Source organism: Arcanobacterium pinnipediorum (assembly GCF_023973165.1).
GTDB classification, from domain to species: domain Bacteria; phylum Actinomycetota; class Actinomycetes; order Actinomycetales; family Actinomycetaceae; genus Arcanobacterium; species Arcanobacterium pinnipediorum.
The window spans coordinates 807,400-1,268,772 of record NZ_CP099547.1 but is presented as its reverse complement, the minus strand read 5'-3'; the positions used below and the strand labels follow the sequence as shown (position 1 = coordinate 1,268,772).

Annotated in this window: 404 protein-coding genes, 17 tRNA genes, 3 rRNA genes, 1 other RNA gene, 2 pseudogenes and 3 riboswitches (1 of these 430 only partly in view); of the genes and pseudogenes, 244 read left to right on the top strand and 183 right to left on the bottom strand. The window is 50.0% G+C overall.

Annotation, left to right across the window (positions count from 1 at the left end):
• A protein-coding gene (dhaK, locus tag NG665_RS05665; protein ID WP_252672715.1) for a dihydroxyacetone kinase subunit DhaK crosses the window boundary here: on the top strand, positions 1–740 show its 3' end. 988 nt of this gene lie to the left of the window's left edge; the window shows 740 of its 1,728 coding nt (coding positions 989–1,728); its start codon lies off the left edge, out of view; its stop codon occupies positions 738–740.
• On the top strand, positions 740–1,471 hold the full coding sequence (gene dhaM / locus NG665_RS05660) for a dihydroxyacetone kinase phosphoryl donor subunit DhaM (protein WP_252672714.1): 732 nt from the start codon (positions 740–742) through the stop codon (positions 1,469–1,471). Before dhaK ends, dhaM begins: the two co-directional genes overlap by 1 nt.
• Positions 1,472–1,556: 85 nt before the next feature.
• Here the strand turns inward: dhaM and NG665_RS05655 are convergent, their stop codons facing one another.
• On the bottom strand, positions 1,557–2,828 hold the full coding sequence (locus tag NG665_RS05655; protein WP_252672713.1) for an alpha/beta hydrolase: 1,272 nt from the start codon (positions 2,826–2,828) through the stop codon (positions 1,557–1,559).
• 89 nt (positions 2,829–2,917) lie between these two features.
• On the opposite strand from NG665_RS05655, the gene NG665_RS05650 reads away from it, so the two are divergent.
• The 4 genes from NG665_RS05650 (at position 2,918) to NG665_RS05635 (ending at position 7,270) form a co-directional block, all read left to right on the top strand.
• The gene (locus tag NG665_RS05650) at positions 2,918–4,486 is read left to right on the top strand and encodes an aspartate:alanine exchanger family transporter (protein ID WP_252672712.1); all 1,569 of its coding nucleotides are present in this window, start codon (positions 2,918–2,920) and stop codon (positions 4,484–4,486) included.
• Between the two features lie 191 nt (positions 4,487–4,677).
• The gene (locus NG665_RS05645) at positions 4,678–4,959 is read left to right on the top strand and encodes an HU family DNA-binding protein (RefSeq protein ID WP_204423435.1); all 282 of its coding nucleotides are present in this window, start codon (positions 4,678–4,680) and stop codon (positions 4,957–4,959) included.
• A 161-nt stretch (positions 4,960–5,120) separates the two neighbouring features.
• A complete protein-coding gene (locus NG665_RS05640) occupies positions 5,121–5,477 on the top strand; it encodes a DUF3039 domain-containing protein (RefSeq protein ID WP_252672711.1) in 357 nt (118 codons plus the stop codon).
• On the top strand, positions 5,474–7,270 hold the full coding sequence (locus NG665_RS05635) for a DEAD/DEAH box helicase (RefSeq protein ID WP_252672710.1): 1,797 nt from the start codon (positions 5,474–5,476) through the stop codon (positions 7,268–7,270). Before NG665_RS05640 ends, NG665_RS05635 begins: the two co-directional genes overlap by 4 nt.
• A gap of 128 nt (positions 7,271–7,398) precedes the next feature.
• On the opposite strand, the gene NG665_RS05630 is transcribed toward NG665_RS05635, so the two are convergent.
• A complete protein-coding gene (locus tag NG665_RS05630) occupies positions 7,399–8,745 on the bottom strand; it encodes a nicotinate phosphoribosyltransferase (RefSeq protein ID WP_252672709.1) in 1,347 nt (448 codons plus the stop codon).
• Positions 8,746–8,859: 114 nt separating this feature from the next.
• Here NG665_RS05630 and clpS point away from each other — a divergent pair, with 114 nt between their 5' ends.
• The 6 genes from clpS (at position 8,860) to NG665_RS05600 (ending at position 13,747) form a co-directional block, all read left to right on the top strand.
• Entirely contained in the window at positions 8,860–9,129 is a 270-nt protein-coding gene (gene clpS, locus NG665_RS05625) for an ATP-dependent Clp protease adapter ClpS (RefSeq protein WP_252674092.1), read from the top strand.
• Positions 9,129–9,812 (top strand): DUF2017 family protein, encoded by a 684-nt coding sequence (locus NG665_RS05620; RefSeq protein WP_252672708.1) that lies wholly within the window; start codon positions 9,129–9,131, stop codon positions 9,810–9,812. The genes clpS and NG665_RS05620 overlap by 1 nt, the downstream gene beginning before the upstream one ends.
• Before the next feature lie 10 nt (positions 9,813–9,822).
• Positions 9,823–10,665 carry a glutamate racemase gene (gene murI, locus NG665_RS05615; protein WP_252672705.1) on the top strand — a complete coding sequence of 281 codons (843 nt, stop codon included), beginning with the start codon at positions 9,823–9,825 and terminating at the stop codon, positions 10,663–10,665.
• Between the two features lie 19 nt (positions 10,666–10,684).
• Positions 10,685–11,485, top strand: coding sequence for an MBL fold metallo-hydrolase (locus NG665_RS05610; RefSeq protein WP_252672704.1), 801 nt, complete (start codon positions 10,685–10,687; stop codon positions 11,483–11,485).
• Between the two features lie 142 nt (positions 11,486–11,627).
• Positions 11,628–12,824 (top strand): Fic family protein, encoded by a 1,197-nt coding sequence (locus tag NG665_RS05605; protein ID WP_252672703.1) that lies wholly within the window; start codon positions 11,628–11,630, stop codon positions 12,822–12,824.
• Positions 12,825–13,189: 365 nt separating this feature from the next.
• Positions 13,190–13,747 carry a hypothetical protein gene (locus NG665_RS05600; protein ID WP_252672702.1) on the top strand — a complete coding sequence of 186 codons (558 nt, stop codon included), beginning with the start codon at positions 13,190–13,192 and terminating at the stop codon, positions 13,745–13,747.
• Positions 13,748–13,823: 76 nt separating this feature from the next.
• Here NG665_RS05600 and NG665_RS05595 read toward each other — a convergent pair whose 3' ends face one another.
• Positions 13,824–14,210 (bottom strand): hypothetical protein, encoded by a 387-nt coding sequence (locus tag NG665_RS05595; RefSeq protein WP_252672701.1) that lies wholly within the window; start codon positions 14,208–14,210, stop codon positions 13,824–13,826.
• 110 nt (positions 14,211–14,320) lie between these two features.
• Here NG665_RS05595 and rph point away from each other — a divergent pair, with 110 nt between their 5' ends.
• Both rph and rdgB read left to right on the top strand, forming a co-directional pair.
• Positions 14,321–15,067, top strand: coding sequence for a ribonuclease PH (gene rph, locus NG665_RS05590; RefSeq protein ID WP_252672700.1), 747 nt, complete (start codon positions 14,321–14,323; stop codon positions 15,065–15,067).
• Complete coding sequence (gene rdgB, locus NG665_RS05585; RefSeq protein ID WP_252672698.1) at positions 15,067–15,699, top strand: RdgB/HAM1 family non-canonical purine NTP pyrophosphatase; 633 nt, start codon at positions 15,067–15,069, stop codon at positions 15,697–15,699. Before rph ends, rdgB begins: the two co-directional genes overlap by 1 nt.
• Positions 15,700–15,726: 27 nt before the next feature.
• Here rdgB and NG665_RS05580 read toward each other — a convergent pair whose 3' ends face one another.
• A complete protein-coding gene (locus tag NG665_RS05580) occupies positions 15,727–16,257 on the bottom strand; it encodes a DUF4916 domain-containing protein (protein WP_252672686.1) in 531 nt (176 codons plus the stop codon).
• 110 nt (positions 16,258–16,367) lie between these two features.
• Here NG665_RS05580 and NG665_RS05575 point away from each other — a divergent pair, with 110 nt between their 5' ends.
• From NG665_RS05575 to NG665_RS05550, 6 genes are all read left to right on the top strand, one after another.
• Complete coding sequence (locus tag NG665_RS05575; protein ID WP_252672685.1) at positions 16,368–16,727, top strand: hypothetical protein; 360 nt, start codon at positions 16,368–16,370, stop codon at positions 16,725–16,727.
• Positions 16,728–16,786: 59 nt separating this feature from the next.
• Entirely contained in the window at positions 16,787–17,263 is a 477-nt protein-coding gene (gene bcp, locus NG665_RS05570) for a thioredoxin-dependent thiol peroxidase (RefSeq protein ID WP_252672683.1), read from the top strand.
• Positions 17,264–17,445: 182 nt separating this feature from the next.
• Positions 17,446–17,527, top strand: a tRNA-Leu gene (locus tag NG665_RS05565).
• A gap of 349 nt (positions 17,528–17,876) precedes the next feature.
• A complete protein-coding gene (locus NG665_RS05560) occupies positions 17,877–19,013 on the top strand; it encodes an IS1249 family transposase (RefSeq protein ID WP_289812909.1) in 1,137 nt (378 codons plus the stop codon).
• A gap of 266 nt (positions 19,014–19,279) precedes the next feature.
• Positions 19,280–19,753, top strand: a complete 474-nt coding sequence (locus NG665_RS05555; protein ID WP_204423394.1) for a YlcI/YnfO family protein — start codon at positions 19,280–19,282, stop codon at positions 19,751–19,753.
• A gap of 64 nt (positions 19,754–19,817) precedes the next feature.
• Positions 19,818–20,540 carry a DUF4097 family beta strand repeat-containing protein gene (locus NG665_RS05550; RefSeq protein ID WP_252672682.1) on the top strand — a complete coding sequence of 241 codons (723 nt, stop codon included), beginning with the start codon at positions 19,818–19,820 and terminating at the stop codon, positions 20,538–20,540.
• A 9-nt stretch (positions 20,541–20,549) separates the two neighbouring features.
• Here the strand turns inward: NG665_RS05550 and NG665_RS05545 are convergent, their stop codons facing one another.
• Both NG665_RS05545 and NG665_RS05540 read right to left on the bottom strand, forming a co-directional pair.
• Positions 20,550–20,855, bottom strand: coding sequence for a thiamine-binding protein (locus NG665_RS05545; protein ID WP_252672681.1), 306 nt, complete (start codon positions 20,853–20,855; stop codon positions 20,550–20,552).
• A gap of 27 nt (positions 20,856–20,882) precedes the next feature.
• Positions 20,883–21,854: a hypothetical protein gene (locus NG665_RS05540; RefSeq protein ID WP_252672680.1), complete on the bottom strand. Its 972-nt coding sequence runs from the start codon at positions 21,852–21,854 to the stop codon at positions 20,883–20,885.
• A gap of 27 nt (positions 21,855–21,881) precedes the next feature.
• On the opposite strand from NG665_RS05540, the gene NG665_RS05535 reads away from it, so the two are divergent.
• The 5 genes from NG665_RS05535 to NG665_RS05515 all read left to right on the top strand — a co-directional run bounded on the left by NG665_RS05535 (position 21,882) and on the right by NG665_RS05515 (position 24,803).
• Positions 21,882–22,649: a fumarylacetoacetate hydrolase family protein gene (locus tag NG665_RS05535; RefSeq protein ID WP_252672679.1), complete on the top strand. Its 768-nt coding sequence runs from the start codon at positions 21,882–21,884 to the stop codon at positions 22,647–22,649.
• Between the two features lie 28 nt (positions 22,650–22,677).
• Complete coding sequence (gltX, locus tag NG665_RS05530; protein ID WP_252672678.1) at positions 22,678–24,183, top strand: glutamate--tRNA ligase; 1,506 nt, start codon at positions 22,678–22,680, stop codon at positions 24,181–24,183.
• A gap of 302 nt (positions 24,184–24,485) precedes the next feature.
• Positions 24,486–24,557, top strand: a tRNA-Gln gene (locus tag NG665_RS05525).
• A gap of 26 nt (positions 24,558–24,583) precedes the next feature.
• A tRNA-Glu gene (locus NG665_RS05520) sits at positions 24,584–24,659 on the top strand.
• A gap of 71 nt (positions 24,660–24,730) precedes the next feature.
• Positions 24,731–24,803 (top strand) — tRNA-Glu (locus NG665_RS05515).
• 376 nt (positions 24,804–25,179) lie between these two features.
• Here the strand turns inward: NG665_RS05515 and NG665_RS05510 are convergent.
• From NG665_RS05510 to NG665_RS05500, 3 genes are all read right to left on the bottom strand, one after another.
• Positions 25,180–27,192 carry a M3 family metallopeptidase gene (locus tag NG665_RS05510; RefSeq protein ID WP_252672676.1) on the bottom strand — a complete coding sequence of 671 codons (2,013 nt, stop codon included), beginning with the start codon at positions 27,190–27,192 and terminating at the stop codon, positions 25,180–25,182.
• A gap of 145 nt (positions 27,193–27,337) precedes the next feature.
• Positions 27,338–28,453, bottom strand: coding sequence for a glycosyltransferase family 4 protein (locus NG665_RS05505; protein WP_353888235.1), 1,116 nt, complete (start codon positions 28,451–28,453; stop codon positions 27,338–27,340).
• Between the two features lie 38 nt (positions 28,454–28,491).
• On the bottom strand, positions 28,492–29,214 hold the full coding sequence (locus NG665_RS05500; RefSeq protein ID WP_252672674.1) for an IclR family transcriptional regulator: 723 nt from the start codon (positions 29,212–29,214) through the stop codon (positions 28,492–28,494).
• A gap of 203 nt (positions 29,215–29,417) precedes the next feature.
• Here NG665_RS05500 and murA point away from each other — a divergent pair, with 203 nt between their 5' ends.
• From murA to thiL, 3 genes are all read left to right on the top strand, one after another.
• Positions 29,418–30,740 (top strand): UDP-N-acetylglucosamine 1-carboxyvinyltransferase, encoded by a 1,323-nt coding sequence (gene murA, locus NG665_RS05495; RefSeq protein ID WP_252672673.1) that lies wholly within the window; start codon positions 29,418–29,420, stop codon positions 30,738–30,740.
• Between the two features lie 61 nt (positions 30,741–30,801).
• Positions 30,802–31,920 carry a D-alanine--D-alanine ligase family protein gene (locus tag NG665_RS05490; protein WP_252672672.1) on the top strand — a complete coding sequence of 373 codons (1,119 nt, stop codon included), beginning with the start codon at positions 30,802–30,804 and terminating at the stop codon, positions 31,918–31,920.
• On the top strand, positions 31,917–32,906 hold the full coding sequence (thiL, locus tag NG665_RS05485) for a thiamine-phosphate kinase (protein ID WP_252672670.1): 990 nt from the start codon (positions 31,917–31,919) through the stop codon (positions 32,904–32,906). Before NG665_RS05490 ends, thiL begins: the two co-directional genes overlap by 4 nt.
• A gap of 93 nt (positions 32,907–32,999) precedes the next feature.
• On the opposite strand, the gene rpmB is transcribed toward thiL, so the two are convergent.
• Entirely contained in the window at positions 33,000–33,191 is a 192-nt protein-coding gene (rpmB, locus tag NG665_RS05480) for a 50S ribosomal protein L28 (RefSeq protein WP_091280916.1), read from the bottom strand.
• 230 nt (positions 33,192–33,421) lie between these two features.
• Between rpmB and NG665_RS05475 the strand changes: the two genes are divergently transcribed.
• The 8 genes from NG665_RS05475 to NG665_RS05440 all read left to right on the top strand — a co-directional run bounded on the left by NG665_RS05475 (position 33,422) and on the right by NG665_RS05440 (position 40,130).
• Positions 33,422–35,683: an ATP-dependent DNA helicase RecG gene (locus NG665_RS05475; RefSeq protein ID WP_252672669.1), complete on the top strand. Its 2,262-nt coding sequence runs from the start codon at positions 33,422–33,424 to the stop codon at positions 35,681–35,683.
• An 8-nt stretch (positions 35,684–35,691) separates the two neighbouring features.
• Positions 35,692–36,249 (top strand): 16S rRNA (guanine(966)-N(2))-methyltransferase RsmD, encoded by a 558-nt coding sequence (gene rsmD / locus NG665_RS05470; RefSeq protein ID WP_252672668.1) that lies wholly within the window; start codon positions 35,692–35,694, stop codon positions 36,247–36,249.
• A 9-nt stretch (positions 36,250–36,258) separates the two neighbouring features.
• Positions 36,259–36,735 carry a pantetheine-phosphate adenylyltransferase gene (gene coaD / locus NG665_RS05465; RefSeq protein ID WP_252672666.1) on the top strand — a complete coding sequence of 159 codons (477 nt, stop codon included), beginning with the start codon at positions 36,259–36,261 and terminating at the stop codon, positions 36,733–36,735.
• Complete coding sequence (locus NG665_RS05460) at positions 36,732–37,238, top strand: ATP synthase subunit B family protein (RefSeq protein ID WP_252672665.1); 507 nt, start codon at positions 36,732–36,734, stop codon at positions 37,236–37,238. The genes coaD and NG665_RS05460 overlap by 4 nt, the downstream gene beginning before the upstream one ends.
• A 100-nt stretch (positions 37,239–37,338) precedes the next feature.
• A complete protein-coding gene (locus tag NG665_RS05455; RefSeq protein WP_252672663.1) occupies positions 37,339–37,890 on the top strand; it encodes a YceD family protein in 552 nt (183 codons plus the stop codon).
• Complete coding sequence (gene rnc / locus NG665_RS05450; RefSeq protein WP_252672662.1) at positions 37,890–38,597, top strand: ribonuclease III; 708 nt, start codon at positions 37,890–37,892, stop codon at positions 38,595–38,597. The genes NG665_RS05455 and rnc overlap by 1 nt, the downstream gene beginning before the upstream one ends.
• 14 nt (positions 38,598–38,611) lie before the next feature.
• Complete coding sequence (mutM, locus tag NG665_RS05445; protein ID WP_252672661.1) at positions 38,612–39,466, top strand: bifunctional DNA-formamidopyrimidine glycosylase/DNA-(apurinic or apyrimidinic site) lyase; 855 nt, start codon at positions 38,612–38,614, stop codon at positions 39,464–39,466.
• Between the two features lie 40 nt (positions 39,467–39,506).
• Positions 39,507–40,130 (top strand): response regulator, encoded by a 624-nt coding sequence (locus NG665_RS05440; protein WP_252674090.1) that lies wholly within the window; start codon positions 39,507–39,509, stop codon positions 40,128–40,130.
• Between the two features lie 38 nt (positions 40,131–40,168).
• On the opposite strand, the gene NG665_RS05435 is transcribed toward NG665_RS05440, so the two are convergent.
• The 5 genes from NG665_RS05435 to NG665_RS05415 all read right to left on the bottom strand — a co-directional run bounded on the left by NG665_RS05435 (position 40,169) and on the right by NG665_RS05415 (position 48,219).
• Positions 40,169–41,809 (bottom strand): GAF domain-containing sensor histidine kinase, encoded by a 1,641-nt coding sequence (locus tag NG665_RS05435; RefSeq protein ID WP_252672660.1) that lies wholly within the window; start codon positions 41,807–41,809, stop codon positions 40,169–40,171.
• 4 nt (positions 41,810–41,813) lie between these two features.
• Complete coding sequence (gene cydC, locus NG665_RS05430; protein WP_252672659.1) at positions 41,814–43,574, bottom strand: thiol reductant ABC exporter subunit CydC; 1,761 nt, start codon at positions 43,572–43,574, stop codon at positions 41,814–41,816.
• Positions 43,571–45,232, bottom strand: a complete 1,662-nt coding sequence (gene cydD / locus NG665_RS05425; protein WP_252672658.1) for a thiol reductant ABC exporter subunit CydD — start codon at positions 45,230–45,232, stop codon at positions 43,571–43,573. Before cydD ends, cydC begins: the two co-directional genes overlap by 4 nt.
• A gap of 330 nt (positions 45,233–45,562) precedes the next feature.
• Positions 45,563–46,702, bottom strand: a complete 1,140-nt coding sequence (cydB, locus tag NG665_RS05420) for a cytochrome d ubiquinol oxidase subunit II (protein WP_252672657.1) — start codon at positions 46,700–46,702, stop codon at positions 45,563–45,565.
• 17 nt (positions 46,703–46,719) lie between these two features.
• The gene (locus NG665_RS05415) at positions 46,720–48,219 is read right to left on the bottom strand and encodes a cytochrome ubiquinol oxidase subunit I (RefSeq protein WP_252672656.1); all 1,500 of its coding nucleotides are present in this window, start codon (positions 48,217–48,219) and stop codon (positions 46,720–46,722) included.
• 501 nt (positions 48,220–48,720) lie between these two features.
• Here NG665_RS05415 and NG665_RS05410 point away from each other — a divergent pair.
• From NG665_RS05410 to NG665_RS05390, 5 genes are all read left to right on the top strand, one after another.
• Positions 48,721–51,309: an Rne/Rng family ribonuclease gene (locus NG665_RS05410; RefSeq protein ID WP_252672654.1), complete on the top strand. Its 2,589-nt coding sequence runs from the start codon at positions 48,721–48,723 to the stop codon at positions 51,307–51,309.
• A gap of 156 nt (positions 51,310–51,465) precedes the next feature.
• The gene (gene rplU / locus NG665_RS05405; RefSeq protein WP_252672651.1) at positions 51,466–51,771 is read left to right on the top strand and encodes a 50S ribosomal protein L21; all 306 of its coding nucleotides are present in this window, start codon (positions 51,466–51,468) and stop codon (positions 51,769–51,771) included.
• Between the two features lie 50 nt (positions 51,772–51,821).
• Positions 51,822–52,079, top strand: coding sequence for a 50S ribosomal protein L27 (rpmA, locus tag NG665_RS05400; RefSeq protein WP_252672650.1), 258 nt, complete (start codon positions 51,822–51,824; stop codon positions 52,077–52,079).
• Positions 52,080–52,176: 97 nt separating this feature from the next.
• A complete protein-coding gene (obgE, locus tag NG665_RS05395) occupies positions 52,177–53,706 on the top strand; it encodes a GTPase ObgE (protein ID WP_252672649.1) in 1,530 nt (509 codons plus the stop codon).
• Between the two features lie 366 nt (positions 53,707–54,072).
• On the top strand, positions 54,073–55,023 hold the full coding sequence (locus NG665_RS05390) for an LLM class oxidoreductase (RefSeq protein WP_252672648.1): 951 nt from the start codon (positions 54,073–54,075) through the stop codon (positions 55,021–55,023).
• 344 nt (positions 55,024–55,367) lie between these two features.
• On the opposite strand, the gene trxA is transcribed toward NG665_RS05390, so the two are convergent.
• Positions 55,368–55,733, bottom strand: a complete 366-nt coding sequence (trxA, locus tag NG665_RS05385; protein ID WP_252672647.1) for a thioredoxin — start codon at positions 55,731–55,733, stop codon at positions 55,368–55,370.
• 168 nt (positions 55,734–55,901) lie between these two features.
• Here trxA and nadD point away from each other — a divergent pair, with 168 nt between their 5' ends.
• The 6 genes from nadD to NG665_RS05355 all read left to right on the top strand — a co-directional run bounded on the left by nadD (position 55,902) and on the right by NG665_RS05355 (position 59,304).
• Complete coding sequence (gene nadD, locus NG665_RS05380) at positions 55,902–56,642, top strand: nicotinate-nucleotide adenylyltransferase (RefSeq protein ID WP_252672646.1); 741 nt, start codon at positions 55,902–55,904, stop codon at positions 56,640–56,642.
• A complete protein-coding gene (locus NG665_RS05375) occupies positions 56,635–57,756 on the top strand; it encodes a prolipoprotein diacylglyceryl transferase (protein WP_252672644.1) in 1,122 nt (373 codons plus the stop codon). The genes nadD and NG665_RS05375 overlap by 8 nt, the downstream gene beginning before the upstream one ends.
• A 55-nt stretch (positions 57,757–57,811) precedes the next feature.
• The gene (gene rsfS / locus NG665_RS05370; protein ID WP_252672643.1) at positions 57,812–58,282 is read left to right on the top strand and encodes a ribosome silencing factor; all 471 of its coding nucleotides are present in this window, start codon (positions 57,812–57,814) and stop codon (positions 58,280–58,282) included.
• 9 nt (positions 58,283–58,291) lie between these two features.
• Complete coding sequence (locus NG665_RS05365; RefSeq protein ID WP_252672642.1) at positions 58,292–58,948, top strand: histidine phosphatase family protein; 657 nt, start codon at positions 58,292–58,294, stop codon at positions 58,946–58,948.
• A 74-nt stretch (positions 58,949–59,022) separates the two neighbouring features.
• Positions 59,023–59,098: transfer RNA gene (locus NG665_RS05360), tRNA-Ala, on the top strand.
• Positions 59,099–59,136: 38 nt separating this feature from the next.
• The gene (locus tag NG665_RS05355) at positions 59,137–59,304 is read left to right on the top strand and encodes a hypothetical protein (RefSeq protein WP_252672641.1); all 168 of its coding nucleotides are present in this window, start codon (positions 59,137–59,139) and stop codon (positions 59,302–59,304) included.
• Positions 59,305–59,536: 232 nt separating this feature from the next.
• Here the strand turns inward: NG665_RS05355 and NG665_RS05350 are convergent, their stop codons facing one another.
• Positions 59,537–60,847, bottom strand: a complete 1,311-nt coding sequence (locus tag NG665_RS05350) for an ISL3 family transposase (protein ID WP_252672639.1) — start codon at positions 60,845–60,847, stop codon at positions 59,537–59,539.
• A 950-nt stretch (positions 60,848–61,797) separates the two neighbouring features.
• On the opposite strand from NG665_RS05350, the gene NG665_RS05345 reads away from it, so the two are divergent.
• The gene (locus tag NG665_RS05345) at positions 61,798–63,144 is read left to right on the top strand and encodes an LssY C-terminal domain-containing protein (protein WP_252672638.1); all 1,347 of its coding nucleotides are present in this window, start codon (positions 61,798–61,800) and stop codon (positions 63,142–63,144) included.
• A gap of 38 nt (positions 63,145–63,182) precedes the next feature.
• Here NG665_RS05345 and NG665_RS05340 read toward each other — a convergent pair whose 3' ends face one another.
• The gene (locus NG665_RS05340; RefSeq protein WP_252672637.1) at positions 63,183–63,917 is read right to left on the bottom strand and encodes an HNH endonuclease family protein; all 735 of its coding nucleotides are present in this window, start codon (positions 63,915–63,917) and stop codon (positions 63,183–63,185) included.
• Positions 63,918–63,991: 74 nt separating this feature from the next.
• Between NG665_RS05340 and NG665_RS05335 the strand changes: the two genes are divergently transcribed.
• Positions 63,992–64,067, top strand: a tRNA-Ala gene (locus NG665_RS05335).
• 560 nt (positions 64,068–64,627) lie between these two features.
• A complete protein-coding gene (locus NG665_RS05330; RefSeq protein WP_252672636.1) occupies positions 64,628–64,807 on the top strand; it encodes a hypothetical protein in 180 nt (59 codons plus the stop codon).
• A 51-nt stretch (positions 64,808–64,858) separates the two neighbouring features.
• On the opposite strand, the gene NG665_RS05325 is transcribed toward NG665_RS05330, so the two are convergent.
• The gene (locus NG665_RS05325) at positions 64,859–66,169 is read right to left on the bottom strand and encodes an ISL3 family transposase (protein ID WP_252672635.1); all 1,311 of its coding nucleotides are present in this window, start codon (positions 66,167–66,169) and stop codon (positions 64,859–64,861) included.
• A 375-nt stretch (positions 66,170–66,544) separates the two neighbouring features.
• Between NG665_RS05325 and NG665_RS05320 the strand changes: the two genes are divergently transcribed.
• Both NG665_RS05320 and NG665_RS05315 read left to right on the top strand, forming a co-directional pair.
• Positions 66,545–66,922 carry an HNH endonuclease gene (locus NG665_RS05320; protein ID WP_252672634.1) on the top strand — a complete coding sequence of 126 codons (378 nt, stop codon included), beginning with the start codon at positions 66,545–66,547 and terminating at the stop codon, positions 66,920–66,922.
• A gap of 39 nt (positions 66,923–66,961) precedes the next feature.
• Positions 66,962–67,300, top strand: coding sequence for an SH3 domain-containing protein (locus NG665_RS05315; RefSeq protein ID WP_252672633.1), 339 nt, complete (start codon positions 66,962–66,964; stop codon positions 67,298–67,300).
• A gap of 142 nt (positions 67,301–67,442) precedes the next feature.
• On the opposite strand, the gene NG665_RS05310 is transcribed toward NG665_RS05315, so the two are convergent.
• Entirely contained in the window at positions 67,443–68,351 is a 909-nt protein-coding gene (locus NG665_RS05310) for a hypothetical protein (RefSeq protein ID WP_252672632.1), read from the bottom strand.
• A gap of 92 nt (positions 68,352–68,443) precedes the next feature.
• Here NG665_RS05310 and NG665_RS05305 point away from each other — a divergent pair, with 92 nt between their 5' ends.
• From NG665_RS05305 to NG665_RS05280, 6 genes and pseudogenes are all read left to right on the top strand, one after another.
• Positions 68,444–69,016: a P27 family phage terminase small subunit gene (locus NG665_RS05305; protein ID WP_252672631.1), complete on the top strand. Its 573-nt coding sequence runs from the start codon at positions 68,444–68,446 to the stop codon at positions 69,014–69,016.
• Between the two features lie 78 nt (positions 69,017–69,094).
• Positions 69,095–70,281, top strand: a pseudogene (gene metK, locus NG665_RS05300) (methionine adenosyltransferase).
• Complete coding sequence (locus NG665_RS05295) at positions 70,256–71,506, top strand: site-specific DNA-methyltransferase (RefSeq protein ID WP_252672630.1); 1,251 nt, start codon at positions 70,256–70,258, stop codon at positions 71,504–71,506. Before metK (NG665_RS05300) ends, NG665_RS05295 begins: the two are co-directional and overlap by 26 nt.
• A 101-nt stretch (positions 71,507–71,607) precedes the next feature.
• Complete coding sequence (locus NG665_RS05290) at positions 71,608–71,790, top strand: DUF6900 domain-containing protein (protein ID WP_252672629.1); 183 nt, start codon at positions 71,608–71,610, stop codon at positions 71,788–71,790.
• Positions 71,787–71,981 (top strand): hypothetical protein, encoded by a 195-nt coding sequence (locus NG665_RS05285; protein ID WP_252672627.1) that lies wholly within the window; start codon positions 71,787–71,789, stop codon positions 71,979–71,981. The genes NG665_RS05290 and NG665_RS05285 overlap by 4 nt, the downstream gene beginning before the upstream one ends.
• Positions 71,982–72,052: 71 nt before the next feature.
• The gene (locus NG665_RS05280) at positions 72,053–73,657 is read left to right on the top strand and encodes a terminase large subunit (RefSeq protein ID WP_252672626.1); all 1,605 of its coding nucleotides are present in this window, start codon (positions 72,053–72,055) and stop codon (positions 73,655–73,657) included.
• Here NG665_RS05280 and NG665_RS05275 read toward each other — a convergent pair.
• Positions 73,652–74,461, bottom strand: a complete 810-nt coding sequence (locus NG665_RS05275) for a hypothetical protein (RefSeq protein ID WP_252672625.1) — start codon at positions 74,459–74,461, stop codon at positions 73,652–73,654. The genes NG665_RS05280 and NG665_RS05275 overlap by 6 nt on opposite strands.
• Before the next feature lie 33 nt (positions 74,462–74,494).
• Between NG665_RS05275 and NG665_RS08800 the strand changes: the two genes are divergently transcribed.
• Together NG665_RS08800 and rsgA are read left to right on the top strand one after the other, a co-directional pair.
• Positions 74,495–75,433 carry a phage portal protein gene (locus tag NG665_RS08800; RefSeq protein ID WP_252672623.1) on the top strand — a complete coding sequence of 313 codons (939 nt, stop codon included), beginning with the start codon at positions 74,495–74,497 and terminating at the stop codon, positions 75,431–75,433.
• A gap of 81 nt (positions 75,434–75,514) precedes the next feature.
• Positions 75,515–76,177, top strand: a complete 663-nt coding sequence (gene rsgA / locus NG665_RS08795; RefSeq protein WP_252672621.1) for a ribosome small subunit-dependent GTPase A — start codon at positions 75,515–75,517, stop codon at positions 76,175–76,177.
• 117 nt (positions 76,178–76,294) lie between these two features.
• Here the strand turns inward: rsgA and NG665_RS05260 are convergent, their stop codons facing one another.
• From NG665_RS05260 to NG665_RS05230, 7 genes are all read right to left on the bottom strand, one after another.
• Positions 76,295–77,050, bottom strand: coding sequence for a siderophore-interacting protein (locus NG665_RS05260; protein ID WP_252672620.1), 756 nt, complete (start codon positions 77,048–77,050; stop codon positions 76,295–76,297).
• Positions 77,051–77,500: 450 nt separating this feature from the next.
• The gene (locus tag NG665_RS05255) at positions 77,501–78,277 is read right to left on the bottom strand and encodes an amino acid ABC transporter ATP-binding protein (RefSeq protein ID WP_252672618.1); all 777 of its coding nucleotides are present in this window, start codon (positions 78,275–78,277) and stop codon (positions 77,501–77,503) included.
• Positions 78,278–78,287: 10 nt separating this feature from the next.
• The gene (locus NG665_RS05250) at positions 78,288–78,995 is read right to left on the bottom strand and encodes an amino acid ABC transporter permease (RefSeq protein ID WP_252672616.1); all 708 of its coding nucleotides are present in this window, start codon (positions 78,993–78,995) and stop codon (positions 78,288–78,290) included.
• Positions 78,976–79,635 (bottom strand): amino acid ABC transporter permease, encoded by a 660-nt coding sequence (locus tag NG665_RS05245; protein ID WP_252672615.1) that lies wholly within the window; start codon positions 79,633–79,635, stop codon positions 78,976–78,978. The genes NG665_RS05250 and NG665_RS05245 overlap by 20 nt, the downstream gene beginning before the upstream one ends.
• Positions 79,636–80,547: a transporter substrate-binding domain-containing protein gene (locus tag NG665_RS05240; protein WP_252672614.1), complete on the bottom strand. Its 912-nt coding sequence runs from the start codon at positions 80,545–80,547 to the stop codon at positions 79,636–79,638.
• Between the two features lie 261 nt (positions 80,548–80,808).
• The gene (locus NG665_RS05235; RefSeq protein ID WP_252672613.1) at positions 80,809–82,647 is read right to left on the bottom strand and encodes a chloride channel protein; all 1,839 of its coding nucleotides are present in this window, start codon (positions 82,645–82,647) and stop codon (positions 80,809–80,811) included.
• A 200-nt stretch (positions 82,648–82,847) separates the two neighbouring features.
• The gene (locus NG665_RS05230) at positions 82,848–84,536 is read right to left on the bottom strand and encodes a SulP family inorganic anion transporter (RefSeq protein WP_252672612.1); all 1,689 of its coding nucleotides are present in this window, start codon (positions 84,534–84,536) and stop codon (positions 82,848–82,850) included.
• 351 nt (positions 84,537–84,887) lie between these two features.
• Between NG665_RS05230 and NG665_RS05225 the strand changes: the two genes are divergently transcribed.
• Both NG665_RS05225 and NG665_RS05220 read left to right on the top strand, forming a co-directional pair.
• Positions 84,888–86,339, top strand: coding sequence for an ABC transporter permease/substrate-binding protein (locus NG665_RS05225; RefSeq protein WP_252672611.1), 1,452 nt, complete (start codon positions 84,888–84,890; stop codon positions 86,337–86,339).
• Positions 86,336–87,100 (top strand): ATP-binding cassette domain-containing protein, encoded by a 765-nt coding sequence (locus NG665_RS05220; protein ID WP_252672610.1) that lies wholly within the window; start codon positions 86,336–86,338, stop codon positions 87,098–87,100. The genes NG665_RS05225 and NG665_RS05220 overlap by 4 nt, the downstream gene beginning before the upstream one ends.
• Before the next feature lie 89 nt (positions 87,101–87,189).
• On the opposite strand, the gene NG665_RS05215 is transcribed toward NG665_RS05220, so the two are convergent.
• The 4 genes from NG665_RS05215 to NG665_RS05200 form a co-directional block, all read right to left on the bottom strand.
• A complete protein-coding gene (locus tag NG665_RS05215) occupies positions 87,190–87,558 on the bottom strand; it encodes a hypothetical protein (RefSeq protein ID WP_252672609.1) in 369 nt (122 codons plus the stop codon).
• A complete protein-coding gene (locus tag NG665_RS05210; RefSeq protein ID WP_252672608.1) occupies positions 87,551–88,252 on the bottom strand; it encodes a Crp/Fnr family transcriptional regulator in 702 nt (233 codons plus the stop codon). The genes NG665_RS05215 and NG665_RS05210 overlap by 8 nt, the downstream gene beginning before the upstream one ends.
• A gap of 65 nt (positions 88,253–88,317) precedes the next feature.
• A complete protein-coding gene (locus tag NG665_RS05205) occupies positions 88,318–88,779 on the bottom strand; it encodes a DUF1440 domain-containing protein (RefSeq protein ID WP_252672607.1) in 462 nt (153 codons plus the stop codon).
• 273 nt (positions 88,780–89,052) lie between these two features.
• Positions 89,053–91,479 (bottom strand): fibronectin type III domain-containing protein, encoded by a 2,427-nt coding sequence (locus NG665_RS05200; protein WP_252672606.1) that lies wholly within the window; start codon positions 91,477–91,479, stop codon positions 89,053–89,055.
• 271 nt (positions 91,480–91,750) lie between these two features.
• Between NG665_RS05200 and NG665_RS05195 the strand changes: the two genes are divergently transcribed.
• A complete protein-coding gene (locus NG665_RS05195) occupies positions 91,751–92,809 on the top strand; it encodes a hypothetical protein (protein ID WP_252672605.1) in 1,059 nt (352 codons plus the stop codon).
• An 84-nt stretch (positions 92,810–92,893) separates the two neighbouring features.
• Here the strand turns inward: NG665_RS05195 and NG665_RS05190 are convergent, their stop codons facing one another.
• Positions 92,894–93,643 carry a DUF3021 family protein gene (locus NG665_RS05190; protein WP_252672604.1) on the bottom strand — a complete coding sequence of 250 codons (750 nt, stop codon included), beginning with the start codon at positions 93,641–93,643 and terminating at the stop codon, positions 92,894–92,896.
• Between the two features lie 33 nt (positions 93,644–93,676).
• A complete protein-coding gene (locus NG665_RS05185; protein ID WP_252672603.1) occupies positions 93,677–94,126 on the bottom strand; it encodes a LytTR family DNA-binding domain-containing protein in 450 nt (149 codons plus the stop codon).
• Between the two features lie 174 nt (positions 94,127–94,300).
• Here NG665_RS05185 and NG665_RS05180 point away from each other — a divergent pair, with 174 nt between their 5' ends.
• The 4 genes from NG665_RS05180 to NG665_RS05165 all read left to right on the top strand — a co-directional run bounded on the left by NG665_RS05180 (position 94,301) and on the right by NG665_RS05165 (position 97,045).
• Complete coding sequence (locus tag NG665_RS05180; protein ID WP_252672602.1) at positions 94,301–95,317, top strand: diacylglycerol/lipid kinase family protein; 1,017 nt, start codon at positions 94,301–94,303, stop codon at positions 95,315–95,317.
• Positions 95,317–95,703, top strand: coding sequence for a fluoride efflux transporter FluC (locus tag NG665_RS05175; protein ID WP_252672601.1), 387 nt, complete (start codon positions 95,317–95,319; stop codon positions 95,701–95,703). The genes NG665_RS05180 and NG665_RS05175 overlap by 1 nt, the downstream gene beginning before the upstream one ends.
• The gene (locus NG665_RS05170) at positions 95,700–96,050 is read left to right on the top strand and encodes a fluoride efflux transporter FluC (RefSeq protein ID WP_252672600.1); all 351 of its coding nucleotides are present in this window, start codon (positions 95,700–95,702) and stop codon (positions 96,048–96,050) included. The genes NG665_RS05175 and NG665_RS05170 overlap by 4 nt, the downstream gene beginning before the upstream one ends.
• Before the next feature lie 62 nt (positions 96,051–96,112).
• Complete coding sequence (locus NG665_RS05165; protein ID WP_252672599.1) at positions 96,113–97,045, top strand: alpha/beta hydrolase fold domain-containing protein; 933 nt, start codon at positions 96,113–96,115, stop codon at positions 97,043–97,045.
• A 9-nt stretch (positions 97,046–97,054) separates the two neighbouring features.
• Here the strand turns inward: NG665_RS05165 and NG665_RS05160 are convergent, their stop codons facing one another.
• Positions 97,055–97,300 (bottom strand): type B 50S ribosomal protein L31, encoded by a 246-nt coding sequence (locus tag NG665_RS05160; RefSeq protein WP_204423266.1) that lies wholly within the window; start codon positions 97,298–97,300, stop codon positions 97,055–97,057.
• A gap of 174 nt (positions 97,301–97,474) precedes the next feature.
• Between NG665_RS05160 and NG665_RS05155 the strand changes: the two genes are divergently transcribed.
• The 10 genes from NG665_RS05155 to lysX all read left to right on the top strand — a co-directional run bounded on the left by NG665_RS05155 (position 97,475) and on the right by lysX (position 112,307).
• The gene (locus NG665_RS05155; protein ID WP_252672598.1) at positions 97,475–99,058 is read left to right on the top strand and encodes a Na+/H+ antiporter NhaC family protein; all 1,584 of its coding nucleotides are present in this window, start codon (positions 97,475–97,477) and stop codon (positions 99,056–99,058) included.
• Positions 99,059–99,150: 92 nt separating this feature from the next.
• Complete coding sequence (locus tag NG665_RS05150) at positions 99,151–100,086, top strand: hypothetical protein (RefSeq protein WP_252672597.1); 936 nt, start codon at positions 99,151–99,153, stop codon at positions 100,084–100,086.
• Between the two features lie 159 nt (positions 100,087–100,245).
• Entirely contained in the window at positions 100,246–101,739 is a 1,494-nt protein-coding gene (locus tag NG665_RS05145) for a dihydroorotase (protein WP_252672596.1), read from the top strand.
• A gap of 26 nt (positions 101,740–101,765) precedes the next feature.
• Entirely contained in the window at positions 101,766–104,957 is a 3,192-nt protein-coding gene (carB, locus tag NG665_RS05140; RefSeq protein WP_252672595.1) for a carbamoyl-phosphate synthase large subunit, read from the top strand.
• A 4-nt stretch (positions 104,958–104,961) separates the two neighbouring features.
• A complete protein-coding gene (locus tag NG665_RS05135) occupies positions 104,962–105,726 on the top strand; it encodes a dihydroorotate dehydrogenase electron transfer subunit (RefSeq protein WP_252672594.1) in 765 nt (254 codons plus the stop codon).
• Positions 105,723–106,655: a dihydroorotate dehydrogenase gene (locus NG665_RS05130; protein ID WP_252672593.1), complete on the top strand. Its 933-nt coding sequence runs from the start codon at positions 105,723–105,725 to the stop codon at positions 106,653–106,655. The genes NG665_RS05135 and NG665_RS05130 overlap by 4 nt, the downstream gene beginning before the upstream one ends.
• On the top strand, positions 106,652–107,350 hold the full coding sequence (gene pyrF / locus NG665_RS05125; RefSeq protein WP_252672592.1) for an orotidine-5'-phosphate decarboxylase: 699 nt from the start codon (positions 106,652–106,654) through the stop codon (positions 107,348–107,350). Before NG665_RS05130 ends, pyrF begins: the two co-directional genes overlap by 4 nt.
• The gene (pyrE, locus tag NG665_RS05120; RefSeq protein ID WP_252672591.1) at positions 107,347–107,991 is read left to right on the top strand and encodes an orotate phosphoribosyltransferase; all 645 of its coding nucleotides are present in this window, start codon (positions 107,347–107,349) and stop codon (positions 107,989–107,991) included. The genes pyrF and pyrE overlap by 4 nt, the downstream gene beginning before the upstream one ends.
• Positions 107,992–107,993: 2 nt before the next feature.
• Entirely contained in the window at positions 107,994–109,076 is a 1,083-nt protein-coding gene (gene pyrB / locus NG665_RS05115) for an aspartate carbamoyltransferase (protein ID WP_252672590.1), read from the top strand.
• Positions 109,077–109,109: 33 nt separating this feature from the next.
• On the top strand, positions 109,110–112,307 hold the full coding sequence (gene lysX, locus NG665_RS05110; RefSeq protein WP_252672589.1) for a bifunctional lysylphosphatidylglycerol synthetase/lysine--tRNA ligase LysX: 3,198 nt from the start codon (positions 109,110–109,112) through the stop codon (positions 112,305–112,307).
• On the opposite strand, the gene NG665_RS05105 is transcribed toward lysX, so the two are convergent.
• Positions 112,291–112,947 (bottom strand): alpha/beta fold hydrolase, encoded by a 657-nt coding sequence (locus NG665_RS05105; RefSeq protein ID WP_252672588.1) that lies wholly within the window; start codon positions 112,945–112,947, stop codon positions 112,291–112,293. The two genes, lysX and NG665_RS05105, sit on opposite strands and share 17 nt — an antisense overlap.
• The gene (locus NG665_RS05100; RefSeq protein WP_252672587.1) at positions 112,910–113,536 is read right to left on the bottom strand and encodes a DUF998 domain-containing protein; all 627 of its coding nucleotides are present in this window, start codon (positions 113,534–113,536) and stop codon (positions 112,910–112,912) included. The genes NG665_RS05105 and NG665_RS05100 overlap by 38 nt, the downstream gene beginning before the upstream one ends.
• Positions 113,537–113,796: 260 nt before the next feature.
• Between NG665_RS05100 and NG665_RS05095 the strand changes: the two genes are divergently transcribed.
• Together NG665_RS05095 and NG665_RS05090 are read left to right on the top strand one after the other, a co-directional pair.
• Positions 113,797–119,196, top strand: a complete 5,400-nt coding sequence (locus NG665_RS05095) for a S8 family serine peptidase (RefSeq protein ID WP_252672586.1) — start codon at positions 113,797–113,799, stop codon at positions 119,194–119,196.
• A 98-nt stretch (positions 119,197–119,294) separates the two neighbouring features.
• Positions 119,295–119,942, top strand: coding sequence for a pyroglutamyl-peptidase I (locus NG665_RS05090; RefSeq protein ID WP_252672585.1), 648 nt, complete (start codon positions 119,295–119,297; stop codon positions 119,940–119,942).
• Between the two features lie 25 nt (positions 119,943–119,967).
• On the opposite strand, the gene putP is transcribed toward NG665_RS05090, so the two are convergent.
• Positions 119,968–121,542 (bottom strand): sodium/proline symporter PutP, encoded by a 1,575-nt coding sequence (putP, locus tag NG665_RS05085; RefSeq protein WP_252672584.1) that lies wholly within the window; start codon positions 121,540–121,542, stop codon positions 119,968–119,970.
• Between the two features lie 152 nt (positions 121,543–121,694).
• On the opposite strand from putP, the gene NG665_RS05080 reads away from it, so the two are divergent.
• On the top strand, positions 121,695–125,204 hold the full coding sequence (locus NG665_RS05080) for a proline dehydrogenase family protein (protein ID WP_252672583.1): 3,510 nt from the start codon (positions 121,695–121,697) through the stop codon (positions 125,202–125,204).
• A gap of 118 nt (positions 125,205–125,322) precedes the next feature.
• Here NG665_RS05080 and NG665_RS05075 read toward each other — a convergent pair whose 3' ends face one another.
• The 3 genes from NG665_RS05075 to NG665_RS05065 form a co-directional block, all read right to left on the bottom strand.
• Positions 125,323–126,150: a MetQ/NlpA family ABC transporter substrate-binding protein gene (locus NG665_RS05075; protein ID WP_252672582.1), complete on the bottom strand. Its 828-nt coding sequence runs from the start codon at positions 126,148–126,150 to the stop codon at positions 125,323–125,325.
• Positions 126,151–126,262: 112 nt separating this feature from the next.
• Positions 126,263–126,994 (bottom strand): methionine ABC transporter permease, encoded by a 732-nt coding sequence (locus NG665_RS05070; protein ID WP_252672581.1) that lies wholly within the window; start codon positions 126,992–126,994, stop codon positions 126,263–126,265.
• Positions 126,991–127,980 (bottom strand): methionine ABC transporter ATP-binding protein, encoded by a 990-nt coding sequence (locus NG665_RS05065; RefSeq protein ID WP_252672580.1) that lies wholly within the window; start codon positions 127,978–127,980, stop codon positions 126,991–126,993. Before NG665_RS05065 ends, NG665_RS05070 begins: the two co-directional genes overlap by 4 nt.
• Positions 127,981–127,985: 5 nt before the next feature.
• Positions 127,986–128,072: riboswitch (SAM riboswitch) on the bottom strand.
• Positions 128,073–128,305: 233 nt separating this feature from the next.
• Between NG665_RS05065 and NG665_RS08670 the strand changes: the two genes are divergently transcribed.
• Positions 128,306–128,440 carry a hypothetical protein gene (locus tag NG665_RS08670; RefSeq protein ID WP_289812908.1) on the top strand — a complete coding sequence of 45 codons (135 nt, stop codon included), beginning with the start codon at positions 128,306–128,308 and terminating at the stop codon, positions 128,438–128,440.
• Positions 128,441–128,496: 56 nt separating this feature from the next.
• Here NG665_RS08670 and NG665_RS05060 read toward each other — a convergent pair whose 3' ends face one another.
• Both NG665_RS05060 and NG665_RS05055 read right to left on the bottom strand, forming a co-directional pair.
• Positions 128,497–129,204 carry a purine-nucleoside phosphorylase gene (locus NG665_RS05060; protein ID WP_252672579.1) on the bottom strand — a complete coding sequence of 236 codons (708 nt, stop codon included), beginning with the start codon at positions 129,202–129,204 and terminating at the stop codon, positions 128,497–128,499.
• 68 nt (positions 129,205–129,272) lie between these two features.
• Positions 129,273–130,538 (bottom strand): AI-2E family transporter, encoded by a 1,266-nt coding sequence (locus NG665_RS05055; protein ID WP_252672578.1) that lies wholly within the window; start codon positions 130,536–130,538, stop codon positions 129,273–129,275.
• 90 nt (positions 130,539–130,628) lie between these two features.
• Here NG665_RS05055 and NG665_RS05050 point away from each other — a divergent pair, with 90 nt between their 5' ends.
• A complete protein-coding gene (locus tag NG665_RS05050; protein ID WP_252672577.1) occupies positions 130,629–131,405 on the top strand; it encodes an HAD-IIB family hydrolase in 777 nt (258 codons plus the stop codon).
• On the top strand, positions 131,389–132,069 hold the full coding sequence (locus tag NG665_RS05045; RefSeq protein WP_252672576.1) for a vitamin K epoxide reductase family protein: 681 nt from the start codon (positions 131,389–131,391) through the stop codon (positions 132,067–132,069). The genes NG665_RS05050 and NG665_RS05045 overlap by 17 nt, the downstream gene beginning before the upstream one ends.
• A gap of 40 nt (positions 132,070–132,109) precedes the next feature.
• Here the strand turns inward: NG665_RS05045 and NG665_RS05040 are convergent, their stop codons facing one another.
• Entirely contained in the window at positions 132,110–132,547 is a 438-nt protein-coding gene (locus tag NG665_RS05040) for an HIT family protein (protein WP_252672575.1), read from the bottom strand.
• Between the two features lie 131 nt (positions 132,548–132,678).
• Here NG665_RS05040 and leuS point away from each other — a divergent pair, with 131 nt between their 5' ends.
• Positions 132,679–135,555, top strand: coding sequence for a leucine--tRNA ligase (gene leuS / locus NG665_RS05035; protein WP_252672574.1), 2,877 nt, complete (start codon positions 132,679–132,681; stop codon positions 135,553–135,555).
• Here leuS and NG665_RS05030 read toward each other — a convergent pair.
• Entirely contained in the window at positions 135,539–135,679 is a 141-nt protein-coding gene (locus NG665_RS05030) for a hypothetical protein (protein ID WP_252672573.1), read from the bottom strand. The two genes, leuS and NG665_RS05030, sit on opposite strands and share 17 nt — an antisense overlap.
• Before the next feature lie 89 nt (positions 135,680–135,768).
• Here NG665_RS05030 and NG665_RS05025 point away from each other — a divergent pair, with 89 nt between their 5' ends.
• Complete coding sequence (locus NG665_RS05025; protein ID WP_252674089.1) at positions 135,769–136,731, top strand: aldose 1-epimerase; 963 nt, start codon at positions 135,769–135,771, stop codon at positions 136,729–136,731.
• Positions 136,732–136,837: 106 nt separating this feature from the next.
• Here NG665_RS05025 and NG665_RS05020 read toward each other — a convergent pair whose 3' ends face one another.
• Positions 136,838–138,688, bottom strand: coding sequence for a helicase HerA-like domain-containing protein (locus NG665_RS05020; protein ID WP_252672572.1), 1,851 nt, complete (start codon positions 138,686–138,688; stop codon positions 136,838–136,840).
• Positions 138,689–138,821: 133 nt separating this feature from the next.
• On the opposite strand from NG665_RS05020, the gene NG665_RS05015 reads away from it, so the two are divergent.
• From NG665_RS05015 to holA, 3 genes are read left to right on the top strand one after another with little or no spacing between them, the layout of a single operon-like run.
• Entirely contained in the window at positions 138,822–139,703 is an 882-nt protein-coding gene (locus NG665_RS05015; RefSeq protein WP_252672571.1) for a helix-hairpin-helix domain-containing protein, read from the top strand.
• A gap of 2 nt (positions 139,704–139,705) precedes the next feature.
• Positions 139,706–141,142 carry a ComEC/Rec2 family competence protein gene (locus tag NG665_RS05010; protein ID WP_252672570.1) on the top strand — a complete coding sequence of 479 codons (1,437 nt, stop codon included), beginning with the start codon at positions 139,706–139,708 and terminating at the stop codon, positions 141,140–141,142.
• A gap of 4 nt (positions 141,143–141,146) precedes the next feature.
• Complete coding sequence (gene holA, locus NG665_RS05005; RefSeq protein ID WP_252672569.1) at positions 141,147–142,109, top strand: DNA polymerase III subunit delta; 963 nt, start codon at positions 141,147–141,149, stop codon at positions 142,107–142,109.
• Between the two features lie 170 nt (positions 142,110–142,279).
• On the opposite strand, the gene rpsT is transcribed toward holA, so the two are convergent.
• From rpsT to NG665_RS04985, 4 genes are all read right to left on the bottom strand, one after another.
• Positions 142,280–142,543 carry a 30S ribosomal protein S20 gene (gene rpsT / locus NG665_RS05000; RefSeq protein WP_252672568.1) on the bottom strand — a complete coding sequence of 88 codons (264 nt, stop codon included), beginning with the start codon at positions 142,541–142,543 and terminating at the stop codon, positions 142,280–142,282.
• 221 nt (positions 142,544–142,764) lie between these two features.
• Entirely contained in the window at positions 142,765–143,358 is a 594-nt protein-coding gene (locus tag NG665_RS04995) for a type II toxin-antitoxin system PemK/MazF family toxin (RefSeq protein ID WP_252672567.1), read from the bottom strand.
• Positions 143,359–143,360: 2 nt separating this feature from the next.
• Positions 143,361–143,861, bottom strand: coding sequence for a PH domain-containing protein (locus NG665_RS04990; protein WP_252672566.1), 501 nt, complete (start codon positions 143,859–143,861; stop codon positions 143,361–143,363).
• A 68-nt stretch (positions 143,862–143,929) separates the two neighbouring features.
• A complete protein-coding gene (locus NG665_RS04985) occupies positions 143,930–144,529 on the bottom strand; it encodes a hypothetical protein (protein WP_252672565.1) in 600 nt (199 codons plus the stop codon).
• A gap of 77 nt (positions 144,530–144,606) precedes the next feature.
• Between NG665_RS04985 and lepA the strand changes: the two genes are divergently transcribed.
• The 4 genes from lepA to NG665_RS04965 all read left to right on the top strand — a co-directional run bounded on the left by lepA (position 144,607) and on the right by NG665_RS04965 (position 149,386).
• Entirely contained in the window at positions 144,607–146,466 is a 1,860-nt protein-coding gene (gene lepA / locus NG665_RS04980) for a translation elongation factor 4 (RefSeq protein ID WP_252672564.1), read from the top strand.
• A complete protein-coding gene (gene trmB / locus NG665_RS04975) occupies positions 146,463–147,281 on the top strand; it encodes a tRNA (guanosine(46)-N7)-methyltransferase TrmB (RefSeq protein ID WP_252672563.1) in 819 nt (272 codons plus the stop codon). The genes lepA and trmB overlap by 4 nt, the downstream gene beginning before the upstream one ends.
• Complete coding sequence (gene hemW, locus NG665_RS04970) at positions 147,278–148,468, top strand: radical SAM family heme chaperone HemW (protein ID WP_252672562.1); 1,191 nt, start codon at positions 147,278–147,280, stop codon at positions 148,466–148,468. The genes trmB and hemW overlap by 4 nt, the downstream gene beginning before the upstream one ends.
• Before the next feature lie 300 nt (positions 148,469–148,768).
• Positions 148,769–149,386 carry a hypothetical protein gene (locus NG665_RS04965; RefSeq protein ID WP_252672561.1) on the top strand — a complete coding sequence of 206 codons (618 nt, stop codon included), beginning with the start codon at positions 148,769–148,771 and terminating at the stop codon, positions 149,384–149,386.
• 47 nt (positions 149,387–149,433) lie between these two features.
• Here NG665_RS04965 and NG665_RS04960 read toward each other — a convergent pair whose 3' ends face one another.
• Positions 149,434–150,300: a DUF3097 family protein gene (locus NG665_RS04960; protein WP_252672560.1), complete on the bottom strand. Its 867-nt coding sequence runs from the start codon at positions 150,298–150,300 to the stop codon at positions 149,434–149,436.
• A gap of 300 nt (positions 150,301–150,600) precedes the next feature.
• On the opposite strand from NG665_RS04960, the gene hrcA reads away from it, so the two are divergent.
• Genes hrcA through NG665_RS04915 form a run of 9 tightly spaced genes read left to right on the top strand, consistent with a single transcriptional unit; the run spans position 150,601 to position 158,767 of the window.
• Complete coding sequence (hrcA, locus tag NG665_RS04955) at positions 150,601–151,629, top strand: heat-inducible transcriptional repressor HrcA (RefSeq protein WP_252672559.1); 1,029 nt, start codon at positions 150,601–150,603, stop codon at positions 151,627–151,629.
• A 38-nt stretch (positions 151,630–151,667) separates the two neighbouring features.
• Complete coding sequence (dnaJ, locus tag NG665_RS04950) at positions 151,668–152,801, top strand: molecular chaperone DnaJ (RefSeq protein ID WP_252672558.1); 1,134 nt, start codon at positions 151,668–151,670, stop codon at positions 152,799–152,801.
• Positions 152,801–153,544, top strand: a complete 744-nt coding sequence (locus NG665_RS04945) for a 16S rRNA (uracil(1498)-N(3))-methyltransferase (protein ID WP_252672557.1) — start codon at positions 152,801–152,803, stop codon at positions 153,542–153,544. The genes dnaJ and NG665_RS04945 overlap by 1 nt, the downstream gene beginning before the upstream one ends.
• Positions 153,545–153,560: 16 nt before the next feature.
• Complete coding sequence (locus NG665_RS04940; RefSeq protein ID WP_435366693.1) at positions 153,561–154,520, top strand: PhoH family protein; 960 nt, start codon at positions 153,561–153,563, stop codon at positions 154,518–154,520.
• A complete protein-coding gene (gene ybeY, locus NG665_RS04935) occupies positions 154,513–155,025 on the top strand; it encodes an rRNA maturation RNase YbeY (RefSeq protein WP_252672555.1) in 513 nt (170 codons plus the stop codon). Before NG665_RS04940 ends, ybeY begins: the two co-directional genes overlap by 8 nt.
• Before the next feature lie 5 nt (positions 155,026–155,030).
• On the top strand, positions 155,031–156,296 hold the full coding sequence (locus NG665_RS04930; protein WP_252672554.1) for a hemolysin family protein: 1,266 nt from the start codon (positions 155,031–155,033) through the stop codon (positions 156,294–156,296).
• Complete coding sequence (era, locus tag NG665_RS04925; protein ID WP_252672553.1) at positions 156,289–157,221, top strand: GTPase Era; 933 nt, start codon at positions 156,289–156,291, stop codon at positions 157,219–157,221. The genes NG665_RS04930 and era overlap by 8 nt, the downstream gene beginning before the upstream one ends.
• Before the next feature lie 7 nt (positions 157,222–157,228).
• Positions 157,229–157,957: a DNA repair protein RecO gene (gene recO, locus NG665_RS04920; protein WP_252672552.1), complete on the top strand. Its 729-nt coding sequence runs from the start codon at positions 157,229–157,231 to the stop codon at positions 157,955–157,957.
• 6 nt (positions 157,958–157,963) lie between these two features.
• Positions 157,964–158,767 carry an isoprenyl transferase gene (locus NG665_RS04915; protein WP_252672551.1) on the top strand — a complete coding sequence of 268 codons (804 nt, stop codon included), beginning with the start codon at positions 157,964–157,966 and terminating at the stop codon, positions 158,765–158,767.
• 81 nt (positions 158,768–158,848) lie between these two features.
• Here NG665_RS04915 and NG665_RS04910 read toward each other — a convergent pair whose 3' ends face one another.
• A complete protein-coding gene (locus NG665_RS04910) occupies positions 158,849–159,613 on the bottom strand; it encodes a VIT1/CCC1 transporter family protein (RefSeq protein ID WP_252672550.1) in 765 nt (254 codons plus the stop codon).
• Positions 159,614–159,749: 136 nt separating this feature from the next.
• On the opposite strand from NG665_RS04910, the gene NG665_RS04905 reads away from it, so the two are divergent.
• The 11 genes from NG665_RS04905 (at position 159,750) to NG665_RS04855 (ending at position 170,146) form a co-directional block, all read left to right on the top strand.
• Positions 159,750–160,370 carry a hypothetical protein gene (locus tag NG665_RS04905; RefSeq protein WP_252672549.1) on the top strand — a complete coding sequence of 207 codons (621 nt, stop codon included), beginning with the start codon at positions 159,750–159,752 and terminating at the stop codon, positions 160,368–160,370.
• A complete protein-coding gene (locus NG665_RS04900) occupies positions 160,363–161,082 on the top strand; it encodes an SseB family protein (RefSeq protein ID WP_252672548.1) in 720 nt (239 codons plus the stop codon). The genes NG665_RS04905 and NG665_RS04900 overlap by 8 nt, the downstream gene beginning before the upstream one ends.
• A gap of 262 nt (positions 161,083–161,344) precedes the next feature.
• A complete protein-coding gene (gene infC / locus NG665_RS04895; protein WP_252672547.1) occupies positions 161,345–161,953 on the top strand; it encodes a translation initiation factor IF-3 in 609 nt (202 codons plus the stop codon).
• Positions 161,954–162,044: 91 nt separating this feature from the next.
• Positions 162,045–162,239 (top strand): 50S ribosomal protein L35, encoded by a 195-nt coding sequence (rpmI, locus tag NG665_RS04890; RefSeq protein WP_013170184.1) that lies wholly within the window; start codon positions 162,045–162,047, stop codon positions 162,237–162,239.
• A 27-nt stretch (positions 162,240–162,266) separates the two neighbouring features.
• Positions 162,267–162,647: a 50S ribosomal protein L20 gene (rplT, locus tag NG665_RS04885; protein ID WP_252672546.1), complete on the top strand. Its 381-nt coding sequence runs from the start codon at positions 162,267–162,269 to the stop codon at positions 162,645–162,647.
• 81 nt (positions 162,648–162,728) lie between these two features.
• Positions 162,729–163,604 carry a TrmH family RNA methyltransferase gene (locus NG665_RS04880; RefSeq protein ID WP_252672545.1) on the top strand — a complete coding sequence of 292 codons (876 nt, stop codon included), beginning with the start codon at positions 162,729–162,731 and terminating at the stop codon, positions 163,602–163,604.
• 147 nt (positions 163,605–163,751) lie between these two features.
• Complete coding sequence (locus tag NG665_RS04875) at positions 163,752–165,326, top strand: ABC transporter substrate-binding protein (RefSeq protein ID WP_252672544.1); 1,575 nt, start codon at positions 163,752–163,754, stop codon at positions 165,324–165,326.
• A gap of 92 nt (positions 165,327–165,418) precedes the next feature.
• Complete coding sequence (locus NG665_RS04870) at positions 165,419–166,369, top strand: ABC transporter permease (RefSeq protein WP_252672543.1); 951 nt, start codon at positions 165,419–165,421, stop codon at positions 166,367–166,369.
• Positions 166,370–166,371: 2 nt separating this feature from the next.
• Positions 166,372–168,411: a dipeptide/oligopeptide/nickel ABC transporter permease/ATP-binding protein gene (locus NG665_RS04865; protein ID WP_252672542.1), complete on the top strand. Its 2,040-nt coding sequence runs from the start codon at positions 166,372–166,374 to the stop codon at positions 168,409–168,411.
• The gene (locus tag NG665_RS04860; protein ID WP_252672541.1) at positions 168,408–169,217 is read left to right on the top strand and encodes an ABC transporter ATP-binding protein; all 810 of its coding nucleotides are present in this window, start codon (positions 168,408–168,410) and stop codon (positions 169,215–169,217) included. The genes NG665_RS04865 and NG665_RS04860 overlap by 4 nt, the downstream gene beginning before the upstream one ends.
• Before the next feature lie 8 nt (positions 169,218–169,225).
• Entirely contained in the window at positions 169,226–170,146 is a 921-nt protein-coding gene (locus NG665_RS04855) for a dihydrodipicolinate synthase family protein (protein ID WP_435366692.1), read from the top strand.
• 223 nt (positions 170,147–170,369) lie between these two features.
• On the opposite strand, the gene NG665_RS04850 is transcribed toward NG665_RS04855, so the two are convergent.
• Positions 170,370–170,720, bottom strand: coding sequence for a hypothetical protein (locus NG665_RS04850; RefSeq protein WP_252672539.1), 351 nt, complete (start codon positions 170,718–170,720; stop codon positions 170,370–170,372).
• A gap of 262 nt (positions 170,721–170,982) precedes the next feature.
• Here NG665_RS04850 and pheS point away from each other — a divergent pair, with 262 nt between their 5' ends.
• The 6 genes from pheS to NG665_RS04820 all read left to right on the top strand — a co-directional run bounded on the left by pheS (position 170,983) and on the right by NG665_RS04820 (position 178,016).
• Positions 170,983–172,065, top strand: coding sequence for a phenylalanine--tRNA ligase subunit alpha (gene pheS / locus NG665_RS04845; RefSeq protein ID WP_252672538.1), 1,083 nt, complete (start codon positions 170,983–170,985; stop codon positions 172,063–172,065).
• Positions 172,065–174,647, top strand: a complete 2,583-nt coding sequence (pheT, locus tag NG665_RS04840; protein ID WP_252672537.1) for a phenylalanine--tRNA ligase subunit beta — start codon at positions 172,065–172,067, stop codon at positions 174,645–174,647. Before pheS ends, pheT begins: the two co-directional genes overlap by 1 nt.
• 106 nt (positions 174,648–174,753) lie before the next feature.
• Positions 174,754–175,533, top strand: coding sequence for an SDR family NAD(P)-dependent oxidoreductase (locus NG665_RS04835; RefSeq protein WP_252672536.1), 780 nt, complete (start codon positions 174,754–174,756; stop codon positions 175,531–175,533).
• Positions 175,534–175,624: 91 nt separating this feature from the next.
• Positions 175,625–176,773: an aspartate aminotransferase family protein gene (locus tag NG665_RS04830; protein WP_252672535.1), complete on the top strand. Its 1,149-nt coding sequence runs from the start codon at positions 175,625–175,627 to the stop codon at positions 176,771–176,773.
• On the top strand, positions 176,770–177,276 hold the full coding sequence (locus NG665_RS04825; RefSeq protein ID WP_252672534.1) for an arginine repressor: 507 nt from the start codon (positions 176,770–176,772) through the stop codon (positions 177,274–177,276). Before NG665_RS04830 ends, NG665_RS04825 begins: the two co-directional genes overlap by 4 nt.
• A complete protein-coding gene (locus tag NG665_RS04820; RefSeq protein WP_252672533.1) occupies positions 177,273–178,016 on the top strand; it encodes an NADPH-dependent oxidoreductase in 744 nt (247 codons plus the stop codon). The genes NG665_RS04825 and NG665_RS04820 overlap by 4 nt, the downstream gene beginning before the upstream one ends.
• A 122-nt stretch (positions 178,017–178,138) precedes the next feature.
• On the opposite strand, the gene NG665_RS04815 is transcribed toward NG665_RS04820, so the two are convergent.
• Positions 178,139–179,527, bottom strand: coding sequence for a YkvI family membrane protein (locus tag NG665_RS04815; RefSeq protein ID WP_252672532.1), 1,389 nt, complete (start codon positions 179,525–179,527; stop codon positions 178,139–178,141).
• Positions 179,528–179,737: 210 nt separating this feature from the next.
• Between NG665_RS04815 and tyrS the strand changes: the two genes are divergently transcribed.
• Together tyrS and NG665_RS04805 are read left to right on the top strand one after the other, a co-directional pair.
• Complete coding sequence (gene tyrS / locus NG665_RS04810) at positions 179,738–180,997, top strand: tyrosine--tRNA ligase (protein ID WP_252672531.1); 1,260 nt, start codon at positions 179,738–179,740, stop codon at positions 180,995–180,997.
• 190 nt (positions 180,998–181,187) lie between these two features.
• Complete coding sequence (locus NG665_RS04805) at positions 181,188–183,026, top strand: AMP-dependent synthetase/ligase (protein WP_252672530.1); 1,839 nt, start codon at positions 181,188–181,190, stop codon at positions 183,024–183,026.
• Positions 183,027–183,054: 28 nt separating this feature from the next.
• Here NG665_RS04805 and NG665_RS04800 read toward each other — a convergent pair whose 3' ends face one another.
• Entirely contained in the window at positions 183,055–183,915 is an 861-nt protein-coding gene (locus tag NG665_RS04800) for a DUF1295 domain-containing protein (protein WP_252672529.1), read from the bottom strand.
• 121 nt (positions 183,916–184,036) lie between these two features.
• Positions 184,037–184,612, bottom strand: coding sequence for a TMEM175 family protein (locus tag NG665_RS04795; protein ID WP_252672528.1), 576 nt, complete (start codon positions 184,610–184,612; stop codon positions 184,037–184,039).
• A 658-nt stretch (positions 184,613–185,270) separates the two neighbouring features.
• Here NG665_RS04795 and NG665_RS04790 point away from each other — a divergent pair.
• The 25 genes from NG665_RS04790 to NG665_RS04670 all read left to right on the top strand — a co-directional run bounded on the left by NG665_RS04790 (position 185,271) and on the right by NG665_RS04670 (position 211,387).
• Positions 185,271–186,797: ribosomal RNA gene (locus tag NG665_RS04790) — 16S ribosomal RNA — on the top strand.
• A gap of 246 nt (positions 186,798–187,043) precedes the next feature.
• A 23S ribosomal RNA gene (locus NG665_RS04785) occupies positions 187,044–190,136 on the top strand.
• Positions 190,137–190,227: 91 nt separating this feature from the next.
• A 5S ribosomal RNA gene (rrf, locus tag NG665_RS04780) occupies positions 190,228–190,345 on the top strand.
• Together the 16S, 23S and 5S rRNA genes form the textbook arrangement of a ribosomal RNA operon.
• A gap of 319 nt (positions 190,346–190,664) precedes the next feature.
• The gene (locus tag NG665_RS04775; RefSeq protein ID WP_252672527.1) at positions 190,665–191,612 is read left to right on the top strand and encodes a hypothetical protein; all 948 of its coding nucleotides are present in this window, start codon (positions 190,665–190,667) and stop codon (positions 191,610–191,612) included.
• Positions 191,609–192,523: a tetratricopeptide repeat protein gene (locus NG665_RS04770; RefSeq protein ID WP_252672526.1), complete on the top strand. Its 915-nt coding sequence runs from the start codon at positions 191,609–191,611 to the stop codon at positions 192,521–192,523. The genes NG665_RS04775 and NG665_RS04770 overlap by 4 nt, the downstream gene beginning before the upstream one ends.
• Positions 192,516–193,532: an HAD-IIA family hydrolase gene (locus NG665_RS04765; RefSeq protein ID WP_252672525.1), complete on the top strand. Its 1,017-nt coding sequence runs from the start codon at positions 192,516–192,518 to the stop codon at positions 193,530–193,532. The genes NG665_RS04770 and NG665_RS04765 overlap by 8 nt, the downstream gene beginning before the upstream one ends.
• 4 nt (positions 193,533–193,536) lie before the next feature.
• On the top strand, positions 193,537–193,707 hold the full coding sequence (locus tag NG665_RS04760; RefSeq protein ID WP_252672524.1) for a hypothetical protein: 171 nt from the start codon (positions 193,537–193,539) through the stop codon (positions 193,705–193,707).
• Between the two features lie 8 nt (positions 193,708–193,715).
• Positions 193,716–194,555, top strand: coding sequence for a TlyA family RNA methyltransferase (locus tag NG665_RS04755; protein ID WP_252672523.1), 840 nt, complete (start codon positions 193,716–193,718; stop codon positions 194,553–194,555).
• Positions 194,556–194,586: 31 nt separating this feature from the next.
• Positions 194,587–195,474 (top strand): NAD kinase, encoded by an 888-nt coding sequence (locus NG665_RS04750; RefSeq protein ID WP_252672522.1) that lies wholly within the window; start codon positions 194,587–194,589, stop codon positions 195,472–195,474.
• On the top strand, positions 195,467–197,161 hold the full coding sequence (gene recN / locus NG665_RS04745; protein ID WP_252672521.1) for a DNA repair protein RecN: 1,695 nt from the start codon (positions 195,467–195,469) through the stop codon (positions 197,159–197,161). Before NG665_RS04750 ends, recN begins: the two co-directional genes overlap by 8 nt.
• Before the next feature lie 7 nt (positions 197,162–197,168).
• A complete protein-coding gene (steA, locus tag NG665_RS04740; RefSeq protein WP_252672520.1) occupies positions 197,169–198,347 on the top strand; it encodes a putative cytokinetic ring protein SteA in 1,179 nt (392 codons plus the stop codon).
• A 9-nt stretch (positions 198,348–198,356) separates the two neighbouring features.
• Positions 198,357–199,397, top strand: coding sequence for a copper transporter (locus NG665_RS04735; protein WP_252672519.1), 1,041 nt, complete (start codon positions 198,357–198,359; stop codon positions 199,395–199,397).
• On the top strand, positions 199,394–200,209 hold the full coding sequence (locus tag NG665_RS04730) for a hypothetical protein (RefSeq protein ID WP_252672518.1): 816 nt from the start codon (positions 199,394–199,396) through the stop codon (positions 200,207–200,209). Before NG665_RS04735 ends, NG665_RS04730 begins: the two co-directional genes overlap by 4 nt.
• A 9-nt stretch (positions 200,210–200,218) precedes the next feature.
• On the top strand, positions 200,219–201,790 hold the full coding sequence (murJ, locus tag NG665_RS04725; protein ID WP_252672517.1) for a murein biosynthesis integral membrane protein MurJ: 1,572 nt from the start codon (positions 200,219–200,221) through the stop codon (positions 201,788–201,790).
• Complete coding sequence (locus tag NG665_RS04720) at positions 201,787–202,398, top strand: NUDIX domain-containing protein (protein ID WP_252672516.1); 612 nt, start codon at positions 201,787–201,789, stop codon at positions 202,396–202,398. The genes murJ and NG665_RS04720 overlap by 4 nt, the downstream gene beginning before the upstream one ends.
• A 132-nt stretch (positions 202,399–202,530) precedes the next feature.
• Positions 202,531–203,262 carry a helix-turn-helix transcriptional regulator gene (locus NG665_RS04715; protein ID WP_252672515.1) on the top strand — a complete coding sequence of 244 codons (732 nt, stop codon included), beginning with the start codon at positions 202,531–202,533 and terminating at the stop codon, positions 203,260–203,262.
• On the top strand, positions 203,259–204,698 hold the full coding sequence (sufB, locus tag NG665_RS04710; RefSeq protein ID WP_252672514.1) for a Fe-S cluster assembly protein SufB: 1,440 nt from the start codon (positions 203,259–203,261) through the stop codon (positions 204,696–204,698). The genes NG665_RS04715 and sufB overlap by 4 nt, the downstream gene beginning before the upstream one ends.
• Positions 204,698–205,828, top strand: a complete 1,131-nt coding sequence (sufD, locus tag NG665_RS04705; protein ID WP_252672513.1) for a Fe-S cluster assembly protein SufD — start codon at positions 204,698–204,700, stop codon at positions 205,826–205,828. The genes sufB and sufD overlap by 1 nt, the downstream gene beginning before the upstream one ends.
• Complete coding sequence (locus NG665_RS04700; protein WP_252672512.1) at positions 205,821–206,144, top strand: Rieske (2Fe-2S) protein; 324 nt, start codon at positions 205,821–205,823, stop codon at positions 206,142–206,144. The genes sufD and NG665_RS04700 overlap by 8 nt, the downstream gene beginning before the upstream one ends.
• Before the next feature lie 35 nt (positions 206,145–206,179).
• Entirely contained in the window at positions 206,180–206,929 is a 750-nt protein-coding gene (sufC, locus tag NG665_RS04695; protein ID WP_252672511.1) for a Fe-S cluster assembly ATPase SufC, read from the top strand.
• A gap of 3 nt (positions 206,930–206,932) precedes the next feature.
• On the top strand, positions 206,933–208,207 hold the full coding sequence (locus NG665_RS04690; RefSeq protein WP_252672510.1) for an aminotransferase class V-fold PLP-dependent enzyme: 1,275 nt from the start codon (positions 206,933–206,935) through the stop codon (positions 208,205–208,207).
• Positions 208,204–208,665 carry a Fe-S cluster assembly sulfur transfer protein SufU gene (gene sufU / locus NG665_RS04685; RefSeq protein ID WP_252672509.1) on the top strand — a complete coding sequence of 154 codons (462 nt, stop codon included), beginning with the start codon at positions 208,204–208,206 and terminating at the stop codon, positions 208,663–208,665. Before NG665_RS04690 ends, sufU begins: the two co-directional genes overlap by 4 nt.
• A gap of 22 nt (positions 208,666–208,687) precedes the next feature.
• Entirely contained in the window at positions 208,688–209,038 is a 351-nt protein-coding gene (locus tag NG665_RS04680; protein ID WP_435366691.1) for a metal-sulfur cluster assembly factor, read from the top strand.
• A gap of 240 nt (positions 209,039–209,278) precedes the next feature.
• Positions 209,279–210,892, top strand: coding sequence for an ABC-F family ATP-binding cassette domain-containing protein (locus tag NG665_RS04675; protein WP_252672507.1), 1,614 nt, complete (start codon positions 209,279–209,281; stop codon positions 210,890–210,892).
• A 3-nt stretch (positions 210,893–210,895) separates the two neighbouring features.
• Positions 210,896–211,387 carry a SixA phosphatase family protein gene (locus NG665_RS04670; protein ID WP_252672506.1) on the top strand — a complete coding sequence of 164 codons (492 nt, stop codon included), beginning with the start codon at positions 210,896–210,898 and terminating at the stop codon, positions 211,385–211,387.
• 88 nt (positions 211,388–211,475) lie between these two features.
• On the opposite strand, the gene glgC is transcribed toward NG665_RS04670, so the two are convergent.
• Positions 211,476–212,735: a glucose-1-phosphate adenylyltransferase gene (gene glgC / locus NG665_RS04665; RefSeq protein WP_252672505.1), complete on the bottom strand. Its 1,260-nt coding sequence runs from the start codon at positions 212,733–212,735 to the stop codon at positions 211,476–211,478.
• Between the two features lie 184 nt (positions 212,736–212,919).
• On the opposite strand from glgC, the gene glgA reads away from it, so the two are divergent.
• The 5 genes from glgA to NG665_RS04640 all read left to right on the top strand — a co-directional run bounded on the left by glgA (position 212,920) and on the right by NG665_RS04640 (position 217,473).
• A complete protein-coding gene (gene glgA, locus NG665_RS04660) occupies positions 212,920–214,143 on the top strand; it encodes a glycogen synthase (protein ID WP_252672504.1) in 1,224 nt (407 codons plus the stop codon).
• A gap of 38 nt (positions 214,144–214,181) precedes the next feature.
• Positions 214,182–214,967, top strand: coding sequence for an ABC transporter ATP-binding protein (locus NG665_RS04655; protein WP_252672503.1), 786 nt, complete (start codon positions 214,182–214,184; stop codon positions 214,965–214,967).
• A 60-nt stretch (positions 214,968–215,027) separates the two neighbouring features.
• Positions 215,028–215,468: an NfeD family protein gene (locus NG665_RS04650; protein WP_252672502.1), complete on the top strand. Its 441-nt coding sequence runs from the start codon at positions 215,028–215,030 to the stop codon at positions 215,466–215,468.
• A gap of 25 nt (positions 215,469–215,493) precedes the next feature.
• Positions 215,494–216,540 carry an SPFH domain-containing protein gene (locus NG665_RS04645; RefSeq protein ID WP_252672501.1) on the top strand — a complete coding sequence of 349 codons (1,047 nt, stop codon included), beginning with the start codon at positions 215,494–215,496 and terminating at the stop codon, positions 216,538–216,540.
• A gap of 87 nt (positions 216,541–216,627) precedes the next feature.
• The gene (locus tag NG665_RS04640) at positions 216,628–217,473 is read left to right on the top strand and encodes a TrmH family RNA methyltransferase (protein ID WP_252672500.1); all 846 of its coding nucleotides are present in this window, start codon (positions 216,628–216,630) and stop codon (positions 217,471–217,473) included.
• On the opposite strand, the gene NG665_RS04635 is transcribed toward NG665_RS04640, so the two are convergent.
• Both NG665_RS04635 and NG665_RS04630 read right to left on the bottom strand, forming a co-directional pair.
• Positions 217,470–217,769, bottom strand: a complete 300-nt coding sequence (locus NG665_RS04635; RefSeq protein WP_252672499.1) for a helix-turn-helix domain-containing protein — start codon at positions 217,767–217,769, stop codon at positions 217,470–217,472. The genes NG665_RS04640 and NG665_RS04635 overlap by 4 nt on opposite strands.
• A gap of 88 nt (positions 217,770–217,857) precedes the next feature.
• Entirely contained in the window at positions 217,858–218,334 is a 477-nt protein-coding gene (locus NG665_RS04630; RefSeq protein ID WP_252672498.1) for a tRNA (cytidine(34)-2'-O)-methyltransferase, read from the bottom strand.
• An 86-nt stretch (positions 218,335–218,420) separates the two neighbouring features.
• On the opposite strand from NG665_RS04630, the gene imuA' reads away from it, so the two are divergent.
• From imuA' to NG665_RS04605, 5 genes are all read left to right on the top strand, one after another.
• On the top strand, positions 218,421–219,062 hold the full coding sequence (gene imuA', locus NG665_RS04625; protein ID WP_252672497.1) for a DnaE2-dependent mutagenesis accessory factor ImuA': 642 nt from the start codon (positions 218,421–218,423) through the stop codon (positions 219,060–219,062).
• The gene (locus NG665_RS04620) at positions 219,059–220,615 is read left to right on the top strand and encodes a DNA polymerase Y subunit UmuC family protein (protein ID WP_252672496.1); all 1,557 of its coding nucleotides are present in this window, start codon (positions 219,059–219,061) and stop codon (positions 220,613–220,615) included. Before imuA' ends, NG665_RS04620 begins: the two co-directional genes overlap by 4 nt.
• The gene (locus tag NG665_RS04615; RefSeq protein ID WP_252672495.1) at positions 220,608–223,775 is read left to right on the top strand and encodes an error-prone DNA polymerase; all 3,168 of its coding nucleotides are present in this window, start codon (positions 220,608–220,610) and stop codon (positions 223,773–223,775) included. Before NG665_RS04620 ends, NG665_RS04615 begins: the two co-directional genes overlap by 8 nt.
• Positions 223,776–223,844: 69 nt before the next feature.
• Entirely contained in the window at positions 223,845–224,306 is a 462-nt protein-coding gene (locus NG665_RS04610) for a hypothetical protein (RefSeq protein ID WP_252672494.1), read from the top strand.
• A complete protein-coding gene (locus tag NG665_RS04605) occupies positions 224,303–224,935 on the top strand; it encodes a hypothetical protein (RefSeq protein WP_252672493.1) in 633 nt (210 codons plus the stop codon). The genes NG665_RS04610 and NG665_RS04605 overlap by 4 nt, the downstream gene beginning before the upstream one ends.
• A 91-nt stretch (positions 224,936–225,026) precedes the next feature.
• Here NG665_RS04605 and NG665_RS04600 read toward each other — a convergent pair whose 3' ends face one another.
• A complete protein-coding gene (locus NG665_RS04600) occupies positions 225,027–225,503 on the bottom strand; it encodes a pyrophosphohydrolase domain-containing protein (protein WP_353888234.1) in 477 nt (158 codons plus the stop codon).
• A gap of 172 nt (positions 225,504–225,675) precedes the next feature.
• Between NG665_RS04600 and NG665_RS04595 the strand changes: the two genes are divergently transcribed.
• The 3 genes from NG665_RS04595 (at position 225,676) to NG665_RS04585 (ending at position 227,108) form a co-directional block, all read left to right on the top strand.
• A tRNA-Leu gene (locus tag NG665_RS04595) sits at positions 225,676–225,760 on the top strand.
• 81 nt (positions 225,761–225,841) lie between these two features.
• Positions 225,842–226,735: a shikimate dehydrogenase family protein gene (locus NG665_RS04590; protein WP_252672492.1), complete on the top strand. Its 894-nt coding sequence runs from the start codon at positions 225,842–225,844 to the stop codon at positions 226,733–226,735.
• A gap of 37 nt (positions 226,736–226,772) precedes the next feature.
• The gene (locus NG665_RS04585; RefSeq protein ID WP_252672491.1) at positions 226,773–227,108 is read left to right on the top strand and encodes a DNA primase; all 336 of its coding nucleotides are present in this window, start codon (positions 226,773–226,775) and stop codon (positions 227,106–227,108) included.
• A 20-nt stretch (positions 227,109–227,128) separates the two neighbouring features.
• Here NG665_RS04585 and NG665_RS04580 read toward each other — a convergent pair whose 3' ends face one another.
• Positions 227,129–228,070, bottom strand: coding sequence for an aldo/keto reductase (locus tag NG665_RS04580; RefSeq protein ID WP_252672490.1), 942 nt, complete (start codon positions 228,068–228,070; stop codon positions 227,129–227,131).
• 46 nt (positions 228,071–228,116) lie between these two features.
• Here NG665_RS04580 and NG665_RS04575 point away from each other — a divergent pair, with 46 nt between their 5' ends.
• Together NG665_RS04575 and NG665_RS04570 are read left to right on the top strand one after the other, a co-directional pair.
• Entirely contained in the window at positions 228,117–228,959 is an 843-nt protein-coding gene (locus NG665_RS04575) for an undecaprenyl-diphosphate phosphatase (protein ID WP_252672489.1), read from the top strand.
• A gap of 11 nt (positions 228,960–228,970) precedes the next feature.
• Positions 228,971–229,636, top strand: a complete 666-nt coding sequence (locus tag NG665_RS04570) for an HAD family hydrolase (protein ID WP_252672488.1) — start codon at positions 228,971–228,973, stop codon at positions 229,634–229,636.
• Here NG665_RS04570 and NG665_RS04565 read toward each other — a convergent pair.
• Positions 229,569–230,444, bottom strand: a complete 876-nt coding sequence (locus tag NG665_RS04565) for a RecB family exonuclease (protein WP_252672487.1) — start codon at positions 230,442–230,444, stop codon at positions 229,569–229,571. The two genes, NG665_RS04570 and NG665_RS04565, sit on opposite strands and share 68 nt — an antisense overlap.
• Positions 230,445–230,572: 128 nt before the next feature.
• Between NG665_RS04565 and NG665_RS04560 the strand changes: the two genes are divergently transcribed.
• From NG665_RS04560 to NG665_RS04515, 10 genes are all read left to right on the top strand, one after another.
• Entirely contained in the window at positions 230,573–231,682 is a 1,110-nt protein-coding gene (locus NG665_RS04560; RefSeq protein WP_252672486.1) for a tRNA (adenine-N1)-methyltransferase, read from the top strand.
• A gap of 9 nt (positions 231,683–231,691) precedes the next feature.
• A complete protein-coding gene (gene arc, locus NG665_RS04555) occupies positions 231,692–233,218 on the top strand; it encodes a proteasome ATPase (protein ID WP_252672485.1) in 1,527 nt (508 codons plus the stop codon).
• Positions 233,219–233,225: 7 nt separating this feature from the next.
• Positions 233,226–234,770: a depupylase/deamidase Dop gene (gene dop / locus NG665_RS04550; protein ID WP_252672484.1), complete on the top strand. Its 1,545-nt coding sequence runs from the start codon at positions 233,226–233,228 to the stop codon at positions 234,768–234,770.
• On the top strand, positions 234,767–234,946 hold the full coding sequence (locus NG665_RS04545; protein ID WP_252672483.1) for a ubiquitin-like protein Pup: 180 nt from the start codon (positions 234,767–234,769) through the stop codon (positions 234,944–234,946). Before dop ends, NG665_RS04545 begins: the two co-directional genes overlap by 4 nt.
• A complete protein-coding gene (locus NG665_RS04540; protein WP_252672482.1) occupies positions 234,943–236,319 on the top strand; it encodes a proteasome accessory factor PafA2 family protein in 1,377 nt (458 codons plus the stop codon). Before NG665_RS04545 ends, NG665_RS04540 begins: the two co-directional genes overlap by 4 nt.
• Positions 236,312–237,181, top strand: a complete 870-nt coding sequence (locus tag NG665_RS04535; protein ID WP_252672481.1) for an FKBP-type peptidyl-prolyl cis-trans isomerase — start codon at positions 236,312–236,314, stop codon at positions 237,179–237,181. Before NG665_RS04540 ends, NG665_RS04535 begins: the two co-directional genes overlap by 8 nt.
• Positions 237,182–237,224: 43 nt before the next feature.
• Positions 237,225–238,088 (top strand): prolipoprotein diacylglyceryl transferase, encoded by an 864-nt coding sequence (gene lgt, locus NG665_RS04530; protein ID WP_252672480.1) that lies wholly within the window; start codon positions 237,225–237,227, stop codon positions 238,086–238,088.
• A 10-nt stretch (positions 238,089–238,098) separates the two neighbouring features.
• Positions 238,099–239,517 carry a pyruvate kinase gene (pyk, locus tag NG665_RS04525; RefSeq protein WP_252672479.1) on the top strand — a complete coding sequence of 473 codons (1,419 nt, stop codon included), beginning with the start codon at positions 238,099–238,101 and terminating at the stop codon, positions 239,515–239,517.
• 84 nt (positions 239,518–239,601) lie between these two features.
• Positions 239,602–239,683 (top strand) — tRNA-Leu (locus tag NG665_RS04520).
• Positions 239,684–239,776: 93 nt separating this feature from the next.
• Entirely contained in the window at positions 239,777–240,394 is a 618-nt protein-coding gene (locus tag NG665_RS04515; protein WP_252674088.1) for an ANTAR domain-containing response regulator, read from the top strand.
• Here NG665_RS04515 and NG665_RS04510 read toward each other — a convergent pair.
• Complete coding sequence (locus tag NG665_RS04510) at positions 240,372–240,773, bottom strand: PaaI family thioesterase (protein ID WP_252672478.1); 402 nt, start codon at positions 240,771–240,773, stop codon at positions 240,372–240,374. The genes NG665_RS04515 and NG665_RS04510 overlap by 23 nt on opposite strands.
• A 54-nt stretch (positions 240,774–240,827) precedes the next feature.
• Here NG665_RS04510 and polA point away from each other — a divergent pair, with 54 nt between their 5' ends.
• Complete coding sequence (gene polA / locus NG665_RS04505; RefSeq protein ID WP_252672477.1) at positions 240,828–243,539, top strand: DNA polymerase I; 2,712 nt, start codon at positions 240,828–240,830, stop codon at positions 243,537–243,539.
• A gap of 11 nt (positions 243,540–243,550) precedes the next feature.
• Here polA and NG665_RS04500 read toward each other — a convergent pair whose 3' ends face one another.
• Positions 243,551–244,339, bottom strand: coding sequence for a class I SAM-dependent methyltransferase (locus NG665_RS04500; protein WP_252672476.1), 789 nt, complete (start codon positions 244,337–244,339; stop codon positions 243,551–243,553).
• Between the two features lie 170 nt (positions 244,340–244,509).
• Here NG665_RS04500 and rpsA point away from each other — a divergent pair, with 170 nt between their 5' ends.
• The 5 genes from rpsA (at position 244,510) to NG665_RS04475 (ending at position 251,970) form a co-directional block, all read left to right on the top strand.
• Positions 244,510–245,982: a 30S ribosomal protein S1 gene (rpsA, locus tag NG665_RS04495; RefSeq protein ID WP_252672475.1), complete on the top strand. Its 1,473-nt coding sequence runs from the start codon at positions 244,510–244,512 to the stop codon at positions 245,980–245,982.
• Positions 245,983–246,246: 264 nt separating this feature from the next.
• Positions 246,247–247,092, top strand: a complete 846-nt coding sequence (gene coaE, locus NG665_RS04490; RefSeq protein WP_252672474.1) for a dephospho-CoA kinase — start codon at positions 246,247–246,249, stop codon at positions 247,090–247,092.
• A 118-nt stretch (positions 247,093–247,210) separates the two neighbouring features.
• Positions 247,211–248,464: an MFS transporter gene (locus NG665_RS04485; RefSeq protein WP_252672473.1), complete on the top strand. Its 1,254-nt coding sequence runs from the start codon at positions 247,211–247,213 to the stop codon at positions 248,462–248,464.
• Between the two features lie 154 nt (positions 248,465–248,618).
• Positions 248,619–250,670: an excinuclease ABC subunit UvrB gene (gene uvrB, locus NG665_RS04480; protein ID WP_252672472.1), complete on the top strand. Its 2,052-nt coding sequence runs from the start codon at positions 248,619–248,621 to the stop codon at positions 250,668–250,670.
• Positions 250,671–250,926: 256 nt separating this feature from the next.
• Positions 250,927–251,970 (top strand): TerC/Alx family metal homeostasis membrane protein, encoded by a 1,044-nt coding sequence (locus NG665_RS04475; RefSeq protein ID WP_252674087.1) that lies wholly within the window; start codon positions 250,927–250,929, stop codon positions 251,968–251,970.
• A 246-nt stretch (positions 251,971–252,216) separates the two neighbouring features.
• On the opposite strand, the gene NG665_RS04470 is transcribed toward NG665_RS04475, so the two are convergent.
• Positions 252,217–253,182 (bottom strand): bile acid:sodium symporter family protein, encoded by a 966-nt coding sequence (locus NG665_RS04470; protein ID WP_252672471.1) that lies wholly within the window; start codon positions 253,180–253,182, stop codon positions 252,217–252,219.
• On the bottom strand, positions 253,173–253,451 hold the full coding sequence (locus NG665_RS04465; RefSeq protein ID WP_252672470.1) for a YciI family protein: 279 nt from the start codon (positions 253,449–253,451) through the stop codon (positions 253,173–253,175). Before NG665_RS04465 ends, NG665_RS04470 begins: the two co-directional genes overlap by 10 nt.
• Before the next feature lie 74 nt (positions 253,452–253,525).
• Between NG665_RS04465 and uvrA the strand changes: the two genes are divergently transcribed.
• From uvrA to secG, 8 genes are all read left to right on the top strand, one after another.
• On the top strand, positions 253,526–256,390 hold the full coding sequence (gene uvrA / locus NG665_RS04460) for an excinuclease ABC subunit UvrA (protein ID WP_252672469.1): 2,865 nt from the start codon (positions 253,526–253,528) through the stop codon (positions 256,388–256,390).
• Positions 256,391–256,392: 2 nt separating this feature from the next.
• Complete coding sequence (gene uvrC, locus NG665_RS04455; protein WP_252672468.1) at positions 256,393–258,363, top strand: excinuclease ABC subunit UvrC; 1,971 nt, start codon at positions 256,393–256,395, stop codon at positions 258,361–258,363.
• A 16-nt stretch (positions 258,364–258,379) separates the two neighbouring features.
• Positions 258,380–259,315 (top strand): RNase adapter RapZ, encoded by a 936-nt coding sequence (gene rapZ, locus NG665_RS04450; protein ID WP_252672467.1) that lies wholly within the window; start codon positions 258,380–258,382, stop codon positions 259,313–259,315.
• A gap of 234 nt (positions 259,316–259,549) precedes the next feature.
• Positions 259,550–260,542 carry a DNA-binding protein WhiA gene (gene whiA / locus NG665_RS04445; RefSeq protein ID WP_252672466.1) on the top strand — a complete coding sequence of 331 codons (993 nt, stop codon included), beginning with the start codon at positions 259,550–259,552 and terminating at the stop codon, positions 260,540–260,542.
• 215 nt (positions 260,543–260,757) lie between these two features.
• Positions 260,758–261,765 carry a type I glyceraldehyde-3-phosphate dehydrogenase gene (gap, locus tag NG665_RS04440; protein ID WP_252672465.1) on the top strand — a complete coding sequence of 336 codons (1,008 nt, stop codon included), beginning with the start codon at positions 260,758–260,760 and terminating at the stop codon, positions 261,763–261,765.
• A gap of 137 nt (positions 261,766–261,902) precedes the next feature.
• Positions 261,903–263,096: a phosphoglycerate kinase gene (locus tag NG665_RS04435; RefSeq protein ID WP_252672464.1), complete on the top strand. Its 1,194-nt coding sequence runs from the start codon at positions 261,903–261,905 to the stop codon at positions 263,094–263,096.
• Between the two features lie 5 nt (positions 263,097–263,101).
• A complete protein-coding gene (gene tpiA, locus NG665_RS04430; protein WP_252672463.1) occupies positions 263,102–263,881 on the top strand; it encodes a triose-phosphate isomerase in 780 nt (259 codons plus the stop codon).
• A gap of 122 nt (positions 263,882–264,003) precedes the next feature.
• On the top strand, positions 264,004–264,249 hold the full coding sequence (secG, locus tag NG665_RS04425; protein ID WP_252672462.1) for a preprotein translocase subunit SecG: 246 nt from the start codon (positions 264,004–264,006) through the stop codon (positions 264,247–264,249).
• 252 nt (positions 264,250–264,501) lie between these two features.
• Here the strand turns inward: secG and tkt are convergent, their stop codons facing one another.
• Positions 264,502–266,601 carry a transketolase gene (gene tkt / locus NG665_RS04420; RefSeq protein ID WP_252674086.1) on the bottom strand — a complete coding sequence of 700 codons (2,100 nt, stop codon included), beginning with the start codon at positions 266,599–266,601 and terminating at the stop codon, positions 264,502–264,504.
• A gap of 98 nt (positions 266,602–266,699) precedes the next feature.
• Here tkt and xerD point away from each other — a divergent pair, with 98 nt between their 5' ends.
• The 8 genes from xerD to NG665_RS04380 all read left to right on the top strand — a co-directional run bounded on the left by xerD (position 266,700) and on the right by NG665_RS04380 (position 273,590).
• Positions 266,700–267,632 carry a site-specific tyrosine recombinase XerD gene (gene xerD, locus NG665_RS04415; protein ID WP_252672461.1) on the top strand — a complete coding sequence of 311 codons (933 nt, stop codon included), beginning with the start codon at positions 266,700–266,702 and terminating at the stop codon, positions 267,630–267,632.
• A 20-nt stretch (positions 267,633–267,652) separates the two neighbouring features.
• Positions 267,653–268,507: a ParA family protein gene (locus NG665_RS04410; RefSeq protein ID WP_252672460.1), complete on the top strand. Its 855-nt coding sequence runs from the start codon at positions 267,653–267,655 to the stop codon at positions 268,505–268,507.
• Positions 268,508–268,516: 9 nt separating this feature from the next.
• Positions 268,517–269,335 (top strand): segregation and condensation protein A, encoded by an 819-nt coding sequence (locus NG665_RS04405; RefSeq protein ID WP_252672459.1) that lies wholly within the window; start codon positions 268,517–268,519, stop codon positions 269,333–269,335.
• Positions 269,328–269,891, top strand: coding sequence for an SMC-Scp complex subunit ScpB (gene scpB, locus NG665_RS04400; protein ID WP_252672458.1), 564 nt, complete (start codon positions 269,328–269,330; stop codon positions 269,889–269,891). Before NG665_RS04405 ends, scpB begins: the two co-directional genes overlap by 8 nt.
• On the top strand, positions 269,888–270,643 hold the full coding sequence (locus tag NG665_RS04395; protein ID WP_252672457.1) for a pseudouridine synthase: 756 nt from the start codon (positions 269,888–269,890) through the stop codon (positions 270,641–270,643). The genes scpB and NG665_RS04395 overlap by 4 nt, the downstream gene beginning before the upstream one ends.
• Positions 270,643–271,341, top strand: coding sequence for a (d)CMP kinase (gene cmk, locus NG665_RS04390; RefSeq protein ID WP_252674085.1), 699 nt, complete (start codon positions 270,643–270,645; stop codon positions 271,339–271,341). The genes NG665_RS04395 and cmk overlap by 1 nt, the downstream gene beginning before the upstream one ends.
• Positions 271,338–272,849, top strand: a complete 1,512-nt coding sequence (gene der / locus NG665_RS04385; RefSeq protein ID WP_252672456.1) for a ribosome biogenesis GTPase Der — start codon at positions 271,338–271,340, stop codon at positions 272,847–272,849. The genes cmk and der overlap by 4 nt, the downstream gene beginning before the upstream one ends.
• Before the next feature lie 123 nt (positions 272,850–272,972).
• Positions 272,973–273,590, top strand: coding sequence for a hypothetical protein (locus NG665_RS04380; RefSeq protein ID WP_252672455.1), 618 nt, complete (start codon positions 272,973–272,975; stop codon positions 273,588–273,590).
• Positions 273,591–273,671: 81 nt separating this feature from the next.
• Here NG665_RS04380 and NG665_RS04375 read toward each other — a convergent pair whose 3' ends face one another.
• On the bottom strand, positions 273,672–273,893 hold the full coding sequence (locus tag NG665_RS04375; RefSeq protein WP_252672454.1) for a hypothetical protein: 222 nt from the start codon (positions 273,891–273,893) through the stop codon (positions 273,672–273,674).
• Positions 273,894–274,297: 404 nt separating this feature from the next.
• Here NG665_RS04375 and NG665_RS04370 point away from each other — a divergent pair, with 404 nt between their 5' ends.
• Positions 274,298–274,489, top strand: coding sequence for a hypothetical protein (locus NG665_RS04370; protein WP_252672453.1), 192 nt, complete (start codon positions 274,298–274,300; stop codon positions 274,487–274,489).
• 406 nt (positions 274,490–274,895) lie between these two features.
• On the opposite strand, the gene NG665_RS04365 is transcribed toward NG665_RS04370, so the two are convergent.
• Positions 274,896–274,969 (bottom strand) — tRNA-Pro (locus NG665_RS04365).
• A gap of 127 nt (positions 274,970–275,096) precedes the next feature.
• Here NG665_RS04365 and pepN point away from each other — a divergent pair.
• The 5 genes from pepN to NG665_RS04340 all read left to right on the top strand — a co-directional run bounded on the left by pepN (position 275,097) and on the right by NG665_RS04340 (position 280,225).
• On the top strand, positions 275,097–277,628 hold the full coding sequence (gene pepN, locus NG665_RS04360) for an aminopeptidase N (RefSeq protein ID WP_252672452.1): 2,532 nt from the start codon (positions 275,097–275,099) through the stop codon (positions 277,626–277,628).
• Between the two features lie 78 nt (positions 277,629–277,706).
• A complete protein-coding gene (locus NG665_RS04355; protein WP_252672451.1) occupies positions 277,707–278,159 on the top strand; it encodes an FHA domain-containing protein in 453 nt (150 codons plus the stop codon).
• Complete coding sequence (gene ftsR, locus NG665_RS04350; RefSeq protein WP_252672450.1) at positions 278,156–278,911, top strand: transcriptional regulator FtsR; 756 nt, start codon at positions 278,156–278,158, stop codon at positions 278,909–278,911. Before NG665_RS04355 ends, ftsR begins: the two co-directional genes overlap by 4 nt.
• A 174-nt stretch (positions 278,912–279,085) precedes the next feature.
• Positions 279,086–279,601, top strand: a complete 516-nt coding sequence (locus NG665_RS04345) for a MerR family transcriptional regulator (protein WP_252674084.1) — start codon at positions 279,086–279,088, stop codon at positions 279,599–279,601.
• 270 nt (positions 279,602–279,871) lie between these two features.
• Positions 279,872–280,225 (top strand): RNA polymerase-binding protein RbpA, encoded by a 354-nt coding sequence (locus tag NG665_RS04340; RefSeq protein ID WP_252672449.1) that lies wholly within the window; start codon positions 279,872–279,874, stop codon positions 280,223–280,225.
• A gap of 30 nt (positions 280,226–280,255) precedes the next feature.
• On the opposite strand, the gene lnt is transcribed toward NG665_RS04340, so the two are convergent.
• The 4 genes from lnt to NG665_RS04320 all read right to left on the bottom strand — a co-directional run bounded on the left by lnt (position 280,256) and on the right by NG665_RS04320 (position 286,438).
• Entirely contained in the window at positions 280,256–281,779 is a 1,524-nt protein-coding gene (lnt, locus tag NG665_RS04335; RefSeq protein ID WP_252672448.1) for an apolipoprotein N-acyltransferase, read from the bottom strand.
• A gap of 247 nt (positions 281,780–282,026) precedes the next feature.
• Positions 282,027–284,627 carry a DEAD/DEAH box helicase gene (locus tag NG665_RS04330; RefSeq protein ID WP_252672447.1) on the bottom strand — a complete coding sequence of 867 codons (2,601 nt, stop codon included), beginning with the start codon at positions 284,625–284,627 and terminating at the stop codon, positions 282,027–282,029.
• Between the two features lie 4 nt (positions 284,628–284,631).
• Positions 284,632–285,546 carry a helix-turn-helix transcriptional regulator gene (locus tag NG665_RS04325; protein WP_252672446.1) on the bottom strand — a complete coding sequence of 305 codons (915 nt, stop codon included), beginning with the start codon at positions 285,544–285,546 and terminating at the stop codon, positions 284,632–284,634.
• Positions 285,533–286,438: a helix-turn-helix transcriptional regulator gene (locus NG665_RS04320; RefSeq protein WP_252672445.1), complete on the bottom strand. Its 906-nt coding sequence runs from the start codon at positions 286,436–286,438 to the stop codon at positions 285,533–285,535. The genes NG665_RS04325 and NG665_RS04320 overlap by 14 nt, the downstream gene beginning before the upstream one ends.
• Positions 286,439–286,468: 30 nt before the next feature.
• Here NG665_RS04320 and NG665_RS04315 point away from each other — a divergent pair, with 30 nt between their 5' ends.
• Positions 286,469–287,572, top strand: a complete 1,104-nt coding sequence (locus NG665_RS04315) for a DUF3866 family protein (protein WP_353888232.1) — start codon at positions 286,469–286,471, stop codon at positions 287,570–287,572.
• 6 nt (positions 287,573–287,578) lie between these two features.
• Here NG665_RS04315 and NG665_RS04310 read toward each other — a convergent pair whose 3' ends face one another.
• The 22 genes from NG665_RS04310 to NG665_RS04205 all read right to left on the bottom strand — a co-directional run bounded on the left by NG665_RS04310 (position 287,579) and on the right by NG665_RS04205 (position 310,638).
• A complete protein-coding gene (locus NG665_RS04310) occupies positions 287,579–288,610 on the bottom strand; it encodes an ABC transporter substrate-binding protein (RefSeq protein WP_252672444.1) in 1,032 nt (343 codons plus the stop codon).
• A gap of 12 nt (positions 288,611–288,622) precedes the next feature.
• A complete protein-coding gene (locus NG665_RS04305) occupies positions 288,623–289,375 on the bottom strand; it encodes an ABC transporter permease (protein WP_252672443.1) in 753 nt (250 codons plus the stop codon).
• Positions 289,376–289,429: 54 nt separating this feature from the next.
• Positions 289,430–289,548: riboswitch (FMN riboswitch) on the bottom strand.
• A 46-nt stretch (positions 289,549–289,594) separates the two neighbouring features.
• The gene (rpe, locus tag NG665_RS04300) at positions 289,595–290,257 is read right to left on the bottom strand and encodes a ribulose-phosphate 3-epimerase (RefSeq protein ID WP_252672442.1); all 663 of its coding nucleotides are present in this window, start codon (positions 290,255–290,257) and stop codon (positions 289,595–289,597) included.
• 13 nt (positions 290,258–290,270) lie between these two features.
• The gene (locus NG665_RS04295) at positions 290,271–291,731 is read right to left on the bottom strand and encodes a transcription antitermination factor NusB (protein WP_252672441.1); all 1,461 of its coding nucleotides are present in this window, start codon (positions 291,729–291,731) and stop codon (positions 290,271–290,273) included.
• Entirely contained in the window at positions 291,728–292,654 is a 927-nt protein-coding gene (gene fmt / locus NG665_RS04290; protein ID WP_252674047.1) for a methionyl-tRNA formyltransferase, read from the bottom strand. The genes NG665_RS04295 and fmt overlap by 4 nt, the downstream gene beginning before the upstream one ends.
• Before the next feature lie 40 nt (positions 292,655–292,694).
• Positions 292,695–294,773, bottom strand: coding sequence for a primosomal protein N' family DNA-binding protein (locus NG665_RS04285; RefSeq protein WP_252674046.1), 2,079 nt, complete (start codon positions 294,771–294,773; stop codon positions 292,695–292,697).
• Positions 294,774–294,828: 55 nt separating this feature from the next.
• Positions 294,829–296,028, bottom strand: coding sequence for a methionine adenosyltransferase (gene metK / locus NG665_RS04280; protein WP_252674045.1), 1,200 nt, complete (start codon positions 296,026–296,028; stop codon positions 294,829–294,831).
• A 37-nt stretch (positions 296,029–296,065) separates the two neighbouring features.
• Complete coding sequence (coaBC, locus tag NG665_RS04275; RefSeq protein ID WP_252674044.1) at positions 296,066–297,352, bottom strand: bifunctional phosphopantothenoylcysteine decarboxylase/phosphopantothenate--cysteine ligase CoaBC; 1,287 nt, start codon at positions 297,350–297,352, stop codon at positions 296,066–296,068.
• Between the two features lie 2 nt (positions 297,353–297,354).
• Positions 297,355–297,636, bottom strand: coding sequence for a DNA-directed RNA polymerase subunit omega (gene rpoZ / locus NG665_RS04270; RefSeq protein WP_252674043.1), 282 nt, complete (start codon positions 297,634–297,636; stop codon positions 297,355–297,357).
• 26 nt (positions 297,637–297,662) lie between these two features.
• Complete coding sequence (gene gmk / locus NG665_RS04265; protein ID WP_252674042.1) at positions 297,663–298,232, bottom strand: guanylate kinase; 570 nt, start codon at positions 298,230–298,232, stop codon at positions 297,663–297,665.
• A gap of 178 nt (positions 298,233–298,410) precedes the next feature.
• Positions 298,411–298,887 carry a transcription antitermination factor NusB gene (gene nusB, locus NG665_RS04260; RefSeq protein ID WP_252674041.1) on the bottom strand — a complete coding sequence of 159 codons (477 nt, stop codon included), beginning with the start codon at positions 298,885–298,887 and terminating at the stop codon, positions 298,411–298,413.
• A complete protein-coding gene (efp, locus tag NG665_RS04255; protein WP_252674040.1) occupies positions 298,887–299,444 on the bottom strand; it encodes an elongation factor P in 558 nt (185 codons plus the stop codon). Before efp ends, nusB begins: the two co-directional genes overlap by 1 nt.
• 91 nt (positions 299,445–299,535) lie before the next feature.
• Complete coding sequence (locus NG665_RS04250) at positions 299,536–300,060, bottom strand: nucleoside/nucleotide kinase family protein (RefSeq protein WP_252674039.1); 525 nt, start codon at positions 300,058–300,060, stop codon at positions 299,536–299,538.
• On the bottom strand, positions 300,057–301,607 hold the full coding sequence (gene aroB / locus NG665_RS04245; protein WP_252674038.1) for a 3-dehydroquinate synthase: 1,551 nt from the start codon (positions 301,605–301,607) through the stop codon (positions 300,057–300,059). Before aroB ends, NG665_RS04250 begins: the two co-directional genes overlap by 4 nt.
• A complete protein-coding gene (gene aroC, locus NG665_RS04240) occupies positions 301,604–302,827 on the bottom strand; it encodes a chorismate synthase (RefSeq protein WP_252674037.1) in 1,224 nt (407 codons plus the stop codon). Before aroC ends, aroB begins: the two co-directional genes overlap by 4 nt.
• Entirely contained in the window at positions 302,824–303,387 is a 564-nt protein-coding gene (locus NG665_RS04235) for a prepilin peptidase (RefSeq protein WP_252674036.1), read from the bottom strand. Before NG665_RS04235 ends, aroC begins: the two co-directional genes overlap by 4 nt.
• Before the next feature lie 25 nt (positions 303,388–303,412).
• The gene (locus NG665_RS04230; protein ID WP_252674035.1) at positions 303,413–304,090 is read right to left on the bottom strand and encodes a hypothetical protein; all 678 of its coding nucleotides are present in this window, start codon (positions 304,088–304,090) and stop codon (positions 303,413–303,415) included.
• A gap of 51 nt (positions 304,091–304,141) precedes the next feature.
• Positions 304,142–305,266 (bottom strand): endolytic transglycosylase MltG, encoded by a 1,125-nt coding sequence (gene mltG / locus NG665_RS04225; RefSeq protein WP_252674034.1) that lies wholly within the window; start codon positions 305,264–305,266, stop codon positions 304,142–304,144.
• Positions 305,267–305,728 (bottom strand): Holliday junction resolvase RuvX, encoded by a 462-nt coding sequence (ruvX, locus tag NG665_RS04220; protein WP_252674033.1) that lies wholly within the window; start codon positions 305,726–305,728, stop codon positions 305,267–305,269.
• Positions 305,729–305,747: 19 nt separating this feature from the next.
• Positions 305,748–308,417, bottom strand: a complete 2,670-nt coding sequence (gene alaS / locus NG665_RS04215; protein WP_252674032.1) for an alanine--tRNA ligase — start codon at positions 308,415–308,417, stop codon at positions 305,748–305,750.
• 161 nt (positions 308,418–308,578) lie between these two features.
• Positions 308,579–309,199, bottom strand: a complete 621-nt coding sequence (rpsD, locus tag NG665_RS04210) for a 30S ribosomal protein S4 (protein ID WP_252674031.1) — start codon at positions 309,197–309,199, stop codon at positions 308,579–308,581.
• Positions 309,200–309,309: 110 nt separating this feature from the next.
• Positions 309,310–310,638 carry a replication-associated recombination protein A gene (locus NG665_RS04205; RefSeq protein ID WP_252674030.1) on the bottom strand — a complete coding sequence of 443 codons (1,329 nt, stop codon included), beginning with the start codon at positions 310,636–310,638 and terminating at the stop codon, positions 309,310–309,312.
• A gap of 122 nt (positions 310,639–310,760) precedes the next feature.
• Here NG665_RS04205 and NG665_RS04200 point away from each other — a divergent pair, with 122 nt between their 5' ends.
• Positions 310,761–313,190, top strand: a complete 2,430-nt coding sequence (locus NG665_RS04200) for an MMPL family transporter (protein ID WP_252674029.1) — start codon at positions 310,761–310,763, stop codon at positions 313,188–313,190.
• Here NG665_RS04200 and NG665_RS04195 read toward each other — a convergent pair.
• The 3 genes from NG665_RS04195 to aspS all read right to left on the bottom strand — a co-directional run bounded on the left by NG665_RS04195 (position 313,184) and on the right by aspS (position 317,354).
• Positions 313,184–313,939: a GNAT family N-acetyltransferase gene (locus tag NG665_RS04195; protein WP_252674028.1), complete on the bottom strand. Its 756-nt coding sequence runs from the start codon at positions 313,937–313,939 to the stop codon at positions 313,184–313,186. The two genes, NG665_RS04200 and NG665_RS04195, sit on opposite strands and share 7 nt — an antisense overlap.
• 72 nt (positions 313,940–314,011) lie before the next feature.
• Positions 314,012–315,436, bottom strand: a complete 1,425-nt coding sequence (locus NG665_RS04190; RefSeq protein WP_252674027.1) for a L,D-transpeptidase family protein — start codon at positions 315,434–315,436, stop codon at positions 314,012–314,014.
• Between the two features lie 94 nt (positions 315,437–315,530).
• Complete coding sequence (gene aspS / locus NG665_RS04185) at positions 315,531–317,354, bottom strand: aspartate--tRNA ligase (RefSeq protein ID WP_252674026.1); 1,824 nt, start codon at positions 317,352–317,354, stop codon at positions 315,531–315,533.
• Positions 317,355–317,583: 229 nt separating this feature from the next.
• On the opposite strand from aspS, the gene NG665_RS04180 reads away from it, so the two are divergent.
• Positions 317,584–318,960 carry an MFS transporter gene (locus NG665_RS04180; protein WP_252674025.1) on the top strand — a complete coding sequence of 459 codons (1,377 nt, stop codon included), beginning with the start codon at positions 317,584–317,586 and terminating at the stop codon, positions 318,958–318,960.
• A gap of 148 nt (positions 318,961–319,108) precedes the next feature.
• Positions 319,109–321,004: a DEAD/DEAH box helicase gene (locus NG665_RS04175; RefSeq protein WP_353888247.1), complete on the top strand. Its 1,896-nt coding sequence runs from the start codon at positions 319,109–319,111 to the stop codon at positions 321,002–321,004.
• A 179-nt stretch (positions 321,005–321,183) separates the two neighbouring features.
• Here NG665_RS04175 and NG665_RS04170 read toward each other — a convergent pair whose 3' ends face one another.
• The 4 genes from NG665_RS04170 to NG665_RS04155 form a co-directional block, all read right to left on the bottom strand.
• Entirely contained in the window at positions 321,184–322,791 is a 1,608-nt protein-coding gene (locus tag NG665_RS04170) for a GTPase (protein WP_252674024.1), read from the bottom strand.
• A complete protein-coding gene (locus tag NG665_RS04165) occupies positions 322,791–324,494 on the bottom strand; it encodes a dynamin family protein (protein WP_252674023.1) in 1,704 nt (567 codons plus the stop codon). The genes NG665_RS04170 and NG665_RS04165 overlap by 1 nt, the downstream gene beginning before the upstream one ends.
• 5 nt (positions 324,495–324,499) lie before the next feature.
• Positions 324,500–325,825 (bottom strand): histidine--tRNA ligase, encoded by a 1,326-nt coding sequence (gene hisS / locus NG665_RS04160; RefSeq protein WP_252674022.1) that lies wholly within the window; start codon positions 325,823–325,825, stop codon positions 324,500–324,502.
• Positions 325,826–325,888: 63 nt separating this feature from the next.
• Positions 325,889–326,614: an MBL fold metallo-hydrolase gene (locus NG665_RS04155; protein ID WP_252674021.1), complete on the bottom strand. Its 726-nt coding sequence runs from the start codon at positions 326,612–326,614 to the stop codon at positions 325,889–325,891.
• A 102-nt stretch (positions 326,615–326,716) separates the two neighbouring features.
• Here NG665_RS04155 and NG665_RS04150 point away from each other — a divergent pair, with 102 nt between their 5' ends.
• Both NG665_RS04150 and NG665_RS04145 read left to right on the top strand, forming a co-directional pair.
• Positions 326,717–328,045 (top strand): DUF349 domain-containing protein, encoded by a 1,329-nt coding sequence (locus tag NG665_RS04150; protein WP_252674020.1) that lies wholly within the window; start codon positions 326,717–326,719, stop codon positions 328,043–328,045.
• A gap of 100 nt (positions 328,046–328,145) precedes the next feature.
• Positions 328,146–328,703: a hypothetical protein gene (locus NG665_RS04145; RefSeq protein ID WP_252674019.1), complete on the top strand. Its 558-nt coding sequence runs from the start codon at positions 328,146–328,148 to the stop codon at positions 328,701–328,703.
• Here NG665_RS04145 and NG665_RS04140 read toward each other — a convergent pair.
• From NG665_RS04140 to thrS, 16 genes are all read right to left on the bottom strand, one after another.
• Positions 328,678–330,996: a RelA/SpoT family protein gene (locus tag NG665_RS04140; protein WP_252674018.1), complete on the bottom strand. Its 2,319-nt coding sequence runs from the start codon at positions 330,994–330,996 to the stop codon at positions 328,678–328,680. The two genes, NG665_RS04145 and NG665_RS04140, sit on opposite strands and share 26 nt — an antisense overlap.
• Positions 330,997–331,163: 167 nt before the next feature.
• The gene (locus NG665_RS04135) at positions 331,164–331,712 is read right to left on the bottom strand and encodes an adenine phosphoribosyltransferase (protein ID WP_252674017.1); all 549 of its coding nucleotides are present in this window, start codon (positions 331,710–331,712) and stop codon (positions 331,164–331,166) included.
• On the bottom strand, positions 331,709–332,806 hold the full coding sequence (secF, locus tag NG665_RS04130; RefSeq protein ID WP_252674016.1) for a protein translocase subunit SecF: 1,098 nt from the start codon (positions 332,804–332,806) through the stop codon (positions 331,709–331,711). The genes NG665_RS04135 and secF overlap by 4 nt, the downstream gene beginning before the upstream one ends.
• Positions 332,806–334,662, bottom strand: a complete 1,857-nt coding sequence (secD, locus tag NG665_RS04125; protein ID WP_252674015.1) for a protein translocase subunit SecD — start codon at positions 334,660–334,662, stop codon at positions 332,806–332,808. The genes secF and secD overlap by 1 nt, the downstream gene beginning before the upstream one ends.
• 36 nt (positions 334,663–334,698) lie before the next feature.
• Positions 334,699–335,079, bottom strand: coding sequence for a preprotein translocase subunit YajC (locus NG665_RS04120; RefSeq protein WP_252674014.1), 381 nt, complete (start codon positions 335,077–335,079; stop codon positions 334,699–334,701).
• Between the two features lie 166 nt (positions 335,080–335,245).
• Positions 335,246–336,262: a Holliday junction branch migration DNA helicase RuvB gene (gene ruvB / locus NG665_RS04115; protein WP_252674013.1), complete on the bottom strand. Its 1,017-nt coding sequence runs from the start codon at positions 336,260–336,262 to the stop codon at positions 335,246–335,248.
• 3 nt (positions 336,263–336,265) lie between these two features.
• A complete protein-coding gene (gene ruvA / locus NG665_RS04110) occupies positions 336,266–336,865 on the bottom strand; it encodes a Holliday junction branch migration protein RuvA (protein ID WP_252674012.1) in 600 nt (199 codons plus the stop codon).
• Positions 336,866–336,902: 37 nt separating this feature from the next.
• Complete coding sequence (gene ruvC, locus NG665_RS04105; RefSeq protein ID WP_252674011.1) at positions 336,903–337,523, bottom strand: crossover junction endodeoxyribonuclease RuvC; 621 nt, start codon at positions 337,521–337,523, stop codon at positions 336,903–336,905.
• Positions 337,523–338,287: a YebC/PmpR family DNA-binding transcriptional regulator gene (locus NG665_RS04100; RefSeq protein WP_252674010.1), complete on the bottom strand. Its 765-nt coding sequence runs from the start codon at positions 338,285–338,287 to the stop codon at positions 337,523–337,525. The genes ruvC and NG665_RS04100 overlap by 1 nt, the downstream gene beginning before the upstream one ends.
• A gap of 73 nt (positions 338,288–338,360) precedes the next feature.
• Positions 338,361–338,921 (bottom strand): NUDIX hydrolase, encoded by a 561-nt coding sequence (locus tag NG665_RS04095; RefSeq protein WP_252674009.1) that lies wholly within the window; start codon positions 338,919–338,921, stop codon positions 338,361–338,363.
• Between the two features lie 7 nt (positions 338,922–338,928).
• Positions 338,929–340,083 carry a PrsW family intramembrane metalloprotease gene (locus tag NG665_RS04090; RefSeq protein WP_252674008.1) on the bottom strand — a complete coding sequence of 385 codons (1,155 nt, stop codon included), beginning with the start codon at positions 340,081–340,083 and terminating at the stop codon, positions 338,929–338,931.
• Positions 340,073–340,672, bottom strand: coding sequence for a hypothetical protein (locus NG665_RS04085; protein ID WP_252674007.1), 600 nt, complete (start codon positions 340,670–340,672; stop codon positions 340,073–340,075). Before NG665_RS04085 ends, NG665_RS04090 begins: the two co-directional genes overlap by 11 nt.
• Positions 340,669–341,805 carry a glycosyltransferase family 4 protein gene (locus tag NG665_RS04080; RefSeq protein WP_252674006.1) on the bottom strand — a complete coding sequence of 379 codons (1,137 nt, stop codon included), beginning with the start codon at positions 341,803–341,805 and terminating at the stop codon, positions 340,669–340,671. The genes NG665_RS04085 and NG665_RS04080 overlap by 4 nt, the downstream gene beginning before the upstream one ends.
• On the bottom strand, positions 341,802–342,767 hold the full coding sequence (locus tag NG665_RS04075; protein ID WP_252674005.1) for a phosphatidylinositol mannoside acyltransferase: 966 nt from the start codon (positions 342,765–342,767) through the stop codon (positions 341,802–341,804). The genes NG665_RS04080 and NG665_RS04075 overlap by 4 nt, the downstream gene beginning before the upstream one ends.
• Positions 342,767–343,390 (bottom strand): phosphatidylinositol phosphate synthase, encoded by a 624-nt coding sequence (gene pgsA, locus NG665_RS04070; RefSeq protein ID WP_252674004.1) that lies wholly within the window; start codon positions 343,388–343,390, stop codon positions 342,767–342,769. The genes NG665_RS04075 and pgsA overlap by 1 nt, the downstream gene beginning before the upstream one ends.
• Positions 343,391–343,398: 8 nt before the next feature.
• Positions 343,399–345,411: a threonine--tRNA ligase gene (gene thrS / locus NG665_RS04065; protein ID WP_252674003.1), complete on the bottom strand. Its 2,013-nt coding sequence runs from the start codon at positions 345,409–345,411 to the stop codon at positions 343,399–343,401.
• Positions 345,412–345,571: 160 nt separating this feature from the next.
• On the opposite strand from thrS, the gene NG665_RS04060 reads away from it, so the two are divergent.
• Complete coding sequence (locus NG665_RS04060) at positions 345,572–346,954, top strand: L-serine ammonia-lyase (RefSeq protein WP_252674002.1); 1,383 nt, start codon at positions 345,572–345,574, stop codon at positions 346,952–346,954.
• A 1,240-nt stretch (positions 346,955–348,194) separates the two neighbouring features.
• Positions 348,195–349,505, top strand: coding sequence for an ISL3 family transposase (locus NG665_RS04055; protein WP_252674001.1), 1,311 nt, complete (start codon positions 348,195–348,197; stop codon positions 349,503–349,505).
• 102 nt (positions 349,506–349,607) lie between these two features.
• Here NG665_RS04055 and NG665_RS04050 read toward each other — a convergent pair.
• The 5 genes from NG665_RS04050 to NG665_RS04030 all read right to left on the bottom strand — a co-directional run bounded on the left by NG665_RS04050 (position 349,608) and on the right by NG665_RS04030 (position 350,099).
• Positions 349,608–349,679: transfer RNA gene (locus tag NG665_RS04050), tRNA-Val, on the bottom strand.
• Between the two features lie 62 nt (positions 349,680–349,741).
• Positions 349,742–349,814: transfer RNA gene (locus NG665_RS04045), tRNA-Gly, on the bottom strand.
• Between the two features lie 29 nt (positions 349,815–349,843).
• A tRNA-Val gene (locus NG665_RS04040) sits at positions 349,844–349,915 on the bottom strand.
• Positions 349,916–349,924: 9 nt separating this feature from the next.
• Positions 349,925–349,995 (bottom strand) — tRNA-Cys (locus NG665_RS04035).
• A 31-nt stretch (positions 349,996–350,026) separates the two neighbouring features.
• Positions 350,027–350,099 (bottom strand) — tRNA-Gly (locus NG665_RS04030).
• Positions 350,100–350,248: 149 nt separating this feature from the next.
• On the opposite strand from NG665_RS04030, the gene NG665_RS04025 reads away from it, so the two are divergent.
• From NG665_RS04025 to NG665_RS04000, 6 genes are all read left to right on the top strand, one after another.
• Positions 350,249–350,323: transfer RNA gene (locus NG665_RS04025), tRNA-Val, on the top strand.
• 424 nt (positions 350,324–350,747) lie between these two features.
• A complete protein-coding gene (gene glgX, locus NG665_RS04020) occupies positions 350,748–352,970 on the top strand; it encodes a glycogen debranching protein GlgX (RefSeq protein ID WP_252674000.1) in 2,223 nt (740 codons plus the stop codon).
• A gap of 61 nt (positions 352,971–353,031) precedes the next feature.
• Positions 353,032–355,542 carry a malto-oligosyltrehalose synthase gene (gene treY, locus NG665_RS04015; protein ID WP_252673999.1) on the top strand — a complete coding sequence of 837 codons (2,511 nt, stop codon included), beginning with the start codon at positions 353,032–353,034 and terminating at the stop codon, positions 355,540–355,542.
• Positions 355,539–357,266: a malto-oligosyltrehalose trehalohydrolase gene (treZ, locus tag NG665_RS04010; protein WP_252673998.1), complete on the top strand. Its 1,728-nt coding sequence runs from the start codon at positions 355,539–355,541 to the stop codon at positions 357,264–357,266. Before treY ends, treZ begins: the two co-directional genes overlap by 4 nt.
• Before the next feature lie 30 nt (positions 357,267–357,296).
• Positions 357,297–357,899: a DUF3000 domain-containing protein gene (locus tag NG665_RS04005; RefSeq protein ID WP_252673997.1), complete on the top strand. Its 603-nt coding sequence runs from the start codon at positions 357,297–357,299 to the stop codon at positions 357,897–357,899.
• A complete protein-coding gene (locus tag NG665_RS04000; RefSeq protein WP_252673996.1) occupies positions 357,899–359,101 on the top strand; it encodes an HRDC domain-containing protein in 1,203 nt (400 codons plus the stop codon). Before NG665_RS04005 ends, NG665_RS04000 begins: the two co-directional genes overlap by 1 nt.
• Positions 359,102–359,115: 14 nt before the next feature.
• On the opposite strand, the gene dxs is transcribed toward NG665_RS04000, so the two are convergent.
• From dxs to NG665_RS03920, 16 genes are all read right to left on the bottom strand, one after another.
• Positions 359,116–361,035 (bottom strand): 1-deoxy-D-xylulose-5-phosphate synthase, encoded by a 1,920-nt coding sequence (gene dxs / locus NG665_RS03995; RefSeq protein WP_252673995.1) that lies wholly within the window; start codon positions 361,033–361,035, stop codon positions 359,116–359,118.
• Positions 361,036–361,159: 124 nt separating this feature from the next.
• Positions 361,160–363,838 carry an aconitate hydratase AcnA gene (acnA, locus tag NG665_RS03990; RefSeq protein ID WP_252673994.1) on the bottom strand — a complete coding sequence of 893 codons (2,679 nt, stop codon included), beginning with the start codon at positions 363,836–363,838 and terminating at the stop codon, positions 361,160–361,162.
• Between the two features lie 121 nt (positions 363,839–363,959).
• Positions 363,960–364,451, bottom strand: coding sequence for a GNAT family N-acetyltransferase (locus NG665_RS03985; RefSeq protein WP_252673993.1), 492 nt, complete (start codon positions 364,449–364,451; stop codon positions 363,960–363,962).
• Between the two features lie 36 nt (positions 364,452–364,487).
• A complete protein-coding gene (locus NG665_RS03980; protein ID WP_252673992.1) occupies positions 364,488–366,161 on the bottom strand; it encodes a formate--tetrahydrofolate ligase in 1,674 nt (557 codons plus the stop codon).
• 12 nt (positions 366,162–366,173) lie between these two features.
• The gene (locus tag NG665_RS03975; protein ID WP_252673991.1) at positions 366,174–369,821 is read right to left on the bottom strand and encodes a phosphoribosylformylglycinamidine synthase; all 3,648 of its coding nucleotides are present in this window, start codon (positions 369,819–369,821) and stop codon (positions 366,174–366,176) included.
• Complete coding sequence (gene purD, locus NG665_RS03970) at positions 369,811–371,091, bottom strand: phosphoribosylamine--glycine ligase (RefSeq protein ID WP_252673990.1); 1,281 nt, start codon at positions 371,089–371,091, stop codon at positions 369,811–369,813. The genes NG665_RS03975 and purD overlap by 11 nt, the downstream gene beginning before the upstream one ends.
• A gap of 12 nt (positions 371,092–371,103) precedes the next feature.
• Positions 371,104–372,288 carry a phosphoribosylaminoimidazolecarboxamide formyltransferase gene (locus NG665_RS03965; protein WP_252673989.1) on the bottom strand — a complete coding sequence of 395 codons (1,185 nt, stop codon included), beginning with the start codon at positions 372,286–372,288 and terminating at the stop codon, positions 371,104–371,106.
• Positions 372,285–372,986, bottom strand: coding sequence for an IMP cyclohydrolase (locus tag NG665_RS03960; protein ID WP_252673988.1), 702 nt, complete (start codon positions 372,984–372,986; stop codon positions 372,285–372,287). Before NG665_RS03960 ends, NG665_RS03965 begins: the two co-directional genes overlap by 4 nt.
• A complete protein-coding gene (gene purN / locus NG665_RS03955; RefSeq protein WP_252673987.1) occupies positions 372,976–373,599 on the bottom strand; it encodes a phosphoribosylglycinamide formyltransferase in 624 nt (207 codons plus the stop codon). Before purN ends, NG665_RS03960 begins: the two co-directional genes overlap by 11 nt.
• An 8-nt stretch (positions 373,600–373,607) precedes the next feature.
• Positions 373,608–374,651 carry a phosphoribosylformylglycinamidine cyclo-ligase gene (gene purM / locus NG665_RS03950; protein ID WP_252673986.1) on the bottom strand — a complete coding sequence of 348 codons (1,044 nt, stop codon included), beginning with the start codon at positions 374,649–374,651 and terminating at the stop codon, positions 373,608–373,610.
• Positions 374,652–374,655: 4 nt separating this feature from the next.
• The gene (locus NG665_RS03945; RefSeq protein ID WP_252673985.1) at positions 374,656–376,080 is read right to left on the bottom strand and encodes an amidophosphoribosyltransferase; all 1,425 of its coding nucleotides are present in this window, start codon (positions 376,078–376,080) and stop codon (positions 374,656–374,658) included.
• A 9-nt stretch (positions 376,081–376,089) separates the two neighbouring features.
• A complete protein-coding gene (locus NG665_RS03940) occupies positions 376,090–376,782 on the bottom strand; it encodes a phosphoribosylaminoimidazolesuccinocarboxamide synthase (protein ID WP_252673984.1) in 693 nt (230 codons plus the stop codon).
• A gap of 24 nt (positions 376,783–376,806) precedes the next feature.
• Positions 376,807–377,304, bottom strand: coding sequence for a 5-(carboxyamino)imidazole ribonucleotide mutase (gene purE, locus NG665_RS03935; RefSeq protein WP_252673983.1), 498 nt, complete (start codon positions 377,302–377,304; stop codon positions 376,807–376,809).
• A gap of 39 nt (positions 377,305–377,343) precedes the next feature.
• A riboswitch (ZMP/ZTP riboswitch) is annotated at positions 377,344–377,425 on the bottom strand.
• A 254-nt stretch (positions 377,426–377,679) separates the two neighbouring features.
• Positions 377,680–378,519, bottom strand: coding sequence for an oxidoreductase (locus NG665_RS03930; protein ID WP_252673982.1), 840 nt, complete (start codon positions 378,517–378,519; stop codon positions 377,680–377,682).
• Positions 378,520–378,607: 88 nt separating this feature from the next.
• Positions 378,608–379,816, bottom strand: a complete 1,209-nt coding sequence (locus NG665_RS03925; RefSeq protein ID WP_252673981.1) for a class I SAM-dependent RNA methyltransferase — start codon at positions 379,814–379,816, stop codon at positions 378,608–378,610.
• Positions 379,797–381,662: an APC family permease gene (locus NG665_RS03920; RefSeq protein WP_252673980.1), complete on the bottom strand. Its 1,866-nt coding sequence runs from the start codon at positions 381,660–381,662 to the stop codon at positions 379,797–379,799. The genes NG665_RS03925 and NG665_RS03920 overlap by 20 nt, the downstream gene beginning before the upstream one ends.
• Positions 381,663–381,724: 62 nt before the next feature.
• Between NG665_RS03920 and NG665_RS03915 the strand changes: the two genes are divergently transcribed.
• A complete protein-coding gene (locus tag NG665_RS03915) occupies positions 381,725–382,378 on the top strand; it encodes a potassium channel family protein (RefSeq protein WP_252674082.1) in 654 nt (217 codons plus the stop codon).
• Positions 382,375–383,082 carry a potassium channel family protein gene (locus tag NG665_RS03910; protein WP_252673979.1) on the top strand — a complete coding sequence of 236 codons (708 nt, stop codon included), beginning with the start codon at positions 382,375–382,377 and terminating at the stop codon, positions 383,080–383,082. The genes NG665_RS03915 and NG665_RS03910 overlap by 4 nt, the downstream gene beginning before the upstream one ends.
• Here NG665_RS03910 and NG665_RS03905 read toward each other — a convergent pair.
• The 4 genes from NG665_RS03905 to NG665_RS03890 all read right to left on the bottom strand — a co-directional run bounded on the left by NG665_RS03905 (position 383,027) and on the right by NG665_RS03890 (position 384,912).
• On the bottom strand, positions 383,027–383,680 hold the full coding sequence (locus NG665_RS03905; RefSeq protein ID WP_252673978.1) for a DUF3159 domain-containing protein: 654 nt from the start codon (positions 383,678–383,680) through the stop codon (positions 383,027–383,029). The two genes, NG665_RS03910 and NG665_RS03905, sit on opposite strands and share 56 nt — an antisense overlap.
• The gene (locus NG665_RS03900; protein ID WP_252673977.1) at positions 383,670–383,924 is read right to left on the bottom strand and encodes a hypothetical protein; all 255 of its coding nucleotides are present in this window, start codon (positions 383,922–383,924) and stop codon (positions 383,670–383,672) included. The genes NG665_RS03905 and NG665_RS03900 overlap by 11 nt, the downstream gene beginning before the upstream one ends.
• Positions 383,925–384,536: a DUF3710 domain-containing protein gene (locus NG665_RS03895; protein ID WP_252673976.1), complete on the bottom strand. Its 612-nt coding sequence runs from the start codon at positions 384,534–384,536 to the stop codon at positions 383,925–383,927.
• Positions 384,537–384,612: 76 nt separating this feature from the next.
• The gene (locus NG665_RS03890) at positions 384,613–384,912 is read right to left on the bottom strand and encodes a DUF4193 domain-containing protein (protein WP_252673975.1); all 300 of its coding nucleotides are present in this window, start codon (positions 384,910–384,912) and stop codon (positions 384,613–384,615) included.
• A gap of 187 nt (positions 384,913–385,099) precedes the next feature.
• Here NG665_RS03890 and sepH point away from each other — a divergent pair, with 187 nt between their 5' ends.
• A complete protein-coding gene (sepH, locus tag NG665_RS03885) occupies positions 385,100–386,149 on the top strand; it encodes a septation protein SepH (protein ID WP_252673974.1) in 1,050 nt (349 codons plus the stop codon).
• A gap of 111 nt (positions 386,150–386,260) precedes the next feature.
• Here sepH and NG665_RS03880 read toward each other — a convergent pair whose 3' ends face one another.
• From NG665_RS03880 to NG665_RS03870, 3 genes are read right to left on the bottom strand one after another with little or no spacing between them, the layout of a single operon-like run.
• On the bottom strand, positions 386,261–386,929 hold the full coding sequence (locus tag NG665_RS03880; RefSeq protein WP_252673973.1) for a thymidine kinase: 669 nt from the start codon (positions 386,927–386,929) through the stop codon (positions 386,261–386,263).
• Positions 386,929–388,050 carry an alkaline phosphatase family protein gene (locus NG665_RS03875; RefSeq protein WP_252673972.1) on the bottom strand — a complete coding sequence of 374 codons (1,122 nt, stop codon included), beginning with the start codon at positions 388,048–388,050 and terminating at the stop codon, positions 386,929–386,931. Before NG665_RS03875 ends, NG665_RS03880 begins: the two co-directional genes overlap by 1 nt.
• Positions 388,050–388,607 carry a DUF5998 family protein gene (locus NG665_RS03870; RefSeq protein WP_252673971.1) on the bottom strand — a complete coding sequence of 186 codons (558 nt, stop codon included), beginning with the start codon at positions 388,605–388,607 and terminating at the stop codon, positions 388,050–388,052. The genes NG665_RS03875 and NG665_RS03870 overlap by 1 nt, the downstream gene beginning before the upstream one ends.
• Before the next feature lie 112 nt (positions 388,608–388,719).
• Here NG665_RS03870 and NG665_RS03865 point away from each other — a divergent pair, with 112 nt between their 5' ends.
• A complete protein-coding gene (locus tag NG665_RS03865; RefSeq protein WP_252673970.1) occupies positions 388,720–391,137 on the top strand; it encodes a DNA gyrase/topoisomerase IV subunit A in 2,418 nt (805 codons plus the stop codon).
• Here the strand turns inward: NG665_RS03865 and NG665_RS03860 are convergent.
• The 4 genes from NG665_RS03860 to NG665_RS03845 form a co-directional block, all read right to left on the bottom strand.
• Positions 391,134–392,099, bottom strand: coding sequence for a GNAT family N-acetyltransferase (locus NG665_RS03860; RefSeq protein WP_252673969.1), 966 nt, complete (start codon positions 392,097–392,099; stop codon positions 391,134–391,136). The genes NG665_RS03865 and NG665_RS03860 overlap by 4 nt on opposite strands.
• Positions 392,096–393,142, bottom strand: coding sequence for a GNAT family N-acetyltransferase (locus NG665_RS03855; protein WP_252673968.1), 1,047 nt, complete (start codon positions 393,140–393,142; stop codon positions 392,096–392,098). The genes NG665_RS03860 and NG665_RS03855 overlap by 4 nt, the downstream gene beginning before the upstream one ends.
• An 18-nt stretch (positions 393,143–393,160) precedes the next feature.
• Positions 393,161–395,266 (bottom strand): DNA gyrase/topoisomerase IV subunit B, encoded by a 2,106-nt coding sequence (locus NG665_RS03850; protein WP_252673967.1) that lies wholly within the window; start codon positions 395,264–395,266, stop codon positions 393,161–393,163.
• Between the two features lie 84 nt (positions 395,267–395,350).
• Positions 395,351–395,554 carry a DUF7455 domain-containing protein gene (locus NG665_RS03845; protein WP_252673966.1) on the bottom strand — a complete coding sequence of 68 codons (204 nt, stop codon included), beginning with the start codon at positions 395,552–395,554 and terminating at the stop codon, positions 395,351–395,353.
• Positions 395,555–395,674: 120 nt separating this feature from the next.
• On the opposite strand from NG665_RS03845, the gene NG665_RS03840 reads away from it, so the two are divergent.
• On the top strand, positions 395,675–396,280 hold the full coding sequence (locus NG665_RS03840) for a 3'-5' exonuclease (protein ID WP_252673965.1): 606 nt from the start codon (positions 395,675–395,677) through the stop codon (positions 396,278–396,280).
• Between the two features lie 72 nt (positions 396,281–396,352).
• Here the strand turns inward: NG665_RS03840 and NG665_RS03835 are convergent, their stop codons facing one another.
• A complete protein-coding gene (locus NG665_RS03835) occupies positions 396,353–397,837 on the bottom strand; it encodes an RNA polymerase sigma factor (protein WP_252673964.1) in 1,485 nt (494 codons plus the stop codon).
• Positions 397,838–398,076: 239 nt separating this feature from the next.
• The gene (locus NG665_RS03830) at positions 398,077–399,204 is read right to left on the bottom strand and encodes a DUF4192 family protein (protein WP_252673963.1); all 1,128 of its coding nucleotides are present in this window, start codon (positions 399,202–399,204) and stop codon (positions 398,077–398,079) included.
• Between the two features lie 107 nt (positions 399,205–399,311).
• Between NG665_RS03830 and NG665_RS03825 the strand changes: the two genes are divergently transcribed.
• Entirely contained in the window at positions 399,312–400,364 is a 1,053-nt protein-coding gene (locus NG665_RS03825) for a polyprenyl synthetase family protein (protein ID WP_252673962.1), read from the top strand.
• Here the strand turns inward: NG665_RS03825 and NG665_RS03820 are convergent.
• Positions 400,361–400,723, bottom strand: a complete 363-nt coding sequence (locus NG665_RS03820) for an Rv2175c family DNA-binding protein (RefSeq protein WP_252673961.1) — start codon at positions 400,721–400,723, stop codon at positions 400,361–400,363. The genes NG665_RS03825 and NG665_RS03820 overlap by 4 nt on opposite strands.
• A 135-nt stretch (positions 400,724–400,858) precedes the next feature.
• On the opposite strand from NG665_RS03820, the gene NG665_RS03815 reads away from it, so the two are divergent.
• Both NG665_RS03815 and pknB read left to right on the top strand, forming a co-directional pair.
• Positions 400,859–402,178 (top strand): lytic transglycosylase domain-containing protein, encoded by a 1,320-nt coding sequence (locus NG665_RS03815; RefSeq protein WP_252673960.1) that lies wholly within the window; start codon positions 400,859–400,861, stop codon positions 402,176–402,178.
• Positions 402,179–402,248: 70 nt separating this feature from the next.
• Positions 402,249–404,216: a Stk1 family PASTA domain-containing Ser/Thr kinase gene (gene pknB / locus NG665_RS03810; protein ID WP_252673959.1), complete on the top strand. Its 1,968-nt coding sequence runs from the start codon at positions 402,249–402,251 to the stop codon at positions 404,214–404,216.
• Here pknB and NG665_RS03805 read toward each other — a convergent pair.
• Together NG665_RS03805 and NG665_RS03800 are read right to left on the bottom strand one after the other, a co-directional pair.
• Positions 404,203–405,453: a 3-deoxy-7-phosphoheptulonate synthase gene (locus tag NG665_RS03805; protein WP_252673958.1), complete on the bottom strand. Its 1,251-nt coding sequence runs from the start codon at positions 405,451–405,453 to the stop codon at positions 404,203–404,205. The genes pknB and NG665_RS03805 overlap by 14 nt on opposite strands.
• A gap of 101 nt (positions 405,454–405,554) precedes the next feature.
• Positions 405,555–406,775, bottom strand: a complete 1,221-nt coding sequence (locus NG665_RS03800; RefSeq protein WP_252673957.1) for a pyrophosphate--fructose-6-phosphate 1-phosphotransferase — start codon at positions 406,773–406,775, stop codon at positions 405,555–405,557.
• Between the two features lie 77 nt (positions 406,776–406,852).
• On the opposite strand from NG665_RS03800, the gene NG665_RS03795 reads away from it, so the two are divergent.
• Both NG665_RS03795 and NG665_RS03790 read left to right on the top strand, forming a co-directional pair.
• On the top strand, positions 406,853–407,239 hold the full coding sequence (locus tag NG665_RS03795; protein ID WP_252673956.1) for a hypothetical protein: 387 nt from the start codon (positions 406,853–406,855) through the stop codon (positions 407,237–407,239).
• A 41-nt stretch (positions 407,240–407,280) separates the two neighbouring features.
• Positions 407,281–409,077: a DEDD exonuclease domain-containing protein gene (locus NG665_RS03790; RefSeq protein ID WP_252673955.1), complete on the top strand. Its 1,797-nt coding sequence runs from the start codon at positions 407,281–407,283 to the stop codon at positions 409,075–409,077.
• A gap of 73 nt (positions 409,078–409,150) precedes the next feature.
• Here the strand turns inward: NG665_RS03790 and NG665_RS03785 are convergent, their stop codons facing one another.
• Positions 409,151–409,546: a response regulator gene (locus NG665_RS03785; RefSeq protein ID WP_252673954.1), complete on the bottom strand. Its 396-nt coding sequence runs from the start codon at positions 409,544–409,546 to the stop codon at positions 409,151–409,153.
• Positions 409,547–409,755: 209 nt separating this feature from the next.
• Between NG665_RS03785 and NG665_RS03780 the strand changes: the two genes are divergently transcribed.
• On the top strand, positions 409,756–410,379 hold the full coding sequence (locus NG665_RS03780; protein ID WP_252673953.1) for a superoxide dismutase: 624 nt from the start codon (positions 409,756–409,758) through the stop codon (positions 410,377–410,379).
• 164 nt (positions 410,380–410,543) lie between these two features.
• On the opposite strand, the gene NG665_RS03775 is transcribed toward NG665_RS03780, so the two are convergent.
• The 4 genes from NG665_RS03775 to NG665_RS03760 form a co-directional block, all read right to left on the bottom strand.
• Complete coding sequence (locus NG665_RS03775) at positions 410,544–411,482, bottom strand: FKBP-type peptidyl-prolyl cis-trans isomerase (protein ID WP_252673952.1); 939 nt, start codon at positions 411,480–411,482, stop codon at positions 410,544–410,546.
• A 50-nt stretch (positions 411,483–411,532) separates the two neighbouring features.
• The gene (erpA, locus tag NG665_RS03770) at positions 411,533–411,874 is read right to left on the bottom strand and encodes an iron-sulfur cluster insertion protein ErpA (protein WP_252673951.1); all 342 of its coding nucleotides are present in this window, start codon (positions 411,872–411,874) and stop codon (positions 411,533–411,535) included.
• Between the two features lie 75 nt (positions 411,875–411,949).
• The gene (locus NG665_RS03765) at positions 411,950–413,032 is read right to left on the bottom strand and encodes a hypothetical protein (RefSeq protein ID WP_252673950.1); all 1,083 of its coding nucleotides are present in this window, start codon (positions 413,030–413,032) and stop codon (positions 411,950–411,952) included.
• Positions 413,033–414,379, bottom strand: a complete 1,347-nt coding sequence (locus tag NG665_RS03760) for a dipeptidase (RefSeq protein WP_252673949.1) — start codon at positions 414,377–414,379, stop codon at positions 413,033–413,035.
• Positions 414,380–414,456: 77 nt separating this feature from the next.
• On the opposite strand from NG665_RS03760, the gene NG665_RS03755 reads away from it, so the two are divergent.
• Both NG665_RS03755 and NG665_RS03750 read left to right on the top strand, forming a co-directional pair.
• Complete coding sequence (locus NG665_RS03755; RefSeq protein ID WP_252673948.1) at positions 414,457–415,125, top strand: DUF3043 domain-containing protein; 669 nt, start codon at positions 414,457–414,459, stop codon at positions 415,123–415,125.
• A gap of 84 nt (positions 415,126–415,209) precedes the next feature.
• Positions 415,210–416,634 (top strand): leucyl aminopeptidase, encoded by a 1,425-nt coding sequence (locus NG665_RS03750; protein ID WP_252673947.1) that lies wholly within the window; start codon positions 415,210–415,212, stop codon positions 416,632–416,634.
• Between the two features lie 188 nt (positions 416,635–416,822).
• On the opposite strand, the gene NG665_RS03745 is transcribed toward NG665_RS03750, so the two are convergent.
• On the bottom strand, positions 416,823–417,140 hold the full coding sequence (locus NG665_RS03745; protein WP_252673946.1) for an oxidoreductase: 318 nt from the start codon (positions 417,138–417,140) through the stop codon (positions 416,823–416,825).
• A 295-nt stretch (positions 417,141–417,435) separates the two neighbouring features.
• Between NG665_RS03745 and lpdA the strand changes: the two genes are divergently transcribed.
• The 5 genes from lpdA to glnA all read left to right on the top strand — a co-directional run bounded on the left by lpdA (position 417,436) and on the right by glnA (position 424,298).
• Complete coding sequence (lpdA, locus tag NG665_RS03740; RefSeq protein WP_252673945.1) at positions 417,436–418,812, top strand: dihydrolipoyl dehydrogenase; 1,377 nt, start codon at positions 417,436–417,438, stop codon at positions 418,810–418,812.
• A 15-nt stretch (positions 418,813–418,827) separates the two neighbouring features.
• A complete protein-coding gene (sucB, locus tag NG665_RS03735; protein ID WP_252673944.1) occupies positions 418,828–420,558 on the top strand; it encodes a 2-oxoglutarate dehydrogenase, E2 component, dihydrolipoamide succinyltransferase in 1,731 nt (576 codons plus the stop codon).
• A 295-nt stretch (positions 420,559–420,853) separates the two neighbouring features.
• Positions 420,854–421,984, top strand: a complete 1,131-nt coding sequence (locus NG665_RS03730) for an MFS transporter (protein WP_252673943.1) — start codon at positions 420,854–420,856, stop codon at positions 421,982–421,984.
• Positions 421,985–422,056: 72 nt separating this feature from the next.
• Positions 422,057–422,767: a DUF4191 domain-containing protein gene (locus NG665_RS03725; RefSeq protein ID WP_252673942.1), complete on the top strand. Its 711-nt coding sequence runs from the start codon at positions 422,057–422,059 to the stop codon at positions 422,765–422,767.
• 103 nt (positions 422,768–422,870) lie between these two features.
• Positions 422,871–424,298 carry a type I glutamate--ammonia ligase gene (gene glnA / locus NG665_RS03720; protein WP_252673941.1) on the top strand — a complete coding sequence of 476 codons (1,428 nt, stop codon included), beginning with the start codon at positions 422,871–422,873 and terminating at the stop codon, positions 424,296–424,298.
• On the opposite strand, the gene NG665_RS03715 is transcribed toward glnA, so the two are convergent.
• Genes NG665_RS03715 through NG665_RS03705 form a run of 3 tightly spaced genes read right to left on the bottom strand, consistent with a single transcriptional unit; the run spans position 424,286 to position 429,072 of the window.
• A complete protein-coding gene (locus tag NG665_RS03715; protein ID WP_252673940.1) occupies positions 424,286–424,888 on the bottom strand; it encodes a histidine phosphatase family protein in 603 nt (200 codons plus the stop codon). The two genes, glnA and NG665_RS03715, sit on opposite strands and share 13 nt — an antisense overlap.
• A gap of 30 nt (positions 424,889–424,918) precedes the next feature.
• On the bottom strand, positions 424,919–427,738 hold the full coding sequence (locus tag NG665_RS03710; protein ID WP_252673939.1) for a bifunctional [glutamine synthetase] adenylyltransferase/[glutamine synthetase]-adenylyl-L-tyrosine phosphorylase: 2,820 nt from the start codon (positions 427,736–427,738) through the stop codon (positions 424,919–424,921).
• A gap of 5 nt (positions 427,739–427,743) precedes the next feature.
• Positions 427,744–429,072, bottom strand: coding sequence for a glutamine synthetase family protein (locus tag NG665_RS03705; RefSeq protein ID WP_252673938.1), 1,329 nt, complete (start codon positions 429,070–429,072; stop codon positions 427,744–427,746).
• A gap of 120 nt (positions 429,073–429,192) precedes the next feature.
• Between NG665_RS03705 and panB the strand changes: the two genes are divergently transcribed.
• The 3 genes from panB to ppgK all read left to right on the top strand — a co-directional run bounded on the left by panB (position 429,193) and on the right by ppgK (position 431,779).
• Positions 429,193–429,993: a 3-methyl-2-oxobutanoate hydroxymethyltransferase gene (gene panB, locus NG665_RS03700; RefSeq protein ID WP_252673937.1), complete on the top strand. Its 801-nt coding sequence runs from the start codon at positions 429,193–429,195 to the stop codon at positions 429,991–429,993.
• Between the two features lie 80 nt (positions 429,994–430,073).
• Complete coding sequence (map, locus tag NG665_RS03695; RefSeq protein WP_252673936.1) at positions 430,074–430,964, top strand: type I methionyl aminopeptidase; 891 nt, start codon at positions 430,074–430,076, stop codon at positions 430,962–430,964.
• 47 nt (positions 430,965–431,011) lie between these two features.
• A complete protein-coding gene (gene ppgK, locus NG665_RS03690) occupies positions 431,012–431,779 on the top strand; it encodes a polyphosphate--glucose phosphotransferase (RefSeq protein ID WP_252673935.1) in 768 nt (255 codons plus the stop codon).
• Positions 431,780–431,871: 92 nt separating this feature from the next.
• Here the strand turns inward: ppgK and rnpB are convergent.
• Positions 431,872–432,226, bottom strand: an RNA gene (gene rnpB, locus NG665_RS03685) — RNase P RNA component class A.
• Positions 432,227–432,268: 42 nt separating this feature from the next.
• Here rnpB and NG665_RS03680 point away from each other — a divergent pair.
• Positions 432,269–433,042, top strand: a complete 774-nt coding sequence (locus tag NG665_RS03680) for a YaaA family protein (protein WP_252673934.1) — start codon at positions 432,269–432,271, stop codon at positions 433,040–433,042.
• Here NG665_RS03680 and NG665_RS03675 read toward each other — a convergent pair.
• The 4 genes from NG665_RS03675 to NG665_RS03660 form a co-directional block, all read right to left on the bottom strand.
• Positions 433,014–433,760 (bottom strand): zinc ribbon domain-containing protein, encoded by a 747-nt coding sequence (locus NG665_RS03675; protein ID WP_252673933.1) that lies wholly within the window; start codon positions 433,758–433,760, stop codon positions 433,014–433,016. The two genes, NG665_RS03680 and NG665_RS03675, sit on opposite strands and share 29 nt — an antisense overlap.
• Before the next feature lie 25 nt (positions 433,761–433,785).
• The gene (locus tag NG665_RS03670; protein ID WP_252673932.1) at positions 433,786–434,586 is read right to left on the bottom strand and encodes a Nif3-like dinuclear metal center hexameric protein; all 801 of its coding nucleotides are present in this window, start codon (positions 434,584–434,586) and stop codon (positions 433,786–433,788) included.
• Positions 434,587–434,672: 86 nt separating this feature from the next.
• Entirely contained in the window at positions 434,673–434,852 is a 180-nt protein-coding gene (locus NG665_RS03665; RefSeq protein ID WP_252673931.1) for a hypothetical protein, read from the bottom strand.
• A gap of 5 nt (positions 434,853–434,857) precedes the next feature.
• The gene (locus NG665_RS03660; RefSeq protein ID WP_252673930.1) at positions 434,858–436,312 is read right to left on the bottom strand and encodes an NAD(P)/FAD-dependent oxidoreductase; all 1,455 of its coding nucleotides are present in this window, start codon (positions 436,310–436,312) and stop codon (positions 434,858–434,860) included.
• A 366-nt stretch (positions 436,313–436,678) separates the two neighbouring features.
• On the opposite strand from NG665_RS03660, the gene NG665_RS03655 reads away from it, so the two are divergent.
• The 3 genes from NG665_RS03655 to NG665_RS03645 all read left to right on the top strand — a co-directional run bounded on the left by NG665_RS03655 (position 436,679) and on the right by NG665_RS03645 (position 439,168).
• Entirely contained in the window at positions 436,679–437,227 is a 549-nt protein-coding gene (locus NG665_RS03655; RefSeq protein WP_252673929.1) for a YceI family protein, read from the top strand.
• 93 nt (positions 437,228–437,320) lie between these two features.
• Positions 437,321–438,523 (top strand): LLM class flavin-dependent oxidoreductase, encoded by a 1,203-nt coding sequence (locus NG665_RS03650; RefSeq protein ID WP_252673928.1) that lies wholly within the window; start codon positions 437,321–437,323, stop codon positions 438,521–438,523.
• A gap of 12 nt (positions 438,524–438,535) precedes the next feature.
• Positions 438,536–439,168 (top strand): CE1759 family FMN reductase, encoded by a 633-nt coding sequence (locus tag NG665_RS03645; protein WP_252673927.1) that lies wholly within the window; start codon positions 438,536–438,538, stop codon positions 439,166–439,168.
• Between the two features lie 699 nt (positions 439,169–439,867).
• Here NG665_RS03645 and NG665_RS03640 read toward each other — a convergent pair.
• The 3 genes from NG665_RS03640 to NG665_RS03630 form a co-directional block, all read right to left on the bottom strand.
• Entirely contained in the window at positions 439,868–440,962 is a 1,095-nt protein-coding gene (locus NG665_RS03640) for an IS1249 family transposase (protein WP_252674049.1), read from the bottom strand.
• A 438-nt stretch (positions 440,963–441,400) separates the two neighbouring features.
• A tRNA-Val gene (locus NG665_RS03635) sits at positions 441,401–441,473 on the bottom strand.
• A 44-nt stretch (positions 441,474–441,517) separates the two neighbouring features.
• Positions 441,518–441,931 (bottom strand): DUF3052 family protein, encoded by a 414-nt coding sequence (locus NG665_RS03630; RefSeq protein WP_252673926.1) that lies wholly within the window; start codon positions 441,929–441,931, stop codon positions 441,518–441,520.
• A gap of 296 nt (positions 441,932–442,227) precedes the next feature.
• On the opposite strand from NG665_RS03630, the gene aceE reads away from it, so the two are divergent.
• The 3 genes from aceE (at position 442,228) to NG665_RS03615 (ending at position 448,711) form a co-directional block, all read left to right on the top strand.
• The gene (aceE, locus tag NG665_RS03625) at positions 442,228–444,981 is read left to right on the top strand and encodes a pyruvate dehydrogenase (acetyl-transferring), homodimeric type (protein WP_252673925.1); all 2,754 of its coding nucleotides are present in this window, start codon (positions 442,228–442,230) and stop codon (positions 444,979–444,981) included.
• A 167-nt stretch (positions 444,982–445,148) separates the two neighbouring features.
• Positions 445,149–446,921, top strand: coding sequence for an ABC transporter ATP-binding protein (locus tag NG665_RS03620; RefSeq protein ID WP_252673924.1), 1,773 nt, complete (start codon positions 445,149–445,151; stop codon positions 446,919–446,921).
• Positions 446,921–448,711 carry an ABC transporter ATP-binding protein gene (locus NG665_RS03615; protein ID WP_252673923.1) on the top strand — a complete coding sequence of 597 codons (1,791 nt, stop codon included), beginning with the start codon at positions 446,921–446,923 and terminating at the stop codon, positions 448,709–448,711. Before NG665_RS03620 ends, NG665_RS03615 begins: the two co-directional genes overlap by 1 nt.
• Here the strand turns inward: NG665_RS03615 and NG665_RS03610 are convergent.
• The 3 genes from NG665_RS03610 to NG665_RS03600 are packed head-to-tail and all read right to left on the bottom strand — an operon-like array spanning position 448,689 to position 450,670.
• Positions 448,689–449,402 carry an HAD hydrolase-like protein gene (locus NG665_RS03610; protein ID WP_252673922.1) on the bottom strand — a complete coding sequence of 238 codons (714 nt, stop codon included), beginning with the start codon at positions 449,400–449,402 and terminating at the stop codon, positions 448,689–448,691. The two genes, NG665_RS03615 and NG665_RS03610, sit on opposite strands and share 23 nt — an antisense overlap.
• 17 nt (positions 449,403–449,419) lie before the next feature.
• Positions 449,420–450,040: an L-threonylcarbamoyladenylate synthase gene (locus tag NG665_RS03605; RefSeq protein WP_252673921.1), complete on the bottom strand. Its 621-nt coding sequence runs from the start codon at positions 450,038–450,040 to the stop codon at positions 449,420–449,422.
• Between the two features lie 24 nt (positions 450,041–450,064).
• A complete protein-coding gene (locus NG665_RS03600) occupies positions 450,065–450,670 on the bottom strand; it encodes a hypothetical protein (protein WP_252673920.1) in 606 nt (201 codons plus the stop codon).
• Between the two features lie 53 nt (positions 450,671–450,723).
• Here NG665_RS03600 and NG665_RS03595 point away from each other — a divergent pair, with 53 nt between their 5' ends.
• The gene (locus tag NG665_RS03595) at positions 450,724–451,053 is read left to right on the top strand and encodes a hypothetical protein (protein ID WP_252673919.1); all 330 of its coding nucleotides are present in this window, start codon (positions 450,724–450,726) and stop codon (positions 451,051–451,053) included.
• A gap of 31 nt (positions 451,054–451,084) precedes the next feature.
• Here the strand turns inward: NG665_RS03595 and NG665_RS03590 are convergent, their stop codons facing one another.
• On the bottom strand, positions 451,085–451,591 hold the full coding sequence (locus tag NG665_RS03590; RefSeq protein WP_252673918.1) for a DUF3145 domain-containing protein: 507 nt from the start codon (positions 451,589–451,591) through the stop codon (positions 451,085–451,087).
• A gap of 103 nt (positions 451,592–451,694) precedes the next feature.
• Positions 451,695–452,639 (bottom strand): TIGR01777 family oxidoreductase, encoded by a 945-nt coding sequence (locus NG665_RS03585; RefSeq protein ID WP_252673917.1) that lies wholly within the window; start codon positions 452,637–452,639, stop codon positions 451,695–451,697.
• 187 nt (positions 452,640–452,826) lie between these two features.
• On the opposite strand from NG665_RS03585, the gene NG665_RS03580 reads away from it, so the two are divergent.
• Positions 452,827–453,588, top strand: a complete 762-nt coding sequence (locus NG665_RS03580) for a CDP-alcohol phosphatidyltransferase family protein (RefSeq protein WP_252673916.1) — start codon at positions 452,827–452,829, stop codon at positions 453,586–453,588.
• 1,391 nt (positions 453,589–454,979) lie between these two features.
• Here the strand turns inward: NG665_RS03580 and NG665_RS03575 are convergent.
• Positions 454,980–456,088 (bottom strand): annotated as a pseudogene (locus NG665_RS03575) (IS1249 family transposase).
• A 665-nt stretch (positions 456,089–456,753) separates the two neighbouring features.
• On the opposite strand from NG665_RS03575, the gene NG665_RS03570 reads away from it, so the two are divergent.
• Positions 456,754–457,638, top strand: a complete 885-nt coding sequence (locus NG665_RS03570) for a transposase (protein ID WP_252673915.1) — start codon at positions 456,754–456,756, stop codon at positions 457,636–457,638.
• 29 nt (positions 457,639–457,667) lie between these two features.
• Positions 457,668–458,063: a transposase gene (locus NG665_RS03565; RefSeq protein WP_252673914.1), complete on the top strand. Its 396-nt coding sequence runs from the start codon at positions 457,668–457,670 to the stop codon at positions 458,061–458,063.
• A gap of 533 nt (positions 458,064–458,596) precedes the next feature.
• Here NG665_RS03565 and NG665_RS03560 read toward each other — a convergent pair.
• From NG665_RS03560 to NG665_RS03540, 5 genes are all read right to left on the bottom strand, one after another.
• Positions 458,597–458,671 (bottom strand) — tRNA-Asn (locus NG665_RS03560).
• 118 nt (positions 458,672–458,789) lie between these two features.
• Entirely contained in the window at positions 458,790–459,284 is a 495-nt protein-coding gene (locus tag NG665_RS03555; protein ID WP_252673913.1) for a hypothetical protein, read from the bottom strand.
• On the bottom strand, positions 459,278–459,517 hold the full coding sequence (locus NG665_RS03550; protein ID WP_252673912.1) for a hypothetical protein: 240 nt from the start codon (positions 459,515–459,517) through the stop codon (positions 459,278–459,280). Before NG665_RS03550 ends, NG665_RS03555 begins: the two co-directional genes overlap by 7 nt.
• Before the next feature lie 9 nt (positions 459,518–459,526).
• Positions 459,527–460,075 (bottom strand): PKD domain-containing protein, encoded by a 549-nt coding sequence (locus NG665_RS03545; RefSeq protein WP_252673911.1) that lies wholly within the window; start codon positions 460,073–460,075, stop codon positions 459,527–459,529.
• A 233-nt stretch (positions 460,076–460,308) separates the two neighbouring features.
• Positions 460,309–460,926 carry a DUF6318 family protein gene (locus NG665_RS03540; protein ID WP_252673910.1) on the bottom strand — a complete coding sequence of 206 codons (618 nt, stop codon included), beginning with the start codon at positions 460,924–460,926 and terminating at the stop codon, positions 460,309–460,311.
• Between the last annotated feature and the right edge of the window lie 447 nt (positions 460,927–461,373).

Below are 461,373 nucleotides of genomic sequence, written 5' to 3'. Positions count from 1 at the left end.
GAGGCGTTGTCAGCCAGCAACCTGTCAGCCATGTAGCTGAGCCTGCCCAGGCGAAAGTAACTGCGAATGAAACCGTCGTACACGCTCATCGCCAACGTGAAGAAACCGGCAACGGAATTACCCTTGCTATGGTGCGCCAATGGATGGAGCGTGCAGCTAAGAAGCTTGAAGAGAACAAAGAATACCTCAGCGAATTAGACGCAGCCATTGGTGATGCTGATCATGGCGCTAATATCGCTCGAGGAATGTCTGTAGCAGTAGACAAGCTCGCTGCCGCTGATCCTGATTCATTTGGTGATATCGGCAAAACTGCTGGAATGGCTCTGGTTTCGAGCGTCGGGGGAGCATCTGGGCCACTTTACGGCACATTCTTCCTCCGGTTCGGGCAAGAAATCGGCGACGTAGACGAAATCGACGTTGCCACGTTGGCAGCAGCCTTCCGTGCTGGAGTAGACGGGGTGCGCTCGCGAGGCAAAGCTGAGGCCGGCGAAAAGACTATGCTTGATGTGTTAATTCCAGTAGCGAACACGCTCGAAGCCTATACTGACGCCCAGCTTTCCGATGCTTTGAGTGCAGCGCGCCAGGCCGCATTTACCGGACGAGATCAAACTGTTGATATGGTCGCCCAAAAAGGGCGAGCATCGTATTTAGGTGAGCGTTCGCGAGGTCATATGGATCCGGGTGCAGCCTCAGCGGCCTTGCTCGTCGACGCCCTCGGTTTTGTTGTCTTAGGAGAGTAATGAGCGTTGGAATTGTTGTAGTTTCCCATTCGCCGGCATTAGCGCAAGCCGCAGTTGATTTTGCTTCGCAGATGCTTCCGGAAAAGAAAATCAATGTCGCGGTTGCTGCTGGTACTGAAGATGGTTCCTTTGGTACCGATGCCATGATGATCATGTCCGCAATTGAAACAGTGAATACTGGCGATGGTGTGGTTGTTTTAACTGATCTGGGATCAGCAGTACTCTCCACCGATGTAGCACTTGAATTCCTGGGGCATCCGGGCGATGTTGTGATGGCTGATGCGCCTTTTGTTGAAGGGCTTTTAGCGGCAATGGTTAGCGCTAACGGTGGGCATTCGCTAGCTGATGTTCTTGGTCAAGCTCGGGGTGCCTATCTGGCTAAAGCCTCCCAGATTCGCCAATATAGCGATCAAGGCGATGAGGCTCTGGCAGATGATAGTGCAGTAGAAGGCGATGTTGCCGGGCAGATCTCTCGCACAGTGCGCATTGTTAATCCTATGGGGTTACATGCCCGCCCGGCTGCGCAAATCACTGACCTTGTGAGTAAGTTCGACGCCGAGGTTAGCTTCGTTTTCGACGGCGAGAGTGCCGATGCGTCCTCCCTATTAGATATTGCTGCGCTGGGCGTGCAAGGAAGTGACGAGATTGTGGTGCGAGCACAGGGACCGGACGCATCTAATGCAGTGACTGCGGTGGCCGACCTGATCGCTACTGGTTTCGGAGAAAGTTAAAATCTGCGAAGCTGTTATCGATCTACGGTGAATTAGCCGTGATTGAGCAATGGTGAGACTGGCTGGGCCAGTCTCACCATTCTTGCTATTCGAGTCGGCCTTGGTGAACTGCTTTTTCAAAGGTTTGTTCAAACCCGCGACGCCAGGTTCCATACCCGTGATTTCCAGGAATTATCCGTGACTGGACCTCCATGCCGACCTCTTTTGCCAGGCCAGATAAGAGACGTTGGGCGCGCCGGGCACGAATATCACTGTCGCCACTTACAAAGATCGCGGTGATGCCGGCGAAGCGCTGGTCGCGTTCTGATAAGGCACGTTCGAAGATGTCTTTGGGATTAACAGCTTGGAAGGCTTGTTCGTCACCATTAAATAGTTTATCGACTGTTTCTTGGTGGTTGCGCAATTCTGGTGCTTCGTATCCAGAAAGGTTGATAAATGCGCCATAAGCATCAGGAGCATTGGCAACTACTTGGAGTGCACATGTTCCACCGTAGCTCAGGCCAGCAAGCGTCCAATGGGATTGATCTGGATCGACGCGTAAGCGTTCTTTGATCAACGCTGGTACGTCGTGGCTGAGATAGGTTTGTATTTTCAGTTCCGGGCCATCGACGCAGGCTGGATCGCCGGTCCATGAACCGGTAGCGTCAACTGATACTAGGATTGGTGAGATACCATCGTGGTTGCGTTGGTAGCGGTCTGCTGGTTTTGCGGCATCTGCAACGGCAAACCAGCGTTGTGGTGATCCGGGGCTTCCATGAAGCAAGACGACGACGGGCAGTTCCACGCCTGGATGCGTCCAATAGGCAGGGGGAATATATGCCCAGGCATCGCGCGCATCAAAACCGGATATATTGCCTTTCATAGGGATTGTCACCAGTGCTCCGATATCGCGCGAACCATTGTTTGGTGGCTGGGTGCGCTCAAGGAATTGGCTGTATGTCATTTCTTGGGTGATGTGCTGGGGAAGGAAGGAACCTAGGGAGGCGTATTCTTCATACGTTAAGTTTGCGACTAAATAGATGTTTGCACTGCCTATGATGGCAAGTAGCGTCAAGACGATGCGCCGCCCGCGCACAGTTACCACGCCAACGATGGCGGCGATGGGGACGAACGTGGCGATAAACATCTGCCACGGTACTTGCCCGGGATAGGGCATTGGCCAGATAAAAAAGTATGCCCAGCTCAGCGCCGAACCAATAATGCCACCGAAAATTGCTATATAGCCACCTAAACGTGACTTATTGCTCGGTGTGCGTAGCGTGAGAACGCACACGCAGATAATCAATCCGGCAGTGAAAACATAGATGATAATGCGTGGAATAGTGCCGATGAGAGCGATACTATCAAGAAAATCCATAACCGAATCATCTCAAAATTCCTTGGTAAAGTTTAAGCGTACCACTCCTAAAGTTATGTGGCGCTGAGCGCTTTTTGAAAGGTCGCACTGTGACTGCTTTGTTTCTTGATTCTCCGTTAATGACGGTCTTTTTCGTTGTAGCATTTGGTGCAATTGTTGGTGTGATACCGTTTGGTCCGCTACGCTTGGGTGCTGCCGGTGCATTGTTTGTTGGTTTAGCGGTTGGCAATGCGGTACCAGAAATTGCTGAGTCAATGGGCATGATAAAAAGCCTGGGTTTAGCCTTGTTCGTCTATACGGTTGGGCTGAGTGCAGGGCAGACCTTCTTCGCGGACTTGGTTCGCCAATCTAAACTCATGTTTGCTTCGGCTGGAGTATTGATCCTCGGAGCGGTCATGGCCATTGTGGGTGGGAAGATTTTAGACTTCGATCCAGATTTTTCGGTCGGTATTTTTGCCGGTGCGGTAACAAACACTCCCGCACTAGCTGCAGCTACCTCGGCAACCGGAAACCAGGTGCCTGCCGTGGGCTATTCCCTTGCCTATCCGATGGGCGTGATTTTCGGAATTATTTTTGTCTCTTTGGTAGTGACCCGGAACTGGCCGGGGAAGAATGATACGCAATCTCTGGCCGGCAAACAGCTTTCTGCAGTTACCGCGAATGTGGAACGCAAAGTGGAGTTGCGCCACGTGCCTGGTTGGCATGAGGAGCGCGTACGGATGTCTTATTTGCGCCGCGGTGATGATCAGCGTGTGGTCAGTCCCGGAGAGGTTTTGTTACCGGGCGATCGCGTCGTCATCGTTGGCTTGCCCACCGACGTCGATATTACGGTTTCGGCGGTTGGTTCCGAAGTCGATGAGCACTTAGCAGATGATCGCTCGATTGTAGGTTTTCGTAGTTTTGTTGTTTCGTCTAAGGAACTGGCCGGCCGGTCGATTGCTTCACTGAATCTGGCTGCTCATTTTGGTGCGATGATCACTCGAGTCCATCGCGGTGACTTGGAGTTGCTAGCTGCAGATGATTTACGACTTGAACTAGGAGACCGTATCTCGGTTGTGTATCCGCGCGATGAAGAATCAGGGATAGAAGATTATTTCGGTAATTCGCAGCGCAAAATTTCTGAGGTTGACGCTATTGGTATGGGTGTAGGCCTTGTTATCGGTTTGCTTCTTGGGCTTGTTGAGATATCGCTTCCTGGTGGGATCACCTTTAGCTTGGGCGCATCAGCTGGTCCGCTGCTTGTGGGAATGATCTTGGGGTACTTACACCGCACTGGTCCATTGGTCTGGCAATTGCCGCTATCGGCAAATCTTACTATCCGTCAGCTTGGATTGCTGCTTTTCTTAGCTGCGGTTGGTATTGCTTCTGGGCCTGCCTTTGTTAAAACAGCATTTACTGCCCAAGGTATCCAAGGTGGTTTACTCGGCGCATTGATCGCGATCGTGGTTGTCGGAATGACTGGCCTAGCCGGTAAGGTATTAGGGCTATCTGCTCAGCGTACTGCGGGTGCGATGGCTGGCATTTTAGGCCAACCGGCAATTTTGGCGTTTGCTTCGTCTAAGGTCAATGATGAGCGTATCGAAAGTGGTTATGCAGCGCTCTTTGCTTTGGGAATGATCGTCAAGATTTTGCTTGTTTCGTTTATTTTGTTGTTTTAGAAGCTGAGCTCGGTAACGCAACCTATGTTAGTAATGTGACAGATGTGGTAAAAAGTACCTATTGTGTATTGATTTTTTACTCAATTTTACGCAACACGCGTGAAAATTCGAGTTTTCGGCTTAATATCAGCTAAATTTTAAGGTAGCGGCTAAAAAGCCCGTTCGAACCACTTCGATTTGGAGGAAGAACTATGTCCCTCAACCGTACTGAACTTATTGCAAAGATTGCAGAAGAAGCTGGCATCACCAAGACCGATGCTGACAAGGCTATCTCTGCTCTTCAGACAGTTCTCGTTGATTCTTTGGCAAAGGGTGAAGCAGTAAAGATCACCGGCCTTATGTCCGTAGAGCGTACCGAGCGTGCAGCACGCAAGGGTCGCAACCCACGCACCGGTGAAGAAATCAAGATTCCAGCTGGCTACGGCGTGAAGATTTCTGCTGGCTCAACCTTGAAGAAGGCTGTTGCTAAGTGAGCAATTGCTAGATAGTTAGCGATTTCTAATAACGGGTAGTACGTACGTACTGCCCGTTATTTTAATATCTGTCAGTAGTTTTTAGGCATTTGATTCAACATACGGGATAGCTCACGCGCTGTGAATGAGAATTTGTGGGAGGGGCGTTCTAGACTAAAGCTATGTCTATTTCAGATCCATACTCAGCGCCCGAACAGCCTGGAGCACCGCAAGCTCCTAGCGTGAATCCGTCATCAACAACGGCTGTGTTAGAAAAAACTGAGGAGCAAAAAGCCCCTGGTGATGATGAGCGCTTTGCTCACTATGTACGCAAAGATCGCATCACTCAGTCGGCAGTCGAAGGTGGCCCGGTGGTGGCCTTGTGTGGCAAAGTGTGGATTCCTGTTCGCAACCCGGATAAGTATCCGGTATGTCCTACGTGTAAAGCGATATACGAACAGATGGGCAATATGGGTGACGGTTGGCCATTTGGCCCCAATGTTCCGGGCCAAGGCGGCAACGGCGGAGGTGGCCAATGAGTTCTGAGCTGAAAGGCTCAGCACACTCCCCGCACTCTGCATCAGTATCGGCTGCAGAAAATCTCTCTCCAGTATTTCCCCGACGCGCTGCGTGGGGAACTGCCGGATCTTTGCGTGCGTGGCAGGCTGCTGCTTTGGATCAATTCCTTAGAACTATGCCGCAAGATTTTCTTGCGGTAGCCACCCCAGGTGCTGGTAAAACGACGTTCGCGTTACGCGTTGCAACCGAACTGATGTCTCGCAAGGTTATCAACGAAGTAGTTGTTGTTGCTCCGACCGAACATCTGAAGTACCAGTGGGCAGAAGCAGGCGCGCGCGTAGGCCTGCAACTCGATCCAGATTTTTCTAACTCACATATTGGGCTAGGAAGATCGTTTAACGGAGCATGCGTAACCTACGCCCAGGTTGCGCGTGCGCCCATGTTCCACCGCCAACGCATCGCCTCGCGCAAAACCCTGGTCATTCTCGATGAAGTCCACCATGGCGGGGATAATCTATCTTGGGGAGACGCTATTAGAGCGGCGTTCTCGGTTGCCAAACATCGCCTCAGTCTAACCGGTACTCCATTTCGATCAGATACCTCACCAATCCCATTTGTCACCTACGAGCCTGACGGCGAAGGGGTTTATCGTTCCAAAGCTGACTACACCTACGGCTACGCGCAAGCCTTGCGCGATTTCGTGGTCCGCCCAGTGATGTTCATGTCCTATACCGGTAGCATGCAGTGGCAAACTAAGCATGGCGATGTTATGGAAGCCACTCTCGGTGAGCCGTTAACTAAGGATATGGTCGCACAAGCTTGGCGTACCGCGCTTGACCCCAGTGGTGAATGGATCCAAGCAGTGCTCAAAGCAGCCGACGAACGCTTAACCGTTGTGCGACGCACCGTTAGTGATGCTGGTGGTCTAGTTATCGCAACTGACCATAAAACAGCGAAAGCTTATGCCAGTCTCTTAGATCGCATCACTGGAGAGCACACCACTGTTGTACTGTCAGATGACAACACTGCATCAGATAAAATCGCCCAGTTTGCGGCTGGAACCAGCCGATGGATGGTTGCAGTGCGGATGGTCTCTGAAGGGGTTGATGTACCCCGATTATGTGTAGGAGTCTATGCTACTTCAGCCTCAACTCCGCTGTTCTTTGCCCAGGCAATTGGACGTTTTGTGCGTTCGCGCAGACGCGGTGAAACGGCTTCAGTTTTCTTACCCTCAGTTCCTCGACTCTTGGCGTTAGCTGGAGAGCTGGAAGCTGAACGTGATCATGCCTTAAACAAAGCCAGTTCTGATCAAATAGAGCAAGGATGGGACGAGGAATCATTAGCACAAGCTAATCGTGAAGATAAGGCTTCCAGTGATTTAGAAGGTCCAGGATATCGGGCGTTATCCGCGGCAGCTACCTTTGACAAGGTTGTTTTCGACGGCGATGATTTCGGTTCGTGGGCAGAAGTCGGCTCGGATGAAGAAGCAGACTTTTTGGGGATCCCTGGCTTGCTAGAACCCGACGACGTCGCTACGCTACTACGTCAGCACCAACAAGAACAGCAAAACAGGGCTGGGAAACAGCCAGCAGCGAACACGACGAGTGTGATGAATTCGCGGCGTCGTCGAGAAAAACGACAAGAGCTATCGAAGATCGTTGCTGCCTATTCCGCTAAGACGGGTCGTGCTCACGCGTTGATCCATACCGACTTGCGCAATGCGTGCGGAGGTCCAGAAGTAGCTCGTGCATCGTTAGAAGAAATTGAGGCACGTATCGCCCAGCTCCAACGCTGGTTCGTCGGACGAAAATAGGGCTTTGGGTAGTAATTGGGCTCAGGGCAGTAACTGGACTTCTGGGTAGTAACTAGACATCTAGTTACTACCCAGAGCTCAGTGCAAGAATGGATTTGCGCACATCGTTACAGCCGCCCCCGCTCAGATCAGCGAATATCAACAAACTCAGTTGGCAATGCCGGTTCACCCTCAGATAGTCGCCACGCATGGTAGGGTAGGGCGGCGCGCGAAGAACGATGACGTTCAGCTGCCCGCCCCAGCGCAGAATCATTCATATACTCTTCTGCAATGATGCCCTGAGAGACGTATTGAACCTGTAATGGGCGAGCGCCGTGCTCTTTCAGGTATTCAATACCTTCAGCAAAATTATCAACAGTGACAATAAGATCAGCCGTGGCTCTTCCCGTCACATCATTCTTCCGCCCAGCAACCTTTAACCCGCCACGGGAAACCTTTGACTCCGAGCGCTTATTAACAGCGATCCACGAATCTGCTTCGCTATCTTTGCGCGCAACCAGTTTATAGACCAACTGTGCAGTTGGGTGACCGGAACCAGTTACCAGCTTCGTACCTACACCATAGGAATCAACTGGAGCCGCATTCAATGCTGCAATAGCGTATTCATCCAAGTCAGAAGTGACGGTGATCTTCGTCGTCGTTGCGCCTAGTTCATCTAACTGAGCTCGCACCTGAAAAGCCTGTGCCACCAAATCACCAGAATCAAGACGAACTGCACCAAGCTCGCCACCAGCTGCGCGAGCTGCCTTAACGGCCTTTTCCACACCTGTAGGAATATTATAGGTATCAACCAAAAGCGTAGTATTTGGCCCCAGGGTTCGAATTTGTGCAGCGAAGGCCCCATCTTCACTCTCATGCAAAAGCGTGAAGGAATGTGCGGCGGTACCGATAGTGGAAATCCCATATCTGCGGCCCGCCTCTAAATCAGAGGTACCCACGAAACCGCCAATAACAGCTGCACGAGCAGCAGCAACTGCGCTATATTCGTGGGTGCGGCGCGCCCCCATCTCCAAACATGGCCGGTCATGCGCCGCGATCGTTACCCGTGAGGCCGCCGTCGCCACAGCAGAATCGTAGTTAAGAATCGACAAAACTAAAGTTTCAAGTACCACACACTCGGCGAAGGTTCCCACCACAGTGAGCAGCGGAGCATACGGGAAGTAACATTCCCCTTCGGCATAACCGTAAATATCACCAGTAAACGTCCAGTTCTTTAAAAACTCGATGGTGGCTTCGCCAACAATTTTTCCATCACGGAGATACTGCAGCTCTTCTTCACCGAAATGGAAATTCTCTAGAGCTTCTAAAATGCGGCCGGTTCCGGCAACTACGCCATAGCGGCGCGAACCGGGAAGGCGACGGCCAAAAACTTCGAAAACACATGGCATGTGTGCCCGGCCAGTCTCAAGTGCAGACTCAATCATGGTCAGTTCATACATGTCTGTTAGTAACGCGGTACTTAAAGAATGATTCATAGTCTAACCGTAGGACCATAGCGAGCAAAAAGCTACCAAATCTCCTGTGTTTTCTCCCTCTGCTCAATCGCGTAGACTAAGAGGGTGTCTAAGTCTGTTTCTGATCCGCATACTATGCCAGTATCTCAAGATAGCTCCGAGCGCGTTGGTGAACCGCAATGGCAAACCGTTGTGCACAACGATCCGGTTAATCTTATGACCTACGTACAGTGGGTGTTTGAGAGCTATTTTGGTATGACCCCAACTGTTGCGCGCGCCCGAATGCTTGTGGTGCATCGGCAAGGAAGGGCAGTTGTTGCTACCGGTGGGCGTGAATCTATGGAGCGTCACGTCCAAGCACTGCACGGATATGGCTTGCGAGCTACCTTAGAACAGGAGGCATAATGAGAGCATTTTTGGCTGTGCGTGGCGGATATGAAGCGCAGTTGGACGACGAAGAACGGGCCATGATTCGAGGTCTTGCTTCCGACGTCGTTATTATTCTTGGTTCGCATGTAGATCGTGAACTTGAGCGGCGCGAACGTATCGCCGATGATCCGTTTGCCGCTTTTGAAGATCAGTTCGACGCGATTGAAAAACGTATAGCCGACGACGAATCCGAGACGCATCCTGATTTTATGCCTGATCTTCCCGTCGATGATGCACTCGAGCGGTTGCTTCCAGATATGAGTGAGGATCCAGAGCTTGCTGCCGAGCTGCGTGCCATTACCGAAGAAAGCGTAGCGGCGACAAAAATTGATCATTTGGTGTCGATGTATGAAACTTTGTCGAGTATTCCAGATGGAATTGTGGAGGTGACGATCACCAACGAGGCAGCACCAGCATGGTTAGCAGCTATGAACGATATTCGCATGGTGTTGTCCATGCGGCTAAAAATTTCCGACGACGACGACGCGGCACGGATCTATGAACGGGCAGGTATTTTCACCGGGACCAGTTCACGCGATGGATCCAACCTGCCACCGATTGAGACTGAAGAAGATATGTTAGCCGTCTTATACGCTATGGTGACCTGGTGGCAAGAGTCACTGATAAGCGCAGTTCGCCATAAGGCACTACGCAGGTAAAATAGCGACCATGAACAACGCGCGTGATGATGCCCCAATCGGCGTCTTCGATTCAGGAGTCGGAGGCCTAACTGTTGCGCGCGCAATTATCGATCAGCTACCCAACGAATCAATTACGTATGTTGGGGATACAGCCAACTGCCCATATGGTCCACGTCCCATCGCCCAAGTACGCAAATTGGCGTTAAATGTGATGGATCGTCTGGTTGCCGATGGCGTGAAAATGCTTGTTATTGCGTGTAATTCAGCTTCAGCCGCCGTCTTGCATGATGCACGTGAACGCTACACAACCCAGTTGGGTATCCCAGTTATTGAGGTGATTCGGCCAGCAGCACGTTCGGCAGTGCGGGCAACTCGCAATGGGAAGATCGGCGTGATCGCTACCCAGGCGACTATCAAATCAGGCGCCTATGATGATGCGCTACTTACGGTTCCTGATATTGATGTGTTTTCTGCTCCGGCGCCACGCTTTGTGGAGTTTGCTGAAGCAGGTATCACAACGGGAGCTGAGTTAATTTCTACTGCCCAAGAATACCTTGAACCTATTAAATCAGCTGGAGTCGATACGCTGGTTTTGGGCTGTACCCATTACCCGTTCTTGTCTGGAGCAATCGGGTATGTGATGGGGGAAGATGTTTTGCTTGTTTCTTCAGCTGACGAAACAGCGAAAGATGTTTATCGTGCGTTGACCGAAGGAGATATACTGCGATCCAGTTCAGCCGGAAAACCGGTGTATCAATTCAATGTAACCGGGGAGAGTGAGTCCTTCCAAGAGCTTGCACGCAGGTTCTTAGGTCCGAAGGTCACTCATGTCGCGCATGTGGATGTTCCAAGGATCGATTCTCGTAACTAGTGTGCAGGAGAAGCCTTAAGTGAAACTGACTATTATTGGTTGTTCTGGATCAATGTCTGGAAAAGATTCTCCGGCGTCGTCGTATTTAATTCAAGCAGTAGGGGCAGACGATACCGGGTTTAAACGACTGTTTTCAATTGTGTGCGATTTTGGCCCGGGAGCTATGGGACATTTGATGCGTTACGTTGATCCGGCGATGGTTGATGCGATGTTTTTGTCGCATTTCCATGCCGATCATTGCGCGGATATGGTGGGGATGCAGGTGTATCGTCGCTGGTATCCCGAAGGGGCGTTGCCGCAAATCCCAGTTTATTCACCAGGGGATGGGGCAGCGCGCACTCGCGGGCTTTCAGCCGATGACCCAGCTGAAACCTATGAAACTGAGTTTGATTTTCAACAGCTTGTGCCGGGTTCGATTGTGCGAGTTGGTCCGTTGACCGTTGAAGCCTTTGCTGCTCACCACACCGTTACGGCATTGTCTTTTAGAATTACCGGTCCTTCAGAAGACGGCGATCTTGATCGCGAGGTTGTACTTACCTACACTGGGGATACTGATACTGTAGCGAGTGTTGTTGAAGCTGAACGTGATGCTGATCTGGTTTTGTCTGAGGCGGCTTTCGAAGAGGGGCGCGATACGGTTCGCGGGGTCCATTTGACGGGCTTGCGCGCGGGGCAGATGGCTGCTGAAGCTGGTGCAAAACGATTGGTGTTGACTCATCTCCAGCCGTGGACGAATGCGAATAAGAACGAGGCGGATGCGCGTAGTGTTTTCGACGGCGAGGTTCATGTGGCCCAAGCTGGAGACGTGTTCACGATTTAGTTGCACGTGATCCGTACGTGGCTCGTGATGCCACCGTTTCACTGTTGAAAAATGGGTGATTTTTTTAATAAGAATGAGATAACATGTTTCTTATTGAAAAAATTGTGCCATTTTTTAAATAAGGAAGTGTGGTGGGGTGTGTATGGGAGCGTATCTTTCTCTTAAAAAGCTCAGTTACCAGGGTCTTGGTGCTGACGAAGGAGAGTTCCGCCGGCGGATTGATTCCCCCTCATGCGTAACCTTGAAATTCCCTGTTGGTAACTATTCGATGTTCTATGTGGTTACTGCTTCTATGATGTCGAAGGTTGAAGAAATTTCTCAGATGGCGAGCGAAATTCAAAAATATACGAATCTGCTCCCGGACATCGTTATGAAACGCTATATTCGCCTCTTGATCGCGGATGAAACAGTTGCAACTAATGACATTGAGGGGATTAATTCAACGCGTAAAGAGGCGCTGGCGGCGTATGATGCAGATGAAAATGTGAATATCCGACTCTCATCTCTGGTTCACCTTCTAGCGTCTTTGACTACTGACCTGGCAGAATTGCCACTTCGGACCCCTGCAGACATTCGAGCTATTTATGATGCGGTAACGAGGGGAGAGGTTGACGGATCTGATGCTCCAGATGGTGAGCTATTTCGCGCCCAGCCGGTGCATGTGATCGCAGCATCGCAGAAAGTCATCCATACGGGTTTTCAGCCAGAGCGGAAAATAGTCGAAGGTCTCGAAGTGATGCTGCAGGAACTAACCCAGCCTTCTGGTTCGCACGTTATTAGCGCAATCATCTCTCATCTTATGTTCGAAATTGTGCACCCGTTTTACGATGGAAATGGCAGAACGGGTAGATTTATTCTCGCGCGTAAACTTGCCGAAAGGGGGTGGCCGATAACGGCTCTGAGTGTTTCTGCTCGTATCAATGAAAACAAGAACGCATACTATAGGCAGTTTGCGGACGTTGAGCATCCACTTAATCGTGGCGAGGCTACACATTTTGTGTTGTTCTTCCTTGATCTCATACTTGAGGCACAACGAGATGCTTTAAATCAGTTAGATGAAGCGTATAATCGCTTGGCGATAGTTCAGGAACATCTAAAGACGTTTGATGTGGATACTGAGTGTTTTACGATTTTGTGGATTCTTGCCCAAGCGGCACTTTTTTCTGATGGGAACGCAGTGGAACGTCGAGACTTAGAGCGGTATGTGAAGAAATCGACCCCCACTATCAGTAGACACATCAACGAGCTTGTCGAAGGTAGATGGGTGGAGCAGGTGTCGCAGCGTCCCGTTGCTGTTCGGTTGACCGAAAAGGGTATGTCAAGTCTTAACCTGCGGTAGTCGTTGTCGTTAATTCTTCTGGGGCGTAGTTCTCACGGTTTCACCTACGTGGTGTAGAGGTTTTTCTTGGCTACGCGGTCTGGCGCGAGCGAATGAGAATGTTGTCGGTGTACATCGCATTTTTGGTGGCGAAGTTCACGTGGATCAAGCTAGGGATGTTTTTATGATCTAGAGCTGCCCCATTTTCTGCGATTTTGTAGGCGAGGAGTCTCGGATTTAATTTTGTTGTGTACGCATACTTCTATATACGCTATGACGTAGTTGAAAATTATATTTTATTTAGTGTAATATTCAAGTACATTGCATCATGATATGAAAAGACGATAGAACATCGTTAGTGGTGTGCTTTCGAAAGGAAAACCGACATGAACAAAGCAATCTATGCGGCACTAGCAAAGGTGTTCGCCGTCGTTCTTATTATTCTCGGTGCGGGAGCTACCTTCGGTGGCAACTTCGCCCATAGCTACGTTACCGAACAGCTCTCCCAAGAGCGCATCGATATGCCAAGCGAAGAAGGCATCGCCCGACTTGCTGATAAAGAATCCCAAGAACTCCTCACTCCACACATCGGCAAGCAGCTCACCACTGGCGATCAAGCACAGTTGTTTGCTGACAACTACGTATGGCAACACATGATCGCAGCCTCCGATGGTAAGACCTATCAAGAAGTCTCCGGAGAATTCATGGCTGCAAAGAAGAGCGGCACAATGTCCGAAGCAGAAATTGCCAAGCTCGGCGATCTTCGTGAGACCTTGTTCATGGGCGATACTTTGCGTGGTATGCTCCTGAACGCATACGGCTGGTGGCTACTTGGCACCATTGCGATTTACGCTGGCATCGCACTGATGGTTCTCGGCGTCGTTCTAGGAATTCTTGGCTTTGGTGTACTTCGCACACCAAAGACCGTGAGTGTAGAAAAGTGAAATAACTACTGCGCGAGTATAAAATGCAGATACAACTTAGGGCCAGATGATATCTGGCCCTAAGTTGTTATATCGGTTATCTGCGCTGTTTACGTCTTTGATGTGTGTACGCTTTCCCGTGGCGGACCATCCCCAAAAGCGAAAAGAAATTCACGAGGAAAAGAAGAATGATGATAGCTATAGGGACACTATCTTGGTTGCGTATATTTAATACAATGTTGTAGTAGTGGTCCAAGGCGAACATAGAAGCGAAAAATATCGCGGTGAAGAGCAGCGAATAAGGTCGCTTTGGGTTAGTGGGTCTCCCAGAAAATACGTAGATCGCTAACCAAGCTGGAGCGATCAGCAAGGCCCGCAGATCCGAATTGGACGCAGAACCCAAAAAATCTGTGTAGTTGATGCCGGTCAAGACAATGACAGTCCAAGAAATAGCCAGCCCAATACCAAGCCACCACCGAGACATCAGACCCTCCTGAGATCTTAATAGCTAGATTCCATTGATAATGATATCGTCTACGGCCCACCGTTGCGCTAGGTGTTTCACGCTAACACCATCAGCGCTAAACTTAACCCATGACTACCTTTTCACGCGCCGACGGTCGCTCAACCGATGAACTTCGCCCGGTAAAAATCACTCGCAATTTTCTCGACGCCGGCGAAGGCTCAGTCCTCGTCGAATTCGGCAACACCAAAGTGTTGTGCGTTGCATCCTTCACCGAAGGCGTCCCACGCTGGCGCAAAGACTCCGGCGAAGGCTGGGTAACTGGCGAATACGCTATGTTGCCACGCGCAACCTCCACCCGTAACCAGCGTGAATCGGTCAAAGGGAAAGTCTCGGGCCGAACCCAAGAAATCTCGCGCCTCGTCGGACGCGCCCTACGCGCCGTCGTCGATATGAGTGCTTTGGGGGAGAACACGATTGTTCTCGACTGTGACGTTTTGCAGGCTGACGGCGGAACCCGCACCGCCTCAATCACTGGCGCTTATGTGGCACTGGCTGACGCGATCGACTGGGGTATCGCACAAGGACATATTAAGCCGCGAGTGGGTAAGCCAGTGCTCAAAGATTCAGTCGCTGCGATCTCCGTCGGCATTATCGACGGCGAACCCTGCCTCGACCTTCCCTACGAAGAAGACGTCCGCGCCGAAACTGACATGAACGTCGTTATGACCGGCACGGGAAAGTTCGTCGAAGTCCAAGGAACCGCTGAAGGCGAACCATTCGATCGTGCAGAACTCGGCGTCCTACTTGACCTCGCAACAAAGGGTTGCCAAGAGCTAACTAACCTCCAGCGCCAAGCGCGCGAAAGTGGCAACTGATGGTTATTGCGACTCCTAAAGCACAACTGATCTTAGCCACTCGTAATGCCCATAAAGTTGGAGAGTTGCGCGACATTTTACAACCCCTACTGCCAGGTGTAGATATGAATCGCATCCAGTCAGCAGCACAATACGATATCGCGGAGCCGATTGAGGATGCAGTCACGTTTGCTGGAAATGCGCTGATCAAAGCCCGCCAGATTGCCGAGCACACCGGGATAGCGGCCATTGCCGACGATTCGGGAATCTGCGTGGATGTGTTGGGTGGCGCGCCCGGAATTTTCTCGGCGCGCTGGTGTGGCAAACACGGTGACGATCAAGCCAACCTAGATCTGCTCCTAGCCCAACTCTGCGACGTCAAAGACGAATATCGCACCGGATATTTCATGTGTGCAGCAGCGCTAGTATTGCCTGACGGGCGCGAATTTGTGCGCGAAGGACGAATGATAGGACGGTTACGATACGAAGCAGCAGGCGAAGGCGGGTTCGGATACGATCCGATCTTCCAGCCCGATGGCTACGCAGTAACTTCGGCCGAGCTTGACCCGGCAGAAAAGAACCGTATCTCCCACCGCGGGCGCGCATTTACCGAACTGGCGCCGCTACTAGCTGAGTATGTGTTCACTCAGTAATACGTGTTCATTCGGGCAGTAAGGGAGTTACTCGATCCCTAAATATGCAATTGCCCGTTTGAGTAACGGTAAATGCGTCGGGACGATCTCTGACTGCAACGAGCTGGTGAGCAAGTCGCGCGGTGGGAACCACGTGATATCGAGCGCGTCGGCATTTGCTGAGCATGTGCCGGCCACCGGAATAATATATGCCAACGAAATGGCGTGCTGGCGTGGATCATGCCAGCCTTCGCCTGGGGTAGGAAAGTATTCTCCAATAGTGAAAGGCGTGAGATTAACCGGCAGTTGCGGTAGAGACATCAGGCCAAGATCTTTATCAACATGGCGGATAATCGCGTCGCGGATCGACTCATGGAAAAGAACTCTGCCTGAGATGATTGAACGGGTAATACCGTCGTCTTTTGCAGATAGAAGCAGACCTACTGCTTCAAGATTTCCGGTTTCGTCAATGTGCACCGGAATAATATCGACGTAGACCATCGGAACCTTGTTACGAATGAACTCAAGTTCCTCCGGGGACAGCCATGGACCCATATCGTCTGATGCAATCTCATTCATATTTTGATTGTGCCAGTTTTACCGGGTTTTGTGCCTGATGTTGTGCCAGCGGTGAACACTGCCGGTCAAGTAGTAGACGATGAATACTGCCGGTAGGGTAGTAGATAGAAATGGAATCACACAATGGTTCGGGCCCAGATGTGTTTGGAGAATATATGCGTAAATATGAGTACCCACTGAGTATCTTCTCGTTGATTTTCGTGGGTGTTATGGCAGTCATTGGCTGGTGGACCATCCTTGCTGGTGGCGGAAATACTACTGGAGTGATCATCGGTCTTATTGCATCGTTGATGATCCCGCTTGGATATTTGGGATGGCGGAGAGAATCGCTTAATTTGTGTGCTACTGCCGGACTTGGCGCTGGAATATTATTCCCAACGCCTTTCGGACTGATTCCGATGATTTTCGGATTCATTCTTTTTACGCTGATAGTTACACTCGATCTTCTTGCTACCTTTCTTGGAGAGTAGACTAAGAGAAATTGCATCCACGAAGGATGTGCTTACATAGATAGATCAAGGATGAGATTATGGCTCGGTTAGAAGAAGGCCAGCAGGCTCCAGATTTTACATTGGACACTATCGGTGGCGGAAAGGTCTCGCTTTCGGAAGAATTAGCAAAGGCTGATAAGGGTGTCATTGTGTATTTTTATCCCAAAGCGATGACGCCAGGTTGTACTACTCAAGCATGTGATTTTCGTGATTCGGAAAATTCATTTAAGAGTGCCGGATATTCAGTTATCGGAGTTTCTCCAGATTCTATTGCCTCGCTTGAGAAGTTTGTAGAAAAAGAAAATCTCAACTTCCCGCTGGCATCTGATCCTTCCAAAGAGATGCTCACCGAATGGGGTGCTTATGGTGAAAAGAAGAATTATGGGCGGATTGTGCGAGGCGTTATTCGTTCAACCATTATTGTTGCCAAGGACGGCACGGTAGCCAAAGCGTTGTATAACGTCAAAGCAACCGGGCATGTAGCTCGCATCCGCAAAGAGCTCGGTATTGACTGATCTTTGTTACTGATGGGTGATTCGTTCTAACGATCGATGGAGCTCGTTACGGAAAGGGAAATCTGTTACGTGAAGCGGACCAACCTGTGATGTGATTTATACCAATGCTATTGCTGAAATTTTGAGCAATAGCATTGGTTGTGTGTATGCTGAGTCGGTAGCAATCATCTAGATTGACTCACGCGCGAGTGGCGGAATTGGCAGACGCGCCAGATTTAGGTTCTGGTGCCTTCGGGTGTGAGGGTTCAAGTCCCTCCTCGCGCACTTTTAAAACGCTGATATATCAACAGAATTTCGTTTGGCATATGTAACTGGTACACAATCGAGTGCACACTGTCGGAAGAAGAAGTATAGAAAAGTCCCGCATCTTCGGATGTGGGACTTTTCTGTATATAGGCGCTTGCAAGAAGGTTGCGGCCTCGGTAAATAAGTGGGCTAGCGGACAATTGTTATTGATGGTTTTGCTGTTTTTCGTTGCTAGGGTGGGGTTTTCTGGAAAGAAACTCGTTTCGACTCGAGTTTTTGGTTGGACAATAGTTATTGATTTTGTTGCCAGTTATCCGCGTGATAGCAGGGAAAAATTGTGGTGAAAGTCGGTTGCATACTAGTGGGTATGAGATCGAACAAGAAACACTGCCCTACTTGTGGTGAAGGCATGGTCAAAAACGGTAAAGACAAATGCGGCCACCAACGCTGGATCTGCTGCTCATGCAAGGTAACCTCGCGTTGGCATAACGACGTCACTTCGCGGGATTTGCGCGCGTTCTTAGACGTTCTGACTGGGAAAACCACGCAGCGAGAACTTCCTGGACAGGGCCGGACCTTCCGACGCAGGAGCGCTGTGTTGTGGGAGATCTGGCCGATATGCGAACCCGATGGGCAAGACCACCGCGTGATCCATGTTGATGGTATCCATTTAGGCCGCGATGCTGTCATTCTGATCGCCTGCAGCCCCGAATATGTGATTGCCTGGCATGTGGCCAGACGTGAATCGACCCAAGCCTGGCTGGACCTGCTCGCGAAAATCCCACCACCCGGTATGGTCGTGGCTGACGGGGGCACAGGTTTCACAACAGCTCGGGCACGATTGTGGCCCTCCACGCGTGTCCAACGCTGCACGTTCCACGCCTATCAACAGGTCAAACGCTACACGACCACACGCTCACGAACTGAATGTGGCAGACAGCTCTACCGGATCGGTGTTGATCTATTGCATGTGAAAACTCCCGCACACGCGCACGCATGGATCGATAGCTTCTATGCTTGGCGTCACCGTTGGGCTGGGTTCCTGGCCGAGAAAACCCGTAACGAGAAAGGAAAACTAGTCGATAAACACGAGCGGCTCGTCAAGGCTGGCAATAGTCTGTCTAGGCTGGTCGATAGTGGCCATTTGTTCACGTTTCTCAATCCCGATCTTTACGATGACGGAGAAATAATCGGTTCTCTACCAGCGATGAATAACCAGATCGAGGGAGGTATCAACTCGCCTTTACGTGAACTGCTGCGCCGTCATCGGGGTATGAGTATCGATCACCGGATCCGTGCAGTGTCATGGTGGTGCTACCTACACACCGAGAACCCTGCCAACCCAGCCGAAATCCTGCGTATCATGCCCACCAACACGGACATCACGCGCGCTTACCAGCAAGCCGCAGCCCGACACCGAGCCGACCACAACAACCATCGCTGGGGCAACGGCCTTGACTGGAACGAACTCCACACCCACACACCCTACCGCAACGACTACTAACCCAAAATCAATAACTTTTGTCCTATAACCCAAATAAGTCCTGTAAGCCGAGGTTGCTGTTGTGATGGCGTTTCACGTTCACAGTTCAGACAATTCAGGCTAGATCTGGCTGGCCCGTGTTCCAAAATGGCGGTAGGCGGCACGGGAGCGTTATGTAGCGCTCCGTATGCCGTCTATCGCCGATCTGATCCGGGCAGGTAGCCTGGGGTGCATCGAATTTACAGATTACGCTTGCGTAGTGTCATAGATGGTGTCATAATGACACTATGAAATACACCGAGTCACCAAACCGCACAATTTCGTTTCCCGAAGAAAGCTCCGAGTATCTTGTTCAAGAACTCGAAGCAGCAACCGCACTCGCTTCGCCGGATATCCAAGCCGCGGTACCTGCGCTGGTACGTGCACTACGTCCTGCGATCAACCATATGCAATCGCAGATCCTGCTCAATCTCATCGAAGAGTTACAAGATGTGGGCATAGCACACGGGTTATATGTGAAAACCTTTACCGACGGCTTAGAGTTAGCCTTTGAAGAACCAACAGCCGTACCAGATTCCGACGAAGATCTCGTGCGGATCACACTACGCATCCCGGAAACTATCCGGGATGCCATCACCGCAGAGATTGCTGACTCAGCGGTATCAATGAATTCCTGGATCGTCACTGCAGCCCGTGAAAAACTCGCTCGACGTCATGTCAGTACCCAGACATCTCGTCGGTTAACCGGTTGGTCCATGTAACACTCTGCGCTACAACAGTATCGGTCTCTCTATCGTCCAAACCTCAGATTAAAAGGAGAATCTCATGCAAACTTTTATTTCATTACGTAGCTTTGATCTCAAAATTCGACGAGACGAATCGCTAACCGAGCCGCATGTTGAACTTCCAGCTGATGCGCAAAGCATCTATGTCGATATCGCCGCATCCAGCGTGCGCATCGACGAACCGAAATCAGGCGGACACTCCGGATGGCTGAACCGAAACTCTGCTGAACACCACGATGAACCAATCATCCTTACTCTCCCGAGTGACATCATGGGCGGGGAGATCACCTGCAGTGCAGGTTCAATCACCACAGATGTTGCAGTTTCACATCTCAAAATTAAGGTCGGCGCCGGTGACATCTTCGCCGGAAAGGTGACAGCTTCTTCTATTAAATCCGGAGCAGGAACCATCAAGATCGGTCAGTTAGACAGTTCGGAAGTGAAAAATGGGGCTGGGGCCATCGACGTCGAGCGGCTAACTACCGAAGGTGACTCGTCACTGAAGTCAGGTGCGGGCGACGTCGTTGTAGCAACGATTGTTGGTGGCCAGACGGCACATAACGTGAGCCTAAAAACTGGTGTCGGCAGTATTCGTGCTGGTATCGCGCAGGGCACAGCTACCTACCTGGATCTCAAGTCTGGGTTAGGCAAAGTCTCGAGCGAACTTGCGCAAACGGACGTGCCCAGAGCAGACGTACACAAGGTGCGGATTGAAGGGAAGGCTGGAACCGGCGCGATCGAAATCTACCGCGCGGTCCAGTAATCAGCGTCGTTACAGCTCTTCCATAGCTGCTTCGAGTCGCTCAAGCTTGCCAGTCATCTCACCAGTGTAACCGGGGCGGATGTCGGCTTTGATGACGAGGGAGACTCGTGATCCGTAGGGTTCTACTGCTTGGGTTGCTCGTTTAATGACATCGAAGACTTCGTCCCATTCGCCTTCGATTTCAGTGAACATGCTCGAGGTGTGATTAGGTAGCCCAGAGTCACGAACGACTTTCACTGCCGCAGCAACAGCATCGTGTACCGAGCCGTCTGTGCGTCCGGTTCCTTCTGGAGCAACTGAAAAAGCGACAATCATGATCCATCCTTTGTTCGAGGTTAGTGGCTAGAGACGAGATAGTTCGATTTTATCGCCGAGCGGCCGGAGAATGGCAAGTAGCTGTTCGCGCAGTGGGCGAGCTAAGCGTGTCAATTCGCGCTGGCGTTCGATATATTCGCCCTTGCCGGCCGCGGTTTCGATGCAGATTGGCTCAAGTCCGAGCTTCGAGCAGTCATACGGTGAGGCAGCCATGTCAATTGTGCGGGCACGCATTGCCAGATCGAAAGCATCAATTAACAGTTCGCCGGGCACGATCGGGCCGAGCTGGATGCAGGCACGCAACAGATCCATCGAGACGTGAATGCAGCCTGGTTGTTCGTTCTCGAACACGGTTTCGTACGTAGGCTGAACCCTATTCAGCGCAACAGCATCAGGCATGAAGAATCGGAACGCGTCGAAATGGGTACAGCGAATGTGTGCGTGTTCGACGAGTCGGTTGGTCTCTTCTGCGCCGAGTCGCAAGGGGAGGGCGTGTCGGGTCTCGTCAGCCCGATACACCATTGCCCATTCATGCCATCCAAGACACCCAAACGTAGCCTCACGATGTAACAAAATCTCGTTGAGTCGGCTCAGATGCTCAATTCCGTGGGAACGATGCTCCACGAACTCATTTTTAACGACGACGATTTCGCCCTCATCGGTGTGGTGTACCTCGTGCCAGGGCAAAGACGCGTGGTGGAGCCACCATGCCAGCGGGTCTTCAAGAGTGCTGCTAGTTGGGTTCCACGGTTTCGGTTCGGTGTTTCCTGGTGAAACTGGCGGTTTGAGTAATGCGTATGGTTCGCCGTCGTCGGCAAAACCGGGATGCCAGACTGCCAATCGTCCCGGACGCATCGGATAATATTCCCACAAGAAATCTTCTAGTGCATTTTTCTCCCCGCGTTGGCGGCGTTCAACCCGCCCGCGCGAACGCAGCTGAGCTGCATCAAAGTGACGCTGAGCACGCGGCCACCAAATTTCTGGAGAAAGAACATACATAAGACTATTTTGGCATAGTCTTAAGATATGAAAATTGCACGTTTATCAATGTCACAAGGACCACGTTTCGCCGTCGTCGACGAAGAAACTGGAAACTACCATATTATCGCTGGTGATCCGATGTATTCCGGAATCGAACCAACAGGTGAAATCGTTGCTGCAGCAGAAGCGAACCTCGTCTCGCCAATCATTCCACGATCGAAAGTTGTTGGTTTGGGCGGAACCTATTATCAAGACGGCCAGCCCAAACCAGACTTAACGAAAGCCCCAATCACGTTCCTCAAACCCAATACGGCAGTGGTTGGCCCGAATGTTCCTATCGCCGAGCCGAGTTTTGCCACCGACCTCCACCACGAAGCCGAACTAGCTATCATTATTTCTCGGCTGTGCAAAGACGTTCCAGAAGAACGCGTCGGCGATGTTATTTTCGGATACACCGTAGCTAACGACGTTACCGATGTTTCGACTGCGAAAACAGATCCGCAGTGGGCGCGCGCCAAAGGTTTTGATACATCATGCCCACTTGGTCCAGTAATCGTCACCGATTTAGACACATCCGATTTGACTATTCGCCTGACGATTGACGGTGAGGTTGTCCAAGAAGGATCGACGTCGGCGATGGCCTACACGATTCCACAAATCGTTTCTTACGTCTCATCTTGCTTTACGTTGCTACCAGGCGACATCATCCTCACTGGCGCAGTAGCCCCCGGAATTCCAGGCGGACCAGGATCCGAGGTCGAGGCGTATGTTGAGGGTATTGGCACACTACGCAACCCGGTTGTGGCAGACTAACGCGAAACGGCGGTAAACTTTACTTATCATGACTACTTCAATTCCAGCGGAAAAGATCCGCGTACGTTTTTGTCCTTCACCCACCGGCACCCCACACGTTGGAATGGTGCGTACCTGCCTATTTAACTGGGCATATGCACGCCATGTTGGTGGCACTTTCGTTTTCCGTATCGAAGATACTGATGCGGCTCGAGATTCCGAAGAATCCTACCAGCAAATCATCGATTCCTTGAACTGGCTTGGCCTGGACTGGGATGAAGGAATCGAAGTTGGTGGCCCGCATGAGCCATATCGTCAATCTCAACGCATGGATATTTATGCTGATGTTGCTCGCAAGCTGCTTGAGGCTGGCTATGCCTACGAGTCGTTCTCCACACCCGAAGAGGTAGAGGCGCGCCATAAGGCTAAGGGTGAAGATCCTAAACTCGGCTATGACGGTTTCGATCGTGATCTGAGCGAAGAGCAAAAGGCTGCATATCGAGCCCAAGGGCGCCAGCCAGTTTTGCGTATGCGTATGCCTGACGAAGATATTACGTTTACGGATCTTGTTCGTGGCGAGATCACGTTCAAATCTGGTTCAGTGCCCGATTATGTAATTATGCGTGGTAACGGTCAGCCGTTGTACACATTGACCAACCCGGTTGATGATGCGTTGATGGAGATTACCCACGTGCTACGCGGTGAGGATTTGTTGTCTTCAACGCCACGCCAGATCGTTTTATACCGTGCTCTTGTTGAGCTTGGCATTGCTAAGTACACGCCGTACTTCGGGCATCTACCATATGTGATGGGGGAGGGGAATAAGAAACTCTCTAAGCGTGATCCAGAATCAAATCTGTTACTCCATCGAGAACGTGGCATGATTCCAGAGGGTTTGTTGAATTATCTTGGGTTGCTGGGCTGGTCAATTGCGCCAGACAATGACTTGTTCACTAAAGATGAGCTTGTTGCGGCTTTCGATATTACAGACGTTAATCCAAACCCAGCACGATTTGATGATAAGAAGTGTGTGGCGATTAATGCTGAACATATTCGTCGCCTAGATCCAGCCGATTTGCGTAACCGGTTGGTTCCATACTTACATCAAGCCGGGGCGCTGAGTGTTGATACATTTGATGAAGCCGATCCTGAGACGCAACGGTTACTTGATGGTGCTGCTCCACTTGTTCAAACACGCATCCAGCTTCTTGGGGAAGCTGCGGCGCTGATGGGATTCTTGTTCCGGACTGCTGATGAGCTCAACTATGACGAAAAGGCAGTGAGGAAGTTACGTGAATCAGCCCCAGCCGTGCTTGACGCTGCTATTGCAGCATTCGATGAGCTCGATGACGCAGATTTTAGCGTCGAGAGTGTTAAGGCAGCGGTAGATGAGAAGATTGTGGCAGGTATGGAAATCAAGCCACGTTTCGCTTTTGCGCCGTTGTTTGTAGCCGTGACGGGCACGAATGTTTCCTTGCCAGTTGTTGATTCGATGGTGTTGTTGGGTAAAGATGAGACGATCAAGCGTCTGCGCCGATTCCGGGAAACATTCTAGAACAAGGTACGCTAACTCAGTTTAGATGAGTGTTTATGGGCAGGTGGGATACCGAAGAATTCGGTATCCCACCTGTTGCTATCGGCGGTAACGGTGTTGCGAAATAATTCGGCGGTAACGGTGTTGCGAAATAATTCGGCGGTAACGGTGTTGCGAAATAATATGCTTCGGAAGAATATCTACACGTGAAATAGATATCAGAAAATGACGTGATTACGGTCACGAGCCGGGGATTTGCGCAATGCCAAGCTGGTTAGTAAACTGAATATTCGTTGCAGACCGTAAGGTTGCACACCAAACTTTGGGGTATGGTGTAATTGGCAGCACGAGTGATTCTGGTTCATTTAGTCTAGGTTCGAGTCCTGGTACCCCAGCGAAGCATCGGTAACGATGCGTCCTTGCCCCGTTCGTCTAGCGGCCTAGGACGTCGCCCTCTCACGGCGGTAACACCGGTTCAAATCCGGTACGGGGTACCATAACTTACAAGCATCTGTTTAATTATAGTAGTGCTGTGGGTTAGCAGCGTCTGATATAAAATATCAGGTAGGCCCCGTTCGTCTAGCGGCCTAGGACGTCGCCCTCTCACGGCGGTAACACCGGTTCAAATCCGGTACGGGGTACAGGTAAGTCCGAGTAGAAATACTCGGACTTTTTGTATGCCTTGAAAGGTTGTGGGGCTCAGTCCCGAAGTAGGTTGCTCCTAGCAGGGTACATCGGGAAAACGGTATCGGTGCTTAGTGGACCTTATAAGCCCGATCGTATTGTTAGCGTGGTATCTGTCTGAGATAGAGCCTGAAACAACAGCTGAGGTTAAAAAGACCGGTTTAGCAGCCTTAAAACCGCTGTGTCACGTCCTCAAATAGGGGTGCCGTGTCGCAAAACCGGGGTATACGAGGCGATGTCCTCATATATGGGCCTATCGCCCCGTATACCCCGGTTTTGAAACAGGTTATGGTTTTAACTTATGCTTGTCGCCATTATCTGCACAGATAAAAGTTACAAGCCGCGTCGCTCCAAAAGCGCACCAGCGCGAGGCTCTCGGCCGCGCACCGCAACAAATGATTCCATTGGCGGACGTGACGAGCCACGCGAAAGCAGTTTCTCGCGTAATTCCATACCGGCTTCGCGGGTGAAACCACCATTGCTTCCTTCGCGGAACCACTGCTCAATATCGGCAACGAGTACTTCAGCCCACATGTAGGAGTAATAACCGGCATCGTAGCCGCCTCCAAAAGTATGCGGGAAGTATGTTGAGCGGTATCGCGGTGGAACCAGTGGGCAGCTCACTCCGAAATCTTCTAATGCTTGGGCTTCGAAGGCTTCAACATCGTCCGGGATTTGGTCTTCACTGAGCAAATGCCACGCTTGATCAAGAAGAGCAGCCTTAGTGAATTCAGTGGTTGCAAATGCTTGTCCAAAAGTTTTTGAGGAAGCTAAGGCACTCACGAGCTCTTCAGGCATGACCTCACCGGTTTCATGGTGACGTGCATAGGAAGCCAAAACCTCTGGATGGTATGCCCACATTTCGTTCAGCTGAGATGGTAGCTCAACAAAGTCGCGCGGAACATTGGTTCCAGCAGAAGCCCGATAGTGGGTCTTGGTAAGTAGTCCGTGCAATGCGTGACCGAACTCGTGGAAAACAGTTTCAACGTTGTCCCAGGTGAGCAAACATGGTTCACCTTCGCCAGGCTCAGTGAAGTTGCAGTTATTGAGGATAACTGGCTTGGTGCCGTCCAGTTCGCATCCGGTGATCACCGAATGCATCCATGCCCCGCCCTTCTTGCCAGGGCGACGGAAGAAGTCTGCCTGGAACAAGCCCAAGGAGGAACCGTCGGCATCCTTGACTTCCCAAGTCTGCATGGTTGGCACATATCCAGCCAGATCATTGCGTGGCTCGAAGGTTATCCCAAAGAGACGTTCGGCAGCAAAGAAAATACCCTTTTCGACGACGTTGTTCAGCTCAAGGTATGGCATGATTTTTGCTTCTTCAACACCTTGCTGTGCGCGTAGCTGTTCTTCGTAGAATGACCAATCGCCAGCTTGGAGTCCATCACCAGACGGATCAGCCTCAGCTAGTTCGGCCAAGCGCTGTGCGTCACGCTCAACAGCAGCAACCGCCTTGTGCGCCACCGAGGTGAGCAGTTCACCAATAGCGGCCGAATCTCCGGCCATCTCCCGGGCAGCCACAACCTGTGAATGGTTCTGGTAGCCAAGCAAACGTGCTCGCTCTGCCCGCAGGGCAGCAATTTCACGTACAAGTTCTCGGGTATCGGCTTCGGGATATTTACCTGATCCTCGTTCGAGGGAGGCGTTAAGAAGGGTGCGGCGCGTGTGCGGATCGGTGATTTCGGCTTGGATAGGCTGGTTGGAGAAGTTAGCTAGTTCGATACGGTAGCTACCATCTTCGGTGCGCAGGCTTTCGAGTTTTTCTTCGTCAAGGCCAGCAAGTTGAGCTGGATCGTTGACGACGTAGGCGGCATCAGCCATTGCGCGAGTAGCGCGCTTGGTGTATTCGATCTGTAGGCTAGAGAGTTTCGTATCGATCTTACGGAGCCGATCAGCTGCTGGGCCGTCGAGTTCGATACCGCCGGAACGGAATGCTTTGAGTTCCTTTTCCAGCCAGTACTGGGTTTCGGCATCTTCGTTGGCGACGTCGAGTGCCAGCAGGCGCTCATAGATGCGCTTATCGAGCAAATAGGAGCTTTCGTGTTCGGCGAGTTTTGGCCCGATAGCGGCTTCGATCTCGTCGAGTTCTTCGGTTCCGATAGAGGAGAAGAGTGTGAACGCGATAGATAGTACGCGATCGAATTCTTCGCCGGCATGCTCGATAGCTTCGATAGTGTTGGCTACGGTCGGTGCCGCTGTATCGGTGGCGATCTTTTCCCAGGCTTGACGCTGATGTGCAAGGACTTGGTCAACTGCCGGGATAATATGTTCTGGTTTTATTGCCTGCCAGTTGGGAAGTTGGAAGGGTAGGGATGATTTTTTCAGTAACGGATTTTCACTCATAGTATGAGTTTACCGCGAGATGAGCGAAGACTTGTGGTTGGGCGCACGAGATACGCCAAATCTAGCCGCAAGCGCAACGACGTGCGTTTAGTTGAACGGTTTACGCCCAGCGCACCGGTTTACGCCCAGCGCACCGGCTTGCACCTTAGCTCAGTAATTCAATCAGTGGCTGTGCCACATCCGACCAACGCCACTGCTGATCTACCCAGGCACGGCCAGCATCTCCCATTGCTCTAGCGTTCGCAGGATTATCCAGGAAGTACTTCACTGCTGAGACAACTGCAGGGACGGATCGTCCATTAACTACCAGACCAGTTTCTTTGTCAATAACTGCTTCAGGCGCGCCACCAGAGTCACCGGCAACCACCGGAAGTCCAGCCGCGTAGGCTTCTAAGTACACAATCCCAAGTCCCTCGATATCTAGGCCACCACCGCGGGTACGGCACGGCATCGCAAAAATATCTCCCAGTGAATAATGCCCGGGAAGCTCAGCATAAGGAACTTCGCCAGTAAAAATAATATCGGAGTGAGCCGGAGAGGCTAGGGCAAGTGCGCGCAACGTATCTTCATAAGGGCCACTTCCAACGATAACGAGCTTGGTTCCAGGAAAAGAACGCACGACCTCATGCCAGCCTTTGATAAGGATATCTTGTCCTTTTCGGGGAACTAGGCGCGAAATGCATACTACGACGGGGGCGTGTTGGCCAATCCCGTAGCGTCGGCGTAGTTCGGTGCGAGCTTTGCGATCAAAGGCAAAGGTTTCTGGATCGATGGCCCCGTGCAGCTGCATAATGGCAGTATCGCCGATAAAAGGTTGTAGACGATGTAGGGTGGCTTTTGTTAGATAGGTGACCACATCGGCGTCGGCAAAGACTTTGCGAAGCATTTGGCGCGATCCGGGGAGCATCGACCACCCAATTTCGTGCCCGTGGGTGGTGGCTATGACTCGGTCAGCTCCGGCCTGGTGTGCTGCATTGGCAAGTAAGCCTAGTGGCGCAGCAGCACCGAACCACACATTTTTGATTTCATAGCGGGCAATGAGCTCACTCATGGTTTGAGAAACGTGAGGAGTGGGGAGCATCGTCGTACCTGGATAGCGTACGACGGTGTAGGGTTGGCGTGAATCATACTCTCCAGCTATTTGTGGACCTTGCGGTGGCGTTGAAGCATAGACAATTAGCTGGCTCGGATCGAGTTGGTTGACAAATCCTTCAAGGAATGTTTGGATTCCGCCAGTTCGTGGCGGAAAATCATTTGTCACGAGCAGAGTTTTTCGCATTGTTCCTACCCTTGCCCTAGCTATTCGCTGCGTTTGAGAAGGTCGGTGAGCCGGTTTGCTGCTGCTACGGCAGCCATGGCGTAGTGGCGTCCGGGCTGACGGCCCATACGTTCAACGGGTCCAGATATCGAGATTGCAGCGATGACGTGCCCGTCGGGGCCGCGCACTGGTGCTGAGATCGATGCAACTCCTGCTTCGTGTTCGCCTAATGACTGTGCCCAGCCACGACGACGTACCGCAGATAAGACTGTTGCAGTAAATTGTGCTCCATATAAGCCTCGATGGAGTCTATCAGGTTCATCCCATGCTAAAAGAACTTGGGCCACAGAACCAGCCTGCATCGAAAATGCGGCACCTACCGGGATGGAGTCACGTAAACCGGTTGTGCGTTCGGCAGAGGCAACGCATATATGTTGATCGCCTTGGCGTCGATAAAGTTGGGCAGATTCGCCGGTGTGATCGCGTAGGGCAATCAAGATTGGATTGGCTGCAGAAAGAAGACGATCATCGCCGGCGCGCGAGGATAGTTCACTTAGGCGTGGGCCAAGAATGAATCGCCCGTTTGAATCTCTGCCAACAAAGCGATGGAATTCGAGTGCTACTGCTAAGCGGTGCGCGGTAGGGCGTGCCAAGTGTGTGGCACCGACTAGTTGGGCCAGCGTCAGCGGTCCTTGCTCGAGTGCTTGTAATACTGATGCGGCTTTGTCGAGAACGCCGACGCCACTTCCTTGAGATTCGTCCATGTACTAATAGTGCCATTCCACAATATGAGACGCAAGTTGTTGTGTGGTTATGGGGTTAAGAAAATTGGGCGAACGGTGAGCTGAAACCGGACCAGTCGAACCTAAAATGAATTCGCGGTATTCTTAATGTCATCGGATTTCGATACCGGCCATAGCCGGGTGCGAAATACCTATGGTTGATGAAAGTCTAGAAATGAGTTCGTATGTCAGGTGTTTTGAAAGTAACCGGCGGTCGGCCACTGCATGGAACAATTGCGGTGCGAGGTGCAAAAAACTTTGTATCTAAAGCGATGGTTGCCGCTCTGCTTACTGAAGAGACGTCCGTGCTACGTAACGTACCACTTATTCGCGACGTCGATGTGGTTTCTGATCTGCTTCGCCTCCACGGCGCTGATGTTGACTACGATCAAGATGCCGGCGTCGTGACGATCACTCCCGGCAAAATTCATTTGCCGCACGATCCGGCAGAAATGGATTTGTTGGCCGGTTCGTCGCGTATTCCTATTTTGTTTTGTGGTCCGTTGTTGCATTCGCTCGGCGAAGCTTTCATACCTGATTTGGGTGGCTGCCATATCGGGGATCGGCCAGTTGATTTCCATTTACAAGTATTAGAAGATTTTGGCGCGATTCGAGACGAACAAGAATTCGGTTTGCATTTAACGGCTCCGCGCGGCCTAAAAGCCCGCAAGGTGACGTTGCCTTATCCATCTGTTGGTGCAACGGAACAAACCTTACTTGCTGCCGTGCGCGCCGATGGTATCACTGAGCTTCGTGGAGCTGCGGTTGAACCAGAGATCATGGATCTAATTTCTGTCTTGCAAAAGATGGGCGCACTGATCACGGTTTCTACTGATCGCACAATCGTTATTGAAGGGGTAAGTGAGCTCCACGGATATAACCATTTCGCTATCGCAGATCGTATCGAGGCTGGTTCGTGGGCGTGTGCTGCACTTGCCACTGGCGGCGATATTATGATTACGGGTGCCCAACAAGAACCGATGATGAGTTTTTTGAACGTCTACCGTAAAGTTGGCGGACAATTCGATGTAACTGATGACGGTATTCGATTCTGGCATCCCGGAGGGGAACTGAATTCAATTCCGCTCGAAACTGACGTCCATCCAGGTTTTATGACCGATTGGCAACAACCCCTCGTCGTAGCTCTCACACAAGCCAATGGAATATCAATTGTTCACGAAACCGTGTATGAAAATCGCTTCGGTTTTGTCAAAGCATTGAACAAAATGGGAGCCCATATCCAGGTCTATCGCGAATGCTTAGGTGGTAAGGGATGCCGATTTGGTACCGAAAATTACTATCATTCTGCAGTGATTATGGGCCCAACTCCGTTGCAGGCTGCTGACATCACCGTTCCGGATTTGCGTGGTGGATTCTCCCATCTGATCGCAGCTTTAGCAGCCCAAGGTACCTCTCAAGTCCAAGGTATTGACCTGATTAACCGTGGATATGAACATTTCATGACGAAACTACGTGCATTGCATGCGGACGTTGAACGCGTCTCATAACGTGTAATACTTCGTGAGTTCGGTCTTTGGCGCTGGGCACGCCTACGCTAAACTAGAGGCTATGGCAAACTCAAAGATCCGCGTCGCAGTTATCTATGGTGGCGCATCCGGTGAACATTCTATTTCCATCGCGACTGCTGGTGCAGTTATGCGTGCCCTAGATCCGCAACGTTATGAGGCTGTCCCGATCGCAATTACGAAAGAGGGCACCTGGGTTCCAGGGGCTAGCGATCCGAGCGAGTTATCCTTTGATCAGGGCTTGTTGGAAGTTGAAACGTCATCGCAAACTATCACAATTCCTGCAGGAGATGGCTCCCAAGCTCTTGTTTCATACGATCGTCAATCGGCAGATTCATTGTCTTTGTTGGGCAAGGTCGACGTCGTTTTCCCACTGTTGCACGGGCCGTTCGGTGAGGATGGAACTATTCAGGGTCTGCTGGAAATGGCCGGCGTGCCATATGTAGGGTGTGGCGTGTTTGCCTCCGCGGCAGGTATGGATAAGCACTACATGAAAGTTGTTCTCCAATCTGCTGGTTTGCCGGTAGCACCCTATGTTGTTGCGACTGCCCGCAGGTGGCGTGATGAACGTGAGAGTGTGTTAGCTGAGGTTGCTCAGTTGCAATTCCCGGTTTACGTTAAGCCAGCACGCGCAGGTTCCTCACTTGGTATTTCGCGGGTGACGAAGCTTGAAGATGTGCCACGAGCAGTGGCTCAGGCACAGGTTCATGATCCGAAAGTTATTATTGAGCAAGGCGTCAATGGCCGCGAAATCGAATGCGCAGTTCTTGGCGGGCACAACGACTCTGCGCCACGCGCATCGGTTGTTGGCGAAGTCTTAGTTGATCTTCCAGATGATGGTTTCTACGATTTTGAACACAAGTATCTGGATACTGAAGGGTTGCAGATGTCGATTCCAGCGCGTGTGCCGGAAGAAATTTCGGAGAAAATTCGCGCGCAGGCGGTGCAAACCTTCGATGCCTTTGGCTGTGAAGGCATGGCTCGAGTTGATTTCTTCCTCACTCCAGAAGGCCAAACATTTGTTATCGAACTCAACACTATTCCAGGCTTCACGCCCTTCTCGATGTATCCTGTTTTGTGGGAAAACACCGGGTTGAGCTACTCGGAGTTACTCGACGAGCTTATTGAGTTAGCACGGGAACGTCCCACTGGGTTGAGATGAGTTCTGCGGTGCGCGTGCGTGACCTCAGCGAAGCTGAGATACTTGCCCGGATTTTTCCGATTTTGCCGGTGGCCTCTAGCGCCGTGGTACCAACCGGGGATGATTCTGCAGTGTTCGACGTTGTAGGCGATACAACCATCTCAACCGACATGTTGATTCAAGATCGCCATTTCCGTACCGAATGGTCTACGGGTTTCGACGTAGGATTTCGTGCAGCACAGCAAAATATCGCCGATGCGGTGGCAATGGGTGCTCGCCCAGTTTCGCTTGTGGTTGGCCTGGGAATGCCAGGTGAGACGAGCGTTGACTGGGTAGAAGATTTCGCACGAGGCTTAGCTGATGCCTGTGAACCGTGGGGGATAGGCGTCGACGGCGGTGATCTTGTTTCAGCGCAAGAAATCTGTGTCAGTATCACGGTTATGGGAGATCTTGAAGGACGCCCACCACTGTTGCGTAGCGGTGCGTTACCGGGGCACAAAGTCGTCTTCGCAGGCAATCTAGGGCATGGCATTGCTGGTTATGAGCTTTTGCAAGCAGGCTATGATCGCAGCGATTCTCACCCAGGAATTGCGGGTTTAATTGATGACTTTCTACGTCCCAAACCACCGGTGGGTATCGTTCTTGAGGCGGCCCGTTCGGGGGTTCTTGCTTCGCTGATGGACGTCTCAGATGGGCTGATTCGTGATCTGGGTCGGATTGCTCAGGCTAGCCGGGTATGGATCGATCTCGATCCTTTGGTATTGAATTCGTTATTAGGTCCGATTGCGCTAGCTGCTGGACGATTAAGTGCGGACCGTCGCCAGTGGGCGTTATCTGGCGGTGAAGATCATGGCTTTATTGGCACGATGGATGCTGATACACCGCTACCTGCTGGTTTTACCCAGATTGGCACGGTTCGTGGCCCAGATCAGCACGGCCGGATTTCGTTAGCAGATCGCAGCCTTGATATAAATGGTTTTGGTTGGGATCATTTTCGTTTGCCGTAACCGCAGTACATAGCTCAAAGACGGCGGACGCGCTGAGAAGCAGATAAACAAATATCCCCCGATAACATCGGGGGATATTTAAGCTTGGTTCGATCACACGTTACGAGTAACCTTGCCGGCCTTCAGGCATGAGGTGCACACGTTCAGACGCTTAGGCGCACCCTTAACGAGAGCACGAACACGCTGAATGTTCGGGTTCCAACGGCGCGAAGTACGCACATGGGAGTGCGAGACGCTCTTACCGAAGCTCGGACCTTTGCCGCAGACTTCACATACAGACGCCACGGTTCTCTCCTTCATACAGACGAACAAACGTTTTCACGTTTCTACCAAAATTGGCAACTTCAAAAGTGTATCTAAAATTTGGCTCAAAATCCAAGCCTAAAAGCCATACTAAAGCGTGCTGTTCGCCACGCTATTACTAACGCCACGTTAGAAAATAGTCTTAGGCAACCATCTCGTGCCAGTCTACCTTGTTTTTCTGGCATAGTTACATGGAGAGAGAAGGAGAGGTGATGACCGAAGAACCCCGCTTAGATACAACGCTCAATGACGACCTCAAGCCACAAGTCGATCCATCTCCACAGTCAGCTATCGCTGCAGATGCGTGGACTGCACTTTCTCGACCTCTTGAACGTATCATAGGCAAGCGAAGCGCCAATGCGCTGGCAAAAATCGGCCTCGAAACTGTAGAAGACCTCATCAACTATGCCCCTTTTCGTATCGCGCAACGCGGCCAATTACTCCCCATTGAGCATGCCAGTGAAGGCGAATCAGTAACGGTGGTGGCCAACGTAGTTGCCACACATCTACGTCCGATGAACAATCGCACCGGTTTCATTCTCAACGTCACTATTTCAGATGGACAACACGATCTAGACTTGGCGTTTTTCGCTAAACACAAGCGCCCGCTATCATTCCATGAAACGCAATTAACACCGGGAACTATGGCAACATTTTCCGGCACCGTCTCTGCCTACCGTGGGCGGTTGCAACTTGCCCATCCCCAATACGAGATCATGGAAGACTTAGCTGATCTCGACAACGCCCAGATTATTAAACCGGTTCCGATATATCATTCGACGGCGAAAGTGCCTTCGTGGCATATTCAACGTGCAATAGCAACCGTTCTGCCTACTCTTTCAGCTTCACAGATCCCTGACCCGTTACCTGCACAGTATCGTGAAACTCACCAGCTTTTATCGCGCTATGATGCCATCCTCGCCATTCATCAACCCCAAGATTCAGCGCAATGGCATCGCGCACGTCATCGTTTCGCCCATGAAGAAGCCTTTGTTCTCCAGGTAGCGCTTGCCCAACAAGCTAACCAAGCTAGTAAACTCTCAGCCCCACGATGTACACCACAACCAGATGGAATAGCCCACGAGTTTGACCGTCGATTACCCTTTAGACTCACCTCTTCACAACGTAGCGTCGGCCGAAAACTAAGCGAGACACTGAGCACAACGACGCCGATGCGCTGCCTCTTACAAGGCGATGTCGGTGCCGGTAAGACGATTGTTGCCTTGCGCGCAATGCTCCAAGTTGTAGATGCCGGATACCAGGCAGTATTCGTTGCACCTACAGAAGTTTTAGCCCACCAACACTATGCGACGTTTACCCAAATGCTTGAGAATATAGGCCAAAGCGGGGAACTAGAAGGTACACCAAGTTCAATACCAGTCCATCTCCTGACAGGTTCGCTAACTGCCAGCCAACGACGCCAGACTTTAGCAAACCTTGCCTCTGGGCAGCCTGGTATCGTTGTGGGCACCCATGCACTATTTTCCGACAACGTCCAGCTTGGCGCCCTAGGCTTTGTCGTTATCGATGAACAGCACCGCTTCGGGGTTGACCAACGAGACCGGCTAGCTCACCACGCCCATCTTCTTGTTATGACTGCTACCCCGATCCCTCGCACTCTGGCCATGACTGTATTCGGTGATCTCGACGTCGAAATCCTTCAAGCTCGCAAGCACGCGAATATTTCCACAACAGTAGTCCCCGCCGACAACGAGCGCTGGATGGCGCGCGTGTGGCAACGCGCCAGAGAAGAAGTAGAATCAGGTGGCCGCGTATTTGTTGTATGCCCGCAAATATCCCCAACCGAGAACGATGCTGAAGCAGACCTAGTCGACCAACACCTCACGCCTACTGATATCCCAGACAACGCCGATGTACTCACATTAAGTCAGCGCCTACGATCCTTGCCCTTCCTGGCAGGAATCGGTATCGGAATCTTACACGGCCAAATGCCAAGCTCTGACAAAACCCAAGCAATGACGGATTTTATTGCCGGCACAACCCAGATCCTTGTTTCAACAACCGTCATTGAAGTAGGAGTTGATATACCCCAAGCAACTCTCATGATCATTATGGATGCGCAACGTTTTGGCTTATCCCAACTCCACCAGCTACGCGGACGAGTTGGACGCGGAACGAAACCAGGGCTGTGCTTAGCCATCACGTCAGCTATACAGGGTAGTTTAGCCGCCCAGCGAGTTCAGGCATTTGCCGCAACAAACGACGGATTTGAACTCGCCGAAGCCGATATTGCACTACGCTCTGTCGGCGATGTGATGGGAACGCGCCAATCCGGAGCCCAAAGCTCACTACGTTTCATCTCAGTCGTTAACGATAAAACGATCATCGAACAAGCTCGAAGTAGCGCCCGCGATCTTGTCAAAACTGACCCAGATTTAGTCCACCATCGCCCATTAGCAATCGCAATTTCTGATATAAATGTCTCCAACCGACAATACTTAGAAAAGAACTAGGAACACACATGAGTCGAATTATTGCGGGAAGCGCTCGCGGACGCCAGCTCAAAGTTCCCACCTCAGGAACCCGCCCTACATCCTCGCGGGTTCGCGAAGCTCTCTTTTCCCATTTAGAGCATCGCGACTTCATCGCAGGCTGCGCAATTCTCGATCTGTTTGCTGGTTCTGGAGCATTTGGTTTAGAGGCTCTTTCTCGCGGGGCTAGTCGCGCTATCGGAGTGGATAATGCGCCAGATGCCCAGCGAGTCATGGCAGTTAATGCTCGAGAAACTGGCTTACCGTTGCAGTGTATAAAAGCCAATGTGTACACCTACGTCAGCCAGCCAGGAAGCGATGGGCCATTTGATGTCATATTCCTTGATCCGCCCTACGATTTCCCAGATGAGCACCTCACCAACATTCTGGCTCAACTCCCACGGCATTTGACATCTGATGGATTGGTCTTAGTTGAACGAGCAAAACGCAGTTCGCAACCGGTATGGCCACCACAATTACAAGCTGAACGGGAACGCCGCTGGGGAGATACGCGGTTATGGAGTGCCCATATGCGACAAGAGGCGTAAAATAAACGTATGAGTTGTGCAGTGTGTCCAGGATCTTTTGATCCCATTACCCTTGGCCATGTCGATGTTATTGAACGTGCCTTACGTATCTTCGATGAAGTTGTTGTGGCGATTGCACACAACGGAGCAAAGAACTACTTATTTACCGACGAAGAGCGCTTAGAACTTGCACGCCAAGCCGTTGCACATCTACCAGGGGCACGAGTCGAACTTGTTGACGGGCTGATTGCTGACTTTGCTCGTTCAATTGGTGCTCGAGCCATCGTCAAAGGTGTACGAGGTTCGGCAGATTACGATTCCGAACTGCCTATGTCCTTGCTTAATCGACATTTATCGGGCGTAGAAACAGTATTTATTGTTGGTGAACCGAGTCTTGCACATATTGCGTCCTCATTCGTGAAAGAATTAGCTCACTATGGTGGACCATATCAAGATATGGTTGCCCCGCACGTAGCCCAAGCATTACAAGAAAAGGTGGAAGCATGAGCGACCAAGGCGAGTCCTTACTCGAAATTTTAGATGAACTATACGATATTGTTGTCAACGCAAAAAATATGCCGTTGTCCGCATCAGTTTTAGTCAATCGGTCAGAAATTATTGATCTACTCGATACCGCGCGCGATATTGTTCCCGATCAGATCAAGCAAGCCGATGCAGTACTTTCCCAGGCCGGTCGCGTATCCGATCAGGCTCGAGACGACGCCGAAGTTGTGTTGCGTCAAGCCCATGAAGAAGCAGACTCGATTCTTGCCGAAGCGCGAGAACAAGCCTCGCGGCTCGTGGCTCAAGATCAGATAACTGTAGCGGCAAAGTCCCAAGCTACCCGTATCGTAGATGAAGCGCACCAAAAGGCCAGCCAACTGATCAACGGCGCGAATCAATACTCTGAGCAGACCTTAGCTGAGCTAGCTACCCAACTGATGCATCTCCAAGAACAAATTGCAGCTGGACAAGGGGTTTTGGCACAGCGCCGAAGCCAAGAACAGTAAGCTCTGGGTATTTTTGCTAGGCTAATATCCCATTACTGCTCAGCTTCCAACCCCGTCACGTGCTGACGGTAACGAGAGAACTTAGAAAGAAGTATCATTTATGGATCTACGATCCCCATACGTTGTGTCGGTCTCCGACGTCGTCTCTGGAACCACTAAACAGTTGGATCTGGTACTCCCAGCGTTAGAAGAATGGGGAGTGGGGCTTATCGGAATACCTGAAGGTAGCGAGGTTAAAGCCTACCTCACACTGCAATCAGTTTCCGAAGGTATTTTCGTGCAAGGAAATGTTGTAACTGTCGCTTATGGGCAGTGCTCACGGTGTGCTCGGGATATTACCCAGCCTATGGATGAAGCGGTGGCAGAACTCGTTTTTTGGCCCGAGCGCCGTGAAGCACTCATGAGTGAAGGCGATGAGGAGATTGAAGATATGCCTGTCATTGAAGATATGCATATTGATCTTGCACCTATCATTCGTGACGCCTTAGTGCTAGCACTACCGTTTACCCCGGTGTGTTCCCCAGATTGTCAGGGACTGTGCCCGCAGTGCGGCCAACCTTGGAGTGAGTTACCACCTGATCATAAGCACGAGTTTGTTAATCCGGCCTTCGCTGCGCTCGATGCTCTCGCCCAACAGCTCAAGGACGAATAATGCACGAACATGATTCTCAGCAACTCCTCAGTGCCTGGGGAGTTCAGATCCCGCAAGAGTTGTTGATCTTGGCACTCACTCACCGATCGTGGGCCTATGAACACGGCACTCAACACAACGAACGCCTAGAATTTCTGGGAGATTCCATTCTCGGAGCGGTTGTCGCAGAACAGATTTTCCATGAATATCCGGAAAAATCTGAAGGAGAGTTATCGAAGATTAAGTCTGCTGCGGTTTCTGAACGTGCCTTGGCAGATATCGCTCGCAGCTTGAACCTTGGCTCGTATATCCGGCTGGGCAAGGGCGAAGAACAAACGGGCGGGCGAGAAAAAGATTCCATCCTTTCCGATACTGTGGAATCCTTGATCGCAGCCACATACGAAGCGTGCGGTATCGACGTCGTTATTGCTACTGTGCGCAAGCATTTACACGACAAGATTATTGAAGCAACACACATGGGTCCGGCGCTTGACTGGCGAACCGCAATGGAGGAAAAAGCGCGTGAGTTGGGCATAACAGGTGATGTCACATACCAGATTGACGGGCAAGGCCCAGACCATGCGAAAGTCTATACTGCCCGCGTTTTTATCGCTGATCAGATGTGGGGTAGTGGGCAGGCAACCTCGCGCAAAGCAGCTAAACTTGCCGCGTGCCAAGATGCGTATCACCGTCTAGGTGTAAGCGCTGATAGCGCAGCACAAGTGTAACGAAGCGCGCCGCTATGCCAGAATTGCCAGAAGTTGAGACTATCCGGCGCGGGTTGCTACCCCATGTTGTTGGTAAAACTATTGACAATGTTGTTGAACTTCATCCGCGAGTAGCTCGAATGTCTCCGCATGGGTTACGCCCGCTCGTTGGCGATACTATCTTGGAGATAGCGCGCCGGGGGAAGTTCATGTGGTTTGTTACCCCAACGCAGGCACTGGTTGCTCATTTGGGGATGTCAGGGCAGTTTCGGATCAATACTAACAGTGCACACGTGCGGGCTCGATTTGAGTTTACCGATGCGACCAGCCTAGATTTTGTCGATCAGCGTACCTTCGGCTATCTTCATCCAGATCAGTTTCAGCCAACTATCGACGGCGGACCAGGCGGGCTTGGCACCGAGCTAGCAGTCATCCCCACTACGGTAAGCCATATTGGTCGCGATCTTCTTGACCCACTAGCTGATTTTTCGCATATCGCACAAGACGTTAAGCGCCGTCGCACCGAAATCAAGCGTGCCTTACTCAACCAAAACATAGCTTCAGGCATCGGCAATATTTACGCCGATGAAGCCCTATGGCTGGCGCGCATCCATCCCCAACAGTTAGCCCCAACCTTGCCCCTTAGCCGCATCACCGATCTGTATCACCACGCTCGGGACGTGATGGAACGCGCAGTAGCACTCGGTGGTACATCCTTCGATAAGTTATATGTCAACGTCAATGGCGAGTCCGGTTACTTTGATCGTTCGCTCCATGTTTATGGCAAAACGGGCCAACCATGTGAGCGCTGTGGCACGTTGATCGAACGGATAACGTTTATGAATCGTTCTTCGCATGTGTGTCCGGCATGTCAGCGCCGTCCAAGGTAGACTGAGTATCGTGAGTGAAGAAAATACCCAAATAAGTGTCATGATTATCGATGACCACGAAGTCGTGCGTCGCGGTATCGCCGAAGTCGTAGATCGCGCTAATGGTCTGCACGTTATTGCAGAAGCTGGCTCAGTTGCCGAGGCTGTGCGCCGTGCTGAACTCATGATCCCGCAAGTTGCCCTTGTTGATCTGCGGTTACCCGATGGTACTGGTATCGATATCATTCGAGAACTACGCGAGCGCGTTCCGCAAGTTAAATGCATCGTCTTAACGTCTTTTGACGACGACGATGCGTTGGCCGAAGCCTTGGATGCTGGAGCCAAAGCGTATTTGCTCAAATCGGTGCGGGGTGCGGAAATCACTGATGTTATTCGTGCAGTTGCCGATGGTAGAGTGCTCTTAGATGAACGCACTGTTACGCGCCGGCGAGCCGATCATGATGATCCTACCGCCGATCTGACTCCTTCGGAACGTAAAGTCTTACAGCTCATCGGCGATGGCCTTTCCAATCGGGAAATTGGTGAAAAGCTTGGCGTCGCAGAAAAGACTGTGAAGAACCATATCACTTCGTTGTTGTCAAAGATGGGAATGCAGCGCCGCACCCAGGTAGCGGCATGGGTAGCAGGTCAGCGTGCTGCTGGCTGGCGTAACGCGGGAAGCTAGCCCTAGCTACGGCAGGGTGGCCTATAACAAGTTGGCCATCACATCAGGGGTGCTTCCCAGGCAACTCGAGTACCTTGGGTGTCTTCGCGAGGTGAAATAGTAAACGTGCCATGGTGACGTCGCGCTCGAGCCGCTAGGTTCGATAAACCGGAGCGACGTCCCAGTGACTGGGTAACACCGCGTCCATCATCGACTACCTCGATGCGCACATGCGTTGGTTCTACTGAGAGTTTTACTGCTACTGACGATGCATGGGCGTGCCGGGCCGCATTGGATAGTCCTTCGCGAACAACGGCGACGACGTCGTCGGAAATATCGGCGCCTACGGCATCGTCAATTAAGGCAAAGGTATCGTCATCTGTGGCTACTTCGCCATTCCAGCTAATGATGAGCGAGGGAGCAAAATTCAAGACTTGGAGGGCGACCTTCGTTTCTTGTTCTAAGCGTTCGACTAACGCAACAGAGGCGGAATCGTCGCGCAAGGATTGAACAATGACACGGATTTGGCGCACTGATTCGTCGATTGAGGAAATTGCTTGATCTAGGGCGGAGGCTACTTCATCAGCGTAGCCTTTTGCAACGAGATCTTCTTTGACCGCCGTGATGTGCATTCCAGAGGCAAATAGCTGCTGGATAGCTAAATCGTGTAAATCGCGCCCGATTCGAGAGCGCTCGTCAAGCTCGGAGGCCAGTTCTTCGTTGTGCCGGGCTTCAGCTAGCTCCAACGCAATAGCAGCCTGTTTGGCTGCGTTTTCTGCCATAGCAAGATCGTGGAGATTAAATTCCACACCGCTGACATTACGCAAGAGCAAGATAACGCCGGTTCCAGCAGATTTGGAGGCGAGAGGAGCGTAGAGTGCCGGGCCGTAATTGCGCAACTGTGCTACGCGCACTGTACGCAACCGTTGCATCGAATCGACTACTAGACCGGCTTGTTCATTAACAACCGTCATAGCGCGTCCAGTTTCGGGAAACCGAATACCTAGGAGGCTTTCTGCGCCTTCGCCGTCAACAATTTCTGAAACCCACGTATTTTGGATCGATGGCAAAACCATGATGGCTACATCTGCTTGGGCCGCTATTCGCATTTCATGCACGATGACTTGCAAGGCAACATCTTCATCTGATCCTTCAAGTAGTGAAGCAACAATATTTTGTGAAGCTGTTAGCCAGCGTGCTCTATTTTGCGAGCGGGCAAACATTTGTGAATTTTGTGCTGCGATCGCTGCGGCGCGGGCAAGAATCTCCATTTGGGCGCCGTCGTCGTCAGTGAAGCCACCGGGCTTATCGGTTAAGTAGAGCCGTCCCCAAACTTGTTCTTTAACCGAAACTGCAACGCCAAGATAGTTTTGCATAATCGGATGCCCGGGTGGAAAACCATACCGATTGGCATACGAGGGAAGGTCGTTGACGATAAGCCATCCGTTGACCGGCGTATCAGCAAATACGCCGTGCCCGCGCGGCGGGCGCCCGATCATGGCTGCAGCTAGGCGATCCATTCCAGATTGGACAAACTCCATGGTTTCCCCGTGGGAGTCGAGGACTGCCAGGGCGGCAAATTTTGCTCCGGTCAGTTCACGCGCTGAGTCAACGAAGTGTTGATAGGCTGCGTTTCGGTCTAGTTGTCCGGTGAGTTCGAGGGCGTGGGAGATGACCGCGGTAAGATGGTTGGAATCCATTGGCTTATCCTTCTTGGGCAAGTGACCACGCATAGTGGCGGTTGCGTGCTAACAGCTCGTGATGTTGTCCTTCATCAACGATCGTTGCACGCCCGGTATCGTCGGGGCCAAGTACAATAACGTGATCAGCAGCATCGAGTGGAGTTAGGCGATGGGTAACGACGACGACGGATCGCTGAGCGTTACTAGCACTGAGAATATCGCGGAGTAAGAGATCAGCAGTCTCAGGATCGAGATGTTCGCCGGGTTCATCTATTAATAGGATATCGGCGGGGGAGGCAAATGCGCGTGCTAGGAGGAGCCGGCGACGTTCACCGCCAGAAACACGCACTGCATCGGCGCCGAGTTCGGTATCGACGCCGTCGGGGAGATCTGCAAGCCATGAGCTGAGCCCTGCTTGGGCTAGGAGGTCACGGGCTTGTTCGGGGGTAATGTCGGCTCGTGCGACGCGTAGATTTTCTAGGATGCTGGTGTCAAAGATGTGGGCGTCTTCGGCGGTGAAGCTGATGTGGTGGGAAAGTGTGGAGCGTGCAATTTCTGACACCGGGTGTTGTGCTAGGGTTACGCTGCCCGTGTGGGGTTTAATCAGCCCAGCTAGAGTGTGTAAAATAGTGGATTTTCCAATACCTGATGGGCCAACGATTGCTAGGGATGTTCCAGGTTCAATGTGGAGGTTCAGCGGGGCGCTAACCTCTTTATTTCCGGGCCAGCCAGCAACCATATTGTGGGCCAGTAGGGGTGTTTTCCGGGCAATAACAGGTGTTTGGGTTGCTGCGGGGGAGGTACTAGCCTGGTCAATAATTGCCATTACTCGTTGGGCGGCGGTTCCAGAACGAGTGAGCTGGATAAACGCTTGAGGCATTCGCGCAGTTGCTTCGAAGGCGGAAAGCGGAGTAAGGACGCATACCACAAGGTTAATTTCACTCAAACTTCCGGCGCTTACTTGCCAGGAGCCAACAATTATTGCCCCTACTACGGCAAGCGCTAGTGCAAGGACGTCGAGTCCGCTAGCCAATGCGGTATAGCGTGCAGCAGCATCGCGCTGTTTCCAGATTGCTTCTTCGGTGGCCTGCCGGCTCGATTCGGTAGCTGACTGGAGTCCAGATACGCGCAGTTGTTCGGCATGTTCGAGTAAGTAAAGGGATTGTTCGTTGAGTTGGGCGCGAGTGGTAATTTTGCCTTGTTCGGCAAGTGCTGCGCCGGTCATTGCTAGGAGCGGTCCTATGATGCCAGAAATGAAGAGCGCGATGGCCACTATGAGTGCGATCAGTGGGGAGAGGAAGCCGAGGATTCCAAGGGTTAGAATGGATACGAGTGTGGCAACGGCCATCGGCAGTAAGGATTGGACTACAACGAGACCAATTTCGTCGACGTCGGCGTTGGTGCGGGTCAGGACGTCGCCACGTTTGAGCGAGGTCACGACGTCGGTTGAGGAGTTGGCTAGTTCTCGGTAGAGCTGGGTGCGTAATGTAGCCATTCCGTGGAGTGCAACCCAATGGGAGGCGATGCGTTCGAGATAACGGAAAATTGCTTTCCCGACGCCGAATGCGCGCACACCTACTGATGCGACGCTCAGGTCAAGTACGGGAGGTAACTGTGCGGCTCGGGCAATCATCCACGCTGCGGTAGCACCGAGCCCTACAGTGGAGCCGATAGCGCTCGACCCAGCTAGAACTGACCAGCTGAATTTTTTCTTATCGACGTCAAGTAAACGCACCGCTCGGTGCAGTGCCTGGCGTTGTTCGCGCGGAAAAGGATGAATCATAGGGTTTCTCCAGCTACTCGGCTCTCGGCGGTGACATCCATGATGCTATCTGCTATATCAGCCATGGCGGCACGGTGTGCGATCACAATAACCGTATGCCCGCGGGTACGTAGTTCTTTGATGACGGTGGTGACGTATTCTTCGGCTTCGGCGTCTAGATGTGCTGAAGGCTCATCAAGTATAACGATTTGAGAGGTGGACACCAGAGCTTTGGTCAGTGCCAGGCGTTGGCGTTGACCTACAGATAACCCGGTTCCGCCTTGTCCGATGATGGTGTTCCATCCTGCGGGAAGATCGTTGACGACGTGGCTAAAGCCGGTAAGGTCTGCAGCGTATTGCGCCTCGGCTGTGGAGGGGTCGCTACCTAGGTTCTCAGCCAGTGTTCCCGGGACTAGAGCGGGGCGTTGCGTTACCCAGGTGATATTCGACCACCAGGCTTGGCGATCCAACGTGGCGAGGTCGTTATCTCCGATAAGAATTCGCCCAGCAGAAACAGGTATTAACCCCAGTAGTGTATTAATGGTGGTTGATTTCCCAGCTCCAGATGCGCCGCGAATAACTGTAACTTTACCGGGGGCAATCACTGCAGATAATGAAGACGGCGCGATTGTGGCTCTGCCAGGAGCGTATACACTGACGTTCTCTAAGCGAATTTCGGTAGCCGTCATATCGGGGATGGGGAGGTTGCCGGTGTGTTGGTAGGGTTTGGTTTCTAAAATCTTGAATACTCGATTAGCTGCTGCAACCCCGTTTGCCGAGGCATGGAATTGTGTGCCCACTTCGCGAAGGGGTCGTAACACTTCTGGAGTAAGCATGATGACGACGAGACCTTCAAAAAGTAAAACGTGCCCCGTGACCATTCGTAAACCGATAGATACTGCTACCAGCGCAGTTGTTAAGGTGGTAATGAATTCGAGTGCCGCCCCGGACAAGAAAGCAACATACAGGGTATTCATGGTGCGCTGGGCAAAAGATAATCCCAATTCTTCGACCCGTTTTGCAGGTCCTACTTCGCGGCCCACTCCTTTAAGAGTGGGTAGTCCAGCAAGTAAGTCCAAGAGTTGAGCTCCCAGGCGTTGCATAGTTGAAAGGCGCTGGGCAGAGTAGGAAGCGGTCATTTTCCCGATGAGAATCATGAAAATAGGAATCAACGGTAGGCAGGCCACGATCATCACGGCACTGAGGAAGTCCATATAGGCTACTACACATAATAAAAGCGGGGTAGCAGTGGCGGTGAGGAAAAGTTCGGGGAGGAAATGGACGAAATAGTCTTCTAGGTCATCAAGGCCGCGTGTTGTTAGGGTGACGACTTCGTTAGTGTTGCCGTTAGAGAGCCAGCGTGAACCGAGGTTTGCGGCGTGGTCGATCACGCGGGTGCGCAGCTGGCTGATAACACGCAAGGCAGAACGGTGGCCGATTGCTCCTTGAATATAGCTAAGTACTGCGCGAGCAAGGAATACGCCTAAGAGAAGAGCTATGAGGGTAGCGATGTTGTGTGGTGCTTGGCGAGTGTAGAAAATCGGGGAGATGATGCTTGCGATGAGATAGGTTTGACTGCCAATGAGGGCAGTAATTAACAATCCGATACCGACGAGCAATGCTAGATAGCGACCAGTGGCTCGTGCGTAACGCAACAGACGTGGATCAAAAGGTTTCACAGTGTCCTCACCAGGCAAGGGAACATTCTCTATGACTTTAGTCTAGCGTGCTGATGTTAAAACGGTAGTTTGAGAGTGGAATTTCGCGCAATAACACCGCTCACACTCGGAGGGCAGTAGTGGAGCGGAAGTCCTACTATGTCGCTTTGCAGGAGCTGGGGTAGTGGTGTATTCCCAGAGCAGATCTACATACATAAGGTATGTGTTTAATGGACATGCTGGCGGGGTGGTAACGGATTTTCCGTTACCACCCCGCCAGTGATTTGCTTGTGTGTAGCTAGGCTAGTTATGCATAGCAGTTCAAGCACGAAGGTTATGCGTTAGAAACACTTAGACGTGTTCGAAACGGCGAACCTTAGTTGGGTGGAGACCAGCTGGATCATCGGACATCGACTCTACGCTCAACCGGCGAGAGAAGGAGATGTAGGACCAGACGGTATATACCGCAACGATTGGCACAAAGACAACTGCAGCGATTGTCATCACTGTTTGAGTAGCAGATGTGGCCGAGGCTTGAACGAGTGTCAAGCTGTAGTTTTCATCGATTGAAGACTTTAGTGCGTATGGCACGGTGGTCATAAAGATGAAGACGACGGCGAAGGCAACAGCAGCCATATTGGCAAAGAATCCGGCTTTCTCGTTGCCTTTGAGGGTAACGAAAGTGGAGACTAGTAAACCGATAGCGGCTAGTGCGAGCGGGATCAGAGCAAACCATGTTGTGGAGTAAGCGAAGAATGCCCACAGTGCCCAAACGGCGGTGAGGCCGGTGGAGACGAGGGAGGTCTTCTTTGCAAAATCTTTTGCTCGTGCGGAGAAATCGCCGGTGGTCTTAAGTGCTAACCATAGGGCGCCGTGGGTGAGGAACAAGCTGACTACAACAAGTCCTGCCACGATCGTAAATGGAGTGAACAGTGAGAAGAACCCACCGGTGAGGAAGTGCTGTGCACCTGCTTGAAGTGCGGCATCAACCTGGCTTGGATCAGCAGCAACGAAGCTCGCTGGATCGCCTGCTACTTCGTAGTTGCCAACCTGGATGGCCATGCCTTGAACCAAGTTGCCAAATGCAACGCCCCATACGAGAGCAACTAGCCATGCTGATCCGGTGTGGAGAGTATCCCATGCGGCGCGCCATTTATCAGAGTCAATCTTGCCCCGCCATTCGATCGCAGAAATTCGCACAATGAGCAAGACGAGAACGAGGACAAGCGCAAGATACATTCCGGAGAACATGGTGGCATACCATTCGGGGAATGCTGCGAATGTGGCACCGCCGGCTGTCAGTAGGAATACTTCGTTTCCGTCCCAGTGCGGGCCGATGGTGTTGAGTTGCAAGCGGCGTTCTTTTTCGTTACGTGGCAAAATCTTGAGTAACATGCCAGTACCAAATCCGAAGCCTTCGAGGGTAACGTAGCCGATCCACAATACGATAATGAGGATGAACCACAGAATTTGAAGGAATGATAGTTCCATTGTTATGTGCCCTTTCCTCAGTATGCAAAGCCAAGCTTTGCATCGGGATTAGTGTGATCGAATTCGAGGGTGACGTCCTTGGTTGGATTGACACCTTCGCGTACGTAACGCTTGATGAGAATGTACCAGACGACGCCGAGTGCTGCGTAGAGCAATGTGAAGATAACGAGTGAGATAAATACTTCGACCGGAACGACGTTTTGAGAGACGCCGAAGTCGGTGAGTTGCTTGACCATTTGTGATGGGGTAGCAACCATTTCGGTATTCATATTTGGATAGACGACCCAAGGCTGACGGCCCATTTCAGTCAGGATCCAGCCGAAGGTGGAAGCGATGTATGGTAGCGGGATCGTCCAAACATAGAGCTTAGCAGCACCGCCAGAGCGGATGAGTCGATCACCGCGTAGCATCCACAGGCCTGCAGCAGCTAGTCCTAGAGAGATGAAGCCAAGGAGCATCATGATACGGAATGAGTAGAAGGCGATGAATGGGTTAGGGATGTAGTTAACTTCATCGCCGTATTCTTCGCTAAAGAGTTCCGTATATTTTTCTTGGAGCTCAGTTGCTCCAGTAATCATGGATTCTGGGCCGGAGAAATGATTGGTAACCATGAAGGACTCAAGGCCTGGGATCGGCAGCGTGATGAGGTTATCTTCGGTGAGCTCAGTACCGGTGAGGAGAAGAGCCAGTGGGGCATTTTCCTCATTTTGTACGATGCCCATTGCTGCAGCCATTTTGGTTGGCTGAGTGTTGTACATGTGCTGGCCCATGAAGTGGCCGGTTACCACTGCCAAGATGCCGGCAACGGCGAGAACTTTGAGACCGAATTGTGCAGCTGGTTTCCACAGCTCTCGAGCTTCGATCTCGTTCTTGCGCTTAACGTTGCGAACAATCCACCAGATCGATATGCCAGCGATCATCGCGCCAGCAACCATGAGTGATGCGGAGATTGTGTGTGCGAATGCGTAGAGCGTCGTGGTTGAGAAGACAACTTCAAGGAAGCCGCCCATGCCGTCAAGCTCTGCACGGCCGGTTTCTGGATTGACTACTGCGCCTACTGGGTTTTGCATGAACGAATTAGCTGCGAGGATAAATAGTGCAGAAATATTCGTACCGAGGGCAACGAGCCAGATTGAAATTGTGTGTGCTTTAGGGGAGATGCGTCCGCGGCCAAAAATCCATACTCCGAGGAATACTGATTCGAGGAAGAATGCGAGCAATGCTTCAAAAGCGAGCGGGGCACCAAAGATATCGCCAACGTAGCGTGAGTATTCTGACCAGGTCATTCCAAACTGGAATTCCTGGACGATACCTGTGGCAACACCTAGAGCAAAGTTGATGAGAAGAATTTTTCCAAAGAATTCGGACAGTTTAAGCCATTTGGCGTCACCTGTACGAAGCCATTTCGTTTGTAAATATGCAACGAGTGGGGAAAGCCCGATAGTAAGAGGTACCAGAATGAAGTGGTATACCGTCGTAATACCGAACTGCCACCGCGCAAGGTCGAGGACATCCACCTTATTCACCTTCCGTGCGACCTGTAAGTTAGGGTAATTATTCGATTGGGCTGTCAGGCCCGATCCATTGTGACCTGCAACGCTTATGAGCTGAGCTGATGAGTGTTTTAGGGACACATTGGATCCATAATGTAATCATGTCTTATTTAGCTGCGCTCTGCCAGTTAAAACGCGAAAATACTTCGAGCAATTTTAGGATTTTTGACCTATTGTGCGTGCGTATGGGTGCTTTTGGTGATGGGAACAAGGTGCCTGGTGTGAGCCTGGCTAGCCCTTTGGAAGGTCTCGTTACGGGGATAGTGAGCTAAACGGGGATGTGATTGAAGGGCAAAAGATGTAGAATGTAGAGAGGTTGTTATGCATCAAACTGCCAAAGCTGTTCAAGTGCGCCGCACAAGCGTTGCTGCCGGGGCAGCTGCCCAACGAGACTTTCCACAGCTAAGGCTGTGATATATAAACGTCATATATGGGGTGCACATATATGAAAATAGGGGGTATCCGATGGCGGATGAAGCCATGGATAATGTTGTGCCAGAAGAAAATGGAACAACGCGCAAACGCAGTCGTAAAACGCCTGTGAAACAAAAAGAACGCAAAGCACAAGCTGCTCAATCTGTTGCGCAATCTTTAGATGAGCTATCGAAAAAGCCTCGGAAGAGAACAACGAAAGCGTCTAAACCTACTTCTATTGTTTTCTTTGCTGGCCACGAAGAAGAAACACAACCAGCAGTTGTACCTGAAGTGCCAGTAGTTCCACCGATGACGTCACTATTGTTCCAAGAACCAGATGTCACTAGGGCTGTGCAAGCTCGACGTAGTCGTAAAACTGTTAAAGAAGCACCCGTGGCTGAGGATAGTGCCCAAGCGCCTGAAGTAGTGCCTGAAGAAACAGAAGAAGGCGCAGATACTGCTCGTAAACGCCGCCGCGGAACACGCGGAGGTCGGCGTGCTGCGGAAGCAGAAACCACAACCGTTGAGCAGCCTCGTCCAGAAGATAGTGAAGGTGTAGCGGAGGCCGAAGCATCCCCAGCGCCACGTAAAACAAAGAAAACTAAATCGGCACAGGTAGAGGTTGACGAACCGGAAACCGAAAATGACGAGCCGGCAGTGCGCCGTCGTCGTCGACGCCGTTCCACAGAAGCTGTGGCAGATGAAGTAACGGCACCAAAGGGATCAACCCGACTTGAAGCGAAACGCCAACGGCGCAAAGAAGGCCGGGAATCAGGTCGACGTCGCCAAACTATTACCGAATCGGAATATCTAGCACGCCGCGAATCTGTGGATCGCGACATGCTTATCCGCGAACGTGACGGGCTTAACCAAATTGCTGTGATTGAAGACGGAATCTTAGTTGAGCACTACGTCGCACGGCATACCCAATCCTCTATGGTTGGTAACGTCTACCTGGGGCGGGTCCAAAACGTATTGCCGTCGATGGAAGCAGCCTTCGTTGATATTGGCAAAGGTCGAAACGCGGTTCTTTATGCTGGTGAAGTCAATTGGGACGCGGCTGGACTAGAAGGAAAACCGCGCAAGATTGAGCAGGCGCTTAAGTCTGGCGATCCGGTGCTGGTTCAAGTTACCAAAGATCCGATTGGGCACAAAGGCGCTCGGCTCACCGCGCAAATTACTCTTGCCGGACGCCATCTCGTGTTAGTTCCGAGTGGAGCAATGACGGGAATTTCCCGCAAACTTCCCGAACGCGAACGCAATCGGTTAAAGAAAATACTTAAAGAAGTCGTGCCTGCAGAACACGGCGTCATTGTGCGCACCGCCGCAGAAGGTGCCAGCGAAGAGCAACTCAAACAAGATGTTGAGCGATTGATGAAGGCGTGGGCAGAGATCGAGCGCAAATCGAAGTCCTCGAAGAATGCCCCGACTTTGCTCAAAGGCGAGCCAGAACTGGCTGTGCGAGTAGTGCGCGATATCTTCAATGAAGATTTCCGCAGCTTGAAGATCTCTGGCGATAACGCGTGGTCGACCATCTCGCACTATGTTGAAGAGCTGTCGCCGGAACTCGTTGATCGGCTAGAAAAATGGGATTCGCCAAAGGATATCTTCCAGGACAATCGCGTTGATGAGCAGCTTCAAAAAGCATTTGATCGCAAAGTATTCCTTCCTTCTGGAGGATCTTTAGTTATTGATCGCACCGAAGCAATGACCGTTATTGATGTCAATACCGGGAAATTCACTGGCTCGGGCGGATCCCTCGAAGAAACAGTTACTCGCAACAATCTCGAGGCAGCTGAAGAGATCGTGCGCCAACTGCGGTTGCGCGATATCGGTGGCATTATCGTCGTTGATTTTATCGATATGGTGTTAGAAGCTAATCGTGATCTGGTTTTGCGCCGACTAATCGAATGCCTGGGTCGAGATCGCACCCGCCATCAAGTCGCCGAAGTGACGTCGTTAGGCTTGGTGCAAATGACGCGCAAACGAGTCGGGCAGGGCCTAGTTGAGGCTTTTTCTACCACGTGTGAATGCTGTGAGGGGCGCGGGTATATCACCCACGATCACCCAGTTGAAAAAGACGAAGAAATGCCGTCAAACCAGCGTGCGTCGAAGAAAGAATCGCAGAAAAAAGACAGCGCTAAAGTAGCGGAGTCTGATCCGAAGCACGAAGAGGTCAAAGCTGCACTAGCGAATATTGCTGCCGCTGCTACCACAAAGCATGAAGAATCTGATAGTCAGGTAGACACCTCAGCTCAAGAGCAGAATTCAGAGCTGGATCATGATGGGGAAGTCGAAGCTCAACCGCGGCCAAAACGTGGGCGTCCACGGAAGAATTCAGCTACGAGATCGTCTGAAAGTGGTACCACAACCGCACGTGGCCGCAAGAAGGCAACCTCTAAGAAGGAACTAGAACCCACGCTAGAGATAGCTGAAGCTACTCCAGGCGCATCAGATTCCGCTCCAAACGCACAAGCTTCCGCTCCAGACCAACCAGCGGCCTCTAGTCAGAAGCAGCCGGCAGGCACGGATGGAGAGCCAGCAGTGAAGAAAACTCGACGCAGGGTCTCCTCGTCGGGAACAATTACTCCAACTGGCCCGGCAACAGCGACTTTTATGAGTTTTCCATTGAAGAAGTGAGGAGGCATGCCAGGAATTGTGGCCTGAATCGCTCGATATGAACTTGTATCAGCTCCAGTGTTTCAGTATCGTTAGTTGCTGGCGTGCTTTATCGCGCTAATAATTTTCAGGGCATCCGAAATCGGGTGCATCAGTTTCGACAGAGATGAGCAGAACGTGGTTTACGCGATTGTCAAGGTAGGCGGCCGCCAAGAAAAGGTGTCTGTCGGTTCCGTCGTCGTTGTGGACAAGATTGCAGGCGAAGCTGGCGACAAGGTCGAGCTAGAGCCGATCATGCTCGTCGACGGTGACAAGATCACCTCAGCGGCCGATGGCATCAAAGCCAAGGTTAGCGCCGAGATTGTCCGCGATGAAAAAGGTCCAAAGATCTCCATCATCAAGTACAAGAACAAGACCGGTTACCGTAAGCGTCAAGGTCATCGCCAGAAGCTTACCCGCATTAAGATCACCGACATTAAGTGATCGTTTAACTTACCGTCTAACGAGCTGTTAAAAAGAAGAAGGTCTAAGACATGGCACATAAGAAGGGCGCTAGCTCTACTAGCAACGGTCGCGACTCTAATGCAAAGCGCCTCGGCGTTAAGCGTTTCGGTGGCCAATTTGTTAACGCAGGCGAGATCCTCGTGCGTCAGCGTGGCACTCACTTCCACCCGGGTGCCAATGTTGGCCGCGGTAAGGATGACACGTTGTTTGCACTTGAGACTGGTCACGTTGAGTTTGGTACTCGCCGTGATCGCAAGGTTGTAAACATCGTCGCGGCTCAGGCCTGATTGGCACGAGTCCCATACGACATACTCGAGAGGGTGGAGGGCATAGGCTCTCCACCCTCTCGTGCTTATACATCAGCTTTTAAAGGAACATATCCACATGGCAAACTTTATTGATCGAGTCGTTCTCCACCTGCAGGCAGGCAAAGGAGGCAATGGCGCAGCTTCGGTTCGCCGGGAAAAGTTCAAGCCACTGGGTGGCCCAGATGGGGCAAATGGTGGTCACGGTGGAGATATCGTTTTTCGGGTTGATCCTCAAGAAACAACGCTCCTGGGATTACACCACACTCCGCATTTAAAGGCAACTAACGGTAAGCCTGGTGGCGGAGATCTGCGTCATGGTAAGCGCGGTGAAGATCTGATTGTCAAAGTTCCTAATGGTACAGTCGTCAAAGATATAGACGGCAATATATTGGCTGATATGACCGGCGCTGACGTAGAAATTATTATTGCTGAAGGTGGCCAAGGCGGGTTAGGAAATGCCGCGCTTGCTTCCCCGAAACGAAAAGCTCCCGGGTTTGCGTTACTTGGCGAAGAAGGTCAGGCGATCGACGTCGTTCTTGAACTGAAGTCTGTTGCTGATGTGGCGCTCGTTGGCTTTCCCTCTGCTGGAAAATCGTCGCTCATCGCAGCGATGTCTGCTGCTCGTCCGAAAATTGCTGATTACCCGTTTACCACCCTTGTTCCGCATTTAGGTGTTGTTGAAGCTGGGCAGATGCGTTATACGCTTGCTGATGTTCCGGGTCTGATTCCAGGTGCGTCGCAAGGTAAGGGCCTAGGGCATGAGTTCTTGCGCCATATTGAGCGCTGTGCCGCAATTGTGCATGTGCTTGATTGCGCAACACTTGAACCAGGACGTGATCCGATCAGCGATCTGGAAACTATTGAGGCCGAGCTTTCCGCGTATTCGGAGACGATTCCTCCGATCGAAGGACGGGTGCCGTTAATGCAGCGTCCACGTATCGTGGTACTCAATAAGATTGATGTGCCTGATGCACGTGAGCTCGCCGAATTTGTTACAGATGAGTTGAAGGCACGCGGTTTGGCAGTCTTTAGTGTCTCGGCGGTATCGCGTGAAGGATTGCGTGAGCTCGGTTTTGCGCTGGGGGAGATCGTAGAGCATATTCGCGCCCAAGAAGTTACTCAGCAAGCTCAGCGCCCAATTATTCGTCCGTTGGAGAAGAAAGAAGACTCCTCGTTTACGGTTACGCAGCGCCGGCAAGGGGAGAAGATCTTCTTCCAGATTCGTGGTTCGAAACCCGAGCGTTGGGTTAGCCAAACCGATTTCTCTAATGATGAGGCAGTTGGTTATTTGGCCGACCGGTTGAATATTTTAGGCGTTGAAAAAGCACTGATGAAAGCCGGAGCCCATGCAGGGGATATGGTTGTTATCGGCACTGAAGAAGACGGAATGATTTTCGACTGGGAGCCTACGATGGGTACCGGAGCAGAGTTGTTAAGTCCGCGTGGTACCGATATTCGCCTTGATGAGGTAAGCCGACCTACACGTCGAGAACGCAAGAGTCAGTACTATGAGATGATGGACGCTAAAGAAGCTGCACGCCAGGAATTGTGGATGGAACGGCAAGCTGGTGTATGGACTGAGCCAGATGACCACATCGAAGATTAATCTTTAATACCGCAATAGTTGAACCGGACCTAGGAAAATCTAAGTCCGGTTCAACTATTTCAGTATAAATAGCACGATGTGCAGATAGTAAGATAAGGCACTTGCTGGGTTTGTAAAGTTAGATCTGGACGTAATTTAGTCTTTTCTGGCATTAACGTGTGGCATTTCACTGTACTCAATCGACAGCTTGCTTTTGGCGGTTTTATGGGGAAAAGTTTTAATTTAGCACCCGTTAGTCAAGAGTTATTCAAGGAAAAGTAATGCGAATGTGTTGTCTGACAACCGTGAAGGGAGTACATTCCTATTAATGGGCTCAATCAATTGGCCTAGAGAAATTATCTTTATGATCGTATGCGAGGGATCATCATGACAATTGATTTGAATGTCAGCCGTCAAGCGCTGATGCACGCAAAGATGCAAGATGATGAGTCAAGTCAACTAGAGCATACGACAGCGGCATGGATGGGAATCGACCTCTCGCTCCTAGGCGCCCAGACGTGCGGATCGTTAACTGAGATCGACGTCGAACCATTCCACTACGGCAAGATGGCGGCAGCTACGCGAGCGGCAGCTGGCGGTGGGCTCGATTTCGTAGCCTTATCGGCTGAGTTTGTTGCCGATAGTGCCCATCGGCAACTAGGTATGGATACTGTTAGTGTCGGTTCGCAATTATGCTCCATTCCTGGACTAGGCGTTGTGATGGAGGTTGAGGCACATCCGCGAGCCCTCGCACAAGGCTGTGAAGCGGTTGGCGTTGTTTCGCACAGTTGGGCATCATTGGCGATAACTATTGACGGCCAAACTGACTTTAATGATGATCTATGTCGTGCTATGCACGATGTTCGTAGCGCCGGAGTTGGATTAATCGTCAATATCCGCGCACAATCACTAACAGCGGAACTGACAGCTAGCGTGGCAAAATTCGCCGATATGGTCAGATTGCGGGTACCTGATCCGCATGTAGCGCGCGGGTTGCGTTACGGTATTCGTGCAGCCGCCCATGAAGTGGGGCGAAACCTCCCCGTCGTCGTCGATATTGGAATCGTAATTTCAGCAACGGCACAAGCCGCCCACGAGCGCGCTCTCCTTATCGAAGCAATCACTGGGGTGCCACTTTTCCCGGACGTGCCCAAAATTATTGGTACGGTTCACGAAGTCGCTGACTCAATCGAACGATGGGTAGGCTTGGGGGCTGCAGATGGCGTGGTAGTTTTACCAGCGTCCCTACCCACAGACTTAGGATCACTCATTCGCGGGGTGCTTCCGTTATTGAGCGGGCGAGCCGGGGTTGAAGTCAAGCCTCAATCACTTATCTAAACTAGCCGAAGCGGTAACTAAAGAATCGGGCCAACTCCACCGGCAAATTCACCAATAACAGCAGGTGTTACCGGATCGGGAGTTTAGTGGGGCATGTGCTACCGGATCGGATACTTGTGGTTCAGGTGTTACCCGATTGGATGTTTAGTGGCTCGGCGTTACCGAATCGGCTACTTGTGGTTCAGGTGCCAGTGAACCCGGCGGGCATAAAGATCCTGACGCACTGATAGGTGACGGTGAAGATTATAAAAAAGTGTGGTCGCACAGGAGAGCTAGACTCTCTTATACGACCACACCCCATCTCTGATGTGAACACATCAGAAACGACGATTGTTTCTCAGTATTTACTGCTGAGCATCAGCTTGTTCAAGTTGTGCACGAACTTCATCCATATCCAACTCGCTAGCCTGCTTAACCAAAGCCTGGAGTTGATCACGGTTGAGAGCGCCTGGTCCACCGAAGAGACGAATACCATCGCGGAATACCATCACCGTTGGAATTGACATGACTTGGAAAGCTTGGGCAAGTTCGGTTTGCTCTTCGGTATTCACCTTTCCGAAGGTAACTTCAGGGTGCTGTTCAGAAACAGCTTCGAAAGTTGGGCCAAACATACGGCACGGACCACACCACTCGGCCCAAAAATCAAGTACGGTAATACCAGACTTGACGTGATCTTTGAAGTTTTCGGCTGTTATTTCAACGGTTGCCATTGGGGAACCTTTCGTTGGAGTTAAATCACTAAGTGTGTTGACATCAACCTTAACGCATAAAACTTACAGATATTCCCACTGTGGAAATATTTCGTTTCTAGCATACAAATTTGGACGAGAATTCCTGCTTTTTTCATTGTCACCAGCCTGATCAGGTACCATATATTCATGGACAGTTCCCGATATGCATCCTCCGCCTCGCCCACTGGCTCGCATAGCCCAAGGGCGCGTCGGCGTATCGGAATTATGGGTGGAACTTTTGATCCGATCCATCATGGGCATCTCGTAGCGGCTTCAGAAGCTCAGCACGTCTTTGGGCTTGACGAGGTCGTTTTTGTGCCTGCAGGTGACAACCCGTTCAAAACCGATCGTCATATTTCCTTAGGCGAACATCGATATCTCATGACCGTAATCGCTACGGCGTCAAATCCGCTGTTTTCGGTCTCGCGAGTCGATATTGACCGCGGTGGTAAAACCTACACGGTCGATACGTTGCGTGAGATGCGCAACTTCTATCCAGGCGATGAGTTATTCTTTATCACCGGAGCTGATGTTTTGCCACAAATCTTGCAATGGAAAGACTCCCAAGAGCTGTGGAAGCTGGCACATTTTGTTGGCGTTAGTAGGCCAGGCCATGAACTCGACATGACCGGACTGCCCACAGATGGGGTTTCTTTACTAGAAATTCCGGCTATGGCGATTTCTTCTACTGGGATACGACGCCGAGTGCGCGAAGGGGTGCCTGCATGGTATTTGGTTCCCGATGGAGTAGTACAGTACATCAACAAGTATCATCTATATAGACCAGAAGAAGCGCAAACAACAGCCCTGACTCCCATCACGGGCAGTTATACTGATCAAATAGATGAATTAAAGAATTCTGTGAAAGGGATGGAAAGCCATGAGTGACGAAACGCGATTAAGTCGTCGGCAGCTGAAGGAACAGGGCAAGCTCAGCGTCCGTCCCGCTGATGGCGTCAACATCAGTGAAACAACGGAACTACATCTGCGTCGTCCCTCACGAAAAGAATTGCGCGAAGCCCGCAAAGCTGAAACAGGTACCTTCGCTGCGGTAACCGAAGATTCGCAGGCCACACATGAAGAAAGTACTACTGGCAGCGCGGGCAGTGATTCTTCCCCAACTACCTCTTCCAGCCCAGCTACGAATACCCCAGACCCTTCAGAGAGCAAGCCTGAACGAACATCGGTTTTCGCACGATTCAAGCTTTCCCACGAAGAACAAAAAGACGATGCGCAAGGCGCACCAGATCTAACCCAGCTATCTGCTCAACAAGACAAGGCAGATGAAGATACCGGGGAATCAGATGGCGCCGGCCAAGATCTCCAGCCAGAAACTCAAGCAAAGTCTGCGGTAGGCTCGGCGGAAGATCATGAGCAATCAGCTACCATGCCCGCCCTAGATACCTCCCAAGCTCACGATGAGCCCAAGATGAGCGAAGAGACAGCTGATCCCCACAAGGAAGAGGCAGAGGCTGACGAGGTCTCCAGCGAGGTTGTCCAACCTGAGGTGAGCGAGGCGGGAACGCAAGACGAGGCGCAACCTCAAGATGCCTCAGACGATGAGCCTGCAGATGATGCTGAGGCAGCCGATAATGGGCAGATGCGCGAGCGACTATTATCAATGACACGCCGTCAACCTACGGCAGATGAGCAAACCGCACTAAACACCGGGGATATCGCGCGCACCTCTGTTATGCCAGAAGGAGCAGACCTCGAGGCAGAAGAACTAGCCCAGCTCACCGATCCTGAGAAAGAGGCTCCACAAGCTCCTACCAGCAGTGAGCAAACAGATGATCCCGATGCTCGTGGTAGCATGGCATACTATGAAGAAGACGATCTAGATAAAGAAATCAGCCCACGTCGTACGATTTTGAACTACATTCTGCTCTTGCTGATCGCAACACTAGTAGGCATACTCGTCGGGCTTGGACTTCAATCCTTATTATTCTCTTCGTTTTCCGATCAATCAGTAACTACCTACACTACCGAACTATTGTTATAGATAGACCAATCTTCTACACACAATAGTTAGCTATCCAAAATATGTAAGGAACCCAGTGAGCGCAACTCAAGAAGCTATAGACCTAACCATTATCGCTGCACGTGCAGCATCTGACGTCAAAGCGACCTCAATTACCGCGATCGACGTTGCCGAACGCCTAGCGCTAACTGACGCGTTCCTCGTCGTCTCAGGTTCTACCGAACGCCAAGTGCGCGCCATCGTCGACGCTGTTGAAGAAGCGCTTCACAAGGTAGGTTGCCGGCGCAAGCGGCGCGAAGGCATGGAAGGTGAAGCACACTGGGTGCTCCTTGACTTTGGTATTCTCATGGTCCACGTCCAACAAGATGAAGATCGCGAATTTTATGCCCTCGAAAAGCTGTGGGGAGACTGCCCGATTATCGAGCTTCCGGAGGATATTCAAGCCTCTGAAGCCGCCCAAGAATCAGCCCTCGCAGCCTACTTCTCTGGCGGTATCGATAACGCAACCGGAGATGACGCAACCACCTCGGCAGATCAACTTTCGTAGGGCCGTAGCGTGGGGGTTAACCGAATCCTGCTTTTGCGCCATGGCCAAACCGCCAACAATGCACAGCTACGTATCCAAGGTACTCAAGATACTCCGCTTAACGACGTCGGTTTCGAACAAGCACGGCAAGTTGCGCGCGAATTAAATTCTTTTGCTATCACCCGAATTATCTCCTCAGACTTGCAACGTGCGCTATCAACTGCGCAAGCTGTCGGGGATATAACTGGATTGGCGGTCGAAACAGATCAGCGATTGCGAGAACGCGGATACGGCATGTGGGAAGGAATGACCTCCGCCGAGATTCACGCTGCATATCCGCAAGCATGGGAGAAATGGCGAGCAGGTATTGAGCCAGATGTTGCCGGCGTCCAGACCAGGGACGCCAATGGGCTAAGTGTGGCACAGGCGATCGAAGAATATGTGCAGTGGGCCCAAGCCGACGACGAAGACCATATTCTCCTTTTCGTCTCCCATGGCTCAGCGATAGTTAATGGGGTTACGAAGTTGATGGGGCAAAACCCTTCCGAGTGGACTATGCTCCACGGCCCTGATAATTGCCATTGGGCAGAGCTTGTTATCCGGCCGAATTCTCACCCGCAGTATCGGGTGAAATCGTGGAATAGGTGGAAATTCAGCGCAGGAACACTGGTGTCAAGTTCGCAGTGATTTGTTTCACGCCTTAGTGTAACGTGCTAGTTGGCATTTTGTAGCATAACTGGCTAAGATTAAATTCGTTCTTCGGGGCATTGGCGCAGTTGGTAGCGCGCTTCCATGGCATGGAAGAGGTCAGGGGTTCGAATCCCCTATGCTCCACCAATAAAGCCGACCAAGTTTGCTTGGTCGGCATTTGTTTTATGTGTTCGTTCCTGTACCTGGGTGGCTACAGATCAATCGGATGGCTTTGTGGTGCTTCGGGTCTTGGTATCGCGTTGCGTTTTATCGGTGCTTCGCATCTTATTGGCGTTTCAGATCTTAGTGCGCGTGATTGGGAAAATGCGGCTCTTCGCGTTTTAGCGGGGTGAAACGTTGTTACTCGGTGGGTTTACTGGCCTAGTATCAGGTGCTGGTGTAGTGATTTTAAAGTTAGCAGCTGTGTTTTCGTTGGCGTTAATGTGGTGGTGATGAGATTTTTAGTGGCCCGGAATAACTATATAAAAGTAAGCAACATACATTGTCTTTGTTAACCCGTTGGTGTTAGTGCGAGCAACACTCGATGATAGAAAATGCCTTGTGATCTTCTCACTGGTAAACAGGTTACACGAAGATATTATGCAGCAGTCTCCAGTTAGGTTTACCGGCATACAGTAATGCACGAATGCGATAGTTGTTGAAATTCGTGAACCCAAATCCGATACGTTTAATACGTTTGATGAGATTGTTTAACGCCTCGGTGATGGAATTAGAAAGATGCGTTTGATGATACGCCAAGATTTGAAGCTGCCATCGTTGTAGCGTGCGTCCTAGCTGCTGAATTTCTGGGGGCATAGCCACATCCAGGCATGTTTGTATCAATTCTGCAAGCATGGTGGTCGCAACACCAAGATCTGTTTGCTGATAAAACTCTCGTAAGCGTTCTTTTATCCGATACGCAATCGCTACTTCAGCGTGAGGATCTCCTAACACAAGCATGCTTTCTAGACGCTGGACCATTGCTGGCAGTAGTTTTTCACTACCATATGTCAGTAAACGCCGAATCTTGTATAAAGGATCTTTTTTATGCCCACGGTGTCCCAAGGTCTGATTTTGTACGCGTCTACGTACAGTATCTAACACACGATTGGCTAACGTAATCACATGGAAATGATCAGCTATTTGAGTTGCCTGGGGTAATACCACGTTATACACAGCACGGTATGTTGGGCTCATGTCTAAAGTGGCATAGCGGATTCGTGCTTTCCAAGCGTTGGGCTGGTCTTTTAAATAGCGGGCTACGTCTATGTAGTTACAGCTTGGGATAATATCAATGATTTGATGATGCTCGACGTCACATACCGTAGTGACATAACTTGTGCGGTGTCCTTGTATGCGAACGAAACTTGTTTCATCAAGCCCGATTGCGTGAGTCTTGTTTAAACGCTTACGGTCTGCTTGTAGTAACACTTGACCATACATAGTTACTGCATCATTGACTGTGTGCCAAGAACAACCAAGTTCAGCTGCGACTTCGCTAATTGTTCGTCCCATGCCTACTTGCTGGGTCGCCCATTTAGCTGCCCTGGTAGTCATCTGGCAACGTTGAGCAGCAATACGTTTATCTTGACTTGTCCATGAACCAACATCACATGCAACGTTTGGACAATACCAGCGGTGCTTACGCCATAACAAGCTCATAGACCGACCATAGACAGGTAAATCTATATACCGTACTCTTGGCCTTTCTTTAACGCGTGCAAGACTTTCACAACGTGGGCATGTTGGTCTCTTAAGGACTTGTTCAATTTCGATTTCCTGTTGAGAGCCATGACGGTGATACGCCAAGACGCGAATATCTTTCAAACTCACAAGCCGAGCAAGAATTACGGTAGGATCATAAGCGGTGAAGGTACGTTCAAGTTTTTGATTCACACTCTAAGCATGAACTACCTTCACCACTTCTGCATCTCCACACCCCGCTAAAACGCGAAGAGCCGAAAATGCCGCTGCTTCTAACTCGGAAGTATGTTTAGTATAGCGGGTCGTGATGTTGAAATAGCTATCTCATACCAGGTCAACGGTTACTTTTGCGAGTCTTATCAATAAACCTCATTACAACTACCAGTCAATCCCTCCAAATCCAGCTTCAACCACCGGCCGATCCTTCCATATCCCATTTCATCTACCATCTGGCATGGCTTCGGCCTGGATAAGACTATAAGTTGTGCCGAAACCGGGGTATTTGGGGCGATGTCCTCATATACGGGGACATCGCCCCAAATACCCCGGTTTTGAAACAGGCAAACCTCATCACCAACCCTAGAAAACCGACATTTCAGTATAAAATCTGGTTTAGTTGGCTGGATATGGTTATTTAACTAGATTGCTGAGGGTAGGCAGGCGGGATAAATGCTGTTTGTGGCGTGGTCAGCATAAAAACAGTAGTTATGGGTCGTTGCCGGTTGGTTGGCAGGGGGGAAACAGTGTCTATCGGGTAGTAGCTAGGATAACCGGGTGTTTGGACGATATGCTCAGAGCTGGCAAGGAGAAGAAAGGTAAGGAGAATAGGTTGCTATCCTCCCATGGAGCAGAAAGAAGAATCCAGGTTAAGCACCGCAACCCCAGAGGCTGAGAACTACCATTCCGGCTAACTACTACACCCGCTCACTACCTCACACCGCCAACTCAACTGGCGAGTCCGCAGCAATGTCTTCCTCTAACCCTGCTAAAACACTAAGAGTCGGTTTTACCTAATGAATCTCCTGATTTGGGAAAATATGGAGGGGGTAACTGGTAGGATGAGGAGAAATATTATCGGTTCGGTTCTTAATGCAGAAGTAGATCGTCGATAATTAATTTTGTAATTATCTTTAGGAGTCAGCATGGCCAAAGACTATCTACAACCGCATAAACCACCGGTTTATCAGGCTCGACAACCAGTAAAGACTATAACGCGCAAACGACTCTACAGTTTCGTTGACAGTGCGTTTGCTGCTTATGGATTATTTTTGACTTTCTGGTTCGTCCTTCTTCTGTTTCTTTCTGGGCTGACCTTTAGTTGGCAAGCTGTTGTATCGTTGATCGTTTTCTGGCTTCTATTAACTTATTTTGCGTTACCTCGGCTCCACCAGATGTTTACTACCTGGTATTTGCCAGACTACTTTATGGCGCGGACTAAAACTGCCGATGGCTTGCTGGGAGACCCGGTAAATCTTGCCGTAAATGGTTCGGCCGATGATATTCATGCCGCAATGCGCCGGGCTGGATGGATTCAAGCGGATGAGATTACGTTACGCTCCTCGCTGGGCATTGTGCGCTCTTCGATTACCCGCAAGTCTTATCCAGCTGCACCGGTCTCGGATCTTTTCTTGTTTGGCAATCGCCATGATTTCGCTTACCAACAAGAGGTCGATGGAAACGCGGCTCAGCGTCACCACATTCGGTTTTGGAAAGTGCCTGATGGTTGGAAGTTGCCCGGTGGCCGAAGCGTAGATTGGTTAGCTGCTGGAACGTATGACCGTGCCGTTGGACTGTCAACAATGACGTTACAAATCACCCATAAAATTGATGCGGATGTGGATGCGGAACGTGATTACGTCATCGACACAGTGCGATATCACGATAAAGACGCAGGCGTATCAGTTATTGAAAATTTCTCCACTCCGTTCCATGATCAAAATGGCGGCGGTGACTCAGTGATGACTGACGGCGATATGCCGGTTCTTGATGTGAGCGGTGCACATAGCAGGGCAGTGGCGGCAGGTATTGATCTCGATCAAGCTGATTATCTTGACCTTGATACGAGCAATGAGTTCTTGAATGAGAAATTGCCGCCGAAATCATTGATGTTCGTTGGCCTTTTGTTGGTGTTGCAACTATGTGTGTCGTTATTGGCACTATTTGCTGTCGAAACCTGGTCGTTGCCGCAAGGTGGCCTGAGTGAGGGAGCAGTGCTTGCTATTTCTGCAATCATCGTCGTCGTCATGTGTTTTGTTTTGTTGGTCTTAACAATTCGGCAGTACCGGTGGCCACGACTAGTATTCCTGATCATTGCTTCGCTCGCTGCGACTGGCGAAATGATTTTATTGTGGGGGAATCAAACCACTAATTATCCATTGTATATCGAAGCAGGAATGTCCGTTTTACTAGTGTTGGTTTTCTCTGCGCCTTCAGTACGCGAATGGGTCTACTCTATTCGGCGCCGTGGAGATGTTACTCGCGGAAAGTAACTTTTTATCTGGTCGGGTGTGGCTCAGTTCCGGCAGGCTCAGCCACACCTAGAGAGAATTCGTTCGATAGTTAATCGTTCGCGTTGCGTCATCGATAATCCCCATTTAGCTTTTACGCGTAACTGCTGAGTTACGTAGCTACAGTGAAAACTCCTATTTTCGGGAAGCCATTGAGCAGCATTTGCCGAACCTTTGTCCTGGTTTTGATCGCAGTCGACGGCAAGTAGGTTTAACGGGTCATTTGCGAACTGTTCGCGTTTATGTGCTGGCCACGACCATGCCCCAGATCGCCAGGCATCGGCGAGCGCAACGACGTGGTCAATTTGAATAAGTGTGGAAGTATGTTGGCCACGCTGAAATGATGTATGTAGCCCGGTATAGGGTTCGATAAAATCTCCGCGCATAACGATGCAATTATGGGTTCCAGGCTTGAATTCGACGTCGTCAAGATCGCGAGCAAGAACATCGTTGCGGGTATCGCAACCGTTGTGATCGACGTCGGACCATGCCGGTCCGAATTCGGTGCGATTATATTCGGGAATTGGTGTAGTTGAACGTGTGGAGATAGCCTCGATCAAGGTGGCTAATTCTTGATCGGTGATGCGGTAATCTGGTTCAACGGACAGCGGGCCACGCCACTGATCTGGACCAACTTTCCATCCAAGATTTTCTTCAAGTGTGAAGATATCTGGCCCTATGCCCGGAATAGTGAGCCAGCCGAACAATATGCAGATCAATGCCTGTACCGTTCTTTTGCCTAGCGTTCGATTCATGTACTCATGTTCTCATATATGATTGGCTCGAAATTTTATATATCCACAAAAACTTGGTAATATGTCTGTGTTACGGGGCATTGGCGCAGTTGGTAGCGCGTTTCGTTCGCAATGAAAAGGTCAGGGGTTCGAATCCCCTATGCTCCACCATTAAGACGCTCATTTTGATACATAAATTTGGGCGCGGGATAAACCCCTTGAGGGTCGTGTTTTCTTTGGAACTACGCGGCTTTCAAGCGGTTTTCTGTTTTTCCGGTGGGTGCAGTGCTCGTTGGGGAGGCGCGGTTAGGGCCGATCTGAATCCTTGGAGGGCGGCCGGACGGCCTGAGTGCCCGAGGGCGTCAAAAGGTTTCCTGATTTGTTCTAGGAAGAATCACTGGCGCAGATCCGATAAAAGCGTAGACCCTGATAACTGCCTGCCCATACATCAATAGTGGATGAAGCCAATCGCGCAGTTCGATCAATTTCCGTTTTTCAAGTGCGTTGGCATTCAACATCTTGAACATGTCGGATGTCAGTTTGGAAAACGTTCGAATATTTTCATCTGTAATCGTGATCATGAAGTTTGCGATATCAGCGTTACTAACAGTTTGTTGAGTTGCGGCGCTTGGGTAGTTCTTTAGGATTTCAAATCGGGGTACAAGATCTTGATGGAAATGTAGTCAAATGATTTCTCAGAACACTGAAGTCCAAAGAAACCAGTCGATAAAATGAATGTTTCAGTTAGTTCAGTGGCCAGCCCAGCGTCCCCAAGAATAGACGGCACGCCGCTATCAGGCGATCTCCACGCAAGCGAGAACAGGATCATGGCCACGATCGAACGCATCGATACCTACAAGGCACGATATGTGGAGGCGCGTCAATACATGGACTGGTTCCTCCCAGCATAGGAAATCATCTCCGAGGACGACCGTTTAGTGGCTCTTCGGATTTTGGCGGGGTTAGGGGAAGATTGTGTTGAGGAGTCGCCAGTTGGGTTTGCCTGCGTAGAGGAGGCATCTGATGCGGTAGTTGGTGAAGTTGGTAAATCCGTAGCCGATTCTTTTGATGCGTTTGATGAGGTTGTTCATGGCTTCGGTGATCGAGTTCGATAGGCGGGCGTGGTGGTAGGCCAGGATCTGGTGATACCAGTTTTTAAGTGTTCGGCTAAGTTGTTGGATTTCTTGGGGCATGAAGTCCTGGCTGGTGTGGTTGATGAGTTGATCAAGCATGGTTTGAGCGGTGGTGATGTTGTCTTGAGCGTAGAAATTTCGGAGGCGTTCTTTGACACGGTAAGCGATAGCGACTTCACCATGAGGGTCTCCTAAGCGTAAAAGTGATTCGATCCGATGTTGTGTTTTATCGGTGAGTTTTTCTTGTCCGTAGACAAGTTGGCGTCTTATACGGTAGAGCGGGTCGGTTTTTCGTCCGCGGTGTCCAAGTGTTTGTTGTTGAACACGCCGGCGTACACGATCAAGGGCTCGGTTAGCTAATGTGATGACGTGGAAGTGGTCAGCGACTTGGGTAGCGTGTGGTGTGACCACGTTGAAAACAGCCCGGTAGGCCGGGCTCATATCGAGTGTGGCATAGCTGATTCCTTGTTTCCAATAGGTAGGGAAGCGGTGAAGGAAACGGGCAACCTCAACATAGTTACGGCTTGGAATAATATCAATGATCTGGTGGTTGGCTACATCGCATAGCGTGGTCACATATTGGGTAGGGCGTTTGTTCAAACGAACGAAACTTGTCTCGTCAAGACCGATTGCAGGAGTTTGAGATAAACGTTTACGATCAGCATCAAGTAAGGCCTGCCCGTAGACGGTCACGGTATGGTTAATCGTGTGCCAATCACAGCCCAGCTCGGCAGCGACTTCACTTATTGTCCGTCCCATTCCTACTTGCCTGGTCGCCCATTTAGCTGCCCTGGTCGTTAACCGACAGTGTCTACTAGCAATGCGTTTGTCCTGGCTTGTCCATGACCCCATATCGCATTGATGGTTAGGACAATACCAGCGGTGTTTACGCCAGATCAAACCCATGGGGCGTCCGTAAACGGGCAGATCGATATAAGGAACTCGTGGCCTATCCTTGACTCGTGCCCGTACCTTGCATCGAGGACACACCACGGTGTTAAGATCTTGCTCGATCTCGATTGACTGGTGTGGTCCGTGACGATGATAAGCCACAGGCACAACATCTTTTAAACTCAGCAAACGAGCCACGATTACGTTAGGATCAGAACTGGTGAAGATAGTTTCAGGTTTTTTGCTCACACTCTAAGCATGAACTATCTTCACCACTTTCACATCCCCTAACCCCGCCAAAATCCGAAGAGCCCGTTTAGTGCTGGAAGCGTTCTTCTTCGGCGAAGGAACCCAAGAGGATGCGGTTCAGCAGATCTGCAACCATCTCTACGTCGAATGCACCACCGCCTACCAAAAGAAGCCGCGCGCCTTGGCTCGTCTCGCGACCGCACTGTATGGACGGCTATAGGTGTGCACCCAGTGCGTTAAAAGGTGTCAAGAACGGCGGATGCATATGCGCCTTTTCCTATGAGACGATGTAGGTGGTTGAAAAGTAGGACAAGCCCCAAGAACCCAGCATCGGGAGCTTGGGGCTTCACCATGCTCAGGAAAGGAGCAAAAGCGATGCCAGTTAAACCAGCGTCCCCGTGCTCCCACCCTGGTTGCCCTGAATTGACCCGTGAACGCTTCTGCAAGGCCCATGCCAAGGCGGAAGACGCACGCTACTGCAAGTACCAGCGCGACCCGAAGATCAACCGCCGCTACGGGTCGCGGTGGCGTAAGATCCGCGCTGCCTACGTCGCCCAGCACCCGCTCTGCGAAGACTGCCTCGAGGCCGGTCGGTACACACCCGTGCAGGAAGTCCACCACGTGCTCCCGCTTGAACACGGCGGCACCCACGACTTCGACAACCTGCGGAGCTTGTGCAAGCCCCGCCACTCACGCCAGAGCGCGCTCGATGACGACCGCTGGAGGCAAGCATCGCGGGTTTACACGTATTGAGTCCTTGCCAGTCAATTATCGGTGCAAGATAATTGTTACATGTTTGTTTTGACCTGTGATCACCAAATCCCGAACCGTCCACCATTGCGGGTGGAAGTCGATGATGAGGTCGTCGTCGAGCACCGCACAAGTGACTGGCCTGAATTCGTTTTCGTCACCGCATACAAGGGTTCCGGCTGGGTGCCAGCTCGACATCTCGCTATTGATGGCAACAATGCGACTGTGATTCGACCATATGACACCACTGAATTAGCAGCTCGTGTTGGTGAACGCGTTGAGCGCATTCATAACGACGCTCAATCAGGGTGGTCGTGGTGTCGCAACGATCGAGGTGAAGAAGGATGGATCCCCAACCGCAGCCTCGACCAGCTTAACTGACAGCTGAAAAGCTTGGCACAGCCAAGAATTTAGTGAGGGGTTGGGGCTCTCGATCTCTACGAGTGTTGGGAAGGTCAGCGGGCGGGGCCAACCGTGCGTAAAATGAACGAATCAAACAGGGTATTGACCCAGGGGTGCTGACTCAGATGAGTCGGGGCTTCACGGAATCAAGAAGCGCGAGGACATGAGAGGGATATTGGATGAGGTCAACCAGCCCGTCGAGTAGATCCAGATTGAGAGGGTAGGTATTGCTTGCGCTCACGGCCCTGAACGCACCTGCTAAACGGTGCCGTACCCGGTCAGGTACACCCGCTTTCTCGACCTTCATCTGAACGTCCTGCCACGTAAACAGGCGTTCCCTCTGCCTAGCTGGCACATTGGCCGCTACGGGTATTCGAATACTGGATACCGACGTAATCGCGTCTGCGGTAAGAGCCAACGAAATGCTACCTTCATCCTCGTGTTCGTTGACGTAGCGGTAGACGGAATGTCCTGGGCTCAGAAACTCCTTTGGTAGTGCATCACCGACCAAGTTCGTTGGCTCGCAATGAATTCCCGGCTCGATGCATGCAGCATCGTCGAGCACTACTCGGTACAGATAGAACGGGACATCGCCCTCTGGTTGGTCACCCATGCGCCTGAGCATGTTCTCGATCGCTGCTTCGTAGGTGCCGAGGTGAAGTGCTTTGGATTTCTGTTGTTCAACCCAGCGGTCGACAGCTCCTATACCGCACATTCTCGTCATGCGTTGAACGGTCTTTGGAGTTAATTTCTCCCGCGGATCGAAGTCCTTCTGTGGCCAGTCAGGGATCGTGCTGGTGTGGTACCAGAACATCTGGCTGACAGATTCGTCGACGATCGATGGATCATCCGGTTCGTATGTGGGGCGAGCGCGGTCTTCTTCGGTGCAGTCAATTCCGCAGCCAGGGCAGAATTCCTTGCCTTGTTCCCAGCTTTCCACCCAGTCATGGCTAACGAGTTCTTCGTGTCCGCACCGTCCGCAGCGCATACGACGCGCACGCCCGAAGTCAATGTCACGCTCTAAACACATACATCCATTATAAAATAGGAATAACAGGCAGTGGGGTGCCACTCCTGGCCTCCGATTCAAGGCCGTATCGACCAATGATAAGGAGATGCATCATGGCGAAAGACGGCACCAACCGAGGTGGCCGCCGCGTGCGCGCAGGTGCGAAGCCTGATGCGTTGAATGAGAAGCTCGCAGCAGGACGTAATACGACCCGCCTTGAAGATCCGCTTAATGAGCCTTTTGATTTTGAAGGCAGCGATATTGGTGATGGTGCGATACTTGCTGGGGAGACAATGCCCGAACCCTCGGATTATCTTTCTGAGGTTCAGGGTGATGGTAAACCGCTTGGCGCTGACTTGGTCTATCGAGAAACGTGGCAGTGGCTCGATGCCCGTGGCTGTTCACAGTTTGTGGCCCCGCGCTTGATTGAATCTTATGCGCGGGCGTTTGCTCGGTATGTGCAGTGTGAGCAGGCGATTTCGAAGTTCGGTCTGCTCGGTAAACATCCGACGACGGGTGCTGCGATCGCGTCTCCGTTTGTTGCTATGTCGCAGTCGTTTGGTAAGCAAGCGAATGTGTATTGGTATGAGATTTACGAGATTTTGCGTGCTACGTGCACGAGTGATTATTCGGGCGGCGCTCCTGGTGATGACGTGATGGAACAGCTCCTCAAAGCCCGCTCCTAGCTCTTTCTTTCTTTTGCCTGCCTGTGTTTACGGGTGGGCGCTTTGCTCTGCCCTGTTTCTTTGAAAGCGAGTGTGTGTATGTCTGCTACGAAGACTGCTGAGGCCACTTGTATCGGCCATCCTGATAAGCTCTGCGACAGAATCGCCGATACGGTCCTTGATGATATTCTCTACGACGACCCAACTGCGCGTGTAGCTGTGGAGGTTAAGGCGTCTGGTCATCGGATTATTGTCACGGGCGAGATCACGACGAAGGTACGTCCCCGCATCCGTGAATCGGTGCGCTACGCGCTAGTGAAGGCGGGCTATAAGCCGTGGAAGTTCCGCGTTCTTGTTTGGACACACCGCCAATCACCAGACATCAACGCAGGAGTCTCCAAATCCTTTGAGGCACGCTTCGGTGACGACACCGAATTCGCACTCCAAGGCGCTGGCGACCAAGGCACAGTTTACGGCTATGCCACAGCCGAAACGCCTCAACGTTAAACGTTGCCGCTCGTGCTCGCACATGAGATCTGTGGTCGTCTTGACGATGCTCGCAAGCAGGGTACTATTGCTGGTATTAAGTCCGATGGTAAGGCGCAGGTGACAGTTCGTTATGACCAGGCTGGGCAGCCAGTAGCGATCGAGACCGTGGTGGTCTCCATCCAACACGATCCAGCCAAGGATCTGGATGAGCTTGCGGCTGAGGTGAAAACTTTGATTGTTGCCCGGCGTGTAAGCCGTATTTGCCGATCGGTGCTGATACCGAGATTCTTATTAACCCGTCGGGCATGTTTACCGTGGGTTGCCCGAAGGCTGACACCGGTTTGACAGGGCGTAAGCTCATGGTTGATACCTATGGTGGTCTTGGCCCGCATGGTGGTGGAGCGTTTAGTGGTAAGGATGCGTCCAAGGTTGACAGGTCGGGTGCTTATATGGCGCGTCTGATTGCGAAAACCATTGTTGATGCCCACCTCGCAGCTGAGTGCCAGGTGGCGATCAGCTATGCGATTGGGAAGGCCAACCCGGTGGCGTTTACGATCGACACCCTTGGCACGGGTGAGTATTGCGATGAGATGCTCACCCGTGCTGCACGCGAGGTGTTCGCGCTTCGCCCCGGTGCGATTATTGATGCTCTTGGTCTGCGAGCACCCGGCTACACCCGCTACTCAACCTATGGGCACTTCGGCCATGCGGGCCTGCATTGGGAGAACTCGTTCGCTCACGTTGACGCGCTAGAGAAGGCGGTGACCAAGTATGCTTATGAAAACAATGCCGATTAGTGAGCTGAAACCCGCGGACTACAACCCCCGCAAGGACCTGAAGCCCGGTGATGTCGAGTATGAGAAGCTCAAGCGGTCACTCACCGAGTTCGGGTATGTTGAGCCTGTCATTTGGAACCAAACCACTGGGCATGTCGTGGGTGGGCACCAGCGTTTGAAGGTGCTCGAAGACCTTGGACATACGGACGTTGACGTGATTGTTGTTGAGCTGGATGAGACCCGCGAGAAAGCCCTGAACATTGCGCTCAACAAGATCAGTGGCGAATGGGATAACGATAAACTCGCCCTCTTGATTGCCGATCTTGACGCGAGTGATTTCGATGCGGAACTGACTGGTTTTGACGACGCCGAGATCGCTCAACTCATCGGCTCGTTGGATGAAGGCGAGGTTGAAGATGATGATTTCGACCTCACCGCAGCGTTAGTAGCCGCCGCGTTCGTTAAGCGTGGGGATGTGTGGACGGTAGGCCGCCACCGGTTAGTGTGCGGCGATGCCACCAGCACTGACGACGTCGAGACTTTGATGGGTGGTAAGCGCGCGAACCTCGTGCTCACCGATCCGCCATACAATGTCGCCTTTGAATCAGGCTCAGGCTTGTCCATCAAGAACGACAAGATGGCCGCCGACAAGTTCTACGACTTCCTGCTATCAGCATTTACGAATATGGCAAGCGCGTGTGAGAAGGGTGCGAGCGCGTATGTCTTCCATGCTGACACTGAAGGACTGAACTTCCGACGTGCTTTTAACGATGCTGGATTCTACTTGTCCGGATGCTGCATCTGGGTCAAAGACTCACTCGTTCTTGGCCGATCTCCATATCAATGGCAACACGAGCCGGTGCTCTATGGGTGGGAGAAAACAGGTAAACACCGCTGGTATGCCGACCGGAAGCAGACCACGATCTGGAACTTTGCCAAACCCCGCAAAAACAGTGATCATCCGACATCGAAGCCGTTGGATCTGCTCGCATATCCGATTGGGAACTCGACCCAAGCGAATGCGATCGTGCTCGATACCTTCGCAGGCTCCGGTTCGACATTGATGGCGTGCGAGGCAACCGATCGTATCTGCTATTGCATGGAGATCGATGAGAAATACGCGAGCGTTATTCTTCGCCGCTATGCTGAGCACACCGGTGACGCCGCTGGTATTACCTGTGTGCGTGACGGTAAGCAGTACAGGTATTTGGATCTGGTCAAGGACGTTGAACGGGTAGGATCATGACCGCTATTCTCCCTCGTACATAAGCCAAAAAGTACTGGATAAGCGCGCAAGGATATGGCTATATGCATATGACCAAACACGAACAGCTAGGGAGGATGGTCATGAACAAGGAAATAGCCGTGCAGCTTCTCGACATCGCCAAACAAAACAGTCTCGAAATCCAAAACCGAGGCGATCTTGAAGTCCGTCGCAGCGACAGCGAGGATTTCCTCGAAGTCAGCGTGTGGGGCTTGAAAGCCATGCTCGAAGCCGCCTACCAGCTCGGAAAACACCTTCAACGATGACCGAATTCGAAACCGATCAACAAGCAATCAAGGACGGTCTCACCATCGAGGTCATGCAACACCGCCAAGCCGAGATCACTGCTCTCAAGGCAAAGCTGGGCAGGGAAAAGAACGCCTTCCATGCTAGTATTATCGCCCTCCAGCTCGAAGCCCGCCGCGCCGAATACGCCGTACTCGATGAACTGATCTAACCCGCACAGTGCTCTAACCACGCCCCGGTCTCTGGGGCTATTCTTATGCCCAACAGGAGGAGGCGACTAGCATGCGAACCCTGACCGAATACACGCCAACCCGGTTCATGGCTGACTGCTCTCGCTATGACAGGCGTAAGGCCGATTTCGCGGTTGCTTTCATTCAAGCGCTCAAGCACACGAAAGGCCGCTGGTCAGGTAAACCATTCCAGCTCATCGATTGGCAAGAGCAAATCATCCGTGACCTATTCGGCACTATCAAACCAGATGGCTACCGACAGTTCACCACCGCCTACGTTGAAATACCCAAGAAAATGGGCAAGTCCGAGCTCGCTGCCGCTGTTGCGCTACTGCTGACATGTGGGGATGGGGAAGAACGCGCCGAAGTCTACGGGTGCGCGGCAGACCGCCAGCAAGCCTCGATCGTTTTCGAAGTCGCAGCCGACATGATCCGCATGAGCCGCGCCTTATCCAAACGCGTGAAGATTCTGGCTAGTCAGAAACGGATCATCTACAAGCCCACTAACAGCTTCTACCAAGTCTTGTCAGCTGAGGCGTATTCGAAGCACGGATTCAACATCTCCGGCGTCGTCTTCGACGAACTCCACACCCAACCCAACCGGGCACTCTTCGACGTTATGACCAAGGGATCTGGTGATGCTCGCACCCAACCGTTGTACTTCCTCATCACCACCGCCGGAACCGATACCCATAGCATTTGCTATGAGCAGCATGAAAAAGCCACAGACATCCTTGCTGGTAAAAAGCATGACCCGACGTTCTATCCAGTGATCTATGGTGCCGACGCGCAAGATGACTGGACAGATGAGAAGGTCTGGGCGAAGGCTAACCCGTCTCTGGGAATCACTGTCCCGATCGAAAAAGTCCGCCAAGCCTGCACGAGTGCGAAGCAAAACCCTGCCGAAGAAAACACCTTCAGACAGTTACGACTCAACCAATGGGTCAAACAAAGCGTGCGGTGGATGCCCATGCACGTCTGGAACCAAAACTCAGCGTCCGTTGATCTATCTGATCTGGAAGGCCGGGTTTGCTTTGGCGGGCTCGACCTCGCCTCCACGACAGATATCACAGCATTCGTCCTCGTCTTCCCACCCCAAACAGGTGACGAATCGTATGTGATTGCGCCGTGGTTTTGGATACCGCAAGACAACCTCAAACTCCGTGTGGCTCGCGATCACGTGCCCTATGCCTTATGGGAACAGCAAGGGTTCCTGCAGACCACGGAAGGAAACGTCGTCCACTACAGTGCTATCGAGGCATTAATCGAAGAACTAGGCACACGGTTCGATATTCGGCAGATCGCGTTCGACCGGTGGGGAGCAGTCCAAATGAGCCAAAACCTCGAAGGACTCGGTTTCACCGTCGTTCCCTTCGGGCAAGGATTCAAAGACATGAGCCCACCATCAAAAGAACTCATGAAACTCGCCCTAGAAGGCAAGCTCGCCCATGGCGCCCACCCAGTGCTGTCATGGATGGTAGACAACATTCACGTGCGCACCGACCCGGCAGGCAACATTAAGCCTGACAAGCAAAAGAGCACTGAGAAGATCGACGGGGTTGTCGCTACGATCATGCCCCTCGACGGAGCAGTCAGATGCGGCGCTGGACACGTCAGTGGCAGCGTTTATGACGCGCGAGGAATACTTGTTCTATGACTTAGGGATACGATCTCGCATTCGGTTACGTCTGGATTCGATCCTTCTAGTCATCTCGATGAGCAAGCCGCGCCATTCCTCAATGGATGCTGGTTTGTTTGACGGGAGATTTAATACACAGCCGGTCTCGTCGAGCCAATCACTCAAGAACAACGCATCACCATTCTCAAGGCTCGCATTTATGAGCCGATGAAATGGTGTGCCGACATCGTAAGCAGACTTGTAAGTGAGCGGTTTAGTCGGATTGAAGTGTTCGAAGTATAAGCGAAGAGTTTTGTCCCAATAATCTTTTGTGGGTAGGGCTCGCGCCGAATTGAAACCGTCAGGTACAACGATCAAGTTTGCCAGTGTATATGCGGATCGAACGAACTCTTGAAGGGAGCTATCGGCAAGTATCTCAGTGAACTCGTCGAAGTGGATCAAAAGTGCTTTGAAAGTCTGTTCAGTTACAGCATTGCCTTTGAAAGTGTTCTCTATGTGCGGCTTCGCCCACCACGTGGATGTACCGTACTGGATTTGGAGACCTTGCTTCAATGTATTCCAGACGGAACACATCCAGTCACCCTGCACGTACTTGATGGGATTTTGACTGAACCTCTCTGGGCATGGTCTTAGCTCCATGCCGATCCCAGCAAGCATGGAGCCCCACATCAACTGGTAAAAGTCTCGGCACTCTTTGGAACTGTCAGGATCTTTTACGCCGCCACCTGCTCTGTATTTCAGCCATGCTTTCACGTGCTCAGAACTAGCTTTGCCCGATAGTTCAGGGGCTAGCAAAAACGTTTCTATCGAGTGAGTGCTCATTTCTCTATTTAATCAGAACGGAAGTGAAGTTACATGGGACTTTTTGACTGGTTGCGTGGCGACACTACCCGCACCGCTGACGATCACGCGATCAGCTCTGGCTACAGCTTTTTCTTCGGGGCGACCTCGTCGGGCCGTCCGGTGACGGAGCGCAGCGCGATGCAGATGACCGCCGTCTACAGTTGTGTGCGGATTTTGGCCGAAGCTATTGCTGGTCTGTCGTTGCATGTTTACCAGCAGAGTTCTGATGGTGCGAAGGCGAAGGCACTGGATCATCCGCTTTATAGGTTGTTGCATGATGAGCCGAACCCGGAGATGACATCCTTTGTTTTCCGTGAAACTCTCATGACGCACTTGTTGTTGTGGGGTAACGCGTTTGCTCAAGTGCTCAGAAACGGCCCCGATGAGGTCATCGGCCTGTATCCGCTCATGCCAAGCCGAATGACAGTTGGCCGTGATGAGGCTGGACGGTTGTATTACGAGTATCAACGCACGTGGGATGAACCAACGGGTAGGTTCGAAAACTTCACCCTTGACGCGCGGGACGTGTTGCATATTCCTGGTCTGGGTTTTGATGAGTTGGTTGGGTATTCGCCGATTGCGATGGCCAAGAACGCCATCGGCTTAGCTCAGGCTACCGAGGACTATGGGGCGAGCTTTTTTGCTAATGGTGCGGCTCCGGGTGGTGTGCTCGAACACCCAGGCACGATTAAGGATCCGGCCCGCGTTCGCGATTCCTGGCAGTCCACCTTTGGCGGCGCGAGGAATGGTAACAAGATCGCGGTGTTGGAAGAGGGCATGAAATACACGCCTATTTCTGTCTCTCCTGAGCAGGCGCAGTTTTTGGAGACACGGAAGTTTCAGATCAATGAAATCGCGCGTATCTTCTGCATCCCACCACACATGGTCGGAGACCTCGAAAAATCCAGCTTCTCTAACATCGAACAGCAGTCATTGGAGTTTGTGAAGTAGACGCTTGATCCGTGGGTTATCCGCTGGGAACAAGCCATTACTAAAACTCTCCTGAGTGACCGTGAGAAACCACAGGTCTAGGTGAAGTTCAACCTCGAGGGGCTCTTGCGTGGGGATTACAAGTCGCGGATGGATGGGTATGCGGTGCCTCGGCAGAACGGGGTAGAGGCCTGGTTAGTGGCAATAAAGTCAGATTTAGTGGATGACGCCGAAGCTAAGCGTACTTTGGAGAGCGTCGCTACAGTAGTTGATCAGGTTTTTGTTACCACCCAAGATGATTCGCAAAGTTTTACTGAGTTAATCAATGCGCTTGGCAGTGGAAAGACTGCCGTAGTCTTTGGTCGCTCAGGTGCTGGAAAATCTACGATGATTAACCTGCTTACCGGCGCTGTTTTAGCTACCGAGCAGGTGCGTGAAGGTGATGGTAAAGGCCGGCATAAAACTACGCGCCGGACACTACACACTCATAATGGATTAATTTTGATTGATTCGCCTGGTGTACGCGAGATCGCCGTCGTCGAAGATGAAGAATCAATCGCACGTGTTTTCAGCGATATCTTGGATGTTGCGCACGGGTGCTTTTTCTCGGACTGTACCCACACGGTTGAGCCAGATTGTGCGGTGCACGCGGCAATCGAGGAGGGCGCCTTGGACGCAGCGCGGCTGGATCGGTATCGTCTGAAGATTTCTTTAAGAGTAGTCTATCCGGTGTTGATTCTCTTTCTATACGCCTTACCTTTATAAAACACTGGCGTAGCTGGGTTTTCGATCCAGTTAGGTTAGGTGTCGAGCGTGTTTCTGTATGTTTATGTCAAGTTCTCGACGATGTCGAAACCTTGACGTAACCCCATTACGCCTCCTTCAACTGGCGTCAGTGTCTCGGTCACTGCCCATAGCTTTGCCCTTGATCCAGTATGCCTGCGCATGCATGAGGTCTTTAGAAATGCCTACCTCTTTAAGTAGGTAGCGCCGGGTTTTCAAAAGAATTTTCGCCTCGCAAATCAGATGCGGGAACCATCCATCCCAGGAGAATTGCTGTGCTTTTTCTAAGAGAGCAACCGCGTTGGGTTCTACCCAATCTACGGTGAGATTTCGGTGGCTGTGGATTGGGATCTCATGGTCGCTGGGATGCCAATCAAGCATCCATATTTTAACCGGGAACTTCTCTGCAAGTTGGTCGATCATCGCGTTGACGTAGGGGATGCCAGCAGCATCGGCGATGAACACAAACCCTTTCGGGGCTGGTTGGGGGATTGCAAAAGGTGCTGAGCCATAATACGAGGCATCGAAACTGTCGCCAACTTTGGCATTGCCTACCCAGGAACTAGCTGGTCCGGCTGGCTGGTGAAGCAGAAACAATAGCGTGAATTCCCCAGTCTCATAGTCGACATCGGTCAAGGTGTATCCACGCATCGATTCTTTCGCAGGTCTATCTGGATGCGGGAACCAACAACGTAAATATTCACCTTCCGCAGGTCGGTGGGTACGAATAAAATCCGGTGAGGAGACCCGCACGGCCTTCATCGTCGGACTGAGCATCCATACCTTAGTCACAGTGCAGGGAAGATTTTCTGCCCGCAACATTTTCATGATTGCCCCGTAAACGCCTTTGCCCATTGTTCTACCTCCTAAGCAGTTGAGTGCGAGTTCGGTGCCACACAGCTAATTTCGGTGCCCACAGCTAATTTTGACACATTTAGATCTACTAGCCAAGGTTAGCCTAACCTAAGCATATAGTAAGCTCATTATTCAGTTTGAGGGTCTCCATAGTTCTGGCATATGTTAAAATGAAGCGAATAGAAATCAGCACATAAAGTGGTTTAAGAACCAGCGGTAAGATGCGTGGTATTGGCACTAACGAAGTTGAGGAGTAGACGATGGCGTCAAAGAACAAACATGGTTTCAAAAACGAAAACGATGAATATTCCCAAATCTATGCTTCTGGAAGTAACTGGTGGCTGTATATAGGTATGTCCCTAGGTGCATTGGTAGGATTAATCGCTTACGTAGAGCATTGGATTAGTTAGGATATCGAACGAAGGCTGTTGGTAGCGCCTAGTACACTCCTCAGCTTTTCGGCGGATTTTTCCCTTGGAAAATAAACGTATCGAGGAATTGTCGAGCTCGTTGGCTACCAGGATCGGTAAAGAATTTCTCTGCGCGTGCCACCTCTTTGATACGCCCGTGATCCATAAATATGACGCGGTCAGCTATTGCGCGGGCAAAAGCCATCTCATGGGTGACGAGCAACATCGTCATTCCATCATGAGCAAGATCGATAATGACGTCGAGAACTTCGCGAACCATTTCTGGGTCAAGCGAAGCAGTTACCTCATCGAGAAGAAGGACATGGGGATCCATCATCAGCGCGCGCACGATCGCCACGCGTTGCTTTTGCCCACCAGAGAGTTGGCGCGGATAGGAATCTGCGCGGTCAGCTAGTCCCACGCGCGCTAGCAGAGCTAAAGCTTGTTCCCGTACCAGCGCGCGATCCTTTCCCCGCACAACTCGTGGTGCGAGCATAAGATTATCCAAGACGCTAAGATGGCCAAAAAGATCATAGCTTTGAAACACCATACCTACATCTTGGCGCACCTCCTCCCACCGCACTTTTTCTGAACTAACAGTAGTGCCGTTGATTTCGATACTCCCTGAATCGATCTTCTCTAATCCATTAATCGTGCGCAGTAGCGTCGATTTACCGCAGCCCGACGGTCCGATAATCGCCACTACTTCACCACGCAATACCTCAAGGCTGACGTCTTGCAGCGCGCGCACTGCGTTATCGTAAGTCTTGGTGACGTTGCGCAACCGAACCGCCGTCGTCGACTCAATAGTATTCATAACTCCTCCATCAAGAAACGTGCCCCCATCTGTGTTCGAGTCGTCGCGAAAACCACGCGATAGGGAAGCAGACGAGAAAATAAAGAACGAAAATTGTGCCGTAGACCCACAACGCAGCCCCCGGATGTTCAAACCGATTAGCGTCGATGATTTGCTGGCCTACTTTGAGTACTTCAACTACTCCGATAAGGGCTACCAGCGAGGTGGTTTTAATCATGCGGGTAGTGAGATTAACTGTGGTGGGAAGAAGTGAGCGCACAGCTTGCGCAATCACCACATAATAATGGACCTGCATCGGCCGAAGACCCAACGCAAGCGCCGATTCATACTGATGCGCAGGAACCGCACGAATCGCTGCGCGCACTAGATCGCCCATCTCCGCCGAACCCCAAAGGATAAAAGCGAAAATCGCTGCGACCTCCCCGGAAAGATTAAGGTTAAAATCGCGGGCGAGGGAGAAGAACACAATAAAAAGCACGACGATTTGTGGCATGAGGCGCATCGCCTCCACATACACTTTGAGAATAAACCGAACCCATGTGTGCTTAGAAGTCATTGCGATACCGAGCGGGATACCGAGTGCGATACTGCCTGCCATTGCAATGAGTGCGATCCGTAGCGATACCCACAATCCGCTCAAAAGCCGGACAAAGTTTGAACCTTCAAAAAGAACGCTGGCATTAACTTGTGTTATAAATTCACTTGCCCACAAGCCCATGGCGAACCCTCCTTTCCAGCCCCACTGCAAGTAAGACGATCGGCACGAGGATAACCGCATACGAAACTACAAGTAGTGCAAGGGCCTCATTCGTCGTGTACGTATTACCGATTTGCTCTTTGGCAACGTAGACCAGATCAGGAAGCGCGACAACGCTCACCACCGATGTTTCTTTAATTAAAAATATAACGTTAGCCATGAGTGCGGGCAGAGCGTATGCGAGGGCTTGAGGTAAAACAACGTATCGAATAACCTCTTGACGTTTCATCCCCAATGCAAGCGCCGATTCTCGCTGCACCTTTGTCACCGATCCGAAACCCGATCGCAGAGCTTCGATCATGTAAGAGCCACCGAGGAAGGTTAAACCAATAATTGCTGCACTCTCCCCGTCGAGCACAATACCCAGCTTAGGTAGTCCAAAATAGAGGAAGAAGAGTTGGACAAGCAGGGGCGTATTACGGGAAATTTCAACGTAGCCTGTCACTATCTGGCCGATGACCGGCACGCGCAGCTCTCGAAGGGACTCACAGATGAGACCCACCACGAACGCTAACGCAGTGCCGATCACACCAATGCGCAGGGTGAGCAGGGCCGCTTGTACGTAGAAAGGCAGCCACTGCTCTAAAACTGCGATATCCATCTAGCGTTCGCCGCCCTCAACAACGAGCGAATCAGGATCTACGGCAGTGCCATACACCGGGCGCAACGTCGATTCAAAAGCCTTGTGGAAGAACTTTTCGGGAGCAAGAGCATCCAGCTCGTTATTCAACCAGGTGCGCAATTCGGTGTTGCCCTTGCTAACTGCAGGAGCGATATAGGACTCCTCGCCAAAATTATCGATCGACGTGACCCAATCAGATGTTTGACCAGTCCAGGCAAGCGCTTCAGTATTGTCAGTTACCCAAGCGTCCGCGCGGCCGTCTGCAAGTGCGTTTGTCACTTCAGTGTACTGCTCAAACTTGGTGACCTTAAGGTTCGGATAATTTTTGGCAAGGAATGTATCGGCGGTGGTTCCTTTAACGACGACGACGTTGCGCTTATCGATGTCTTTCGCGACAGTTAAGGGGTTATTTTGCGGAGTGGCGACACCCAGCGCCACTTTCATGTAAGGGTCGGCAAAATCTACTTTTTCTGCTCGCTCATTAGTGACAGTGAAGTTAGCGAGAATTATATCTACTTTTCCAGATTCAAGGAATTCGACGCGTGATGCGGCTTCGACTGGAACCCATTCGACGTCAACACCTAGGTCTTGTCCGATCCGTTTGCCAAATTCTACGTCATATCCCACGTATTCACCTTCAGAGTTCACCGATCCAAACGGTGCTTTATCGGAGAAAATGCCGATGCGTATCGTTGCGGAGTCTTGAATTTCTTTTAGGCTACGAAAGTTGGTGGAGTTGGCAGGTGAGACCTCACTAGAAGGTGAGCCTTGCTGTGGAAGCGGTGTTGAAGTAATGCTAGGAGAGCAGGCAACTAGGAGCATCATCAGAGCACTAATGGTTGTGAGAACGAAACTGCGGCTACGGTGGTTTCTAACAATGTTGTTATTCATGAGATTCCTTCTCAAAACAGCAGGCTGAGAAGGACTACCGAGAGGCCTAGCTCAGCCTCAATCGGTACATAGGAAAATACGCAACGCTATATAAGCGTGCTAGGGGAGACCGCGAGACTGTACGTGTCACAACACGTACAGCACGTCGTTATCGCGATAAAACCCATAGCATCAGGATATTACTTTGATCTTCAACTACATGAGTTGTGCAGTAGAAAGTGCGCTACTTCACCACAGATGGTTAGCCGCCGTCAGGCAGTGTCATTGATTCTTCTTACGCCTGCTACGTGCTCGTATGCTCTCGATCCGGCGTGGTCGCAATCCCTGTGGATGTTTCATCAACCAGCGCGAGCCGAACGATGATTCGTTTTCGATAGCAGACAGCGCAGCACGCTGTTGCTTATGGATCAGGCGTACCAAGTCACGTTGGGTTACCCATCCGGCAATTGTTTCATCGTCGTTAATGACGACGACGGCCGAAGCGTTGTTGTCGATAAGTGACGAAAGAACCTGGGTTGGGAGCATCTCGGGCGTGATATAGGTATGGTCTAAATCGATGGCGGACAGCGGGGTATCTGGCGAGATTCCCTCAGTCGATACATGCGCCCAGATTAACGCGGTGAAACAGCCGACGTATTTTCCGTCGTCGTCAGTAACTGGTATCCGTGTTCCTTGGGTGCGAACAAGGACGTGGTTTGCTTCGCGAATCGTTGCAGAAGTAGTGACCGTAGCAGGTACCGGCGTCATGAGCTTTGCGGCTGGGACGCGTCCAACTAAGGTGTTGTCAACCGGATCGTCGAGAATGTCGCCGCGCCGGATGAGCTTGGTTGTGTAGATCGTCTTACGGGTTAAGAACCGGCTGGTGGCGGTAGCTACCACCACAGCTAGCATCATCGGCATAATTAATGAATACTGTCCGGTCATTTCGATAATGATCAGAACGCCAGTCATGGGGGCGCGGGCAGCGCCAGCAAACGCTGCTCCCATTCCGATGACACCGAAAACTGAGGCGGAAGTGCTTGTCAGTGGCGCAATTGCCTGACCGAAAGCAGAACCGACCATCGCACCGATGAAAAGGGTGGGGGCAAAAACACCACCGGAACCACCGATACCGATGGTTGTGGCAGTAAATAGTGCACGCATGAGGGCTAAAAGTAGCAAGAATCCGATAGCGTATTTTCCTTCGAGCGCGTCAAGTTGAATCGGATATCCCGAGCCATACATTTCCGGCAAGAAATAGAGCATGACGCCGATTGCGATACCGCCAATGCCGGGGCGGGCCCATTCTGGTAGGTGATAGACGGAGTCGATGACATCTTCTACCGCATACAAGATCTTTGAAAATCCGAGGCCGGCTAGGGCTGCGATAAAACCGATGAGAATAATCAAGATGAAGTCAATGCTATTGCCGACGCGCAATACGTAGGGAATAGCGACGACGGGGACGTCGTCTAAGAAGGCATGCCCAACCAGCGAGGACGCAACCGCTGCGATCACGCACATGCCGAAAGTCTCGGCGGTGAAGTTAATCAAAATAAGTTCCAGTGCAAACACTGCGCCAGCTAGGGGAGCGTTGAAGGTAGCAGCAATACCGGCAGCACAACCACAGCCCACAAAGAGCACGACTTGGCGGGTAGTCAAATGTAACTTATTAGCGATCGATGAACCTAGGGCTGCTCCGACTTGAACAATTGGGCCTTCGCGTCCAACTGAGCCACCGCCGCCTAAGGTTAAGGCCGAGGCAATAATTTTCACTACTGCAACAGCGCCAGGAATTTTCCCGCCTTTACGCTTGACCGCTAACATGACCTCGGGAATACCGTGGCCGCGCGCTGAAGGTGCCCACTTCGTAATCATCGGGCCATACAAAAATCCGGAGATCGCAGGAGTGAGAATAACAAACCATGCGCCCCACCCTAAAAAGCCGTGGCTTGCGCCCGCATGTGCGGAATAGTCGGAGTAGCCGGTCATCAGATAGGTCCAGCCCTCGATACAATAATGGAATACGACAGAAGCTAAACCGACGACGGCGCCAATCACTGCGGCGATGACAGCTAACGTTGAACGATGGGAACCCAAGATTTTCGTAAAGGACTTCATACTGTCAGGTAGGCTTTCAGATACTGTTAAAAGACGAGTCTGATCATGTTTAGGATACACCTACCCACGGTGTCGTTGGCTCCCACGACGATGAGCCTTTGCGCTGCAATAGCAGACCAACCAACGTTTTTCCGCATTAATGTGCGCGATACGGATTTAGCGTGAGTTAGCAGACATGAGCAACGGAACACAAACTCTTCTCAAGAACCCTGTTCTGCAGCAACGTGTTGTGCAATAAGCTCACGTGCAGCCTCAGTGGCATCATCTATAGAGTCAAATAAATATTCCGGAGACGTAAGCGAAGTAATCACACCCACATTCTGTGCCGCCCGTACGTGCTCTGGACGTAAGCCCTTGATCATCGTCGTAATACCGCGTCGGTTCAGCTCGATAACCACCTCAGCGAGGTGCTTAGCTCCAGAAGCATCTAAAATCCCAACGTGAGACATAGATAAAATAACGACTTCAACAGATTGAGGCACCGTAGCTAATTCGGTGACAATGCGCTCAGCAGCGCCAAAGAACATCGAACCATCAAGACGGAAATAGACGATTCGTTCGTCGTTCTTCATTTTCTCACCCGGTAACGTCAACTGAACAACACCAGATAGTCGCGATAGTTGGTACATTGCCCAAAGAATAGCAATGACGACGCCGAAGGCGATAGCTGCTACAAGATCGAAAACGACCGTGATAAACGCCGTCGTCCAGAAAATAAGCCGATCTCCTCGAGTTGAGCCAGTAACTTGGCGAATCGTCGCGAAAGATACCATGCGTACCGCAGTAACAAGCAACACTCCAGCTAAGGCAGCTAACGGAATATGACTGACTAGGCCAGCTGCGAAGTACACGATTGCAGCGAGGAGAATTGAGTGGGTGACCGCAGATAATCGGCTTGTTGCTCCAGATTTCACATTGACGGCGGTTCGTGCAATGGCTCCGGTTGCCGGCATTCCGCCAAACAATCCTGATCCGATAGAAGCTAAACCTTGACCCACCAGTTCGCGATCAGGAGCATAAGAACCTTGCCCAGGCATCCCAGCAGCAACACGGGCCGAAAGTAATGATTCAATCGCAGCCAAGAGCGCAACTGCACATGCAGCTGGAGCAAGTTCACTGAGCAAATCCCAACGAATCAGTGGCAATCTCGGTGCAGGTAGTGAATCTGGAAGGGCGCCGATAGTCGGTATGGTTAATTTTGCGATGTAGGTAATTACCGAGACGACGATAACTGCAACCAAAGAGGCCGGGAACGTCGCAGAGATCCGCGAAGAACCAATAATGATCAGCATCGTTATCCCAACAATTGCGAGAGTGAACACCGAAACTGTCCAGTTCGCGTCAACGACGGCGAGATACGCACCACGAAGTGATTTGACGCCTGCTGGAATTCTTGTGCCCATCGCTAGCGGTATTTGCTGTAGGGCGATAAGTGTGGCAATTCCTAACGTAAAGCCTTCGACTACAGACCACGGAATAAGCGAAACGGCTCGGCCGAGCCCCAACAAGCCCAGAGCTAAAACTATGCCACCAGCCATAAGAGAAAGAAGCACGATGGAATTTGCGCCATGTTCGGCAACAATCGGGGCTAGAATGACGACCATTGCCCCGGTTGGCCCAGAGACTTGAACATGTGATCCACCGAAGATAGCGGCAATGAGCCCAGCAATAATGGCTGTGACTAGTCCGGCAGCTGCCCCGACCCCGGAAGAAACTCCGAATGCGAGGGCGAGGGGGAGGGCAACGATGCCAACTGTTAGCCCCGCGATCAAATCGTGTTTGAGGTTTGCGTGGAGGTAGTCATCTTTCGTAGGTAGTAGGGAATGTAGATGTCTAGTAACGGTGGAAAAATGCAACGAAAGATCACGACCTTTGAGCTTAAGAAACAAGGTGCTTTCAGGCGCTACGGAGCGACGTAAAATAAAGTGGGTTACTGTGCAAACTACGACTACTACGGATGCCTAGAACATTGTACATTATCCCAAAAAATACTAAAGAACTCAATTAACAATAGGGTAGCTCAATCGATTAGATCAACATGGTCTGCTCATTTTTATCGTGTGCAGCATAGGTTTTTACGCAATGATAGTTTAAACTTTATCTAGGCATGACAATCATAGGTATATTTAGAAAGCGCGGTCACTCTCGTGGGTGAAATTATCCAATTATTATGGACTAGACACTCGTTTTTCTTCGAGCTATTCCTTCAGCACCTCCTGATATGTTCGATCTCCATAATCATGGCCTGCATCATCGGAATCAGCCTCGGCGTCGGTGCTGCTGAGCGTAAACAAGCCAGTGGCATCGTAATGGGTACGGCAAATTTTGTTTACACCATTCCGTCGATCTCGATGCTCGGTTTTTTGATTCCACTAACCGGTATCGGCAATACCACCGCCATTATCGCTTTGACCATTTACGGTTTGCTTCCCATGGTTCGAGCAACCTATACCGGATTGACGAACGTCGATCCTTTGCTCGTGGAAGCCGCGCGCGGAATGGGCTCTACTCGCCGGCAACTGCTGTGGAAAATTAAGATGCCGCTAGCGTTGCCCGTGATTGTTTCGGGACTGCGGAATATGGTTGTTATGACAATCGCGCTTGCCGGTATTGCGTCCTTTGTTGGTGCTGGTGGCCTAGGCGTTGCGATCTATCGCGGTATTACCTTAAATAACACTGCTATGACGGTGGCAGGAAGTTTACTCATTGCTATCCTCGCGCTTGTCTCAGATGCTTTAATCGGCTTGTTTGCAAAACTTCTTGCACCGGGTGCTAAGCGTAATCGGGTCGCTGTTTCTGCGCTAGGAACCACGTTCTTGGCTGCTCTGCTTGTGCCAGTGGTGGTTGTGGGCGTTCAACAAAGTGGTACTACTATTCACATCGCTACCAAACCTATGACGGAACAATACATTATCGGTGAGATTTTAAAGCAAAAGATTGAGGCTGAAACTGACCTGAAGGTGCAGATTACTCAAGGCGTAGGCGGTGGCACGTCCAATATCCATCCTGGCATGGAGAAGGGTGATTTCGATATCTACCCTGAATACACTGGAACCGGATGGGCTGCAGTGTTAAAGCATGATAGCAACTACGCGCAAGCCGATTTCCCCAAGCTGGTTGAGCAGTATCAAAATGACTATGACATGGAGTGGATTACCTCATACGGGTTCCAAAATACCTATGGTATAGCGGTACCTGATGAACTCGCCAAGCAGTACAATCTGAAAACTATTTCGGATCTTGCTCCTATCGCAGACCAGTTAGTTTTCGGGGCGGAACCAGATTTCTTTGAGCGGCTTGATGGATATAACGGGCTTACCGCAGCCTACCGTATCGAATTTGGCAGCACCAAAGATATTGATGTTGGTTTGAAGTACGAAGCTATGCGTAGTGGGCAGATACAGGCGATGCCGATCTTTACAACTGATGGTGAATTGGCTGATTCTGGATTGACGGTGTTGGAAGACAACCTCGGTTTCTACCCAGCCTATGACTGCATGAACGTTATTCGCGGTGACGTCCTACGCATGTATCCACAACTGCGTGAGATTCTAGAGAGCCTAGAAGGAACGATTGACGAAGAAGCAATGATTTCAATGAACTCTCGAGTTGAGAACAATGGAGCTACTCCAGCTGAGGTAGCTCGAGACTTCCTTGCCACGTTAGAGCAGACGAAAGGGACCGCAAAATGACGACACACCAGCCCAATGAGGGCAGCGAAATCATGATTAGTTTTGACGACGTAAAAAAATCCTACGGAGATAAAACCATTATTGAATCGCTTTCGCTATCCGTAAAAAAGGGAGAGTTTCTGACGATCTTGGGAGAGTCCGGTAGTGGGAAGTCTACGCTCTTGAAAATGGTCAATGGGCTCGTGGCTCCAGATAGCGGGACCATCATGGTTGATGGAACGAAAGTTGCAACCCCTGCTCCCGCTACTAACGAATTAGTCAAATTGCGCCGTAGCATCGGCTACGCAGTTCAAGGTTCGGTCCTTTTCCCGCACCTAAGCGTGGCGCAAAATATCGGCTATGTCCCAAAGATTTCTGGTGCCTCAAAAGAAGAAATTAAAGCAGATATTGAACGAGCCATCAAGATCGCGGGTCTCGATCCGGAACTGTTGGACCGAATGCCTGCCCAACTATCTGGTGGACAAGCTCAGCGAGTTGGGATAGCGCGCTCGATTGCTGGGCGTCCGCGGATTTTGTTGATGGACGAGCCCTTTGGGGCAGTCGATGAAATTACTCGCAGATCGCTCCAAGATGAGATTGTCGACATCGTCGCACAAGAAGAACTGACCTGTTTATTCGTCACTCACGATACTGCTGAGGCACTCAAACTTGGTTCTAAGGTTCTGGTTCTCAAAGACGGGGCTATCGAGCAATACGATACTCCAGATGAAGTTGCTAACCACGGAACAACTGAGTACGTGCGCACGTTGATCAATCACTGATGTGCTCATCGACGTGAATCTGGCCGATTAGCTCCGATAATTTCAATACCTTCGTTGGTGCCGTGGTGGTAAAGACCTACCACGGCACCTTAAGCGTTAATCTTTGAATTAATCAAGTCAAGCAGACGTTGCGGGTCCTTGGCGCACTCTTCGATTTCTGCAGTGTTCACCAGTTCGTAGTCTGCTTCGTCGCTCAACATAATAATTGCCGGAGCATTAGTTGTTGCCATAACTCGTGCCGTACGAGCATCCATCTCATTTAAATGAACAGTCTCAAGAGGTAGCGGGGCTGCTGATGCGGCTTGCTTCCATGAGCTTTTCCCCAAGGGATTTAAACCATGGGTAATATCGCATAACGCGCACTGGGTTTTACCCATAATCTTGCCCATAAGGTAGGTAAGTTCACCCTGGAAACCACCATGGGCATTGTAGACGGCAATAAGTTTGGTGCTATTCATCGAGAACGTCCTTAAAAATTTGAAGTTGTTTGGGTTGGAGCAAAATAATCGAACCACGTTTCTGGGTGATCATTCCGCGACGTGCTAAGTCGGCCAGAGTTTTACTGACAGCTTCTCTGGTCGAGCCAGCCAAACTTGCTAATTGTTCATGGGTCATCGTCACTGTCAAATGATTTTTCCACGGGATAGACGACGGTTGTCCGGTTGTTAGCAGAAGTGAAGCCAAGCGCTGAGCAAGAGGCCGAAGCGCCATATCACTGAGCCGGTTCTCCAAATCAGTTACGCGTTTTGCCAAGATACGAGTAAGCTCTTGCGAAATACGAAGATCTGCCAAGAAATATGATTCCACGTCAGCCATACTGAGCTGGCATAGCGTAGATTCTTCAATTGCTTCTGCATAGCTAGAGCTAAGATACTGCCCGATAATGGGCATATTCCCAAAAATGTCACCCGGTCTATAGATTGCTAAGGTGAATGTTTTCCCATTGGGATTTATTTGGAAAATTCTTACTCGGCCAGTCTTGACAATAAATAACGTTACCTCTGGGCGAAGTGGATCGTAGATAATATGACCAGCAGTAAAAGTTTTGCGCGGCAGGATACGGTTAAACTCAATTAACTCTTCCTGCGGAATTTGGGTAAAAAGATCTACTTCACGCAAACATGGTTGGAATTGGTCACTATGCGAATGCATATCGCTAATTTCGGAAGTAGAACTTGTTCTGTTGCTGTGTGGGTTATTCACACTACAAGGGTAGGTCATGCTGTCTTGCTTGCCAAATAAGGCAGAAAAGCTTTAGCTGTAAATACAGTGATCATTGCGTAAATAATGTGACCCATAAGCGACATCATTGCTACCTGCCCAATTTGGAAGATAGGCTGGCCCATCATAAGAGGCATTGTTGTTAAAGGACCGATAATCCAAAGAGCTACTCCTAGACCTATAGCAAAGATAATCCGTTGTCCCAACGTTTGTGCAGGTATGAACGCCGAAAGGCCACCAGCGAGCAGACCGAAGGCAACAGATATCACCATATGTAGTGCGAAACCGATGACCGGAGATTCTGATCCGATCATCCCAGCGATCATGGGCAACATTCCCATCATCGACATCATCATTCCAAAAACGAGACCGCCGGCAATTCCTCCGATACCTCCAGCTGTAATATAGGAGATAAGTCGCGGCGAGATAGGATTGTGGTTAGAGGTATGAGTATTCATAATAAACTTCCTTATTTAAATAATGGGCGTGACGTTCATGCCCATTTTCAAAGTACGCGGCTTGTGTGCACAGTTCAGTAATCTAAAATACATAAGGATAGTTTGCGTCGATGAAGATTTTAGATCCCTGGTTCATAGCGTTTGGCGGGAATATTAAGCGAAAATATTTGTCATAGCTTGGAATGGTCGTATAAAGGTTGAACTGGTGGGGCAATAGAGACAAGAGAATGTGGCCGATCGTTTTGGATCGGCCACATTTCTTTTAGCTCGAAATTAGCTGTGGAACTTGCGAGAACTACGTGCAGCTACGCCAGCAACTACCAACGTAAGACTCAACAAGGCGAGTGCAATGGTCTCCACACCAGTGCGTGCCAGAGTTGAAGATGGAGTTGTGGCCATGTCCTTAGTGTTATCGGCTTTTGTTGTATTTGTTTGCTCAGCGTTCTTATCCGTGGTGGACTTTTCGTTGTGTTTGCCGTCTTTGTGGTTTGTCTGCACTCCGGGTGTGATTGTCTTGGCAGCTTTGACCACCCATGGAAGTTTGAAGCTTGCAGGGTTATCGACGCCAACTTCACTAAACTCCAAACTGTGCATACCGGCAACGAACTTAGCAGCAGTTTCTGCACTGATTGTGAGCTTTGCTCGACCGTCCTTAACTGTGACAGTTCCCAGTGAAATAGGATCAGAGCGTAATTCCACCTTCCACGTCGAGCCTTCGCGAGCATTGCTGAAGACGAATTCCACTACGGTTGGTGTGCCGTGAATGAAGGAATTGACGGGCTTGCCATTTTCGAAAGCTTCGACGCTCACAGCTGGATTTTCACTATCACCAGATTCTGGGGATTCAGTTTCCGGCTTGTCTGGTGTGGTATCGCCGGTGTTTGGCGTGTCTGGTGTGGTATCACCGGTGTTTGGTGTGTCTGGTGTGGTATCGCCGGTGTTTGGCGTGTCTGGTGTGGTATCGCCGGTGTTTGGCGTGTCTGGTGTGGTATCACCGGTGTTTGGCGTGTCTGGTGTGGTATCGCCGGTGTTTGGTGTGTCTGGTGTGGTATCACCGGTGTTTGGTGTGTCTGGTGTGGTATCACCGGTGTCTGGTTCCGGATCCGGATCGACGACGTCGGGTTGCTCAGGTTGCGGAGCAACTTCTTCTTTGAGTGTCAGATCCACTCGTTGATCCAAGGAGCGATCCACAACAGACAGCGCATGTGCTGCCATTGTGGCAACGAAATACTGCTTGCCTGGCTCAAATGTATGTGCTGAAACATCGAAGGTGGAGCTGAACTGACCATTGACGATATGGGACGCAGGAACATGAGTGTAAAATTTGTAGTCTTTAATCCGATTGACATCAGGAGTAGTACCTGGAGTCCATGCGGAGGTGTCTGCAATAACCACGTAAACGCCTAGGGTAGCACCGTCACCGAGGTATCCAGTGCCAGTGACTGTGAACGTGGTGGGCTTTGCCGGATCTATATCTGTAGTTGGTGATACGACGAGCTGAGGATCGGCGATTTCCGTGGGGTTCCCAATGGTAAATGCATCAGAGGTCAGAGTCTGTGACGACTGATTTCCATTAATGAGCTTGATTTGGGCATGGTAAACACCGGCGGGTAGGTTCTCGATCTTCCAGTTGGTTAGATCATCGTGAGCATAGTATTGCTTAATATGGCTCTTGAAGTTAGCACCGCATGCTTTGACGCATTCGATACGAATGAGATAGACAGCGTGCTCCGGTTCGTTACCCGTTGGTGCCCAGCTCACCGTCGCTACGTGTCCGTTGGGATGGACAAAGGCGCCAAAACCAGATTCGTCGATCTGCATTTTGAATGCTTCTTGATCAGCTGGAATGAGAACAGGGTCAGACAGTGGACTCCATTCACCCCAACCGCCAGCGTTTTGCGCACGTACTTGGATCTGGTAGCTCACGCCAGGAGTTAAGTCAGTGAATTTCCAATATTCTGGCAAAGGTGCGCTCATATCAACGGTGGCAAGGCGTGAGGTATCATCAGATCCCACCAGATTTGCCTCATAGCCCGTGATGGGTCCGCCGTCGGTCGGCTCAAACCAGAAAGCTTCAACTGCGGTGGTGTCACCGGAAAGTAAGCGAATAGTTAAGTTCTTTGGAATCGAAGGAGCTTGTACGGATGGCGTAGTCTCTGAATCAGTGTCGCTTCCGTTTTCTGGCGTGCTGCCTTCATCATCGGGCGCCGTGGTGTTATTGTCTGGGGGAGTTGCAGGATCTGTTGAAGGGGACTGGGCAATTGTGAAGCTATCTGAGAGAACTCCAGAACCGGGGAGCGGGTCAATACCCCAATTATCGAGTGCGTGGATGGCAATGTAATAGGTATGCCCTGCTTTTACTTGGTCCGGTCCAAATTCGACCGTAGTAGCTCGCACATTCCGAGCAATAAGAGTTTGTCTACCTTCCATTAAGGAAACACGGAATTCTCCACGGAAAGTAGCTGGGCGTTGCCAACTTACGTTAACTTGGTTGCCTTCGACAGTGACGACGACGTTTTGTGCGGCCTGTGGATGGTCTGTAGACGGCACTGGTACAACAATTGCAGTTGTAGATCCAGTAGATGTATCTGCTGCATATGCTGGAGCAATATGAGGATTAAATAGCAAAGCGCCAGTTGCTGCTAGTGCCAGACCAGTGCGCATCAGGCTTTGGCTAGTCTTGCGTAGCCGTACGGACATTACTTTCTCCTTTGAATGAATCACGGATTAGGGTGAATACTAATTCGCGTAGATAAGGTTAGCCTAACCTGACCTACGCCGATGAAGAGTTTATTTTACTAGGACGAAAATGTCTCGTTATGATGAGCTTTACTAACAGACGTAGCCGTTAGGTAGCGCGATGAATCTTATTGGTTGACGATTCAAACACGCTACGGAGGTAAAACATCGAAGGCTAAATTATATTAGAGTTGTTGAGTCTAATTTAGTCTAAGCAGGGAAGAGAAAGACTGTGGCTATATTTGGGTGGCGTCGTAAGAGTCCAGAATATCAAGCACGTGAGCAGGAAATCAGGGCTTTGCTTGATGCACTGCCACCACTAACTCGGCATCAAGATGACTTCTTTGATCTGGGCGCAAAACAAGCCGCACAAGCATGGATGGCTGGAGATTTTGATGCAGTAGATAGCATTTATAACTCACTTGTTGGCCTGGATCGTCCCCGATTTCTTATCGATTTCCATTTTTTAATCAAGCCGGTTCCTCCAGAACATCTCGCAGCTGCCCAAGCCCACGGTTCGATAGCTTCATTGCTCGGCGCAATCCAAGCTGCAGTTTGGGTTTCTGGTGAATATCGCGGGTATGGAACCATCGATACGGTAACTGAAGAAGGCGGAGAGGGGTTCGAAGACTATTCTCGTATTGCTATGAGATTAGCTTTGCAAGCGGCACAGCTTGACCCCACTGATCCGCATCCTCTCGTATTGGGGCAAGGTCCTACTCGAATATTTGATCGTAAGAAAGTTCTTGAGTGGGCCGAACTTTGGCAAGAGCGTGATCCGTGGAATTACGCCGGATGGTACATGTTGTTGGGAGTACTTGACTGGCGTTGGTTAGGTGAAGAAGATGATTTGCAAAATATTGCTTCTCATCTTGCACACAATGCTCCTGAAGGTAGTCCAGCCCTTGCGGTTTCTATGATTGCATTAGCAATAACATCAGTTACTTATCGAACTTTTGGTGAACTCTCTTACCCAAAGGTAGACGAAATTGTATGGCTTTCCCCGCAAGGTCAGCAAACTGTAGCTACAGCCTTCGAACGACTTGTTCCGCACATCGATATCACAGATCCGCTCGGTTTTTTGATGGTGAACTGGCTAGTTTACGGTACTTCTATGGCTTGTATGCCACAACTCTCCGTTAAACTTTGGGAGATGATGGACGGAAAGCTTGCCGTTGGTCTTTGGGGTATACGTGGTGAAGATTCACTCGAAACTGCGATCAAAGCTCGCGAGGATGCCTATCGGCAAGCCTATATCCAACTACATCCATTGCCTGAAGATAACCGTTGAAAGCATTACTTTAATTGGTGTTGCCGTCGAGCAACATCGGCCCTTGTAATGCCGAACTACAATTACCTACACGAGGCATCCTTACTAATAGATGACGACGTCGTTATCATCGACCGGATGAAAGTAGACGTATTTGAAGCCAAAGTTGAACGCGGTAATAAAACTTAGTGCGGTCACCAGCACAGATGAAGTTGAGATGACGCGCGGGTGTTCGAGCAGGGCGCGATAGCGTTGCCCATTGAACTCAACGAGTGGCTCCATGCTTTCTTTGACGATAAATAGGTCGGGTTTTTCGCGTTCTTTGAAAGCAATGAGTTCGGCAGTGAAGTCGCGTGCAGTGATGATTGGCTCCAATGGCTCGAAGAATTCCAGGCTCTTTGGAAGTGAGAACCGAGCATGCAAGTGTCGATTAACTATAGCTATCCGGTAGTTCGTGAGAACCAGATATCCGATCCAGAACAGCATATAGCTCGTTAGCACGAAAACGAAGAATCCCAGGCCGGCAAGCACAGTTGGCCACCAATGCGCTATAAACCCGATCACTGCACCAACTACTGCCATCACAGTACCGTGAACAGAGAGCTTGGCCAGCGGTGTCCAGTTGGTTGTTTTCAGCAGGCCGATAGTTGCGTAGGCCACGATAGCGTAGAGGGCATAGAAAAAGCGTTGAAGCGCGATAGCGGTGATCTCAGAATCGAACTGTGCAATGAAACCGGGAGTCCCCGGAGCGTAATCCGTCCCAGTTATTGCCGCGATGAGTAGCTCGGAACTGACCCCTAATCCAATGCCACACAGCCCGGCAATAGCTAGTGCCATGAACAAATTCTTTTTCACTATTGTTTATCCTTAAATGCTGAATCTGTATTTCTAAATTCCTAAACTGCGCTTGAACGCAGATAGTTGGCGCCGAGAAACGAAAAAGTGCATGCCGTTGTGGAGATGGACTCGGATCGTGCCGGTGACAGAAAAATCTAGATGCGATATCGCGGCAATATTGACGATCTCTGATTGCGAGATTCGAATGAAGCTAGTTCGTGGTAGCCCGCTTTCTAGTTCATATAGGCGTTTCTTCACCTGCCAGTAGCCCAGGTCGGTGCTCACCCACACGCTACGATCCTTGGTGAAGAAGGCAAAGCACTCTTGTGGAGTAAAAATGTGGGCTTCGTTGTCCCGAACACCGATAACATTAGCGCCGTCAGAGTTTTTGGTGCCTCGGGCAAGTTCTTCAATTGCCGTCACTGTAGCGTCAATAAAAGGTGTTGTGACGTCAACCGTCGCTTCGTCAAGTGTGTGATCGATAGTCAAGGAAAATTTCATCACTTTTCTTTCCGAGAATAAACCTACTGGTTATAGTTATAGTGTATCTGCATTGCCTATAGCCTCTCAGATGCCTAGTCGGTTGCTTTCGCCAGCTAACCGGCAGTGCGAAAGTGAAGAGCACCACGTCATCTTCAATGTGGCAACGGCACTAATCTCGATAAACTCCCAATTATGGATCACTCGCCTTTTTCTTCACCGCCGGTGCATTTTAGTGAGCATCGCCCATATATTCGATTTATTTTGAGTCGAGGAGCGGGAAAGGGCAGAGCGCACGCCTTAACCCAAGAAATCTTGCGCCACTACCCTCATGCGACCCATACTCGACTCGGGGATTCTCGCCCGGAATCAGGGCAGGTGACAATTTCGCTGACCCGCGGCCCCGATCATGTCCGCGAGCTAGCTCTCGAATGGGATAGATTTTGGGGTGACCAAGGTGTTTGCTACGTTGCAGGTGGCGATGGTTCGGTTAATGAGGTAGCCAGTGCCTTAGTAGGCAAAGGGTGTGCGTTTGGCGTTATCCCGGCTGGAACCGGAAATGATTTTGCGCGCAGTTTGTATCAGGGCGATGTTCGGCATCGCCAAGCCCTAGAGCTTGTGGCACAAACGAAACATAGTCAATTTTCGCCAATTGACGTTCTCAAAGTCAACGACCAATACTCAGTTAATGTTTTTTCCTTAGGTTATGATACCGAAGTCCTCCACGCGGCGATGCGTATCCAGCGTCGCATGCGCATGCTAGGCAGCAGTGCATACGTTGCTGGTGTCATGCGAACGTTGCTTCGGCGAAAATCGGTTCCACTTCACTTCGAGTATCTCGACATCTCCGGTCAACGAGTCATTGTCGACCAATCATGTATCGCCTTCGTGGTAGGAAACGGTCGAATGTATGGCGGCGGGTATCAACCGCTGCCACAGGCGTTGTTAGACGATTCGGTTGCTGATTTGTTCTATGCCGATCAAATGGGACTGATGCGCTTTGCTCGCCTCCTAAGTGATTATCGGTTTGGCCGGCACATCACCAAACCCGAAGCACACATGGCGCAAGTCCACGAGATCGACGTCGAACGCAGTGACGGCGAGCCGCTATTATGGAATGTCGACGGAATAGTGTGTGAAAGCCAAAAAGTTCATATCAAAACCATGCCCCATGCACTGACGCTAGCCAGATTGCCGTTAGGGGAGAACTAATGCGTGCATTGAGGTTATCTGCCTGTATCTTCGCTGGAGCCTTCCTCGGGGTTGTCATCCGCTGGACAGTCCTATGGATATTCCCCGATACCAACCTATGGCCCGTCTTTTTCATCAACATCGTGGGCAGTTTTTTGTTGGGCTGGTTCACCGGCCAGATCAATCACAGCCACTCATGGTCAAATGTCAGTGACCAAACACGTCTCTTCCTGACAACAGGTCTCTTAGGAGGTTTGACAACCTATTCAACCTTCAGCCTCGATATTGTTGGCCTAGCGGCAACACAGATAATCTGGGCACTGGGTTTTGCAGGATTACAGTTGTTCTTGGGAATCGGCGCAGCTATGTGCGGTCTTACCTTGGGAGCAAAGGCAGGCCGGCGATGATTGTTTTCATAGGAATTGCTGGCGGCTGCGGAGCTGTTGCACGATATTGGCTTGACACTGGAATTAAAAAAGCGATCTGTTCGCCCAATCCATTTTCTACGGCAGTGATCAACGTCCTTGGGTCGTTCATATTGGGCCTGATCGTAGCAGCCGAGCTCGATCCGATGTGGAGTGCTGTTTTGGGCCTGGGCCTATGCGGCGGTTTTACTACATTTAGTACCGCTAGTGTTGAAGTTGGCAACCTATTACTTGCAAAGCGACTGATATATGGATTGATCTATGGCGGTGCAATGTGTGTGCTCTGCGCTCTAGCTGCTGGTCTAGGAATTGTTCTCGTATCGGGGTAATGCTTACAGTGCATGGTTGATGACATTAAGTATTTGTGGTGATCTAGGCAGAAGGTAACGCTATGCATAATCGGATGCGTCAGGTTCTACAACGCAAGGATGAGATTCGTCGGGAACTGAACTGTCCAAACCAAACTCTTGAGCAGATACGTCAGGGCTATGCAATGAAACTGCGATGGTGGAACGACGGTGGGCCGCGGGTATCAGTACACCAAACTTTCGCTGGTAGTAACCGTGTTTCAGTGACGTTATACGGGCAGGACTTTAATTGCGGGCACGCGATTGTCTACGCCCATGGTGGCGGTTGGATTGTTGGACATAGTTCCACTCACGACCGATTGTTGCGGATGATCAGTGCTCGTTGCCAGTGCCCGGTCTATTCGGTGAATTACTCTCTTGCTCCGCAGGCGAAATATCCTACCCAGGTTCAGGAGGTTTCGAGTGTGGTTCGTGCAGTGGCGCCACGGTTTTCGCGCTTGGTGCTGATGGGCGATAGTTGTGGCGCAACTTTAATGATGCAAGTGTTTCGAGCTTTGTCACAACCGCTTTCACGCGACGACGGCGGTAGCACCGATGCGATGAGTGCGCAGATAAGCGGGTTGGTTTTGTTCTATGGAGCATACGGTTTAGAAGATTCACAGTCGCTAGCACAGTTTGGGGCATTGGATCCTTCGATGACACGCGCAGACTTGCGTGGATATGAAGAAGCTATTTTACCTAAAGGGCAAAGTAGGGACGTGCTAAATTTTCTTGACGGTCATTTGACGGGTTTTCCGCAAGCTTTCATTGTTGGTTGTGAATATGATCCACTTCGAGATGATTCTCGGGAGTTGGCATTGCGTTTAGAGCATGACAGTGTTCGGGCTGAGTATGTTGAACTTCCAGGCCTTATGCATGCGTTTTTGCAATATTCACGAATGTTGCCTGAAGTTAGCACGATAGTTAACCGCGTGGCGCAATGGATTGATTCCATTGCGCCACGCGGTAGTAGATAATTGTAGAGATTATTTGCGACCGTAGCGACGGTTGAACTTCTCGACTTGGCCAGCAGTATCGAGGATGCGGCGCTGTCCGGTATAGAACGGATGTGAGGCGCTAGACACTTCGATGTCAATGACTGGGTAGGTGTTGCCATCTTCCCACTCGATAGTGTTTTCGGAAGTCAGCGTAGAACGAGTTAAAAACGTATAATCTGCTGAACGGTCGCGGAAAACGACTGGATGATAGTCCGGGTGAATTCCTTTTTTCATAGGTTCCTCCTTATTAGCAATACTGAAGAACTATAGCAATAATGAGAACTATTCGCAATAGTGCGTGTCTCAGTCCGTGAGCATTTGATAAATTTAGCTGGCATCTTAATGTAATAGTGTGGTCTAATCGTGTGCTATTAGGTTTAGTTTCAATATCACTGAAAGGAGACGTCCATGATTGAGGTATATCCATTTCTCACCTTAGTTCCGCCGATTGTTGCGATTGTATTGGTGATCTGGACGAAGAAGGTCATAGTCTCCTTGTTTGCTGGTATCGTAAGTGCTGCGTTTTTAACAGCAGATGGCTCACCAGTTCAAACTGTGGTGTTGATCTGGAAAACATTTTCCGGCTTGTTTTGGGATAGTGAACAAGGGAGTGTGAACTCTTATTACATACTGATCGTGTTGTTTCTCTTAGTCTTAGGAATCATCACATCGCTAGTTCTCATGGCTGGTGGCACCTCTGCATTTTCCGTATGGACTGCGCAGCGGATTAACACCGGGCGCGGTGCGCAATCACTCGCGGCTGGACTAGGTACGGCAATCTTCGTCGATGATTACTTCAACGCTTTAGCAGTCGGTCAAGTAGCGCGTCCGGTAGCCGATCAGCATCGCGTTTCGCGAGCAAAATTAGCTTATCTTATCGATTCATCCTCAGCTCCAGTGGCTGTACTTGCGCCGTTTTCTTCATGGGGAGCTTCGATCATTGGCATAATGGCACCGATTATCGTCACAGTCGGGGTAGATGTTTCAGATGCTGGAGCTTTTATCCGTTCAGCGGGCTTAAATTACTACGCGATCGCAGCAGTGGTGTTACTGTGGTTCACCGTAGCTTTTGATCTCAACATCGGCCCGATGCGTCACGAGGAACGACGCGCACGCCTCACTGGTGAAGTCTATGATCCAGATGTTCAGGTTCCAGGGCAGCTTTCTGACAACCTGCCAAAGCATGAACCTGGTGCTCGTCGAGCGCTGATAGTTCCATTCGTTATCCTAGTGGTGGGAGTTATCGGCGGAATTGGTTATACCGGCTATGCAGCTTCAGGCTCGGTATCGATTCTTGAGGTTCTTGCTAATACAGATGTTGCACTGTCGTTAAATATCGGGGGAGCTTGCGGATTAATTGCCGCCGTGTATTACTATGTGCGCTACACCCATGATGATCGGGTATTTACTAGAAGAATATTTAGGCACGGGGTTATCGAAGGCGCGAAATCTATGCTGCCAGCAATCGAGATCCTGTTGAGCGCCTGGGTTTTGGGTGGACTCATTTCAGAGTTAGGTACGGGCCAATATGTAGGCTCTCTTGTAACATCTGCTGCACTACCGGCTCAATGGCTCGTGCCAATTATGTTCGTTGCAGCTGGAGCTATGGCATTTGCTACCGGCACATCGTGGGGATCGTTCGGAATTCTTTTGCCAATCGCAGGTGATGTTTTGGCGGCAGTCCCAGGCGGAGCCGAAGTTCTTATCCCTGCATTTGGTGCAGTGCTGGCTGGAGCCGTATGGGGAGATCATTGCTCTCCAATTTCCGATACGACGATATTATCCTCAACAGGAGCAGGGTGTAACCATATTACCCACGTAACAACCCAGTTACCCTATGCGCTAATCGGGGCTACATCCGCCTTCTCGGGTTACGTCACATTCGCATTGACTGGCTCAGGATTAGCCGGGCTGGGGGCAACACTTGTGATCTTAATGATCATCGCAACCCTCCTGCAACGCATCTATCCGTTAGATATGGAAAATGCCTAGTAACCAAAGAGAATTGAGCCATAGTTTACTTCTTGTTTCTATTCTGCCGGTATAGTTATAACCATTGACCGTTCTATAAGTTAGGGAAGTTAATGTCTACTCCAGATAACACTGAGAACATTCCACATTCAGATCAACCACAACCGCAAGAATCAACGCCGCAGCCGGCGATGCCGGCCCAGCCGCAAGAATCGATGCCGCAGCCGGCGATGCCGGCCCAGCCGCAAGAATCGATGCCGCAGCCGGCGATGCCGGCCCAGCCACAAACGGCAATGCCCCAACCTGGATATGCGCCCGGGCAAAGCTACGTCACAGCCCCACAAGGCCAGTATCCACAAGGATATGTTCCCCAAACTTCCCAACCCAACCCGGTTATATCTAGTTTGAAAAACGCCGTCCAGGCTCTGAACCATATTTGGCACGGACGCACCGCCCAACTATTTGCCACTATTTCCGAACAGCGCCTATTTGGCTGGGTTATCGTTGGAACCTATGTCCTGATGTCCGGATTCTTGGCTGCCACCTCCGTGGCACGATCGCCTCTAGGGCTCTTTGGTAGTAACTCAGCTCAAGATTTCTTCTATCGAATGCGAGCTCCGTATTATCAATACTTCTCGTTGAACTTCGGTGAATGGCTATATGCATTCATCATTTTCTTAATCATTGGCTCCCTGAGTATATCGTTGCGTGCGCTGGCCATTATTTTGACTCTCAAGATGCGTGGGATTGCTATTACCTTTACGCGAGCAATGACTCTCTACACCGTCACGATGATTCCAGTATTGATCTTCATGCCGATTATGTTCTTTGTCATCTTACTTCCGGCAACAGGTTTTACGGTTTTCCTCACACTCGTCGTCGTTCTCTTCCTCATTGCGGCATCGCTCATCGGTGAACTTCTGCTCTATGTCGGAATCAACCGTGAGGGGCGGATGGAAAAGTCTCCGGTAGTACCATACGTCTGGTTGCTCATTGCGTGGGCGGTTATCTCAACCATCCTCAATATGCTTATTATTACTAGCTTCTAAACTCGGAAACATCAGTGGAGGGCTTGGCGCGAAAATGCCAAGCCCTCCACTCATATCGCGACGATCTCAAACTATGATGTATAGCTTGCCACAATGCGGACGCTAGTTTTGAGTATCTGACACGCTCTTGTTACAGTTACTTCAGCTCAAAAGTTATGAGTGAACCACGATAGTTCAACAGCACGAACGGAGGAAGAACATGCTCAAGCGCAATCTTCATCTCTGTTCTTCCTTCTCATGGCTTTTCTCGTCTTCATGGATACCAACATCATCATGGAAACCGGCAATGGCTGTTCCCGTTATCCGTTATTCCTATTTTATTCAAGCCTTGGTTTTTCAGACCAAGGCTTTTTTATTGACATGTACTTCTCTGCGAAAGGCCAGCCGATGAACGACCTCGTCCTATCTCTCGATCACCTCACTCATGCTAGTGATCTAGAAGCACACAGTGATCTCGGCCAAATCATCGACCAAATTCGCCACGCCCAGCAACGCGGCGAAGTATCCCACAACGTCGTCGTCCTCCCCGGTTTTTGCGACGTTCACGTGCATTTACGCGAACCAGGACAAACCTACAAAGAAACTATCGCAACTGGTACCCGAGCGGCAGCCCGCGGCGGCTTCACCACAGTAGGTGCTATGCCTAATCTGGATCCGGTGCCAGATTCCCTAGCGAATCTAGAACTCGAACAAGTAGCCATAACCCGAGACGCACTCATCGAAACAATTCCATACGCTTCAGTGACGAAAGACGAAGCAGGCATCGAGCTTTCCGACATCGCTCAGCTAGCACCACACGTCATTGGTTTTTCCGACGACGGACACGGCGTCGATAATCCGGAATTGATGAAACAGGCTTTGCGCCAACTTGCCCAAGCACAATCAATCGTCGCAATACACGCCGAAGTTGGTCAACTCCGCCCTGCAGGAGCCTCCATCAACGATGGGCCATTCGCTGCCAAACATAACCTTGTAGGAATTCCTAAAGAAGCTGAATACCTCCAAATCGAACGCGATATTCAGATGTTGCGCGAACTCAAAGCAGAAGGCTACCTACCGGCATACCATGTCTGCCACATCTCATGCGGTGAATCTGCTCAACTTATCCGCGATGCCCGAGCCGAAGGCCTGAATGTCTCGTGCGAAACAGCCATGCACTACCTTCTCGTCGATGAATCGATGATTTCTGATAATGGGCGGTTTAAGATGAATCCGCCACTGCGCCAACCTAGTGACCGTCAGGCCCTCATCCAGGCCCTCATTGATGGCACAGTAAATATGATTGCCACCGATCATGCCCCGCATTCTGCCCAAGAAAAAAGCCAGGGACTAGCCGGTTCAGCGTTCGGAGTTGTTGGGTTGGAAATTTCTTTCCCACTGTTTTACACCCACTTCGTGAAAACCGGTCAGCTCAGTTTAGAACGCGCCGTCGAACTATTTACCACAGCTGGCCGGCAGCGCTTTAATATCCCAGCGCGCCAAACCGACTGGACCATCTGGGATCTTGACGCTAGCTACACCGTAGATCCCAACGAATTTGCTTCCCTAGGCCGAGCAACACCATTTGACGGATGGGATATTTCTGGCCGATGCCTAGCAACTTTCTACGATGGTCATCTTATCTACAACGCACTTGATGAAGAGACAAAGTAATAAAACCCGCAACTCAGGAGAACGCGATGCCTAAAAACACAGCAGTAAAATCAGTCCTCATCATCGGCTCTGGACCGATCGTTATCGGCCAAGCCGCAGAATTTGACTATGCTGGCACCCAAGCCTGCCTTGCATTAAAAGAAGAAGGCTATCGAGTCATCCTCGTTAACTCCAACCCGGCCACCATCATGACCGATGCGGAGGTTGCTGACCGGGTCTATATGGAACCCTTGACCTTAGAATACGTTGCTAAAATTATCCGAAAAGAACGCCCAGATGCGATAGTTCCGGGAATCGGCGGTCAAACTGGTTTGAATCTGGCAATGCAACTGGAGAAGAAAGGCATTTTGGCTGAGTGCGACGTCAAACTTCTGGGCACCCCTTCTGAATCTATTGAACAAGCAGAAGATCGCGAACAGTTCAAAGCACTCTGTGAATCTATCGGCGAACCAGTTATCGCCTCTGAAATTGCCTACTCCGTTGAAGACGCCAAGGCAGCTGCCCACCAGATCGGATACCCCGTTGTTTTACGTCCAGCCTTCACTCTTGGTGGCACCGGTGGCGGATTTGCACATAACGAAGCCGAACTCGTCGATATGATGTCTAACGCTCTACAACTTTCGCCAGTGCGCCAAGTTCTGATCGAAAAATCGATTCTAGGTTATAAAGAAATCGAATTCGAAGTCATGCGAGACTGTGCAGATAACACCATCTGTATCTGTTCGATGGAAAATATTGATCCCGTAGGAGTGCACACCGGCGACTCCGTCGTCGTCGCCCCTGCGTTGTCACTAAGTGATGATGATATCGATACGCTCAAACAATCAGCTTTCAAACTCATCCGCGCGCTCAAGATCGAAGGCGGATGCAACGTCCAGTTCGCCGTCCACCCAACCACCCACGATTACTTCCTCATCGAAGTCAATCCACGCGTCTCACGCTCATCGGCGCTCGCATCGAAAGCCTCTGGATACCCCATTGCCCGCGTAACTGCCAAAGTTGCCATGGGCTTAACCCTCGACGAAATTCCAGTTGCCGGAACTACTGCCGGTAAAGATCCCCAACTGGACTACCTCGTAGCTAAATTCCCGCGATTCCCATTCGATAAGTTTGCTGACGCGCCAAACCTACTTGGCACTCAGATGAAAGCAACTGGCGAAGTCATGGGTATCGGCTCCAACCTCCAAGAATGTTTGTTGAAGTCAGTACGGTCCTTAGAAATTGGTGTTGATCATTTCCACATGGACCAGTTTGCTCGTATGGACGACGGCGAACTATGGGATTACGTTCGTGAGTTTCGTTCCGATACCATATTCGCTATCGTCGAATTATTGCGGCGCGGTGCCTCTATCGCCAAGCTCCACGAAGTCACTATGGTCACTGAGTACTTCCTCGAGATTTTTAAGTCCATAGTTGAGATGGAACATAGGCTTGCCGAGCATCCGGGCGATGTTGAGGTATTGCGTGAAGCAAAACAGATGGGCTTTGCTGATTCAGTAATCGCACGGCTATGGCAAACAGATGAACTTTCAGTCAATGCCAAACGTCATCAAGCCGGAATTATTCCAGTATTCCGAATGGTCGATACGCTCAAATCTGGAGCCTACGTACCATACTTCTACTCCTCGTTCACTGGTCAGAACGATTCGAAACTCACCGATCGCAAGAAAGTCATTGTATTGGGTGCCGGCCCGATCCGTATCGGTCAGGGCGTAGAGTTCGATTATTCTTCCGTGCACGCTATCAAGACGATTCGTGAAGCTGGATACGAAGCAATTATTATCAACGACAACCCAGAAACCGTCTCCACTGATTACACCACCGCAGATAAACTTTACTTCGAGCCCCTAACACCTGAAGATGTTATGAATATCGTCGAGTTTGAAAAGCCTATCGGAGTTATTACCTCCCTTGGTGGGCAAACTGCGATCAATCTAGCTGGTCCGCTTTCCCGCCGAGGCGTCACCTTGCTTGGCACCTGTCTTGAAGCTATCAATCGTGCCGAAGATCGTGACGAATTTGAAAACTTACTCAATGAACTCGGTATTCCACAAGCCCCGGGCAAGGCAGTAACGAACGTCGAAGACGGTATCGCAATAGCTCAAGAGGTTGGCTACCCAGTATTGGTTCGCCCATCTTTCGTGTTAGGTGGGCGCGCGATGCGCATCGTTGGCTCAGATGAACAGTTACGCCACTACCTCCTTCAAGGTTTAGAGATCGACGTCGATCGCCCAGTGCTGGTTGATAAATATATTTCTGGCAAAGAATTAGAAGTCGATGCAATCTGTGATGGACATGACGTTTTCGTCGCAGGAATTATGGAGCTTGTTGAGCACACTGGGGTACATTCGGGAGACTCGATCTCGGTCTATCCAAGCTTTTCCGTATCAGGTAAAGTCAAAGGCCAAATCTTAAAGTACACCAAGGCGTTGGGGCTTGCGATTGGGATAACCGGTTTGTTCAACGTTCAATTTATTGTTGATGAGAACGAGAAAGTCTACATTATCGAAGTCAATCCGCGATCGTCTCGAACTGTCCCATTCTTATCGAAAGTAACCGGATATGGACTACCCAAGATCGCCACACGCGCAATCTTGGGCGAGACCTTAAAAGAACAAGGTATTTTCGATCTCTACCCACAAGAAAGCGACCGATTCTTTGTCAAAGCACCAGTGTTCTCTTTCAATAAGCTCAAAGGCCTTGATGCTTACCTTTCGCCAGAGATGAAGTCGACCGGCGAAGCAATTGGGTATGACGATGATCTTAACCGAGCACTGTATAAGGCGCTGCAGGCAGCTGGTATGAGGCTTTTGAATTACGGCACCGTTTTGGCGACGATTGACGATAAGGATAAAGAACGCGGGCTTGAACTAATAGGTCGTTTCTACAACCTGGGCTTCAATATCGCGGCAACTGCTGGAACAGCGGCCTACTTGAAAAAGCATGGTATCCGCACTCGCGCACTGGCTAAAATTTCTGAGGGATCAACCGAAATCATTGATGCTATCGAAGCTAATCAGCTTTCCTACATTATTAACACTCAAGATGTTGAAGAGTCCTCTCAGAAATCAGACGGCGCTCAGATTCGTGCGAAAGCCTCAGAATTTTCCGTCACCTTGCTCACTTCACTCGATACCGTCAAGGTATTGCTCGACGTGTTAGAAGAGATAACTCTCAATGTTTCCACCATCGATGCCCCACGTCGTCAAGGAGCCTAACCAGATGAATAATCTACGTGTTAGAGCACGTGTTGTCGACGTTGTAAATCTGACTGACCAGATTTATCGACTGCGCCTAGCCTGCGACGAATTCACTACAGCCCAGCCAGGGCAGTTCGTCAATGTCAGTGTGCCTGGATTCTTCTTACGTCGCCCGTTAGCGATTGCCGATATTGAATCTAACCACGATGGATCAGTCATCCTAACCGTGATCGTAGCCAAGGTTGGGGCCGGGACGCGTGCCCTGGCAGACGTGGTTCCCGGTAGTGAAGTTGAGGTTTTAGGACCTTTAGGCAACGGATTCGATTTAGACTCCATCGGTCAAACTCCCGTCTTAGTTGGGGGAGGTTCGGGAATACCGCCGCTGTACTATGCTGCTAAAGTCATCACGGCTCGCGGCGGACGCCCACATGTTTTGTTGGGATTTCGAAGCGCTGGTGATACCTATTCAATTGAGGAATTTCGCCAGTTGGGATGTGAGGTCAGTGTAGCGACCGAAGACGGATCGATGGGTAGCGCCGGATATGTAACAGCTGTGTTACCCCCGCAGACCGAGCAAGTGTTGGCGTGTGGGCCACAAGGAATGTTGAAATCAGTAGTTGCGCAGGCATCTGGACGAATCCAAGTTAGTTTGGAAGCACACATGGGATGTGGCTTTGGAGCTTGCTTGGGCTGCACCGTGCACACGGTACGAGGCCTAGAACGCGTATGCCTCGAAGGCCCGGTTTTCGAAAGCACTGATGTTATCTTTGCCAAGGAGGAGGCATGAGCACCAATCGACTCGCGGTAAATTTATGTGGAATCGAGCTTGATAACCCGATTATTGGTGCCTCAGGAACATTCGGTTTCGGTGCGGAATTTGCTCGACTGTGGGATATAAACAAACTCGGTACCTTTTCGTTTAAAGGAACAACAGCCCAACCTCGATCTGGAAACGCGCAGCCTCGTGTTGCTGAAGCACCTGGCGGAATGCTTAATGCCATCGGTTTGGCTAATCCAGGTGTTGAGGCAGTCATAGCCCAGGAACTGCCAAAGATGCGTGAATATTTCACCAAACCAGTTATGGCAAATGTTGCTGGTTTTTCACTTGAAGAATACGCTCACGTGGCGCACGCTCTTGACGCCGAAGAAAACGTAGGTTGGCTCGAAATCAACATTTCGTGTCCCAATGTTCACGACGGCGGAAAAACGTTTGCCGATTCACCTGAGTCTGCTGCGCAAGTGTGCGACGTCGTCAAAAACGTCACTACTAAGCCCATCATTATGAAACTTTCCCCCAATACCGGGCGTGAGGTTGAGATAGCTCAAGCCTGTCAAGAAGCTGGTGCCGATGCACTTAGCCTTATTAACACCTTTGTGGGAATGCGACTCAATTTGAGAACCGGACAACCAATTTTAGCTAATCGCACCGGCGGAGTATCTGGCCCGGGCGTGTTTCCAATGGCTGTGCGAATGATTTGGGATGTTAGCCGCGCAGTCGATATTCCAATCATTGGAATCGGGGGAGTGCAAAGCGCTAGCGATGTTATTGAAATGATGTATGCCGGAGCAACTGCAGTTCAAGTAGGAACTGCAAACCTTATTGATCCCTATGCAAGTCTCGATATCATCAACGAACTGCCCGCAGAGATGGACCGCCACCACATCTCAACACTGCAATCTTTAGTAACCAACAAAGTGGAAGGAAACCACCTATGAACCGCGAAGTAATTGTTGCCTGTGACTTCGATTCAACCAGCACTCTCTTGTCCTTCCTCGACCAGTTCGAGACGGTTAAACCGTTTGTGAAAATAGGTATGGAAATGTTTTACGCTGGCGGCCCGCAAGTTGTACGTGAAGTTAAAGAACGCGGACATAAGATCTTCCTTGACCTCAAACTCCACGATATTCCACAAACCGTTCGCAAAACCATGCGGGTATTATCTAACCTTGATGTCGATATGACTAATGTGCATTGTGCTGGTGGTATTTCCATGATGGAAGCTGCCCTCGAAGGTTTAAGCCGTCCAGATGGTTCGCGGCCACTACTCATCGGCGTCACCCAACTAACATCGACCAGCCAAGAAACACTAGAAAACGAACTTCTTATCACTGCGCCGATGCCTGAAGTGGTTGCCGCCTATGCAGCTAACGCACATAGTGCCGGACTTGATGGTGTTGTCTGTTCTCCACTTGAAGTCCAAACCGTTCATCAAGAACTTGGAGACAACTTCCTTACCGTTACCCCCGGAATCCGGTTTGCAGACTCAGCAGCTGATGACCAACGCCGAATCACTACTCCCGACAAGGCCTACGAGCTAGGATCAAATATGATCGTTGTGGGCCGACCAATCACTCAAGCTACCGACCCAGTAGCTGCCTATAACCGTTGCGTAAAGGAATTCTCCCGATGAATATTGCACACACCGTTGCCGGGGCTCTACTCGATATTAAGGCTATTTTCCTGCGTCCAGATGATCCGTTCACCTGGGCCTCTGGAATCAAGAGTCCTATCTACACTGATAATCGTCTTGTGCTCACCGCACCAACCCAGCGCACTGTGGTTGAAGATGCGTTAGCTGCTCGGATTCACGAAATGTTCCCAGAAGCCGAAGTGCTTATGGGTACAGCAACCGCGGGTATTGCACATGCAGCTTTAGCCGCCGAACGTCTTGGATTGCCCATGGGGTATGTGCGCTCTAGTGCCAAAGACCACGGACGGACTAACCAGATCGAAGGCCGCCTAGAGCCAGGAGCGAAAGTCGTAGTTGTTGAAGATCTCATCTCCACTGGTGGTTCAGTGATCGACGTCGTCCACGCACTTCGTGCAGCGCAAGCCGATGTTTTAGGCATTGTTGCCTTGTTCAGCTATGGTATGCAAGCTGCAACGGATGCGATGATCGCAGCAGATGTTGCTCTGACTACGCTAACAACGTTCGACGACGTTATCGAATTGGCAGCTCAAACCGGGCGTATTCCAGCCTCAGATATTCCTCGTCTGCGCGCATTTCGTGACAACCCGCGCGACGATGCCTGGATGCGGATTGGACAATAGACGTGCGTTCCTTGATTGATATTAGTGATTTATCGGTTGCCGAGATTGATGAACTGATGCGGTGTGCACACGATATGATTTCGCATCCGGAAAAGTATGAAGGTGTGGCGAAGAATAAAATACTTTCCACGCTATTTTATGAGCCTTCTACGCGCACGCGCCTCAGTTTCGAAGCTGCGATGTACCATCTGGGCGGGCACGTCTTATCTGTGCCCTCAGCTGCGCACTCGTCAGCAACAAAAGGTGAAACAATTGCCGATACTTTGGCGGTGATATCGAACTATGCCGATATTGTTGCAATGCGCCATCCCCAAGACGGAGCCGCACTTGTGGCAGCTACTGCCAGCCGGGTTCCAGTTATCAATGCTGGCGACGGCGGACACTTCCATCCCACGCAAACCTTAGCCGATCTATTAACTATTGAACGTGAATTTGGCCGGCTATCAGATCTTAGAATTGTTGCTGTGGGAGATTTGCTCTATGGACGCACAGTGCATTCACTACTTCATGCGTTGATGCGCTACCCGGGGAACACGTTCATTATGGTTAGCCCCGAAGAATTGCGTTTGCCCGGTGATTTTGTTGCCCGGCTGCGAGCAGCTGGAAGTGAGGTTGTAGAAACAACGTCCTTAACCCAAGCTCTACCGCAAGCCGATGTTATTTATATGACGCGCGTCCAACAAGAACGCTTTGAAGATCGCGAGCAATACGAACGCCTTAACGGAGCTTATGAGCTTAACGCGCAGGCGATGACCCATGCATCATCAACAAGCATCGTGATGCATCCCTTGCCACGGGTAGGAGAAATCGCTACCGAGGTCGATCACGATCCACGCGCACGCTACTTTGAACAGACCTACAACGGGAAAATGATGCGGATGGCGTTGATCTATTCGCTGTTGCGTGATGCCCACGATCATCCACAGCCCCTGCCGCGCCACGAAATAGCCGACTCGATGCTAACAGATGAATATCGGTGCTCTAATACACGATGCGTTACTAATCATGATCGCGATGTGGTGTTGCGGATAACCGGGCAATCATTGTGTGCTTATTGTGATTATCCCGTAGTTTCCCTGCGATAGTTTTGGCCATGATTGTCAACTAAAATGACAATCATGGCCAAAACTTCCTGCTATTCTCGTTCGTCATTCGTCCTGATCACAGCTCAAGTATCAGCTATCTGGCTGATCCTAGGCTTAGTTCTACGATATGTATCACCGGGTTTAGTTGATTTTGTTAATCAGATATTTTCTTATATTTCCCTTCCCGGATATCCCACCCTTTTTGTTACGCTCTTGATGGTGTTACTGACTTCGGGGATGTTGCGTGGTCATAGGGCAGCTCTTATTTTTTATCTCGGTGTTATCCAGCTTCCCAGTGTTATTGTTGCCATTTTGGAGCTCACACTGTTTTTTGATGAATTCCAATTATTACCTGCCACAGTACAGCTGGGGACGATCTCTAATCTGTTTTTTGCATCGCTATATATCGTCGTCGGTATTTGGTCAATCGGGGAATTTCCACGTCGGGTGCGCGGGCGCTGGGTATTTAGTGTAGCGATTTTGATGGGCGGATTAGCCTTATCCGCGATCGTTGTGTGGATCATGCTGTCCATGATGCATTTTGAAACATCCGATAATCTTTTGACGACTGCAGTCAATACAGCGATGGGATTATCGCCGGAGGATCCGGCGGAAAACGTGCGGTTTTGGGTTCCGGCATCGGTACGCATCGTAGCTGGAATCATCTCCGCCGCTAGTCTCTTTATTGCGCTTATTGTGCTCTTAAAATCGGAAAAAGTTCCCTCTGTTAGTGCAGCAGAACATATCATGATCCGGCGGTTGTTACTTGATCCGCCATCGCAAGATTCACTGGGCTATTTTGCTACTCGATACGATCGCAATATCGTAGTTTCACCAGATCAACGTGCTGCAGTGACATATCGGGTTGTCAATGGGGTATGTCTGGCAGCAGGAGACCCTATCGGCGATCCGCATTCGTGGGGTGGCGCTATTAGCGCCTGGCGTGATTATGCGCGGAAGAATTCGTGGGTAATCGCCGCTGTTTCAGCCTCGGACGCAGGTGCACGCGCATATAAATCAGCCAGTTTGTATCCGGTGCCGTTAGGTGATGAAACTATTATTGATGTAGCAGATTTTCATCTGAAAGACTTACCAGAGGTCCGCCGGGCATTAAGCGGTCCGCGACGCGCTGGATATACGGTTAAAGTACGCCGGCAGAGTTCCATTTCGGCAGAAGAGCTCACAACTCTATCGCTGTGTGCTGATTCGTGGCGAGTTGGCGAGGAGCGCGGTTTTACAATGGCATCGGAGAGAGTTGGCGATCCACGCGATTTTCGTAGCGTCATAGTCACCGCGCATGATGCTCAAGGTCAGCCAGTAGGGCTGCTCACCTTCGCTCCGTGGGGATTGCATGGGCTTTCGCTTGACGTTATGCGCCGATCTCCAGATGCTATTTCTGGAGTCACTGAATTGATGGTTGCTACCCTTGCTCAAGAGGCTCCAAACTTCGGCGTTGAACATATTTCGCTGAATTTCGTTGTTATGCGCGAAACAATCGAACGTGGCGCAAAAGTTGGAGCAAGCCCGCGGCAACGCTTTGCGTTGAAGTTCCTTATGTTCACGTCGCGTTGGTGGCAAATCTACTCACTGTATCGCTCAAACGTGAAGTACCGGCCGCGCTGGCAAACACGATACTTGTGTATTGACAATGCTTTCTTCAGCGCCCGAACGCTCGTCGCATATGCTGCTGCCGAAGGATTTCTACCGCAGATTTCTCGGTATTTCCCGCCTGTGGGAGATCCAGAAGAGATTATCGCGCTCGAAAAATCACTGATCCATAAACCAGCCCCAGAACCGCATATTCCGGAACAACGCCGAGTTCGCCGTCAAAAATTAGCTGACCTCGAACAGCGCGGAATAGTTGGGTATCCGGTTGGAGTACCACGCACGCACTCTATCGCAGAAATAATCGATTCTGAGACCGCCCCTGACGCCGATATTTCAATCACCGGCCGTGTCCACCACATTCGTGATTTCGGCGGTGTTGTATTTGCTGATCTTGTCGAAGAACATCGCAAGATCCAGATTCTTTTTGAACGCACCGCCGGCCAGCCCTGGCGTGAGTTTCGCAGCTCAGTCAACCGTGGTGACCTGATCTCAGTAACTGGAAAGCTTGGCGCCTCACGCACCGGGACGCCGTCGTTCCTAGCAACACAATGGATGATGGCTGCGAAATCGCTCGTGCCGATGCCACAAGTTGCCTTGACCCATCCTCATCTACGCGCAAAATTCCGGCATATTGATTACGCGTTGAACGCGCGCGCCTATGAGCTTTTTACGATGCGGGCCAAGATTGTTGCTAGCGTGCGCCAAGCACTGTATCGGGACGGATATTTAGAGGCTGAAACTCCTATTTTGCAGACCATTCATGGTGGGGCAAATGCGCGACCATTTCGAACCCATATCAACGCCTACGATCAATCGCTTACGTTGCGGATTGCGCCAGAACTGTACTTGAAGCGACTCATCGTTGGCGGGGTGCCAAAAGTTTTCGAAATCGGTCGAAATTTCCGCAATGAAGGCGTCGATAACACTCACAATCCGGAATTCACATCCCTAGAAGCCTATGCTGCCTATGGCGACTGGAATACGATGCGAGAGCTAACTGAAGAGCTAATACGCACAGCCGCCGTCGTGGTTAACGGTAAGCCAGAAGTTGTTGCTGACGACGGCAGCATCTTGGACCTGAACCAACCTTGGCCGGTTATTCCAGTTTTTGATGCTGTCTCAAAAGCCGTCGGACGCGAGATCGTACCTGGAGCAGACATTGGTGACTACAGTGACCTCGTCCAAGAATATGACATCGAAGCAGAGAGCGTTGGCCAACTTGTTACCGAGCTTTACGATCAACTCATCGAGCCAAACACTGTGTTCCCGACGTTCTACACTGGTTTCCCGGTAGAAACCTCGCCACTGACCATGGCTGACCCGGATAATCCGCATATCGCGCAACGCTGGGATCTTGTGGGGCTAGGTATGGAATTAGGTACCGCATATACTGAGTTAGCCCATCCACTTGAACAGCGCAAGCGTTTCACAGCGCAGTCGCTCCTGGCAGCCGGTGGGGATCCAGAAGCAATGGAGATCGATGAACCGTTCTTGGCCGCGCTCGAATTTGGTATGCCGCCAACAGGTGGGTTGGGTATAGGAATCGACCGAATGGTTATGTTCTTGACGGGTACGACGATCCGCGAAGTGCTTGCTTTCCCATTTGTTAAGCCGGAGAAATAAACGGCTGGACGAATTCTGGGTGAGCAAGGGGGAACAGATGCTTTTCTCCCCACAAGTTCACTAGCCGCGCGTTCAGGAGGGTTGCTAAGTGCTGTTGCTGGCCTAGAAACTGTTTTTCATCTGCGTTGCCAGAACCAACAAGAATAGTGACGTAGATGTCTGAAGATAGTTGCTGCGAAGCTAGCTTGTGATGGACTCGAGATTCGAGACGGCTAGCGTGATACAGCTCAGAAAAGAGGAAGCGAGCATTATCTCGCCCACGATAGCGCTTAGTAAGCACTTCTTGTGATACGAAAGGCTTTAGTGCGAGTCCGACCACGGGAGAAAACACCGCAGCTAGTTGGCTCCCAACGCGAAAAAAGGCTTCATGAGGCTTAGTGTTTGGATGGGCTTGAGGGAATGTGGGGTCTAAGAGAAGAAGGTGGCTAACAAGTTCTGGCCGATGTATCGCCCACTCTAAGGCCACCAGTGCGCCTAACGAATGTCCAATCACTGTTGTTGGCGTGTTCGTGGCGCGTTCGAGAAGGGCAGCAGGTGCATCGGACCAAGGGTGGATCCAGGGATCGAGAATGTGGGTGTTGGGAAAACCGATTTCGTAAAGTTCAGGTGCGAGCGCGAGACCGGGGAAGAGGATAGCCATAAGGATATAGTATTAGGCCAGCGCTTGCGATGAGTAGGCAAGAAAAGAAGACCTGTGCGCGTTGAGCATAGCCGATGGGAAACTGAATAAATTCAAAAAGTGCGATGAGTATCGTTAAAAATACGTAGGCAGAGATGACGATCAGCATCACCGTGCGCTTGGTGCCGACGATTTTGCGTTGCGCAACAAGAATCAGGGTAGTAGCGGCGACGACGATGAGGCTTGCGCTAACTACTGCCGATGCCAGCAAGTGGGGAGTCAGTGTTGTTTTCTCACAAAATTCTAGGGACTCAGCGCACTGAAGAGGTAACGAGACGTCAAGTATCGTAAAGATTGCGAAAATTGAGTAGGCGATGGCGATAACTAGCTGCCATCGACTCCATAATCTGTAGTAGGCGCTAAGGCAGGCCAAGCCAGCGAGCATCAGTAAGGCAGAAAGTAGATCAGTGGTTGCGAAGACCAGCCGGTAGGGGCTTTCGATCGCGAAGTATTCTGAGAGATAGCTGATTTTGGGATTGAGTGGAAAATTAAAGAAGATCTCTAAGATGAAAGAGGCATAGATAAATCCACTGGCTATACATAGCCACACGCCTATTGTGAATATCCGAGATGAAGGAAAAATAGTTACCACCAGCGATGAGTTTTCAGGATGTCGGACATATTGATTTTACCAGTTAGCTCGGTGCGGTGTGTTATGCGTTGGCAACATGGTGTGGCTTGATGTGGCGAGTTTGACAGCGGTCGGTCTGGCTGAGATGAAGAACACTTTTTGCATTTCTCGTAAAAGTAAGTAAAAAATAAAGAAATGGGGTAATTATTAAAGTGATATTCAAAATATAAGGAGAAGAAATGGGAAGATTCTTAAGATCTACTGTTTTCGCGATATCGGTTAGCCTTAGCCTAGGTATAACTCCGTTAGCAGTAGCCACTCCAGTTTCTCACGTGCAGCATTCTAGCGAAGTCTCGTTGACGGATATAGATTCCTTAATAAAGGATCATGGCGAGCGCTCATCGCAACGCGTGCGCGTACTAATTATGCTTGAGCGTCAGCCAGCGTATGCATCTGAGCTAGGCGAAGCAGACAACAAAAATCGCCAGGCACAACTTATTGCACAATGGCGTGAGAAGTACGAACTCGAACCAGGACGCCAACTAGGCTTTCTCGTCAACGGTTTTTCTGCAACGATGCCGGCAAGTAAGATTCCAGCATTGCAACGCGAACCAGAAGTAGCTTCAGTCAAACGTGAACGAACCTACGAAAAACTAGAGCATAATGCACGCAAGATGGAAGGTGTGCCACGCGCACACGAGCTCTTCGGTCTCGATGGGGCCGGCACAGTTGTCTCCATCATTGACTCTGGTATAGATCCTCGGCACAAAGATTTACAGCTTTCGGCGCAAGAATGTGACCAGGCCAAACTGGCACCAGATACCACACACGGTTCGTTATTTACCTGCAAAGTTCCAGCAGGATACAACTTCGCCGATGACAACTACGAAATTATTGACCGTGAAGAAAGCCAGCACGGCCAACACGTCTCTGGCATCGTAGGAGCTAATGCGTCAATCCGCGATGATATAGCCCAACCCGATGTGCTTGAAAATAGTGCCTTTGATGGTGTGGCACCAAAGGCGCAACTCTTGGCTATGAAAGTCTTCCCCAATAATCCAGATGCCCGCGCAAATGATTCTGATATCATCGCCGCGATCGAAGCATCGGTAAAGCTCCGCGCAGATATTATCAATATGTCTTTAGGATCTGCCAACGGTAACCGCAACGATTCTGATGGTGTTGCACGCGCAATTGCCAAAGCGCGTGAAGCTGGCGTTCTCGTCGTCGTCGCCGCTGGTAACGAAGGTAAAAACTTTTCTCCTAATGGTGAATTAGATAACTATTCAGAGCAACTTGACGATGGAACTCTCGGTTCGCCAGCCGCAGATAGCGCCAGTTTTACCGTTGCATCAATCGACAACCAAGTTCAGGTCGTTCCAGTAGCGAACTGGCGCGTTGGCCAAGACGGTCAAGATCAACTCTTGCCACACAAGAGTGCAACTGGCAGTGCTGACGGGCAACTCTATGAGCTTGTCGATCTAGGCTACGGGCAAGAAAGTGATTTCACCGCGGAGAAGAAAGCAGAACTTAGCGGCAAGTTCGCTCTTATCCAACGAGGTAAAGTAACCTTCGCTGATATGTTCGAACGAGCTTTTTCAGCCAATGCACAAGGCGTTTTAGTCTATAACGACGCAGCGCGCGGTGAAGAATTCATCGGAATGGGAGGCATCGAGCACTACACTCAATTCTCAGCTTCCACATACCATTCAGTTGGAGTCCAACTCGTCGATGAACTTAAAACCAACAAAGTTTACGTTAAGTTCACTAACGAGCGTCAGCTAACGGACTTTGGTGGAACACAGACCTTGCGTCCGTCCTCGTTTACCTCTTGGGGTCCAACCCCAACTCTTGATTTCTCCCCGCACATCTCTGGTGTAGGTGGAGAAGTTTATTCCTTACAAAACGATGATCGCTACGTTTCTTTGTCGGGCACTTCCATGGCAGCGCCAAATGTCGCTGGACTTTCAGCGCTACTGTGGCAACACTACGCTCAACAATTCCCAGAACTGAGCGGTGTAGAACGCACTGAACGGATCCGCGCAGCGCTGATGAACACCGCGCAAATCCCCGTCAATGAAGCAGGTATACCATTTGCACCTCGCCAAATTGGCGCCGGCTTAGCGCGAATCGACTATGCGGCTACGAGCCCAGTTATTGCCACCGTCAATGGTCTACCATATGTCTCCTTGCGAGAAGTACAAGGGCAAACATCATTCACTGTTTCCCTGCACAATTACGGGCAAGAAGATGCAACGTATTCCATCCCTGCACAACAAGTTCTCAATGAATCAGAGTCTGATTCTGGAAATGCAATCACAGTTATTTCATCAGAACAGCTCAGTGCTGACGTTCAAACCGTCACGATTCCAGCAGGTGAAGAACGCACCGTAACATTCACCCTTACCCCCGATACCGCAACGTCTCACTTCATCGAAGGATGGGCGAGATTTACCGGTCAAAATGTTCCAGATATTGCAGTGCCATACCTGGGCTTTGTCGGAAGTTGGAATGCTGAGCCTATCATCGAAAAGCCTGGCGTGCCATGGGGAGATCCAGTGGAACACACTGCTTACACTGGCTTAGCTACCTTACGTGAAGGCTTAGTTGTTCCTATCGGACTCCTCAACGACGTCTTAGATGACGAACGTGATCTAACATTGTGGATGTCGCCTAATGATGACGGACTCCAAGATGTCATATTCCCGCAGTTGCTGGTACGTCGAAATGCCGCTGAGGTCGAATACGAAATCGAATCCGAAGATGGCACGATTCGCCAAACCACAGGCAAACAGCAAGATCTACGTCGCTACACGCTCAAAGCCGCTTTAGGTCCTAACGTGACGAACGACGACATCGTTGAAAACGCGAGCGGATATGGATTTGACGGCCAGACCTACGATCCACGAAATGTCGCCTACACCAACGTTCCTGACGGACGCTACATTTTTAAAGTAAAGACACGCGTGTCACCAGAATATGACTGGCAAGTAACTCAACTGCCATTTGGTATTGACACCACAACACCAACAGTTACGTTCGGACGATACGATGAAGCAGAAGGATACGTCTACTTCACCGTCAATGACTCTGGTTCTGGAATCCAAGTATTACCCGTTGTCGATACTGATTCGCAAACCAATCTCATTGCAGAACGAGTAGGTGATTCCGACTCAGAATTCCGGGTCGCGGTTCCTGAGCACACCAAGCACATTGTGGTTAACGCTGGCGATATGGCTGCTAACGTGGCTACTGCGGTACATATTCTTAATCCGCAAGACAAGATCAGCGTTGCGTTTGCAGATGATATCCAAGCTGGCCCAATTGGACCGATTAAACCATACGTCACCTTCCTTGGTGAACCTGACGGTCCGAAGCTGGTGGTAGACGGATACGTTGCGCAAGATGTTGCCAAAGTGACTATTAACGGTACTGAAACTGAAATTGTTGACCGCAATTTCTATGAATATATACCACTAGTTGCCGGCGATAACGATATCAAGATCGTAGCTTACAACGCTGCCGGAGAACAGGTGAGCGCGCTTGATCTAACACCGTTCTATGATGCGCTACCACCGGTCTTAACCATTGACTCACCCGCGCCAATTTCTGAGAACACAGTGACCCTAACCGGATCCATTACCGATGATAATCCGCAAGCTCAATTGGTTGTCCTTGTCGATGGTGTCCCTGCAACAATCAACGAAAATGGCGAGTTTAGTGCAGTCGTTGAAGTTTCAGACGACGCCCAGACGGTCACTGTTGTGGCTAGCGATGGTGCCCAGCGCATTTCAGAGGCGGTTCCAATTGCAGGACGTGGTGCCGATACACCGGTTCCACCGCCGCCGCCTTTGCCGGGTGGACCAGTACTTCCACCTCCGCCACCACCATTGCCTGACGGTGGCTTCCCATCAACGGTTTCGCTTCCTGAAATAACAAACGCCCAATGTAGTGAACAGATAGATATCTGTGCGGTTCCAACCGATACGACCAATTACGATCGTGAGACGAAGGTATTCCAGCTCAAGGGCACCCTCAATGCTGAACTGATCGCCAAACTCCAGTTGGTTCCGACAGGAGAAGCTAAGGATGGCAAGGTTGTTGAACCTGAGCCATTAGTAGCGCAGATTAATCCAGCAGATGGCACTTTCGCTATCGATATTCCAGCACGTACCGGACAAAATGATTTCCGGCTCGAAATCTTTGTTCCTGGCGAGACTGCGGATAAGCCAGTCAAGGTCAAGGAACATGGGTTTAAGCTTCTCATTGACGTCAATGTGCCAGAAATACACATCGATCAGCCAGTGACGGTTGGTGGCTCGATCTTCACGGCCACCAGCGAGGTAGTCTTCTCTGGAAAAGTCTCTGACGATGGTTGGGGCTATAAGTTCTTAATCAATAAGGACACCGTTGAAGAGCGGGAAAATAACTCCGGGCACGGTCCACAATCCAATGAACGTGAGTTCACTTATCCACTCAAGGTTGAAGACGGAGATAAGGTTCTTATTACCGTCATTGATAGTTTCGGAAATCAAATCCTTGGTGTCTACCCGGTCGTGGTCGATAAGGAAGCTCCAATGCTCCAAACCCAATACGGCGAAGAAGCACTGGTAGAAAGTTCTGTCATTGCAGACAAAGAGCCAATCGATGTTTCGGCAACTGATCTTCATCTGCGTAGTTTGAAGGTTGAGCTAAAGGATATCGATGGCACTACCATCTCAACACAACGCCTCTTTACCGATATTAACGTCACGCAGCGTCCTATCGAAGATCTGATGGCTGATGTACGAGAGATTCGCGACCTGGCACCAGATGAAGAAGCCGATGCAGATACTGCTCTGAATGCGCAGCTACAAGGTAGTCAGGAAGATACACCAGATGAAGCGGCTCAGGAAGAAAGCCCGAGCGTGGAAAATGAAGTGTTTGTTTCTGGAACTGAAGCTAACGTCGTCGACCAAAAGCTCTCCGTGCCAATTCCAACGCGAGATCTGCGCGCTGGTTTGTACACACTGACGGTTCTAGCTGACGACTTTGCAGGCAACGTCAAGACCTCAGCAGTAACGTTCGTCGTTGATAGCTTGCCTCTCATCGAGGGTCCAGATACGGTGGATCTAACGTTGACTAGACTAGAACTAACTAATTTTTATCTAGTTAGCGAGCTGATTTTTGCAAAGTTCTCCATCGTTGATGACGGATCGGCTGATATTAAGGGCGACGGTAGTGGTAGCGGAGAGCCTCGCTTCCTGCTCGATCCATCTACTGTGCTCGTGCCGGGAACGAACAACGTTATTTTGCGTGCTATCCAGCCCAACGGTATGGAAACACACAAACTTTTGACCGTTAATATTACTGTCAAAGACGATGCTCCAACTCCACCCGGACAAGATCCAGACAATGATGGTGCTACCGATACATCCACAGACGGTTCAAACAATGGTTCTGGTATCACAGATATAACCAATGGAAAGCCTGGAAACGCCCATAGTGGTTCGACGCTTATCCCGCTAGCTAATACTGCTAGCGCGACCCACAGTGGCAAACTCGCTACCACAGGTTCATATTCTGGATATCTCATCCTTCTAGCCGCACTGTTGATTGCCGGAGGAATGGTGCTCAACCAAAGATCACGTCGCCTTTAAGGTGATGATGTGAATAGATAGGGTTGGTAGCCAAGATGTTGGCTACCAACCCTATCGTCATAACGAGCCAAGTGGAGTTCAAGAGTAGACTAGTTTCCATGCGGATTCTTATAACCGGCTTTGAGCCGTTTGGAAATGATACGGAAAATGCGAGCTGGGAAGCTGTCTCTCGCCTCCCAGAGCAGATCAGCCTCGCAGATGCGCAGTTAGTTATTGAGCGGCGATTGCTACCCGTTGAATTTGGTCGGGGACCGGCTATGTTAGGCCAGGCGATCGAAAGTATTGCGCCTGACGCAGTGATATGTGTAGGTGAAGCGGGCGGGCGCTGCGATATCACTCCCGAGATGAGAGCTCAAAATAGTGCTCGCGCCAGTATTGCAGATAACTCGGGCCATATTGCCACCGGAGAAAAGCTTGATTGTGGCCCGCACACTCTCCATTCACGGCTACCCAATGGGCATATCGTCGAAGCACTCGTTGCCGGCGGATATCCAGCCTCACTTTCTGATGATGCGGGACAATACGTATGCAATGCAGTTTTTCGGTCAAGTTTGACTCAGTTCGCTGGCCCTGCTGGTTTCATTCACGTTCCAGCCCTACGCTCCAGCGGTGTGGCCAGCGTTGGCCGAGAAACAGATGCGAATATGCCGCATGAGCCAAAAACAGATCGCCACAATCTCGATTTTGACGATCTCGCCCAGGCGCTTGAAATAGCATGCCGCGTTGTTGCCCAACACCTGCGCTAAGCTTGTTCTGAGCGCTTAGGCTCGGTTACTCGCGGGTACTACGATGATGATAGCTATCTTCGCTTTTAGTTGCCCGAACCTCAGAGATAATCTCAGCACTTGAAGTCCAATCACGGGAGAGTTTGGCTGCTGCGTTAAATTCTGCGTCGATAATCTCAGACGGGGTGTAGGTAAGTAGTGAGACGATAATCGTGACAATCAAATTTGCTATAAATCCCGGCACTATTTCGTACAGATCGAAAATACCGCCAGAGATATTGCTCCACACCACAACGGTCAGTGACCCAACTACCATTCCCGATAGGGCTCCCGAGGTAGTAATTCTACGCCAGAACAGCGTCAGTAAAATGATTGGGCCGAATGCACCTCCGAAACCTGCCCACGCGAATGCGACGAGTTTCAAAATAGTGTCCGATGGGGAGATTGCTAAAACAGCTGCAATGGCTGAAATGGTGATAACTGCTAGTCGAGAGAGAAACACACCATAATTTTGCGATACTGCCTTGTGGAAGAACACTGAGTAGATATCTTCGACGAGCGCCGAGGATGAGACTAATAGCTGAGAGGAGATGGTTGACATAATTGCTGCCAGAATTGCGGCAAGCATGAAACCAGCAATGAGCGGGTGGAAGAGGACTTGGCCCATGTAAATAAAGACTTGTTCGGGGTTTTCCAAGAGCTTTTGGCCCGATTGTTGAGCGTATGCAATTCCGACCAGTGCAGTTCCCATGGCGCCGAGAATGGACACTATCATCCAGCCGATGCCAATGCGTCGTGCAGCAATGGCTTGTGAAGGTTTACGTAACGCCATGAAGCGAACAATGATATGGGGTTGACCGAAATAGCCTAGTCCCCATGCCAGTGCCGAGATGATAGCAATCGTTCCCGTAAATGTTAAACCGTTACCACCTGTCATTGATTGTAGATGCGGATTAACTATTTCGGCAGATTCTAGAGCTTGGTGCGGTCCGCCGACGGCGATCAAACCTATGACTGGAACCATCACGAGTGCCAAGAGCATCATGATTCCTTGAACGAGGTCAGTCCACGAGACGGCGAGGAAGCCACCAAGGAGCGTATATAAGATTGTTACTCCAGCAACGAGGAGCATACCGGTTAGATAGTCTAAGCCGAAGGCTGCTTCGAAGAATGTGCCGCCGGCAACCATGCCTGAGGAGACATAGAAGGTAAAGAAAAAGAGGATGACGATTCCGGAGACAATCCGTAACGTATGCGATGAATCGCGTAGCCGGGAGTCGAGGAAAGAAGGAACAGTAATTGAGTTGTGTGAAACCTCAGTATAGGAGCGCAATCGTGGTGCCACAAACTTCCAGTTTAGCCATGCTCCAATAGTCAAACCGATAGCGATCCACGATTCGATGAGCCCGTTGGCGTACAGTGCTCCAGGTAACCCTAGCAACAGCCAACCAGACATATCAGATGCGCCGGCAGAAAGAGCGGCGACGGCGGGGTGGAGTTGGCGTCCACCAAGAATGTAATCATCGACGGATGAATTCTTTCGATAAGCCCACAAGCCGATTCCGACCATCGCGAGTAGATAAATGACCATGGACAATATTTGGAACTGCTGATCGCTCATGTGATACTCCCACTGGTTGATTATCTTTAAGAGTACCGTATCGGCTAAAATGTCGTCATTAAAGATTCAAAATCTTAGTAAAAAGACAAAGTTGCTAGTATATTGACTGATATACAACAAGCTCAATTATGTAGTGTTCAAAGGGGAGCCTCATGGTTACTTCACTTAAAAACGATATTGACCTTCCACACGTCGCCCAAGATGCGATTCGTCGGGCGAAAATATGGGCCGATCGAGCTGCGGAACTACCTACTGATCGAGCCGGTCAGTTGCTGGCAGATGTTCTTGCTTGTGAAGGTGGCTTAGATTTTACGATTGATTTTGTTGACAAAGTAATTCGCCCAGAAAACAAACAGGTCGCGGCACGGAATTTAGAAAAACTCTCGACTCAAAAGATCGATTTCTTGCCTGCGTATTTGTCGCTTCCGGCCATGGTGGGTGGAAAGATGGCAACTTTAGCACCCAGCATCGTAGTGGGTAGTGCGTTTCGGGTATTTCGTGCCCTGGTAGGTGACCTGGTTCTTGATACTAGCCCGAAGAAATTAGGACCAGCAATTCGCCAGCTTCGCAAAGATGGCTCGCGGCTTAACCTGAATTTGTTGGGTGAGGCAGTGCTTGGAAAGAAGGAAGCACGCCGGCGACTCAGCGCAGTTATGGATCTTCTCGACCACGAGGACGTCGACTACGTATCTATCAAGGTTTCAGCCGTCTTGGGTGTGCACAACCCCTGGGGGTATGACAAGGCTGTAGCAGATGCAGTGGCAGGTCTCTATCCGCTCTATCACAAAGCGCATCAATTAGGGAAGTTCGTGAACTTAGATATGGAAGAGTATCACGACTTGCACTTGACGATTGACGTTTTCAAACAGCTTTTAGAGATGCCGCAGTTCCACGATTATTCTGCAGGTATTGTTCTCCAAGCATATCTACCTGATGCTTTGGAAGCGATGGTTGATCTTCAACAGTGGGCTAGCCAGCGAGTAGCGGGCGGTGGAGCGCCTATTAAGGTCCGGTTGGTTAAAGGCGCGAATCTGCCGATGGAACGCGTCGATGCAGTGATGCACGGTTGGACGCTTGCTACTCAGCCTTCGAAGGCTGCCTCGGATGCCAACTATTTGCGTATTTTGGAATACGCTCTGCGCCGTGAACATATTCGTAATGTCCATTTAGGTATAGCTGGCCATAATATGTTCTCCTTAGGTTTTGCGTTGTCGCTTATCGAAGCCCGGGGGATAACTGAAGGCTACGACGTCGAAATGCTCAAAGGCATGGCAACCAACCAGGCGCGTGCTGTGCGCGAAGATGTTGGCACTATCTTGTACTATGTACCAGTTGTTGATCCGGCTGAATTCGACGTCGCTATTTCTTATCTTGTGCGCAGACTTGAAGAGTCGGCAGCTGAAGAGAACTTCATGTCGGGCGTGTTCGATTTTCCCCATGACGTATCTGTTTTTGAACGCGAACGTCAACGCTACGTCACCGCATTGTTAGGCGCCTTCCCACAAGCTGATGAGCAGTTGCGCAAGGTGTTGCCGATAGAAGGTATTGGCGAGGTTCCAGAGCTTAGTTTTGGCCCGCGACGTATTCAAGATCGCCGGGTCGACGACGTCGAACTGGTCACCTCGTTCCATAACGTTGCTGATTCGGATCCGTCGTTGCCAGCAAATGTTTCGTGGGCAAGCAGTATTTTCCAGCGCATGGCAACAGACGATTTAGGCACCCAGTTGGCTGATTCTGCTCGCGTGCACACTGAAGAAGAAGTCGTTGAACGAATTTCTCAAGCTCGAGATGCCGCCCAATCTTGGGCTGATCGTCCGGCTCACGAGCGGGCATCAATTTTGCGCAAGGCAGGAAAGATCATCGGGCAGCGGCGTGCTGATTTCATTACGGTAGCAGGTAATGAGTGCGGCAAGATACTTCACGAGGGTGATATTGAAGTCTCGGAGGCGATTGATTTTTGTCATTACTATGCAGATCTTGCCGAAGAGTTAGAAACTCTTGACGGAGTCGATATTCAACCAGCGCAGGTCACTGCCGCGGTGCCGCCGTGGAATTTCCCGATTGCAATTGCTACCGGATCGGTAGCTGCACCCTTGGTTACTGGTTCTGCAGTTGTTTTCAAGCCAGCAGAACAGGCTCGTCGTACGGGCGCGTTGGTTGCCCAAGCAATGTGGGATGCCGGTGTTCCGCGTGAGGTGCTCCAGCTTATTGACATCCATCCAGATGATTTACCTGATGCTGGTCGCGCGTTAGTGACCCAGGTTGATCAGGTGGTTTTTACGGGCTCTGCGCAAACAGCTCAATTGTTCCGTTCGTGGAAACCAGATCTTCGTATTTTTGCTGAAACTTCAGGTAAGAATGCCATTATCGTTACTGAACAAGCAGATATTGATCTGGCTGCGAAAGACATCGTGACGTCGGCATTTGGGCATGCTGGTCAAAAATGTTCGGCTTGTTCGTTGGCGATTTTGGTTGGCTCTATGGCCGATTCGAAACGGCTCTTGGATCAGATCGTTGATGCGACGCGTTCGCTCGTGGTTGCCTACCCAGATACTCCTGACGCAGAGATGGGCCCGGTGATTGAGCCTGTTGCTGGAAAGCTTGAACGTGGATTGGCGCAACTAGAACCCGGTCAAAAGTGGCTTTTGACTCCCAAACAGCTCGACGATTCAGGACGGTTATGGTCACCTGGTATTCGCTATGGAATCACGCCGGGATCGGAGTTCCACCAAACGGAGTATTTCGGTCCGGTGTTAGGCATCATGCGAGCAAAGGATCTCGATGAGGCAATCGAGTTACAAAATGGGGTCGATTACGGTTTGACCGGAGGTATCCATTCGCTTGACGGCGATGAAATCTCAACGTGGCTAGATCGAGTTCAGGTTGGCAATGCCTATGTTAATCGAGGTATTACCGGAGCGATTGTGCGCCGGCAACCGTTTGGCGGCTGGAAGCGTTCCTCGGTGGGAACTGGGTCAAAAGCAGGTGGTCCGGACCATTTGCTGGGGATGGTTCATGTCAGTGCACGTAACGATGACTCTGTTAGCGATCTGGAGATTGTACGTGAAGATATTTCTAACGGCATGATGGGCGAGCTTTTCGATCTCGCGCACGCTGTTGAACCGCATCGCAAGGATCTGTTCAAAGCCACTGTGCGTAATGTCGATCATGCTTTAATGACACGTTACACCGCAGATATCGATGTTTCACAACTGGGCGTGGAAAAGAACATTTTGCGATATAAGCCAGCCTCAGTTCATGTCCGGATTGAAGATAGGCATGAATGGGACCTAGCTCTTGTCATGGTAGTGGGTGCGGCAGCTGGCGGTGCGGATATTACGGTATCAGTTGCCGGGGAAATTCCAGGTTCCTTTGCTGTGCTACTGTATCGTCATGGCATCGCTTTGACGGTAGAATCCCATGAGGCGTGGTTGAAGAAACTCACCGCAGAACCCGCTTTCCCATCTCGTATCCGTTACGTGGGAGAAAATGCGGCAGATATTGCTCGCGGCGTTGAAGGTTCGATCGATGTTGCGATTTATGCTGAGCCTCTCACAGGTAATGGACGAGTAGATTTGCGGCCATTCTTCCGCGAACAAGCAATTGCTGCAACGAACCACCGTTTTGGCGATCATACGCGCATTCTTGACGGAGTTTTGTAATGACTTGGGGTGGGGGCTAATGTTTTAGCCCCCACCCCAAGTTGTGCATGTGCGGTAGAATTCGTTTGTCGTTAAGCCCAGTTTGGGTTCTACGTGCCATGCAGTGACGATTCTTTATTTAGAATGCCGGAATGATTTCACCATCTGGATAGGTTTGACGGATATATTCGCCCACCTTGGGATCATGGAGAAGTTTCTCTAGCTTTGCAATGGCTTCGGCTTTAGGAGAATCTTTCTTCCACGCCAAAATATTTGCGTATGGGTTGTTTTCGCCATCTTCGATTGCAATCGCATCTTTTGCCGGGTTTAACCCATGATCTAGAGCGTAGTTTCCGTTGATTACAGCGATATCAACGTCTGGTAGCTGAACGGGAATAATAGCTGCTTCTGATTCGATAAGTGTGTAGTTGTGTGGATTCTTCGCTAAATCGTGGATGGTTGGGTTTTCGACATCTGCTAGTTCAAACAATCCGAGCTTTTCGAGGAGTTTGAGTGCGCGCGCCTGATTTGATGGATCGTTATTTACGAGGATGGATCCGCCATCTGGAATGTCTTTGATGTCTTTGATTTTTTGGGAGAATACCGCGTAGGGCTCTATTTGGATGCCTTCGCCATGTTCGAAATTGTAGCCTTTCTCGCTCACTTCAGTGTCGAAATATGGCACATGCTGGAAGTAATTGGCGTCTAATTCGCCTTCTTCGAGGGCAATATTGGGCTGAATGTAATCAGTGTATTCTTTGATCTCGATCTTCAACCCTGCTTCGGCAGCTAGGTTGTCATTGACATACTTCAAAATATCTGCGTGGGGTACTGGTGAGGCGCCCACTGTGAGGGTGATGATTCCAGATTCGTTTTCGTCTGATTTGCCGGTGTCTGTTCCCGATGTGCATGCACTAAGGGCAAGTGCACAGGCAAGGGCAGTGGTGAAATAGGTACGTAGTTTCATGATATTCCTTAAATTAACGCAGTTTGGGTACTGAATAAACTAGATTGCTGGGCAAAGCATTAGGTGACTTGGCCCAGTGCCAAGGCGATTGGAAATCCCGGTTGGTTGAGCCTTAGCGGTGATCAACCGACCGGCTAAGCATGTCACCAATCCATTGAACGATTTGCACAATAATCAAAATAGCGATCACGGCGATGATGACGACGTCGAAGTGGTGGCGGATGTAGCCTTGATTTATTGCCAACGCTCCCAGGCCGCCACCGCCAACAATGGAAGACATTGCCGAATAGCCAATAATTGTAATGGTAAGAATGGTGATCGATTGGAAAATCGCAGGTAAAGCTTCGCGTACTAAAATTCCGGTCATGATCTGGCGCGCAGACGCGCCAGCCATTTGCGCAGCTTCGACTTTGCCATGTTCTACGGCAAGCACATTTGATTCAATCAGACGAGCAAAATATGGTACGGCAGATACAACGAGTGCGATGGTAAAGGCTGGCCAGCCGACGGTTGATAATCCGGGGATGCTGATAAAGCGAATGGCGTATAGGACGATGACTGCCAAGATAATGAAGGGGATAGCCCGGCCAATATTTACCGTTGCTCCGATAATTTTATGCGCCAGCTTGTTCGGGATTAGCCCGTCTTTGCGGGTTTCGGCAAGAATTACTCCGAGCGGAAGTCCAAGTATCACAGTGATGGCAGTGCTAAAGAAGACCATGACCAAGGTTTCAGCGATTGAGGGTAGGAGTTGATCTAGGACAACTTGACGGTTGAACCAGGTTCCTTCCTCGCCACGAGCTGTTAGTAGTGAAGAATATAAAATGGCAGTTACTGGGCTCATACTTCACGCACCTGTGCAAAGATCGTTGCTTTATCGAATTGACGTGCGCATTGATGCCCGGCACCTATTGGCACGGTTAAGGCAAGTCTGCCAACTTGGACGTCGCCGACAGTTTCGAAGGTTCCAGAGGCAATATCTGCACCTATTTCAGCGACTTTACTCATCACTCGTGATCCGGTGGGATCTCCGGGCTGTGAGGTGAAGTAGAGGTCTACCACATCATTTAGCTCAGTTATTTGGGTATCGAGTTCGGGCAGCGGAATGAGCATCCGTGCCAGGGCAGAGGTGGGGTTGCGTAGGATGTCACGGATGGAGCCAGTTTCGCGGATTGTTCCAGCATCTAAGAGTGTTACCGAATCGCAGATGCTACGAACTACAGACATTTCATGGGTGATAACGACGACGGTGACGCCGGTTTGTTCCCGGACATTTTTAAGTAGTGCGAGTATCGACTCCGTTGTTTCCGCATCTAGCGCCGATGTGGGTTCGTCAGCTAACAAGACTGACGGGTAGTCAGCTAGTGCACGCGCGATGCCTACGCGCTGACGTTGTCCACCAGAAAGCTGAGCTGGGTAGGATTGGCTTTGTTGCTCCAATCCAACGAGCTGGAGCAATTCGCCTAGCCTGAGGTCAATCGAATAGTACGGTACTTTTGCGATGTGCAAGGGATAGGTGATGTTTTCGTTCACTGTGCGTGAGTCGAAGAGGTTTGCTCCTTGAAAAACCATTCCTATTTTGCGTCGTGCTGCGCGCAACTTAGCCGGGGATAGCTGGGTGAGATCTTCGTTGTCAACCAAAATAGATCCGCTACTTGGACGCTCGAGTGCGGTAAGGCATCGGATAAGTGTTGATTTACCGGCACCAGATTCACCCACGATACCGTGGATCGTATTATCGGGGATCGTCAACGATAGGTTCTTCAGTGCGTAGACATCTGAGGCACCTTTTCGGGGGTAAATCTTTGTAACGTTTTTTAGCTCAATCACGCGTTCCTCCATCGCACTCGGCAGTAGCACCCGCCAATTTCGGGTTGCTGCAGCGTCGTAGAGCCGAGTCTCTCAGCTGCTCTTGATGAATAACTATAGATTGACATGTTCGGAGTAGAAAATCAACTGAGTCTCACATGTCGAACGCTTCAGTGTTCGTGATAATGCTGTAAAAACGTCATTATTTGTACGGTGAGGGAAGTTCAAGAGGTAGTTGTTGGGTATCTCACGGCAAAATAATTTTAGGTTCGAGAACGAACCGGCCTGATGATACGAGTAGTAGCCGTACGCAAAACCTGTGGGAGGCGTATGCGACCATGAGAATATGACTACACATGATGAAGATAATCCAGTACAAGAGGTCAGCATTATCGATGGAAAGGAGAACCGTCAAGCTATTGAAGTTTATGCGATTGCGGGCACGAGTAGCGAGCTGGCTACCTTTACCTCCTCAACATAAAAGGGTTGCCTCCCAAAAAGTTTTGGGAGGCAACCCGATGAGCTGACGAGCAATGTTTAACAGTGGGCAGCAGCTACTGCTAGAGCCAGTGCCTTTTGGAATTTGCTTTCACGTTCTTGAGCATCCATATCTGGGCCAGGTACAGTGATGTGGTCTGACACTGTTAATACGCTTAACGCATGGCGATCATACTTGGTTGCCAAACCGTAGAGCGCGCCAGCTTCCATCTCCACTCCCAAGCAACCGATCTTTGCCAAGGCTTCATTTTCTGCCGGATCAACTCCGTAGAAACGGTCGCGTGAAACGATTGTTCCAACGTGTACTGTCTCATCATCACCGGCCGCATCAGCTGCGCCGCGAACTAGTTGATAGGAAGCAATCGCCGAAAAGTGAGTGCTCGGTGCCATATAGGTATTGAGCACACCCTCATAGTGAGCGCCGTTGGCAATGATGACATCACCTACGTTGACTTTCGGTGACAAACCACCAGCAGTACCAACGCGGATAATACGCTCCACATCGTAAAACATGAATAGCTCGTTGACGTAGATAGATAGCGATGGTTGGCCCATGCCTGATGCCATAATTGATAGTGGCTTGCCGTTGACTTCGCCGGTGTAGCCCACGATTCCGCGCACGTTGGAAACCATTTGCGCATCGGGCATTAACAGCTCTGCCATCTTTGTTGCACGCTTTGGATCACCCGGCATGAGAACTGCAGGTGCGAAGTCGCCTGGTTGTGCACTGATATGAGGTGTTGCCATAGAAATTACCCTTTCACGTCACTAATCACGAAGTTTTCTTGATCTGATACTTAAATATTGTAGCTGAACTATCGTCTTGCCGGTCTGAAAAGTCTTGAAAAGCGCTGTGCTATACGGTCTCGCTTAGCTTTGCGCCGTTGTGCTGGTGGTGCAGTGACCGCAATTCGCGAAGAGAAATCTAACCAGTATTCTTCACGCAGCTCCAAGAAATCTCGAGGTGGGCCGCCGGGGCGATCAGCTAGCGAATCTAGATATGGATACATGTCGTGCCCACGCAAATAAAGCACAATGACGTTAAGTGCTGCAACAATTGGAACAGTAAAAATTGCCCCCACAATACCAGCAACGGCAGAACCAGCTGCTACTATCAAAACAATGGCGAGTGGATGGATATTGAGTGCATTGCCCTGAAGTATTGGCTGTAATAGATTACCTTCAAGTTGTTGAACAAAAAGGATACCTACGGCCATCATCGCAGCCATAAAGAATGATTGCGTATTGACTAAGACAATAATAATGGCCACGAAACCAGATAAGAAAGCTCCAACCACCGGTATGAATGCAGCGACGAAGACGATAACTCCAATAGGGAGCGCTAGACTCATTGGTGTTTCGAGGAGCATCGCGATACCAGCAATACCCAGCGCATCGATTAAGGCGACGAGTGCCTGGGTTCGGGTGTAGTTTCCGATCATAACCCACGCACGGATACCGGCTTCATTTGCGGAATTTTGGTAGTGCATGGGCAGGAGGCGAACACACCAGTGCCATAGGCGTCGGCCATCTTTGAGGAAAAAGAACAGTGTGAACAAGGTGAGTAAAAAGCCGGTAACTAAAGAGGTTACTGTTGAACCAACTGCCACGACTCCACCGAGTATTTGAGAAGAATTGTTCGTCAGCGTTTGCTGGATTGAGCCCCAGGCGTCGTTGACTCTATCGCCAAGGTGTGGAAAGCGTTGCGTGAGGTCTTGAACAATCGTACTAATACCTTCGTTTAATTGTTCTGAAATATCTGTAAAGCCAGAAACTATGCCAACAGAGGAACTCCACATGAGTACCACAAAAATTCCTAAGGAGGATAAAAGGACGCCACCGGCGGCAAGGCTGGCTGGGAATTTCGCGTACTTTTTTAACGCGGCAACTAACGGTTCTAAAACCACAGCAAGCAAGAACGCTACCATCACTGAAATCAGTAGAGTGTAAAACTTAATTGATAACCAACCCAGAACACCAAATGCTAGCCCAACTACCAGCAACCGCCAAGACCACGCGGCTAAAGTTCTTAGTGGTTGAGGGACTCGACTCACTGAGTAGTCTTCAGCCGTTGCGTGCATAAAATCTCCTTATATGCGTAGAATAGTTTGAGCCCATCAAGTCATGTTTTTGCTGGGCCTACCTCAAAGTGAAAATCACGATGGAGCTGTATGAGCCATTATAGACTAATCGCGTTTGATTTAGATGATACGCTTGCCCCGTCTAAGTCCCCATTGCCTGAGGATATGGCGCGAGCACTGCGTTCGTTGCTTGACATATCCGAAGTATGTGTTATCTCCGGTGGTAACTTTGAGCAGTTTTCTACCCAGCTTCTTGATAATCTTCACGCTCGGCCAAGCCAGCTTGAAAAATTACATTTAATGCCCACGTGCGGCACTCGGTATCTGCGCTATATTGACGGCCAGTGGCAAACCATATATGCTCGTGACCTCAGCGCTGATGAGCGTCAGCGTGCGTTAGCCTCCCTTGAGAAACGAGCGAAAGAACTCGGGTTATGGGAAGACGAAACATGGGGACCGATTCTTGAAGATCGAGGCTCACAAATAACCTTCTCTGCCCTAGGCCAGCAAGCTCCGGTGGCCGCTAAACAAGCATGGGATCCTGATAAGAGTAAAAAAGAATCCCTGCGAGCCGCCGTTGCACGTGACCTACCTGATCTCGAGGTGCGATCTGGTGGTTCGACGTCGGTTGATATCACCCGAGCAGGTGTTGATAAAGCGTATGGCATGGCTGAATTAGCGAAACAAACTCATATCGCGATTGCTGACATGTTGTTTATTGGAGACCGATTAGACGAAGGTGGAAACGACTATCCAGTGCTTGCGTTGGGAATTGCTGCACATGCCGTGACCAGATGGCAAGATACTGTTGAATATGTCAACGACTATGTAAAGAACGCGGAGAAGAACGATGGCGCGGAATTCTGATAGTGCTTTGACTAATGCGCAAATCGAAGCCAAGTTAGCTCGCTATGATGCCTATCCAACTGCTCATCAGATTGCTGGTGGGGCAGAGCGCGGACTTGCATGGCTTATGACGATTTGTGGCGTCATCGGCTTGTGGGCTTCATTGTCGCTTATTATCGCTGAGAAACAGAAATTGGCTAATCCGCAGGCAGTGTTGTTGTGCGATGTCAACCCACTCGTTGGCTGTGGGGAATGGATTGGGGCGTGGCAAAACGAGGTCTTTTTTGGAATCTCAAATTCCGTGCTAGGACTTGCTTTCTTCGCAGGAATAACTGCGCTGGGACTCGTTTTACTGGCGCAGGGCCAATTTAGTCGGTGGCTGTGGCAGCTCCTATGCGCCGGATTAACCGGCGGAATGATATGGGTCATATGGTTTATGTATGAGAGCTTGGCAGTGGAAGGTAAACTCTGCCCATATTGCATGGTGACATGGGTTGTTACTATTGCGCTTTTCGTCCACGTCACAGCGCGCACTAGCCAGGCAGGACACTTAGGGCAGGCCAGTGCGGATCTCGGAAGAGCCTACGCCAGAAATCGCTGGCTGATTACTGGTCTAGCATACGTTAGCGTCACTGGGTTGATTGCAGTAACTTTCTGGAACCAACTATCAGTGTTGTTTTCCTGATATGAACCCTTTGCGGATTATGACAATCCACAACCTTTCCTCACAGCGCATCCATATATTCTGGGACATGTTCACCATAGCCCAGCTCAACCAAAGCATTTCGTAAGTCCATCATTGCCTGGGTGATATCAGCAGCCGGTGCAGCACTGGCGTTATGGAGATCAGCGGCATTAGGTGAATCGGCGGGAATGACATGAATATGAGTGTGGGGGACGTCAAAACCAAGAATCGTCACTACGCTGCGTTCAACGTCAAACGCACGCTCTTGCGCAGTAGCGATGATCTGGGCGACCTTCATTGCGTGAGCGAAAACCTCAGGTTCGACGTCGTTAAACTTAGCTACTTCGCCACGCGGAATAACCATGACGTGACCTGGACGCGAGGGTTCGATTGTAGCCATAGCGACGACGTCGTCGTCGGCCCACACGAATTTTCCTGGAATCTCGCCGGCAATGATTTTTGTAAATATACTACTCATATTTGTAGTCTACTCCTTTAGCGGGTTCGGCTAGTGAGACGTTTGGTGGATCACATGCGCCCTAGACGACGAAAACCCGTTCCTAAGCTAACATTAGGACTAATGATTTTATAACAAAAATAAGGAGAATCATGTCGGCAACAAGTAGCTTTCCGTATCGCTACACTGCCGAACTTGCCAATACGATCGAAGCATCATGGCAAGACCGGTGGGACAGTGAAGAAACGTTTAACGCACCCAACCCAGTTGGTGACCTATCTGACGGGACGCAGCTATCTGATGCCTACTTCCTTCTTGATATGTTCCCATATCCTTCCGGTAAAGGATTACACGTTGGACATCCGCTAGGGTTCATTGCCACTGATTGTTTGGCACGCTATCACCGTATGCAGGGCAAAAACGTTCTATATACCATGGGTTTTGACGCCTTTGGTTTGCCTGCCGAACAGTTTGCGGTACAAACTGGTCAGCATCCTCGAGTCACTACTGAGCAAAATATTGATAATATGCGCGCTCAGCTGCGCAAGCTTGGTATGTCGCACGAAAAGCGCCGTTCGGTTGCGACAACCGATCATGACTTCGTCGGCTGGACGCAGTGGATTTTCCTCCAGATTTTTAATTCTTGGTATGACGAAACAGCTGCAGGCCGCGAACCTGGTACAACCGGTCGAGCTCGGCCAATTCGCGAATTGGTTGCTGGATATGAAGATGGGTCTATCCCAACCCCTGATGGTCAGCCGTGGGGGCAGATGTCGCCAGCGCAGCGCCAAGCAGCTATTGATTCGCGCAGATTGGCATACGTGGATTATGCGCCTGTTAATTGGGCGCCAGGTCTTGGTACTGTTTTAGCCAACGAGGAAGTTACCGCTGATGGACGCTCCGAGCGCGGAAATTTCCCCGTTTTTAAGCGCAATTTACGGCAATGGATGATGCGTATTACAGCCTATTCCGATCGCTTAGCATCAGATCTGGATAAGGTTGATTGGCCAGAAAAGGTTCGATCCATGCAACGCAATTGGATCGGAAAATCTCACGGCGCGCACGTTAATTTCACGGCTCATGGTGCCGATAGTGATCACACCCTTACAGTTTTTACTACCCGGCCAGATACCCTCTTCGGTGCGACGTTTATGGTGGTTTCACCAGAACATCCTATGCTCGAAAGCGATTCTCTTCCGAGTGCATGGCCAGCAGGCACTGAAAATGAATGGACTGGGGGTGCGCCTGATCCTGCAACAGCAGTTAAGGACTATCAGCGGGCAGCTTCGCAGAAATCAGATAAGGAACGAGCCGACGTCGATAAGACGAAGACCGGCGTCTTTACTGGTATTTTCGCTACCAACCCAGTCAATGGCGTCAAGATTCCGGTGTTTACTGCCGATTACGTGATGATGGGTTATGGAACAGGGGCGATCATGGCTGTTCCATCGGGTGATCAGCGAGATTTTGATTTCGCTCGTACCTACAATATTCCAATCATTGCGACCATTGAAACACCTGATACGTTTGATGGCGAATCGGCGTGGACTGACGACGGTTTGATCATCAACTCTCAAAACTCCGAGATTTCGCTCAACGGCTTAGACATACCTGCCGGTAAAGCAAAGATGGTTCAGTGGTTAGAAGAAAAGGGGATTGGCAGTGCTGCCATCACCTACCGGTTGCGTGACTGGCTCTTTTCTCGCCAGCGTTATTGGGGCGAACCCTTCCCGATTGTTTACGACGAAGATGGCGTAGCGCATTCACTTCCAGAGTCGATGCTCCCGGTGACGTTGCCTGATACTCCGGACTATTCACCACGATCTTTCGATCCTGAAGATGCAGATTCAGAGCCAGAGCCACCGTTGGGTCGCCTTACTGATTGGGTGAATGTCGAGCTCGATCTTGGTGACGGGGTGAAAAAGTATCGTCGAGAAACCAACACTATGCCTAATTGGGCTGGTTCATGCTGGTACGAACTTCGATATATCGATCCAACCAATAGCGAAAAGTTCATCGATCCTGAAAATGAAGCGTATTGGATCGGGCCTAAGGAAGGAAAGCCTGCGGGTGGTACCGATTTGTATATCGGCGGAGTCGAACATGCGGTACTGCACCTACTTTATGCTCGGTTCTGGCATAAAGTGCTTTTCGATTTAGGATATCTCAGCTCCAGTGAACCCTTCCACAAACTGTTTAATCAGGGTTACGTCCAGGCATACGCCTATACGGATTCTCGAGGGCAGTATGTGCCAGCTGAGGAAGTAGTCGAAGTTCCTGCAACTGATGGCTCGGGAGAAGTCACGTTTGAATGGAATGGTCAGCCCGTTAACCGTGAATACGGCAAGATGGGTAAATCCTTGAAGAATATCGTCACCCCTGACGATATGGCTGCCCAGTACGGAGCTGATACATTCCGCGTTTATGAAATGTCGATGGGGCCGTTGGATGCTGACCGTCCGTGGGAAACCCGGGCTGTAATTGGTGCCCAGCGTTTCTTGCAACGATTGTGGCGCAATATCATTGACGAACAGACCGGGGAACTGGTTATCGTCGATGAACCAACTGATATGGAAACAGCGCGCCTGATGGCACGCACCATCCATGATGTCCGTGAAGAGTTTGAGGCGATGCGGATCAACACCGCTATTGCCAAGATTATCGTGTTGAACAATCACGTCACCGGCAAGGCAGTAACACGTGAGGTTGCCCAAACTCTAGTTTTGCTCACCTCACCGATTGCACCGCATATTGCCGAGGAGCTGTGGAAGAGGTTGGGTCATTCAGATTCGTTGGCTTATGAACCATTCCCGACTGTCAGTGATGAATCGTTACTTGTTGATGACACCGTAACGTGTATTGTTCAGGTCATGGGTAAGGTGCGCGACCGGATCGAAGTTCCAACAGATATCTCTGATGCCGATCTGCAGGCGCAGGCGATGGCTTCGGACAAGGTTGCACAGTATCTGGATGGTGAACCACGAAAGGTTATCATCCGCGCACCGCATTTGATTAATTTCGTTCCGTAGCAGTATTGGTTGGGGCATGCGCCCCAACCAATACCTGGTTCGAGGCGATGAATACAGCTGTAGAGATAGTTTGATCTTCAAGAATGGATACAGATAGTTCATTCTTTGGATTCGGAGTATTCATGTTGGGCTCTATGGGTGTATGATTTTACGAAAATAACGACGTATATTTCCGGCCAACTGTGAAGAATGAAGGTGAAAACTGTGAGCTCAATGAGTGGTACAACTGTTGAATCGACTGTATTTGACGGATTACCAGCGTGGAAATTAACATCCGTGAGTGGGGCAAGTGCTGTTGTAGTTGAGCGCGGTGCAACATTGATTTCGTGGGAGCCTGAACCTGGGATCAACGTGATCGATGGCTATATTTCTCGAGCTGAGCTCGAAGATGGCCGTGACGCACGCTCTAAGGTTATGGCTCCGTGGCCTGGCCGCTTATCCGGATCAACCTATGTGTTCGAAGGTCAAACCTATACTGTTGATGAACTCCCGCCGGGGGCTGCCCATGGCTTAGTCGGAACTGCTGACTTCGTTGCAACAAGTACCGCAGGTGCCTTGGTTTTAGAATATTCCTTTCCTGGATCGGCTGGCTACCCCTGGCCGTTCAAACTCTCAGTGGTATTTTCAATTGAAACAGGCGCTGAGCGAGAAGAACATTTAACTGTTTCCTTGACGGCAGAACACGATCTTGCCCATGGTATTCCGTTAGCTTTGGGCTGGCATCCGTATCTGCGTTTCCCTCAGTCGCGTGCTTCGAACATGTCTGTCATGATTCCGGCGCGCACTCGGGTTGTTTATGATTCGACTCTAGTTCCACGCCCGGGTGAAGCAGCCTACGCTGGTATCAACGCGCCGTTCCAGCTTGATTTCCTCGGTGCCCAAAAGCTCGATGCCTCTTTCCGTGGCCTGATTCCAGATGAAAATGGCGTTGTAACAACTGTTTTACGTGACCCAGCAACAAACGCTGAGATCGACATCGCACAAGAACCTGCGGAAGCTCCACTAGTTCACATTTTCACCTCCGATGGTGTAACTCGCAACGAACGCGGATCGGTAGCTATTGAACCGTTAAGTCATGTTGCTGATGCGTTTAACCGACCTGATGCAGCTGGTTCGATCGTTCTTGCGCCAGGAATCTCACGATCGTTAACTGTCACGGTCACATATCGTAAGTGAATACCTCGCTTTAGTGTCAACGATCGTAGCGGTGTTACTGTAGGTGTGCGGGAGGTAGATTTGTTCTACCTCCCGCACACCTACATATCACAGAAGCCCCAGTTCGTTACCGACGCCGGGTGCCAAACAGACCACGGGTGATCTCCCGTGCCAATGTTCGCCCGGCAGTCTTGAGCACACTATCAAAGACTGACTCGCGGCGCTTGGCCTGGCGTTGAGCATCTTTTTCTGCCTTTTTACGCAGTTTTTCCAGCTCTTTTTCACGATTACGTTCTTCTGCCGCGATTTGTTTTTCCAACTCTCGAGCCAGGCGTTCTTGTTCTTTAGCCTGCTCATCGGCAATCCGTTGTGCTTCCTTCGCTGCTTTCTCAGCTTCGATCCGCGCATTAATTAATTCGAAAGCGGACTGGGGATCGACCGGATCGCGGTACTTATCCATCGAATAGGATTGAGCTATGGCCTCTTCGATTGTCGCATCAGAGGCCACTCCCATAGCCGCTGCCGGAGCCCAAATTCTCGTCGGAGCAACAGGTGAAGGACGGCCATGGTCGTCCAAGATCGTCACGATTGCTTCGCCGGTTCCCAGATTCGGCAATATCTCTTGCAAATCTAGCGGTGAGGTGGGGAAGGTTTTGACGGTGTCTTTGAGTGCTTTTACGTCATTTGGTGTGTGCGCTCGAAGAGCATGTTGTACTTTAGCGCCGAGTTGGGCCAGCACATCTGCAGGAACATCTTTTGGAGTTTGGGTGACGAAGAAAATTCCGACTCCTTTGGAACGAATTAGTCGTACCGTCTGGATAACCTGGTCGATAAACTCCGTTGAGGACCCGGAAAAAAGCAGATGCGCCTCGTCGAAGAAGAAAACAAGTTCTGGCTGGGCTAGATCGCCACGCTCTGGAAGTACCTCAAAGAGCTCGGCCAGCAGCCACATCACAAACGTAGAGAACAGTGCGGGACGAGATTGAACATCTGGTAGCTCTAATGCCGAAATCACCCCGTACCCATCGCCATTACGCCGAATAAATTCTGTGACCTCGAAAGCAGGTTCCCCAAAGAAAGAATCGGCGCCTTGTGCTTGAAGTTCAGCGACTTCGCGCAGTATAACTCCAGCAGTCGCAGAGGCAATACCACCAATAGTAGAAAGCTGTGGTTTTCCTTCATCTGATGTTAAATAGGAAATCACAGCTCGCAGATCATTAAGATCAATGAGTGCGAGGCGTTCTTGATCTGCCCAGTGGAATATCAGGGAAAGTGCTGACTCTTGAGTATCGTTAAGTCCAAGCACTTTAGACAGTAGCAACGGTCCAAAATCCGAAACAGTTGTGCGAATGGGAGTTCCTTTTCCTTCTCCGCCTAAGGTATAAAGTTCGGTTGGGAAACTCTGTGGGTGCCACGTTTGACCTTGGCTACGAACACGCTCCATTAGTTTCTCAGATTGTTCTCCTGGCTCTAGTAGTCCAGTAAGATCTCCTTTGATATCTGTGATAAAAACGGGTACTCCAGCTGTGGATAATCCTTCCGCAAGGAGTTGCAAGGTGCGAGTTTTTCCAGTCCCAGTAGCTCCGGCGACCAGCCCGTGCCGATTTAGCATTGCTAACGGCAAAGCAATTTCTATGCCGGGTTGTGGACTACCATCTTCGATATAGGTGCCGATAGTCAGCGCTGCAGCTTCGGAGGCGTATCCGGCAACTATTTCTTGCGCGTAATCGCTCAGCGGCTTGGTAGCAGTGACGTGGGGCAGTTGTGCGGCCGATGAATCATTTTCTACTTCAACTTCGCTGCTATCGGTATCCGATTCGTTAGACTGTGAGGTAGTAGCGGGATCAGGAGTGCGATCACTACCTAGTTGAGCTGCTTCATAGGCTGCTTGGGCGGCGGCTGCTTTAGCTTCGGCCGCTTCGGCTTGAGCGGCGAGTGCCGCTGCTTTGAGTTTGGCAAGGTCTGCTTGTGATGTCATGTCTTCAGTCTAGTTCAGAGCGTAAGCAGACAGGAGTTATTTTACGTTATCCACATAGATTGTTCTTTTTTGAGTTATCCACGAGTTATCTTCTGTACCTGCAACGCGATGTGGTGACAGGGATACTCGATATATGACTCAGCCATTGCCACGTAATTCACAACATTTTCATCTGGGAAAGCTTCGGCGTTCACCACGTACTCGCTTAGGGTATAGCGATACCTTTAGCCAGAGCGGCCAGGTATCAACACCACAATCACCGAATCGTCAACGAACATTAGCTAAGGCAGCATTAGCGATGGGTGCTGGTGATGACGTCAGTGCATTGGCTTTGCAGGGCCGAAGAAGTCGTTTCCTGCTAGATTCTGATGCTGGACGAATTGTTGCAATTATTTTGGTAATTTTGTGTATCGTCGTTGTGACAAGAACATTTGTGTATGCTTCACACACCGAGATATCGTCTGCTAGCGCTATATCTGAAACTAAATCTGCGTCGAGTTTAGGTGGCTTAGAGCAACCTATTGGTGATGAGGCACCAGAAAATACAGTGCCGGTGCCCAAGAACAACTCTCTAGTAGATCCTGGGCAAGTTACCGTCTACCTCACTGGAGCAGTTCACAAACCAGGTGTCTATACTTTACCAAGTAAGTCGCGCGTAAATGACGTTGTTACCGCTGGCGGTGGATTAACCGATTCAGCAGATACCCGATACATCAATCTTGCTGCACTGATTTCAGATGGTGAGCACGTACATATCAAAGACGAGGGAGAATCTGCTGACGAGGTTGCTTCTCCTGATGCACATCAAGCTCAAGAGCAGACGATGGTCGATATTAACTCTGCCTCTCAACTCACTCTTGAATCTCTTCCAGGAATCGGCCCGGCAACGGCCAGTGCAATTATTAAATGGCGTGAGGAACATGGGCGATTTCCCAGTGTTGATTCTTTAACAGATGTACCTGGAATAGGAGTGAAAACACTGGATCGGTTGCGTGAATATATACGTGCGGATTAGCGGTGAGTGCACAGGATTATCGGCTGGCAATGCCAGCTCTTGCTAGCTGGTGGACGGTTCTTCTTGGTCCGCAATATGCGCTCTATATTGGCAGCTTTTCGCTGGTACTGATTGTATTGTTGAGTATAGGTGTAGGTAGGAAAACGCTGTCGAGGTACACACCAACGATTTTCGTCGTCTGCCTAGCAGGTTGTTGTGCATCGATGACAACAACTATTCATCATGAAGCAGCCCAACGCGGGCTTATCGCATATGTCTATGATCTCCAACTCTCAGTCACCGCTACCGGACGCATCGAATCATTTCCCATAGATGCACAGGGCTCCACGAGGTTCATCTTTCGGACCTTCGAAGCACAAGCTGGCGCGGATTATGAGCAATCGCAGTCTTTGTTGGATGTTAAAATTTCAGGTTCGGCTAACGTCGAGCGCTACGATGTGGTGCAGATTGAGGGAGTAGTGGAAAAATGCCAGTATCAAGGCATTAGCGATATGTGTTTTTCAGCGCGTACGCTACGCCTGGTTCAACCAGCCCAGGGATGGCACGGCTATGTGGGACGGATACATAAAGCACTGCAATCTTATGATGAGTCGACGGCGGTAGTTCACGATGCGCTGCTGACCGGTATTGCTATTGGTGATGATTCACGCCTGCCACAATCGTATCGCGAAAAGATGCGGGTTTTAGGTTTAGCGCATTTGACTGCAGTTTCAGGTGCACATATTTCGATGATCATCCTGATTGTTGTGATGTTAGTAGGATGGCGTTGGCCAGTTATCACGGGGTTGTCATCTTGTGTAGCGATAGTGGGGTTAACAACGGTAGTAGATCCACAACCATCGGTGTCACGGGCAGCGCTGATGGGATTGCTCTATAGCCTAGGGATTGGAATGAGATATTCAGTCACAGCTTTTCCATTACTTGCTTTGACGGTGATCGTTAGTTCATTGTTCGAACCCAATATTGCAAGAAGTTTGGGATTCATCCTCTCAGTTATTGCAGTTGCGGCGATTGTGGCAGGGGGCGCTCCGGTAGCTAAATATTTGTCAACGATTATGCCAAAGTGGGTAGGTGAAACTATCGCGGTGCCCTATATTGCCGGGGTAGTAACTATTCCGTTGATAGCAGGTTTTCAACAAGAGTTGTCAGTTTTCTCGGTGATCGCAAATGTACTTGTTGCTCCCGTGATTTTTCCCCTTACAATTCTCGGTCTTGTAGGAGGTTTTCTCATGCCGCTAATTCCTGCGCTGGCAACTTATTTTTTGGCTATAGCTCAGGTATGTTCTGGATGGATTGATATAGTTGTGGAGCTGGTACCAGTATTATCCTTCACGCCCTATATAACGGGTTTGATCGTAAGCATTTTAGGATTAATAGCGTTGTATGCGGTTCATCGCCGTTACGGCGTAGCTAAGATAGCCACAGACGTGGGATACTAGAACTATGACATGGGAAAAGATAAAACTTGCACCGATTCTTCTTATACAATCTGGTGAAGCAGTTTATGCAGATAGAGCAATAAGGTTGGTTAAACACCAAGCCCGAGAGTTAGATCCGCATACCGATATTCAAGAGATTGATGCGCAAAGCTACAGCGCAGGATCGTTGTTTGCGCTTGCCTCCCCGTCGTTGTTTGGAGAACGACGATTACTCATCGTGCCAGAATTAGAATCGCTCAACACTGCCTTAGAACATGATCTTCTCCAGTATCTTGAACACCCGGAAGAAGATGTTTTTATAGTTTTACGGCACAATGGCGGGGCACGCGGCAAAAAAATGCTCAATGCCTTAGCCAAGGCGCAAGTGCCAACAACAAAGATTGAGGCGGTAAAGAATCAACGCGATAAGACCCAAGCGGTTATGAATGATGTTCGAGCTGCAGGTCGGAAAATGACTACAGAAGCTGTCGGTGCACTTATTGAGGCAATCGGTTCAGATCTACGAGAACTTTTAGCTTCCGTCCAACAGCTGCTTGCCGATGTCGAAGGGCTTATCACCGACGAACACGTCCATACATATTTCGCGGGACGAATCGAAGCAAAAGGCTTTAATGTTGCAGATGCTCTCATTGGTGGAAATGTCGGGCAGGCAGTGAATTTGGCACGTCATGCACTGGCAACTGGCTCCAGCCCGACTGCAATTCTCGGGGCAATTGCATCAAAACTAAGGACCATGGCGCAGCTACTTGGCCAACGCTCAGGAGTTATGGACGTCAAAGTTTCTATCGTGCCGTGGATGGCCGATCGCGCTAAACGTGATATGCGCGGATGGAGCGCCAACGGTTTAGCGGCTGCAATTTCGGCAATCGCACAAGCAGACGCAGATGTTAAAGGTGGCTCCCGAGATCCTGGATATGCGCTCGAACGCGGTATCTTAGCAGTTGGCCGCGCCCGTGCCCTGAAATGAGATCCATTGCCGTGCCCTCAAATAAGATCCATTAAGTTACCGAGCTTTCAACATTGAGCATCTAGAGTTACTGGTATTGAGCTGGGATCAAAGAACAGTTGTGGCGGGTAAGAACGATCTTCGTTCTTACCCGCCACAACATTTCCTTGCGATAAAACGCGAAGTAGTTACTATCCCAGCTTAGCTACCTGAACGGCGAGCTTCGACTTGCGGTTAGCAGCCTGGTTCTTGTGGATAATACCCTTAGAAACGGCCTTATCCAGCTTGCGGCTGGTAACCTTGAGGGCTTCGGTAGCAGCCTCTGCATCGCCAGCAGCGATTGCTTCGCGGGTCTTACGAACGAGTGTTTTAAGCTCGGACTTGTAACCCTGGTTGCGTACACGACGCTTCTCGTTGGTCTTAATGCGCTTCTTTTGGGACTTGATGTTTGCCACGTGAATCTCTTTCATTTCTCGTGAATGCTGGTTAGCATCCACGAAAGGAATACGGTCGGTGAGGGATTGCCTGATCCGGACTGTGAGGCGTGGGGACACCCGTGGTTATGGATCGCGGCCGGACTCATTACCCGACCAGGTAAGTAAAGTCCATGAACCAGCATAGCAGTTCATCAGCGCATAAACCCTGTGATTTCAATGCAACGCGTCACGACGCCATGTCAGCGCAGATAAGATTGAATCTCTCGAACGACGGTGGCATAAATCTGTTGGTCTAGTTTGCCACCAGTACGTCGAATCTGGTCCACATGAGCAATGAGTAACCGATTGAGGCGAACTTCTGATTGCCGATGGCGGTCATCCCAATCTCCAGAGCCGATATCCATCCAGTAGCGTCCCCAGTGAGCTTCGTCGTCGGCATCGTGATCGTGATCTTTAGAGGTCGTTTGGGCAAAAACCACATGGTCAGGGCCATACATTGCCACGACGAGGACGGGGCGATCTTTGCCGCGTCCGTCGTTTTCTTCATACGGCACCCACGCCCAGACAACTTCGCCAGGATCAGGGGCATCGTTTCGGATCGGAGCGTAAGTAAATTGGGGCAAGCCAAGGGTATGAACGTCGTACTCGATTGCTTGCTCATGAGGAAGAGGTAGGTGAAAAGCTTGAGTTTCTTGTTTCTGGTTTCCAAGCTGAGAAGCCGATTTCGGTGAGCGTCGATATTTGCGGCGCTTCGTGGACGCTGACTGGGTGTTTTTTAACGCCTGGCGACCAATCTCAATCACCAGGCTCGTGACACGATTCCATATACTCATTATCAGGCATCCATTTCGTCATTATCGGTAGCGAACAAAAGTTCGGTGAGCTCAACGTGGACTTCTTCAACTCGTGGCACGTCACGCAACACAAGCGGTTGAGCGGCAGAGGTTTCTAAGATAAGCGTCCCGGCACCAACTAAGCGATCGATGAGATCGTGTTGATAGGCAACATTAGATACCCGCGCAAGCGGAATATCGTGGCCAGTTTTCGAAAAAATTCCGGTGCGCGTGATGATGCGACGATTAGTGATGGTGTATGTCGATGTCATCCATCGCAGCCACGGCAAGAACCACACGACGAATATCCCAGCTACGCCGAGAGCTATCGATAGCCAAGTTCCCCACGGACGAAGCGAATCAGGAAGGAAGATCAGCGCGAAACCGAAAGCGACAAGGATCAGAACAAGTCCGCACGCGTTCCACAACAGAGTTTTTACATGCTCGTGCATGTGCCGAATGACATGCTCATCGCGGCCAAGTAGTTTTTCTGATAATGCCATAGCCTTATTCTGCCACAGGTGCTACGAAACTCGACACTTAACATCTACCACACAGTTAAGAGCTGGCGTTAAATCCAGACAATTAAACCAACAAGTATCGTGAAAAAGCCTGCCGGTATAGCAACGATGCTCAAGAGCGCAGTTACGATCGTTATCCGTAAGTCATCACGCAAATAAGGCGCATTCTCAACCCCACCAGCACCAGCAATTCCTGCTCGTTGCGCAGCTTCGACACGTGCTAAGAATACATTGCGTTTGCGAGCCGCCTCAGCTTGAGCATCGGCTTGACGTTGGGCGTTTCGTACCCGCTGAACTTCGTCATCAAAAGAATAGTGCGAATTTCCCACTAGGTTGCCATTTTCGTCGATAATAGTCACCGCCGTAGAATCAGCAACGCTACCGGTGAGTTTTTCGATTGTGGCATCAACGGCACGTTCTAGACGGAAACGCAAAACAGCAAACGTAACCACAGCCAATGCGAAGAACATTGAAACGGCAAACGGCCACCAGCCGATCCACGTCGTCGCCGCCCGGCCAGCAAACCAGCCAACAATCAAGGACACTGCGGTAACCACGCCACTGGCGCCAACCAAGATTTTTCCAGGTAAACGAGTGAAGCGTTCAATAATTGGAAGAAGATAATTTAACGAACCTGCGGTGATACTCATAACCTAAGTGTGCCACTAAGAGCGCCAATATGCTTAGCGCTGGTATCGTGGGATCGACTATAGGAAAAGGAGAACACGTGCCTGTATCAACTGCCGCAGAGCTCGCAACGATAGAGCCTGCCGCCACTGATCCGTCGCGGATCCGTAACTTTTGTATTATTGCCCACATCGATCACGGAAAGTCCACACTTGCTGACCGGATGCTTCAGCTCACTGGTGTGGTTGCAGAACGCGATATGCGCGCGCAATACCTGGATCGGATGGATATCGAACGCGAACGCGGCATCACCATCAAATCCCAAGCTGTACGTATGCCATGGACGGTTAATTCCAACGCGTATGCGCTCAATATGATTGACACCCCTGGGCACGTCGATTTTTCTTATGAAGTCTCGCGGTCGCTAGCAGCGTGTGAAGGTGCGATCTTGCTGGTAGATGCAGCTCAAGGCATCGAAGCGCAAACCCTAGCAAACCTGTATATGGCGATGGAAAATGACCTGGTCATTATTCCAGTGCTCAACAAGATTGACTTACCGGCCGCTTATCCAGAGAAGTATGCGGCAGAAATTGGAGCCTTGCTCGGCGTTGATCCCGATAGCGTGATTCGGGTATCGGGCAAGACTGGCCAGGGCGTTGCGGAACTATTGGATCGTATCGTCAAAGACGTTCCCGCCCCGGTTGGCGATGAGAATGCGCCTACGCGCGCCATGATTTTCGATTCGGTCTACGATTCGTATCGCGGAGTGGTGACCTATGTTCGCGTTGTGGACGGCAACCTAACGCCGCGTCAGCGCGTGTCGATGATGGCTACCGATACTGCTCACGAACTGCTAGAAATCGGCGTTATCTCGCCCGAACCCAAACCGTCGAAGGGCTTAGGCGTTGGCGAGGTCGGCTATCTGATCACCGGCGTCAAAGACGTCCGCCAATCGCGTGTTGGTGATACAGTCACTGATTTGCGCAAACGAGCTGAGCACGCATTGGCCGGTTATCGCGATCCAAAACCGATGGTGTTCTCGGGTATTTATCCGATCGACGGTTCAGACTATCCAGCTTTGCGTGATGCGCTGGAGAAGTTGAAATTGAACGACGCTGCACTGACCTACGAGCCAGAAACATCCGTTGCGCTTGGTTTCGGTTTCCGCTGTGGCTTCCTGGGTTTGTTGCATCTGGAGATTATCCGCGAGCGCTTAGAACGCGAGTTTGATCTAGACCTCATCGCAACCGCACCTTCGGTTATTTATCGAGTAGTCACCGATGCAGGCGAAGAGCATGTGGTTGCTAACCCGTCGGAATTCCCGGACGGCAAAATCAAATCAATTTATGAGCCGCTCGTTGAGGCCACGATTTTGACACCGAAGGATTACGTTGGTTCTGTGATGGAATTGTGTCAGCAACGTCGCGGAATTATGGGCGGAATGGACTATCTCTCTGAAGATCGGGTGGAGTTGCATTACAAGTTACCACTAGCTGAAATCGTCACTGATTTCTTCGATCAGCTCAAGTCGCGCACTAAGGGTTATGCTTCGCTCGATTATAAAGAAGAGGGCGAGCAGATGGCGGATTTGGTCAAGGTTAATATCTTGCTCAACGGTGAAACCGTGGACGCATTTTCGGCGATTGTTCACCGCGATGCCGCCTACCATTATGGTGTGGAAATGACTGCTAAGCTCAAGGCGCTCATTCCGCGGCAACAGTTCGAGATTCCAGTCCAAGCTGCGATCGGTACTCGTGTTATTGCTCGCGAGACAATCAAAGCCTTGCGTAAAGATATGCTGGCTAAATGTTACGGCGGTGATGTTACTCGTAAGCGTAAGTTGCTTGAAAAGCAGAAGGCGGGTAAGAAGCGTATGAAGTCCATTGGTCGCGTCGATGTTCCGCAAGAAGCCTTTGTGGCCGCGTTGGCTTCGGAGATGCCGGAGGCTAAGAAGAAGTGACGACGACGAACCAGCCAACTGAGCGCAACAAGAATTACGGCCGTATCATTTCGTTCACTCGCCGCGGTTCGCGGTTGGGGGATAAGTTTGAAAAGGTGATGGCTGAGCATGGTCCGCACTATGTGATCGACTATCCGGCCGGTCAAGCCCAGACGACGATTGCCGATGATGCGTTCATTGATCTGGCGGCTGCCTTTGGGCGAGTTGCGCCGATTGTGGTCGAGATCGGCCCGGGTTCTGGCGAACAGCTTATTTCTCAGGCAAAGGAACATTCGGAGTGGAATTTCCTTGCGTTGGAAGCGTGGGCACCTGGCGTGGCGCGGTGTGTGAACGCTGCCGTGCGTGAAGGGGTGGAGAATGTTCGTGTGATGGAGGTAGATGCTGCCCAGGCACTACCGATTATTTTCCGCACCGATGTTGAGGCGCCTAACCCACGGGCTAGGGAAGTATGGACGTTCTTCCCCGATCCGTGGCGCAAGACCCGCCATCATAAGCGCCGTATTGTTAATGAGACGTTTGCGCGCACGATCGCTGGCGTTTTAGCTGACGATGGTCTATGGCGCATGGCCACTGATTGGGACAACTATGCCTGGCAGATGCGTGATGTTATTGAGCGTAGTCAATGGCTGACGAATCTGCATCCGGGTGAAAATCCAGATCCAAACGACGAAGGCGATTTCGTTGGCGGATTTGCGCCTCGGTGGACCGGGCGAATCATGACTCGCTTCGAACAGCGCGGTATTGATGCCGGCCGCACAATTCATGATGTGGTTGCGAGGCCGGCACCAGTTGCCCACCGTATAACGTTGCCGTGATTGGGTTATCACCGAAACCAGCCCATGAGCTGTTGCTTCCCGATTCTGATGTGAGCGCTGGTTTTGGCGCATACGTCCATATTCCGTTTTGCCAGGTGCGGTGCGGATACTGTGATTTCAATACCTATACGAATACCGATTTCGGTACCGGCGCATCGGTTGGTGACTACCATGAGTCGGTACTGCGTGAAATTGCGCAGTCCGCGCACTATCTTACTGGGCATGAAAATGGCACGGGCCTGACCTCGATCTTCTTCGGTGGCGGCACTCCCACCATGCTCAACGCAACCCAACTTGTTGTGGTACTTGATGCGTTACGCAGGCAGTTCGGCGTCGTTGATGGAGCTGAAGTAACGACGGAGGCCAACCCGGAAACCGTTGATCGCCAAGCCTTACAAACGCTCAAAGACGGCGGTTTTACGCGAGTTTCGTTCGGTATGCAAAGCGCTGTGCCGCACGTTTTGGCTACGCTAGAGCGTCAGCATACTCCAGGCCAGGTATCGAAAGTGACGCAGTGGGCGCGTGAGGTCGGGTTAGAGTTTTCGGTGGACTTGATTTATGGTGCGCCGGGGGAGAGCCGTGACGATTGGCAGCGTTCCCTTGACGTCGCCGTGGCGTTGGATCCGGGGCATATTTCGGCCTATGGTTTGACGATTGAGCCGGGGACTGCGATGGGCCGGCAGGTGCGACGCGGTGAATTGTCAGATACTGATCCAGATGAACAGGCTGCTAAATATGAAATGGCTGAGGCAGCGTTGAGCGCAGCAGGCTATTCCTGGTATGAGGTATCGAACTGGGCTAAGCCTGGGAAATACTCGCGGCATAATCTGGCCTACTGGCGTAATACTAACTGGTGGGGTTATGGCCCGGGGGCACACAGTCATATCAACGGTACGCGGTTTTGGAATGTGAAACATCCAGGTGCGTATGCGCAGCACCTTTTGGATGATACGTTGCCGGTCGCTGATGTGGAGCATTTGAGCGCTGCTGAGCGGCGAGAAGAAGACATCATGTTGGGGGTGCGGCTTGCTGATGGCATCGTTATTCCTGATGGTACGCAACCTTCGGTGGTTGCGGGGCTGATTGCCGATGAACTCATCGATCCGGCGCCTGCGCTGGGTGGGCGGATCGTCTTGACGTTGCGCGGGCGGTTGCTCGCAGATACGGTGATTCGGGCGTTGTGGTAGTTCTTATACTGTGCATAGACTTTGCATTTTCAGGTTTTTCAACGAGAAAAGACGCGTTACAGACGCAAAATGCAAACTGTGTGCACATCAGTAAATTGTCACGCTTGGAGCCGCAGTTTATGCATCGAGAACAGCGGTTGACGCATTAAGAATCCATCTCGGTGTTTTTCTTAGGTTGGCGCGCCAGAAATTATCCCTTGTTATCTTCTAACTGGGTCTCCAGGCACCCCGAGCAGATCAGAGTTGATACATCGTCGGCTATAATCAACACAGGATTAAGCTATCAGAAAGTGGTTAGCCATGGGCTCATACATCATGCCGGGAATTACAGTACTTTTCTTTGCTCTCATTGGGGTGGGAATGATTTATGTGTTGATCGGTTCGCGCCATCAAGGAGCGTGGGACGACGATGCGCACGTCACGGCAGCGATGAAAAAGCGAGGGTGGAAAGTTAAACCGAAAATTGATGAAGCGACGTCCTTTTTACTCGGCTCACATACTCCCGGGGAAATGTGGCCAATAATTGCCGGTCAAACAGGGGTCCAAGGGATAGCTAAAGATTCCTGGAAGGCGGTAACTCTCCGGCGCGGTAGTGATGATCAACTTGTTATTTCGTTACAGCTGGCCCAGCGCTCCGATGGTGCAATTGCACAACTAGCTGAAGCCCTTGTTAAACACCGTAGCGAAACTTTTGATCTACGAACTGTTGTTGGTACTACGCCTGATTATTTCACTCCAGACCTACGCACTGCGATAACCTCGTGGACTGAGATGGAGTTTTTGTATTTTCACGGTGAGCATCTCACTGTGGGTGTGCCCACCGAGCATGGTAGGCCCGATATTATCGACTACCTTGAGGAAAATATTGCCAAACTTCGTGCAATAGGGAAGACGTTGCCAGCACAGGTGTGGAGCTAGATTCGTTTTCGGTGCTTCGGGCTTACGAGCTGCGTTGGCGAATTCCGTTACTTTCCGCCACTAACGAAATCAATCAGTTCTTCCATGCGTCCCAAAAGGGCTGGCTCTAAATCAGTGTAGGTGTGTACAGAATCCAGAATACGTTTCCATCCCAAGCCAATATCTTCGCCAGTCTCGTGTGCCCAACCCAAGCGGGCTAGGGTTCCGATTTTAATATCTTCACCGCGTGGTACATCTGGCCACGCTTGGATTCCGAGTGTTCGTGGTTTTACTGCCTGCCACACATCAACATAGGGGTGTCCGAGAACTAAAACGCCTGGTCTGCGCATCGCCACGTGAGCAATTCGTGATTCTTTGGAACCAGGAACCAGATGATCTAAGAGCACCCCGGCACGAACCTCATCGGACGGATTGAAAACATCGAGGACGTCCAGCAAGTGATCGGCACCGAACAGTTCTTCAATCATGATGCCCTCGTACGCCAAATCTTCACCCCAGATTTTCGAAACTAGTTCAGCGTCATGCTTGCCTTCGACCCAGATACGTGAGGGCCGCGCCACCCGCGCCCGGTGTGCTACGTGTAAGGACCCGGAAGCCGTCAGTGTTTTTCCGGCAACCGTTCGCACGTCGTCGTCACGTCCAGAAACGAGTTTCGCTACCGGTGGTTTGAGATCGACGGCGACTCCTTCGAACCAAAAGCCCTTGCCTAGTTCAAATGAGCGGCGATGCCCCTGGCGATCTTCTAATTCCATTTGCCATTGTCCAGAAACTTTTCCGATCCGCACAACCTCGCCCACGTATCCAGTTGCCACGTCTTCTAATACCATGCCAACTTCTACTGGCAGTGGGCGGGCAGCTTTCGGTTTATGCATACCTGAAGCAAGAACATCATAGCCATAGCGATCAAAACTCATGCCAACTAGCTTAAAAGAGGCTATGGATCGGGGTGTATTCGCCACGCCTGTGTGTGCAAACAAACGGGTGCTAAGTTTGAAGGGTGTACCGGTAGCGAAGAACCGATGAGACTGACATAGCATCTCAAACCTGCTGTGTTCGCTCAACGTGAGATCGACGACCACAGTGGTGCGCTATCATGAAACTTCTAGCCTTCCGACGTAGAATTGGCACTCGGAGCCTGCGAGTGCAAACTCGATGTGCCCGCAGACTGCGAGTTAGATACCAGTGAACCGCGAAGATAGCATTAAGGAGGTTACGTGTTAGATCAACGCAAGAAAATCGTGCTTAACGCGATTGTGCGTGACTACGTTGCCACCCGCGAACCTGTTGGTTCTAAAGGTATTGTCGAACGGCATAAGCTAGGAGTTTCTCCGGCAACAGTGCGAAACGATATGTCCCACTTAGAAGAAGCTGGCCTCATCGTTCAACCCCACACCTCAGCAGGGCGCATACCAACAGATGCCGGATACCGGGAGTTTGTCGATTCCATTCATGACATCAAACCGCTCTCGATTGCTGAACGTCGCGCCATAGAAAAGGTCTTAACATGTGCCGAAGATCTTGATGACGTTTTAGAACGCGCCACAAGAGCGTTAGCACGTATCACCGGGCAAGTTGCCATTATTCAATATCCATCGCTGCGTCGCACAGTTTTGCGCCATGTGGAGTTGGTTCCGTTAGGCCAACTTCGGGTCTTGTTAATCATTATTACCGACGAAGGGCGAGTCGAAGAGCGAACCTTGACGCTCAACGAGCCAACAACGAGTGAGAATATCGCCACCGTGCGCAACATTGTCAATGCCCAGTGCGTGGGCAAGAAACTTTCCGATCTAGATCAGGCCTTAGCCAACGTTTACGCAGACGTCCCCGAATCGACGTCGAACCTGGCGCAAACAATCGGGGAGATGATCGTTCAAGTCTTAGCCGCTGATTCTGAAGAACACGTTGTTGTTGCAGGACGAAAGAACCTCGCCCAATACGATGCCGATTTCAACGGTACAATGTCTGACTTACTTGACATCTTGGAAGAACAAGTTGTGCTAATGCGCATGCTGGCACCAACTCAAGGTGGCCTTGCAGTCCAGATCGGCCGCGAAAACACTGAAGCAAAAATTGATAACGCCTCGGTTGTATCAACCTCGTATTCGGGAACAAACCAATCCTCAGTTGCTCGGCTAGGGATCATTGGTCCAACACGCATGGACTATCAGCGCACCATGTCTGGGGTGCATGCGGTAGCAAAATACTTATCCGATATTCTCTCTGGGACGCATGAGTCCCGCTAATATTTTTCACACAACCCACATAAGCGAAGAAGGATCACGTGGCTGATTATTACCAAACTCTTGGTGTAGACCGGAATGCAACCCCGGAAGAAATCAAGAAAGCTTACCGCAAATTAGCGCGTAAGCTCCATCCTGACGTCGCCGGGCCAGATGGCGCCGAACAGTTTAAAGAAGTCTCTGAGGCCTACGATGTACTGTCGAACAAAGAAAAGCGCCAAATGTATGACATGGGTGGCGCAGATGCAGTCAAAAACGGTGGCGGCGGATTCGGTAACGCAGGCTTTGCTTTCGACGGCGGATTCGGCGATATTTTCTCCAGTTTCTTTGGCGGCGGGGCAGCTGAGCGCGGACCTGCTTCGCGGGTTCGACGCGGCGCAGATTCTCTAGTTCGTCTCGATTTAGACCTCAAAGAGGTAGTTTTTGGGGTGGAGAAGAAGATCAGCATCGATGCGCTGGTCGAATGTGGAACGTGCCATGGCAACATGAGCGCGCCAGGCACCGAACCGGTGACCTGCCCACAATGCCACGGTTCTGGCTCGATGCAACGCGTCACGAATTCGATTCTCGGCCAAATGGTGTCTGTTGTGGCCTGTAACCAATGCCAAGGATATGGCACTATTATTACCTCCCCATGCCCGGAGTGCGCAGGTGAAGGCCGGGTACGAGCAAACCGATCCGTTACGGTCAATATTCCTGCCGGTGTAGAAAACGGGATGCGTATTCGCATGCAAGGACGTGGCGATGCTGGCCAAGCCGGTGGTCCAGCAGGTGATTTGTTCCTTGAAGTCTATATTGGTGAAGATCCGCTCTTTGCGCGCCAAGGCGATAACTTGGTTGGTGCCATCGAAATTCCGATGACTGCCGCAGCTTTAGGAACCACACTCGATGTGGAGACCTTCGACGGTCCACACACCATAAAGATCGAACCAGGAATGCAAGCTGGCGATATTATCACCTTACCGGGCTTGGGAGTGGGTAGATTACATCGCGGTACGCGCGGTGATTTGAAGTTGCAGATGGCGGTAGTAACTCCAACCGATCTCGACGACGAACAGCGTTCGTTACTCGAACAACTAGCCGAGCTTCGGGGCGAGGAACGGCATACTAAACCGGTTACTGCAGGAGCTTCAGTTTTTTCAAAATTGCGCGATAAGTTTACTGGGCGAGCTTAATGACACTTCCCGTATATATTGATACCACCCTGACTCAGATCAGCCCAGGCGATGTTGTGCAACTGAGCGCAGGCGAAGCCCATCATGCAGCCACAGTGCGCCGCACCCGCGTTGGCGAACACATCGACGTCGTCAATGGCCGTGGTTTGCGCGTAACCATCGCAGTTACAGCGGTATCGAAAACCGAACTCGTGGGGTCTGCGCTGGCCGTAGAGCAAGATCAGCCCCACGGAGCACACATTACGTTAGTCCAAGCCCTAGCAAAGGGTGGGCGCGATGAGCAAGCCGTAGAGACCGCCACTGAATATGGCGCCGATAGTTTCATTCCGTGGCAGGCAGAGCGCAGTATTGTTTCGTGGTCTGACCCGGCTAAAGCCCGCAAAGGTCAAGCCAAATGGGAGGCCAGCGCCATAGCTGCCGCAAAACAATCGCGCAGATCGTGGGTGCCACAGGTTCGTGATGTGGTTTCGAGCAAAGAATTAGCACAATATATTTCCCAGGTGGTTGCCGATGGTGGGCGTGTCTTTGTCTGTCATGAAACGGCTAGTCAAACGCTAGTATCCGCCCTTGACCAGCTTGGGGAGCACATCGTACTTATTGTTGGACCTGAAGGTGGTATCACCGATCAAGAGCGCGAAATGTTCCTTAACGCCGGCGCCCAGATAGTACTTCTTGGTCAAAACGTGTTACGTTCCGCTACTGCTGGTCCGTGGGCTATCGCTGTTATTCGAGCAAACGCGTAGAATGGAACCGATGAATATGACTCATGTAGTAACCGTTCCCGAGCGTATCCCGATGATTAACGTCCTAGGGCAACGCGATGATGTGTTGCGCGTGTTAGAAAAAGGCCTGGCGCCAGTGCAGTTACATGTGCGTGGGCGTGAAATCCGTATCACCGGCAGCCAGCCAGAGATCGACGTGGCGCGCGACCTCATCAGCGAACTGATTTCCGTTGCAAGCTCAGGTCAACATTTGACTACTGAGGCTGTCGAGCGCGCTTTGAAGCTCACTGTTGAGGGATTGCGGCGACCAACTGAGGTGTTAACAACCGATATTCTCACCGCTCGTGGCAAAACTATTCGGCCAAAAACATTGGGACAAAAAGAATATGTGGATGCTATTGACGAAAACACCATTGTTTTTGGTATTGGCCCCGCTGGTACTGGAAAAACATATTTAGCGATGGCTAAAGCGGTTGTAGCGCTGCAAACAAATCAGGTCAAGCGCATTATTATGACGCGCCCGGTCGTCGAAGCTGGCGAATCGTTGGGTTATTTGCCTGGGTCACTCAATGACAAAATTGATCCATATATGCGTCCCCTCTACGATGCGCTCTATGACATGATCGATCCAGAAGCGATACCGAAATTGCTTGCGGCAGGCACAATTGAGGTGGCCCCACTGGCTTATATGCGTGGACGTACCCTCAATGACGCATTTGTGATTTTAGATGAGGCACAAAACACTACTCCTGAGCAAATGAAGATGTTTTTGACACGGCTCGGGTTTAACTCAAAGATCGTAGTTACTGGTGACCTGACTCAGGTGGATTTACCGCGTCATGCAAAGTCAGGTTTGGGGCTCGTGCGTCGGATCTTGCGCAATGTAGACCACATTAAATTTAGTGAACTCGGCGCCTCGGATGTGGTCCGTCATCGATTAGTTGCCGATATTATTGATGCCTATGCGCGCTATGCAGGGGAGGATACTCATGATTGACGTCAACGATGAATCCGGTTTTCATCCGGCGCCAGTACTGGATGAAATTTCAGAACTGGCAACATGGGTTCTTGACGATTTGCGCGTCCACCCGCAAGCAGATTTGTCGATTGTGATGCTTGACGAAGAAGCAATGGCTGCCTTGCATGTGGAGTGGATGGATCTAGAAGGTCCTACAGACGTAATGTCTTTCCCGATGGATGAATTGCGCCCTACTCCGCTTGGTGAAGAACCACGCCCGGGTATGCTTGGAGACATTGCAATCTGCCCGCAGGTTGCAGCCCGCCAAGCTCTTGCTGCGGGGCATAACACTATGGAAGAAATCTTATTACTGACTACTCACGGAATCCTACATCTTCTTGGCTACGACCATGCTGAGCCGGAAGAAAAGAAAGAAATGTTCGATCTTCAACGTCGCCTTCTGCTCACGTTCCTTGCTCGCCGCCCCAGGGATCCGAATGATCCGCGGGCAACAATCGACGATATTGCCCCAACTGTGGAGTGATGTAGGTGTCTGAAATATATTCGGTTCCGTTACCTATTTTGTTGGCTATAGCTGTTACGTGTGCGTTGCTGGCTGCGGGAGGAGCGTTAATGCTCTCCGCACTCTCACGAATCACCCATGCCCAAGTTAGTGAGGCAGAACAAGAAGGCCAGTCGGTACAGTTCGTCTCTTATATCGTGACGAATCGCCTTGCAGCCATTACGGCTGTTACTGCGGTGCGTTCGGGGATTTTGGTGCTGCTTGGTGCTACTTTGATGGTGTTAGTGGGATTAGTCGTTCACAATCTCGTGTTGAACCTGGTGGGAGTAGTGGTGGCCATGATCTTTACTCTTGGCTTAACCAATATCCTCATCCCGCCTACGTTGGGCTTTAAATATCCGGTGCGTGCTGTGCGATTTGGCGGGCGATTATTATGGTTGCTCACCAAGCTAGGTACCGCGTTTGTTTCGCGGCGAGATTCGGATGAAGAAACAAAAGATGGCGACGATGACCAACGTAACTATATGGTCGAACGAGTCTCGGAGTCTGAAGCCTTAGAAGATGAAGAGCGACAGATCGTCCGGTCAGTTTTTGAACTCTCCGATACTCTTGTGCGCGAAGTGATGATACCGCGTCCCGATATGGTGACCATAAATGCTGAAGAGACCTTCGAACATGCAGTTTCGTTATTTAATCGTTCGGGGTATTCGCGTGTTCCAGTGATGTCTGAAGATTCTGACGACGTCGTTGGCATACTTTATCTCAAGGATGTTGTGCGCAAGATTCACCGGAAAATGAGCCAGGAGGCTTTGCACGTCAGTGATGTGATGCGTGAGCCTGTTTTTGTTCCAGAAACGATGATGGCTGATGATGTTTTCCGGGAAATGCGTGCTGAGGCAAAACATATGGCGTTAGCGGTCGACGAATATGGTGGTATTGCTGGCCTGGTGACGATTGAAGATATTTTGGAAGAGATCGTTGGCGATATGGTTGACGAACATGACCACGCTGAACCTGAAGTTGAAGAAATATCACCGGGAGTTTATCGCGTACCTGCTAGACTTCCAGCAGACGAACTCGGCGAACTATTCGGTATCCGTATTGACGACGACGACGTCGAAACTGCTGGCGGGTTACTGACCAAGGCACTTGGGCGTATTCCTATCATCGGCTCCCAAGCCCAAGCCTATGGAGTATTGATGCGAGCCGATCGGTTTGAAGGCCGGCGCAAACGTTTACAAACACTGATAGCTAATCGGGTTGGACCAGAAGAGGATAACGCAGATGAGTGATTCTATGATCCATGACTGGCCGGAAGATTTCCGTGCCGGTTTTATCTCTATCGTTGGTCGACCCAATGCCGGTAAATCAACCTTAACGAATGCGTTGGTAGGGCAAAAGATTGTTATTACTGCCAATCAGCCCGAAACAACTCGGCGTATTGTGCGCGGTATTGTCCATCGCGAGACCGGTCAGTTGGTTTTAGTTGACACTCCCGGTCTGCATCGGCCACGCACTCTTCTTGGGGAGCGGCTCAATGATATGGTTCGAGATTCGCTCGATGGCGTTGATGGGGCATTGATGTGTCTACCTGCGGATGAAAAAATAGGTCCAGGTGATCGCTTCTTGCTCGGTGAACTTGCTCAGGCGCGTATTCCGATATTTGCCGCTGTTACGAAAGTAGACAAGATTTCTCGTCAGGCCCTGGCAGATAAACTCTTTGACGTCAGCCAGCTTTATGATTTTGTTGAAATTATTCCGGTAAGTGCAGTTTCTGGTGACCAAGTAGAACTTGTTGCAGATGTTTTACTCAAGCACATGCCGCTTTCGCCACCACTGTATCCGGTTGATACGGTCACAGACGAATCTGACGAAGCGATGATTGGAGAATTTATTCGTGAGGCTGCGCTAACAGATGTTCGCGAAGAACTTCCGCACTCGATCGCCGTCGTCGTTGAAGAAATGATTGAACGCGAAGCTAAACCTGGTGCGAAGAAACCTCCGTTGCTCGATATTCACGCGCACATCTACGTCGAACGTCCATCACAAAAAGGCATTATTATCGGCCACGGCGGTCAACGCTTACGCAAAGTTGGCCAAGAGGCACGCAAGAATATTGAACAGCTCTTAGGGCGCAAGATATTTCTTGATCTGCATGTCAAGGTGGCAAAGGATTGGCAGCGTGACCCCAAAAAACTCGGTCGGCTAGGATTTTAGGGTTACCGTGAAAACCTATCGTGATGACGCGATTGTGTTGCGTACCCATGATATTGGTGAAGCTGATCGTATTATTACGATGCTCTCGCGCAACCACGGGAAAATTCGTGCAGTAGCTAAGGGTGTACGTAAGACTGCCTCGCGGTTTGGAGCTCGCGTAGAGCCATTTTCGCATGTCGATATTCAGGTGTATCGGGGGAAAACGCTCGATACTATTTCGCAGGTTGATACTTTGGCGCAGTATGGACGCACGATCGGCAGGGACTATGCGGCGTATACTGCTGCGAGCACGATAGTTGAATTTGCTGATATTTTGAACGACGACGACGTTACGGATATTGAGCTTTTTACGTTGCTCCATGGAGCGCTCTATGCGATTGCTAGCAAGGCTCATCCGCCTGAGCTGGTTGTTTATTCTTATATTTTGCGCTCGATGCTTGTTGCCGGGTGGGGGTTTGCGATTGATGAATGTGCTTCGTGTGCGGTTCCAGGCCCACACTCAGCACTTAATATCGCTGCCGGAGGTGCAGTGTGTGATGATTGCCGTCCGGTAGGCTCTGCTACGCCAACAGTTCAAACATGGCAATTGTTGCTGGCATTAATTAGTGGAGATTGGGTCAGTGCCCACGATGCACCAGTGGCTGCGCGTAAAGCTGTTGGTGCGATTGTGGGGGCTTATGCTCAATGGCATGTGGAAAAACATCTTAAATCATTGCGACTACTTCAGTTAAATTGAGGAATTATGGAACGTATCTATCCCCGGGAACATGAGCCGATTGCGCCACCTGCTATCGGGCAGCGTCCACCGCACATTGATCCACGAGCAATACCACGCCACATTGCGATTGTGATGGATGGTAATGGGCGCTGGGCTAATGAACGTAATCTTGCCCGGACTGAAGGTCATAAAGCTGGCGAGTTGGCGTTGATGGATGTGCTGGCTGGAGCTATTGAAATCGGCGTCGAGGTGGTTTCGGTTTATGCGTTCTCGACGGAGAATTGGCGCCGTTCGCCGGCAGAGATTGCGTTTTTGATGAATTATTCTCGCGACGTTATTCATCGCCGTCGCCATGAGCTCGACGATTGGGGCGTGAAAATTCTTTGGTCCGGGCGCCAGCCACGGCTTTGGTCATCAGTTATTCGAGAGCTTCAAGAAGCACAGCGCCTAACGGCCTATAATTCAACCTTGACGCTTAATTTTTGTTGTAACTATGGCGGACGAGCAGAGATTGCGGACGCGGTTGCAGACATTGCTCAGCGCGTAGCTCAGGGCGAACTTAAACCGCATAAGATTACTGAGCACACTATCGCTCAGGCACTGTATAAGCCTGAGCTTCCAGATGTTGATCTATTTATTCGATCTGGGGGAGAACAGCGGATCTCCAACTTTATGTTGTGGCAGTCTTCTTATGCAGAGATGATGTTTGTTGATCAGGCGTGGCCGGATTTTGATCGGACTATTTTATGGCAATGCATTAGCCAGTATGCTTCTCGCAACCGTAGATTCGGTGGCGCAGTCGATCAGGTGGCTGGGTCTCGCTCCTAAACCCAGCAACCTGCGGTTTCACAGTGCGATTATCGCGAAGATAGCCGTGCGCGAAACGTATTGCTGTGCGCGAAACGTATTTTAGACGTTCGCGACCAGAAATCCGATGCCGTAGGTTACCCACATCGCTAGGTTGCCCCAAACGACGTTTCGGATTGTTGCCGGCAAAATAGGTGCGCTACCCAGCCATGCTGAAACTGATCCAGTGATCGCCAATGCAATACTCACCGAAGCTACTGTCAGTGGTACCGCAACCGAAATCGGAGCGAGAATCATTGCCAAGAATGGGATGATTGCGCCAAGAACGAAGGAAATCATGGATGCCCAAGCTGCATGCCATGGGTTGGTGAGCTCATCGGCGTCGATACCATATTCGTATTGCGCGAGCGCATGAACTGGATCTTTTTTCGTCAGCTCTACAGACATTTGCCACGCTAGAGGTTTTGAGATTCCCTGCCCGGCAATCAAACTCGCCAGGCGTTGCTGGGCGGCGACGGGGCTGGTTCGGAAGAAGTGGCGCTGACGCGAGATCGCGGCTTGTTCAGTATCTCGTTGGGTGGAGACCGAAACGTATTCACCTGCTGCCATGGATAACGCACCTGCGACCATACCGGCTAACCCGGCTGCAAACAGTGCGTGACTGTTCACCGCCGCACCTGAAACTCCCATGACTATACCTGCGGTGGATACGATGCCATCATTTGCACCCAGCACCCCGGCACGTAACCAATTTAGCCGAGACCCGAGGACTGAGTTTTCTTCACTTGCCGGCGTGAAATCAAGATGCGCAGGAGCGCTAGACTTAATTTCGCAAGCACATTCATCATATGCGTAAGTCAGAGTCATAATGCTCTCCATTCTTTCTTGACTGCTATTAACGCCAGTCTAGACTTTAATTTTTCGTTGGTATAGCAAGGTTAGGCGAGCCTTGGGACGGTAGTCCTAAGTTTTGAAGGTTTAGGGTGTGGCAGTCTAAACTGTTATGAGATCAAATGTGGGTGCGCAAAACCTACAAACCTTAACCCAATCGGAAGGCTGGTTAGCTGTGAACTCTGCTCGGCGATACCTTATTCTCACTCCGTTTAATAACCCCAAGGTCATTGCTGGAGTTGCAAAGTTACGCGGCATTGAAGCAGTTGTGGTTCCCACTGCTTCGGGCGTTGCGCTCGTGCGTGAGTTACCGGTGCCCAGTTTTGATGATTGGGATATTTCTGAACTCCTAGGGGAGAGCGTTACCCAGGACGGCGCCGAGGCTGAAGCCGGGTCGGAGTCTCTTTCGGATAACCCGCAGCGCGTAGCAGCACTTTTCTCTGAGCTTTCGGCGTATGGTGTGGTGCTGATTACCGCGGATTTGGGCGACGACGTCGGCGCTGAAAGTGGCACTTCAGGTCTGGTTAACGCGGTGCGATTTATCAACGGCCAACGCAGTGAGGATATCCCTGGTGGTCTGCTCCTTAATAGTCTTGATCCGATGGTTGAGTCATTAATACTTGGCCAGCAGGATCCTGCAGAGGTTGCCGGGGCAATCACGCAGATATCGGTAGCAGAGATTGCAGAAGTTATGCGTGAGGTAACTGAAGATACGGAACAGCCAGATGCCTAATATTTCTGCTTTACTTACGCCTAATCCCTTTGCTGGAGATGATGGATCGCTTCCCCAAGATCTCAAAGTGGCGTTTTCGCAACCGGTTGCCCAACGTGTTCAGGCTATTATCAAAGTGTTGGATCGAGTGTTAGTTCCCGTTATCCCACACTCTCACCCTGGCCGCGATCAGGACGGGCGAATCAAAGAGCATGCCACTGCGGCCTTAGATTTATCTGATGATGCAACAACGTTGCACACACATCTTATTGCTGATGGTCGGCACGCGGTTGCCGTCTTTTCGTCTGTGGAAACTTTGGGCGGGTGGAATCAGAAAGCTCGACCAGTGCCAATGGGAATAGAGTCGATTGCGTTAGCAACGTTAAAGCAGAAAATTGGGCAGATTGTGCTCGATCCTGGCACTGAACATGAAACATGGATCAGCCGTAGTGCAGTGATTTCGCTTGCAACCGGAGGAAACTGGTTAGCGCCTTGGGCGGATAAAAAAGTTGCCGAAAGATTAGGTGAATTACAACAGCGTATCGATCATGTTCTCGATATCCAGATTACTTCTGATGCGTATGGCCGGAGTGTGATTGATGTATTTTTACCTCATGAAACTCCAGTCGATCGCGTTATTCTCGCAGCGCAAGAACTCGGGAGAGCACTAGAGGCAGATCCCTACCTCAAAGCTCGGCTTGACTTTGTTGAGATTCGTCCACGGCAAGCCTGAACGTGTGTAAGCTCACTGTGCCGCGGCGCCCCAGCGGGGCTAATCATTATGTTTCTTAGCGATATAGCTGGTAGAGTTAGGCAATGACCGACCGGCACAAGCCGGAACGCAAGCGGAGAAAATCCCACCTGGGTCCCTAAGGGATCGGGTCATGAGAATACGGCTTAGAACCGTATGCCCTCTGGACTCCGTGCGCGTCGCACGTCAAAGTTAGTTAAGAGGAGCAATTATCAACGAGCCAAGAATCAACGATCGAATCAACGTGGCCGAAGTACGTCTAGTGGGCCCAGCTGGTGAACAGGTTGGCGTAGTACGTGTGGAGGATGCACTGCGACTCGCTCACGAAGCGAACCTCGATCTTGTTGAAGTGGCGCCTAATGCGAACCCACCCGTAGCTAAACTTATGGATTACGGCAAGTTCAAATATGAGGCCGCCCAAAAGGCACGCGAGTCACGTCGCAACCAGAGCAATACCCAACTCAAGGAAATGCGCTTGAGTTTGAAGATTGATCAGCATGACTACGAAACCAAGTTGAAGCGAATTATTAAATTCCTCAACGGTGGCGATAAAGTCAAGATTCAGTTGCGCTTCCGTGGTCGTGAACAATCACGTCCGGAAATGGGTATTAAGCTTATGGAGCGTCTGGCAGCTGATACTGCAGAGGATGCTGTAGTTGAATCTGCGCCTCGTGTTGATGGACGCTCGATGGTGATGGTGCTTGCACCAACGCGTCGAAAGTCAGAAGCAAAATCTGATCAGCGTCGTCGTCGTGAAGCAGAACGAGAAAATCGTCGCGCTGAAGAAGTACGTCGCACCCAGAAAAATGCTGAGCGCGTTGCTTCGTTGCTCGAATCTGCGGATGAGAATTAATTAACGGAAGACAAGCTGACACGAACCGTTTTCGGCTCGACCGAAAGCTAGAACAGAAAGCTGTTTCACTACAGCATTGAGGGAAAATAAAATGCCAAAAATGAAGACGCACTCCGGTGCAAAGAAGCGTTTCCGCAAGACGGGATCTGGAAAGCTTATGCGTGAGCAGGCTGGCAAGCGCCACCTTCTCGAGCACAAGTCCTCCCGCCGTACCCGCCGCCTGTCCTCGGATCAGCCGGTGGCACGGGCAGACGTCAAGCAGGTCAAGTCATTGCTCGGCATCTGAGCCAGCTCGCACTAAAGGAGATATAACATGGCACGCGTAAAGAACGCTGTTAATTCTAAGAAGAAGCGTCGTACAGTCCTTGAGCGGGCTTCTGGCTACCGTGGCCAGCGCTCGCGCCTATACCGTAAGGCTAAAGAGCAAGTAACGCACTCTTTCGTATATAACTACCGTGATCGTAAGGTCCGTAAGAATGAGTTCCGTAAGCTCTGGATCGCTCGCATCAACGCCGGCGCTCGTGCAAACGGCATGACCTACAACCGGTTCATGCAAGGCCTTAAGCTCGCTGGTATCGAACTCGATCGTCGTATGCTCGCTGAAATGGCAGTCAACGATCCAGCTGCGTTCGCAGCTGTCGTAGAATCAGCACGCAAGGCTCTGCCAGCTGATGTCAATGCACCAGCTGCATGATCTAATGCGCTGATAAAAACGTACTACGCCCCCACTCTTTAGTAGAGTGGGGGCGTAGTAGTTTATTTTCAAGGAGATTTAATGCCGCGTACGCAGATACTGTCCTACACCGGGCAGTTGAAAAAAGTTGCTGGACTCTATAAACGCAAGGCTCGTCACCAGTATCGGCAAGCGATTGTTGAAGGTCCGCAGGCAGTTCGTGAGGCTTTAATACATATTCCTGGTCACGTACGTGACGTATATGTAACCTCACAAGCTCTATCTTTACACCGTGATATCGACGCATTGCTTGATCGTCTTGATCCATACACCCATCTTTTGCCACCTGATCTAGCTTCCTCGGTATCGCCCAATTCCCAAGGAATTTTCGCAGTAGTGAATGTAGCGGACGAAGAAGATATTGCTCAAGTTATCGCTAAAGCCCAACTTTTAGTCTGTGCGATCGAAGTGGTAGACCCAGGTAATCTTGGCACTATTATTCGTTCTGCAGATGCTTGCGGTGCCGACGCTGTTATTTTAGGTCGGGGGTCAGTCGATGCGACTAATCCAAAAGTTTTGCGTGCCACTGCAGGGTCATATTTCCATCTACCAATTTTCGAAGATGAAGATGTACGCAGTGTAATCGCCGACGTTAAGCAGGCTGGGATCCAGGTCTTGATTGCAGATGGCAGGGGAGATGTAGACCTCGGCGTACTTTCCGATGCTGCTTTTATTGCCCAGCGTAGTGGGCAACCTGTTGCAGATATTGATCTGCGTCGGCCGACATTATGGTTGGTAGGCAACGAAGCTCACGGTTTTACTCAAGAACAACGGGAGTGGGCAGATGCGCTTGTACGTATTCCGATGTGGGGAGCATCCGAGTCGCTCAACGTCGCGGTAGCTACCTCGCTGTGTTTATATACTTCGGCCCGAGCTCAACGTTATTCAGATGTCAGTGAGCAGAGTTGGGTGCGGTGAGCTATCCAAAGAAAGTGTTATCAGATCGTTACCGAAAACCAGTAGTTATACCTTGCAACGGGACCTTTAAGGATCTACGATGAATTTGTCGGACAACATACGTGCAGAGTTGATAACTGCTCATATGCTCAATGGAGAGGAAAGTCTATGTCTGTGAAAAAGACCCGAATCGTTGCAACTCTTGCAGCGACCGCCTTGGCGCTAAGTGCTTGTGGTGGATCAACTACTGAGGAAAAGAAAACCGAAGATGCAATGACCGGTCCGGAAGGTCCATCTGGTGTTCTTAACGTTGGTGTTGCTTACGAAACTACAAATTGGAGTCCAGTCCACGCTGGATCAGCTCTAGCTAACGGCGTTAATTGGCACATCCTAGAAGGCCTTTATAATTTCAATATGGCCGACTATTCAACCCACCCAGCTCTTGCTGAAGCTGCACCAAAGGAAGTTGGCGAACTCACCTACGAGATCGCACTTCGTAAGGACGCTAAGTTCTCTGATGGTACTCCAGTTAAGGCTGATGACGTTGTAAAGTCATACGAGCGCAACTCTAACGAAGGTGGACTTTACACCCCATTCTTCAAGGCAATTAAGTCAGTTACTGCAAAGGATGATTCCACCGTTACGGTTGAACTCAACTACCCATTTGCAAAGCTCGAAGAGCGCTTGGCTTTGGTCAAGGTCGTCCCAGCAGGCATGAGCGATGATGAGTTGAAGACCATGCCAATCGGTACTGGTCCATACAAGTTCGAGGCCGCTCCAAAAGAGGGAACTCCTATTACAGCCGTTATCAACGAGCACTACAACGGTAAGAATCCAGCAAAGCTAGAGAAGATCGTTTGGAATCCACAAAAGGATGACAGCCAGCGTCTCTCGGCAGCTCTTGGTGGCACCACCGACGTAATGGAAGCTGTACCAGCTGCAACTATCCCAGAACTAACGAGTGCTGGTTGGGAAGTCAAGGAAGTTGATGGTTACAACAACCCATTCTTGATGTTCAACACCACCAAGGCTCCATTCGATAAGCCAGAAGTACGTCGTGCTTTGATCAAGGCAGTTAATACCGAGCGTCTGATCGAGTCAGCAGTCTCGGGCAAGGCAAAGCCAGCCCAGTCCTTCTTGCCTGAAGTAAATCCTGATTTCAAGAAGCCAGCTACCGACATGGGATACTCCATGGATGATGCGAAGAAGCTGCTCGATGAAGCCGGAATGCCTACTGAGTCAATCACTCTTTTGACCACAGATCATCCTTGGGTTGCAAACCTCGCACCACAGATCAAGGAAGATTGGGAGAAGCTCGGTCTGACCGTCAACATCGAATCCAAGGCATCAGCTGCCCTCTACGCAGATAACGCTGACGTTGATAACCCAACCTACGATGTTATCTTAGCCCCTGGTGATCCGTCAGTATTCGGAAACGACGCAGCTATCTTCTTCTCTTGGTGGTATGGCGATAACGCTTGGATGCATAAGCGTTCCAACTTCGCAAATTCCAACCCTGAAATCTACGCACAGATCCAGCAGCTTATCAATGAAGCAGATTCCCTTGCTGGTGCTGAAGCTAAGGCAAAGTGGGGCGAGTTGCAGGATATCGTTGCAGAACAAGCTCCAATCTTCCCACTCTTCCACCGTGCGATGATTACCGCTTACAACCCAGCAACCGTCGATGGCGTTGATGCAATTGCGACTACTGGATTGTACTTGCTTGGAGTAACTCACAAGTAATTCAGACATCTGATAAAAGCCAATGAGGGGCGGATGCGTGAAGCCGCATCCGCCCCTCAACTGGTTGAGAACAGTCGTAAGGAAAAGATGGAATGAATAATTTACTAAGACTAATCGGACGTCGCCTTGTTGCGCTACCAGTCATGGTGCTGGGCGTAACAGTGCTCGTCTTCTTAATTATGGCGTTATCGCCAATTGACCCAGCCTATGCAACGCTCGGTGAAAACGCGACTCCTACAGAGCTTGAAGCGTTCCGTGAGCAGCAAGGCTTGAACGAACCTCTGTTGGTTCGTCTTGGAATCTACATACTGAATCTTGTGCAAGGCGATCTCGGAATCTATGGTGTGGGCGTTTCGAACACAGTATCGTCATTGATCGCTCAGGCTTTGCCCATTACTCTCCAATTAACCTTCTTTGGCCTTATTTTAGCCGTATTGGTTTCCTTCCCACTCGGCGTGGTCGCTGCGATCTACCGCGATCGATGGCCCGATCAACTCATCCGAGTTATTTCTGTTATCAGCATTGGAACTCCATCTTTCTGGTTAGCTGTTCTTCTCGTTCTTGCTTTTATTGGAAAACTGCCGGTATCGGGTGTATTGCCCGGAATCTTTGACGATTTTGGTGGCTGGTTTGTGCGTATGCTCTTGCCTGCTGTAGCACTGGCAATCCCAGTCATCGGGCAAATGACGCGTGTTGTGCGTACATCCATGGTTGAAGAATTAGACCGTGATTACGTGCGTACTGCATTGGGTGCCGGTATTCCAAAATCAATCGTTATTGGTCGTAATGTTTTGCGAAACGCTCTGATCACTCCGGTTACTGTTTTGGGTCTGCGCGTAGGCTATTTGATGGGCGGCGCTGTTGTTATCGAAATTATTTTCGCGATTAACGGTATGGGGCAAGTACTGATTAAAGGTATCCAGAATAACTGGGTGAACCTAGTACAAGGTGGTGCATTAGTTGTTGCTATCGCATTTATCATTGTCAATATTGTGGTTGACATGCTCTATTTACTGATTAATCCACGTATTAGGTCGGTGTGATTATGGGAAAGAAAGAAAAACTCGCAAAAGTTACTCAGCCCGGGGTACGTTTTACGCGTATTCGTAATATGAACCTGGGATCGCGGATAGCTCTATCAGTCTTAGCGCTTATCGTTTTTATCTCGGTGATCGCGCCCTTGATTGCACCTTACGAACCGGATGCGATCTTTGATAAGTGGACGGCACCAAATGCAGACCATCTCTTTGGTACTGATCACGTAGGTCGTGATATCTTGAGCCGATTGCTTTACGGCGGTCGTTTCTCGATGCTTATCGGAATTTGTTCCACTGCTATCGCTCTGTTCTTCGGTGCAATTATCGGTTCTATTGCTGCAGTTGTGCGCAAGTCAATTTCTGAAGTGATCATGCGCATTCTCGATATCATTATGGCAGTACCCGGCATTGCAATGGCCGCGGTAACGGTTTTGGTTTTCTCGGCACGGTTTAGTTCAGATAACCTAGCAGGTCTATTGGTTGTTATCGTCTGTTCAATTGCCTTCGTCTACACCCCACAGCTTGCCCGCATTGTGCGAGCTAACGTGATGAGTGCTTACGGTGAAGACTATGTACGGGCAATCATCGTCTCTGGCGCCCGCGCTCCGTGGATCTTGACCAAGCACATCATGCGTAACACTGCTGCTCCGGTTTTGGTATTCGCCACCGTTTTGGTTGCAGATGCAATTATTCTCGAAGCATCGTTGACCTTCATCGGTTCTGGTTTGCAATCAGCTATGGTTCCCACATGGGGAAATGTCCTCTCCGACGCCTCATCTAATCTCTCGATTATCGTTGGCAAGTGGTGGACTGCGTTCTTCCCTGGCGTCATGATCATGATTACGGTCTTGTGTTTGAACATCCTGTCCGAAGGTATCACCGATGCTATGGTGGCAGCTCCTAAGGGCGTTTCGGTTGCACAAGTCGATGCAACGTCTAAGCGTGAAGCCGATAAGCTTCTGCTCGATCCACGCAAGGCATACGCAGAGCAGGCTGAATCGCTCCAAGCACGAATTGATGCTTTACGCGAAGTTGAAGTGAAACGCATCGATCGGTTTGTATCGGACGCTAATACTACGCCACTTCTTGAGGTGAAGAATTTCTCGATCAAGTTCCCGCGCCATGGTGATGTTAATGTCGTCGATAACGTCTCGTTCACCGTTGCTCCCGGGGAAACGATGGGCTTAGTTGGAGAGTCGGGCTGTGGTAAATCGATTACAGCCTTGTCAATCATGGGTCTTATTGATCCACGAGCTGAGCTTTCCGGAGAGTTACTATACGAGGGACGTAATCTTCTCGAAATGGATCCGGCAGAACGCCAGAGTTTGCTCGGCCACGAAATGGCAATGATCTACCAAGACGCACTGAGCTCACTCAATCCGGCGATGCTGATCAAGTCACAGATGAAGCAGCTCACCTCGCGTGGTGGTACTCGTAGTGCGGCAGAACTCCTCGAACTCGTTGGACTGGATCCGAAGCGGACCCTAGAATCCTATCCACACGAACTATCTGGTGGTCAGCGCCAGCGCGTCCTCATTGCTATGGCATTGACCCGTGATCCCAAGCTCGTGATTGCTGACGAACCAACCACAGCTTTGGACGTTACAGTCCAAAAGCAGGTTATTGATTTGCTCAATGAGTTGCGTGACAAGCTTGGATTCGCAATGGTGTTCGTTTCCCACGATTTGGCACTCGTTGCTGAGGTAGCACATTCGATTACAGTTATGTACGCCGGTCAAGTCATCGAACAAGCACCAACCAGTGAGCTGTTGCTCAACCCAACACACGAATACACTCGTGGCTTGCTCGGTGCTGTGCTGTCCATCGAATCCGGTTCCGGTCGTCTCCACCAGGTTCCCGGAACTGTGCCATCGCCTAAGGACTTCCCAATTGGTGATCGCTTCGCTCCACGTTCCTCACATCCGGATTACGGATTGGACATCCGTCCGGTCTTGACCGAAGTTGGCCCACGCCACTACTATGCCGCGTTGCCACCACGGCCAGAATCACAAACCACTGATACTGCAAAGGCAGGTGAAGCACTGTGACTACGCAGGATACTCCCATCATCGAACTCCAGGATGTAAAAGTCACCTTCCGGACTCGTACTGGATCGCTGTTCAAGCCAAATAAGATCCAAGCAGTTCGCGGCGTCAATATGAAAGTTATGCCAGGTCAAACTCTTGGTATCGTTGGCGAATCAGGTTGTGGAAAATCGACAACTGCCAATGTCATGTGTGGTCTGCAAGTAGCAACCGAAGGACGTGTGTTCTTCAACGGTGAGGAGATTACAAAGCGTTCGGCAGATACTCGTCGCCGAGTAGGCCGGGTCGTCTCTGTGGTGTTCCAGGATCCAGCTACAGCTCTTAATCCGCGTATGGTTGTCCAAGACCAACTTGCTGATCCGTTGCGAGTACACAAAATTGGTGATGAAGCCTTCCGAAAGAAGCGCGTTAGCGACCTGATCTCAATGGTCGGTTTGCCAGCCTCTGCACTTGATGCGCTCCCTGGCCAGCTCTCTGGTGGTCAGCGCCAACGCGTTGCTATCGCACGAGCCTTAGCTCTCGAACCAAAGGCCATCATTGCTGATGAACCAACCTCTGCGCTCGACGTTTCGGTACGTGCACAGATTCTGAATCTGTTAACAGATCTCAAAGAAGAATTAAACCTAGCTATGGTCTTCATTTCCCACGACATTCAAACGGTCCGTTACGTCTCTGATCGTATCGCTGTTATGAATCAAGGACTTGTTGTTGAGGAAGGTCCAGCTGATGAGCTGTTGGCCAATCCACAAGATGCCTACACTAGGAAACTTTTGGGTGCTGCTCCGTCGTTGCTTCACCCGACTCTCTAAGGAAAAGGATTATGACTGATTTTCGTGGAGTTATTCCACCAGTAGTAGTTGCAGAACATGAAGATGGCACATTCGATGTGCAATCGTATCAACGTGGTTTGGATCGCATGATTCAAGCTGGTGTTCACGGAGTTTTTGCTCTGGGTTCATCAGGTGAAGGAGCTTTTGCTACGCCGAGCCGGCGCGAAGAAATTCTTCGCGCAACCAATGAAGTTGTCGCAGGGCGCGTGCCAGTCCTTGCTGGCGTTATCGATACCCAGACCGACCGTGTGCTAGAACATGTTCGGCAAGCTGAACAGATCGGCGTCGATGGCATTGTTGCTACTGCTCCGTTCTATGCTTTAGGTGGCATGGCTCAGGTTGAAAACCATTTCCGCGCTATTGCAGCCGCAACTGAACTGCCCTTATTCGCATATGATATTCCGGTATGTGTACATGTCAAGCTCCCACCTGCATTACTGATGCGTCTGGGACAAGACGGCGTCCTTGCCGGCGTCAAGGATTCTTCGGGCGACGACGTATCCTTCCGTTTCCTGCTTCAAGACAATGAGCGAGCCGGACATCCGCTTTCGCTCCTGACTGGTCACGAAGTTGTAGTTGACGGTGCATATCTAGGAGGCGCAGACGGTTCAGTTCCTGGGTTAGCTAATGTCGATCCAGCTGGTTACGTTCGGCAATGGAACGCCTACCAAGCAGGGGACTGGGAGACCGTACGCAAAGAACAAGATCGGTTATCTGATCTCATGCGCATCGTCATGGTTCCATCTTCTACTACTGGCTTTGGCGCGGGAGTTGGTGCGTTCAAGACCGCGCTCAAAGTTTTGGGAATCTTTGAATCCAATCAGATGCCAACACCTGTTTCGCAGCTTACTGCCGAAGAAGAAGAAGGCATCGCACAAGTGCTGCGTCACGTCGGCTTATTAGGCTAGCTATATCTAGTAGGGGAAGTCTTGATTTCCCCTACACAATAGCTAGTCTACCTACGCGTGAGAATATAGTTTGGGGATCGCATCTATGCGATCCCCAAACTATATGTGCTATTGACCGTGAATCAATATCAACGATTAATAGCGGCCAATCTAAACATATTCGCCGCTAGGCACGGCCAAACATTATCAGCTTTCACGGCTCGATTAGCGCGCGAGAGTGGAATTATTCGTTGCTATCTTCGAGCTTGTCGGTGAGCTTCTCGCCAAAATCTTCAGCGCGCTTAGCCGCATCGTCAATCTTAGCGCCCATCGTTTCCGAAGTTTGCTCAATCTTCCGATCCGCTTTTTCAACCACGGAATCATTTCGACCCAACAGATCTTCGGCCTTATGCTTCGTCTCACGCACAATTTCCGATGCTTTTTCACCAGCGGATCGAACACTATCAACCACAACAGACTTCGTCTCAGTTAGTTTCTCTTGCACCTGTGATGAATCAACTTTTTCACGAGCCTCATCAAAGGCTGATTTAACGGCATCAGTTGCGCGATCAAAAATATTCTTATCCTCAGACATCACTATCTCCTTAGTCAGGTTATCGACGTTTGGTCACACTAAACGTCCGTGTAGAAATAAACGGACTCTTCCGTGTATTTTCACTTACTCTACCGAGGCACGTTCCCTAAGTCTTCGTCACGCTGTGTTTTCAGCTAAGAGCGAGGACTCAAAATCCTAAATCAACGTCAAGGGTGACGAAGTATATGCACCCACGTATCTATAGTTTCATCTTTGACACCGTACAATTAGTACTGATAGTTCTTCAGGATGAAAGGTTATTATGGAACCGCTCAGTCCATTGGATGAAGCCGGGATTGCACAAGCTATCCATGCTGCCCAAGAAGCATTTTTGAATGCTCAAACACTCGATGAGTTAAAAGAAGTTCGTCTGTTACACACCGGCGATAACGCGCCCATCACACAAGCTAACATGGCGATCAAAACCCTTGATAAAACACAACGTCCGATAGCAGGGCGCCTTTTGGGTACTGCGCGCAAGGAGATTCAGCACGCCTTAGCCACTGCCACAGAACGCATCGACGCTTTAGTAGAAGCACGAATGCTCAGTGAAGAAACCGTCGATGTCACGTTGCCGGTAAATCGTCAGCCCAGTGGTGCGCGCCATCCGTTACCTGCTCTAATGGAAGATATTTCCGATCTCTTTATCGGCATGGGATGGCAAGTAGCTGAAGGACCAGAACTCGAACACGAGTGGTTTAACTTCGATTCGTTAAATTTTGGGCCCGACCACCCAGCTCGGCAAATGCAAGATACCTTCTACGTCGATGGCGTTGCTCATCCAGGTTCATCATCTGAGGTCGAACAACAACCCGGCCTAGTCTTGCGCACGCACACATCACCCGTGCAATCTCATGCGATGCTCGAACGCGGAGTTCCGCTTTATATTGTTTGCCCTGGAAAGGTTTTCCGCACCGATGCACTCGATGCCACACACACCCCGGTATTCCATCAAATCGAAGGTCTTGCCGTGGATAAAGGCCTAACCATGGAGCATTTGAAAGGGACGTTAGATCATTTTGCGCAACAGCTTTTCGGAGCTCAGGCACGCACCCGGCTGCGCCCGTCATATTTCCCTTTCACCGAGCCGTCGGCTGAAATGGATTTATGGTTCCCGCAAAAGAAGGGTGGCCCGGGCTGGATCGAATGGGGCGGTTGCGGAATGGTCAACCCTGAAGTTTTACGAAATGCGGGAATTGATCCTGAAGAATATACCGGATTCGCATTCGGGATGGGAATCGAGCGCACGCTGATGTTACGCAATGCCATTGCAGACATGCGAGACATGGTTGAAGGCGATATTCGCTTCTCCCACCAATTTGGCACTACCGGAAGGGGAAACTAATGCCACGTATTCCTATTGACTGGCTTGGCACTCATGTTGAACTCCCGCCAGATTTGACCGCCGCGCAGTTGGCCGCAGATTTGGTCAAAGTTGGTTTAGAAGAAGAAGCAATCCACGCCCCGGACGTAACCGGGCCCGTCGTCGTCGGAAAAGTACTCACTATTTCTAAAGAACCGCAGAAAAACGGCAAAGTTATTAACTATTGTCGAGTAGATGTAGGTGAGCATAACGACGAACCCGGCCAAGGCAAGGAACCTGTCGATTTTGCCTCACGCGGGATAATTTGTGGTGCACATAATTTCGTTGAAGGCGACTACGTCGTCGTATCACTTCCGGGCGCTGTACTCCCAGGCGATTTTGCGATCGCAGCTCGGAAAACCTATGGGCATATCTCAGACGGCATGATCTGTTCTGCGCGCGAACTCGGTTTAGGCCAAGACCACGATGGCATCATCGTACTAGCTCATTCTCAAGAACAAGCCCAAGCCGAAGGCGTTCCAGAAGTCGGTAAAAACGTCTTGCCATACCTTGGACTAGCTGGTGAAATTCTCGAAATCAACGTCACCCCGGACCGTGGATATTGCTTCTCAATGCGCGGGGTTGCACGCGAATACTCCCACTCAACCGGAGCTCAGTTCACAGACCCAGGACTTGTGGCTAACCTAGATACTGAATATCGGCAAGCCAACAACAAGGGATTCGCTGTTGCGATCGAAGATGATCAACCTATCCACGGCAAACCTGGTGCGGATCGATTTGTGACGATGGTTGTTCGCGGTATCAACGCGCAAGCACACTCACCAAAATGGATGCAAGATCGCCTCACAGCAGCAGGAATGCGTCCAATCTCCCTCGTCGTCGATGCAACAAATTACGTCATGCTTGACCTCGGTCAGCCACTGCATGCCTACGATCTGAACAAGGTAACAGCTCCACTTGTGGTGCGCAGAGCACATGCAGGTGAGCATCTAGTTACCCTCGATGGCGTAGAACGCACGCTAGATCCCCAAGATCTCGTTATTGCTGATTCTCAGGGAGGTCACGGTGCGCGAGTAGTTGGACTTGCTGGAACTATGGGGGGTTCCGATACAGAAATCAGCGATTCCACTGTTGATATTTTGATCGAAGCAGCTCATTTTGACCCAGTTTCGGTTGCCCGGATGGCTCGTCGTCATCGCTTGCCTTCCGAAGCGTCTAAACGTTTCGAGCGTGGCGTTGATCCGACGATTACTCGTATCGCTGCGCAGATGGTGGCAGAAATCTTGGTGGACTTCGGTGGTGGAACTATCGACGACGATAACTTCGACGTCGATAATACTCCAGATATCGCACCCATTGATTTCTCGATTTCTGAAGTGCAGCGGCTAACTGGACTACAGGTTTCACCACACAAGATCAAGAGTATTTTGACCGATATCGGTTGCCAGGTCGAAGAAAATGGCGACCAGCTTCAGGTCACTCCAGCTCCGTGGCGTCCAGATCTGGTAGGTCCGGCACACTTTGTTGAAGAAGTTGCTCGATTGGTGGGCTACGATGAGATTGCCTCAATTTTGCCAACTCCAACCGGAGGAGCCGGTTTAACGCTCAAGCAACGCCACCAACGCGACCTTGTTCGTTCACTTGCAGAACAAGGCTGGACGCAGGTTGTTTCCTACCCCTTTGTTTCGCAAGCGACATTCGATAACCAGCAGATCGACGTCGATGATCCACGCCGAGAAGTCATTAAACTAGCCAACCCACTGCAAGAAGAATCGCCTTATATGCGTACTTCAGTATTGGACTCACTACTTGATACTGCGAAGTTGAACGTTGCTCGATCCAACCCAGGTGTGGCAATTTTCGAAGCTGCCAATGTGACTCGGCCGCATGAACTTCATCCTGCACCTAACCCTGGTGTTGGGCAACGCCCCAGTGATGAGGCGCTTGCCTCTATCGCTGTTGCGATGCCACAACAGCCACATCACATCGCTGGTGTTGCCACACCACATGTTGCCCCTGCACAAGCTGGTTTTCCTGCTGTTACCTGGGACTGGCGTGACGCCCTGCAAGCATTGAACATTATGGCTCATACGCTTGGAGCTAGTGTTGAGTTCCGCAATGAGGCTCGTGCGCCATTCCATCCAGGGCGGGGCGCTGCGGCACTCGTTAACGGGCACGTGATTGGATATGCTGGCGAGCTGGCACCTAAGGTGTGCAAGGCGTTTGACCTACCTGCGCGTTCAATTGCTTTCGAAGCTGATACTGACATGCTCATCGCAGCCGTTGCACAGACAACCATGAAGATTATGCCGGTCAGTTCTTTCCCAGCCGCAAAAGAAGATATCGCTCTTATTGTCGATGAGTCACTGCCGGCAGGTCAGATTCGTGAAGCAATTTTGGACATCGCTGGTGACATCGTTGAAGATATTAGACTCTTCGACGTCTACACCGGTGATCAGATCCCTGAGGGGAAGAAGTCATTAGCTTTTGCGCTTCGTTTCCGTGGCCGCGACCATACGTTAACTGCGGAAGAAACAGCTATGGTTCGCCACCGCATTATCAAAAAGACCGCAAAACTATTTGATGCCCAATTGCGATCCTAACCTCGCAATGGCGCAAATAAATACGATCCTATAAGTCCAACCGGATCTCAAAGCTCTAGCGTGTGAAGTATGTTAAAACCATGACTTCACACGCTAGACTTTAGTTATGGACTCTTCAACAATTCTTATTACCGGAGCCTCGCGTGGTATCGGGGCACATATTTCGCGCCGCCTTGCACGCCCCGGAAGAACTCTGTTGCTGCTGGCGCGCACCCACGAAGCATTGTATGGCACTGCGAAAGCCTGCAACTTGCGAGGAGCAAAGGTAGTGACATTCGGCGTTGATCTCGCAGATCCGCAACAAATCAGCACCTTCCTTGACCAAGTCACCGATTTTAATATCGATATGATAGTTAATAATGCCGGCGTAATGTATGAAGAGGCTTTACCGTGGGAAACTGATCCAGATAACTGGTGGAAAACCCTTGAGATTAATGTTCGCGCTCCTTATTTGCTCGCTCGCGGTTTAGTACCGCGCATGTTAGCCAACGCCGGCGGGAGAATCGTGGATCTATCGTCAGGAGCTGCGGTTTATGACAGTTCCTTAGCTTCCGGATACTTTGTTTCTAAGACTGCACTTTTGCGCTTTGCCGGTTCGTTGCATGAAGCAGGCTATGAGAGGGGATTGAAGGTCTTTTCTGTCGCGCCCGGAGTAGTTCAGACCGATATGACGGCCAACAGAATAATGCATCAAGATCGCACCGAGTGGAATTCACCTGATGAAGTGAGCGAGATCATCGCTTTGATAGCTGATGGCGAACTCGATGCGTTAGCTGGCAGCTTTATTCGGGCCGGTAGTGATTCTATCGCCGAGCTAACCAGCCGAGCTCGAAATGGAATTGGTGCTGTGGAACGTAAACTTCGGTTGACCCCTTGGGAGCACTGAGCGCCATAGCGTAATGCATCACTTTGATGCTAGCCATCATCCACATACTTGTATAGTTATGCATAGTGCTAACAACAAGTGAAGGTGCCCAATGTCAGGATTATTGCCACGATACGATCAAAGTATGATGGCTGCTTATGGATTGCCACCCTTGGTTCTTTCGCGTGGTGAAGGGGTGACTGTCTGGGATACAGAGGGAAACTCATATCTTGATTTAGATTCCGGCGGTGGCGTCACTTCACTTGGGCATAAGCATCCAAAGTTGCGCGCGGCACTATCGGCGCAGGCAGATAAGATTTTGCACGTCGCAAACGTCTATGCAACCGAACCGCAAGTGGCTCTAGCAGAACGTTTGCAAGAATGTCTTTCCGACGAAGGCTATCTAGGAGCCACTGCGCGCGTATTCTTTTCCAATTCTGGTTCTGAAGCGATGGAATCAGCGTTAAAGTTGGCCCGTTTGCACAAGCCTCACGGCCGAATTCTGACCTTAAACCGCTCCTATCATGGTCGTACGATGGGAGCGTTATCGCTAGCTGATCACGCCTCACGTTCGCCCTATGAACCTCTTGTTGGCGGGATCGAAGTGCTAGATAACGCTAGTGAACTTGCCCAGGCTTTTGCCGACGACGTCGCCGGGTGCGTAATCGATGTCCACCACGGACGTTCTATTGAGCGCCTCAGCGATGAAGAATTGGGGCGCATTCGGGATTTATGTGATCGATATGGTGCATTGTTAATTGTTGATGAGTCATTATCAGGCGTTGGTAGAACTGGACGCTGGTTTGCCCATACCCCACGAGTTGTTGCTGATGTTATTACCTTAGCTCGAGGACTAGGCGGGGGAGTACCTATTGGGGTAACGATTGGCTTCCAAACTGCTGGTCGTTTGATCCAGCGTGGCATGGAATCGTCAGCCACTGGCGGCAGCCCGCTAGCTACTGCTGCTGGCTTGAGCGTGGTGGAAAATATCAAACCGTTATTGCCACACGTGGCGTTAACTGGAGCATGGCTCAAACAAGAATTAATCACTTTGGGCTATGAGGTCCAAGGCGAAGGGTTGATGCTCTCGATTGATATTGCTGATGCTTATGATGCAGAACGCGAGTTACGCGAACGCGGTTTCTTAGTATCGGCAACTAGCAACGAGCGTATTCGATTGTTGCCACCGTTAATTATTACTCGTGAAGAGCTTATTCCGTTTGTCCGTGCGATGGGAGAAATGCAGGAGACCAAGCTATGAACCGTAGCGTTCCCACAACGCGTGCAGCACGCCAAGCAATGATCGTAGCATTGATCGATCATTCCCCAATTTCTTCGCAAGGAGAATTACGAAAAATTTTACATGACCATGGGATTATTGTTACCCAGGCTACGTTGTCTCGCGACCTTGAAGAATTGCGGGCATTCAAAGAACACAATTCTGCTGGACAACGTGTGTATCGAATCCCTGGAGTAACTGAGCTAGCAGAATCTGACAATGGGGTTCGCGCCCAACTCAAAAGATGGGCACGTGAACTGTTGGTCAGTGCCCAACAAGCTGAAAATCAGGTCGTTTTGCGTACCCCGCCCGGTGCGGCACAACTCCTTGCATCCTCATTAGATCGTGCCGTTATAGAAGGTGTTCTAGGATGTATTGCCGGAGATGACACAGTGTTAGTCATTGTCTCATCGACCCAGCGAGCCATTGAATTAAAGACTGAACTGTTACTACTAGCTCATGCCCGTACGGGAGAAAACGAATGACGAACCAAACTATATCTCAGCAATTAAACCATCGATCGATACGGAAGTTTTCCCAACAAAGCGTTCCGCAAGACGTTAATTCAACGTTATTCGACGTCGCAATGCGGACCTCAACCTCACGCGGTTTTCAGCACGCTGGGCTTATTCGCGTTACCGATCAAGGTCTTCGCAACAAGCTTGCCGAGATTGGAAACCAACCGTATATTGCCCAAGCTCCCGAATTCGTCGTCGCAATTGTCGATACTCGTCGCAGTGTGCGTATTCTTGAAGAATTGGGACACGATCCGAGCCCTGCAAAATCTATGGATGCGTTCCGCGAAGGGTTCACCGACGCGATTTTGATGGTTCAGAATATGACTGTTGCTGCCGAATCTATGGGGTTAGGGGTAACGCTTTTAGGATCTATTCTCAACGATATCCCCGAAGTTATTTCGTTGTTGCACCTTCCAGATTTTACTTTCCCTGCTCTAGGAATGATCTACGGTTATCCAGATCAAGAGCCGCAACTAAAACCTAGAATGGACGTCAACCTACGTGTTATGCACAATACCTACAACGAGCCAGAATCATGGGTTGAAGCCTTGGCAGATTATGACCAAGAGATGACGACGTATTACGATACGCGTGATTTGAATCGGCGCGTTGATACCTTTACGACGCAGGTTGTGCGAAAGTTACGCACAACGCCGTTAAAAGATCGCTATATTGACCACGTCCGCTCCCAAGGATTCGGACAGTAGATAGGCTACACATCTCGCCTGAGCATACTGCGTACAGCATGCTCAGGCGAGAAACAGTGTGATGGATGTGAGAACACACCATCTAACCTCGAGCTAGGTCATACCGAGAGGTTCGGACTAACTCAATCGTCTTTTTCCGCCTCTAGAGCTTGTACTCGAGCTTCGGTTGGATCGATATTTTCCGGATGGAATTCTTCGCCATTTTCGTCAGCTCCAGCCTCTTCTTCCCACTGCTGAGAGATCGTTTCCCAGGCCGGTTCAACCGCGGCAGTCTCATCGTCTTCGATTTCTGCAACGACTTCAGCAGATACTTCACGATGTTGCTCGAGAGAATCAACGATTGACTCGTCGAGTGCCTTAACTAAAGCAGTTTCATGTTTGCGTGTAAAAGCACGCGTGACATCCCACTTGGCTCGGAGCAGATTGCGGATTTTGTTTCGAATCTTGGTTTCACGTTTAATATCGGCACGCCGAGTAAACCACGCGTAAATCAAAATACCCATCATAATGATGCCAACGTATCCAACCATCGGATACAAGGTGCCCACTAGCGACTCAAAACCGAAGAACGATAACCCAAATCCAATGAAAGCAAAGATGCTTATTGCAGGTAAGAATAAGGCCGGGCGCGAAGACGTTACGCGTTTAGCCAACGCATAATACAAACCGATAGCAGTATTAAAAATCATGCCGTATATGATAATTGCCATCGCAACACCCGCTACGGGATGGATCTGGTTAACAAGCTCAAGCATCGGCATTGGTGCATCGTGAACCTTGTCTATCCGAGCAAAGATCGCTAAGACGGCAAGCATTAAAATCACGCCAAAAATACCGCCACCAAGCAAGCCACCTATCCCTGCAACTCTCGTGTTGAGCAGGTTACCGCCCATAACTAACGCCATCGAAATAGCCAGCGCCATCGACATCGTCACATAGTTGATAGCAGACAACGTCAATGAAGGAATCGCTGGGGCCAACTGTTGCATCGCAAGTGGTTCGAGTGCGCTAATCGACGCTGTTGTGTGCGTAAATGCGTGAACCGAAGCTAGAACAATAAAAACCAGGATAAATGGCGTAATTAAACCGATCACCGTCGTGACTTTATCGACGTCGAGCATTCCGGCAAAAATAATTAATCCCACAAGCACAATCGACCCAACCCACGTTGGTAACCCATACTGTTGATGGAAATTAGCACCAGCTCCAGCAATCATGACAAAGCCCATGGTAAAAAGCACCATGATGGTGAACACGTCAAGCATTCGTGAAATTATCGGATGAGAAACTTCGTCGAAAACTGCCGAATGTTCTTTGGCTTGAAAATAGGAGCCAAGTTGCATAACAACATAGCCAGACAATGCGAACAGTAACGCTGCTCCCAACGCGGCCCAGATTCCAGGTACGCCAAAAGCAATAAAATAGACGAGCAATTCTTGGCCAGATGCAAATCCAGCACCAATAATAAGCCCCATAAAGGCAAGTGCAATAACAATAGCTTGTTTTAACAAGATCTCTACTACTTCGAACTAAGAACGACGGGTAAGGAACACTGCTAGTCTACGTGGTTGGACTTTGCAGGCTAACTAGAGGCCAGGCACTGGGATACGTTACACATTCCTTTGCCCACACATCGCAATGAGAGTTGGAGTCTCGATACTAATTAAGGCACAATAACGTCATAATGAAGAATATTTGGATCACAAGTGAAAGGAAATCCCTTGGTTGACATCCTCGATGAACTCCAATGGCGTGGGCTTGTTGCCCAACATTCAGATATTGATGAGTTGCGCAAAGCTCTTTCTGAGGGATCCATTTCATTTTATTGTGGATTCGATCCAACCGCTGCTTCCCTCCACCACGGGCATCTAGTTGCAGTGAAAATGATGCGGCATTTGCAGATGGCTGGGCATCGCCCGATTGTTTTAGTTGGCGGAGCAACAGGTTTAATCGGTGATCCACGGCCAAAAGGCGAGCGCTCGCTCAACACTCGTGAAACAGTTGCACAATGGACTCAAGCCTTGCGCGACCAGCTTGAATCTTTACTCGATTTTGAGGGTCCACATGCTGCGATTACTGTCAATAATCTAGACTGGACGCAATCGCTGAGCGCTATCGATTTCCTGCGTGATTTAGGAAAACATTTCCGGATGGGGACGATGTTATCCAAAGATATCGTAGCGCGCCGCCTACAATCCGATGAAGGTATTTCGTTTACCGAATTTTCCTACCAGATCCTACAAGCAAATGATTACCTTGAGCTCTATCGGCGCTATGGTTGCACCCTTGAACTTGGCGGCAACGATCAATGGGGTAACATCGTTGGCGGTATGGATTTAGTCCACAAAGTTGAAGGCGCAAACGTCCATGTTTTGACCAACCAGCTCATTACCAAAGCCGATGGAACTAAGTTCGGTAAGACCGAAGGTGGCGCTGTTTGGCTCAATCCCCAGATGCTCAGCCCGTACAAGTTCTACCAGTTCTGGCTAAATACTGCAGATGCCGATGTGGTGCGGATGTTGAAGGTCTTTACATTCCTACCGCGCGAAGAAATCGAAGCGCTCGAAATCGAGGTAGCCGAACGCCCACATGCTCGTCAAGCACAACGTGTACTGGCAGATGAAGTGACTACGTGGGTTCATGGTCAAGAAGCAACCGCCCGTGTTAAGGATGCGTCAGCAGTTCTTTTTGGTAAAAAAGATCCCTCTGACGTCGATCCGCAGACGTTGCGCGATGCTGTAGGTGAACTATCCTCGAGCCAGGAAGCTATCGGGACGAGTATCCAAGATGTGCTGGTCAATTTAGGATTTGAAAAAGGCCGCGGTGCAGCTCGCAGAACTATTGCCTCAGGTGGGGTTTCAATCAACAACGTCAAAGTTGATGACGAAGAACGCGTGCTTGAAACTGCCGATATTCTCGGTGACGGACTGATCCTAGTTCGTAAAGGTCGAAAGAATATGGCAGTTGTGTATGTGAACTAATCAAAACGAACGCGATGCTTAGCAGCATCGCGTTCGTTTTTGCGTATTCGAAAGATTCTCGCTTGCTAAGAACGACTCGATGAATTGGTGCAAATAGACAACCATGATAGTCACTATTTCTGTTGAAGCCAGACAGCAATTTTTGATGGTTTCCGGTAGTGAAAAATGTAGCTAGGTTGTGGAGACTAAGATGATTGAGCATAACGAACCGCAACGTGTTTATCGGCCTGATCTATGTTATACGTATGATATCGTCGCCCAACGAAGGGCTCAAGCCCCAGATCACGTGGCATTTCATGTATCAGAGTATGATTCAAGCAATCGCAATGGTAGCGTGGATTATCGCGATATCACAATGACTGAGTTTTCTACTGTCGTGGATCGAATCGCGCTATCGCTGATCCAATCTGGACTCAACGTGGGCCAACCGTGCATTATTATGGCTTCAACGTCATATGAGTGGGCGCTTGCAGAGTGGGGAATCTGGCGGGCAGGTGGTGTCGTCGTGCCCGTTTACGAAACCTCACCTGTTGAGATCCTTGCCCATATTGTGAAGGAACTCGATGTTCAGATTGCCTTTGTTTCAGACGCTATCGTCGACAAATTAATGCTAGAACAAGGGAATTTGAGCAAAATCCATATCGTATCGATCGAAAAAATATCAGAGTTTGCAGCTCAGTGCGTTACTGAGCGTGATGTTGCGATGCTAGATTCACGAGCACGGGATCGTGAAGATGTAGCCTCGATCGTGTATACATCGGGAACAACTGGTCAGCCGCGAGGCAGCCGAATTCTTCACCGCAACTTCATCGATCTGGTCCTCAATGTACAAGCGGCATGGTCGGATGTTCTCAATGACCGTGGTAGAACGGTTATCTTCTTACCACTGGCACACGTATTGGCGCGTGGCCTACAAATGATCTGTATGTGGGCAGGAATGCGCATAACCTACATGGCAGATCCGCGCAATCTCATTGCTGCTCTACCTGCTATACAACCGACGTTTATTGTTGCTGTACCACGTGTATTTCACAAAATTCTTGAAGCTACTCGGCACAAAGCACAAGCTAAGTATCTGGGCCCGCTATGGTCACGAGCAGAACGCCATGCTTGTAACTGGGGTGCGTTAGCCGAGGAAGCAGATCTGAAAAATATTCCACTATCAACTCTTGCTAGTTTGCCACAACGGTTAGAACATGTAATTTTTGATCGGCTTTTCTTCAATCGAATTCGCCACTTACTTGGTGGTTGTATGGAGTTTATACTCTCTGGAGCTGCTCCTTTAGATCGAAATATCTCACTCATGTTTCGTGGGTTTGGCTTGCCGGTAATGGAAGGGTATGGCCTTACGGAAACAACCGCACCGTTATCTGGAAATCGTCCAGGTCGGATACGTTCTGGAAGCGTCGGGGAACTCATTCCAGGAACCACCGTACGCATTGCTGAAGATGGGAGTATCTTGGTTAAGGGCATTGGTGTTTCACCCGGGTATATAGATTCACAGGCAACGGATGAAGCCTATAAGGATGGATTTTTCAATACCGGAGATCTTGGTGAGATACGCGATGGTTACTTGTATATCACCGGTCGTGCAAAAGATATGCTGGTAACTGCAGGTGGAAAAACAATTGCCCCAGCTAAATGGGAAGCACTGGTAGAGGCCCATCCATGGATAGAGCATGCGGTTATGGTTGGTGACAATATGCCGTATGTGGCGGCGCTTTTGGTTCTTGATAAGCAAAATCTGGCGGAAAACTTTAAAGATATTTTGTCCGTTATCCCGCAGACATCTCAGCCTAAAGACTATAGGATAGTCACCGATGAGCGAATTGTCACCGAGTTACACAAAGTAGTAGAACTGGCCAACAAGCATGTTTCTCGAGCTGATGGTGTCAAACGATTCCAAGCTCTTCTTGCTGATTTAGATCAAGAATCTGGTCTCATCACTCCAACTCTGAAAATTAAGCGCGGTAAAGTTTTAGAGTATTTCAGCGAAATCGTTCAAGCTATCTATCGTAGGAAGAACTAGACGTTATTTTCGACCAGTGGCTAGAAGGTTATCGAGCAGTAATCTTTGGAATTAATACTGGTGTGTTGTTCTTATAATTTTGGTACTCAGGATCATCACCCCAACGAATTTCTGCTTTCTTCTCCAACATTGGAATTCCGGAAACTTTAATTAATAAAAATGCCACAAAGGCTGGAGAGAGAATTGCTATCCACTGCCAGCTGTGCAACACAGGCGACACAGTGATCAAAACAGCACTCCATATAAGAATTTCGCCGAAATAATTGGGATGGCGCGAACGCGACCATAGTCCAGAATGGATAAATCGTCCGCTATTGGCGGGATCTTTGCGGAATTGTGCTTTTTGATAATCAGCGAGAGCCTCAATGGCGAACCCAAGAATCCAAACTATAACACCAACAATTCCTATCACTGCGAAACTGGCGCTGTTCGTCGTCGTAATCCCAATCCATGCCGCTAAAGCGGTAAACGTAATCCAAAGTCCTTGCACAGACCAGACAAGAAACAAGCGTGCGGGATCGCTTAGAATCTCGGTAAAGCGATCGTCCTTACCGGCTTTGCGGATTCGTAGAAATAGATAGCTACCCAATCGCAGGGCCCAGATAACAACCATTGCACACAGTATAAAGCTACGCAGGCTACGAACCTCGGTGAATAAAATTGCCACAGTAGTTAAACCAATGTAGGTCAAACTACCAGTGAGATCGAAATATTTTTCCGATGAAATTGCCCAAGAATGAATGAACATCAGCCACTGGATAACAAAAGCGCTCAATACGAGCACAAGTAACAGTGGCCAGCCACCAATCGTTGTTCCTGATACGGATCCGGCAACGCCAACCCCAATCGCGATAAAGAATATCGCTGCAGCAAGAAATAATTTATGCATGAGAGTCCTTAGATCCTAACTCCGTAGCTGATCGTAGTAGGTAACCTGATCTATGAGTTGTCAATACCTTCATTAAAGAGCGCCAGATAACCGCTAGCTTTATGCATCAAAGTGATGTTCTTTATGCTCCAAAGAGAAGCTCGATACGCTTATCTGGCACAAACCATATGATAGCGATAACAATATAGATAATGTAGGAGCCGATTGGTAAAAAGTACCCCATTGGGATGGCGAAAAAATAGGCTAGGAGTGAGATTTTTCCTTTGTAGTCTTTGCCGATTTGGTTAGAGAGCGTGGAGTTATTGCCTTCAAGTCGCACAATGTTGTACTGGAGAGTGTGATAGGTTATCGAACACATAAATAACACTGCGCCATAGAGCATCGTCGGTGCTGCTGTAAGGGGATTGGTGCCACTCCACTCAGTAGCGAGTGGCACGAGTGACATCCAAAAAAGCCAATGGAGATTCTTCCATAGCGTTGTTCCAGAGATGCTCGACGATATATTGATGAGATGGTGATGATTTGCCCAATAAATACCAACATAGATATAGCTCAAAACATAAGCTAAAAATGTAGGTGCCACTTCCACAAGCCCATCCCACGTAGTATCGGCTGGTGGATTGAGTTTTAACACCATAATGGTAATGACGATCGCAAGCACACCGTCACTAAATGCCTCCATACGACTACTGCTCATCGTCAGGACTCCTTGCTGAGTTCGATGTGGATGGGATCACTAGATTTACATATTAACGCTTTTGGAGCTATAGGGGAATGAACGCGATGCAACGCACTCCTCTTAAGATAATGTAACGCGCTCGTATTAAGGGGTGAAAATGCCACAGACAACTCAGTAAATTATTCGGTAAGGACGTTAAGCACCCTAACGTAGAATGTGTGGTGGGTGTTACGTCATTTTGGTTTGACGGTTGTGTGGGTGGGTGGGTACAGTTTTTATCTGTCGCCACGGAGCGTGTGAATGTTCTGGTGATGATGTTTTCTTTCCAAGTTGATGTGTGACTGGTCCTGGATTTTGTTTTGGGTGTGGTTGTGTGTTAGTTTGGTGGGGTTATCCTTCTTGATGGTTGCCTGTTGTGGGTGGTTGTTGGGTGTGGGTGTGTTGTTTGATATCTCAATAGTGTGTCAGCTTTTTATAATGATTGTTTTGTAAGGGTTTGCGTGCTGGCCTTTGTGGTTGGTGTGTTTGCTCTTATGTTTTTTCAAGGGCGAGCTTTTGTGGTTTGTTTTTGATTTTTTTGGATGAGCTAGTTTTTGGTTTGTCTGTTTTGTTGAGCCTGTTTGGGCTTTTCGGACGTGTATTGATTGGATGCCTCTTTTGTGGGGTGTTTGGTTTTTGTTTGGAGAGTTTGATCCTGGCTCAGGACGAACGCTGGCGGCGTGCTTAACACATGCAAGTCGAACGATGATGCTCCAGCTTGCTGGGGTGGATTAGTGGCGAACGGGTGAGTAATACGTGAGTAACCTGCCCCCTTCTTCGGGATAAGCCTTGGAAACGGGGTCTAATACTGGATATTCTGCACTGGACGCATGTTTGGTGTTGGAAAGGGTTTCTGGTGGGGGATGGGCTCACGGCCTATCAGCTTGTTGGTGGGGTGATGGCCTACCAAGGCTTCGACGGGTAGCCGGCCTGAGAGGGTGACCGGCCACATTGGGACTGAGATACGGCCCAGACTCCTACGGGAGGCAGCAGTGGGGAATATTGCACAATGGACGCAAGTCTGATGCAGCGACGCCGCGTGGGGGATGAAGGCTTTCGGGTTGTAAACTCCTTTTAACACTGAACAAGGCGAGAGTTGAGGGTAGGTGTTGAATAAGCGCCGGCTAACTACGTGCCAGCAGCCGCGGTAATACGTAGGGCGCGAGCGTTGTCCGGAATTATTGGGCGTAAAGAGCTCGTAGGCGGTTTGTCGCGTCTGCTGTGAAAGACCGGGGCTTAACTCCGGGGCTGCAGTGGGTACGGGCAGACTAGAGTGCGGTAGGGGTAACTGGAATTCCTGGTGTAGCGGTGGAATGCGCAGATATCAGGAGGAACACCGATGGCGAAGGCAGGTTACTGGGCCGTTACTGACGCTGAGGAGCGAAAGCATGGGGAGCGAACAGGATTAGATACCCTGGTAGTCCATGCCGTAAACGTTGGGCACTAGGTGTGGGGCTTCATTTCCATGGGTCCTGTACCGTAGCTAACGCATTAAGTGCCCCGCCTGGGGAGTACGGCCGCAAGGCTAAAACTCAAAGGAATTGACGGGGGCCCGCACAAGCGGCGGAGCATGCGGATTAATTCGATGCAACGCGAAGAACCTTACCAAGGCTTGACATACACTGCGACATGCTAGAGATAGTGTGGCCTTCGGGGTGGTGTACAGGTGGTGCATGGTTGTCGTCAGCTCGTGTCGTGAGATGTTGGGTTAAGTCCCGCAACGAGCGCAACCCTTGTCTTGTGTTGCCAGCACGTTATGGTGGGGACTCACGAGAGACTGCCGGGGTTAACTCGGAGGAAGGTGGGGATGACGTCAAATCATCATGCCCCTTATGTCTTGGGCTTCACGCATGCTACAATGGCTGGTACAGAGGGTTGCGAGCTTGTGAGGGTGAGCGAATCCCTTAAAGCCAGTCTCAGTTCGGATTGGGGTCTGCAACTCGACCCCATGAAGTCGGAGTCGCTAGTAATCGCAGATCAGCAACGCTGCGGTGAATACGTTCCCGGGCCTTGTACACACCGCCCGTCACGTCACGAAAGTTGGTAACACCCGAAGCCCGTGGCCTAACCTTTTTGGGGGGAGCGGTCGAAGGTGGGATTGGCGATTGGGACGAAGTCGTAACAAGGTAGCCGTACCGGAAGGTGCGGCTGGATCACCTCCTTTCTAAGGAGCTGCCTTCACACCTGGTTTTGTTTATTGTGGGTGTGGCTGATGTCCCTGTTTTTTGGGGGTGTTGGTTGTGGTGGTTTTTAGTGGAAATGTTGTTATGGATTGCTGGCATGCTGTTGGGGTGTGGGGTAATACTCCGTGCTGCCTGTGTTTCTGGATGCTCTTTTGTGGGGTGTTTGGGGGTGTGGTGTTGGTGTGGTGGTTGAGAATTGTATAGTGGACGCGAGCATCTTTGGTTTTTTGTAAGTGTTCAAGAGCGTTCGGTGGATGCCTTGGCATACGGAGCCGATGAAGGACGTTGTAGCCTGCGATAAGCCTCGGGGAGTTGGCAAACGAGCTGTGATCCGGGGGTGTCCGAATGGGGGAACCTGGCTAGAGTTATTTCTAGTTACCAGCATCTGAATGTATAGGGTGTTTGGGGGTAACGCGGGGAAGTGAAACATCTTAGTACCCGTAGGAAAAGATATTCTGTGAGTAGTGGCGAGCGAAAGCGGATGAGGCTAAACCATGTGCGTGTGATAGCTGTCGGGCGTTGCGTGTGTGGTGTTGTGGGGCCATGTTTGATCCCGCCGATGAGGGGTCGGATAGTGATAAATGCTGGTGTGTAGGCGAATCAGTTGGGAAGCTGGACCGTAGACGGTGAGAGTCCGGTAGTTGTAACATGTCAGTCTGTCTTATGTGGTGCCCGAGTAGCACGGGGCACGTGAAATCCCGTGTGAATCTGCACAGACCACTGTGTAAGCCTAAATACTTCGTGTGACCGATAGTGGATAGTACCGTGAGGGAATGGTGAAAAGTACCCCGGGAGGGGAGTGAAATAGTACCTGAAACCGGACGCTTACAATCCGTCAGAGCCTCCTTGGTAGGGGTGATGGCGTGCCTTTTGAAGAATGAGCCTGCGAGTTAGTGGCATGTAGCGAGGTTAACCCGTGTGGGGTAGTCGTAGCGAAAGCGAGTTTTAAAAAGCGAATTTTAGTTGCATGTTCTAGACCCGAAGCGGGGTGATCTACCCATGGGCAGGTTGAAGCACGTGTAAGAGCGTGTGGAGGACCGAACCCACTTCAGTTGAAAATGGAGGGGATGACCTGTGGGTAGGGGTGAAAGGCCAATCAAACTCCGTGATAGCTGGTTCTCCCCGAAATGCATTTAGGTGCAGCGTCGTGTGTTTCTTACTGGAGGTAGAGCGACTGGATGGCCGATGGCCCTTATCGGGGTACTGACGTCAGCCAAACTCCGAATGCTGGTAAGTGAGAGCACGGCAGTGAGACTGCGGGGGATAAGCTTCGTAGTCGAGAGGGAAACAGCCCAGACCATCGGTTAAGGCCCCTAAGCGTGTGCTAAGTGGGAAAGGATGTGGAGTTGCTGTGACAACCAGGAGGTTGGCTTAGAAGCAGCCATCCTTGAAAGAGTGCGTAATAGCTCACTGGTCAAGTGATTCTGCGCCGACAATGTAGCGGGGCTAAGCACACCGCCGAAACCGTGGCAATGAGACATTAGTGTTTTGTTGGGTAGGGGAGCGTCGTGCGTGAGGTGAAGCAGCACAGGTAACTGGTTGTGGATTTCGTACGAGTGAGAATGCAGGCATGAGTAGCGAATGACGGGTGAGAATCCCGTCCGCCGTATAACTAAGGGTTCCAGGGCCAGGTTCGTCCGCCCTGGGTTAGTCGGGTCCTAAGGCGAGGCCGACAGGCGTAGTCGATGGGTAACCAGTTGATATTCTGGTACCGGCGAAAGACCGTCAATGCTGAATCGTGTGATACTAACCATCCGATCTGCCATTGTCTTCCTTCGGGTTGATGGTGTGTGGGGAGCGTGGGGCCTGAGCATGTAGTAGGCAAGCGTGTTAACAGGGGTGACGCAGAGTGGTAGCTTCGCGTGGCTAATGGCTTGCCACGTTTAACAGTGCGGCCTGTTTCCTAGGTAAATCCGGGAAGCGTGAAGGGTGAGGCTGGATGATGACCCATTATTGTGGGGAAGTAGAGTGATCCTGTGCTGTCTAGAAAAGCCTCGACGTTAGGTTTTAGCCGCCCGTACCCGAAACCGACACAGGTAGTTGGGTAGAGTATACTAAGGCGAGCGAGTGAATCGTGGTTAAGGAACTCGGCAAAATGCCCCCGTAACTTCGGAAGAAGGGGGGCCTGATCCTTGAAGCCTTTTCTGGCTAGGGGTGATGGCCGCAGAAACCAGGGAGAAGCGACTGTTTATCAAAAACACAGGTCCGTGCGAACATGTAAGTGGATGTATACGGACTGACGCCTGCCCGGTGCTGGAAGGTTAAGAGGAACGGTTAGAACACGTTTGTGTTCGAAGCTGTGAATTTAAGCCCCAGTAAACGGCGGTGGTAACTATAACCATCCTAAGGTAGCGAAATTCCTTGTCGGGTAAGTTCCGACCTGCACGAATGGCGTAACGACTTCTCCGCTGTCTCAACCGCGAACTCGGTGAAATTGCATTACGAGTAAAGATGCTCGTTACGCGCAGCAGGACGGAAAGACCCCGGGACCTTTACTATAGCTTGGTATTGGTGTTCGGTACGGCTTGTGTAGGATAGGTGGGAGACTGTGAAGTTGCCACGCTAGTGGTGATGGAGTCATTGTTGAAATACCACTCTGGTCGTGCTGGATGTCTAACCTTGGACCATGATCTGGTTCAGGGACAGTGCCTGGTGGGTAGTTTAACTGGGGCGGTTGCCTCCTAAATGGTAACGGAGGCGCTCAAAGGTTCCCTCAGCCTGGTTGGCAATCAGGTGTTGAGTGTAAGTGTACAAGGGAGCTTGACTGTGAGACCGACAGGTCGAGCAGGTACGAAAGTAGGAACTAGTGATCCGGCGGTGGCTTGTGGAAGCGCCGTCGCTCAACGGATAAAAGGTACCCCGGGGATAACAGGCTGATCTTGCCCAAGAGTTCATATCGACGGCATGGTTTGGCACCTCGATGTCGGCTCGTCGCATCCTGGGGCTGGAGTAGGTCCCAAGGGTTGGGCTGTTCGCCCATTAAAGCGGCACGCGAGCTGGGTTCAGAACGTCGTGAGACAGTTCGGTCCCTATCCGCTGCGCGCGTAGGAAACTTGAAAAGGGCTGTCCCTAGTACGAGAGGACCGGGACGGACGAACCTCTGGTGTGCCAGTTGTACCGCCAGGTGCATGGCTGGTTAGCTACGTTCGGAAGGGATAACCGCTGAAAGCATCTAAGCGGGAAGCCTGCTTTAAGATAAGGTTTCCATAAACATTTAATGTTTTGAAGGCCCCCTATAGACCATGGGGTTGATAGGCCAGGCGTGGACAACAAGTAATTGTTGGAGCTGACTGGTACTAATGGCCAACCACTTAACAAAAGACACGATATTAACATGTTTCGCGTTCACTATACGATTCCCAACCCCCACACTAAAATACAGTGGTGGTGGTATTAAACTCCAAGATTTTTGACGGTGGTCATAGCGGTAGGGAAACGCCCGGCTCCATTCCGAACCCGGATAGCTAAGCCTACCAGCGCCGATGGTACTGCACTCGAGGGAGTGTGGGAGAGTAGGACACCGCCGTCAACACAACTTCATCATAAGAGTAGGCCAGGAAGCATACAACACGCTATCGTGTCACACGCTCCCTGGCCTACTCCCAGATACAACACCTAAAAAACAACATCCTTGTTGACTAGCAAACTCTAGGTTCTAGTCACAAGTCATTTTTGTTTGTATACCTAATGTCTTTGCTGGTGTAGAATTAGAGCTAACACACGATCAAGACGTGTATTGATTTTTTATAATTTACCTGAGGAATTTATGGCTGATTACCGAAACAACAATGACCAACGCGACTCCCGAAATAGTGATTCCTCAGGCTGGCAGCCTGCTACATCACACAATGGCAGTCGTCGTGATGACCGTGGCGGGCGTCGTTGGGATAATGACCGCCGGGATAACCGTCGTGACGATCGCGGAGGTCGCCGCTGGGATAATGACCGTCGCGATGACCGCCGGGATGACCGTGGTGGTCGCCGCTGGGATAACGATCGCCAAGATAACCGCCGTGACGATCGCGGCGGGCGTCGGTGGGATAACGATCGCCAAGATAACCGTCGTGACGATCGTGGCGGGCGTCGGTGGGATAATGACCGTCGTGATGACCGTGGTGGTCGCCGCTGGGATAATGACCGTCGCGATGACCGTCGTGATGACCGTGGCGGGCGTCGTTGGGATAATGACCGTCGTGATGACCGTGGTGGTCGCCGCTGGGATAACGATCGCCAAGATAACCGCCGGGACGATCGTGGTGGTCGCCGCTGGGATAACGATCGCCAAGATAACCGCCGGGACGATCGTGGCGGGCGTCGTTGGGATAATGACCGTCGTGATGACCGTGGTGGTCGTCGTTGGGATAATGATCGCCAAGATAACCGCCGGGACGATCGTGGTGGTCGCCGGTGGGATAATGACCGTCGTGATGACCGTGGTGGTCGCCGTTGGGATAATGACCGTCGCGATGACCGCCGGGATGACCGTGGTGGTCGCCGTTGGGATAATGATCGCCAAGATAACCGTCGTGACGATCGTGGTGGTCGCCGGTGGGATAATGATCGCCAAGATAACCGTCGTGACGATCGTGGTGGTCGCCGTTGGGATAATGACCGCCGGGACGATCGCCAAAACGATGGCCGACATACCCGCCAGTGGGATAACAGGGAAGAATCTCGCGATACCCAAGACTCACGCTCTGCCGAGCAAGATTCGCGTTATCTTCTCGACGAGATTCCCGAGTCAATTACTTCGCAATCGCTCGATGCCGATGTACGTCGCCGACTACTCAGCTTGACCAAAGACAACGGCGAACGCGTTGCACGCCACCTTGCCTATGCTGGGGAAATGATGGACATCGACCCAGAAGTAGCCTATATTCACGCCCGTGCCGCATATATGCGAGCAGCACGAGTAGATGTTGTTCGTGAAGCACTCGGTTTGACAGCTTATGTCACTGGGCGTTATGCAGAAGCGTTACGCGAATTGCGTACCTATCGTCGCATGAGTGATGACTATTCGCATGTTCCCATTGAAGCCGATTCCGAACGCGGATTAGGGCGACCAGAAAAGGCATTGAGATTTATCGAAGATATCCCGTTAGCTCGTCTCGATGCTGAAGCAAAGATTGAACTTGCCATCGTTACCTCCGGAGCTCGTGCGGAAACCGGCGATCACGAAGGCGGCCTATCGGTCCTGCAAAAGATCCTCGTAGAAAACCTTGACGACGGGCTTGCTGCGCGTGTCCAATTGACTAAGGCAGACCGACTTGAAGAGCTTGGTCGTATCGAGGAAGCCACCGAGTTGCGCAAAGAATGGCAAGTCCTACTCGAGGACGGCAATGATTTTTCGATGATGGTCGATCTTGATGAAGTACTTGACGACTTACCAGAAGAAGAGCCAGACCTCGATACAGAATTTGATGACGAACACGATGACTTTGCTGAGCTACGTGAAATCGATTCCGAAGAGGCCAGTGACTTTGAAGACGAATTTTCTGACGACGATTTCGACGACGAAGAAGCATCGGAGTTCGAAGACGACGAACCAGCTTCCACGTTCAACGATGATTTTTCCGAATCAGAATCAACGCTAGATACAAGCGATGAAAACCTCGACGATGAGCATCTTGAAGACGATCAGGAGGCCATAGAAGAATTTGATCAAGCTTTCGAAGAATTGTTTGATCCTGAGGAAATAGATGACTAATCCAACGATTCTTTCGGCCTACGATGTCATACTCTCTGATCTTGATGGCGTAGCATATCGAGGTAATAGTCCTGCAATTGGTGCTATTGAAGGTTTTCAATACGCAAAGGAAAACGGGGTGCGCGTCGTCTACATGACGAACAATTCGGCGCGCATCCCCGAAGATACCGCGGCGCATCTAACTGAGATCGGAATTCCAACCCAAGGTGGCGACGTCGTAACGAGCGCAATCACCGGCGTTATGTTACTCGCAAAACTCGTACCTCCAGGCGCTAAAGTCTTACCGCTAGGTGCCCAAGGCGTCATTCAAGCGCTGATAGAAGGCGGATTTACGCTCGTAGATTCTGCTGATGATCACCCGGAAGCTGTTCTGCACGGCTTGAACCCGGAAGCTACATGGCTCCAACTTTCTGAAGCCGCGTTAGCGATTGAGCGCGGCGCACAATACATAGCAACCAATATCGACGCAACCTTACCAAAAGAACGCGGCGAGTATTTGGGAAACGGATCGTTGGTTGCCGCTGTTTCGCACGCCACTGGAGTTGTGCCGCCGTCGTCAGGAAAACCCGAGCCGGCAATGTACGAACTTGCTCTGGAAAAATCAGGTGGCAAAAAGCCACTCGTCATCGGCGACCGACTCGACACCGATATTCTCGGTGCCAACCGAGCACGGTTTGATTCCGCGCACGTCTTGACCGGAGTGACCTCGATGCGGCAAGTCATGCTCGCTGATCCAGATCAGCGCCCAACTCACCAGATATTCGATCTACGTGATTTGAGTGCACCTATTGAACAGCCCATCTTTTCCGAAGGTGGGGTAAGTGTTGGAAACACGCGAGTTCAGATCGCAGACCAAACAATATTAATTGACAGTGCCCCCATTGAAACTACCGGATTTGAACTTACGTTAAGTCAATATCAGGCACTTGTCGCGCTTGTTTGGCAAGAAATTGATTCTGGGCGTGATATGTCGTGGATTCCTGAATGCCAACCGATATCGTCACGGTAGCGCAATGGTAGACGAAACCGCTCCATCGGCACAACCAATTCCGCGTCCGCAAGCTCCCGTTGATCCGGACCTGCTCCTCGATGGCTTAGCACAAAAAGACATCGCGGACCAGATTTCAGACCTTGAAAGCCTACATCGCGAATTAACGACTATGCTCAGTCGAGCACAAGCCTAAGAGGCATAATGGCAAATTTAACCAGAATTGATTCCGAATTAGTTCGCCGCGGATTAGCTCGATCTCGTGGCGAAGCCTCTGAACTCATTCGCGCCGGCCGTGTTTTACTCGACAAGAATATTGTGACCAAACCCGCCCGGCAAATGGATCCGGCTCAGGCGCTCATAGTCAGTAATGAACAGCGCGATGATTACGTGTCTCGAGGAGCTTATAAGCTTCTTGGTGCACTGGAATATCTCGGCGAGAAAGCCCCTAAGATCGCTGGAGTTCGCGCATTGGATGCAGGTGCTTCAACTGGTGGATTTACCGATGTTCTTTTACGAAAAGGTGCTAGCTCAGTTGTCGCGGTTGATGTTGGATACGGGCAGCTGGCATGGCGGTTACGCGAAGATCCGCGAGTAGAAGTGCTCGAACGAACAAACGTGCGCACCTTAGATCCTGAACTCGTAGCACCTGCCGCAGATCTGGTGGTTGGTGATCTTTCCTTTATCTCGCTCACACTTGTTATTCCCGCTTTAGTGCGGTGCGCGGCGCAGCATGCTGACTTCCTGCTCATGGTCAAGCCTCAGTTTGAAATCGGCAAAGAACGCTTGGGTGCTGGAGGCGTTGTGCGCAACCTGGAACATCACGTTGAAACAGTTCTCAAAGTTGCTCGATCCGGGGTTGAAGCAGGGCTCGGGATTCAAGCGGTTGCTCCGTCACCATTGCCAGGGCCAGCCGGAAATGTCGAATATTTTGTTCACATGAAGGGTAGCGCCAGCGGCATTGGGGATGATGATCTCGAATCGGCAGTGCGTCATGCGGTGGCCAGTGGTCCAGCACGAGCCCAGCTAACTGACCATCTATAATGGTGGTCGACGGGGTAATGGGGAGGTAGTTATGACTCGAAAGATTGCTCTCCTATCGCATGATAGGAATCCTGATGTGATTGCGTCGGCACGCGAAATTGCGCGTGAACTCAGTGCAGCGGGTGTCGATGTGTTGTGGCTATCGAGTACTTCTAGTCAAGCACACCAAACAGAAAATATCCCGGTTGTTAATTCGCAGCAGATCGACGACGTCGAACTGATTCTTGTTATCGGCGGTGACGGAACTATTTTGCGGGCTGCCGAACTCGCCTATGGATACCATATCCCGATTCTCGGGATCAACTATGGGCACATGGGCTTTCTTGCTGAGGCGGAGCCAGAATCGATGAGTCATGTTATATCTGCGATTCGCCACGGGCAATGGAGTGTTGATACCCGAATGGCTGTCGAGGTCCGAATTCAGGCTCCAGGTAGCCAGGCCGTTAAAACGTGGGCCTTAAATGAAGCATCAATTGAAAAAGATCCGCTTTCTCGGATGGTCGAGGCCCATATTGCGATCGACGATGTGCCACTGTCGGCGTTTACCTGCGATACGGTGTTAGTCTCGACGCCTACTGGTTCTACTGCGTATTCGTTTTCAGCCGGTGGACCTGTTGTGTGGCCAGATGTAGATGCCTTAGTGGTAACACCAGTAGCTGCGCATGCACTTTTTGCTCGTCCACTCGTTGTTAGTCCAGATTCGCACGTATCAGTGCGCATAGACAGTGAGAACGCCCATGTGTGGTGTGATGGTAGGCGTCTTTTCAGGGCACCAGCCGGAACACAGGTTACAGTGACGAGAGATTCACATCGAGTGCAACTAGCTCGACTCAATGCAATGCCATTTACCGGACGTCTCGTTCGAAAGTTTGATCTGCCTACTCGTGGTTGGCGCCGTCACGGAGAACAAAATGATTGAAGAACTCAGTATTACTAATCTCGGCGTAATTGAAAAAGCTAGAGTTACTTTTGGTCCCGGTCTGAATTCTATTACCGGTGAAACTGGTGCAGGTAAGACGATGGCTTTAACATCGCTACTATTGTTGATGGGTAGTAAGACCGATTCTTCAAAAGTGCGTTCCGGTGCACAAAACGCGGTCGTAGAAGGCACGTTCGTCGTTCCAATGAATTCACCTGCAGTCGATATTGTGCGTAACGCAGGTGGAGATGTTGATCTCGACGGCGAACACGCAGTTATTTATATCAGCCGGCATGTGCCAGTCAACGGGCGCAGCCGAGCCTACGTAGGAGGACATGTTGTTCCGCTTGGTGTACTGAAAGATTTAAGTGAATATTTAGTGACTGTGCACGGGCAGGCCGACCAGTTGCGTTTGAAAACGCTAGGTGCACAACGTCATGCTTTAGATGAATTTGGTGCAGATGAGATCAAGCATGCCACTACGGCGTATCGCCAGCAGTGGGATACGTATATCGAGCTAACGAATCGCTATCGCGAGTTTCAGGAGAAAGTATCGCAAGCTAGCACCGAGCGACTTGCCCTGGAAGCGTTTATCAAACGGGTTGATGCGGTAGAGCCTTACGTGGGCGAAGAAGATGAGCTTAAAAGCAAAGCTTTGCTTTTAGAAAATTTCGAAGATGTACGAATGGGAATGGTCAATGCTGTTGGCGCATTGGATCACGATGCCACTGGTGCGTTGCAACAACTAGATACGGCTGCCAGTGAACTGAAGAAGATTTCAGCTCATGATTCACGGCTGGTTGAAATGGCTGGGATTCTTACAGAGCTTAGTTCGCGAGCCTCCGATGTTTCTAATGAACTAAGTTATCGGCTGAGTATGTTTGAGGCAGATCCGCAAGAGCTGGATGAAATTTATCAACGGCGCTCAGAATTACGGGCTTTGCAACGTGAGCTGGGTATGGGGATTGCAGAGATTGTTGAACGTCGCCAGAGCGCAGATGAGCGCCTGGAACAGGTGACCAATCCCCAGGCTATGCTCGATTCGCTTGCGCACGATGTTGAGGTTGCGCGCGAGGCTGTGTGGGAGTTAGGTAAAACTCTCTATCAGCTTCGAGTCAAGTATGGGGAAAAATTAAGTAAAGCAATTAGCACCGAATTGAGTGAGCTCGCCATGAAAGATGCCACATTTTCGGTTGAAGTTAACTTAGTCGATGAGCCGCATTCGATGGGAGTAGATACTGTTGAATTTAAGTTTTCTCCGCATCGCACAGGTGCGCTAATGCCACTTGGAAGTACGGCTTCTGGTGGCGAAATGTCGCGCGTCATGTTGGCGTTGGAGGTTGTGATTGCGCAAGGGCTAACCCGCAGAGATCACACATTCATTTTTGATGAAGTCGATGCTGGAATTGGCGGGAAAACGGCACTTTCTATCGGTCAGCGATTGGCTCGATTGGGGAAAAATTTTCAGGTTATCGCCGTTACCCATCTTGCTCAAGTAGCAGCCTATGCTGACTGCCATATCACGGTGCACAAGTTACTGCACGATAGCGGTGGAACTACTGATGTGCGGGCGTTAGATCACCACGAGCGCACTGTGGAATTAGCTCGAATGCTCTCTGGACATGCCGAATCGGAGGCGGCACTCGCACACGCGGCTGAGTTACTTACCAGCGCGCATGTGTCATGATAAGCGTATGGTATTCAAACGTCACAAGAAATCGGCGGAGGACCTTCGGACAAAATGTGAAGGTATAGCGAAGGTAGATTCGCGTACGAAGAATTTGACGAAACGTCTTTCTGCTGGAGATATCGCAATCATTGATCATGAAGATCTTGATCGCGTTTCTGCTGAAGCTCTGGTCGAATGTAGACCACTAGCGGTCTTGAATGCAGCAAAATCTACTTCTGGACGCTACCCCAATCTTGGTCCAGTGATTCTCCAACAAGCTGGTATTGCCTTGATTGACGATCTTGGTTCGGCGATTATGGATATTCGTGAAGGTTCGCGGGTAACAGTCGATGGCGAAGGAGTTGTACGTCAATACGACGATGTGATTGCTGAGGGAAGGGTCCAAACCGCCCAAACAATACAGGAAGCTCGCGATGCTGCCCGCGCTGGAATGTCTACCCAGCTCAAAGCCTTTGCGACAAATACCATGGAATATGTTGAGCGGGAACAAGATCTTATTCTTGACGGTGTAGGCATGCCTGAGGTTAAAACTGTATTTGCTGGCCGGCATGCACTTATCGTGGTTCGCGGATATCGGTATAAAGAAGATCTCCAAGCATTACGTACTTATATTCGTGAATACCGGCCCATTTTGGTTGGTGTTGACGGTGGTGCAGATGCGTTGATTGAAGCTGGCTATAAACCTAATATGATCGTTGGGGATATGGATTCGGTTTCAGATGCCGCATTGAGATCGGGAGCAGAGGTTGTTGTCCACGCATATCGAGATGGTCGTGCACCTGGTCGCAAACGTGTTGAAGACCTCGGGATTGATCATAGTATTTTCCCAGCAACGGGTACTTCAGAAGATATCGCGATGTTACTTGCAGATGCTAAAGGTGCCGATCTAATTGTTGCGCTGGGAACACATTCAACGCTGATCGAATATCTTGATAAAGGACGACGCGGGATGGCTTCGACGTTCCTTACCCGGCTACAAGTTGGGGCGAAGTTGATAGATGCCAAAGGTGTGAGCCAACTGTATCGGTCGCGGATATCGAATTGGCAAATTGCTTTCTTGTTGATGACGGGTCTGTTAGTTATTGGTGCCGCATTGGCTGTAACCGATGCGGGGCAGATTTTGTTCGGGTTGGTTAAAGTTTGGTACTCGAATACCATTTTTTGGTTGAAGGGTCTTTTTTAGGGTGGAATTATGATTGACTTTCGTTATCATCTTGTCTCATTAGGGGCAGTTTTTATCGCGTTAGCGGTCGGGATTATCCTTGGTGCCGGTCCGTTACAAAATTCCATCGGCAATGTTCTAAATTCACAGGTACAGGCTCTATCTGATGCTAACTCCAAGCTTAAAGAAGAGATGATTGAGTACCAAGAAACTATTGCCCAAAATGATGCAGCCTGGGAGGATTTAGCTCCTTCGCTCGTTCAAGGTAGTCTTACGGGTCGTTCAGTTGCGCTTATTTCACTTCCGGGTGTTTCAAGTGATGAGATAACTGCGGTTTCAGAACGTTTAGTTCAAGCAGGTGCCTCGATCAATATGCAGGTTACGATCAATCAGTCATGGACCGCCGCTGACCAAACTGCCTATCGGACGACGTTTGCTTCGCAGTTAGCGTCCTATATCGAAGGTGGCGATCCGAATACGGATCCTAATACGCTCATGACTGATGCACTCTACCAATTAACAGTCAATGGTATTGCGTTTGGCCAAAACGTCACGTTGCGTGACATCCTTACTGGTTCTGATGAGCCGATGATGACGTTGGCTAAGCCAACTGATGGGCCAGCGCAGGTTGTTGTTATTCTGTCACCAGATACAGATCAAGACGATATCGATAAGCGTGCTGCGCAAGATCCAGAGGTCCAGGCACAAGCAACTTATGATGCTCAAACCTTTGCGGCGCTCGGAAGTCGTTTTAGTTCGAAGATACCTACAGTTGTTGTGGGGTCTGCCGATTCGGCTGCCGACGTTGCTAGAGTTGTGCGTGATTTAGGTGATGCGTCTACGGTCGATAACCTTTCAGATTCGATGATTGTTGGAAGCATCAACACTGTTATGGCAGTTGCTCATGAGCTTAACAATAATGTTGTCCATCTCGGTTTTGATGATGGTGCTGGGCAAGCTTTGTCCCAGCGCGTCGAATCTGTTAAGCCAGAAGATCCGCCAGCACCAGCCCCTGCTGCACAACCAGCACCTGCGCCTACTGAAGAACCAGCACCGCAACCAGCATCATGAAACGTATAGTTGCTAGTTCCTTGCTGGCGCTCTCAGTCAGTGCCGGTGTGGGGTTGTTGTCGAAAATGATCGCTGCGCCGTCGTGGTCCCGAACTTCGTATCGCGGGTCGTCGGTATCGTTGCGTGGCGGGGTGAGTGTTGTTGCTGGTCTGGTTGCTGGTAGTAGCGTGACGCCGGATTCTCAGTTGCGTTTCGCATTGTTTACGACGACGGCGGCTGGGACGTTCGCCGGGTATATCGATGACCATCTAGAGGATAAATTTCACGCCAAAGGCAAAGGCTTTCGAGGTCATTTGGGTGCGTTACGGCATGGACGATTTACTTCGGGTGTAGCCAAGATTGCAATTATCGGACTTGGGTCAGTGGTATCAGGGATCGCGTTGGAAAAACCGCGCGATGTTGTGGGGTATTTTGCGGTTGGTGTTGATGCTGCGTTGATTGCCGGGACTGCAAATATCATTAATCTGCTTGATTTGCGCCCAGGTAGAGCTTTGAAAGCAACACTTGGAGTATCTGTTCCGGTGCTCTGTCTATCTCCAGATGCTCGTATTGCAGGTGGTGCGCTGATTGGAAGTTGTTGCGCCGCTTTGCCGTCAGATCTTTCTGGTGAGACGATGCTGGGGGATTTGGGTGCCAACGCTATCGGTGCTCATCTGGGTGTATTGGTTGCTCATCGCGCCTCGCTACCTGTCAAGCTAGCTGCGCTCGGCGTCGTTTCTGCTTTGACGTTAGCCTCAGAACGTTTCTCGTTTTCTGAGGTTATCGAAAATACGCCGTTATTAAAGTTTATCGATGAGCTAGGTCGTCGTTAAGAGCAAGCTATGAAGAAAATCTCCTCAGTGATCGGTGCAGCAGGCATGATTGCCATTGTCACACTGGGTGCTCGATTCATGGGTTTGGTTCGTAAACTTGCACAATCATGGGCGATGTCAGACGGTGTTGTTGCTGGCACGTATGATACTGCGAACACCGTGCCCAATATTTTGTTTGAGGTTGTTGCAGGCGGTGCCCTAGCTGGTGCGGTCATTCCGTTAATATCGCGCTTTTTAGCGCACAACCTCCATCAGGAAGAATCAAAGACGGTTTCTGCACTGGTGACCTGGATTTTGACGGTGTCGATTCCAATTGCGGTTATCGTGATGTTCTGTGCCCGGTTCATCACCTCTTTTTTGCTGGCCTCTGGCAGTGCAGCGCAAATTGATTTGGGCACGACGTTGCTACAGATTTTTGCTTGGCAAATTCCGCTCTACGGGTTATCTGTGGTTTTTTCTGGGGTTTTACAAGCGCACAAACGCTTTGGTCTTCCCGCCGTGGCGCCATTGATTTCATCTACAGTCGTTGTGGGAGTTTTTGTATGGTATGCCCTAAGCGTTGGGGCGCAAACCCAGCCTCAAGACATTTCCACCATGGCGATCGTGTTATTGGGGTGGGGGACGACGGCGGGAGTTGCAGTCTTCTCGTTAGTCCAACTTCCTGCGGTTATGCGTATTGTAAAGATTCGCTTTTCATGGTCGTTTCCGCCCGGAGTTGCCCGTGATACGGTGCGCTTGGGAGGTGCTGGCTTAGCTGGACTTATCGCCCAACAGCTTGCCATTTTGTCGATTATGTATTCGACTAATGATCTTTCTGACCCGGGTACGTTTGCTGCGTTCAATTACGCGTATGCGGTTTTCATGGTCCCGTATGCGGTTTTGGCTGTTCCGATTGCTACGGCGGTATTTCCACGTATCTCGCAGGCCTTTGAGCTACATGAGATGCAAAAACTGCGCCATCTTGTAGAAAACTCAACGTATTTGGTTTTACTTATGGGCGCAACGGCTGCGGTGCTTATCGCCACGTTGGCTACTCCAGCTAAAGGCATTATAGAACTTGGTAATACGATCACTGGTCTTGACATTGCCTTGCAAAGTATGGCGTTTGGGGCGATTGGATTTTCTTTGCTTTACCACGGTGCGCGTGTTTTGTACGCACTTGGTAGGCCGTATTTGGTCATAGCTAGTAATTCTATTGCGTGGTGTGCGGTTATTGCTTGCTTGGCTTTAGGTTATGTTTTTGATGTTCATGGACGTGAAGCGACCTTGCAGTGGGTAGGGGTTTCACTTTCGGTGGGGTTAACTATTGGGGGAGTTGTACTTGTTGGCTTCCTCCGCCACGCTAGTGGTGCCCGGATTGTCTTTGCCTATCGGGCCCGGTTAGCTCGAGGCGGTGGCGTGTTGGCAATTTCCGGTAGCGTTGCGTGGTTCTTGGTACCGCGGGTGGAGATTTGGTTTATTAACTTACTTGGTCCTGGAATTATTCCGTCCTTGATTGCGGCTAGTATCGGGGCACTTGTGGTACTTGGACCAATGTTTTATATAGTTGGCATAGATTTTCGGAAGAAGGCATTCGTGTGAAGACCTACCCTACTGCTATCGGTGAGCTCGCGTTACGCGACGTTTTCGTTCCAGATCACGTCGATGTTCTTTCCTCGTCGTTGACTTTCCACAGTCCTATTTTTGACGTCTATGACGATGAAGTTGTGTTCCCATTTGGCGATAGCGCCCGCAGACAATACATGAAACATGCTGATGCGGTGGGCATCGTAGCAGTTCGCCCTAGTGGGGATACATGGGAAGTCTTGTTGATCCATCAATATCGCCACGCCCCACGGTTGATGATGTGGGAAGTACCAGCCGGATTGTGCGATATTGAAGGAGAAGATCGCCGCAGCGCAGCGATGCGCGAGTTGGCTGAAGAGACCGGTTACACCGCTGATAATTGGCAAGAGTTAGTGCGGATCCATGCCTCTGCTGGCGTTAGTGATGAGGCAGTGACGCTTTTCCTGGCTAGAGGTATTTCACAACTGTCCGACGTCGATTTCGATCGGATTGAAGAAGAGCGTGAAATAACGGTGCATTGGATCGCGATGTCCGACGTCATCGATGCCATCTATCGTGGTGACCTTACAAGTCCGGCGTTAGTTACAGGTATCTTGGCAGCCCAACGTCTACTCGATGAGTAATAAACACCATTAAACGTCTATATTGCGACTATTTCATGTTCGACTGTGGCGTAAATCTGACCTACCGACTTGCAAAACTCGAATATTGCAACAAAAATGTTGTGTAAAGATTGATTGGTGCGGGAGGTGTACATGGTAGATACAGAAGATGTTGGCACCTGCGAACAAATCCTGAGATTGATCGTTGAACGCGGGCCTATTACCGCCGGAGAATTAGCTAAGATTTTGGTTCTAACTCCAGCTGCGGTGCGCAGGCATATTTCAACGCTTGTAGCTGAGAATAATATCGAAGCCTACGCGGGGAGTAATCAAGGCCCAGCTCGTAGAGGGCGTCCCTCGCGGCGCTATATTGCTACAGCTGCCGGCCAAGAGCTCTTGGGCCAAGGATATGCAGATTTAGCAAACCAGGCGTTAGCTTTTTTGCGAGCTGAACTTGGGGATGATGGCGTCGATGATTTTGTTCGGGCGCGCACCTCTAAGCTCGAGTCACGCTACCGATCAATTCTTGAAAAATCAGGTCAATCAACTGCAGAGAAGACTGCTACGTTAGCTCAGGCGTTGTCCAAAGATGGTTTTGTAGCTACTTTGCGCAGAGGCGGACCGCATGCTTTAGCGATTCAGTTATGCCAGGGGCATTGCCCAATTCAAGAAGTAGCTAAGGACTTTCCAGAAATGTGTGAAGCAGAAACTCAAGCTTTTGCACGTTTACTCGGGGTCCCTATTCAGCGACTGTCCACGTTAGCAAACGGCGGGCACGTGTGTACCACGAATATCCTCTTGGGTATTCCACAAAATTTGCGTTCTCGTGTAGCGACGCAAAAATCAACGTCAGATACAACTGACGATCGGGAAGGAAATAAATGACCCAAACCGGGACGGGCCCAGCACAGCTGACCCAAGAAGAAACAATTGAGGCCGTTGGCGGGAAGTATCAATACGGTTGGCATGACACTGATATCGCCGGCCAAAGCGCCAAACGCGGCTTAAATGAAGATGTTGTGCGCGATATCTCAGCGAAAAAGGCTGAGCCGGAGTGGATGTTAAAGAAGCGTTTGAAGGCTTTGACGTTATTTGAACGCCGACCAATGCCTAACTGGGGCGCGGATCTTTCTGGAATCGATTTCGATACGATTAAGTACTATGTGAAATCTACTGAGGGTCAAGCCAATACGTGGGAAGACCTCCCCGAAGAGATCAAGAACACCTATGATCGACTAGGTATCCCAGAAGCTGAAAAAGCACGACTCGTCTCCGGCGTCGCGGCACAGTACGAATCGGAGGTCGTTTACCACAAGATCCGCGAAGATCTCGAAGAACAAGGCGTGATCTTCCTCGATACTGACACCGGATTGCGCGAGTATCCAGAGATCTTCCAAGAATATTTCGGTACTGCGATCCCGTTAGGTGACAACAAGTTCGCTTCGTTGAATTCTGCTGTTTGGTCAGGTGGATCTTTCGTCTATGTTCCAAAAGGTGTGCATGTTGAGATTCCACTTCAAGCATACTTCCGCATCAACACCGAAAACATGGGCCAGTTTGAACGCACGTTGATTATCGCAGATGAAGATTCGTATGTGCACTACGTCGAAGGATGTACGGCACCAATCTACTCTAGCGATTCACTGCATTCTGCCGTTGTGGAAATCTTTGTGAAGAAGAACGCGCGAGTTCGCTATACCACAATTCAAAACTGGTCCAACAACGTCTATAACCTCGTCACCAAGCGCGCCATCGTAGAAGAAGGCGGCACTATGGAATGGATCGATGGCAACATTGGTTCAAAGGTGACGATGAAATACCCAGCCGTCTACCTCACCGGCCCACACGCGCGCGGGGAAACACTATCTATCGCGTTCGCAGGCGAAGGGCAGTACCAAGACACCGGCTCAAAGATGGTCCACATGGCACCGTACACCTCCTCATCAATTGTCTCGAAGTCAGTTGCACGCGCAGGAGGGCGTTCTGCATATCGTGGCTTAGTCCAAATTGAACCGGAAGCCAAACATTCTAAGTCCAATGTGTTGTGCGATGCGCTGTTGGTAGATTCGATTTCACGTTCGGATACCTATCCTTATGTTGATGTTCGCGTTGACGACGTCGAAATGGGTCACGAAGCCACTGTATCGAAAGTCTCAGAAGAACAGTTGTTCTATCTTATGTCCCGAGGAATCGAAGAAACTGAGGCGATGGCGATGATTGTGCGCGGCTTCGTTGAGCCCATTGCGCGAGAATTGCCGATGGAATACGCACTTGAATTAAATCGCCTTATCGAACTCCAGATGGAAGGATCTGTCGGCTGATGGCTACCGTTATGAATTCGCGCGCCGATCGCGCATTATCCTTTGATCTTCAGACCTTCCCCGTTCCGCACGGGCGCGAAGAAGAATGGCGTTTTACTCCCCTAGAGCGCGTAGCGCCACTTTTTGAGCTCGCTAGCGGCAATAGCGTTGACGTTAGTGTTTCTGGCGAAGCTAACTACGAAGTTGGCGGGCGCGACGATCAACGCTTGGGCAATGGTTTTCCGCCAGAAGATCGTACCGCCGTCGTCGAATGGAACTCCTTCCGTGAAGCACACATGATCACGATTCCACGCGATGCGCGCCTCGATCAAGAGGTCACTGTGTCAGTAGTCAGTAAATCTGATGAACAGGTCTCACCACTTCATTTTTACTTCGAAGCTCAAACCCACTCCGAATCCACGGTCGTCCTCCACCACTCTGGCTCTGGCCGAGTTAATGAAGGCGTAGAAATTGTGGTCGGCGATGGTGCTCACTTAACGTTCGTCTCCGTCCAGCAATGGAATGACGACGCCGTCCACACCGCCTCACATCGCATTCGAATGGGACGTGATGCGACACTCAAACACATTGTTGTTTCGCTAGGTGGCGATCTGGTGCGGGTAACATCCTCAGTTCAATACACTGCCCCTGGTAGTGACGTCAATATGCTCGGTGCGTACTTCGTCGATAGCGGGCAGCATATTGAAAATCGCCTGCTGGTCGATCATAGCGTCGAAAACGCTGTATCAAACGTGACCTATAAAGGTGCACTGCAAGGCCAAGATGCACACTCAGTATGGATTGGTGATGTTCTAATACGCCCAGAAGCAATCGGCACCAATACCTATGAACTGAACCGCAACTTGGTATTGACCGAGGGTGCTCGTGCTGATTCAGTTCCTAATCTTGAGATCGAAACTGGTGAAATCGAAGGTGCCGGCCATGCCTCAGCTACCGGACGCTTCGATGACGAGCAACTCTTCTATCTCATGTCACGAGGAATTGCAGAAGAAGAAGCCCGCCGGCTCGTTGTACGCGGTTTCTTTGCTGAATTGATTCACCAAATCGGTGTTGAAACAGTGGAACAGAATCTAATGGCCGCCATCGAAGAAGAGCTCGATTTAACCATGAGTGGTACCTCCCATGAGTGAATATCGGGTATGTTCAACAACTGATGTAGCAGCCGGGTCTGTACAAGGATTCGACCTGCATATAGCTGATGACCAAGAACTCAGTGTTGCCATTATCCAATCGGATCAAGGCAACTGGTTCGCTACCCATAATCAATGCACCCATGGACGAGTCAAACTATCAGATGGTTGGGTTGAAGATCAGACCATTGAATGTTCGCGCCACGGAGCAGTATTTGACCTTCAAAGCGGGGATGTCATCTCATTGCCCGCCACCCGCAAACTCACAACCTACCCGGTGCGCATAGACGGCGATAACGTCTATATCACCGTCTAAAACGAATAACTTTATTAAAGAGAAGAGAATAACCAGTGTCTACCTTAGAAATTAAGAATTTACACGTATCTGTGGAAACCGCAGATGGACCAAAGCAAATCCTGCGCGGAGTTAATCTTACGATTAACTCCGGTGAAATCCATGCAGTGATGGGGCCAAATGGTTCTGGAAAATCGACCCTTTCCTACGCCATTGCAGGGCATCCTAAATATGAAATCACCGAAGGCGAAGTCCTTTTAGATGGTGAAAATATTGTCGAAATGTCTGCAGATGAACGCGCTCGTGCCGGTCTATTCTTGGCTATGCAATATCCAGTAGAAGTCACCGGTGTTACAGTAACGAACTTCTTGCGCACAGCCAAGACCGCCATCGATGGTGAAGCACCTAAGTTGCGCGAATGGGTTAAATCAATGAAGCAGGCAATGAGCGATTTGAAGATCGACGAAGATTTCTCATCGCGCGATGTCAATGTGGGCTTTTCTGGAGGGGAAAAGAAGCGAGTTGAGATTCTCCAGCTCGAAATGCTCAAGCCAAAGTTTGCGATACTTGACGAAACTGATTCTGGTCTCGACGTCGACGCATTGCGTTTGGTCTCCCAAGGCGTTAATCGCGTCCATGAAAATACTAACAATGGAGTCTTGCTGATCACCCATTACACTCGTATTTTGAATTACATCAAGCCAGATTTCGTACACGTATTTGTCGATGGTCGTGTTGCGGAATCAGGTGGACCAGAACTCGCTGCAGTTTTGGAAGCCGATGGCTATGAGAAGTATGAAGGTTAGATTGTGACTAGAGCACTCGTTGCTCGAGACGATTTCCCCATCTTAGACCGCGAAGTCTATGATGGGGTTCGCCTCGTTTACCTTGATTCAGCAGCTACCGCGCAAAAACCGATCCAGGTTATCGATGCGATGCGCGAGCATGCGTTATTCCACAACGGCGGGGTCAATCGAGGTTCACATATTTTAGCTGGTGAATCTACGCTTGCTGTTGAAGACGCCCGCGCTGCGATCGCACACTTCGTGGGGGTAAAACCCGATGAAATTTCGTGGACCAAAAATTCTACCGAAGCCTTAAATGCGCTGGCTTATACATTCTTAAATGAAACCTATGAGCACCGTCAGTTTGGCAAAGATACGATCTTTGCGTTAGCTCCGGGCGATAATATCGTTGTGACTCGGGCTGAGCATCATGCCAATTTGATCCCATGGCAAGAACTTGCGCACCGCACCGGAGTCGAACTTCGCTGGCTAGATCTCGATGCGGACGGGCGCATAGATCTTAGTACTATAGATGTTATTGACGATAAGACAGCCGTTGTTGCTTTCGGCCATGTTTCTAACGTAACAGGGGCAATCGCCCCGGTTAGCGAACTTGTAGCGTGTGCGCGGGGGCATAACGCATTTGTTGTTCTCGATGCCTGCCAGTCGGTGCCCCATATCCCAGTTAATTTCAAAGATCTCGACGTCGATTTCGCAGTATTTTCCGGGCATAAAATGCTTGGTCCTACCGGTATTGGTGTTCTCTACGTCAAGTCTGAAATCGGGAAAGTAATGCCACCGTTCTTAACTGGTGGTTCTATGGTGGAAGTTGTCACGATGGAAAAGACAACATTTGCGCCGCCACCGGCACGTTTCGAAGCTGGTACCCAACCAGTTTCGCAAATTGTTGGGTTAAGCCGAGCAGTCCAATACCTTACTGAAATAGGTATGGACAATGTGGCTGACCATGAAACCGAGCTGACAGCTTACGCGTTATCAAAGATCGAAGACATTCCTGGTATTCGGATACTAGGGCCACGTCAAACAGAGCATCGCATCGGGGTGATTGCCTTTGAAGTTTTAGGTGTACATCCCCATGACGTAGGGCAACTTTTAGACTCCTCAGGAATCGCGATACGAGTCGGGCACCACTGTGCACAACCCATTCATCAACATTTTGGTGTATCGTCGTCATCGCGGCTTTCGTTTGGCCCATACAATACGAGTGCTGATGTTGATGCGTTCATCGATGCCTTAGCGCGCGTGCGTTCTTATTTTGGAGTGGAGGGAGAACTATGAGTGAACTTGATCAGATGTATCAGCAGATTATTCTCGATGCATCACGCGAGCGCCACGGTGAAGGCCATATTGACGATGCCCACGGGGAGTCTTTCCAGGTCAATACTACCTGTGGTGATCAGGCAACGTTACAGGTTCGCCTTTCTGCCGATGGATCTCGGGTTGAAAAGATTGCTTGGGACGGGCAGGGCTGTTCTATCTCGCAAGCCTCGTTATCGATTATGCATGATCTAGCTGAAGGCAAAACTGTAGCTGACATTGATGAACTTTATACTGCTTTTCGCGATATGATGGATCAACGAGGCCAAGAGCTAGACGAGGATATGGCAGACTTGCTAGATGATGCAGCCGCGTTTCAAGGTGTTTCGAAGTTTCCAATGCGTATCAAGTGTGCATTACTAGGATGGATGGCACTGCGCGATGCAACAGATAAAGCCCTTGACCAAAAGCATACGTAACCTAATTTTTAAGTAATCCGATATCCAAAACGGCTGCGAAGCTGAGGAGAAGAATATGACTGACTCGCACGTCACTGTTGAAGAGATTGAAGAAGCTCTTCGCGATGTGATCGATCCAGAACTCGGGATTAACATCGTTGATCTTGGCCTATTGTATGGGTTGAGCATCGATGGAGATTCCGCAGTAGCTGATATGACACTTACATCAGCAGCATGCCCGCTCACTGACGTTATCGAGGAACAAGCTGCTGTAGCGGTAGCTAACCTTGTTAGTGATTTTCGGATTAACTGGGTGTGGCTGCCACCGTGGGGGCCAGATCGGATCACCGAAGATGGCCGTGACCAGCTTCGGGCTTTAGGTTTTAACGTCTAAACCTAGCCAGTTACATCACCTCGTTGGGGGAGCATTGGACAATGCTCCCCCTTCTTGGCTGAAAAACCGGGGCAGGTGAAGGAGATCACCGTGACTACCAGCTTCGTATATGCTCGGCCTTGCCTGCGCAGCACAGCATGATGCGGTTAGCTGTTCATAAGCTTGTCACGATACTGGGCTGTGTTGCGCTACACGGCTGTCAATCGTGGGCGCGGAGCAGAGCGCAGGTAAGCTAGATACGTGATTCATACCCAAGATCTATCAATGAATATCGGTACGCGTGCCTTGATAACTGATGCCACGTTGCATATCGATAAAGGTTCGGCTATCGGTTTGGTGGGCCGAAATGGTGCCGGCAAAACCACGCTAATGCGCTTATTGGCCGGCGAAGGTACAACCTCAGAGGTTGTTGAATACGGCGGTTTGATTACTCGCAAAGGTTCAATTGGCTACCTTGCACAAGATCCGGGTATTGGTGATCCAGCACAAGTAGCTTTGGATCGGATTCTTTCTGTTCGTGGTATTGAACGAATGCTGCGCTCTATCCAGCGAGCTGAGCATGACATGTCTACCCTTAGCGGTCCAAAGCAAGAAAAAGCTATGGAAAAATATGTTCGCCTCGATATGGAGTTCACCGCTGCTGGAGGTTATGCGGCCAAAGCACAGGCAGCCCAGATCGCGGCCTCACTAGGATTAGATGAACGAACACTTGGGCAAGAATTGCACACGCTTTCGGGCGGACAGCGACGTCGCGTCGAACTCGCCCGGGTCCTATTTTCCGGCGCCGAAACACTTTTACTAGATGAACCAACTAATCACTTAGATCACGATTCAATAATCTGGTTACGAGATTGGCTTAAGTCCTATTCCGGCGGTTACGTCGTGATCTCTCACTCAGTTGAGTTACTTCGCGAGACGGTTAATCACATCTGGTATCTTGACGCTAACCGGTCAGTTATTGACTTGTATGCCATGGGGTGGGATGCGTATCTTAAGCAGCGCGATGCAGATGAGGTTCGTCGTCGTCGCGAACGGGCAAACGCAGCTAAGAAAGCTGCAGCGCTTACCGCCCAAGCCATGAAAATGAAAGCCAAAGCGACAAAAGCAGTAGCCGCACAAAATATGCTTAAACGCGCTGAAAAATTGCTGGAGAATGTCGAAGAGGAGCGTACGGTCGATAAAGTTGCGCATTTGCGGTTTCCGAAACCCGCGCCGTCGGGAAAAACTCCGCTTATGGCGCAGAGCCTAACAAAGTCGTATGGTTCTTTAGAAATCTTTGCCGGCGTGGATTTGGCAATTGATCGCGGGTCACGGGTCGTGGTTTTAGGGTACAACGGTGCTGGGAAAACAACGCTATTGCGAATACTTGCCGGCGTTGAGAAACCTGATACTGGCAAGGTGATCGCTGGTCACGGTCTTAAACTTGGATATTATGCCCAAGAACACGAAACAATTGACACGAAAAAGTCGGTTGTGCAGAATTTGCGCTACGTTGCTCCTGAACTTGATGACACCGCAGTGCGTTCGGTTCTTGGATCTTTCCTTTTTTCTGGTGAGGACGCCGATAAGCCAGCCGGGGTGCTTTCGGGTGGCGAGAAAACTCGATTGGCTTTAGCGATGCTCGTGGTTTCAGCGGCCAACGTTCTACTCTTAGACGAACCGACAAACAATCTCGACCCCGCCTCGCGACAAGAGATTCTTAACGCGTTGCGTAAATATGAAGGTGCAGTTATTTTAGTTACCCACGATGAAGGAGCAGTCCAAGCTCTTGATCCCGAGCGAGTGCTATTATTACCTGATGGAGATGAAGACTTGTGGTCGGATGAGTATTTCGATCTGATCACGTTGGCGTAAGCGATGAAAAATTTGATTATTATGCGCCATGCCGAAGCCGGGTATGGCTCGGTTGATCACGAGCGCGCGCTAACTGCCTTTGGCGTTAGCCAAGCCCAATGTATGGGTAGAATGCTAGCTGAGCGGTTCGCAGTTATTGACTATGCTTGGGTTTCAGATGCCCGCCGTACGCGTCAGACTCTGCGCGGTTTAACATCCGGTGGTCTGAGCGTTGAGCATACGAGCCTATCGGCAGATCTCTACCACGGTAACTATCTCGATCTTGCGCGGTGCGTGAGTGATACTCCGGCGCAGTGTTCGACGGTTTTGATCCTGGCTCATGAACCGAGTGTAAGTTCGCTTGTTGGTTATTATGCTGATACATCCACTGAGCCCGCCCGCCAACTGATGCGTGGGTTTAGCCCCGCTACGGTAGGCATCGCGAAGGTTGAGGTGGCGTGGAATGATCTCGGGATGGGCATGTTACCAACGTGGGAGAAACTCAACGCACAGTGAAACCCTGCTGATGGGCTTAACGAAGTTGCGGATATAAAAGTGTGGGTGTGGAGTTTAGATCCACACCCACACATCTTGTTTGTTTGCGTTATTCGCGCGTAATATGGACGCCCTTTGGAACGACGACGATGCCGCCCTCAGACACCCAGCAACCACGCGCTTTATCGTGCTCATGATCGATACCGATCTGCGCACCTTCATCAATCTTGACGTATTTGTCGACTATTGCGCGAACGATTGTGGCGTTGCGCCCGACGTTTACTCCGTCGAACAACACAGAGTCACGCACTGAAGACCATGAATTGACGCGCACATGCGGGGAGAGTACCGAAGCGATTACTTCACCACCGGAAATAATGACACCGGGGGAAATGATCGAATCAAGTGCGTGGCCTAGTCGTTCATGGTGACCGTAGACGAACTTGGCTGGTGGTAGCCCGGTGTAGCCAGTGTAGAGTGGCCAATCGGTGTTGTAGAGGTTGAAAATTGGGCTGATTGAGATGAGATCTTGGTTTGCTTCATGGAACATGTCGATTGTACCGACGTCGCGCCAGTAATTGCGATCGCGTTCGGTAGAGCCAGGAATTTCATTGAAGGTAAAGTCGTAGACGCCACAATCTCCTTGAGAAACGAACATCGGAACAATATCGCCACCCATGTCGTGTGAAGATTCGGTATTTGATGCATCGGCATATAATGCTTCTACGAGGGCATCGGCTGAGAACACATAGTTGCCCATCGAAGCAAGGAATTCATTAGGCGAATCTGGCAGCCCATCGACGCGTTCGGGCTTTTCAATGAATTGACGGACTTTCGTTTGATCTTCAGGTGCAGTGTCGATCACGCCGAACGAGGAGCACATTTCAAGTGGCTGGCGCAAACCTGCGATGGTAAGTCCGCGTCCGGACGCAATGTGCTGGTCTACCATTTGGGAAAAGTCCATCCGATAGATGTTGTCTGCACCCGTGATTACAACGTAATCGGGGCGTTCGTCATCGAGAATGTTCAACGACTGGAAGACGGCATCAGCTGAGCCGGAGAACCAATTCTTGCCAACACGTTGTTGGGCTGGAACTGGTGCAATATAGTTATCGAGCAAAGTGGACATACGCCAGGTTTGGGAGATATGGCGGTCTAGTGAGTGCGACTTGTATTGGGTGAGTACCACGACTTTGAGGTACCCCGAATTTACAAGGTTGGAGAGGGAGAAATCGATAAGACGGTAAATACCACCGAAAGGGACTGCTGGTTTAGCGCGGTCTTGAGTAAGTGGCATCAGACGTTTGCCTTCGCCGCCGGCAAGGACAATTGCTAGGACACGTGGTTTTGATCGCTTTGGTCTATACATAGTTATAACTTTAGCTAAGAGTCGATTGTGATGGGGTGCTTTTACACAATTATCTCTAAGGAGTTTCAAACCTAGCGATAATCGATGCAGGAGCGTGGCGAAAATAAACCTCTGGCGTAGCTTCCGCGCTTAACGGCGTGATTCGCGATATTGTTAGAAGAAGGATATAGCGAAAGGAAAGATCATGCGCGTAGATCTATTGACTCGAGAATTTCCGCCACATATTTATGGTGGGGCAGGAGTCCATGTTGCTGAACTATCTCAGGTCTTGGCCAAGCACGCAGATGTGCATGTCCATGCCTTTGATGGTCCGCGCCCAGATGGCGAGTATGATCCTATCAACGTTTCGGGATATAACTATCTTGACGAGCTCGAAGGGCGCAATAGTGCGCTAAAGACTTTCGGGGTGGATTTGGCGATGGCCGGTGCAGTTAGCGGCACCGATATCGTTCATTCCCACACTTGGTATGCCAATATGGCCGGGCATTGGGCTGGGCTACTCCATGAGGTGCCACACGTTATTTCCGCACATTCTTTAGAACCGTTGCGCCCATGGAAACGTGAGCAACTCGGCGGCGGCTACAATCTTTCCTTGTGGGCAGAAAAAACTGCCTATGAGGGAGCAGACGGTATCATCGCCGTCTCGCACGCCATGCGTGAAGATATCATTTCTTGCTATCGCGAGCTTGATCCGGATAAGGTGCATGTTATTCACAACGGGATTGATCTTCAGGCCTGGAAAGCACCGCAAACCGATGAGGAACTCGATCAGGCACGTCAATATATGGCCTCATATAATCTTGACCCGGATAAGCCAACTATTATTTTCGTTGGGCGGATTACTCGGCAAAAAGGCGTGCCTGGTTTATTACGCGCTTTGCACTACGTCCCCGATGACGTCCAGGTGATTTTGTGTGCCGGTGCTCCAGATACGCCAGAAATATTGGCGCAAACTCGCGAGCTAGTCCAAGAATTACAAGATAAGCGTTCTGGGATTGTATGGATTGATCAACACCTTCCACGAACACAGATCCAGCAACTCCTAGCTTGCTCAACGACCTTTGTCACCCCATCGATCTATGAGCCGTTGGGAATCGTTAATTTGGAAGCGATGGCGATGGGATTGCCGGTCGTTGGAACAAACACCGGGGGAATCCCTGATTGTATTGAAGATGGCGTGACTGGCACGCTTGTGCCGATCGAACAGATGAATGATGGAACTGGTACTCCGCTCGATCCCCAAACTTTCGAACGCGATCTCGGCATGGCACTTGCTGAGATGGTTTCTGACCCAGCTAGAGCTTCTCAGATGGGCTTAGCTGGGCGAAAGAGAACAGAAGAACATTTCTCTTGGGAATCTATTGCCGTCAAGACGATGGCATTTTATAACGAAATTTTGGCACGTTAAACCATATCCGTGACACTAGATGAGGTTAAAGATAAAACATGAGTGATGTGTTAAAGGTAAATAACGTTTCTGTTGTGCGTGACCAGGCGTCTATCCTGTCTGATGTTTCGTGGCACGTTAACGAAGGTGAGCATTGGGTGATACTTGGGCCAAATGGAGCAGGTAAAACAACGCTCGTTTCACTCATTTCTGGCTGGTCACTGCCCACGACCGGAACAGTGGAAATTATAGGAGAAACAACTACTGATACGGATTTGCGCGAACTTAAGTCGATGGTTGGGGTGGCTTCTGCCGGGATTGACGCGCGCATTTCTGGTCGAGAAAAAGTTCTCGACGTCGTTCGCACGGCCGCCTATGGACGTAGCGCAACGTGGACTGAAGACTACGACGCCGAAGATAGTGATCGCGCCCGTGGCTTGTTAGCAACACTTGGCGTAGAATCGTTAGCTGAGCGGGGATTTGCGCGTATCTCTTCTGGAGAGCGAAAGCGCGTTGGTATTGCCCGTGCACTTATGCCAGATCCGGAAATACTCATTCTCGATGAGCCGTTAGCCGGCCTAGATTTCGGTGGCCGAGAACAGCTCATTGTGACGTTAGAAGATCTTGCTCGGGCACCTTATTCACCTGTGATGGTGATGGTAACTCACCACGTTGAAGAAATCCCGCAAGGTTTCACTCATGCCCTCCTTGTTAAAGACGGACGTGTTTTTGCTGCCGGAGAGATTCCTTCAGTTATTACGGAAGCCAATATCTCTGAACTTTTTGGACTACCAGCACAGCTCAGTCACGCCAATGGGCGATATTTTGCAAGTGTGCGCCGTTAAGTTGCCGTTGAGGATGTTATTGGTATCCTTCGTTGCGTTTGGTAAACTTAATGTAACAGTATGTCCGAAGAAAGGGCAAAAATGGCTTGGGGAATTTGGGCAAGTATTTTCGTTGTCTTGCTAATTTTAGAAATGCTGACCGTGGATTTTACGTTCACAATGGTTGCAGGTGGCGCGCTTGTTGCTACCCTAAGTTCTGCGTTAGGGGCCGGACTTGTTGTTCAAGTCATTGCCTTTGCTGTGGTATCTACAGTTCTACTTATTCTCGTTCGTCCGTGGGTTCGTCGCCATATCAACAATTCATCTAACAATGAATCAAATGTGTACGCATTAACCGGGCAAAACGCAACAGCTCTTACTCGCGTTGATGCGACCAGTGGCCAAGTAAAAATAGGTGGCGATACCTGGAGTGCAGTAAGCTCACATGAGCCTATTGAAGCAGGCACAACAGTAGTAATTACCGCAGTTCAAGGCGCACAAGTCGTCGTCGTACCCGCATAAATTTTTATAGAAAGGCGAATCGATAATGGAAACAATTGCGATTTCATCTATTATTCTTCTCGCTGTTCTCGCCTTAGTTGCACTATTTATTTTTGTAGCAATATGGCGGGCAGTGATCCAGGTCCATCAAGGATATACCGTTATTATTGAACGGCTTGGTAAATACCACAAGACGCTCAAGCCTGGGCTACATTTCTTAGTTCCGTTTATTGATTCGGTGCGCCAGCGCATCGATATGCGCGAACAAGTTGTTCCATTTCCTCCCCAGCCGGTTATCACTTCCGATAATATCGTCGTAAATATTGATACCGTCATCTACTACCAGGTCACTCAACCAGAAGCTGCTACCTACGAAATTGCTAATCCGATGGCGGCAATCGAGCAACTGGCAGTAACTACCCTCCGTAATATCATCGGCTCGATGGATATGGAGCAAGCCTTAACTGGCCGTGACCAAATTAATGGGCAACTTCGTGGTGTACTCGATGAGGCTACTGGCCGATGGGGAATTCGTGTTTCACGAGTTGAACTAAAAGCAATTGATCCGCCTGCTACGGTCCAATCTGCTATGGAACAGCAAATGAAAGCCGAACGTGATCGTCGTGCAGCTATTTTGACTGCCGAAGGTATTAAGCAGTCAGCAATTTTGACAGCTGAAGGTGAAAAGCAGTCACAAATTCTGCGAGCTGAAGGCCAAGCACAGGCAGCTATTCTTGAAGCTCAAGGCGAATCGCGTGCTATTCTCCAAGTTTTCGATGCTATTCATCGCGGCAATGCCGATCCGAAGTTGCTCTCGTACGAATACTTGAAGATGTTGCCGCAAATTGCTGAGTCTTCGTCGTCGAAGCTATGGATTGTGCCAACCGAACTCACTGCCGCGCTCAACGCCGTCACCGCAGGATTTGCCGGAAAAGGTGATGACGATGTCAAAGTTGATTTCAGCGGGCTTGACGATGCCGAATTTGCTTCCTCGTTAGCTGAAACGAATTTGCAAAACACCGAAGATGCACTTGCTGATGCTAAGGGCGAGGCAGATCGGGCAAATGAGGTAGTCGAAGAATCTGGGCGTTAACCTTTGAGTGCCGTCCACCAGTTTTGAGATAGAAGACTCCCCACCGCATACTGATTGTGGTGGGGAGTCTTTTGTACACTAGAGGCTGTGATTATCGAGTTAGAATCTTTAGAAGATCCCCGGTTAAACGACTATACGTCGTTAACAGATGTGGCGTTGCGTAAAAGCCTTGAAGCTGAACGTGGGTTGTATATCGCCGAAGGCGATAAAGTTATTGCACGCGCGATTAATGCCGGTCATATGCCACGCTCGTTTATTATGTCTGAGCGGTGGCTCCAACCCCTACAGCCTATTATTGAAAAGGCGACTGGAGCTCGTGACGGTGGCGCAGTTGCAGTATATGTTGCCAGCGAGGAACTTATTGAAGAGCTGACCGGTTTTCATGTCCACCGAGGGGCTTTAGCATCGATGAACAGACCGCCGTTACCAGCACTCGATAGTCTTATCGGCGCACATAGTTCTGCACGTCGTATCGTTGTTTTAGAAAACCTTGTTAATCACACAAATGTTGGTGCAGTGTTCCGATCAATAGCCGCACTTGGATTTGACGCGGTGTTATTGACCGATTCCGCATCTGACCCATTGTATCGACGCGCGGTGCGAGTATCGATGGGTACAGTTTTCCAAGTGCCATGGACCCGCATTGATCACTGGCCACGCTCAATGCAGATTTTGAAAGAGCGTGGCTGGATCACGGCTTCCCTTGCTTTGCGTGAGGATGCGCTAACGCTCGACCAGTTCGCACAGTTACCTGAAGTCAGTGCTCCGGATTCCAAAGTTGCTCTTATCTTAGGAACTGAAGGAGATGGCTTAAGCAATGCGACGATCGCCCATTCGGATCACGCGGTGGTCATCCCCATGGCAGGCGGAGTTGATTCGTTAAACGTTGCCGCTGCTGGAGCTGTTGCCGCGTGGGAGTTGCGGGTTCGTTAGTATAGGTCTTCGTGCTTTTTAGCTTCCTCATAGGCTGCGATAGCATCGCGTAACAATTCTTCTACTGGCATCCGTAATGCATTTGCAAGCCGTATAAGCGTGCCGAGTTTCGGATTGAGTGGAGAATTGCGTTTACGATCTGATCGGCCGTATTCCATTTGCTGGTAGTGTTCTCGGTTAATCTGTGCCTTGTGGGCGACCTCTTCTTGAGTCATGCCTAGTTCTTTGCGACGGGCGACTAAAGTCTTGCCGAGAATTGTTCCTAAAATGCGTTCTGCGTATGAATGTTCAATCATGTTTCTAGCATTGAGGTATACCCGGCAAAAGTCAGGGGGGTATACCCGGCATGGGTTAGTGAGTTTTTTAACAGGATGATGTTTTGTGTTATGAAATTGGTGCAGCGGCATTAAATCCGAGCTGACGCCAGGCTTCGTAGAGTGCAATGGAAGCACTATTAGCTAAGTTAAGCGACCGTCGGCCTGCAAGCATAGGGATTCTTAGGTGCTTGGTTAGATATGGATCGTTGAGTACGTCATCTGGCAGTCCGGTGGGTTCGGCGCCAAAAAGTAGCACATCGCCATCGCGATAACGTTCATCGGCATAGTTATTTTCAGTATGTGATGTGAAGGCAAATACTCGGCAATTCTCGCCAAAATAGGCTTTTGTTGCCTCCCAATTTGGGTGTATGACGAGGTCGGCTAAATCGTGGTAGTCCAATCCGGCACGACGCAGATGTGCGTCGTCGAAATTGAAAGCTAATGGCTCAATTAGGTGCAAACGAGCGCCGGTGCAGGCGGCTAAGCGGATGGCATTGCCGGTATTTCCAGGAATTTTTGGCTCATGAAAAACGAAATTTAACATCTCTTAAGAATATCGCAAAAACGTCAATGGTTTTATGTGGGAGATTCGCGATAGTATATCGAACAGATGTTCGAAAGGGGGATGAGATGCCCAACCGGCTAGCCTTGGCGCGCGATGTGTTGAAGCAAGCGGAGATTCATACTGGAGTACGGTCAGTAACTCCCTACGATAATGACGAATCAGTCTACCGAGTTCCGCACTACTTATCAGCAGTGTTCCCGCATGGCATTAACTACGGAAGCGTCATTGAATTATCGGGTTCATTAGCAGTGTGCATGTTAGTTGGGGGAATAATCGCTGAGTACGGTGGTTGGGTGGCTCATGTTGGGATTCCGGAATGGAGTTGGGATGTTGCACTAAAAAGTGGAATTCGGACTGAAAAATGTATTGCGATTACCGATGTCAAACATGAGCTAAACGCAGTTCTTTCAAGTTTGATTGACGGATGTTCGGTTGTTATCGTGTCCAGTTCTCTTGTTCCTAAAAAGTATCAGCGAACGTTGGAGAGAAAAGCACGCTCGCGCCGATGCGTAGTTGTGAGCTGGGGATCATGGCAGGGCAGTAGTCAACACATTGACGCCACGATACGTGAGATTCATGGAAGCGTTTTACGGGAAGCTACCGGGATAACTGAGATTGGTCCTATTTGCGGCATCGATTACGAGATTACGTCGCGTGCAGGTAGCACATGCGTGAATTTTTCTAAAAAAGGGTGGTGTGGAGCGTGATATATGGAGCAGTGTGGATTCCGCAATGGGATATCGCGGTGGCAATGCACGAGAAAAATTGCGATCTTCTAGCTGCGGTAGCAGTTGTCCGTAACCAAGAGGTTATCGCAGTTAACCAACCGGCGCAGCTACTTAATGTTCATGTGGGTATGTCGCGTCACAGAGCAAGCGCACAATCATCGGTAACGGTGATCGCAGAAAATATGTCACTTAGTAATCGACTCAGTGACGAAATATGTGAAATCGTGCAACGCCATGTTCTACATTGCGCACTTGTTCAACCGGGGCTTATCGTTTTCCCATGCTCGGCAACAGTTGACTGCTCCACCCTAGCAGAGCAACTTATTGGCGATATCGCGGGAGTGGACTTCGAAGCTCATATCGGTTTCGCTCCTGGGGTTTTCGCAGCTGTTGCTGCTAGTTGGCAAGATAGCGCAACTCAGAACATAGAAGATGTGGTTGATCACCTGCCAATAGAAAGAATCATTCAACCATATTTCCCACGCGAAAAGTATCAACGAATGCGAGAATTTGTTGAGTTAGCTCAACTTTTGGGGTATAGATCGCTTGGCGATATTCGCCAAATTCCACGTCAAAATTTTATAGCACGATTCGGTAAAACCGGTGTAGAGATTCTCCAACTTTTAGAAGGAAGCGATCCTTGTCCACCATATTTCCATGCGCCAGAAAGTGAAACTATTGAGCGCGTGTTAGATACACCAGTTTCGCATCTCGATCATATTGCTTTTCTAGGTCAATCTCTTGCCTTTGATATGGCAGAAAAACTCAGGTATCGAAACGTCATGGCAGATGATTTACTCGTGCGGATCACCCTCAGTGATGGAGTAGAAAAAGAACAAATATGGTCGATGGAAAGTATCGATATTAAAGGTATATCTCAGCGCATACGCTGGCAATTAACGGCATGGCTAGGTCAACTACGCGATGTAGATACCACGCCAGATAATGATGGTGTGGGTATTACTCAGATAGTTATTACTGCCTACAATTTTCGACCATCTGGATTAGCACAACAAACATTATGGGGTGACGAAGGTGAAGAACATCGTAACGTTCAACGAGTAATTGATCGAGTGCGTAGCTTGATAGGTGATAGCGGGGTACAGATTGGAAGATATCTTGGCGGGCGCTACCCACGCCAAGCCTATGGAATTCAGCAGTGGGGAACGCACACGAAAGTGGCGAAAAATTGCCAGTGGAGTGGCGAACTCCCGCGCCCATGGCCAGCAGTCATACTTGAAAAACCTGAAGAAATTTCTTGTGTATGTCGATGCGGTGCCCCATGCGCTGTTAGCAAGGAGGCAATGATCGTATGCAGTGGAAAATGCGAGTTAGTAGACGGCATTGCAATTTATTTTCGAAACCGTAAATACTCAGTAATAAAGATTGCCGGACCATGGTTGCATACCGAAGGCTGGTGGAGTGCAGAGCAACATTATTACCGAGCATGGTCGCAATTCGTATGCGATGGTATTGCCTTTTTGAGTTATCGACAAGATGGAAAATGGTGGGTAGAAGGAATCTATGAATAGTTTGTATGCTGAGCTCCATGCTCATTCGAGCTACTCGTTTCTCACCGGAGCATCGCAGCCAGAAGATCTTGTTCACCGAGCAGCGCAACTAGAATTATCTGCGTTAGCGATAACAGATTTTGACGGATTTCCCGGCGTCGTTCGGTTTACTCGGGCTGCGCGTGATCACGGTATCTCTACTGTGATTGGATCGGAGCTAAAGTTTATCCACGATAGTTCCCAGCTACTTATTTTGACTAAAAATCCGCGTGGATATCACAAACTATCCCATGAAATAGGTAGCGCATTGTTGGCCTCTGGGAAAAAAGGGCAGGCGCACTATGATATGGAGTCTTTGGCGTCAGCTAGTGATAACTTATGGTATGTCGTGACCGGCGGATCGCACAGCCAGGTGCGGCAGGCCTTGGAGAAGGAATCTGGACTATGGGCGCTAGATAGTGCGTATGGCGCACTTATCGATCTTATTGAACGGTTCGGGCAAGAAAATACGGTTATGGAATTATCCGCATACGGTGATCCGTATGATCGTGAGCGACGAGCAGCATTAAAACAGGTTGCAGATCGTGCAGGAATTGTGTGCATTGCAACTGGAGATGTGCATATGGCAACCGAAAGTGAAAAACCTCTTGCAGATGTTTTGTTCGCGACTCGAAAAAATAGCACACTAGCCGATGTTCGTCCGCTGCTACCACCGTGGCCAACAGTTTTACGTTCAGCAAAGGAAATGACGATATTGCATCGAGATTTTCCGCAGGCAGTTGAGCATGCGGCACAACTAGGAGCTGAATGTGCGTTTGATTTTGAGTTAATCGCTCCGCGTCTTCCGCCTTTTCCGGTACCAGATGGATATACGGAACAAACGTGGCTGCGAGAGTTGGTGAGCCGAGGTGCCTATGAACGCTATGGGAGTAAAGAACGTGCAAGGCAGGCATGGGAACTTATCGATCACGAACTAGAGATCATCAACAATCTTGGTTTTGCTGGTTATTTTCTTATTGTGGAAGAAATAGTTTCATTTTGTCATCGCGAGGGGATATGGTGCCAAGGGCGTGGATCTGCAGCTAATTCGGCAGTATGTTTTGCGTTAGGGATAACTGCTGTAGATGCGGTACGGCATAAAATGCTATTCGAACGTTTTCTTTCGCCAGACCGCAAAGAAGCACCTGACATCGATCTGGACATCGAAGCGGGCCAGCGTGAGCGAGTCATCCAACATGTTTATCAACGATATGGGCGAACAAATGCAGCTCAAGTAGCCAATGTTATTACCTATAGAGCTCGCTCTGCATTACGCGATAGCGCACGAGCTTTTGGTTATCAACCACATGAGATTAATGCATGGATACATGGAAAAGAGCGCCATGAACCGATAGTAGATATTCCGAGCAATGTTTCATCTATCGCAGATAAGATGCAAAATCTACCGCGTCATCTAGGAATTCATGCTGGCGGTATGGTTTTGTGTGATCGGCCGGTGATCGATGTTTGTCCGGTGGGATGGGCAAGTAAAGAAGGGCATACGGTACTGCAGTGGGACAAGGAAGATTGCGCAGATAGTGGACTGGTCAAGTTTGACCTTCTTGGGCTGGGAATGCTGAGTGCGTTGCGGATTGCATTTACACATATCCAGCAACAAGGAGTGCTGGGGTGTGATGGCAAGCCGGTTGGCTTACACAATATTGCTCAAGATGATTCACGAGTATATGACTTACTATGTGCCGCAGATACCGTCGGGGTATTTCAAGTTGAGTCGCGTGCTCAAATGGCAACATTGCCGCGACTTCGGCCACGAACGTTTTATGACATTGTTATTGAAGTTGCGCTCGTGCGTCCCGGACCAATTCAGGGAGGTAGCGTTCATCCTTATATTTCTCGACGGCGAGGAAGGGAGCGCGTAACATATGCGCATCCGTTACTTAAACCAGCTTTAGAAAAAACTCTTGGGGTGCCACTGTTCCAAGAACAACTTATGCGAATTGCTATTGATGCAGCCGGATTTACGCCGGCACAAGCAGATCAGTTGCGTAAAGCAATGAGTTCGCAACGTAGCCATGAACGTATTGCACGATTGCATGCTCAGCTTATGAGTGGAATGCGGCAACGAGGCATCGAGGTGGATACGGCTGAAGAAATTTTCCATAAATTGGACGCGTTTGCAGATTTCGGATTTCCAGAATCACACGCATTTTCATTCGCTTATCTTGTTTATGCAAGTGCATGGCTAAAGGTGCATTATCCAGAACATTTCTATATGGCATTACTACGTTCACAACCGATGGGATTTTATTCGCCACAGTCACTTATTGCTGATGCGCGATTACATGGCATTAATCTTTTGCCAGTTGATGTTACTGCTTCCGAGGTTAAAACATCTGTGCAGGAATTCGTGGGGGAGTTAGCAGTAGGAAATAGTGCTCGAATGCGACTTGTTGATCGGCATCCAGATACTGCTATTCGTCTTGGCCTTGAGCATATTTCGGGGCTCGGAGGCGTTGCGGAACGTATTTATCAGGCGCGAGTAGATAAACCATTTGCCAATATTAATGATCTTGTGCAACGTGCGCACCTATCAGCAAAACATATTCAACTCTTATCGACCGCCGGTGCATTAGAAGGTTTGGGAGTTACGCGGCGTAGTGGAATATGGGCGGCACAACACATTGGAGTGACTCACACATTAACGCATCAGTGGTACCAGCCTGTTATCCCGGGAACTGAAGTGGAAGTAAAAACTGATGGTCTAACGGAAATGACTCATTTCGAAGCCCATAAAGCAGATCTTTATTCAACGGGTATTACTCCGTTTAATCATCCGTTAGAGTTTCTTCGTCCGTATCTTCGTGATACTAAGATACTCACAATTGAACAAGCTTTTGCCCACGAGGTGGGTGAGCGTATCAAAATTGCTGGATGTATCACGCATCGGCAGCGGCCACACACTGCTCGCGGTATGACTTTTTTATCTTTAGAAGATGAGAGTGGAATGATGAATATCGTGTGCTCTGCAGGGATGTGGAAACGTTTTCGCCATGCAACGCAAAATAATATCGTGATAGTTCGTGGGGTTATTGAAAAGCATGATGGAGCAGTAAATTTTATCGCTGATGGAATTGAACGAGTCGATCACTCACTTGTGCTTAGTTCGCGAGATTTTCGATAAATAGTTCGATAACCGTAATACCAATGATGAGCATCTTTACGATAGCATTGAGGCAGAAAGGTGGAATACATGGGCAAGTTTAGAAGTCTTATTCGTCTGGCAGTAGTCATTGGGCCAACTGCAATCAAGATTGTGCAAAATTATGGGCCACAAATCCGGCAGTTAATCCGTGATAACCCGGAATATTTGCAGATTATCAAAGGTAGGCTCTCTGTGCTAACAGTGGGGCAAGGCCGAGCATATAAGCAGCTTACTGAACGAGTGAGTGTTTTGCGGGAACAAACTGCCTACCTCTACGGTTCTGCCAATAGTGTGGATAAGGCACAGAAGGCTGCGCAATGGCGTGACGAACTTGAAAATATTGCTAAGGTTTTGCCGGTTCTTAATCAATTAGAACGCGCAGAGAAGAAAAAGATGCGCAAGAGCATCGATAAACATATTGATGAGTTAGCGGCAAAGATCGTCCAAGCTACGCTTGAAGAAGATATTGAAGATGCCGAAATTATTACCGAAGAAGGCGATAATAAATGAGTGTGCAGACCTCTACTTCTAAGCCATATTCTCAACCACAATCCACACCTGGTTTTATTATCTATGGGGCAATTCTTGGGATCCTCGGCGCTCTTAGTGCGCTGATTGGATTATTCTTACCGTTTTTGTCACTACCTGATAACTCAATAGTTACCGTGGCTGGGCAGAGCATTGATGGATCATATTTCTTCACTCATCTTATTGAAGTTCCTGTGATGGGCTGGGTGCTTGCAGTGCTGAGCATTCTCGCACTGGTACTAGCTGCAATAGCTGTTATGGCATGGAAAACCTTTAACCGTTTGGCGATAATCATGGCAGGCATCTTAGCCTGTGGATCATACGCAATCGTGTTTATTGTTGTTTATCATTACGATCCGCACATCCAAGATGCTTACGCTCTTGGAGCAGGTGTTGGTTTAGGATTAGGGTTTATTGCCATTGGCGCAACATTACAGACTCTATCTGGAATAAGTATTTTTATCGCTGGGATTCAACAGCGAAAATTCTCGCCAACATCGCCGTCGCACATACCAAGCACGACGACTACCGTACAACCAGCCACTGCGAATATGCCGTATCAAGATACGGTGGTTGTACCGCAACAAAATACGACGAACTTGCCACAATAAATGAGTCACGGCATTTGCCTATACCGTTGTATAGCGCAAATGCCGTGAAACAGTTGCTAGATAGATCAGCACTATCAAGAACAGATCGGTATTATTGCTTTGGTGCTATCCCTAGGACTTTTGCAATATCAGGCCTGAAATAATGTGGTCCTTTTAAGACTTTCCCATCTTCACGATAGATAGGGTTACCCTCGGCATCGAGCTTAGATAAGTTCGACGCATGTATTTCATGAAGCACGTCAGTTAGCGGTATATCGAGCTCGAGCGCCATCCCGTATATAACGTAAATGAGATCACCGAGGGCATCTGCAACTTCGATGGTATCGCGCGTTTTATCATCAGATGCACGCGCCTCATGCCAAGATTTTTCAATTATTGACCGTGCTTGTTTGCCATAGGCTGCACCAACAAGTTCTGCAAACTCTTCGGCAACTAACGCCAGGCGCATATGGATGCGCTCACGGTCAGCGCTTGGTCCATCATCGGGAGCGGGTAGATGGTAAATCTCGTGAAACTGGCGCACCAACGTTTCGGGATTACGAGCATCGGGAATCGATTCAATAGTCATAAATCCAGACTATACGGCTCCTCAAATTATTGTGCTACAAGAAAGAAAATGCAATGGTATTTCAGATCACATCAAAATGCGTTACGTGGATTTGGCAAATACGCAACATAGATGATAAATTTTTATCCGTTGCTTGAAGCGATACTTTTATTGAGTAGCGATTCAACCACCTGCGCGGGTGGCGGAATAGGCAGACGCGCTAGCTTGAGGTGCTAGTCCACGTATAGTGGGTGGGGGTTCAAGTCCCCCTCCGCGCACTGAGAATCCCGTTTGATGTATCAAACGGGATTCTCATTTATCTACCGGCATAGCCCACCTCACGGTATGGAGATAATCCAATGCTGCCCAAACAATCACTCCAGCCTCAATACCGTTGTGGACTTATTGGTTCTCCGATCTCGCATTCGTTATCTCCTGCTATTCATCATGCTTCGTTTGAGTGCTTGGGGATTGACGGTAGCTATGAATTACTGCCAACAGACCTCGATGAACTTCGATTGCGGTTAGATCAATGCCAAGACGCCGGTTTTCATGGCTTGAACGTTACAATGCCGTTAAAACAATCAATCGTGGCGTTGCTGGATGACCTGACGCCTAGTGCACGCCTTTCTCATTCAGTTAATACCGTTTTGTTCACCGATGGGAAGCGAATCGGTCATTCAACTGACGGCGATGGCATACTTCAACCACTGCGCGATCTGGGAATTGACCTTGACCATATTAAACTGGCGATTCTGGGTTCAGGAGGGGCTGGAGCAGCAGCTGTGGTTGCTGCTTCTCGGGCTGGAATTGCCCAGATAACATTGTTAAACCGCCCAGGGCCAGGGCTGGAGCGGGCTTATCGTCACGCTGGGCAGATCGCTGCAGATCCACTCAATAGTTCAACGATAGACGTTGTGCCCTTAGAAGCAGGTGGCAGTAGTCCAGCTGCTATCGCTAATGCAGACGTTATCGTCAACTGTACTCCGGTAGGTATGGCTCCAGCTCTTACTGAGCTATCTCCGATACCTTCGCAATGGCTTAGCGAACACCACGTGATTGTCGATGCAGTGTATTGGCCTGAAGATACGCTTTTGTTGCGTGAAGCCCGCAGTGCTGGTGCGCAAACGGTTTCGGGTATCAAAATGCTTGTCGCTCAAGCGATGCTTGCGGAAGAATTTTGGTTTGATTGCGTTTTATCTGCGCAACATCGCATCGCTGTCGAGAGTAATTTCCGGAATTTTCTCGCTTAAGGTTTGTTATTCTTTCGAACCACGATAGTCTTGAGCTATGGCTACTGATCCCCGTCTCGCATACGAAAAATTACGTTACGCTCTTGAAGAGTTTCATAGTGCTGCCCTGACTTATCAGGATGCTGATGCACCGGAAGTTTTGCGTCGCGCCCAAAAGCTTACTGATGCATATATTGTTTATGACGATTCTCTTTTCACCCATTACGGAATCGAGGCGCCTTTCGATACCTTTGATGATGAGGATGAATTCGACGAGGATGAGTTTGACGACGACGAAGACGTCGATGATGATGACGAAGACATTGACGACGACGAAGATGTTGACGATGATGATTTCTATGACGACGAAGATGAAGACGACGAAGAAATCTAGAGTTTTAAAACGATACTGAGCTAGGCGGTTACTTCGTCAAGCACATCGGATACCTGCTGAGGAAGTGGATCCAAATTAGTAGCCAAGAGCTGGTCAAATTGGGCTGCAGTACGCGCTCCTAATAAAACACTGGCGACATGTGGGCGGTGGAGAAGCCAGGCTAAGGAGACATCAGAAGGCGTTCGGCCCAGCCCATCTGCCGCCTTGACAACCGCCTCCACTAGTCTGCGTGAATCAGCATCAAGGTAACGGCTTACAGTAGCCGATAAATGTTCTGTAGCAGCGCGTGACGTAGCTGGAATGGTATTTCGATATTTACCGGTCAAGACACCCCCAGCAAGTGGCGATTGAGCAATAATGCCTAGCTCAAACGCTTGGGCGACTGCAACAACGTCGTCGTCAATTGCGCGATTGAGTAACGAATAATCAACGTTGATACTGGTAAGTTCCGGAAGATGCATATCAGATAAATATTGACTGATGCGAGCAATTTCCCAGGCCGGATGGTTTGCTAGGCCGATATAGCGTGCCTTACCGGCATTAACCATAGACGCTAACGTGTCAATAAGCTCACGTAGCGGCACATCTGCAGTCGGTGCAGCAAGAGAGACAATATCGACGTGATCAGTTCCCAGATCCTCCAACAGGTTATCGAGAGAAGTTAAAAGTCCACTACGTGAAGCGTCGTGAATGACGTGATTGTTCTTTACTGTAAGCCCGAGGTGAACGGAGATAACAAGATCCGAGCGTGGCGTGCCACCGGCAAGAATTTTACCTAGTACGCCCACTGCCAAACCTTCACCGTATAACGGGGAGACGTCGATGAGGTTCCCGCCGTAGTCGAGTAACGTTTGAGTCATGCGTGCCGCATCTTCATATTCGGTATCTCGTCCCCATGTAAGGGTACCGAGTCCGATATGCCCGACGCGTAACCCAGATTTGCCAACCTTGTTATTCTTCACATGTGTCAGCCTAATAGAATTTAGCGATGAGCGGTACTCTGGACACGTGGGAATATTTGAAGCAATTATTCTAGGTATCGTACAAGGACTAACAGAGTTCTTGCCAATTTCATCCTCGGCGCACCTGCGGATCGTGGGCGATCTCTTTCCCGGATTGGGTGATCCGGGAGTGACGTTTACGGCCGTAACGCAAATCGGCACCGAGGCAGCCGTGGTGCTCTATTTCTGGAAAGATATCGTGCGGATTATCACCGCTTGGTTTGCCGGGTTGCCATTTGGGCAGCGGAAAAATCGCCTGCCACTGTCGCATCCTGATGTTCGCTTGGGCTGGATAGTTATTTTAGGGACCCTTCCGATCGTCGTCCTTGGCTTGTTGCTTGAAGATGCGATCGATTCGGTCTTTCGCAACATGTACATCACAGCTGCGATGCTGGCAATTTTCGCGATTTTTCTCGGTATCGCGGATCGTATTTCGCGTCGGACTTTAGCGTTAGAGGAGATGACGATACGCGATGGTGTATTGCTTGGCTTTGCGCAATCCATGGCATTGATTCCAGGGGTGTCGCGATCAGGTGGAACAATCACGATAGGTTTGTTGCTCGGTTATACTCGTAGCGCAGCCGCTCGAGTCTCATTCTTACTAGCAATTCCCGCAATTCTCGGTTCGGGTTTTTATCGGTTGTTCTCCGATGACGGAACCGGACCAGAAGTTGGCGCACTGCCACTGTTCATCGCCACTTTAACCGCATTCATCGTCGGCTATGGGGTGATCGTATGGTTCTTGCGCCTAGTGGAAACTAATTCATATCGTCCGTTTGTCGTGTATCGTTTGGTACTTGCGTTGGTTGTCGTAGTTTTGCTCAGCCAAGGTATCTTGAACGTCTACTAAGGAGTTTGACTATGTCGATTGCTGCTGCACTATTCGATATGGATGGTACGCTGACAGATTCCGAGATCCTATGGTTTGAAGCCGAAAAGGCGGTGTTTGCCCGCTACGGCAAACCTTGGAACGACGGCGATCAAAACGACCTGATCGGCAGAGCGATCGAAGATTCGTGCCGGTTGATTATTGAGCGCCTCGATCTAGCACTTGGTATTGATGAACTTGCCCAGATGTTGATCGAAGAAGTTGTTCATCAAGCCAAAACTCACGGTATGCCGTGGCGCCCGGGAGCTCGAGAGCTACTTACGTCGCTCGGCGAAGCAGGAATACCTACGGCGTTGGTAACGTCGTCGTTTTCTGAGTTTGCTCAATTGGCGTTAGAAGCTGCACCAGCAGGTACGCTTAGTGTTGCCGTTACTGGAGATATGCTGCCCTCTGGGAAGGGCAAGCCCGATCCCTATCCGTATCGCCTAGCGGCACAAAAACTTGGTGTGGAGATCACCTCGTGTATCGCCTTTGAAGATTCCCAACCTGGGGTGCGTTCGGCTCATGCTTCAGGTGCTCTCACTGTTGCAATTCCGTTCCAGGTTCCTATTCCAGACCTAGACAACCTCGTTATTGTTGATTCGTTGGAAGATCTTTCGGTTGCAGATTTGCATCAGTTGATGGCCGCTCGGCAGTAAGCAAAGCCGTGATGCCATTTTCGTCTATTTCGGGAGCGACGTTACCGAAAGCAGGGCACAGGGATGAAAAATGACACCAGTTGCACAGTGGCCCTTTTTTCGCTTCGAAATTCCCGGTGTCAATTCGGGCGCGAATAGCTGACCACAAATGGTTTAATTCCGACGTGGTAGTAGAAACATCTGCTTGAACCGGATCGTAGGTGAGTACTCGCTGATCTTTGAGATAAAGGAGTTGAGTGCGTTGCGGAAGTTTCCCGGCAGAGTAAAATAGGGCGGTGGCGTAAAAACGCATCTGGAATATTGCCCCGGCTTGATAGCGCGGCGCAGGTGACTTACCGGTCTTGTAGTCTACAACTCGCACTGCACCATTAGGTGCAGTATCGATACGGTCAATGATGCCACGGATAGCGAGCCCAGAAGGTAATATCGCATTAACAAATTGTTCGCGGCCAGAAGGCTGGAGATATTGCGGGTTTTCGAGATTGAAGTACGCAGAAATCAGTGGCCGGGCAGATTCCAGCCAAGTCGATAATTGCGTAGAATCAGTAAAGAGTTCACTATCGGTAGGCGATTTTTTGAGGTGTTCCTCCCAGGTAGGAATGAGCGAATCTTGTGCGTTGAGTTCGTTGCGGTCACTGGCTGGACGATCGAAAAGATGTTCAAGCACAGCATGGACGATTGTTCCCCGCAAGGCTTCAACAGAAGGTGGTTCAGAAAGCTTATCGATCACCCGAAAACGAAACTTCAACGGGCAGGAACGAAAATCAGACGCACGTGAAGGCGATAGGGCAGCATGTGTTGTGGGCATGGTGTCATTCTACCGTGACCCGCCCACAACTTTTCGTAGCACACTAACATGTTTCACTGTCTGAATAATCGATACATCCCACAGTTTTACCACTGCACGAAAGCACAGTGCTCCCGTAGGATTAAGGAGTGACTAATTATCCTCATCCTTTGGGCGCCGAGCGCCGTCGGGGGCCGTTCCGTGCCGGTGAACGTGTCCAACTCACTGACACAAAAAATCGTAAATATACCGTCATGCTCACTCAAGACGGCTACTTTCAGTCCCAGCGAGGTAGCTTCCATCATCGCGATCTCATTGGCAAAGATGAAGGAACCGTACTTGATACCTCTTCTGGGCATCGGCTTCTCGCGTTACGCCCGTTAGTCAATGACTATGTGCTATCAATGCCTCGTGGCGCAACGGTTGTCTATCCCAAAGATGCCGGACAAATCGTTCAGCAGGCAGACATTTTCCCCGGTGCTCGCGTAGTTGAAGCTGGTCTTGGATCTGGCGCGTTGGCGTTGTCACTATTGTCAGCGATTGGCATGGAAGGGCATTTGACGTCAGTAGAACGCCGGCCCGAGTTTGCCGAAATTGCACGGGCTAATGTTGAATCCTGGTTCGGCCCGCATTTGCCACCGTGGGATATCCGCCTTGGAGATCTCGATACGGTTTTAGATGAAATGGAAGCCGGCTCCATCGATACGGTGGTGTTAGATATGTTGGCACCGTGGGAAAACATTGATTCGGCCGCGCATGCGCTACGTTCTGGCGGCGTAATTATCGGCTATGTTGCCACAACTACTCAGATGTCACGGTTCGTCGAGGATCTTCGTTCTTCGCAAGCGTTCACTGAGCCGCAGGCCTCAGAAACCATGGTTCGAACATGGCATCTAGATGGTCTAGCTGTCCGACCTGATCACCGCATGGTAGCCCATACTGGCTTCCTCGTCGTCGCTCGACGAATCGGGCGCGGTTCTACACCGCTGGTGCCAACTAAGCGTCCAGCTCCAGCCGCACATTCCCAGCCTTTGGCGTGGGAAACACAAGAACTTCACGAGCGAGCCATTTCGGTGAAAAAGTTACGGAAGGTTCGTCGTGACGTAGCTCATCGCGCCGATGTGGAGATTTCTGGTACATCTGAGATGGGAGAAAATTCCGTTGCAATGAATGCGCAACTCGAATCTGAATCTCAGGCTCGTGCCGCGGCGAAACGACTCGAGCGTCGCCACCAGCGAGAAACCGAAAACAACGACTAGAAGCAATTAATGACACACCAAGAACCTGATCTTCGAGCTTTGGCTCAACAAAATCGTGAACTGAGCAAGGCACTAAGCACTGCCCGTGATCGTATTAAGGAACTGAGCACACACCTCGATTCCTTATCGAAACCGCCAAATAGTTATGCGATTTTCGTCCAGGCAAATCATTCCGAACATAGTGCTTACGTCATCCAAGGCACCAGGCTACTTCAAGTGAGCGCCGCCGCATGGATTTCCCTTGACTCCATTGGTGCAGGACAAGAAGTATTACTCAACGAGCATCAGGTTCTCGTTGGTACTGGAACGTATAGTTCAACAGGTCACGTTGTGACAGTCGACCACGTTATCGATCCGCATCGGATAGCCGTTAGCGCTGTTGGTGGGGAAAATCGGATCCTACGATTATCCGGAAAATTAAGACATACACACCTGCGTGCGGGGGATCTAGTTCTTGCTGATCTTGGCCATGGCTTCGCTCTGGAAACAGTTTCCCAACCAGATGTTGATCAGCTTCTTCTCGAAGAAACACCCAACGTCTCCTATGAAGATATCGGTGGCCTGGCTCCTCAAATCGAAGAGCTGCGCGACTCGATCGAATTACCCTTCCTTCATCCACAGTTGTACCGCGACCACGGACTCAAACCGCCTAAAGGGGTGCTGCTCTACGGGCCACCGGGCGTTGGTAAAACACTCATCGCTCGCGCGGTCGCAACGTCATTATCGAAGATGTTCGGTGAAGAGCAAGCCTATTTCCTCAACATCAAAGGCCCACAATTACTCGATAAATTCGTCGGCCAAACTGAACGCCAAATCCGAGATATTTTCGAACGTGCTCGCAAGAAAGCATCTTCTGGAATTCCGGTTGTCATTTTCTTCGACGAAATGGAAGCATTGTTCCGCACCCGTGGCTCGGGATTGTCTTCCGACGTCGAAACCACGATTGTGCCCCAGCTTTTGGCAGAAATCGACGGCGTGGAACAACTAGACAACGTCATTATCATTGGCGCCTCGAATCGCCAAGATATGATTGATCCCGCGATCTTGCGCCCAGGTCGCCTGGACATCAAAATTCATATTTCACGCCCAGATTACGCGGGAGCTATCGATATTCTAAGCAAATATCTCGTCCCAACAGTCCCGGTACATTCCGTAGAAATTGAGCGTTACGGCAATATTGACAATGCGCTACGTGCCATGATTGAAACGACGGCGAATGCGTTATGGGCACAAGAACCGCACAACGCCTTCGTTGATGTGACGTACCGTGATGGCCGTACTCAAACACTGTATGCCCACCACCTAGTTTCCGGTGCAATGCTTGCCGGAATCGTTGAACGCGCGAAGAAATATGCGATTAAAGACTATTTAAGTTCTGGACAACACGGGTTGCAAACTGATCATCTGTTGCGAGCTGTGCGCGATGATTTAGCGGAAAACGAGGCGATTGCAAATATCGACAATCCACAAGAGTGGGCTCGTGTTGAGGGGCGCTCAGATATTGTATCGGTTCGTAGAGCAAGCCGGGAGCGGTGAGAAGATAATGGCTCTTAACAGGTTCGTTGGTTTGGAAACAGAGTTTGGCATACTAGATTTAGGAGCCACTACTCAAGATTCCTTTTCATTGAGTACCGAAATTGTTGATGCTTATGCGCGCGGTATAACAGATCCCATCGCAACGTGGGATTTCCATACCGAAGATCCGTTAAATGATGCCCGTGGATTTCGTATCGGTCAAGAATATGCACATCCTGATCAGTTGACTAACACTCCTGCACCGGTACTTCAAAATCTCGCCCCGGATCAAAAAATAACGAATATTGCCCTGCCTAACGGTGGGCGATGGTATGTCGATCACGCTCATCCAGAGTATTCAACCCCCGAAGTAACTACCCCCTACGAGGCGGTGTTATGGGATAGAGCAGGCGAAATGTTAGCGCAAGATGCGATGGAATTGCTTGCCCAAAACGGTCGCGAGGTCGTGATCTATAAGAATAATGTTGACGGCAAAGGTGCAGCGTATGGTAGCCATGAAAACTACCTCCTTGACCGCGAGGTTCCATTCAACGACGTTATTCGATATTTGACACCGTTTTTTGTCTCGCGTCAGATCTTGTGCGGATCTGGCCGTGTCGGACTAGGGCAGGCATCCCAAGCAAGTGGTTTCCAAATCTCGCAACGAGCAGACTACGTCGAAAATACTGTTGGTTTGGAAACGACCTTTAACCGTCCAATTATCAATACTCGAGACGAACCCCACGCCGATCCCAAACTCTATCGTCGCCTCCATGTTATCGGGGGAGATGCAAACCAATTCGACTACTCTATCCTCTTAAAAGTTGGCACAACTAACTTAGTTTTATGGATGCTCGAACAAGGCGTGATCCCACTCGATCTCGAAGCGCTTGTGCTTTTCGAACCTGTTGCAGCTACCTGGGAAATCTCCCACGATCCGACCTTGCAACGGGCCGTCGATATGCATGACGGCTCGACGCGCACTGCGATCAATATCCAAGAAATCTACCTTGATGCGGTTAGAACGACGCTAGAACGGGTAGGGCATACCGATCGCGAAACCTGGAAGTTTGTAGAGCTGTGGCAAAACACGCTCGATACTCTTCGTAGCGATCTTTTTAGTGCGGCTTCGCGCATTGAATGGGTAGCGAAATATCAGATGCTTACCCATCTTAAACAACGCTCAGGCTCTGATTGGGATAGTGATGAGTTACGTGCTTTTGATTTGCAGTGGCACGATCTGCGTCCGTCGTCGTCAATTATTACAAAACTTGACAACGCAGGGCGAGTAGATCGTCTCTACACCTCCGATCAACTCCGGCAAGCCCTTCGCCACGCTCCACATGTTTCGCGCGCCTACTTCCGCGAAACGCTATTACGGCACTTTACCGATAGCGTGCATTCCGTTGGCTGGTCCGGGGCAGTAGTGGCTACCCCAGAAGGTCCACGCAGGATAAACTTTATGGATCCAGCTACCCCCACTTTTGACCAGATCACTGAATTCTTTGCCACACCGCAGACCCCGCTATCTGCATCCACCTATTTCGAACAAGATTCTCAAGGAGTAAAATGAGCGAACAAGAATTTATCCGAGCAACCCACAACGCGGCACTTCCTACAGAAGAAACTGTAGCTCAACCTACCCAAACACCACGTGACATCGACGCCTTACTTAATGACATTGACGCAATTTTAGAAACTAACGCGTCATCATTTGTCCAAGGATTCGTGCAAAAGGGCGGTCAGTGATTACTCGGATCATGGGGATTGAAACTGAGTATGGCTTAGCCAGCTCAGATTCCTCAGGAGCTCCCATTGGTATGGACTCTTCAGATCTCGCCCAAGAGTTGTTCTTTGATTTCCAACAGCGCGAAGGCTCTACCTCTGCCTTCCTAAAAAACGGTGGGCGACTCTATCTCGACGTCGGCGACCATCCCGAATATGCGACTGCTGAATGTAGCCAGATCCGAGAAGTGCTGGCACAAGACCGTGCTGGTGACATCATCCTCGGGGAGATGGCACGCGCGGCGCAAGCGCGATTAGGGCAGGTCAATATCCATCTCTTTAAAAACAATGTGGATACCGCAGCCCATTCCTATGGATGTCATGAGAATTATCTGGTTCGCCGGCGCCTTGATTTCGTCGATCGCCTCAACGATCTCGTCCCGTTCTTTGTCACGCGACAGTTACTCGTAGGTGCAGGCTATGTGCACCACGAGCCGGGAACAGTGCGCTTTGAACTCTCCCAACGTGCCCGGCACATGCACAGTGCTATCTCGACGTCGTCAACACGTACACGTCCCATGATTAATACGCGCGACGAACCTCATGCCGATGCGCAACACTATCGCCGGATGCACGTTATCGTGGGGGATTCTAATATGTCCTCGGCAACGACCGCGCTTAAAGTAGGCATGACCAATGCTGTGCTCAATGTTATGGAAGACGGCATTCGGCTTCCATTTATGCAGTTACGTGATCCCATCAAAGCTATTCGCGACGTCGCCCAAGATCTTTCTGGCACGGTACTTCTCGAACGCGTCGGTGGCCAAAGCGTTAGTGCACTTGAAATTCAAAGCGCACTGTTCGACGTCGTGAAGAATCACTACGAGAAGGCTGGATGGATGGCGCAGATCGACCCACTTATGCGTTACGTTTTCGATCTGTGGGAACGCACCCTGACTGCATTTGCGCACAATGATTTTTCTGGCGTCCATACTGAAATTGAATGGATAGCCAAATACGAGCTAATTACTCGCTATCGCCACCGCTTCCATGTACCGCTGAGCGACGACCGAATCTCGCGCCTTGAACTTTCTTGGCATGACATCACAAGCGCAGGGTTGCGAGAGAAACTCGAGCGATCTGGAATGTTGAAATCTGTGATAGATCAAGAGGTTATTGCGCACGCAGTCTCTCATGCGCCACGCACCACTCGGGCACATATCCGCTCGAAGTTTATTTCCGCCGCCAAGCGGCATCATCGTGACTACAGTGCAGACTGGGGATTAGTTCGTCTATTTAATGAGGGAAATGGTGCTACTGTAGGGTTACAGGATCCATTTTCGACGTCGAACGACGAAATTGACGCTTTAGTTGACTCTATGGAGAACAATGAATAAGTTTTTGGCGGTGCCACTGGCATTCTTGGCGTTCATCACCGGTATCGGTATCTCGACGCTCTTGTGGAATACCCACACTGACAGTGAGATCTTTGAAGTCAATGTTGAAGGAAACTTCGGCGCAGCAGTGACGGTGACGACGACGGGGGCTTTCACCTCCCAAACACAACAAGTCCGCGACCTCATCGACGGTGAGGGACGGATTATCCAAGAACACGGTCAGGTGCTGGTGCGAACAACGAAATTCAGTGCCACTGGTGGGAAATGGTCTCAAGTCGATGGTCAACCTGGAATTGTCAGCGGTTTGGCGGAGAAATCGTCAGTGGGCAGATTAGCAAATGTTGTTATTGGCAAGCGTGAAGGATCTCGCGTTGCAATTATCGATCCGCAAGATGGAGACGTGTCAGTTATGGTCGTTGATATCTTGCCAACCCGGGTTTCTTATTCAGCTCAACAGCAATCTTCTGATCCATTGATTCCAAGTGTTTCTTCCGATGAAGATGGTGTGCCCAGCCTAGGCACGATAACCGCTCCTATTGATAATGTTCGAATTTCGTCTGTCATTACCGGAGATGGGGCACAAGTAACGCAACAGGATGTTGTTTACGCGAATTATGTTTTAGCGCATGTCGATGGCTCACAGATGGAAAATACGTTCTCAAATGGAAATCCACCTGCGTATATTGCAGTCGAAGACGTGTTCCCAGGATTGCATGCTGGTCTTATTGATCAACGCGTTGGGTCACGAGTGGTCATCTCGGTTCCTGCCGCGCAAGCCCAAGGTGAAGAAGATGTCCTGATTGTTTTAGATATTCTTGCAATTTCGGACGAAAAACCACATGTGAAAACAGTAAGTATTTAAAATCTATAGTAAGTAATTCTTAACGAGCGCAAAGGAGAATCGCGTGCTCACTTCTTTTCCTTCACCGCCACAAGGGGTGTGGATGTTGGGTCCGATCCCCATTCGCGCCTACGCGTTGTTTATCCTAGTGGCTATTCTTCTCGCATGGTATATGGGAGATAAACGTTATCAACGTAAAGGCGGCCCGGCCAATGTCTCTGAAGATGTTGGGATATGGATGGTAATCGTCGGGATTATCGGCGCGAGAATATATCATGTCATCACTTCGCCAGCACCCTATTTCGGGGAAAATGGCGATTGGACCAAGATCTTTCGGATCTGGGAAGGCGGTCTAGGGATCTGGGGTGCAGTGTTGTTTGGTGCGTTAGCTGCCTGGGTTAGCTTGCATCGGCGAGGTCTGCGCTTTGGCGCATTTGCAGATGCGTTTATTCCTTGGGTACTGCTAGGCCAAGCAATTGGACGTTTGGGTAACTATTTTAACCAAGAACTCTTCGGTGCTCCCACCGATTTACCATGGGCACTTGAAATTGATGCCGCCCACCTACCCGAAGGTTATCCACCTGGGACGACATTCCATCCGACGTTCTTATATGAAATGATCTGGTGCATCGTCGGATTCTTCTTCTTATTGTGGGCAGAGCGCAAGTTCAATCTGCGCGCCGGGCAACTCTTAGCACTCTACGTCGTTGTTTATACGCTCGGACGGGTTTGGATTGAGTATTTGCGCATTGATGATGCCACAATGATTTTAGGACTTCGGTTAAACGTGTGGACCTCAATTATCGTCTGCGCTGGCGGAATCGTTGCTTTCTTGTGGTTGCGCGCTCGATTGCGAATTAAACCGGAAATCGCCGATATATATTTGCGTGCTCAGGACCATAGTACCCAACCAGAAGGAATCAGGTAGTATTAGTAACATGCGCAAAGCCAAAATTGTATGTACATTAGGTCCAGCGGTTAATTCCAAGGATCATATTCTCGAACTAGTAAAAGCCGGCATGAATGTCGCCCGAATTAATGCTTCGCATGGTTCTCATGCCGAGCATGAAGAGCGTATTGACTGGGTACGTGAAGCCTCAGAAGAACTTCGTAAACCCGTAGCGGTTCTAGTTGATCTTCAAGGTCCAAAGATTCGCTTGGGACGATTCGCCGAAGGTCCAGTGCTTCTTGAAACGGGTGACATCTTCACGATCACCACCGATGATATTGAAGGTGATAAGGATCGTGTTTCTACCACGTTCAAAGGACTTCCTGGAGATTGCTCTGCGGGCGATCTAATCCTTATCGACGACGGCAAGGTTCAAGTCCGTGTGCTCTCGGTGGACGGAAACGATGTTAGAACCCAGGTGGTTGTTGGCGGGACAGTTTCCAATAACAAAGGCGTGAATCTTCCTGGTGTAGCGGTTTCTGTTCCAGCGCTATCTGAAAAAGATAAAGAGGATCTTGAGTGGGGTCTTAACTACGGTGCAGATCTCATCGCATTGTCTTTCGTTCGTTCACCTAACGACATCAACGATGTTCACGAGGTGATGGATCGGGTTGGCAGAAGGATTCCAGTTATTGCCAAGATCGAAAAACCGCAAGCTGTTAGCGTTTTAGAAGATATCGTCCGCGCATTTGACGGACTTATGGTTGCTCGTGGTGATCTTGGTGTGGAATTGCCGTTGCAGCAAGTCCCGATCGTGCAAAAGCGAGCGATCACTATTGCACGTCGCAATGCTAAGCCGGTTATTGTTGCTACCCAGGTTCTCGAATCCATGATCTCTGCTCCAACTCCAACTCGAGCAGAAACCTCAGACTGTGCAAATGCTATCCTTGACGGCGCAGATGCTGTTATGCTTTCGGGGGAGACGTCAGTTGGAAAGTACCCGATTATTTGTGTCCAAACAATGGCGTCAATTATCGAGTACACCGAAGAACATGGCATTGAATCTATCCCACGTATCTCGAATCTGCATCGCACCCGCAACGGTGTTATTACAAAATCTGCGATGGATATCGGCGAAGCAATCGGCGTGAAATTCATTGCCGTATTCACTTCCTCAGGTCAAACTGCGCGTCGGATGTCGCGCTTGCGTGGGCGTATTCCGCTTGTGGTGTTTACCGATAACGAGAAGGTTCGCCGCCAGCTTGCGCTATCGTGGGGACTCGAAACCCTTACCTTATCTACCGTTTCTACTACTGATGAAATGGTCGATCAAGTCGATGAAGTACTACGCCTCGAAGGCCTAGCAGTTGATGGTGACCGTGTTGTCATTGTCTCTGGTATGCCACCTGGCGTCGTCGGCTCTACTAACACAATTCGTATTCACAAGATGGGTGAGACTCGCCGATAAACTGAATTTCGAATATGTGATTCTTACCTAGTTTGGTAAAATCGCAGGACGGCCCATATTCGTGTAATATCGTGGTTGTCCAACGCTCCTGTGGTGGAATTGGCAGACACACAGCACTCAAAATGCTGCGCCGAAAGGCATGAGGGTTCGAGTCCCTCCGGGAGCACTCTTAACGCACAGAGCCGTGCATATAATAGTGAGTAGTTGTTCTATTCTCGAAGCATATATGTAAGCCAAGGAGGCGGACGTGTCACACATTATGGATGATTCCAAATTTGAAGATGTTCAACAAGAAGAAGATTCACGTCAAGTACGCGCCTTAGTCGTCGAAGATGAAACACTCATCCGGCTCGATATCGTCGAAACGCTCCGCGAAGCAGGTTTCGACGTCGTTGCTGAAGGTTCAAACGGTGAAGAAGCAATCGAATTAGCAGCCGAACACAAGCCAGATCTGATTGTCATGGACGTCAAGATGCCCGGTCTCGATGGCGTCACCGCAGCAGAACGTATCCTTGCCAACCAGCATTGTGCCATCGTAATGCTCACCGCTTTTTCTCAAAAAGAGATCGTCGATCGCGCCCGCGACGCCGGTGCGATGGCGTTCCTCGTCAAGCCCTTTACGCCAAACGACTTGCTTCCAGCAATCGAGATCGCCCTGTCACGTCACCAAGAAATCGTCTCGCTAGAAGCCGAAGTCTCTTCGTTAGCCGAACAATTTGAGACTCGTAAACGTATCGATCGAGCTAAGGGGCTCTTGCAAGACAAGATGGGCCTAACTGAACCCGAAGCATTCCGGTGGATTCAAAAAACCTCCATGAATCGGCGTCTGACCATGCGTGAAGTGGCTGACGCAGTTATTGACCAGGTGTCTGAATAAAAACACACGTCATCCGGCCTATTGCGGTGAGCTGATTATCGCTATCGGTAATTTCTACACCCGCTACGAGCGAACCGCGGCTGGTTCGGATAACATATGCGCGTGCTGTAGCGCTACCGGTCATATTCGGTGCTAGTTGAGAAATGTTGAGTTCTGTACCTACCGCGATGCGGCCTTCAGGAGCATTGAGCAGTGCGAGACGCGAAGCTGAATCTTCTACAAGGAATGCGTTTGCCCCGCCATGCAAGGCACCAAAGGGTTGAATATTACCTAAGGTTGGAATAGATTCGACAACTTCGGTAGCCGATACTTCGATGAGTTCTACACCTAAACGTGCCGCGAGTTCGCCGTCGTGAATTTCTGTTGCAAAATATTTCATAGATTTAGTCTACTCGTAGAAGAAACTGTGGGAGCAACCCGGTAGGCTTAGAACGTGACTAAAAATATTATGCTCTTGCTCGATGGCCATTCGATGGCTTTCCGTTCCTTCTTTGCGCTGCCGGCAGATTCGTTCCGAACTGCGCAAGGGCAGTACACCAACGCTGTCCATGGCTTTATCAATACCCTCTTGCGATTAATAGCTGACTATCAGCCTACTCATATCGCAGTAGCATTTGATTTGCCCGGCGGTACTTTTCGTACCCGTCAATACGATCAATACAAGGGCGGACGTGCTAAGACCCCAGAAGAATTCAAAGGGCAAATCGGCGTTATCCAAGAAGTTCTCGATGTTTTAGGTATCTCGTGGCTAACTGTTGAAGATTATGAAGCTGATGATATTGTGGCCACTTTGGCCACCCGAGCCGAACAATCCGATATGGATGTGTATATTGCTTCAGGGGATAAGGATTCATATCAGTTAGTCTCCGAACGCACTTCGGTTGTTTACCCGATGCCGCGGGCACAGATGCTCCTTTTGGATCCAGATGGTGTAGCACAACGTAGTGGTGTGCAGCCGCAAATGTATTCAGATCTGGCTGCACTCGTTGGTGAGAAAGCAGATAACCTACCCGGTGTTCCAGGCGTTGGGCCTAAAACTGCGGCCAAATGGTTACATCACTACGGTGATTTAGAAAGCCTTATCGCTCACGCTGAGCAGATCAATGGCAAAGCCGGTCAGGCATTGCGTGAAAATATCGAGCAAGTTCGACTCAATCGCCAACTTAACCAGTTGGTGCGCAATCTAGATATTGTTCCTGATCTCGATGATCTTCAACCCGTAGGAGTCGATCTTGAGGCTTTACATGAACTTTTTGATACGTTAGATTTTACGTCTTTACGCAAGCGCGTTCTTAGTGAGTTACCGTTGCGCGCTGGATCAGCAAAGAGCGCTACACAACCCCAGCAAGCCGCGGTACGTGAGGTCAATGTGGTAGCTGGTGGTACCACATCATTACGCGAGTTTAGTAAACTCCACCTGCCTCCTTATGCGTTAGCTATCGATGGTATCGGCAAACCTGCAGAGGGCAGCGTTGAGACGTTTGCACTGGCAGCCGATGATGGTTTCGTATTTGTCGCCTCGCCAGCTTCGTTAGATGAGGAAGATTTTCACGCTCTCACACTCATTATCGAAGATCCGCAGATTGGTATTCTCGGGCATGGGTTAAAAGCACAGATCCATGCATGGCAGGGCCAAGGAATGTCACTTACCGGAATTGTGACTGATACGGAAATTGATGCATATCTACTTCACCCAGATCAGAGATCGTATGATTTTGCGCAACTAGTTCAGCGCTATCTCGCTATTGATCTCAATAATGACGCTGGTGATACGTTAGGGATAAGTCTTTCAGGTGAGATCATTGGAAATAACATTGGTCAACGCGCCGTACTTGTACATGACTTACGAGATGCTTTCCTTCGCGAGTTTGAAGCAGAAGAATACAATGAGACCTTAATTGATCTGGAGTTGCGCGTCACTGAAGGTTTAGCTCGGATGGAGATGCGTGGGATTGGTGTAGATCAGGATCGTTTGGCGCAGCTACATTCTGATTTTGATGCTCGAGTCCAAGCCGCAGCACAGCAAGCCTGGGATGCTATCGGAGATAGTTCGGTTAACCTTTCGAGCCCGAAACAGCTACAGGCGGTGTTATTTGACCAATTAAATTTGCCGAAAACTAAAAAGACTAAATCAGGGTACACCACGAATGCAGACGCGCTTGCTGGCTTGTTAGCAAAAATAAGTATGCGTGAAGACGATGAAGCTATAGTTGGCCAAACCTTCTTATCCTCCTTACTTGAGCATCGTGATGCGATTAAGCTGCGCCAATCTGTTGAAGGTCTGCAACGTTCAGTCCATACCGATGGTCGAATTCACACCACATACCAGCAAACAGTCGCAGCTACTGGGCGGTTATCTTCAACTGATCCGAATCTGCAAAATATTCATGCGCGCACCGAAGAAGGGCAGCGCATTCGTGAAGTCTTTGTTCCTGGCTTGGGTTTTGATTATGTGATGACTGCGGATTATTCACAAATCGAGATGCGTTTGATGGCGCATTTATCTCGGGATAGTGAACTTATTGAGGCGTTTAATCAGGGTGCAGATCTACACCGGTTTGTTGCGTCACGAGTTTATGGGATTAGTGAAGCAGACGTGTCGGTTGCCCAACGTTCTAAAATCAAGGCGATGTCTTATGGCCTGGTTTACGGTTTATCCGCCTACGGGCTATCTGCGCAGTTGCATATCCCAGTCCCAGAGGCACAAAATCTCATGGATGGTTATTTCCAGCGATTTGGTGCTGTGAAGAAGTATCTTGATGGGTTGGTAGAAAAAGCTCGGCACGATAGCTATACCGAAACTATTTTGGGACGACGTCGCTATTTGCCGGAATTGAACTCCCAAAATCGGCAGGTGCGTGAATCAGCAGAACGTATGGCACTTAATGCCCCGATTCAAGGTTCGGCAGCAGATATTATCAAGATTGCTATGCTCAATGTCGAAAGTGAGTTGATTCGCCGCCAGCTTGATTCTCAGGTATTGCTCCAAGTACACGACGAACTCGTTCTCGAAGTGGTGGCTAGCGAAGCCGAGGAGGTCGAAGCGCTGGTTCGCGAGCAGATGGGTATGGCCTGGGATTCTCTCAGCGTGCCGCTGTCGGTAGGAGTTGGAATCGGACGTAATTGGCGCGAAGCGGCTCACTAACGTCCCAGCCGCTAACTACCGATGGCACGGATCATCAAAGTTCCAGGGAGGATCTGTGAGCGTTGCGGGCCCCATCCACCCCAAATAATATCGCGGCCTGCTGGCCATGGCGGTTCGAAGAGCTCATCGATGGTAAAACCGGCGTCAATCAGTGAGTTAATGTGATCGGAGAGGGTGTGGTGGAATTCGGCGTAGTCCAGGGTTGAGTTGTGACGTTCAATATAGGGTGTGCGGTCAAAATATGATCGGATGGCGGTTAATCCACCTATAGTTGGATCATCAGGGAACATCCACCGCGTAGGGTGTAGTGCCGAATACGCCCAGATTCCACCGCTTCGCAATACTCGGTAGACCTCAGTGTGGACATCGGCTAAATTCGGAACAAAGGGCAGTACGCCGAAACTGGTAAAGACGACATCGAAGCTATCGTCTGGGAACGGTAATTGACGAGCATCTGCTTGGATGAGGGGAAAGTCTATATCGTAATTGTGGTTAAGTTCTGTGGCGTATGTGAGCATACCTGGGGCAAGATCTGTTGCAACGACGTCGTAGCCGCGGGCGGCAAGGTAGCGTGAGCATTGTGCGGCTCCAGCCCCGATTTCGAGGATTCGTTTGTCACTGAGCTCACCTAGGAATCCAATATCGGCTTCTCGCACACCTTCCGGACCCCAGATGAAGTCGTTATCGCCGAGTATTTCGCCGTGTTCGGTAAGATAACTACCAGCGTTGTCCGACCACCACTTTTCGTTCGCTTGGATAGGATTGTCGGTTGGAGAGAGTGCGTGATGACCGTATTGCATATGTGTTTCTTCCTCGATGTGGTGAAGCTGGCACCGTAGTTGTGTTCTTTAGTTGGCGTTTGGCGGTAAAACGACGTAAACTAGACGCTTGGTACAACTTTATGCTCTGACATTGAGTTGAACCACTTGTCCATATACGTAACTATTATAAATTCGGAGTCACCAACTCTATGACCACGAACAACACTACTACCGAGGTTGCCATTAACGATATTGGTACCGAGGAAGAGCTTATTGCTGCCGTTGACGAAACCATCAAGTACTTTAACGATGGCGACATCGTCGAAGGCACCGTAGTTAAAGTTGATCGGGACGAAGTCCTGCTCGATATCGGCTACAAGACCGAAGGCGTTATTCCTTCCAAAGAACTGTCCATCAAGCACGATGTCGATCCAGATGACGTCGTCGAAGTTGGTGACAAGATCGAAGCCCTCGTCATCCAGAAGGAAGACAAAGAGGGTCGTTTAATTCTTTCCAAGAAGCGTGCACAGTACGAGCGCGCTTGGGCAAAGATCGAAGAAGTCAAGGAAGCAGACGGCGTCGTTACCGGTACCGTCATCGAAGTTGTCAAGGGTGGCCTCATCCTCGACATCGGCTTGCGCGGCTTCCTTCCTGCATCTCTCGTTGAGATGCGCCGCGTGCGCGACCTCCAGCCATACATTGGCAAGGAAATCGAAGCTAAGATCATCGAACTCGATAAGAATCGCAACAACGTTGTTCTTTCTCGTCGTTCTTGGCTCGAGCAGACTCAGTCTGAAGTACGCTCCACCTTCCTTAACACCCTTCAAAAGGGTCAGGTACGTGAAGGCGTCATTTCCTCCATCGTTAACTTCGGTGCATTCGTTGATCTTGGCGGCGTAGACGGTCTCGTTCACGTTTCTGAGCTTTCTTGGAAGCACATCGATCACCCATCTGAGGTTGTCGAAGTCGGTACTCCAGTAACCGTTGAAGTTCTCGAAGTCGATATGGATCGCGAGCGTGTTTCGCTCTCGCTCAAGGCTACCCAGGAAGATCCTTGGCAGACCTTCGCACGTACCCACGCTATTAGCCAGGTCGTGCCAGGTAAGGTCACCAAGCTTGTTCCATTCGGTGCATTCGTTCGCGTTGAGGACGGCATCGAAGGCCTCGTTCACATTTCTGAACTCGCACAGCGTCACGTTGATCTGCCAGAGCAGGTTGTCAAGGTAGGCGACGATGCTTTCGTCAAGGTGATTGATATTGATCTTGATCGCCGTCGCATCTCGCTCTCGCTCAAGCAGGCTAACGAAGGTGTGGATCCTAACTCGGAAGACTTCGATCCATCACTTTACGGCATGTCCGCTGAATACGACGAAGAGGGCAACTACAAGTACCCAGAAGGCTTCGATCCTGAGACCAACGAATGGCTCGAAGGTTACGAAGAGAACCAGGCTGCTTGGGAAGCAGAGTATGCTGCTGCTGAAGCTCGCTGGCAAGCACACAAGGCTCAGGTTGCTGCCGCAGCCGAAGCTGATGCTGCTGCCGCTGCTGCCGCTCCAGCTGCTACTTCCGAAACCGAGGAAGCTGCTCCAGCTAACTACTCATCGGCTGATGCTGATGTTGCTGGCACGCTCGCTTCTGACGAGGCTCTTGCTGCTTTGCGCGACAAGCTCACCAATAACTGAGCATAGTGAGTTAGCTAAACTCACGAATTAGTTAATCTAAAGGCTGTGGCCCGAACATTTACGTTCGGGCCACAGCCTTATTTTAATCTTCTGCTCCTTAGCAATACGTCGGTTGGTAGCATTGTCTCCGGTGCGAGTCATGTGCATGCCGTAACTGGCCGCGTTGAAGATAGATAACTGAACGCAGATACGCTACCCTAAATAGGTAACGAATTATTTGCGTTATTGAAAGGGGAGTGCGTTCGTTGGCGAACGTGCGCTAATATGCTCAAGCTTGCAGTAACCGGTGGTATAGCGTCAGGAAAGTCCACATTGACGCATGTCTTTGCTACCCGTGGGGCAATGATCATCGATGCCGATCAGGTCGCTCGCGACGTAGTTGCTCCCGGAACTAAAGCACTAGAACAGATAGGGCGAACCTTCGGTCCGCGAGTATTACGCGCCGATGGCCAACTTGATCGTGGCGCCCTTGCCTCCTTCGTCTTTTCGAATTCAGCCGCTCGCCAACAACTCGAATCAATTATCCATCCGTATATTGCCCGCGAAGTATCCGCACAACTACGTACCGCTCATCCGAGCCAAATCGTCGTCTACGACGTTCCACTGTTGGTCGGCAGCGCAAATCAGTTTTCGTTTATGGCAACCATGACTATTCATGCTCCTGACCACACTCGTATCGCTCGAATGGTTGACAACCGGGGGATGAGTTCAGCGCAGGCAAAAAGTCGAATACATTCTCAACCCGGAGATATGGCTCGTACAGCTATATCTGACATCATCGTCAACAATACCTCCAGCGAACACGACTTCATTGCTACTGCCGAACGGCTCTGGGACAATTGGGTTATTCCCTATGATTGGGCCCTCAGTCAAGAACGCGTTAGTGACCCAACTCCCGCGATGGACAATGTTCAGTTCCGAACTGATGTACATCTCCAAGCAACTAGATTGCGTAACGTAGGATGCGACGTCGTCGAAATTCAAGGAACACATTTGATCCTGAAAGCTAATCCCGGTGCAGCAACACTCTTGGACGCAGGCTGGATCCTCACCGGTTCTCGCCAAGCGACGACGGCAAACCCTGCTGAACATTACACATTAAGCTGGTAACACCGCGCTACCAGTAAAGCTGGTAGCAATAGTAGTCGAATATGACATACAAGCCCTGAATGATGTATAACTCTCGGTGTGCAGAAGTCCTGATTGTGGTGGGGAGGGGAGAGTATCTGTGAAGATACCCAAGAGTTCCGTTGCTCGTCCTTTTCGTGGATACTTGATTGCTAAATGCCTGATCGCATCGGTTGTGGCATGGCCTTTGATGACGTTGATTCTTCAGGCGAAGGGTCTTTCTTATCTGGAGATCGGGCTTCTTAATTCGTTTGGGGCTGTTGTATCTCTTTTATTTGAAGTACCTATGGGACGTCTAGCCGATAGATTTGGGCAAAAGTATGCGTTAGCTTTCGGATCCCTATTGATCGCGCTTGGTGTCAGCGTTCTTGCCTTATTCGACGCGTTACCAGCAGTTTATCTTTCTGAACTCAGCATCGGCGCTGGCCTTGCGCTTTCTTCTGGTGCTGACAGTGCGTGGCTTTTCCAAGAGCACAAGCGATTGGGAATGGAAGATGACTATTTGAAGAGCCGGTCAGCCGTCGGATCGGTGACCTTGTTGTTTTCCATGACTTCAAGTGTGGTTGGACCGATACTGTTCTCGTGGCGCACCAGCCTACCGTTGTGGATGAGTGTGGCTTGCTATATCGCAGCTGCTGGCGTGTTTTTACGTCTGCGTTTGCATGACCAGTTATCTTCGGAATCTTCTAAAGCCGATCAATCCAGTCACGGAGCACATAAACCGGGCACAGTATTTCGCCGTGTCACGGGGGTAATAAGATATCATAGCCTCTTTGTTTCGCTTGCGCTCGCTTCGACGATAGTCATGATTGCGGTTTCAAATTTCTCGACGTATCTTGGGCCGTTCTTGGAGGAACAGGGTCTTGAAGTTCGAAACTTGGGAATCGTATTAGGGGTCGGGAAGGTCGTCCAGTGGCTTGCTGTTCGAAATACTTATCGACTCAAGCGTTCAACGGACCACGAGCGATTGCGTGTTCTCACTGTTGTTGGTTTAGCGATTCTTTTGTTGGTCGCAGTGAGTGTGACCACACCTTCGACTCCTTGGGTAGGTGCGGGGTCGTTTGTTTTGTTGTCTGGGTCGGCATCGGTTTTCTTTATCCTCATTGATGAACAAATAAATCTGGTGATTTCTGACAAGTATCGGACAACAATGCTGTCCATCGTGGCTATGTTCGACGAGGCCGCGACGATCGCGGTAGATCCGTTGATAGGAGCTGTGCTAGACTCCCTGGGTTTCTCTCGAACCTATCTCCTGCTTTCAGCTCTACTGTCGGTTACTTTCTGTCTAGTTGTCGCCCTTGCCACGTATTCCACCCGTAACCTCTCTGATCGGAATGATCCGGCAGGGCACTAAAAGGTGTTCAAACGGAATCACCTATTAATAAGTATTCAAACCTAGTCGACTACAATTTCTTGGAGCCGGCAGTAAGCAGGTAACATCTCGTTACCGGTAAAGCTAGGAGCGATAGCGCTCGAATCTTGTCGGAGCTAACCGGTAGGCTTGAGGTATGCGTCCTGTTACTGATATCGTGCGCCAAGAAGCACCATTTGAAGTTATCTCTGAATACACTCCGTCCGGCGATCAGCCCACCGCAATTGCGGAACTCGCTGAGCGGATTAACGCCGGGGAAAAAGATATCGTTTTGTTGGGCGCAACCGGAACTGGAAAATCGGCAACCACTGCGTGGTTGATTGAACAAATCCAGCGGCCAACACTCATCATTGAGCCAAATAAAACTCTCGCTGCCCAGATGGCTGCCGAATTCCGGGAATTGTTACCCAATAACGCCGTTGAGTATTTCGTATCCTATTACGATTATTACCAGCCAGAAGCCTATGTGCCGCAAACTGATACGTTTATTGAAAAAGATTCCTCCATTAACGACGAAGTTGAGCGGCTACGTCACTCGGCCACCAATTCGTTGATTACGCGGCGCGATACCGTCGTGGTGGCTTCTGTTTCGTGTATCTATGGTTTGGGAACGCCGCAAGAATACGTTGATCGTATGGTGGATGTCCATGTTGGGCAAGAACTCGACCGCGACGCGTTACTTAAACAGTTCGTGACGATGCAATATACACGCAACGATATGGCCTTCACCCGTGGTACATTCCGGGTACGCGGCGATACTGTGGAGATCATTCCAGTTTATGAAGAACTCGCAATCCGGATCGAATTTTTCGGCGATGAGATTGATTCCATCGCGTTACTCCATCCGCTAACCGGCAATGTGGTACGCGAAACCGACCATGCTTATATTTTCCCTGCTTCTCACTATGTCGCCGGTGAAGAACGCATGAAGCGCGCAATAGCTTCCATCGAAGAAGAACTAGGGGAGCGGCTTACTGAGCTGCGTGATCAAGATAAGCTGCTCGAAGCCCAACGCCTTGAAATGCGCACCACCTACGATTTAGAGATGATGCGCAATATCGGCACGTGCTCGGGTATCGAGAATTACTCGAGGCATATTGATGGTCGTGGCCCAGGCACACCTCCGAATACCTTGCTTGACTATTTCCCGGAAGATTTTGTGTTGATTATTGACGAATCGCACGTGACGGTACCGCAAATTGGTGCTATGTACGAAGGAGATATGTCCCGCAAGCGCACCCTTGTTGATTTCGGATTCCGCTTGCCCTCCGCAATGGATAACCGGCCACTGAAATTCGCAGAGTTCTTGGAACGAATCGGTCAGACTGTTTATCTCTCAGCAACACCGGCTAAATATGAGATGGAACTTTCTGATGGATACGTTGAACAAATCATTCGCCCAACTGGTCTGATTGATCCTGAAGTTATCGTCAAACCAACGAAAGGTCAGATTGACGATCTTCTTGAACAAGTGCGAGCCAGGGTTGAACGTGATGAACGCGTCTTGGTGACTACGCTGACGAAGAAAATGGCCGAAGATCTCACTGATTATCTTGCCGAACGCGGGGTCAAAGTTGAGTATTTGCACTCCGACGTCGATACACTGCGGCGCGTAGAACTCTTACGTGAACTTCGGTTAGGGAAATTCGATGTGCTCGTTGGGATTAATCTGCTGCGGGAAGGTCTGGATTTGCCTGAAGTATCTCTCGTAGCTATTCTCGACGCCGATAAGCAGGGATTCTTGCGGTCAACAACGTCTCTTATCCAAACGATTGGCCGGGCAGCGCGAAATGTGTCTGGGCAAGTACATATGTATGCCGATTCGATAACTCCTAATATGAAGGAAGCCATTGAGGAGACCAACCGGCGTCGTGAAAAGCAGATAGCTTACAATGCTGAACACGGTATCGATCCCCAGCCGTTACGGAAAAAGATTGCAGACGTTACTGATATGCTCGCTCGCGAAGATCTTGAAACAGGTGAATTGCTTGAGGGTGGTTATCGGAAGGAGACGTCTGTCGCGCAGCGCTTACCTGCAGATGGGGCAGAAATCGAACAGCTGTTGGTTGAATTGCGTGAACAAATGCATGTTGCAGCCCAACACTTACAGTTCGAGCTTGCAGCGCGCCTGCGCGATGAAATTAATGATGTCAAACGTGAATTACGTGCAATTCGGCAAGCTCAGTGAATGACCGGAGTTTTCACTGAGCGAGAGATCATAGATTGGGATTTTCGCAGTGGAGCACAAGTGACGTAAGCTAGGAGAAGCGAAGGGGAGTATTCCCATGAAATATCGGTTCGTCATCGCGGCTTCTAGCCCGGGCCGAGGCCACTACTCGATCAGAGATGGCGGGAAGAGACCTTCGGTCTAACACTGTACCGAAAGGCTAACTTTGCTTAATACTCTCATTCATACTGTTGCCAACTATTCTCCTGACGAATCAATGGTCGTTGAGATGTGGGAATGGATTGTACTTTCACTTTTGGTCATTTCACTCATCTTGTTTGATTTGTTTGGCCATGTCCGCAAAGCGCATGAACCCACGATTGGCGAAGCTGCCCGATGGACGGCAGTATATGTATCTCTAGCGGCAGTGTTTGGCGTAGCAACCTACATTCGCCATGGTGCTCGATTTGCGACTGAGTTCTTTGCCGGGTATATCACTGAGTATTCGTTATCGTTAGACAATATCTTCGTCTTTATCATTATTATTGCGGCATTTAAGGTACCGCGGAGATTCCAGCAAAAGGTGCTCATGTGGGGCATTATTATTGCGTTGGTCTTCCGGTTCATCTTCATTATGATTGGCGCCGCGCTTGTTGAAAAGTTTGTCTGGATTTTCTTCGCTTTTGGTGTGTGGATGGTTTACACCGCAGTCAAGCAGGTGCTTGATGGTCTCAAAGAAGCTCGCGATCGAGCTTCTGGCATTGTTGAAGAAATAGATTATCAACCAACAGCTGCGACAAAGTTCATCTCCCGTGTATTTCCAGTGACGTCTGGTTTTGTGGGCGATAAGCTCATCCATCGTGCCTCTGGCAAGACCTACCTGACACCTTTGCTTATCTGTATCATCTCGATTGGCACAATTGACCTTCTCTTTGCTCTAGATTCAATTCCAGCGATCTTTGGTTTGACGAACGAGCCGTTTATCGTCTTTGCCTCCAATGCGTTTGCTTTGCTGGGGCTGCGCCAGCTGTTCTTCCTTGTCGATGGCCTGCTTGATCGCCTTATCTACTTGCACTACGGTCTTGCTGGAATCCTCGGATTCATCGGCTTTAAGTTGTTGCTACACGCCTTCCACGGATACGACATGTTCACCGCTATTCCAGAACCAGGCTCGGGCACATCCGTAGCCATTATTCTCACGATCATCATTATTACTGTGATTGCTTCACTTCTCGGATCGCGCAAGATGCGCAAGCGGTCAAACGAGATTGCGGACCAAGGCCTGCACGATGAGGAAGTTATTGAGTCAGAACAAGACTAATATTCAACCTATGCGATTGGCTGGCTGTTCAAAAAACTGATCGGTTCAAGTGCTCAACGGACCACGAGCAATTGCGTGTTTTCGCTGCGTTAGGTTTAGCGATTCTTTGCGTGGTCGCAAGTATGATCCGCAACGAACACGGTAGATCTGGTGATAGGAGCTTTGATAGACGCCCTTGGTTTGGCTCGAACGTAGCTCCTGCTTTTCGGCTCTACTGTCAGTTACTTTTTGCCTCGTTCTCGCCAATTAATCGCGTTCAGTGGCGGAGGCCAATATACGGGCTATCGCAGCGCACACCACAAGCTGAATTTGATGGAAGATAATCACCGGAATACCAATAGTTCCCACCATATTTGTGGGGAATAAAGCCTTTGCCATCGGCAAGCCAGTAGCCAAAGATTTCTTTGAACCACACATAAGCGCGACTATGCGTTCTTCACGGGGGAGGCGCTGAGCACCAAACCAGGTGATGGCAAGCATTGCACTGAGCAATGCAACCAAGACGGCTACTAAGACCAGCAGAGAAAGCGGGGTGACCACACTCCACGCACCATCGGCTGTTGCCGATAAGGTTGCTGCGAGCACCACGAGAATTATTGCACCGGTATCACTACGTCTAGTGAGGTGGCGACGCGCCCGAATCCAGTCGCCGAACCACGGTTGCAGACATTGCCCGATGATAAATGGCAACAATAGGTTGGTGAGCACGGCTGAAAAACCCCCGGTAGATGCACCAGACATATCCATGAATGCCACAACTAACGCCGGGGTAATAAACATGCCTGCGATATTTGATACCGTGGCTGCCGCGATTGCAGAGGCAATGTCACCGCGGGCAATCGAGACGAATGTTACCGAAGATTGGACGGTGGAGGGAAGGAGTCCTAGGAACAAGATACCTAACGCAAAATCTCGTCCTATGAGCGGTTCGGCAAGCACCGAAAGTCCCCAACTTAACAACGGAAAAATGAGGAATGTCGCTGCGAGAATAAATCCTTGAAGCCGAATGTTGGTCAAACCGCGCAACACTTCACGGGTGGATAAGCGCATGCCGTAGAGCAGGAAAACAAGCGCGACACCGACGTCGGCAGCATGTGAAAGAAAATGGACAGCACCCGCGGAAACCGGAATCAACAAACCCACGAAGAGGGCAGTGATGATTCCGGTTATCAGCGGGTCAAAGCGGGGAAAGTAACGTGAAACTACGCCCATGGCCCGTAAACTACGGTCCATTCGGCTACGTCAACGTCAAGCAATACTCCAGCTTCGTTGAAAGGATCGCGAGTCAATAATTCACGCGCACCTTCGCTAGACTCTGCTTCGACGACGATCAGGGCACGACCACCAGAAAGTGGGCCGGAGGCCTTTAATGCGCCAGTATCGAAAAGTGATTTGAGGAATTGACGGTGGCTGGGACGTACCTGGGAGGTAAGGTCAGCTTGGTTGGGATCGTATGTATAAATAACTGCAAATGTGTTCATGTGTTCTATTCTACGTTGTGCTGATGGAAAACTGGCATGGAAACGTGTCGGAGCTGGACGATATGATCTAAGACGTGCATGAATCAATCCATATCCAAGGTGCAAGAGAACATAATCTACGAAATGTCACGCTCGATATTCCGCGCGAGAAGATGGTGGTATTTACTGGGCTTTCTGGCTCAGGTAAATCCTCGTTAGCTTTCGATACGATCTTTGCCGAAGGGCAACGCCGGTACGTAGAGTCACTATCGTCTTATGCTCGCCAGTTTTTAGGTCAGATGGATAAGCCTGCGGTGGACTTCATCGAAGGCCTGTCACCAGCTGTCTCCATCGATCAAAAATCCACCAACCGTAATCCGCGCTCTACTGTGGGAACGATTACCGAAGTTTATGACTACTTGCGCCTACTTTATGCACGTGCTGGCACGCAATATTGCCCGGTCTGTGGTGCTTTGATCGAGGCGCAATCAGCTGAGCAGATCGTCAATCGCCTTCTAGAAGAAGAAGATAAGACGCGCCTGCACATTCTGGCACCCGTCGTTCGCGGCCGCAAAGGCGAACACCTCGAACTGCTCAGACAACTCCAAACCGATGGCTATTCGCGTGCCCGTATTGACGGCACTGTTTACCGTCTTGACGAAGCACCTGCATTAGCGAAAACCTACAAACACGATATCGACGTCGTCGTAGATCGCCTCGCTATCCGAGAAGGTATCCGTTCTCGGCTCAATGACTCCGTGGAAAACGCGTTGCATCTGTCAAAAGGCGTCGCAGTGATTGAGTACGTAGATCGCGCGGATGACGATCCATTTAAAGAGCGCCGCTTTTCTGAAAGCCGTTCCTGCCCGAATGATCATCCATTGGAACTCGAAGAAATCGAACCGCGAACGTTCTCATTTAACGCACCTTATGGCGCGTGCCCGGAGTGCGACGGCATCGGATTCAAACTCCAAGTTGATCCAGACTTAGTTATTCCAGACGAATCCCTATCGATCGAAGATGGTGCGATTTTGCCGTGGTCTGTCACGGCATCGGCAAGCGCCCGCGATTACTATCAACGCCAACTTGCTAGCCTAGCTGAAGATATGGGCTTTGACTTGAGTACACCATGGAAAAAGCTGCCCAAAGATGTTAAAGAAGCGATTTTGCGCGGGCGTGATTTCAAGGTCAAGATGAAATACCGGAATCGCTGGGGGCGGGAAAAAATCTATTCCTCAGGCTTTGAAGGCGTACTCAACTTTGTCAAACGCAAACATGATGAGACCGAATCAGACTGGTCGAAAGAACGCTACGCCGGTTTCATGCGCGAGGTTGCCTGCCCGGTTTGTCATGGTGCCCGGTTACGTCCGGAAGTTCTAGCTGTGCGTGTAGGAGAGCTCAACATTGCTCAACTCACCGACCTTCCCATCGCAGAAGCTTTGGAATACGTTACCCATATAGACCTTGACGAACGCGCCCGCACGATTGCGCAGCAAGTTTTGCGTGAGATCATCGAGCGCCTGACCTTCCTAGTATCTGTTGGTCTTGACTATCTCACACTCTCGCGCGCAGCTGGCACGCTATCTGGTGGGGAAGCGCAGCGCATCCGCCTTGCAACACAGATCGGCGCCGGTCTTGTCGGAGTGCTCTATGTTCTTGATGAGCCCTCAATCGGGCTCCACCAGCGTGATAACGAAAAATTACTCGAAGCCTTAACTCGGTTGCGCGATTTGGGCAACACCCTGATCGTCGTCGAACACGACGAAGATACGATCCGCCAAGCTGACTGGCTGGTAGATATCGGTCCGGGAGCAGGCGAACACGGCGGCGAAATTGTCTTTTCGGGTAAGCCTGCCGAAATCGTGAATTCACCAGATTCTATTACCGGCCAATATCTCACCGGTCAACGCGCCATCGTCGTGCCTAAACAACGCCGTAAAATTGTCAAGAAGAACCAGATCACCGTAGTGGGTGCTACTGAGAATAATCTCGACAACGTCACTGTCTCATTCCCCATCGGCGTTTTCACCGCTGTTACCGGCGTATCTGGCTCAGGCAAGTCCTCCTTAGTTAATGGAATCTTGTATAAAGTTCTAGCCAATGAACTCAACCGGGCACGTTCGTTGCCAGGCCGGCATAAAAAAGTAACCGGCTTAGACAACCTCGATAAGGTCGTCCACGTCGATCAATCACCCATCGGCCGCTCCCCACGATCTAACCCGGCAACCTACACCGGAATGTGGGATCCGATCCGCAAACTATTTGCTGAAACCCAAGAAGCAAAAGTTCGCGGATATGGACCAGGGCGGTTTTCGTTCAACGTTAAAGGCGGTCGCTGCGAAGCCTGCTCGGGCGATGGCACGATCAAAATCGAGATGAACTTCCTTCCCGATGTCTATGTGCCTTGCGAAGTGTGCCACGGTGCGCGATATAACCGCGAAACTCTCCAAGTACACTACAAAGGAAAGAATGTTGCCCAAGTTCTCGACATGACTATCTCAGAGGCTCGCGAATTCTTTGGCAATGTTCAACGAATTGCGAAATATTTAGAAATGCTCGAACTCGTTGGCTTAGGGTATATCCGTCTCGGACAGCCAGCAACCACACTTTCAGGTGGAGAAGCGCAGCGCGTCAAACTTGCCTCGGAGCTCCATCGGCGATCGACTGGCCGTACCGTCTACGTTCTTGACGAACCAACCACCGGTCTGCACTTTGAAGATGTCCGCAAACTCCTGAGCGTGTTGCAGTCCTTGACTGATAAAGGCAATACCGTGATTGTTATCGAACATAATCTTGACGTGATAAAGTCAGCCGATTGGGTTATCGACCTGGGGCCAGAAGGGGGCAAAGGCGGTGGTCGAGTCGTTGCGCAAGGAACACCAGAAGAGATTGCACGCGTCCAAGAATCCCACACCGGGCGCTTTCTGAAACCGATTCTCACGAGTGCCGGAACCCTCTAGCCATGGCTGATCCGCGCAGTTATCGACCCACCGATATTCCCGCGACCCCCGGAGTCTATCGGTTTATTGACGACGAAGGACGCGTAATTTACGTCGGTAAAGCCTCTTCGTTGCGCAACCGACTCAGTAACTATTTCCAAGACCCGGCGCAGTTGCATCCGCGTACCCGTGCCATGGTCTATACGGCGGTGGATGTTAAGTGGGTTGTGGTCGCCTCCGAGATAGAGGCATTGACGCTTGAATATGCATGGATTAAGGAGTTTGCGCCCCGGTTTAACGTGATGTATCGGGATGATAAATCCTATCCATATCTCGCCATCACGATGAGTGAGAAATATCCGCGGGTTCTCGTCACTCGCAATGCCCACCGGCGAGCAGATAAATATTATGGCCCTTACACCAAAGTATGGGCTGTTCGCGAAGCCCTTGATCTGCTCTTGCGTGTCTTTCCGATGCGCTCATGTACGAAGGGTGTGTTTAATGCAGCCCAGCGTTCTGGTAGGCCGTGCTTGAATGGATATATTGATCGTTGTGCTGCGCCATGCGTCGGGCGCGTAAGTGACGAAGAACATCGCCACATTGCCCGCGAAATGATTGCCTTCCTAGATAGTTCCGGAGAGGAACTTATTAGCGAAAAAACGGAGCAGATGAAGCAGGCAGCTTTAGCTGAGGATTTTGAAAAAGCAGCCCGATTGCGTGATGATATCGCTGCACTTACCACCGTTGCTGAGCGTAACTCAGTAGTTCTCGATTCAGATATAGATGCCGATATTTTCGGGCTCGAATTTGATGAGCTTGAAGCTTCTGTGCAGGTTTTCTATGTGCGGGCAGGGCGGATCCGCGGCCAACGCGGCTGGGTGACCTCGGTTGAAGATCTTGACAAGTCGGCGCTGTTGAACCAACTTATACTACAGGTCTATGGCGAATATGCTCCTATGCCGAAAACTAAAAAACGCAGTCAAGCGCGCTCGGTTGACGACGTCGAACATACCGCTACCGATGCTATTCCACGCGAAATTTGGCTGCCAGCTTTACCCGATGATCACCAGGCGTTACAAACCTGGCTTACTCAATTGCGTGGCGCAGGCGTTAAAATTCGGGTGCCACAACGAGGCACCAAAGCGCAACTTGCCCAGACCGTACACACGAATGCGGTTCATGCGCTCCAACGTCACAAGATTGAACGCGCCGGAGATATCACCGAACGTTCCCAAGCACTCGAAGAGCTACGCGAGGGGCTAGACCTAAAACGAGCTCCATTGCGTATTGAATGTTATGACATCTCCCACACTCAAGGTACGCATCAAGTTGCATCGATGGTTGTTTTCGAAGATGGGTTGGCAAAGAAATCTGACTATCGACATTTCATCGTGCGCGGCCCAGATGGGACCGGCGCCCGGGACGATACAGCTGCTATGGATGAAGTTCTTCGGCGGCGTTTGGCGCGGTTAGAACAAGGCGATGACACAGACGATATCTTCGACGACGAACTTCAACCGGTTTCTTCCCAGCCCACCACGCCACGAAAGTTTGCCTATAAGCCGGACTTGATCGTCGTCGACGGCGGATTGCCGCAAGTTAATGCGGCCCAGCGCGTCGTTGAAGATATGGGCGCAGACGTCACAATTATCGGATTGGCTAAACGCCTCGAAGAGATATGGATTCCAGGGGAGGAGTTCCCGGTTATTCTTTCGCGCTCGTCGCCAGCGTTGCGTTTATTGCAATATGTGCGCGATGAATCGCATCGGTTTGCTATTACGTTCCATCGCAAAAAGCGCTCTAAGGCGATGACTCGTTCAGCGTTGGATGAGATCCCTGGACTGGGACCGGCGAAACAGAAAGCGCTACTGAAGAAGTTTGGTTCACTGGCAAAAATTAGGGTAGCGACGCGCGATGAATTAATGCAAACCCCTGGAATTGGACCAGCACTTGCAGATGTAGTGCTCGCGCAACTAGCTAAAAACACCACATAACTGGCAGGATAGTGATATGGACAACATCAATGATACCGCGAATATTCCGCTTGGAGTCATCTTGGATGATGCGACTGCACAGTTGCCTCCCCCGGAAATACCAGAGATTTTGATTATCACTGGTATGTCAGGTGCTGGCAGATCTAAAGCCGCAGCTACCTTAGAGGATTTGGGGTGGTATGTCGTCGATAATTTACCGCCACGCTTACTTTCGGCTCTTGCTGGTCTTGTTACCCCTACCTCCGGTGTCCGCCGACTGGCTGCTGTTGTTGATGTGCGCTCCCAAGAATTCTTCGAAGAACTCGACGAAGTTATGCAGTCCTTGCGGCAACATTCAGTTGATTACCGTATTCTTTTCCTTGACGCTTCGAATCAAGCTCTTATACAGCGCTATGAGTCGGTGCGCCGCCCCCATCCGTTACAAGGAGATGGGCGGTTGCTAGATGGGCTGAGCCAAGAGCGCACCATCTTAGAACCGTTGCGCCAGCGAGCCGATACCGTTATTGATACCACGGATTTATCGGTCCACGATCTGTCTCGAAAAGTACGCCAACTTGTTGCTTCTACCTCCGATACTGATCCACATTTAACTGTGATGAGTTTTGGGTTTAAGTACGGTTTACCGATGGATGCTGACCACGTTGCCGATGTTCGATTCTTGCCTAATCCATATTGGGTTACTGAGTTACGCAAACTCACCGGCAAGGATGAACCTGTTCGAGATTTTGTGCTTGGGATTGATGGGGCACAGGAGTTCGGTGATAAATATGTAGACCTTATCCATCCGATTCTCCAAGGCTATGCGCGTGAACTAAAACCCTATGTCACGATCGCGATTGGCTGCACCGGAGGTAAGCACCGCTCGGTTGCGATGACTGAATACGTCTCTGAACGTTTGCGTTCTCTTGGACATTCGGTGCGCACCATTCACCGTGATTTAGGTCGTGAATGAGGCCGGTTACGCACTGGATGGATATACCCTCGTTGGCCACCTTACAACATCTTCAGATAGCCTTGCCAAAGACACATATAGTCACAGAGTTATAGCGGAAACATTTCGTGAAGTTATCGGCACTTTGACCAGGTAGCTGTTATCACCTCGTACCACCTTGTAACATCGAGAACAGCTCTTAGACGATAGCGTAAATATCGATATACAGCAGTTTCTGCGGAGGAAGGAGAACAGATGCCAGCATTGACCGCATCTGTCAAGGATGAAATCTGTAAAGTTTATCCAACGACGTTATCCGCGATGGTTGCCGAACTTTCAACCATGTTCCGGTTTGCTGGTGGGCTACAGATTAACGGTGGCGTTGTCTCCTTACAAGCAGAATTCACCCACCCTGGAGCAGCAAACCATCTTTTTGAATTAGTCCGCAAAGTATATTCGATTGAGCCCGACGTCGTTGCTATTAGTAATTCAATGCGCCACGGCAATATGTATCTGGTGCGGATTGTTAAAGACGGCGAACGCGTGGCACGCAGAGCTGGAATTCTCGATGTTCGTGGGCGCCCTGTTCGTGGTTTGGCACCACAAATTGTCGGTGGCACAAAAGCTGATGCAGCAGCTGCTTGGCGTGGCGCATTTCTTGCCCGCGGCACATTGTTAGAACCTGGGCGCAATGCCGCCTTGGAAGTTACATGCCCATCTATGGAAGCAGCTTATGCGATCGGCGGTTTAGCTCGCCGCCTCGACGTCTCGTATCGGGCACGAGAATCTCGTGGGGCTTTCCGAGCAGATATCCGTGAAGGCGATGCCATTTCGACGATGCTTGCTCGGATGGGAGCTAATGACGCGGTTCTTAAATGGGAAGAACTGCGCACTGAGCGGGAGGTTCACGGGCAAGCTAACCGGTTAGCTAATTTCGATGATGCAAATATGCGCAGAAGTGCTGATGCTGCGATTGTCGCAGTTATCCGGGTCAAACGCGCTTTTGAGATTCTCGGGGATGAGATTCCGGAAAATCTGCGCCAGGCTGGAGAATTCAGGATCAAGTACCCTGAAGATTCGTTGAATCTTTTGGGAGAACGGTTATCTCCACCGGCAACGAAAGATGCAGTTGCTGGGCGATTACGACGATTAAATACGATGGCCGACAAGCGCGCTGGTGAGCTTGGTATTGCAACAACTATGGATGCGGTACAAGAACAAACTGGTGTTAGAGATCGCACACTATGATGCGGGTCGAAAGTCACTTTTGGTTATGGAATAGATGACGAGTTTTTTACGAATTTCACCTACCCGCGTAGTCACCTAGACAACACCCATGTGCTCTCTAGTAGAATAGGAACGGATCGAACGCTAGAACGTGAAATATTTAGGCGTTCGTGAGTCAGCGAGTACAGCTCGCTGAAAAATCTACAGTGCACAGTTGTGCACAAGGAGGATACGCAGTGACTATTCGCGTTGCTATTAACGGTTTCGGCCGCATCGGTCGTAATTTTATCCGTGCAGCCTACAAGCGTGGCGCAAACTTTGAGATTGTTGCAGTAAACGATTTGACTGATAACAAGACCCTTGCCCACCTACTCAAGCACGATTCAACTCTCGGTGCTTGGGATCACGAAGTCTCCGCATCAGAGGATTCCATCCTCGTTGATGGTCGTGAGATCAAGGCTTTCGCAGAGCGCAACCCAGCAGATCTCCCATGGGGCGATCTTAATATTGATATCGTTATCGAGTCCACCGGTTTCTTCACCGATGCTACCAAGGCCCAGGCACACATTGATGCTGGTGCAAAGAAGGTTATTATCTCCGCTCCAGCAAAGAACGAAGATGCTACCTTCGTAATGGGCGTTAACGACGCCGATTACGATCCAGCAAAGCACAATATTATTTCTAACGCATCTTGCACCACGAACTGCTTGGCACCAGTTGCTAAGGTTCTCCAGGAGAAGTTCGGTATCGTCAAGGGCTTGATGACCACCGTCCACGCATACACCGGCGATCAGCGCATCCTCGATGCGCCACACAGCGATCTTCGCCGTGCACGCGCTGCTGCAATCAACATCGTTCCTACCAAGACCGGTGCTGCTGCTGCTGTTGCTTTGGTTCTCCCAGAACTCAAGGGCAAGTTCGATGGTTTCGCAATGCGCGTTCCAGTTCCAACCGGTTCCGCAGTTGACTTGACTTTCGAATCTGAGAAGTCAGATGTCACCGTTGAAGAAATCAATGCTGCAATCAAGGAAGCTGCTGAAGGCGAACTCAAGGGTATCCTCGCATACTCCGAAGAGCCACTCGTCTCCACCGACATCGTCCACGATCCACACACCTCCATCTTCGATGCAGGTCTAACCAAGGTCATCGATGGCCAGGTCAAGATCATCTCTTGGTACGACAACGAATGGGGTTACTCCAACTCCCTCGTTTCCATTACCGATCTCGTTGCCTCAAAGTTCTGAGCCGTTACGAGTTTGAGTAAGTGATAACTCACGGGCCCGGGCATGCGTTTGCGTGCCCGGGCCCGTTGTTCTATCAGTTATACTGAGAATGTTCAGATACCACTGCCGGTATCTTTTATTTACACAGAAAGACACTCATGAGAACTATTGATACGCTCGGCGATCTTGCCGGCAAGAAAGTTTTTGTACGATCGGACTTCAACGTCCCACTCGATTCGGACAAGAACATTACCGACGACGGCCGTATCCAAGCCGCACTACCCACGATTAAGCGTCTGATTGCAGCTGGCGCACGCGTCATCGTTGCAGCACATCTTGGCCGGCCAAAAGGTCAAGTAAACCCTGACTATTCGTTAGCTCCTGTTGCCAAGCGCCTTGGTGAATTGCTCGGCAAAGATGTTGTGCTCGCAACTGACACCGTAGGCGAAGGTGCACACTTAGCTACTGCCGATATGCACGATGGTGATGTCGTCCTTCTAGAAAACGTTCGGTTCGATGCTCGCGAAACCTCTAAGGTTGATGCTGAGCGTGAAGAATTAGCTGGCGAATACGCTAAGCTCGCTGATGCGTTCGTCTCTGATGGCTTCGGCGTCGTTCACCGCAAGCAAGCATCGGTTTACGATCTTGCCAAGGTGTTGCCGTCTGCTGCAGGTGAGCTCGTCTTTAAAGAAATTGACTCACTTTCTAAAGCTACTGCTCAGCCGGAACGCCCATACACCGTTATTCTTGGTGGTGCGAAAGTTTCCGATAAGCTCGGCGTCATCGCTAATCTTTTGGAAAAAGCTGACCGGCTCATCATTGGTGGCGGTATGGCCTACACGTTCTTAAAGGCACAAGGATACGAAGTTGGCTCCTCGCTTCTCGAAGAAGACCAAGTAGCTACCGCACAATCCTTTATCGAAAAAGCTGCACAGAAGGGCATTGAGTTCTTGTTGCCTATCGATACCGTCGTCGCACCAGAATTCAAAGCCGATGCTCCTGCAGAAGTCGTTGATGCGAATGCGATTCCAGCCGACAAGATGGGCTTAGATATTGGTCCTAAGACGATTGAGCTGTTCACCAATGCTATTGCTTCTTCGAAGACGATCGCATGGAACGGCCCAATGGGCGTATTCGAATTTGAAGCGTTCGCTAATGGAACCAAAGCAGTTGCTTCCGCATTAGAATCCGCAGCAGGGTTCACCATTGTTGGCGGTGGCGATTCGGCTGCTGCTGTTCGTCTGCTCGGATTCGACGAAACAAAGTTTGACCATATTTCCACCGGTGGTGGCGCTTCCCTCGAATACCTCGAGGGCAAAGAGCTCCCGGGCATTGCAGTTTTGGAGGACTGATAATAATGACACGTACGCCAATTATGGCCGGTAACTGGAAGATGAACCTAGATCATCTTGAAGCAACCGCGCTAGTACAAAAACTCGGATGGACCCTCAACGATCTCAAGCATGATTTTGATGCTGTCGAGTGTGTAGTTGTTCCACCGTTTACAGATATTCGTTCCGTACAGACCCTCGTCGACGCTGAAGAATTCAAGATCACTTACGGTGCACAAGATGTTTCAATCAACGACGAAGGTGCTTTCACCGGCGAAATCTCAACCACCATGCTCAACAAGCTTGGCGTGAGCTACGTCGTTGTTGGCCACTCGGAGCGACGCGAATACCATGGCGAAACCAATGAATTAATTGGTAAGAAAGCCAAGAAGGTTCTCGATGCTGGGATGACCCCAATCGTGTGTTGTGGTGAAGCTCTAGAGATCCGCAAAGAAGGCAGCCACGTTTCCTACGTACTTGGTCAAATCGAGGCTATGTTCGCTAACTTTAGTGCTGCTGAAGTAGCAAAACTTGTTATCGCATATGAACCAATTTGGGCTATCGGTACCGGTGAAGTTGCAACCCCTGCTGATGCACAAGAAGTGTGTGGCGCTATTCGCGGCAAGATCGCAGAGATGTTTGATGATGCTACCGCGCAAGCCGTTCGTATTCAGTACGGCGGTTCGGTGAAGTCATCCAACGTTGTTGAGATCATGGCACAACCAGATGTTGATGGTGCTCTCGTTGGTGGCGCTTCACTCCAAGCAGAAGAATTTGCTAAGATCGTGACCTTCCAACAGGCCTGATACTACGGTAACGACGTTTTCGACGTCGTTACGTGACGAATTGCGCGGGTAAGAGCTTTCCTCTTACCCGCGCAATCTTGTATGCTGTATCTGTACATATATCGTTAGAAAGAGTTCATATCGTGGCGATTCTTGAAATCATTATTACCGTCCTCCTTGTTATCTCAAGTTTGTTGCTTATTGGCACAATTCTGTTGCACAAGGGCCGTGGTGGCGGTATCTCAGATATGTTTGGCGGCGGTATTTCAACTGCCATGCGTTCCTCTGGTGTTGCGGAGAAGAACCTCAACCGTATTACAGTGATCGTCGCACTTGTGTGGATCACCTGCGTTATTCTCCTTGGCCTTATTACAAAGGTAAGCTTCTAAAACTGTCTTGATGTCACTGTGGGCGCGAATGGAAACCTTTTCGCGCCCACAGTTCTATATTGCTTCAGCTATCGTATTGCGCACCTACTACATATCTGGCGTCCATGGGTAAGTAGTGGGTGCGAAGCCGTTTGATCAGGACAGCGCCTAAAGTGTGAGCTTAAAGTGAGCTGCATTCAACGTAGTTACCATTTCTAATAAGCAAGGGGAGAGGATGAACATCCTCTCCCCGAACACTGTATCAGTCAAAAGTTACTTGATCCGAGACAGTGACTCCTTCGCAGCAGCTACAACATTTTCCGCATTCATACCGTATTCCTGGAGTAGGAAATTACCATTTGCTGATGCACCGTAATGATCAATACCCACTGCCACGCCATCATCACCAATAATGGAATGCCAACCTAATGTCGTACCAGCTTCGATCGAAACTCTGGCTTTAATATCAGATGGGATAACTGATTCGCGGTAGTCCAGATCTTGGTCAGTAAACCATTCGATACACGGCATCGAAACTACTCGTGCACCGATTCCTTGTGCAGCAAGAAGAGTACGGGCTTCGAGCGCTACTGCAACTTCAGATCCGGTAGCAATCAACACAACATCAATATGCTCAGCATCAGCTAAAACGTAACCACCCCGGAGCACGCCAGCAGCGCTAGCCAATGTATCGCCCACAGCCTGAGAATCACCACGTTCAAAGACTGGCAGGTTTTGTCGCGAAAGAATTAGACCTGACGGATTTGAATCACGTTCAAGAATTCCACGCCATGCGTAGGCAGTTTCGTTAGCATCAGCAGGACGTATCATATCAAAATCAGGAATAGCGCGATATGACCATAAATGCTCAATAGGCTGATGGGTAGGACCATCTTCGCCAACACCAACTGAATCATGCGTCCACACAAAAATCGAAGGGACGTGCATCAATGCAGCCAGTCGCACCGCGGGACGCATATAGTCAGAAAATACGAAGAATGTGCCGCCGTAAGGTCGGGTCAATCCGTGCAACGAGATACCGTTGAGAATCGCTCCCATAGCATGTTCCCGAATGCCAAAATGCAAAGTACGCCCATATTCGTGGCCGCTAAACGCACTCGAGGATCGGTCGCGCGGTAAGAAGGAAGGTTCCCCAATCATCGTCGTGTTGTTTGAACCACCCAAATCAGCCGAGCCACCCCATAACTCGGGCAAGACGTCTTTGAGCGATGTCAATACTTTTCCAGATGCCGTACGAGTAGCCATAGCAGTACCGGCTTCGAAAGTCGGTATAACAGTTTCCCAACCTGCGGGCAGTTCACGTTTTTGCAAGCGTTCAAGCAAAGCCACCTGATCAGGGTGAGCATCACGCCACTGAGTAAATCTTTCCTCCCACGTAGAACGCGCATCTGCACTCCGTTGCCGGGCATTGGCTCGAACACCGTCAAGGACGTGCTCAGGCATCTGGAACATCGCCTCAGGATCAAGACCCAGCGCTAGTTTAAGGCCACGAACTTCATCATCACCCAAAGCTGCTCCATGAGAAGCACCAGTATTTTGCTTCGTCGGCGATGGCCAGGCAATGATCGTCGAAAGCTTAATGATCGAAGGACGATCAGTGACTTTTTGCGCAGCTGCGATTGCATTGTAGAGCGCCGCAACATCTTCAACGTAATCGCCTGAGTCAGGATTACGCCACGCAACATGTTGCGTATGCCAACCATAAGCCTCATAGCGAGCCAAAATATCTTCACTTAATGCGATAACGGTATCATCTTCGATAGAGATCTGGTTATCGTCAAAAATAACAATCAAATTACCCAAGTTTTGGGTACCAGCTAGCGACGAGGCTTCAGAGGTAACGCCTTCTTCAAGATCACCTTCGCCACACATAACATAAACAAAATGATCAAACGGGCTCAGTCCGGCTGGCGCATCTGGATCAAATAAGCCACGTTCACGACGAGCGGCCATAGCCATTCCGACCGCTGAGGCCAAACCCTGCCCCAGAGGGCCAGTTGTCATCTCCACCCCGGGAGTCCAACCGTATTCTGGATGGCCAGGCATCTGAGATTCATAAGTCCGTAACGCCTTAAAATCATCGAGCTCTAAACCGTAACCAGAATAGAACAACTGTGTATAAAGAGTTAACGAGGAGTGCCCAATCGAAAGCACAAACCGATCTCGGCCAAGCCACTGCGGGTCAGCTGCATCATGGCGCATAACCTTGTGGAACAGTAAGTAAGCTGCTGGAGCAAGTGAGATCGCTGTTCCCGGATGCCCATTGCCTGCCTTTTGCACAGCATCAGCAGCCAGCACACGTCCATATCTCACTGCCTGCTGATCTAACTCTGTCCATGTAAGTGACGTCATCTGACTCATCTTTCTCCTGTGAACTAACATTCACTTATAAGAATATCTGTTTTCTGGTGTGTGAGCGCATCTTAAAGGCACGAATTTTGGAGGGATATATGACGTTTTTGCGCCAGTTCCAGCACGCCGTCGATGATTATTTGGCACATTTAACAGTTGAACGCGCCCTATCGGACAACACTATCGCAGCCTATCGGCGCGATTTAACTCACTATCGTGACCACCTCAACATGCGTGGAGTTTTAGCTCTTGACGCGATAACGCCTGAAGATTGTGCCTCCTTCGTAGATTATCTACGCGGTGGTTCTGGAGCGAAACCATTGGCAACGACGTCGGTAGCCCGAATGGTAACCGCAATGCGTCGGTTTCACGAATTCCTCCTTACTGAAGGCCTAACCACAAATGATCCCAGCCGAGATATCCATCCACCAAAAATCGGAATGCGCCTGCCTAAAGCGATATCGATACCCCAGATGCAACTGTTGATTCAAACAGCAGCCAATGGCCACGGACCGATAGCACTCCGCGATCTGGCTTTGGTAGAAATACTTTACGGCACTGGGGCCCGCATCTCTGAAGCTATCGGACTCAAACCCACCGATATCGACAGCGAATCGGCCTCCATTCGGCTTTTGGGTAAAGGACGAAAAGAACGCGTCTTACCTCTAGGTAGATATGCCCTCGAAGCCGTAGACGCCTATCTCGTGCGTGGTCGCCCAGAACTTGCAGCGCGAAGTGCGAAACCGTCGTCGGCATTATTTTTAAATAAACGTGGCAATGGGCTTTCCCGCCAAAGCGCATGGGGGATTATTCAAAGCATTGCTCACGAGGCACAACTTGATGATATTTCTCCCCATACGTTTCGCCATTCATTTGCCACCCACCTCCTCCAAGGTGGGGCAGATGTACGTATAGTTCAAGAAATGCTCGGACATTCTTCGGTCACGACAACCCAGATTTATACCATGGTGACGCGTGAAACACTAAAAGAAGTCTATGCAACTGCCCATCCACGTGCGTGGCACGAGTAAATATCCGGTAGATTAGTAGTGTGAGTGCACAACAACCATCTTTGATTAATATCGATTCGGAACCGGATTTCCCTCTTCCGACAGAACTTCATGCCCATGGTCCAGCAAGAATTATTGCTATGTGTAACCAAAAGGGCGGCGTTGGAAAAACGACTACCTCGATCAATCTTGCCGCCGCGCTGGCTGAGTATGGCCGCAAGGTACTCATCGTTGATTTCGATCCGCAAGGAGCAGCATCAGCAGGTTTGGGCGTTAATGCGATGGCTCTCGAACGTACCATTTATGATGAAATGGTCTCCACGAAGCCGGATGTCACCCGCATCATCCATTCGACCTCAGTACCAAATCTCGATATAGTCCCCGCAAATATTGAGCTATCTGCTGCGGAAATCCAGCTGATTAACGAGGTTGCGCGAGAGCAGTCGTTGATGCGAGTATTACGCCCAGTAATGGATGTCTACGATGTCATTATCGTAGACTGTCAGCCTTCGCTCGGTCTGCTCACCGTCAATGCATTGACGGCAGCTCATGGCGTTATCATCCCGCTAGAAGCAGAATATTTTGCGATGCGTGGCGTGGCCCTACTTGTTGACCAAATCGAACGCGTGCAAGATCGATTAAATCCGCGCCTACGTATCGACGGTGTTTTGCTCACTATGGTCGATACTCGCACGTTACATTCGCGCGAAGTCATCTCCTTGATCAAGGAACGCTTCGGCGATCTAGTCTTCGACACTATGATCGGTCGCACTGTAAAGTTTCCCGATGCAACCATTGCCGCTGAGCCAATCACAACATTTGCTCCGGGCCATTCCGGCGCGAAATCATATCTGCGCTTGGCACGCGAACTCATCTCGCGTGGCGGGTCCGCCTAGTACCTCAATATGAGCGCCTCAGAGGATCTTTTTTCAACCGGATCGAGTTTCGCTGTCAATCTCGATGTTTTCTCTGGTCCGTTTGAAGTCCTCTTAACGCTCATATCCAAGCATCAACTCGATGTTACTGACGTCGCTATCGCAAAAGTGACGGATGAGTTCATCGGATTTATTCGTTCCCAAGATGACGCCGCGCTCGAACAGATGAGTGAATTCGTCGTCGTGGCCGCAACGCTTCTCGATATCAAAGCAGCCCGGTTATTGCCGCGCGATAACGAGGACGACGACGAACTACTCGCCATTTTCGAGGCACGCGATATTTTGTTCGCCAAGCTTTTGCAATATCGAGCGTTTAAGAAAGTTGCCGTAGAGCTTTCCCAGCGCATGAGTATGCAATCGTTAAGTTATGCTCGCGAGGTCGGGCTTGAAGAAGAATTCCGCCAGCTGCTACCAGAAGTTCAACTCAATCTGGGCGCCGTCGATTTAGCTATTATCGCGGCCTCGGCATTATTCCGTCGGCCGGATTCGGTAACCATCGATCATATTCACGATCCGCTCGTACCTGTGGATTCTCAGATAACTCTACTGCGGCAACGGCTGATCGTAGGAGATAGGCAATCGTTTTCCCAACTTTGTGCCGATGCGCGCAATATCCCCACAGTGGTCTCTCGATTTTTAGCTGTGTTAGAAATGTTGCGCAATGGCGAGATTGAGATTGAACAAGACGGTCCGCTACAACCCTTGGTGATCATTCGCGTTTCCGAAGATAATACGGTAACCTTGGAGTCTAACGATCGCAGGGATGCAGAACGGAGAGATAATGAGTGACGATAATTTTCGTCGAGGCGCCCTTGAGGCAATTCTCATGGTTGTTGCCGAACCAGTAAGTTCTACCGCGTTGGCGCAGGTTTTAGGATCTTCACCATCGCACATCGATTCGCTTTTGCAAACCATGGCAACTGAGTATGCTAACAGCGATCCACCACGTGGTTTTCAGCTCCGAAACATCGGCGGTGGCTGGCGTTTTTATTCTGATCCACGCTATGCCGATGTGGTGAGCACATTTGTTACCTCTGGCCAGTCCAGTAAGCTTTCCGTGCAAGCCTTAGAAACGCTCGCCGTTATTGCCTACCGTCAGCCGGTTACTCGAGCACAGATCGCAGCGATCCGCGGGGTAGACGTGGATTCTGTGGTGCGCACATTACAGACCCGAGGATTGGTGCAAGCAACTGGTACTACGGCTGATACGGGAGCCGTCTTGTATGAAACTACTGATCTATTTTTAGAAAAAATGGGGATGAATTCCTTAGCGGATCTTGCCCCACTGGCACCGTATTTGCCTGATGATGAAGAATTCAAAGATGTTGTAAAGGAGATGGCATGAGCCGCAAATCCCAGGATCTACATGATCCACAAGGTGAACGCCTACAAAAAGTACTCGCACACGCAGGTGTTGCATCCCGGCGCGCTGCTGAGGATATGATCCAAGCTGGCCGTGTTAGCGTCGATGGTGTTATTGTTCGACAGCTTGGTATTCGTGTTGATCCCCAAACTGCAGTGATTCACGTTGACGGTAACCGTGTCCAACTCGACCAAGAGTTGATTACTGTGGCGTTATACAAACCACCAGGGGTTGTCTCTACAATGTCTGATGATCAGGGTCGGAAAACGCTTGCCGACTTTATAGAAGATTATCCGCAGCGTCTGGTTCATGTTGGCCGATTGGATGTTGATACCGAAGGCATAATCTTACTGTCGAATGACGGCGAACTTGTGCATCGGCTAACCCACCCATCTTATGAAGTTCCAAAGACCTACATTGCGCGCGTTGAAGGGTCAGTTACTCGTGGGCTCCAAAAAGTCATGGAAAAGGGTATTACTTTAGAAGATGGTCCGGTGAAAGCCGATCGCTTTATCGTCCGTGAAGTAGCGCGCAAGAATTCGATTATCGAGATCACGTTGCATTCTGGGCGAAACCGTATCGTGCGACGGATGATGGATGAGGTAGGACATCCGGTGATGGAGCTGGTTCGTATGCAGTTTGGCAATATTGTTGCTGGTCATTTGAAGCCTGGCCAAGTCCGCCAGATTGCTGGTTCGGAATTGGGTGCGTTGATGTCGATGGTGGGAATGTGATGACTGGATTGCGTATCGCTATCGATGGTCCGTCCGGATCAGGAAAGTCCACTGTTTCTCGCCTTGTTGCCCAAAAGTTAGGACTGGGCTATCTCGATACTGGTGCTATGTATCGAGCTGCAACATGGTGGGCACTACACACCGGAGTAGATCTTGATGATCAAGGAGCTGTGGAACGCAGTGTCAAACAGATGCCCTTAGAGGTGGTTCTTGATCCGCAGGCACAGCGTTTTGTCTGTGATGGGATCGATATTACCGCCGATATTCGCACCTCGGAACTATCTAAAGTAGTTTCGAAAGTTGCGGTCAATATTCCGGTGCGTCACGAGATGCGTCGGCGTCAGCGAGCAATTATCGATTCGCAAGATTTACCCGATTCGTATTCGCAAGGCCGCGGTATTGTCGCCGAAGGTCGCGATATCACGACAGTGGTAGCTCCCGATGCTGACGTACGGGTGTTACTGACTGCTTCAGAGCAGGCACGCCTGGCTCGCCGTGCCTTGGAAGTGCGTGGTAGTGCTGATGAGACTGCGTTGGCGCAAACCCGTGACGAGGTAATCCGACGCGACCGTGACGATTCTACAGTTTCTGAGTTTATGACTGCCCACGATGGTGTCACGACGATCGATTCATCAAATCTTTCCGTTGACGAAGTTGTAGCAGCCATTGTTGAACTAGTGAAAGAGGTAGGCCGATGAGCGACGAATACGTTTTTGACGACGATTTCGATATCAACGCAACATTTTCATCGATAGATGACGACGACGAAGATGCGGCAAAGCATGCCGATGTGATGCGCTCATTGCTTAACGAGTATGAGCTTGACGACGAAGATCAGGCCCTCCTTGATGGCGAGATTGAGTTTGCGCCAATCACCCAGCCGTGGGGAAAACCGGTACTTGCTATTCTTGGCCGGCCAAATGTTGGTAAATCAACTCTGGTCAATCGTATCGTAGGCAAACGCGTCGCGGTTGTTCAAGATACTCCAGGTGTTACTCGTGACCGGGTCAAATATGACGCTGAATGGGCCGGAGTCGATTTTACGATTATGGATACTGGCGGTTGGGAAGCCGTTGTAGAAGGTATCGATAAGTCGGTTTCACTATCGTCAGAAATGGCGATTGAGGAAGCAGATGTTGTTATGTTGGTCGTCGATGCTTCCGTGGGAGCTACTGACACTGATGAGCGCATGGTTCGCTTGCTACGTCGAAGCGGCAAACCTGTGATCTTAGCTGCGAACAAGGTAGATTCTCCGCAAGGTGAATCCGATGCAGCGATGTTGTGGAGCTTGGGTCTAGGCGAACCGTATCCGATTTCCGCTTTACATGGACGAGGCACAGGCGACTTGTTAGATGCCGCGGTTAAGATGCTACCTGAAGTTTCTGCAGTCGCACTTGCCCGCCCGTCGCAAGGCCCACGCCGTATTGCACTTGTAGGCCGGCCCAACGTCGGAAAATCTTCGCTACTAAACAAGTTAGCCAACGCTGAACGCGTCGTCGTTAATGAGCTAGCTGGTACTACCCGTGACCCGGTCGATGAGATCATTGAACTTGACGATCAGCCATGGATTTTTGTCGATACTGCAGGCGTTCGCCGTCGAGTCCACTTAACTAAGGGCGCCGATTATTACGCTACGCTACGCACCCAATCTGCAATCGAAAAGGCAGAACTGGGTTTAGTTCTCATGGATGCTTCAGAGCCCATGACAGAACAAGATATTCGCGTAGTCCAACAGGTGATTGACACTGGTCGCGCCGTCGTGATTGTGATGAACAAATGGGATATGGTCGATGACGAACGGCGACGCGAAATCGAACGTGAATTTGAACGCGAATTAGTCCAGATCCAATGGGCAGAACGCGTCAATCTTTCTGCACTCACTGGTTGGCATACAAACCGGCTAACGCGCGCTATGAATACCGCCCTCGAGTCATGGGATACCCGTATCCCTACCGGTAAGCTGAATGCATTCTTGGGGGAGTTGCAGGCTGCTAATCCACATCCGGTACGTTCTGGAAAGCAACCACGTATCCTGTTCGCCACCCAGATAGCGCACCGTCCACCACGGTTCGTTTTATTCACCACCGGATTCCTCGATCACGGCTATCGCCGATTCATCGAAAACCGGCTACGTCGCGAATTTGGTTTCGTCGGCTCTCCAGTTGAAATATCGGTACGCCCTCGGCAAAAGCGAACCCGTAAGTAGTGCCTCGAGCACATAGCCCAACGCACCAAGAGGTGTCGCGACGGTTCTTTTCCGTCACGACACCTCTCATTCCGTAGTTACGCACCTAGCTCGGTAATTGTTTATCATTGACGAAATACAGCCATGGATTCGGAGTGCGAAATGCCCTTAACCAAAGATGCCGCATATTCTTTGATGCAAATTGGCCGGCGCCCTCGTGGCAAAGCTTCGTCGGTACGCCTTGATCCCAACGCATACCGGATTCGCATAGCCAGAGAACAAGCACTTAAAGAGCCAATGCCAATCGAAAAGATAACCTGCTATGTCAATGAATTTTTAACCGCGTTGAACATGTTAGTGATTAAAGATTCGCGAATCAGCCTCAAACCAAACTCTAGTGATGCACAAATTCACGAGTTTATTGAACGAAATTTATATCAGCCGCTTCATGACAAATATGGTAACTGCTCAAATTTGGTTTGGATGAAGTTTACCCAAGATGGATATCTTGGTGTAGTAGCGGTTAGCAACGATATCAATTTTGATATACCAGCCTCGCTTGACGGTGATTTATGCACTCGCAACACTTCTGGAATTATTGTCAAATCTCTCGATAAACAATGGGATCGAAGTTTTGTGTTAGCTTTTCCATTAGTTAATATCCCTAAGGGCCTCAAACGTGGTGATATCGAGAGCGGTATCGGAAATTATCTTATCTCTAAAGAGACTGCGATCCTCGACTTTTATTCCCACCGCTACTGAACTTTTCTGCGCGTGATAATAATTTAGCAAGGTCATCATCAATTTCGCCTGGTTAATACTCTTGGCCGGTATCGAGTCTTACTACCCGGGATCGTGCCAATTCTTATCGGCGTACTTTAAGCATGTGCCTAAAGCCTGTTTAACTTCTAGCAGAGCCTGTTCAATTTTGAGTAGAGCCTGTTCAACTTCAAGTAGAGCCTGTTCAACTTCAAGTAGAGCCTGTTCAACTTCGAGTAGAGCCTGTTCAACTTCGAGTAGAGTCCTTTCACCCAACTTCCAGTCCGACTTATCGCTTTTCGCCATGATTTCGGATGCTTTACTGTCGTGAAACCGGGGTATTTGGGGCGATGACCCCGTATACGAGGACATCGCCCCAAATACCCCGGTTTTGTAACAGGCCAACCTCACCACCAACCCTAGAAACCAGACAATTCAGAATAAAACTAGGTTGAGTTAGCCTATAGTGACTGTTCACCTCGATATATTGCAGGTAGGCAGGAAGGAGAACTGATGTTGATAGCGTGGTCGGCCTGAAAACCAGCAGTCATAGACAGTTATGGGCTAGCCAATAGATCGTTGTGGGCAAGTCGAAAGATTGTTGTGGGCTAGTCAATAGGTCGTGGTCGGCAAGCCAATAGATCGTTGTGGGCTAGTAATCAGAACAAATATGGAACTTGTAGCTTATAGCCGGTTGATAACCTTGTAGCTTGTATCCGGTTGATAACCTTGCAGCTTGTATCCAGTTGATAACCACAGCAAACAATGACCCTAAGTTAGCAGCCAAGATAACCGACCGTTTCGAAGAAATACTCAGTGACAAGAAGATTAGAATGGAAGAAATCCTCAACGACAAGAAAAAGACGATAGAAGACAAGCTCAGTAACGATAAGAAAAGATGAGAAAAAGCCAGGAAAGTAGGTCGCATTCCACTCAAAGTAGATTGTGTTCCACTCAAAGTAGATTGTGTTCCACCCATTGATCAAAAATAAGAATCCAGGTCAAACACCAAAACCCTGGAGTCAGGGATCTACTACAGCCACTCGCTACGCTACGGTTCGATACTGGTCTAATATGACTGAATGCAAGGTAACAACGCTCACGAAAACGCGAAGAGGCACCCAAACGGCACGCGGCCACTATCCCACAGTTAACACATGGAATAGCACTTCAAAACAACACGATCTCGCCAGTAAGCCCAATAAGCGCCAACAAGTCTAACAAGCCGAAGCATGGGCTCGCAGGCTATAGAGTTCGAAAAACAATGGCTCTACCACTTTTCGTTGTGGTAGAGCCATTTTATTTCTGTCGGGCTAGCGGGATTTGAACCCACGACCCCTTGACCCCCAGTCAAGTGCGCTACCAAACTGCGCTATAGCCCGGTTACTCAAAGCAACGCAACAAGATTACTACACCCTGACTCACCCCGCCACTTCTAATCTTGATTCCGCCGATGCAAGCAATACTTTTGATTAGGCGCAACGACCCTTTCGGTGGAAGAATAGATGTATGAACACAGAAAATCTCTCCCGATCCGAAGCTCAGCAACGCTCAGCGGCTCTCGATGTTATCAGTCATTCCATCGATCTCAACGTCACCGAAGCACCTAGCGCCGGTGAAACATTTACCGTCACCTCACGGATCGAGATAGCAGTTCATCAAACCATTGAAACGTTTGCCGACTTCATCGGTGAAGATGCCAAACTTAGCGTCGATGGGGTAGAGGTCGATCCGCGTTTCGATGGCGCCCGAGTCTATCTACCCCCACTCCAGCCAGGCTCCCACATGCTCACCATCAACGCAACGGGACTTTATTCTACAACTGGTGAAGGCCTGCATAGATTCCGCGATCCTCAAGATGGCCAAACATACCTTTACACACAGTTTGAGCCGGCTGATGCCCGGCGCGTGTTCCCAAATTTCGAGCAACCTGATCTTAAGACTGAGTTCCGTATTTCGATCTCGGCTCCCGAATCGTGGACCATCCTTTCCAATAGTGCCGAGGCTCGCCGTGAATCAATTGGAACAAACTCGTTAGGCACCGCGTGCGTCCAGGTTTTCTTTGCGCCAACGAAACGTCAATCGACCTACCTCACAGCGTTTATTGCCGGTCCGTACGTCGGCTTCCACGATGTTGCCCACACAGCCCAAGGACCAATTGATCTCGGCTTCTATTGCCGCGCAACCTTAGCTGAGCATTTCGATCTCGACGATATTTCTACCGTTACCAAACAGGGTTTACAGACATTCCCACAGGCTTTTGGCTCAATCTATCCGTGGGGCAAATATGATTCTGTTTTCGTACCCGAGTACAACTTAGGTGCAATGGAAAATCCGGGTTGTGTTACTTTCTCCGAGGACGCCTACATTTATCGTGGCTTATCGACTCGAGCGCAACGTGCTGGACGCGCTAACACTATTTTGCACGAGATGTCGCATATGTGGTTTGGCGATTACACCACGCCAGTATGGTGGGATGATCTGTGGCTCAAAGAATCTTTCGCTGAGTTCATGGGGGCTTGGGGTTGCGCGAAATCAACTCAATACACCGAAGCCTGGGTTGATTTTGCTGGTGCACGCTTGAATTGGGCGTTAAGCACCGATCAGTTACCAACAACGCATCCAATCGTTGCCGATATTGCAGACCTCGAAGCGGCTGATCAAGCATTCGACGGCATTACCTACGCTAAAGGTGCTGCTGTGTTGCGTCAGCTCGTTGCTTTTGTTGGCGAAGAACAGTTTTTTGCTGGCGTACGTCAATTCTTTGCCGACCATGCTTTTGCCAATGCCACGCTTTCAGATTTGCTCTCAGCTCTCGAATCGTCTTCCGGACGTGACCTACATGAGTGGTCTAAACAATGGCTGCATACCACCGGTGTTTCTACAATCACCGTTGAACGCACTGAACAAGGTGTCATTTTGACTCAAACTGGCACTGATTCAGTTTCAGGTGCCTCCATCGAGCGTCCCCACCGAATCCGTGTTTCCGGTTTTTCTGCCACCAACGGCACGTTACATCGCATTGCTTCCTACGACGTCGATCTGCGTAAGACCGTGACGATTCCGTGGAGTGAGATTGGCGGGGCCGACGTCGATCTGATTTTGCCCAATGACGATTCGTTATCCTACGTCAAAGTTGCTTTTGATGATCAGTCCCTTGCCGCTGCACTATCGAATACGGTTGCTGAGCCACTGTCTCGATCTGTCATTTCCGGGCAGCTGTGGCAAATGACGTACGACGGCCTGCTCTCACCAACTCAATATGCGCAGTTTATCGACAATGAACCGTTATTATCGTCTGCATCGTTGTTGGCTCAGCGCACTCGTTCGGCACTGAGTGCTTTGCGGAACTTTACTAACATTGCGCGGCGTGAAGCTGATCTCAACGATTTCTTCGATCAGGCATTAAGAGCACGAGACCTAGCTGAGCCCGGATCTGATCCGCACACTATTTGGACGCGTACTATCGCTTTAGTCGGTGCCTATCTTCCTCAACGCGATGACGATATTGCCTTTGTTCTTGAACACACCACCGACCAGGATTTGCGATGGATGCTTCTGAGCGCGCGGGCAGTCGCTGGAACAGTTTCGCCCGCAGTTCTCGACGACGAACTTGCTTCTAGTGGCAGTGCCTCCGACGTCGTCGCTCATCTTAAGGCAATGACGTCTCTTCCTGGAAAGCGCAAAGATACATTAGAGCGGTTACTGCACGATAAGTTATCCAATGATCATCTTTCCGCAATGATCGATGGTTTTACTCAGTACGTCCATCGCGCCGAAGCTTCTCAAGCCCTCCCAGATTATTTCGATAAGATTGAAGCTATCTGGGCATCACGGAGTCAAGAATTAGCTGAACGTCTAATTTATGGACTCTACCCATTCTCAGATTTGTTACCCGGCGAGCGTCCCGAAGATAATACCGATGTCAAGGCAGCGACTCGTTGGTTGGATGAATCTCTTGATGCGCCGCCAGCATTGCGTAAAATTATTCTTGATCAACGCGATTTTCACCTGCGTTCGTTGCGTAATCAGATGCGTTAGAAAAATCGCTGAGCGAATGAATCCGGGCGGCCTTCTGGGCTAAGATATGTTATGTAATCGTGACACGAGGAGATGACGATGGACACTGCATCCAACACACCGCAACAATGGCAAGATCCTACTGCGACTTCGCGTTTTTCTGCTGTTTCTGCACCCTCAGATGTGGTCGCTTCCAGTCGCGGTTTAACTTCTGAAGATATTGCCACGATTAACGCATTGCCAGAATCTTCTGCAATTCTCATCGCGTTAAAAGGTCCCAACGTCGGTGCCCGTTTCTTACTTAATGCTGATAGCGTGATGGTAGGGCGGCATACTAAAGCTGATATCTTCTTAGATGATGTCACCGTTTCACGTAAGCACGCTGTTTTTGAGCGTGGGGCAGAGGGGTTCGCGGTCCGTGATCTTAATTCCCTCAATGGTACCTACCTCAACATGGAACAAGTTGATTATGCGCCATTAAACGATGGGGACGAAGTTCGGATTGGCAAATATCAACTGACTTTCTATGGAGCACCGAAGGTAGCTCAATGAGAGCTCAGCGCAGTAAAGTCCAACATACTCAAACTGTCGAGTATTCTACGTGGCCACATGATGTCTCTCATGAAGGTACGCTCAAAATCGGGGAAGTTCTCGCGCTACTTAGTAGAGAATTTCCGTTTCTAGCTGCGTCGAAAATCCGATATTTTGAATCCCAAGAGTTAATTTTCCCGCAACGCACTGCATCCAATCAACGAATGTTTTCGTTAGCTGATGTGGAACGGCTACGGTTCATTTTAATTGAGCAACGTGACCGATACGTTGCACTGCCGCAGATTAAGGAAATGCTTCGTCAGCTTGATGCGGGGGAGGCCACCTCTTCTCATCCCTCTCGTATGCGTGCAGTTAAGAGTGATGAAGTAACTAAGCCCTCGCCGGGCACACGGTTACATATTGATGAATTAGCTTCCCTCGTCGGTGCCTCGTACGCCGATATTGAGCGTCTTATCGAGGCTAAAATCTTAACTCCAGATTCTCGTGGGCGGCTCACATCTCAAGCTGTTGAGATCGTGCGCTATGTGCTTATGTTGGAAAAGAAAGGCATGGATATTCGGCAACTACGTGCGATCCGCCACTCGGCTCACTCACATGCTGCCCATGTTGTATCTTTGCTCGCTGCGGAACGTGCTAAGAATACCCCGCTCGCTAAAGAACGCGTTATTGCTGAATCTGGCGAATTAGCAACAATTTTGACCCACCTCTATCAGGCGTTACTTGTGGAAAACATTGACGTGGCATTGCGCTAGATGCAAAACTTCAAGTCGAACTTGAGACATGCTTGCGCAACACGCCGAAATTACTTCAAGGATATCGTTGGAAAATTCGTCGTTGGGTAATAACCTTGGAGTAGACACATTCCAATAGGAGGGGCCGTGACTGACGGTACTGCACACACCGCACACCCACAAAGAGCACAGCAAATGCTTTTTGGAGATACGCTGCCAGATCTCGATACTGAAACCGGTTATCGAGGGCCGGCAGTTTGCCGCGCAATCGGCATCACGTATCGCCAACTCGATCACTGGGCACGCACCGGCGTAGTTGAGCCTTCGATTCAAAACGCACTTGGTTCTGGTTCACAGCGCCTTTACTCATTCCGAGATGTGCTTGTACTTAAAATTGTTAAGCGGTTGCTAGACACTGGAGTATCCCTACAGCAGATCCGTGTAGCCATCACTCAACTCGCCGAATATGGGGTTGACGATCTAGCATCGGTCACACTGATGTCTGATGGGGCATCTGTGTACTTATGTACATCAAATGATGAAGTTATTGACCTCATCAATGGCGGCCAGGGCGTTTTTGGGATTGCACTCGGAAAAGTATGGCGAGAAGTTGAAGGATCTCTCAGTGAAATTCCAACCATGCGTATCCACGATGAAGTTGTTGACGAACTAGCTGAGCGGCGTAAAGCAAAACTCGCATCTGCACAATAATCGATTAGCATTGAAGGCCCACATCGTGTGGGCCTTCAACTTTACCTGAACTTGTTTCCCAGCATCTTTGATGCGCACAGCAGTAGAGGAGATGCGTTCTGGCTAGCACACTCCCTGACGTAAAGCCGCTTGTCACTCTCTCAGTAATTTGACATAATGTACATTATCGGATAGCGCCAGAATTAATTATCGCATGCTAACTGGGTTTAGTCGCAGTCAAAATGGACGTTGATAGACTTAGACTTAAGAATTCATTGAAAGGATTTACTCATGGTAGAACGCTCTTTGCGCGGTATGAAGATCGGCGCTAATTCGCTGGAGTCAGATATTGGCGTCGCTCTTGTTGAGCGACACGATGAAACATATCTGTGCGAACGAGGCCATAAATTTACCATTACATTCGCACTCGATGCGGACGTACCAGCGACTTGGGAATGCAAGTGTGGTGCGGAAGCTAAACTCATTGGCGATCATGATGAAGATGGCGATGAAAAAGTTATTAAGCCTGCACGAACACACTGGGATATGTTGTTAGAACGCCGTTCTGAAGAAGAACTCCAGGTGCTACTTGACGAGCGCCTCGAGCTTTTACGTACCGGACGCCTCTACCAACGTCGCCACTGATTTAGGCAAGCTAGAAAATTGACATAATATTTATCGGCGTCGTGCCTTGTGTGTGCGACGCCGATAAGCAATTATCGCAATGATGACCGCGATAATTGCTAGCCCATAGCCAACTTGGTGGCGTACGTCAGCGCTGCGTGCTGCGAAAGTAAGATGGTTATACAACATAACATTTTCGGTGCGAGCCTCCTGCTGGCCGACGTCGGTCCGATAACGCAACACGCCGTTTGCTTCAACGAGACCGCTTACGCCAGTTGTTGAAACCTGAATCGCACTCCGACCAAACTCCATTGCGCGAAATCTCGTCATCTCAAATTGCTGGTAAGGCTCACCAGAATCCCCAAATGAGGCATTATTTGTAGGTACTACGATCAGTTGAGCAGCCGGGCCACTCCCCGTTACCGCTTGTGAAACCAACAAGTCATATGCAATCTCGAAACAGATAGGAGTTGCTAGACGCACCTGTCCCCTGCTCGTTGGCACATCTAAATGGGCGTTAGTAGTGCCTGCTAACATGTCAACAGAAATCTGATTAATGATCTGTGCTAACCACTGCGACGAACTTTCTATAGCATCCCGAAATGGTACATATTCCCCAAACGGGACTGGATGTTGCTTTGAATACCGTCCTATTATAGAGCTATCTGGGGCCATGACGAGATAGTCGTTATAGCGCCCGTTTTCAAGATATTCTTGAGTACCAAACATCAATGGCGTGTCAAGATTGACCGCAAGATCACGCAGTAATCCCCCGGTAACCGGATCCGTTCGCATATCTCGATCCGATGTGGATTCGGGCATGACGATAAGATCTGCATCGCCTACCTGCTGCGCGAGTTCAACATGGTTTTGAGTCACTCGAAGTGCACGTTCATATCCACGTGGTACTTCTTCCTTCGTTGGGGATCCTCCTTGAACGATGCCCACAGCTATCTGACCCTCTGGACTGCCTCCCAACGGCAAAAAGAGTGGAAGCACGAACAGGGCACAAGCTAAGGCTAACGAGGTAGCCATAGTGAAAAATGATCGGGGCATCGCCACCAGAGCCTGCGCAAAAAGTATCGATATTGCCACAGCAACTAGGCCAACAAGAAGCGTTGAACCGAGCGGTGCAAGTCGAGCAAGTGGCGAATCATTAAGGGCAAATGCCACTTTCCCCCACGGCATCCCACCGAAGGGAAGCTCCCCACGGACATGCTCGATACCACACCAGGAAATAGCGGCCCATAGCCAGGCAGATTTCGGCGATAAATATGAGATTTGAGACCAAATACCCCCAACAATTGCGATAAAGAGGGCTTGACTGAGCGCTAAAGCCACTAAGGCGAACACTGTACCAGCAGCAATTGCTGCCCATGCAGTGTGTGGTAGGAAGAAGAATAACCCCCATATCAGCCCGAGTAAAAATCCCCACTTAACTGATGCGTGGTAGACGCTAACCCACAAGAAAGTAAACGCTAGCACTAATAACGGCCACCACGACATCGGAGCATGGGCTGCCCAGAAAGCCAGCCCACCAAGTCCAGCAAAAATCACTCTTAGAAAAAAAATCACACTACGCTCCACATGGGTTAGTGAAAAACAAGGCCCCCACTCGCGAACCTCGGACCGACCGTGGTCGTTTTCTATCGAACGCGAATGAGAGCCTTACTCACATCTAGTGGGTATATCGCCAAGCCTATCGATGATATCCAAAGCCCTCAACCGATTCCACATGTCAAATTATTACGATCTGCATTTACCGCGATAACTAGCGGTATGTGATAAAACCCACTAATGCCTATTATGGTTATGACTAATTCTAATTCCAATCCCAACGACGCAATAACTCACGCGCTTGATACGCACTCTGCCCTAGCCAATTATCAGAACCAATCTCTACCAATTGCCCCAGAAGATCTATAAGACGCCGGTTAGCGTTAATGACATCACCTACAGCTATCTTTGACGAAGCAACAGCTACTTCCAAATCTGCACCACCGGCAAGTAGCGTAAAGGCATCAATCCCACCAGGAGTAGGAACACCGGTGCGTACAATCCCAGCTTCGGACTCACGCGCGAGCAGGTCTTGAAGATTAGCTTCGATACGCTCCCAGGCTGCGCGCAATTGCCCATCGCGAGGAAGTTGAGAAGAAAAGCGGCGATCACATAACAAGGCAGAACAAATACCTGCAAATTTAGCTGGCGAAAGCTGCGAAAAAATCGGCTCCGACATGCACATTACCGTCAGTGCATCAGCTTCACTATGTATTCCTTTAAGTAATTGCCCACCCACACTGAGCTTTACGCGATCGCCGTCGAACCGTAAATAATGTAGGCGTTCCAAGACACTCACCGTTGCGTCAAATTCGCGCGCAACCGAACCTTCGTAAGAATCACGCAACGAAGTAAGCTCACGCTTGCGCTCAATTAACGTCACATATTCACTCCCCTGGCGTTGATGCTCATAGCGCTGGGGGCAGGCATGAACCGGATGGGCCTGCACTACTGGAGATTGCGGAACCGCATACCTATCCCATGACTTTTCAAGATCGGCGTCGAGGTCAAGATCAAGACGTTCACGAATCCGATCCTCAATCAACTCCGCAATATCATTGCGCACATTAAGATCACGAACCGAACGCCCAAAAGGTATATCAACAAACCCTAGCTCGCGCATCTGGGAAGAAAGATCATCGCGGCGCAGCCAAAAGAGTTCACCATAGACGTCAATCATGCGTATCTTTCGTGGTGAAACTGATAACGCGATCGCATAATCAAGTTCTCCCCCGCGAGCAAAGGCGTAAAGCATCCCGGTAATAACTGCATCCCAAGACGCATCAACTTCGTTTTTATACGCTTCTTTTGCCCGACGTCGTTGTGCCTTCGAAGCCCGACCAGCTGTATGCACCAAATCCAGATACTCAGTAACTGAACCGTGTTCACAAAGCGCGTCCAGCTCACGCGATAGACGCTGAATACGCCGTTCTATGCGTCCGAGTTTCGCCTCGATTTTACCCAAATCAGCATTCTTTTGATATTGCGCAAACGATTGCCCCATAATCGCACGCGCCTCGTTATACGTGTGGAAACTCAGTAAATTAACCACCGTATTATACGAAGGGAAGAAAGCCGATAGAAGTTGGTCAACTTCTCCAGAGCCGATCCGCACAAGATGGTCGATATCAAGATCTGGAGTGGCAACTACGATGGCATTCCCATGGCTATCTTTCCCACGCCGACCTGCACGACCGATCAGCTGAGTATATTCTGTTGCCCCAATCGATACGAAATCTTCGCCATTCCATTTAATTAAATCTTCGATAATCACCGTACGCACCGGCATGTCGATACCCAATGCTAAAGTCCCGGTGGCATAGACGAGTTTCAACAACCCCGCATCCATCAATTCTTCAGCAAGCTCTTTGATAGCCGGAAACATTCCGGCGTGATGGGCGGCAAAACCACGCGATAGCGCTTTAGCCCAGAATCCGAAACGAATCGTGCGCGCATCCGCCTCACTGAGGGAAGCCTTTAATAGAGTTAATCGACGTCGAATTTCGTCACTTTCGTGGCGCGTGGTTAAGAAAATATCTGCGTCTAGCAAGTCAGCAACGGCCTGATCGCAGCCCTTACGAGAAAAAATAAAATGGATCGCTGGTAGCATCTGTCGGTCTTGAACCATGCCCAAGACGCGGCGACGTCGTGGCGCTGGCTTGGCTCGGCGTCGTCGCGAATCGTTGTCTGACGAAGTGCGTTTCGGGCGATAGGCTGGTTGCCCGGTTTCGTCAAAAAGGCGAACAATCGATCCTTTGGTGGCCACGTACTGTTCTAATGGCACTGGACGTACCCTACTGGTAATAACCTCAGTATGGCCGCGAACCGAGTTTAACCACGAGGTAAACTCATCAATATTGGCAACTGTTGCTGACAAGGAGACAAGGCGAGCTGACAGCGGTAATTGTAAAATAATTTCTTCCCACACTGGCCCGCGAAACGGATCGCCCAAAAAATGGACCTCGTCTAAGACAACATAACCAATATCGGCGATCTGAGTATCATGAGCAAGTAGCATATTGCGCACGACTTCGGTGGTTACCACCAAAATTTGTGCCTGACGATTAATGACGACGTCGCCAGTAATTAACCCAACATATTCCTTGCCATAGCGAGCTTGCAAATCCTTAAATTTTTGGTTCGACAACGCTTTTATCGGCGCTGTATAAATGCAACGACTCGATGAAGCCAGCGCAAACTCTACCGCGCACTCAGCAACAACAGTTTTACCAGAACCAGTTGGGGCACTGACAAATACATCTCGGCCTTTGCCCAAGGCGTGCATAGCCTGGATCTGGAACGTATCAAGAGTGATACCACGGTCTTGGTACTGGTCGATAATATGGTCAATAACGCGATCTAGCAAACAATTATCCTTCTACTGGCTCGACGCGTTGGACAATCTCGCCCAACCGCACTAACAAGGAAAACAACCACTGATGGGAGCGAACAGGAAGCTCAATAATATCGAAATCTCCATCAACGCCCACTAAGAGCGCATCAGGGACTTCCTCACACACCCACCGTGCTCCCGGGCCACACACTAACCGGATACGCTTACCCTCCACCTTATCGGAGGCGTTAGCCTGAGAAGACACGTTGCGCACCAGCCGTGCCGAAACAGAACCAGTGCCCAATCGGGCTCGAGTAATACGGTCAAACCGATACCTGCGCACATCTCCGACGTCGTTAGCCGCAATAAGCAACGGATACGGAACATAGCTTAACGATACTGGCTGCACTTCAATCTCGGAACGCTCCAAGCGCCCAGTGACATTTTTCCAATACTCGATATGGACCGAACACCGTTGAGTTAGTGCGCAACTCAAAATGTCAAGGACTTCCGGTGGTGCTTGAAGTTGCGGAGCGGGCCACAACACTGATTCGTATCCTGCATCAGCCGTTGCCGCCACAACTCGTTCCCGAAAAGCAACCAATGCCTGGCCATCGTCACGATCGGCAGAGAGCATCGCAATATCAGTAGCCCCCAAAAGTGAGACAATCTCGGCTAACGATAAGGTCAGCGAACTATTTTCGCTCATGTCGGCGGCGTAAACGAACGAATCCGCATCCGGTTCTTCATCAGCAATCCAAATATCAAATGGGGTATCAAAGAACGAGCCACTAATCAGTTCAACGGTTGATAACTGCTCTATCTCCGCGCGCATAACCTCCCACGAGGTACCAAACCGGTGGGCTAACTCGCCAAGAGTCACCCCTGATTCACTCTGCAAAAACTCAGCGATAGCGCGTTTGCGAGCCAATGAAAGATCACCAAATCCCATTGAGCACCTCATGTACATGGTCGATTCGTTGGTTGACGTCGTCGCGAAGCCACGCCGGCGCAACAATGCGGGCAGCATCTGCATGAAAGAGAACATCGTCGACGATATCCCAACGATCGGCTGCTGGGAATCTGACGATCACACCGCCATCGTGATGTGCAATAATCTGGCCGCGCTGGGCTAGTGGCATCGCCGGATCTGCAACAAATACCTCAATATCAACAGGTGACAGCGTTGAATCAAAGTTGTCTTTTCGCTCGATAGTCACCGGTGAGTCAAGCATTATCACTTTCCCAACGATGCGCGAGAGCTTAAACGTCCGCGCATCTCCTGCTACAGGGCTGCCATCTCGTTCGATTACTGCCGCTACCATATAAAATGCTCCGAAATGGACCTCAATCCGCCACGGTTCAACGATATAGTTAATGTTTTCGTCCCGTTTGGTATAGGTGAACGAAATTTGGGTGTGTTGGCCGAGTGCTTGGGCAATATCGACTACGCTATCACCATAGGGGACTTTTAGTTTGTACGCACTCATTTTGTCAGTGACGATGCCTTGGCCTAAAGCTTTCGTAGCAGCATATTGTGCAAATGCTTCGACGTTGTTACGCCGCTTGGTACCTAAAAGGCGGCGAAGAATTGTTAAATCTAAATCTTGAAGGTCTACCGCAATTCGATGAGAAGTATCGACGCTATAACGATAGTCTTTATCAACCCGCACGACCGTTCCCGATTCACGCAGTATCTGAATATCACGTTCTATCAAGCGCTGTTGCGCAATGCCGTGATGCCCACGATAGGCGGGCAACTGTGCAATCTGGTCAATCGTTGCACGCTGGCGTGACAACAATGTAAGGAGAGTAAAACGACGTTCTTCTGCAGACGTAGGCATACTCTAACTCTAGTGCACTATGGTTAAGATATGATGATGTACAGGCAAGGTAAAATTATTTCACTGCGCCAACAGTGGGGGCAGGCGTGCGAATACGACGTTCGTTTAGATGATGGTCGCACAGTTCGTGCCTTGGGTTATGTTCCAATTGTTGGGCGTCTCGACGTCGATGAGACAGTTATCCTGTCTGCCTCGGCATTCGAGCGTGGTTTAGGAACCGGCGGATACATGATGATCGTCGTCGCGCCAGACAACCTTCCAGCCGATCCTCCCCCACAGCCAGGGCATATTGTCAAAGCACGTTACACTCCCCAGCAGTTCATGGTCCAAGGTGTTGATGAGCAAGAATCTCAATATCACGACATTCTTGCCAATGCCGATTCGATTGCTGGTATGCCTGTTGTTGTTGCTGATCTTCACTCAGCGCTTCCAGCTATCGTTGCGGGTATTCGCCAGGCAAATCCTGAGCTTAAGATCGCTTATGTGATGACAGATGGTGGCGCACTTCCGGCCTGGTTTTCTATGGCCAGTACGCGGCTAACTGAACTCGGTCATATCTTGGGAACTATCACGTGCGGGCAGGCTTTTGGTGGCCAGCTCGAGGCCGTCAATGTGCATAGTGCGCTTCTAGCGGCTCACCATATCTGGAATGCTGATATTGCTATCGTGGCGCAAGGACCCGGAAATTTAGGGACCGGGAGCAAGTGGGGATTTTCTGGCCTGGCTTGCGGGGAGACATTGAACGCAGTAGCCACCTTAGGCGGCCAACCGATTGCATGCCTGCGGCTTTCTAATGCCGATAGCCGAGAGCGCCACTATGGTATTTCACATCATTCGCTTCGTGTCCTGTCCGACGTCGTTAAGGTGGTGTGTGATGTTGTAGTACCTGAGTTCACCTCTGACCTCAACGGGTTAGTGAGCGAAAGCTGGCAAGCAAGATTAGTTTTTGGGGTTGAAGAACTGGAGAAGCTAACCTACCCCATTATTCACCGCGTGCGTATTGATGGCCTCTATGGTGCGCTAGAGAAATCTCCGGTACCCCTTAAAACGATGGGACGAGGTTTAGATCAGGACGTAACCGCTTTCATCGCAGCTGCAGCTGCGGGACGGTTTGCAGCCCAGCAACTGGTATGACGTGCCTCAGGGCTGTTTTGCTGCTTGGCTGAGTTTGACAACTTCGGCACTAAACACGTTCAGCGGCGGTACGGCTTTGTCGACGATGCCGGCTTTGGCTAAGAAGATCGACATCTCCTCCCAAAGCTGTGGATCTTGGTGTCCGAACTGCGCGTTGCCAGAATATAGCTTGAGCGTTGCTTGGAAAACTTCGGTGGCTAGTGCGCGCTGGTCAGGATCTGCCAGGGACGGAACATGCTTAGCGATAAGATCCATCGCCGCTTGCGGATCTTCTTGGGAGTCTTTGACGCCTTTTTCAATTGCACTCAAGATTCGGGCATAGACTTTAGGGTTCAGGTTCGTCTTCAACGATCCCAAGCCAGCCCCAACGAGTGGAATCTCACCCTTAACTAGCGGAATTTGTTCGACGTCGAGTCCGGCGTTTCGTATGGCGATAAGGTCATTATTTTCAAAGCCGATAATAGCATCGACCTGCTGTGAAACTAATGCAGCTACTTGGGTGTAACCGATGTAGCTGGGGGTGACTTTCTGGCCAAGATTATAGCTATCTTGCATTGCTAATAGCGCATAATAATTCTCGCCATACGGCCCAGGTAAACCAATTTTCTTCCCTTCGAGATCTGCTGGCGTCTTGACTCCGGCGCTTTTGGGTACTATGAGCGTCACGGGATAGTTTTGATACAAAGTAGCCCAATTAACGACGTCGATTCCTTGCGAACGAGCTTGCATCATCTCGGTTGCGCCTGCAAAGACAATATCCTCAGCACCAGATTCTAGGGCGCCAAAGAGGGCTTCTTGGGCACCGTGATGGCGAAGAGTAACATCGACTCCGGCTTCGCGGAAATACCCCTTTTCGAGAGCAACATAGATCGGCCCGAATTGCACGTCCGGAATATAGGTTAGTCCTAGCGTAATTTTGTCGAAGTCTTGGCTGGTAGTCGACGATTGAGAACTGGGCTTAGCGGTGCTTTGATGACTGCATCCAGCTGCACTTACAGCAATGAAGAAAGCTAAGAGCACGGATATTATTCTTTTCATAGTGGTTCCTTTTTATGAAATTTTAGTCAATATCTTTATCTCTAACGCCCGCAATGTTAGATACATGGCGATAGCTAAAAGTGCCAATATTGTTATAGTGGCAAACATTCCAGCAGCATCATTCAGATGTTGAGCGGTGGTAAGTTCAATCCCCAATCCACGTTGTCCGCCAATGACTAGTTCTCCAACTACGGCTCCAGTGATTGATAAAGTAAAACCGGTACGGATCCCGGCAAGGATGGCCGGTGATGCCAAGGGAAGTTCGATACTCGTCATCAACCGCATTCCGGAGGCTCCATCAAGACGTGCGGCATCGAGAATATCTGAATCTACATCACGTACCCCAACGGCGGTGTTAATGATAATGGGGAAAATAACCATCAGTACACAAAGAATAACGATAGGCGTTGTCCCATAGCCGACCCATAATACCAGCAGTGGAGCAAAAGCTACGGCAGGTATTGCTTGGGAAGCTGCCAAGTAGGGCTCTAATGCTGCACTAAGTGCTCGATTATGTGTGATGGCAAAACCTACCGGAATTCCGATAACTGCGGCAATGAGTGAACCGATAATAGCGATACGTATAGTTTGCCAAGCTGAAGCAATGAAATATCCTTCGCCTACACCCCGCAAAATTCGCACAAAAACACTATAGGGATCAGGAAGTGCAAATGGGCTGATGATCTGTAGATAACTGATCATAAACCACAGCAGAATGAGCACGAATGCGACCACAAGTGGCGCGATAATTCTGCTGTTTCGCATAATGTCCTCCCCGTAGGCACCGGGGAAAACTTGGGCACGCACAATGATGCCACCAAGCTACTCCTACCATCCGGACTTTAACCGTCGGTTTGGGAATTTCACCCAATCAACCACTTTCGTGGGTCGCGGACTTTAACCGCCGGTTCAGACTTACACTGACCCCGGAGCACTAATTTCACATTATTCCACGTTTTTCAACGAGAACCAAAAGTTTTATGCTCAGTGCTGATGGCGCATAGCTAACTCGCGCAATGCATCGATTTCAGCGTGTGTATCGGGAGAGCGGTAGACTGCCGATCCGGCCACGAAAGTATCTGCTCCAGCTTGCGCAGCCGCCTCGATTGTAGAACGGGAAATACCGCCGTCAACCTGGATCCAAACATCAAGGCCCCACTGGCGAACTGCTTGCTGGGTACGCGCAACTTTGGGCATCATCGTATCGATAAATGACTGCCCGCCAAATCCTGGTTCGACTGTCATAATTAAAATCATGTCGAATTCGTTGAGAATCTCAAGATATGGCTCGATTGCGGTTGCAGGTTTAACTGCCAATCCAGCGCGAGCTCCCATAGCTCGAAGCTCGCGAGCTAGCCGTAGTGGTGCTTGGGCTGCCTCGGCGTGGAACGTTACCGAAGCTGCACCTGCTTCAACAAATGATGGTGCCCAGCGATCTGGATCTTCAATCATAAGATGAGCGTCGATGGGAATAGGAGAAACCCGTGAAATAGCTTCAACGACGGGAACGCCCATCGTTAGGTTAGGCACGAAATGGTTGTCCATAACATCTACGTGCGCCCAGTCAGCATTGGATATTTTACCGAGCTCACGTTCGAGATTCGAAAAGTCGCTGTTGAGGATTGAAGGATTAATTCGAATTCCCATGAAATACTCCGTATTAGTCTGTTGTGGACAATGGTTTTGCGATCAAAACCAGATACATAGCATCAGAATTATGCAGGTCTGGCCAAAGTTGAAGTTCCCCATTAACGCCCTGAAGCGCGATACGCGATTGCGTCGAGGCGATCGCAGGGGTATCTAACCGGATTGCATCGGGATGCTGTTGAGCAAAAGCATTAATGATATCTGAGGTTTCGCTCAGATACGGGGAACATGTGGAATAGGCAAGCACTCCCCCAGGACGTAATGCACTCCAGCCAGCTTCCAATAGTTGTGCTTGGAGCTGAGCCAAATCGAGTGCATCTCCGGCTTCTTTACGCCAACGGGCTTCGGGACGACGGCGTAATGCCCCAATTCCAGTGCACGGAGCATCGATGAGAACGCGCGCATAACCATGAGCCGGAATAATCTCGTGGCGATTTTCGGAACCGAAATCCCGGGCGTCGCCGTGACGCACATCGACAATATCGCTCCATGGCTGAACTGAATCAAGAACTAGTTCTAAGCGATGGCGATGGAGTTCGTTAGCATGGATACGTGCTCCGCGCTCACGCGCAATTCCAGCTAACGTTGCAGTTTTTCCACCTGGTCCAGCGCACATATCCAACCAGAGATCATCTTCAGTTTCTAGTTGCGCTCCAGCTAAAGTTTTAGCAACAAGTTGAGAACCTTCATCTTGAACTCCAGCGAGTCGATCCTTAACTGCGAATACACGATGCGGATCGCCTCCTTCGAGCAATAACGCATCATCAACGAGATAACCCGGGCGCGATTGCATGTGACCACGCTCGATATCGTTACGTAACTGGGCAACGCTCAGCCCGCGAGCTGCAAGAGCAACCGCTGCCGGTTCATTATCTGAACGCAATACACTCAAGATATCCTTATGGGTTCTGCCATGATACTGCAACGCTTTATCTAACGCGCGAACAATCCACTGTGGATGAGAAAACCAACTAGAGAGAAAAGCTACTGAATTTACTTTGTCTGCAGCATCTCTTTTGAGTTGTTCTTGCCATTGCGAAAGCGAACGTTCGCTAACGCGGCGTAAAACTGCATTAACTAAGCCGGCAATCCCCTGCGATAATTCATTGCGCGCAATAACTACTGTTTCGTTGATTGCAGCATGGGGTGGAGTACGAAATTCCAGGAGTTGGTGAGCTCCCATTCGCAGTAAAACTCTTACCTCAGTATCGAGATCCGAGATCGAACGACCGTTTGTACAGTGCGCAATAATCGCATCCCATCGCCCCTGTAGACGCAACGTTCCATAACACAGGTTTGTCGCATACGCAGCATCTTGTTTATTTAAATGTGCACGGCGGATTTCGCGTGGCAAGGCTAGATTTGCATACGCACCTTGGCGTTCAACATCCATAAGTACGTCAAAAACGACTAGTCGCGCTTTATCACTGGCACCTCGACCTGGTTTCCAGTTTGTAGGTCGTTGGGAATTCACAGCTGGACTCCTTCGACATCAAATGACAATGTTTGTGCCCCCAGGCCACGCACCCAATCGGAGGCTGCCATCATTTTCTTACCAGCTGGGGTCACCGTAGAAAGTTCAAGAGCAGTTGTTGCACTACCTACAAGAACTCTCTTGCCCATCACGATGTGACCGGCAGGAATATCAGTGACATCAGTGATGGTCACTGGCCCGAGCTTTACACGCTGCCCATCACGAAGGGCCCACGGACCAGGCTGGGGAGTGTATGCGCGAATATGGGCATCAATCTTGGCCGCATCCCACGAAAAGTCTATGTACGCATCACTCGCCGATAATTGTGGCGCCACCGTCACCTCACCTTCTTGAGGTACAGCGTTGGCGTTGCCTTCTTCGATAGCAGTTAATACGCGAGCAAGTTGGTGTGCACCAGATTGGGAAAGTTGGGTTAGCAACTCCCCGCTTGTCTGGCGGCCAATCGCTACTTCTTCGACGTCGAAAACTGGTCCGGTATCAAGACCGGTCTCTATTTGAAAAACACTAGTACCAGTTGTTTGGTCTCCGGCAGCAATCGCGTATTGAACCGGAGCTGCGCCACGCCACCGTGGTAACAACGAATAGTGGAGGTTAATCCAACCATAACGAGGCACAGAAAGGAGATTTTCTGGTATCAATAACCCGTAGGCGACGACGGCGATCGCATCAGGAGCTAAGTCAATGAGTTGTTGCTCGACGTCTGGATTTCTAAGCGACGACGGCGTCAATACTGGGATTGCGCGTGAGCGTGCAGCATCATCAACTGCCGAAGGAGTAAGGATCTTCTTGCGACCAACCGGAGCAGGTGGACGTGTTAAAACCGCGATCACCTCGTGATCTTGGATAAGACGATCCAGCGAAGGAATAGCTGTAGCTGGACTACCAGCAAAAATTATACGCACGCTAACAGTTTATCTTTCTTTTTGATCTGACTTGAGGATATTAAATAGTTGTGTCCATTGTGATGGTTAATTTTCCCATACGTTGCACCGAGAAGATATGCTGGGCCCGGGAGATAAGATCGGTGATCTCGGTGCGTTGCGATTGCGGGAAGGATAAGAACATGTGGTGATCTTGGTCGTTGTGCTCGCCATGATGGAGTGGACCGATAACACGCATCCCAGGTATCAATTCGCTTACTCCGGCACTTAAAAGCGAGACGGTTGAGTTATTGACAGTTTTAAGATTTGCCTGGCGTACTAATGATTGCAGAACCGCTAAATAATGACGCAACGAGTTCATCGATCCAGATATTTTCCTCCAGACATAGTGCGGTGGCAATCCCAGTTCTTGCCGTTCCGCCAAAGCCTTACACGACCAACCATACATATCCCAATGTTTAAGAACAAGAGTCAAGGATGCCGGTATATCACCAACAACAAGGACCTGACCTCCTTGGCTTTGGGCAGATACCGTGACACAAATATGTGCCAAGGATCGTAAGAAGAAAACATCGGTATCGAGATTTTCTGAGCGTAACAGATAGCCAGCATCAAGAATAACCGCAGCAGCAAAGCGTTTTGCACGGTGCGGGATTTGGCCAGGGGTGGCAATAACAATGCCGTTGTCCTGGCTCGATGGTGCGAGCTCGTTTCGCGTTCCAACGATATGTATTGGAACATCGCGAAATGCCCGCCCTATTTCTTGGGCTGTACGGTGTGAACCGATGCGCACTGGCTTGAGTTTGTGACCGTGACAGTGTCTACACGTAAAATCGTGGATCACGCTGCCGCATCGAGAGCACTGCGGATCTTTATCTGGACCTAATAAACCAATCCTGCCATCACATAGCGGGCAGGTGGCGATCTCTCTACATCGGGCACAAGCCACTACCGGAATATAGCCAGTTCGCGGGACAACAACAAGCACATCACCACGCTCTAAACCAGAGCGAATGACGGTAAATACCGCAGAAGGCATCCGCGACCACGTCTCGCCTTCGTATGCCAACGATGCAGCAGTTAGAACCTGTGGTACTCCATGTCTATCACGGCGATGAGCTGGCAGGACTGCGCTCATCGTATTTTGGGTCTGATACGCCAGCTCAACACTGGGACCATAGTTTAAGCACACAAATCCACAATCTTGAACGTTACTACGCTCAAGAAGAAGGTCACGCGTATGGATATAGGGGTTATGCGGTTCGATAAAGGCTTTATGGTGATCATCAATAAGTAAGAGTAAACCAAGTTTTTGAGCAGGAGCCCACGCCGCATTACGAGTACCTACAATGATTTTCGTTCTGCCCGATTTGACCTCGAGGAATTGTTTGTAACGAACATCTGGAGCATTTTCAGAGATCATCGTAGCCACATGTAGGCCTAGCCGCTTCGTAATTGCCGCAGAAAATTGCTGGGCTTGACGGGCGGTTGGAACACAGAGGATGACGCTACGTCCGCTATGAATAGTTGCGTGGATTAAGTCGATCGCAAGTGACAATACTGAATCGACACTGCGCACTTGCACCAAAGATCGTGGGTTATTCCCGCTGCCTAGCTGTTCAACGAGCTGTGTCCCGCCACTATATGGTTCCCAATTGCTCACATCCACAGGTGCTATCTGCGAGCTACCCGCCACCACAGAATCAAGGAATTCTTCCTCGGCACGCGCATGCCGCTGCGGGATAGCTAACCGAAGCGAACTTGCCACAGTTGAACTTTGCCGGCGCGCTATAACATGAGCAAGCCGGTAGATATGTTCATCGAGTACCGGTAGTGCGGAGACAACGCGCGCAATTGGGCGCAACGTAGCGTGAAATTGAGTAGATTTGACGCGCTCGGCGATAAAACCTTGTACTCGTTGCGAGCCCAGATCAACCATGACTCGTGCGCCAACAGGGACATCAGCAAACTTCTCAGGCACTTCGTAGTCAAACAAGGACCCCATATGCGCATGGGGAACATCGACAATGACCCGAGCAATCGGATTAGCAACATTCGAGGTTATCGTGGCACGAACCGGAGCAATATCTAATAATTGATCCTGCTGAGCGTATTCAGGCAACGAGAATAGATCTTTCATAATACTATTCCATCACCTAGCTCCACCATAAAAGCGTTACACGCACCCCATACGGTCATTCAAGCCCAACAGCTGCACGCAACTGCTCGATACGATCAGTTTTTTCCCAGGTAAATTCTGGACAATCGCGACCAAAATGCCCATAGTTTGACGTCAACGCATAAATTGGCCGGAGTAGATCCAGATCTCGAATAATAGCTGCCGGGCGCAGATCGAAAACCTGCGAAACTCCCGCAGCTATCGTTTCTTCCGAAACTTTGTTGGTGCCAAATGTTTCGATGCGCACCGAAACCGGACGCGCCTTGCCGATAGCGTACGCGACTTGGACTTCACAACGGTCAGCCAGCTGAGCCGCGACGATGTGCTTAGCTACCCATCGAGCAGCGTAGGCAGCCGAACGATCGACTTTTGACGGGTCTTTACCTGAGAAAGCACCGCCGCCGTGCCGGGCCATGCCGCCGTATGTATCGACGATAATCTTCCGGCCAGTAACACCAGCATCACCCATCGGACCACCGATTTCGAAACGTCCAGAAGGATTGACTAAGAACTTCACGTCAGAATAATCTACATTGGTGGCATACTCTTTGAGTACAGGTTCAATAACATGAGTGATGATCTGCTCTTGGAGGCGGGCTAGCTCAACATCGGGATCATGCTGGGTAGAAACAACGACAGTAGCAATACTCACCGGCGTAGCGCCATCGTAATTCACGGTGACTTGGGTCTTTCCATCAGGACGCAGCCCCGCAACAATGTTTTCTTTGCGGACTTTAGTCAATCGTTCCGATAGCCGGTGGGAAAGGAAAATAGGCAAAGGCATCAGTGCAGGGGTTTCATTGGACGCATAGCCAAACATCAGACCCTGATCGCCTGCGCCTTGCTGGTCCTCGTCGTCGGTGTTCTCGCCAGTGCGAACTTCTAGCGATGCGTCAACAGAACTGGCAATATCGGGTGACTGTTGGCCGATAGAAACCGAGACACCACAAGAGTTACCATCAAAACCGATACTCGATGAGGTATATCCGATATCATTGACAACTTTGCGCACAATATCGAGAATCTCGACGTAACCATGTGTAGTCACCTCACCTGCGACATGAACCAATCCGGTAGTTGCGAGAACTTCGACTGCAACACGCGACGCCGGATCTTGGGCGATCATCGCATCGAGGATCGAATCGGCGATCTTATCGCAGACTTTATCCGGATGTCCCTCGGTCACAGACTCAGAGGTGAAAGGCTGAAGAGTCATGAAATTTCCTTTACTAGTGTCAATCTACGCATACGACTTATGAGAAATGTTGGCTGGTCCATTGTTCAATACTTAAGACGATATGGGCGGCAATATCAGCTTTATTTCCTTCATATTCGGCTCGTATCTCACCGCGATTATTCACAATTGATACAACGGTATCTACATCACCAAATCCACTGCCGTTACCAACTTTGTTGATGACCATCAGATCGGCGCCTTTGCGCTGCGCCTTGAGCTGCCCGTATTGAAGATATGAATGGGTTTCATCACCGGTTTCTGCCGCAAATCCCACCACGCATTGATTTTCACGACGGCGGTGCAATCCGAGATCTGCCAAAATATCAGGATTAGCTTGGAGGTGAAGCGTTAACGATTCACCTCGTTTAATTTTAGTCTCAGCAGCTGCCACATGGAAGTCACTAATCGCTGCAGCCATAATCACAACGTCAGCATTGACAGCTAACTTATCCATAGCATCATGCACATCACGTGCACTAACGACGTCGATAATCTCAACGTTGGGTAAACAGCGCGAACGAATATCACTACTGATATTAGCGGCAACCAAAATGGCACGATGACCATTTCGTACTGCCCTATTGGCAAGCTCAACACCCATGATCCCCGTAGAGTGGTTAGCAATATAGCGCACTGGATCGATTGCTTCACGAGTGCCGCCGGCAGAAATAACCCAGGTTTGCCCTGTAGAGGGGGCGAAAGTTTTTCCGCTAAATCCGCGTTCTTCTAATATAGCGATTGCGCGCTCGGCGATTGCTTCTGGCTCGCTCATCCGGCCAGCTCCGATATCTGAACCAGTTAACTGACCCGTTTGTGGCCCTATCAGCTCCCAACCACGGTCTTGAAGTGTTTTAACATTTGCAACCGTAGCTGGGTTATCCCACATTTGGGTGTGCATTGCGGGAGCTATTAGACGCGGGCAGGTGGCAACAAGGCCAGCATTCGTTAACAAATTATCGGCAAGGCCGTGCGCTAATTTAGCGATCGTGTTGGCAGTTGCTGGTGCAACAACGAACAAGTCTGCTTGTGCCCCGGCGTTAACGTGCACAACTTGGTCAGCATCTTCCCATACATCAACGCGTACCTTGTGGCCTGAGATTGCTTCCCAGGTTGTACGGCCAACCATCGTCAAAGCCGAATGCGTGGGAACAACACTAACCTCGGCTCCCCATTGCCGCAATCTTCGAACAGCCGTAACAGCTTTATAAGCGGCAATACCGCCACTGACCCCAAACAGTATTCGGGGAGTGGCATGAGACAAGCCTCCCGATTGGGAGGCTCGTTCGGGCGTTGTTAGTGCCATGATTACTCGCGAGTAAACTTCAGCTTATCTTCTGCTACTTCTTCTAAAGCAACAGAAAGTGGCTTATCTTCAGGCGCGGAAGGCACAAGTGGGCCGATGCTAGTAATGTTGCCATCGCCAGCATTAAGTTCTTGACGGTAGGAGTTAATCTGACGTGCACGAGCTGCACCAAAAACAGCCAACGTATACTTCGAATCGACTTTTTCCAATAAATCATCGATTGCTGGGGACGTAATACCCTCAGGGTTGGCAGTGGTTCCAGACATGTCTACCTCTTCTAACACAAAATTTCGGTGTACTATACGAGAGCTCATTCTACCGTGGATGAATGAATAATATTGAGTAGCGCGGTGGTGGCATTAGCCACTGTATCATTGATGACGACGTCGTCGAACTCATCTTGGGCAGCTAGCTCGGTACGTGCGGTCGTTAGGCGACGTTGTTGTTCTTCTTCGTCTTCAGTACCACGCCCGCGCAACCGCTCCTGAAGTTCATCCCACGACGGCGGTGCAATAAATATTTGACGGGCATCTGGCATCGCTTCGCGAACCTGGCGCGCACCATCGAGATCGAGCTCTAAGATCACGTTGTAGCCTTGCGCCATTGCATCTTCAACTGGCTTACGAGGTGTTCCGTATCGATGAACCTTGTGAACCACAGCCCATTCCAGCATACCGTTTTGCGCCACGAGCTCATCAAATTTCGCCTGTGAAACGAAAAAATAATGTACCCCATCGACTTCACCGGGGCGAGGTGAACGAGTGGTTGCAGACACCGAATACCAAAGGTGGGGATCGCGCGCTAAGACTTCTTTGAGCACTGTGCCTTTGCCAACGGCAGTAGGTCCACACACGACGAATGCTTTTCCAGGAGTAATCATACGTATTATGGTGCCAGAAGTTGGTATGAAACTAGGGTCTAAAAAACTCAGGTGTGATGGTTGACCTAATCTTTGACTCATGATGAAACTCAACGCCCGCGAATTGAGTTCTAGTCTCACTGTCTACCTAGACAACAGCGGGTAAGAGCCAAAGCTCTTACCCGCTACGATCAATCACTTACTCAGTGGCGCGTCCACTTGTTTCAGCGCTACGAATCTCTGCGATTCGGTTTAACACGCCCATCGTGAATCCAACTGCTTTGTCATTTGAAAAATCACGCACGAGACTCGTAATTTCCTTGATGACAATGGCGATCGGGACGTCCATAAACATCAGTTCTGTCGTACCGATGCGCAGGAGACTGCGATCAACAATGCTCATTCGAGCCAGCGACCATTGCGGAGATGCGGCCTCAATCATTGAATCGACGTTATCGGCCCACTCGACGTATGTTCGCACAATCTCTTGCCCGTAGGCTTTGATTGGTTCTTGGGCGGGCGATTGTTGACTGCGTTGCTCTAAAAGTTCGCTGAGATCAATTTCTCCACTCCTTAGATCCGCTTCGTAAAGCACATCTAAGGCACGTTGGCGTTGTAGTGAACGCCCTTTGCGACCTTTACGAGGCCGTTGCTGTGCCGATGATGTAGTACTCATCAGGCGCGGTTGATATATTCGCCAGTACGTGTATCGACCTTGATCTTCGTGCCCTGATCAAGGAAGAGTGGCACCTGCAACTCGTAGCCTGTTTCTACTGTTGCCGGCTTGGTTCCAGAATTAGAACGATCACCTTGCAAACCTGGCTCAGTGTAGGTCACTTCCAAAACAACTGAAGCTGGTAATTCAATGAAAAGAACTGCACCTTCATGCATGGCAACGATAACGTTTGAATTTTCCAGCATGTAGTTCTTGGCATCGCCAACAATTTCAGCACTCACTGGAAGTTGTTCATAATTATCGAGATCCATGAAGATAAAATCAGTACCATCGTTGTACAGATACTGCATATCACGACGATCAACAGTTGCTGTCTCGACTTTGACTCCAGCATTAAAAGTCTTATCGACGTTCTTTCCGGAAAGTACATTCTTTAACTTAGTACGCACGAAAGCTGGGCCCTTGCCTGGCTTGACGTGCTGAAATTCAACAACCTGCCAAAGTTGGTTGTCAATCTTAAGCACCATACCGTTCTTGAGGTCATTTGTGGTTGCCACGTTTATCCAATCTATAGCGTCAATGATTCCTTTTGGATTTTAACTGTTTTTTACCGCCAACTGCGTCAAGCTGGGCGATTTATGAGCATAATTACGCCATCGGCAACATTGCATAGCATTTTTCTATCGTTTCCTCACTCGTATCGATCGTAAAATCAGCATCTTGGCGATACTGCGGACGTCGTTTGTGAAGCTGAAGGGTAAACTCTTTGCGCGGCAACACGATATTCGTCACCCGCGGACCATGCAACGCTAAACGCCGCATCAAAACGCTCACACTGGCCTCGATTGCCACAACCACTACCCCATCGATACTGCGTAGCGCACGTAGTTCTGCGACGATCTGATGTTGATCCACATAATCTGGAGGGAGCGCCAGGGCAAACCGATTGTCCGGCTCTTGTTTAATATCGCCAAACAAATCCCGGACAATGTCAAGGGTAACCTGGTATCGTAACGACTTTTCGACATCGGTGTACGACTGGGCAACAGATACGCCCAAGGTATGGCTAACGATTTCATCGACGTCGCCAATGAGATAGCCACGCCGCTCATATTCAGCCAAGATAGTCGATTTTCCTGCGCCATCAGGTCCGATCAAAATAACAGCACTCATGGTTGAATCACACTCCACGCATAGTCGAGCATATCGGTTGGTGGATCGGTGATGAAATGCATCTGATAATTTTCATCGACGACGACGAACCGCAGTTTTCCATCTCTAACCTTTTTGTCGGTGAGCATTGTGTGTTCGATGTCTGCCCGCCGCTTAGCTGAATACGTGGTGGGCAACCCTAGTCGGGACAAAACCTTTCGTTGCTGGATAATAACGTCAGGAGAAAGAAATCCAGCTGCTACGGCGAGACCGGTCGCAAACAGACATCCCACTGCCACTGCCTGCCCGTGGCGCCACGTGTAATCTTCGACAACTTCAATCGCATGGGCTAGCGTGTGTCCATAATTGAGAATCGCCCGGCAATGCGTTTCGCGGAAATCATGCCCAACAACCTCAGCTTTGACTCGTACAGCACGGGTAATCAATTCCGCAAAATTGAGTTCAGGTTCGAGCGCCAAGGACACAATCACCGGATCGGCGATGAAACCACATTTAATGATTTCGCCTAAACCGCTCCGGATCTCTTCGGTAGGTAAGGTTCGTAAAACATCGGTATCGCAAAAAACATGTGAAGGCGCCCAAAAACTGCCCACCATATTTTTACCGTATTGAGTATCGATACCTGTTTTGCCACCAATCCCTGCATCGACCATGCCCAACAGCGTAGTTGGCACACACACAAGGCGCACCCCGCGCATCCACGTCGATGCAACAAAACCGGCAACGTCGGTCGTTGCCCCGCCACCAACGGCGAGCACAACTCCGTCTCGACCAAAATGGTTATGTCCAGCTAGATCCCATACCTGCTTAACCACATCAATATTTTTTGCTGCCTCTGCATCGGGAAGTTCGAAGGCGATGGATTCTATGCCCGAACGTGCTAAGCCCTCATCAATTCGGCTCACAAACGAAGTGACGTTCGGGCTATGCAACAATAAAACTTTACTTCCTGGATGAGCAGCACGAACGATACTTTGTACCAGATCGTTTCCCACAACCACATCGTATGCACTACTTCCAGACACAGTCGATATCGAGCGCGGCTTATGCAACGTCTCTATCACATGATCGACGACGACGTGAATTCCACCAGCATCCGAGACAACAATATCTGATGCCACCTGCCGATAATACGCTTCTCGTTCTAGGCGCAACCGTGCCACTGCACGCGCAATATCTACACCCAGCACCGGACGAACAGTGCGCGATCTGCGAAGTCGAGACACCAATAAACTATCGGTGGCATCAATATAGACAACACGTTTGCCTGCTAATAATTGACGAGTTCTTGGATCGAGTATGGCTCCGCCGCCCAACGACAAAACGCCATGGAGGTCGGCTAATGCCCGGCGAATAACCTGATATTCCAACTCACGAAAATACTCCACGCCATATTTTTCGAAAATCTCTGCCACCGTCATCCCAGCCTCTAAGCTAATGAGACGATCAGAATCGAAAGCAGGCACGCCTAGCCGACGCGCCACCAACTTACCCACCGTTGTTTTGCCAACCCCTGGCATACCGATTAAGACAACTTGTATCGTCATTGGAAAAACTCACCATCCAACTGGTCGGCGATACGCTGTTGGTATGCAGCGATGTTATTAGCCAGATCACCAACTGTGTTAGCACCAATATGTTGGACAACCTGGCCAGCAAGAGTCAATGCCATCATCGCTTCTCCAATCACCGCAGCTGGAACCACTGCGCTAACATCGGAACGCTGATGGATGGCAGCGGCGCCTTGACCACTTGCCAAATCTATCGTGCGTAAAGCGTGTGGCACCGTTGGAATCGGTTTAACCGCCATCCGAGCAACGATTGGCTCCCCATTGCTCATTCCGCCTTCAATTCCACCCGCACGATTAGTAGATCGAGAAAATCCGGATGGATCGGCAAAGATTTCATCATGTGCTACCGAACCAAACCGGCCAGCACTAGCAAAACCATCACCGATCTCGACTCCTTTAACCGCCGGAATAGACATCAGCGCAGCGCTAAGTTGGGCATCTAAGCGTTCGTGCCACACCGTATATGTCCCAAGTCCAACCGGAACATTCCAGGCCACAACTTCTACTACTCCCCCAACCGTATCGCCCAAACGCCGCGCGGTATCGATGACGTCAATAAAAAGTTGCTCAGTTCGCGCATTTGCACACCGCACAGGAGAATTTTCTATGTTCTCAATATCGCCGATATCGAGTATCTGCGCAGGTGCGCGCTGATCTCCAACTTGGACGACGTGCCCAGCAATGACGATCCCAGCCACATGGCGAAGCAACTCTTTGGCAACATAACCTAAAGCCACTCTCGCCGCAGTTTCACGTGCCGAGGCTCGCTCTAAAACATTGCGCACATCGTAAAATCCATATTTTAAGACCCCCGGAAGATCTGCATGCCCGGGACGAGGCCGGGTCAGCCGACGATTTCGAGCTAATTCACGATCATCGCCGTGTCCATCACTGCGGCGTAGCTCATCGGGATCAACAACATCTGGATTCATAACACTATCCCAACGCAACCATTCACTATTATGAATCTCAATCGCAATCGGGCTACCCAACGTCTTACCGTGACGAACCCCAGATATAAACGCACATCTGTCTTGTTCAAAACTCTGGCGGGTACCTCGCCCGTAACCGCCACGCCGTCGTCGTAATTCAGCTTCCAAACCAGAAGTAGATAATTCCACTCCCGCAGGAATCCCTTCAATCACAGCAATTAACCCACGTCCATGCGACTCACCCGCAGTACTCCACCGAATCATATAACTGATTGTGCCAAATTCACAGCCTCTTTGCCCACTGAGACTACCCACGAGGCGGCAACCAAAAATGGGCCAAAGGGCAACGTCGAAGACAATTTCAGCCGTTTACTCAATAAGCCAACTACTCCTACACATCCAGCGCACACCACCGCAATTATGAGCACTGGCAATACTTTTAAGCCGTGCCAACACACCAAGACCACCAGCAATCTAACATCGCCTATTCCTATGACGGTGCCAGAGGTAGCGGAAGATAAAATCCACAGTGGTAAACAGCAGATCAACAACGCGCCAGCTAGTGGATACCACCATTGAAGATCCCAACCATAGCGCCAGATATCGGCAAGTAGTGCGATGATCAACGCACAGTTACTTACCAACACCACTAGGGTTTTTGTGTAAGCGTCAATCACTGCATTCCACGCTAGTAGCGAGTAAAAAATACTTATGGCCACAACGCTCATCACATCCGCGCCGCGGCCCTGCCAGCTCAGCAAACCCGTAACCATCCCGATACTTACGGCTAGTATGCGTATCGGCCAGCTGTTGATAACACTCATACCAACAGATTCTAAAAAGAATACTTTAGCGAGTGAAAAACTTATCCACAACGCTCGCTATCTGGGAAAAGGGTAGATCGCGGCCAGTGGCAACTAGCAGGAGTTCACGCAGGTAGCGCACCCAAAATTCGTTCGATAATTCGGCGGGGGTGGCCGGCCAATATGTGCGAATAGGCAACATATCGGGATTCAACGAGGTCTTAACGCGCTGATAAATATCAGGATCTGTATCTACTACGAGCGCGTCTTGAGCGCCACGGTATTTTTCCGGGCTCACCTGAGAGACATGGACACCCATATTATGTGCCGCTGCCAGAGCAGTCCCCGGACCACCTACCGGATCACTGACGATAACGATATCAGATGCACCCAACTCAACGGCACTTGCTATCGCATGCGAGGCAAAAAACCGCCCCCCAAGGATAACGATCCGATCCGGGGAAGCATCTACCTCACGAAGCACTCCAGATAAGGCTCGCGAGGCTACAGCAAACCCCACAAGCATCGACGTCGCACCAGTTACTTGGCGAACTACAATATCGCACGATCCAATCAGCTTTGCCATCCCATCCCCGAGGTTTACTGCACCTAAGGGCAGATGAGATGTGAAGAACCAATATGCGTCGATATCGCCATCAGACAATAGCTCATCGCGGTGATCTTCGTGCACGTGATAGGCGTTATCTAAAAACTGTGAGACCAATAAATGGTGTGTATTGGTTCCAAAAATGGCATGTTGTCTCACGGTGCTTATTCACTTATTCTTTTCGTTTTCTGCATACCATTGGCGCAAAATCTCAACGTTCTTCGAATGATCATCGAGGTTTGACGAAAAGAGGGTCTCACCGGTGTCTAGATTGACAGTGACGAAGAAGAGCCAATCGCCAGCAGGCGGATTCGCTGTAGCTTCAATGACTTCTAAGCTTGGATTAGAAATAGGATAAGGTGGCAGTCCTGCATGCAGATAGGTATTGTACGGATTATCATTTTGCAATTCGGCTTCAGTGGGGATTCCACCAAACTTGCCAACACCATACATTGTGGTGGAATCCATCTGTAGTTTTCCACCAACTTGATCGGTATTTGTTAACCGATTTTCGATAACTCGGGCAACTTTACCGTAATGGTCTGGCCAATTGACTTCACGTTCAACTATGGAACCGACAATAAGCGTGCGCTGCCAACGATCTTTCGGAAGATTAATCTTTTCCAAGCCTTCAATACGCTTTGCAACCATGCTCGATAGCACGTCTTTAACGGTAGAATCTGGCTGAATCGTATAGGTAGCCGGTGCGAGCCAGCCTTCGGCGTTACCGTTGGCTTGCTCTGGTAGTCCCAGGGCTTGGGGATCATCGAGTATCGCAGATACATCTGCCAACGGGACTTCCATCACGTTAGCTACCCGTTCTGCAATTTGTGCCTTGGCAAAGCCTTCTGGGATAGTGATTGTCACTTCGGCTTTACTGGCGGGGTCAAGTAGTGCCGAGACTGCGCCCTGACCCGACATTTTCATCTTTAATCTGTATGCGCCGGGCTGAATCGATCCGGATCGCGGGTCAGAAGTAAAGGCTTGAACAAAAGCTGCTGGAGAGGCTACCACATCGGCTTTGGCCAAAATTTCAGCCATGGCACTCCCGGTCGCTCCTTGTGGAATCTCAACCAAGACTTCACCAGAACCTGGACCTTCATAATCGGTTATCGATCGTGAATCTATAGCGCTTTTAACGTAAGGTAGAGCGACTACTGTAGCCGCAACAACAACTACACACGTAATAAACAGCGCCACAGCACTACGTATCCGACGCTTACGCCGATAGGCACGTCGAGCCGCTGCACTTCGCGCGCGCTTGTTATCCATTGTTGTAAAGACTTCAGACACTTAGTTCTCCTGTACCGAAATGAGTTCTCCAGGAGGAGATCCCGTCGTGCGTTCTTGAGCCAAAGCACTTTCTAAAATGATACCTGCTGCAACCTGATCAATGACACTGCGATGCGTAATTTCTTTTCGTCCAGCTTCATGAAGTAGTTGATGTGCGCTCACTGTTGAAAGCCGTTCATCGACCATTCGCACCGGTATCGGAGCAACTTTGCGCGCAATACGTCGCGCCCATCGGCGCGCCTCAGAAGCTGATTTGCCTTCAGAGCCATCCATATTGCGAGGCAATCCTACAATAATTTCGAGCACCTGATGGGTATCAATGAGTTCACGAACGGCACTAAAATCATTCTTACCGCGTTGATACGTACCTACTGGCATCGCAAGAATACCGTCGGAATCGCTACGTGCGATTCCGACGCGTACCTGACCAACGTCAACTGCTATGCGTACTCCTTGGCGCATTGACAACTCGCCTATGCGTTCACTTTAAGGTTAGTGCAGAACGAACAGCTTCGAGCGCAGTTGGAATCTGCGATGTATCTGTGCCGCCACCTTGAGCGATGTCAGGCTTGCCGCCGCCACCTCCGCCAAGAATTTTGGCTGCAATTGAAACAAGTGCGCCAGCCTTAATACCGCGCTCACGTGCGGCCTCATTCGTTGCAATAACGATAGTTGGACGATCCTTTGCCGTGCCGGTTAGCGCAACCACAGCTGGCGTGTTGCCAAGCCGTTCGCGCACATCCATCACCGCAAGTCGCACATCGTCTGCCGATGCTACTTCACCCAGATCGTATGTAACGATCGAGACTCCATCAATATCTTGACGCTGTGCGGCAACATCAGCCATCTTCGATAGCATCTTCTCTTTGCGCAATGCAGCAATTTCTTTATCTGCTTGCTTCAACCGCGCTAGCAGGTTATCAATATGCTCAGGTAATTCTTCAGTGCGTACATGGGTCAGTGTAGATAGTTGCGATAGCAAAGCACGCTCCCGAGCACCGGCCGCATAAGCCCCAGCTCCGACCAATGCTTCAATTCGACGCACGCCCGAACCAATAGAAGATTCACCGAGAACGCTGACCAATCCAAGTGCGCCAGATGTTTTAACATGGGTACCGGCGCACAGCTCGCGCGACCAGTCTCCACCGATAGAAACAACGCGGACATTTGTACCGTATTTTTCACCAAAGAGCGCCATTGCGCCACTAGCCTTAGCTTCTTCAAGACTCATTATTTGGTCTGTTACCGCAAGATTTTCTTGGAGACGCTCATTGACGCGCGATTCAATATCTCGCATAACAGACGTTGGAATCTGTTCACCATGGCGGAAATCAAAACGCAACCGAGATGGTGAGTTTTCCGAACCCGCCTGAGTTGCCTGCTGGCCGAGGAATTCATGTAAGGCTTTATGAACCATGTGGGTAGCAGTGTGTGCGCGCGCAATCTGCTCACGTCGCTCAACATCGATAGCAGAATACACGCTATCGCCAAGCGCTATACTTCCTTCAGTGAGGGTACCGCGATGGACGAAAAGTCCTTTGACTGGCATTTGCACATCGGTAATTGTAACGATGCCACCGCCAGCAACACTGATGGTTCCATGATCTGGAAGTTGTCCACCTTGTTCTGCCCAGAACGGAGTTTGATCGAGCACGATATCGATTTGGGCCGGTGCTTGCGCGGCCGGAACCGAGGCGCCCTCTTGTAGTAAGCCAACAACTTTGCCATCTGCGTTATAGTCAGTGTATCCCAAGAAATGGGTATCACCGCCCACACTTTGAATCTCATGGTAAACGGTCGCATCAACGTGACCGGTCTTCTTCGCCTGTGCATCTGCACGTGCGCGGTCTTTTTGTTCTTGCATAAGTTGACGGAAACCCAACTCGTCAACAGTTATGCCCTTTTCTGCCGCCATCTCCAGCGTCAGATCAATAGGGAAACCGTAAGTATCATGCAACGTAAACGCCGCATCGCCCGGCAACTGGGAACCAGCCGAAATCGCCTCAGTAGCAGCCTGTTCGAAAATCTGAGTACCAGCAGTTAAGGTGCGTCGGAAGGCTTGTTCTTCGGCATACGCAATCTTGGAAATCTTATCGAAGTTTTCCTCCAGAACCGGGTATGACTCCTTCATAGCATCTTTAGTCACCGGAAGTAGCTCAGGATAAGCAAGCTCGCCATAGCCAAGCAACCGCACTGAACGTACAGCACGACGAATGAGCCGGCGCAATACATAACCGCGCCCGTCATTACCTGGAAGAACACCATCGGCAATGAGCATCATCGATGAGCGCACATGATCTGCTATCACTCGCATAAGCACATCGTCATCTTCGTTGCGGCCGTATGTCTTTCCAGTGATTCGCTCAACTGCCTGGATCACTGGATAAACCTCATCGGTTTCATACATATTGTTCTTACCTTGAAGCAAGTAGGCAATACGCTCTAAACCTGCTCCGGTATCGATTGCGGTTTGGTCTAATTCGTTTAGAAGCGGGAAATTCTTCCCTTGACCTTCACCACGAAGGTATTGGTCAAAAACGAGGTTCCAGATCTCAAGATAGCGATCCCCGCCCGGATCGACGGTTCCGCCAACTGCTTCCGGTCCGAACTCTGGGCCGCGGTCATAATGGATCTCAGCACACGGACCAGCAGGTCCCGGCTGACCGGTAGACCAGAAAATTTCTTCGCGCGTGAGCCTGACTATGTGTTGTGGATCAAGTCCGATAACTTTGGTCAGATGTTGGTAGGAAACATCATCTTGATCCCAGATAGTTACCCACAGTCGATTTTTATCTAGGCCATATCCGCCGTCATCAATCGACGAAGTCAACAAACCAAACGCTAAATCGAGTGCGCCTTCTTTAAAGTAATCACCGAACGAAAAGTTGCCACACATTTGGAAGAATGTCCCGTGCCGCGTGGTGCGCCCGACGTTATCAATATCGTTGGTACGAATACATTTTTGCACCGAAGCGATTCGCGGGTAGGGCGACTTTTCCGTACCGATAATATAGGGCGTGAATGGGACCATTCCGGCAATCGTAAATAAGATTGACGGATCTGGAGAGATAAGCGAAACAGACTCAGCAATATGGTGGTCATGTTTTGCGAAATAGTCCAACCAACGCTTACGAATCTCGGCAGTGCGCATGATGTTATTCCTTTAAAACGACGATGCCGCTCGACGATGCGACAATACTATTATTTAGTCTAGCTGGAGGAGCTAAACTCTGACAGACTTAGGCATGTGGTGGTGTGCACGATATAAAAGCGCGCCATGGTAAACCACGGCGCGCTCAATAAAGATGCTAATCAGCGAGAGTAGAATTCGACGACCATCTGGACATCGCAAGTGATTGGAACTTCAGCGCGCTTAGGACGACGAACGAGCTCAAAACGAAGCTTTTCTAGTTCAACCTTTAAGTACTCTGGCACTGCTGGAAGAACAGAAGCATGCTGACCTTGAGCTGCAGCCAAGAACTGTGCTGAAGCCTGCGAACGAGGCTTAACCTGAACAACTTGACCAGGCTTGACGCGGAACGAAGGACGATCAACAAGCTTGCCATCAACGAGGATGTGACGATGAACAACAACCTGGCGTGCTTGAGAGATTGTGCGGGCAAAACCAGCACGAAGAACGAGTGCATCAAGGCGCATCTCTAGAAGTTCAACAAGGTTCTCACCGGACATACCATCGATACGACGGGCTTCGTCCCAAACCTTACGCAACTGTGCTTCACGGATGCCGTACTGGGCGCGCAGACGCTGCTTTTCCTTTAGACGAATCGAGTAATCAGATTCCTTGACACGGCCACGACCATGCTCACCTGGACGGTAAGGGCGGCGTTGCATGTAACGCTCTGCCTTTGGTGTAAGAGCCAATCCGAGTGCACGTGATTGACGCACGAGTTTACGGGAGCGATTTGCTGCCATAATATTTTCTCCTGTCGATTATTAGCGCTTAGTTAAACTAAGCGGGGCCACCATGGTTGGCTAAGACCCCAGGGTTTTGTACAAAACACAACCTGACTAGGATAGCATGCTCACTTACCTAAAATCTTATTGATTCGCGCCAATCGCGACGTGATTTGCGACTCGTAACCATGCGTAGATGGCTCGTAGTAGCGTTTATCTCGCAACTCATCAGGGATGTATTGTTGGGCCACTACCCCAGCAGGCTCGTCATGGGGATAGATATAGTCGATATTCTTTCCTGAAGTCGCTGCAGATATGCGTGAAGCTCTCACGCTTTGATCACGTAAGTGAACCGGCACCGGACCAGTATTACCTGCACGAATATCTGCAATTGCCGCGTTGATGGCTAGATATGCGCGATTAGATTTAGGTGCAGTAGCAAGATGAACAACCGCTTCAGCCAGGATAATGCGCGCTTCAGGCATACCGACTAACGCAACCGATTGAGCTGCAGCAGTTGCAGTTTGTAGTGCTGATGGATCTGCTAACCCAATATCTTCGGCGGCGCTAATCATCAATCGACGTGCAATAAATCTCGGGTCTTCACCAGCTTCAAGCATTCGAGCCAGATAATGGATCGCAGCATCTACATCTGATCCGCGAATAGACTTAATAAAGGCTGAAATTACGTCATAATGCTGGTCTCCGTTGCGATCATAACGTACGGTATGCACGTCAGTTGCGCGATCGACGTCGTCGAGGGTCAGGTGGCGTTGACCGTTTGATGCCGTTGCTTCCAAAATAGTTAGCGCTCGGCGCGCGTCGGAACCAGCTAGTCGAATGATCTGTGCCATCGCGTCTTCAGTTAGCGACACGTGGCCACCAAAACCACGTTCGTCGCTCAGTGCTCGCTCTACAAGCACGCGAATATCCTCGCCAGACAACGGTTGGAGCGTCAATAATAACGATCGGGATAACAGCGGGGCAATAACCGAAAAACTGGGGTTTTCGGTAGTTGCGGCTACTAAAATTACCCAACCGTTTTCAACTGCAGGTAGTAACGCATCTTGCTGCGACTTAGAAAAGCGATGTACTTCGTCGATGAAGAGAACGGTTTGCACTCCTTGGACTAACAACGCATCTCGCGCATGATCGATATGAGTACGCACCTGCTGGACACCGGCAGAAACCGCGGAAACTTCAACAAAGCGCCACGAATCTTTTTTCGCAATAAGATAGGCTAACGTCGTCTTTCCGATACCAGGTGGACCCCACAAGATCACCGAATGTGATGCGCCAGCAGCATCGGAATCGATAAGACGGCGCAAGGGTTGACCCTCACCGAGCAAATGCTTTTGCCCAATAACTTCATCAAGATTGCGCGGACGCATCCGCACAGCGAGCGGTTGCGCCGACGTTACTTCGGGACGTGAGGGCGAGGTTTGAAAAAGATCCACAATTCTAGTTTACGTGAAGAAGCGGATTTGAGCCTCAAGAGTCCTCTTCCTACTACCTCATCTATATGACGCAATCCACATGTCCATAACCACTGTCCATCAATATGTGAGACAATGAGGGTATGTTTAACTGGTTAAGTCATCAGATTCCTGCTCGCCCGAAATCGTTCATCGTTTTTTGGATAATAGTTGGCGTCCTGGGCGCAAGCGGTGCACTGATCGGCTTCGGGCAAGGTAATCTATTCGAGCGAATGTCCTCCTCCGAATCGATGGTGCCTGGTTCACAGTCCGATAAAGTGCTCCATGCCACCGGACCAGATGCGCGCGGGGAAAATGTCATCGTGCTGGTAGAAAACACTCAAGCTACAGAAATAGCTGATGATCTAGCCCGATTCCGTACCGAAATTGCTGATATTGCGCACATCGACAGTGTCAATGATCCGATCACCGTTGATCAAACTTTCCAGGAAAACATCGCTAAGAGCATCGACATGGCCTTAGCCAAAGCCGTCGCAGAAAACCAAGAACTGATCGACCATGCGGTTAGCCAAGCTTTAGAATCATCTGCCCCACTCCTAGCACAAGCTCGTGCAGTTGGTGGCCCAGATGCAGAAGTGGCAGCTCGCAACGAAATCACGTCGAAAGCAACCGAGCAAGCTACGAAAGCCATCGCAGACGAAGCACGAAAATCTGCAGCACAACACGTCCAGACACTAGCAAACCCTGTTGATGCCTTTCGGCATGATAACGCCTTCCTCATCGTGATCACTCTCGATAAAGGCCACTATCCGGATACTATTGCCGAGGTAAAACAAGCAACTGATACATTCGGGAACGACTTACGCAATCATGACGAATCTATCACCGTTTCTGCGCTTTCAGGAACACTCGCGAAAGATACGATTCTTGATCAAACTGAAAAAGACCTCGTTATTGGCGAAGTGGTTGGTTTGCCAATTGCACTCATTTTGCTTGTGGTTGTTTTCGGTGGCGCGATCGCAGCTGGATTGCCCTTAGGATCAGCTCTCGTTTCGATCGCAATAGGTCTGGGTGCGGTGTGGTCACTGACATTTGTGACCAACGTCGATAACTTCATTTTGAATATCGTGACCTTAATTGGTCTAGCCCTCTCCATCGATTATGGTTTACTCGTCGTGTCTCGATACCGCGAGGAAATCAGCCATCGCACTTCAGATCCCGATGATCCACACCTAAGCGAACATATTGCTCACGCCGTTGAAAAGACTATCATGACCTCTGGTCGCACTGTCGCCTTTTCAGCGCTAACTATTGCGCTGGCGATAGCCGGATTATTGTTCATGAATGCGCCAATGCTACGCATGATCGCTATCGGAGGCGTTATCGTAACTCTGTTAGCAGTCGCATCCGCGATTACCCTTGTACCGGCTCTCATCGTGATCGCGGGGCGCAAGCTGGTAGCTCCATCGATTCTTTCTCGGTCACGTTTTATTCGTGCGTTGTTTATCCGATTTGGCGATTCTGCATCCGACCACGGCGTTTTTTCTCGCTTGGCACATTGGGTGCGCCGGCGTCCGTGGCAGATTCTGATCTCGACCTCGGCTCTACTCATTCTCATCGCCTCACCGATCTTCACCCTCAATTTGCGCTCGAATTTCATCGATTATCTACCCAATGATTCCGATGAAAAGCACGTCTTTATGACCCTTGAAGATGACTTCCCCGAGTTTTCCACTCCCGAAATCACAGTTTTAGCTCAAACGTCACTCGAAGGCGTCACCAGCTTCATCGAACAGGCACAAGCCCTTCCACACGTTATCCGCGCCCACGAACCAGTAGCCACCGCCGATGGTGTCATTATTGGCTTCGACGTCGATACAACAGATCCTGTTGGCCCAAATGTGACCTCAGCTGTTTCTGATATGCGCGATCTCGAAACTGACTTCGATGTCTTCGTTGGCGGTGCAGCAGCACTACAAGTGGACTTCACCTCCTCAATCGCATTTGATGCCCCGATCGCACTTGGTGTCGTCATACTCGCTGTTGTCATTTTGCTCTTCTTTATGACTGGTTCGCTCATAGCTCCACTAACAGCCCTTGTCATCAACAGTTTGTCGCTCCTTGCTGGACTGGGCGGTGCGGAGTTCTTATTCAGTCATGGCTTGCTAGGATTGCCGCGCACTAATGGGCTTGAGACTTTTGTTGTAGCCTCCGCAGTAGCATTCGGCTTTGGCCTGGCTATGGACTATGAGGTCTTCTTACTTGCCCGGATCAAAGAATACTGGGATGCTGGAGAATCTAATGACATGGCGGTCGAGCATGGTTTGCAGCGCTCTGGGCGAATCATCACCTCAGCAGCCGCAATTATTATTGCCGTATTTATTGGTTTCGTCTTTGGACAATTAGTTGCTATTAAGCAAATCGGCGTGGTACTGGCGATCATAGTTGCCGTCGATGCCACGCTGGTGCGAATGCTTCTTGTTCCTGCAATGATGACGATTTTAGGGAAATGGAACTGGTGGGCTCCCCGGCCTCTTGCCGCGCTACATCGCCGGTTTGGAATTAATCACTGAGAATTAAGTTCGATAAATGGCTCACGCCGGGCGTGAGTCAATGCAGCAGCGTGATGAACACCGATCTTTTCGTACAACGTGCGGGCAACGTGATTCCACCCCCACATGGAAAAATACACAACCTGGTAGTGCCGTAAAAGTTGGTTGATAGCGCCGACCATTAACGCCTGTGCGTAACCGCGGCCGCGATATTTAGGACTCGTTCCCAGCCCATGTAGATGTGCTCGACTATCTTTTATCTCTACGCCCAAAACTGCAGCAATTTCGTCGCCTTCCCAGATAACAAACCACGAAAGTTTTTCGAAATATGACAGCGAATCACTGATTGGGTTCGCTAGCTGAAGAACTGCTCGGATGTCGTTGGCGTACTGGTTGTATTGGACAGAATCAGCTGATACGAAATCTACCCTGTTGGTATGATCAACTTCGTCAAGCGCACTTTTCGCGTAGTAAAAGTCCCAATCCCAACCAAATGATGGTCCGAAATATTCGCAAAGCTGTGCGTTGAGTAGAGGTTTAACTGCGCGCGGTAGTAGGACAATATCGGGTCGCTGATGGTGGAGTTTTAAGCGGTGAAGTTCGCCGATCACCTTATCTGGCTCCCCCAGAATATCTAAGGTTAATAGCTCGTCTTGATACCCAAATTTAAGCCATAAATCTTGGTCGTAGACTTGTGCTATCGGAGTGATTCCATGCCAGTGTGGCTCTATCTCTAGTTGCCAAAGTAAGGCAAAATCGTTATCGATCACCTCTCGCCTCTCCGAAATGATGTGAGATCAGCGCTAAATTATCCTACGAGCTACTAGGCGAACTTCGCGCCCTTAGTAGTGGGAGACGACAACCGTTCCTTTGGGTGCCCAATCATATAGAGACTTCGCATCCGAAACAGAGACGTTGACGCATCCATGGGATCCATACTCACCTGCATCGTATCCAAAGGAACTGCGCCACGGAGCGCCATGGATGGCAAAATCGCCCTGGAAATACATGATCCATGGGACTCCCGGAGTTTCGTAGCGAGTTCCATCAACATTGGTACCGCGCATAGTTTGGCTCGGAGTCTTGTGCCAGATCTTATAGGTTCCAGTAATCGTTGGAGTTTCATCGGCACCAGCGACGAGTGGAATCGGGCCTCGAACCGCAGTAGCACCTTCATATCCCATGACGGTGAAATTCGAGAGGTTGACGTCGATCCATTTCTCACCTTCTCCAGCGAGATAAACAAGATTTTCAGCTCCGGATGCAACGATGCGATCGTCCCACTTTTCTTCCCCGGTTTGAACTTCAACTGCTTGGGAAGTGGGCTTGCCATCAAGAATATTTGTGGAGATAGCAGAAACAATCTGCTCGACATTTGCAACAGTTTGCGCCGCAACTGCCTTCGTTCCAACCCGAATAACCTCTCCTCGATTATTCATGTAACGTACACCGACTATTTCATCGCTGAGCAGATTCTTCGAACTCTCAGTAACCCACTGGGTCACCAGATCTTGGTTGATACTCAGAGTATCGTCGGTCAACGAAATCCACGAGGTTTTAGTTGGTGAATCTGCGGTGATCGTCTCATCGCCTACGATCATACTCACGTCAGTATCGCGAAGTTGGTTGGCTTGCGCAGCGAGCTTCTTGATCTGTTCACTGGGCGCTTGAGCGGGTAACGCAACAGTTTTTACCGAAACGGGAAGAGATTTTTGCGATGCAGCTAATTCATTGGCGATGCGCTTAACTTCCGAAACTGGAACGCCTTGCCCATCACTACCTGGTACCACAACGAAATTACCATCTTGTTGTTCGATGCGTGCCGGTGTTGGTAACGCTGCTGATTTTTGGCCTTCGGTAAGCGAACGTGCAAAATCTTGAAGTTTATCCTCGTCAGGGAAGGTCACGATCGGATCGACCTTCGAATCTGAGAATAGTGCAGTGAAATAATCTAACGGAACAGAACGATGAGAAGATAGAACACGTTTCACTGTCGCATCTATATCTAGGTGCGCCCCCATGTCCGATAGGTTTGCATCGGTATCGTTGATGCCTTGACCGCTAATCATCGCGTGCGCGGTATCAACATTGGAGGTAAGTTCAGTGACAATTTCTGCCTTCGTCATCCCGCCAACATCGAGCTGGCCGATATGTGCGTTCGGAAGGGCTCTACCACTAACTGCGAAGTATGCTAGATAGGTTAAAAATGCGATAACAATAACGCCAATAAGTCCCAAGGGCGCAAAGATTGCCAACTTCTTCTTCATCACCATATCCTCAAAAATTATTTCTCGAATTCTTGGGTGTGGCGTTAACTACCCACGCTAGGGACGTTAACGCCACACCGTTGATATGTGAAGCTTATTTTACTTCATTTTCAGTTTTGATGACGCTAGGTGCCAATTCCTCAGATTCTTTCTTCTTCGGTTTGGCATCGACGCCGGCTTCTTTGCGTTGTTGTGCAGTGATCGCAGCCGGTGCATCGGTCATTGGATCCCAACCGTTGCCGATCTTCGGGAAGGCGATGACGTCACGAATCGAAGGTGATTTCGTCAGTAACGCCACGATTCGATCCCAGCCAAACGCAATTCCGCCATGTGGTGGGGCACCGTACTTAAACGCATCGAGTAAGAATCCGAACTTTTCCTGAGCTTGTTGCGCATTGAGGCCCATGATGTTAAAGACCCGCTCTTGAACATCACGACGATGGATACGGATTGAACCGCCACCGATCTCATTACCGTTACAGACGATGTCATAAGCATAGGCCAAAGCGTTGCCAGGATCTTGGTCGAAGTTATCGAGCCATTCTGGCTTTGGAGAGGTAAATGCATGGTGAACTGCAGTCCATGCGCCATCTGCGACTGCAACATCACCTTCGGCTTGGGCTGCCTTCGTGCTCTTAAAGAGTGGAGCATCAACAACCCAGACAAACGCCCAATCATCTTCATTGATCAAACCGCACCGCTTACCGATTTCTAACCGGGCAGCACCGAGCAATTCACGCGAGGCGGTGGGTTCTCCGGCAGCGAAGAAAATACAATCGCCCGCAACTGCTCCAGTCGCCTGAAGCAAACCAGCGCGTTCATCATCAGAAATATTCTTTGCAACCGGACCGCCAATGGTGCCATCTTCTGCAATTGTGACGTATGCAAGACCTTTAGCGCCGCGCGCCTTTGCCCATTCTTGCCATTTATCGAAGGTACGACGCGGCTGGGAAGCTCCGCCAGGCATTACCACCGCACCGACGTAATCATTTTGGAAAACTCTAAATGGTGTATTAGCAAAATATTCGGTGAGGTCGATCAGCTTTTGTCCAAAACGCAAGTCTGGCTTGTCTGAACCATAATTTTCCATCGCTTCGCGATAGGTGATGTGCGGAATTGGCGTATGGAGATCGTAGCCAATTAAAGCCCAAATTTCACGAAGGACGTCTTCGGCGACTGCCATAACGTCTTCTTGTTCAACAAAGCTCATTTCGACGTCGAGCTGAGTGAACTCTGGTTGCCGATCGGCACGGAAATCTTCGTCGCGATAACACCGGGCAATTTGGTAGTAGCGCTCCATACCAGCGACCATCAACAACTGTTTAAACAGCTGTGGAGACTGCGGTAACGCATACCATGAGCCAGGCGATAGGCGGGCTGGAACAATAAAGTCACGTGCCCCTTCTGGAGTGGAACGAATCAATGTTGGTGTTTCAATTTCAACAAAATCGTGGTTGTCTAAAACCCGACGCGCTGCCTGCGAAACCTTAGCCCGTAAGCGAATAGCATGTTGCTCGTGGGAGCGCCGTAAGTCGAGATAGCGATACTTTAGTCGTGTTTCTTCGTTAACCGAGCCGGCATCTTCAGCAGCATTAGATACTTGGAATGGCAGTGGCGCAGAAGGATTCAATACTTCAACATCTGTCGCTTCTACTTCAATATCTCCGGTTGGAATTGCGGCATTGGCATTGCCTTCCGGACGTTGCAAAACTGTTCCGGTAACCTTGATAACGTATTCAGAGCGAAGCTCATGGGCAACCTCAGCCCGGATCGTTACCTGTGCGATCCCGGAGGCATCTCGCAAATCAATAAAGGCAATACCACCATGATCACGACGGCGGTCAACCCAGCCAGTTAGGGTCACCGTCGTACCAATATCTTCTTTGCGCAGGGAACCTGCCATACGAGTGCGTAACACGCAATCCTCATTTCTCTTTGATTTTAGACATTCATCCGCGAGACGAGCGGACTACAGTACACCACGAGACGGGCGGTGCACACAATCTCTATTCTACGCCCGCATCGATAGCGAAACTGATCATCAAAACGGGTAATATCTCACCATTTGCCTATGTAAAGCGCTATTTTACAAGGCTGTGATAGTAGACATAACTACATCCTCAGCTCAGGTGTGCGAAGATATCTCTATGACGAGTGGACTCAAACCTAATAATATCGGACCAGTATCGCGAAGTTTAGAACGCTGGATTCTTATCTTAGCTGTCGTATTTATTTCGTTAGCAGCCTTTCAAACTATGGCTGCCACCACTGCTATGCCCTATATCGTCGAAATTTTAGGCGGTAAGCGCCTCTATGCCCTAGCAGCCGGTGTGGTTTTTGCAACGCAGTTAATGACCACGGCACTGTCTGGCCCATGGGTTGATGCCCGCGGGCCAAAGCCTTCCTTCTTCACCGGTGCTGCGCTTGCCATGTTAGGTCTGACAATTGCCGCGTTAGCACCGAATATCGAATTTATTGTTATTGGGCGTGCACTCCAAGGGTTCGGCTCCGGACTGTTAGTCGTCCCCCTCTATGTTCTGGTCGGTAACTTCATTTCCAAAGAACGCCAGCCGCGTTACTTCGCTGCTTTTGCTACCGCATGGGTTATACCTTCGTTGATTGGGCCATTCTTAGCTGGTTTGCTAGTTGAGTATGCGTCATGGCGCTGGGTTTTTGGATTTACGCCCATCGTTTTTATTTTAATCGTCCCCCTAGCCTGGACTCAGTTTAAAGAACTTCCGGCTCACCAAAACCTCCAACCCTTGCGCGCATTAAACGTATTTTATTTAGCGTGTGGTGCCAGTATCGGCATTGGAGCCTTGCTTGTTGCCTCATCGAATAAAGGCCAGCCAGATCTGAAAACCATCACACTGATGGGTATTGGAATGATCCTCGTATGTGTATTTGCACCGCTGTTGCTGCCCGAAGGAACGTTCAAGGCTCGCCGCGGTATGCCATCAACAGTTCTCCTGCGCGGTATTGCCAATGGCTCATTAATGGCAGTTGAGATATACCTGCCGCTGATCTTAAAAGAAATCCACGGCTGGTCAGCTACCCGAGCTGGATTCGTTTTGACGATGTCTGCTATTTCGTGGGCCCTTGCTTCACAACTACAAGGAAGAATCGTCGAAGAACGCAAGCGGCGCCATATTCCCTATGTTGGCCTAGGGTTACAACTAGTTGGAACATTGATCGTTTTCCCTTCTATCCACCCATCGGTATCTGGGATTATTGTCCTATTTGGTTGGTTTATCGCCGGATTTGGCCTGGGTTATCTCTACCCCGCCTTGACAGTGCACGCATTGTCGTTAACCCCGTTACAACGACACGGCGAAGTCTCTGCTGCACTACAAATAGCCGATACACTCGGTGCCGCATTTTTGATTGGTATCGCAGGGATTTCTTATGCAATCTCAACGAATTTAGGACATCTTGCATTCGCCATGCCCATCGCCTTGATTCTTCTCATTTTGCTCGGCGCGATGTCCCTAACTAACCGGCTCCATCCACGCAACGTGCAATAAAACACGGTAATCAACGTCACCGTTGCTTAGCGTCTTTTCTGCTCCAAATAGCACTAAAGTTAAATATGCGCGATTCTTGCGCCAGGCCCGCTAGTGTATGCATGGGGATTTTCCGCGGGCTTTACCGATCTACGTTTGGAATTTCTACATGGCTAATGCCACTACATTTACCGATCTGAATCTACCTTCAGATATTTTACAAGCAGTGACCGACCTTGGTTTCACCACACCGACCGCGATCCAGGAACAAGCGATTCCGCTTCTTCTTGCCGGTCAAGATGTCCTTGGGGTTGCCCAAACAGGCACCGGAAAAACTGCTGCATTTGCGCTGCCGATGCTTGCACATGTTGATGCAGATGACCGCCACGTGCAGGCCCTCGTCCTTGCACCTACCCGCGAACTCGCGCTTCAAGGTGCAGAAGCAATCGAAACGTTTGCTGCCCAAACTGGTGGTCTCGACGTCGTCGCCGTCTATGGCGGTTCTGCCTACGGCCCACAACTAGGTGCGCTTCGTGATGGAGCGCAAGTTGTTGTAGGAACCCCCGGACGCGTCATGGATATGATAGAGCGTGGCGCATTGGATTTGTCTGCAATTCGTTACTTCGTTCTTGACGAAGCTGACGAAATGCTGCGCATGGGTTTTGCCGAAGACGTCGAAAAGATTGCTTCTGGATTACCAGACGAACGAATCTCCGCGCTTTTCTCCGCAACGATGCCTAAGCAGATCCGTCGCGTAGCTGAAACTCATTTACACAACCCTGCCGAAGTACAAGTTTCCTCGCCAAGTTCTACAGTTTCCACAATCACTCAAACTTATGCCGTTGTTCCAACGCGACACAAGATTGGCGCTTTGGCACGCGTACTTGCTACCACTGAAGCTGATGCTGCGCTTGTTTTTGTGCGCACCCGTGCAACAGCTGAAGATTTAGCTATTGAACTAACCACGCGCGGAGTCCAAGCCGCGGCCCTGTCTGGAGACGTAGCACAAAAAGAACGTGAGAAGTTGGTTGATAGGTTACGTCACGGTTCAATCGATGTGCTCGTTGCAACTGACGTAGCTGCTCGAGGGCTCGACGTCGAACGTATTGGCTTAGTTGTCAACTTCGATATTCCACGTGAAGTCGAAACCTATGTTCACCGTATTGGACGAACCGGTCGTGCAGGCCGCGAAGGAACTGCGCTGGCGTTTGTCACACCCAAGGAAAAGCAGCGTCTCCGTCGTATTGAAAATGTCACGCATGTTCAGATGAAGCAAGTAGAATTACCTACCCCAGCTGAAGTATCTGCCTTGCGTGCACGCAAACTCCTCGCATCTGCTGTAGAACGCCATGCTATTGGGCGGTTGCATGTCTATGAAGAGGTTATTTCCGAATTTATTCAAGCTCAACAAGACGCCCAAAGCGATGGCATGGCACTCTTGAGCTTATCCGATCTCGTGGCATCACTGCTTGCTATTGGCGTACGCGATCCCGGGCCACAGTCAAGTGATGAACCCGATCGCCTAACCGTCAACTTTGCTGCTGAAGATGATCGACGCGCACGCCGTGACGATCGTGGCGGTCGCGAAGATCGCGGTGGGCGTCGTTCGGGTGCTCGACGTTCCGATCGTGGTGGCTTTGACGAGCCCGGAACCACCTACCGCGTAGAAGTTGGCCGTCGCGATGGAGTTGCACCTGGCGCAATTGTGGGGGCAATGACTAATGAAGGTGGCCTTCGAGGTTCACAGTTGGGCAAGATTGACATCTTCCCATCCTTCTCTCTCGTCCACGTTGATACCGAACTTGATAAGGCAACATTACGCCGAATTGGGCAAGCGCGTGTTTCGGGACGCGCGCTGGACATCACCAAAGATTCCGGACCTCGTGGCGCCCACCGCTCCTTCGACGATAACAGCGACGAATCTGGCTTGCGTAAGTACCGCGCCGACCGAAAGTTTGGTGACGATCGCCGTCACGCGCAGTCCGATCGTAAAGGATCGTTTAAACGCCAACATCGCAAAGGTAGCTGGAAGTCCGATCGTCGATCATTTGACGATACGTACTAAAATTCTCTGAGTCTGCCAGATAGATTGATAGCAGGATACGGCTTCATATCCTGCTATCTTCTTTTTTGCGTAATCAGTTCGGCGTTAGACTTACTGCCTTCTGGCTGTATTAGGTGTTTGCTGCAACGCCTAGCTTTCTAGCTGAAACGCCAAGCTTCCTAACCGAAAAGCCAAGCTTCCTAGCTGCGCACGTTTTCCAGCAGAGCCAGCTCATCGAGGAGCTGTTGGTGGCGCGCGACGGCACTATCGATTGGCTCGATCAGCTCCTGATGCATTTCGGAACTAAATTCTTTCACAAGTCGGCGTTTGATGCGGTTCTCGGTTCGGCGAACTCCACGGCGGACGAAAATCCCTGATAGCAACGAGACCAGCCAGCCTGCCCCGATACCTCCAACTACCAGCACCAGCGGGAGCGGAAAAATACCAACCATTGGTGGCTGGCTGACCCATATCCCAATATTGAAAGCAAAGGCGCGCAAGGCTAGCCACCCTCCACCAACGATAACTGTGGCGAACAATAACCACTGCACACCGTTAACTACCCGCCACCATAACGGATGACGTCGAGCAACAGCATCGGTGTGTGTTCCAATATAATCGGCCCTGCGAATAAGATTTGTGACTGTGTCATCTTTTTGGGCTAACAAATCATGGACCCAACGTTGTGGCATGTGCGCAGTGCGACTCTCGATATATCGATGATATTCGTTCGCTGTTTGGCCCAGTGCTATATCGGAGCGCGCAATCCCCGTCACTGGAACAATTTCTTCACTAGCTTCGGGTTTCGTGAGCCTAAACCGCTCCAACGGATCGACTTTGAGCTTCGAGATCCAGCGCGTCAACGGCCAACGAGTAGCTTTCCTAGCTCGAAAACCATACGACTGGCCAGCCAATCGGGCAAGAACATATGCCCCACCCGCATGCAGCGCGCTATCGATGAGACGTTCCTCGGTTATTGAATCAGTGTCATGAGGCTGGAAGGTTTGTTGAGAAAACTCATCGCTAATGCGCTGCGCAATAGTGCGGATATCTGAAGCGAGTTTTTCATATGCTGCTTTCTTACTCTCGGCAAACCCGGCGAGGTAAGTACGTAGCTGGCCGATCCCACTTCCCGTCGTGGCAGAAGTCAAAAGGATCGGAGAATCGATATGGTTGGTATCCAATATCTGGCGCAACGAAGCACGAACGTGGCGTTGATCTTCTTCGTTCAACCGATCACTGTGATTAACCACTGCTAACATCCCACCCGATTGTTCACGTAACTTCGCTAAATACTCATCATGGACTGAACTATCGGCATACTTTTGCGGATCAACAACCCACACAATCACATCAGCTTTTTCAATAATCGTGGCCGCTTGGACTCGGTTTTCTACCGCAGTAGAGTCAATGTCTGGAAGATCAACCACAACAAACGGAGCATCGGTGCCAAACAGATGCTTTAGTTCGCTACGTTCATAACGCTTTTCGATCCCCAACCAGGTAGTAACATCTGTTTGTACATTCAACGGATAGGAGGAGACCGCGGTGGGCTGAGCGGTGGTAGGCCGGGTGGCGGCTACGGCAACTAACTCTTGTCCAATCAGTGCATTGACAAGAGATGATTTTCCGGCACCAGTAGGTCCAGCGATGGCAATCACCGTAGTATCCGGTGAATAATCTTGGCGCTGCTGGACTCGATTCAGTGTACGTTGGACGTCACTGAGGAGCTCAGGAGAAAGATAATTCCCCGCAACGTCAACTACTGAGCTTAGTAACTCAATGCCGTCTTGTACCGAAGTGTTCATCACAGCCCATCCGATCCATCTACTCGCCGTAAATCAGCATGTAGCTCAAGGAGTTTTTGTGCCTGCATTTGATCAAGTGCCATGGAATCTAAAACCTCACGGTAGGCTTGGAGATCACGTTCAATGAAATCTTGCGCACGCTCTTGCAACGATAGTGTGGCGTTTTTGGTCATCCGGCGCACTGCGTCGTCGCCAAAAACTGCTTCTAAGACTCGTTGTGCAACGATGGCTGTTCCACCAGCAACCGCTATTTCACCACCTGCGAGTCCAGCTGTTGCAGAAAACACCATAATCATCAACGCCAAGCCAACAGCATTGACGCCAAGTGCTAAGAATCGAGCAGTGGCCTTTTTACTTTGACCTTCGTTAGCTACCAGCGCATATAGCTCTTCTTGCCATTGGCGTATAAGCATACCGGCGTCTTGACGTCGTTCCTCAGCAGAGCGCACCTGCGGGAGACTCACAAGCGCGCTGCGTTGCCACGCGCTACGCACATTGACTACAGCGGCCTCAGCTTGGGAAACTAACAACGCCGCAATGCCTTCATCAAGCGCTTCGATGACCTGCGACTCGTTGGCACTGCGCCCGGTTAGCCATCGTGAGACTTTATCGCGAAGATGAGAAACCCCATCTTCAAGTGAACGACTCCACGCACCGGTGCCGATAATATCTTGCCAGCGGGCCAACACCTCACCGCGCAGTAAGGTACCGTCGTGGAGAGCTTGCCGAACTGCTTCATGTCCGAGATCGCGAGCATGGTCAATATCCCACTGCAAGGATTGTAGTGCAGCTATCTGTTCTTCATAGGCGCTGTGAATCTGGGTTAGTGACCAACCCAATTGAGACACAGCACCAGCGAGAGTTTGGCGTACTACCGCTGATTTAGCGGCAGCATCGCGCGATAGACTCACCAGCCAGTCACGCAACGATGACACGTCTTGAACACGCATAAAACCAAGGTCATCGAAGTCTTGCTCCGAGATAACAAACAGTGGCGCACTGGCCAATCCACGTTCGGTTAGCCGGCGGGCCAAGTCAGGGCGAATCTCTGCTCCTTGCCCTGGCGGAACGCGATTAAGCACAACCGCTACGACGATATTGCGTTTGGCAGCTTCGTCTAACAACGCCCACGGAACAGCATCGGCATACCGCGCCGCCGTTGTTACAAATACCCACAAATCAGCCGCTGACAAAAGTTGGGCAGCTAATTCGCGGTTTTCTTGCGCAAAAGAGTCAATGTCTGGTGAGTCAAGCACCGCCATCCCCACCGGCAACGCTTCAGTGGGATGCAAAGAAAGATGAGAATGTGGCTCTTGGTTTTCACCGCTCCCACTGACTCGAATAAGTCCGGGCAAGATACGCTGATCAGAAAACCACGATTCATCTGCTGGATGGAACATGAGCATCGGCTGGCGAGTAGTTGGCCGAACCGCAGATGTAGATGCTACATGCTCACGCACCAAAGCATTAATCAACGTCGATTTACCCGATCCAGTTGAACCACCGATAACAGCTAACAGCGGCGCATCGAGGTTTCGATATCGCGGAAGAATATAATCATCGAGTTGGTGAACCACATCGTTAAGAGTGTCGGTTCCATAATCAGCATGACGAGTCGGTAATGGAAAATGGAGTTGTGCTAACTGGTGACGAATATTTTCCAAAACTTTCGTCATATCCGACGAATGCAGTTCACCTACCATCAATCCTACTCCCCTGCTGTTATCTGTGGATGCAGGTCAGCTAATGATGGCATCCAAGTATCGGGATCGACTGCGAACTGTTCGCCGGTGCGAATGTCTTTAACCTGCTCGCCGTCGTCAGTTGAGAACCAGACAAAAGGTATGCCGCGACGATCTGCGTACTTTATCTGTTTGCCAAATTTTGCCGACGTCGGGGAAACTTCGGTAGGGATTGCGCGCTTGCGCAGTGCGAACGCGGTTTTTTCAGCGTGGGCCCGCTCACTTTCGTCGTTGACTGCCACCAACACAGCCGTTGGGACTTTACGCGAAGCAGTAACAACTTTTTGCCCAATTATTCGGCCAAGAATCCGAGACACTCCGATAGAAAGACCGACTCCAGGGAAGGTTCGCTTTCCATCTGAAACCAGCGAGTCATAGCGGCCACCCGAGCACACCGAGCCCAGATCCGCATGCCCTTCGAGCACTGATTCGTACACTGATCCGGTGTAGTAATCCAATCCACGCGCAATCTTCAGATCTGCCACCACTGAACCGGGGATTAACGCATTAGCTCCTTCAACTAGATCGACCAACTCGTTTAGGCCTTCATCAAGTAAATCGGAATGCAAACCAAAAGCTTGAATCCTATCAGCAAATGATGCATCAGCAGTTTGGATCTGTGCCAGCTCAAGAGTCAATCGCGCCTGATCCGGGGTTGCGTGAACGTCGCGCGCTAACAGTTCGCTGACGACGTCGGGACCAACTTTATCGAGCTTATCAACGATACGTAAGGTTTGTTCGACGTCGGTTAGTCCGATTGCTTCATAGAAACCTTGAGCTACTTTACGGTTAGAGGCGTGGATCGTCACTCTAGGAATTGGGAGCCTAGACAAGGCATCAACCATGACTAACGGCAATTCGATTTCGTGGTGGAATGCGAGGCTATCTTGGCCCACGACGTCGACGTCTGCTTGGATAAATTCTCTAAATCGGCCATCTTGTGGCCGTTCGCCACGCCAGACTTTTTGAATCTGGTATCGCCTAAACGGAAAATCTAAGTGCCCAGAGTTTTCCAAAACATAACGTGCCAGTGGCACCGTCAAATCAAAGTGCAACCCGAGATCGTCTTTATCTTGCCCAGTGCTTGCTTGGAGACGACGGAGCAGATAAATTTCTTTCGAGGTCTCACCTTTGGCAAGCAAGCGCTCTACCGGTTCAACTGCACGAGTCTCGATAGATGAAAATGCGTGTAGTTCAAATGTTTCACGCAACGTATCTAAAACTTTTTGTTCAACAAGTCGCCCCGCAGGGAGCCATTCGGGAAATCCAGACAGAGGTACAATTTTAGCCATAGCTATTATTCTTCCATGTTTTGTTTTGCTACAGGATATTGGAGTTGGGTATGTAATGGTGTTTTAGCTCATGGCAGCTTGGATATAGGGTGAATGGCGTGTCTCATGGAACATCATGGTGTGTGGTCCATGCCCTGGGAAAATAAATGTTTCAGGTCGAATTGTTTGGACTAAAAGGCGCAATGTGGAAGCCATTTCATACTCATCACCACCTGGAAGATCGGTTCGACCGATACCTCCGTTGAAAATTACGTCTCCGCCGAGCATGAAGGTTTCGTTTCGTCCTGTTGGTAACATCACCGCATACGGAGCATGTGAAATCTGGCCTTCACAGATAAATACGGTCGAGCCTTCAGTATGGCCCGGAGCGGGCAAAGCCCGTAGCGCAACACCAGGAACTAATTCCACTGCGCTCGATAGCATCGCGCTCGGTAAAGGTTGGAGGTTTGCTGGTTTTGCCCACTCTCCCCCACCTAGGCGCTGTAGGGCTAAATCGCGCCCGGCATCTGGTGGCAGATGCGAAGCTGGATCATCCATTCGATACATATCTGGTTGTGGAATATATACCGGTTTATCGTGGGCAACTTTTGCACTATCCCACACGTGGTCTGGGTGGCCATGGGTAAGCAAAACTGCCCCGAGTTCAAGGTCTAATTCCGTTAGAATTTGCTTAATCCACGGTGCACTACCCGCACCCGGATCAACGATTAACCCTACGCGTGCCTCGTCATGAGCCAAGATATAAGTATTGGCTTGCAAGAATGTCTGATCGTATCGCAAAAATAACATATCTTAACCGTACCGGAACACAAGCAAAAACACCGCGATTAGGCGTAAACTAGAAATGCATATGACAACGAGAACGGTCAACCCCGTCTGAAGGAGGGTCCCATGACTGAGAATAATCCAACCCCCACCCCACGTGCGGTAGCACATCCGAAATCTGCTTCTGCTCCAATTCCGCCAGTTGATGATACCTTAGCCAAGCACGCGGCAAGCTTTGGTCGCGTAGATTCTGAGCGCAACGTCTGGCTCAAAGAAGCTGATGGCAGTGAACGAATCGTTGGCCAATACGCCGTCGACGGTTCAGAAAATGAAGCAATGGATCTCTACATCCGTCGCTTCCTTGATCTTCAGGCACAAGTTGCCCTCCTTGAAACGCGTATTTCACATATTTCTCCAGAAGAAGCACGCCAATCCTTAAAGGCACTACATGCCCAACTTGTTGAGCCTGCCGTGATTGGCGATGTGGCTTCACTAAAGGATCGGGCAGCGAAACTAGATGTCTTGGCCGAAGAGCGCAAGCAGCTTGTTGCAGCCGAGCGTGCCGCAGCTAAAGAAAAGGCATTGGCCGAGCGTACCGCAATTGTTGAAAAGGCTGAGGAACTTGCCGATCAAGATCCGGCACGAACCCATTGGAAGAATTCTCGGCAGGAGCTCTCTGAGCTTTTGGATGCGTGGAAGAATGCCCAACGAAATGGTGTTCGTATTGATCGTCCGGCTGAAGAAGCACTGTGGAAGCGGTTCTCGTCTGCTCGAACCAAATTCGATCGCCACCGTCGGCAGTATTTCTCCGAGCGCGATGCTGCAATTAAACAGACTATTGCCCGTAAAGAAGAGCTCATTGCTGAAGCTGAAGCGTTGTCAACCTCAACTGAATGGGGTCCAACTGCTAGCCGGTATCGTGAACTGATGGATGCGTGGAAGGCAGCTGGGCGTTCCATTAAGAAAGACGACGATCGACTCTGGGAGCGTTTCCGCGCTGCACAGCAGGCCTTCTTCGATGCGCGAACCGCTCATAATTCTGCGCTCGATGAAGAATTTGGCGCAAATCTGCAAGCTAAATTAGCTCTACTTGAAGAAGCAGAAAAGCTCCTTCCGATTTCTGATATCGACTATGCTAAAGAGCAGATTCGCGCTATTGGCGAGCGTTGGGATAGTATTGGTCGAGTTCCTCGTGGCGATGTTGCTCGTACTGAAGGGCGCTTGCGTGATATTGAAGCAGCGATCCGTGATGCTGAGTCTGAGCTGTGGCGTCAATCTGATCCCGAAAAGGAAGAGCGTACCAATGGTATGGCTGCTCAGCTTCAAGAACTTATCGCAGAGCTAGAGTCAGAGATCGCACAGGCTCAAGCTGAAGGCAATGAGAAGAAAGTCAAGGAACTTTCTGCGTCTCTCGAAGCACGCAAGGCATGGCTCGCAGCAGTTTTGGCGGAGTAAGCGCACAATAATTCCATAGAACCTGTAACAACGTTGGGGGTAATCCACAAGCTGTGGATTACCCCCAACGTGAGTTTTGGCTTTATGCTTTCCTAGTTCTATGTATCCACTTGTTATTCGTCCCCGCACATTAGCCGAACTCCACACCTGCCTTAGTCTCCAGCGCGAAGGAAACCTCATCGAGCTGGGCGGTTTGGGCTGGATCGCTTCAGATTTTGTGGCAAGCATCGAACAACGTGCCGGAATAATCGCTTCGTTGTGCGATCCCAACATTGCCATCACTCATGTTGGCGCATACTGGGTTTACACCGGAATCACAACAGTTGAACTTTCTCGCTCACTACATTTATGCAGCATATCTGGCAAGCACAGCAAAGGTTATCCGCGCATGAAGATCGGTATAGAAGATATCGCAAAAATAGGATCAACCTATATAACGACAATGGAACGAACAGTTATAGATATCTTGCGTAACGATCTTGCCACCGGTACTGAAGCCCTTTGCGCAATGCTGCGACTCGGGGCCTCCTTCGATCGAATTCTGCACCTGGCACAACAGTTAAAAAATCATCCCGGGATGCGCAAAGTACGCGAAGTGCTGTTCCAATTCCCAGACGAAGTTATTAAGACGATTAATTCGCATTCCGTTTCGGATTAGGCGTCTGCGAGGCACGCAAGAGTCGATTGTGGTCCTTCTTGTTGCCAGTGATGCGATAAGCATCGTAGACCCCTTCAATCTTACGCAACTCACGCAAGACGCGCTCAAGATGATGCGGATCTGCCATCTCGAATGTGAAACTGGATTTCGCCACTCGTTCTGAAGAAGTGTTAATCGTTCCCGAAATCATATTCACATCATGTTCTGACAATACTCGCGTCACATCCGCAAGCAACCCCCGCCGATCTAACGCTTCGATCTGAACTTGGACTAAATAGACGGCATCAGCTTGAGAATCCCAGGCAATGTCAATAAACCTATCTGGTTCGCGTCGCAAAGAATCCACATTCGGGCAATCGGCGCGGTGTACCGAAATACCACTGCCGCGAGTAACAAAACCGACGATCTCATCTGGCGGGACTGGCGTACAGCATTTTGCTAACTTCACTAAGACGTCAGTATCCTCAATTGAGGCGACGATAACCGCCGAGGATCCTTGTCCCTCAGAACGATGCTTAATACGTGTAGGAGTAACCGCTTCTGCGAGAGTTTCTTCTGCTCCTGCGTTCCCACCTTGGGAGATGATAAGACGGCGTACCACTGACTCAGCAGAGACAGCACCTTCACCAATCGCCGCGTATAAGTCTGTCACGTCGCTTCGGTTGAGGTCTTGCGCAACAGCCTTGAGCGTATCGTGGCTCATCAAGCGTTGGATGGGTTCGTTTCGACGTCGAATAGCCTTAGCAAGTTTTTCCTTGCCTATTTCAGCTGTTTCATCTTTGCGTGATCGCGAATACCACTGCTTGATCTTTGATCGCGCTCGAGCTGTAACAACGAAATCACTCCACCCCCGCGAGGGTGCAGCATCTTCAGACTTTGATGTAATAATTTCAACCGTATCGCCAGATTGTAACTCGTGATCAAGAGTTACCAACCGGTCATTAACCTTCGCACCTACAGTGCGATAGCCCACTTCAGTGTGCACAGCAAAAGCGAAGTCTACCGGAGTTGACCCGGCAGGAAGTTCTTTGACTTCACCTGCAGGGGTAAAAACATAGACCTTGTTACGCGACATCTCATAGCGCAACGAATCAAGAAATTCTGAAGGATCGGCGGTATCACGCTGCCAATCAACTAATTGTCGCAACCATTCAAGTTGTGTATCTTCCTTGCTCGTTTGTTCTTTCGAAGACGAGGCATTGGGATTTTCTTTGTAACGCCAGTGGGCTGCGACGCCGTATTCAGCTCGCCGATGCATATCGTGGGTGCGGATCTGAATTTCAACCGTGCGCCCACCTGGTCCCATGACGGTAGTGTGGATCGACTGGTAGAGATTGAATTTAGGTGAGGCGATGTAATCTTTGATTCGTCCTTGAATCGGGGTATAGGCGGAATTTGCAACGCCTAACGCGGTGTAACAATCTTGGACTTCGTCAACAAGTACTCGTACGCCAACTAGATCGTAGATGTCTTCAAAATCTCGACCACGCAAAATCATCTTCTGATAGATGGAATAATAATGCTTTGGTCTGCCGCTAATCGTGCATTTAACGTTAGCTTTGGCCAATTCTCGTTTGAGTGTATCTTTAACTTCTTCGATGAACCGTTCACGCTCCGGAGCTCGTTCTCGAACCATACGTTCAATCTCGGAATACACGGCCGGGTACAAAATGCGAAATGAGAGATCTTCAAGCTCCCATTTGATGGAATTCATACCTAAGCGATGTGCTAGAGGTGCGAAAATCTCTAAAGTTTCCCGGGCTTTGCGCTGTGCTGAGGATTGCGAAACGAATCTCCACGTCCGGGCATTGTGTAACCGATCGCCAAGCTTGATCAGCAAAACTCGAATATCTTTGGCCATGGCGATAATCATTTTGCGCACTGTTTCTGAAGCAGCGGCTTCGCCATATTTGACTTTGTCGAGTTTTGTTACTCCATCGACGAGGAGCGCAACAGTTGGACCGAACTCACGAGAGAGTTCTGCCAAGGTATAATCTGTATCTTCGACCGTATCGTGGAGCAAGGCCGCAACGATGGTATCTTCATCGAGTCCGAGCTCAACTAAGATAGTAGCTACAGCCACAGGGTGAGTGATATATGGTTCACCAGACTTGCGGTTTACTCCTCTATGGAGGCGCTCAGCAACCTCATAGGCGTGAATAATCCTGGAGATATCCATCGATTTAATGGATTCAACACTCATCATGGGTTCGAGGATGGTGGGAACATTGACCTTTTTCCCTAACCACGAAAAGCGCGACCGTACTCGTGGAGTATGCGAATGGGACGACATCTCGAACCTCCTAAACCATGTAATATCTTATTCTAGCGCATTACCCGTAATATCTTGCAATTAAGATACGTAGATACGAGGCATAACCTGCCTCGTATCTACGTATCATGGTAACGCTAGAGATCAACAGCTCACGGTCTAACGTGAGCTGTCATGATCACACACGATCAGTATTTAAGAACCGAATCAACTGCGATGTCAGAACCGAGATATTCACGGCCATTGAATCCGGTTAATTCGATAAGTACGCACAGTCCTACTGGGTCACCACCAGCTTGTCGAATGAGATCACATGCCGCACCAGCAGTGCCACCGGTAGCCAAGACGTCGTCGAGAACTAGAACACGTTGACCATCTTGAACGGTGAATGGTTGTAGTTCCATACGAGCTGAACCATATTCAAGGTCATAGTCAATACCGACCACTGGACCAGGTAGCCGTCCGGCTTTGCGAACTGTTAGCATTCCTACTCCAAGTGCAACAGCTAGCGGTGCAGCTAAAATGAATCCTCGCGATTCCAGGCCTGCAACAGCATCTACTTTGCCCCGGTATTTCTCTGCAATCATCTCGATGAGTGCTGAAAAACCTTGTGGATCGGCAATCAGTGGGGTGATATCGCGAAATAGCACACCACGAGCCGGGAAATCTTGAACTTCGCGTACGTGTGATCGGACGAGCTCAACAACGTCCTGTGGAAAAATATTTTCAGTACTCAACGTTTCTTCCTCTTTTTCTGACGTTTTGGCTGTGCGCGGTGTCCTTGATGACCACCGGCGATGACTTCTACGGAACCAAGTGTAGCGTGGTCTGGTTCAACTTGCTCAGCTGGCTCAGATGATTCGCTACGTCGTGCAAGAACTTCTGCGGTATGTTCGCGAATCTTCGGATTACGCATTGCAAGGAAGACAGCTAACGGAGCAGCAATAATCAGCGATGACAGCGTTGAGAGCAACATACCAACAAACATCACGAGCGCAAGATCACGCAAGGTATCTGCACCAAGAATATATACACCAATGAACAAGATCGCCGTTACGGGAAGCAGACCAGTAATTGAGGTATTCAGCGAGCGAATAAGGCTTTGGTTCATAGCCTGGTTTGCGGTTTCCTCATACGTGTAGCGATATTGTGAGGTCACGTTTTCAGTATTCTCACGCACCTTATCGAATACCACGACTGTGTCGTATAGTGAATATCCCATGATGGTCAACAATCCGATAACGGTAGCTGGAGTAATTTCAAAACCAGCCCACCAATACACACCCAAGGTGATAATGAAGTCGTGGACTAGTGCACCGTTAGCACCTACCGCAATAGTCCATGATCGGAAATACACGGTAAGCACTAGAGATATCAAAACCATAAAGATGATCATTGCGCGAATTGCTTTGGATAAAATATCTGCGCCCCACGATGGTCCAACGAATGTCGAGGTGACATCGGCTGGCTGGACGCCATAGGCACTAGCTAACGCGTCACGAACTTCTTGAGTTTGCTGATCGTCAAGTTTAGCTGTTTGGACTCGGATTGATGACGAGCCCAGGTTAGCAACGCGCGGGGCATCATCTTGCCCAACCTTTTTGATCACATCGTATGCTGGCTGATGCGATGCGTTAGTGGTTCCTGAAACTGTAAATTGCGATCCGCCTCGGAATTCAATACCAGTATTTGGCGACTTAATGGCAAAAGCCAATAGTGATAACACCATCAAAACCAGTGCAAACACTAACCAAATCTTACGACGACCAATGATATTGACAGAAGAACGCCCAGTGTATAAATCATTTCCGATCTTATACATCGATAACATCAGTTCTCCCCTTTCTGTGCTGCCTTGCGCTCACGGCGCTCACGTGCACGACGCTGAGCAAGAGTTTCCTGATGTTGAACAAATCTTTCATCGGGGTACTCATAATCATTGAGCTCAGTTTCTTCGCCATTAGCCAAGACGGCACGTACCTTCCGGGTTTTCTTTTCTGGTTGGGGCTCACTGTAGCCGCGACCGCGATATATAGGTGCACGTTCAAGTTTGAGTGCATCAAGCCCAGAGCCACGCTTACCATCGCCAAAATAGGTAGTCTTGCCCAGATAGTGCATGACTGGGTACGTAAACATCATAACGACGATCAAATCGAGAACGGTGGTAATGCCAAGTGTGAAAGCAAAACCACGCACCGAGCCCACTGTGAGAATGAAGAGAACCGATGCGGCCACTAAATTCACAATGTCAGAGATGATGATGGTTCGCCGTGCGCGTTCCCATCCGTGTTCAATGCCGCCACGGATTGTCAGGCCGTCACGGATCTCATCACGTATGCGTTCAAAGTAGACAATGAACGAATCTGCGGTCACGCCTACGGAAATAATAATTCCTAGTACGCCCGCCATTGATAGTCGGTAACCCATCGTCCACGAGAGGAAGGAAATAACGAAGAAGGACAATCCAGTAGACACGACAATCGATGCGATCGCGATTGCGCCCAAGGCATGGTATTGCCACAGCATATATAAAACGATGAAAAGAATTCCGAACAAACCGGCAATCAGACCTGATTGAAGTTGTTCTGCACCCAGTGTTGCCGAAATTTGTTCTTCGGATTGAACTTCAAAGAAAAGCGGTAGTGAACCGAAGTTTAACTGATTAGCTAAAGCCGCAGCTTCTTTGGCCTTGAAAGAACCGGTGATTTGAGCTTGGCCACCGGTGATAGCATTATCAGTTTTTGGTGCGGAGACTGTTTGACCATCGAGCACAATAGCAAATTGATTTTGTGGTGAGGGAAGTTTAGAGATACGTCCAGTAACTTCAGCAAACTTAGCTGAACCTTCAGAATCGAAATTCATATGGACCGCAAACCCACCATCTGGTTGTCCTTGCTGATTAACCGATGGTCCAGAACTAGCCGATGCAATCGTCGACCCTTCAAGTTCTGCTGGTCCAAGAATAAGTTTGATGCCGCGTTCAGCCTCACACGAAACCATTGCTTTAGCAGGATCATCACCATTTGCTGCAATTGCTTGATCTTTAGAACCGCATTGTAACGTCAACGAGTCGTAAATAATTTGCTCGCTGATCCATGAAGGATCGGAGGCATTAGCAGGAGTAGTAATCGGAGTATCGGAAAGTTTTCCATCACCATCACTATCAGCCAAGGTCATGACTGCTGCTGCGTATTGATCATCAGTCATTGTTTGCGGATCTAAACCTGCTGCTTTATCCCCGAGGCGAGCAACTAGATCTTCTTTTGTAATCGGATTTGGATCTGCATAAGACAGTACCGGTCGCATGCGTAAAACCGCAGATGTACGAACTAGATCAAGAGTGGCCTTATCTGGCTGACCTGGTAGCGCAACAATGATATTTGATCCACCTTGTGCCGTAATTTCTGCTTCTGCAACGCCAGAAGCATCAACACGTTGACGGATGATTTCAATTGCTTGCTTGACATCTTCGTCAGTTACTTCTGATCCATCGGTAGTCAAAGGAGTGAGAATGATTTGAGTTCCACCCTCTAAATCCAGAGCTAATTGCGGTAAAAATCGATTTTTTTCACCAGTTATGGTGCCAAAACTCAAGGTAGCAAAAAGCGCTACAATCAACACACCAAGAGTGATGAGCCGACCAATAGGCTTGCTTTCTTTCTTTCGTTCCTCACGTGAATTTTGCACGCGTCTTCTCCTTGATAGTTTTAAGGGAGGTGGAATCTACTTCCACGCCGACCCTTGCTTATCATCCGACTCTGTCTCGTCATCTGCTAACGGTTCTTCAGCTAAAGCGTTATCAGAGAGTTGCGAATCGTTGCTATACGTTTCATCTTCATCTGTTATAGCCAGTGGTATATCCATCTGCGACATAATTGCCGAGCGCATCCATACAGTTTCATCACCGGAAGGAGATTCCAATGTAACTGCATCTCCATCGACATCGACGATCCGCCCAAAGAAGCCAGAGGAGGTCACAACATTATTGCCAACAACAATCGCTTGCTCGCGTTGGTCGCGCTGTTTTTGCTGTGCCTTACGCGCCGACCGAGAAGTGAATAACAAAAAGGCTAGCAAGACAATTATTACGATTAGGTATTCCATAAAATGCTGTACTCGTTTCGTAGTGGAGACCAAACAAAAGACATTGTACTCCCTTGACTACACCAAACGTAGATAGCATCGTCTTTTGGTACAACACCACACTATTTCGTATGCGTCAAACACCCAGCTAAGATCATGGTTAGCCTAGTTACGAAAAACATGCTACTTACGAGAAAAGGGTATCGGTTGGTGGGGTTATTCCTAAGTGTCGCCACGCTAACTGGGTAGCAATACGCCCTCGCGGAGTTTTGGAAATAAAGCCTTGGCGCATAAGATACGGTTCAGCAACTGTTTCGATCGTTTCTGGCTCTTCACCAACTGAAACCGCCAGCGTAGTCAAACCTACTGGTCCGCCATTAAACCGCCGGCACAATGAGTCAAGAACAGCTCTGTCAAGTCGATCTAAACCGCGCAAATCCACCTCGAAAACTTCAAGTGCTGCCTGAGCAGCAGCAACGTCGAGCTTGCCATCACCGCGAACTTGAGCCCAATCTTGGACTCGTCGCAGTAGACGGTTGGCGATACGCGGCGTACCACGAGAACGCGAGGCTATTTCTTGAGCGGCTTGGCCAGAAAGTTCCGCGTTGAGTTTGCGGGCATTGCGTTCAACAATCGTTGCTAATTCCTGATCGGTGTAGTAGTCAAGGTATGCAGTAAAACCGAACCGATCTCGAAGTGGAGCTGGAAGCATGCCTGCGCGAGTGGTTGCACCAACAACAGTAAAAGGTGGCAGCGCCAACGGAATAGAGGTCGCACCAGGACCTTTTCCAACCATAACGTCAACTCGGAAATCTTCCATCGCCAGATAAAGCATCTCCTCAGCTGTGCGTGCTAACCGATGAATTTCATCAATAAATAAGACATCATTTTCCTGCAATGATGACAACAATGCAGCTAAGTCGCCCGGGTGTTGAATCGCCGGGCCAGACGTTAGCCGAAGCGCACCGCCTACCTCAGCAGCGATAATCATAGCCAAGGTCGTCTTACCTAATCCGGGCGGACCAGAGAGCAAAACATGGTCTGGGGCCTTACCTCGCGCGATGGCAGCATCAAGAACGAGCGATAACTGTTCGCGCACCACATGCTGGCCTACAAATTCTTCAAGTCGTTTCGGGCGAAGCGCAGCTTCTTGAGCACGCTCCGTATCTGAGGCTTGACCGGTTGTGATGTCATTCCACTCCATGGGTTATCTCCGAGCTCCAAGAATCTGTAGCGAACGGCGCAACAGTTGCGCTACTGACGCCTCAGGTTCAGCTTCCATAGCTTCAGCTATCGCAGGGCTTGCTTCGCGCTCGCTCCACCCCAAATTCACAAGCCCCTGCAACACATCGGCATTGGTAGCAGCGCTTTGCCCCTCTGCGCCAACTACTGGAGAACTGTGGCGGGCCGGACCAAGTTTGTTGCCCAGCTCTAAGATCATGCGCTGAGCACCTTTTTTCCCTATCCCCGAAACACGTGTGAGCGCAGCTTCATTTTTCGTCGCCACCGCTTCACGCAATTGATCAGGAGTTAAAGTTGCTAACACTGCAAGCGCAGTGCGCGGACCAATTCCGCTCACCCCAGTGATGATGTTGAATACATCGCGCTCATCTGAATCACCAAAGCCGTAAAGCGTTAACGAATCTTCACGAACAATGAGCGTCGTCGCTATCCGTGCCTCGCTACCTAGCCGCAACGTCGAAAGCGTCTTAGGAGTAGCAAGTACCTCTACTCCTATCCCCCCGACGTCGATAACGGCAGCCGAGGTGCCGATCTCTACGACGTCCCCGCGCACACTAGCAATCACTACACCACTCCTTCGAACATATGTTTGATTGAGTTTATCACGAAGGCTTGACTGCGCCATGACGACGCGACATTCGCTCAGCACTCGCCCATGCTTTTTGGGCAGGTGTTAAGTCTGCGCCCTCGGCACGCGGCAGCATTCCTGCACCACCATGCTGGGAGCGGTCAACATCAACCATTGCTTGGGCTCCCCCGCGCCAAGCGTGACATATCGCCACGGCTATCGCATCGGCGGCGTCCTTGGGGCGCGGAAGTTTATCTAAGCCTAAGATGCGCTGGACCATCATTTGCACCTGTATCTTTTGCGCCCGCCCATGCCCGGTTACTGCTGCTTTAACTTCAGAAGGAGAATGCATCCCTACTGGTAGTGAGGCTTTAGCAGCTGCGAGTGAGACAATACCAACAACTTGCGCAGTGGACATAACCGAGCGCACGTTATCTTGGGCAAATACCCGTTCGATTGCCACAACATCTGGACGATGGAGTTTAATCGTCTCTTCAATTTCTTGCGAAATAACCAGTAACCGTTGGTGCGGCGCCATCTGTGGATCAGTGCGCGCCACACCAACAGAAACCAACGAAATTCTGCGCGCTATGCCGGCATCAAGGACGCAGATGCCACAACGCGTCAGTCCCGGATCGACTCCGAGAATGCGCACTAGTCTTCCTCAGCGAGGGCAGCTTCAACCTCGGGAGTAAGATCGAGGTTTGAGTACACATTTTGGATATCGTCGACGTCGTCAAGGGCATCGATAAGTTTCATCAGCTTATGTGCAGTTTCAACGTCGCTGATTTCTACCTTCATCGAAGGAACAAACTGAACTTCGGCGGAGTTGTAATCGATTCCCTCGGCTTGCAGTGCCTTACGAACTTCGACGACGTCGTTGGGCTCACTGATAACTTCGAACGTATCGCCTTCGTTTGTTACCTCTTCAGCTCCGGCTTCCAACACAGCCATGAGAATGTCATCTTCGGAAATATCGCCAGTGTTGGGAACTTCCACGACGCCTTTACGTGAGAACATATATGAAACGGAACCCGGATCAGCTAACGTTCCTCCGTTACGAGTCAATGCGACGCGAACATCTGAAGCTGCTCGGTTACGGTTGTCAGTCAAACACTCGATGAGGATAGCAACGCCGTTAGAACCGTAGCCCTCATACATAATATTTTCATAATTAACCGACTCAGCGCCTTCACCAGAGCCACGTTTAACAGCGCGATCAATATTATCTGCAGGAACTGAATTCTTCTTAGCTTTTTGGATAGCATCATAAAGAGTCGGATTTCCAGCAGGATCGCCGCCGCCGGTACGCGCAGCAACTTCAATATTCTTAATCAGACGGGCAAATAATTTACCGCGCTTGGCATCAATAGCCGCTTTCTTATGCTTCGTGGTAGCCCACTTAGAGTGTCCTGACACGGATATCTCCTTCTGTTACGAAATCTACTTAGGCATTCTACAACCATTCTTGGTCAGGCTAAAACCTCAAGTGTTATTCTTCGGCAATGATATGGCAGATTCCATCCCACTTTTCTTCCCATTGGCGCACGTACGCAACGAGGCCAGCGGGAAACACTTTCTGCCCCTGAAGCTGGATTTTTTCAAGTTCATCGAGATCCCACCACCGCTGTTCATCAAGCACTTTGCGCTCTAACGCGGTCCAACCACGCGAATCACTAGCTACTAGCGAGCTTGCCTCAGCCTCACTTAGTCGCACGATAAAGAATTCTTCGTCTTGTTTTCGAACCTGGGCCAAAAACCGAAATAGCGCAGAACGTTTGATAACTGGACCACTAAGACGTTCGACGTCGATACTCAGCCCGGTTTCCTCACGTAACTCCCGTATGGCTGCTTGTTGGGCACTTTCATCTCCTTCACGTCCACCACCTGGGGTAAACCACCAGGTATGCGTTGGATCGTCAAGATCGTGACCGCGAATCAAGAAAATGCGATTGCGTGAGTCGAGCAAAATGACACGGGCAGCTTGCCGATATGGATAGCCTTCGTCGTTAAGTGGCCACTCTTCAAAATCATTTCCCGACAACTCAACCATTTCCTAACTACCGTGACGTGAAAATTTTGCGCAACCGCTCAATTTCGCCTAGCAAGGATTTAATATACTCCTGCTCATCGGCATCACGCCATTGTCGCCGCCGAGTAATCCCGGTAGTTTCATGCCCTAAATTGATAAGTATTTCTTGGAAGCGACGCATCGCCTCCGTACCTATTCCTGGCGAGGCACCTAATTTCCGGCTCTGATATTCTGCCCAAACCAAGGCTTGGCGACGATTTTTAACTCGTTCGATCATAACGACTTCATGGCGCGCTACTAACCCGGCACGAACATAGCCTTCAAGTCCACTAACCACGATCCGTTTTTCATATATTCGTGCAAAAATCACACAGCACAAAGCCACGATTGTTAACGGAACATTAACGAGAATTTTGTATTTCGTATACGTCATGCCTTCCCAATACACGGCATCGTTATTGATGAAGTGGAAGAGAGCAGACGTTAAAAGTGCTGGGATCATCCACCACACTACGGCTAACTTGCGTCGAGAATACTCTGCAAAACCGATGAAAAATCCAAACAGCGCCGAATAAGTATCATGGCTTAACGGACCGTCGAGGAATCGAACGGTAAAAACTTCACTCAAGAACTCATAATCACGTACAAAATAGAGAATATTTTCGGTGAAACCGAATCCGGCACCGATAAGCGCACCGTATACGATGCCGTCAATCGGACCATTAAAGTAGCGTCGGAAGAGCACAAAAATCATGATGATTCCCATGCCTTTAACTATTTCTTCTGATATTGGGGCTACCCAGGAGGCAGTATAACGAGAAATATTGTAGACAAGGTCATCTTCACTAATGAGCTGAGGCAGAAGCCGGGTGGAAGCAAAATCATTGATGGATCCGCCTAGAAGAATCGATACGCCACCTCCCCACAAAAACGCAAAAATATACAGCGATATCGTTTCTGGCTCCCAATAATCAATAATCCACACCAAAACGAGTGTAAAAACAACTGGGATAACCGCCCATAGCGCCGAAACAACAGCACCCGAAAGTCCCGCAGGTTCAGCTAGCGCGGGCAAAATTTCTAAAATAGCTATGCCAGCAAAAAACCCAAGAATAATCAGGTGGGTGTAAAAACTCGGAGAATGTTTAGAGGGAAGTGCATATCTGCTGCGATTATTCATCATCTATATCTATAGTTTGGGGCCAGGCAGCATAGCCTTGGATATGGAACAATCGGGCCAGCCAACTTTGGCGAATTCGACGGGCACCAGCAACATGAATATTGTGAAAGCGTCGAGTTAGACGAACTTTATGCCGAGCTAAATGCAGTCTTTCTAAAATATCTGTGTACCCCTCGCGGTCAATCTCTTCGAGCTGATCAACAGTTAAGCGCAAAACTCGCGAGAGTTCAGATTCTAAATCTAGGCGATCTGGACCACCGCGTTTGAGAACGGCAACATCTGTGGGAGCTGATCGGTGGACTTTGATTTCATCAAGACCATCGTCAACAAGAATATATCCAGCTGCATCACCTGCATCGTGGGCAGCATTATTAAGAACCACACTTCCGGCAAGATCCAGAACGCCGCTTTGGGCAACCTCTTGGGCAATGCGCGCCCGGGTTGTTAACGCATTTTCAAACGATGCACGAGATCGTAAAATATTTTTGTGTAACGCATCGAGGCGACGAGCCTTTGTTGATAGCACGATCCCAGCAGCGCCGATAATAAATATGACAACGCCACAGGCAAGCCAAAAACTCAACGGCATCATTGCCCCACTTTCAGCTCGGCTGTAGCCAAAGCGGTCTCGTAAACCGTTAGGATCTGTGATGCCACCGTACTCCAGTCATAACGCCACGCAGCCTTACTACCAGCTTGGGCTCGCTTCGTGCGCGATTGCGGATCTGCTAGTTCATGGCAAACAACATCGGCCAAAGACTGCGGATTTTCATTAGCAAAATGGCAGCCATAGGCGCCATTGTCAAGAACTGCACGAAAGGCAGGAATATCGGAGGCGATAATTGATGCACCAGCACTCATGGCTTCAACCAAAATAATGCCAAAGGATTCCCCTCCAGTATTAGGCGCTAAATACAGATCAGTGCTTGCTAAAAGACTAGCTTTATCTGCATCAGAGATCGCACCAAGGAAGGTCACTGCGTGACTATGCGGACCAAAGAGACGCTGGGCTTGCTCGATATCTCCTTTGCCGGCAACAAACAGGCGTACGCCTGGGTAGCGCTGAATAATAGCAGGAAAGGCTTGAGCTATAACAGGTAAACCTTTCCGTGGCTCATCGATCCGGCCTAAGAAGCTTAACGTAGGGTTTTTTGGACTGCCAACAAAACGCGGATCTGGAGATTGAACCCGCATTGACTCAACGTAAACACCATTAGGTATCACCCATGCGTCAGCACCAAGATACTGGACTGCCGTACGCCGAGCTTCTTGAGAAACTGCGATCCGAGCCTGGATCTTTTCCAACATTGGAATTAAGAACGGTGAAGCTATTGCCATTAGACGAGACTTATCCATCGCCGTATGGAATGTCGAGACAACCGGGCACGTAGCGCTCACTAACGCCAACATAGATACCGATGGAGTAAACGGTTCATGTACGTGCAAAACATCGAGGTCTTGCTCGCGCAACCACGATCGAACTAGGCGATTAACTTTAGGACCAAAAGAGAGTCGCGCAACTGATCCATTGTATTTAATGGGAATAGCCCCGCCCACGGGGAACACAAATTCTTCAAGTCCATCTTCGCCCGGCTGGCGCTCCGAAGGGGCGATAACACTGACATGATGGCCCCGCCGAATAAGCTCTTGGGCTAAGTCACGAATATGGAACTGTACGCCGCCAGCCACATCCCACGAATAACCACACGCTATTCCGATCTTCATAACGACTCCTTCAAAGCTCGAGCCAGACGCTGCGGGTCAAGATCGGCAACAAAGACTTTTTGAAGCATGTGCCAATGCGTCAGATGGTCACGCCCAATGCGAGAAATAGCTTCAGCCCACTCATCCATCATTCGCTGCACATCTGCCACGCGCTGAGCTTGGGGGGCGTGAGCATCAACACCGGGATAGATGGGATCTGCGATGATAACTTTAATTCCCCACGAAGTGCCTGCGTTACGAACTCGCTGGGTATCGTGAGCAAAATTATCGGCTATATTCACTACCGGGAACAGCGGTGTCCCGGTACGTAACGCGAGAATAGCTGGACCGGGCGCCACTCGAGCAGCATGGCCAAATAGTTGAACCTCTACCCCACTGGCACTGAGATCTCGATCGCATAAGATCGGGACAAAGCAACGGTTGTTCCCCATATCGATAGTGAGCGCATCGATAACACGGGCGTTTTTCTCTGCGTGGTATATCACCATACCCAGATCTCGACGCAGATCGAGAAAGCGCTGGGCGATCTCGGCCGGTTGTAGTTTTTCAGCGATGGTATGCACCGGCGCAAGATTCTTCGTGGCCCATGCCCCTGCCAAATCCCAGTTTCCCATGTGCATCAGCGCAGCGCTACATGAGCTGTGTCGCAACGTTTGTTGCAACGTCTCGATATTCTCCACTGAAACGCGGGCAGCTACTTGCTCGTCAGTCAAATGCGCAAGTCGAAACGCTTCATAGTAGTAGCGCATGTAATGGCGCATTGCTTGTGCACTACGACGTCGTTGGGCAAAAGTGCGAGGCAGTGGCGCCACGCGTTGGTAGTTAGCGCGCAACTGACGAACACCGTCGAGATTGGACCATCCAGCAACGCTACCTACGGCGGAAAATATTGATCGTGCCACAGACTCAGGTAAGTAGTGCGCAGCAAAATCAATGAGAGAAAAAACCCGTTGCGGTTCCATCACTGACCACGCTCGCGCAGCTGAGCTCGAACATAGAACATTCGTTGCAACACCGTTACGCCAGCCATGAGGGCTAAAAGCCACAGACCCACTGCCATCACCCAGTGCGGTGCACCCAGCCCAACAGCTAACGTAAAAATCCCCGCAATGACGAGTCGATCCGCACGCTCCGCAAAACCAACCGCGGCTGTACACCCGATGCTTTCAGCTTTAGCACGTGTATAAGGGACAACACTTCCAAGTAGACCAGCACATAATGCTCCGCTCATCACCCATGGCGAGAACGTCTCTTGGGCGTGCAGGTAGCCCCATATTCCCAGCGCGGCGAAAACCGCAGCATCTGTGACTCGATCCAAAGTAGAATCAAGAAAGGAACCCCAAGCGGAATTTGTACCGGTCAGCCGGGCAATTTGGCCGTCAAGATTATCGAAGATCAACACTATTGTGGTGAGCACAACGCCAGTAATCAACATATTCTTAGGCAAGAAATACAAGGCGGATACACACGAGAGAATAGTGCCCGTCCAAGTCACAATATTTGCGCTAATCCCCATTCGCACGAATAGTCGAGCAATTGGGCCGAAGAAACGTTGCGCAAAGGGCCTACCACTGCGAGAAAGCATCGAATTCCCTACTGATTAGAATGGCTACGGATATCGTTGACAATACGGGTTATTGCCTCTTCTAGTGCAACTCCGTTATCTTGCGAACCATCACGCATACGGAACGATACTGCCCCAGCTTCCATATCTTCGCCTCCGGCAATTAATGTAAAGGGGATCTTATCCTTTGATGCGTTACGAATCTTCTTCGGGAATCGATCATCAGATTTATCTACTTCAACCCGAACTCCATGCGCACGCAACTTGTTTGCTATTGAGTCGAGATACTCGTTAAACGCATCTGCTACCGGGATACACCTAACCTGCACTGGAGCAAGCCATGCCGGGAAGGCTCCGCCGTAATGTTCGGTAAGAACACCGAAGAAACGCTCAATGGAGCCAAAGAGCGCACGGTGAATCATCACTGGGCGATGGCGATCCCCATCAGGGCCGGTATATTCAAGATCAAAGCGCTCTGGAAGATTAAAATCGAGCTGGATTGTTGACATCTGCCACGTCCGCCCGAGGGCGTCTTTTGCTTGGACGGAAATCTTCGGGCCATAGAAAGCAGCGCCTTCTGGATCAGGAACAAGTTCAAGACCAGATGCCTCAGCTACTTCTTGTAAGGTACGGGTTGATTCTTCCCAGACTTCGTCGTCGCCAACAAACTTCTTCGGATTCTTCGTTGAGATTTCGAGGTAGAAATCATCCAAACCGTAGTCTTTAAGCAAATCCAATACGAAAGTAAGCAATCGAGTAAGCTCACTCTTCATTTGCTCACGGGTGCAATAGATATGTGCATCGTCTTGGGTAAATCCACGAGCACGCGTAAGGCCGTGAACCACACCAGAAGCCTCGTTACGATAAACTGTGCCGAACTCAAATAGGCGCAATGGCAACTCGCGATAAGATCGTCCGCGGGAACGATAAATCAAGTTGTGCATTGGGCAATTCATCGGTTTGAGATAGTAGTCAGTACCTTGTTTGGTGATATTGCCTTCGGCATCACGTTCTTCATCCATGTGCATCGGCGGGTACATACCATCTGCATAGAAATCGAGGTGCCCAGAAACCTCAAATAGATTCCCTTTCGTAATATGAGGAGTATTGACGAAAGAGTAGTCAGCTTGAATGTGCTTTTGGCGCGAATAATTTTCCATTTCCATACGGATAACTGCGCCCTTAGGGTGGAAGACAGCTAAGCCCGAACCGATTTCATCTGGGAAGGAGAACAAGTCGAGTTCAGTTCCGAGCTTGCGATGGTCGCGACGCTCAGCTTCAGCAATTCGTTCCTGATATGCCCGTAGTTCATCCTTGGAAGGCCACGCGGTGCCATAAATACGTTGCAGAGAATCATTAGCTTGGTCTGCGCGCCAATACGCGGCAGATGAACGAGTCAAAGCAAAACCGTTACCGATCAGCTTTGTGTTGGGTAGATGGGGACCGCGGCAAAGATCAGTCCATACTACTTCACCGGAGCGTTTAACGTTGTCATACATCGTCAGTTCAGCGCCGCCAACTTCAATAGAAGCCCCTTGCGCTGCCTGGTCATTTTGAGCATCACTGCCACCTTTAAGTGAAATAAGCTCCAACTTATAAGGTTGGTCTGCTAATTCCTGGCGGGCATCTTCTTCGGATATCGGACGACGAACGAAGCGTTGTCCTTCTTTAACAATACGCATCATGTCTTTTTCCAGTTGCTTGAGCATTTCTGGCGTGACAGCATCGATATTGCCAAAATCATAATAGAAACCATCGGTGATGAATGGCCCGATTCCTAAATTAACATCCGGAAAACGTTGCTGGACTGCTTGCGCTAAAACGTGAGTGGCGGAATGGCGGAGGATGTTAAGGCCATCTTCTTCGCTGATATCAACACCTTGAACATGGGCGTTGTCAGGCAAGGTAGTGAGATCAGTACTGAGGTCTTTCAACACTCCATCAACCCGCAGGGCTACTATCGAGCGTTGTGCGGAATAAAATTCAATTCCACTGATCGCCGAATCGAATTCTTGGACTTCACCATCAATATTGAGCTTCACTTAAGCCTCCTGAGTCTTCCGCTCGCCATACTAGGGCGCTCGGCATTGCTAAATCATTTTAAGTTTACGTCACTATCGGCAATGCTTCATCTACGACATCGTTTCTAGGAGAGATATTACTTACCTAGCGTTGGTTAAATATCTCAATTACTCTAGTTCCATGGCATTGAGTGTTTTTGATTTATTTTCTATCGGTATCGGTCCATCGTCTTCGCACACCGTGGGACCTATGCGTGCAGCTGTGGAATTTCTTGAGCTACTTGGAGATAAGATCCCTGCGGTTTCACGGGTGCGCTGTACTCTCAATGGATCTTTGGGGGCAACTGGCGTCGGACATGGCACAGACAGGGCCGTTATGCTCGGTCTGATGGGAGAAATACCAGAAATAGTAAATCCCAAGAGCGTAGCTCCTGCTGTAGCTGACGTACAAGTTACCGGACGCCTAAAACTTGGTGGCACCCACGATATCGCATTTTCTCCCAATACCGACATCGTTCTTGATGGGTTACATGAATTACCGGGGCATCCCAATGGCATGCGCTTAGAAGCCTGGGATGAGGAAGGCAACTATTTAGCTGACCAAATCTACTATTCAGTGGGAGGTGGCTTCATTGTTTCAGGTGATATTTCACCTGCAGATCCAGTAGTGTGTGAAACCACTGACGTACCCTTCCCCTACGAAACAGCTTCAGATTTGCTGGCGCATTGCGCACGAGAAGGCAAATCAATTGCCGAAATCGCCTATGCAGATGAACTATCGATGCACACCGCCGAAGAAATTGATCGTGATCTACATGCGGTATGGGATGTCATGCAAGAGTGTGTTCGTAACGGTGCAACTTCAGAAGGACGCCTACCTGGCGGACTCCAAGTTCTGCGTCGCGCGCCAGCGTTGTATCGCAAGCTCACCAACGAAACTACAACTGATCCACTGAGTACACTTGACTGGGTGAGTTTTTATGCGTTAGCGGTCAATGAAGAAAATGCAGCCGGCGGACGGGTCGTTACCGCTCCAACAAATGGCGCAGCTGGAATAATTCCTGCCGTACTGCACTACTACCGTGATTTTATTGATGGAGCTGATTGGCAAGGAGTAAAAACTTTCCTGCTCACTTCTGCAGCAATTGGAATGATTTTCAAGAACACTGCTTCTATTTCTGGAGCCGAGGTCGGATGCCAAGGTGAAGTTGGATCGGCTTGTTCGATGGCAGCAGCTGGATGCGCTGCAGTAATGGGTGGCACACCTGCACAGGTAGAAAATGCTGCCGAAATCGCCATGGAACATAATCTTGGTCTGACCTGCGATCCAATTGGCGGATTAGTCCAAGTTCCATGCATTGAACGCAATGCAATCGCAGCTGTAAAAGCTATTACCGCAGCGCGTACCGCAATCCATGGCGATGGTTCGCATGTGGTATCGCTCGATGACGTTATCGTCACTATGCGAGAAACTGGTAGAGATATGCAGGCTAAGTACAAGGAAACTGCTTTGGGCGGCCTAGCGGTCCATGTTGGCGTCTCAGTCAACGTCGTGGAATGTTAATCCGGCTCAGCCCTGCGCTAATCGAGCGCTTTGCGTTTTAGCGGGGTGTGGTAATAGAAAAGGTGGTGAAAGTAGAATCATCTTTGACATGGGATCGAAAACCTGACTCTACTTTCACCAGCCCTTGTCCTACAGTATTTTTGCTTCGATTAGCTAGTTCTAAGATGATCATTTTTTGCTCTAACCACCGCGCGAATTACCAACACCTTAGAAATGCGCGCAGAAGAATATGGCCCCCTGAGGCAAGATCCGGTTTTACTAGCGCGAGATTGAGGGAAATACTAGCGTTTTTACTAGCGCGAGCTTACGGGAAATACTAGCCCTACCATCAAGAAAACATGTCTAGTTTAGCGGGCCATGAGAATGAAGTAGCAATCTCATACCAGGTAAACAGACACTTCTGCCAGCCTAATCCGCAAACCCCATCACAACTAGCACCCCTCCATCCAAACTTCCAGTCCAACTCCCAACCAGCTCCCTTGAACTACCAGCCCCCTTGAACTACCAGCCACCTTGAACTACCAGCCCCCTTGAACTACCATCCGGTGTGCCCTAAATCTCGGCTCTTCAACCAAATATTTCATCCAAATTACACACCAACCACCAACCAGCCCTACCAAATCTCAACACATCTACTATCCTGCCTTTCCAAATCTGATCACATCTAGCTACAGTCCTGCCAAACCACACTTTCTACCGGCTACCACTCTCTCTAACGCCATTTCATCTACTATCCAACCTGATCAAGACTTTAAGTTGTGCCGAAACCGGGGTATATGGGGCGATGTCCCCGTATATGAGGACATCACCCCATATACCCCGGTTTTGCAACAGACCAAGCCCACCACCACCCCTTAAAACCCGACATTTCAGAATAACAACCAGATTGGATTCGCCTATCGTGGCTATTTACTTCGATTATTGCGGGTAGGCAGGGAGAATAACCGGTTTTGATGGCGTGGTTGGCCTGAAAACCAGCAGTTATAGACTGTTATGGACTAATCAATAGATCGTTGAGAGCTAGTCGATGATTGTTATGGGCTAGTAATCAGAACAAAAATGGACCTTGCAGCTTATATCCAGTAGATAACCTTGCAGCTTATATCTGGCAGACAACCACAGAAAACAATGGTTCAAATTTAGCAGCCAAGATAACCGACCATTTCGAAGAAATACGGCTCTTCGGATTTTGGCGGGGTGTGGGGATGTGAAAGTGGTGAAGATAGTTCATGCTTAGAGTGTGAGCAAAAAACCTGAAACTATCTTCACCAGTTCTGATCCTAACGTAATCGTGGCTCGTTTGCTGAGTTTAAAAGATGTTGTGCCTGTGGCTTATCATCGTCACGGACCACACCAGTCAATCGAGATCGAGCAAGATCTTAACACCGTGTTATGTCCTCGATGCAAGGTACGGGCACGAGTCAAGGATAGGCCACGAGTTCCTTATATCGATCTGCCCGTTTACGGACGCCCCATGGGTCTGATCTGGCGTAAACACCGCTGGTATTGTCCTAACCATCAATGCGATATGGGGTCATGGACAAGCCAGGACAAACGCATTGCTAGTAGACACTCTCGGTTAACGACCAGGGCAGCTAAATGGGCGACCAGGCAAGTAGGAATGGGACAGACAATAAGTGAAGTCGCTGCCGAGCTGGGCTGTGATTGGCACACGATTAACCACACCGTGACCATCTACGGGCAGGCCTTACTTGATGCTGATCGTAAACGTTTATCTCAAACTCCTGCAATCGGTCTTGACGAGACAAGTTTCGTTCGTTTGAACAAACGCCCTACCCAATATGTGACCACGCTATGCGATGTAGCCAACCACCAGATCATTGATATTATTCCAAGCCGTAACTATGTTGAGGTTGCCCGTTTCCTTCACCGCTTCCCTACCTATTGGAAACAAGGAATCAGCTATGCCACACTCGATATGAGCCCGGCCTACCGGGCTGTTTTCAACGTGGTCACACCACACGCTACCCAAGTCGCTGACCACTTCCACGTCATCACATTAGCTAACCGAGCCCTTGATCGTGTACGCCGGCGTGTTCAACAACAAACACTTGGACACCGCGGACGAAAAACCGACCCGCTCTACCGTATAAGACGCCAACTTGTCTACGGACAAGAAAAACTCACCGATAAAACACAACATCGGATCGAATCACTTTTACGCTTAGGAGACCCTCATGGTGAAGTCGCTATCGCTTACCGTGTCAAAGAACGCCTCCGAAATTTCTACGCTCAAGACAACATCACCACCGCTCAAACCATGCTTGATCAACTCATCAACCACACCAGCCAGGACTTCATGCCCCAAGAAATCCAACAACTTAGCCGAACACTTAAAAACTGGTATCACCAGATCCTGGCCTACCACCACGCCCGCCTATCGAACTCGATCACCGAAGCCATGAACAACCTCATCAAACGCATCAAAAGAATCGGCTACGGATTTACCAACTTCACCAACTACCGCATCAGATGCCTCCTCTACGCAGGCAAACCCAACTGGCGACTCCTCAACACAATCTACCCCTAACCCCGCCAAAATCCGAAGAGCCCCATTACTCCAACTCAGCTCTGCCTCATTCTAAGCCAGAAAATCAAAGCGCGGAACAGATAACTCTGTTCCGCGCTTTTGTGGGCGATACTGGGTTCGAACCAGTGACCTCTTCCGTGTCAAGGAAGCGCGCTACCACTGCGCCAATCGCCCGATCAATAAAAATGGACTCATCGAACTGAGTCCATTGTGATACTGCAAAATACAGTAACTTGAGCGGATGACGAGACTCGAACTCGCGACCCTCACCTTGGCAAGGTGATGCTCTACCAACTGAGCTACATCCGCAACAAACTGAGAATTGCTACACAGTTTAGTGGGCGATACTGGGTTCGAACCAGTGACCTCTTCCGTGTCAAGGAAGCGCGCTACCACTGCGCCAATCGCCCTAGCATGTGAGGTGGGTACGGGATTCGAACCCGTGTATACGGCTTTGCAGGCCGCTGCCTCGCCTCTCGGCCAACCCACCACGTGGTAAGCAGTTACCTGCTAGGCCATCGAGCGGATGACGAGACTCGAACTCGCGACCCTCACCTTGGCAAGGTGATGCTCTACCAACTGAGCTACATCCGCTTGACACTCACAAACGCGTTTGTGACGCTCAATAAATATAGCCAGTTTGCCCCTAGCTTGTCCAATCGCTAGAACATGACCTGCGCCACGTGCGCCTCGCTAGCATTTACTTCCATATCGTCGTATCCTCATAAGGAGAGTTTTTCAACGGGCGGTTAGCTCAGTGGTAGAGCGCTTCGTTCACACCGAAGAGGTCGCTGGTTCGAACCCAGTACCGCCCACCATAAACCATTAAATTCGGTACGCCACGCCATTAAATTTGGTACGCCACGAGGAATCACCCCCATAACTTTCGGGCATCTTTTCTTTTTCCGCTAGCCTCCAGCTACCTCTGCCCAGCTTCCGCTCTTTCTCCGTTATCTTCTGCCACACTCAGCCGCTTTCGGCCATACCCAGCCACAGGGTGTGCTAGGGCAGCCAAGTTCTTCAGCGCTCAGGCGCACTTATCGTTTCTGAACTCGCGCACTACCAAAACATCAATAATTATTTATTCTCGCTAGTTATTTATTCTCACTGCTAAGACCACTCTTGGTTCTACATCTTGCCTACTCTATGACGATTTATAACCACACAAAGTACGTGGCGAAGACCCAAAAAGCCGCGCTGCTGAGATAGGCTAAATCTATACCTGCACTACAAGGGGGAAAAATGGAAGTTTGGCCCGGGAATCCTTATCCACTCGGCGCAACTTATGACGGCACTGGAACCAATTTTGCGATCTTTTCATCTGTTGCCGACAGTATCGAACTGTGTTTGATCGACGATGAGCTCAACGAAGAACGCATTCGTCTTGAGGAAGTAGACGCATTCGTCTGGCACTGCTACATTCCCGGTATTCGGCCCGGACAACGCTACGGCTACCGCATATCTGGACCATTCGACCTAGAAAATGGCCATCGATGCGATCCCACAAAAATCTTATTAGACCCATATGCGAAAGCAATCGACGGTCAAATAGATAATCACCAAGCTAATTTTTCTTACGATTTCAACCATCCAGATCAGCGCCACGAGGAAGATTCTCTAGGGCACACGATGCTCTCGGTAGTAATCAATCCTTACTTTGATTGGGGGCACGATCGCCCACCAGCCCACGAGTACCACGAGTCCATCATCTACGAAGCTCACCTTAAAGGCATGACGATGACTCACCCAGATATACCTGAAGAGCTTCGCGGTACCTATATGGGTATGGCACACCCGGCAATGGTCTCATACTTGAAAGAACTAGGTATTACCGCACTAGAGTTAATGCCAATCCATCAATTCGTCAACGATACTTCCCTAATAGACAAAGGTCTTTCTAACTACTGGGGTTATAACACAATTGGATTCTTTGCCCCGCAAAATACCTACTCAGCTTCTGGCAGCCGCGGCGAACAAGTTGATGAGTTTAAGTCAATGGTCAAGGCCTATCATGAGGCTGATATTGAGATCATTCTCGACGTGGTCTACAACCACACTGCCGAAGGCAACCACATGGGTCCAACGCTATCGTTTCGTGGAATCGACAATGCCTCCTACTATCGCCTAGTTCCAGAGGACAAAGCCTCATATTTCGATACCACTGGTACCGGAAACTCGTTGAACATGCGTTCACCTCATTCACTCCAGCTCATCATGGATTCGCTACGCTACTGGATCCAAGATATGCATGTTGACGGTTTCCGCTTCGATCTCGCCTCAACTTTGGCCCGTGAACTTCACGAAGTTGACAAGCTCTCCTCGTTCTTCGAAATTATTCAACAAGATCCCATCATTTCCCAAGTTAAACTCATTGCCGAACCTTGGGATATTGGCGAAAATGGCTACAATGTGGGCGAATTCCCGCCATTGTGGACTGAATGGAACGGGAAATATCGCGATACTATCCGTGACTTCTGGCGTGGCGAACCCTCAACTCTGTCTGAGTTTGCTTCTCGTATTTCTGGCTCTTCAGACCTCTACGAACACTCTGGACGCCGTCCGTTTGCTTCCATCAATTTTGTTACCGCTCACGACGGCTTCACTATGCGTGACCTGGTCACGTATAACGAAAAGCACAACGAAGCTAATGGCGAAAATTCAATGGATGGTGAATCACATAATCGCTCGTGGAATACCGGCGTCGAAGGGCCTACTACCGATGAAGCTATCCGCGAACTTCGCATCCGCCAGATTAAAAACTTCTTCACGACGTTACTTATTTCCCAAGGTGTTCCAATGATTAGCCACGGCGATGAAATTGGGCGCACCCAGGGCGGTAATAACAATACTTACGCGCAAGATAACGAGATTTCGTGGATGAATTGGGATCTCGATGACGAAGCGTTGCGGATTTTGGATTTCGCTCGCGCAATCATTCATTTCCGGCGTGCTCATCCAACGCTTCGGCGTCGTCGTTTCTTCCAAGGTTCCCCGTTCCACGGCGGCACCTCTGAACGCGGCGATATTTTGTGGTTGCGCCACGACGGCGAGCAGATGCAAGACGAAGATTGGGACACCTGGTTTGCTCGATCGGTAATGTTGTGGCTTAACGGCAGCGCTATTCAAGAACCGGGGGTGCGCGGGGAGAAAGTTCTCGACGACGATCTGTTGATTGTTTTTAACGCCTCTGATGAAGATTTAACATTTTCTATTCCGCAAACACATCTCACTCGGCCGTGGTTGCCATCATTTTCCACAGCGCAAGATTCTGATCTTCCAGTTCAGCTTCTTCCTGGTGAAAGCTTTGTGGTTCCTCAGCGCAGCGTTCTGATTTTTGTTCGTCCGTTGGCGATTGAGTCTGACGCCGATAATGCATCGATTGCCGCTAAAACGGCTACTCTTCCGTTATCCACAGGTGGGATTACTGATAATCTTGCCAATACACAATCTTTCCACAGTAAGTGAGCTGAGCTATAGCCGTAGAGTTTGATGGTTTAGGATTAAGAGAGATAGGACAAGGAGAATTATGTCTACTAGCTCAGTTCTGCGCTCACACTCGCACGTTCCTGCAGAAGATAAACGGCAACCGGTTACGACCTACCGGTTGCAATTGACGCCGGATTTCACATTCGATTCGGTCTGTGAGATTGTCCCGTATCTAAAACAACTGGGTATCACTGACGTATTTTTCTCGCCCATCTTACAGGCAGCGCCTGGATCGCGCCATGGTTACGACGTCGTCGATCACGCCAAAATATCAGCTGAATTAGGTGGTTTAGCAGGTTTCGAACGGGCCTCTAAGGCTATTCACGACGCCGGAATGTATCTGGTTGTCGATATCGTGCCTAACCACATGGCGGTTCCAACCCCGCTCTACCACAACCGCGCATTATGGTCTGTTTTGCGCGACGGCGAAGAATCACTCTTTTCGAACTGGTTCGATTTAGAGATTAAAGACGACGGCGATGGCTTGCTTCTTCCTGTTTTAGGGCAACGTATCGGAGGCGTCTTGGCCGATGGCGAATTGAGCCTCGATACCATGGTGGTTCCAGGTTTCGAAGCCGATGGCCCCATGCCGGTTCTGCGCTATTACGATCATGTTTTCCCGGTCCGGCAAGGTACCCAGTCCTTACCGTTAGCTGAATTGCTCGATCGTCAATATTATCGGTTAGCATATTGGCGGGTAGCTAACGAAGAACTAAATTATCGGCGCTTCTTTGACGTCGATACTTTAGCTGCTATCCGAGTCGAACGCCCTGAGGTTTTTAAAGCTTCTCACGAATTGTTGTTGGGCTTAATGCAACGTGGCTTGATTGATTCATTCCGTATCGATCATCCAGATGGCTTGGCTGATCCGCGTGAATACTTCCGTCATTTACATGATGCTACCCACGGTGCTTGGCTGGTTGCTGAAAAGATTCTTGAAGCTGATGAAGAACTGCCAGATGATTGGCAGTGCTCTGGGACGACGGGCTATGACGCACTGCGCCGGATTCAAGGTCTTTTCACCGAGCCTGCTGGAGTTGGGCCACTAACCCAACTGTATTCTGAGATCTCGCAAAGCACTGCGAGTGTTTCGCGAACTGAGATTGAAGCTAAACGCCACATTGTTTCAACATCTCTCTATGCAGAAATGCACCGCTTGGCCACACTGATAGCTGAGGTCTGTCACTCAGACGTGCGACTGCGAGACCACACGTTCCGTAGAATTTTCGACGTCGTCTCCGAGATTGTCATACACATGTCACGATACCGCGCTTATGTGGTTCCTGGAGAACGACCTTCGCCTGAAGATGAACGAGTTTTGCGTGATGCGGCTCAAAAGGCACGTGATTTCTTAGATGAGGATTCGTTAGAGACTCTCGAAGTCGTCGTCGATATTCTTCTGGGAAATGAAATCGGATCGGCCGGACGCACGTTGGAAGAACGCCGGCTCGAAGCCATTGTTCGCTTTCAACAAGTTTGTGGTGCAGTGATGGCTAAAGGTGTCGAAGATACTACTTTTTATCGATACACCGCACTAACCTCTGCCAATGAAGTAGGCGGTGGACCGCATCACATGATATGTAGCCCCGATGAGTTCCACGCCTGGCAAACCTATATGCATCACGCTTGGCCAGTTAGCGGGGTTGTGACCTCAACTCACGATACCAAGCGTGGTGAAGATGTTCGTGCCACTATTAGTTCTTTGACCCAATTCGCAGATGAATGGACATCCTTGTTACACACACTGCGAGCAATTGTCCAAACACAGCGTCCGGCCCAACTTGATGGGCAATTCGAAAATCTTATTTGGCAAACCATTATTGGGACCTGGACTTTAGCGGGCCCGATCAGTTATGAGCGCTTGGACCCTTATTTACTCAAAGCTGCTCGAGAGCAAAAAATTTGGACTACGTGGACGGAACAAAACCAGAGCAGTGAAACTAAGATGCTCGCCTATGCCCATGCAATATGTGATACCCCAGATGTACGCCAGGCACTTGGCCAATTCTGGGAAAAGATTGCGCCCGCAGTGCGTGGCAACATTTTAGGTTCGTGCGTACTGCACTACACAATGATTGGTGTTCCTGATCTGTATCAGGGCCAAGAGATAACGCAAAACTCTCTTGTCGATCCTGATAATCGGCGTCCAATTGATTTTGTCGCATTGCAGGCAAGCCTCGATAATCTCGATAAGCACGGATTAGCTAGTAATGCGGATCTTGACGAGGAAAAACTATGGATTACTTCGAGGTTGACCCGGTTGCGTGAACAAAATCCACTCTTGGCTTCGGCGCATATGGGATACCAACCATTGCCGGTATCTACCGGGCACGCGCTGGCCTTTGCTCGGACCTTGAACTCGCGCGCGGTTGTGGTCACGATCGCAACCAGATCAATTGGTTTACTTACCCATACCGACCATACTGTAGTTTTGCCTGAAGGTGAATGGGAAAATATTTTCACTGGCGATATAGTTTCGGGTGGCACCCAAGCTCTCAGTGACCTCACTGGTCGATTCCCAGTTGCAGTATTTAGCAGGATAGATTCATGAATATTTCAATCTGGGCGCCCAATGCTTCACGCGTTAGCGCCATTGTAGCCGACCAAGATCTTCAGCTAGAGCCGATGCCGGATGGATACTGGTCAATCGAACTTGATCCCGGCACTCGGTACCAGGTACGCCTTGTCGATTCAGACCTTCTACTGCCAGATCCACGGTCAATGTGTCAGCCCGATGGCGCCCACGGAGCAAGTGTCGTTGTCGATCCAGCCTCGTTTGTTTTCACCGATGATCACTGGCAATGCCCGGATCTGCGCGGAGCTGTTTTTTACGAGCTCCACGTTGGGACTTTTACACCCGAAGGTACCTTTCGAGCTGCTATAGATAAACTCGATGAACTTGTTGATCTCGGAATTCAAGCCATTGAGTTGATGCCGATTAATCCTATTCCTGGCAAACGCGGATGGGGATACGATTCGGTGTCTATTTTCGCGCTCAATCCCCATTATGGAAGTCCACAAGATCTAGTTGCCCTCATTGATGCGGCCCATAACCGTGGCATCGCGATATGTCTGGATGTTGTTTACAATCATTTTGGTCCGGATGGAAATTACCTGGCTCAGTTTGGCCCTTATTTCACTGGAACTCATCTCACTCCGTGGGGTGAAGCTGTCAATTTCGATGCTGAGTTTGCAGCACACGTCCGGCGATATTTTATTGACAATGCATTGATGTGGGTGCGAGATTACCACGTTGATGCACTGCGATTAGATGCAACCGATTTCATTTTTGATGATTCCCAGCCCCACATCCTTGCCGAACTATCGCGCGAGGTTCATCACTATGGGGCTGCGGCCGGACGCCATATCAGTCTTATTGCGGAAAATAACTCGAATAATCCCGAAACTGTTTCCGCTACGGGATGGGGAATGGATATGCAGTGGGTTGATGATGTCCACCATGCACTCCACGTGTGGCTCACGGGCGAAACCAATGCGTTCTACGTCGATCATGTCGGTTCAAAAACTGTTGAAAAAGCGTTGACGAATGGATTTACGCGTACCGGGCAATACTCTATTTTTGAAGGCAAACCACACGGAAATCCGGTGCCACCTGATCTTAATGGACACGCATTCGTCGTCAGTGACGAAAACCATGACCAAGTAGGAAATCGCCTTATAGGGGATCGTCCATCACATTCACTGCCTCTGTCAGACATCGCAATCTCTCGCGCTTTGATTCTGCTCTCACCGTTTACTCCGATGCTGTTTATGGGTGAAGAGTGGGCAGCTTCTACCCCGTTTATGTTCTTTACTGATCATGGCCCGCAGATCGGCCCTTATATTAAGGAAGGTCGCGAAAAAGAGTTCGAATCATGGGATCTTGAGTCTGTCTACGATCAAGAACAAACGATGATTGATCCTCAAGATGAACAAGCTTTTATTCAATCCACATTAAACTGGGAAGAATCGAGAACTGGTGATCATGGCCGGTTGCGTGACTTCGTCCGTAGGCTAATCCAATTGCGCAAGAGCCTTGCCGATGTAGCCTCCGGTGATCGCTCACAAACTCAATGCGCACTAGATGAAGATGGTGTAAGTGGTTGGCTTATGCGCGGTTCAACCTTTGTCGCTTTTGCACGCAAGAGTCAGGTACGCCTTACGATGCCAAGCCATATCACCACCATATATAGAGCGTGGGATGAGGTAACCGTAACGGATCAAGACATTCTTTTCACCCATCCTGGTGTTGTTATTGGCGCTGTAAGTGACTAGCCACGGCGTGGCTTCATCTCAATTGCCCCAGTGACTATTAAAGTCAACAGTGTGGAACATGCCCAACCGACTCCGGAATTTATTCGTGCCCTAGATTCGCTTAAAGGGCATACTTTTCGTTCCGGATTTCATGTTGTACAAATTCCGCCTCCAACAAAGATTGCGCCCTGGGCGGTTGCATTACAAGCCGAAATCAATGATTCTCCTTCTCAAGATCCTGATTTCTTCCGCGGTAATGCAAAGTTTGTTGTGTTACATGATCCTGCCGGCCAAGCAGCTTGGAATGGGACGTTTCGGATAGTCATCCATGCCCAAGCACCTATCGAATCGGATTTAGGTGATGACCCGCTGTTAGGTGAAGTCGCTTGGTCATGGTTACCAGAAGCATTGGCCGAGACGGGCGCACAATTCCATTCTCTTAACGGCACCGTCACTCGAGTATTTAATGAAACATTTGGCGGCTTATATATTGATAGTTCACGTATCGATTTAGAAGTACGGGCTTCTTGGACGCCACAATCGGAATTTTTAGATCAACATTTGTTTGCCTGGCAACGTTTTTGTACCACAATGGCTGGCATGCCACCAGAATCATCTATTTCCAGTTTGCCTCGAAGGATTGAACGAGTTTAATGGTTTATACGACTTCAGATCTGGATTTCTTAGACCAACCGCGCGATGGTCTTCCAGATGTCACAAATACTGATCTTGATCGTGCTGTCTTGGCTTTGCGTCAAGGCACCGGACCATTCGCGGTAGATACCGAGCGAGCCATGGGGATTCGATACTCATCTCGAGCGTACTTAATCCAAATTAAACGAGCAGGTGCTGGTATTTTCTTAATTGATCCACTCGGTATCGAAGATCGACTAGGCGAATTAGCACGCGTGATGGATGCGGAGTGGATTTTACATGCCGCAGATCAAGATTTGCCTAGCTTACGCGAGTTAGGTCTAGAGCCTCAACGTATTTTCGATACTGAACTTGCCGGTCTCATACTCGGTTTTGAGCGTGTCTCGCTTCAAGCTATGATTGGCCAAGAACTCGGCATTGGTATTGCGAAAGAATACTCTGATGCTGACTGGTCCCAGCGTCCATTAGGCCCCGAGCTTCGCGCTTATGCAGCTCTCGATGTTGATCTGCTACTTGAATTGCGTCAATCGTTGATAGAGAAATTGCATCAAGCAAATAGATGGGAATGGTTTGTCCAAGAGTGTGACGAGGTACGCTTGCGTCCACCTCGCCCACCTCACCCTCAGCCGTGGCGTAAGATAGTTAAGTACGCCCAACTTCCAGATCAACGCGCGTTGGCGATGCTACGCGAACTATGGACGGCACGCGATCATCTCGCAAAAACACGAGATCTTGCACCGGGTAAAATTCTGCCGAACAAACTACTAGCAAATCTAGCTGCACGTAAACCGCGCTCATTGGCTGATGTGAAGAACTCTTCCCTGTTGCGCACCCGAGCACGCAAACGTGATGCAGATTTTTGGTGGGAAGCAATAAATCGGGCATGGTCTTTGCCCCAAGAACAATTGCCAGAGCGCCGATTCGAGTATTCCCTTGATCCTTTCCCGCCGGTACAGCGTTGGGAGAAACTTAACCCTGATGCTGCTCAACGATGGGCCCAGGTACGCCAAGCAGTACTCGACCATGCGCAAAGGCTAGGAATCCGTCAAGAAGTCCTATTAAAACCACGTATCCAAAAACAGATTGCCTGGCATGGCTGGGAAGGCGAGGCACAATTAGCCCAACGCCTGGCCGAATATGGCGCACGTCCCTGGCAGATTAACGAGTTTTACCAAGCTTTGGCTACGACGAAACTAAGCTAGGAACGCCGTTCCATCTACTCAGCTACACTTTCGCTGTTATCACTATAAGCTCGTACCGCAGCTACCACGTCGTTGGCCGTCATACCTTGGTGGCGCAAGACTGCCTCGCGAGATGCATGCCGTAGGAATTGTTTGGCAATTCCTAGGGTCGTTACCGGGACGTTGATGCGCTGTTCGTTTAACTTCTGTTGCAGCCCCATACCTACACCACCAGTAACCAGACCATCTTCTAGCGTAACGACGCACCGCGCGGAGGCACACACATCCACAAGGTCTTCATCAGTTGGAATAGCCCACCGCGGATCTAGAACAATGACGCGAAGATCGCTGAGATGTTGCGCTGCTTGGACCATGGTATGAACCATTGGCCCGTAGCCAATAAGCACTACCGGGTGATCTCCACTTCCAGATTCGTAGACCACATCAAGTTTGCCGATTGTGCGAACAGTGGGAAGTGCTTGCGGAAGGGAGCCCTTAGGGTAACGGACAATTGTTGGTGAAGGTATCGAAATCGCTTCGCGAACCAATTCTCGCATCCGCTGTTCATCACGCGGCAATGCAACCTGCAACCCGGGAATCATTCCCGCAATTGCCAGATCCCACATGCCGTTGTGTGAAGCACCGTCATCACCTGTGATCCCAGCTCGATCCAAGCAAATAGTGACCGGCTCTGCATGGAGTGCAATATCCATCAGTAACTGATCGTAGCCCCGGTTCATGAAAGTCGCATACAAGGCAACTACCGGATGATATCCCCCATGCGCTAAACCGGCTGCCATCGTCAAGGCTTGTTGCTCGGCAATACCGACGTCGATAACACGATCCGGGAATTCTTTTTGAAGTGGCCCTAAACCTACCGGGAGCAACATTGCAGCAGTTACGCCAATGACCTTTTCATCATCACGTGCAATATCAACAATCTCTTCAGCGAACACCGACGTCCACCCAAAACGCGATGGCACTAGAGGCAGACCTGTTTCGGGATGGATGGCACCCACGGCGTGAAAGCGATCAGCTTCATGTTCTTCTGCCGGTTTGAACCCTCGCCCTTTTTCGGTAATACAGTGAACCACAACTGGCCCACCGTAATTACGAGCCATAGCCAAAGCCTCTTCGAGTTGAGTGACATCGTGGCCGTCTACTGGCCCTAAATACTTCAACCCCAGTGAATCAAAAATGCCAGCATCTATGAAAACGTCTTTGACACCGCGTTTGATCCCACGCAGAGCCTCATAGGTAATCTGGCCCGCAAGTCCATATTTTTGTAGGGTGCGCTTTGCCCAATCTAAGGCTCGTTCATAGCCGCGATTAACCCGCACTGCATCCATTTTCCGCACCGCATCGATGCGACGAACCATGCCTCCAACCGTGGGCGCATACGAGCGACCATTATCGTTTAACACGATCACTAACGGGCGATCAGGATCTTCTGCGATGTTATTTAGTGCCTCCCACGCCATACCGCCAGTCATTGCACCGTCACCAATAATGGCTACGGCATGTGCCTGGCGTCCACTTTTTTGTATTGCACGCGCGATACCATCTGCCCACGATAACGCAGTTGAAGCGTGAGAATTTTCGACGACGTCGTGTACTGATTCTTCGCGCGATGGGTATCCTGATAGTCCACCTTCTTGACGCAGATGTTCGAAATTATGACGCCCAGTAAGAATCTTGTGCACATAAGATTGATGCCCAGTGTCAAAGATGAGGGAATCGTTGGGGGAAGAAAACACCCGGTGTAGCGCGATAGATAATTCAACGACGCCGAGATTAGGACCTAGATGACCACCTGTTTTGGCCACATTAGTTACCAGGAATGAGCGTATTTCTGCCGCCAAAGCGGGCAATTGACTTGGCTTGAGAGCCTTGACATCGTCTGGTCCTGTAATCGAATGTAAAATTGCCATTCGCCGGTAGCCTCCTTCACTCATACTTTTCTAGATTACCAGCGTTGCCCGGTTACCCCCTAGTTATAGCTATAGGCTTTTCGCACTGTGCGAATACCACAAAGCTGGGCCGTTGCTTTTTGAGCAACAACCCAGCTTTGCGCTACTTTTATTGTGCTAAGGAGCGCAAGACGTACTGCAAAATTCCACCGTGACGGAAATAATCAGCTTCGCCCGGAGTGTCGATACGTACCACAGCGTCGAACTCAATACTTTGGCCGTTCTGGCTTTGAGCGCTGACACGAACAGTTGGCGGCGTTCGTCCCTCATTGAGTTCAGTTATACCAGTGATTGTAAAGATCTCGGTGCCGTCTAAGCCAAGTGAATCAGCGGTTTGCCCTTGGGGGAACTGCAGTGGCAAGACTCCCATTCCAATCAAGTTCGAGCGATGAATGCGCTCAAACGATTCGGCAATAACTGCTTTAACACCAAGCAATGCGGTGCCTTTGGCAGCCCAATCGCGCGAGGATCCCGAACCATATTCTTTTCCGCCCAAAACAATCAACGGTGTTCCAGTTGCCTGGTAAGACATGGAGGCATCATAAATTGAATCTTGTTGCTTGGTGAGGAAGTTATAAGTGTAGCCACCTTCTACGCCGTCAAGTAATTGGTTACGTAACCGGATATTAGCGAAAGTTCCACGAATCATTACTTCGTGGTTGCCACGCCGGGAACCATATGAGTTAAAATCGCGCCGGTCAACTCCATGATCGGCTAAATATCGCCCGGCAGGTGAATCTGGTTTGATCGCACCTGCAGGAGAAATATGGTCGGTGGTAACAGAATCTCCGAGTTTGGCCAAGACGCGTGCCTGATGAATGTCGCTCACCGGGGTTAGTTCCATCGTCATTCCTTCAAAGAATGGCGCTTTACGGACGTAAGTAGAGTCAGGATCCCACGTGAACGTTGCCCCGGTTGGCGTTGCTAAACTTTGCCACCGCTCATCACCGGCAAACACATCCGCATACGATGATTCAAACATTTCGCGATTAACTGAATGGTCAATTGTTTCTTGCACTTCTTGTGGCGTCGGCCAAATATCGGCAAGGAAGACGTCCTTACCCGCACTATCTTGGCCTAAAGGCTCAGTATCAAAGTCAATATCCATCGTTCCAGCTAAGGCGTAGGCAATAACCAGTGGTGGCGAAGCAAGATAGTTCATCTTGATGTCTGGGTTGATTCGGCCTTCGAAGTTTCGGTTACCCGAAAGTATAGATACAACGGCGAGATCTGCTTCGTTGACTACTGCAGAGACTTCTTCGGGCAACGGCCCTGAATTACCGATACACGTTGCACAACCATAGCCAACAAGATGGAACCCGAGGGCTTCTAACGCCGGCCACAATCCAGCTTTTTCATAGTAGTCGGTGACAACTTGTGAACCTGGTGCCATCGAAGTCTTCACCCACGGCTTTGACGTTAACGATCGCGCTACAGCATTTTTAGCTAGCAGACCAGCAGCCACCATAACCGATGGATTAGAGGTATTGGTACACGAGGTGATAGAAGCAATAGCAACCGAACCATGATCGATACTCGTCTGAGTACCATTGATAGTCAAAGGCGTAACTTTGTGTGGCCGATCCTGGCCCGGATCATCAGTATATGATGGTAGCGCCTTGTGAAAGGCTTGTTTAGCATCAGATAACGCGATACGGTCTTGGGGACGCTTCGGTCCAGCGATTGAGGGTACCACTGTAGAAAGATCGAGCTCAATATACTCAGAGTATTCAACCTCGTTATCGGGATCATGCCATAATCCTTGCGCCTTGGTGTATTCTTCGACCAATGCGATCTGTTCTTCGCTACGGCCAGTCAACCGTAAGTATTCCAAGGTGACCTCGTCGATGGGGAAAATAGCAGCCGTTGAACCAAACTCAGGTGACATATTGCCAATCGTTGCGCGGTTAGCTAACGGAACAGCGCCCACACCTTCACCGTAGAATTCAACGAATTTTCCAACAACACCGTGCCGGCGTAGCATATCAGTAATAGTGAGAACGACGTCGGTTGCCGTAGCTCCCGCAGGAATCTCGCCGCGCAACTTAAATCCGACGACTCGCGGTATCAACATTGAGACGGGCTGACCGAGCATAGCTGCTTCAGCTTCGATTCCACCAACTCCCCAGCCCAGTACGCCCAGACCATTAACCATAGTCGTATGCGAATCTGTACCCACACAGGTATCTGGGTAGGCAAGAAGAGTTCCGTCTCGTTCTTGAGTCATCGTGACTCGTGATAAGTGTTCGATATTGACTTGATGGACAATGCCAGTGCCGGGAGGAACGACGGTAAAATTATCGAATGCTCCTTGCCCCCAGCGCAAGAACTGGTAGCGCTCCTTGTTGCGCCCATACTCAATATCCATATTGCGTTCTAAGGCATTGGCTTGACCAAAGATATCAATTTGGACCGAGTGATCAATAACCATTTCTGCAGGATTGAGTGGGTTAATTGAGTCTGGATCACCGCCAAGTTCACTGACTGCTTCGCGCATCGTTGCCAGATCGACGATACAAGGCACCCCAGTAAAGTCTTGCATGACGACGCGAGCTGGTGTGAATTGGATTTCATCCTTGGGTTGAGCATTGGGATCCCAGTGCGCCAATGTGCTGATATGCCCGGCGGTAACATTCTTCCCGTCTTCAGTACGTAACAAGTTCTCGGCAAGAACTTTTAACGAATATGGTAACTTTTCAAATCCCGGCACAGCATCTAGCCGGTAGAACGTATAGCGTTTGTCGTGAACGTCAAGAAAAGATTTCGCGTTGAAGGTATCGAGACTCATGCGTACTCCTTAAAACTATCTTAATATCAAGATAGCAAGGTTTTATGGGTTTGTCTCAAAAACACGTAAAACACTGCCTTTAATAAGCTAACAGTTTTGTATCTTAATTCAGCTACGCTTCTTAGCTACGTACCCGGTGGAAGGCGGTGCGTAAACTGCCATCATCGAGCTCAATAACACCACATTCGACGAAGCCCAGCGTAGGCAACAAACTCAGCATTTTCGTATTATGCGCATGAGTATCTATTCGAAGATTTGCACACTGACTATCAGCATAGGCTATTGCTTGTGCTAAAACTCCAGATACGGTGCCATCAGAAGCTATACGGTGAATAGTGCCATACGTTTCATCATTGAGCCAGTTCCCACCAAAAAGATGAGCATAGGTGGGATCTGGGCCAATCCTATACATGAAAACGGCATGGATCTCGCCGCCGTCATCACACAACACAAAATTACATCCACTAGCTATATCGTCAATAATCATCGCTTGCGACGGATAATCATCAGCCCATTGGTCCGGGTTACCGCTACGTTTCATAAACTCCCGGGCAGAAGAATAAATTTCACTAATGGTAGCAACGTCATCATACTTGCCAGGACGTATCTGCATTTTATTGTCCTTTAGTCCACAAAAACCTGACACCTACTAGAACAGTCCGCTAATAACTCCGTTTTCATCGACGTCGATCCGTACCGCTGCCGGAGTCTGCGGCAGTCCTGGCATCGTCAAAATATCACCGGTATAGACGACGATAAACCCGGCTCCAGCATTGACCTTAATATTTTTAACATGCAATGTGAAATCGCGCGGGCTACCGAGCAAACGTGGATCATCACTAAAACTGTACTGTGTTTTGGCAACACAAATAGGTAAGTGAGCCAATCCCAAGGAATTGATCATTGCAATAGCACGACGCGCAGGCGGCGCTATATCAACTCCGTTACCACCATAAACACGGCGTACCAGCTTTTGGATTTTATCCTCAATCGAATCTTGATCCTCGTACGCCAAAGTGACATCCGCTGGCGCTTGACACAACCGAATAACCTCGCGCGCCAAATCCACTCCACCACTGCCGCCGTGTGCCCATACTTCAGAGCGAACACACTGCACACCTCGCCGCGCGCATTCGGCAACGACTAACGCAATCTCAGCTTCAGTATCACTGGGGAAAATATTGAGTGCAACCACAGTCGGCAAGTTGTAAACCTCAACCATATTCTCCACATGCTTAAGCAAATTCGGCAAACCTGCTTCAACCGCATCGACGTTTTCCTGATCCAAATCTGCCTTGGCAACTCCGCCGTGCATTTTCAACGCCCGCACCGTGCCTACCACCACGCAGCAGTTTGGCCGGGTAGCAGTAATACGGCACATGATATCTAGGAACTTTTCAGCTCCTAGATCGGCACCAAAACCAGCTTCAGTCACCGTATAATCACTTAGACTACGCGAAAGTTTGGTAGCCACAATCGAGTTACATCCATGAGCGATGTTGGCAAACGGACCGCCGTGAACAATAGCCGGCGTATGCTCCAAAGACTGGACTAAGTTCGGCTTAATAGCTTCTTTTAACAGTGCCGTCATCGCACCAACTGCACCAAGATCTTCGGCCGTGACTGGCTGATTATCATAGGTGTAGGCAACAATCATATTCCCGATCTTTTCTTTCAGATCAGTAATGGACGTCGCCAGGCAGAAAATTGCCATAACCTCACTTGCAACCGTAATCTCAAAACCATCTTCTCGGCTCACTCCATCAACGGGAGAACCTAACCCATCAACAACATGACGCAACTGCCGATCGTTCATATCGACACATCGTTTAATCACCACTCGTTTAGGGTTAATACCTAACTGATTGCCTTGATAAATGTGGTTATCGAGCATAGCTGCCAGCAAATTATTAGCCGCAGAAATCGCGTGGAAATCCCCAGTAAAATGCAGATTAATATCTTCCATCGGGACTACTTGGGCATATCCCCCACCACAGGCACCGCCTTTGACACCAAAAACCGGTCCAAGCGAAGGCTCTCGCAAGGCCATGGAAACACTCTTCCCCAACTGGTGCAACGCGTCAGCCAAACCAACCGTCGTCGTCGTTTTGCCTTCTCCTGCTGGAGTGGGAGACATTGCGGTAACAAGCACTAACTTATTACGCGCAATCTTGCGCTCATCAATAGCTCCAAGATCAATCTTGGCCTTGAAACGACCGTATTGGTCTACAAGGTCACTATCGATCCCCAACTCATTCGCAATGTGTGTAATTGGCGCAAGCTCAGCTTGCTGAGCAATCTCAATATCAGATAAAAAAGCCATTCTTACCGCCCGTTAGCTTGTAAAGTATGCCACAGCAGATGCAAAGATCTGCATATCATAATCGCCTGGGACATTGAGGTAACACCCATCAGAGTAACGCTCTGCATGTCCCATCTTGCCAAAGACTCGACCATCGTCAGAAACCAATCCTTCAATCGCCTGTAGCGAATTATTAGGATTGAAAGCAATCTCGTTCGTTGGTTCGCCGTCGAGATTAACGTATTGGGTCGCAATATTGCGCGCATCGACATCGCCCACAATCCGTCCTTCGCCATGCGAAATCGGAACCTGGAAAATATCGCCAGGATTTACGTTACGCAGCCACGGACTGATCGAATTCGATACGCGCACATTGACGATAGATGACTGATGGCGCTTGATCGAATTGTAGGTCAACGTCGGCATATCTGCAGCCGGCTCCATAATCTTGCCGTACGGCAACAAACCAAGCTTAATCAGAGCTTGGAACCCATTACAGATACCGCCGATCAGACCGCCACGTTCGTCTAGCAATTGCGAAATTGCAGCCGAGACCTTTGCATTGCGCATGAAAGAGGTGATGAACTTTGCCGAACCATCTGGCTCATCGCCACCCGAAAAACCACCCGGGATAAAGAGGATGTGGGATGAGCCAAGCTCAGTGGCAAACCGATCGATGCTCTTTTCAATATCTTGCACCGAGAGGTTGTTGATCACCATGACCTCCGGCTCAGCACCTGCCTTCTTCCATGCCGCAGCAGTTTCATATTCACAGTTAGTACCGGGGAATACCGGAATAAGTACCCGTGGGCGAGAAACCGGCTTTCCGGTATAACGCGTAACCTCACCGCTGCCGGTAACTGGGCGCGGAGTGGGATCTTCGATGCCAGACTGAACTGGATAGACAGGTTCAAGTTTCGCCTCATAAATCTGTTGAATCTGAGCTAAATCGATAGTTGTATCCCCGTGCCGTAACACGAATTCATCGGTGATCTGACCTAGATATACACCGTTATCAAGATCGGTTGTTGTTTCACATAAGAATCCACCACGTACCGGAACAAAACTTGCTAACGGGTCAAAGTCTGGCGCAAAGTCTACCCCGCGGCGATTTCCCAGCGACATTTTCACAGCCGCTTCTGATATCGAGCAACCGGTTAGGCTGTAGGCGCTAACAATCTTGCCATCGCGAATATCTTGTGCGACATCGGCAAAGTATCCGCGCGATATCTTTTGTGGTGATACCAGATAAAGTTTGTTACCTGGCGTTTTAAATTCTGGCGAAATAAGCGAATCGACAGATCCGACACTGACGGCAAACGAAACCAAGGTAGGTATGACTTCATACGATTCAAACGTGCCACTCATGGAATCTTTTCCACCGATAGCAGCCATATCCACATCGAGTTGTGCTTGGAAAGCTCCCATCAGGCTTGCCAAGGGCAGTCCCCACTTTTCGCGGTCTTTCTTTAACGATGGGAAATACTCTTGGAAGGACAAATGGACTTGATGCGGATCTGCGCCGGCAGCAATAACTTTTGCCACCGAGTCAATAACCGCATCGTAGGCACCTTGATACGGGTCATATTTACTAACGACGGGGTTAAACCCATAAGCCATAACCGAACAGGTAGTCGTCTGGCCATCTAACACAGGTAACTTGTGTGCCATTGCTTGGATCGGCGTCTTTTGATATTTTCCGCCCAGCGGCATCAAGACAGTATGTGCACCAATGGTGGAATCGAACTGCTGGATCAAACCTTCTTTACTGCAATGGTTAAGATCTCCCATCAGCTCTCGAACACCATCACCCCAGTTAGTTACTCGAGGTTGCGGAACTTCCTTGGCGGGGTGAACAGTTACGTCCATGGACTTTGGCGCACCGTTCGTATCAAGGAACGAGCGCTCTAAACGTACGACTTCTTGGCCCATATACGACATCGTCAGCATCGGCTCTGCAGTAACTTCAGCGACTACCGCCATCGCCACATTTTCTGCATAGCAGTGTTCGCTGAGCACCGCAAGATCCTCAGGCGCAATAACTAACGCCATCCGCTCTTGGGATTCGCTAATCGCAATTTCAGTTGCGTTTAGACCATCATATTTCTTATATACTCGATCAAGATCAATTCGCAGCCCATCAGCTAATTCGCCAATCGCAACCGAAACACCGCCAGCCCCAAAATCATTACATTTCTTGATGATTCGCGTGACGTCAGAATTTCGGAACAGGCGCTGGAGTTTACGTTCTTCAAGAGCATTACCCTTTTGAACCTGTGCCCCATATTCGCTAACCGAATGCACATCGTGTGACCGAGATGATCCAGTTGCTCCGCCGATCCCGTCTCGGCCCGTTGCCCCACCGATCAAAACGATGAGATCGCCCGGCTCAGGAGCAGAACGCTGAATATCAGATTTCTTAACAGCCCCTATCACCGCACCAATTTCGAGGCGTTTAGCTACATAAGAAGGATCATAGAATTCGTCAATAAAAGATGTTGCAAGACCAATCTGGTTGCCATACGAGGAGTATCCATCTGCAGCAACCTTGACAATCTTACGCTGCGGCAACTTACCGGGAAGAGTTTCTTCCATAGTTTGCAACGGATTACCTGCCCCTGTGACACGCATTGCAGCATACACGTAGGCTCTACCAGATAGCGGATCACGAATTGCGCCACCGATACAGGTTGCTGCGCCACCAAAAGGTTCAATTTCGGTTGGATGGTTGTGCGTTTCGTTCTTAAACAACAACAGCCATTGTTCGGTTTGTCCATCAACATCGACGTCGATATTGATCGTACAGGCATTGATTTCATCGCTAATATCGAGTTGGTCGAGCTTACCTTCAGCTCGCAAATGCTTCATCGCCATCGTTGCAATGTTCATCAACGTCACAGGTTTATCTGGATTAATGTCAGCCTTAATAGCCAGATACGATTCATAGGTAGAAGCCACGCGCTCATCGCTAATAGTGACATCGTCAAGTGCCGTATTAAACGTGGTGTGCCGGCAGTGATCTGACCAGTAGGTATCGATGACTTTGAGTTCAGTTTCGGTTGGATTGCGTTTTAGGCCCGCAAAATATTCTTGGACCATCTTCAGATCTGCCAGATCCATTGCCGCATCCGAATCGACTAAATACTGTTGAAGCTGGGAGTGTGAAAACGAAATAAAGTTCTCAACTTCCGGTATGCGTTGCGCCGGAGTAGTGTTCAATGCCAGTGACTGCGGCATGTCCAGTGAAACTTCATGCGAATCGACTGGATTAATGAGATAGGCTTTGATTTTGGCAAGTTCGGCTGGGGTAATATCCCCACTAATAACGTACAGGCAAGCATAGCTTACTCGTGGTTTTTCAACTTGAGCCATCATCTGAATACACACCGCCGCGCTATCAGCACGCTGATCGTATTGTCCAGGCAGGTAGCTAACTGCGAATACCGAATCATTCGGATCTAGTTCAAGCTCAGTGAAATAGTGATCGAGAGGAGGCTGGGCAAAAACATTAGTGATTGCCTGTGTAAATACCTGTGGCGAGACGTTTTCACAGTCATAGCGATTAATAATCCGCACGCTACGCACCGACGTGATATTTAAGAACGTGTGGATATGTTCTACCAAACTATTCGCAGCTGGGTTCTTGTCTGCCTGTGCTTCGACGTAGATTCTAGAGATCATGTTGAGCCTCAATTTCGCGTGCTTTGGTTCCGATATCGGTACGGTAGTGGCTGTGAGCAAAGGAAACCTTGCCCACATGATGGTAGGCGGAGTTGATCGCATCGCCTAAGGTTGCGCCAAAACCCAAGACGTTAAGGACTCGGCCCGAAGAGCTTTCCAGTTCGCCATCCTGGTTGCGTTTTACACCAGCAAAGACCAGGTAGGGTTCGACGTCAGGATCGTAAGAAATAACATTGCCTTTAATTGGATTATCCGGGTAGCCTTCGCATGCCATAACAACGCATGTTGCACAGTTTTCAGAAAACTCCACGTCAACCTCCGCGAGGCGTCCGGCGCTAGTGGCCATGAATATATCGAGTAAGTTAGAGGTCAATAGCGGCAAAACTACTTGGGTTTCCGGATCACCGAATCTCGCATTGTATTCAATAACTGCCAGGCCCTTATCGGTAAGCATCAAACCGAAGTAGAGACAACCGCGAAAATCCAGACCGTCGGCAATCATGCCTTCTAGAGTAGGGTACATAATGGTGCGTTCGAATTCAGACTCAATTTCGCTCGTAAACACCGGATTTGGCGCAATACATCCCATACCACCGGTGTTCGGGCCACGATCTGCATCGAAGATTTTTTTGTGATCCATACTTGACGTCATTGGTTTAATCGTCGTGCCATCACAAAATGCCAAAACAGAAATTTCAGGACCAGTTAAGAACTCTTCGATAATGACCGATGCAGAGTTAGTTCCAAACTTCAAATCCACCATGAAGTTTTGCAGAACTTCTTCTGCCTGAGCCAGATCTGAAACAATTACAACGCCTTTACCTAGTGCGAGGCCGTCTGCTTTAATCACCAATGGGTATGACGCGTTTCGGACATAGTCCCGAGCGCTTTCCACATCGCTAAATTGTGCGTAACCGGCAGTGGGAATTCCATGCTTAACCATGAATTCTTTAGCAAACCGTTTCGAGCCTTCAAGCATTGCACCCGATTGGCGCGGACCAAAGCAAGAAATTCCTGCATCTTCTAACGCATCAACCAAACCTAGTACGAGTGGATCATCTGGAGCAACGACACACAGATCGATATCGTTGCGCACACAAAAATCGACGATGGCCAGAATATCAGTTGCAGCAATTTCCGGATGGATCCGAGCAAAGGTCATGGCATCATTACCTGGAATAACATCAAGGGTGATATCCGGGTTGTCTGCTAAGAGTTTCGTTGCAATGGCATACTCGCGACCGCCACTGCCAATAATACAAACTTTCACATCGAGCCTTTCTCAGTGGTGGAAGAGTCGGATTCCGTTACAGACCATAACAATATTATGGGTGTTGCATTCGTCTATGACCGCATCGTCACGAATCGAGCCTCCTGGTTGGACCACATACGAAACACCACTCTTAACAGCGCGCTTGATGTTATCTGAGAACGGGAAGAAGGCATCAGATGCCAGGCTAACCCCAGAGATAGAACTTAAGAATTCCTTCTTCTCTCCATCGGTTAAAGGTTGAGGCTGACGGGTGAAATACTGTTGCCAAATACCTTCAGCGCAAACATCTTCTTCATTTTGGTTGATGTAACTATCAATAACGTTATCTCGATTAGCGCGTCCTAAATCCTCACGGAATTGCAAATCAAGGACCTTTGGGTGTTGGCGTAAGAACCATGTATCGGCTTTGTCTCCAGCTAGTCGAGTACAGTGAATACGTGACTGCTGCCCGGCACCAACGCCAATAGCTTGCCCTTGATAGGAATAGCACACTGAATTTGATTGCGTGTATTTCAACGTAATCAAGCCGATGAGTAAGTCTTGTTTATTTTCGAGTGACAGTTGCGTATTAGCCGTAACGATATTGTCTAACAGTGACTCATCGATTTTTAAATCATTGCGATGTTGGGTGAATGTTATTCCAAAAACATCCTTGGTTTCGATTTCGCTTGGTTCATAGGACGGGTCAATTTGTAAAACGGTATAGTTCCCGTTGCGTTTACTTTGCAGAATTTTAAGAGCTTCGGGCTCATATCCTGGTGCAATAACCCCATCAGAGACTTCGCGCTTGATACACTGCGCAGTAACAACGTCACAAACATCGCTTAGGGCAACAAAGTCACCAAAGGAGCACATCCGATCAGTTCCCCGTGCTCGAACGTATGCACTGGCAAGTGGAGAATCGTCTAAACCTGCAATATCTTCAACGAACGATATCTTTTTTAACACTTCTGGCAGTCGCCGACCGATTGCTGCCGAGGTTGGCGAGACGTGTTTGAACGACGTCGCTGCCGGTAGCCCGGTAGCCTCTTTCAGCTCGCGCACAAGCTGCCAACCGTTGAGCGCATCGAGCAAATTGATGTATCCAGCTTTTCCGTTGAGCACTGTCAGTGGTAACTGATTTGGTTCATCGATTGAAATGCGTGCCGGTTTTTGATGCGGATTATTGCCATATTTAAGTTCTAGCTGATTCATCGCACTTCCTCATGCTTATTAAACAGTGACATATTAACAATCTCATGGGTGTTGAGATCGAGAGTGGCTTCTAGCAAGGAAACCTTATAGTTAGGGTTGATCGCATCCCATATTTTCTTACCCAGTTCATCTTCGTAAGTCACATCAACAGGTTCACCGCTAAAGCTAGGTGTCGGCGAGCCATCTTCACGGTAGGTATGAATACAATGACCACGTCCAGCTAGATAAGGATAGTTGAAATCGAAGTGGAGCGAAGAGTGCCCGGTTTCATCTGCTGCCTTGATAATGTTCAGTGAATACCCCTCAGGCTGGGCTATCAAAGAGATACGAGGAGTAAAGTTTGGTGCATCTGGTTCACACTCGCGTTCTTGGAGTGCCTCTGTAGGGAGCAAACCAGCTGTAAGTCCTTGATAGATGGTCTCAGTCTGGTCACCGTTAGTAAAAACGTGCGTGGATCCAAAGTATCGGTAAATTGGATAAATAATTAAACTCGGATCTTCAACTTTTGACTCATCGAAAGCTTGGGTACGTACAACGTCACCGTCGTCGACGAAAATTCTATTTTGGCTATTGGCGCTACGCCCCATAATGAAATAGATGATCGTGGCAGTGCGAGCGTCGGGCGATACTGCAAGTACTAGCGTTCGGCCAGGATATGACTTACTTCCAAGATAAGAGACAATGGAGTTAGCTGTCATGATGGTTACCTACAATTTCTTTAGATAGTTGGTCGATGACACGTGGATAAATAACGTGTTCGACTTGGGTAAGGACACGTTGTTGTAGATCTTGTGGACTATCGGTGGGCAAAACTCGTACTGTTTGCTGTTCGAGAATCTCGCCACCATCACATACCTCGTTGACGTAATGGACAGTAGCGCCAGAAACTTTCACTCCAGCGGCCAAGGCAGCCTCGTGGACCTTCAATCCATAGAAGCCCTCCCCAGCAAACGCAGGGATAAGTGAGGGATGAATATTGATGATGCGCCGTCGATAGCGATGGACGAATCCCTCACTGAGAATGGACATGTATCCAGCTAGCACGATCAGGTCAATGCGATGGTCGTCGATAACAGCGCTTAAGGCATTATCAAAGTCATCGCGTGATGAAAAATCACGAGAGCGAACAACTGCAGTTGGGATGCCAGCTAGGCGTGCACGTTCTAAACCATATGCTGTGTTGTTGCTACTAATAACTAGAGCTACGTGTCCGTGAGTTAGAATGCCATCTGCCTGGGCATCTAAAATAGCTTGAAGATTACTACCGTTACCCGATACCAAGACTGCAATACGTGCTTTTACCTTTTCCACTGTTTTCCTCAAAGCAGCTCAACGAGTGTTTCCGAGCGCACAACGCGCCCCAGGACGTAAGCGTGTTCCCCGTGTTCGGTCAAGGTATCGAGTACCTGATCAACGTCATCGGGGCTCACAATGCACGTCATGCCAACTCCCATATTGAATGTGTTGAACATATCTCGATCACTAATCGCACCGGTTTGTTGGATAAGAGAAAAAATGGGCAGTACTTCAACATCGCTACGTTTAATAACAACCCCATATCCAGCTGGCAGACTACGTGGAATGTTTTCATAGAAACCACCGCCAGTGATGTGAGCTAAGGATTTAACTAAATTCTTCTTGAGTAGCTCGGTTACTGGCTTGACGTAGATTTTTGTTGGAGTCAATAAGACATCGCCGAGGCGTTGTCCATCGAGAGCCGCATAGGTTTGTTCTAAAACATTGACGTCGTTGATGTTGAAGATCTTTCGAACCAGCGAAAAACCGTTAGAATGTACACCTGAACTAGCTATCGCAATAACAACATCGCCTTCACGGACATCGTTTTTATCTAAGAGCGCGCTTTGATCAACTATGCCGTTACAAAATCCGGCGAGATCGTATTCATCTTCTGGATAGAAACCAGGCATTTCGGCTGTTTCACCGCCAACGAGCGGAATTCCGGCTTGGAGACAACCGTCGGTGATGCCCTTGACGATCTGCTCAATTTTGGTGGGAATGTTCTTACCACATGCGATGTAGTCGAGGAAGTTAATCGGGACTGCGCCTACGCACAAGACGTCATTGACGCACATAGCTACGCAATCAACACCTACCGTATCGTGGCGATCTAGTAAAAAGGCAAGCTTGAGTTTTGTGCCAACTCCGTCAGTTGCTGAAACTAAGAGAGGTTGGCTCATACCAGAAACATTAAGCGGCAACAATCCGCCAAATCCTAGATGGTCAAAGCTGTTGCGCTCACCCATCGTGTTCTTAATATGTTTTTGGATTCGTGCTACAACCTCGTAACCAGCTTCAATATTAACTCCGGCTTCTTTGTAGCTCTGTGACTGTGAATCACGCATAGCTTTACTCTCTTCCACTCCAACAATAGGTACATAAACTTTGTGGATTAAGTCCAATAGCTTGAATGATTCCTTCAAGAGATTGGAATTCGATACTGTCAAAATTGAACTGCTGGGCTAACTCAGAACGCAATCGCTTTCCGCGCTCCGTATGCTGATCAGCATATTCTTCGATATGCTCAAGTCCTTCTGGGCCTTCAAGTTGGAGAATGATACGCCGGGTAATCAAGTCGTTTTCACTGGTACTGACCGAGAAGTTCAAAAACTTACATGTGTACATCATGGGCGGGCATGCAGATCGCATGTGCACCTCATGCGCGCCATTTTCTTTAAGAAACTCTACCGTCTCCCGAAGCTGAGTTCCGCGAACAATGGAATCATCGACGAATAAGATATTTTTCCCATTAATCAGTTGCTTGATCGGCACCTGTTTCATCTTCGCAATTTCATTGCGAGAGCCTTCTAAATGCGGCAGAAAACTACGTGCCCACGTCGGAGTGTACTTGATATAGCACCGCGCAAATTTAACATTCGACTCAAATGCGTAACCCATGGCATGTGGTGTGCCAGAATCTGGCACACCACATACGTAGTCCAGCCGCTCAAAGAGTGAAGGATCGGTTTCATTTTGTGCCAGAATCTCACCATTACGGTTTCGCATAATCTCAACATTAACGTTTTCATAGGTTGAGGTTGGATAGCCATAGTAGTTCCACAAGAATGAACAAATCTTCATCTCTTTTTGCGCTGGCCGCAACTGCTCAATACCATCTGGTCTGATCTTGACAACTTCAGCTGGACCGAGCTCCGAGACGTACCGATATCCAAGTTTTTCGAACGAAAATGATTCGAAACTCACTGCATAGCCGTCGTCGTCGCGACCAATGATCATAGGTAACCGACCAAGTTTGTCGCGCCCGATAATCAACGAACCATCATCAAGCAAAATCGCAAGATTACACGATCCTTCAATTTTGCTTTGCACATAGGCAATACCGTCTTCAAATGAATCTTTTAAACTTATCAGCGCTGAAATAATTTCAGTTGGGTTGATTCGCCCTCGGCTATGGGCATTAAACAAAACACCCTTTTCAGCAAGCAATTCTTGGATAAGTTCTTCGCTATTGGTAATAGCGCCAACGAAACAAATTGCGTACGTGCCAAGATGCGATGAAATAATCAGCGGAGAGGGCGCGTCATCGGCAATACATCCGATACCCGATTGCCCACGTGAGCTTTGCAGAAAGGTCGCAAACCGTGAACGGAATGAATCTCGTTGGATATTGTGAATCTCGCGTTGAAAACCTAGCTGCGAATCACACACCACCAAGCCAGCACGATAGTTTCCTAAGTGGCTGTGGTAGTCCGTACCGAAGAAGACATCTTCTTGAACATCCCTAGCTGACGTGAGAGCAAACAGACCGCCCATGTATGTTCCTTACTTAGCAGCAAAGAATAGTTTGTTAAGTTCTAACGGCTCGATGTACGTGCCATCTTTATAAACACGCATATTCCCCGAAGCAATTTCATCAATAAGGATAACGTTGCCGTCTTTGTCGTAGCCGAACTCAAATTTAATATCATAAAGGTCTAGGCCACGCTCACTCATTTGCTCAGCAACAACGCGGGTAATCTCCTGGGTCATGTCCTTAACGGCATCATATTGTTCGCCCGTCATAACACCGAGTACTTCTAGCGCGTCTTTAGTCACGAGCGGATCACCCTTGGCGTCATTCTTAAACGTCATTTCCACATAGGCTGGCAGATCTGCGCCAAGTTCAACGTACTCAGAATAGCGCCGATGGAAACTTCCAACCGCCTTGTAGCGGCAGATAACTTCAAGACCTTGACCGAAGGTAGTGGCAGGAATAACCTCCATCGTGGTGTCATCGAAATTAGTGGAAACGAAATGAGTCTTAATACCTTTTTCTTGCAAAATTTCAAAGAAAAGGGTGGTCATCTTCAAATTGATAGCGCCAACACCATCGATAGTTAAGCCCACTGTGTTCTCACCGGGATCAAAAACGCCGTCTTTTCCGGTGACGTCATCTTTAAACTTAAGTTCATAGTTGCCGTTCTCGAGAGCGAAAACGTCCTTTGTCTTGCCAGAATATACCAGTTTCTTATCCATCGAAAATCCTTCGCGGTTGTATTTTTACTTAACTGAATAGGTCGCGGAAATTGTCTTATTTTTAGCCAAAACAGCACGAGAATCAGCTTCACGTTGCTCTCGTAGTGTTTCGGAAATCTGTTCGTCATTAACAGCGAGAATCTGGCAGGCTAGAATTGCAGCATTCTTCGCACCGTCAATAGCAACTGTCGCTACTGGAATCCCTGGTGGCATTTGAACCGTAGCCAACAACGCATCCATACCATCAAGATTTTTCGAGGTACACGGAATCCCGATAACTGGCAATAAGGTATTCGCTGCCAAAACACCAGCAAGATGAGCAGCCATTCCAGCCGCTGCAATAATAACTCCATACCCGTTATCTTTAGCTGAACGGGCAAAATCTAAGGCTTCATCGGGAGTACGATGAGCCGAAAATACATTGACCGTAAAATCGACTTTTGATTGTTGCAGGTAGTGAATTGCTTTTTCAATCACCGGCAGATCGCTGTCACTTCCCATGACAATGCCAATCTTTTTCACTTATCCTCCACAAACGAAAATTGGGTACATTCCACGACTGAAATGTACCCAGACGGACGATACTCAAAACCTTGGCTCCACGTTGTTAATTCAACTTAAACCGCCAGTCACCAAGGCTGTTTTGGTAATTTCACTCTAACAGCGAAGATCAACTATCGTCCAACTCGACAACACAATATCTCATTATATGAATCTTAAAATCTCAAAAAAATTTCACTATTTAAGACCTATCGGTCGCAAAGCGCATCGTTCGCAGGCAAAACTAGATCTGAAGAAACAACGTAAGCGCCATCTTCTCCCCCATCCAGCACACATCCCCCAGCACACAAGTGTGCCCGAATCTAAACCGATCCGGGCACACAAGGTAAGCAACGCTTAGCGCGTCATCCCCATAGCGCGCCGGGCGAAATAATCGAAAATTGCAGTGGGCAACACAGCTTTCGCACATAATAACGGCTTGGCGCCGCTAACTGCATACCGAATTTTTGGCTTGGCGCTATCGATTGCATTTACGATTGCTGCCGCGGTTGGCTCTGGACCATCAGCGTGGTCATAGCTTGTGGCAAAGGCATCTTTAAACGCTGCAACTTTACCCAAGTAAACGCTCGAATGCTCAACCTTATCCATAACTTCCAATGCGCGATCAAGAAACTCGGTGCGCACTGGGCCAGGCTCGATAATAGAGACCTGGATACCAAAGTCACGAACTTCATTGCGGAGGGAATCACTTAGCGCTTCTACCGCATGCTTTGACGCCGAATACCAACCTCCCATGGGGAAGGCAATCTTGCCAACAACCGAAGCTACATTAACAATGCGCCCCTGCCCGGCAGATCGCATATACGGCAAAACAGCTTTTGTGACGCGCATGAGTCCAAAAACGTTAACCTGAAATTGGCGCTGGGCCTCAGCTAACGTCACATCCTCTAACATGCCAAAGCCACCATAGCCGGCGTTATTGACCAGACCATAGATGCTACCTTCGGCCTGGATAATTCGCTCAATTCCAGCCGAGACATCTTCTTCAGACGTAACATCCATTTTGAGCAATTTCGCACCCAGCTGCTCGACTTTCGCCATTCGCTCAAGCCGGCGAGCTGCCGCATAAACGACATACCCTTCTTCGAGTAATTTCGCCACAGCTACTTCACCAAAACCAGAACTTCCGCCGGTTACAAGCACCACTTTACGTGCCATCTTCAGCCACCCTTTCATTGCGTTTCCTCTAGTCTACGCGCCAGGGAGCTTAGGCTAAGTAGGTTATGCCTTCAACGTAACTAACCAAGCGAGCAACTGAACCTGGTCACGACAGTTCGGTGACCACTTCAAGATGATGAGTGTGGGGGAAAATATCAAAACCACTCATTGATTCCACTGTGCGTCCAGCTTTAACCATCGCACCAATATCACGAGCAGCGGAGGCTGGATCACATGAAACAACTACAATAGAACGCGCTTGGCTGCGTGCAATTTGGTCCGCAAGTTCAACCCCCAAACCTTGGCGGGGCGGATCAGCAACGACCACATCAGCTTTCACGGACGGCAAGTGATTTCTGATCTGCTCAACCTTTGCCGTAGCCCACTTCATGTCACTGAGATTCTTCACCGCATCAGCCACCGCACGTGAAGAACCTTCCACACCTAGAAGACTGCCCTTGGGGCCAGTTGCCTGCGCCAGCGGAACGGAGAAAAGACCAGAGCCTGAAAAAAGTTCTAGCACCGAATCGCCCGTGCGCACCTGAGCCCGGGCAACAACTTCACGTTGCAGTACCCCAGGGGCGCGGAAATGCACTTGCCAAAAACCATCCGCAGCAACGTGATAATCATACAATGCATCGTTTGTACTAACAGTTTCGATGATCTCGTTGACCGTACGGACTCTAGGAGCACTGTAGGCTTTGCCATCGCAAATAGCGATATTCTCACCAGTTGATGGCGCAACGAACCGCACTCGTTTCCCAGGTTGGAACGTTGAATCCCAATCGAGGTCAAAAATCATCGATTCTAGATCAGGAACAACTAACGGAAGCTCACTGATCGCAACGATCTCATGTGAGTGTTCGCGGTGCATTCCAAACCCGTGCGCAAGCTTAACAAGATCGGCTCGCGTGCGAGTATGCCATCCATCGGTTGCCTCAACTGCACCCACCACCGGTGATATTCCACGACTTGCCAAATGCTCGCTGAGCTCGTTGCCACCGATTCGCCGCAACGCTGAACTAAGTACCATCGTTTTTAATTCACGCTGATAATCGAGCTGGACGTGGGAAAAATCCGCTGCTCCAGTAACCTGGGCTGCACCGTGGGCCCACGTAACTTCAGTTCGGTGCGGACTTGGAACGACGACGTCGCTGACCACGCCACGAGCCCACTTGGTACGTTCTTTGACCACATCGACGTCGACCGTTTCGCCGGGCAACGCACCGCGCACGAAAACAACTCGGTTGCCGTCTCGCCCCACTCCTAGTCCACCGTGTGCAATATCGGTGATATCAATCCTGAGTGTAGCCATCTTCAGCTGCTCCTCCGTAGTTTTCTTCATAACTATCGTCGACGTTCCATGTTGAAACATCAATGCGATATGGTACTTCAGTAACCATAACACCCGGCTCAAGTTTTAACTCTGCAATGATCTTCGGTGTCGAGTGGCGAATATAGAACCTATCCCACCAGCCAGTTTCTAAAACTTGAGGGATAAAGACTGCGATAACGTCATGCGGATGGAACTTGCGTAACGCACGCACATGTTCAATAAACGGACCTCGCACTGCACCGCGCGGAGTACCTAAGACAGTCAGCGGCACTGGTATGCGTGAGGCATTCCACTGATCACGAGTCTGTTTCGTCAAAGCCGAATCAACATCAAGTAAAACTGCAGACAATGATGACAACCGCGTTGCGCGCGCCCATGCAATTGCTTTGAGTGCCGGCTGGTCGCAACGTTCAATCAAGACAAGTCCATGCACGCGTGTTGGAAGCCGGCGCGCGACATTGTCATTGTCAATAGCCAAGGCATCAACACGCCGGGTTTGCCCACGCCGATATGTCCATAGGAAAATCCCTGGAACGATCAACAACAGGATCGATGACAGACTCCATTGCGGATGGATCCAGGAAATAACAGCCAAGGAAGCGAGGATAACGAGGCCGTAGCCGATAAAGACCCACTGCAACATTTGCGCCTGCGACCGTTGCTCGGCGTGGGTCGAATCGTTGAGAATCGATCGCGACCGGTAGATCATGGCAACAGATATCACTAACATGATCGCGTAAAGAATAAAAATAGTTACTGTTGCCAGCGCCCGCGTTGAATCTAAAACAGCAGTCGCCGCTGTTGCCAATAAGCCAATGACGAGCACAATCATTTTCCGCGGGCGCACCGCATCACGAGCAGCTAGGCGGCGTGGCAAGAGAGAATCCACGGCAAGATCTCGAATCAAGCGCGGTAATTGCCGATAAGAGACATAACTTGCGGTTATCCCAACGATGCTGACTAGGATTGCCATGGCTATGGTTCCGGGATAGCCAAATAATGCAGTTGCAATCGGGATAGCTGGTACAGATAAGCGCCGCCCAGGCAAATACAACACCACAGCGAAATACAGTGTTAGCGCAATAAGGAAGAATGCAGGCACGAATGCACGCAATTGATCTCGAAGATCTACCCGCCGGTTTTCTGCCGGCACCATAATCCGCTCCGATATAATCACCAGGATTCCGGCCGGATACAGTGCGCCTAAGGTGCTATCGATTCGTGGGAAATATGGGCTGATGAGCGGAGCAGAGGCAAAGGCCTCACTGCGCGCTTGATTGATCGCTTCGAAATCGAAGCGGCCAAAGGCTTCTTGAAGTAAGCCGGCTCCTAACACCACAATAAGGCCTGCCAAACCAAAATACGTCAACCACCGCATGACCGTCACCGGAGTTTGGAGCCGAGCGTAGAGACTTGGGATGGCTAATAATCCAATAACAACAGGTGGAAGCCACACTGACCATGGCCCTTGCCCAATCATCGCCACTACCCCGATGTTGAGCAGATCAACCCCCATCATGATCAACACTGCATAGGCAAGTATCTTCGCAGCCGCAACGAGGATTCCGGCCCAGCCACCAATATAGGTGTGGGCTATTTGATGCAATGCCCGCCGCGGAACTGCTTGAGTGAGCAAGCGAAGAGCATACAAAGTCATCGCGAAACCCACTAAGCCTAGCGAATATGCGAGAGAAATCTCTGCTGCCGTGATTGCAGGCGAAGCAGACCGTAGAATAAGCATAGGAGTCGTCAAGACTGTTAAGCCGATCAACGTGATCGTTCCAGTCTGAGCGATAGCTAAAGAACTCGTGTTACTGTGTTTCATCACAAACTAGGTTACGCGTAAAAGCAAAGTAAGGTGGCATTCTCGTCGTGCATTTTGTCATTATGGGCTGTGGCCGAGTCGGATCGACTCTGGCTGTTAGTCTTGAAAAGCGTGGACATTCAGTATCTATTATCGATTCCAATTCTGATTCATTTAGGCGTTTACCGCCAGATTTTGATGGACAGCAAGTCACTGGTATCGGCTTTGATCGCGACGCATTGCGGCAAGCTGGCATTGAGGATGCGCACGGATTTGCAGCCGTTTCTTCGGGTGATAATTCTAATATTATCGCCGCACGAGTAGTTCGCGATACCTTTGGCGTCAAAAATGTGGTGGCACGTATCTACGATTCTGAACGCGCCGGTATTTTTAATCGGTTAGGAATTGATACCGTCACCCCGGTAACGTGGAGCGCAGACCAAATCATGCGTGAACTTATTGCCCACGGCCCTCACGTTGAACATACAGATTCGCGATATGGCGTCACTTTGATCTGGGTTGATATTGACGAGTCCTGGTATGGCATGGAAGTTTCTGATATTCAACGCATCACCGATTCTCGGGTTGCTTATATCGGACGCAATGGTGAGGCGTTGTTCCCCCAACCCACCACTGTGTTGCAAGATGGTGATGATCTGTGGCTCTTGGTGGCCCAACAACGTACCCATACCGTGCAACGAATTATGAATCATGAAGTCCAGGAGGAGCATCGATGAAAGTGTTAATCGGTGGTGCTGGTTCAGTTGGCCGGTCTATCGCCCGCGAGCTTGCTGGGCGTGGCCACAATATTTATATTGTGGATCGTTCCCCGCAGGCAATGCGTGTGGCAAGTGTTCCGGCAGCTGACTGGATTTTAGGAGATGCCTGCGAACTTGACACCCTAAGCCATGTAGGCATGGATGATACCGATATCGTCGTTGCAGCCACAGGAGATGACAAAGCCAATCTTGTACTATCTTTGTTGGCTAAAACTGAGTTCGGTATTCCGCGAGTTATTGCACGAGTCAATAACCCGGCAAATGAATGGTTATTCGATGAGTCATGGGGTGTAGATGTAGCTGTCTCTACCCCACGCATTATGACCAATTTGATCGAAGACGCAGTTGGGGATGGAACGTTTGCTCGCAAACTTGACTTTATCGAAACTCAAGCATCAATGTATCAGGGGCAAGTTGCCCAGCAAGCTCCGATCGTTGGAACACTGGTTGGCGATCTCGTCTTGCCCCCCGATTATATTCTCACGGCAGTTTTGCGCGACGGGATTGCGTTGGCTGCCGACGAAGATTTAACGATCGACGTCGGTGATCAACTGGTGATTATCGGTAACCTAGGTACCGATCACACGCTACCGGAGCTCAACGCACTTATTGCGACGCAGAATCATCGTGAACCACAATCGGATCCAAGCCACGTATCATAAGCCAGGATAACCACGCTACGAGCGCAAATAATGGGATGCCCATCCCGAGTTTGGCTATGCCAAGCGCGTTGGTGGCACCTGCAAAATACAGTGGTAATTGCACTGCGGCACGAGCCAGAAAGAGTCCGGCCCACAGCCAGGTGACGATATAGTAGCGGCGCATCGTCGGCTTATGGTTACGCCAGGTGGTACCTTCGGAACGAAGTGCGCCGATGAGAATGCCCAGTGCCGGCCATCGAACAAGGATTGATATCAGTAGCCCAGCTAGATATGCCACATTAACGATTAATCCCCATACGAAAAAGTCGGCTGCTTGTCCGGTACGCCATGCCATTACGGCTGAAATCACTACCGCCCCTAATCCACCTATGGCCGGTGATGGATCTATCCGTGATATGAGACGACCTAGGATAGCTACCACTGCAGTTACAATGGATACCGCAGCGGCTAGATCTATTTTGTGCACCAGCGCAAAGATCACTAGGAAAACCAGTGTTGGAATCACCGACTCACAGATACCGCGAATCCCGCCGATGGCCTGCATGGCATCGAACTTATCGGCAGTGATAGCTGATAGTGACGTTTTCTTAGAGGTCATGTCCCCTCACAATGGTGTAGATCGGATTATAGATACACGGCACTCCGCCTCGCGTTACTACTGCGCCTTGGACTTTGAGGAGCTGGCCGATGTCGATACAGTTAAGCGTACGACGCGATTGGAACACTAGTTGAAGTGCGGCACCAGAAACATCGATTGTTACTGTTACTTCCGGGCGTTGATCAAAGCCCGGATAGGTCAGCGCCGTGACGCTTCCAGTGACGCTTAAAACTCGCTGGTTCACCTACTCCTCACGATCTCGGTTTGTGCGCGGCACACGTAGCTCGAGCAGTTCGCGCGGCGGATAGGGAGTATTTCCGCGAACAACAACCACTTGATGAGCGATGTCTAGGAGCTGGCTGGCTTTGACATCATCAGATCCTGCGCGGCCATAGAGGGTGATTCGGAGTAACCACCGCGGTCCATCAACTCCAAGGAAACGGTGTGGCATGAGATGTTCGGATTGTGCTACCGGAACTTGAGCGTGGAGTTCTTTGCCGAATACACCATCGACTTCGCTCGATGAACCACCTTGTTGGGCGATAGAGGTGATCATATCGCGCCGCACATCGTCCCATAGTCCAGATGAGCGTGGAGCAGCAAAAACTTGGAGTTGCATCGCTGAATCGTCGATGACGTAGACGACGCCGAAGACGTTCTTTTCTTGTTGGTCTACCGAGAATTGAATTTTTGCTTCGGGGATATAGGGAATCCACAAGGCACCCGCATCAAGCAGATCGCCTTGTTCGGGGTGATCGGCATAATCAAAAGGTCCGGTTAATGACGTGGATTTATCGAGATCGTCTGTAGAATCTACATCCATCGATTCCTTAGCTTTTCGAGAAAACCAGCCCATTACTTAAACTCCTTGGCCTAACAGTGTGATAAGAAAAAACCCGCCGAGGATCTCGGCGAGTTCATTCTATCAGGGCTTAGGAAGCACACTCAGTACACACTGGCAATCCGTCTTTTTCGTATGCCAGTTGCGATATGTGGTGCACTAAGAAACAGTTTGAACAAGTGAACTCATCGTCTTGTGGTGGAACCACTGCAACAGATAGTTCTACATTAGATAGGTCAGCACCTGGGAGCTCAAAACCTTCCGCAGCTTCAGTTTCGTCTTCATCTACTGAATTTGATTGATGATCTGAGCGGCGCGCACCTAATTGCTCAAGCGAATCTTCTTTAAGTTCTTCGTCTTGCTTACGAGGAGCGTCGTAATCAGTTGCCATGAATAGTTTGTCCTTACGTGTAATCGCGCGTTCTGTCCCCCATGTTGTACCACTTCTTAGAGATTTTCACAAGAGGAAACCGGGTAAAATTTTTTCTCCATCAACAACGGGTTTACGAACACACCGTCGCTTGTCTGCCATAACACGGTCAAAGAATGGCAATCTTATATCTGTATGAGGAGGACGCATGATCGAGCTTGAACTGTTGGGAATACTTCCTGATGGCAACCAACTGTCCCTAAACGACGCAGAAGGAAATCGCTATATTCTGCCAATTACTGACTCTTTGCGAGCTGCACTGCGCAAAGATACCTCCGATAAGCCCCCTGCAGAGCACGAGCCCAAACCAATTTCTCCACGAGAAATACAAGCACACATTCGTGCGGGTATGACGATTGCCGAGGTCAGTGAGCTATCGACTCTCCCCGCATCACAAGTATCAACTTTTGCTCATCCGATTTTCGCCGAACGTGAATATACTGCACAGCGGGCAAAGAATTTTCGCCAAGGGGCAGATATCGGTAGCATGACTATCGAAGAGCTCGTCGTTTCTCGCCTCATTCCTCGCGGCGTCTTAGCAACAGACATCACCTGGGATGCCACACGTACTGCTGGTGATCCGTGGGTGCTCTCTGCGCGCTACACCATCGCCGGGCAGGAACATCATGCGTCGTGGATTATCAATACGCGTAGCCAGTCCGTAGAAGCAACCAATGATGAAGCGTTATGGCTTACCGAAACGCAAATACCTGCACCTACCTCGCCGTGGCGTCCGCTCAACACTCCGCGCATCGATGATGCTGGTAACCCTTCGTCTGCCGCTAGCTCAGAGCCCGAGGTTGCTACCTCAAAGCCAAAACTAACCGCCCTAGATGCCCAACCTGCATCTGCTGGTACCCCTTCAATTGACGACATGTTAGCCTCATTGGATTCCCAGCGTGGCAAGAACCGGAAGATGCCAGGCGAAGATTTCTTTGACGGTGCCCACCGTGCAGTTTCAGATACTGATTCAACTCACGATGCTACTATTTTGGAACTCCCCCAACGCTCTAGCACCGCAAAACCGCACGATAACTCTGATTCACCGGCCACTGCCCCAACAGCAGATTCGGCTGATTCTAACGAGTTGCCGCTAGGGCGCAAAGCACTCGAACGCACCCAAAGTCCTAAGCGTAGGCGCAACCGTCCAGCTATGCCTTCGTGGGATGAAATCGTCTTTGGTTCTCCCAAAGAGTGAGTGAGCTCCCTGGGCTTCATAGCTTGGTGCCCAAACACCTCAATATGCCCAGCAGTTTTCTACCTGCATTTCCGCAACAACGTACAGCGGTACCGTACTCACCGAGTGCCGTTAGTCTTTAGCGGACTCAACGCGGTTGGCATCGAGAGGTAATGTAGCCGGGGAAATCTCTGCTGCGTGTGCGCTAGCTGCAGTCATTGCCCGCATATGGTGATAGCGGCACAGTACCTCATAGGAAACCACCTGATCGTCTTTGGTATCACCGATCACCACTTGTTCGCCTTCAGTAACCATAATGCCGTCGATCGTGCGCGCATTATGGGTTGCTCGTTTTCCACACCAGCACAGTGCTTCAACTTGTAGGCGTTCAACGCGATCAGCTAATTCCAGCATTCGAGCCGAACCGGGAAATAGCTGGGTGAGAAAATCAGTAGTGATTCCAAAACCCCACACACTGATGTGTATCTCATCAACTATTCGTGCCAGCTGATCGACTTGCTCACGCGAGTAAAACTGGATTTCATCACAAATGATGAAATCTACGCGCTGTCCGCCTTGGCGAGCTTGGACAACAACATTCCAAAAATCTGTCGTTGGAGTGACCTCAATCGCGTCTGTAACTAGACCTAGGCGTGAGGAGAGTTTACCCGCACCCGCCCGGTCATTCATGGCAAAGATTATTCCTGCTAAACCGCGCTGCTGATAGTTATATGCAGTTTGCAAGGCCAAGGTTGACTTGCCACAATCCATCGTCCCAGAAAAGAATACGAGTTCAGCCATTAGATAACCTCCACGATGAGCGGGATAGACATTTCAATCTCCGTTAAGGAACCATGAACTCCGATAAGTCCAATCGCTGAACTCGACTGTACCCGCGAATCGACATAAACGTAACCCTCACGCGCGAAAACCAGCACATCTCCCATCGTCTGCCGGGTAAAGTGCGATGTGTGACCCAACATACCAGAATCGATGAGCTCGCTTTGGGTCATCACCCAGGCTTTATCTTGGGTGTAGTCACGCCAGCGTTGGGCTACGGCTTGCGGATCAGAAGTATATAAGTGAACTGCTCGCGGTTCACCTGCAACGACGTCGACGTCTTGAGCTAACGCAGGTATTTGAGCAATATCGATGCGTTGATCTACATCGATCATGCCATGATCGGCTGTGATAACCAGCAAAGTTCCCTGTGGGAGCATTCGCCGAAGTAGAGCTATCCCGGCGTCGAAAATTTCAAGCTGTCCGATCCACGCCTCTGAGCACCAGCCATGTTTGTGCCCGGCTGCATCAATCTCACCCCAGTACAGATATGCACAGCGTGCGTCCTTGGACAAGGCACGTACTGCTAACTGAACTCGCTCTTCAAGGGATTGGCCATACAACGCCCGCGCACCGCGCAACGCTGCATAGGACAGTCCCGATCCGTGAAATTTCTTCGGCTGAATCGTCACCGCCAAATCTAACTGATCACCGAGCTGAGAAAATAATGTGGGCTGGGTCTGCCACTTCGCTACATCGACTGCGCTATCTGGCCATTTAATCAACGAAAAACTGCGATCTGTATGCGGAACGCGCAAGGAATACCCCGTCATCGCCGTCATACCAGGGAGCAAACCGGTGCCGAACGAAGTTATGGCCGCCGCCGTCGTCGAAGGCACAACACTCGTAATCGGTTCTCCGATACCCATGGCACGCAACGCCGGTGCATGGCCCAAGCGGTCAGCAAGATTATAGAAACCTAAGCCATCGACAAGGACGACGCACACTCGCTGGGCGCGAGGCAGACCGAGAATATCTCGAGCTTGGCGATCTTCGCGTAGCCCAACTGCATCTAAGGCTGCCGGTAGCACGTGGTCTAATCTAGCCTGACCAGGGATTGTTGCTGCGTTGAGGTAGTCCATTAGCGCTGTCCTAGAATTTTAACCAGAGCCATGATGAAATCGACTCCGTGAGGAAAATATGTGCCGTCGTGGCGTTCTTCAACAACGAGCTGGAAATCTTCGTTGCTCACCACTCCAACGTATCCGTGGTCATTAGTGCATGCCGGATCCTCGCAGGCTGCTGGTTGGAGATCTTGTGAAAAAGATGATCCCCAGCGCAGGCGCAGCACAACTGAATTGAGGCCACCGGCGTGTTCACCGTCGAGATCGCGGCGTTTGATCAGTTGGTACTCTTTTATAGAATTAAGGTCTATTCCTTGGATGGTTGTCACCAGTTCGCCTAAAGGGCTCATTTCGTAGCTGGTGTCGGTGTAGAGCAATACCAGACGCTTGGCGGTGACGAGAAAAATGACGATGCGTTCATAGACCGAATCGGCGTCGAAAATTGTTTCGGGCCGAATGTAGAAAGTTCGCACATCTTCATCGTTTAGGGCGAGCAGGATATCGTCAACAATAAATGACCCCTGTGGCGCCAATGCGTGCAGAGCCTCAATAAATTCTGTGCGTCGATTAGTCATCACTCTTATTGTCCCACTCTCAGTGGCTTGATAGCTATCGGCGTTGTCTTTATCACCACATTGGTATGCGTGGGTTGCCCAAAATCACGATTATTCTTGTGATAATAGAACAATGGTAGCTACGCACAACGAAAACATTACTGATATTGATGTCTCAGTTGAGATGCGAAATTCTTTTTTGGAATATTCCTATTCAGTGATCTATTCGCGTGCACTACCTGATGCGCGCGATGGTCTGAAACCGGTTCAGCGACGCATCTTGTTCCAGATGGATCAGATGGGATTGAAACCCGACCGGGGGCACGTGAAATCCTCACGTGTGGTGGGTGATGTGATGGGACGCTTGCACCCCCACGGCGATTCCGCAATCTACGACGCAATGGTTCGCTTGGCACAAGACTTTTCATTGCGGTTGCCCTTTGTTGACGGTCACGGAAACTTTGGTTCTCCCGACGACGGTCCAGCAGCACCACGATACACCGAAGTGCGCCTTGCTCCAGCCGCACTAGCAATGACGACGTCGTTAAATGAAGACGTCGTTGACATGATCGCCAATTACGACAACACCTACCTAGAACCAGAGGTTTTGCCCGCAGCTATCCCCAGCCTGTTAGTCAACGGTTCATCGGGTATTGCGGTAGGTATGGCTACGAATATGGCTCCACATAATCTCGGTGAAGTCATTGCTGGAGCACGATTCTTGTTGGAACATCCAGATGCCAGTCTCGATGAACTCATGCGCTATATTCCTGGGCCAGACCTTCCCGAAGGTGGGAAAATCGTTGGTCTTGAAGGTATTCGCCAGGCCTACGAAACTGGCCGAGGGATCTTCCGCACGCGGGCAACTGCCCATATTGAAAACATTTCGCCACGTAAGAAGGGAATTATTTTCACCGAGTTGCCGTATCTTGTGGGGCCGGAAAAAATCATTGAGAAAATTAAAGACGGTGTTTCAGCTAAGAAACTCCAAGGTATTTCTGGTGTTCAAAACCTCACTGATCGCCATCACGGCACGCGGCTTGTTGTTGAGGTTAAAAATGCGTTTAATCCCGAAGCTGTTCTTGCTGCTCTCTATCAGCACACTCCGCTCGAAGAGTCCTTCGGTATTAACAACGTTGCACTTGTTGATGGTCAGCCTCGCACTCTCGGTTTGAAAGAAATTCTCGATGTGTTCCTCCAACATCGCTACAGCGTAACTCGGCGTCGGAGCGAGTTCCGGCTTCGAAAAGCACAGGAACGACTCCACCTTGTTGAAGGTCTTTTAATAGCCATAGCTGATATTGATGAAGTTATTGCCGTGATTCGTAGCTCAGAAGATTCAGCTACTGCCGCCTCACGCCTAATGACTATTTTTGATCTTTCTCAAGCCCAAGCCGATTATATTCTTGAACTTCGATTGCGCAGACTAACCAAATTCTCCCATATCGAACTCGAATCAGAACGCAATTCGCTTAACGAAACTATTGATGATCTGAACGATATTTTGAATTCTGACCAGCGAATGCGCCACCTTATTTCACAAGAATTAGCTGATGTGGCACGCCAGTTTGGCACGCAACGCCGAACCGTTTTGCTGGAGGCAGATGCAGTTGGTCAAACCAACAAGGCCAAACCGGCTCAGCTCAAGATCGAAGATGATCCGTGCCAAGTTATCCTCTCCGCAACCGGGCGTATCGCCCGCATCGTCGATGGGGAACCAATTCGCCGCGAAGGTCCGCGAGTAGCACATGATGCTATTGGCGCTGTTGTCAATACAACGAATCTTGCTGAGATAGGCGTTGTCACATCCGCCGGCATGCTTCACCGGCTCAACGTCGTCGATATTCCTGCAATTCCCGATACCCAAAACGCACCTAGCCTTGCAGCTGGAACAGTTCTCAGCGAACTGCTTTTACTTGCCAAAGACGAAACTCCGTTGACAATCATATCGTTGGCCGACGAAGCGAAAGTTTTAACATTGGCAACTGCAGCTGGAAAGATTAAACGTGTTGCACTTGACCCGCCAAACAAAAGCCAATTTGACGTCATTACGCTTATGGACCACGACTACGTCGTTGGCGCTAATGTCTCTGCAGATACCGACGTCGTCATTCTTGTCACCTCCGATGCACAACTCTTGCGGTTCGATGCCGCAGCAGTTCGTCCTCAAGGGCGTTCGGGGCAAGGAATAGCCGGAATCCGGGTTGGCGATGGAGCTAAAGTGGTTGCGCTCGGCGTAGTTCCAGCAGATGATCTTGCCGGACACGCAGTCGCGACAATCGCCGGCTCCTCCCAGGCTTTGCCTGGAACTGTAACTGGCAGTGCAAAAGTCACTCCGCTTGATCGTTTTCCAGCTAAAGGGCGTGGAACTGGCGGCGTACGTGCCCAACGCTTCTTACGCGACGAAGATATTATCGTCACTGCATGGATTGGCCAGCTTCCGCCACGAGCGCTAACAGCTGACGGAAAACCAGTTAACCTTCCAAACATTGATGAACGACGCGACGCTTCAGGTAGCGCGTTGGCAGATATCGTTAGTGTGATTGGTTAAAGCGCAAGCGACATGACGTGGGTTCGGCCCAACTCAGAAAAATCGTTGGCATCGAAAATATCGATAAACGGTGTGCCTTGTGGGTCAGTTACGGCAACATCTGCAACAACTGAAGGGTAGCCCGCATCATTGAATTGTTGCAAAGCTCTATAGACAAGAGCAGAACCGAGGCCGGAATTACGCCACTGCGGTGTGACAACCACCTCATCAATGTAGGCATCAGTTGTTTCTGCGTCGTCTATGACGCTGGTGAAAACTGAAGCTAATAGATATCCGACCACGCGTGGCCGATCGCCAAACATATCTCGCGCAACAAGGCACCATTCGCGATCTAAATGAGCGATACTTTCCTTCCATAGTTCAACAGTTTGGACGTCAAAGAGCGATGATTCAGCCACGGTAGCATTATGAATTCTGCGAACTTCATCAATGAGGTCATCGCTGAGCGGGCCGATGGAAATGTATTCCGATAACGCTAATTGTTCATGGGAATGGGCTGTGTGTCCGCGCACTTGGACGAAAGTAGCTTGGCGGCGAAAACCTCGCGCATAGGCTAACTGACTGAAATTTTCATGGTCAGACTCGATATAGAGTAAGGCTTGGCCATCAACAATGTTCATTCGGGTAGCTATTTCTCGCGCTACCTGGATTTGGCGTTCTAGAAGCTGTGCACCCAGCCCTTGGGATCGCCATAACGGTAGGACGCCGCCGGAAAGTGTTATTGCAAAATTACTGCCACCAGGCTGTAGCGCCCGAGCTAGCCCGAAGGCAACGAGTTTTTGATCTACCCAAGCTCCTTGCGCTCGCCACACATACGCGTTATCAAAATAGGTCGCTATTTCTGTAGCTGAGGTGCGAATAGGTGCCTGATCGTATTGTTCGATCTTGGAGATAAGTTCTACCAGCAACGGCAGATGTGAGCTGTCGAGTTCGGACCATGTCCAATTTTTTTGCGTCTTCATGAAATATCTATCGAATACACTATCTCGCGCATCGCCAAATTAAACCCATAATTGAGAAGCGATGCTGGAATCTTTTCAGTTCTACTGACCACCGGAGCTACGACAAACTTAATATTTTCTTCATAGGCCGGACCTAAAACACTGAGCACCATATCAGTACCGATACCGCGATGACGCAAATTTTGCTCAATGCCATAGTAGTAAATGCGCAACGTAGTGGTTTCTGGAATCCGCTCAGCTAACGTGTAGCCTACGAGCTGATTATCTTTGATAAGCAGCGAAGAAAAAACTTGATCGGCTCGTTTTAAGGTCCACTGCCAGGCACTTGCGGAAAGGGGTTGGAAGCGCTCTAGGGTCAAAATGAGCCGGTTGTGGAGGCGACGTAATTCCGAATCGATTTGTGGCGTGTAGCCGATCAGAGAAAAACCTTGATCAGCTATTCGCTGACGGGCGCGCGTACTCAGATCTAGATGGAGGCTGTGCGTTGGGGTCGATACATGGCTGATATAACTAGTTGGTGTGTATCCACCTGCGGCTAGCAAACGACGCCGGCTCGTATTATTTTCATCCGCTAAGGCGCGGATGGAAACTGGGTACTCTCCAGGATACTGTGCCAAGAGCTGACGAGCACGATCATCTTGCCATTCTAATAACGATCGTCCGATACCACGACCTACCCATTGCGGGCGTACCACTGCAGATACTTCAGCTTGTAATTCCGATAGCGGTTCTACATTAACTCCCACCCAGGCAAGTGCTTGGAGTTTATTGTGTGAGTCCCAACCACTGAGCACATCAGATGATTGAGACTGTGAGCCAAATTCCTCAAACCACAGGCCAATCGTTCGTTTTGATACTGGAACAAATCCGAGTGGCGAATCATGGGTGCTGGTCATCAAATCGACAACTGCGGGTAGATCTTCAGATGTTAATGCACGCCAAGTCAGTCCCAGATGCGGACCTGGGATACGCACAGTTGCCGGAGCATCGATCCGTTCAGAAAATGACCGGCTCCGTATCGGGGGCGTTGGAGAGGCATGCATAGGAATTATTCTAGCGTGTTACGCATCGATCTGGTCACGTGAAATATGCGACGCACCTTCAACAATAAATTCTTTGCGCGGACCAACCTCAGAGCCCATCAGTAATTCAAAAGTGTGCTCCGCGTAGCGCAACGCAGCTTCGTCAGCCATAGAGATCCTGCGAAGCGAACGATGCTCAGGATCCATCGTGGTTTCAGCAAGCTGATCGGCATCCATTTCACCTAAACCCTTATAGCGCTGAATGGGCTCTTTATAAGATCGCTTGGAACGTTCTAATTTGGCTAATTCTTGGCGCAATTGAGCATCTGAATAGGTGTAGATGTAGCCGCCTTTACGCCGTCCTTGACCCGAAACTTCAATTCGATGCAATGGTGGAACAGCAGCATAGACTCGTCCTGCTTCAACCAAAGGACGCATGTACCGGAAGAACAACGTTAAAAGTAGTGTACGGATATGTGCCCCATCGACGTCGGCATCTGTCATAAAAATAATTTTGCCGTAACGGGCTGCATCTAGATCAAAAGTACGCCCCGATCCGGCGCCAATAACCTGAATAATCGACGATACTTCCTGATTTTTCAAGATATCGGCTGGCGAAGCCTTTTGCACATTCAAAATCTTGCCGCGAATCGGCAACAACGCTTGGAACTCAGAGTTGCGAGCCAGCTTCGCGGTTCCCAACGCAGAATCACCTTCGACAATAAAAAGTTCTGAGCGTTCGACGTCTTCAGATCGACAATCAGCAAGTTTTGCTGGTAACGACGACGTTTCTAACGCATTCTTGCGGCGCGAAATCTCTTTTTGTGTTCGGGCAGCTACGCGGGCTCGCATCTCTGCAACGATTTTTTCCAAAAGTCGAGAATTCTCCGTCTTTTGGTCGCGCTTAGTTGAGGAAAGAATTGCGCTGAGCTCATTTTCTACAACTTTTGCGACGATACCGCGTATTGGCGCAGTCCCCAAGATTTCCTTGGTTTGTCCTTCAAATTGTGGCTCAGGAAAACGCACTGTGATAACCGCGCTCAGGCCAGCTAAAATATCATCCTTTTCGATTCGCGGATCTCGAGCAGTGACTTTGAGCTGGCGTGCCTTTTGCTCGATCGCGTTTCGGACAACCTTAACTAAACCCTGTTCGAAACCAGCTACGTGGCTGCCACCTTTCGGCGTGGCGATGATATTGACGAATGATTCTTCGATCGTATCGTAGCCAGTCCCCCACCGCAGTGCGATATCAACTAAACACGTTCGTTCAACATCCGATGATTGCAGATGCCCACTGTTCTTATCTAAGACTTGGACTGTTTCAACAAATGAGCCTTCACCTGTGATATGCATCGTGGAGGTCAGAGCTGGATCAGTTGCAAGAAATTCGACGAAATCCACAACGCCCCCGGCGTATGAAAACTCCGATTCGATCGGTTCACTGCCACGAAGATCGCACACCCGGATACTGAGCCCTGGAACTAAAAATGCTTTTTCTCGAACACGCTCAATCAGCGATTCATAGGAGAACTGTGAATCTGATGGAAAGATTTGAGGATCATACCAATACCTGACTCTCGTGCCGGTTTCCTTCTTTCGAGCTTTTCCAGTTACGCGCAATGCTGACTGGCTAGTTGCAGGCTCAAAGGTTGCATCTGGGCTAGGTTCGCCGGTGTCAGAAAAAGTTCCTGATTGACCGCGTCGGAAAGAGATCTCATGTACTTTTCCGTGGCGTTGCACAGCGACGTCTAAACGCTGGGATAAGGCGTTAACAACTGAGGCGCCAACTCCATGCAGTCCACCCGATGAAGAATACGACCCGCCCCCGAATTTGCCACCAGCATGGAGCTTCGTATAGACGATTTCGACGCCGGACATCCCAGTTCCTGGAACTTCATCTACTGGAATACCGCGCCCATTATCGACAACTTCAACAGATTTATCTGGATGTAGCGTGATGGTGATTTCGCTGGCATAACCTTCGGTTGCCTCATCAACAGCATTATCGATGATTTCCCATGCGCAATGCATCAAGCCGCGCGAATCGGTAGAACCGATATACATTCCAGGACGTTTACGAACTGCCTCTAGTCCTTCTAGTACGGACAGATGGCGGGCGGTATATTCTTCTTTGGTCTGTGGCACGTTAGATATCTTAGCTGTTCTTTGGATGACAATAGGCTAAGGCACGTGCGAGGTTGCTCGCACGTGCCTTAATTGGTGGATGTTTTATTGCGTAAGCTTTGGAGATTCGTCAACGATAGATACTGCAATCTCGCTCAGTTTGCCGCTATATTTGCGCCCGTGGTGAGCACAGAACATGAGTTGGCCTGATTCGAGATCAACACGTACATAGGCTTGAGCTCCACATGCATCGCATCGATCGGCGGCAGTAAATGTTGAACGTGTTGTTTCTTCAGTCATTGTTGTCATGGTCTATATCTTGTCATGGATTTAGCCCATAGTCAGTAGTGGGGTGGGAACTTTCGCGCCCGGCAAAATAACCGTAGGCTATAGTCATCACGTATCAATGAGTGCGCCGCGGAGGATGGAATGGACTATGCTGTTGTAGACCTCGAGACTACCGGGCTTGACCCGCATAGGGATCGAATCGTCGAAGTCGGTGTGGTGCTACTTAACCAGAAGTTAGAACAAGAAGCGTTCTTCACATCAATTGTTAATCCGCAGGTAGCAGTTAGTGCTACCCATATCCATCATATTGACGATCAGGGCGTAGCTAACGCTCCTACTTTTAGTCAACTACTTCCGAGTCTTATCAAACTTTTCAACCACCGTATCCTCATCGCACATAATGTTGTGTTTGATATGGCATTTCTCAATTGTGAAAGTGAACGAAGCGCTCTGCCGCTCAATTTCGAACGCCACCACGCAGTGTGTACCATGGATCAGTCACGTATCTACTGTTCTGACGGTTCGCACTCGTTGGCGGGATTGGCGCAGCGGCTCAATATCGAGACGCCGATCATCCATCGCGCGTTACCGGATGCGTTAACATGCGCAGAACTATTTCGCTACTATGTTCAGGCTGAAGCGCGTGGTCTACGAGTAACACACAGTGCGCGTAATCGCCGAGGTGAAAGAGTCCAACCATGCGAATGGGCCCGGGCACGCCCATGGCATGACCGGACCCGTTCGTAGTTCTATTCCAGCGCTGACCTGATTTCCAGCGGGTTTATCACCTGTGGCTCAATAGTTCGCTGTTGGCGATGATTAATCGAGATAATCACGCAGGACTTGCGATCGAGATGGATGGCGAAGCTTTGACATCGTCTTAGATTCGATCTGGCGAATACGTTCTCTGGTTACTCCATAGACTTTTCCGATTTCATCGAGAGTCTTTGGTTGCCCGTCTGTTAATCCAAATCGCATGGAGACAACTCCGGCTTCACGTTCGGAGAGCGTATCGAGGACCTGATGGAGTTGCTCTTGGAGGAGGGTGAAACCAACCGCATCGGCTGGAACCACTGCTTCCGAATCTTCAATGAGATCACCAAATTCTGAATCGCCATCTTCTCCTAGTGGCGTGTGGAGTGAGATAGGTTCGCGTCCATACTTTTGGACCTCAATCACTTTATCTTCACTCATATCTAGCTCGTGAGCCAGTTCTTCGACAGTAGGTTCGCGACCTAAATCTTGTAACATCTGCCGCTGTACTCGCGCAAGCTTGTTAATAACTTCAACCATATGCACTGGAATGCGAATCGTGCGAGCTTGGTCTGCCATAGCGCGCGTGATTGCTTGACGAATCCACCACGTGGCGTAGGTTGAGAATTTGTATCCCTTGGCATAATCAAACTTCTCCACTGCACGAACGAGTCCGAGATTGCCCTCTTGGATCAAATCCAAGAATAGCATTCCGCGGCCAGTGTAGCGTTTTGCCAGTGATACAACGAGTCGTAGATTAGCTTCAAGAAGATGGTTTTTTGCTTTGTGCCCATCTCGGGAAATAATTTCTAGTTCCCGGCGCTGGCGCACATCATCGATATCGGTTGTATCGAGAATGTGTTGTGCAAACAATCCAGCTTCGATGCGCTTAGCGAGTTCAACTTCTTCTTCGGCGTTTAACAGAGCTACCTTGCCGATCTGCTTGAGGTAGTCTTTGACAGGATCGGCAGTTGCACCGGCAACGTGGACTCGCTGAATAGGTTCGTCGGTATCATCTGAATCTCGGACGATAAAAGCACCTGAACGCCGAGTTGTCGTTTCTGATTCCGTTTCGGACTCATCGCCAGCTTCGTCAGCGCTATCTTCAGACTCAGCGCTTTCCTCATCGCCGCTTTCATCTGGATCGTCGTCGGTTTCGTCTAGATCTACATCGACGTCGAGTTCAACATCTTCTTCCTCGAGAGTATCGGGCTCATCTGGAGAATCGAGCAATTCATCGACGTTATCGAGCTCTTCTTCAGAATCATCGGACTCGATTTCATCGACATCATCAGCCTTTGCTGAGCTGGCTTTCTTCGATTTTGGCTTCTCCTTGGCAGCCGGCTCGCCTTTAGAAGCTGGCTGCGCAAGATTGGCGCTTTCTACGTGGTCAACGATAGTCTCAATATAAGTAGCTTTGACTGTTTTTGCCGGTAGCGATAAGCCGAGATCTGACGCAATTTTTTTCAGTTCCGGCACCCGAAGCTTGGCAAGCTCCGAAGCATCAGAGTACGCCTGGAGTTTTTCAGAGTAACGGGTAGAAGCAGTCACGTGGTACCTTTCGTGTGGAGGCAAAGCCCAATAAGCCCTTCCATTATAGCGTGATTAGCGTTTATAATCCGCATCGAGGGCAGTAATTGAACGTTGGGTAGGCGCACTTTATTCCACTTTTAGCTAACTAATACTTCGAAATACGCGCGTTACCACGTATTACCAGAGATTTTTACAGCTATGACTAATGCCACATAATGCCTCCTTGCACTTTTGTCAGCTCGTGGCGCTGGTGTTATCTAATCGCTTTTCTGGCGACCAGCGGTAAACCATGGTGGCATAATTCGTCCGGTGAGGATGGCGTCCATGAGCTGAGCTAACCGATAGTTCTCATTCGAATCCAAGGCGAGCTCCACTGCCTGGCGTGCCAGATGAACCTCACCGATCCACCAATATAGATAGGCGATTGTCGCATAGGCGCATGGAGAATCATCAGCTGAAAAACTTGCGCATGCATTCAAGATATCAATCGCGAGCCGAGCACGATCTATGAGAGCTTGCGACATTGCAGTGGAACGAATGAGCTGGTAACAATCCGCCCATGGCACATCGGCGCGCAGATCTATGTCACTAATTGCCCATAGCAAGATTCGATCTCTGATTTGGGAATCATACAATGCCGCATTTAGCTTCCCGATTCGCTCTTTGTTTCCTAGCAGAAAAAGGAGAGTGCTGGGCGTTAAACTTTGTTCACAGTGGGTTACTTTGTCAATACTGTTTGACCACAGTCTAATCCCGTTGATCGATTCTGGTTCAGAGCGCAGAGCATTTTCAGTCTCGATGCTCGTCATTCGACGTGTGATCGATACGCGCCGCCAAATCCCTGCCACTGTGATATTAGGTGAGGGTTCTTCTTCGTTGCTATCGGTCTTTGGTGGCATTCGGATCTTATCCACCCTGCGCGCAAGATCAAATCTTACCTCCTTATCGCTAACTACCGAGGCAGTTGACCATACGGTTGCATCGGTGACGAGTACCGCAAACTTCACAAAGTGCGGATGTGGCGACTTTGCAAGGATCGCATAACTTTTCGTGACTGTGTCAATAAGTATCTGCCGGTGGTGTTGTGATGAGATCTCTAGCTGGCGATCGACTACCGCCGTCATCCCGGGTGCTAAAGCCCAGCACATAACCACTTCGTGGGGTTGAGTATCGCAGATGAATTCAGCGATATTTCGCCCAATGACATTAGCAGATTGGCAGGCATCTAAATCGATGCGCATGGTGGCCAATAGTCTGTAATGTTCTTGGTATGCACCTAAGGCACAAACGTAGACGATATTATGGTCGCTGCCTAATTCATCCGCAGTGATCTGTGGAGCGTAGATGAGGCATTGTTCCTTGGAAGTAATAAGATATGTTTTCATGTCGTTTAGTCAAACAGGTTTGAACCTCTGACTTCTTCAATTTTTCTCTTCTTGTGGAAACCCAATCCAGTAGGCTTAACTGTGGACAACCCGCTATTGTTATACACGTGATCAGTTCCCATTTTCGTTCGGCAGTCTCCCAGCGCCTTCTCACACTCTTGGATGAGGTTCCCGATTTCGTTGATAGTGTGCGTGCTCGAGAGCTCTTCACTGAATTTATCAGCCCTGCCCGCCAGTTAAGTTCGGGTGGAAAACGAACCCGCGCTCTCTTTGTTGGCGGTGGTTTTCAAGCGATACGACCATCATCATCAGATCTTCCACTTCATGCTGCCGTGGCAACTGAGATTTATCAGGCGTCAGCTCTTGTTCATGACGATATTATCGACGATGCTGATACTCGCCGTGGAATAACCTCCACCCACCAGTTGTTTGCCGCAACGCACAGTGCACAAAATCTCTTAGGGGCTAAAGATGTTTTTGGGCGCCATAGTGCGCTTCTACTCGGAGATTATCTGCTCTCACTCGCTGGTGAGGAGTTTGCTCGCCAACCTGCATCCGATGCAGATTTCCGCTCAGCTTCACAGTTATTCGCCACGATGACGGCTCAAACAGCATTCGGGCAATACATGGATATGCGCGCCGAATTTACCGACGTTGATAACGACGTCGAACGCGCACTTTCGGACGCATTTTTAGTTTTGTTACACAAGTCTGCACGCTATTCGGTGGAGTTACCTGTTCTCTTGGGCGCTTCGCTCGCCGGTGCAGATTCAACTGCCCTGGACCAGCTAACATTATTTGCTCGCCCGCTTGGCGAGGCTTTTCAACTCCGCGATGATGAACTTGGCATTTTCGGCGACTCAGCAGTGACCGGAAAACCTGCTGGAAGCGATTTTAGTGAAGGAAAACGAACAGTACTTCTGGCATTGACTCGGCATATGTGTCAAGATTCGGAGCGAGATTTTATCGATGCACATTTAGGTAAGCCTGTTACCAGCTCTCAACTCCACCTAGTTAAAGAGATCATGATCTCGTGTGGCGCCTACGATAGGCATGAAGAGTTAATCGCTGTTCGTGAGCAAGACGCGCGCGATAACTTGCCTCGGCAGTCAACAATTTTAACTGAATTAACCCACGCTCTTCATCGGCGCACCGCTTAGAAAGCGAGCATGAGAATCGCACGTCGCACCGCATGAATATTTCCACTATGTAGTGCCTCTAGCGGTGTGCTGTGCAACTGTTCGTTATAGGTAGTTAGCCAAGATAAGGCTTCTTCATCGTCAAACCCGTTATCACGCAGCGTGGTGATTGTGCCGGGCAATGAAGGCAGTATATCCGCAGTGGTTTCAGATACTACCAATTGTTGGCGGTGTAGCGCCCATGCATTATTTTCCCCACGACGCACGGCAATGATCTTATGCTCAGCGATAGCAGAGCGAATGTCGCGCTGCCGTAGGCCAAGTAGCTCGGCAACTTCGGGTATGGAAAGCCATACATTATCTTCATGCTCAACGCTCATCAGAGAATAATATCGCTCAATTTCGATGGTTAGGTAGAAACACGCCGATAAATAAACTATTCTCATTTATAACAAATACATCAACTGCACCATCTTTAACATTAGTAACTGGTGCATCGTGTCCCTGGAGGATTTATGGCCACGTGGAAGTCGCGATCAAACGCTGCTCTCGCAACAGCAACTGCTGTCACCTTGCTAGCACCAACCGCCGCTTCTGCGGTAACTCACCAATCTCACACTCCACAACGTGCCCCACTTCATACTCAACCGGCACAACAGACATTGACGATGAGTTATCAAGTGCGACCTGGTGACACTGTTTGGGGCATATCGCAGCGTACCGGGGTACCGATGGCTGAAATTATTCAGATGAATAATCTTGGTCCTTCTGCACTCATTCGCGTTGGTCAACATCTCAAACTTCCCGTGCGCACGCCGGCGATTCGAGATATTCCTCCAACACAACTGCCACCGCAATCAACCCCAGCTACGGCACATAGCGCATCTACCTACACTGTCAAACTAGGTGATAGCCTCAGCGCCATTGCCCAACGGTTTAACACCACAGTTAGCGCACTTGTTGCCACCAACGCGATTTCAAATCCGAACCTTATCTTCCCCGGGCAAATATTAACTCTTAGCTCCGCTCAACCATCTGTGGCACCCACTCCGGCTCCGGCTCCGGCTCCGGCTCCAGCACCAGCTCCTGCTCCGGCTCCAGCTCCTGCAACCCCAGATATCGCAGCTGATGAGCAACAAAATGCCAACCAGACCTACGTCGTCCAGACCGGAGATACACTCGGGCACATTGCACGCAAATTCAATATTGCGCTCAATGACTTAGTTGCATTGAACAACATTGCCAATCCCAATGTCATTTTCCCTGGCCAACAATTGCGTATCACAGCTACGACCACATCGGCACCTAGCTCTAGCGCAACAACTCCAGCAACACCCGCTCCTGGAAAGCGTCTTGTGGAAAATAACTTCCCCGGATACACCTACGCACAAGAAGTTGTGGATGCTGCAAACGAAAACAAGTTCGCCTTAATCAACCAAGATCTACCTTCGCGCGAACACATGCAACACATCGTGCGTGAAGTAGCGGCACAGATGGGAGTCGATCCGCGACTCGCACTCGCACACGCATATATCGAATCTGGTTTTGATGCCAGTGCAGTCTCACCGGCAAATGCTATCGGAGTTATGCAAGTTATCCCTTCGTCTGGCCAGTGGGCAGGAACACTCGTGGGACGTGAACTCAACCTTCTTGACCCCTACGATAACGTCGTTGCCGGAGTTGCTATTATCCGCTACCTCCACCAGCATGGCGACGACTTTGACCAAGCCGTTGCAGGCTACTATCAAGGACTAGGCGGCGTCCAAAAATATGGCATGCGCCCAGATACAGTTCAATATGTAGCAAAAATTAAGGCGGCAATGCAACGTTTCTAAGAGTATTGCCACACCGACACGCAAAAGCCGACTACACACGTAGTCGGCTTTTGCCGATATCCTAAAAGATGTGAACTCAGATCCACTGCTCAACGTCGCCATCGACGATCGCTATATTATCGTCTCTCGCCTAGCTAGAGGCGGCATGGCTAGTGTCTACCGAGCTCACGATACTCGACTCGAACGTGATGTGGCAGTAAAGATTATCCATTCCCACCTTGCCGAACAACCAGACTTCGTAGAACGTTTCATCCGAGAAGCCCGCTCTGCTGCAAAATTATCTAGCCCTCACGTAGTCAGCGTCTACGATCAAGGCGTAGCCCCTACCCCATTAGGGAACCTTCCCTACCTCGTTATGCAATTGATTCCCGGACCTGATCTTCGATCACAGTTATCAAAGCATGGCTCCCTACCTATCGGCATAGCGCTAACAATCACTCGCCAAGTTCTCCAAGCACTCGCGGTAGCCCACAGTGCTGACGTCATTCATCGCGACGTAAAGCCAGAAAATATCCTATTAGACCGCGAACTTGACATCAGTGCAATTATCGAAAAGCCAATTATCAATGCCCAGGTAGCAGATTTTGGGCTGGCACGTGCAGCATCGAGTTCAACTCAAACCGCAGTTGTGTTAGGAACAGTAGCCTATGTTGCTCCTGAACTTGTCACAAATGCAGTAGCTGGCCCTGCAGCAGATATTTATGCTGTTGGAGTGATGCTCTATGAGCTTATCGCCGGCTCGCTACCTTATACTGGCGAAACACCAGTAGCTATCGCATATCAGCATGTTAATGCTCAAATCCCACATCTGAGCGAACTAACCGACTGGATGCCGGCCCACATTGATTCACTCATTCGACTTTTCACTGCAAAAGATCCACAAAAACGCCCTCGCAATGCCAGTGCAGCACTCGATGCGTTAGACGATATCATTCGCTCAATCCCCGAAGATATTGCCATTCGTCGGGTTCCAGTCTTTGCGCACCAAGCCGTACCCGAGGCAGTGAACACTACCGAACACTTAACTCAACCCCAGACGATTGAGCCCATCACGACTCAGACCCAACAATTGCATACATTGCCCCAACCTAACAACCTTCCGGCAAACGATTCTCAAGGACGCTCTCGCCAGCCACGAGCCGACGTCGTCGCTAAGAAACGACGCCGATGGCCCATCGTCGTCATCGCTGTGCTGATCGCGCTAGCAACTACGTTAGGGTGGTACTTTTTATACGGACCAGGACTGCGGATTACCATTGCCGATGTTGAAGGACTATCTGTTGCACAAGCTAGTGAAAAACTCACCGAGCAAGGCTTCGATGTCTCCCTCGCGTACGAATACTCCGATACCATCGACAAAGACCACGTTATTGCAACCACACCGGCTGGAGGGTCTCGAATCCACCCTGACACCATGGTTACTATCACAGTCTCTGACGGAATCCGCTACGCTACAGTCCCTGACATCGTTGGGAAAACTGGGCAAGAAGCCAAAGAGCTCCTCGCCAAAGCCGGCCTAGATAATGTATCGGAAGTAACGCAGTATTCTGACACGGTAGAAAAAGATGGCGTCATAGCGCAAAGCATAGCGCCAAAGAAGTCAATCCCGCATAACAACGAAATGACCTATACCGTATCTCTTGGCAGAGCGCCAGTAACCATTCCCGATCTTAAAGCATTAACGAAAGACGACATTATAGCCACGCTTGAAGAAGCTGGTTTGACGCCGGTGATAGTTGAGGAGTTTTCCGATACTGTAGCTGCGGGGCATTTCATTTCTCAAAATCCGCCAGCCGATGCCGACGGCCATCGCCTCGATGAAGTTACGGTCGTGATTTCCAAAGGTCCAGAGCTGATCGAGGTCCCATCTGTTATCGGCTTGCAACGCGATGCAGCCGTTGCAAAACTTAACGAAGCCGGTTTTGAGGTCAAGGTTGAAAATATTTTAGGCGGATTGTTTGGTACCGTACGGTTACAAGATCCACTCGGTCAATCCAAAGCTAGACCCGGCTCTACTGTAACAATCAGTATTGTTTAGCCAATAACTGGCTGGTGGCAAAAGCTACATCGAATAGTTGGCGCGGGTTAAGTCGCGGATCTACCAAAGCTTCATCAAGGATCTCATCGAGTTCGGGATACTCTCGGCTATCTGCAATTTCCATCAAGTTTTCGCCCGAAAACTCAATATGTATCCCTGCTGGAGCGATACCTTCGGCCGCACACACCTCAAAAAAATCGTGGATTTCTTGGATAATGTCGGTCAAGAACCGCATCTTTCGGCCGTTATACGTCAATGTGTTGCCGTGCATGGGATCGATGATCCACGAAACAGGCCGGCCATCTGCCACCCCAGCACGAATTAACTGCGGAAGTACATTGCGCAATTGGTGGGCACCCATTCGCGGAATAAAACTCAGCCGTCCTGCACTACCGTGTGGGTTAAGAGCTTGGATGAGATCGTGGATATCAGATGGTCTAGCTTTGGGACCTAATTTGATTCCAATAGGGTTATTAACCTGCTGCGCATATGCAATCTGCGGGCTCGATATGTAACGGGTACGTTCGCCAATCCATAGCATGTGCGCCCCGCGATTATATCCAGCCTCATCAGTCATAGCCTGTTCATAAAACGGCAAAAGTGACTCGTGGGAGATAAAAATACGCTGAGCATACTCCGGGCGCGACGCACCCACCAATTGCTCGAATTCTTTATACTGCGCCGATTCATTGCTAGCCGTATTCCACTCTAACGCACACCGGGATGAAACGAATGGTGATTTTTCGAGATCTTGGATGTAGCGGTAGGCGCGCGCAGCATTTTCAACAGCCCGAACGAGGCGCTGCGGATCAGGAGTACGTGCTTGAGCGGTGAAAACATGCGAATTTACGGCATCGCCACGATAAGAGGGCAAGGAGATACCATCTCGATCCTCATAGGCTAAGCTTCGTGGTTTCGCATACTGACCTGCAATGCGCCCGACAGTGACAACTGGAATCTGGCCCTTGACGTGGGCAATGAACGCTGCTTGGAGAAGCGAACCTATCTTGGCGCGCACATGGGAGCGAGTCGTATCAGAAAACCGCTCCGCACAGTCTCCGCCTTGAATCACAAAAACTTGCCCTCGCCCAGCATCACCGAGCAAATTCGTCAGTTCTCCAATATCGTCGGTAGCGACGATCGGGGGCTGGCGGCGGATATAGTCCAGCGATATATCGACTTGATCCTGGTCTGGATAGATTGGCAGGAATCTTTGTGGAATATCCCGATGTGTCATGCCCGTTATCGAAGCTCCGTGTCTTGTTGAGGTGAGAAAGAAAATACATGGTGGCCGGCCTTTGATCGAGCCTCGGCCAGCCACCACGATGAGTTATCTACTTACTGAGCAGGCTTTGGCTCCCACTCTTGACCGATACCATCCATGAGTTGTGCGAACCATGGCTGGGAGACATCGAATGCCTTGTGGCCAGCAATGCGCTTGAAGTCGATTGCCTTTAAGGTATCGTTATCTTCTTCGTCGTGTCCGATGACGCCAGAGACGCCCTCTTGAGCAGATTTGACAGCCAACTCAACCATCGATTCGATGAGCTCAAGATCTTTAGGATTAGATGCAGCCGAACGGGAGAAGTAGCCCGACTTTTGGACCATGACCTTTTCTGCACCGATGATCTTTGCGAACTGGTTGGCAAACCACTGCCCTGGGTTGATGGTGTCGAGCTTGACGTGACCGAATGGATCTCGCTCTACTTCGATACCATCTTCGAGCATTTCTTCAATGATTTCTTCAACGCCAGCACCTTCGGAAAGGAAGATGTTCACATTGCCCTGCTCGTCCATGATCTTGCGCAACCGTGAGCCTTCGACATCGAGATCGAAGGTGATTTCTGGAATGTAGACTGCATGGACATCCCAACGTTCTTTGGACAAACCAGCTGACGGTACCCACTCTTGCTCGTTGAGCCACTCGCGGTAGTAGTGAGTCGCCTGCGCAGTGAGGTACCCACAAGCGCGACCCATCACTTCATGGATAATGAGCATACGTGGGTTAGAACGGTGCTCACCAATCACGTTCTGGGCGAACTTCGATGCTTGTTCAGCTGCCGTGTAGGCGCCTAGAGATTGACGAATTGGAACAATATCGTTGTCGATCGTCTTTGGCAGACCAACAACGGTTAGTTCGTAATCGTTCTCGTGTAGATATGCAGCCAGGTCAGCTGCGGTGGTGTTGGTATCATCGCCACCGATAGTGTGCAAAACATCAACGCCATCTTTGCGCAGTTGCTCTGCAGCAACTTCGAGAGCGTTTTGACCAGGCTTGATCAAACCACGATCGACAAGGTTTTGGGAGTTGGTGAGCTTAACACGGGAATTACCGATTGGTGAGCCACCAAACTTCTTTAAGGTTGCTGCATTGGCTCGGGCTTCGTCGTCGAAAACAACGTAGTTTCCGGTGAGTAAACCGTGGTAGCCATACTGGTAACCGATGATTTCAGCTTCTGGCATTTCCTTGGTGTAGTGCTCAATTAGGCCACCTACTGCGGTGGACAAGCATGGCGCAAAACCTCCAGCGGTAAGAATTGCTACGCGACGGATAGACATCCGTATCCTTCCTCTCATGTGTGACGCGGGTTGCTCCCGCTTCTCTTGTCCTAGTCTACCGGTTGTAAGCTAGGACTATGGCACGTGAAGATAATGATTTGGGCAACCTTTCGAACTGGGATGCCGACGCTGAGTGGAAAGATTTTATTTCCATCGACCAGCCGCGCCCGTATGCGGACCCGCGCAATTGGACTCCTAGTGAGGACGACGAAGAATTCGATCCGCGAAATCTTCCTCCTGCCACGCCGGTGGCTTCGGGTTCTTTTCCGCAACTAGCTGCGGGTTTGTGGAGTTTGTGTGCGGTGTTTATTGCGGTGTTTATCGCCGGATTTTACGGCGTTATCGTACTTGAAGAATACCTTTGGATCCTTGCGGCAGTTGCCGGGTTGGGGTGTGCGGTTGGAGCAGTGATTTTGCATTCTCCACCCAATAGTGATGATAACGACGACGGAGCTCGGCTGTAGTGACAGCATTGTGTGGTGGAGGCTCACTTTAGAATGTTGTTATGAAAAATATCCAGACGGTTGTGCCTGGGCGGCGTATTGATACCGAGACCGTGCCGGTTCATCGGCGCGGTGCGCCACCTTTGGAACCAGAACAATTAGCGTTTGAGGATTTGGAGCTGGCTCTTGATCAGGCCACGTTTCTCGTCGTCGATGTTGAGACAACTGGCGAAAAACCGGGATTGCACTCGTTAACTGAAATCGGTGCGGTTAAGGTTCGTGGCGGGGAAGTCATTGGTGAATTTCAGTCGTTGATCAATCCCGGTGTTCCGATCCCTGCTTTTATTGCACGTTTGACGGGTATAACTAATGCGATGGTAGCAACTGCCCCGCCATTGGCCCAGGTGATGATCTCGTTTATTGAATTTATTGGGCATGATCCGGAATTGATTTATGTTGCACACAATGCTCGTTTCGATATTGGGCAACTAAGCGGAGCCGCCCAGGCTATTAATCTTCAATTTCCCAAGCGAGCTACTGTTGATACCGTCAAGCTCGCGCGCCGAGTTTTTACGCGAGATGAGGTGCCGAATTACAAGTTAGCTTCACTGGCACGCTTTGTTGGAGCACATACTACTCCCATACATCGCGCCTTAGATGATGCCCGGGCAACGGTTGACGTCTTGCATGGTGTTTTATCTCGCCTTGGTTCTGTAGGCGTGACTCACGTTAATGATTTACTCACTGCACATTCATCGGTTCCAAATAGCCGGCGTCGAAAAGCTTCCTTGGCCGATGAATTACCGAAAGGGTGCGGTGTTTATCAATTTATTGGCCCAAATAACGAAATATTGTATATCGGTGTATCTGCGAATATTTATCGGCGAGTTCGCTCATATTTTACTGCAGCTGAAAAGCGTAGACGTATCAATGAAATGGTGGATCTTGCGTGCCGAGTTGAGGCGATACCAACAGCTACTGTCCTGGAAGCACAAATTCTAGAAATCCGGCTTATCCGTGACATTACGCCGTGGTATAACAAACGCTCTCGACCGCGTGCCCGGTATTGGGTGGGTATGACGAACGAAGCGCATCCGCGCTTAAAAGTCACCACCGTAGCACCTGGCGATCAACTCCGTTCGTTGCTTGGCCCGTTTACCAGGAGATCTGCAGCGCACCGAGCTAAGGAGCTATTGGAATCAGTTTCACGATTGCGCACATGTTCCGATGTGTTGCCCGCACAACCTGATGGGCGCCCGTCGTGTCACATGGAAGAATTAGGATTGTGTGATGCTCCGTGCCGCAGCGGTATTATGCAACGCCAGAGCGTGGATGTAGTTTCTCAGGCGTTGCAGGGCAATCTTGATTACATACATAACCAGACGATGAAGAAGATGGAATCTTTGGCTCACCAAGAACGATTCGAGGCCGCCCAAGGCGAACGTGAATGTCTTTATGCTCTCGTGGAGGGTGCGGTTGCGCATTCGGTGTGCGTTCCACTTATTGAGGCTGGCCGAATCATTGCTGCTGCGCCTGCAGTTAACCAGCCCAATACGTGGGAAGTTATAGTTGTCGATCATGGAAGATTTCGTGAATCGCATATTTTTGTAGACGAAAACGCAGTGCGGAGGTTCGCCACTGAGTTCGTAGTTGCCAACCCGCTAGCTCCGCTTCCACAGCGCCCATTCGATGCGGTCTCAACTGATGAATTACGTTGTGTATCTCAATGGTTGTGGCGTGATGGGGTGCGAATTATTGCAGTTACCCATCCCGAAAAACTATCTACTGCAGTTACTCATGCACGAAAGATAACGCTTCCAACGCTAGCCGGTAGTGAGCACTCGCTTTGGGATATCTAAGATACCGGGCTGCGTCCTAGATTCTCCAACGCCAGTTGTTGAGCCCTCCTGTGAGCTCTTAGCGCTATAGTTCTTAACCCAACAGTTTTTCAACGGTTGCTGAAAGCGCAGCTGCATCAACCGGGTACGGCAAAATGGCTTCTGGTTTTGCTACGCGTGCAAGCCACTCATCTTGGGGACGAGCAATCAGAATGATATAAGGGATGTTTTCGTTAATCTCATCGCGAACCATTTTCCCTAAGCCGATACCGCCAAGCTTGGGAGTTTCAGCATCAAGGATCAGAAGATTAAATGGAGCATTGCTTTCTTCGGCTTCTTTGATTTTGAGAATCGTGCCATCTGCAGTAGCGCCTTCTACCCAGTCAATTCCGACTCCGGTTCCATAAACTTTGCGACCTACGCTACGCATCACAGACTCACGGACATCGCTGTTATCTGAATAGACCAGCACTTTCACACGCGAATCCATCTCCACCTCCGAGTAAAACGTGACTAACTGGTTCCTAGTCTACGTTGTTTCGCCACTATGAACGACTTGACACACATGGTTCACCACACAGCTCATTGGTTAAGCGCGTTCACTGTTAGTAATAATTATTCACAAAAGATTCAAAAGTAGCGCATAATAGAAAGACAAGGTGGACCTTAGTCCTAAAATAACGATCATCGGAGGTCGACATGTCTATTTACACTCTCCCAGAACTCCCCTACGACTACGCCGCATTAGAACCGCATATTTCCGGAAAGATCATGGAATTGCATCACGATAAACATCATGCTGCATACGTCACTGGTGCGAACACTGCGTTAGAGAATCTTGCTGCAGCACGCGAAGCTGGCGACCTGTCGAAGATCAACCAGTTCTCCAAAGATCTTGCGTTTAACCTTGGTGGGCACACCAACCACTCCATTTTCTGGAAGAACCTCTCACCAGATGGTGGCGGCGAACCAGAAGGTGAACTCCTCGAAGCAATCAAGGATTCCTTCGGCTCATTTGAAGACTTCAAAAAGCACTTCACTGCAGCAGCAACAGGTATCCAAGGCTCAGGCTGGGCTGTTTTAGCCTACGATACGATTTCTGGAAAGCTCACCATCTTCCAGCTCTTTGACCAGCAAGGAAACATTCCAGCGGTAACTATCCCACTATTTATGGTGGACATGTGGGAGCACGCCTTCTATCTTGACTACCTCAACGTCAAGGCAGATTATGTCAAGGCAATATGGAACCTTGCTAATTGGCAAGACGTTGCTGCTCGCCTTGCGCAAGCTCAGGAGCATACTGCCCAGCTCGTTCTGCGATGAAGTCTACTAACCGATTCATTCTCACCTGACTTTCACCGAACGATAATCAATATTCCGTTCTTGATTAAGTCGTAAAAATAAGTGGTGCGAGGTTTAACCTCGCACCACTTATTTTATTGCTAGATTTTCTGACCTACCACATTGACGATCAGCAGATTTTGGGATCAGTCAATGCCTAAAATATCAACGACAACAGCAAATCCAGGAGATTGATTCTCTGAGCCTGGCTGTTCGTTTGCAGGGGCCATAATCAAAACTCGTGACCCCACTGGAACATCCTTCAAACCATCGAAGATTGATCCGGCACCAACAGTAAAACGAGTTGGTCCAGATTGCCCATAGCTCACTTCTGATTTCGAATTATCGATCGGAGACAGCGCATATTGGACGTAGAATCCTGAGCCTTCGCCACCAACTGGAGCACCAGAGCCGCGTGCGATAACGGTTGTAGAAATTTCCGTCGGATTAGGTGTACCCTCTTTGACCCGAACCGTAATAGGTTCACCCAAATTTCCACTGATCTCTACCGGCAACGAGGCGATATCTGTTTCCACTGTCGCATTCGGATCGCCAGCTTGACGTGCACCATAAGCATCAACAATTTCGACGTAGAACGCTATCGTATCCTCAGGTCCGATACCTGCTTGGGCATTTCCTCCCGAAGGCCCATACCCCATATCGGATGGGATAGACAAAACAACCTTTGCCCCTGGCTTCAAGCCAGTTAAGCCTTTTGTCCAGCCTGGAATAACTTGCTGAAGTGAAAACCCAGTTGGTTTTCCGCGCGCAAATGATGAATCGAAGGGGTTATCTTGACCCCAAACTTGGCCCACATAGTTGGCAATAACAAAATCTGTTTCTTCAATGTCTCGGCCGATACCGGCGTCGAGAACGTCTTTCTGGAGCCCTTCGGGCGGATTAGAATCCGGAAACTCCAACCGAGTCTTTACGCCATCAAGTTTAACTGAGGGTAGTTCGGTACCCGGGACAGACTTTTGTGCAACCTCAGCTTTATCGACACTTTGTTCGCCAGCAGAATCTGCTCCACAACCCGATAATCCAAGCACGAGTGCAGCACATGCTGCCATAATTGAACGCTTCACAACTTACTCCTTTAAAAGGCGTACAGGATCTATTCCACAAGGCCAAGACCTCAGTGGAACGATTCACCGCACGCACATGAGCCTTGGGCATTCGGATTATCAATCGTGAAACCCTGACGCTCAATAGAATCAGCAAAATCGATGGTAGCTCCATCGAGATACGGTACCGACATTCGATCGACCACGACTTCAACGCCGTCGAAATCACGTAGCGCATCGCCATCTAGCAATCGCTCATCGAAGTAGAGCTGATACATCAGTCCAGAACAGCCACCGGGCTGAACTGCAACACGAAGACGCAGATCATCGCGGCCTTCTTGTTCTAGAAGTGATTTAACTTTTGCAGCAGCAACATCGGTGAGGCTAACAGCGTGGGTAGCAATTTCACTCATCTTTTCCTCCAATTAAAGATAGACATGGTTAAGGTTATCGGCTCACGCACAATGATTCCACTAATACGCTATGAGCTATACGTCCCATCCCCATGTGGTAGCTAACCGGGTAAATAAATTGGCAATATCGTCATGGTAGAGAACCAGGTCATCTCTGGTGGCCTCTAAGCGATACATTCCGTGCAAACCTAGGCGTGCTAGCTCGGCTCGCAACAGCTGACTTTGGCAGACAACTAAGATAGCTGGACTGCCACTGTGTTCGGCTTGCTGACTCATCGCTGAAACCCCACTAGGGATATGCAGACCTACCGAGTTGGTCACATAAACATAGAGATCAGCCGTTTCGTGAGGGAAAACAAGGTTTTGCCCTACTAGATGGAGCTGAGCTCGCAGTAATGAAAAAACAAGGCCCAGCCCACCACCGACGCCATCGACGTCGTAACGGTGAATACCGTGGGTAGTTGCTGTCAGATCCCACTGCGCGCGTAGACGCTGGAGATGATGGACGTATTGGGCGACGTCGTTGTGGAACCTTTGCGCAATGCTGGGATCGAGTCCTGCTTTTTGCCAGGCGTGAGCTAAGCCATCAAAGCCAGATAACTCAAGACCATAGGAGTAGGAGACCACTAAACGCAACGAACCAATGGCACGCCGAGCTTGGTCAACAGCCTCACGAAGTCGCAACTTATCACTATCCCACTCAAGTTCTACCCCACTTAGTCCTTCGAGTAGCCCGCGACCGATATCAGAACCAGACATAAAGGCTGGAAGATGAATGTGGAGTTCATCTAAGCCCATATCCAGAGCTCGGAAAATATCTTGAGCAAGGAAGCGAGAAGAGCCACGCGGATCACTTACTCCTTCCCATGTGGCTGCTTCAGCAAGATCGATAAGACCACGACGGTCGGTTCGAGAAGTCCACAATATTCGACGCGGACCATCATTATCGAGGTATTCGATCGCTTGCGCATCAATATGATCGTGCTGGAATACTCGTGACAAGCCGGTACCCACATGTGCTACGAGCTCTCCGTCAGAGGCCATGATGATGGAGATGTTATCTGCCGGTCGTGCTTTCCCCCATCCAGAAATCGCCGCATTGGCCACAGCGTCCGGTTCACACCCCGGAAGCGCTGTGGCCACTAAAACGATATTCATCTACTCACCTAGTCGGGACAACAAGAGAGCTTCGGCGACGATGGCATTCCTAAAATCACCTAAATGCAAGGATTCGTTGGCAGAATGCGCGCGAGTATCCGGATCTTCAATTCCAGTAACAAGGATCTGAGCTTGAGGGAACATTTCGGCAAGGTCTGCAATAAATGGAATGGATCCGCCTTGTCCGATGTCAACTGGATCAGTGCCATCCCAAGCCTCTTTAAGCGCCCAACGTGCAATGTCAGTTACCTGGCTTGACTCTCGCGCCAAGAACGCAGATCCGGCTTCAGCAACCAAGACTTCAATATGAGCACCGAACGGGACGTGATCTCGTAGATGCTGTGCAAGCATTTCGCCCGCTTCCATGGAATCTTGCCCGGGCGCAACGCGCATCGAAATGAGCATATCCACCGATGGAATAATGGTATTAGAAGCCACATCTACTGGCGTAATATCCATGCCGATGACTGAAATTGCGGGCTTGGTCCACAGTCGAGAAGTAATCGATCCAGACCCGGCAAGCTCAATGCCATCTAGGAGCCCGGCGTCGCGCCGGAAATCAGCTTCAGGATAATCGACGTCGGTCGAATCGTCTTGAACTAGCCCAGCAACAGCGACGTTACCATCTTCATCGTGTAAGGTTGCGATCAATCGCGAAGCGACGACGACGGCGTCGAGTACCGGACCGCCGAAAAAACCTGAGTGCAGTGCGTGGTCGAGCACAGAAACTTTAACGTCAAGGCGCACAACTCCACGCAACGACGTCGTCAATGAAGGCTTACCGACACTCCAGTTCGATGAATCGGCAACGACGATGACATCAGCTTCGAGCTTTTCGCGATACTCAGTTAAAAAATCGGAGAACGTTGGGGAGCCGATCTCTTCCTCACCTTCGATAAACAGGCGAATCCCCACCCCGGGATCGGCTGCTTCGATGGCAGCTAAATGAACCAAAACACCGGCTTTATCGTCAGCTGTGCCACGCCCGTAGAGCCGTCCATCTTTTTCCACTGCCACAAACGGCTGTGAATCCCATTCCGACTCCTCACCCACCGGCTGGACATCGTGATGGGCATAGAGCAAAATCGTTGGTTTTCCAGGTTGGGATGGGCGGGAAGCTAAAATGGCTGGCCGACCCACAAGACCTGATGGGGTATGTAGCTTAATAACCTCAGTTTCTAAACCGAGATCTTTAACTCGCTGGGCGATCCATTGAGCCGAGGTATCCATCGTCGATTGATCAAAAGCTGACGCCGAGATAGACGGTATTGCAACAAAATCTTTGAGCTCAGCTAGAACATGAGGCATCGCGTTATCCACGCGGGAAGTAATCTTTTGCGTATCCATACTCCTAGACTACCGCCTAAGACCGAAAACCCGGTAGAGTAGGCGATGGAATTTCATTTAGTGTGAAGGATTTATTCGTGTTCGGTCACAAAAAAGACTCAACTCAGCAATCTCCGCAGACCGTTACTGTGCCACAAGAAAAAGGGTATACGCCGCCGAAAGGTGGTCCTACCCCGCGCCGAAAAGAAGCCCAACGAGCTCGTCAGCGCCCTATCGTGGCATCGACCTCTGCGCTGTCAAAAGAAGAAAAGAAGAAACTCCGAGCCGAGAATCGCGCAAAAAGTAATGAATTGTACTACCGGCAACAAACTGCTATGCGAACGGGTGATGAGAAGAACATGCCTCCGGCTCATCGGGGTCGCGTCCGGCGCTGGGGTCGAGACTATATTGATGCCGCCGCACCGTGGGGGCAATGGTTTATGCCGCTGATTATTCCTTTGCTCCTACTCGCGGTGTTTATGTCATATTGGCCGCAGGTCGCCGTTGGTGCGACAATCGGGTTGTATATCGTCTTCGTCATCATGGTCCTACAGCTGATATGGATCGTACGCAAAGCCAAGATTCTTGCAACGCACAAATTCGGCGCAGATGAGATTCCTTCCGGGTTTTCCATGCAAATGTTTTCGCGAGGAATGTATATGCCTCGCTGGCGCCTGCCCTCCCCACAAGTCAAGCGGGGAGAATTCCCTGCTGGCAGTAGCAAAGAAGATTATCAGGCAGCCAAAGCAGCTCGCAAAACCAGATAGCTTAGTACCAAACGTGATCTTTGAATCGCGTCAAAGACTCAGTCCAGCATGCCAATATGCTGGACTGACTCTTATGATAGATATATGACTACTTATCATTTTATTTCTGATCTCGATCTCCATAACAATATCGTCGTCGCAGTGACTAAAAAAGACGACGCCATCTTAGTTGTTTCCCCAGTCGAGGAAGGTTTTGCACAGCGCATTACCCAGGCGCTAACCACTCTCGATTTTTCGGCTAAACCACTATCCACATTGGCTATCGTCAATCCAGCCGATGAAACAAAAATAGTCATAGCTGTTGGGCTATGCACTGAGCATGAAACCGAATCCCTTCGTCACATGGCTGGTGCCGCGCTACGAGCCAGTGCTGGGCGCGAGGCGATAACTATTTGTTTGCCACATACCAGCGCAGCCCAGGCCGGTGCAATCGTTGAGGGCGCACATCTTGGTGGATACGTCTTTGACGCCTACAAGAAGCCAGCTAAGGCCCGTGTTACACGAGTTGAGGTTGTCTCTGACTTTGGTTCTTCGCAGGTGCTTGACCGAGCACTTATTTTGTCCGAAGCAGTTAATGCGGTGCGCGATTTAGAAAACACGACGCCGAACTACCTGAACCCGGTCACTTTCGCTCAAGAGGCTGAAAAAGTTGCTCGCGAAGCCGGGCTGAGCGTGACTGTTTTCGACGAACAAGCCTTAGAAGCTGAAAAACTCAACGGTTTGTTGCAAGTTGGCCGTGGCTCTGCTAGTGCGCCTCGCTTGGTGCGCGTGGAATACAATCCTAGCGATGCGCACGGGTTTACGGCGCTTGTTGGCAAGGGAATTACCTTCGATACCGGTGGTTACAGCTTGAAGCCATCAACTGCAATCACCGAGATGAAGACCGATATGACCGGTGCGGCAACTGTTTTGTATGCCGCAATTGCTGCCGCCAAACTTGGTGTTAAGCGCAAGGTAGTTGCGTGGTTATGTCTAGCTGAAAATATGGTTTCAGGTAGTGCTGGTCGCCCCGATGATGTCATCGTCTACCGCAATGGACTATCGGTTGAAATCAATAATACTGATGCTGAAGGTCGCCTTGTGATGGCTGACGGTCTGATTATGAGTTGCGAAGAAAATCCAGATGAAATTATCGATATTGCCACCCTTACTGGTGCTCAAATGGTGGCATTGGGTAATCGCACAACTGGAATCATGGGTAGTGATGACGTTCGCAGCAGCGTGGTAGCGGCAGCTGATCGCGCCGGTGAACCGGCTTGGGCTATGCCATTGCCACAAGAATTGCGTTCTTCACTTGACTCCGATTGTGCAGACATGAAGAATTCTGGTTCGCGCTTTGGTGGCATGCTTGTTGCTGGCTTATTCTTAAAAGAATTTGTTGGTGATACTCCGTGGGCTCATATTGATATCGCTGGCCCATCCTTTAACCGTGAATCTGAGTGGGGTTATCAGCCCAAGGGCGCTACCGGAGTCATGCTTCGCACCCTGGTTGAACATATCAACCGTTAAGCAACATCTCACAGGTTAGTGCACGTATGAATTGTCATTAAAATGCCTAACCTTGACCTGATGGGGGTTGAAGTAGCAATGTATTGCTACTTCAACCCCCATCAGCTATATTTGAAAGCTCTAAAACCTCGCAACTCGCTCGTCACTATACTATTGAGATGAGGCATGCAAACGCCTCGGTTAGGTTATTACCTCCGGTTAGATCCGGGGTTTTTAACTGTCCATTCCCGCATAGCCCGCGGATATCCGCTGTGCGCGACGTCGTAGAGCGCTATCCCTAGGTCGGCACACAAGGTTTTCGCAGCCGATAAATCGGGGACTTTTCGTCTGGTCCATTCCCCATCGGAGGCCACAAGCACAATCGATGCGGGGTTACGGGTAGTGGCTTCTTCATAGTAAGCTGCCACACCTTCTCGTGAACGCACAAATTCAGCAAAATGTGCATACGTTTCGTTTCGGGCTTGCTTTGTTTGCGAACGCTTAGATTTTCCAAAAAACCACACCATGACATCTATTGTATGCAGTAGCGGAGAAAATTGTTCGCACAAAAATTTCATCCGTCCACCCAAACTCGATTGTCAGTACGTAATAGGACTGATATGCGTGGCGTATCGAGAGATTTCCGTCAGAGAAAAGCTTCCTCAAGTAAACACGAGTCAAGCTAGAGACCAAAATTTCACACGTAACGTTCATTACGTAATTACCCCGCGTATAAATGAGCAATATCTCTTACGAAGTGGGACAATATACCTAAGGGAAGGGGCTCACGAGAGTCCTAACTGCAACTCGAGGGAGAGGTAAGTGTCAGATACTCAAGAATACGACGTCGTCGTTCTCGGAGCAGGTTCGGGCGGTTACGCAACAGCAATGCGAGCCGCACAACTCGGACTATCGGTCGCATTAGTCGAAGGTGATAAGGTGGGCGGTACCTGTTTACATCGCGGGTGCATTCCAACCAAAGCCCTCCTCCATGTCGCAGAAGTCGCTGATGAACTACGCGATGGTGCACACATTGGAATCATGGGTAGCTTTGACGGCATCGATATGAATGCGCTTAATTCATATAAAGATGGCGTCATTGAGAAAATGTATAAAGGCTTAACTGGCCTGATTGATACTCGTGGTGTTGAAACAGTTCATGGCTGGGGACGCCTCGTTTCACAAGATACCGTTGAAGTTAATGGTCGCCGACTCAAGGGTAAAAATATTGTGCTAGCTTCCGGCTCCTACTCAAAGACGATCGGTCAGACCATTACTGATCGAGTTATCACCTCTGAGCAGGCGTTGCAACTAGATTACGTTCCTAAATCGGTCGTCGTCCTTGGTGGCGGTGTCATCGGTGTAGAATTTGCTTCCGTGTGGGCATCTTTCGGTACCGAAGTCACGATTATTGAAGGACTTGACCGGCTTGTTCCTAACGAAGATCCGGCAATCTCTAAGATGTTGGAGCGCCAATTCCGCAAGCGCAAGATCACCTTCAAGACCAAGACGATGTTTGATCGTGTTGAAGAAGATGATAATGGCGTTCACGTCTTTACCCAAGATGGCAAGCAGTTCGACGCCGATCTTCTCCTGATTGCTATCGGTCGCGGTCCGGCAACCCAAAACTTAGGTTATGCGGAACAAGGAATTAAGCTTGATCGCGATTTCGTGATAACTAATGAGCGCCTACACACCGGAGTTGGCAATATTTACGCCGTTGGTGACATCGTGCCAGGTGTCCAGCTCGCCCACCGTGGTTTCCTCCATGGATTGTTTGTTGCAGAGGAAATCGCTGGAATGAATCCTAAGGTTATTGATGAAAACCTTATTCCGAAGGTGACATTCTGTGATCCAGAAATCTCTTCTGTTGGGTTAAGCCAGCCCAAGGCCGAGGAAAAATACGGTAAAGAGAACATCGAAGTTGCTGAGTTTAATCTTGCGGGTAATGGTAAATCCCAGATGCTTGGTACGACTGGCTTCGTTAAATTGGTTCGCGAAAAGAATGGTCCTATTGTTGGATTCCATGCTATCGGCGCTCGTATGGGTGAGCAGGTCGGTGAAGGCGAACTGATGGTAGCTTGGGAAGCATTCCCCGAAGACTTTGATGGCCTTATCCATGCTCACCCAAGTCAAAATGAATCTCTAGGTGAGGCAGTTCTCGCTCTCGCTGGCAAACCACTCCATACCCATAACTGAGACAGGGAGTATCACATGTCTGAAGAAATCAAAATGCCCGCGTTGGGCGAATCTGTCAATGAAGGAACAGTTACCACCTGGCTCAAGCAAGTTGGTGAATATGTTGAAGTTGATGAACCTATTGTCGAAGTGTCCACCGATAAGGTAGATACTGAAGTTCCAGCACCTGCTTCTGGAACTCTTGAAAAGATCGTCGTCAATGAAGACGAAACCGTCGATGTTGGTACCGTTCTCGGTTATATTGGTGATGGTTCGGGATCCGATGCTAACTCAGCTATGCCAGCAGCTAATGATGGTTCGGGAGAAGGCGCAGAGCCACTGCCACAAGAGCAAGCTGAAGAACAAGCACCACCGCGTCAAGATCCAGCTCCTGCGGGCGGTTCGGATGCGGGCACCAATGTTGTGATGCCAGCACTAGGCGAATCAGTTAACGAAGGCACTGTCACCACGTGGCTGAAGCAAGTCGGAGACACTGTTGAAGAAGATGAGCCTATTGTTGAAGTGTCTACCGATAAGGTCGATACAGAGGTTCCAGCTCCAGCTGCAGGTGTTTTGTCACAAATCATCGTCCAAGAAGATGAGACTGTTGAAGTAGGTACTGTTCTTGCAGTAATTGGCGGATCTAGCCCGGCTGAACCTGTTTCGGCACCGCAATCTGCTCCAGAACCAGCCCCAGCACCAGCTGCTACCCCAGCACCGGCTGCTGCCCCTGCACCTGCAGCTACCCCAGCACCGGCTGTTGCAAGTCCAGTTGCGGCCAGCCCTGAAGATGGCAAATCCTCGTATGTAACTCCAATTGTGCGCAAACTTGCCAAGGAACTCGGCGTCGATCTGCAAACAGTTACTGGCACTGGAGTGGGCAACCGGATCCGGCGACAAGATATTGAAGCTGCCGCTCAAGCTGCCGCTCAGGCTGCCGCTCAAGCAGCTGCTCAGGTAACCAGCCCAGCAACAGCTACCCCGAGCGCACCAGCTCAATCCAGTTCTGTAAAGTCAGCAATTGCCTCCAAGGCTCAAGATGCTGCTTCAAAGCGCGGCACTCGTCAGAAGATGACCGGTTTGCGCAAGACGATCGCCAAGCGCATGATCGAATCGCTCGAAACCTCGGCACAGCTCACTACAGTCATGGAAGTCGATGTTACTAAGATCGTCAAACTACGCGCTGCTGCCAAAGATGGCTTCTTGGCTCGCGAAGGCGTTAAGCTAACCTTCTTACCATTCTTCATCCAAGCTGCCACCGAAGCTCTCAAGGCTCACCCGATCATCAACTCCTCCGTGGAAGGTAACGAGATTGTCTATCACAATGTCGAGCACGTAGGTATTGCTGTCGATACGCCTAAGGGACTTTTCGTTCCAGTTATCAAGAATGCTGGAGATCTTAACATCGCTGGCATCTCAAAGGCCGTCGGCGATCTGGCAGCCCGAACCCGAGATGGCAAGATTGGTTCAGATGAACTATCTGGTTCCACCTTTACCATCACCAACACCGGGTCAATCGGAGCTCTCTTTGATACCCCGATCATCAACCAGCCCAACGTTGCGATCATGGGTACCGGAGCTATTTTCAAGGCTCCAGGAGTGGTACAAGATCAGGACGGAAATGACGTCATTTCTATCCGTTCTAAGTGCTACCTTTCCATCTCCTATGATCACCGCATCGTCGATGGCGCAGATGCATCCCGTTTCTTACGCGATGTAAAGATGCGTCTAGAAGAAGCAGATTTTGCTGGAGAACTTGGTTTGTAAAAACCTCTTCTACACAATAAAAGTGTGGTGGGACAACCCCTTGGTTATCCCACCACACTTTTTACCCCCCACGCATCTTTCCCACAAGATATTCCCAGAACAAGATTCTTAACTCCTCCACTGGGCTATCTCCCAATACCGCAGGCAGTGCTCAAACATCGGATATCGGAGAGCCTTCTAATAGCTATGGCAAATGAGAATCTTGTGATTTAACCGGGTGAAAATCATTGATCGGAGCAATGTGAGTAATTTTTCAAGTTATCGCCAACTTCCCCAACTTACCTCAACTAGCTATATGGCGATATCACTAATCGGCCGATTCCCAACATCAATGACCATCATTGGGGTCCTCACATTAGTAACTGTGGTAACTAATTCTGTTGCGCAAGCTTCCTTAGCCTCAGCAGGTCTCGCTATCGCAACCGGAATCGCTGGCCCAACAATAGGACGACTTACCGACAACTACGGCCAACGCATCCCCTTATTGATCATCGCTCCCATCAATATCCTAGCCTTAGTGGCATTAACGACGATCATCTCACCCACTACGCCAGCTATAATCATCATCTTCCTTGCAGTTTTCGTTGGCGCTACAACCATCCCTCTCGGTGCATTAGCTCGGGTACGCTGGTATCCCATCACCACTTCGCCTAGAGAACTACGCGCAGCACTTTCCTGGGAATCAATGGCCGATGAAATCGGATTCGTCTTCGGTCCAGCACTAGTAGGAATCATTGCATCAGTCCTCAATCCGCACGCAGGACTTATCGTTGCTGCCGCTATAGTGGCACTTTGCGTTATCCCCTTTTCACTATCTAAATATTCAGTTGGTCCAGCCTTCCACGGCACCGATAAGAAGATGCCGTCAATTGTTAAAGTCGTTCGCACAGTGCGTACGCCATTATTAGCAATGCTCGGACTGGGAATGTTTTTTGGCGCAGCCCAAACCTCCGTGACCGCTTTTTCACAACAACACAACAATGCCAGTCAAGCTGGCCTCATTTATGCGATGATGGGCCTGAGCGCAGCTATAACAGCGCTCGGCTCAGTAAGTTTACCCGATTCACTTTCGCATACATTGCGAATAGTTCTAGCCGGATGCGGATTAGCTGCCGGCTCAATCTTGTGTTCGTTTGCTTCATCACCAATCCATCTCGCCATCGCAGTATTTATCACTGGCCTAGCTATCGGACCGGCTTCAGTTGCCATCTTTACTCTCGCCGGTTCTCGCGCACCTCGCGGCGGCGATGGTGTTGCAGTGACCGCACTTGGTTCTGTCAACGTGCTCGGAGTTGCAACCTCGGCAGCACTTACCGGGCAAATCGTCCAATCTAGTGCTACCTATGGTTTCTTCTTATGCGCGCTTGCATCAATTCTGATCGCGGTTTTAACGCTAACCTCAGATAGATTCCAGTTATATTCCTAACCCATTGGAGCTTTTCAGTTTCGTCACGTAAAATCGGCAATAGTTCCATACGCGAAAATACAAAGGATAGTCATGGCTAAAGAGCAAAAGAATGCAAAGGTAAAAAAGGCTAAGAAGAAGCGCTGGTATTCTTACCTCCATGAGGCCTACGGGATTTCAAAAGAAACATACTCGTGGACCCCTTTTGCCGTCTTTGGTCCTCTCCTAGGTGGTATCGCGCTCGGCGTCGTCATCGCAATGCTCACCGGCCGATGGATTTTGTGGCCAATTCTCTTCACATTGCTTGCGGTCACACTTTCGCTCTACATTCTCGTTGAGCTCGTCAAGCGTGCCTCGTACGCAAAAATTGAAGGCATCCCCGGCGCCGCTGCGGCGGTATTGGGCCAAATTAAGCGCGGGTGGATTATTCTCCAAGAACCAGTTCGGTTCAACGCGCGCACCCAAGACATGGTCTTCCGTGCCATCGGGCGCCCCGGCGTCGTGCTCATCACCGACGGAGATCAGGCCAGATCGGCAAAACTCGCCAACGAAGAACGTCATTCCTTGCGTCGAATTATTCCCAATGTTCCAGTCCATATTATTTCGGCAGGAAATGGCAGTGACCAAGTCCCACTACGTAAACTTCAACGTGCGATGCGCAAATTGCCAAAGCAGATCACAAACCAAGAAGTTCAAGCGGTGTTTAATCGTTTAGACGCAGTTAAAACCAATCCGATTGGTATCCCTAAGGGCATTGATCCTTACAAGGCTCGCCCAGATCGTCGCGGCATGCGTGGTCGATAGATAAAATATGCGTCTCACATTGTGGGGGTAGTTGCACATCGCAGCTATCCCCACATTAAACTATGAGTGACACTAATATGCTGATGCAGGAAGGACTTTTCTGATGTTCACATCGTCAGCTCAAGCTCATGATTATATTCGCCAAGAAGGCATTGAATTTATTGATATTAGATTTTGCGATCTGCCCGGTATGATGCAACACTTCACGATCCCGGTTCAGGCTTTCGATCCAGATTCCCTAGACGAAGGCATCATGTTCGATGGCTCATCTATCCGCGGATTTACTGAAATTCATGAATCCGATATGAAGCTCATTCCTGATCTTTCGTCGGCCTTCGTCGATCCGTTCCGTCAGGCAAAAACATTAGTCATCAACCATTTCGTCGTCGATCCATTTACAAACGAGTCCTACGATCGTGATCCGCGCGTCATCGCGCAACGAGCCGAAGACTACGTGCGATCAACGGGAATAGCAGACACGGTGTATATCGGTGCGGAAGCAGAATTCTTCATCTTCGATGACGTTCGCTACCACAATTCGCCACAACATTCCTTCTACTCTCTGGATTCTGCAGAAGCCTTTTGGAACACCGGCCGCGACGAAAACGGTCACAACCTCGGCTACAAAACCGAACAAAAAGCTGGCTATTTCCCCGTCGGCCCACATGATCAGATGGCTGATTTGCGCGACACGATGACTAAACTATGCCAAAAAGTTGGTTTGAATATAGAACGTGCGCACCACGAAGTTGGTTCTGGTGGACAACAAGAAATTAACTACACATTCTCCACCCTGCTCTCGGCCGCCGATGACCTAATGAAGTTCAAATACGTTATTAAAAATGCGGCAATCGAGGCTGGCAAAACAGCGACGTTCATGCCAAAACCACTGTTTGGCGATAATGGCTCTGGAATGCATTGCCACCAGTCACTGTGGAAGAACGGTCAACCCCTCTTCTTCGACGAACGCGGATACGGTGGCTTATCTGATCTAGCTCGCTGGTATATTGGTGGCCTGCTCGAACATGCACCTTCGCTTCTTGCTTTCACCAACCCGTCAGTTAATTCCTTCCATCGTCTGGTTCCAGGTTTCGAAGCACCAGTAAATCTCGTCTATTCCGCACGCAATCGCTCGGCATGTATTCGTATCCCGGTTTCGGGCGGCACATCACCAAAGACCAAACGAATCGAATATCGCACTCCTGATCCGTCCGCTAACCCATACCTCGCATTTGCTGCCCAAGTTATGGCCGGGATCGATGGTATTAAGCGCCGAATTGAGCCTGCAGACCCAATCGATAAAGATCTATATGAACTTCCGCCTGAAGAACATGCCCAGATTCCGCAGCTACCGCCAACCCTCGATGAGGCCTTGCGAGCTTTGGAAGCCGATCACGATTATCTGACCGAAGGCGGAGTTTTCAGCGAAGACATTATCACTACCTGGATCGACTACAAGCTAAAAATGGAAATTGAACCACTGCGTCAGCGGCCTCATCCATACGAATACCAGCTGTATTACGGCTTATAAATATGCATCCAGCGCTGTGCGCGATATCCGGTTGCGAGACTTCCCTCCACCACTGCAATGCCGGTGTTGTGGAGGGGAAGAGCGCGCATCTGGTCAGTAATTCCGCTCGCCCGCATCCCTAACCAGAACGTGATAATAGCTGCGTGAGCAAAAATCACTGGCCGGTGGGCACCTGATTGTTCAACTTCGCGTATCACCGCATCGCAACGCTGGAGTGTTTCTTGGCCACTATCACCCCCGCCGAGACGCAAGTCAAGTTTGCCATCGATCCATGCCCGCATCGTAGCGATATATTCGGCCATCGCTGCCTCATCTGTAGATCCTTCAAGATCCCCGGCACTAATCTCCCGTAGTCCAGCGCGCACGTGTGGTTCTAAGCCCAGCCGGGTTGCTAATGGAGTTGCGGTTTGCTCAGTGCGCAACGTATCAGATCGCCAAATTGCGTCCGGCTCGTAGTCCAACAGATCGGCGACGACGGCGTTAGCTTGCGTCCAGCCCAGTTCGGTCAGCGCAGCTCCGGGGATGATAGTGTCAAGTGCTGCACGTTCATTGGCATACGTTTGACCGTGTCTAACAAAGATCAGTTTCATAAATTGCTCCTTCGCCCACCTGTTGCGTTGTTAAGAACTCTTTTCGCCGTAAAAATATTGTTCCATAACCGCTCGTGCCCGTCGCGATGAACGCAGATACGATTCGGTGATCTCTTGGCTTGTAGCTAACGCGGTGCCGTTAAGTGCGGCATGTAACCGAAGAAGTACCGGATCATCGGGCACCAAATCAATGCTCGCACCGGTTTTTGCGGTCCCTAAAACGTTGAGATCGCGTATCACATGCCCTAAAGTCCACGCTGAGCGTAAAATCTCGGCGTCAGCTGGAAGGATGAATCCTTCTTCTTCAGCTGCATCTAATGCTGCCATGGTAGATGGTGTGCGTAGTTGCCAGTGATGTGCTCCGTGCTGTAATTGGCATAGTTGTACAGTCCATTCCACATCACTAATGCCACCGCGGCCGAGTTTGATATGCCGGGTAGGATCAGCACCTCGCGGTAAGCGTTCGCGTTCCATACGAATTTTGAGCATTCGGATCTCACGCAGCTGCCCGGGTGTTAAGCCGGTATTTGGATATCGAATAGGATTAATAATATCGAACCACTGATCGCCAAGATCACGATCTCCAGCACAAAAACGCGCTCGAAGTAGCGCCTGCTGTTCCCATGTTTGAGCCCAGCGTTCATAGTAGCTTTGGTAGGAGGATAACGAACGGGTTAGTGCTCCTTGTTTTCCTTCCGGGCGCAATGTGGTATCAACATTAACCGGCGGTTCTCGCCCAGCAACTTTCAAAAGCTGGAGTGTGGAACTGGCAACCTGCTGTGCTTCATCACCTGCTGCTTCTGGTGTGCTTCCAGGGAGCGGATCATACACAAAGATAAGATCTGCATCTGAGGCATATCCTATTTCTCCACCTCCTAAACTTCCTAGCGCAATAACACAGTGTCGCGCGTGACGATGGCCTTGGTGCAAGGCACCTGCAAGTGCGGCACTCACCGCAATATCCATCGCGTCGCTTAGCGCACGGCGAACTTGGTGTGCAGAAACAACATTGAGCGTTTGGCCTAGGGCCATCCGTAATATTTCGCGCCGGCGAAGATAGCGGCCGGCTAAAGCTTTATCGTGGGCTGTTTTGCGGCGGCTGAGTAGAGCCGATAGTTCGATGCTCAATTCTTCTGCGGTGCGCGGTCGTAATTGCTGATCGTCGTCGAGCCATGTGATCGCATCGGGTAAAGAAGGCAGTAACTGGGCGAGGTATCGTGAAGTAGCCAAAACGTGTGCCAAGCGCGGAGCAACCAATGCGCTATCGCGTAGTAAGCGCATATACCACGATGTAGTTCCCAATCGCTGAGAGACGTCACGGAATGCGTTGAGTCCATGGTCTGGTTCAACTGCCTGGGACATCCATCCAATCATGGCAGGTAGCACATGGCGTTGAATCGTAGCCGTCCGTGATAGTCCAGCTGTCAAGACTGAAATATTACGCAAAGCCAGATCGGGGTTTTTAAAACCTATAGCTGCCAGACGTGCTCTGGCAGCATGTTCGTCTAAGACAACATTATCGGGATCGAGGGAAGCTAAGGATGGGAGCAACGGATGATAAAAAATTGCGGTATGGAGTTGGCGTACCTCGCGGCGAACCGCAAGCCAACGATCTTCTAACTCGTGTGCCGTCATCCCTAAAGTGCGCGCGATAGCGTCTAGTTGTTCAACTCGAGGTACATCGTGGGTTCGTCGCAGGCGTTGTAATTGGATTCGATGCTCTAGTGCGCGCAAAAACCGATAATGGTTTTCGAGTTTTGCCCCAGCTTCGCGTCCAATATATCCAGCGGCGCTTAATTTTCTAATAGCATCGATTGTGCCGGCGGGACGAATAGACTCATCGGTGCGCCCGTGGACAAGCTGTAAGAGCTGGACGGTAAATTCGATATCGCGTAAACCTCCGGCGCCAAGTTTCAACTGCCGACCAGCTTTGGCTTGAGGAATATGAGCTACAACCCGTTCGCGCATACGCCGGACATCGTCGACAAAACCTTCCCGGTTGGCAACACCCCACACGAGTGGAGTTACGAAGTCAATGTATTGTTGGCCCAGTTCGCAATCTCCAGCAAGGGGGCGGGCCTTGAGTAACGCCTGAAACTCCCACGGTTGAGCCCACCGCTCATAATAGGCTTGATGTGAGACCAGGGTGCGCACTAATGGACCGTTCTTGCCTTCTGGGCGCAGATTAGCATCAAGTTCCCACAACGGCGGTATTTGCCCGCGAGCGCTCACAGCGCGGGTAATCCAGGTCACGATTGCGCTTCCGATGCGCATCGCCTCGGTTTCGGGGAGGTCTGCGTGTTTGGGTTCAGCAATATAAATGACGTCGACGTCGGAGACGTAGTTTAATTCTCGGGCACCAGTTTTCCCCATCCCGATAATCGAAAACTTTATGAGCTCTCCGCCTTCTACCCAGCGTTGGGCACCGCGAAGTGCTTGTTTTAGAACTTCACCAGCTAGGTCAGATAGTAGCTGGGATGTATCGTAGAGGCTATCGGTGGGATTGGGTGCGGTGAGGTCGTGTGCGACGATGGCAATGAGGTGACGGTAGTATTCCAAGCGCAAGGAGGTAATGAATTCGCCTTCGTCGTCACTGTTATCTATTGAGAGCTTTTCGTTGTATGGTTCGTCGATAGCGCGCAGCAGGTGTGGCGCAGCGATGAGCAGATCACTAAGGGCAGTAGAAAAGCCGAGTATTGCTGCAAGGCGCTGTGCGCATTGGAGATTGTTTGTAATCTGGTCTAGCAGCTTCGCATTAGGAGGATCGATTCCTTCACGCAGGCGCGTATAGGCAAGCTTGGCTTGGGTTGGATCGGGTGCGCTGTTGAGGAGAGTTTCGATGTGGTCCATGGCGATCAGTATTGGACTTTGCGTTCAAAGGCTGTGATTTGTTGGCGGTAGTCATTCCATTCGCGTAGTTTGTTGCGTAGAAAATAGTCGAAGGCGTCTTCGCCTAAGGTTGAGGCGATAAGCTCAGATTTTTGGGCGAGTTTGATTGCTGAGTGTAGCGAGGTTGGTAATTCTTCGATTCCCATAATCTGGCGTTCGCGAGCGCTTAAGGCGTTAATGTTGGTGTCGATTGATTCGGGGACTTCGTAGTCATGTTCGATGCCTGCTAGGCCGGCGTTTAAGATGACGGCGAACGCAAGGTAGGGGTTGACGGCGGAGTCGAGTGCACGGTATTCGATGCGCGCACTGTGGCCTTCGGTGGAGGTAAAGCTAGGGACGCGGATGAGTGCGGAGCGGTTATTCTTTCCCCAGGCGATATAGGCTGGGGCTTCATCGCCTGCCCATAGGCGTTTGTAGGAGTTGATGTGTTGGTTGGTCACGGCAGATATTTCACGTGAATGGTGGAGAATCCCTGCAACGAATTTGGTTCCGATCTCAGACAGGCTGTAGTCGTTGAGGGGATCAAAGAAGGAGTTAGTTTCACCTTCGAATAACGACATGTGAATGTGGAGGCCGTTGCCGGGTTGATCGATGAGGGGTTTGGGCATGAATGAGGCTTCAACACCTTGGGTTATTGCGACATGCTCAACCACGGTGCGCAGGCTCATGAGGTTATCTGCTGTGGTTAGGGCATCTGCTACCCGCAAGTCAATTTCGTTTTGACCAGGGCCAGCTTCATGGTGGGAGAATTCGACGGGGATTCCCATTTGTTCGAGTTCACGCACAGCTTGAGCGCGAAAACTTTGCGCTAGTGGACGTGAGACGTGATCGAAATAGGAGCCATTATCGATTGGGATTGGGTCTCCATTAGTGTGGGTTTGGCGTTGGAAGAGATAGAATTCGACTTCTGGGTGGACGTGGAAGGTAAATCCGGCTTGGGCGGCGCGCTGCAGTGCCCGACGTAGGACGCCGCGGGGATCAGAACGCGCTGGTTGGTTATCGGGAGTGTGAATATCGCAAAACATGCGCGCACATGGCTCACCTGATTCGTCCCAGGGCAGGATTTGGAAAGTGGAGGCGTCGGGTTTGATCACCATATCTGCTTCGTGGACGCGCGAGAGGCCCTCGATTGCTGAGCCGTCAAAACCGATGCCAGAACTGAAGGCATTTTCGAGCTCGGCTGGCGGAATAGCCACTGATTTCAACGTGCCAGTCACGTCGGTGAACCACAGTCTGATGAAACGAACTTTTTGTTCTTCTACCGTAGCGATAACATGTTCTTGCTGAGTGTCCATGGCGCTCTCTTTCCTCATTATTGCTTGACTTTATTGTGCCACAAGAGAGTGTGGTTCGAGCTATAGAACTTTCGATAACATGCACTAGAATGGGACGTGCGAAAAAGAAAGGTTTATGCAATGACAATCAAGCGCGTACGTGCTCATCATTTGGCGCAGATGAAAGCCGAAGGTACCCCGATTACTATGCTTACGTCATATGACGCAATCACTACTCGTATTTTTGATGAGGCGGGTACCGATATGCTTCTTGTTGGCGATTCGTATGCCAATGTGATGCTCGGTTTTGATTCAACGACGCAGGTTGGAATCGATGAGATGGTTCTGGCTACAAGCGCTGTGGCGCGCGTAGCACGCCGTGCTTTCGTCGTCGCCGATCTGCCGTTTGGATCCTACGAAACCTCGCCAGCTGATGCGGTCGCTAATGCGGTTAAACTTATTCGTGCGGGAGCCTCTGCGGTCAAGCTAGAAGGCGGAGTGCGCATGGCGCCTACGATTGAAGCTATTGTGCGTGCCGGTATCAACGTTGTTGCCCACATCGGCTACACGCCTCAGTCAGAAAATGCTCTGGGTGGTCCGCGAGTCCAAGGCCGTGGCGATAGTGCCGATCAGGTGCGCAAAGATGCGGTTGCCGTAGCTGAAGCTGGTGCGATCGCCGTCGTTTTAGAATTAGTACCTGCTGCGGTAGCTACCCAGATCACTAAAGATCTAGCGATTCCAACTATCGGTATCGGTGCCGGTGAACATACCGATGGCCAAGTTTTAGTGTGGACTGATATGGCTGGAATGACTGACTGGCAACCCTCGTTCGTCAAGGTTTTCGGTGATGTTGGTCAAGAGCTCAAAAAGGCAGCGCTGGCATACAATGCAGCCGTGCGTGCCCGTACCTTCCCCGACGATCAGCATCGGTTTAATGACTAAACGATAAATATGCGAAAACCGCTCGCTGATTCTGGTTATCTTACCTATACTTCCAACAAATAACGATTAGAATAATAACTATGCAAGCTCATACTTTGGTACCCGGTACCCTGTCGCCTAAACGTCGCGTTCCACCGTCAATTGAACGTCCAGAATATCTTTTCCATGATGGCCCCGAAGTTGTTACCGCCTCAGATGTTAAAGATGCAGAAACGATTGAACGCATTCGCCTGTCTTCCCAGATTGCTGCCGATGCTCTCTATCTTGCCGGAGCGGCAGTGCGCCCCGGGATCACCACCGACGAACTTGATCGCATTGCACACGAATACATTTGTGATATGGGTGCCTATCCTTCGTGTTTGGACTATATGGGCTTCCCGAAATCTATTTGCACTTCGATTAATGAAGTGATCTGCCACGGGATTCCCGATTCAACTGAGCTTCGCGAAGGCGATATTATCAATTTAGATGTCACCGCCTACAAAAACGGTGTACACGGTGATACCAACGCCATGTTTTATGCCGGAGAAGTAGATCAAGAATCACGCGATCTGTGCGAACGTACCTATAATGCGATGATGCGCGGTATCCGGGCAGTAAAGCCAGGGCGCAGGATTAACGTGATCGGGCGTGTTATTGAATCATATGCCAAACGTTTCGGCTATGGTGACGTCGAAGATTATACCGGGCACGGAGTTGGCGAAGCATTCCACTCTGGTCTCATCGTCCCCCACTACGATGCTGCACCCAACTTTGATGATGAGATCAAAGTTGGCATGGTTTTTACCGTAGAACCAATGTTAACTCTTGGCACCCATCGGTGGGACCAGTGGGATGACGGCTGGACTGTGGTTACCGCAGACCGCAAGCGCAGTGCGCAATGGGAACACACCATCGTCGTAACCGAAACTGGCGCTGAAATTCTTACGCTGCCCACCCAAGGCCAAACGTCGCCAGCTATGCCACGTTAACAATCGTCCAAACCAACTTTTACAACACAGTGTTCAAAGGAGAAACAATGACTACCCCACTTTCGGCTCAAGCTATTGGTGTTGATATCGGTGGCTCAGGGATTAAAGGCGCAATCGTCAATACTGCCACTGGTGAATTTATTGGCGAAGAAAAGCGCATCCCCACCCCGGAACTAGCTAAGCCGGAGGTTATTGCAGATATTGTTTCCCAAATCGTTGATTCCTTTGATATGGAACCAAACATTCCTGTTGGTGTTACCTTCCCAGCACCAATCATCAACGGCGTATGCCCACTGGTGGCAAATTTAAGCCAAGATTTCGTGGGAATGAACGTTGCGGAATTGATGAGTGCGCACGTTGGCCGGCCCGTCGTTGTTCTTAACGACGCCGATGCAGCTGGTCTTGCCGAAGCCGAGTTTGGCGCAGCACATGGCCAAGACGGTACCACTATCGTCTTGACTCTGGGAACTGGTATTGGTTCAGCCTTGGTGCGCGATGGAATGCTCGTACCGAACACCGAAATGGGCCATATCTTACTGCCCAACGGTCTCAAGGCAGAAAAGTGGGCAGCTTCTTCGATTCGCACCAAAGAAAACCTCTCCCTAGAACAGTGGGCGCAACGGCTCCAAGATGTTATCGATATGGTAGAAATGCTGTTCTCCCCCGATACCCTTATTTTAGGTGGCGGAATTTCAACGCGTTTTGATGAGTTCTCTGGATTCTTATCCACTCGTGCTGACCTTGAACCGGCGCGGCTATTTAACACTGCTGGCATTGCTGGTGCAGCTCTCGTGGCTGCTCAAGAGCAAGCCTAACTCCAACTTTTTCTGAGCGCGCTTAGCGTTGTAGAATCCTTAATCAAATCATGGTGGGTAGCCACACCGTGGCTACCCACCATCATTTGATGCCAATGAGCCGGCCGATACGCCGGGTTTTGTCCGCTTGAAGAACAAGCGTGGCGACCATCCATCTAGGCTTATCGTTGCCGATAAGCTCAAGCAACCTACCCGCATGCTCAACGGGACGCCTCAACGCATGCTGCTCGGTCTTGCTCTCGGTGGGGTTTACCATGCCACAACGATCACTCGTTGCGCGGTGAGCTCTTACCTCGCCCTTTCACCCTTACCGCGTTACCGCGGCGGTTTACTTTCTGTGGCACTAGCCTGCGGGTCACCCCGAGTGGATGTTATCCACCACCGTTCCCTATAGAGCCCGGACGTTCCTCGGGAGCTTGACGCTCACGCGGCCGCCTAGCCAACTCATTCGCACCTGCATCTTACCTCAGCTTTGCATAAACTGGGAACGTGCTTATTCTTTTACCGCCCTCTGAGGGCAAAACTCAACCTTCTCACGGCCCAGCTCTAGACGTAGATTCCTTAGCTTTCCCGCAGTTTAGCGAGGTTCGCCGAAAGCTCATCACTGAGCTGATAGCCGTATCACAGCGAGATGATGCGTTAAAGATCCTCAACGTGGGAAGCCGGCTCGCTCATGAGGTTGATCGGCAACGTGCCCTGTGGGAGTTACCGTGTGCCCCGGCATCACAGGTCTATACCGGTGTGCTATTCAATGCGCTTGACTTTGCCAGCGCCACCGCGGCAGATATGAAACGCGCCGATAACCATATCCTGATATTTTCTGGTCTTTTCGGGCTCACGCGCCCTTCAGATCTGATTCCTGCTTATCGCCTAGCGATGGGCACGGTGCTACCCGATGCTGGAAACACAAAAACGTTATGGAAGAAAGCATTCAAAAATGCTGAGTTTGCAGGCCACGAGCTGGTGATCGACGCTCGCTCTAGCGCCTATCGGGTATGGGATCCGCCGCACGAGGCTGAGCACGTGCTTATTAACGCGGTGCGAATCAAGAACGGCGAACGTAAAGTTGTCTCCCATAATGCAAAGCATTACCGCGGACTACTCGCCGGGGCTTTGATCCGCAGCAAAACTGTTGTTGAAGATGGCGAAGAACTCGCCCAGTTCGCTCATAGTCTCATTGATGATGGGGTGATCACCGGCGTCGAACTCGATCCACCGGGCAAAACACGTACCCTTACGTTAGTGGAAAATCTGGATCTCTAATCACAATACAGCCGTAATCGTCACTGATATGGAATGTATCTGGATCTGATTGCCGGATCTGGCTTACTTCAATCGGCGAGAGCTCTACCCCACCACTGGTAGAGCCGTCCGGACGCAATGCGATCACTGTCAGGCCCCCGTGAGCAACCGCATGTTCATAGGCCCGTTTGAGTGGCTCGGCAAGCACTCCATAGATTGAGTCGCGACGAATCTGGATATCGTTGCGCTGGCGCTCAATATCGTCGACGTCGTCTTCCAAGAGCGCACGCTGCTTAACCAGTTCAGCATTGAGATTGGTGTGCCGTTCACGCGCATCAGCTAACTGTGATTCGAGCTTCTCGAGCTGTTCCAAAATCTCATATTCGGCGTTTTCGGCTTCTTCTAGCTGCGCGCGGTTAGTTTCAATCTCACTTTGCAACGTTAACAGTTGCCGGGAGTCCATCCCGGTACCAGCATTTAACCGCTGTTCTTTTTCGACGACGACGGCGCGCGCCCGCTCACTAGCTGCACTTGCTTCGTCAAGTGCGGCCTGGCTTGCCTGGAGGTCTTCTTCGGCTTGAACGATTTCTCGCCCAACGGCTGCAATAAGATTCATGATCTGCCCTACTTCTTCGCGCAAAGGATGGCGCAAATTGTCTCGATTAAGACGAGCAATGGCAGAATCTAGCTCGACAACGTCAAGGAGGGCGAGCTGGTCGGCGCGAGGTGCGTGATACATAATATGATCCTTTTGGAGTTGTCGGTCAGATCCGAAGAGTCCACGGGTCGGTGACGATGGTCGAAATATAGGTATCTACGTCAAGGCTATCAGTGATTGCCTGTGCCATCGCGGGAAGAACTGGCCATTCGGAGGCGAAGTGGGTTAAACCAATTAAAGCACATCCCCCACTCCACAAATGATCTGTTGCCGGATGGTGGCGCAGGTCTGCACAAATATATACGTCTGCTCCAGCCTCGTTGGCAGCGGCCAAGAATGAATCCCCTGACCCGGGCGAGAGAGCAACTGTGCGCACGATTTTTTCTGGATCTCCTCCGACTAAAACGCCCGGCTGGGTGTGTGGCAGTAATCCGTGTAACCGTTGAGCCAGTTCGCGTACCGACATGGTCAGCGGTAGTTCACCTACGCGCCCGATTCCTAGCTCTGGCTGGTTGGGGTTCGGTGCCAGTGGGCGCATGTTTTCTAACTGCAAGAGCTTGCCAAGCGCAACAGCTGATCCGGTTGGTGCGGCATCGGCGTTCGTGTGAGCAGCGTATAAAGCGATATCGTTCTTTATCAGCGTGTGTACCCACGAGCCCTTCGCCGTCGTCGTCGCTACTGTGGACGTGCCGCGTAAAAACAACGGATGGTGAGTGATGAGCATATCTGCTTGCCGTGCTACAGCCTCAGCGACGGTGGCTTGACAGGGATCTACCGCAAATCCGATTCGGGAAACGCGGGTGTGCGGATCGCCGGCAACAAGACCGATCCGATCCCATTCTTCTGCGAGGCGTGGCTCAAACACGCTCTCCATAACGGCTATAACATCTGCAACAGTGATCGACATAACTCCACATTATCCTAAAGAGCCCGCATTACAAAAGAAGGCGAGGCTGAGAAAAGTTCCCAGCCTCGCCTTCACTAGCCTACAGGCTATTCGGGCTTGTGGCCTTTGATAACCATTCCCATGATTCGTAAGTTAAACGCCGCAAAGCGCGGTAACTGACGTAGTACGCTCTTGCGGAAGTTCAACACTTTGTTATCTGGCATGGGAGCTTTGGAGACATCCAATATCGGTTGTCCCGCCACGCTCTTATCTGGTGTTTCATTCATTGTTATCACTCCGGAATCAATGGCCAGCCAAACTTAGCTTTGGCTTTGTAGATGAACAAATAGTGCAACATGAGTTTGACCCAATGCCCGTGGAGACCGATTTCGCCCTTGGTATGTTTCAAATCTCGCCCGGTTGGATAACGGTCGAAGTTGGGGACGATTGGACGCTGCGTCATCGCAGCTGCTGAGCCTTTAAACAAGCCAGTTCCAGCAGATGCTACACAGGCTGCACCCATGTCGGCCATCGACGCATGTTCGGCGGGTGCTTGTGGGTTCTTTAGCCGGTTAGCAATGGTAATTGCTACGGCCTTGCCCATGGCTCCTGATGGCATACCGGTGCGCGGAGGCGAAGGCGCTATCAAGGTGCCATTCGGGGTGGTTTGTGGGCGCGAGAGTTGATGGGGAGGCGCAAAGGCAATACCGATTGCAAAGATATTGTTATAGCCAGGAACTTCGTAGGTTGATGGCCAATCGGAGGCCTTCCATTCTTCGAACGGTTTCTTGGTGTAGTCGGCATCGACTTTCATGAATCCGTTGGGCATGAAGAGTTGATCTGTTTTATCTTCGCCGTGAGCATCGTAGGCTTTAATTCCGGCGCCACCAAAAGGCGGGAGTAACATGGCAAAGTCATAGCGCAACTCGTGGTGCTTGCCATCTAGGGTTTCATAGTAGATGGTATCTTTGTCAATCTTATGTGGGTGGGCGCCAACGATAGGTAGGACGCCTCGTTCGCGATAGAGGGATTCGGTCAGGATCTTGGCATCTGTTTTGTATCCGTTTTCAAGGAAAGTCATACCGCCAATTCCGAAGTCACCGAGTTCAGCTTCGTTGGTGAAATAGATAATATCTGCCATATCGCGTACGCCGGCTTGCCGAACGGTATGTTCGACGTTGAACGTGTATTCAAATGCTGCTCCTTCGCACGTACACGTACCGTGACCGGTTCCAATCACGAGCGTTTGGCGCTGTCCGGCGCGCATTTTATCGATGACTTTTGCCAGTTCTTTAGCTGCATGATCTGCATGGTTGGCAGTACACACTGAAACGGTGTTGCCCGCTTCTGGTCCCAAACCTTCGGTGGCCGCGAAATTGAGCTTTGGCCCGGTCGCATTAATGACGTAGTCGTAATATATTTTTTCGCTCTCACCGCGCCGTTGCGCTGAGGTATGTTCGACGACGACGTAGGGGCGACTATCTTCACCTGCACCATCGGGATGAAGTTCAGTTGCGCGAGCTTGGGTGAATTCGATTTTCTGTTTCTGATATATCTTGGCAAGTGGGAAAACAACTTTGGATTTAGGCATATCGCCAGTACCAACCCATATATTGGACGGGATCCAATTCCAGTGCGAGTTGGGTGTGACAACATGAACTGTGTGTTTCTTTCCCACAAGGCGTTTGAGATGGAGCGCGGCAGTGTGCCCCGATACGCCAGCGCCAAGTACAACGATCTTCGCCATTCTTTCCTCCATTGACAAATGTTGTATTGGTCACTATCAACCATACAACCATATTGAAGATTAGTAAACACAAACTGCTAAGATGTGGAATCGAATTCCCAGTAGAATTACCGGCAGATTGCGCTAAACGCGGATATTTTGAAAAAATACGACGGCACATTTACTCAATGCCGTAACCTAAAAGTATCCCGGAGCGCACCTCGCGCCTCTTATCCAACCATACTCCTCGTTGATAATTCAACGAAAGATGGCACTTTTCAACATTAGTTGACATTTCAATCGTTTCCTATTAAACTAATTCTTGTCAGTTCGGAAGAACACTTCGGAACTAAGAATCGAAAACATTCTCATAAAAGGAGAAAAACAATGACCGCTCTCAAAGATCTCAACGGCAAGTTCATCATCGACGCAGCTCACTCCCGCCTCGGCTTCGTAGCACGCCACGCTATGGTTACCAAGGTTCGCGGTAACTTCGGCGAATTCGAAGGTTTTGCTGAAGGCGATGCTTCTGCACCACAAAATGGTGTTGTAGAAGTCAACATCAAGGCTGATTCCATCAACACCGGCAACGAGATGCGCGATAACCACCTTCGTTCCGATGATTTCTTCGGCTCAGAAACTTACCCAAGCATCACCTTCCGTTCTACCGACATCAAGGTAGTCGATGATGAAACAGTCGAAATCACCGGTGACTTCACCATCCGCGGAACCACCAAGTCCATCACCATTCCATTCGAATTCGGTGGCGCAATCACTGACCACGAAGGCAAGCTTCGCATTGGTTTCGAAGGCGCAACAGACATCTCCCGCAAGGACTTCGGCATCACCTGGAACGGCGCACTTGAAGCTGGCGGCGTCATGGTTTCTGACAAGATCAAGCTCGAGCTCGAACTCGCTTTGGTAAAGGAAGCCTGAGTTCACAACTTCTTCATAACAATAACGACGCCGGTGGGGCGCCTAAATAGGTGCCCCACCCGTTGTATGTTAGCTCCTGAAAGGTAACTTATTATGACTATGCAGTTCGGCGTTTTTTCCGTCTCTGATATTACAACTGATCCAACAAATGGCAAGACTCCATCTGAACATGAGCGTATCAAGGCATCCGTTGAGATTGCCCAGCACGTAGAAGATGCCGGACTTGACGTCTACGCCATCGGTGAGCATCACAATCCACCATTCTTCTCTTCCTCACCAACAACCATCTTGGGTTACATTGCTGCCTCGACGAAGAAGATCACACTCTCAACCGCAACCACGTTGATCACCACCAACGATCCAGTCAAGATCGCTGAAGATTACGCCATGTTGCAACACCTTGCCGATGGTCGCTTAGATCTTATGATGGGTCGTGGAAACACCGGCCCGGTCTACCCATGGTTTGGTCAAGACATTCGCCAGGGCATTCCACTCGCTGTAGAGAACTACGGCCTCCTTCGTCAGCTGTGGGATAACTACGAAGTTAACTGGGAAGGTAAGTTCCGCACACCATTACGCGGTTTCACCTCTACCCCACGCCCACTCGACGATGTAGCTCCATTCGTCTGGCATGGTTCGATCCGCTCGCCAGAAATTGCAGAGCTCGCCGCATACTACGGTGATGGCTTCTTCCATAACAACATCTTCTGGCCAATGAGCCACACCAAGCGCATGATTCAGCTTTACCGCCAGCGCTACGCCCACTACGGTCACGGCACCGCAGAACAGGCGATCGTTGGTTTGGGTGGCCAGTTCTACATGGCTAAGGATTCGCAAACTGCTAAGCGCGAATTCCGACCATACTTCGATAATGCACCAGTTTACGGTCACGGCCCAACGATGGAAGAGTTCACCTCTCAGACTCCGCTTACTGTTGGTTCCCCACAAGAAGTTATCGATCGCACCCTTGGTTTCCGTGAGCACGTTGGTGACTACCAGCGTCAGCTCTTCCTCATCGACCACGCTGGTTTGCCACTAGCGAAGGTCCATGAGCAAATTGATTACCTGGGTGAGATCGTGCCAGTCTTGCGTAAAGAGTTTGACGCGATGCGTAAACCTGGCGTTCCAGATGCGCCAACCCATGCTGCTCGCGTTGCAGCTCGCGGCCCACTATCTGTTGATGATGACGGTCGCGTGCTAGTTGACGATGTTACCGGCGGTTCGTTCTACGAACAGCAAGAAAACGATGAAGCAGCTGTTAAGCACGCAGATAACTTGATCAAGCTTAACAAGTAGAAGGTGAGTGCTGTGAAGATAGTTGTCGTGTCAGCTTCGTTGTCAGAGTCTTCGGCAACAAGTACACTCGGACGAAAACTTGCTCACGCAACCGTGGACGCAGCGAAGGATGCTACCTATTCTGTCATTGAGCTGCGGAACTTTGCCGCTGCGATCACAAATGCTGCACTTACGGGCTTTCCATCACCGGAACTCGAACTGGCATTTAATGATCTGGCTCGAGCAGATGCTGTCATCGCGGTAACGCCTGCCTACAACGCGTCTTACTCGGGACTGTTTAAGTTATTCTTTGACGTCCTTCCAGAAGACACACTAAAAGGCAAGCCCGTAGCCATTGGTGTTACGGGTGGCACGCCTCGTCATTCACTCGTCACTGAGCATGCGGTGCGTCCACTGTTTACCTACCTGCACGCTATTACTGCTCCCACTGCCGTCTATGCGGCAACCGAGGACTTTGGTGTGGCGGCAAAGGATTCTGATGGACGCGGAGGTGCAACGCTTGAGCGTCGCATAGCGCGCACTGGTGGCGAGCTTGCTCAACTTGCGCAGACATTCCGGCGACCAGAAAAAGACGTTGACTCTGGAGAAAATTCAGATGCAACAGCTTTATTCGCTGATTTCGTTCCGTTTGATCAGATGTCGTAAATCCCTACGACTAGGATTTGTGGCTGGTTATAGCTTGAGCTATAACCAGCCACATTTTTATAGGCACATATGCCTTTTGGTGGCGCATGCAGCCTCTCGGCCACACTTCTTGTAGGCGCATGCAACTTTTGTACGCACCTACAGCGCTTATCGTATGTTTGTCGTCGCTACTGAGCCCAAAACCGGGGTATACGGGGCGATGTCCCCGTATATGAGGACATCGCCCCGTATACCCCGGTTTTGTAACAGGCCAACCTCACCACCAACCCTAGAAACCAGACATTTCAGAATAAAACTAGGTTGAGTTAGCCTATAGTGACTGTTCACCTCGATATATTGCAGGTAGGCAGGAAGGAGAACTGATGTTGATAGCGTGGTTGGCCTGAAAACCAGCAGTCATGGACAGTTATGGGCTAGTCGATAGATCGTTGAGAGCTAGTCGATAGATTGTTGTGGGCTAGTAATCAGAACATATATGGAACCTGTAGCTTATAGCCGGTTAATACCCTTGCAGCTTGTATCCAGTTAATAACCACAGCAAACAATGACTCTAAGTTAGCAGTCAAGATATAACCTACCGTTTCGAAGAAATGCTCAGCGACAAGAAGATGCGGATAGAAGAAATACTCAACGACAAGAAGAGAAGATGAGGAAAAGCCAGGAAAGTAGGGTTATAGGACAAAAGTTATTGATTTTGGGTTAGTAGTCGTTGCGGTAGGGTGTGTGGGTGTGGAGTTCGTTCCAGTCAAGGCCGTTGCCCCAGCGATGGTTGTTGTGGTCGGCTCGGTGTCGGGCTGCGGCTTGCTGGTAAGCGCGCATGATGTCCGTGTTGGTGGGCATGATACGCAGGATTTCGGCTGGGTTGGCAGGGTTCTCGGTGTGTAGGTAGCACCACCATGACACTGCACGGATCCGGTGATCGATACTCATACCCCGATGACGGCGCAGCAGTTCACGTAAAGGCGAGTTGATACCTCCCTCGATCTGGTTATTCATCGCTGGTAGAGAACCGATTATTTCTCCGTCATCGTAAAGATCGGGATTGAGAAACGTGAACAAATGGCCACTATCGACCAGCCTAGACAGACTATTGCCAGCCTTGACGAGCCGCTCGTGTTTATCGACTAGTTTTCCTTTCTCGTTACGGGTTTTCTCGGCCAGGAACCCAGCCCAACGGTGACGCCAAGCATAGAAGCTATCGATCCATGCGTGCGCGTGTGCGGGAGTTTTCACATGCAATAGATCAACACCGATCCGGTAGAGCTGTCTGCCACATTCAGTTCGTGAGCGTGTGGTCGTGTAGCGTTTGACCTGTTGATAGGCGTGGAACGTGCAGCGTTGGACACGCGTGGAGGGCCACAATCGTGCCCGAGCTGTTGTGAAACCTGTGCCCCCGTCAGCCACGACCATACCGGGTGGTGGGATTTTCGCGAGCAGGTCCAGCCAGGCTTGGGTCGATTCACGTCTGGCCACATGCCAGGCAATCACATATTCGGGGCTGCAGGCGATCAGAATGACAGCATCGCGGCCTAAATGGATACCATCAACATGGATCACGCGGTGGTCTTGCCCATCGGGTTCGCATATCGGCCAGATCTCCCACAACACAGCGCTCCTGCGTCGGAAGGTCCGGCCCTGTCCAGGAAGTTCTCGCTGCGTGGTTTTCCCAGTCAGAACGTCTAAGAACGCGCGCAAATCCCGCGAAGTGACGTCGTTATGCCAACGCGAGGTTACCTTGCATGAGCAGCAGATCCAGCGTTGGTGGCCGCATTTGTCTTTACCGTTTTTGACCATGCCTTCACCACAAGTAGGGCAGTGTTTCTTGTTCGATCTCATACCCACTAGTATGCAACCGACTTTCACCACAATTTTTCCCTGCTATCACGCGGATAACTGGCAACAAAATCAATAACTATTGTCCAACCAAAAACTCGAGTCGAAACGAGTTTCTTTCCAGAAAACCCCACCCTAGCAACGAAAAACAGCAAAACCATCAATAACAATTGTCCGCTAGCCCGGAAAGTAGGTCGCATTCCACCCAAAGTAGATTGTGTTCCACCCATTGATCAGAACTGAACATCCGAGTTAAACATCCCAATACAAAAAGCTACCAAAACGCGAAGAGCCACTAAAGACCGAAGAGCCACCATACCCCTGCGCACCCAGACTTGCAATAAAAAATAGCCAACCGAAAACTCACTTTAGAGTATTTCACTTGGCTATTTCCCTGAGTGGACCCTACCGGGCTCGAACCGATGACACACGCGGTGTAAACGCGTTGCTCTACCAACTGAGCTAAGAGTCCGAGAGACAGCTTAGCCCGGATCTGCCACTATGTCAAAACTGAAATCAACGCGATCGGGAAACTGTGATGCGATACGCAGTCCAGCGCTTATCGACACCCATAGAACGCGTCACTGACATACCTGCAGTTTTAGCAGCATCATTAACATCATCAACTGGTACATGGAGCTCTTCGCGTGGAGCTGGAACAAGGAGCCAAACGACTGCTAAATCAGAATCTAATGAAGCTGCGGCATCAACAAGATAGTCCGTCAGATCGTCAACATCGCCATCATCTGAACGCCACCACGCAAGGACACCGTCGGCTACGCCACGATAATCTTCATCTTCAAGTTCGTTTCCAGTTGCAGCCTCAATCTCATCGCGCAACTCAAAAACAACATCGTCATCATACCCAAACTCTTGAACGACAGCACCCTGACCGAAACCGTAAGCCTCGTTCCCAGTAGACCCGGACACCGGACCTTCCTTTCATGTAACGGCGTTATGCCATGCATCAACATACAGCTGTATGTTCATAAGATATTCTAGGCAACTATTGACCATTCGTGCATCTTTACACACAAACAACCAGCAGAAACCCGCCCGATCAGCCCGTGCTCGGAATTTCGTGAGCGTTCTCCCATGAATTGTTTTCGGTTACATCTAGGACTGAATGCCTATTTCGCGGTAAATTAGAACTAGCGCATCGGAGCACAAGATCCCGAATATATCTATCGCGATGATGCAAGATAACAACTAGCGAGGGAGAAGACGTGAGCTCACAACCCACACGGCCACTTTTGAACGGCCTGTTTAACCGAATTCCAGATATCGATCCTGAAGAAACCCAAGAATGGCTCGATTCACTCGATGGCTTAATCGAGGAAAAAGGCGGACCGCGTACCCGCTACTTGTTGATGGAAATGGAACGTCTGGCTCGCACGCGGGGTATTCAATTCCCACACAATATTGTCACCCCCTACATCAACACCATCGCTGCAGAAGATGAGCCATACTACCCAGGTGATGAGCAACTCGAACGTGAGTTCCGTCGGTGGACCCGGTGGAACGCCGCAGTACAGGTAACACGCCAGCAACGCGCTGGAATCGCCGTCGGCGGCCATATTTCTTCCTATGCTGCTCAAGCTACCCTCTACGAAGTGGGACAAAACTGGTTCTTCCGCGGCAAGAATGCCCCTGGTGGCGGTGACCACATCTTCTTCCAAGGCCATTCCTCCCCGGGCAATTATGCCCGTGCATACCTCGAAGGACGCCTGACCGAAGCTGATCTTGATTCCTTCCGTCAGCAAGCATCCCGCCAATCTGGTGGCCGCGGACTGCCCTCATACCCACACCCTCGTCAGATGGATGACTTCTGGGAATACCCAACCGTCTCCCTCGGCTTAGGACCAATCTCAGCCATTTACCAAGCATGGTATAACCGCTACCTGGAAGGTCGCGGGCTCAAAGATACCTCCGCTCAGCACGTATGGGCGTTCATGGGCGACGGCGAAATGGACGAAGTCGAATCACGCGGTGTGCTACATCTTGCCGCCTCGCAGCAACTTGATAACCTCACCTTCGTCGTCAATTGTAATTTGCAACGTCTTGACGGTCCGGTACGTGGAAACGGCAAGATCATTCAAGAACTCGAAGCTTCCTTCCGCGGTGCTGGCTGGAACGTTATTAAGGTCATTTGGGGCCGAGAGTGGGATGAACTCTTAGCTGCAGATAAAGATAACGCACTTGTCAACATCATGAACGACACCCTTGACGGCGACTATCAAACCTTTAAGGCAAACGACGGCGGCTACATCCGCGAACATTTCTTCGGTCGCGATCCGCGCACCAAGGCCATGGTTGCTGATTGGTCTGATGAAAAAATCTGGAAGCTCAAGCGTGGTGGCCACGATTACCGCAAGGTCTACGCCGCTTACAAGGCTGCAACCGAACATAAAGGTGCGCCGACCGTTATTTTGGCCCACACCGTCAAGGGCTACGTCCTTGGATCTAACTTCGCTGGACGTAACTCTACCCACCAGATGAAGAAGCTCAACTCTGATGATTTGAAGCTACTGCGCGATACTCTTCACTTAGATATCCCAGATTCTCAGCTCGAAGATCCTTACAATGCGCCGTACTACAAGCCAGACGAGAACCATCCGGCTATGCAGTACATGCAAGAACGTCGCCGTCAACTTGGCGGTTTCGTCCCTGAACGTCGCGTCCAATTCCAAGGGATCGACATGCCGGCCGATAAGGCATTCGACGGTATCCGCACCGGATCTGGGAAACAAAAAGTAGCGACGACGATGGCGTTCGTTCGTATGCTCAAAGATCTGTTGCGTGATAAAGAATTCGGCAAGCGCCTCGTCCCGATCATCCCAGACGAGGCCCGCACATTCGGACTCGATGCAATCTTCCCGTCGGCAAAGATCTTCAATATTCAAGGTCAAAATTATACTGCTGTCGATTCTGAAATGTTGCTCTCGTATAAGGAATCTGATTCTGGTCAGATTTTGCACACCGGTATTACCGAAGCTGGATCTGCGGCTGCGTTCACTGCTGTAGGCACATCGTATGCAACACACAACGTGCCAATGATTCCGGTCTACATCTTCTACTCGATGTTCGGATTCCAGCGCACCGGAGATCAGTTCTGGGCTGCTGCCGATCAACTTACCCGTGGTTTCATTATGGGTGCAACGGCAGGCCGCACCACCCTTACTGGAGAAGGCTTACAGCACTTAGATGGCCACTCGCATGTACTGGCCTCCACTAACCCAGCGATGGTTCAATATGATCCGGCATACGCCTACGAAATTAGCCATATTGTTAAAGATGGTATTAAGCGTATGTATGGTGATGGTTCAGATGGACGTGACCAAAATGTCATGTACTATATCACGGTTTACAACGAGCCAATCCACCAGCCTGCTGAGCCAGAAAACCTCGATGTTGACGGACTCCTGAAAGGTATCTATAAGCTCGACGCCGGTGAAGGCGATGGCCCTGAGGTACAGCTTTTCGCTTCCGGCGTTGGTGTGCCATGGATTCGCGAAGCTCGCGAAATGCTCCGCAACGACTGGGGTGTTAAGGCAACAACGTGGTCTGTGACCTCTTTCTATGAGCTACGCAAAGATGGCTTGGCAGTTGATGAACACAACTATCTCCATCCAGACCAAGCGCCACGCGAAGCCTATCTGACCTCTGTGCTAAAGAACACGAACGGACCAGTTATCGCAACTTCCGACTTCGAAAAGCAGGTCCAGGATTCGATCCGTCCTTGGGTTCCTAACGACTACTACGTCTTGGGAGCTAATGGGTATGGCATTTCGGATATGCGCGCAGCTGCACGGCGTGAATTCAAGATCGATTCTGCCTCAGTTGTTGTCCGTGCGCTCCAGGCGCTGGCAGATCGCGGTGAAATCGATCGCTCTGTTATCAAGCAGGCTATCGATAAATACGATCTGTTCAATCCAAATGCCGGCACATCAGGTATATCTGATCCGAATGAAGTAGCCTAAGGCATTTCTTAGGATCAAAGGGTAATCTGTTTTTACCCTTATATCCCTAGGTATTCATTGCGACTGTGGGGCGATCAGCTCATAGCTGATCGCCCCACGTGCTTTGAGCATGACCGAGATCTACAAGCAGAGTAGCCTATAAAAGATAGGTGAAAATAGGAGGACTCGTGACGCTCATTCGATTGGTATGGCGATACTTGCACGATAAGAAACGACTTTTGGCATTGATCGTCATACTTCAGTTCGGCCAAGTGCTATTGAGTCTGTTGTTGCCAAATCTCAATGCTCACATTATCGATGATGGCATTATCGCTGGAAACACCACCTATATTTGGCGAACTGGCTTGCTGATGCTGGGGGTCTCCCTCGCCCAAATCATCTGCGTGGTCGGCGCGATGTATATTGGCACTCGCACTGCGATGAACCTCGGCCGCGAACTGCGCTCAGACGCTTTTCGCCATGTGCAAGGCTTTGCCGCAACTGAGCAACACAGTTTTGGCGCCTCAACGTTGATCACCCGTGCTACAAACGACATCACACAGATTCAAAGTATTGTGCTTAATTCCTTCGCCATTCTTATTATGGCGCCTTTGCTCGGCATCGGTGGCATCGTCATGGCAGTTCTCGAAGATGCCCAACTCTCGTTGCTGTTGTTGATCGTTGTTCCGCTCCTATCTGTGTTGATTATTGGCACTATGAAGGCGATGATTCCGCGCTCGGTGCTTCAGCAAAAACGCATAGATCGGATTAATACGCTCTTGCGCGAACAGCTTATCGGAGTGCGTGTTATTCGAGCATTTACTCAAGAAAAAACGATCGCGGAAAAATTCGATCAGGCGAATCGTGACTTGCGTGATGTTTGGCTCCAGATCGGGTTATTGTGGGCATTTCTTATGCCCACTGCGCAACTAGTTGTAGGCATCTCCTCAGTTGGAGTCATCTGGTTTGGTGGACATCGGATTGCCGACGGTTTGATGAACGTCGGGGCGCTGACCGCCTATATTTCCTATCTGATGATGATTATGGGTGCGGTGTTGATGTCTGGCTTTATGGTGATGATGTTTCCCCGTAGTCAGGTATCAGCGGGCCGCCTCCAAGAAATTTTCGATACCCGCTCCTCTATCACTTCACCAGCTACTGCACTGCCATTCCCGGCACGCCCGCGCGCCTATCGGCTCCACGATGTCGCATTGAAGTATCCGGGCGCAGAGCGCGCAGTGCTAACTAATATCGATATCGAGATCCGCCCGGGCACTACGGTTGCTCTTATTGGATCAACAGGGTCCGGTAAATCGTCGATTTTGCGACTTCTCCCCCGCCTAATGGATCCGACTTCTGGAACGATTTCGCTTAACGACGTCGATATCCGCGATCTTGATCTTGGACAGTTGCGTTCTAGTATCGCGTTTGTTCCACAAAAATCCTTCCTATTTTCTGGCACGATTGCTAGCAATGTTGCCGGTATTGGGCGCGAGAGTAACAATATCGATGTTGATCGTGTCCGCCAGGCCTTGCATGCTGCCCAGGCATGGGAATTCGTTTCACAGTTAGAGGGAGGAATCCATGCAACTGTTGAGTCTGGCGGGGTGAATTTTTCTGGTGGACAACGCCAGCGCCTTGCTATTGCCCGGGCGCTCTATCGGTGTTTGCCTGACCAGTCCGGGCAACGAAACGCAGATTTCATTATTTTCGACGATTCATTTTCTGCTCTCGATAACACCACTGATGCCCGGTTACGCCACGCTTTATCGTCTTATATTGGTGATGTTGCGGTGCTTATCGTTGGCCAGCGGGTATCTACTATCCGCAACGCCGATATTATCCATGTGCTCGATGGCGGCACAATCGTCGGATCTGGTACCCACGATGAGCTTGTGGCCCAAAACGCTACCTATCAAGAGATCGTGGCGTCACAAATGAGTCAAGAGGAGGCCAAGTAATGGCACAGCGCGGTTCGTTAGATGACACCACTCGCGATATGAAGGGCTCGTTGTTACGTCTAGCTCAGCTATTTCGCCCGGAACGGCTACGGATTATCGGCGTCGTCATTCTTACTCTCGTGGGCACACTTGCGATGCTCTTGACGCCGAAGCTTTTAGGAGATGCAACCAATATCGTTGTCGATGGTGTTTCCCACGATGGCGTTAATTTCACTGCCCTGGCTCATTTGGCGTTGGTTATTATTGGCCTATACGCTATGCATGCAGTCGCTAATGTTACCGGTGGTGCGCTGGCACGAATTGCCGTGCAAAATCTTGGCTCACGATTGCGCCGAGATGCGCAAGAAAAAATTGATCGACTTCCGCTGGCCTATGTTGACCGTCAAGCTCGCGGTGATTTACTCTCCCGGGTAACAAACGATATCGATAATATCGTCCAAACTCTAATGCAGACTCTCGGGCAGACTATCTATGCCATTTATATGGTTATTGGCGTGCTGTCGATGATGTTTTATCTGTCATGGACTTTAGCGCTGTGGTCACTGTTCGTCGTGCCCATAGGCATGGTTGTGGTGGCTCGAATCCTCAAGCGTTCTAAACCAGCGTTTCGTGAACAGTGGAAACGAACCGGTGATGTTTCGACGATTGTTGAGCAGACTTTTACCGGTCACGATGTTGTGCTTGCTTATGGCATGGAATCAGATATTAATGAGTCCTTTGATCGGGCAAACGAGAAACTTTTCCGGGCAGGATTTCGCGGTTTCTTCCTCTCGATGCTCGCCCAACCGATTATGGGACTGGTATCTAACTTGTCCTTTGTTGTGATCGCCGTCGTGGGTGGATTCCAAGTGCTCAACGGCACGTTGTCTATAGGTGGGATCCAAGCATTCATTCAATATTCACGTCAGTTAAATAATCCGGTGGCTATGATTGCTTCAGTGGCGAATATGTTACAGTCTTCTGCCGCATCGAGTGAACGTCTTTTTGATTTCCTTGACACTCCAGATATTCCTGCCGACTCCGATAATCAGCTCCAGCCTTTCAGCGGTGATGGCACAATCATCTTCCGTGATGTTGAGTTCGGCTACGAGCCAGGTAAAACAGTTATCAAGGGATTAAATCTTACGATCGAGCGCGGCAGCCAGATTGCTATCGTTGGTCCCACTGGTGCCGGAAAAACCACTTTAGTTAATCTGCTCATGCGTTTTTATGATATTGACTCTGGTTCGATTCGGATTGACGACGTCGATATTCGCGATTATTCGCGGCGTTCGTTACGCTCGCGCACGGGTATGGTTTTGCAAGATACTTGGCTTTTCGATGGGACGATTGAAGAAAACATCGCCTTTGGTGCACAAGGGGCTCAGCACGATGACGTCGTGGCCGCTGCACAAGCTACCGGCGTAGATCACTTGATTCGTCAGTTACCTGACGGCTATTTGACCCATATCGATGACGAGGACGGAAATTTATCAAGTGGTGAAAAGCAGCTGATTACCATCGCACGCGCTTACCTATCTGATCCCGATATTTTGATTCTCGATGAGGCTACCTCCTCAGTTGATACACGTACCGAAATGCTCGTTCAGCGCGCTATGGGAGAGTTGCGTGCGGGACGAACCTCGTTTGTGATCGCTCATCGTCTTTCTACTATTCGTGATGCAGATCTTATTCTGGTGATGGTTGATGGTAACGTGGTTGAACAGGGCAACCATAGCGAGCTGATGGCTGCTGGTGGGGCCTACTATGATCTCTACCAGGCGCAGTTTACAGGCTCACAAGAAGACTAGTAAGCTCCTCAATCGTGTGTACATGACGCCAGGCGTTGGCGTGTTCTTGTGCTGAGCCTTCGCCCCAGTCCACAAGAATCGTACGAATTCCGTGAACAGCAGCACCATCAGTGTCGAAATCACGATCCCCTACCATCACCACGTCAGTACGCGTTTGGCGCTCATCCCACCGGGTACCGAGGGGCATCACCGGGTATCGGTTACCGGCGTCAAGAAGCTGTGCTTGTTCAAGTAAAGTTAAGGCACGGTCAACTACCTGATGTTTATGTGTGCGCCCGGTTGCGGTCTCTGATCCCGCGATAGCATCGAAAAAGTGATCGATGCCGGTTATCGACAAAATTTCGCGCGCGGATTCTTCTCCTTTGGTGGTCGCTGTGACAGTGGCCAGACCGTGGGCTTTCACATCCGATAACAGTTTCGGTATGCCGGCGAAGAGCGCAGTAGTTTCCATGATCGCATGATAGTGCTGGCGATAATCATCGATATAGTCATCGATTTTTTCGGGTGGGACACCTAGGTCAGCGAATGTGTCTTCCAGAGGCGGCCCCACATAGCGCGAGAAGGCGTGATCGGGCCAATCACCGCCAGTGTTACGGCGCATCACTCCTGCAATTGTCTTTTTAATCAAGTCAGCAGAGTCAGTCAGTGTACCATCAACATCGAATAAAACTGCTCGAAGAGCACCTGCCATAAGTGTCTGTTCTTTCTTTAGTTGAACATGGATGTGTCGCCGGCACCTTGCCGAGCAATCGTCATTCCGCCGTCACTCATATCGATAACGGTTGTTGGGCCAGCTTCTCCTACTGGACCTTCTATCACGACGTCGATGGCATTACCAAGAATATCAGCAATCTCCCAGCCTTGATTCATTGGTTCTTCTTCACCGGGCAAGATAAGAGTAGAAGAAAGCAAGGGTTGGCCTAAGGACGATACGATAGCCTGAGTGATTGTGTGATCTGGAATGCGCACCCCTACTGTTGCTTTCTTAGGATTGAGCGTCATTCGCGGAACTTCTTTGGTGCCTTTGAGAATGAACGTGTAGGGACCTGGCGTTAATGACTTGACTAATCGGAAAACTGAATTATCAACGATAACAAGCTGGCCTAGTTGCGCAAAGTCATGGCACAACAAGGTGAAATGATGTTTATCGCCCACCTGGCGAATACGCCGGATACGCTCTAGTCCATCTTTATTAGCCATCGTGCAGGCGATCGCATAACCAGAATCGGTTGGCAGCGCAATAACTTCGCCTCGACGCAATCGATCAACTACTTTGTCAATGAGTCGTTGTTGTGGATCTTGGGGATGGATATCAACATACCATGCCATCTAACATACGCCTTCTTTCGACTACTAGATCAGCTGAGCAAGTTCTTCTTTGAGGTCCATAACATCATGGTCGTGAGCAAAGCGCTCCTCGAGATAGCTTACAAAGCGTTGTGCGTCACTGAGTTTACCACTGGCAATCGCGGCTTTAGTCAACGCGATTCCAACACCTGCAATATGTTCTTGGGAATTCCATCGTCCCATTCCGATCTGCATAGCGGTATCTGGATAACCAGCGTCGAGGAGTAAGGAAATCCCCTGCTCTAGCGCCAAACCGGTCTCTTCTCTGCCGGCAGCAACTTCAATTTGATGTACGGCTGCTTCTAGATCGTCGTCGAGGGAAAGGCGCGCAAGCTGAATCAATGGATACCATGCGCGTGAATCTGAGGCTAAGTCTTCAGATAGTGCCCATAAAATAAGTTTAATTGGCGATGTATGTGGTTCATCTTCATCGGCAGTAAGCGGATCTACAGTGGGACGCGACTGCCCGAGAGCCCAAATAATTGAGATGAGTTCTTCGAAAGCTGCCCGATCGTTAGGATCGGCAGCCAGGGCAATTCGAAGTTCTCCGGCTCGATCAACGAGCGGAGAGGATTCATCGGCGAGTTGCTGAATGAGATCTATAAAAGCCATAGCTACAGCCTATAGTATTTACGGTAGATAGTTAATGTTTTTCGGGAGTAAAAATGGATGATGTCAAACCTCAAGATCTAGCACTGGCTCAAATCCGGGTTGCGTTACACGATATTGCCCCTGAAATCCCCGATGAGGAGATCATAGCTTCTGCTTCGCTACGCACCGATTTAAGCCTCGATGAAGTGAGCGTGTGGGCGCTGATCACAAACGTGGAGATGCTAGCAAAGAAACATATCAAGGACGCCCACATACCTAAGATTTCCACAGTTGCAGATCTTATCGACCTCATCGCTGACGAACCACATCACGCACCGAAGGAGGAGACGCGCGATATTGCCTCAGCGGCAGCTGACCTTGCTTCGCTCTTTAATCAGCGCTAGGCGCTGCTGAGTCAGAGAGTGAAACTTCCGATCAGCCTACCCGATGGAGCCAACGGACCGGTGCCCCAGCTCCAGCGTAACGAAATACTTCGAGTTCTTCGTCCCAGGCACTACCCAAGGCGATATCGAGCATTCGTTTCATTTCCACCGGATCGTCACCTGCTTGTTCAAGTGCAGCACGCACCCGATTTTCAGGGACGACGACGTTGCCCAACAGGTCGGTTTGAGCGTAGAAAATACCTAAACCAGGAGTGCACGACCAGCGTCCGCCGTCGGAAATGGGCGAAGCTTCTTCGGTAATTTCAAATCTTAAATGTTCCCAACCGCCAAGTGCGGAAGCCATCGCAGCGCCCATCCCAACTTCGCCAGTCCACAGAACTTCACCGCGATTCATCGACGGGACAGCAGGCTGGGCGGTCCATTCAAAATGAACCGGGTATCCAAGCACGCTTCCAACCGCCCATTCAACATGTGGTTGAACAGCCGGTGTAACTGAGTGGATAAATATGACACCACGAGTAGTGTATTTTTTCTTCACCGTGACCTCCTCATGTAGGTGAAATTCCCCGTAACACCTATAGTGAGATCACTAGCTACTTACACTATGCCATACACAGCACCTAACATGCTATCGATATGCCCTAGTTGTGCGCTTGAGGCAAAACCTGAGCAAAAATTTCAGGCACAGTTTCCGCCGTGAAACTAAAACCGGCGTCGAGTAACACTTGGGGATATACCCGCTGCGAAGCCATCACAGTTTCTCCAATGGCATATGGGAAGAGCTTTGCTAAGGGCCTAAGTGGAGCACGCAAAAAACTTGGGCGATGAAGATGCTGAGCAAGTAACTTGTGCCATTGCCGATTGCGCACAGGATCCGGGCACGCCATATTAACCGGCCCGTGAATGTTCGCTTTACTCACAAGAAACAACACAGCGCGCGCATAATCAATCAGTGAAATCGTCGACATCCACATATTCCCATCTGAAAGTTGGGCACCCAAACCGAGCCGATATAAGTTACTAAGCGCTCCGAGGAGCCCGCCGTCGTCGTCCATCACTAAACTCGTCCGCAACGCAATAGTTCGCACACCAAAATCTTCTTCACACCTATATGCTTCGCGCTCCCACTCCTGACAAAGTTGCGCAAGAAAACCAGAACCTGGCCCGTCGGCTTCGGTCAGTATTTCGTCATCCGAAAATGGGCCGTAATAGCCAATCGCACTGCCAGAAATGAAACACCGCGGACGCTGACCGTGGCTCAACCTGCCGATCGCTGTAACGATTGTGCGCACCGAATCGATCCGCGAATCGCGTAAGACCTCTTTGTAGTGTTCAGTCCAAATTTTGCCGATCAATGGAGCGCCATTCAAACACACCACTGCAGCGCTTTGAGCTAAAACTGATTCATCGAGCTTGCCCTGCCTTGGTTCCCACAACACATCCGTGCAATGTTGTGGGCGCTCTTGCGGATATGAGCGTACCAAGCGAATCACGTCATACCCCACATGGATGGCGGCTTTGACGATCATCGAGCCAATAAAACCGGTAGCTCCAGCAATTACCAAGGTGGGACGTTGTACACTCATAGTGGCGACATTACCAGTCGAATCACCGTTTCTCACACGGTTATTAGGACCCGATCGCGAACAATGACATATTTGTCCGGACAATTTTTCGGACGTATTAGAATAAAATCGTAAAAATTAACCTGTTTACGTGCAGTATTCAGGTAGGATAACACATGGTGACCGTCGACTAACCAACGGAGAAAAAGTGAAAGAAACCGTGCAACGTCCATATCCGATCTCACGTTATGTGATGGCCTGGGCAGTCCATGCCTTTACGATGACCGGGGTTATTTGGGTAATCCTTGCAACGCGTGCCTTGATGCTGGGCGAGTATAAAATGATGTGGCTGTGGCTTGGTATCGCACTCGTCGTCGATGCAGCAGACGGGCCAATGGCACGAAAAGTGAAGATCACTGAAGTTATTCCGTGGTTCTCCGGTGTCATGATGGATAATATCGTTGACTATATGAGCTGGACCTTGATTCCGGTCATCTTCATGTCCCAAGTTCTACCATTTGGCGGCGAAACCTTCGGTATTATTGCTGCAGCTTTGGCTGCCATGTCTTCTATGTTCTGCTACGCAAATACGCGAATGAAGTCTACTGATTGGTACTTCGTAGGTTTCCCTGCCGCGTGGAACGTCGTGAGCATCATTTTATGGCTATTTGGAACCAACATGATCTTTAATTGGATCGTTGTTTTGACGTTTTCAATTCTGGCTCTGATTCCGTGGAAATGGATCCATCCATTCCGCGTCAAGCATCTACGTATGCTAAATGCTCTCGCTGCTGTTATCTGGGTGGCTTCTACAGCGATCTGGGTGGGTTTTTACCCAGCTGCTCCACTCGCCCTAACCATTCCATGGTGGATCTCTGGCCTGTGGCTACTAGTTGTTGGCGCTATCCGCACCTGGCGCGATCGGCCAGATCCAGAGGCTCTTGCAGAGGCGCAAAATCGTAGCCGCTGAGGTTTTGGGTTGAGACTGCAGTTTGGGCTAGGGGTTGCAGGTTTTGGGCTTAGCCACTGTGGTTTTGGTCTTACTCGCTGTGGTTTGGGTCTTACCTACGGAGGTCTGGGCTTAGGGCCAAGGCAATTCCATAGCTCAACTTTTCACTCCACATTCACCATTGAGATTATCTGCCGGACTTTATAGTCGGGAATTGCTCGCATTATTGAGATTATCTGCCAGACTTTATAGTCGGGAATTGCTCAAGTTATTCAGATTATTGATGCTTCGCATTTTAGCAAGGAGTGGCGAATAAAAGCGGTGGAAGTAGAATCAAGAATGACGTGGGATCAAAAATCTGACTCTACTTCCACCTCTTCGTATCCTACCATAAACATTTCTCGTCAAGTAAATTTTGAAATATGCGTATTTTGGTTTCACCATCGCGTGTATTACTCAAATCTCCAATGCGTTATGGTGGCATGGATACGCTAAAAGATGCGTTTTAACCCAGTTCATTGATAAACGTGAGTGTATGGAAAGCATGAGTGCGTGGGCGACAACATATTTTTAGCCGCTTTCTATATTAGCTCAGCTTTACTACCAACCAATCCTTCCGAATCTTGGTTCAACTGCCAAGCAATCCTTCCGAATCTCAGTTCAACTGCCAAGCAATCCTTCCGAATCTCAGTTCAACTGCCAAGCAATCCTTCCAAATTCCATACTAGCTCTCTTGCTCCTTCATGAACTCCGCAGTCTTCTTCATGGATTCCGCAGTCTTCTTCATGGATTCCGCTATTTTCTCCATAAACTCCACTCTAACTCGCTAATATCTCATCCAAACATCACCTGCTACTGGCTGTCGCCCTCGATAAACCCATTCCAACTATTGTTCATCCTGAATTCAGCCTCGATAAGACTATAAGTTGTGCCGAAACCGGGGTATTTGGGGCGATGTCCCCATATACGGGGACATCGCCCCAAATACCCCGGTTTTGCGACAAGTAAACCTCACCACCAACCCTGAAAAACCGACATTTTAGAATAGAATCAGGTTCGTTTGGCCGGCTACGATTACTTAAATAGATTGTTGAGAGTAGGCAGGCAGGCTAAAAGGTGTTGATGGGCTTATTGACCAGATTGTGCTGTTTTTCGGACTACTTTTCTGGCTGTAGCAGTCAATAATGGCTATGATATGGCGGCCAGGATGACCGGCTGTCTGGACGAGATGCTCAGAAGTGGGAAAGAAAGGTAAGAAAGGTGGGTTGCACCCCACCCATGGACCAGCAATCAGAATTCAGATTAAACACCAAAGCCTCAGGTTCTGGGAACTACCATGCAGGCTAACTACCACATCAGTGCACTACCCACACCGGCAAATTGGACTATAGGACAAAATGTGTTGCTGGGGGTTAGTCCCAGGTGTTGTGGTAGGGGGTTGTGTAGTGTAGCTCGCTCCAGACTATAGCGTCTCCCCATTGGGGTATTTGGTTTGTTTGGTGTTCGAGGCGAGCAGCGTGCCAAGCATTGTTGATCTGACGGTCTGTTGGCATGGTCTGGAGGATTTGCGCTGGGGATAAAGGGTGCTCCGTATGCATGTAACACCACCAGAAAATTGCTTTAATTCTCCTCGTTAAACACATTCCTCGATGCTGGTAGAGCATATAGCGCAAGGAAGCGTTAACCCCTCCTTCAATACGATTATTCATTGAGGGGATCGATACTTGCCATACCGGGTCACAAAAGGTGAACAGTAGTCCTTGTTTGATGAGTTTGTTCAGCATTTTACGTGCTTTGACCAGACGTTGATGAGTGTAGCACCAGCCAGTTGGAGTGAGAGTTTTCTCGTTAAGGAAATCTTCCCAGTCACTAGCCCATTGAACATATTTCGTTATCCAGGTAATAGCTTGTTCTTTGTTAACAACACGGATAAGTTCTTTTCCTAAATCGTATAGTTCGATAGAAGCTTGAAGCTTAGGCCGAGTAGTTGTTGCTTGCTTGATTTGGGTAAACACATGGAAAGTACAGCGTTGATGCCGTGTTGTTGGCCAGGTAAGTCGTAACGCTTTAGCAAAACCACTACCCCATCACTGACCACAACCCGTGCAGGAGCGATACGTTGCAATAAAGCGCTCCAGGCCCGGGTAGTTTCCCGTCGGGCTACATACCATCCCAGGACATAATTTTGACTACAAGCAATTAACACCACCGCTTGACGCCCTAAATAAATCCCGTCAACAAAAACAACATCATGAACCTCGTCAACCACAGGACTAAGCGGCCAGATAGACCATAAATCTTTACAGCGTCGACGAAATGATCTGCCGTGCCCAGGCATGTCTCGTTGCCTTTGACCGCTTAACAGCCATCGAAGGAACTCTTGTAAATGCTTAGCAGTCGAATCAATACTGTTTAAAGATCTCACCCCACACGCTTTACACCGCCAACGCTGCCGTCCCCGGCTCGTACGACCATGACGAATCATTTTACTGCTACATATAGGACATAAAGAAGTGTTCATACAATGAACACAACACCAACAAACTAAAACACGCACTTTCACGCGCTACAACAACGAAAACCCGCCCGTCCAGCAACACATTTTGTCCAACCACTTAGTTGACCCCAACAAACTAAAACACGCACTTTCACGCGCTACAACAACGAAAACCAAACACAACAACAACACTCAATGTCCAATAGCCCGGCAAATTCAACTGGTGACTCCGCACCAACATCTTCCTCTAACCAGATTTAAACTCGAAGGGCTAATTTGTCTGCAAAATGTCTCTAATCGACGCTGGTCAGTTTTGCGATCGGTATTTGCCTCTAGTTTGCTTTCCACGCACGTAACACGTTCTAGTGGGCTATTCTCGCATACATAAGAGTAGTTTTGGGCATAAAAAATGCGCACCCCATTGTGCGCCTTCTTATGAGCATTGCTCTTTACCATGTGCGGGAATCGATTGCGTAATCGACATCTTTTGCCCGAGCTTCAACGATGAGTGCATTTGAGGTTTCGCGTGCACGGAATAGGTTCTTGAACTTCTTCATTTTTTCACCTCCTGCTGGCTAGTTTTCTTCTCTTACATGTCTTAGTCTACGCTGATTTAGGCTAATTTGGCTCTTCGCGTTTTAGCGGGGTGTGGAGATGCAGAAGTGGTGAAGGTAGTTCATGCTTAGAGTGTGAATCAAAAACTTGAACGTACCTTCACCGCTTATGATCCTACCGTAATTCTTGCTCGGCTTGTGAGTTTGAAAGATATTCGCGTCTTGGCGTATCACCGTCATGGCTCTCAACAGGAAATCGAAATTGAACAAGTCCTTAAGAGACCAACATGCCCACGTTGTGAAAGTCTTGCACGCGTTAAAGAAAGGCCAAGAGTACGGTATATAGATTTACCTGTCTATGGTCGGTCTATGAGCTTGTTATGGCGTAAGCACCGCTGGTATTGTCCAAACGTTGCATGTGATGTTGGTTCATGGACAAGTCAAGATAAACGTATTGCTGCTCAACGTTGCCAGATGACTACCAGGGCAGCTAAATGGGCGACCCAGCAAGTAGGCATGGGACGAACAATTAGCGAAGTCGCAGCTGAACTTGGTTGTTCTTGGCACACAGTCAATGATGCAGTAACTATGTATGGTCAAGTGTTACTACAAGCAGACCGTAAGCGTTTAAACAAGACTCACGCAATCGGGCTTGATGAAACAAGTTTCGTTCGCATACAAGGACACCGCACAAGTTATGTCACTACGGTATGTGACGTCGAGCATCATCAAATCATTGATATTATCCCAAGCTGTAACTACATAGACGTAGCCCGCTATTTAAAAGACCAGCCCAACGCTTGGAAAGCACGAATCCGCTATGCCACTTTAGACATGAGCCCAACATACCGTGCTGTGTATAACGTGGTATTACCCCAGGCAACTCAAATAGCTGATCATTTCCATGTGATTACGTTAGCCAATCGTGTGTTAGATACTGTACGTAGACGCGTACAAAATCAGACCTTGGGACACCGTGGGCATAAAAAGATCCTTTATACAAGATTCGGCGTTTACTGACATATGGTAGTGAAAAACTACTGCCAGCAATGGTCCAGCGTCTAGAAAGCATGCTTGTGTTAGGAGATCCTCACGCTGAAGTAGCGATTGCGTATCGGATAAAAGAACGCTTACGAGAGTTTTATCAGCAAACAGATCTTGGTGTTGCGACCACCATGCTTGCAGAATTGATACAAACATGCCTGGATGTGGCTATGCCCCCAGAAATTCAGCAGCTAGGACGCACGCTACAACGATGGCAGCTTCAAATCTTGGCGTATCATCAAACGCATCTTTCTAATTCCATCACCGAGGCGTTAAACAATCTCATCAAACGTATTAAACGTATCGGATTTGGGTTCACGAATTTCAACAACTATCGCATTCGTGCATTACTGTATGCCGGTAAACCTAACTGGAGACTGCTGCATAATATCTTCGTGTAACCTGTTTACCAGTGAGAAGATCACAAGGCATTTTCTATCATCGAGTGTTGCTCGCACTAACACCAACGGGTTAACAAAGACAATGTATGTTGCTTACTTTTATATAGTTATTCCGGGCCACTAAAAATCTCATCACCACCACATTAACGCCAACGAAAACACAGCTGCTAACTTTAAAATCACTACACCAGCACCTGATACTAGGCCAGTAAACCCACCGAGTAACAACGTTTCACCCCGCTAAAACGCGAAGAGCCGCTAATTTCCAGCTTTCGTACTATAAGTGTGAGCTATCGATCGATACTAGCGCACATGGTTGCGAGCCGAGCAGATTCTATGCTGGGCTATTGTTGCAACAATGCATTATTTTATCGGCACGCCAGAGGTTACGGAATATTTTAACGAACCGTTAGTGACAGTTCGTGCATCTCGTAGCGCATCTTTTGCGAGAATAGCGTGGCTGGGGCAAACGCGGGTGAATCTATGCTCCATCATAGCGAAAACGCCTAGCTTGTATGCTAGGCGTTTTATTCTGGCTCCCGCAGCTGGACTCGAACCAGCAACCCTTCGATTAACAGTCGAATGCTCTGCCATTGAGCTATGCGGGAAGGCGACTCCAAAAACTATAGACGGTGTTTATTCTGGATGCAAATTCAAAATCGCAATTTAGCCCATTTTGTAAGGTCCATCACAAAGCGAACAGGAGTTTTTGTTGCTATACCGCGATTAGCTCTCTAGGCCGACCATATCTCGTAACTCAGTTTCGAGCTGGTTTAACGCTGGCAAATCGGTTGCCAGAGGTTCGTGGTCGACGATAATTTGAATGAAGAGAGTTTCATCTGCGCGTCTGCGTACTTGTCCCCTGGCAACGCCTCCTGAGGGCAGATCGGCGAAACCTTGACAGACGATCGATCGCTCAACTCGCTCGTGAATCATTGTCAGCATCGAATCGTTAGCATCGCTGCCAAGTTTGATCGCTATAGGTTCGGTTCCGGGTTCGACGAAGGTCATCGAAAGAATACGTGTATCTTCATCCCAGGATGCGGTCTCGAACTCATACCATTCATATATTTGCCGTTGCCCATCAGACGAGACTAGAGCCATCTCTGTGGTCCATGCAGCTATCCATTTTTCCTCATCTCCAGCAATTTTGCTCGCGGTAGCCGGCATGACTCCTGCAGAGTTTTTAAGGAAATGGGGATAATTTTTCTTACCTAGCATTCACTTACTCCATGGAAATGGTCGCTGACGGTTGTTACTGGCATCATGTCTCCAGAAGTCGATCGAGCAAAGTTTTGCCCGGCATAGACTCCTAAAACAAGGAGAACGAGACCTGCTATCAGCGCATAGAAGAAATACCTTTTTTGAGCTGCTTTCAAGGCCTTGAGCTCTTCGGGGGATAATTTTGCCGACGTATCTTCGGCTTTCTCTGGGGGATTATTTTTTGCGTCCACGATTGTAGTTTAGCGCGAATTGTAAGTGAGAACTGCTCGAGCTTCGTTGACGACTAATTCCTGGCCTAAAACACGCGTATAACCAATTCCTGGCACTGGTACCCAGCTTCCTGACGGTAATTGCGCGATGGCTGACCATGTAACAGTCACAGCCGGCTGATAGGTGCCACTGCGCTGGTAAGCGTGGCGTACTTGACCATCTGGCCAGATCCCGCCAGCTGAGGCTGTTTTTTGTTCCTCGCCATCACCAAAATCCCAGTGATACGACGTCGGCGTGAGCTTGATTGAGATGCTATGACCAGCTACATTGAGCGCGGCGCTATGACTAGCTGCCGTGCTAGAGAAATAGGTTTCTTTGTTGAGAAGGAGAGCTACATTCGCTGGTTGATTTTGTAGCTGGCCACCATTAATTACCGCGCTGGCTTGGTCTTTGAATGCTTCGGAAATTTCTGCTAGTGATGGGGAATTATCAGGATCTTCAGCGCATATCTGGTCACGTTGCCGTTCGAGTTCAGCAAGATTTCCTAAACCAAATCCAATTGGGATACCTTCTGGCATCGGGACTCGGGCACAAAAATCCGCCAGTGTATAACTCGGTGGCACAAAAATGGGTTCAACAAAATCGGCTATCGGTTCTGTTCTATCAGCTCCTTCGGATACAGAACCCAAATAGTCTGAAGATCCTTCGACATACACTGAATCCGCGATTATCTGATTCCTCCAGCTATCAACTTCATCCGACGATCGACTGAACGGAATCGTTAACACGAGTATTCCGACGAGGTACCCCTTCACCCTATACCTCCAGTAAAGCCCTCAGGTCGCCCAATCTGGAATCGTGTCACAAGCCAGTTTTCCTTCTTTTCCAATGAGACAACGACATGGTATTTTTCATCAGTTACACTTTCGTCACCTTCTGAAAGATGTTGTACTACACCAGTACGCTCAACAAGAAATTGTATTTCATACTTGGCCTGGCTCTCATCAACTATCCCATTAACTTGTTCAAGAAATGCTATATCCCCATCGATCCAAGCACCGCTTTTATTTCGTCGCTCGGTGGAGGCTAAAACTTCCTGACAGAATTCACACTCTGGTGCGGAATAGCGTTGCCAATACGAAACATCACCAGTTTTCAACATATACGGATACGTCTGTACAAAATGTCGTGCGACGATAATTGCATCATTGCGATTATCACCCGTCAATTCTGGATCTACCAATGGTTCAACAACAGGACGAGGCGGAATCTTATACCCGCTATCCTTTTCTGCGCTCGAGTGCGCCGGATCTACTGGCATTGGCTGATCCATAGTCTCGCTGCTCGACGAACAACCACCAAGAACAACTATCAGTGATAACACTACACCGGCGAAACGAGCCTTTGATGAAAGATTTACCTTATACATGACGCAAATGTATCAAACTCTGGTCACAATTCAAGAAAGTTATCCACAATCTTTCCTGCCAACTGAGACTGGTTTAGCTATGTGACGTAATCCACCGCTTGGTAACCTGCTTCTCTCTCCCAAATAAGACCTCAAGCCGTTCCAAAACCGGGGTATACGGGGCGATAGGCCCATATATGGGGACATCACCCCGTATTCCCCAGTTTCGAGACAGAGTACTCTGGTTTCTTGATGATCGAGCTCGTTTCTCGGCAGATGTGTCACGTAAAAAACAGCTATTGCAGTGGCCTGTGCCCCGAGGGCAGACCTGAATAACGGCACAAACCCAACTCGAAGTTCTAAAGGCTAGGAACTGGATTAAACCCGCAACTTCGCGAAACCGCAAACCTCAAAAGCGGACAAATGGAGCGAGACATCAAACCGGCTCTTCGGATTTTGGCGGGGTTA

What these genes read in the sequence shown, in the direction of transcription:
- dhaM (WP_252672714.1), top strand. Translation starts at nt 740, where the DNA reads ATGAGCGTTGGAATTGTTGTAGTTTCCCATTCGCCGGCATTAGCGCAA.
- NG665_RS05655 (WP_252672713.1), bottom strand. Translation starts at nt 2,828, where the DNA reads ATGGATTTTCTTGATAGTATCGCTCTCATCGGCACTATTCCACGCATT.
- NG665_RS05645 (WP_204423435.1), top strand. Translation starts at nt 4,678, where the DNA reads ATGTCCCTCAACCGTACTGAACTTATTGCAAAGATTGCAGAAGAAGCT.
- NG665_RS05640 (WP_252672711.1), top strand. Translation starts at nt 5,121, where the DNA reads ATGTCTATTTCAGATCCATACTCAGCGCCCGAACAGCCTGGAGCACCG.
- NG665_RS05635 (WP_252672710.1), top strand. Translation starts at nt 5,474, where the DNA reads ATGAGTTCTGAGCTGAAAGGCTCAGCACACTCCCCGCACTCTGCATCA.
- NG665_RS05630 (WP_252672709.1), bottom strand. Translation starts at nt 8,745, where the DNA reads ATGAATCATTCTTTAAGTACCGCGTTACTAACAGACATGTATGAACTG.
- clpS (WP_252674092.1), top strand. Translation starts at nt 8,860, where the DNA reads ATGCCAGTATCTCAAGATAGCTCCGAGCGCGTTGGTGAACCGCAATGG.
- NG665_RS05620 (WP_252672708.1), top strand. Translation starts at nt 9,129, where the DNA reads ATGAGAGCATTTTTGGCTGTGCGTGGCGGATATGAAGCGCAGTTGGAC.
- murI (WP_252672705.1), top strand. Translation starts at nt 9,823, where the DNA reads ATGAACAACGCGCGTGATGATGCCCCAATCGGCGTCTTCGATTCAGGA.
- NG665_RS05605 (WP_252672703.1), top strand. Translation starts at nt 11,628, where the DNA reads ATGGGAGCGTATCTTTCTCTTAAAAAGCTCAGTTACCAGGGTCTTGGT.
- NG665_RS05600 (WP_252672702.1), top strand. Translation starts at nt 13,190, where the DNA reads ATGAACAAAGCAATCTATGCGGCACTAGCAAAGGTGTTCGCCGTCGTT.
- NG665_RS05595 (WP_252672701.1), bottom strand. Translation starts at nt 14,210, where the DNA reads ATGTCTCGGTGGTGGCTTGGTATTGGGCTGGCTATTTCTTGGACTGTC.
- rph (WP_252672700.1), top strand. Translation starts at nt 14,321, where the DNA reads ATGACTACCTTTTCACGCGCCGACGGTCGCTCAACCGATGAACTTCGC.
- rdgB (WP_252672698.1), top strand. Translation starts at nt 15,067, where the DNA reads ATGGTTATTGCGACTCCTAAAGCACAACTGATCTTAGCCACTCGTAAT.
- NG665_RS05580 (WP_252672686.1), bottom strand. Translation starts at nt 16,257, where the DNA reads ATGAATGAGATTGCATCAGACGATATGGGTCCATGGCTGTCCCCGGAG.
- NG665_RS05575 (WP_252672685.1), top strand. Translation starts at nt 16,368, where the DNA reads ATGGAATCACACAATGGTTCGGGCCCAGATGTGTTTGGAGAATATATG.
- bcp (WP_252672683.1), top strand. Translation starts at nt 16,787, where the DNA reads ATGGCTCGGTTAGAAGAAGGCCAGCAGGCTCCAGATTTTACATTGGAC.
- NG665_RS05560 (WP_289812909.1), top strand. Translation starts at nt 17,877, where the DNA reads ATGAGATCGAACAAGAAACACTGCCCTACTTGTGGTGAAGGCATGGTC.
- NG665_RS05555 (WP_204423394.1), top strand. Translation starts at nt 19,280, where the DNA reads ATGAAATACACCGAGTCACCAAACCGCACAATTTCGTTTCCCGAAGAA.
- NG665_RS05550 (WP_252672682.1), top strand. Translation starts at nt 19,818, where the DNA reads ATGCAAACTTTTATTTCATTACGTAGCTTTGATCTCAAAATTCGACGA.
- NG665_RS05545 (WP_252672681.1), bottom strand. Translation starts at nt 20,855, where the DNA reads ATGATTGTCGCTTTTTCAGTTGCTCCAGAAGGAACCGGACGCACAGAC.
- NG665_RS05540 (WP_252672680.1), bottom strand. Translation starts at nt 21,854, where the DNA reads ATGTATGTTCTTTCTCCAGAAATTTGGTGGCCGCGTGCTCAGCGTCAC.
- NG665_RS05535 (WP_252672679.1), top strand. Translation starts at nt 21,882, where the DNA reads ATGAAAATTGCACGTTTATCAATGTCACAAGGACCACGTTTCGCCGTC.
- gltX (WP_252672678.1), top strand. Translation starts at nt 22,678, where the DNA reads ATGACTACTTCAATTCCAGCGGAAAAGATCCGCGTACGTTTTTGTCCT.
- NG665_RS05510 (WP_252672676.1), bottom strand. Translation starts at nt 27,192, where the DNA reads ATGAGTGAAAATCCGTTACTGAAAAAATCATCCCTACCCTTCCAACTT.
- NG665_RS05500 (WP_252672674.1), bottom strand. Translation starts at nt 29,214, where the DNA reads ATGGACGAATCTCAAGGAAGTGGCGTCGGCGTTCTCGACAAAGCCGCA.
- murA (WP_252672673.1), top strand. Translation starts at nt 29,418, where the DNA reads ATGTCAGGTGTTTTGAAAGTAACCGGCGGTCGGCCACTGCATGGAACA.
- NG665_RS05490 (WP_252672672.1), top strand. Translation starts at nt 30,802, where the DNA reads ATGGCAAACTCAAAGATCCGCGTCGCAGTTATCTATGGTGGCGCATCC.
- thiL (WP_252672670.1), top strand. Translation starts at nt 31,917, where the DNA reads ATGAGTTCTGCGGTGCGCGTGCGTGACCTCAGCGAAGCTGAGATACTT.
- NG665_RS05475 (WP_252672669.1), top strand. Translation starts at nt 33,422, where the DNA reads ATGACCGAAGAACCCCGCTTAGATACAACGCTCAATGACGACCTCAAG.
- rsmD (WP_252672668.1), top strand. Translation starts at nt 35,692, where the DNA reads ATGAGTCGAATTATTGCGGGAAGCGCTCGCGGACGCCAGCTCAAAGTT.
- coaD (WP_252672666.1), top strand. Translation starts at nt 36,259, where the DNA reads ATGAGTTGTGCAGTGTGTCCAGGATCTTTTGATCCCATTACCCTTGGC.
- NG665_RS05460 (WP_252672665.1), top strand. Translation starts at nt 36,732, where the DNA reads ATGAGCGACCAAGGCGAGTCCTTACTCGAAATTTTAGATGAACTATAC.
- NG665_RS05455 (WP_252672663.1), top strand. Translation starts at nt 37,339, where the DNA reads ATGGATCTACGATCCCCATACGTTGTGTCGGTCTCCGACGTCGTCTCT.
- rnc (WP_252672662.1), top strand. Translation starts at nt 37,890, where the DNA reads ATGCACGAACATGATTCTCAGCAACTCCTCAGTGCCTGGGGAGTTCAG.
- mutM (WP_252672661.1), top strand. Translation starts at nt 38,612, where the DNA reads ATGCCAGAATTGCCAGAAGTTGAGACTATCCGGCGCGGGTTGCTACCC.
- NG665_RS05440 (WP_252674090.1), top strand. Translation starts at nt 39,507, where the DNA reads ATGATTATCGATGACCACGAAGTCGTGCGTCGCGGTATCGCCGAAGTC.
- NG665_RS05435 (WP_252672660.1), bottom strand. Translation starts at nt 41,809, where the DNA reads ATGGATTCCAACCATCTTACCGCGGTCATCTCCCACGCCCTCGAACTC.
- cydC (WP_252672659.1), bottom strand. Translation starts at nt 43,574, where the DNA reads ATGATTCATCCTTTTCCGCGCGAACAACGCCAGGCACTGCACCGAGCG.
- cydB (WP_252672657.1), bottom strand. Translation starts at nt 46,702, where the DNA reads ATGGAACTATCATTCCTTCAAATTCTGTGGTTCATCCTCATTATCGTA.
- NG665_RS05410 (WP_252672654.1), top strand. Translation starts at nt 48,721, where the DNA reads ATGGCGGATGAAGCCATGGATAATGTTGTGCCAGAAGAAAATGGAACA.
- rpmA (WP_252672650.1), top strand. Translation starts at nt 51,822, where the DNA reads ATGGCACATAAGAAGGGCGCTAGCTCTACTAGCAACGGTCGCGACTCT.
- obgE (WP_252672649.1), top strand. Translation starts at nt 52,177, where the DNA reads ATGGCAAACTTTATTGATCGAGTCGTTCTCCACCTGCAGGCAGGCAAA.
- NG665_RS05390 (WP_252672648.1), top strand. Translation starts at nt 54,073, where the DNA reads ATGACAATTGATTTGAATGTCAGCCGTCAAGCGCTGATGCACGCAAAG.
- trxA (WP_252672647.1), bottom strand. Translation starts at nt 55,733, where the DNA reads ATGGCAACCGTTGAAATAACAGCCGAAAACTTCAAAGATCACGTCAAG.
- nadD (WP_252672646.1), top strand. Translation starts at nt 55,902, where the DNA reads ATGGACAGTTCCCGATATGCATCCTCCGCCTCGCCCACTGGCTCGCAT.
- NG665_RS05375 (WP_252672644.1), top strand. Translation starts at nt 56,635, where the DNA reads ATGAGTGACGAAACGCGATTAAGTCGTCGGCAGCTGAAGGAACAGGGC.
- NG665_RS05355 (WP_252672641.1), top strand. Translation starts at nt 59,137, where the DNA reads ATGTGTTCGTTCCTGTACCTGGGTGGCTACAGATCAATCGGATGGCTT.
- NG665_RS05345 (WP_252672638.1), top strand. Translation starts at nt 61,798, where the DNA reads ATGGCCAAAGACTATCTACAACCGCATAAACCACCGGTTTATCAGGCT.
- NG665_RS05340 (WP_252672637.1), bottom strand. Translation starts at nt 63,917, where the DNA reads ATGAATCGAACGCTAGGCAAAAGAACGGTACAGGCATTGATCTGCATA.
- NG665_RS05330 (WP_252672636.1), top strand. Translation starts at nt 64,628, where the DNA reads ATGAATGTTTCAGTTAGTTCAGTGGCCAGCCCAGCGTCCCCAAGAATA.
- NG665_RS05320 (WP_252672634.1), top strand. Translation starts at nt 66,545, where the DNA reads ATGCCAGTTAAACCAGCGTCCCCGTGCTCCCACCCTGGTTGCCCTGAA.
- NG665_RS05315 (WP_252672633.1), top strand. Translation starts at nt 66,962, where the DNA reads ATGTTTGTTTTGACCTGTGATCACCAAATCCCGAACCGTCCACCATTG.
- NG665_RS05310 (WP_252672632.1), bottom strand. Translation starts at nt 68,351, where the DNA reads ATGTGTTTAGAGCGTGACATTGACTTCGGGCGTGCGCGTCGTATGCGC.
- NG665_RS05305 (WP_252672631.1), top strand. Translation starts at nt 68,444, where the DNA reads ATGGCGAAAGACGGCACCAACCGAGGTGGCCGCCGCGTGCGCGCAGGT.
- NG665_RS05295 (WP_252672630.1), top strand. Translation starts at nt 70,256, where the DNA reads ATGCTTATGAAAACAATGCCGATTAGTGAGCTGAAACCCGCGGACTAC.
- NG665_RS05290 (WP_252672629.1), top strand. Translation starts at nt 71,608, where the DNA reads ATGAACAAGGAAATAGCCGTGCAGCTTCTCGACATCGCCAAACAAAAC.
- NG665_RS05285 (WP_252672627.1), top strand. Translation starts at nt 71,787, where the DNA reads ATGACCGAATTCGAAACCGATCAACAAGCAATCAAGGACGGTCTCACC.
- NG665_RS05280 (WP_252672626.1), top strand. Translation starts at nt 72,053, where the DNA reads ATGCGAACCCTGACCGAATACACGCCAACCCGGTTCATGGCTGACTGC.
- NG665_RS05275 (WP_252672625.1), bottom strand. Translation starts at nt 74,461, where the DNA reads ATGAGCACTCACTCGATAGAAACGTTTTTGCTAGCCCCTGAACTATCG.
- NG665_RS08800 (WP_252672623.1), top strand. Translation starts at nt 74,495, where the DNA reads ATGGGACTTTTTGACTGGTTGCGTGGCGACACTACCCGCACCGCTGAC.
- NG665_RS05260 (WP_252672620.1), bottom strand. Translation starts at nt 77,050, where the DNA reads ATGGGCAAAGGCGTTTACGGGGCAATCATGAAAATGTTGCGGGCAGAA.
- NG665_RS05255 (WP_252672618.1), bottom strand. Translation starts at nt 78,277, where the DNA reads ATGAATACTATTGAGTCGACGACGGCGGTTCGGTTGCGCAACGTCACC.
- NG665_RS05250 (WP_252672616.1), bottom strand. Translation starts at nt 78,995, where the DNA reads ATGGGCTTGTGGGCAAGTGAATTTATAACACAAGTTAATGCCAGCGTT.
- NG665_RS05245 (WP_252672615.1), bottom strand. Translation starts at nt 79,635, where the DNA reads ATGGATATCGCAGTTTTAGAGCAGTGGCTGCCTTTCTACGTACAAGCG.
- NG665_RS05240 (WP_252672614.1), bottom strand. Translation starts at nt 80,547, where the DNA reads ATGAATAACAACATTGTTAGAAACCACCGTAGCCGCAGTTTCGTTCTC.
- NG665_RS05235 (WP_252672613.1), bottom strand. Translation starts at nt 82,647, where the DNA reads ATGAAGTCCTTTACGAAAATCTTGGGTTCCCATCGTTCAACGTTAGCT.
- NG665_RS05225 (WP_252672611.1), top strand. Translation starts at nt 84,888, where the DNA reads ATGGCCTGCATCATCGGAATCAGCCTCGGCGTCGGTGCTGCTGAGCGT.
- NG665_RS05220 (WP_252672610.1), top strand. Translation starts at nt 86,336, where the DNA reads ATGACGACACACCAGCCCAATGAGGGCAGCGAAATCATGATTAGTTTT.
- NG665_RS05215 (WP_252672609.1), bottom strand. Translation starts at nt 87,558, where the DNA reads ATGAATAGCACCAAACTTATTGCCGTCTACAATGCCCATGGTGGTTTC.
- NG665_RS05210 (WP_252672608.1), bottom strand. Translation starts at nt 88,252, where the DNA reads ATGCATTCGCATAGTGACCAATTCCAACCATGTTTGCGTGAAGTAGAT.
- NG665_RS05205 (WP_252672607.1), bottom strand. Translation starts at nt 88,779, where the DNA reads ATGAATACTCATACCTCTAACCACAATCCTATCTCGCCGCGACTTATC.
- NG665_RS05200 (WP_252672606.1), bottom strand. Translation starts at nt 91,479, where the DNA reads ATGTCCGTACGGCTACGCAAGACTAGCCAAAGCCTGATGCGCACTGGT.
- NG665_RS05185 (WP_252672603.1), bottom strand. Translation starts at nt 94,126, where the DNA reads ATGAAATTTTCCTTGACTATCGATCACACACTTGACGAAGCGACGGTT.
- NG665_RS05180 (WP_252672602.1), top strand. Translation starts at nt 94,301, where the DNA reads ATGGATCACTCGCCTTTTTCTTCACCGCCGGTGCATTTTAGTGAGCAT.
- NG665_RS05175 (WP_252672601.1), top strand. Translation starts at nt 95,317, where the DNA reads ATGCGTGCATTGAGGTTATCTGCCTGTATCTTCGCTGGAGCCTTCCTC.
- NG665_RS05170 (WP_252672600.1), top strand. Translation starts at nt 95,700, where the DNA reads ATGATTGTTTTCATAGGAATTGCTGGCGGCTGCGGAGCTGTTGCACGA.
- NG665_RS05165 (WP_252672599.1), top strand. Translation starts at nt 96,113, where the DNA reads ATGCATAATCGGATGCGTCAGGTTCTACAACGCAAGGATGAGATTCGT.
- NG665_RS05160 (WP_204423266.1), bottom strand. Translation starts at nt 97,300, where the DNA reads ATGAAAAAAGGAATTCACCCGGACTATCATCCAGTCGTTTTCCGCGAC.
- NG665_RS05155 (WP_252672598.1), top strand. Translation starts at nt 97,475, where the DNA reads ATGATTGAGGTATATCCATTTCTCACCTTAGTTCCGCCGATTGTTGCG.
- NG665_RS05150 (WP_252672597.1), top strand. Translation starts at nt 99,151, where the DNA reads ATGTCTACTCCAGATAACACTGAGAACATTCCACATTCAGATCAACCA.
- carB (WP_252672595.1), top strand. Translation starts at nt 101,766, where the DNA reads ATGCCTAAAAACACAGCAGTAAAATCAGTCCTCATCATCGGCTCTGGA.
- NG665_RS05135 (WP_252672594.1), top strand. Translation starts at nt 104,962, where the DNA reads ATGAATAATCTACGTGTTAGAGCACGTGTTGTCGACGTTGTAAATCTG.
- NG665_RS05130 (WP_252672593.1), top strand. Translation starts at nt 105,723, where the DNA reads ATGAGCACCAATCGACTCGCGGTAAATTTATGTGGAATCGAGCTTGAT.
- pyrF (WP_252672592.1), top strand. Translation starts at nt 106,652, where the DNA reads ATGAACCGCGAAGTAATTGTTGCCTGTGACTTCGATTCAACCAGCACT.
- pyrE (WP_252672591.1), top strand. Translation starts at nt 107,347, where the DNA reads ATGAATATTGCACACACCGTTGCCGGGGCTCTACTCGATATTAAGGCT.
- lysX (WP_252672589.1), top strand. Translation starts at nt 109,110, where the DNA reads ATGGCCAAAACTTCCTGCTATTCTCGTTCGTCATTCGTCCTGATCACA.
- NG665_RS05105 (WP_252672588.1), bottom strand. Translation starts at nt 112,947, where the DNA reads ATGGCTATCCTCTTCCCCGGTCTCGCGCTCGCACCTGAACTTTACGAA.
- NG665_RS05095 (WP_252672586.1), top strand. Translation starts at nt 113,797, where the DNA reads ATGGGAAGATTCTTAAGATCTACTGTTTTCGCGATATCGGTTAGCCTT.
- NG665_RS05090 (WP_252672585.1), top strand. Translation starts at nt 119,295, where the DNA reads ATGCGGATTCTTATAACCGGCTTTGAGCCGTTTGGAAATGATACGGAA.
- putP (WP_252672584.1), bottom strand. Translation starts at nt 121,542, where the DNA reads ATGAGCGATCAGCAGTTCCAAATATTGTCCATGGTCATTTATCTACTC.
- NG665_RS05080 (WP_252672583.1), top strand. Translation starts at nt 121,695, where the DNA reads ATGGTTACTTCACTTAAAAACGATATTGACCTTCCACACGTCGCCCAA.
- NG665_RS05075 (WP_252672582.1), bottom strand. Translation starts at nt 126,150, where the DNA reads ATGAAACTACGTACCTATTTCACCACTGCCCTTGCCTGTGCACTTGCC.
- NG665_RS05070 (WP_252672581.1), bottom strand. Translation starts at nt 126,994, where the DNA reads ATGAGCCCAGTAACTGCCATTTTATATTCTTCACTACTAACAGCTCGT.
- NG665_RS08670 (WP_289812908.1), top strand. Translation starts at nt 128,306, where the DNA reads ATGACTACACATGATGAAGATAATCCAGTACAAGAGGTCAGCATTATC.
- NG665_RS05060 (WP_252672579.1), bottom strand. Translation starts at nt 129,204, where the DNA reads ATGGCAACACCTCATATCAGTGCACAACCAGGCGACTTCGCACCTGCA.
- NG665_RS05055 (WP_252672578.1), bottom strand. Translation starts at nt 130,538, where the DNA reads ATGCACGCAACGGCTGAAGACTACTCAGTGAGTCGAGTCCCTCAACCA.
- NG665_RS05050 (WP_252672577.1), top strand. Translation starts at nt 130,629, where the DNA reads ATGAGCCATTATAGACTAATCGCGTTTGATTTAGATGATACGCTTGCC.
- NG665_RS05045 (WP_252672576.1), top strand. Translation starts at nt 131,389, where the DNA reads ATGGCGCGGAATTCTGATAGTGCTTTGACTAATGCGCAAATCGAAGCC.
- NG665_RS05040 (WP_252672575.1), bottom strand. Translation starts at nt 132,547, where the DNA reads ATGAGTAGTATATTTACAAAAATCATTGCCGGCGAGATTCCAGGAAAA.
- leuS (WP_252672574.1), top strand. Translation starts at nt 132,679, where the DNA reads ATGTCGGCAACAAGTAGCTTTCCGTATCGCTACACTGCCGAACTTGCC.
- NG665_RS05030 (WP_252672573.1), bottom strand. Translation starts at nt 135,679, where the DNA reads ATGAATACTCCGAATCCAAAGAATGAACTATCTGTATCCATTCTTGAA.
- NG665_RS05025 (WP_252674089.1), top strand. Translation starts at nt 135,769, where the DNA reads ATGAGTGGTACAACTGTTGAATCGACTGTATTTGACGGATTACCAGCG.
- NG665_RS05020 (WP_252672572.1), bottom strand. Translation starts at nt 138,688, where the DNA reads ATGACATCACAAGCAGACCTTGCCAAACTCAAAGCAGCGGCACTCGCC.
- NG665_RS05015 (WP_252672571.1), top strand. Translation starts at nt 138,822, where the DNA reads ATGACTCAGCCATTGCCACGTAATTCACAACATTTTCATCTGGGAAAG.
- holA (WP_252672569.1), top strand. Translation starts at nt 141,147, where the DNA reads ATGACATGGGAAAAGATAAAACTTGCACCGATTCTTCTTATACAATCT.
- NG665_RS04995 (WP_252672567.1), bottom strand. Translation starts at nt 143,358, where the DNA reads ATGAGTATATGGAATCGTGTCACGAGCCTGGTGATTGAGATTGGTCGC.
- NG665_RS04990 (WP_252672566.1), bottom strand. Translation starts at nt 143,861, where the DNA reads ATGGCATTATCAGAAAAACTACTTGGCCGCGATGAGCATGTCATTCGG.
- NG665_RS04985 (WP_252672565.1), bottom strand. Translation starts at nt 144,529, where the DNA reads ATGAGTATCACCGCAGGTTCGTTAAATTATCTTCTTCCAATTATTGAA.
- NG665_RS04965 (WP_252672561.1), top strand. Translation starts at nt 148,769, where the DNA reads ATGGGCTCATACATCATGCCGGGAATTACAGTACTTTTCTTTGCTCTC.
- NG665_RS04960 (WP_252672560.1), bottom strand. Translation starts at nt 150,300, where the DNA reads ATGAGTTTTGATCGCTATGGCTATGATGTTCTTGCTTCAGGTATGCAT.
- NG665_RS04945 (WP_252672557.1), top strand. Translation starts at nt 152,801, where the DNA reads ATGACACTTCCCGTATATATTGATACCACCCTGACTCAGATCAGCCCA.
- NG665_RS04940 (WP_435366693.1), top strand. Translation starts at nt 153,561, where the DNA reads ATGACTCATGTAGTAACCGTTCCCGAGCGTATCCCGATGATTAACGTC.
- ybeY (WP_252672555.1), top strand. Translation starts at nt 154,513, where the DNA reads ATGATTGACGTCAACGATGAATCCGGTTTTCATCCGGCGCCAGTACTG.
- era (WP_252672553.1), top strand. Translation starts at nt 156,289, where the DNA reads ATGAGTGATTCTATGATCCATGACTGGCCGGAAGATTTCCGTGCCGGT.
- NG665_RS04915 (WP_252672551.1), top strand. Translation starts at nt 157,964, where the DNA reads ATGGAACGTATCTATCCCCGGGAACATGAGCCGATTGCGCCACCTGCT.
- NG665_RS04910 (WP_252672550.1), bottom strand. Translation starts at nt 159,613, where the DNA reads ATGACTCTGACTTACGCATATGATGAATGTGCTTGCGAAATTAAGTCT.
- NG665_RS04905 (WP_252672549.1), top strand. Translation starts at nt 159,750, where the DNA reads ATGAGATCAAATGTGGGTGCGCAAAACCTACAAACCTTAACCCAATCG.
- NG665_RS04900 (WP_252672548.1), top strand. Translation starts at nt 160,363, where the DNA reads ATGCCTAATATTTCTGCTTTACTTACGCCTAATCCCTTTGCTGGAGAT.
- rpmI (WP_013170184.1), top strand. Translation starts at nt 162,045, where the DNA reads ATGCCAAAAATGAAGACGCACTCCGGTGCAAAGAAGCGTTTCCGCAAG.
- rplT (WP_252672546.1), top strand. Translation starts at nt 162,267, where the DNA reads ATGGCACGCGTAAAGAACGCTGTTAATTCTAAGAAGAAGCGTCGTACA.
- NG665_RS04880 (WP_252672545.1), top strand. Translation starts at nt 162,729, where the DNA reads ATGCCGCGTACGCAGATACTGTCCTACACCGGGCAGTTGAAAAAAGTT.
- NG665_RS04875 (WP_252672544.1), top strand. Translation starts at nt 163,752, where the DNA reads ATGTCTGTGAAAAAGACCCGAATCGTTGCAACTCTTGCAGCGACCGCC.
- NG665_RS04870 (WP_252672543.1), top strand. Translation starts at nt 165,419, where the DNA reads ATGAATAATTTACTAAGACTAATCGGACGTCGCCTTGTTGCGCTACCA.
- NG665_RS04865 (WP_252672542.1), top strand. Translation starts at nt 166,372, where the DNA reads ATGGGAAAGAAAGAAAAACTCGCAAAAGTTACTCAGCCCGGGGTACGT.
- NG665_RS04850 (WP_252672539.1), bottom strand. Translation starts at nt 170,720, where the DNA reads ATGTCTGAGGATAAGAATATTTTTGATCGCGCAACTGATGCCGTTAAA.
- pheS (WP_252672538.1), top strand. Translation starts at nt 170,983, where the DNA reads ATGGAACCGCTCAGTCCATTGGATGAAGCCGGGATTGCACAAGCTATC.
- pheT (WP_252672537.1), top strand. Translation starts at nt 172,065, where the DNA reads ATGCCACGTATTCCTATTGACTGGCTTGGCACTCATGTTGAACTCCCG.
- NG665_RS04835 (WP_252672536.1), top strand. Translation starts at nt 174,754, where the DNA reads ATGGACTCTTCAACAATTCTTATTACCGGAGCCTCGCGTGGTATCGGG.
- NG665_RS04830 (WP_252672535.1), top strand. Translation starts at nt 175,625, where the DNA reads ATGTCAGGATTATTGCCACGATACGATCAAAGTATGATGGCTGCTTAT.
- NG665_RS04825 (WP_252672534.1), top strand. Translation starts at nt 176,770, where the DNA reads ATGAACCGTAGCGTTCCCACAACGCGTGCAGCACGCCAAGCAATGATC.
- NG665_RS04820 (WP_252672533.1), top strand. Translation starts at nt 177,273, where the DNA reads ATGACGAACCAAACTATATCTCAGCAATTAAACCATCGATCGATACGG.
- NG665_RS04805 (WP_252672530.1), top strand. Translation starts at nt 181,188, where the DNA reads ATGATTGAGCATAACGAACCGCAACGTGTTTATCGGCCTGATCTATGT.
- NG665_RS04800 (WP_252672529.1), bottom strand. Translation starts at nt 183,915, where the DNA reads ATGCATAAATTATTTCTTGCTGCAGCGATATTCTTTATCGCGATTGGG.
- NG665_RS04795 (WP_252672528.1), bottom strand. Translation starts at nt 184,612, where the DNA reads ATGAGCAGTAGTCGTATGGAGGCATTTAGTGACGGTGTGCTTGCGATC.
- NG665_RS04775 (WP_252672527.1), top strand. Translation starts at nt 190,665, where the DNA reads ATGGCAGTCGTCGTGATGACCGTGGCGGGCGTCGTTGGGATAATGACC.
- NG665_RS04765 (WP_252672525.1), top strand. Translation starts at nt 192,516, where the DNA reads ATGACTAATCCAACGATTCTTTCGGCCTACGATGTCATACTCTCTGAT.
- NG665_RS04760 (WP_252672524.1), top strand. Translation starts at nt 193,537, where the DNA reads ATGGTAGACGAAACCGCTCCATCGGCACAACCAATTCCGCGTCCGCAA.
- NG665_RS04755 (WP_252672523.1), top strand. Translation starts at nt 193,716, where the DNA reads ATGGCAAATTTAACCAGAATTGATTCCGAATTAGTTCGCCGCGGATTA.
- NG665_RS04750 (WP_252672522.1), top strand. Translation starts at nt 194,587, where the DNA reads ATGACTCGAAAGATTGCTCTCCTATCGCATGATAGGAATCCTGATGTG.
- recN (WP_252672521.1), top strand. Translation starts at nt 195,467, where the DNA reads ATGATTGAAGAACTCAGTATTACTAATCTCGGCGTAATTGAAAAAGCT.
- steA (WP_252672520.1), top strand. Translation starts at nt 197,169, where the DNA reads ATGGTATTCAAACGTCACAAGAAATCGGCGGAGGACCTTCGGACAAAA.
- NG665_RS04735 (WP_252672519.1), top strand. Translation starts at nt 198,357, where the DNA reads ATGATTGACTTTCGTTATCATCTTGTCTCATTAGGGGCAGTTTTTATC.
- NG665_RS04730 (WP_252672518.1), top strand. Translation starts at nt 199,394, where the DNA reads ATGAAACGTATAGTTGCTAGTTCCTTGCTGGCGCTCTCAGTCAGTGCC.
- murJ (WP_252672517.1), top strand. Translation starts at nt 200,219, where the DNA reads ATGAAGAAAATCTCCTCAGTGATCGGTGCAGCAGGCATGATTGCCATT.
- NG665_RS04715 (WP_252672515.1), top strand. Translation starts at nt 202,531, where the DNA reads ATGGTAGATACAGAAGATGTTGGCACCTGCGAACAAATCCTGAGATTG.
- sufB (WP_252672514.1), top strand. Translation starts at nt 203,259, where the DNA reads ATGACCCAAACCGGGACGGGCCCAGCACAGCTGACCCAAGAAGAAACA.
- sufD (WP_252672513.1), top strand. Translation starts at nt 204,698, where the DNA reads ATGGCTACCGTTATGAATTCGCGCGCCGATCGCGCATTATCCTTTGAT.
- NG665_RS04700 (WP_252672512.1), top strand. Translation starts at nt 205,821, where the DNA reads ATGAGTGAATATCGGGTATGTTCAACAACTGATGTAGCAGCCGGGTCT.
- sufU (WP_252672509.1), top strand. Translation starts at nt 208,204, where the DNA reads ATGAGTGAACTTGATCAGATGTATCAGCAGATTATTCTCGATGCATCA.
- NG665_RS04670 (WP_252672506.1), top strand. Translation starts at nt 210,896, where the DNA reads ATGAAAAATTTGATTATTATGCGCCATGCCGAAGCCGGGTATGGCTCG.
- glgC (WP_252672505.1), bottom strand. Translation starts at nt 212,735, where the DNA reads ATGTATAGACCAAAGCGATCAAAACCACGTGTCCTAGCAATTGTCCTT.
- glgA (WP_252672504.1), top strand. Translation starts at nt 212,920, where the DNA reads ATGCGCGTAGATCTATTGACTCGAGAATTTCCGCCACATATTTATGGT.
- NG665_RS04655 (WP_252672503.1), top strand. Translation starts at nt 214,182, where the DNA reads ATGAGTGATGTGTTAAAGGTAAATAACGTTTCTGTTGTGCGTGACCAG.
- NG665_RS04650 (WP_252672502.1), top strand. Translation starts at nt 215,028, where the DNA reads ATGTCCGAAGAAAGGGCAAAAATGGCTTGGGGAATTTGGGCAAGTATT.
- NG665_RS04645 (WP_252672501.1), top strand. Translation starts at nt 215,494, where the DNA reads ATGGAAACAATTGCGATTTCATCTATTATTCTTCTCGCTGTTCTCGCC.
- NG665_RS04635 (WP_252672499.1), bottom strand. Translation starts at nt 217,769, where the DNA reads ATGATTGAACATTCATACGCAGAACGCATTTTAGGAACAATTCTCGGC.
- NG665_RS04630 (WP_252672498.1), bottom strand. Translation starts at nt 218,334, where the DNA reads ATGTTAAATTTCGTTTTTCATGAGCCAAAAATTCCTGGAAATACCGGC.
- imuA' (WP_252672497.1), top strand. Translation starts at nt 218,421, where the DNA reads ATGCCCAACCGGCTAGCCTTGGCGCGCGATGTGTTGAAGCAAGCGGAG.
- NG665_RS04615 (WP_252672495.1), top strand. Translation starts at nt 220,608, where the DNA reads ATGAATAGTTTGTATGCTGAGCTCCATGCTCATTCGAGCTACTCGTTT.
- NG665_RS04610 (WP_252672494.1), top strand. Translation starts at nt 223,845, where the DNA reads ATGGGCAAGTTTAGAAGTCTTATTCGTCTGGCAGTAGTCATTGGGCCA.
- NG665_RS04605 (WP_252672493.1), top strand. Translation starts at nt 224,303, where the DNA reads ATGAGTGTGCAGACCTCTACTTCTAAGCCATATTCTCAACCACAATCC.
- NG665_RS04600 (WP_353888234.1), bottom strand. Translation starts at nt 225,503, where the DNA reads ATGACTATTGAATCGATTCCCGATGCTCGTAATCCCGAAACGTTGGTG.
- NG665_RS04590 (WP_252672492.1), top strand. Translation starts at nt 225,842, where the DNA reads ATGCTGCCCAAACAATCACTCCAGCCTCAATACCGTTGTGGACTTATT.
- NG665_RS04585 (WP_252672491.1), top strand. Translation starts at nt 226,773, where the DNA reads ATGGCTACTGATCCCCGTCTCGCATACGAAAAATTACGTTACGCTCTT.
- NG665_RS04570 (WP_252672488.1), top strand. Translation starts at nt 228,971, where the DNA reads ATGTCGATTGCTGCTGCACTATTCGATATGGATGGTACGCTGACAGAT.
- NG665_RS04565 (WP_252672487.1), bottom strand. Translation starts at nt 230,444, where the DNA reads ATGCCCACAACACATGCTGCCCTATCGCCTTCACGTGCGTCTGATTTT.
- arc (WP_252672485.1), top strand. Translation starts at nt 231,692, where the DNA reads ATGACACACCAAGAACCTGATCTTCGAGCTTTGGCTCAACAAAATCGT.
- dop (WP_252672484.1), top strand. Translation starts at nt 233,226, where the DNA reads ATGGCTCTTAACAGGTTCGTTGGTTTGGAAACAGAGTTTGGCATACTA.
- NG665_RS04545 (WP_252672483.1), top strand. Translation starts at nt 234,767, where the DNA reads ATGAGCGAACAAGAATTTATCCGAGCAACCCACAACGCGGCACTTCCT.
- NG665_RS04535 (WP_252672481.1), top strand. Translation starts at nt 236,312, where the DNA reads ATGAATAAGTTTTTGGCGGTGCCACTGGCATTCTTGGCGTTCATCACC.
- pyk (WP_252672479.1), top strand. Translation starts at nt 238,099, where the DNA reads ATGCGCAAAGCCAAAATTGTATGTACATTAGGTCCAGCGGTTAATTCC.
- NG665_RS04515 (WP_252674088.1), top strand. Translation starts at nt 239,777, where the DNA reads ATGGATGATTCCAAATTTGAAGATGTTCAACAAGAAGAAGATTCACGT.
- NG665_RS04510 (WP_252672478.1), bottom strand. Translation starts at nt 240,773, where the DNA reads ATGAAATATTTTGCAACAGAAATTCACGACGGCGAACTCGCGGCACGT.
- NG665_RS04500 (WP_252672476.1), bottom strand. Translation starts at nt 244,339, where the DNA reads ATGCAATACGGTCATCACGCACTCTCTCCAACCGACAATCCTATCCAA.
- rpsA (WP_252672475.1), top strand. Translation starts at nt 244,510, where the DNA reads ATGACCACGAACAACACTACTACCGAGGTTGCCATTAACGATATTGGT.
- coaE (WP_252672474.1), top strand. Translation starts at nt 246,247, where the DNA reads ATGCTCAAGCTTGCAGTAACCGGTGGTATAGCGTCAGGAAAGTCCACA.
- uvrB (WP_252672472.1), top strand. Translation starts at nt 248,619, where the DNA reads ATGCGTCCTGTTACTGATATCGTGCGCCAAGAAGCACCATTTGAAGTT.
- NG665_RS04475 (WP_252674087.1), top strand. Translation starts at nt 250,927, where the DNA reads ATGGTCGTTGAGATGTGGGAATGGATTGTACTTTCACTTTTGGTCATT.
- NG665_RS04470 (WP_252672471.1), bottom strand. Translation starts at nt 253,182, where the DNA reads ATGGGCGTAGTTTCACGTTACTTTCCCCGCTTTGACCCGCTGATAACC.
- NG665_RS04465 (WP_252672470.1), bottom strand. Translation starts at nt 253,451, where the DNA reads ATGAACACATTTGCAGTTATTTATACATACGATCCCAACCAAGCTGAC.
- uvrC (WP_252672468.1), top strand. Translation starts at nt 256,393, where the DNA reads ATGGCTGATCCGCGCAGTTATCGACCCACCGATATTCCCGCGACCCCC.
- rapZ (WP_252672467.1), top strand. Translation starts at nt 258,380, where the DNA reads ATGGACAACATCAATGATACCGCGAATATTCCGCTTGGAGTCATCTTG.
- whiA (WP_252672466.1), top strand. Translation starts at nt 259,550, where the DNA reads ATGCCAGCATTGACCGCATCTGTCAAGGATGAAATCTGTAAAGTTTAT.
- NG665_RS04435 (WP_252672464.1), top strand. Translation starts at nt 261,903, where the DNA reads ATGAGAACTATTGATACGCTCGGCGATCTTGCCGGCAAGAAAGTTTTT.
- tpiA (WP_252672463.1), top strand. Translation starts at nt 263,102, where the DNA reads ATGACACGTACGCCAATTATGGCCGGTAACTGGAAGATGAACCTAGAT.
- tkt (WP_252674086.1), bottom strand. Translation starts at nt 266,601, where the DNA reads ATGACGTCACTTACATGGACAGAGTTAGATCAGCAGGCAGTGAGATAT.
- xerD (WP_252672461.1), top strand. Translation starts at nt 266,700, where the DNA reads ATGACGTTTTTGCGCCAGTTCCAGCACGCCGTCGATGATTATTTGGCA.
- NG665_RS04405 (WP_252672459.1), top strand. Translation starts at nt 268,517, where the DNA reads ATGAGCGCCTCAGAGGATCTTTTTTCAACCGGATCGAGTTTCGCTGTC.
- scpB (WP_252672458.1), top strand. Translation starts at nt 269,328, where the DNA reads ATGAGTGACGATAATTTTCGTCGAGGCGCCCTTGAGGCAATTCTCATG.
- NG665_RS04395 (WP_252672457.1), top strand. Translation starts at nt 269,888, where the DNA reads ATGAGCCGCAAATCCCAGGATCTACATGATCCACAAGGTGAACGCCTA.
- cmk (WP_252674085.1), top strand. Translation starts at nt 270,643, where the DNA reads ATGACTGGATTGCGTATCGCTATCGATGGTCCGTCCGGATCAGGAAAG.
- der (WP_252672456.1), top strand. Translation starts at nt 271,338, where the DNA reads ATGAGCGACGAATACGTTTTTGACGACGATTTCGATATCAACGCAACA.
- NG665_RS04380 (WP_252672455.1), top strand. Translation starts at nt 272,973, where the DNA reads ATGGATTCGGAGTGCGAAATGCCCTTAACCAAAGATGCCGCATATTCT.
- NG665_RS04375 (WP_252672454.1), bottom strand. Translation starts at nt 273,893, where the DNA reads ATGGCGAAAAGCGATAAGTCGGACTGGAAGTTGGGTGAAAGGACTCTA.
- pepN (WP_252672452.1), top strand. Translation starts at nt 275,097, where the DNA reads ATGAACACAGAAAATCTCTCCCGATCCGAAGCTCAGCAACGCTCAGCG.
- NG665_RS04355 (WP_252672451.1), top strand. Translation starts at nt 277,707, where the DNA reads ATGGACACTGCATCCAACACACCGCAACAATGGCAAGATCCTACTGCG.
- ftsR (WP_252672450.1), top strand. Translation starts at nt 278,156, where the DNA reads ATGAGAGCTCAGCGCAGTAAAGTCCAACATACTCAAACTGTCGAGTAT.
- NG665_RS04345 (WP_252674084.1), top strand. Translation starts at nt 279,086, where the DNA reads ATGCTTTTTGGAGATACGCTGCCAGATCTCGATACTGAAACCGGTTAT.
- NG665_RS04340 (WP_252672449.1), top strand. Translation starts at nt 279,872, where the DNA reads ATGGTAGAACGCTCTTTGCGCGGTATGAAGATCGGCGCTAATTCGCTG.
- NG665_RS04325 (WP_252672446.1), bottom strand. Translation starts at nt 285,546, where the DNA reads ATGGGATTTGGTGATCTTTCATTGGCTCGCAAACGCGCTATCGCTGAG.
- NG665_RS04320 (WP_252672445.1), bottom strand. Translation starts at nt 286,438, where the DNA reads ATGCCTACGTCTGCAGAAGAACGTCGTTTTACTCTCCTTACATTGTTG.
- NG665_RS04315 (WP_353888232.1), top strand. Translation starts at nt 286,469, where the DNA reads ATGATGATGTACAGGCAAGGTAAAATTATTTCACTGCGCCAACAGTGG.
- NG665_RS04310 (WP_252672444.1), bottom strand. Translation starts at nt 288,610, where the DNA reads ATGAAAAGAATAATATCCGTGCTCTTAGCTTTCTTCATTGCTGTAAGT.
- NG665_RS04305 (WP_252672443.1), bottom strand. Translation starts at nt 289,375, where the DNA reads ATGCGAAACAGCAGAATTATCGCGCCACTTGTGGTCGCATTCGTGCTC.
- rpe (WP_252672442.1), bottom strand. Translation starts at nt 290,257, where the DNA reads ATGGGAATTCGAATTAATCCTTCAATCCTCAACAGCGACTTTTCGAAT.
- NG665_RS04285 (WP_252674046.1), bottom strand. Translation starts at nt 294,773, where the DNA reads ATGAAAGATCTATTCTCGTTGCCTGAATACGCTCAGCAGGATCAATTA.
- metK (WP_252674045.1), bottom strand. Translation starts at nt 296,028, where the DNA reads ATGACTCTTCAGCCTTTCACCTCTGAGTCTGTGACCGAGGGACATCCG.
- coaBC (WP_252674044.1), bottom strand. Translation starts at nt 297,352, where the DNA reads ATGGCACTAACAACGCCCGAACGAGCCTCCCAATCGGGAGGCTTGTCT.
- gmk (WP_252674042.1), bottom strand. Translation starts at nt 298,232, where the DNA reads ATGATTACTCCTGGAAAAGCATTCGTCGTGTGTGGACCTACTGCCGTT.
- nusB (WP_252674041.1), bottom strand. Translation starts at nt 298,887, where the DNA reads ATGAGTACTACATCATCGGCACAGCAACGGCCTCGTAAAGGTCGCAAA.
- NG665_RS04250 (WP_252674039.1), bottom strand. Translation starts at nt 300,060, where the DNA reads ATGAGTGCTGTTATTTTGATCGGACCTGATGGCGCAGGAAAATCGACT.
- aroB (WP_252674038.1), bottom strand. Translation starts at nt 301,607, where the DNA reads ATGACGATACAAGTTGTCTTAATCGGTATGCCAGGGGTTGGCAAAACA.
- aroC (WP_252674037.1), bottom strand. Translation starts at nt 302,827, where the DNA reads ATGATTCGGTGGAGTACTGCGGGTGAGTCGCATGGACGTGGGTTAATT.
- NG665_RS04235 (WP_252674036.1), bottom strand. Translation starts at nt 303,387, where the DNA reads ATGAGTGTTATCAACAGCTGGCCGATACGCATACTAGCCGTAAGTATC.
- ruvX (WP_252674033.1), bottom strand. Translation starts at nt 305,728, where the DNA reads ATGCGCCAAGGAGTACGCATAGCAGTTGACGTTGGTCAGGTACGCGTC.
- alaS (WP_252674032.1), bottom strand. Translation starts at nt 308,417, where the DNA reads ATGCGCACTGCCGAGATTCGTAAGCGTTGGTTGGACTATTTCGCAAAA.
- rpsD (WP_252674031.1), bottom strand. Translation starts at nt 309,199, where the DNA reads ATGGCAGCAAATCGCTCCCGTAAACTCGTGCGTCAATCACGTGCACTC.
- NG665_RS04200 (WP_252674029.1), top strand. Translation starts at nt 310,761, where the DNA reads ATGTTTAACTGGTTAAGTCATCAGATTCCTGCTCGCCCGAAATCGTTC.
- NG665_RS04190 (WP_252674027.1), bottom strand. Translation starts at nt 315,436, where the DNA reads ATGAAGAAGAAGTTGGCAATCTTTGCGCCCTTGGGACTTATTGGCGTT.
- NG665_RS04180 (WP_252674025.1), top strand. Translation starts at nt 317,584, where the DNA reads ATGACGAGTGGACTCAAACCTAATAATATCGGACCAGTATCGCGAAGT.
- NG665_RS04175 (WP_353888247.1), top strand. Translation starts at nt 319,109, where the DNA reads ATGGCTAATGCCACTACATTTACCGATCTGAATCTACCTTCAGATATT.
- NG665_RS04170 (WP_252674024.1), bottom strand. Translation starts at nt 322,791, where the DNA reads ATGAACACTTCGGTACAAGACGGCATTGAGTTACTAAGCTCAGTAGTT.
- NG665_RS04165 (WP_252674023.1), bottom strand. Translation starts at nt 324,494, where the DNA reads ATGGTAGGTGAACTGCATTCGTCGGATATGACGAAAGTTTTGGAAAAT.
- hisS (WP_252674022.1), bottom strand. Translation starts at nt 325,825, where the DNA reads ATGGCTAAAATTGTACCTCTGTCTGGATTTCCCGAATGGCTCCCTGCG.
- NG665_RS04155 (WP_252674021.1), bottom strand. Translation starts at nt 326,614, where the DNA reads ATGTTATTTTTGCGATACGATCAGACATTCTTGCAAGCCAATACTTAT.
- NG665_RS04150 (WP_252674020.1), top strand. Translation starts at nt 326,717, where the DNA reads ATGACTGAGAATAATCCAACCCCCACCCCACGTGCGGTAGCACATCCG.
- NG665_RS04145 (WP_252674019.1), top strand. Translation starts at nt 328,146, where the DNA reads ATGTATCCACTTGTTATTCGTCCCCGCACATTAGCCGAACTCCACACC.
- NG665_RS04140 (WP_252674018.1), bottom strand. Translation starts at nt 330,996, where the DNA reads ATGTCGTCCCATTCGCATACTCCACGAGTACGGTCGCGCTTTTCGTGG.
- secF (WP_252674016.1), bottom strand. Translation starts at nt 332,806, where the DNA reads ATGTTATCGATGTATAAGATCGGAAATGATTTATACACTGGGCGTTCT.
- NG665_RS04120 (WP_252674014.1), bottom strand. Translation starts at nt 335,079, where the DNA reads ATGGAATACCTAATCGTAATAATTGTCTTGCTAGCCTTTTTGTTATTC.
- ruvB (WP_252674013.1), bottom strand. Translation starts at nt 336,262, where the DNA reads ATGGAGTGGAATGACATCACAACCGGTCAAGCCTCAGATACGGAGCGT.
- NG665_RS04095 (WP_252674009.1), bottom strand. Translation starts at nt 338,921, where the DNA reads ATGGTTGAGTTGTCGGGAAATGATTTTGAAGAGTGGCCACTTAACGAC.
- NG665_RS04090 (WP_252674008.1), bottom strand. Translation starts at nt 340,083, where the DNA reads ATGATGAATAATCGCAGCAGATATGCACTTCCCTCTAAACATTCTCCG.
- NG665_RS04085 (WP_252674007.1), bottom strand. Translation starts at nt 340,672, where the DNA reads ATGATGCCGTTGAGTTTTTGGCTTGCCTGTGGCGTTGTCATATTTATT.
- NG665_RS04080 (WP_252674006.1), bottom strand. Translation starts at nt 341,805, where the DNA reads ATGAAGATCGGAATAGCGTGTGGTTATTCGTGGGATGTGGCTGGCGGC.
- NG665_RS04075 (WP_252674005.1), bottom strand. Translation starts at nt 342,767, where the DNA reads ATGGAACCGCAACGGGTTTTTTCTCTCATTGATTTTGCTGCGCACTAC.
- pgsA (WP_252674004.1), bottom strand. Translation starts at nt 343,390, where the DNA reads ATGCTTTCTCGCAGTGGTAGGCCCTTTGCGCAACGTTTCTTCGGCCCA.
- NG665_RS04060 (WP_252674002.1), top strand. Translation starts at nt 345,572, where the DNA reads ATGGCATTGAGTGTTTTTGATTTATTTTCTATCGGTATCGGTCCATCG.
- glgX (WP_252674000.1), top strand. Translation starts at nt 350,748, where the DNA reads ATGGAAGTTTGGCCCGGGAATCCTTATCCACTCGGCGCAACTTATGAC.
- treY (WP_252673999.1), top strand. Translation starts at nt 353,032, where the DNA reads ATGTCTACTAGCTCAGTTCTGCGCTCACACTCGCACGTTCCTGCAGAA.
- treZ (WP_252673998.1), top strand. Translation starts at nt 355,539, where the DNA reads ATGAATATTTCAATCTGGGCGCCCAATGCTTCACGCGTTAGCGCCATT.
- NG665_RS04000 (WP_252673996.1), top strand. Translation starts at nt 357,899, where the DNA reads ATGGTTTATACGACTTCAGATCTGGATTTCTTAGACCAACCGCGCGAT.
- dxs (WP_252673995.1), bottom strand. Translation starts at nt 361,035, where the DNA reads ATGAGTGAAGGAGGCTACCGGCGAATGGCAATTTTACATTCGATTACA.
- acnA (WP_252673994.1), bottom strand. Translation starts at nt 363,838, where the DNA reads ATGAGTCTCGATACCTTCAACGCGAAATCTTTTCTTGACGTTCACGAC.
- NG665_RS03985 (WP_252673993.1), bottom strand. Translation starts at nt 364,451, where the DNA reads ATGCAGATACGTCCTGGCAAGTATGATGACGTTGCTACCATTAGTGAA.
- NG665_RS03980 (WP_252673992.1), bottom strand. Translation starts at nt 366,161, where the DNA reads ATGGCTTTTTTATCTGATATTGAGATTGCTCAGCAAGCTGAGCTTGCG.
- NG665_RS03975 (WP_252673991.1), bottom strand. Translation starts at nt 369,821, where the DNA reads ATGATCTCTAGAATCTACGTCGAAGCACAGGCAGACAAGAACCCAGCT.
- NG665_RS03965 (WP_252673989.1), bottom strand. Translation starts at nt 372,288, where the DNA reads ATGAATCAGCTAGAACTTAAATATGGCAATAATCCGCATCAAAAACCG.
- NG665_RS03960 (WP_252673988.1), bottom strand. Translation starts at nt 372,986, where the DNA reads ATGACAGCTAACTCCATTGTCTCTTATCTTGGAAGTAAGTCATATCCT.
- purM (WP_252673986.1), bottom strand. Translation starts at nt 374,651, where the DNA reads ATGCGTGATTCACAGTCACAGAGCTACAAAGAAGCCGGAGTTAATATT.
- NG665_RS03945 (WP_252673985.1), bottom strand. Translation starts at nt 376,080, where the DNA reads ATGGGCGGTCTGTTTGCTCTCACGTCAGCTAGGGATGTTCAAGAAGAT.
- NG665_RS03940 (WP_252673984.1), bottom strand. Translation starts at nt 376,782, where the DNA reads ATGGATAAGAAACTGGTATATTCTGGCAAGACAAAGGACGTTTTCGCT.
- NG665_RS03930 (WP_252673982.1), bottom strand. Translation starts at nt 378,519, where the DNA reads ATGAAAGGGTGGCTGAAGATGGCACGTAAAGTGGTGCTTGTAACCGGC.
- NG665_RS03925 (WP_252673981.1), bottom strand. Translation starts at nt 379,816, where the DNA reads ATGGCTACACTCAGGATTGATATCACCGATATTGCACACGGTGGACTA.
- NG665_RS03920 (WP_252673980.1), bottom strand. Translation starts at nt 381,662, where the DNA reads ATGAAACACAGTAACACGAGTTCTTTAGCTATCGCTCAGACTGGAACG.
- NG665_RS03915 (WP_252674082.1), top strand. Translation starts at nt 381,725, where the DNA reads ATGGGCTGTGGCCGAGTCGGATCGACTCTGGCTGTTAGTCTTGAAAAG.
- NG665_RS03910 (WP_252673979.1), top strand. Translation starts at nt 382,375, where the DNA reads ATGAAAGTGTTAATCGGTGGTGCTGGTTCAGTTGGCCGGTCTATCGCC.
- NG665_RS03905 (WP_252673978.1), bottom strand. Translation starts at nt 383,680, where the DNA reads ATGACCTCTAAGAAAACGTCACTATCAGCTATCACTGCCGATAAGTTC.
- NG665_RS03895 (WP_252673976.1), bottom strand. Translation starts at nt 384,536, where the DNA reads ATGGGCTGGTTTTCTCGAAAAGCTAAGGAATCGATGGATGTAGATTCT.
- NG665_RS03890 (WP_252673975.1), bottom strand. Translation starts at nt 384,912, where the DNA reads ATGGCAACTGATTACGACGCTCCTCGTAAGCAAGACGAAGAACTTAAA.
- sepH (WP_252673974.1), top strand. Translation starts at nt 385,100, where the DNA reads ATGATCGAGCTTGAACTGTTGGGAATACTTCCTGATGGCAACCAACTG.
- NG665_RS03880 (WP_252673973.1), bottom strand. Translation starts at nt 386,929, where the DNA reads ATGGCTGAACTCGTATTCTTTTCTGGGACGATGGATTGTGGCAAGTCA.
- NG665_RS03875 (WP_252673972.1), bottom strand. Translation starts at nt 388,050, where the DNA reads ATGGACTACCTCAACGCAGCAACAATCCCTGGTCAGGCTAGATTAGAC.
- NG665_RS03870 (WP_252673971.1), bottom strand. Translation starts at nt 388,607, where the DNA reads ATGACTAATCGACGCACAGAATTTATTGAGGCTCTGCACGCATTGGCG.
- NG665_RS03865 (WP_252673970.1), top strand. Translation starts at nt 388,720, where the DNA reads ATGGTAGCTACGCACAACGAAAACATTACTGATATTGATGTCTCAGTT.
- NG665_RS03860 (WP_252673969.1), bottom strand. Translation starts at nt 392,099, where the DNA reads ATGAAGACGCAAAAAAATTGGACATGGTCCGAACTCGACAGCTCACAT.
- NG665_RS03855 (WP_252673968.1), bottom strand. Translation starts at nt 393,142, where the DNA reads ATGCATGCCTCTCCAACGCCCCCGATACGGAGCCGGTCATTTTCTGAA.
- NG665_RS03845 (WP_252673966.1), bottom strand. Translation starts at nt 395,554, where the DNA reads ATGACAACAATGACTGAAGAAACAACACGTTCAACATTTACTGCCGCC.
- NG665_RS03840 (WP_252673965.1), top strand. Translation starts at nt 395,675, where the DNA reads ATGGACTATGCTGTTGTAGACCTCGAGACTACCGGGCTTGACCCGCAT.
- NG665_RS03830 (WP_252673963.1), bottom strand. Translation starts at nt 399,204, where the DNA reads ATGAAAACATATCTTATTACTTCCAAGGAACAATGCCTCATCTACGCT.
- NG665_RS03820 (WP_252673961.1), bottom strand. Translation starts at nt 400,723, where the DNA reads ATGAGCGTTGAGCATGAAGATAATGTATGGCTTTCCATACCCGAAGTT.
- NG665_RS03815 (WP_252673960.1), top strand. Translation starts at nt 400,859, where the DNA reads ATGGCCACGTGGAAGTCGCGATCAAACGCTGCTCTCGCAACAGCAACT.
- NG665_RS03805 (WP_252673958.1), bottom strand. Translation starts at nt 405,453, where the DNA reads ATGACACATCGGGATATTCCACAAAGATTCCTGCCAATCTATCCAGAC.
- NG665_RS03800 (WP_252673957.1), bottom strand. Translation starts at nt 406,775, where the DNA reads ATGTCTATCCGTCGCGTAGCAATTCTTACCGCTGGAGGTTTTGCGCCA.
- NG665_RS03795 (WP_252673956.1), top strand. Translation starts at nt 406,853, where the DNA reads ATGGCACGTGAAGATAATGATTTGGGCAACCTTTCGAACTGGGATGCC.
- NG665_RS03790 (WP_252673955.1), top strand. Translation starts at nt 407,281, where the DNA reads ATGAAAAATATCCAGACGGTTGTGCCTGGGCGGCGTATTGATACCGAG.
- NG665_RS03785 (WP_252673954.1), bottom strand. Translation starts at nt 409,546, where the DNA reads ATGGATTCGCGTGTGAAAGTGCTGGTCTATTCAGATAACAGCGATGTC.
- NG665_RS03780 (WP_252673953.1), top strand. Translation starts at nt 409,756, where the DNA reads ATGTCTATTTACACTCTCCCAGAACTCCCCTACGACTACGCCGCATTA.
- erpA (WP_252673951.1), bottom strand. Translation starts at nt 411,874, where the DNA reads ATGAGTGAAATTGCTACCCACGCTGTTAGCCTCACCGATGTTGCTGCT.
- NG665_RS03765 (WP_252673950.1), bottom strand. Translation starts at nt 413,032, where the DNA reads ATGAATATCGTTTTAGTGGCCACAGCGCTTCCGGGGTGTGAACCGGAC.
- NG665_RS03760 (WP_252673949.1), bottom strand. Translation starts at nt 414,379, where the DNA reads ATGGATACGCAAAAGATTACTTCCCGCGTGGATAACGCGATGCCTCAT.
- NG665_RS03750 (WP_252673947.1), top strand. Translation starts at nt 415,210, where the DNA reads ATGACTACTTATCATTTTATTTCTGATCTCGATCTCCATAACAATATC.
- NG665_RS03745 (WP_252673946.1), bottom strand. Translation starts at nt 417,140, where the DNA reads ATGGTGTGGTTTTTTGGAAAATCTAAGCGTTCGCAAACAAAGCAAGCC.
- sucB (WP_252673944.1), top strand. Translation starts at nt 418,828, where the DNA reads ATGTCTGAAGAAATCAAAATGCCCGCGTTGGGCGAATCTGTCAATGAA.
- NG665_RS03730 (WP_252673943.1), top strand. Translation starts at nt 420,854, where the DNA reads ATGGCGATATCACTAATCGGCCGATTCCCAACATCAATGACCATCATT.
- NG665_RS03725 (WP_252673942.1), top strand. Translation starts at nt 422,057, where the DNA reads ATGGCTAAAGAGCAAAAGAATGCAAAGGTAAAAAAGGCTAAGAAGAAG.
- glnA (WP_252673941.1), top strand. Translation starts at nt 422,871, where the DNA reads ATGTTCACATCGTCAGCTCAAGCTCATGATTATATTCGCCAAGAAGGC.
- NG665_RS03715 (WP_252673940.1), bottom strand. Translation starts at nt 424,888, where the DNA reads ATGAAACTGATCTTTGTTAGACACGGTCAAACGTATGCCAATGAACGT.
- NG665_RS03710 (WP_252673939.1), bottom strand. Translation starts at nt 427,738, where the DNA reads ATGGACCACATCGAAACTCTCCTCAACAGCGCACCCGATCCAACCCAA.
- NG665_RS03705 (WP_252673938.1), bottom strand. Translation starts at nt 429,072, where the DNA reads ATGGACACTCAGCAAGAACATGTTATCGCTACGGTAGAAGAACAAAAA.
- panB (WP_252673937.1), top strand. Translation starts at nt 429,193, where the DNA reads ATGACAATCAAGCGCGTACGTGCTCATCATTTGGCGCAGATGAAAGCC.
- map (WP_252673936.1), top strand. Translation starts at nt 430,074, where the DNA reads ATGCAAGCTCATACTTTGGTACCCGGTACCCTGTCGCCTAAACGTCGC.
- ppgK (WP_252673935.1), top strand. Translation starts at nt 431,012, where the DNA reads ATGACTACCCCACTTTCGGCTCAAGCTATTGGTGTTGATATCGGTGGC.
- NG665_RS03675 (WP_252673933.1), bottom strand. Translation starts at nt 433,760, where the DNA reads ATGTATCACGCACCTCGCGCCGACCAGCTCGCCCTCCTTGACGTTGTC.
- NG665_RS03670 (WP_252673932.1), bottom strand. Translation starts at nt 434,586, where the DNA reads ATGTCGATCACTGTTGCAGATGTTATAGCCGTTATGGAGAGCGTGTTT.
- NG665_RS03665 (WP_252673931.1), bottom strand. Translation starts at nt 434,852, where the DNA reads ATGAATGAAACACCAGATAAGAGCGTGGCGGGACAACCGATATTGGAT.
- NG665_RS03660 (WP_252673930.1), bottom strand. Translation starts at nt 436,312, where the DNA reads ATGGCGAAGATCGTTGTACTTGGCGCTGGCGTATCGGGGCACACTGCC.
- NG665_RS03655 (WP_252673929.1), top strand. Translation starts at nt 436,679, where the DNA reads ATGACCGCTCTCAAAGATCTCAACGGCAAGTTCATCATCGACGCAGCT.
- NG665_RS03650 (WP_252673928.1), top strand. Translation starts at nt 437,321, where the DNA reads ATGACTATGCAGTTCGGCGTTTTTTCCGTCTCTGATATTACAACTGAT.
- NG665_RS03640 (WP_252674049.1), bottom strand. Translation starts at nt 440,962, where the DNA reads ATGGTCAAAAACGGTAAAGACAAATGCGGCCACCAACGCTGGATCTGC.
- NG665_RS03615 (WP_252673923.1), top strand. Translation starts at nt 446,921, where the DNA reads ATGGCACAGCGCGGTTCGTTAGATGACACCACTCGCGATATGAAGGGC.
- NG665_RS03610 (WP_252673922.1), bottom strand. Translation starts at nt 449,402, where the DNA reads ATGGCAGGTGCTCTTCGAGCAGTTTTATTCGATGTTGATGGTACACTG.
- NG665_RS03605 (WP_252673921.1), bottom strand. Translation starts at nt 450,040, where the DNA reads ATGGCATGGTATGTTGATATCCATCCCCAAGATCCACAACAACGACTC.
- NG665_RS03600 (WP_252673920.1), bottom strand. Translation starts at nt 450,670, where the DNA reads ATGGCTTTTATAGATCTCATTCAGCAACTCGCCGATGAATCCTCTCCG.
- NG665_RS03595 (WP_252673919.1), top strand. Translation starts at nt 450,724, where the DNA reads ATGGATGATGTCAAACCTCAAGATCTAGCACTGGCTCAAATCCGGGTT.
- NG665_RS03585 (WP_252673917.1), bottom strand. Translation starts at nt 452,639, where the DNA reads ATGAGTGTACAACGTCCCACCTTGGTAATTGCTGGAGCTACCGGTTTT.
- NG665_RS03565 (WP_252673914.1), top strand. Translation starts at nt 457,668, where the DNA reads ATGGTCCAGCGTCTAGAAAGCATGCTTGTGTTAGGAGATCCTCACGCT.
- NG665_RS03555 (WP_252673913.1), bottom strand. Translation starts at nt 459,284, where the DNA reads ATGCTAGGTAAGAAAAATTATCCCCATTTCCTTAAAAACTCTGCAGGA.
- NG665_RS03545 (WP_252673911.1), bottom strand. Translation starts at nt 460,075, where the DNA reads ATGCCAGAAGGTATCCCAATTGGATTTGGTTTAGGAAATCTTGCTGAA.
- NG665_RS03540 (WP_252673910.1), bottom strand. Translation starts at nt 460,926, where the DNA reads ATGTATAAGGTAAATCTTTCATCAAAGGCTCGTTTCGCCGGTGTAGTG.